Annotated in this window: 470 protein-coding genes, 24 tRNA genes, 6 rRNA genes and 14 pseudogenes (1 of these 514 only partly in view); 200 read left to right on the top strand and 314 right to left on the bottom strand. The window is 41.8% G+C overall.

What is annotated here, in order from left to right:
* Positions 1–19, bottom strand: partial view of a YjdF family protein gene (locus ACWPVL_RS05715; RefSeq protein ID WP_454387495.1) — the beginning only. 395 nt of this gene lie to the left of the window's left edge; only the first 19 of its 414 coding nucleotides appear in the window; it begins with the start codon at positions 17–19; its stop codon lies off the left edge, out of view.
* Between the two features lie 477 nt (positions 20–496).
* Entirely contained in the window at positions 497–766 is a 270-nt protein-coding gene (rpsO, locus tag ACWPVL_RS05710) for a 30S ribosomal protein S15 (RefSeq protein ID WP_001018251.1), read from the bottom strand.
* Positions 767–1,040: 274 nt separating this feature from the next.
* Here rpsO and ACWPVL_RS05705 point away from each other — a divergent pair, with 274 nt between their 5' ends.
* The 4 genes from ACWPVL_RS05705 (at position 1,041) to ACWPVL_RS05690 (ending at position 4,311) form a co-directional block, all read left to right on the top strand.
* Positions 1,041–1,967 carry an aldo/keto reductase gene (locus tag ACWPVL_RS05705; RefSeq protein ID WP_454387493.1) on the top strand — a complete coding sequence of 309 codons (927 nt, stop codon included), beginning with the start codon at positions 1,041–1,043 and terminating at the stop codon, positions 1,965–1,967.
* 162 nt (positions 1,968–2,129) lie between these two features.
* Positions 2,130–3,311 (top strand): NAD(P)/FAD-dependent oxidoreductase, encoded by a 1,182-nt coding sequence (locus ACWPVL_RS05700; RefSeq protein ID WP_454387491.1) that lies wholly within the window; start codon positions 2,130–2,132, stop codon positions 3,309–3,311.
* A 13-nt stretch (positions 3,312–3,324) separates the two neighbouring features.
* The gene (locus ACWPVL_RS05695) at positions 3,325–3,846 is read left to right on the top strand and encodes a DUF1697 domain-containing protein (protein ID WP_454387489.1); all 522 of its coding nucleotides are present in this window, start codon (positions 3,325–3,327) and stop codon (positions 3,844–3,846) included.
* Between the two features lie 9 nt (positions 3,847–3,855).
* Complete coding sequence (locus tag ACWPVL_RS05690; RefSeq protein ID WP_454387487.1) at positions 3,856–4,311, top strand: NUDIX domain-containing protein; 456 nt, start codon at positions 3,856–3,858, stop codon at positions 4,309–4,311.
* Between the two features lie 182 nt (positions 4,312–4,493).
* On the opposite strand, the pseudogene ACWPVL_RS05685 reads toward ACWPVL_RS05690, so the two are convergent.
* The 15 genes and pseudogenes from ACWPVL_RS05685 to tsaB form a co-directional block, all read right to left on the bottom strand.
* Positions 4,494–4,805 (bottom strand): annotated as a pseudogene (locus ACWPVL_RS05685) (TipAS antibiotic-recognition domain-containing protein); the annotation flags it as partial.
* A pseudogene (locus tag ACWPVL_RS05680) lies at positions 4,794–5,059 on the bottom strand (helix-turn-helix domain-containing protein); the annotation flags it as partial. The pseudogenes ACWPVL_RS05680 and ACWPVL_RS05685, both read right to left, overlap by 12 nt.
* A gap of 20 nt (positions 5,060–5,079) precedes the next feature.
* Positions 5,080–5,409: a hypothetical protein gene (locus ACWPVL_RS05675; RefSeq protein ID WP_454387485.1), complete on the bottom strand. Its 330-nt coding sequence runs from the start codon at positions 5,407–5,409 to the stop codon at positions 5,080–5,082.
* Positions 5,410–5,424: 15 nt separating this feature from the next.
* Entirely contained in the window at positions 5,425–5,706 is a 282-nt protein-coding gene (locus tag ACWPVL_RS05670) for a hypothetical protein (RefSeq protein WP_268690364.1), read from the bottom strand.
* Positions 5,707–5,744: 38 nt separating this feature from the next.
* Positions 5,745–7,472: a hypothetical protein gene (locus tag ACWPVL_RS05665; RefSeq protein ID WP_454387483.1), complete on the bottom strand. Its 1,728-nt coding sequence runs from the start codon at positions 7,470–7,472 to the stop codon at positions 5,745–5,747.
* Entirely contained in the window at positions 7,456–7,899 is a 444-nt protein-coding gene (locus ACWPVL_RS05660; RefSeq protein ID WP_454387481.1) for a hypothetical protein, read from the bottom strand. The genes ACWPVL_RS05665 and ACWPVL_RS05660 overlap by 17 nt, the downstream gene beginning before the upstream one ends.
* Before the next feature lie 36 nt (positions 7,900–7,935).
* Positions 7,936–8,325 (bottom strand): hypothetical protein, encoded by a 390-nt coding sequence (locus ACWPVL_RS05655; RefSeq protein ID WP_454387479.1) that lies wholly within the window; start codon positions 8,323–8,325, stop codon positions 7,936–7,938.
* Positions 8,318–8,761, bottom strand: a complete 444-nt coding sequence (locus ACWPVL_RS05650; protein WP_454387477.1) for a hypothetical protein — start codon at positions 8,759–8,761, stop codon at positions 8,318–8,320. Before ACWPVL_RS05650 ends, ACWPVL_RS05655 begins: the two co-directional genes overlap by 8 nt.
* A 194-nt stretch (positions 8,762–8,955) precedes the next feature.
* Positions 8,956–9,696, bottom strand: coding sequence for a MerR family transcriptional regulator (locus ACWPVL_RS05645; protein WP_454387475.1), 741 nt, complete (start codon positions 9,694–9,696; stop codon positions 8,956–8,958).
* Positions 9,697–9,801: 105 nt separating this feature from the next.
* Positions 9,802–10,518, bottom strand: coding sequence for a hypothetical protein (locus ACWPVL_RS05640; RefSeq protein ID WP_454387473.1), 717 nt, complete (start codon positions 10,516–10,518; stop codon positions 9,802–9,804).
* Between the two features lie 112 nt (positions 10,519–10,630).
* The gene (locus tag ACWPVL_RS05635) at positions 10,631–10,954 is read right to left on the bottom strand and encodes an AzlD domain-containing protein (protein ID WP_148887258.1); all 324 of its coding nucleotides are present in this window, start codon (positions 10,952–10,954) and stop codon (positions 10,631–10,633) included.
* Positions 10,944–11,639 (bottom strand): AzlC family ABC transporter permease, encoded by a 696-nt coding sequence (locus ACWPVL_RS05630; protein ID WP_454387471.1) that lies wholly within the window; start codon positions 11,637–11,639, stop codon positions 10,944–10,946. The genes ACWPVL_RS05635 and ACWPVL_RS05630 overlap by 11 nt, the downstream gene beginning before the upstream one ends.
* Before the next feature lie 9 nt (positions 11,640–11,648).
* Positions 11,649–12,659 (bottom strand): tRNA (adenosine(37)-N6)-threonylcarbamoyltransferase complex transferase subunit TsaD, encoded by a 1,011-nt coding sequence (tsaD, locus tag ACWPVL_RS05625; RefSeq protein ID WP_454387469.1) that lies wholly within the window; start codon positions 12,657–12,659, stop codon positions 11,649–11,651.
* A complete protein-coding gene (gene rimI / locus ACWPVL_RS05620; protein ID WP_454387467.1) occupies positions 12,649–13,101 on the bottom strand; it encodes a ribosomal protein S18-alanine N-acetyltransferase in 453 nt (150 codons plus the stop codon). The genes tsaD and rimI overlap by 11 nt, the downstream gene beginning before the upstream one ends.
* The gene (gene tsaB, locus ACWPVL_RS05615; protein ID WP_454387683.1) at positions 13,098–13,784 is read right to left on the bottom strand and encodes a tRNA (adenosine(37)-N6)-threonylcarbamoyltransferase complex dimerization subunit type 1 TsaB; all 687 of its coding nucleotides are present in this window, start codon (positions 13,782–13,784) and stop codon (positions 13,098–13,100) included. Before tsaB ends, rimI begins: the two co-directional genes overlap by 4 nt.
* Positions 13,785–14,071: 287 nt before the next feature.
* Between tsaB and ACWPVL_RS05610 the strand changes: the two genes are divergently transcribed.
* On the top strand, positions 14,072–14,302 hold the full coding sequence (locus tag ACWPVL_RS05610; RefSeq protein ID WP_045497905.1) for a DNA-dependent RNA polymerase subunit epsilon: 231 nt from the start codon (positions 14,072–14,074) through the stop codon (positions 14,300–14,302).
* Positions 14,303–14,305: 3 nt separating this feature from the next.
* Positions 14,306–15,988 carry a ribonuclease J1 gene (gene rnjA / locus ACWPVL_RS05605; protein WP_314043680.1) on the top strand — a complete coding sequence of 561 codons (1,683 nt, stop codon included), beginning with the start codon at positions 14,306–14,308 and terminating at the stop codon, positions 15,986–15,988.
* Between the two features lie 87 nt (positions 15,989–16,075).
* Here rnjA and ACWPVL_RS05600 read toward each other — a convergent pair whose 3' ends face one another.
* From ACWPVL_RS05600 to ACWPVL_RS05555, 10 genes are all read right to left on the bottom strand, one after another.
* On the bottom strand, positions 16,076–16,480 hold the full coding sequence (locus ACWPVL_RS05600; RefSeq protein WP_314043682.1) for a GNAT family N-acetyltransferase: 405 nt from the start codon (positions 16,478–16,480) through the stop codon (positions 16,076–16,078).
* Positions 16,481–16,529: 49 nt separating this feature from the next.
* Complete coding sequence (dnaJ, locus tag ACWPVL_RS05595; RefSeq protein ID WP_045497925.1) at positions 16,530–17,663, bottom strand: molecular chaperone DnaJ; 1,134 nt, start codon at positions 17,661–17,663, stop codon at positions 16,530–16,532.
* A 263-nt stretch (positions 17,664–17,926) separates the two neighbouring features.
* The gene (locus ACWPVL_RS05590; protein ID WP_454387463.1) at positions 17,927–18,559 is read right to left on the bottom strand and encodes a DJ-1/PfpI family protein; all 633 of its coding nucleotides are present in this window, start codon (positions 18,557–18,559) and stop codon (positions 17,927–17,929) included.
* 215 nt (positions 18,560–18,774) lie between these two features.
* Positions 18,775–20,598 (bottom strand): molecular chaperone DnaK, encoded by a 1,824-nt coding sequence (gene dnaK / locus ACWPVL_RS05585; RefSeq protein ID WP_414263678.1) that lies wholly within the window; start codon positions 20,596–20,598, stop codon positions 18,775–18,777.
* A 338-nt stretch (positions 20,599–20,936) separates the two neighbouring features.
* Positions 20,937–21,503: a nucleotide exchange factor GrpE gene (gene grpE / locus ACWPVL_RS05580; protein WP_454387461.1), complete on the bottom strand. Its 567-nt coding sequence runs from the start codon at positions 21,501–21,503 to the stop codon at positions 20,937–20,939.
* 38 nt (positions 21,504–21,541) lie between these two features.
* On the bottom strand, positions 21,542–22,576 hold the full coding sequence (gene hrcA / locus ACWPVL_RS05575; RefSeq protein ID WP_454387459.1) for a heat-inducible transcriptional repressor HrcA: 1,035 nt from the start codon (positions 22,574–22,576) through the stop codon (positions 21,542–21,544).
* Between the two features lie 194 nt (positions 22,577–22,770).
* Positions 22,771–23,322 carry a ClbS/DfsB family four-helix bundle protein gene (locus ACWPVL_RS05570; protein ID WP_454387457.1) on the bottom strand — a complete coding sequence of 184 codons (552 nt, stop codon included), beginning with the start codon at positions 23,320–23,322 and terminating at the stop codon, positions 22,771–22,773.
* Positions 23,323–23,334: 12 nt separating this feature from the next.
* Complete coding sequence (locus tag ACWPVL_RS05565) at positions 23,335–23,949, bottom strand: GyrI-like domain-containing protein (RefSeq protein WP_454387455.1); 615 nt, start codon at positions 23,947–23,949, stop codon at positions 23,335–23,337.
* 60 nt (positions 23,950–24,009) lie between these two features.
* Positions 24,010–24,909, bottom strand: a complete 900-nt coding sequence (locus ACWPVL_RS05560) for a helix-turn-helix transcriptional regulator (protein WP_454387453.1) — start codon at positions 24,907–24,909, stop codon at positions 24,010–24,012.
* A 318-nt stretch (positions 24,910–25,227) separates the two neighbouring features.
* Positions 25,228–26,100 carry a mechanosensitive ion channel family protein gene (locus ACWPVL_RS05555; RefSeq protein WP_454387451.1) on the bottom strand — a complete coding sequence of 291 codons (873 nt, stop codon included), beginning with the start codon at positions 26,098–26,100 and terminating at the stop codon, positions 25,228–25,230.
* Positions 26,101–26,263: 163 nt separating this feature from the next.
* On the opposite strand from ACWPVL_RS05555, the gene sstT reads away from it, so the two are divergent.
* Positions 26,264–27,481 carry a serine/threonine transporter SstT gene (gene sstT / locus ACWPVL_RS05550; protein WP_454387449.1) on the top strand — a complete coding sequence of 406 codons (1,218 nt, stop codon included), beginning with the start codon at positions 26,264–26,266 and terminating at the stop codon, positions 27,479–27,481.
* A gap of 36 nt (positions 27,482–27,517) precedes the next feature.
* On the opposite strand, the gene ACWPVL_RS05545 is transcribed toward sstT, so the two are convergent.
* Positions 27,518–28,150 carry a prepilin peptidase gene (locus ACWPVL_RS05545; RefSeq protein ID WP_454387447.1) on the bottom strand — a complete coding sequence of 211 codons (633 nt, stop codon included), beginning with the start codon at positions 28,148–28,150 and terminating at the stop codon, positions 27,518–27,520.
* Positions 28,151–28,316: 166 nt separating this feature from the next.
* On the opposite strand from ACWPVL_RS05545, the gene ACWPVL_RS05540 reads away from it, so the two are divergent.
* The 4 genes from ACWPVL_RS05540 (at position 28,317) to ACWPVL_RS05525 (ending at position 31,514) form a co-directional block, all read left to right on the top strand.
* On the top strand, positions 28,317–28,832 hold the full coding sequence (locus tag ACWPVL_RS05540) for a Dps family protein (protein WP_454387445.1): 516 nt from the start codon (positions 28,317–28,319) through the stop codon (positions 28,830–28,832).
* A gap of 327 nt (positions 28,833–29,159) precedes the next feature.
* Positions 29,160–30,209: a glycosyltransferase gene (locus ACWPVL_RS05535; RefSeq protein WP_454387443.1), complete on the top strand. Its 1,050-nt coding sequence runs from the start codon at positions 29,160–29,162 to the stop codon at positions 30,207–30,209.
* Positions 30,206–31,114: a phosphodiester glycosidase family protein gene (locus tag ACWPVL_RS05530; RefSeq protein WP_454387441.1), complete on the top strand. Its 909-nt coding sequence runs from the start codon at positions 30,206–30,208 to the stop codon at positions 31,112–31,114. The genes ACWPVL_RS05535 and ACWPVL_RS05530 overlap by 4 nt, the downstream gene beginning before the upstream one ends.
* Complete coding sequence (locus ACWPVL_RS05525; protein WP_454387439.1) at positions 31,095–31,514, top strand: hypothetical protein; 420 nt, start codon at positions 31,095–31,097, stop codon at positions 31,512–31,514. The genes ACWPVL_RS05530 and ACWPVL_RS05525 overlap by 20 nt, the downstream gene beginning before the upstream one ends.
* A gap of 136 nt (positions 31,515–31,650) precedes the next feature.
* On the opposite strand, the gene hutI is transcribed toward ACWPVL_RS05525, so the two are convergent.
* The gene (gene hutI / locus ACWPVL_RS05520; protein WP_125382022.1) at positions 31,651–32,916 is read right to left on the bottom strand and encodes an imidazolonepropionase; all 1,266 of its coding nucleotides are present in this window, start codon (positions 32,914–32,916) and stop codon (positions 31,651–31,653) included.
* A 195-nt stretch (positions 32,917–33,111) separates the two neighbouring features.
* On the opposite strand from hutI, the gene ACWPVL_RS05515 reads away from it, so the two are divergent.
* The 8 genes from ACWPVL_RS05515 (at position 33,112) to hutG (ending at position 43,247) form a co-directional block, all read left to right on the top strand.
* The gene (locus ACWPVL_RS05515) at positions 33,112–35,142 is read left to right on the top strand and encodes a urocanate hydratase (RefSeq protein ID WP_454387437.1); all 2,031 of its coding nucleotides are present in this window, start codon (positions 33,112–33,114) and stop codon (positions 35,140–35,142) included.
* A 119-nt stretch (positions 35,143–35,261) separates the two neighbouring features.
* Positions 35,262–36,161: a glutamate formimidoyltransferase gene (ftcD, locus tag ACWPVL_RS05510; protein WP_002907222.1), complete on the top strand. Its 900-nt coding sequence runs from the start codon at positions 35,262–35,264 to the stop codon at positions 36,159–36,161.
* A gap of 14 nt (positions 36,162–36,175) precedes the next feature.
* On the top strand, positions 36,176–36,802 hold the full coding sequence (locus tag ACWPVL_RS05505; RefSeq protein WP_454387434.1) for a cyclodeaminase/cyclohydrolase family protein: 627 nt from the start codon (positions 36,176–36,178) through the stop codon (positions 36,800–36,802).
* A gap of 66 nt (positions 36,803–36,868) precedes the next feature.
* On the top strand, positions 36,869–38,542 hold the full coding sequence (locus tag ACWPVL_RS05500) for a formate--tetrahydrofolate ligase (RefSeq protein WP_454387432.1): 1,674 nt from the start codon (positions 36,869–36,871) through the stop codon (positions 38,540–38,542).
* Between the two features lie 12 nt (positions 38,543–38,554).
* Positions 38,555–39,154 carry a HutD/Ves family protein gene (locus ACWPVL_RS05495; protein WP_005591202.1) on the top strand — a complete coding sequence of 200 codons (600 nt, stop codon included), beginning with the start codon at positions 38,555–38,557 and terminating at the stop codon, positions 39,152–39,154.
* 74 nt (positions 39,155–39,228) lie between these two features.
* Positions 39,229–40,581, top strand: a complete 1,353-nt coding sequence (locus ACWPVL_RS05490) for an APC family permease (RefSeq protein WP_187421769.1) — start codon at positions 39,229–39,231, stop codon at positions 40,579–40,581.
* Between the two features lie 5 nt (positions 40,582–40,586).
* Positions 40,587–42,128 carry a histidine ammonia-lyase gene (gene hutH / locus ACWPVL_RS05485; RefSeq protein ID WP_185774122.1) on the top strand — a complete coding sequence of 514 codons (1,542 nt, stop codon included), beginning with the start codon at positions 40,587–40,589 and terminating at the stop codon, positions 42,126–42,128.
* A 129-nt stretch (positions 42,129–42,257) separates the two neighbouring features.
* Complete coding sequence (hutG, locus tag ACWPVL_RS05480; protein ID WP_454387429.1) at positions 42,258–43,247, top strand: formimidoylglutamase; 990 nt, start codon at positions 42,258–42,260, stop codon at positions 43,245–43,247.
* 72 nt (positions 43,248–43,319) lie between these two features.
* Here the strand turns inward: hutG and ACWPVL_RS05475 are convergent, their stop codons facing one another.
* From ACWPVL_RS05475 to ACWPVL_RS05440, 8 genes are all read right to left on the bottom strand, one after another.
* Positions 43,320–46,352 (bottom strand): AAA family ATPase, encoded by a 3,033-nt coding sequence (locus ACWPVL_RS05475; protein ID WP_454387427.1) that lies wholly within the window; start codon positions 46,350–46,352, stop codon positions 43,320–43,322.
* Positions 46,353–46,518: 166 nt separating this feature from the next.
* On the bottom strand, positions 46,519–47,397 hold the full coding sequence (metF, locus tag ACWPVL_RS05470; RefSeq protein ID WP_454387425.1) for a methylenetetrahydrofolate reductase [NAD(P)H]: 879 nt from the start codon (positions 47,395–47,397) through the stop codon (positions 46,519–46,521).
* A 103-nt stretch (positions 47,398–47,500) separates the two neighbouring features.
* Positions 47,501–49,753, bottom strand: a complete 2,253-nt coding sequence (metE, locus tag ACWPVL_RS05465; RefSeq protein WP_454387423.1) for a 5-methyltetrahydropteroyltriglutamate--homocysteine S-methyltransferase — start codon at positions 49,751–49,753, stop codon at positions 47,501–47,503.
* Between the two features lie 243 nt (positions 49,754–49,996).
* Positions 49,997–50,980, bottom strand: a complete 984-nt coding sequence (locus ACWPVL_RS05460) for a hypothetical protein (RefSeq protein ID WP_454387421.1) — start codon at positions 50,978–50,980, stop codon at positions 49,997–49,999.
* A 10-nt stretch (positions 50,981–50,990) separates the two neighbouring features.
* Positions 50,991–51,161 carry a hypothetical protein gene (locus tag ACWPVL_RS05455; RefSeq protein WP_454387419.1) on the bottom strand — a complete coding sequence of 57 codons (171 nt, stop codon included), beginning with the start codon at positions 51,159–51,161 and terminating at the stop codon, positions 50,991–50,993.
* Positions 51,162–51,190: 29 nt separating this feature from the next.
* A complete protein-coding gene (locus ACWPVL_RS05450; RefSeq protein WP_454387417.1) occupies positions 51,191–52,171 on the bottom strand; it encodes a hypothetical protein in 981 nt (326 codons plus the stop codon).
* 39 nt (positions 52,172–52,210) lie between these two features.
* Positions 52,211–53,308: an AI-2E family transporter gene (locus tag ACWPVL_RS05445; protein ID WP_454387415.1), complete on the bottom strand. Its 1,098-nt coding sequence runs from the start codon at positions 53,306–53,308 to the stop codon at positions 52,211–52,213.
* 107 nt (positions 53,309–53,415) lie between these two features.
* A complete protein-coding gene (locus tag ACWPVL_RS05440; protein ID WP_454387413.1) occupies positions 53,416–53,757 on the bottom strand; it encodes an insulin activator factor in 342 nt (113 codons plus the stop codon).
* Between the two features lie 131 nt (positions 53,758–53,888).
* Here ACWPVL_RS05440 and pabB point away from each other — a divergent pair, with 131 nt between their 5' ends.
* The 3 genes from pabB (at position 53,889) to ACWPVL_RS05425 (ending at position 57,635) form a co-directional block, all read left to right on the top strand.
* Positions 53,889–55,610: an aminodeoxychorismate synthase component I gene (gene pabB / locus ACWPVL_RS05435; protein WP_454387411.1), complete on the top strand. Its 1,722-nt coding sequence runs from the start codon at positions 53,889–53,891 to the stop codon at positions 55,608–55,610.
* A 334-nt stretch (positions 55,611–55,944) separates the two neighbouring features.
* The gene (locus ACWPVL_RS05430; protein ID WP_414290390.1) at positions 55,945–56,874 is read left to right on the top strand and encodes an ATP-binding cassette domain-containing protein; all 930 of its coding nucleotides are present in this window, start codon (positions 55,945–55,947) and stop codon (positions 56,872–56,874) included.
* Positions 56,871–57,635 carry an ABC-2 family transporter permease gene (locus tag ACWPVL_RS05425; protein ID WP_285875411.1) on the top strand — a complete coding sequence of 255 codons (765 nt, stop codon included), beginning with the start codon at positions 56,871–56,873 and terminating at the stop codon, positions 57,633–57,635. The genes ACWPVL_RS05430 and ACWPVL_RS05425 overlap by 4 nt, the downstream gene beginning before the upstream one ends.
* Positions 57,636–57,677: 42 nt before the next feature.
* Here ACWPVL_RS05425 and ACWPVL_RS05420 read toward each other — a convergent pair whose 3' ends face one another.
* The 5 genes from ACWPVL_RS05420 to spxB all read right to left on the bottom strand — a co-directional run bounded on the left by ACWPVL_RS05420 (position 57,678) and on the right by spxB (position 63,421).
* Positions 57,678–58,553, bottom strand: coding sequence for a sensor histidine kinase (locus ACWPVL_RS05420; RefSeq protein WP_454387408.1), 876 nt, complete (start codon positions 58,551–58,553; stop codon positions 57,678–57,680).
* A gap of 2 nt (positions 58,554–58,555) precedes the next feature.
* Positions 58,556–59,236, bottom strand: a complete 681-nt coding sequence (locus ACWPVL_RS05415; RefSeq protein WP_454387406.1) for a response regulator transcription factor — start codon at positions 59,234–59,236, stop codon at positions 58,556–58,558.
* A gap of 264 nt (positions 59,237–59,500) precedes the next feature.
* Complete coding sequence (locus ACWPVL_RS05410) at positions 59,501–60,940, bottom strand: 6-phospho-beta-glucosidase (protein WP_454387404.1); 1,440 nt, start codon at positions 60,938–60,940, stop codon at positions 59,501–59,503.
* 224 nt (positions 60,941–61,164) lie between these two features.
* Positions 61,165–61,425, bottom strand: a complete 261-nt coding sequence (locus ACWPVL_RS05405; RefSeq protein WP_001291471.1) for a SemiSWEET family transporter — start codon at positions 61,423–61,425, stop codon at positions 61,165–61,167.
* 220 nt (positions 61,426–61,645) lie between these two features.
* Entirely contained in the window at positions 61,646–63,421 is a 1,776-nt protein-coding gene (gene spxB / locus ACWPVL_RS05400) for a pyruvate oxidase (protein ID WP_002923229.1), read from the bottom strand.
* 338 nt (positions 63,422–63,759) lie between these two features.
* On the opposite strand from spxB, the gene ACWPVL_RS05395 reads away from it, so the two are divergent.
* Positions 63,760–64,197: a GNAT family N-acetyltransferase gene (locus tag ACWPVL_RS05395; protein WP_454387401.1), complete on the top strand. Its 438-nt coding sequence runs from the start codon at positions 63,760–63,762 to the stop codon at positions 64,195–64,197.
* A 443-nt stretch (positions 64,198–64,640) separates the two neighbouring features.
* On the top strand, positions 64,641–65,975 hold the full coding sequence (locus ACWPVL_RS05390; protein WP_297663907.1) for an Nramp family divalent metal transporter: 1,335 nt from the start codon (positions 64,641–64,643) through the stop codon (positions 65,973–65,975).
* 258 nt (positions 65,976–66,233) lie between these two features.
* On the opposite strand, the gene ACWPVL_RS05385 is transcribed toward ACWPVL_RS05390, so the two are convergent.
* The 3 genes from ACWPVL_RS05385 to ACWPVL_RS05375 are packed head-to-tail and all read right to left on the bottom strand — an operon-like array spanning position 66,234 to position 68,792.
* Entirely contained in the window at positions 66,234–66,866 is a 633-nt protein-coding gene (locus ACWPVL_RS05385) for an SGNH/GDSL hydrolase family protein (RefSeq protein WP_454387398.1), read from the bottom strand.
* A complete protein-coding gene (locus tag ACWPVL_RS05380) occupies positions 66,867–67,694 on the bottom strand; it encodes a Cof-type HAD-IIB family hydrolase (protein ID WP_454387396.1) in 828 nt (275 codons plus the stop codon).
* A gap of 15 nt (positions 67,695–67,709) precedes the next feature.
* Entirely contained in the window at positions 67,710–68,792 is a 1,083-nt protein-coding gene (locus ACWPVL_RS05375) for a DUF3114 domain-containing protein (protein WP_454387394.1), read from the bottom strand.
* Positions 68,793–68,994: 202 nt separating this feature from the next.
* On the opposite strand from ACWPVL_RS05375, the gene ACWPVL_RS05370 reads away from it, so the two are divergent.
* From ACWPVL_RS05370 to ACWPVL_RS05355, 4 genes are all read left to right on the top strand, one after another.
* The gene (locus ACWPVL_RS05370) at positions 68,995–69,642 is read left to right on the top strand and encodes a metal-dependent transcriptional regulator (RefSeq protein WP_454387392.1); all 648 of its coding nucleotides are present in this window, start codon (positions 68,995–68,997) and stop codon (positions 69,640–69,642) included.
* A 105-nt stretch (positions 69,643–69,747) separates the two neighbouring features.
* Complete coding sequence (locus tag ACWPVL_RS05365) at positions 69,748–70,209, top strand: MarR family winged helix-turn-helix transcriptional regulator (RefSeq protein ID WP_454387390.1); 462 nt, start codon at positions 69,748–69,750, stop codon at positions 70,207–70,209.
* Positions 70,202–70,612, top strand: a complete 411-nt coding sequence (locus ACWPVL_RS05360) for an EVE domain-containing protein (RefSeq protein ID WP_454387388.1) — start codon at positions 70,202–70,204, stop codon at positions 70,610–70,612. Before ACWPVL_RS05365 ends, ACWPVL_RS05360 begins: the two co-directional genes overlap by 8 nt.
* A gap of 326 nt (positions 70,613–70,938) precedes the next feature.
* Entirely contained in the window at positions 70,939–71,730 is a 792-nt protein-coding gene (locus ACWPVL_RS05355; RefSeq protein ID WP_454387386.1) for a nucleotidyltransferase domain-containing protein, read from the top strand.
* Between the two features lie 84 nt (positions 71,731–71,814).
* Here ACWPVL_RS05355 and ACWPVL_RS05350 read toward each other — a convergent pair whose 3' ends face one another.
* The 30 genes from ACWPVL_RS05350 to ACWPVL_RS05205 form a co-directional block, all read right to left on the bottom strand.
* Positions 71,815–80,643 carry an SIALI-17 repeat-containing surface protein gene (locus tag ACWPVL_RS05350; protein WP_454387384.1) on the bottom strand — a complete coding sequence of 2,943 codons (8,829 nt, stop codon included), beginning with the start codon at positions 80,641–80,643 and terminating at the stop codon, positions 71,815–71,817.
* A 180-nt stretch (positions 80,644–80,823) separates the two neighbouring features.
* Positions 80,824–81,900 carry a hypothetical protein gene (locus ACWPVL_RS05345; RefSeq protein ID WP_454387382.1) on the bottom strand — a complete coding sequence of 359 codons (1,077 nt, stop codon included), beginning with the start codon at positions 81,898–81,900 and terminating at the stop codon, positions 80,824–80,826.
* Positions 81,887–84,370, bottom strand: coding sequence for a phosphoenolpyruvate synthase (locus tag ACWPVL_RS05340; protein WP_454387380.1), 2,484 nt, complete (start codon positions 84,368–84,370; stop codon positions 81,887–81,889). The genes ACWPVL_RS05345 and ACWPVL_RS05340 overlap by 14 nt, the downstream gene beginning before the upstream one ends.
* On the bottom strand, positions 84,370–85,269 hold the full coding sequence (locus ACWPVL_RS05335) for a UbiA family prenyltransferase (RefSeq protein ID WP_454387378.1): 900 nt from the start codon (positions 85,267–85,269) through the stop codon (positions 84,370–84,372). Before ACWPVL_RS05335 ends, ACWPVL_RS05340 begins: the two co-directional genes overlap by 1 nt.
* Entirely contained in the window at positions 85,254–86,126 is an 873-nt protein-coding gene (locus ACWPVL_RS05330) for a phosphatidylserine decarboxylase (protein ID WP_454387376.1), read from the bottom strand. Before ACWPVL_RS05330 ends, ACWPVL_RS05335 begins: the two co-directional genes overlap by 16 nt.
* On the bottom strand, positions 86,119–86,751 hold the full coding sequence (locus tag ACWPVL_RS05325; protein ID WP_454387374.1) for a CDP-alcohol phosphatidyltransferase family protein: 633 nt from the start codon (positions 86,749–86,751) through the stop codon (positions 86,119–86,121). The genes ACWPVL_RS05330 and ACWPVL_RS05325 overlap by 8 nt, the downstream gene beginning before the upstream one ends.
* Positions 86,738–89,233, bottom strand: coding sequence for a PEP/pyruvate-binding domain-containing protein (locus tag ACWPVL_RS05320; RefSeq protein WP_454387372.1), 2,496 nt, complete (start codon positions 89,231–89,233; stop codon positions 86,738–86,740). The genes ACWPVL_RS05325 and ACWPVL_RS05320 overlap by 14 nt, the downstream gene beginning before the upstream one ends.
* Positions 89,234–89,247: 14 nt before the next feature.
* The gene (locus ACWPVL_RS05315) at positions 89,248–89,838 is read right to left on the bottom strand and encodes a CDP-archaeol synthase (RefSeq protein ID WP_454387370.1); all 591 of its coding nucleotides are present in this window, start codon (positions 89,836–89,838) and stop codon (positions 89,248–89,250) included.
* Between the two features lie 357 nt (positions 89,839–90,195).
* Positions 90,196–90,639 (bottom strand): D-aminoacyl-tRNA deacylase, encoded by a 444-nt coding sequence (dtd, locus tag ACWPVL_RS05310; RefSeq protein ID WP_454387368.1) that lies wholly within the window; start codon positions 90,637–90,639, stop codon positions 90,196–90,198.
* Positions 90,640–90,686: 47 nt separating this feature from the next.
* Positions 90,687–92,906: a RelA/SpoT family protein gene (locus ACWPVL_RS05305; RefSeq protein WP_005592469.1), complete on the bottom strand. Its 2,220-nt coding sequence runs from the start codon at positions 92,904–92,906 to the stop codon at positions 90,687–90,689.
* A 274-nt stretch (positions 92,907–93,180) separates the two neighbouring features.
* Complete coding sequence (locus ACWPVL_RS05300) at positions 93,181–93,321, bottom strand: hypothetical protein (protein WP_167320505.1); 141 nt, start codon at positions 93,319–93,321, stop codon at positions 93,181–93,183.
* 203 nt (positions 93,322–93,524) lie between these two features.
* Complete coding sequence (esaA, locus tag ACWPVL_RS05295; protein WP_454387365.1) at positions 93,525–96,269, bottom strand: type VII secretion protein EsaA; 2,745 nt, start codon at positions 96,267–96,269, stop codon at positions 93,525–93,527.
* Between the two features lie 109 nt (positions 96,270–96,378).
* Complete coding sequence (gene essC, locus ACWPVL_RS05290) at positions 96,379–100,818, bottom strand: type VII secretion protein EssC (RefSeq protein ID WP_454387363.1); 4,440 nt, start codon at positions 100,816–100,818, stop codon at positions 96,379–96,381.
* Positions 100,811–101,947, bottom strand: a complete 1,137-nt coding sequence (gene essB, locus ACWPVL_RS05285) for a type VII secretion protein EssB (RefSeq protein WP_454387361.1) — start codon at positions 101,945–101,947, stop codon at positions 100,811–100,813. The genes essC and essB overlap by 8 nt, the downstream gene beginning before the upstream one ends.
* Positions 101,940–102,194 (bottom strand): hypothetical protein, encoded by a 255-nt coding sequence (locus ACWPVL_RS05280; RefSeq protein WP_041826857.1) that lies wholly within the window; start codon positions 102,192–102,194, stop codon positions 101,940–101,942. Before ACWPVL_RS05280 ends, essB begins: the two co-directional genes overlap by 8 nt.
* Positions 102,163–102,582, bottom strand: a complete 420-nt coding sequence (locus ACWPVL_RS05275; RefSeq protein WP_454387359.1) for a type VII secretion protein — start codon at positions 102,580–102,582, stop codon at positions 102,163–102,165. The genes ACWPVL_RS05280 and ACWPVL_RS05275 overlap by 32 nt, the downstream gene beginning before the upstream one ends.
* Positions 102,583–103,450: 868 nt before the next feature.
* Positions 103,451–103,765 carry a DUF4176 domain-containing protein gene (locus ACWPVL_RS05270; RefSeq protein ID WP_125371238.1) on the bottom strand — a complete coding sequence of 105 codons (315 nt, stop codon included), beginning with the start codon at positions 103,763–103,765 and terminating at the stop codon, positions 103,451–103,453.
* A complete protein-coding gene (locus tag ACWPVL_RS05265; protein ID WP_454387357.1) occupies positions 103,755–104,423 on the bottom strand; it encodes a hypothetical protein in 669 nt (222 codons plus the stop codon). Before ACWPVL_RS05265 ends, ACWPVL_RS05270 begins: the two co-directional genes overlap by 11 nt.
* A gap of 34 nt (positions 104,424–104,457) precedes the next feature.
* Positions 104,458–105,846 carry a T7SS effector LXG polymorphic toxin gene (locus ACWPVL_RS05260; protein ID WP_454387355.1) on the bottom strand — a complete coding sequence of 463 codons (1,389 nt, stop codon included), beginning with the start codon at positions 105,844–105,846 and terminating at the stop codon, positions 104,458–104,460.
* 95 nt (positions 105,847–105,941) lie between these two features.
* Complete coding sequence (locus tag ACWPVL_RS05255) at positions 105,942–106,256, bottom strand: DUF4176 domain-containing protein (RefSeq protein WP_125371238.1); 315 nt, start codon at positions 106,254–106,256, stop codon at positions 105,942–105,944.
* Positions 106,257–106,414: 158 nt separating this feature from the next.
* Positions 106,415–107,131: a hypothetical protein gene (locus ACWPVL_RS05250; RefSeq protein WP_454387681.1), complete on the bottom strand. Its 717-nt coding sequence runs from the start codon at positions 107,129–107,131 to the stop codon at positions 106,415–106,417.
* A 54-nt stretch (positions 107,132–107,185) separates the two neighbouring features.
* Positions 107,186–108,577 (bottom strand): T7SS effector LXG polymorphic toxin, encoded by a 1,392-nt coding sequence (locus ACWPVL_RS05245; protein ID WP_454387353.1) that lies wholly within the window; start codon positions 108,575–108,577, stop codon positions 107,186–107,188.
* Positions 108,574–109,233: a DUF4176 domain-containing protein gene (locus ACWPVL_RS05240; protein WP_454387351.1), complete on the bottom strand. Its 660-nt coding sequence runs from the start codon at positions 109,231–109,233 to the stop codon at positions 108,574–108,576. Before ACWPVL_RS05240 ends, ACWPVL_RS05245 begins: the two co-directional genes overlap by 4 nt.
* Before the next feature lie 23 nt (positions 109,234–109,256).
* Positions 109,257–109,520 carry a hypothetical protein gene (locus ACWPVL_RS05235; protein ID WP_125371243.1) on the bottom strand — a complete coding sequence of 88 codons (264 nt, stop codon included), beginning with the start codon at positions 109,518–109,520 and terminating at the stop codon, positions 109,257–109,259.
* 14 nt (positions 109,521–109,534) lie between these two features.
* The gene (locus tag ACWPVL_RS05230; protein ID WP_125371244.1) at positions 109,535–109,954 is read right to left on the bottom strand and encodes a DUF5082 family protein; all 420 of its coding nucleotides are present in this window, start codon (positions 109,952–109,954) and stop codon (positions 109,535–109,537) included.
* A gap of 79 nt (positions 109,955–110,033) precedes the next feature.
* Positions 110,034–110,330: a WXG100 family type VII secretion target gene (locus ACWPVL_RS05225; protein WP_015604292.1), complete on the bottom strand. Its 297-nt coding sequence runs from the start codon at positions 110,328–110,330 to the stop codon at positions 110,034–110,036.
* A 260-nt stretch (positions 110,331–110,590) separates the two neighbouring features.
* Entirely contained in the window at positions 110,591–110,986 is a 396-nt protein-coding gene (locus tag ACWPVL_RS05220) for a single-stranded DNA-binding protein (RefSeq protein ID WP_454387348.1), read from the bottom strand.
* An 80-nt stretch (positions 110,987–111,066) separates the two neighbouring features.
* Positions 111,067–111,693, bottom strand: coding sequence for a YtpR family tRNA-binding protein (gene ytpR / locus ACWPVL_RS05215; RefSeq protein WP_454387346.1), 627 nt, complete (start codon positions 111,691–111,693; stop codon positions 111,067–111,069).
* A 29-nt stretch (positions 111,694–111,722) separates the two neighbouring features.
* Positions 111,723–112,037 carry a thioredoxin family protein gene (locus ACWPVL_RS05210; RefSeq protein WP_454387344.1) on the bottom strand — a complete coding sequence of 105 codons (315 nt, stop codon included), beginning with the start codon at positions 112,035–112,037 and terminating at the stop codon, positions 111,723–111,725.
* Positions 112,037–112,321, bottom strand: a complete 285-nt coding sequence (locus ACWPVL_RS05205; RefSeq protein WP_149556276.1) for a DUF4651 domain-containing protein — start codon at positions 112,319–112,321, stop codon at positions 112,037–112,039. Before ACWPVL_RS05205 ends, ACWPVL_RS05210 begins: the two co-directional genes overlap by 1 nt.
* A 126-nt stretch (positions 112,322–112,447) precedes the next feature.
* Here ACWPVL_RS05205 and pepA point away from each other — a divergent pair, with 126 nt between their 5' ends.
* Positions 112,448–113,512 (top strand): glutamyl aminopeptidase, encoded by a 1,065-nt coding sequence (gene pepA / locus ACWPVL_RS05200; RefSeq protein WP_454387342.1) that lies wholly within the window; start codon positions 112,448–112,450, stop codon positions 113,510–113,512.
* 119 nt (positions 113,513–113,631) lie between these two features.
* Complete coding sequence (locus ACWPVL_RS05195; RefSeq protein ID WP_005591255.1) at positions 113,632–115,116, top strand: DUF1846 domain-containing protein; 1,485 nt, start codon at positions 113,632–113,634, stop codon at positions 115,114–115,116.
* Between the two features lie 54 nt (positions 115,117–115,170).
* Here the strand turns inward: ACWPVL_RS05195 and ACWPVL_RS05190 are convergent, their stop codons facing one another.
* The 44 genes and pseudogenes from ACWPVL_RS05190 to pbp1b form a co-directional block, all read right to left on the bottom strand.
* A complete protein-coding gene (locus ACWPVL_RS05190) occupies positions 115,171–115,605 on the bottom strand; it encodes a hypothetical protein (RefSeq protein WP_247951270.1) in 435 nt (144 codons plus the stop codon).
* Positions 115,606–115,614: 9 nt separating this feature from the next.
* A complete protein-coding gene (locus ACWPVL_RS05185) occupies positions 115,615–115,779 on the bottom strand; it encodes a hypothetical protein (protein ID WP_247951271.1) in 165 nt (54 codons plus the stop codon).
* Positions 115,776–115,979: a helix-turn-helix transcriptional regulator gene (locus tag ACWPVL_RS05180; protein ID WP_125383537.1), complete on the bottom strand. Its 204-nt coding sequence runs from the start codon at positions 115,977–115,979 to the stop codon at positions 115,776–115,778. The genes ACWPVL_RS05185 and ACWPVL_RS05180 overlap by 4 nt, the downstream gene beginning before the upstream one ends.
* Positions 115,980–116,147: 168 nt before the next feature.
* The gene (locus ACWPVL_RS05175; RefSeq protein WP_454387338.1) at positions 116,148–117,185 is read right to left on the bottom strand and encodes a sensor histidine kinase; all 1,038 of its coding nucleotides are present in this window, start codon (positions 117,183–117,185) and stop codon (positions 116,148–116,150) included.
* Positions 117,152–117,850: a response regulator transcription factor gene (locus ACWPVL_RS05170; RefSeq protein ID WP_223368292.1), complete on the bottom strand. Its 699-nt coding sequence runs from the start codon at positions 117,848–117,850 to the stop codon at positions 117,152–117,154. Before ACWPVL_RS05170 ends, ACWPVL_RS05175 begins: the two co-directional genes overlap by 34 nt.
* 12 nt (positions 117,851–117,862) lie before the next feature.
* Complete coding sequence (locus ACWPVL_RS05165; protein WP_247951273.1) at positions 117,863–118,585, bottom strand: lantibiotic ABC transporter permease; 723 nt, start codon at positions 118,583–118,585, stop codon at positions 117,863–117,865.
* Complete coding sequence (locus tag ACWPVL_RS05160) at positions 118,585–119,373, bottom strand: lantibiotic ABC transporter permease (protein ID WP_247951274.1); 789 nt, start codon at positions 119,371–119,373, stop codon at positions 118,585–118,587. Before ACWPVL_RS05160 ends, ACWPVL_RS05165 begins: the two co-directional genes overlap by 1 nt.
* A gap of 1 nt (position 119,374) precedes the next feature.
* Positions 119,375–120,082: an ABC transporter ATP-binding protein gene (locus tag ACWPVL_RS05155; RefSeq protein WP_454387335.1), complete on the bottom strand. Its 708-nt coding sequence runs from the start codon at positions 120,080–120,082 to the stop codon at positions 119,375–119,377.
* 92 nt (positions 120,083–120,174) lie between these two features.
* Entirely contained in the window at positions 120,175–120,987 is an 813-nt protein-coding gene (gene folK, locus ACWPVL_RS05150; RefSeq protein WP_454387333.1) for a 2-amino-4-hydroxy-6-hydroxymethyldihydropteridine diphosphokinase, read from the bottom strand.
* A gap of 87 nt (positions 120,988–121,074) precedes the next feature.
* The gene (folE, locus tag ACWPVL_RS05145; protein WP_002896758.1) at positions 121,075–121,629 is read right to left on the bottom strand and encodes a GTP cyclohydrolase I FolE; all 555 of its coding nucleotides are present in this window, start codon (positions 121,627–121,629) and stop codon (positions 121,075–121,077) included.
* Positions 121,610–122,953 carry a bifunctional folylpolyglutamate synthase/dihydrofolate synthase gene (locus ACWPVL_RS05140; protein WP_454387679.1) on the bottom strand — a complete coding sequence of 448 codons (1,344 nt, stop codon included), beginning with the start codon at positions 122,951–122,953 and terminating at the stop codon, positions 121,610–121,612. Before ACWPVL_RS05140 ends, folE begins: the two co-directional genes overlap by 20 nt.
* 2 nt (positions 122,954–122,955) lie before the next feature.
* The gene (gene folP / locus ACWPVL_RS05135) at positions 122,956–123,906 is read right to left on the bottom strand and encodes a dihydropteroate synthase (RefSeq protein ID WP_454387331.1); all 951 of its coding nucleotides are present in this window, start codon (positions 123,904–123,906) and stop codon (positions 122,956–122,958) included.
* 189 nt (positions 123,907–124,095) lie between these two features.
* Positions 124,096–124,725 (bottom strand): hypothetical protein, encoded by a 630-nt coding sequence (locus ACWPVL_RS05130; RefSeq protein ID WP_454387329.1) that lies wholly within the window; start codon positions 124,723–124,725, stop codon positions 124,096–124,098.
* 146 nt (positions 124,726–124,871) lie between these two features.
* The gene (locus ACWPVL_RS05125) at positions 124,872–125,543 is read right to left on the bottom strand and encodes a CPBP family intramembrane glutamic endopeptidase (protein WP_454387327.1); all 672 of its coding nucleotides are present in this window, start codon (positions 125,541–125,543) and stop codon (positions 124,872–124,874) included.
* 543 nt (positions 125,544–126,086) lie between these two features.
* Positions 126,087–129,731 (bottom strand): DNA-directed RNA polymerase subunit beta', encoded by a 3,645-nt coding sequence (rpoC, locus tag ACWPVL_RS05120; RefSeq protein ID WP_015604273.1) that lies wholly within the window; start codon positions 129,729–129,731, stop codon positions 126,087–126,089.
* A 38-nt stretch (positions 129,732–129,769) separates the two neighbouring features.
* The gene (gene rpoB, locus ACWPVL_RS05115) at positions 129,770–133,342 is read right to left on the bottom strand and encodes a DNA-directed RNA polymerase subunit beta (RefSeq protein ID WP_045498139.1); all 3,573 of its coding nucleotides are present in this window, start codon (positions 133,340–133,342) and stop codon (positions 129,770–129,772) included.
* Between the two features lie 576 nt (positions 133,343–133,918).
* Positions 133,919–134,434, bottom strand: a complete 516-nt coding sequence (locus tag ACWPVL_RS05110) for a hypothetical protein (protein WP_454387324.1) — start codon at positions 134,432–134,434, stop codon at positions 133,919–133,921.
* Between the two features lie 240 nt (positions 134,435–134,674).
* A complete protein-coding gene (locus tag ACWPVL_RS05105; protein WP_454387322.1) occupies positions 134,675–135,163 on the bottom strand; it encodes a hypothetical protein in 489 nt (162 codons plus the stop codon).
* Between the two features lie 39 nt (positions 135,164–135,202).
* Positions 135,203–135,781 carry a hypothetical protein gene (locus ACWPVL_RS05100; protein WP_454387677.1) on the bottom strand — a complete coding sequence of 193 codons (579 nt, stop codon included), beginning with the start codon at positions 135,779–135,781 and terminating at the stop codon, positions 135,203–135,205.
* Between the two features lie 429 nt (positions 135,782–136,210).
* Positions 136,211–136,744 (bottom strand): hypothetical protein, encoded by a 534-nt coding sequence (locus ACWPVL_RS05095; RefSeq protein WP_454387320.1) that lies wholly within the window; start codon positions 136,742–136,744, stop codon positions 136,211–136,213.
* Between the two features lie 39 nt (positions 136,745–136,783).
* A complete protein-coding gene (locus ACWPVL_RS05090; RefSeq protein ID WP_454387318.1) occupies positions 136,784–137,449 on the bottom strand; it encodes a hypothetical protein in 666 nt (221 codons plus the stop codon).
* A 356-nt stretch (positions 137,450–137,805) separates the two neighbouring features.
* A complete protein-coding gene (locus ACWPVL_RS05085) occupies positions 137,806–138,336 on the bottom strand; it encodes a hypothetical protein (protein WP_061423422.1) in 531 nt (176 codons plus the stop codon).
* Positions 138,326–138,760: a hypothetical protein gene (locus ACWPVL_RS05080; protein ID WP_454387316.1), complete on the bottom strand. Its 435-nt coding sequence runs from the start codon at positions 138,758–138,760 to the stop codon at positions 138,326–138,328. Before ACWPVL_RS05080 ends, ACWPVL_RS05085 begins: the two co-directional genes overlap by 11 nt.
* Positions 138,761–139,030: 270 nt before the next feature.
* Positions 139,031–139,529, bottom strand: a pseudogene (locus ACWPVL_RS05075) (hypothetical protein).
* Positions 139,526–139,738, bottom strand: a complete 213-nt coding sequence (locus tag ACWPVL_RS05070) for a polymorphic toxin type 44 domain-containing protein (protein ID WP_454387314.1) — start codon at positions 139,736–139,738, stop codon at positions 139,526–139,528. Before ACWPVL_RS05070 ends, ACWPVL_RS05075 begins: the two are co-directional and overlap by 4 nt.
* A gap of 118 nt (positions 139,739–139,856) precedes the next feature.
* Complete coding sequence (locus ACWPVL_RS05065; protein ID WP_454387312.1) at positions 139,857–140,390, bottom strand: thiol-disulfide isomerase; 534 nt, start codon at positions 140,388–140,390, stop codon at positions 139,857–139,859.
* Positions 140,391–140,441: 51 nt separating this feature from the next.
* The gene (locus ACWPVL_RS05060; RefSeq protein WP_454387310.1) at positions 140,442–141,071 is read right to left on the bottom strand and encodes a hypothetical protein; all 630 of its coding nucleotides are present in this window, start codon (positions 141,069–141,071) and stop codon (positions 140,442–140,444) included.
* Between the two features lie 9 nt (positions 141,072–141,080).
* Entirely contained in the window at positions 141,081–141,950 is an 870-nt protein-coding gene (locus ACWPVL_RS05055) for a hypothetical protein (protein WP_454387308.1), read from the bottom strand.
* Entirely contained in the window at positions 141,947–142,552 is a 606-nt protein-coding gene (locus ACWPVL_RS05050) for a hypothetical protein (protein WP_454387306.1), read from the bottom strand. The genes ACWPVL_RS05055 and ACWPVL_RS05050 overlap by 4 nt, the downstream gene beginning before the upstream one ends.
* 98 nt (positions 142,553–142,650) lie before the next feature.
* The gene (locus ACWPVL_RS05045) at positions 142,651–143,277 is read right to left on the bottom strand and encodes a TipC family immunity protein (RefSeq protein WP_223331033.1); all 627 of its coding nucleotides are present in this window, start codon (positions 143,275–143,277) and stop codon (positions 142,651–142,653) included.
* A gap of 4 nt (positions 143,278–143,281) precedes the next feature.
* Entirely contained in the window at positions 143,282–144,685 is a 1,404-nt protein-coding gene (locus ACWPVL_RS05040; RefSeq protein WP_454387304.1) for an ATP-binding protein, read from the bottom strand.
* A 73-nt stretch (positions 144,686–144,758) separates the two neighbouring features.
* The gene (locus tag ACWPVL_RS05035) at positions 144,759–145,280 is read right to left on the bottom strand and encodes a hypothetical protein (RefSeq protein WP_454387302.1); all 522 of its coding nucleotides are present in this window, start codon (positions 145,278–145,280) and stop codon (positions 144,759–144,761) included.
* A 1-nt stretch (position 145,281) separates the two neighbouring features.
* Complete coding sequence (locus ACWPVL_RS05030) at positions 145,282–145,764, bottom strand: polymorphic toxin type 44 domain-containing protein (RefSeq protein WP_454387675.1); 483 nt, start codon at positions 145,762–145,764, stop codon at positions 145,282–145,284.
* Positions 145,765–146,262: 498 nt separating this feature from the next.
* Positions 146,263–146,808, bottom strand: a pseudogene (locus ACWPVL_RS05025) (virulence protein); the annotation flags it as partial.
* 24 nt (positions 146,809–146,832) lie between these two features.
* Positions 146,833–147,360, bottom strand: coding sequence for a thiol-disulfide isomerase (locus tag ACWPVL_RS05020; protein ID WP_454387300.1), 528 nt, complete (start codon positions 147,358–147,360; stop codon positions 146,833–146,835).
* The gene (locus ACWPVL_RS05015; RefSeq protein ID WP_454387298.1) at positions 147,347–148,528 is read right to left on the bottom strand and encodes an ATP-binding protein; all 1,182 of its coding nucleotides are present in this window, start codon (positions 148,526–148,528) and stop codon (positions 147,347–147,349) included. Before ACWPVL_RS05015 ends, ACWPVL_RS05020 begins: the two co-directional genes overlap by 14 nt.
* 181 nt (positions 148,529–148,709) lie before the next feature.
* Entirely contained in the window at positions 148,710–149,240 is a 531-nt protein-coding gene (locus ACWPVL_RS05010) for a hypothetical protein (RefSeq protein WP_454387296.1), read from the bottom strand.
* Positions 149,241–149,279: 39 nt separating this feature from the next.
* Complete coding sequence (locus tag ACWPVL_RS05005) at positions 149,280–149,912, bottom strand: hypothetical protein (protein WP_454387294.1); 633 nt, start codon at positions 149,910–149,912, stop codon at positions 149,280–149,282.
* Positions 149,913–150,028: 116 nt separating this feature from the next.
* Positions 150,029–150,211, bottom strand: coding sequence for a hypothetical protein (locus ACWPVL_RS05000; protein WP_454387292.1), 183 nt, complete (start codon positions 150,209–150,211; stop codon positions 150,029–150,031).
* A 73-nt stretch (positions 150,212–150,284) separates the two neighbouring features.
* Positions 150,285–150,773, bottom strand: a complete 489-nt coding sequence (locus tag ACWPVL_RS04995; protein WP_454387290.1) for a hypothetical protein — start codon at positions 150,771–150,773, stop codon at positions 150,285–150,287.
* Positions 150,770–152,401: a polymorphic toxin type 44 domain-containing protein gene (locus ACWPVL_RS04990; protein WP_454387288.1), complete on the bottom strand. Its 1,632-nt coding sequence runs from the start codon at positions 152,399–152,401 to the stop codon at positions 150,770–150,772. Before ACWPVL_RS04990 ends, ACWPVL_RS04995 begins: the two co-directional genes overlap by 4 nt.
* Positions 152,392–152,751 carry a hypothetical protein gene (locus ACWPVL_RS04985; RefSeq protein WP_297664730.1) on the bottom strand — a complete coding sequence of 120 codons (360 nt, stop codon included), beginning with the start codon at positions 152,749–152,751 and terminating at the stop codon, positions 152,392–152,394. The genes ACWPVL_RS04990 and ACWPVL_RS04985 overlap by 10 nt, the downstream gene beginning before the upstream one ends.
* Complete coding sequence (locus ACWPVL_RS04980; RefSeq protein ID WP_125388026.1) at positions 152,751–153,026, bottom strand: TIGR04197 family type VII secretion effector; 276 nt, start codon at positions 153,024–153,026, stop codon at positions 152,751–152,753. The genes ACWPVL_RS04985 and ACWPVL_RS04980 overlap by 1 nt, the downstream gene beginning before the upstream one ends.
* Positions 153,027–153,067: 41 nt before the next feature.
* A complete protein-coding gene (pbp1b, locus tag ACWPVL_RS04975; RefSeq protein ID WP_454387286.1) occupies positions 153,068–155,434 on the bottom strand; it encodes a penicillin-binding protein PBP1B in 2,367 nt (788 codons plus the stop codon).
* Between the two features lie 196 nt (positions 155,435–155,630).
* Here pbp1b and tyrS point away from each other — a divergent pair, with 196 nt between their 5' ends.
* Complete coding sequence (gene tyrS, locus ACWPVL_RS04970) at positions 155,631–156,887, top strand: tyrosine--tRNA ligase (protein ID WP_454387284.1); 1,257 nt, start codon at positions 155,631–155,633, stop codon at positions 156,885–156,887.
* Between the two features lie 77 nt (positions 156,888–156,964).
* Here the strand turns inward: tyrS and ACWPVL_RS04965 are convergent, their stop codons facing one another.
* A complete protein-coding gene (locus tag ACWPVL_RS04965; RefSeq protein WP_371609879.1) occupies positions 156,965–159,028 on the bottom strand; it encodes a heavy metal translocating P-type ATPase in 2,064 nt (687 codons plus the stop codon).
* A 1-nt stretch (position 159,029) separates the two neighbouring features.
* Entirely contained in the window at positions 159,030–159,308 is a 279-nt protein-coding gene (locus ACWPVL_RS04960; protein ID WP_371609880.1) for a DUF6110 family protein, read from the bottom strand.
* A gap of 151 nt (positions 159,309–159,459) precedes the next feature.
* On the opposite strand from ACWPVL_RS04960, the gene ACWPVL_RS04955 reads away from it, so the two are divergent.
* Entirely contained in the window at positions 159,460–160,308 is an 849-nt protein-coding gene (locus tag ACWPVL_RS04955) for a methyltransferase domain-containing protein (RefSeq protein WP_371609881.1), read from the top strand.
* A gap of 69 nt (positions 160,309–160,377) precedes the next feature.
* Here ACWPVL_RS04955 and ACWPVL_RS04950 read toward each other — a convergent pair whose 3' ends face one another.
* From ACWPVL_RS04950 to tgt, 47 genes are all read right to left on the bottom strand, one after another.
* Entirely contained in the window at positions 160,378–161,508 is a 1,131-nt protein-coding gene (locus ACWPVL_RS04950) for an ABC transporter ATP-binding protein (protein ID WP_239192927.1), read from the bottom strand.
* A 198-nt stretch (positions 161,509–161,706) separates the two neighbouring features.
* Entirely contained in the window at positions 161,707–162,270 is a 564-nt protein-coding gene (locus tag ACWPVL_RS04945) for a DUF6287 domain-containing protein (protein WP_045498187.1), read from the bottom strand.
* 68 nt (positions 162,271–162,338) lie between these two features.
* The gene (locus ACWPVL_RS04940; RefSeq protein WP_454387280.1) at positions 162,339–162,554 is read right to left on the bottom strand and encodes a heavy-metal-associated domain-containing protein; all 216 of its coding nucleotides are present in this window, start codon (positions 162,552–162,554) and stop codon (positions 162,339–162,341) included.
* Between the two features lie 29 nt (positions 162,555–162,583).
* Positions 162,584–164,827, bottom strand: coding sequence for a heavy metal translocating P-type ATPase (locus ACWPVL_RS04935; protein WP_454387278.1), 2,244 nt, complete (start codon positions 164,825–164,827; stop codon positions 162,584–162,586).
* Positions 164,827–165,270, bottom strand: coding sequence for a CopY/TcrY family copper transport repressor (locus ACWPVL_RS04930; RefSeq protein WP_414295858.1), 444 nt, complete (start codon positions 165,268–165,270; stop codon positions 164,827–164,829). The genes ACWPVL_RS04935 and ACWPVL_RS04930 overlap by 1 nt, the downstream gene beginning before the upstream one ends.
* Positions 165,271–165,416: 146 nt before the next feature.
* A complete protein-coding gene (locus tag ACWPVL_RS04925; protein WP_454387275.1) occupies positions 165,417–166,919 on the bottom strand; it encodes a zinc ABC transporter substrate-binding protein AdcA in 1,503 nt (500 codons plus the stop codon).
* A gap of 9 nt (positions 166,920–166,928) precedes the next feature.
* Positions 166,929–167,735, bottom strand: coding sequence for a metal ABC transporter permease (locus ACWPVL_RS04920; RefSeq protein WP_454387273.1), 807 nt, complete (start codon positions 167,733–167,735; stop codon positions 166,929–166,931).
* Complete coding sequence (locus tag ACWPVL_RS04915) at positions 167,728–168,438, bottom strand: metal ABC transporter ATP-binding protein (RefSeq protein ID WP_454387271.1); 711 nt, start codon at positions 168,436–168,438, stop codon at positions 167,728–167,730. Before ACWPVL_RS04915 ends, ACWPVL_RS04920 begins: the two co-directional genes overlap by 8 nt.
* Positions 168,435–168,878 (bottom strand): zinc-dependent MarR family transcriptional regulator, encoded by a 444-nt coding sequence (locus ACWPVL_RS04910; protein ID WP_454387269.1) that lies wholly within the window; start codon positions 168,876–168,878, stop codon positions 168,435–168,437. The genes ACWPVL_RS04915 and ACWPVL_RS04910 overlap by 4 nt, the downstream gene beginning before the upstream one ends.
* Positions 168,879–169,046: 168 nt before the next feature.
* A tRNA-Asn gene (locus ACWPVL_RS04905) sits at positions 169,047–169,120 on the bottom strand.
* 5 nt (positions 169,121–169,125) lie between these two features.
* Positions 169,126–169,241: ribosomal RNA gene (rrf, locus tag ACWPVL_RS04900) — 5S ribosomal RNA — on the bottom strand.
* 100 nt (positions 169,242–169,341) lie between these two features.
* Positions 169,342–172,239 (bottom strand): 23S ribosomal RNA (locus tag ACWPVL_RS04895).
* 126 nt (positions 172,240–172,365) lie between these two features.
* A tRNA-Ala gene (locus ACWPVL_RS04890) sits at positions 172,366–172,438 on the bottom strand.
* 53 nt (positions 172,439–172,491) lie between these two features.
* A 16S ribosomal RNA gene (locus ACWPVL_RS04885) occupies positions 172,492–174,038 on the bottom strand.
* Together the 16S, 23S and 5S rRNA genes with 2 tRNA genes alongside form the textbook arrangement of a ribosomal RNA operon.
* A gap of 443 nt (positions 174,039–174,481) precedes the next feature.
* Positions 174,482–175,753, bottom strand: a complete 1,272-nt coding sequence (locus ACWPVL_RS04880) for a glutamate-cysteine ligase family protein (protein ID WP_454387267.1) — start codon at positions 175,751–175,753, stop codon at positions 174,482–174,484.
* Positions 175,754–175,966: 213 nt separating this feature from the next.
* Positions 175,967–176,353, bottom strand: a complete 387-nt coding sequence (gene rplQ / locus ACWPVL_RS04875) for a 50S ribosomal protein L17 (protein WP_005591286.1) — start codon at positions 176,351–176,353, stop codon at positions 175,967–175,969.
* Positions 176,354–176,364: 11 nt separating this feature from the next.
* Positions 176,365–177,303, bottom strand: coding sequence for a DNA-directed RNA polymerase subunit alpha (locus tag ACWPVL_RS04870; RefSeq protein WP_005591287.1), 939 nt, complete (start codon positions 177,301–177,303; stop codon positions 176,365–176,367).
* Positions 177,304–177,348: 45 nt separating this feature from the next.
* On the bottom strand, positions 177,349–177,732 hold the full coding sequence (gene rpsK / locus ACWPVL_RS04865; protein WP_001118385.1) for a 30S ribosomal protein S11: 384 nt from the start codon (positions 177,730–177,732) through the stop codon (positions 177,349–177,351).
* A 17-nt stretch (positions 177,733–177,749) separates the two neighbouring features.
* Positions 177,750–178,115 (bottom strand): 30S ribosomal protein S13, encoded by a 366-nt coding sequence (gene rpsM / locus ACWPVL_RS04860; protein ID WP_005591288.1) that lies wholly within the window; start codon positions 178,113–178,115, stop codon positions 177,750–177,752.
* Positions 178,116–178,132: 17 nt separating this feature from the next.
* Positions 178,133–178,249: a 50S ribosomal protein L36 gene (rpmJ, locus tag ACWPVL_RS04855; RefSeq protein WP_001808836.1), complete on the bottom strand. Its 117-nt coding sequence runs from the start codon at positions 178,247–178,249 to the stop codon at positions 178,133–178,135.
* 24 nt (positions 178,250–178,273) lie between these two features.
* Entirely contained in the window at positions 178,274–178,492 is a 219-nt protein-coding gene (gene infA / locus ACWPVL_RS04850) for a translation initiation factor IF-1 (protein ID WP_001029883.1), read from the bottom strand.
* 116 nt (positions 178,493–178,608) lie between these two features.
* The gene (locus tag ACWPVL_RS04845; protein ID WP_454387264.1) at positions 178,609–179,247 is read right to left on the bottom strand and encodes an adenylate kinase; all 639 of its coding nucleotides are present in this window, start codon (positions 179,245–179,247) and stop codon (positions 178,609–178,611) included.
* A 95-nt stretch (positions 179,248–179,342) separates the two neighbouring features.
* On the bottom strand, positions 179,343–180,653 hold the full coding sequence (gene secY / locus ACWPVL_RS04840) for a preprotein translocase subunit SecY (RefSeq protein WP_005591290.1): 1,311 nt from the start codon (positions 180,651–180,653) through the stop codon (positions 179,343–179,345).
* 12 nt (positions 180,654–180,665) lie between these two features.
* Positions 180,666–181,106, bottom strand: a complete 441-nt coding sequence (gene rplO, locus ACWPVL_RS04835) for a 50S ribosomal protein L15 (RefSeq protein WP_045498220.1) — start codon at positions 181,104–181,106, stop codon at positions 180,666–180,668.
* A 150-nt stretch (positions 181,107–181,256) separates the two neighbouring features.
* Positions 181,257–181,439: a 50S ribosomal protein L30 gene (gene rpmD, locus ACWPVL_RS04830; protein ID WP_002894509.1), complete on the bottom strand. Its 183-nt coding sequence runs from the start codon at positions 181,437–181,439 to the stop codon at positions 181,257–181,259.
* A gap of 13 nt (positions 181,440–181,452) precedes the next feature.
* Positions 181,453–181,947, bottom strand: a complete 495-nt coding sequence (rpsE, locus tag ACWPVL_RS04825) for a 30S ribosomal protein S5 (RefSeq protein WP_005591292.1) — start codon at positions 181,945–181,947, stop codon at positions 181,453–181,455.
* Between the two features lie 18 nt (positions 181,948–181,965).
* Entirely contained in the window at positions 181,966–182,322 is a 357-nt protein-coding gene (gene rplR, locus ACWPVL_RS04820) for a 50S ribosomal protein L18 (RefSeq protein WP_009659213.1), read from the bottom strand.
* A gap of 85 nt (positions 182,323–182,407) precedes the next feature.
* Positions 182,408–182,944, bottom strand: a complete 537-nt coding sequence (gene rplF / locus ACWPVL_RS04815) for a 50S ribosomal protein L6 (RefSeq protein ID WP_005591293.1) — start codon at positions 182,942–182,944, stop codon at positions 182,408–182,410.
* Positions 182,945–183,007: 63 nt separating this feature from the next.
* Positions 183,008–183,187: a hypothetical protein gene (locus tag ACWPVL_RS04810; protein WP_000648250.1), complete on the bottom strand. Its 180-nt coding sequence runs from the start codon at positions 183,185–183,187 to the stop codon at positions 183,008–183,010.
* A 166-nt stretch (positions 183,188–183,353) separates the two neighbouring features.
* Positions 183,354–183,752: a 30S ribosomal protein S8 gene (rpsH, locus tag ACWPVL_RS04805; RefSeq protein WP_002899666.1), complete on the bottom strand. Its 399-nt coding sequence runs from the start codon at positions 183,750–183,752 to the stop codon at positions 183,354–183,356.
* Between the two features lie 189 nt (positions 183,753–183,941).
* Positions 183,942–184,127 (bottom strand): type Z 30S ribosomal protein S14, encoded by a 186-nt coding sequence (locus ACWPVL_RS04800; RefSeq protein ID WP_001085697.1) that lies wholly within the window; start codon positions 184,125–184,127, stop codon positions 183,942–183,944.
* Between the two features lie 17 nt (positions 184,128–184,144).
* Positions 184,145–184,687, bottom strand: coding sequence for a 50S ribosomal protein L5 (gene rplE / locus ACWPVL_RS04795; RefSeq protein WP_005591294.1), 543 nt, complete (start codon positions 184,685–184,687; stop codon positions 184,145–184,147).
* Positions 184,688–184,710: 23 nt separating this feature from the next.
* Positions 184,711–185,016 (bottom strand): 50S ribosomal protein L24, encoded by a 306-nt coding sequence (gene rplX, locus ACWPVL_RS04790; RefSeq protein ID WP_005591295.1) that lies wholly within the window; start codon positions 185,014–185,016, stop codon positions 184,711–184,713.
* A gap of 77 nt (positions 185,017–185,093) precedes the next feature.
* Positions 185,094–185,462, bottom strand: coding sequence for a 50S ribosomal protein L14 (gene rplN / locus ACWPVL_RS04785; RefSeq protein WP_002894494.1), 369 nt, complete (start codon positions 185,460–185,462; stop codon positions 185,094–185,096).
* Positions 185,463–185,487: 25 nt separating this feature from the next.
* Positions 185,488–185,748 (bottom strand): 30S ribosomal protein S17, encoded by a 261-nt coding sequence (gene rpsQ, locus ACWPVL_RS04780; RefSeq protein ID WP_002885836.1) that lies wholly within the window; start codon positions 185,746–185,748, stop codon positions 185,488–185,490.
* Positions 185,749–185,775: 27 nt separating this feature from the next.
* Complete coding sequence (gene rpmC, locus ACWPVL_RS04775; protein ID WP_005591297.1) at positions 185,776–185,982, bottom strand: 50S ribosomal protein L29; 207 nt, start codon at positions 185,980–185,982, stop codon at positions 185,776–185,778.
* A 9-nt stretch (positions 185,983–185,991) separates the two neighbouring features.
* Positions 185,992–186,405: a 50S ribosomal protein L16 gene (gene rplP / locus ACWPVL_RS04770; protein ID WP_005591298.1), complete on the bottom strand. Its 414-nt coding sequence runs from the start codon at positions 186,403–186,405 to the stop codon at positions 185,992–185,994.
* 3 nt (positions 186,406–186,408) lie between these two features.
* Positions 186,409–187,062 (bottom strand): 30S ribosomal protein S3, encoded by a 654-nt coding sequence (gene rpsC / locus ACWPVL_RS04765; RefSeq protein WP_005591299.1) that lies wholly within the window; start codon positions 187,060–187,062, stop codon positions 186,409–186,411.
* 12 nt (positions 187,063–187,074) lie between these two features.
* Positions 187,075–187,419: a 50S ribosomal protein L22 gene (gene rplV / locus ACWPVL_RS04760; RefSeq protein ID WP_005591300.1), complete on the bottom strand. Its 345-nt coding sequence runs from the start codon at positions 187,417–187,419 to the stop codon at positions 187,075–187,077.
* A gap of 11 nt (positions 187,420–187,430) precedes the next feature.
* Positions 187,431–187,712: a 30S ribosomal protein S19 gene (rpsS, locus tag ACWPVL_RS04755; RefSeq protein ID WP_000533766.1), complete on the bottom strand. Its 282-nt coding sequence runs from the start codon at positions 187,710–187,712 to the stop codon at positions 187,431–187,433.
* Positions 187,713–187,798: 86 nt separating this feature from the next.
* On the bottom strand, positions 187,799–188,632 hold the full coding sequence (rplB, locus tag ACWPVL_RS04750; protein ID WP_002894482.1) for a 50S ribosomal protein L2: 834 nt from the start codon (positions 188,630–188,632) through the stop codon (positions 187,799–187,801).
* 17 nt (positions 188,633–188,649) lie between these two features.
* Positions 188,650–188,949 carry a 50S ribosomal protein L23 gene (locus tag ACWPVL_RS04745; protein ID WP_005591301.1) on the bottom strand — a complete coding sequence of 100 codons (300 nt, stop codon included), beginning with the start codon at positions 188,947–188,949 and terminating at the stop codon, positions 188,650–188,652.
* Positions 188,949–189,572 carry a 50S ribosomal protein L4 gene (rplD, locus tag ACWPVL_RS04740; protein ID WP_005591302.1) on the bottom strand — a complete coding sequence of 208 codons (624 nt, stop codon included), beginning with the start codon at positions 189,570–189,572 and terminating at the stop codon, positions 188,949–188,951. The genes ACWPVL_RS04745 and rplD overlap by 1 nt, the downstream gene beginning before the upstream one ends.
* Positions 189,573–189,596: 24 nt before the next feature.
* Positions 189,597–190,223: a 50S ribosomal protein L3 gene (rplC, locus tag ACWPVL_RS04735; protein ID WP_045498245.1), complete on the bottom strand. Its 627-nt coding sequence runs from the start codon at positions 190,221–190,223 to the stop codon at positions 189,597–189,599.
* 81 nt (positions 190,224–190,304) lie between these two features.
* Entirely contained in the window at positions 190,305–190,613 is a 309-nt protein-coding gene (gene rpsJ / locus ACWPVL_RS04730; protein WP_005591304.1) for a 30S ribosomal protein S10, read from the bottom strand.
* Between the two features lie 467 nt (positions 190,614–191,080).
* A complete protein-coding gene (locus ACWPVL_RS04725; RefSeq protein ID WP_454387255.1) occupies positions 191,081–192,898 on the bottom strand; it encodes an acyltransferase family protein in 1,818 nt (605 codons plus the stop codon).
* Positions 192,899–193,229: 331 nt separating this feature from the next.
* Entirely contained in the window at positions 193,230–194,372 is a 1,143-nt protein-coding gene (tgt, locus tag ACWPVL_RS04720; RefSeq protein ID WP_454387253.1) for a tRNA guanosine(34) transglycosylase Tgt, read from the bottom strand.
* A 161-nt stretch (positions 194,373–194,533) separates the two neighbouring features.
* On the opposite strand from tgt, the gene ACWPVL_RS04715 reads away from it, so the two are divergent.
* Positions 194,534–195,367 (top strand): DUF975 family protein, encoded by an 834-nt coding sequence (locus tag ACWPVL_RS04715; protein ID WP_454387251.1) that lies wholly within the window; start codon positions 194,534–194,536, stop codon positions 195,365–195,367.
* A 194-nt stretch (positions 195,368–195,561) separates the two neighbouring features.
* Here ACWPVL_RS04715 and ACWPVL_RS04710 read toward each other — a convergent pair whose 3' ends face one another.
* The 5 genes from ACWPVL_RS04710 to polA form a co-directional block, all read right to left on the bottom strand.
* On the bottom strand, positions 195,562–197,028 hold the full coding sequence (locus ACWPVL_RS04710) for an alpha-L-fucosidase (RefSeq protein WP_454387249.1): 1,467 nt from the start codon (positions 197,026–197,028) through the stop codon (positions 195,562–195,564).
* A 226-nt stretch (positions 197,029–197,254) separates the two neighbouring features.
* Positions 197,255–197,920, bottom strand: a complete 666-nt coding sequence (locus ACWPVL_RS04705) for a DUF6287 domain-containing protein (RefSeq protein WP_454387247.1) — start codon at positions 197,918–197,920, stop codon at positions 197,255–197,257.
* A 260-nt stretch (positions 197,921–198,180) separates the two neighbouring features.
* Complete coding sequence (locus ACWPVL_RS04700) at positions 198,181–198,678, bottom strand: kinase (RefSeq protein ID WP_454387245.1); 498 nt, start codon at positions 198,676–198,678, stop codon at positions 198,181–198,183.
* Entirely contained in the window at positions 198,679–199,116 is a 438-nt protein-coding gene (locus ACWPVL_RS04695) for a CoA-binding protein (protein ID WP_125383618.1), read from the bottom strand.
* Between the two features lie 148 nt (positions 199,117–199,264).
* A complete protein-coding gene (polA, locus tag ACWPVL_RS04690; RefSeq protein WP_454387243.1) occupies positions 199,265–201,907 on the bottom strand; it encodes a DNA polymerase I in 2,643 nt (880 codons plus the stop codon).
* 98 nt (positions 201,908–202,005) lie between these two features.
* Here polA and ACWPVL_RS04685 point away from each other — a divergent pair, with 98 nt between their 5' ends.
* Together ACWPVL_RS04685 and ACWPVL_RS04680 are read left to right on the top strand one after the other, a co-directional pair.
* Entirely contained in the window at positions 202,006–202,548 is a 543-nt protein-coding gene (locus ACWPVL_RS04685) for a histidine phosphatase family protein (protein ID WP_454387241.1), read from the top strand.
* Positions 202,549–202,640: 92 nt separating this feature from the next.
* Positions 202,641–203,126 carry a YcxB family protein gene (locus ACWPVL_RS04680; RefSeq protein WP_454387239.1) on the top strand — a complete coding sequence of 162 codons (486 nt, stop codon included), beginning with the start codon at positions 202,641–202,643 and terminating at the stop codon, positions 203,124–203,126.
* A gap of 47 nt (positions 203,127–203,173) precedes the next feature.
* Here the strand turns inward: ACWPVL_RS04680 and ACWPVL_RS04675 are convergent, their stop codons facing one another.
* The 11 genes from ACWPVL_RS04675 to ACWPVL_RS04625 form a co-directional block, all read right to left on the bottom strand.
* The gene (locus tag ACWPVL_RS04675) at positions 203,174–203,788 is read right to left on the bottom strand and encodes an HAD-IA family hydrolase (RefSeq protein WP_454387237.1); all 615 of its coding nucleotides are present in this window, start codon (positions 203,786–203,788) and stop codon (positions 203,174–203,176) included.
* On the bottom strand, positions 203,785–205,062 hold the full coding sequence (locus ACWPVL_RS04670; RefSeq protein ID WP_454387235.1) for an MATE family efflux transporter: 1,278 nt from the start codon (positions 205,060–205,062) through the stop codon (positions 203,785–203,787). The genes ACWPVL_RS04675 and ACWPVL_RS04670 overlap by 4 nt, the downstream gene beginning before the upstream one ends.
* A 26-nt stretch (positions 205,063–205,088) precedes the next feature.
* Positions 205,089–205,574: an immunity protein YezG family protein gene (locus ACWPVL_RS04665; protein WP_454387233.1), complete on the bottom strand. Its 486-nt coding sequence runs from the start codon at positions 205,572–205,574 to the stop codon at positions 205,089–205,091.
* Between the two features lie 63 nt (positions 205,575–205,637).
* Complete coding sequence (locus ACWPVL_RS04660; protein WP_454387231.1) at positions 205,638–206,288, bottom strand: hypothetical protein; 651 nt, start codon at positions 206,286–206,288, stop codon at positions 205,638–205,640.
* Between the two features lie 188 nt (positions 206,289–206,476).
* Entirely contained in the window at positions 206,477–206,929 is a 453-nt protein-coding gene (locus ACWPVL_RS04655) for an SMI1/KNR4 family protein (protein WP_454387229.1), read from the bottom strand.
* A 58-nt stretch (positions 206,930–206,987) separates the two neighbouring features.
* Entirely contained in the window at positions 206,988–207,473 is a 486-nt protein-coding gene (locus ACWPVL_RS04650) for an immunity protein YezG family protein (RefSeq protein ID WP_454387227.1), read from the bottom strand.
* A 221-nt stretch (positions 207,474–207,694) separates the two neighbouring features.
* The gene (locus tag ACWPVL_RS04645; protein WP_148878380.1) at positions 207,695–208,267 is read right to left on the bottom strand and encodes a suppressor of fused domain protein; all 573 of its coding nucleotides are present in this window, start codon (positions 208,265–208,267) and stop codon (positions 207,695–207,697) included.
* Between the two features lie 42 nt (positions 208,268–208,309).
* On the bottom strand, positions 208,310–208,789 hold the full coding sequence (locus ACWPVL_RS04640; protein ID WP_454387224.1) for an HNH/ENDO VII family nuclease: 480 nt from the start codon (positions 208,787–208,789) through the stop codon (positions 208,310–208,312).
* 292 nt (positions 208,790–209,081) lie between these two features.
* Positions 209,082–209,468 carry an Imm48 family immunity protein gene (gene imm48 / locus ACWPVL_RS04635; RefSeq protein ID WP_313962919.1) on the bottom strand — a complete coding sequence of 129 codons (387 nt, stop codon included), beginning with the start codon at positions 209,466–209,468 and terminating at the stop codon, positions 209,082–209,084.
* 297 nt (positions 209,469–209,765) lie between these two features.
* A complete protein-coding gene (thrC, locus tag ACWPVL_RS04630) occupies positions 209,766–211,250 on the bottom strand; it encodes a threonine synthase (protein ID WP_454387222.1) in 1,485 nt (494 codons plus the stop codon).
* A 272-nt stretch (positions 211,251–211,522) separates the two neighbouring features.
* The gene (locus tag ACWPVL_RS04625; RefSeq protein WP_454387220.1) at positions 211,523–212,218 is read right to left on the bottom strand and encodes a GNAT family N-acetyltransferase; all 696 of its coding nucleotides are present in this window, start codon (positions 212,216–212,218) and stop codon (positions 211,523–211,525) included.
* Between the two features lie 331 nt (positions 212,219–212,549).
* Between ACWPVL_RS04625 and ACWPVL_RS04620 the strand changes: the two genes are divergently transcribed.
* Positions 212,550–213,395: a MurR/RpiR family transcriptional regulator gene (locus tag ACWPVL_RS04620; protein WP_454387218.1), complete on the top strand. Its 846-nt coding sequence runs from the start codon at positions 212,550–212,552 to the stop codon at positions 213,393–213,395.
* Between the two features lie 272 nt (positions 213,396–213,667).
* On the opposite strand, the gene ACWPVL_RS04615 is transcribed toward ACWPVL_RS04620, so the two are convergent.
* The 20 genes and pseudogenes from ACWPVL_RS04615 to ruvB all read right to left on the bottom strand — a co-directional run bounded on the left by ACWPVL_RS04615 (position 213,668) and on the right by ruvB (position 234,062).
* Complete coding sequence (locus ACWPVL_RS04615) at positions 213,668–214,552, bottom strand: ROK family protein (RefSeq protein WP_454387216.1); 885 nt, start codon at positions 214,550–214,552, stop codon at positions 213,668–213,670.
* 17 nt (positions 214,553–214,569) lie between these two features.
* The gene (locus tag ACWPVL_RS04610; RefSeq protein WP_048791786.1) at positions 214,570–215,487 is read right to left on the bottom strand and encodes a dihydrodipicolinate synthase family protein; all 918 of its coding nucleotides are present in this window, start codon (positions 215,485–215,487) and stop codon (positions 214,570–214,572) included.
* A 33-nt stretch (positions 215,488–215,520) separates the two neighbouring features.
* Positions 215,521–216,171: a DUF624 domain-containing protein gene (locus ACWPVL_RS04605; RefSeq protein WP_454387214.1), complete on the bottom strand. Its 651-nt coding sequence runs from the start codon at positions 216,169–216,171 to the stop codon at positions 215,521–215,523.
* Between the two features lie 55 nt (positions 216,172–216,226).
* Positions 216,227–216,679: a YhcH/YjgK/YiaL family protein gene (locus tag ACWPVL_RS04600; RefSeq protein WP_148878371.1), complete on the bottom strand. Its 453-nt coding sequence runs from the start codon at positions 216,677–216,679 to the stop codon at positions 216,227–216,229.
* A gap of 25 nt (positions 216,680–216,704) precedes the next feature.
* Positions 216,705–217,535: a carbohydrate ABC transporter permease gene (locus ACWPVL_RS04595; protein ID WP_045498288.1), complete on the bottom strand. Its 831-nt coding sequence runs from the start codon at positions 217,533–217,535 to the stop codon at positions 216,705–216,707.
* Positions 217,536–217,551: 16 nt separating this feature from the next.
* Positions 217,552–218,439: a carbohydrate ABC transporter permease gene (locus ACWPVL_RS04590; RefSeq protein WP_045498290.1), complete on the bottom strand. Its 888-nt coding sequence runs from the start codon at positions 218,437–218,439 to the stop codon at positions 217,552–217,554.
* A gap of 95 nt (positions 218,440–218,534) precedes the next feature.
* Complete coding sequence (locus ACWPVL_RS04585; protein ID WP_125388371.1) at positions 218,535–219,854, bottom strand: ABC transporter substrate-binding protein; 1,320 nt, start codon at positions 219,852–219,854, stop codon at positions 218,535–218,537.
* A gap of 241 nt (positions 219,855–220,095) precedes the next feature.
* On the bottom strand, positions 220,096–221,232 hold the full coding sequence (locus tag ACWPVL_RS04580; RefSeq protein WP_454387210.1) for an ABC transporter ATP-binding protein: 1,137 nt from the start codon (positions 221,230–221,232) through the stop codon (positions 220,096–220,098).
* Positions 221,233–221,246: 14 nt separating this feature from the next.
* A complete protein-coding gene (locus ACWPVL_RS04575; RefSeq protein WP_045498297.1) occupies positions 221,247–221,945 on the bottom strand; it encodes an N-acetylmannosamine-6-phosphate 2-epimerase in 699 nt (232 codons plus the stop codon).
* A 258-nt stretch (positions 221,946–222,203) separates the two neighbouring features.
* Complete coding sequence (locus ACWPVL_RS04570; RefSeq protein WP_454387208.1) at positions 222,204–223,202, bottom strand: acetylxylan esterase; 999 nt, start codon at positions 223,200–223,202, stop codon at positions 222,204–222,206.
* Between the two features lie 227 nt (positions 223,203–223,429).
* Positions 223,430–224,809, bottom strand: a pseudogene (locus ACWPVL_RS04565) (ABC transporter ATP-binding protein); the annotation flags it as partial.
* A 23-nt stretch (positions 224,810–224,832) separates the two neighbouring features.
* Positions 224,833–225,042 (bottom strand): hypothetical protein, encoded by a 210-nt coding sequence (locus ACWPVL_RS04560; RefSeq protein WP_015604206.1) that lies wholly within the window; start codon positions 225,040–225,042, stop codon positions 224,833–224,835.
* A gap of 50 nt (positions 225,043–225,092) precedes the next feature.
* Positions 225,093–225,368, bottom strand: a pseudogene (locus tag ACWPVL_RS04555) (SDR family NAD(P)-dependent oxidoreductase); the annotation flags it as partial.
* A gap of 184 nt (positions 225,369–225,552) precedes the next feature.
* Entirely contained in the window at positions 225,553–226,467 is a 915-nt protein-coding gene (locus ACWPVL_RS04550; protein ID WP_454387205.1) for a helix-turn-helix domain-containing protein, read from the bottom strand.
* 287 nt (positions 226,468–226,754) lie between these two features.
* On the bottom strand, positions 226,755–229,409 hold the full coding sequence (adhE, locus tag ACWPVL_RS04545; protein WP_454387203.1) for a bifunctional acetaldehyde-CoA/alcohol dehydrogenase: 2,655 nt from the start codon (positions 229,407–229,409) through the stop codon (positions 226,755–226,757).
* A gap of 277 nt (positions 229,410–229,686) precedes the next feature.
* Positions 229,687–231,501 carry an acyltransferase family protein gene (locus tag ACWPVL_RS04540; protein ID WP_454387201.1) on the bottom strand — a complete coding sequence of 605 codons (1,815 nt, stop codon included), beginning with the start codon at positions 231,499–231,501 and terminating at the stop codon, positions 229,687–229,689.
* The gene (locus ACWPVL_RS04535; RefSeq protein WP_454387199.1) at positions 231,491–231,904 is read right to left on the bottom strand and encodes a hypothetical protein; all 414 of its coding nucleotides are present in this window, start codon (positions 231,902–231,904) and stop codon (positions 231,491–231,493) included. The genes ACWPVL_RS04540 and ACWPVL_RS04535 overlap by 11 nt, the downstream gene beginning before the upstream one ends.
* Positions 231,905–231,907: 3 nt before the next feature.
* On the bottom strand, positions 231,908–232,330 hold the full coding sequence (locus ACWPVL_RS04530; protein WP_454387198.1) for a low molecular weight protein-tyrosine-phosphatase: 423 nt from the start codon (positions 232,328–232,330) through the stop codon (positions 231,908–231,910).
* Positions 232,331–232,491: 161 nt separating this feature from the next.
* Positions 232,492–233,067, bottom strand: coding sequence for a nucleotidyltransferase family protein (locus ACWPVL_RS04525; RefSeq protein ID WP_454387196.1), 576 nt, complete (start codon positions 233,065–233,067; stop codon positions 232,492–232,494).
* The gene (gene ruvB, locus ACWPVL_RS04520; RefSeq protein WP_454387194.1) at positions 233,064–234,062 is read right to left on the bottom strand and encodes a Holliday junction branch migration DNA helicase RuvB; all 999 of its coding nucleotides are present in this window, start codon (positions 234,060–234,062) and stop codon (positions 233,064–233,066) included. The genes ACWPVL_RS04525 and ruvB overlap by 4 nt, the downstream gene beginning before the upstream one ends.
* 348 nt (positions 234,063–234,410) lie before the next feature.
* Here ruvB and ACWPVL_RS04515 point away from each other — a divergent pair, with 348 nt between their 5' ends.
* On the top strand, positions 234,411–234,674 hold the full coding sequence (locus ACWPVL_RS04515; protein WP_181951260.1) for a YiaA/YiaB family inner membrane protein: 264 nt from the start codon (positions 234,411–234,413) through the stop codon (positions 234,672–234,674).
* 99 nt (positions 234,675–234,773) lie between these two features.
* Here the strand turns inward: ACWPVL_RS04515 and ACWPVL_RS04510 are convergent, their stop codons facing one another.
* The 7 genes from ACWPVL_RS04510 to ACWPVL_RS04480 all read right to left on the bottom strand — a co-directional run bounded on the left by ACWPVL_RS04510 (position 234,774) and on the right by ACWPVL_RS04480 (position 241,810).
* Positions 234,774–235,811 (bottom strand): aldose epimerase family protein, encoded by a 1,038-nt coding sequence (locus tag ACWPVL_RS04510; RefSeq protein ID WP_454387191.1) that lies wholly within the window; start codon positions 235,809–235,811, stop codon positions 234,774–234,776.
* A 304-nt stretch (positions 235,812–236,115) separates the two neighbouring features.
* Positions 236,116–237,279 carry an SIS domain-containing protein gene (locus ACWPVL_RS04505; RefSeq protein ID WP_454387189.1) on the bottom strand — a complete coding sequence of 388 codons (1,164 nt, stop codon included), beginning with the start codon at positions 237,277–237,279 and terminating at the stop codon, positions 236,116–236,118.
* Between the two features lie 108 nt (positions 237,280–237,387).
* A complete protein-coding gene (locus ACWPVL_RS04500) occupies positions 237,388–237,792 on the bottom strand; it encodes a PTS sugar transporter subunit IIA (protein WP_015604195.1) in 405 nt (134 codons plus the stop codon).
* 11 nt (positions 237,793–237,803) lie between these two features.
* Positions 237,804–238,622 (bottom strand): PTS system mannose/fructose/sorbose family transporter subunit IID, encoded by an 819-nt coding sequence (locus tag ACWPVL_RS04495; protein WP_048791777.1) that lies wholly within the window; start codon positions 238,620–238,622, stop codon positions 237,804–237,806.
* A complete protein-coding gene (locus ACWPVL_RS04490) occupies positions 238,609–239,523 on the bottom strand; it encodes a PTS mannose/fructose/sorbose/N-acetylgalactosamine transporter subunit IIC (protein WP_045498332.1) in 915 nt (304 codons plus the stop codon). The genes ACWPVL_RS04495 and ACWPVL_RS04490 overlap by 14 nt, the downstream gene beginning before the upstream one ends.
* A gap of 26 nt (positions 239,524–239,549) precedes the next feature.
* Positions 239,550–240,026 carry a PTS system mannose/fructose/N-acetylgalactosamine-transporter subunit IIB gene (locus ACWPVL_RS04485; RefSeq protein WP_045498334.1) on the bottom strand — a complete coding sequence of 159 codons (477 nt, stop codon included), beginning with the start codon at positions 240,024–240,026 and terminating at the stop codon, positions 239,550–239,552.
* The gene (locus tag ACWPVL_RS04480) at positions 240,023–241,810 is read right to left on the bottom strand and encodes a glycoside hydrolase family 35 protein (RefSeq protein ID WP_454387186.1); all 1,788 of its coding nucleotides are present in this window, start codon (positions 241,808–241,810) and stop codon (positions 240,023–240,025) included. Before ACWPVL_RS04480 ends, ACWPVL_RS04485 begins: the two co-directional genes overlap by 4 nt.
* 140 nt (positions 241,811–241,950) lie before the next feature.
* Between ACWPVL_RS04480 and ACWPVL_RS04475 the strand changes: the two genes are divergently transcribed.
* Complete coding sequence (locus tag ACWPVL_RS04475; RefSeq protein ID WP_005591344.1) at positions 241,951–242,667, top strand: GntR family transcriptional regulator; 717 nt, start codon at positions 241,951–241,953, stop codon at positions 242,665–242,667.
* 329 nt (positions 242,668–242,996) lie between these two features.
* Here ACWPVL_RS04475 and dhaM read toward each other — a convergent pair whose 3' ends face one another.
* Genes dhaM through dhaK form a run of 3 tightly spaced genes read right to left on the bottom strand, consistent with a single transcriptional unit; the run spans position 242,997 to position 244,949 of the window.
* Entirely contained in the window at positions 242,997–243,371 is a 375-nt protein-coding gene (gene dhaM, locus ACWPVL_RS04470; protein ID WP_125371666.1) for a dihydroxyacetone kinase phosphoryl donor subunit DhaM, read from the bottom strand.
* Complete coding sequence (gene dhaL, locus ACWPVL_RS04465; RefSeq protein WP_454387183.1) at positions 243,371–243,949, bottom strand: dihydroxyacetone kinase subunit DhaL; 579 nt, start codon at positions 243,947–243,949, stop codon at positions 243,371–243,373. The genes dhaM and dhaL overlap by 1 nt, the downstream gene beginning before the upstream one ends.
* Before the next feature lie 10 nt (positions 243,950–243,959).
* Entirely contained in the window at positions 243,960–244,949 is a 990-nt protein-coding gene (dhaK, locus tag ACWPVL_RS04460) for a dihydroxyacetone kinase subunit DhaK (RefSeq protein WP_148878359.1), read from the bottom strand.
* Positions 244,950–245,164: 215 nt separating this feature from the next.
* On the opposite strand from dhaK, the gene ACWPVL_RS04455 reads away from it, so the two are divergent.
* Together ACWPVL_RS04455 and ACWPVL_RS04450 are read left to right on the top strand one after the other, a co-directional pair.
* Positions 245,165–245,761, top strand: a complete 597-nt coding sequence (locus ACWPVL_RS04455) for a TetR/AcrR family transcriptional regulator (RefSeq protein ID WP_454387181.1) — start codon at positions 245,165–245,167, stop codon at positions 245,759–245,761.
* A complete protein-coding gene (locus tag ACWPVL_RS04450) occupies positions 245,758–246,324 on the top strand; it encodes an NAD(P)H-dependent oxidoreductase (RefSeq protein WP_454387179.1) in 567 nt (188 codons plus the stop codon). Before ACWPVL_RS04455 ends, ACWPVL_RS04450 begins: the two co-directional genes overlap by 4 nt.
* Before the next feature lie 192 nt (positions 246,325–246,516).
* Here ACWPVL_RS04450 and purB read toward each other — a convergent pair whose 3' ends face one another.
* The 10 genes from purB to purD form a co-directional block, all read right to left on the bottom strand.
* Positions 246,517–247,812, bottom strand: coding sequence for an adenylosuccinate lyase (gene purB / locus ACWPVL_RS04445; RefSeq protein ID WP_009443505.1), 1,296 nt, complete (start codon positions 247,810–247,812; stop codon positions 246,517–246,519).
* Between the two features lie 23 nt (positions 247,813–247,835).
* Complete coding sequence (locus tag ACWPVL_RS04440) at positions 247,836–248,078, bottom strand: hypothetical protein (protein WP_454387177.1); 243 nt, start codon at positions 248,076–248,078, stop codon at positions 247,836–247,838.
* A gap of 55 nt (positions 248,079–248,133) precedes the next feature.
* Positions 248,134–248,382 (bottom strand): hypothetical protein, encoded by a 249-nt coding sequence (locus tag ACWPVL_RS04435; RefSeq protein ID WP_454387175.1) that lies wholly within the window; start codon positions 248,380–248,382, stop codon positions 248,134–248,136.
* Between the two features lie 61 nt (positions 248,383–248,443).
* Complete coding sequence (locus ACWPVL_RS04430) at positions 248,444–249,289, bottom strand: hypothetical protein (protein ID WP_454387173.1); 846 nt, start codon at positions 249,287–249,289, stop codon at positions 248,444–248,446.
* A gap of 196 nt (positions 249,290–249,485) precedes the next feature.
* Positions 249,486–250,178, bottom strand: a complete 693-nt coding sequence (locus tag ACWPVL_RS04425; protein ID WP_454387171.1) for an aspartate/glutamate racemase family protein — start codon at positions 250,176–250,178, stop codon at positions 249,486–249,488.
* 3 nt (positions 250,179–250,181) lie between these two features.
* Entirely contained in the window at positions 250,182–250,409 is a 228-nt protein-coding gene (locus ACWPVL_RS04420) for a phosphoribosylaminoimidazole carboxylase (RefSeq protein WP_148878354.1), read from the bottom strand.
* 20 nt (positions 250,410–250,429) lie between these two features.
* Entirely contained in the window at positions 250,430–250,693 is a 264-nt protein-coding gene (locus ACWPVL_RS04415; RefSeq protein WP_414263930.1) for a hypothetical protein, read from the bottom strand.
* Between the two features lies 1 nt (position 250,694).
* A complete protein-coding gene (purK, locus tag ACWPVL_RS04410) occupies positions 250,695–251,786 on the bottom strand; it encodes a 5-(carboxyamino)imidazole ribonucleotide synthase (RefSeq protein WP_454387168.1) in 1,092 nt (363 codons plus the stop codon).
* The gene (purE, locus tag ACWPVL_RS04405; RefSeq protein ID WP_454387166.1) at positions 251,773–252,264 is read right to left on the bottom strand and encodes a 5-(carboxyamino)imidazole ribonucleotide mutase; all 492 of its coding nucleotides are present in this window, start codon (positions 252,262–252,264) and stop codon (positions 251,773–251,775) included. The genes purK and purE overlap by 14 nt, the downstream gene beginning before the upstream one ends.
* A 191-nt stretch (positions 252,265–252,455) precedes the next feature.
* Positions 252,456–253,718 carry a phosphoribosylamine--glycine ligase gene (purD, locus tag ACWPVL_RS04400; protein WP_454387164.1) on the bottom strand — a complete coding sequence of 421 codons (1,263 nt, stop codon included), beginning with the start codon at positions 253,716–253,718 and terminating at the stop codon, positions 252,456–252,458.
* A gap of 375 nt (positions 253,719–254,093) precedes the next feature.
* Between purD and ACWPVL_RS04395 the strand changes: the two genes are divergently transcribed.
* The gene (locus ACWPVL_RS04395) at positions 254,094–256,040 is read left to right on the top strand and encodes a GBS Bsp-like repeat-containing protein (protein WP_454387162.1); all 1,947 of its coding nucleotides are present in this window, start codon (positions 254,094–254,096) and stop codon (positions 256,038–256,040) included.
* A 65-nt stretch (positions 256,041–256,105) separates the two neighbouring features.
* On the opposite strand, the gene ACWPVL_RS04390 is transcribed toward ACWPVL_RS04395, so the two are convergent.
* From ACWPVL_RS04390 to ychF, 41 genes are all read right to left on the bottom strand, one after another.
* Positions 256,106–256,348: an acyl carrier protein gene (locus ACWPVL_RS04390; protein ID WP_005591354.1), complete on the bottom strand. Its 243-nt coding sequence runs from the start codon at positions 256,346–256,348 to the stop codon at positions 256,106–256,108.
* Complete coding sequence (gene plsX, locus ACWPVL_RS04385; RefSeq protein WP_125380046.1) at positions 256,345–257,349, bottom strand: phosphate acyltransferase PlsX; 1,005 nt, start codon at positions 257,347–257,349, stop codon at positions 256,345–256,347. The genes ACWPVL_RS04390 and plsX overlap by 4 nt, the downstream gene beginning before the upstream one ends.
* Complete coding sequence (gene recO, locus ACWPVL_RS04380; RefSeq protein WP_454387159.1) at positions 257,330–258,127, bottom strand: DNA repair protein RecO; 798 nt, start codon at positions 258,125–258,127, stop codon at positions 257,330–257,332. Before recO ends, plsX begins: the two co-directional genes overlap by 20 nt.
* Positions 258,120–259,292: a pyridoxal phosphate-dependent aminotransferase gene (locus tag ACWPVL_RS04375; protein ID WP_454387157.1), complete on the bottom strand. Its 1,173-nt coding sequence runs from the start codon at positions 259,290–259,292 to the stop codon at positions 258,120–258,122. The genes recO and ACWPVL_RS04375 overlap by 8 nt, the downstream gene beginning before the upstream one ends.
* Before the next feature lie 124 nt (positions 259,293–259,416).
* Positions 259,417–260,382, bottom strand: a complete 966-nt coding sequence (locus tag ACWPVL_RS04370; RefSeq protein ID WP_061909808.1) for a ribose-phosphate diphosphokinase — start codon at positions 260,380–260,382, stop codon at positions 259,417–259,419.
* Between the two features lie 135 nt (positions 260,383–260,517).
* Entirely contained in the window at positions 260,518–261,717 is a 1,200-nt protein-coding gene (pcsB, locus tag ACWPVL_RS04365; protein WP_454387155.1) for a peptidoglycan hydrolase PcsB, read from the bottom strand.
* A gap of 98 nt (positions 261,718–261,815) precedes the next feature.
* Positions 261,816–262,316, bottom strand: a complete 501-nt coding sequence (mreD, locus tag ACWPVL_RS04360) for a rod shape-determining protein MreD (RefSeq protein WP_454387153.1) — start codon at positions 262,314–262,316, stop codon at positions 261,816–261,818.
* Position 262,317: 1 nt separating this feature from the next.
* Positions 262,318–263,133, bottom strand: coding sequence for a rod shape-determining protein MreC (gene mreC / locus ACWPVL_RS04355; protein ID WP_454387151.1), 816 nt, complete (start codon positions 263,131–263,133; stop codon positions 262,318–262,320).
* Positions 263,134–263,294: 161 nt separating this feature from the next.
* Positions 263,295–263,382 (bottom strand) — tRNA-Ser (locus tag ACWPVL_RS04350).
* Positions 263,383–263,393: 11 nt separating this feature from the next.
* Positions 263,394–263,467 (bottom strand) — tRNA-Ile (locus ACWPVL_RS04345).
* A 34-nt stretch (positions 263,468–263,501) separates the two neighbouring features.
* Positions 263,502–263,572: transfer RNA gene (locus ACWPVL_RS04340), tRNA-Gly, on the bottom strand.
* A gap of 16 nt (positions 263,573–263,588) precedes the next feature.
* Positions 263,589–263,661 (bottom strand) — tRNA-Phe (locus ACWPVL_RS04335).
* A gap of 3 nt (positions 263,662–263,664) precedes the next feature.
* Positions 263,665–263,738: transfer RNA gene (locus tag ACWPVL_RS04330), tRNA-Met, on the bottom strand.
* 13 nt (positions 263,739–263,751) lie between these two features.
* Positions 263,752–263,841, bottom strand: a tRNA-Ser gene (locus ACWPVL_RS04325).
* Between the two features lie 13 nt (positions 263,842–263,854).
* Positions 263,855–263,928, bottom strand: a tRNA-Ile gene (locus ACWPVL_RS04320).
* Between the two features lie 13 nt (positions 263,929–263,941).
* Positions 263,942–264,015 (bottom strand) — tRNA-Met (locus tag ACWPVL_RS04315).
* A gap of 5 nt (positions 264,016–264,020) precedes the next feature.
* Positions 264,021–264,094 (bottom strand) — tRNA-Pro (locus tag ACWPVL_RS04310).
* 42 nt (positions 264,095–264,136) lie between these two features.
* A tRNA-Arg gene (locus ACWPVL_RS04305) sits at positions 264,137–264,210 on the bottom strand.
* 57 nt (positions 264,211–264,267) lie between these two features.
* A tRNA-Arg gene (locus tag ACWPVL_RS04300) sits at positions 264,268–264,341 on the bottom strand.
* An 18-nt stretch (positions 264,342–264,359) separates the two neighbouring features.
* Positions 264,360–264,445: transfer RNA gene (locus ACWPVL_RS04295), tRNA-Leu, on the bottom strand.
* Positions 264,446–264,450: 5 nt separating this feature from the next.
* Positions 264,451–264,522: transfer RNA gene (locus ACWPVL_RS04290), tRNA-Gly, on the bottom strand.
* An 18-nt stretch (positions 264,523–264,540) separates the two neighbouring features.
* Positions 264,541–264,613: transfer RNA gene (locus tag ACWPVL_RS04285), tRNA-Thr, on the bottom strand.
* Positions 264,614–264,628: 15 nt separating this feature from the next.
* Positions 264,629–264,710 (bottom strand) — tRNA-Leu (locus ACWPVL_RS04280).
* 5 nt (positions 264,711–264,715) lie between these two features.
* Positions 264,716–264,788: transfer RNA gene (locus tag ACWPVL_RS04275), tRNA-Lys, on the bottom strand.
* A 30-nt stretch (positions 264,789–264,818) separates the two neighbouring features.
* Positions 264,819–264,891: transfer RNA gene (locus ACWPVL_RS04270), tRNA-Asp, on the bottom strand.
* A gap of 4 nt (positions 264,892–264,895) precedes the next feature.
* Positions 264,896–264,968 (bottom strand) — tRNA-Val (locus ACWPVL_RS04265).
* 29 nt (positions 264,969–264,997) lie between these two features.
* Positions 264,998–265,113, bottom strand: a 5S ribosomal RNA gene (gene rrf / locus ACWPVL_RS04260).
* Between the two features lie 100 nt (positions 265,114–265,213).
* Positions 265,214–268,111, bottom strand: a 23S ribosomal RNA gene (locus tag ACWPVL_RS04255).
* Between the two features lie 126 nt (positions 268,112–268,237).
* Positions 268,238–268,310 (bottom strand) — tRNA-Ala (locus ACWPVL_RS04250).
* A gap of 53 nt (positions 268,311–268,363) precedes the next feature.
* Positions 268,364–269,910, bottom strand: a 16S ribosomal RNA gene (locus tag ACWPVL_RS04245).
* Between the two features lie 295 nt (positions 269,911–270,205).
* On the bottom strand, positions 270,206–270,688 hold the full coding sequence (locus tag ACWPVL_RS04240; protein ID WP_454387149.1) for a sigma-70 family RNA polymerase sigma factor: 483 nt from the start codon (positions 270,686–270,688) through the stop codon (positions 270,206–270,208).
* Between the two features lie 215 nt (positions 270,689–270,903).
* Positions 270,904–272,871, bottom strand: a complete 1,968-nt coding sequence (ftsH, locus tag ACWPVL_RS04235) for an ATP-dependent zinc metalloprotease FtsH (protein WP_048765822.1) — start codon at positions 272,869–272,871, stop codon at positions 270,904–270,906.
* A gap of 17 nt (positions 272,872–272,888) precedes the next feature.
* Complete coding sequence (gene hpt, locus ACWPVL_RS04230) at positions 272,889–273,431, bottom strand: hypoxanthine phosphoribosyltransferase (RefSeq protein WP_454387147.1); 543 nt, start codon at positions 273,429–273,431, stop codon at positions 272,889–272,891.
* Between the two features lie 4 nt (positions 273,432–273,435).
* Positions 273,436–274,713, bottom strand: a complete 1,278-nt coding sequence (gene tilS, locus ACWPVL_RS04225; RefSeq protein WP_454387145.1) for a tRNA lysidine(34) synthetase TilS — start codon at positions 274,711–274,713, stop codon at positions 273,436–273,438.
* Positions 274,710–275,993: a serine hydrolase gene (locus tag ACWPVL_RS04220; protein ID WP_454387143.1), complete on the bottom strand. Its 1,284-nt coding sequence runs from the start codon at positions 275,991–275,993 to the stop codon at positions 274,710–274,712. The genes tilS and ACWPVL_RS04220 overlap by 4 nt, the downstream gene beginning before the upstream one ends.
* Positions 275,986–276,114 carry an SP_0009 family protein gene (locus tag ACWPVL_RS04215; protein WP_454387141.1) on the bottom strand — a complete coding sequence of 43 codons (129 nt, stop codon included), beginning with the start codon at positions 276,112–276,114 and terminating at the stop codon, positions 275,986–275,988. Before ACWPVL_RS04215 ends, ACWPVL_RS04220 begins: the two co-directional genes overlap by 8 nt.
* A gap of 2 nt (positions 276,115–276,116) precedes the next feature.
* Positions 276,117–276,485 carry an FtsB family cell division protein gene (locus ACWPVL_RS04210; protein WP_045499867.1) on the bottom strand — a complete coding sequence of 123 codons (369 nt, stop codon included), beginning with the start codon at positions 276,483–276,485 and terminating at the stop codon, positions 276,117–276,119.
* The gene (locus ACWPVL_RS04205) at positions 276,478–276,744 is read right to left on the bottom strand and encodes an RNA-binding S4 domain-containing protein (RefSeq protein WP_005591371.1); all 267 of its coding nucleotides are present in this window, start codon (positions 276,742–276,744) and stop codon (positions 276,478–276,480) included. The genes ACWPVL_RS04210 and ACWPVL_RS04205 overlap by 8 nt, the downstream gene beginning before the upstream one ends.
* An 88-nt stretch (positions 276,745–276,832) precedes the next feature.
* Complete coding sequence (gene mfd / locus ACWPVL_RS04200; RefSeq protein WP_454387138.1) at positions 276,833–280,336, bottom strand: transcription-repair coupling factor; 3,504 nt, start codon at positions 280,334–280,336, stop codon at positions 276,833–276,835.
* A complete protein-coding gene (gene pth / locus ACWPVL_RS04195; protein WP_048765809.1) occupies positions 280,329–280,898 on the bottom strand; it encodes an aminoacyl-tRNA hydrolase in 570 nt (189 codons plus the stop codon). The genes mfd and pth overlap by 8 nt, the downstream gene beginning before the upstream one ends.
* A gap of 72 nt (positions 280,899–280,970) precedes the next feature.
* Complete coding sequence (ychF, locus tag ACWPVL_RS04190; protein WP_062004601.1) at positions 280,971–282,086, bottom strand: redox-regulated ATPase YchF; 1,116 nt, start codon at positions 282,084–282,086, stop codon at positions 280,971–280,973.
* A 165-nt stretch (positions 282,087–282,251) separates the two neighbouring features.
* Here ychF and ACWPVL_RS04185 point away from each other — a divergent pair, with 165 nt between their 5' ends.
* Positions 282,252–282,746, top strand: coding sequence for a DUF1307 domain-containing protein (locus ACWPVL_RS04185; protein ID WP_454387135.1), 495 nt, complete (start codon positions 282,252–282,254; stop codon positions 282,744–282,746).
* 90 nt (positions 282,747–282,836) lie between these two features.
* Here ACWPVL_RS04185 and ACWPVL_RS04180 read toward each other — a convergent pair whose 3' ends face one another.
* From ACWPVL_RS04180 to ACWPVL_RS04160, 5 genes are all read right to left on the bottom strand, one after another.
* On the bottom strand, positions 282,837–283,031 hold the full coding sequence (locus tag ACWPVL_RS04180; RefSeq protein ID WP_005591376.1) for a DUF951 domain-containing protein: 195 nt from the start codon (positions 283,029–283,031) through the stop codon (positions 282,837–282,839).
* 160 nt (positions 283,032–283,191) lie between these two features.
* Positions 283,192–284,328, bottom strand: coding sequence for a DNA polymerase III subunit beta (gene dnaN / locus ACWPVL_RS04175; protein ID WP_045499880.1), 1,137 nt, complete (start codon positions 284,326–284,328; stop codon positions 283,192–283,194).
* Between the two features lie 158 nt (positions 284,329–284,486).
* On the bottom strand, positions 284,487–285,842 hold the full coding sequence (gene dnaA, locus ACWPVL_RS04170; protein ID WP_454387132.1) for a chromosomal replication initiator protein DnaA: 1,356 nt from the start codon (positions 285,840–285,842) through the stop codon (positions 284,487–284,489).
* Positions 285,843–286,054: 212 nt separating this feature from the next.
* A complete protein-coding gene (locus ACWPVL_RS04165) occupies positions 286,055–286,816 on the bottom strand; it encodes a ParB/RepB/Spo0J family partition protein (protein WP_454387130.1) in 762 nt (253 codons plus the stop codon).
* Between the two features lie 62 nt (positions 286,817–286,878).
* Positions 286,879–288,057 (bottom strand): S1C family serine protease, encoded by a 1,179-nt coding sequence (locus tag ACWPVL_RS04160; protein ID WP_454387128.1) that lies wholly within the window; start codon positions 288,055–288,057, stop codon positions 286,879–286,881.
* A gap of 202 nt (positions 288,058–288,259) precedes the next feature.
* Between ACWPVL_RS04160 and rlmH the strand changes: the two genes are divergently transcribed.
* From rlmH to sdaAA, 9 genes are all read left to right on the top strand, one after another.
* Positions 288,260–288,739 carry a 23S rRNA (pseudouridine(1915)-N(3))-methyltransferase RlmH gene (gene rlmH, locus ACWPVL_RS04155; protein ID WP_454387126.1) on the top strand — a complete coding sequence of 160 codons (480 nt, stop codon included), beginning with the start codon at positions 288,260–288,262 and terminating at the stop codon, positions 288,737–288,739.
* Positions 288,740–288,782: 43 nt separating this feature from the next.
* A tRNA-Arg gene (locus ACWPVL_RS04150) sits at positions 288,783–288,856 on the top strand.
* Positions 288,857–289,030: 174 nt separating this feature from the next.
* On the top strand, positions 289,031–289,156 hold the full coding sequence (locus tag ACWPVL_RS04145) for a ComC/BlpC family leader-containing pheromone/bacteriocin (protein WP_045499896.1): 126 nt from the start codon (positions 289,031–289,033) through the stop codon (positions 289,154–289,156).
* A 22-nt stretch (positions 289,157–289,178) separates the two neighbouring features.
* Positions 289,179–290,504, top strand: coding sequence for a sensor histidine kinase (locus ACWPVL_RS04140; protein ID WP_454387122.1), 1,326 nt, complete (start codon positions 289,179–289,181; stop codon positions 290,502–290,504).
* Positions 290,501–291,244 carry a competence system response regulator transcription factor ComE gene (gene comE / locus ACWPVL_RS04135; RefSeq protein ID WP_061909940.1) on the top strand — a complete coding sequence of 248 codons (744 nt, stop codon included), beginning with the start codon at positions 290,501–290,503 and terminating at the stop codon, positions 291,242–291,244. Before ACWPVL_RS04140 ends, comE begins: the two co-directional genes overlap by 4 nt.
* Positions 291,245–291,306: 62 nt before the next feature.
* Positions 291,307–291,378 (top strand) — tRNA-Glu (locus ACWPVL_RS04130).
* Between the two features lie 5 nt (positions 291,379–291,383).
* A tRNA-Asn gene (locus ACWPVL_RS04125) sits at positions 291,384–291,457 on the top strand.
* A 132-nt stretch (positions 291,458–291,589) separates the two neighbouring features.
* Positions 291,590–292,261: an L-serine ammonia-lyase, iron-sulfur-dependent subunit beta gene (gene sdaAB, locus ACWPVL_RS04120; RefSeq protein ID WP_045499905.1), complete on the top strand. Its 672-nt coding sequence runs from the start codon at positions 291,590–291,592 to the stop codon at positions 292,259–292,261.
* An 8-nt stretch (positions 292,262–292,269) separates the two neighbouring features.
* Positions 292,270–293,142, top strand: coding sequence for an L-serine ammonia-lyase, iron-sulfur-dependent, subunit alpha (gene sdaAA / locus ACWPVL_RS04115; RefSeq protein ID WP_045499908.1), 873 nt, complete (start codon positions 292,270–292,272; stop codon positions 293,140–293,142).
* 57 nt (positions 293,143–293,199) lie between these two features.
* Here sdaAA and ACWPVL_RS04110 read toward each other — a convergent pair whose 3' ends face one another.
* From ACWPVL_RS04110 to yfmF, 8 genes are all read right to left on the bottom strand, one after another.
* A complete protein-coding gene (locus tag ACWPVL_RS04110) occupies positions 293,200–293,859 on the bottom strand; it encodes a LysM peptidoglycan-binding domain-containing protein (protein ID WP_454387118.1) in 660 nt (219 codons plus the stop codon).
* A gap of 185 nt (positions 293,860–294,044) precedes the next feature.
* Positions 294,045–294,839, bottom strand: coding sequence for an energy-coupling factor transporter transmembrane component T family protein (locus ACWPVL_RS04105; protein ID WP_454387116.1), 795 nt, complete (start codon positions 294,837–294,839; stop codon positions 294,045–294,047).
* On the bottom strand, positions 294,832–295,671 hold the full coding sequence (locus tag ACWPVL_RS04100) for an energy-coupling factor transporter ATPase (protein ID WP_454387114.1): 840 nt from the start codon (positions 295,669–295,671) through the stop codon (positions 294,832–294,834). Before ACWPVL_RS04100 ends, ACWPVL_RS04105 begins: the two co-directional genes overlap by 8 nt.
* Positions 295,656–296,483, bottom strand: a complete 828-nt coding sequence (locus tag ACWPVL_RS04095; protein WP_454387112.1) for an energy-coupling factor ABC transporter ATP-binding protein — start codon at positions 296,481–296,483, stop codon at positions 295,656–295,658. Before ACWPVL_RS04095 ends, ACWPVL_RS04100 begins: the two co-directional genes overlap by 16 nt.
* A 1-nt stretch (position 296,484) precedes the next feature.
* Positions 296,485–297,024 (bottom strand): CDP-diacylglycerol--glycerol-3-phosphate 3-phosphatidyltransferase, encoded by a 540-nt coding sequence (pgsA, locus tag ACWPVL_RS04090; RefSeq protein WP_454387673.1) that lies wholly within the window; start codon positions 297,022–297,024, stop codon positions 296,485–296,487.
* Positions 297,025–297,034: 10 nt separating this feature from the next.
* A complete protein-coding gene (gene rodZ, locus ACWPVL_RS04085) occupies positions 297,035–297,850 on the bottom strand; it encodes a cytoskeleton protein RodZ (RefSeq protein ID WP_454387110.1) in 816 nt (271 codons plus the stop codon).
* Between the two features lie 58 nt (positions 297,851–297,908).
* Positions 297,909–299,204 (bottom strand): EF-P 5-aminopentanol modification-associated protein YfmH, encoded by a 1,296-nt coding sequence (yfmH, locus tag ACWPVL_RS04080; protein ID WP_454387108.1) that lies wholly within the window; start codon positions 299,202–299,204, stop codon positions 297,909–297,911.
* Positions 299,204–300,451 carry an EF-P 5-aminopentanol modification-associated protein YfmF gene (gene yfmF, locus ACWPVL_RS04075; protein ID WP_454387106.1) on the bottom strand — a complete coding sequence of 416 codons (1,248 nt, stop codon included), beginning with the start codon at positions 300,449–300,451 and terminating at the stop codon, positions 299,204–299,206. Before yfmF ends, yfmH begins: the two co-directional genes overlap by 1 nt.
* Before the next feature lie 189 nt (positions 300,452–300,640).
* Between yfmF and yaaA the strand changes: the two genes are divergently transcribed.
* Positions 300,641–301,030 carry a S4 domain-containing protein YaaA gene (gene yaaA / locus ACWPVL_RS04070; protein ID WP_454387104.1) on the top strand — a complete coding sequence of 130 codons (390 nt, stop codon included), beginning with the start codon at positions 300,641–300,643 and terminating at the stop codon, positions 301,028–301,030.
* Between the two features lie 3 nt (positions 301,031–301,033).
* Positions 301,034–302,125, top strand: coding sequence for a DNA replication/repair protein RecF (gene recF / locus ACWPVL_RS04065; RefSeq protein ID WP_454387102.1), 1,092 nt, complete (start codon positions 301,034–301,036; stop codon positions 302,123–302,125).
* Positions 302,126–302,234: 109 nt separating this feature from the next.
* Here recF and guaB read toward each other — a convergent pair whose 3' ends face one another.
* Together guaB and trpS are read right to left on the bottom strand one after the other, a co-directional pair.
* Positions 302,235–303,716, bottom strand: coding sequence for an IMP dehydrogenase (guaB, locus tag ACWPVL_RS04060; RefSeq protein ID WP_005591397.1), 1,482 nt, complete (start codon positions 303,714–303,716; stop codon positions 302,235–302,237).
* A gap of 165 nt (positions 303,717–303,881) precedes the next feature.
* Entirely contained in the window at positions 303,882–304,907 is a 1,026-nt protein-coding gene (trpS, locus tag ACWPVL_RS04055) for a tryptophan--tRNA ligase (RefSeq protein ID WP_454387099.1), read from the bottom strand.
* A gap of 239 nt (positions 304,908–305,146) precedes the next feature.
* On the opposite strand from trpS, the gene ACWPVL_RS04050 reads away from it, so the two are divergent.
* From ACWPVL_RS04050 to rpsD, 16 genes are all read left to right on the top strand, one after another.
* The gene (locus ACWPVL_RS04050; protein WP_045499935.1) at positions 305,147–306,769 is read left to right on the top strand and encodes an ATP-binding cassette domain-containing protein; all 1,623 of its coding nucleotides are present in this window, start codon (positions 305,147–305,149) and stop codon (positions 306,767–306,769) included.
* A 75-nt stretch (positions 306,770–306,844) separates the two neighbouring features.
* Positions 306,845–309,439 (top strand): YfhO family protein, encoded by a 2,595-nt coding sequence (locus tag ACWPVL_RS04045; protein ID WP_454387097.1) that lies wholly within the window; start codon positions 306,845–306,847, stop codon positions 309,437–309,439.
* A gap of 145 nt (positions 309,440–309,584) precedes the next feature.
* Positions 309,585–310,121, top strand: a complete 537-nt coding sequence (gene apf, locus ACWPVL_RS04040) for an aggregation-promoting factor (RefSeq protein WP_125390006.1) — start codon at positions 309,585–309,587, stop codon at positions 310,119–310,121.
* 282 nt (positions 310,122–310,403) lie between these two features.
* Positions 310,404–311,525, top strand: coding sequence for a tRNA 2-thiouridine(34) synthase MnmA (mnmA, locus tag ACWPVL_RS04035; RefSeq protein WP_454387094.1), 1,122 nt, complete (start codon positions 310,404–310,406; stop codon positions 311,523–311,525).
* Positions 311,526–311,546: 21 nt separating this feature from the next.
* Positions 311,547–311,978 carry an SseB family protein gene (locus ACWPVL_RS04030; RefSeq protein WP_454387092.1) on the top strand — a complete coding sequence of 144 codons (432 nt, stop codon included), beginning with the start codon at positions 311,547–311,549 and terminating at the stop codon, positions 311,976–311,978.
* A 146-nt stretch (positions 311,979–312,124) separates the two neighbouring features.
* The gene (mnmG, locus tag ACWPVL_RS04025; RefSeq protein ID WP_454387090.1) at positions 312,125–314,035 is read left to right on the top strand and encodes a tRNA uridine-5-carboxymethylaminomethyl(34) synthesis enzyme MnmG; all 1,911 of its coding nucleotides are present in this window, start codon (positions 312,125–312,127) and stop codon (positions 314,033–314,035) included.
* 287 nt (positions 314,036–314,322) lie between these two features.
* Positions 314,323–316,308, top strand: a complete 1,986-nt coding sequence (locus tag ACWPVL_RS04020; protein ID WP_414291938.1) for a GGDEF domain-containing protein — start codon at positions 314,323–314,325, stop codon at positions 316,306–316,308.
* A gap of 1 nt (position 316,309) precedes the next feature.
* Complete coding sequence (rplI, locus tag ACWPVL_RS04015) at positions 316,310–316,762, top strand: 50S ribosomal protein L9 (protein ID WP_045499948.1); 453 nt, start codon at positions 316,310–316,312, stop codon at positions 316,760–316,762.
* A gap of 25 nt (positions 316,763–316,787) precedes the next feature.
* Entirely contained in the window at positions 316,788–318,143 is a 1,356-nt protein-coding gene (dnaB, locus tag ACWPVL_RS04010) for a replicative DNA helicase (RefSeq protein ID WP_454387087.1), read from the top strand.
* Position 318,144: 1 nt separating this feature from the next.
* A complete protein-coding gene (locus tag ACWPVL_RS04005) occupies positions 318,145–318,417 on the top strand; it encodes a Veg family protein (protein ID WP_005592064.1) in 273 nt (90 codons plus the stop codon).
* A gap of 204 nt (positions 318,418–318,621) precedes the next feature.
* Complete coding sequence (locus tag ACWPVL_RS04000) at positions 318,622–319,245, top strand: HAD family hydrolase (protein WP_454387084.1); 624 nt, start codon at positions 318,622–318,624, stop codon at positions 319,243–319,245.
* Between the two features lie 407 nt (positions 319,246–319,652).
* Positions 319,653–319,943 carry a thiamine-binding protein gene (locus tag ACWPVL_RS03995; RefSeq protein WP_045499954.1) on the top strand — a complete coding sequence of 97 codons (291 nt, stop codon included), beginning with the start codon at positions 319,653–319,655 and terminating at the stop codon, positions 319,941–319,943.
* A complete protein-coding gene (locus ACWPVL_RS03990) occupies positions 319,906–320,658 on the top strand; it encodes an ABC transporter permease (RefSeq protein WP_037615008.1) in 753 nt (250 codons plus the stop codon). The genes ACWPVL_RS03995 and ACWPVL_RS03990 overlap by 38 nt, the downstream gene beginning before the upstream one ends.
* 42 nt (positions 320,659–320,700) lie before the next feature.
* Positions 320,701–321,699: an ABC transporter substrate-binding protein gene (locus ACWPVL_RS03985; protein WP_454387081.1), complete on the top strand. Its 999-nt coding sequence runs from the start codon at positions 320,701–320,703 to the stop codon at positions 321,697–321,699.
* Positions 321,699–322,421, top strand: coding sequence for an ABC transporter ATP-binding protein (locus ACWPVL_RS03980; protein WP_454387079.1), 723 nt, complete (start codon positions 321,699–321,701; stop codon positions 322,419–322,421). Before ACWPVL_RS03985 ends, ACWPVL_RS03980 begins: the two co-directional genes overlap by 1 nt.
* A gap of 253 nt (positions 322,422–322,674) precedes the next feature.
* Positions 322,675–323,286: a 30S ribosomal protein S4 gene (gene rpsD, locus ACWPVL_RS03975; protein ID WP_000092756.1), complete on the top strand. Its 612-nt coding sequence runs from the start codon at positions 322,675–322,677 to the stop codon at positions 323,284–323,286.
* A 104-nt stretch (positions 323,287–323,390) separates the two neighbouring features.
* Here the strand turns inward: rpsD and ACWPVL_RS03970 are convergent, their stop codons facing one another.
* Positions 323,391–323,921 (bottom strand): TetR/AcrR family transcriptional regulator, encoded by a 531-nt coding sequence (locus ACWPVL_RS03970; RefSeq protein WP_045499973.1) that lies wholly within the window; start codon positions 323,919–323,921, stop codon positions 323,391–323,393.
* Between the two features lie 141 nt (positions 323,922–324,062).
* On the opposite strand from ACWPVL_RS03970, the gene ACWPVL_RS03965 reads away from it, so the two are divergent.
* The 5 genes from ACWPVL_RS03965 (at position 324,063) to ACWPVL_RS03945 (ending at position 330,727) form a co-directional block, all read left to right on the top strand.
* Positions 324,063–326,462: a YhgE/Pip family protein gene (locus ACWPVL_RS03965; RefSeq protein ID WP_454387076.1), complete on the top strand. Its 2,400-nt coding sequence runs from the start codon at positions 324,063–324,065 to the stop codon at positions 326,460–326,462.
* Between the two features lie 241 nt (positions 326,463–326,703).
* Positions 326,704–327,429, top strand: a complete 726-nt coding sequence (locus tag ACWPVL_RS03960) for a polyphosphate polymerase domain-containing protein (RefSeq protein WP_454387074.1) — start codon at positions 326,704–326,706, stop codon at positions 327,427–327,429.
* Positions 327,422–328,102, top strand: coding sequence for a DUF4956 domain-containing protein (locus ACWPVL_RS03955; protein WP_045499982.1), 681 nt, complete (start codon positions 327,422–327,424; stop codon positions 328,100–328,102). The genes ACWPVL_RS03960 and ACWPVL_RS03955 overlap by 8 nt, the downstream gene beginning before the upstream one ends.
* Before the next feature lie 18 nt (positions 328,103–328,120).
* Positions 328,121–329,371 carry a carbohydrate-binding domain-containing protein gene (locus ACWPVL_RS03950; RefSeq protein WP_454387072.1) on the top strand — a complete coding sequence of 417 codons (1,251 nt, stop codon included), beginning with the start codon at positions 328,121–328,123 and terminating at the stop codon, positions 329,369–329,371.
* 105 nt (positions 329,372–329,476) lie between these two features.
* Positions 329,477–330,727 carry a S41 family peptidase gene (locus ACWPVL_RS03945; RefSeq protein ID WP_454387070.1) on the top strand — a complete coding sequence of 417 codons (1,251 nt, stop codon included), beginning with the start codon at positions 329,477–329,479 and terminating at the stop codon, positions 330,725–330,727.
* 39 nt (positions 330,728–330,766) lie between these two features.
* Here ACWPVL_RS03945 and ACWPVL_RS03940 read toward each other — a convergent pair whose 3' ends face one another.
* The 4 genes from ACWPVL_RS03940 to ACWPVL_RS03925 all read right to left on the bottom strand — a co-directional run bounded on the left by ACWPVL_RS03940 (position 330,767) and on the right by ACWPVL_RS03925 (position 333,643).
* A complete protein-coding gene (locus ACWPVL_RS03940; protein ID WP_454387068.1) occupies positions 330,767–331,720 on the bottom strand; it encodes a S66 family peptidase in 954 nt (317 codons plus the stop codon).
* A 118-nt stretch (positions 331,721–331,838) separates the two neighbouring features.
* Positions 331,839–332,738, bottom strand: coding sequence for a DUF4097 family beta strand repeat-containing protein (locus ACWPVL_RS03935; RefSeq protein ID WP_454387066.1), 900 nt, complete (start codon positions 332,736–332,738; stop codon positions 331,839–331,841).
* Positions 332,731–333,330 carry a DUF1700 domain-containing protein gene (locus ACWPVL_RS03930; protein WP_454387064.1) on the bottom strand — a complete coding sequence of 200 codons (600 nt, stop codon included), beginning with the start codon at positions 333,328–333,330 and terminating at the stop codon, positions 332,731–332,733. Before ACWPVL_RS03930 ends, ACWPVL_RS03935 begins: the two co-directional genes overlap by 8 nt.
* A complete protein-coding gene (locus tag ACWPVL_RS03925; protein ID WP_454387062.1) occupies positions 333,317–333,643 on the bottom strand; it encodes a PadR family transcriptional regulator in 327 nt (108 codons plus the stop codon). Before ACWPVL_RS03925 ends, ACWPVL_RS03930 begins: the two co-directional genes overlap by 14 nt.
* Before the next feature lie 266 nt (positions 333,644–333,909).
* Here ACWPVL_RS03925 and ACWPVL_RS03920 point away from each other — a divergent pair, with 266 nt between their 5' ends.
* From ACWPVL_RS03920 to ACWPVL_RS03895, 6 genes are read left to right on the top strand one after another with little or no spacing between them, the layout of a single operon-like run.
* Positions 333,910–334,041: a teichoic acid D-Ala incorporation-associated protein DltX gene (locus tag ACWPVL_RS03920; protein WP_005591428.1), complete on the top strand. Its 132-nt coding sequence runs from the start codon at positions 333,910–333,912 to the stop codon at positions 334,039–334,041.
* Between the two features lie 20 nt (positions 334,042–334,061).
* Positions 334,062–335,612, top strand: a complete 1,551-nt coding sequence (gene dltA, locus ACWPVL_RS03915) for a D-alanine--poly(phosphoribitol) ligase subunit DltA (protein WP_454387059.1) — start codon at positions 334,062–334,064, stop codon at positions 335,610–335,612.
* Positions 335,609–336,853, top strand: coding sequence for a D-alanyl-lipoteichoic acid biosynthesis protein DltB (gene dltB, locus ACWPVL_RS03910; RefSeq protein ID WP_454387057.1), 1,245 nt, complete (start codon positions 335,609–335,611; stop codon positions 336,851–336,853). Before dltA ends, dltB begins: the two co-directional genes overlap by 4 nt.
* 21 nt (positions 336,854–336,874) lie before the next feature.
* Positions 336,875–337,114, top strand: a complete 240-nt coding sequence (gene dltC, locus ACWPVL_RS03905) for a D-alanine--poly(phosphoribitol) ligase subunit DltC (RefSeq protein ID WP_005591431.1) — start codon at positions 336,875–336,877, stop codon at positions 337,112–337,114.
* The gene (gene dltD, locus ACWPVL_RS03900; protein WP_454387054.1) at positions 337,107–338,378 is read left to right on the top strand and encodes a D-alanyl-lipoteichoic acid biosynthesis protein DltD; all 1,272 of its coding nucleotides are present in this window, start codon (positions 337,107–337,109) and stop codon (positions 338,376–338,378) included. Before dltC ends, dltD begins: the two co-directional genes overlap by 8 nt.
* A gap of 24 nt (positions 338,379–338,402) precedes the next feature.
* Positions 338,403–338,882 (top strand): GNAT family N-acetyltransferase, encoded by a 480-nt coding sequence (locus ACWPVL_RS03895; RefSeq protein ID WP_454387052.1) that lies wholly within the window; start codon positions 338,403–338,405, stop codon positions 338,880–338,882.
* 30 nt (positions 338,883–338,912) lie between these two features.
* Here the strand turns inward: ACWPVL_RS03895 and ACWPVL_RS03890 are convergent, their stop codons facing one another.
* From ACWPVL_RS03890 to ACWPVL_RS03875, 4 genes are all read right to left on the bottom strand, one after another.
* Positions 338,913–339,740 (bottom strand): Cof-type HAD-IIB family hydrolase, encoded by an 828-nt coding sequence (locus tag ACWPVL_RS03890; RefSeq protein ID WP_314043715.1) that lies wholly within the window; start codon positions 339,738–339,740, stop codon positions 338,913–338,915.
* Positions 339,741–339,781: 41 nt separating this feature from the next.
* The gene (locus tag ACWPVL_RS03885) at positions 339,782–340,528 is read right to left on the bottom strand and encodes a DeoR/GlpR family DNA-binding transcription regulator (protein WP_223368134.1); all 747 of its coding nucleotides are present in this window, start codon (positions 340,526–340,528) and stop codon (positions 339,782–339,784) included.
* A gap of 232 nt (positions 340,529–340,760) precedes the next feature.
* On the bottom strand, positions 340,761–341,933 hold the full coding sequence (locus tag ACWPVL_RS03880; RefSeq protein ID WP_454387049.1) for a CynX/NimT family MFS transporter: 1,173 nt from the start codon (positions 341,931–341,933) through the stop codon (positions 340,761–340,763).
* 76 nt (positions 341,934–342,009) lie between these two features.
* Positions 342,010–342,531 carry a TetR/AcrR family transcriptional regulator gene (locus ACWPVL_RS03875; protein ID WP_371609648.1) on the bottom strand — a complete coding sequence of 174 codons (522 nt, stop codon included), beginning with the start codon at positions 342,529–342,531 and terminating at the stop codon, positions 342,010–342,012.
* A 169-nt stretch (positions 342,532–342,700) separates the two neighbouring features.
* On the opposite strand from ACWPVL_RS03875, the gene ACWPVL_RS03870 reads away from it, so the two are divergent.
* From ACWPVL_RS03870 to ACWPVL_RS03855, 4 genes are all read left to right on the top strand, one after another.
* Entirely contained in the window at positions 342,701–343,561 is an 861-nt protein-coding gene (locus tag ACWPVL_RS03870) for a cation diffusion facilitator family transporter (RefSeq protein ID WP_454387046.1), read from the top strand.
* A 150-nt stretch (positions 343,562–343,711) separates the two neighbouring features.
* A complete protein-coding gene (locus ACWPVL_RS03865) occupies positions 343,712–344,314 on the top strand; it encodes a DUF3796 domain-containing protein (RefSeq protein ID WP_454387044.1) in 603 nt (200 codons plus the stop codon).
* A gap of 2 nt (positions 344,315–344,316) precedes the next feature.
* On the top strand, positions 344,317–344,538 hold the full coding sequence (locus tag ACWPVL_RS03860; RefSeq protein WP_454387042.1) for a helix-turn-helix transcriptional regulator: 222 nt from the start codon (positions 344,317–344,319) through the stop codon (positions 344,536–344,538).
* 2 nt (positions 344,539–344,540) lie between these two features.
* A complete protein-coding gene (locus tag ACWPVL_RS03855) occupies positions 344,541–345,188 on the top strand; it encodes a Maf family protein (protein WP_454387040.1) in 648 nt (215 codons plus the stop codon).
* 99 nt (positions 345,189–345,287) lie between these two features.
* On the opposite strand, the gene ACWPVL_RS03850 is transcribed toward ACWPVL_RS03855, so the two are convergent.
* Together ACWPVL_RS03850 and ACWPVL_RS03845 are read right to left on the bottom strand one after the other, a co-directional pair.
* On the bottom strand, positions 345,288–346,460 hold the full coding sequence (locus ACWPVL_RS03850; protein WP_148888764.1) for a family 1 glycosylhydrolase: 1,173 nt from the start codon (positions 346,458–346,460) through the stop codon (positions 345,288–345,290).
* Positions 346,461–346,500: 40 nt separating this feature from the next.
* Positions 346,501–349,290, bottom strand: a complete 2,790-nt coding sequence (locus tag ACWPVL_RS03845) for a hypothetical protein (protein ID WP_454387038.1) — start codon at positions 349,288–349,290, stop codon at positions 346,501–346,503.
* Positions 349,291–349,522: 232 nt separating this feature from the next.
* Between ACWPVL_RS03845 and ACWPVL_RS03840 the strand changes: the two are divergent.
* Positions 349,523–349,730, top strand: a pseudogene (locus tag ACWPVL_RS03840) (phosphomethylpyrimidine kinase); the annotation flags it as partial.
* A gap of 81 nt (positions 349,731–349,811) precedes the next feature.
* Positions 349,812–350,429: an SAP domain-containing protein gene (locus tag ACWPVL_RS03835; protein ID WP_148878155.1), complete on the top strand. Its 618-nt coding sequence runs from the start codon at positions 349,812–349,814 to the stop codon at positions 350,427–350,429.
* Positions 350,430–350,894: 465 nt separating this feature from the next.
* On the opposite strand, the gene ACWPVL_RS03830 is transcribed toward ACWPVL_RS03835, so the two are convergent.
* The 5 genes from ACWPVL_RS03830 to ACWPVL_RS03810 all read right to left on the bottom strand — a co-directional run bounded on the left by ACWPVL_RS03830 (position 350,895) and on the right by ACWPVL_RS03810 (position 354,746).
* On the bottom strand, positions 350,895–351,386 hold the full coding sequence (locus ACWPVL_RS03830) for a hypothetical protein (RefSeq protein ID WP_223368128.1): 492 nt from the start codon (positions 351,384–351,386) through the stop codon (positions 350,895–350,897).
* Positions 351,383–352,006 carry an ATP-binding cassette domain-containing protein gene (locus tag ACWPVL_RS03825; protein ID WP_223368127.1) on the bottom strand — a complete coding sequence of 208 codons (624 nt, stop codon included), beginning with the start codon at positions 352,004–352,006 and terminating at the stop codon, positions 351,383–351,385. The genes ACWPVL_RS03830 and ACWPVL_RS03825 overlap by 4 nt, the downstream gene beginning before the upstream one ends.
* Complete coding sequence (locus ACWPVL_RS03820; protein WP_454387034.1) at positions 352,006–353,985, bottom strand: ABC transporter permease; 1,980 nt, start codon at positions 353,983–353,985, stop codon at positions 352,006–352,008. The genes ACWPVL_RS03825 and ACWPVL_RS03820 overlap by 1 nt, the downstream gene beginning before the upstream one ends.
* Before the next feature lie 65 nt (positions 353,986–354,050).
* On the bottom strand, positions 354,051–354,389 hold the full coding sequence (locus tag ACWPVL_RS03815) for a hypothetical protein (RefSeq protein ID WP_223368125.1): 339 nt from the start codon (positions 354,387–354,389) through the stop codon (positions 354,051–354,053).
* A 285-nt stretch (positions 354,390–354,674) separates the two neighbouring features.
* Positions 354,675–354,746, bottom strand: a complete 72-nt coding sequence (locus tag ACWPVL_RS03810) for an SHP2/SHP3 family peptide pheromone (protein ID WP_223368160.1) — start codon at positions 354,744–354,746, stop codon at positions 354,675–354,677.
* A gap of 81 nt (positions 354,747–354,827) precedes the next feature.
* On the opposite strand from ACWPVL_RS03810, the gene ACWPVL_RS03805 reads away from it, so the two are divergent.
* A complete protein-coding gene (locus ACWPVL_RS03805) occupies positions 354,828–355,670 on the top strand; it encodes a helix-turn-helix domain-containing protein (protein ID WP_223368159.1) in 843 nt (280 codons plus the stop codon).
* 406 nt (positions 355,671–356,076) lie between these two features.
* The gene (locus ACWPVL_RS03800) at positions 356,077–356,289 is read left to right on the top strand and encodes a hypothetical protein (RefSeq protein WP_317628111.1); all 213 of its coding nucleotides are present in this window, start codon (positions 356,077–356,079) and stop codon (positions 356,287–356,289) included.
* Positions 356,290–356,529: 240 nt separating this feature from the next.
* Here the strand turns inward: ACWPVL_RS03800 and rpmG are convergent, their stop codons facing one another.
* Together rpmG and rpmF are read right to left on the bottom strand one after the other, a co-directional pair.
* The gene (rpmG, locus tag ACWPVL_RS03795; protein ID WP_001265622.1) at positions 356,530–356,679 is read right to left on the bottom strand and encodes a 50S ribosomal protein L33; all 150 of its coding nucleotides are present in this window, start codon (positions 356,677–356,679) and stop codon (positions 356,530–356,532) included.
* A gap of 15 nt (positions 356,680–356,694) precedes the next feature.
* A complete protein-coding gene (gene rpmF, locus ACWPVL_RS03790; RefSeq protein ID WP_000290416.1) occupies positions 356,695–356,877 on the bottom strand; it encodes a 50S ribosomal protein L32 in 183 nt (60 codons plus the stop codon).
* A gap of 252 nt (positions 356,878–357,129) precedes the next feature.
* Between rpmF and ilvD the strand changes: the two genes are divergently transcribed.
* Entirely contained in the window at positions 357,130–358,851 is a 1,722-nt protein-coding gene (gene ilvD / locus ACWPVL_RS03785; RefSeq protein ID WP_454387671.1) for a dihydroxy-acid dehydratase, read from the top strand.
* A gap of 79 nt (positions 358,852–358,930) precedes the next feature.
* Here ilvD and ACWPVL_RS03780 read toward each other — a convergent pair whose 3' ends face one another.
* On the bottom strand, positions 358,931–359,272 hold the full coding sequence (locus tag ACWPVL_RS03780) for a metal-sulfur cluster assembly factor (RefSeq protein WP_005591447.1): 342 nt from the start codon (positions 359,270–359,272) through the stop codon (positions 358,931–358,933).
* 184 nt (positions 359,273–359,456) lie between these two features.
* Here ACWPVL_RS03780 and hisS point away from each other — a divergent pair, with 184 nt between their 5' ends.
* The 59 genes and pseudogenes from hisS to ACWPVL_RS03485 all read left to right on the top strand — a co-directional run bounded on the left by hisS (position 359,457) and on the right by ACWPVL_RS03485 (position 394,766).
* Positions 359,457–360,737, top strand: a complete 1,281-nt coding sequence (gene hisS / locus ACWPVL_RS03775) for a histidine--tRNA ligase (protein ID WP_454387030.1) — start codon at positions 359,457–359,459, stop codon at positions 360,735–360,737.
* 144 nt (positions 360,738–360,881) lie between these two features.
* The gene (locus ACWPVL_RS03770; RefSeq protein ID WP_005591449.1) at positions 360,882–361,751 is read left to right on the top strand and encodes a hypothetical protein; all 870 of its coding nucleotides are present in this window, start codon (positions 360,882–360,884) and stop codon (positions 361,749–361,751) included.
* A 105-nt stretch (positions 361,752–361,856) separates the two neighbouring features.
* Positions 361,857–362,516: a DUF6572 domain-containing protein gene (locus ACWPVL_RS03765; protein WP_454387028.1), complete on the top strand. Its 660-nt coding sequence runs from the start codon at positions 361,857–361,859 to the stop codon at positions 362,514–362,516.
* Positions 362,517–362,608: 92 nt separating this feature from the next.
* The gene (locus ACWPVL_RS03760; protein ID WP_454387026.1) at positions 362,609–363,016 is read left to right on the top strand and encodes a hypothetical protein; all 408 of its coding nucleotides are present in this window, start codon (positions 362,609–362,611) and stop codon (positions 363,014–363,016) included.
* 193 nt (positions 363,017–363,209) lie between these two features.
* Positions 363,210–363,488, top strand: coding sequence for a hypothetical protein (locus tag ACWPVL_RS03755; RefSeq protein WP_454387024.1), 279 nt, complete (start codon positions 363,210–363,212; stop codon positions 363,486–363,488).
* Positions 363,485–363,856 carry a hypothetical protein gene (locus ACWPVL_RS03750; protein WP_454387022.1) on the top strand — a complete coding sequence of 124 codons (372 nt, stop codon included), beginning with the start codon at positions 363,485–363,487 and terminating at the stop codon, positions 363,854–363,856. Before ACWPVL_RS03755 ends, ACWPVL_RS03750 begins: the two co-directional genes overlap by 4 nt.
* A gap of 235 nt (positions 363,857–364,091) precedes the next feature.
* On the top strand, positions 364,092–364,283 hold the full coding sequence (locus ACWPVL_RS03745) for a hypothetical protein (RefSeq protein ID WP_454387020.1): 192 nt from the start codon (positions 364,092–364,094) through the stop codon (positions 364,281–364,283).
* On the top strand, positions 364,270–364,620 hold the full coding sequence (locus ACWPVL_RS03740; protein WP_247921191.1) for a hypothetical protein: 351 nt from the start codon (positions 364,270–364,272) through the stop codon (positions 364,618–364,620). Before ACWPVL_RS03745 ends, ACWPVL_RS03740 begins: the two co-directional genes overlap by 14 nt.
* A gap of 19 nt (positions 364,621–364,639) precedes the next feature.
* Complete coding sequence (locus ACWPVL_RS03735; protein ID WP_454387017.1) at positions 364,640–364,990, top strand: hypothetical protein; 351 nt, start codon at positions 364,640–364,642, stop codon at positions 364,988–364,990.
* 19 nt (positions 364,991–365,009) lie between these two features.
* Positions 365,010–365,360, top strand: coding sequence for a hypothetical protein (locus tag ACWPVL_RS03730; protein ID WP_454387015.1), 351 nt, complete (start codon positions 365,010–365,012; stop codon positions 365,358–365,360).
* Between the two features lie 19 nt (positions 365,361–365,379).
* Positions 365,380–365,730 (top strand): hypothetical protein, encoded by a 351-nt coding sequence (locus ACWPVL_RS03725; RefSeq protein WP_454387013.1) that lies wholly within the window; start codon positions 365,380–365,382, stop codon positions 365,728–365,730.
* A 198-nt stretch (positions 365,731–365,928) separates the two neighbouring features.
* A complete protein-coding gene (locus tag ACWPVL_RS03720) occupies positions 365,929–366,126 on the top strand; it encodes a hypothetical protein (RefSeq protein ID WP_454387011.1) in 198 nt (65 codons plus the stop codon).
* 38 nt (positions 366,127–366,164) lie between these two features.
* Positions 366,165–366,812 (top strand): Imm59 family immunity protein, encoded by a 648-nt coding sequence (locus ACWPVL_RS03715; RefSeq protein WP_454387009.1) that lies wholly within the window; start codon positions 366,165–366,167, stop codon positions 366,810–366,812.
* Between the two features lie 76 nt (positions 366,813–366,888).
* Positions 366,889–367,035 (top strand): hypothetical protein, encoded by a 147-nt coding sequence (locus tag ACWPVL_RS03710; RefSeq protein WP_454387007.1) that lies wholly within the window; start codon positions 366,889–366,891, stop codon positions 367,033–367,035.
* A gap of 23 nt (positions 367,036–367,058) precedes the next feature.
* Complete coding sequence (locus tag ACWPVL_RS03705) at positions 367,059–367,433, top strand: hypothetical protein (RefSeq protein ID WP_454387005.1); 375 nt, start codon at positions 367,059–367,061, stop codon at positions 367,431–367,433.
* Positions 367,434–367,470: 37 nt separating this feature from the next.
* The gene (locus ACWPVL_RS03700) at positions 367,471–368,610 is read left to right on the top strand and encodes an immunity 70 family protein (protein WP_454387003.1); all 1,140 of its coding nucleotides are present in this window, start codon (positions 367,471–367,473) and stop codon (positions 368,608–368,610) included.
* Between the two features lie 368 nt (positions 368,611–368,978).
* The gene (locus ACWPVL_RS03695) at positions 368,979–369,197 is read left to right on the top strand and encodes a barstar family protein (protein ID WP_454387669.1); all 219 of its coding nucleotides are present in this window, start codon (positions 368,979–368,981) and stop codon (positions 369,195–369,197) included.
* A gap of 69 nt (positions 369,198–369,266) precedes the next feature.
* The gene (locus ACWPVL_RS03690; RefSeq protein WP_454387001.1) at positions 369,267–370,070 is read left to right on the top strand and encodes an EndoU domain-containing protein; all 804 of its coding nucleotides are present in this window, start codon (positions 369,267–369,269) and stop codon (positions 370,068–370,070) included.
* Complete coding sequence (locus tag ACWPVL_RS03685) at positions 370,036–370,473, top strand: hypothetical protein (RefSeq protein ID WP_454386999.1); 438 nt, start codon at positions 370,036–370,038, stop codon at positions 370,471–370,473. Before ACWPVL_RS03690 ends, ACWPVL_RS03685 begins: the two co-directional genes overlap by 35 nt.
* Positions 370,474–370,639: 166 nt before the next feature.
* A complete protein-coding gene (locus ACWPVL_RS03680; protein ID WP_454386997.1) occupies positions 370,640–371,017 on the top strand; it encodes a hypothetical protein in 378 nt (125 codons plus the stop codon).
* A gap of 37 nt (positions 371,018–371,054) precedes the next feature.
* The gene (locus tag ACWPVL_RS03675; RefSeq protein WP_454386995.1) at positions 371,055–371,873 is read left to right on the top strand and encodes a hypothetical protein; all 819 of its coding nucleotides are present in this window, start codon (positions 371,055–371,057) and stop codon (positions 371,871–371,873) included.
* 8 nt (positions 371,874–371,881) lie between these two features.
* Entirely contained in the window at positions 371,882–372,361 is a 480-nt protein-coding gene (locus ACWPVL_RS03670; RefSeq protein WP_454386993.1) for a hypothetical protein, read from the top strand.
* Between the two features lie 27 nt (positions 372,362–372,388).
* The gene (locus ACWPVL_RS03665; RefSeq protein ID WP_454386991.1) at positions 372,389–372,595 is read left to right on the top strand and encodes a hypothetical protein; all 207 of its coding nucleotides are present in this window, start codon (positions 372,389–372,391) and stop codon (positions 372,593–372,595) included.
* A gap of 83 nt (positions 372,596–372,678) precedes the next feature.
* A complete protein-coding gene (locus ACWPVL_RS03660) occupies positions 372,679–372,885 on the top strand; it encodes a hypothetical protein (RefSeq protein ID WP_454386989.1) in 207 nt (68 codons plus the stop codon).
* A 107-nt stretch (positions 372,886–372,992) separates the two neighbouring features.
* Positions 372,993–373,055, top strand: a pseudogene (locus tag ACWPVL_RS03655) (GH-E family nuclease); the annotation flags it as partial.
* 8 nt (positions 373,056–373,063) lie between these two features.
* On the top strand, positions 373,064–373,609 hold the full coding sequence (locus ACWPVL_RS03650) for an ankyrin repeat domain-containing protein (protein ID WP_454386987.1): 546 nt from the start codon (positions 373,064–373,066) through the stop codon (positions 373,607–373,609).
* Positions 373,596–374,135, top strand: a complete 540-nt coding sequence (locus tag ACWPVL_RS03645; RefSeq protein WP_454386985.1) for an ankyrin repeat domain-containing protein — start codon at positions 373,596–373,598, stop codon at positions 374,133–374,135. Before ACWPVL_RS03650 ends, ACWPVL_RS03645 begins: the two co-directional genes overlap by 14 nt.
* 96 nt (positions 374,136–374,231) lie before the next feature.
* The gene (locus ACWPVL_RS03640) at positions 374,232–374,708 is read left to right on the top strand and encodes a hypothetical protein (protein WP_454386983.1); all 477 of its coding nucleotides are present in this window, start codon (positions 374,232–374,234) and stop codon (positions 374,706–374,708) included.
* Positions 374,709–374,776: 68 nt separating this feature from the next.
* Positions 374,777–375,217 (top strand): DUF4304 domain-containing protein, encoded by a 441-nt coding sequence (locus ACWPVL_RS03635; protein WP_454386981.1) that lies wholly within the window; start codon positions 374,777–374,779, stop codon positions 375,215–375,217.
* Entirely contained in the window at positions 375,214–375,636 is a 423-nt protein-coding gene (locus ACWPVL_RS03630) for a DUF4304 domain-containing protein (protein ID WP_454386979.1), read from the top strand. Before ACWPVL_RS03635 ends, ACWPVL_RS03630 begins: the two co-directional genes overlap by 4 nt.
* Before the next feature lie 135 nt (positions 375,637–375,771).
* A complete protein-coding gene (locus ACWPVL_RS03625; protein ID WP_454386977.1) occupies positions 375,772–376,251 on the top strand; it encodes a toxin-antitoxin system YwqK family antitoxin in 480 nt (159 codons plus the stop codon).
* The gene (locus tag ACWPVL_RS03620; RefSeq protein ID WP_454387667.1) at positions 376,224–376,814 is read left to right on the top strand and encodes an endonuclease V; all 591 of its coding nucleotides are present in this window, start codon (positions 376,224–376,226) and stop codon (positions 376,812–376,814) included. Before ACWPVL_RS03625 ends, ACWPVL_RS03620 begins: the two co-directional genes overlap by 28 nt.
* Positions 376,815–376,829: 15 nt before the next feature.
* On the top strand, positions 376,830–377,576 hold the full coding sequence (locus tag ACWPVL_RS03615) for a PoNe immunity protein domain-containing protein (RefSeq protein ID WP_454386975.1): 747 nt from the start codon (positions 376,830–376,832) through the stop codon (positions 377,574–377,576).
* A gap of 203 nt (positions 377,577–377,779) precedes the next feature.
* On the top strand, positions 377,780–378,493 hold the full coding sequence (locus ACWPVL_RS03610; RefSeq protein ID WP_454387665.1) for a DUF6572 domain-containing protein: 714 nt from the start codon (positions 377,780–377,782) through the stop codon (positions 378,491–378,493).
* A gap of 104 nt (positions 378,494–378,597) precedes the next feature.
* Positions 378,598–378,924: a hypothetical protein gene (locus tag ACWPVL_RS03605; protein ID WP_125370928.1), complete on the top strand. Its 327-nt coding sequence runs from the start codon at positions 378,598–378,600 to the stop codon at positions 378,922–378,924.
* 180 nt (positions 378,925–379,104) lie between these two features.
* Positions 379,105–380,091, top strand: a complete 987-nt coding sequence (locus ACWPVL_RS03600; RefSeq protein WP_125370791.1) for an ADP-ribosylglycohydrolase family protein — start codon at positions 379,105–379,107, stop codon at positions 380,089–380,091.
* A gap of 187 nt (positions 380,092–380,278) precedes the next feature.
* Entirely contained in the window at positions 380,279–380,806 is a 528-nt protein-coding gene (locus ACWPVL_RS03595) for a hypothetical protein (RefSeq protein ID WP_454386972.1), read from the top strand.
* A gap of 263 nt (positions 380,807–381,069) precedes the next feature.
* Positions 381,070–381,537: a hypothetical protein gene (locus tag ACWPVL_RS03590; RefSeq protein ID WP_454386970.1), complete on the top strand. Its 468-nt coding sequence runs from the start codon at positions 381,070–381,072 to the stop codon at positions 381,535–381,537.
* Positions 381,534–382,412 carry a DUF4299 family protein gene (locus tag ACWPVL_RS03585; protein ID WP_454386968.1) on the top strand — a complete coding sequence of 293 codons (879 nt, stop codon included), beginning with the start codon at positions 381,534–381,536 and terminating at the stop codon, positions 382,410–382,412. The genes ACWPVL_RS03590 and ACWPVL_RS03585 overlap by 4 nt, the downstream gene beginning before the upstream one ends.
* Before the next feature lie 129 nt (positions 382,413–382,541).
* A complete protein-coding gene (locus tag ACWPVL_RS03580) occupies positions 382,542–383,096 on the top strand; it encodes an NAD glycohydrolase inhibitor (RefSeq protein WP_454386966.1) in 555 nt (184 codons plus the stop codon).
* Positions 383,097–383,125: 29 nt separating this feature from the next.
* The gene (locus ACWPVL_RS03575; RefSeq protein WP_454386964.1) at positions 383,126–383,701 is read left to right on the top strand and encodes a DUF6572 domain-containing protein; all 576 of its coding nucleotides are present in this window, start codon (positions 383,126–383,128) and stop codon (positions 383,699–383,701) included.
* A gap of 250 nt (positions 383,702–383,951) precedes the next feature.
* Positions 383,952–384,506, top strand: coding sequence for an NAD glycohydrolase toxin immunity factor (gene ifs, locus ACWPVL_RS03570; protein WP_454386962.1), 555 nt, complete (start codon positions 383,952–383,954; stop codon positions 384,504–384,506).
* 22 nt (positions 384,507–384,528) lie between these two features.
* Complete coding sequence (locus ACWPVL_RS03565) at positions 384,529–384,816, top strand: hypothetical protein (protein WP_125373111.1); 288 nt, start codon at positions 384,529–384,531, stop codon at positions 384,814–384,816.
* 105 nt (positions 384,817–384,921) lie between these two features.
* Entirely contained in the window at positions 384,922–385,134 is a 213-nt protein-coding gene (locus tag ACWPVL_RS03560; RefSeq protein WP_454386960.1) for a hypothetical protein, read from the top strand.
* Positions 385,135–385,147: 13 nt separating this feature from the next.
* Positions 385,148–385,390: a hypothetical protein gene (locus tag ACWPVL_RS03555; RefSeq protein ID WP_454386958.1), complete on the top strand. Its 243-nt coding sequence runs from the start codon at positions 385,148–385,150 to the stop codon at positions 385,388–385,390.
* Between the two features lie 95 nt (positions 385,391–385,485).
* Positions 385,486–385,701, top strand: coding sequence for a hypothetical protein (locus ACWPVL_RS03550; protein ID WP_454386956.1), 216 nt, complete (start codon positions 385,486–385,488; stop codon positions 385,699–385,701).
* Positions 385,702–386,304: 603 nt separating this feature from the next.
* Positions 386,305–386,598: a hypothetical protein gene (locus tag ACWPVL_RS03545; protein WP_454386954.1), complete on the top strand. Its 294-nt coding sequence runs from the start codon at positions 386,305–386,307 to the stop codon at positions 386,596–386,598.
* Complete coding sequence (locus ACWPVL_RS03540; RefSeq protein ID WP_454386952.1) at positions 386,580–387,002, top strand: hypothetical protein; 423 nt, start codon at positions 386,580–386,582, stop codon at positions 387,000–387,002. Before ACWPVL_RS03545 ends, ACWPVL_RS03540 begins: the two co-directional genes overlap by 19 nt.
* Positions 387,003–387,014: 12 nt before the next feature.
* On the top strand, positions 387,015–387,398 hold the full coding sequence (locus ACWPVL_RS03535) for a hypothetical protein (RefSeq protein ID WP_454386950.1): 384 nt from the start codon (positions 387,015–387,017) through the stop codon (positions 387,396–387,398).
* 267 nt (positions 387,399–387,665) lie between these two features.
* Positions 387,666–388,136: pseudogene (locus ACWPVL_RS03530) on the top strand (DUF6572 domain-containing protein); the annotation flags it as partial.
* Positions 388,137–388,406: 270 nt separating this feature from the next.
* Positions 388,407–389,129 carry a hypothetical protein gene (locus ACWPVL_RS03525; protein WP_454386948.1) on the top strand — a complete coding sequence of 241 codons (723 nt, stop codon included), beginning with the start codon at positions 388,407–388,409 and terminating at the stop codon, positions 389,127–389,129.
* 178 nt (positions 389,130–389,307) lie between these two features.
* Positions 389,308–389,466: a DUF4176 domain-containing protein gene (locus tag ACWPVL_RS03520; RefSeq protein WP_454386946.1), complete on the top strand. Its 159-nt coding sequence runs from the start codon at positions 389,308–389,310 to the stop codon at positions 389,464–389,466.
* A gap of 196 nt (positions 389,467–389,662) precedes the next feature.
* On the top strand, positions 389,663–389,914 hold the full coding sequence (locus ACWPVL_RS03515; RefSeq protein ID WP_454386944.1) for a hypothetical protein: 252 nt from the start codon (positions 389,663–389,665) through the stop codon (positions 389,912–389,914).
* Positions 389,895–390,560, top strand: coding sequence for a hypothetical protein (locus ACWPVL_RS03510; RefSeq protein WP_454386942.1), 666 nt, complete (start codon positions 389,895–389,897; stop codon positions 390,558–390,560). The genes ACWPVL_RS03515 and ACWPVL_RS03510 overlap by 20 nt, the downstream gene beginning before the upstream one ends.
* 51 nt (positions 390,561–390,611) lie before the next feature.
* Positions 390,612–391,274, top strand: a complete 663-nt coding sequence (locus ACWPVL_RS03505; protein ID WP_454386940.1) for a DUF443 family protein — start codon at positions 390,612–390,614, stop codon at positions 391,272–391,274.
* A gap of 236 nt (positions 391,275–391,510) precedes the next feature.
* A complete protein-coding gene (locus tag ACWPVL_RS03500) occupies positions 391,511–391,657 on the top strand; it encodes a DUF4176 domain-containing protein (protein WP_454386938.1) in 147 nt (48 codons plus the stop codon).
* 51 nt (positions 391,658–391,708) lie between these two features.
* Positions 391,709–391,921 carry a hypothetical protein gene (locus ACWPVL_RS03495; RefSeq protein ID WP_454386936.1) on the top strand — a complete coding sequence of 71 codons (213 nt, stop codon included), beginning with the start codon at positions 391,709–391,711 and terminating at the stop codon, positions 391,919–391,921.
* A gap of 168 nt (positions 391,922–392,089) precedes the next feature.
* Positions 392,090–393,844 carry an aspartate--tRNA ligase gene (aspS, locus tag ACWPVL_RS03490; RefSeq protein ID WP_454386934.1) on the top strand — a complete coding sequence of 585 codons (1,755 nt, stop codon included), beginning with the start codon at positions 392,090–392,092 and terminating at the stop codon, positions 393,842–393,844.
* Entirely contained in the window at positions 393,831–394,766 is a 936-nt protein-coding gene (locus ACWPVL_RS03485; protein WP_015605976.1) for a YitT family protein, read from the top strand. Before aspS ends, ACWPVL_RS03485 begins: the two co-directional genes overlap by 14 nt.
* A 130-nt stretch (positions 394,767–394,896) precedes the next feature.
* On the opposite strand, the gene pulA is transcribed toward ACWPVL_RS03485, so the two are convergent.
* From pulA to ACWPVL_RS03455, 6 genes are all read right to left on the bottom strand, one after another.
* On the bottom strand, positions 394,897–396,972 hold the full coding sequence (gene pulA / locus ACWPVL_RS03480) for a type I pullulanase (protein ID WP_454386932.1): 2,076 nt from the start codon (positions 396,970–396,972) through the stop codon (positions 394,897–394,899).
* 15 nt (positions 396,973–396,987) lie between these two features.
* On the bottom strand, positions 396,988–397,971 hold the full coding sequence (locus ACWPVL_RS03475; protein ID WP_045500145.1) for a LacI family DNA-binding transcriptional regulator: 984 nt from the start codon (positions 397,969–397,971) through the stop codon (positions 396,988–396,990).
* Between the two features lie 9 nt (positions 397,972–397,980).
* Positions 397,981–398,793 (bottom strand): DUF1189 family protein, encoded by an 813-nt coding sequence (locus ACWPVL_RS03470; protein WP_454386930.1) that lies wholly within the window; start codon positions 398,791–398,793, stop codon positions 397,981–397,983.
* Positions 398,794–398,897: 104 nt separating this feature from the next.
* Positions 398,898–399,740, bottom strand: coding sequence for a sugar ABC transporter permease (locus ACWPVL_RS03465; RefSeq protein ID WP_005592080.1), 843 nt, complete (start codon positions 399,738–399,740; stop codon positions 398,898–398,900).
* Between the two features lies 1 nt (position 399,741).
* A complete protein-coding gene (locus tag ACWPVL_RS03460) occupies positions 399,742–401,031 on the bottom strand; it encodes a carbohydrate ABC transporter permease (protein WP_187420984.1) in 1,290 nt (429 codons plus the stop codon).
* Positions 401,032–401,176: 145 nt separating this feature from the next.
* Complete coding sequence (locus ACWPVL_RS03455; protein WP_454386927.1) at positions 401,177–402,436, bottom strand: extracellular solute-binding protein; 1,260 nt, start codon at positions 402,434–402,436, stop codon at positions 401,177–401,179.
* 317 nt (positions 402,437–402,753) lie between these two features.
* On the opposite strand from ACWPVL_RS03455, the gene malQ reads away from it, so the two are divergent.
* The 4 genes from malQ to nrdI all read left to right on the top strand — a co-directional run bounded on the left by malQ (position 402,754) and on the right by nrdI (position 407,824).
* Positions 402,754–404,271 (top strand): 4-alpha-glucanotransferase, encoded by a 1,518-nt coding sequence (gene malQ / locus ACWPVL_RS03450; RefSeq protein ID WP_257000789.1) that lies wholly within the window; start codon positions 402,754–402,756, stop codon positions 404,269–404,271.
* Between the two features lie 39 nt (positions 404,272–404,310).
* The gene (glgP, locus tag ACWPVL_RS03445) at positions 404,311–406,572 is read left to right on the top strand and encodes a glycogen/starch/alpha-glucan family phosphorylase (RefSeq protein ID WP_454386925.1); all 2,262 of its coding nucleotides are present in this window, start codon (positions 404,311–404,313) and stop codon (positions 406,570–406,572) included.
* 194 nt (positions 406,573–406,766) lie between these two features.
* Positions 406,767–407,285, top strand: coding sequence for an ABC transporter permease (locus tag ACWPVL_RS03440; RefSeq protein ID WP_048765598.1), 519 nt, complete (start codon positions 406,767–406,769; stop codon positions 407,283–407,285).
* 77 nt (positions 407,286–407,362) lie between these two features.
* Complete coding sequence (gene nrdI / locus ACWPVL_RS03435) at positions 407,363–407,824, top strand: class Ib ribonucleoside-diphosphate reductase assembly flavoprotein NrdI (protein WP_454386922.1); 462 nt, start codon at positions 407,363–407,365, stop codon at positions 407,822–407,824.
* 50 nt (positions 407,825–407,874) lie between these two features.
* On the opposite strand, the gene ACWPVL_RS03430 is transcribed toward nrdI, so the two are convergent.
* Both ACWPVL_RS03430 and argS read right to left on the bottom strand, forming a co-directional pair.
* A complete protein-coding gene (locus tag ACWPVL_RS03430; protein WP_454386920.1) occupies positions 407,875–408,138 on the bottom strand; it encodes a MarR family transcriptional regulator in 264 nt (87 codons plus the stop codon).
* A 51-nt stretch (positions 408,139–408,189) separates the two neighbouring features.
* A complete protein-coding gene (gene argS, locus ACWPVL_RS03425; RefSeq protein ID WP_454386918.1) occupies positions 408,190–409,878 on the bottom strand; it encodes an arginine--tRNA ligase in 1,689 nt (562 codons plus the stop codon).
* 135 nt (positions 409,879–410,013) lie between these two features.
* Between argS and argR the strand changes: the two genes are divergently transcribed.
* On the top strand, positions 410,014–410,454 hold the full coding sequence (argR, locus tag ACWPVL_RS03420; RefSeq protein WP_454386916.1) for an arginine repressor: 441 nt from the start codon (positions 410,014–410,016) through the stop codon (positions 410,452–410,454).
* 73 nt (positions 410,455–410,527) lie between these two features.
* Positions 410,528–413,077 (top strand): DNA mismatch repair protein MutS, encoded by a 2,550-nt coding sequence (gene mutS / locus ACWPVL_RS03415; protein ID WP_454386914.1) that lies wholly within the window; start codon positions 410,528–410,530, stop codon positions 413,075–413,077.
* Between the two features lie 200 nt (positions 413,078–413,277).
* On the opposite strand, the gene ACWPVL_RS03410 is transcribed toward mutS, so the two are convergent.
* Both ACWPVL_RS03410 and ACWPVL_RS03405 read right to left on the bottom strand, forming a co-directional pair.
* Positions 413,278–413,748: a DUF3021 family protein gene (locus ACWPVL_RS03410; RefSeq protein WP_454386912.1), complete on the bottom strand. Its 471-nt coding sequence runs from the start codon at positions 413,746–413,748 to the stop codon at positions 413,278–413,280.
* The gene (locus ACWPVL_RS03405) at positions 413,745–414,185 is read right to left on the bottom strand and encodes a LytTR family DNA-binding domain-containing protein (RefSeq protein WP_454386910.1); all 441 of its coding nucleotides are present in this window, start codon (positions 414,183–414,185) and stop codon (positions 413,745–413,747) included. Before ACWPVL_RS03405 ends, ACWPVL_RS03410 begins: the two co-directional genes overlap by 4 nt.
* Positions 414,186–414,369: 184 nt before the next feature.
* Here ACWPVL_RS03405 and mutL point away from each other — a divergent pair, with 184 nt between their 5' ends.
* Positions 414,370–416,313 (top strand): DNA mismatch repair endonuclease MutL, encoded by a 1,944-nt coding sequence (gene mutL, locus ACWPVL_RS03400; protein ID WP_454386908.1) that lies wholly within the window; start codon positions 414,370–414,372, stop codon positions 416,311–416,313.
* Positions 416,314–416,458: 145 nt separating this feature from the next.
* Here the strand turns inward: mutL and ACWPVL_RS03395 are convergent.
* Positions 416,459–416,969, bottom strand: a pseudogene (locus tag ACWPVL_RS03395) (RDD family protein).
* Complete coding sequence (locus tag ACWPVL_RS03390) at positions 416,953–417,459, bottom strand: helix-turn-helix domain-containing protein (protein WP_454386906.1); 507 nt, start codon at positions 417,457–417,459, stop codon at positions 416,953–416,955. The pseudogene ACWPVL_RS03395 and the gene ACWPVL_RS03390 overlap by 17 nt, the downstream one beginning before the upstream one ends.
* 169 nt (positions 417,460–417,628) lie before the next feature.
* On the opposite strand from ACWPVL_RS03390, the gene ruvA reads away from it, so the two are divergent.
* From ruvA to ACWPVL_RS03370, 4 genes are all read left to right on the top strand, one after another.
* The gene (gene ruvA, locus ACWPVL_RS03385; RefSeq protein ID WP_414263031.1) at positions 417,629–418,219 is read left to right on the top strand and encodes a Holliday junction branch migration protein RuvA; all 591 of its coding nucleotides are present in this window, start codon (positions 417,629–417,631) and stop codon (positions 418,217–418,219) included.
* Between the two features lie 9 nt (positions 418,220–418,228).
* Positions 418,229–418,783, top strand: a complete 555-nt coding sequence (locus tag ACWPVL_RS03380; RefSeq protein ID WP_454386904.1) for a DNA-3-methyladenine glycosylase I — start codon at positions 418,229–418,231, stop codon at positions 418,781–418,783.
* Positions 418,784–418,787: 4 nt separating this feature from the next.
* Entirely contained in the window at positions 418,788–419,441 is a 654-nt protein-coding gene (locus ACWPVL_RS03375; protein WP_454386902.1) for a CPBP family glutamic-type intramembrane protease, read from the top strand.
* A gap of 83 nt (positions 419,442–419,524) precedes the next feature.
* A complete protein-coding gene (locus ACWPVL_RS03370) occupies positions 419,525–420,082 on the top strand; it encodes a GNAT family N-acetyltransferase (RefSeq protein WP_454386900.1) in 558 nt (185 codons plus the stop codon).
* Positions 420,083–420,125: 43 nt separating this feature from the next.
* Here the strand turns inward: ACWPVL_RS03370 and ACWPVL_RS03365 are convergent, their stop codons facing one another.
* Positions 420,126–420,536 carry a helix-turn-helix domain-containing protein gene (locus ACWPVL_RS03365; RefSeq protein ID WP_454386898.1) on the bottom strand — a complete coding sequence of 137 codons (411 nt, stop codon included), beginning with the start codon at positions 420,534–420,536 and terminating at the stop codon, positions 420,126–420,128.
* 276 nt (positions 420,537–420,812) lie between these two features.
* Between ACWPVL_RS03365 and ACWPVL_RS03360 the strand changes: the two genes are divergently transcribed.
* From ACWPVL_RS03360 to ACWPVL_RS03235, 26 genes and pseudogenes are all read left to right on the top strand, one after another.
* Positions 420,813–422,069 (top strand): competence/damage-inducible protein A, encoded by a 1,257-nt coding sequence (locus ACWPVL_RS03360; protein ID WP_454386896.1) that lies wholly within the window; start codon positions 420,813–420,815, stop codon positions 422,067–422,069.
* Positions 422,070–422,126: 57 nt separating this feature from the next.
* Positions 422,127–423,275, top strand: a complete 1,149-nt coding sequence (gene recA, locus ACWPVL_RS03355; RefSeq protein ID WP_454386894.1) for a recombinase RecA — start codon at positions 422,127–422,129, stop codon at positions 423,273–423,275.
* Between the two features lie 85 nt (positions 423,276–423,360).
* Entirely contained in the window at positions 423,361–423,759 is a 399-nt protein-coding gene (gene spx / locus ACWPVL_RS03350; protein ID WP_005591493.1) for a transcriptional regulator Spx, read from the top strand.
* 106 nt (positions 423,760–423,865) lie between these two features.
* Positions 423,866–424,432, top strand: coding sequence for an SP0191 family lipoprotein (locus ACWPVL_RS03345; RefSeq protein ID WP_454386892.1), 567 nt, complete (start codon positions 423,866–423,868; stop codon positions 424,430–424,432).
* 43 nt (positions 424,433–424,475) lie between these two features.
* Positions 424,476–425,033 carry an SP0191 family lipoprotein gene (locus ACWPVL_RS03340; RefSeq protein ID WP_454386890.1) on the top strand — a complete coding sequence of 186 codons (558 nt, stop codon included), beginning with the start codon at positions 424,476–424,478 and terminating at the stop codon, positions 425,031–425,033.
* A gap of 167 nt (positions 425,034–425,200) precedes the next feature.
* Positions 425,201–425,467, top strand: coding sequence for an IreB family regulatory phosphoprotein (locus ACWPVL_RS03335; protein ID WP_005592119.1), 267 nt, complete (start codon positions 425,201–425,203; stop codon positions 425,465–425,467).
* Complete coding sequence (ruvX, locus tag ACWPVL_RS03330; protein ID WP_005591497.1) at positions 425,467–425,886, top strand: Holliday junction resolvase RuvX; 420 nt, start codon at positions 425,467–425,469, stop codon at positions 425,884–425,886. The genes ACWPVL_RS03335 and ruvX overlap by 1 nt, the downstream gene beginning before the upstream one ends.
* A 20-nt stretch (positions 425,887–425,906) precedes the next feature.
* Positions 425,907–426,218, top strand: a complete 312-nt coding sequence (locus tag ACWPVL_RS03325) for a DUF1292 domain-containing protein (RefSeq protein WP_005591498.1) — start codon at positions 425,907–425,909, stop codon at positions 426,216–426,218.
* A 273-nt stretch (positions 426,219–426,491) separates the two neighbouring features.
* Positions 426,492–427,724, top strand: a complete 1,233-nt coding sequence (locus ACWPVL_RS03320) for a bifunctional folylpolyglutamate synthase/dihydrofolate synthase (RefSeq protein WP_454387663.1) — start codon at positions 426,492–426,494, stop codon at positions 427,722–427,724.
* A gap of 60 nt (positions 427,725–427,784) precedes the next feature.
* Positions 427,785–428,282, top strand: a complete 498-nt coding sequence (locus tag ACWPVL_RS03315) for an SP_0198 family lipoprotein (protein ID WP_454386887.1) — start codon at positions 427,785–427,787, stop codon at positions 428,280–428,282.
* 181 nt (positions 428,283–428,463) lie between these two features.
* A complete protein-coding gene (cls, locus tag ACWPVL_RS03310; RefSeq protein ID WP_454386885.1) occupies positions 428,464–429,999 on the top strand; it encodes a cardiolipin synthase in 1,536 nt (511 codons plus the stop codon).
* Between the two features lie 468 nt (positions 430,000–430,467).
* The gene (locus ACWPVL_RS03305; protein ID WP_454386883.1) at positions 430,468–432,024 is read left to right on the top strand and encodes a heme transporter CcmD; all 1,557 of its coding nucleotides are present in this window, start codon (positions 430,468–430,470) and stop codon (positions 432,022–432,024) included.
* A 121-nt stretch (positions 432,025–432,145) separates the two neighbouring features.
* Positions 432,146–434,341 (top strand): anaerobic ribonucleoside-triphosphate reductase, encoded by a 2,196-nt coding sequence (gene nrdD / locus ACWPVL_RS03300; protein WP_454386881.1) that lies wholly within the window; start codon positions 432,146–432,148, stop codon positions 434,339–434,341.
* A gap of 1 nt (position 434,342) precedes the next feature.
* On the top strand, positions 434,343–434,480 hold the full coding sequence (locus tag ACWPVL_RS03295; RefSeq protein WP_005592063.1) for a hypothetical protein: 138 nt from the start codon (positions 434,343–434,345) through the stop codon (positions 434,478–434,480).
* Positions 434,481–434,535: 55 nt separating this feature from the next.
* A complete protein-coding gene (locus ACWPVL_RS03290) occupies positions 434,536–435,033 on the top strand; it encodes a GNAT family N-acetyltransferase (RefSeq protein WP_454386879.1) in 498 nt (165 codons plus the stop codon).
* A gap of 9 nt (positions 435,034–435,042) precedes the next feature.
* The gene (locus tag ACWPVL_RS03285; protein WP_454386877.1) at positions 435,043–435,588 is read left to right on the top strand and encodes a GNAT family N-acetyltransferase; all 546 of its coding nucleotides are present in this window, start codon (positions 435,043–435,045) and stop codon (positions 435,586–435,588) included.
* Positions 435,554–436,153, top strand: a complete 600-nt coding sequence (nrdG, locus tag ACWPVL_RS03280) for an anaerobic ribonucleoside-triphosphate reductase activating protein (protein WP_297664802.1) — start codon at positions 435,554–435,556, stop codon at positions 436,151–436,153. Before ACWPVL_RS03285 ends, nrdG begins: the two co-directional genes overlap by 35 nt.
* A 327-nt stretch (positions 436,154–436,480) precedes the next feature.
* On the top strand, positions 436,481–437,938 hold the full coding sequence (cpsA, locus tag ACWPVL_RS03275; protein ID WP_454386875.1) for an LCP family glycopolymer transferase CpsA: 1,458 nt from the start codon (positions 436,481–436,483) through the stop codon (positions 437,936–437,938).
* Between the two features lie 3 nt (positions 437,939–437,941).
* Positions 437,942–438,673 carry a capsular polysaccharide biosynthesis protein Cps4B gene (gene cps4B, locus ACWPVL_RS03270; protein WP_454386873.1) on the top strand — a complete coding sequence of 244 codons (732 nt, stop codon included), beginning with the start codon at positions 437,942–437,944 and terminating at the stop codon, positions 438,671–438,673.
* A gap of 28 nt (positions 438,674–438,701) precedes the next feature.
* A complete protein-coding gene (locus tag ACWPVL_RS03265) occupies positions 438,702–439,397 on the top strand; it encodes a CspC family polysaccharide chain length determinant protein (RefSeq protein ID WP_454386871.1) in 696 nt (231 codons plus the stop codon).
* Between the two features lie 8 nt (positions 439,398–439,405).
* Positions 439,406–440,122: a tyrosine-protein kinase gene (locus ACWPVL_RS03260; protein WP_061910181.1), complete on the top strand. Its 717-nt coding sequence runs from the start codon at positions 439,406–439,408 to the stop codon at positions 440,120–440,122.
* A gap of 3 nt (positions 440,123–440,125) precedes the next feature.
* Positions 440,126–441,502: a sugar transferase gene (locus ACWPVL_RS03255; RefSeq protein WP_454386869.1), complete on the top strand. Its 1,377-nt coding sequence runs from the start codon at positions 440,126–440,128 to the stop codon at positions 441,500–441,502.
* A 30-nt stretch (positions 441,503–441,532) separates the two neighbouring features.
* Positions 441,533–442,705, top strand: coding sequence for a beta 1-4 rhamnosyltransferase Cps2T (gene cps2T / locus ACWPVL_RS03250; RefSeq protein ID WP_454386867.1), 1,173 nt, complete (start codon positions 441,533–441,535; stop codon positions 442,703–442,705).
* Positions 442,706–442,708: 3 nt separating this feature from the next.
* Positions 442,709–443,860: a glycosyltransferase family 4 protein gene (locus tag ACWPVL_RS03245; RefSeq protein ID WP_454386865.1), complete on the top strand. Its 1,152-nt coding sequence runs from the start codon at positions 442,709–442,711 to the stop codon at positions 443,858–443,860.
* 8 nt (positions 443,861–443,868) lie between these two features.
* Positions 443,869–444,870: a glycosyltransferase gene (locus ACWPVL_RS03240; protein WP_454386863.1), complete on the top strand. Its 1,002-nt coding sequence runs from the start codon at positions 443,869–443,871 to the stop codon at positions 444,868–444,870.
* A 14-nt stretch (positions 444,871–444,884) separates the two neighbouring features.
* Positions 444,885–445,145, top strand: a pseudogene (locus ACWPVL_RS03235) (Stealth CR1 domain-containing protein); the annotation flags it as partial.
* Positions 445,146–445,194: 49 nt separating this feature from the next.
* Here the strand turns inward: ACWPVL_RS03235 and ACWPVL_RS03230 are convergent.
* Positions 445,195–446,370: pseudogene (locus ACWPVL_RS03230) on the bottom strand (IS256 family transposase).
* A gap of 97 nt (positions 446,371–446,467) precedes the next feature.
* On the opposite strand from ACWPVL_RS03230, the gene ACWPVL_RS03225 reads away from it, so the two are divergent.
* The 15 genes and pseudogenes from ACWPVL_RS03225 (at position 446,468) to comGB (ending at position 461,205) form a co-directional block, all read left to right on the top strand.
* Positions 446,468–446,722: a DUF1919 domain-containing protein gene (locus ACWPVL_RS03225; RefSeq protein ID WP_454386861.1), complete on the top strand. Its 255-nt coding sequence runs from the start codon at positions 446,468–446,470 to the stop codon at positions 446,720–446,722.
* 24 nt (positions 446,723–446,746) lie between these two features.
* A pseudogene (locus ACWPVL_RS03220) lies at positions 446,747–447,720 on the top strand (glycosyltransferase).
* Between the two features lies 1 nt (position 447,721).
* Positions 447,722–448,726: a glycosyltransferase family 2 protein gene (locus ACWPVL_RS03215; RefSeq protein WP_454386859.1), complete on the top strand. Its 1,005-nt coding sequence runs from the start codon at positions 447,722–447,724 to the stop codon at positions 448,724–448,726.
* A gap of 86 nt (positions 448,727–448,812) precedes the next feature.
* Positions 448,813–449,979, top strand: coding sequence for a polymerase (locus ACWPVL_RS03210; RefSeq protein WP_454386857.1), 1,167 nt, complete (start codon positions 448,813–448,815; stop codon positions 449,977–449,979).
* A gap of 51 nt (positions 449,980–450,030) precedes the next feature.
* Positions 450,031–451,446: a flippase gene (locus ACWPVL_RS03205; RefSeq protein WP_454386855.1), complete on the top strand. Its 1,416-nt coding sequence runs from the start codon at positions 450,031–450,033 to the stop codon at positions 451,444–451,446.
* 2 nt (positions 451,447–451,448) lie between these two features.
* Entirely contained in the window at positions 451,449–452,444 is a 996-nt protein-coding gene (locus ACWPVL_RS03200) for an acyltransferase (RefSeq protein ID WP_454386853.1), read from the top strand.
* Positions 452,445–452,457: 13 nt separating this feature from the next.
* Positions 452,458–453,558, top strand: coding sequence for a UDP-galactopyranose mutase (gene glf / locus ACWPVL_RS03195; protein ID WP_454386851.1), 1,101 nt, complete (start codon positions 452,458–452,460; stop codon positions 453,556–453,558).
* Positions 453,555–454,547 (top strand): stealth family protein, encoded by a 993-nt coding sequence (locus ACWPVL_RS03190; protein WP_454386849.1) that lies wholly within the window; start codon positions 453,555–453,557, stop codon positions 454,545–454,547. The genes glf and ACWPVL_RS03190 overlap by 4 nt, the downstream gene beginning before the upstream one ends.
* A 10-nt stretch (positions 454,548–454,557) precedes the next feature.
* A complete protein-coding gene (locus tag ACWPVL_RS03185; RefSeq protein ID WP_454386847.1) occupies positions 454,558–455,610 on the top strand; it encodes a galactofuranosyltransferase in 1,053 nt (350 codons plus the stop codon).
* Positions 455,611–455,641: 31 nt separating this feature from the next.
* Positions 455,642–456,658 carry a UDP-glucose 4-epimerase GalE gene (gene galE / locus ACWPVL_RS03180; protein WP_454386845.1) on the top strand — a complete coding sequence of 339 codons (1,017 nt, stop codon included), beginning with the start codon at positions 455,642–455,644 and terminating at the stop codon, positions 456,656–456,658.
* Positions 456,659–456,970: 312 nt separating this feature from the next.
* Positions 456,971–457,198 carry a sigma(X)-activator ComW gene (comW, locus tag ACWPVL_RS03175; RefSeq protein WP_187420941.1) on the top strand — a complete coding sequence of 76 codons (228 nt, stop codon included), beginning with the start codon at positions 456,971–456,973 and terminating at the stop codon, positions 457,196–457,198.
* Between the two features lie 242 nt (positions 457,199–457,440).
* Positions 457,441–458,709, top strand: a complete 1,269-nt coding sequence (locus tag ACWPVL_RS03170; RefSeq protein WP_454386843.1) for a CapA family protein — start codon at positions 457,441–457,443, stop codon at positions 458,707–458,709.
* A 133-nt stretch (positions 458,710–458,842) separates the two neighbouring features.
* Complete coding sequence (locus ACWPVL_RS03165; RefSeq protein ID WP_061910210.1) at positions 458,843–459,214, top strand: DUF1033 family protein; 372 nt, start codon at positions 458,843–458,845, stop codon at positions 459,212–459,214.
* Between the two features lie 85 nt (positions 459,215–459,299).
* Complete coding sequence (comGA, locus tag ACWPVL_RS03160) at positions 459,300–460,241, top strand: competence type IV pilus ATPase ComGA (RefSeq protein ID WP_454386840.1); 942 nt, start codon at positions 459,300–459,302, stop codon at positions 460,239–460,241.
* The gene (gene comGB / locus ACWPVL_RS03155; protein WP_454387661.1) at positions 460,189–461,205 is read left to right on the top strand and encodes a competence type IV pilus assembly protein ComGB; all 1,017 of its coding nucleotides are present in this window, start codon (positions 460,189–460,191) and stop codon (positions 461,203–461,205) included. Before comGA ends, comGB begins: the two co-directional genes overlap by 53 nt.
* A 64-nt stretch (positions 461,206–461,269) precedes the next feature.
* On the opposite strand, the pseudogene ACWPVL_RS03150 reads toward comGB, so the two are convergent.
* Positions 461,270–461,373 (bottom strand): annotated as a pseudogene (locus ACWPVL_RS03150) (resolvase); the annotation flags it as partial.

Below are 461,373 nucleotides of genomic sequence, written 5' to 3'. Positions count from 1 at the left end.
TCATTGAAATCTTATCCATGACAGCACCTCCTTTAAAAATCCCTAAGAATGGACAACCAAGGAGGAAGGTTACTGACAAAAAATAGATTTTTTGCGTCTGGACTACCAACCAGAACTGTGTTTTTATCTTAGTAGCTACAGTCTAGCAAGATTTTCTTAAAAATTCAAGAAGAGCTAAAAATTGTACTGATAGAAGACAAAGTAAGGATAACGAAAAACCTATAAAGTCAGAGAGCTAATTTGAGCTCGGGCTAAAATCCTAGTGAAAACAAAAAAGCCCTCTGAGATCAGAGAGCTTTATTCTTGCTGGATAAAATGTTTCTAGACAAGGCGACGAGCCGAAGATTGTACGAAAATTTTAGTGAAACAAAAAATCTCCCCGAAGGGAGATGATCTGGTTTATTTTACCTTACAGTGCTAGGAAACGTAACCGAAGATTATACTTGAGTATATCGAGGTAAGGTGACAACGCAATGTAAGTGGAAAATAAAGCAGATTAACGACGAAGTCCAAGAGAGTTGATCAACTCACGGTAACGGTTAACGTCGTTTTTACGCAAGTATGCAAGCAAGTTACGACGGCGACCGATTTTCTTCATCAAACCACGGTAAGTAGCGTGGTCTTTTTTGTGTTGTTTGATGTGTTCGTTAAGGTGGTTGATTTCCCAAGTAAGGACAGCAACTTGAACCTCTACTGAACCTGTATCACCTTCGTGACGTGCATATTGTGCAATGATTTCATTTTTTTTCTCTTTTGAGATTGCCATGATAAGCTCCTTTTCTTTACGCTTCATCCGAGTGACAGGCTTGGCAATTCCTGCAACCAAGAAGAAGTTATTTGTCTTTAAGACATTCTTATTCTATCAGGAAGCCAAGTTTTTGTCAAATCTTCTAATTTTCCGACAAAGTCAGCCAAATTTCATTAGCCAAAATGAGGATTTTCTACACATTTGCTCCAAGGCTCGATCTAGCTAGTCGCTTTTTGACTTTGGAGCAGGTTTAGCTTATACTGGGATTAAGATGACACGAGGAGAAGAGCTTATGAAATATCTTGAATTCGGAGAAAGCAAGAGAGAAATTTCCCAGATTATCATAGGGCTGATGCGAATTGCCCAAATGACCCCCAAAGAGGTGGAAGAACTGGTCGAAACAGCCTTGTCAGTCGGAATTAATGCTTTTGACTTAGCCGATATCTACGGTGGAGGCAAGTGCGAAGAAATTCTGGGACAAGTGCTCAAAAATCGGCCTGACCTGCGGGCTAAGATGTGGATTCAGTCCAAGGTGGGGATCCGCATAGAAGAATTCACCTACTTTGACTTTTCCAAAGACTATATCCTAGAGGCAACAAACGGTATTTTACAGCGCTTGGGCGTGGACCACCTGGACTCTCTACTCTTGCATCGACCAGATGCCCTGATGGAGCCCAGTGAAATCGCTGAAGCTTTTGATCTGCTCAAATCTCAAGGAAAGGTCCTTGATTTTGGAGTGTCCAACCAGAATCCTATGATAATGGAACTTCTCAAAAAAGAGGTCAAGCAGCCCTTGGTGGCAAATCAGCTCCAACTGAGCGCAGCTTTCTCACCTGCTTTTGAAGCTGGCTTCCACGTCAACATGGAGGGCACAGCCGCAAATATGCGCGACGGTAGCATTTTCGAATACTGTCGCCTCAACGACGTCGTGATTCAGGCCTGGTCTGTCCTCCAGCACGGCTATTTTGAAGGCGTTTTTGTCGGTTCGGATAAATATCCCAAACTCAATGCCGTCCTGAACCGACTGGCCGACAAATACCAAATATCACCATCCGCAGTGGCTATTGCTTGGGTACTACGCTATCCAGCCCACATGCAGGCGGTCATCGGCACAACCAAGGCTAGCCGCATCATCGAATCAGCCAAGGCAGTAGATATTGAACTGACTAGAAAAGAATGGTACGAAATCTACTTGGCCTCTGGAAAAGATCTTCCTTAAAAAATGAGCCTGAAATCCGATCAATCTTCTACCAAGATGCTAGCTAAAGGACTGACAGAAAAGCTGACCAGAGCATGTCCACTGTATAGCCGAGAAGGCTAAATCACCTTGCATAAAATTAGCTAGCTTATAAAATTCCTATTTCACGAAAGGAAAAGATACATGAACCATTTTGACACAATCATCATCGGCGGAGGACCGGCTGGCATGATGGCTGCCATTTCCAGTTCTTTCTACGGGCAAAAGACCCTGCTTCTTGAGAAAAATAAACGACTGGGCAAAAAACTAGCCGGTACAGGTGGCGGGCGCTGCAACGTGACCAATAACGGCAACCTAGATGACCTCATGGCCGGCATTCCTGGCAACGGGCGCTTTCTTTACAGCGTCTTTTCCCAGTTTGACAATCATGATATCATCAACTTTTTTACGGAAAACGGCATCAAACTCAAGGTCGAAGACCACGGCCGTGTTTTCCCCGCGACAGACAAGTCCCGCACCATTATCGAAGCTTTGGAAAAGAAAATTACAGAGCTAGGTGGCACTGTTATCACCAATACTGAAATCGTCTCCGTCAAAAAATCTGATGAGCTTTTCACTGTCAGATCCAGCGACCAGACTTGGACCTGCCAGAAATTGATTGCGACAACTGGCGGCAAGTCCTACCCTTCAACTGGCTCGACTGGTTTTGGTCATGAGATTGCCCGTCATTTTAAACATACCATTACTGAGCTTGAAGCCGCTGAAAGTCCATTGTTGACAGATTTTCCTCACAAAGCGCTTCAGGGAATTTCGCTGGACGATGTGACTTTAAGTTATGGCAAGCATGTTATCACTCATGATCTGCTCTTTACCCACTTTGGTTTGTCAGGTCCTGCTGCCCTACGCATGTCCAGCTTTATCAAGGGCGGTGAGACCATCTATCTAGATGTCTTGCCTCAGATGAGTCAGCAGGATTTAGCGGACTTTTTAGAAGAACATCGGGAAAAATCTTTGAAAAATGCTTTAAAAACCTTGCTACCAGAACGCTTGACAGAATTTTTTGTGCAAGGATATCCTGAAAAAGTCAAACAGCTAACTGAAAAAGAACGCGAGCAACTTCTCCAGTCTATCAAGTCCCTCAAAATCTCTGTTACTGGTAAAATGTCCCTTGCCAAGTCCTTCGTCACCAAAGGAGGCGTCAGTCTTAAGGAAATCAATCCTAAAACTCTGGAAAGTAAGCTAGTACCTGGACTCCACTTTGCTGGCGAAGTTTTAGACATCAATGCCCACACGGGCGGTTTCAACATCACATCTGCCCTCTGCACCGGTTGGGTGGCAGGCTCAAATCCAATAAATACCAAATAAGAAAGGAAGTCCTTTGGAACATATTATTTTACTGAGAGGCGTTACTCCTAATGGAAAAAATGCTATCCCGAAAATGTCTTATTTGGTAGATATTTTGACAGAAGCTGGTTTTCAACACGTTCGAACCTATATTCAAAGTGGGAATATCATTCTTGAGAGTGACCTAGATTTAGAAGAAATACGAGAACACGTTCATACTCTGATAAAGGAAAAAATTGGGGCCGACTTAAAAATGGTTATCAAGAATAAGAACGATTTTGAAAAGATTGTTCATGAGAATCCATTTAAAGAAGAGTATCTTCATGATCGTGTGCATGTAATTCTTTATCAAGGGTTTATCCAAAGTCTGCCACTAGAAAAATTAAAAGCTGACTATGGCGAGGAAGAAATCTGTATAGGCGATCACTGTCTCTACCTCTATCTCCCTAGAACTGCAAAACAAAAAAAGCTCAATACTAACTATCTTGAAAAATTGTTTGGCGTGGATCTGACCATGAGAAAGTTAAACGTAGTGGAAAAGTTACTAACAAAATAGGAGAACAAGATGAACAGACGCGAAACAGTCGAATTTGTCAATATGTGCATGATTAAAAACGGAGACAAGGTTCTAGTCCAAGACCGAGTCAAGTCTGACTGGCCCGGCATCACTTTTCCTGGCGGGCATGTAGAGCGCGGAGAATCTTTCACCGAGGCCGTTATCAGAGAAGTCAAAGAAGAAACTGGACTGACCATATCCAAACCCCAACTTTGCGGCATCAAGGATTGGTATGATGATAAGGATTTTCGCTATGTCGTCCTTTTTTACAAGACAGAACACTTTACTGGTGAACTTCAATCTTCAGACGAAGGTACTGTTTGGTGGGAAGAATTTGAAAATCTGTCTCATCTGAAACTTGCAACCGATGATATGTCTGACATGCTTCGCGTTTTTCTAGAAGACGATTTAAGTGAATTCTTTTACTATAAAGACGGCGACGACTGGCTTTATGATTTGAAGTAAAAAATGAGGCTGGGACAAAAGTCCTAGCCTCTCAATTGTCTTTGGATTGTCGAGCAAGACGCAGTGGTTGAGTGGGCTCTACTACGCTGATTTCATCAGCTTTTACAGCCCTACTCAACTGTGCGGAGGTGGGACGACGAAATCGAATTCTAACGAATTACCGATTTCTGTCCCACTCTCATTTATTCTGCATTTGTCCGAACGTAAGCTGCAATCACATCTGATGTGTACTGGGCTGTACCTGGGCCAAATTTGTCAATATTTTCCTTAAACTCTGGGTTATAGACATAGCCTTTACCGATATGGCCGAATACTTCTATAGAGCAGTCAAAGCCATAAGTACGGATGGCTTGCAAGAGACGCGCTGCCTGCTCTTGATTTTCTGCTGCCTCAACTGGCAAGTCTTGCTGCATATTCTCTGCTAGACTTTGAAAAACTTGATTGAAGGCGGCGGCAGACTCTTCTTCCCGTCCATTTTGATGACTCAGTGCTTCCAAGTGATCTAAATCAAAGAGACCAGAAAAACGAAGGGTATCCTCTACCCATGTATGGTTTCAGTAACAGTTGCCAGACTTATACCAAAATTAAATGCCAACAAGCGTTAAGTGGGATAATAGGGTAAGTAGCACAAGTTCATTATAAGCTGGCCTTCCATACTTAAACGGCGCGGACGTCCACCTTTTCGATGTTGCTCTTGGTAAGCGGTGTGGAGGCGATCAAGCATCCGTTGAAAAGGTGATTTTTTAATTACCGAACAAGTCTACTTACTTAGTTATTTTCCTTTCTAGCATTTTTCTTGTAAAGAACGTCTAGTTGCTCCTCATAATCCCAACGAAGTTTTGAGCGCTCCTCACTGATATCATCGATTTGCTCAAGAACCTCTTTTCGAAACAACTCTGCATTAGTATCCATTTGAAAAATATCGGTATACACCTCTACAGGCAGATCTCCGTCCGCTATTCGGTATATTTCATCTTTTAATTGCTCTGTCGTATGAAGGACATAAGACAAATTGTATTCTAAATATTCCTCTTTTTTCTTTAATTCCCTCATCTTTTTATCAAACTGTTCATCTAGTCTATAAATTTCTGCATTCATCTTTATCACCTATAACTAACTTTTGATTGGACTTGTTAATTCTGGTTTTGGCATTTGCGATAGATAGTCTTTAGCTGCATTTGCTGCTTGACCTTCTAGCCCATCCGTGATATTTGTCTTATAAGTGTTTTTAGCATAATCTTGCAGTTCTTGTGCTTTGGTATTTAACGTTTGTTGAAGCGCCTCTCTCTTGGCCTTAGCAGCTGCTACAGATGCTGTAACAGACGCTTTTATAGCTGCTCTTTGTTGACTCTTCAATATTTCTATTATAATATTTTCACTTATTTTTTCTGCCATAATTACCCTTTACTTATATCATTTAAACTTGAGTACAATCAAGACAAGGCTGCCAAAATATCTCTAGCACTTTGAGCATCTACTTGCTCAAGATTTTGTGCACACTGAATCAAGCTTTGAGAGAAATTAGTTATCTTAGTTTCAAATTCTTTTAAATGACTGATATTTAATTCGTTAATCCCTGAATCCCACAAGTTTTCAAAGGACAGTTCTGACATTAGTCCCTCTATCTCCGAAGCAGACAACAAACTTCCTAGAGTCTCAATAGCACTTCTCTTAGATTCGATAAATTCCTTAAGATTCGATTCGGCATCAGCCAAGGCAGTTTTCACTTCAGATATCTTTTGTTCAATATCTGAGCTCGCCAATTCTACAGCTGTATACAGCAACTGAGTCCTTAGCAAAATGCGCTCGTTGTAACTGCCTGCACGCTTGATTCTCTCGTGTAAATTATTCGGATTATTAAGATCGAGATTCTTTCGATCCCAAGCCAAGGACTCCTTCTTTGCATCCTTAATGATTTTCGCATACTCTTTTTGATAATCCTGAAATACTTTTGAGAGTTCATCTTTATTGTTATAAAGATCAACAAGATCTTTATAACTTAGTCCTAATCTATCTTTTACAGTAAGGAACGCTTTGATAATTGTAGACTGATCCTTTCCATCAAGTAACAATTTGGCTAATTTACTAAACTCCTCAGGACTCATGGTTACTAGTTTTTCAATCGCTTTTTCTGGAACATATTTTTTTAAATTTTCAATGCTCTTTTTGTCTAATTCCGCAAGTTTATGACCTGCTTTCCATAACTCAGGATGGTAGTCCTCAGAAACAACCAAGAGATTTCCCTTACTATCTATCTGATAAGCGCCAAAGTCATGGGAGGAATGTTTATCCATCATATTTGTATATTCAATCGGAACTACCACTCTGACATCACCAAGTTGCTGTTCCCAAGGTTTCTCACGGTTAAGCATACTAACAGGATCAAAGGGATTAACATAATAAATCGTTTTATCGCTCAATTGCTTGATTTTATCATCACTATAGCCTGCTTTTTTAAAACTATTTGTAGGATCTGGACCATCAAAAAGAACAATCTGACCAACCTTATTCAACTCTTTCTCATTAAGACCTGCGGCCCCTTGTATCGAAGTCATCGTCCCCAATGAATGAGCTGTTATATCCATCTTGGCATCTGGTGCTGCATATTGATTTAGTTCCGCAATTTTGGCCTTCATGCCTCCAGTAGCGTGTTTGGCTTGAGGAATAATTGCGTCTGTCAGAGCAAAAGCTGCATCATTGTAAACCCAGTCTTGAAAATTGAAATCACTTGGGTTATAAGTCTTCAAGTACTTAAACCCATCCTTTTGCACCTTATTTATATCAATTCCAAAACCATCACTCCCACGAACAGCAAAATAGGTCTGTTTCGTATTTGGGTTGATTGTATCTGTATCCGTGACATAGTAGGCATTGTAGCCTGTCTTTTTGTCTTCAAGCAGTCCTTCATTGTCAGGTTGAAGATAAACCTTCCCTTGGTTGGGGAGATCAGTGCCACCACCTTGGGTAAGTTGACCTTTGCTATCTTTTCCATCTATAGAGAAGTCAAATAATACAGATTTATTTTTTTTTAACTTATTTTGCTGGTCTCTATTCAATTGGCCAAAAGCAAAGTTTGTAGGCCTATCTCTGTAGGCCGATTCTGCTAATGAAGCATATAGATTATCAAAACTTTTTAAATTCCAATTAGGCAATAGGATCACCTCCTATCGTAGGTCCATGGAGCATAAACATCCCCTCCATATCAATTGACTTATCATCATTAATTGGTATATCTACTCCCCAACCAGAGTCTTCAATATTATTTATACGCCCAAAAACATTAATATAATACTCGGGATTTGTAAGACCGCCATCACTCCATTGCGTCTCTTCCCAATCAATCTGAACTGATTCAACCTTTGGATTTTGAGCTTTCACATAATCTATAATTTCCTGCTCATGTTCTTTGAGATAGGCAAGCTGTTTTTGCTTAATGGCTTCATTTTCATCTTTGATATCCTTTTTTGAAGAAGCAACTTTCTTATCTTGTTTATTGTTTTCTTTTTGAGTCATGCTACACCCTCCTATGCCTGCTAGCGCTACGATTGATGCGACGGTTGCAAGTATGATTTTCGTTCGTTTAGTCATAGCTACTCCTTGTATTGTTTTATTAATATTATACTGCTAATTTTTTTGTCTAGCAACACCAAGAAAGTTATTAGCTCTATTTTGAATCTTTTTGCTAATGTCAAACTGAATAACTTCAAATACGTAGCTTATGACATAGTAGGCATTGTAGCCTGAATTTTTGTCTTCGAGCAGTCCTTGATTGTCAGGTTGAAGATAAACCTTCCCTTGGTTGGGGAGATCAGTGCCACCACCTTGGGTAACTTGACCTTTTTTATCTTTTGCATCTATAGAGAAGTCAAATACTAAAGACTTACCAGAATTAAGTATCTTTTGTTCTTTAGGAAGCAATTGTTCAAAACTAAATCCATTCGGTCTATCCCTATAGGCTGATTCCGCTAATGAAGCATATATATTATTAAAATTCTTCAAATTCCAGTTAGGCAAAAAGATCACCTCCTATTCTTAGTGGATTACTAAGAAACATTTCATCCATATTTAATGTCCCATCATCGTTTATTGGAATTAATGTTCCCCAACTTGAGCTCTCAATATTATTGATACGCCCAAAAACATTAATGTAATACTCGGGATTTGTAAGTCCGCCATCACTCCATTGCGTCTCTTCCCAATCAATCTGAACTGATTCGACTTTTGGACTTTGAGCTTTTACCAAATCTATAATTTCTTGCTCATGATTTTTTAGATAAGCGAGCTGTTTTTGCTTGATAGCTTCCTTGTCATCTGTGATATGCTTTTTTGAAGAAGTGACTTTCTTATCTTGATTATTGTTTTCTTTTTGAGTTACAGCGCATCCTCCTAGGCTTACTAGCGCCACTATTGATGCAATTGTTGCAATTATGCTTTTCGTTCGTTTTTTCATAGCTCCTCCTTGATTTTTTTGATCCCCTACTTGCTTTCTAATGCCACAAATCAACAATTTGAAATTTTCTGAGTTTAATTTTAAAGCTTTTTCGTATGCTGTTTCTATGAATTAAGTATAACATTTTTCACTTGCCGAACAAGCCTAATACTTAGAACTAGTAATAATCGGCAGAAAGAACTCTGCCGATTATTTTATTTGCTCTGACTTTTAACATACTGAACAATCACATCTGCTGTGTACTGAGCTGTGCCCGGAGCGAATTTATCGATATTTTCCTTAAACTCTGGGTTATAGACATAGCCTTTACCGATATGACCGAAGACTTCAATAGAGCAGTCAAAGCCGTAAGTGCGAATAGCTTGCAAGAGCTGGACTGCCTGCTCTTGATTTTCTGCTGCGTCAACTGACAAGCCTTGCTGCATATTATCTGCTAGACTTTGAAAAACTTGATTGAAGGCAGCGGCAGACTCTTCTTCACGTCCATTTTGACGAGTCAGTGCTTCCGACATGACTTCTTGACCGTATTCTTCGACTGCTTTTTGGTGGTATTTTTGATTGTCTTCGTAGGTAAAGCCTGCGAATTTTTCTTTCATTGTCATCTTTCTTTCTCCTTTTTCTTCTTGAATGGTTTTTTGTAAGGTGGAAATCAAGGTATCCAAGCGGTCTCTTTCCTGCTGCAAATACTCTAACTGCCTGACCAGATGCGGCAATAAGGCCTGATCGTCCTGACTCAGTAGCTCTGCTATTTTCTCCAAAGAAAAACCCAGATACTTATAGTAAAGGATAACCTGCAACCTCTCTAGATCAGCTTGACTGTATGTCCGATAGCCATTTTCTGATTTGACAGGAACTAAAAGTCCGATTTTGTCGTAATGATGCAGGGTTTTGACAGAGACTCCCGAAAGCTGCGCAGCTTCTTTGATATGGTACATGATAGACCTCCTTACCACTATAGTATAAGCCCTGACCTTAGGGCAGAGTCAAGCTTTTTTATAAAAAAATGAACTCCCTGATAAAGCATGAGGGAGTTATCCTGATTATTTTTTGGTCAAAGAAAAGCCAAAAGCATGATAGTTAGAGTAATCCATCGGCTGATCAACAGGCCCGGTAAATAAAACAGATGTGTATTGGCCATTTTCTAGGATAAAGCCTGCTTCTGCCCTTCCAACGCCGCCAAGCCCTGTTATCCCTGGTAGCAAGGCCCGATAATCACCGGAAATCAGCTCCCAGCGATAAAGATTTTGGCTAACTTTAACAGCTCTTGCTACAGCTTTGACATCATTCATATCTTCGAAGCTGCCAAAATTGGCTTGCGCACGCAGGCTACCGTCTGAACTTACGGTCAAGGTTACAGAGTCGGACTGAGGACTGCTTCCTTGCCAGACGCCGACTAAGGCTGCTGGAATAAGGGTGTCCTCTGTTTGAGAGTCAGCGCCACTCGGCTTTGGTGCGCTTACCTGACTTGAATCAGCTGTACTTGCTTGACTGGAGCTTGGCACTTCCTCCTTAGCAGAAGATGAATCTTGGCTTGCTACAACTTGACTGGAGGAAGCTTGACTTGAAGAAGCCTTGGTTGAGCTACTAGTGCTCGTCGTTTGGCTAACCTTGGCAGTCGAGGAAGTCTTTGGTGTTTCAGTTTTTGGTGAACCACAAGCAGCCAAAGACAGAGATAAAGACAGAAATAAAGAAGAATAAATCCACTTGGATAAGGACGATTTAGCCATCACAATGACCCCTTTTCTATTTTCTGCCATTATTATAGTCTTTTATATTACAAAAATCAAGAATTTTTGTAATATTTTGTAACCTTTTTGAAATATTTTAACAAAGCACTCTCTTAAAACTTTCCCTCTAATAAAGTAGTTTCTAAAAAACAAGCCGCAAGAGGGCAACCAAAACGACACCGAAAATAACAGTCGCAATCAGATTTCGATACTTAAAAGCCACATAAGTCGTCGGAAAAACAGCCAGCAAATCCAGCCATTTGAAGCTAGGGAGATGCCCAGACTGGGCAGTGGTGACGCTGGATAAAATCAGGGCAAAGATAATGGACACTGGCAAAAATTTCAGAAAACGCTCAACAATAGGCGGAAGTCCTTTATATTTTACCAAGATAAAAGGTAGGACCCGTGGAAGCCATGTGACTAGGGCTGAGCAAAGAATAGCCAGCAAAATATACTTACTTATCATCTAAGAACACCCCCACCGTACAGCCTAACAGAGTCGCAAAGAGTACCGCCAGCGAATTTTGAATCAAGATTGTCAAGGCCAAATAGGAAATCCCAACGACCAGCAAAACAGACAGCAGCTTCTTCATGTCAATCCGCCGGAGCATAATCAGAAACTGAGAAGAAAAAATTCCAATAAACATTGCAACCAAAGCAAAATCTAGACCAAAGCTTTCAGGATTGGGCAGAAGGGCACCAAGGGCAGTTCCTAAAACAGTACCTAAAATCCAAGAAGCATAACTCATGAAATTGTTACCCATCATCCAGCTAGCAGCAATCTCTTCTGTATACACCTGCTCTCCCATCAAGACCCCATAAGATTCATCTGTCAAAAAAGAGCCAATGACAATATTCTGCATCAAGCTAGACTTACGAAAAAGAGTTGATGCATGCAGACAGAGCAAAAGATGCCGGATATTTATCAGAAAAACAGTCAGTGCGATGGCCAAGACCGGCGCCTGCTGGGCAAATAAACCAATCATGGCAAACTGGGCACTGCCAGCATAAACTAGAATACTCATCAGCCCCATCTCCAAGGGATTCATATAAGGCGCCGCCATGATGCCGCAGGCTAGGCCAATCCCAATATAGCCCAGAGCCGTTGGCACTGCAGCTTGCGCCCCTTGTTTAAATGTCTGTCCGCGCATTCTTCTCCTTTACTCCATGGTTTCAAAAGCCAGACTTGGCTTCGCATTGAGGTCCAAACCGGCAAAATTTTCCTTATTCCACTCACTGACACTGGCATAGGCAATCATACCAGCATTGTCACCGCAGAGGCGCAGTGGCGGAATAATCACCTTGACATCCTGAATCTCAGCTGCCAAGCGTTCTCTCAGACCTTGATTGGCCGCAACGCCGCCCGCTACGACCAGAGTCTTGACTGGATATTTTTCCAGCGCTCTCTTAGTCTTGGCCATGAGAATATCCATGACCGCTGCCTGAAAGCTTGCTGACAGGTCTTGGTTAGACAAGACTTCTCCCTTTTGCTGGGCATTGTGGTGCAGATTGATAAAAGCCGACTTGAGACCGGAAAAAGAGAATTCCAGATTGTCTTCCTTAATCATCGCCCGCGGAAAATCATATATATCCTGTCCCTCATGAGCCAGCTGATCAATCTCCCGGCCTGCTGGATAGGTCAGCTCCATAACGCGACCGACCTTATCATAGGCTTCACCGACCGCATCATCGCGAGTTTCCCCCACAATCTTATAGTCACCAGCTTGACTGACATAGACCAGCTCAGTATGACCGCCGCTGACCAAGAGAGCCAGCAAAGGAAATTCCAAGGGCTCCACGCTCTGGGCTGCCATCAGGTGCCCAGCCATATGATTGACTGGAATCAAGGGAATCCCATGAGCCCAGGCAAAGGACTTGGCTGCCGCCAAACCGACCAAAAGAGCCCCAACCAGACCAGGGCCATAGGTAACGGCCACCGCTGTAACTTGCTCCTCGCTAATCCCTGCTTCTGCCAAAGCCTCCTCAATGCAAACCGTAATGACTTCCACATGGTGGCGGCTGGCCACTTCCGGTACCACTCCGCCAAAACGCTTGTGGCTCTCAATCTGGCTGGCAATGACATTACTCAAAAGCTCGGTTTCATTCTTCAGAACCGCCACACTGGTCTCGTCACAAGACGTCTCAAAAGCTAAAATATATCTATCTTTCATGGATCTCTCTTTTCATAACAATCGCGTCTTCCACCGGCGCATGGTAGTAGGCCTTCCGCCGCGCGATTTCTTCAAATTTTTCTTTTTTGTAAAATAGCAGAGCTGGCTTGTTGGACTCCCTCACTTCGAGGAAAATTTCTTTATCTGCTGGCAAAAAGTCAAACAAGGCTGTCGCGATTTTCTGCCCCTGATAGCTAGGCAATACAGCAATCTGCAGGACTTCTGCTTCAAAGTCTGTCTCCTGCCAGACTAAAAAGCCGACCAGCTGACTCTCATCTTCTGCTAGCGCATAACTATTCACATCTGAGCGCAGAAGCTCTGCCACTTGATCCGCTGTCCAAGGGCTGACCTCATAGACTGCAAGTAAGAGCTGTTCCAGCTCTTTTGCGAGAGGTACCGCGTCCGCATCCGAGCTGGCGCTCCATTTTCTCATCTCAATCATAGGCGCTGAATGTAAGAATCACTGGATTCCTGATGGGTCTTGAGCCAATTTTCCTCCGCCTCAACCCGCTTGAGATAGTTAGGAACAAAGTCATAAATGGACTGGGCTGGCAAGTCTAGACCGAGACGACCAACAGCCGCTGCGTCTGGCAAAGTTGGCTGAATGGCAGCCTGAGGAAGAGCCGCTTCAATCTGCTCCACAAAAGCTGCTGTCTCTCCGACAAAAGTAACTGGCTGATTAGCAGCGCCAGCCATTTCCAAAACCTCTGCCAAAGGCAGGTGAGCTTCCGGTCGTACAGCCTGACCAGACTGGTAAAAACCAGCATAGACATTATTGCGGCGGGCATCCATGATGGGAATGACCAAACCTTCCACCTGCTCTGGTACTAAAGCCAGCAGACTAGATACTCCAACCAGCTCAATCTTGAGGGTATGCGCCAGAGTCTTAGCTGTCGCCACCGCAATTCTCAGGCCTGTGTAGCTGCCCGGCCCCTGCGCCACCACGATCCGATCCAAATCTGCTGGCTTCATATCCAGACTATTCATCAGAAAATCGATAGCCGGCATAAGGGTAATGCTATGATTTTTCTTGATATTGAGCGTCACCTGCCCCAAGAGCTCCTCATTCTCTAAAATCGCTAGAGACAGAGCCTTATTTGACGTATCCATCGCTAAAATGTTCATCATTTTCTTCCTTACTCGAGTGTTTGCTTTTTATTATACTACAAAAGCAGCGACAAGGGTAGAGAGAGGCAGTCATTTGGTTACCCAGATTGTCCTTAAAAGCTTTTCTGAAAATCTCCACAAGATTTTCTCGGCTATGTCTTTTACTAAAAGCTGGTTTTATGATATAATTGGTTAGAATTATATCGAATCAAGGTCAATCTACTACTCATAAAACTGAATAAAAGAAAACAGCTGATTAGCTGTCGTTTTCTGTAGCTTGATCGTGAAAAATGGAAGGAAATAAAATGATTTACAAAGTTTTTTATCAAGAAACAAAAGAACGCAGCCCACGCCGTGAACAAACACGTGCTCTCTACTTGGATATAGAAGCAACCGATGAATTAGAAGGCCGCATCAAAGCCCGCAAATTGGTTGAAGAAAAGACTCCTTACAATATCGAATTTATCGAACTCTTGTCTGACAAACACTTGGAATACGAAAAAGAGTCAGGCGCCTTCGAATTGACGGAGTTGTAACCTATGGCATATAACTTAAAGAAAGAAGAAGTTGGTGTTTTCGCCATCGGCGGTCTGGGCGAAATCGGTAAAAACACCTACGGAATTGAGTATCAAGATGAGATTATCATTGTTGATGCTGGGATTAAATTCCCTGAAGACGACCTCTTGGGTATCGACTATGTTATCCCCGACTACTCTTATATCGTAGAAAATATCGACCGCGTGAAAGCTGTCCTCATCACCCACGGGCACGAGGACCACATCGGTGGCATTCCTTTCCTGCTCAAGCAAGCCAATGTTCCCATCTATGCTGGCCCTTTGGCTCTGGCTCTCATTCGGGGCAAGCTAGAAGAGCATGGACTTTTGCGTGATGCCAAGCTCTATGAAATCAATCAAAATACAGAGTTGACCTTTAAAAATCTGAAGGCGACCTTCTTCCGCACAACCCACTCGATTCCAGAACCTTTGGGGATTGTCATTCATACGCCACAAGGCAAGATTGTCTGTACCGGTGACTTCAAGTTTGACTTTACACCAGTCGGTGAGCCAGCAGACTTGCACCGCATGGCTGCTCTGGGCGAAGAAGGCGTACTCTGCCTCCTGTCTGACTCGACCAATGCTGAAGTTCCGACCTTTACCAATTCCGAAAAAGTGGTCGGACAGTCTATCATGAAGATTATCGAAGGCATACATGGACGGATTATTTTCGCTTCCTTTGCTTCAAACATCTTCCGCCTCCAGCAGGCAGCAGAAGCTGCTGTCAAGACAGGGCGCAAAATTGCGGTCTTTGGCCGCTCCATGGAAAAGGCTATTGTCAACGGGATTGAGCTGGGCTATATCAAGGTTCCCAAAGATACCTTCATCGAGCCAAATGAACTCAAGGACTATCCAGCTGGTGAAGTGCTGATTATGTGTACCGGAAGTCAGGGTGAGCCCATGGCAGCACTGTCTCGGATTGCTAATGGTACCCACCGTCAGGTGCAACTGCAACCTGGAGATACGGTCATCTTCTCATCTAGCCCAATCCCTGGAAACACCACTAGCGTCAACAAGCTGATCAACATCATTTCCGAAGCTGGCGTCGAAGTGATTCACGGTAAGATTAACAATATCCACACCTCTGGACACGGTGGCCAACAAGAGCAGAAACTCATGCTCCGCTTGATCAAGCCTAAATATTTCATGCCAGTCCATGGTGAATACCGCATGCAGAAAGTCCATGCAGGTCTAGCCGTTGATACTGGAGTACCAAAAGACAATATCTTCATCATGAGCAATGGTGATGTGCTGGCTCTGACAGCTGACTCAGCTCGTATTGCCGGCAGCTTCAACGCTCAGGATATTTATGTTGATGGGAACCGCATTGGTGAAATCGGAGCTGCAGTCCTGCGCGACCGTAAAGACCTGTCAGAGGACGGCGTTGTCCTGGCTGTCGCGACGGTTGATTTTGAGTCCAAGATGATTTTAGCCGGTCCAGATATTCTCAGCCGTGGCTTTATCTACATGCGCGAATCAGGTGATCTCATTCGCCAAAGCCAGCGCATCCTCTTCAATGCTATTCGCATTGCCCTTAAGAATAAAGATGCCAGCGTCCAATCTGTCAGCGGCGCTATCGTCAACGCCTTGCGGCCTTTCCTCTACGAAAGCACCGAGCGCGAACCGATTATCATTCCGATGGTGCTTACACCAGACGAAGAAAACTAAAAAAACAAGCTTTGCTAGACTAGCAAAGCTTATTTTTTGTAAACTTTAATGGTAATTGGCAATTGACTTCCATCTATTGAGAATGGCTCAGCTCAGTCGCTTGATGAAATGATATTTGGTCACACCTTTTTGTGGAACATCTTCCAGACTGGCATAGATTTCATAGCCTTGCTTGATATAAAAATCCTTGGCCTGATAGGATTTAGTGGACAAGGTGATACTGCTGACTCCCGCTTTCTCAGCCTTTTCTTCTAATTCTGCCAGCAGACTGGCTCCCAAACCTTTTTTCTGATGTTCTTTATCCACCACCAAAGCCTTGATATGGATGTTTTCCAACACCTGCTGAGCATGGAGCAAGGCGATTAAGTTTCCTTCCTCTTCCCGTGTCAGATAATAATCCTTGGGCTCCAGTTCTTCAAGCCTAGCTGACCCAAAAGAAGCCTCATATTGCTCCTTGAAAACTTGCTCAATAAAGTCTTGAAATTCTGTCATTTCTTTCTCCTAACGAAAAAGCAGAATAATAACTCTGCTTTTTCCTTCATTATTCCCCTTCAAAGACATCTTTCATCTTATCAAAGAAGCCTTTCTTTTTAGGGCTCACTGTGATGTCTCCAGCCGCCGCAAAATCCTTAAGAGCCGCCTTTTGACGGTCATTGAGGCCTGTCGGCGTTACGACATTGACAGTGACATATTGGTCACCTACACTTCCATCGCGCAGATTTGGTGCTCCCTTACCACGCAGACGGAAACGTTTGCCAGTCTGGGTTCCCTCTGGGATCGTCAATTCAACATTTCCATGCACAGTTGGGATTTCCACACTGTCACCCAGAGCTGCTTGCACAAAGTTGAGGTTGAGCTTGTAGTAAATGGTAGAACCGTCACGTTCAAATTTATCGCTTGGCTCAACGTTCACCACTACATACAAGTCTCCATAAGGACCGCCATTAAAGCCTGCCTCACCTTGACCCGCCAAGCGAACTCGTTGACCTGTTTCCACACCAGCTGGAATTTTTACATGAACGCTATGCGCTTGCTTTTCATGTCCCGTTCCATGGCAGGTCTCGCACGGACTTTTAATTTCTTGTCCGCGACCATGACAGACATCACAGGTTACTTGACGACGCATCATGCCTAGTGGTGTCTGAGTATCGACGTTAATAACACCAGAGCCGTGACAGCGACCACAAGTTACTGGGCTAGTTCCTGGCTTAGCACCTGAACCATGACAAGTCCGACAGCTAGCTTCACGATTGTATTTCACTTCTTTTTCTGTACCGAAAATAGCCTCTTCAAAGCGGAGATTTACCCGATACTGGAGATCGTCTCCTTGACGCGGAGCGTTTGGATTACGAGTCGCGCCACCGCCAAAGAAGCTAGAAAAGATATCTTCGAAGCCACCAAAACCAGAGCCATCAAAGCCACCGAAGCCGCCTGCACCGCCGCCAAAGCCGCCATTGGCACCCGCCGCACCATATTGGTCATAGGCAGCCCGCTTTTGCTCATCGCTCAGCGTTTCATAAGCCTCTTGGACTTCCTTATATTTATCTTCCGCCCCAGGCTCCTTATTGATATCTGGGTGATATTTTTTAGATAATTTCCGATAGGCTCTCTTGATCTCATCCTGAGAAGCATTCTTAGAGACACCTAAACGATCATAAAATTCAGTATTGTTCATACAAGATACCAAGAGCGAACAGAAAGCGACTGAAATTTAGGAAACCGACAAGAAATCCTGATTTCTTAGGAGGTTTATCTAATTTCCAAGCCTTCCGCTCGGGTTCAATTACGAACACCCTTGTTCCTTTCTGTTAATATTGCGGAACAAAACCTCGATTTAGGTCGGGTTCAGTTCCTTTCTTTTATATTGAATCAGAATTTCTGGAACTCGAGTTCAATTACGAACACCCTTATTCCTTTCTATAATTTATAAGTAAATCATTAGAGGGTATTTTCTATACTCTGCTTCACTTCATCAAACTCTTTGTCCGATAGAGTAAAAATCAAGTCCTCTTCTGAATATTCGTTCTGTTCTTTAAAATAGTTGTCAGTATTTTCTGCCAAACCTAGACCAAGAATCACTTTTCTTGCAAACTCTTGATGTGCAAAGCCAATAGCAGTAATGATATTTTTATCTTGCAGGACAGCTTTTGCTTCGAAATTTTCCCGAGGAAGAAATTCAAAATAGTCAAAGAAGTTTTGCCAAATCCCACCTGTAAATTTCGTATCGTTCAATAAACCTGCTTTTGCCAACAAAATAGGCGCTGAAGAAATGGCTGCAATTAAGATATCCTGCTTGCCGAGTCCCCTCAAAAACGAATTTAATTTTTCATCCTGTAGAGCAGGCCCTATATTTACCATTCCTGGCAAAATCACACAAGAATACTCTCCTATACGTACTTGATCCAATGTTTTTGTGGGTAAACAAGGCAAGCCATCTTCAGAGACCACCATCGAATAATCTGAAGCTACATAATCAATCGTGATGTCAAAAGACAGAGCTAAAGTACTTGTTAAAGAGGCTATCTCATAAAGAGAAAAATTGGGATAAAGGATACAAAGTACTTTTTTCATAAGCAACACCCTCTATTTTACCGAAATCCAGAGGCTGGGTTGCAACCTCTGGATTTCTTCCTATCATTACGACGTTCAAGTTTTAAAAATCAAACTAGTAATGTTGAATTGAGCACGCCCTAACCTCTTGGTGAAAAAGATAAATCTTTCTAGAAACTAAAGTTTCTGCGTCAGATTTCCTATTTTCACTGTGAGGTTTTAACGGGCTTTGCATCTTATTTTTCAGTAAACTCTCCATCTACGACGTCATCACCTGCGTTTCCTGTTGCTTGTGCGCCTTCTGCTCCTGCTTGGGCTTGTTGAGCCGCTGCGGCTTGTTCGTAGAGTTTCACTGCCAAAGCTTGCGCTTTTTCGTTCAACGCTTCAAGTTTTGCTTTCATGTCGTCCAAGTTGTTGTCTTCTTGCGCTTTCTTAAGGTCATCAAGGGCAGCTTGGGCAGCGTCACGCTCTGCGTCGAAGCCTTTGCCTTCAGTTTCCTTGATGGTCTTTTCAGTCGCAAAGATAGCTTGGTCAACTTCATTACGAAGGTCAACTTCTTCTTTACGTTTCTTGTCTGCTTCAGCGTTAGCTTCTGCATCTTTCATCATGCGGTCGATTTCTTCATCAGTCAAACCTGAGTTTGATTGGATAACAATTGTTTGTTCTTTTTGAGTTCCAAGGTCTTTGGCCTTAACAGATACGATACCGTTCTTGTCAATGTCAAATGTTACTTCGATTTGAGGAATTCCACGAGGTGCAGCTGGGATGTCTGTCAATTGGAAACGTCCAAGAGTCTTGTTATCTGCTGCCATTGGGCGTTCACCTTGAAGAACGTGGATATCAACGGCTGGTTGGTTGTCCGCTGCAGTTGAGAAGACTTGTGATTTAGAAGTTGGAATTGTTGTGTTGCGGTCAATCAGCTTAGTGAAGACGCCACCCATTGTTTCGATACCAAGTGACAATGGTGTTACGTCAAGAAGGACAACGTCTTTGACATCACCAGTGATGACACCACCTTGGATAGCAGCACCCATAGCAACTACTTCATCAGGGTTCACTGATTTGTTTGGCTCTTTACCAGTTTCAGCCTTAACAGCTTCCACAACTGCAGGAATACGAGTTGAACCACCGACAAGGATCACTTCGTCAATATCTGACAAGCTCAAACCTGCGTCTGAAAGGGCTTGACGAACTGGAACTTTTGTACGTTCTACAAGGTCACGAGTCAAATCGTCGAATTTCGCACGAGTCAAAGTCATTTCCAAGTGAAGGGGTCCAGCTTCACCAGCAGTGATAAATGGCAAGCTAATCTGAGTTGAAGTTACACCAGAAAGGTCTTTCTTAGCTTTTTCAGCTGCATCTTTCAAACGTTGCATTGCCATCTTGTCAGTAGACAAGTCAATACCGTTTTCTTTCTTGAATTCTGCTACCAAGTGGTCGATAATCTTTTGGTCAAAGTCGTCACCACCGAGTTTGTTATCCCCTGCAGTTGCCAATACATCGAAGACACCGTCACCCAATTCAAGGATAGATACGTCGAATGTACCACCACCAAGGTCGAATACCAAGATTTTTTCTTCTTTATCAGTCTTGTCCAAACCGTAAGCAAGGGCTGCTGCAGTTGGTTCGTTGACGATACGTTCTACTTCAAGACCAGCGATTTTACCAGCGTCTTTTGTTGCTTGACGTTGAGCGTCGTTAAAGTAGGCTGGAACTGTGATAACTGCTTTAGTTACTTTTTCACCAAGGTAATCTTCAGCATAGCCTTTCAAGTATTGAAGGATCATCGCTGAGATTTCTTGTGGAGTGTATTCTTTTCCGTTTGCAGAAACTTTTTCAGAAGTTCCCATCTTAGATTTGATAGAGATTACTGTATCTGGGTTTGTAACCGCTTGACGTTTTGCAGCATCACCAACGATGATTTCTCCGTTTTTGAATGACACTACAGATGGAGTTGTGCGGTTTCCTTCTGGGTTTGCGATGATTTTGCTTTCAGTTCCTTCAAGAACCGCAACTGCTGAGTTTGTTGTACCTAAGTCAATACCGATAATTTTAGACATGTGTTTTTCTCCTTAAGTTTTTTCTTCTATTTTTTGATATTTCCCTTAAGTGGTGGGGACGTGAGCAACTCCCTACGGGATTTCATCACTTATTTTTGAGCCCAAAGTCTCAAAAATCCCCTGTTTCAGTAGCACAAGCTACTGAAATTTTCACCACGGCGGAAAATATCGTTTTTGCAAGCCTCTGGCTTGCCTCTTATCTTCATTCATAGTTTAGTGTCGTTTCGGACAAGGTTTACGCAGTAGCTGATTGGCAGTTCACTTCGCAAACGCTCGTGACCAGCCTAATCACCTTTGCGGGGGTGCGTCAACGAAATCACAGATTTCTGACTTACCGCCTAGTTATACACCACTACCATAGCTGGTCTTAGGATGCGATCATGGAGTTTATAGCCTTTTTGGAAGACTTGGGCAATGGTATCTGCTGGGTGTTCATCGTCTGCTGGAAGAGTTTGGATGGCCATATGGTAGTTATGGTCAAATGCTCCGTCAGCTACGATTTCTTCAATTCCTTCTTCTTTAAGGGCATGAATTAAGCTTTCTTGTACCATCTCCAAGCCTTTTTTGACGTCGTCTGTCAATCCTTCAACGGCAAGTGCACGCTCAAGGTTATCCAAAGAAGGGAGAATCGCTTTTGCCAAATCTTGGCTACGATAGCGTTGCAAGAGTTGACGTTCTTCATTGGCACGACGTTGGATATTTTGCATTTCTGCATGAGCGCGAAGGTATTTATTTTCAAAGTCTTCTGCACGCTCATTTGCTAGTTCTAGTTCTGATTTTTCAGGAGTAGTTTCATCCGCTTCTTTAGCGGTTTCTACCTTTTCTTCTGCAGTCTCTACAGCTTCTTCAGTAGCTTCTACCACTTCCTCTTCTTTTACTTCTTCGTTTTTTGTTTCCTCAGACATTTTTCGCCTCCTTTTTAGGAATTTATGTAATTTCATGTTCAACTCACCTCATAATGATTGCTACTCAGATATCGGTAGAAATCTGTGAGTTTCATAGTCAAGACTCGATTGACAACATTGAGCTGACTGACCACCTTTTGGTAATCCAGATTGACTGGACCGACCACTGCCAGCATACCAAAGCCTCGATAGGGAATTAAAAATTTGCTGGAAATCAAGGTTAGATTGGCCAGACAGTCCTCTTGACTGTCCGCAACACGGACATTTTGCATCTGATCCTCAGCTAGACTATCACGGATTTCAAAAGCCACCTTCTGACGATCATCAAAGAACTGATAAGCCTCAAGATCCGCAAAACGTAGCAACTGAACCTTACCAGCTACAGCTACTTTTTCCGAAAACATCTGAGCAAAAATATGCTCAAAGAGATCGAGAACATTGTCCGTCGTCGTAAAGTAACGCTGGATAATCTGCGGAATCTCTGTCCGAATCTTGTAGTGGATATCTAAAACCGTCTGTCCCAGAAAGCGCTCCTGAATCATATCCCTCAAGCGCAGTAGGTCATCCTGGAGAAAATTCCTAGGAATCATGAACTGACTGGTCAGGGTATTGGACTCATCCAGAGTAAAGACAGCTAAGGCTGCGTGCTGGCTAATAACAACGATATCAAAAGCCGTCAGCCGTTGCCGACTAGGCTCGACGTCAAGAGCTACAACCGTGCAAGCACTCAACTCTGCCAAGACGTCCGCTGCCCGCTGCAGGATATCCTCCAGCTTGAAGAACTCTTGGTCGAAAGCTTTGACAACCTCGTAGAGCTCATTTTCCGCAAGCTGATCAAAGGTCAAGGAATGACGGACAAAATACTGGAAACCAGCGACACTGGGTTTGCGACCACTCGATGTATGGGCCTTTTCTAGTAACCCTTCCTTTTCCAAGGCTGCCATGTCATTACGGATGGTAGCACTCGAAGACTGGATAGACTCTTGCAAGGCTTTAGAACCGACAGGCTCATGCGTCTTGGTAAAGATATCAATAATTAGATTTAAAATCTCATTTTGGCGTTCTGTTACCAAGGACCTCACCTCTCTTTAGAAAATTTCCAGCCACTGGCGAGATTTTATTTTTTATATTTAGCACTCTGACACATCGAGTGCTAAGTTATGATTCTATTATACACTCTTAAAAATGAATGTCAAGACAAAAAAACCAAAAAATTAGCACTCTTTTTGCAAGAGTGCTAAAAATCGGTCTCAAGTCCTAGAAAACTTTATTGGACAAGATTCCTTTTACAATTCTTTTGATGAGCTTTAAGCTTTTTCATAGCCCAATCATAGTGGCTGGATGTAGAGCTGACAAAATAAGAACCCAAGGTCGTTCCGCCCGTCCATCTATAAACTCCCTTGGAAAACAATTCTTCATTGGTTAGGGTTGCAGCTAGGTCCAGGACAGCTTTATGTGAATTAACCAATAAAGAACTCGCCTCCTCAAGAGAGGTCTGCTGGTGCTTTTCCCAAAATGCGATATTCATCTCACCATAAGTTCTCCAATTGTAGGGAGCAGGCAGGAAGGACTTCTCTTCTCCCCTTTGATTGGCCTGCACCCAGTTGAGCAGCAGTTGGTGCCACTCATAAAGATGGATTAAGACATCCCTCAGGTTCCGATCGCGCTTCCAGTGGGCTTCTTTCTTTTTCTCATCCTTTGAAAAATCAAAGGGCCTCGCCAACTCTTCTGCTGTCATGTTCGAAATAAGTAGATTCAGTTTTTCGAAATTTTCTGTAGCTGCAGCCAGCAAATCGTTTTTTGTTGTAGGTCTTGGCATGACAAATTCCTCCTATCTGACGGAATACCTTAAGATGGTTTTCAACTTTTCTTCTGGTGTCCTATTTTTGTTGCTCAAGTAAATCTCTCTGTGAACTTGGTCGCATCTCTCCAGTCCCAAGCTGCTTGCCAGCCTATCCATTTCTTCAAAAGAAGCCGGCTCACTGTCATAACTTCCTACGTGTAAGACCTGAATGGCCCGCTCCTCTGATAATCTTTGAAAACAAATGTCGTCGTAGAAAGAATTAGGCTTTTTCTTACGGACATTCTCAAGCGCCGTCGCAAAAATGTCCTGAGTGATGACATTGGGCTGCTGAATCATGAGCTGATAGCGAAGTCGACTTTTATCGAAGCCTTCCCCAGCAGCTTTTTCCCAGATACCTTCCAAAGGATAGACCGTGAAATCCGTCACCTCGTCTTCCGCCTCATCTTTCATCATGGATTTAAAGAGCATTTTTATGGAATAGGCCAGCGAATAAAGGACAGATACCCGCTCAGAGAAATCTGCTTCATTGGGGTCGCCCGCCCCTTCGATCACAATGAACTGTTGACTCGGTACCTCTACCAGCTCTGGCTTTTGCTTGGCTCCATAAATGCCTTTCTCGCTCTTTCTCCATTCATATTTCATCTTGCTGCCTCCTTTTATCTTCTTACCATTAGTATACAAGAAGATACCTGACACCCTATGTCAAGTTTTATATTTTTCTACCAGCCTAGAAAGCATTTCCTTCATTTTCACTCGGATTTCGGGCGGATCTAAGACCTCCACAGAGTCTCCAAAGGACAGGATGTAACTGTACAAACGGTGATCGTTGGGAATCTCGATTTCTGTATATAAATTTCCTTCGGCATCTGTCCGAATGTCTCCGCTTAGTTCATCATAAACCCTGAAGGCCACTTTGCGATCAAACTTGACTGTCAGTTTAATGGTATTTTCATAGGTCAGTTCCTTTTCCAAGACGACATCTTCAAAGCTGTCCTCAAATCTCTCCTCCAGCCGCTCCAAATTTTTCATCCGAGATAGCTTAAAATACCTGAATTCCTGTCGCAAGAGGCAAAAAGCATAAAGATACCAACTCTGATTTTTAAACAACAAGCGTATAGGCTTAACACGACGGCTTGTCTCCTGCTCGTCACTAGCAAAGTAAGAAAAAGAAACAAGGTGCTTGCCTAGAATCGCAGTTTTTAATTGGCGAAAGCTTTCTTCATATGCTTTATCGTTTTGCCAGTGATTAAAATCGATTTCGATCCAGTTGGGATTTTTAATTTGAAAAAGCGCCGAAAGCTTTGTAAGCAGGTCACTTTGGTAAAGCTGACTGGTGCTCTCCAGACCTTGCAGGGACGCCATGATCTGCTCTTTCTCCTCCGCTGTCAGCAAGGACTTCCGCAAGACATAATCCTTCGCGATTTCTATACCGCCACCCTTTCCTTGCGTGGTATAAATCGGAACCCCAGCGCTGCTTAGAGAGTCCACGTCTCGATAAATAGTCCGAACCGAAACTTCAAATTTCTCTGCTAGCTCCGTTGCAGTCACTTTTCCTCTCTCCAAAATGTAGTACAGTATCTGAAATAGTCGATTATTCTGCATACCTGCTCCTTCTCCTCTTCCTATTATACAATACTTGCCATAGCATGTCATATTTAGGCAGGTTAGACCTAGGATAAGCTGTAATGAAAAAGAGAGTGGGACAGAAATCGGTAATTCGTTAGAATTCGATTTCGTCGTCCCACCTCCGCACAGTTGAGTAGGGCTGTAAAAGCTGATGAAATCAGCGTAGTAGAGCCCACTCAACCACTGCGTCTTGCTCGACAATCCAAAGACAATTGAGAGGCTAGGACTTTCGTCCCAGCCTCTTTTAGTAATTAGAAACCTTATTTTCGATAGATATTATTCTCATGACCACTACTAAGCTTTGCCACTATTTCCTGTGACAGGGGCAAACGTTGGCAAAGCCACTCCTTCTTTTAGCAGGGCTTCATGATAGAGCTTATAGAAAATATGATACAGGCTCGCTTGCATACCGCTTGCAACGATTAGACTAATTCGAAAATAAAACTGGCCGCTCGCAGTCATTTGCGGTCCCAGAATATCAGGTTCCTTCAAAACTTCTGGATGTTCTGGCACAGCTTCCTGATTGACAGCAGCGATAATCCGATAAATCTCATCCAAATCCGTCTCAGCATAGATAGGAATATCAATCAAAACCCGCATATCGCCACGGGAAAGATTGCTTACAACGGTGATATTTCGGTTGGGCACAAAGTGAAGAGTTCCGTCCGCATCGCGTACCTGCGTAGTCCGAATCCCAACACTGACAACCGTTCCTGCGATCTTGATAGCACCATTGGTCAAGCGAACATTGTCCCCTACATCCAATTGACGCTCTAAGAGAATAAAGAAACCGTTGACTAGGTCGGACAGAAAGCCCTGCGCTCCCATCCCAATGGCTACGCCGGCAATCCCTGCCCCAGCCAAAAGACTTGAGACCGGCAAGCCCAAAATGGATAAAACCCAGTAGAACAAAAGAAAATAAAGGGCATAATTGAGCAAATTCTCAATTAAGCGCATAATGGTCTTTTGCCGAGCGACATCCTGCCGTGATAATTTCAAAGATGGCGCAATCAGTCTAGTCACAAAAAGATGGAGAATTTTCTTAGCCACCCAAAATAGTAAACACAAAAAGACCAAAGAGACGAATTTTGAAAACACATCATCTAAAATAGCTGACCAGTCAAATTGCTGGAAATAGCGTGTGAAAACATTCCCATTAGCTGTCATTCTTTCCTCCTATGAGACACAAAAATCGTATTCATTATACCACAAAGGGCGGCGGATAATCATCAAAGCGGCCTTATTCTATATAGGGTATACCAAAAAATATTGATTTTATACGACCTCTAGCGTATAGTGGAAAGCAGTTTATTTTAGAAAGGGAGCTCCTATGTTTCATCGAATTCTTTCTTCTTGGAATCGCGCCAATCTTATCAAACGGATTTCTATTGGGATTGTCACAGGCGCCCTGCTGGCCCTCATCTTTCCACAAGCCAGCGCCATTAGCCTCCTCGGCCAAATCTTTGTCGGTGGCCTAAAAGCTATCGCACCACTGCTCGTTTTTACCCTCGTTGCCAATGCCCTCTCTCAGCACCAAAAAGGGCAGAAGAGCAATATGAAAACCGTCATTATCCTCTATCTAATTGGGACTTTTGCGGCTGCCCTTGTCGCTGTTCTTGCTAATTATGTCTTCCCTGTAACCATCGAACTGACCGCAGCCAGCTCGGAAGTCAGGCCACCAGAAGGCATCGGCCAAGTTCTGAGCAATCTCCTCCTCAATCTTGTTGATAATCCGATCAACGCCTTGAGCAAGGCCAATTATATCGGCATTCTGTCTTGGGCAGTCGTCTTTGGGGTGGCCATGCGAGAAGCAAGTCAGCAAAGTAAAGAACTCTTGAAAACACTGGCAGATATTACTTCGAAGATTGTCGAATGGATCATCAATCTAGCCCCCTTTGGTATTTTAGGACTGGTGTACACGACCATTTCTGGCAAAGGATTTGAGGCACTTAAGAGCTACGGCATGCTCCTTCTCCTATTACTAGGTTCCATGGCTCTTGTTGCGCTGGTCGTTAACCCCTTGATTGTCTTCATTATGCTTCGGAAAAATCCTTATCCACTGGTTTGGCGCTGCTTAAAAGTCAGTGGCGTCACTGCCTTTTTCACTCGTAGTTCGGCTGCCAATATCCCTGTTAATATGAAACTTTGTCGAGATTTGGGCCTCAATCCTGAAACCTACTCGGTCTCTATCCCACTCGGTTCCACTATCAACATGGCAGGAGCAGCGGTGACAATCAACACGCTGACCCTCGCAGCGGCCAATACACTGGGTATCCAAGTGGACTTTGGAACAGCACTGGTGCTTAGCGTCGTTGAGGCCATTTCTGCCTGCGGAGCTTCTGGGGTGGCTGGAGGCTCGCTTCTCTTGATCCCAGTGGCTTGTAGCCTCTTTGGCATCCCAAATGATCTGGCCATGCAAGTCGTCAGCGTTGGCTTTGTCATCGGTGTCATCCAAGACTCTTGCGAAACTGCCCTCAACTCATCCACAGATGTGCTTTTTACAGCTGTTGCTGAAATGAGCACCTGGCCCAAAGAAAAACGTTATTAAACAAAGCGCTGAGGCTGGGACAAAAGTCCTAGCCTCTCAATTGTCTTTACCAAACAAGAGACAGGGTACAAATGCTAGCCTGTCTTTTTTCTTTTTAAAGCAATAACAAGCGAGACCAGAGAAGCTAGCGATTTGGATGAGAATGAGAATTTCTGTCAGGCTGAAAATAGCAGAACAGGAAGCTAGAAAGAGAAAGTCGCCAGCACCGATGCGAAGATCATAAAAGAAGGCTAGAAGTCCTAGGGCTAAAAAGAAGAGCATGAGCGGATTGATACCCGCTGTCGCCATCAGCAAGAACTGAAAAATCAGCCAGATTAGAAGAGGGTATTCTTGCTCACGCTGATCGTAGATAGCTAGGGTCAAGCCCATCGTTAGCAGTAAGAGCTGGGCTAGTGAAAGATATCCTAAGCTCCAGCTTAGAAAAAGTAAACCCAGCACTAACTCAAAAGCAGCATACCAGACAGGGAGATGCATCTTGCAGAAACGGCAGCGGAAGCCATTAAGCAACTGAGACAGGATTGGGACCAAATCCCGTGCTTTGAGTATCTGCTTGCAGTTGTCACAGTGGCTGCTTGGAGAGATGATGGATTGGTCAGGGAAGCGGTCAATGACTAAGCCTAGAAATGAGGCTAAAATCGTTCCGACCAGAAAAAAGTATAGATGTATCATACTTATTTATTCGTGATTTTGAGTAGAAAAATTTTGAAATTTTACAACTTTTCTAATAAAGTAAAATTTTGAGTTTTAAGGCTTGACTTTCTTAATTAGAAGCATTATAATTAAAACATAATCAATAAAGATTAGAATCATTATAAATAAAAAGAGAGGTATCATTATGACTCAAGTAAAACATGGCGCTGCAGCAGACGTAGCAACTTTCACTAACCAAAATTCTTTACCAAAAACAAAAGCAGTTCTTAACCAAGTGGTTTCAGATCTTTATACAGCTCGTATCGCTCTTCACCAAGTTCATTGGTATATGCGTGGTGCAGGATTCATGGTATGGCATCCAAAAATGGACGAATACATGGATACAATTGATGAAACCTTGGATGAAGTCAGCGAACGCTTGATTACTCTGGGTGGCAAGCCTTATTCAACTCTGACAGAGTTTATCCAACACAGCAAGATTGAGGAAAAAGCTGGCGAATTCAGCAAGAATGTTGAAGAAAGCTTGGAGCGCGTGATTGAAATCTTCCGTTATCTGACAGATCTTTACCAAGAAGCTATGGATGTGACGGATGAAGAAGGTGACGATGTAACCAATGATATCTTCGTTGGTGCTAAGGCAGACCTTGAAAAGACGCTCTGGATGTTGACAGCTGAGCTTGGCCAAGCACCAGGTTTGTAAAATGATGTTTAAAGAGGCTGGGACAAAAGTCCTAGCCTCTCAATTGTCTTTGGATTGTCGATCAAGACGCAGTGGTTGAGTGGGCTCTACTACGCTGATTTCATCAGCTTTTACAGCCCTACTCAACTGTGCGGAGGTGGGACGACGAAATCGAATTCTAACGAATTACCGATTTCTGTCCCACTCTCTGTTTTTTTATTTTGTCCTACGAGATACTTTCCTCACTTTTTCCTTAAAGATGATTTAACTTTTTCTTAAAGATAACTGATATCAGCTAGCTTTAAGCCGCAATCTGTATACTTTCTACAAATCATCTAAGAAAGAGGTATGGATATGGACTATCTAGTGATTCCGGCTTACGAGCCCGATTATAATTTGATTAAACTGATTCAAAAAATTCAGAGCAAGAGTGATTTTCATATCATTGTTATCGATGACGGTAGCTCGGCCAAGCGCCAGACAGTCTTTGACAAGGCTGAACAATATGCGACTGTCCTCCATCACGAAAACAATCAAGGCAAAGGACAAGCATTGAAAACTGCCTTCACCTACATCCAGTCTCTGGGTCAATACGGAACCGTCATCACAGCGGATGCAGACGGCCAGCACAAGGTCTGGGATATTTTCCGTGTGGCGAACAAAGCTTCTGAAAATCCCAATCAGCTGATTCTGGGCGCACGCGCCTTTACTGGCAAGGTGCCTCTGCGCAGCCGCTTTGGCAACAGCCTGACTCGGACTCTCTTCAAGCTTCAGACTGGGGTGGGTGTCTCCGATACGCAGACTGGTTTACGGGCCTTTACGACCAACATGATTCCCTTTATGCTGAAGGTTGAAGGCCAGCGCTATGAGTACGAAATGAACATGCTCTTAGAAGCCAGCAAGGAATATCCCATTTTGGAAGTGCCTATTGAGACGGTCTATATCAATGACAATCAAGGATCCCACTTCCGACCTGTTAGAGACGGACTCATGATTTATAAAAATATCTTTAAATTTGCCCTGACCTCTCTCAGCAGCTTCGTCGTGGACTACATTGTCTACGCACTGGCTCTCTTATTTTTAGCTGCTGCCCCAACCAGTCTGAGAATCCTCCTAGCCAATGGGATTGCCCGCGTGACCAGCTCGGTCTTCAACTATTCGACCAATAAAAGGCTGGTCTTTAAGAACGACGACAGCATTCTCAAGACAGGGACTAGCTATTTCAGCCTAGCTCTGGTGCTCTTTATCCTAGATACACTGCTGATTCGCCTCTTCTATGCTGTCTTCGGTCTCAATCTTCTGATTGTCAAAATCATCGTCGGACTGCTGCTCTTTACCATCTCTTGGATGGTACAAAAGAGATTTATTTTTAAGGAAAGGACACACACTGCATCATGAAATTTTTAAAGAAAGGCTATGCCTACGCCTCGATTTTCGGGCTGCTACTGACAGCTTCCTTCAGCTATTCTATGCTGAAAACCTTCGTCATTGCAGAGACTATTTCCACAGTCTCAAGCACCGCTTCATCATCCAATGCCGAGGCTGCCAGCAAGGCCGCTGAAACAGCCACAGTGACAGATACCAGCTATTCAGACGACAACATCTCGGTCTCACTGACTGAAAAGACCGTCAATAATACCCAAGTCTACGTTGCCGATGTGACCGTCAGCTCCGCTGAATATTTGAAAACAGCTCTCGCCAATAATACCTACGGAACCAACGTCACCGCCAAGACTTCAGAAACGGCCGCTAATAACAAGGCTATCCTAGCGGTTAATGGCGATTACTACGGTGCCAATTCTACCGGATATGTCATCCGCAATGGTGTTGTCTACCGTGATACCATCCGAGAGGACGCCAGTAATGGGGACTTGGCTATTTACAAAGACGGCTCCTTCAAGATTATCTATGAAGACCAAGTCTCTGCCGATCAGCTAGTTGAAGACGGTGTGGTCAATCTCTTGGCTTTCGGCCCATCTCTTGTAGAAAATGGTGAGATTGTCGTTGATACCAAGTCCGAAGTCGGCCAGTCCATGTCTTCCAATCCTCGGACAGCTATCGGTATCATTGACGAAAACCACTATATCATCATCGTTTCAGACGGACGCACTTCAGAAAGTCAGGGACTTTCCCTCTATGAAATGGCGGAAGTCATGAAATCTTATGGCGTCAAGACGGCCTACAATCTTGACGGTGGCGGATCGTCCACTATGTACTTCAACGGTCAGGTCATCAACAAGCCTACCACCAACGGAAATATTTCAGAAAGGGCGGTGAGCGACATTGTCTATATCGGTTACTAATCCCAGTAAAAAACGTTTCAAAAAAACAGCTGTTTCCTACATCCTGCTAACGATTTTCTTATTTGCTTTCAGCAGAATCTATGAATCCTTCAGCTTCGGGGAAACATCTGTCCACATGCACTATCTCTTTGCTCTTCCTCTCGTTGGGGGCAGCCTCCTCCTGCTCTTCATGAAAATAATTCCCAATCTCTCTCGGCTCAGCCTCAACCTCTGGAACTCAGCTGTAGCCACCATGACAGCCGGCATGCTCTTTCGTGGAATTGTCAACCTATCTGGGCGCTCCACGACACTGGACATGCCCTACTGGTATGTAGGAGCAGGCTTTGTAGCTCTGGCACTATTCTCCATGGTCTTTACACGCAGTGTGTGGGTAGATAAAGAGACCAGCTCAATATCCTAATCTCATAAAAAACAGAAAGGTCGTGGTGTTTAAGCCACGACCTTTTCTTGAACACAAATCTGCTTTTTCTATAATCAACAATAGAACTTCTAAGAAAATCTTTGCTATCACATGGAAATGGGACTGACTTGTAAAATTAGACGATTCTACCCTGATCAACAACCAGTTTGCCTGCTTTATAAACCTGATGGGTCAGGTTAGTTGCAAAGAAATAAAGTGGATAATCAATATTCTTAGCGTCTAGGATGGTAATATCTGCCTGCTTACCAGTGTCAAAGCTGCCAATCTTATCTTGACGGTTAACTGAATAGGCCGCATTGATGGTTACAGCATTGAGAACTTCCACTGGCGTCAGGCGCATCATAAAGCAGCCCAGCTGCATGACGAACTGCAGGTTAGCTGTCGGACAAGAGCCAGGATTGCTGTCAGTAGTCAGGGTAATGGCCATACCAGCTTCCAGCATCTTGCGGGCTGGTGCATAGGTATCTTCCATCAGACTGAAGGTAGTCGCTGGTAAGAGATTGCCGATAACCTTGGCTTCTGCCATCTTGCGAATGCCCTCATCGGTTGCTACCATCAAGTGCTCTGCACTAGTTGCTCCCAGTTCAGCTGCTACATCTACCCCACCGATAGATTCGATTTCATCAGCATGGATACGAAGCTTGAAGCCCATTTCCTTAGCCTTAGAAAGTAAGTAGCGCGACTCGTCAGCTGTAAAGACGCCTTTTTCACAGAAGATATCACAGAACTCAGCTAGATTTTCTGCTTTTACCCTAGGCAGCATTTCCTCGACGATAAGCTCCAGATATTCCTGAGATCGTCCCTTATATTCTGGTGGAACGGCGTGGGCAGCCATAAAGGTAGAAACGAGGTCAATATCATGGTCACGGTCCAAAGCTCCAACGACATCCAGCTGGCGCTTCTCTGTTTCCCAGTCCAGACCGTAGCCACTCTTAGCCTCAACAGTCGTCACCCCATGCAGCAGCATATAGTCCAGCAGTCTCTTGGACTTATCATAGAGAGTGTCAAAAGAAGCTTCTCTTGTCGCCCGGACTGTACTGAGAATACCGCCGCCTTGAGCAAGAATTTCCAGATAAGGGACACCTGCTAATTTTTTGGCAAATTCATGTTCCCGGCTGCCACCGTAGACCAAGTGAGTGTGACAGTCGATCAAGCCAGGTGTGGCAATCTTGCCCTCATAAGACTGAATCTTAGTATCTGGTCCAACCAGACTGGCATCTGGCTCTCCACTGCCAACTGCTAGGATTTTGCCGTCTTTGACTGCAATGTAGCCGTCTTCCAAGACTTGAGCTTCCTTCATCTCCTCGCCAAAAAGTGGATGTCCGAGATCCTTGGGACAGAAGACTTGATTAAAGTGAGTTAATAGTAAATCAGCAGTCATGTTTGTTCCTCCATTCATTTTCCAACTTATTCGCTTTCCATCATAATACACTATCGTCAAATTATAGTCAAAAACCAATATATATTGGATATATTGATATTTTTTATCTTTAGAAATATTTTCTTGACTTTGTACTGACGGCGCTGTTATACAATAAGGTCAAATCTTAAGTTATTTTACAAGGAGGAAATAAACATGTCATTCTACAGCGAACAAGATATTGCAGCAGCAATGACCGTCAAATTAGACGATGTATTACCTGAAAAAACAGTTTTCCAAGAAGGCATCCGTCGAGCACCTGACCGGGGCTTCCGTTTGACTCAAGCTCAAACCGAAATTGCTCTTAAAAATGCCCTTCGCTATATTCCAAAGAGATTCCATGAGGAAGTGATTCCAGAATTTCTGGAAGAACTGAAAACTCGCGGACGGATTTATGGCTACCGTTGGCGTCCAAAAGAACGCATCTACGGTAAACCAATTGACGAGTACAAAGGGAACTGCACCGCAGCTAAGGCTATGCAGGTCATGATTGACAACAACCTAAGCTTTGAAATCGCTCTTTATCCTTATGAATTGGTTACCTACGGAGAAACTGGATCTGTCTGCGCTAACTGGATGCAGTACAACTTGATCAAGAAATACTTGGAAGTCATGACCGACCATCAAACCCTGGTCGTGGAATCTGGCCACCCGCTCGGACTTTTCAAATCCAAACCAGAAGCACCTCGCGTTATCATCACTAATGGCCTCTTGGTCGGTGAATATGACAATATGAAGGACTGGGAAATTGCAGAAGAAATGGGTGTCACCAACTACGGTCAAATGACAGCTGGCGGTTGGATGTACATCGGCCCTCAAGGTATCGTCCATGGTACGTTCAACACCCTCCTCAATGCTGGACGTTTGAAACTGGGTGTAGCTGACGACGGCGACCTGACTGGCAAACTCTTCATTTCTTCTGGTCTGGGCGGTATGAGTGGAGCTCAAGGGAAAGCAGCTGAAATCGCTAAAGCAGTAGCAATTATAGCTGAAGTAGACCAATCTCGGATTGAAACTCGTCACTCTCAAGGCTGGATTAGCCAATTGGCTGAAAGTCCAAAAGAAGCTATTGAGCTGGCACAAAAAGCTCTGGAAGCTGGCGAATCAACTTCCATTGCCTATCATGGTAACATTGTAGATCTCTTAGAATACGTCAACGAGAACAATATCCATGTAGATCTGCTGTCTGACCAAACTTCTTGCCACAATGTTTACGACGGCGGCTACTGTCCAGCTGGTATCAGCTTTGAAGAGCGGACTCGCCTCCTGGCTGAAGACAAGGAAACCTTTGCTAAGTTGGTTGACCAAACCTTGGAACGTCACTTCAAGGCAATCAAGACCCTGACTAGCAATGGCACCTACTTCTTTGACTACGGTAATGCCTTTATGAAGGCAGTCTATGACTCTGGCATCAAGGAAATTTCTAAGAATGGCTTTGACGACAAAGACGGCTTCATCTGGCCATCTTATGTAGAAGATATCATGGGGCCTATGCTCTTTGACTATGGTTACGGTCCTTTCCGTTGGGTATGTCTGAGCGGTAAGCACGAAGACCTAGTCGCTACCGACCATGCAGCTATGGAAGTGATTGACCCTAACCGCCGCTACCAAGACCGCGACAACTACAACTGGATCCGAGATGCAGAAAAGAACCAGCTAGTTGTTGGAACTCAGGCTCGGATTCTCTACCAAGACTGTATGGGCCGTGTCAATATCGCCCTCAAGTTCAATGAATTAGTCCGCGAAGGCAAGATTGGTCCTGTCATGATCGGCCGTGACCACCACGACGTATCTGGTACTGACTCTCCATTCCGTGAAACTTCTAATATCAAGGACGGTTCTAATGTTACCTGCGACATGGCTGTGCAATGTTACGCTGGTAATGCAGCTCGCGGTATGAGTCTGGTAGCTCTCCACAACGGTGGTGGAACTGGTATCGGTAAAGCAATCAACGGTGGCTTTGGCTTGGTACTGGACGGCAGCGAACGCATCGATGAAATCATCAAATCTGCTATCGCTTGGGATACGATTGGTGGAGTCGCTCGTCGTAACTGGGCTCGCAATGAGCATGCTATCGAGACAGCTATCGAGTACAACCGTCTCCATGAAGGAACAGACCACATCACCATTCCGTACTTAACTGACGAAGATTTGGTCAAAGAATCTGTTAAGAAATTGTTCGAATAGGAAAAACTTGTCCCCCAACTTCCGACCTGAGCTGGGTATCAACCTGGCTCAGGAGGAGGGTCTGCTTTATTAAGTTCATATTATAAATTAAAATTATTGATATCACGAGGTAATATCTTATGGCAAAAATTGTTGAATGTATTCCTAACTTTTCTGAAGGCCGCAACCAAGCGGTCATTGACGGTCTAGTGGAAACAGCTAAGAGCGTGCCAGGTGTAACACTTTTGGACCACTCTTCTGATGCCAGCCACAACCGCAGCGTCTTTACCTTGGTCGGCGATGATCAAAACATTCAGGAAGTTGCCTTCCGTTTGGTCAAATACGCTTCTGAAAATATTGACTTGACCAAGCACCAAGGTGAACACCCTCGTATGGGCGCAACTGATGTCCTGCCTTTTGTACCTATCAAGGACATAACAAGTGAGGAATGCGTAGAAATTGCGAAGACAGTATCTGAGCGGATCAATCGTGAGCTCGGTATTCCTATCTTCCTCTATGAAGATGCAGCGACTCGTCCAGAGCGTAAGAACTTGGCTAAGGTTCGTAAAGGACAGTTTGAAGGCATGCCTGAAAAACTCTTGGAACCAGACTGGGCGCCTGACTACGGTGAAAGAAAGATTCACCCAACTGCTGGTGTCACTGCTGTTGGTGCTAGAATGCCGCTCATCGCCTACAACATCAACTTGGATACAGACAATCTGGAAATTGCCAACAATATTGCCAAAATCATCCGTGGATCAAGCGGTGGCTACAAGTACTGTAAAGCGATTGGCGTTATGCTGGAAGACCGCAACATTGCTCAGGTTTCCATCAACATGGTCAATCTGGAAAAATTCCCACTCTATCGTGTCTTTGAAACTGTTCGCTTTGAAGCTAAGCGCTACGGAGTTGGAATCCTCGGCTCAGAAGTCATTGGTTTGGCGCCAGCTAAGGCTTTGATTGATGCAGCAGAATACTATCTGCAAATCGAAGACTTTGACTACGGCAAGCAAGTTCTGGAAAACCATTTGCTGGGCTAGGAGGACAGAAACCTATGAAATTAGTAGATTTAAGCTTGACAGAATTTGCCCAAGTCCTCGGATCAGACGCTCCTGCACCAGGAGGCGGCTCTGCCGCTGCTCTTTCCGCAGCGAACGGTATTTCCCTGACTAAGATGGTCTGTGAATTGACCCTTGGCAAGAAAAAATACGCAGAATTTGAAGCAGAAATTGCTCAAGTGCACGCAGAAAGTGCACGCCTGCAAGAAAGCTTGCTCGCAGCTATTGACAAGGACACTGAAGCCTTCAATCTAGTCTCAGCCGTCTTTGATATGCCTAAGGAGACAGACGAAGACAAGGCTGCCCGTCGGGAAGCTATGCAACAAGCCCTCAAGGAAGCGACCAAGTCACCTTATGGCATGATGGAAGACATCTTGGCTGCCCTGCAAACAACTCAAAAGGCTGTCGGTAAGTCCAATACCAATGCTGCCAGCGACCTGGGAGTAGCAGCTCTCAACCTTAAGGCTGGTCTGCAAGGAGCTTGGCTCAATGTCCTCATCAACCTGTCAGGTGTCAAGGATGAAGCATTCGTCGCAGACTATCGCAGCAAGGGTGAAGGGCTACTGCAAAAAGGCTGCTCTCTAGCAGATGATATTTATCAAGAAATTTTGAAAGTTGTCTAATTAGATAAAAGGAAGAGAAGTCCACTCTTTCTAGGAATGGACTTCCTTTTCTCAAGAGGTAACAATATGGTTTTATCAGATATTGAAATTGCGAATTCGGTTCAAATGAAGCCCATCAAAGAGGTAGCAGAAAAGCTAGGAATTGATGAAGACGCCTTGTCTCTTTATGGAAATTACAAGGCAAAAATCAGTGCCGGCCAACTAGAAGCCTTAAAAGACAAGCCCGACGGCAAACTGATTCTCGTGACAGCTATTTCTCCGACACCAGCCGGAGAAGGCAAGACCACGACATCTGTCGGATTGGTCGATGCTCTAGCTGCTATCGGTAAAAAAGCTGTTATCGCTCTGCGGGAGCCTTCACTCGGACCTGTCTTTGGTATCAAGGGCGGAGCTGCTGGCGGTGGGCACGCTCAAGTTGTGCCCATGGAAGACATCAACCTCCACTTCACTGGTGACTTTCATGCCATCGGTGTTGCCAACAACCTGCTGGCAGCCCTCATTGACAACCACATCCACCATGGCAATGCCTTAGGCATTGATTCTCGCCGCATCACTTGGAAGCGGGCAGTGGATATGAATGACCGGCAACTTCGCCACATTGTAGATGGCTTGCAGGGCAAGGTCAATGGTGTTCCGCGTGAAGACGGTTTTGACATTACAGTTGCTTCTGAGGTTATGGCTATTCTCTGTCTGTCAGAAAATATCACCGACCTCAAGAACCGCTTGGAAAAAATCATCATTGGCTACAGCTTTGAAGGTAAGCCAATAACTGCTAAGGATCTGAAAGCTGGTGGCGCTATGGCGGCTGTGCTCAAAGACGCTATCCATCCAAACTTGGTTCAAACCCTGGAACATACACCAGCCTTGATTCACGGCGGACCTTTCGCCAACATTGCTCATGGCTGTAACAGTGTCCTAGCTACCAAGCTAGCTCTCAAATATGGCGACTATGCAGTCACAGAAGCTGGTTTTGGTGCTGACCTCGGTGCTGAAAAATTCATTGATATCAAGTGTCGTACATCTGGTCTTCGTCCATCGGCTGTAGTTCTGGTTGCTACTATCCGCGCTCTCAAGATGCACGGTGGTGTGGCTAAGAGTGACCTGGCTGAAGAAAATGTCCAAGCCGTTGTAGACGGACTGCCAAACTTGGAAAAACATCTGGAAAACATTCAAGATGTTTATGGCCTGCCAGCAGTCGTTGCCATCAATAAATTCCCGCTGGATACCGAAGCAGAATTGCAAGCAGTTTATGACGCCTGCCAAAAACGCGGAGTTGACGTAGTAATTTCCGACGTTTGGGCAAATGGCGGAGCCGGCGGTAAAGAATTGGCTGAAAAAGTCGTTGAATTGGCCGAAGGAGACAATCACTTCCAATTTGTATATAATGAAGAGGACTCCATTGAAACCAAGTTAAACAAGATCGTTACCAAGGTCTATGGAGGCAAGGGCGTTCGCCTGACTCCTGCCGCTAAGCGCGAGCTCAAACAGCTGGAAGAGCTGGGCTTCTCCAACTATCCTATCTGTATGGCTAAGACTCAGTACTCTTTCTCAGACGATGCTAAGAAATTGGGCGCACCTAAAGACTTTGTCGTGACGATCAGCCAGCTCAAAGTTTCTGCTGGTGCAGGCTTCATCGTTGCTCTGACTGGTGCAATCATGACCATGCCAGGATTGCCTAAAGTGCCAGCCAGCGAAAAGATTGACGTCGACAAAGATGGCAATATCAGCGGTTTGTTCTAATAAATACCAAAAATGACACATATAACCCTTCTAAAATCAAACGATTTTCAAGTTTCCGATTGGTCAGGGGGAAAGACAAAACAACTTTATCTTTCCCCGCCAACTGGCCACTATGGCAAGCGGAACTTTGACTATCGACTCTCAACAGCAACTGTGGAGTTAGCTGAAAGTCAGTTTTCTGACCTCAGCGGCTTTCACCGCATTCTCATGAGCCTGGACCACACACTTCATCTCCACAATGCCAGCCGGCAGGAGGAAACGGTTCTAGCTCCCTTTACCCCCTATTTTTTCGAAGGGAGTGATTCTATCACAAGTCGTGGGACTTGTACCGACTTTAACTTAATCTACAGCGACCATTATCAGGGACAGATGCTTGCCATCTCAGATAGAGAAGAGCTTAGTCAAGATGAAGCAATTCAATTTATCTATGCCTTGAGTGATTTGATGGTGACAGGGACAGGCCTGCCATCGCTTAACCTAGAGACAGGGCAACTTCTGATAGTGGAAAAAGAGGCTCAGGAAACTGAGCTGCAAATAATGTTTTCGACTAACCAGCCAACGGGTGCTCCCCTTGCTATATGGGCTGGTTTGACCCATATCCCTACTAAGTAAAGATACAAGGAGTCCTATTATCGTTCTATCTTTACTTGGAAAGGATCCCACATCTCTAAAGGAGAAACATTATTATGGATGCAACTAAACTCACTGCACAAGAACAAGAACAGGAAAAAGCGAAATTCAGCTTTTCTGGCGCTACTCTCTACGGTATCAATGCCGTTATCGGTTCAGGGATTTTCCTCCTACCGCAAAAGATTTATAAAGGACTTGGTCCTGCCTCTCTAGCTGTCATGCTTGGAACCGCCCTCCTCGTTATTCTCCTAGCAGTCTGCTTGGCAGAGACTGCTGGTTATTTTAATAAAAACGGCGGAGCCTTCCAATATTCCAAAGCAGCCTTTGGAGACTTTGTCGGATTTAATGTTGGCTTCCTAGGCTGGGCGGTTACCATCATCGCTTGGTCAGCAATGGCAGCAGGATTTGCGAGACTTTTTGTCATTACTTTTAAATCCTTTGCCCCCTATGAACTTTTACTCAGTGTGAGCCTGATTATCCTACTCAGTCTGATGAATATCTCAGGTCTTAAGACCTCCAAAATGTTCACCTTGACCGCGACTGTAGCCAAGCTCATCCCAATTGTCGCTTTCAGTCTATGTGCGATTTTCTTCATCAAAGGAGGAATTGACAAAGGAAACTTCACTCCGTTTCTTCAGCTAGAACCTGGCGTGGATATCATGAAAGCCATCTCTAGTACAGCGATCTACATTTTCTACGGTTTCATCGGATTTGAAACCATGTCTATCGTTGCTGGTGAAATGCGCAACCCAGAAAAGAATGTGCCTCGGGCTATTTTGGGCTCTATCAGTATTGTATCTGTTCTCTATATGCTGATTATCGCAGGAACTATCGCCATGCTAGGTAGCCGAATCCTACAAACAGATGCCTCTGTGCAAGACGCCTTTGTCGAAATGATTGGCCCTGCTGGAGCATGGATTGTTTCTATCGGAGCGCTGATCTCTATTGCTGGACTTAACATCGGGGAATCTATCATGGTCCCACGTTATGGTGCAGCCATTGCAGATGAAGGCTTGTTACCTAAAAAAATCGCTGAAACCAACGCCAAAAACGCCCCTGTAATTGCCATTATTATCTCTGGACTTTTGGCCATTGCCCTGCTCTTTACAGGAACATTTGAAGTATTAGCGGCTCTCAGCGTAGTCTTCCGCTTCTTCCAATACATCCCAACTGCTCTAGCCGTATTGGTATTGAGAAAGAAATATCCAGATAAGAAAGTGGTCTTCCGCGTTCCATTTGGTCCTGTCATCCCAATTTTAGCGGTTCTAATCAGCCTCGTCATGATTTGGGGTGAAAATCCAATGAACTATGTCTATGGTCTCATCGGTGTCCTTGTCGCCAGCGCAGTCTACTATATCTATATAGTACTGATTTGTAAAAATAAAGTTCTTGAACAAAAAGGAGAATGAATCTTATGACACATGTAATCAATTTGGATGGCGAACACCTTACTTTAGAAGATGTCATTGCAGTAGCTCGTCATGGAGCTATCTGCGAAATAAACCAAGAAGCTAAGAAAGCTGTAGAAGCTTCCCGTAAAATCGTAGATGACATCGTCCGCGAAAAGCGGGTAGTCTACGGTGTTACGACTGGATTTGGCTCCCTCTGCAATGTCAGCATCTCGCCAGAAGATACGACTCAGCTGCAGGAAAACTTGATTCGCACCCATGCTTCAGGATTTGGCGATCCTCTTCCTGAAGATGCAGTTCGTGCTATCATGTTAATTCGGATTAATTCTCTAGTCAAGGGCTATTCTGGTATCCGTCTCTCTACTGTCGAAAAACTTCTAGAATTGCTCAATAAAGGCGTCGTGCCATTTATTCCAGAAAAAGGCTCTCTCGGTGCCTCTGGCGACTTGGCACCGCTGGCTCACATGGTTCTGCCTATGCTAGGACTGGGCCACGCTTACTATCAAGGTCAACTGTTCTCTGGCCAAGAAGCTTTGGACAAGGCTGGTATTGAGAAAATTGCTCTAGCAGCCAAGGAAGGGCTGGCGCTGATTAACGGAACGACTGTCCTGACAGGTATCGGAGCTCTGGCTACCTACGATGCCATCCAGCTGCTTAAATTGTCAGATGTCGCTGGCGCCCTTTCCATGGAGGTCCACAATGGTATTACCAGTCCATTTGAAGAAGACCTGCATACCATCCGTCCTCAAAGCGGACAGCTGGCTACAGCCCGCAATATCCGCAACCTTCTGGAAGGCAGTGGAAATACGACCGTAGCCACTCAACAGCGGGTCCAAGATCCATATACCCTGCGTTGTATTCCACAGATTCATGGTGCCAGCAAGGACTCTATCGCTTATGTCAAGACCAAGGTTGAGATTGAAATCAACTCCGTTACAGACAACCCTATCATTACTAAGGAAGGTCATGTTATCTCAGGCGGCAACTTCCACGGTGAACCAATGGCTCAGCCATTCGACTTCCTCGGCATCGCTATTTCTGAAATCGGAAATGTATCCGAGCGTCGTGTAGAGCGTCTAGTCAACAGCCAATTGAGCAAGCTACCATCCTTCTTGGTCAAACACCCAGGACTCAACTCTGGCTTTATGATTACTCAGTATGCTTGTGCTTCGCTTGCTTCTGAAAACAAGGTTCTGTCTCATCCAGCCAGCGTAGACTCTATCCCATCTTGTGAAAACCAAGAAGACTTTGTCAGCATGGGAACTACTGCAGCACGCAAGGCAGCTGAAATTCTCAAGAATTCTCGCCGCATCGTAGCAACAGAAATCATGGCAGCCTGCCAAGCTCTGGATCTGAAACCAGAAAACCATGAACTGGGCAAAGGGACCAAGCCAGCCTATGACCTCTTCCGTCAGCATGTCCGCTTTATCGAGTTTGACAAGGACATCGAAATCTACGAAGAGCTCAACAAGGCTTCTGAGCTGATTGAGAGCGATGAATTCCTAGCAGCCGTTGAAAAGGCTGTGGACTTGAGCATTCAATTCTAAAGCTGATGACTTTCTAAAGAAGCCCGCTCTCATGCAGCTGGGCTTCTTTTCCCGCCAAAAGTCATTGACAGGCTTAGCAGAAACTCTTATAATAAAGTCGCAACTATCGTTATGGAAAAGGACAAAATCATGTTAGAAGATTACTATCAGCTAGACAACCGTTACTATCAGCGAGGTCCAGAGGACAATCTATATACTGCTAAGTGGGGCATGGTCATTGAGTTTCTGGACTTAAATGATCCTAGCTTAACTCCTTTTGAAGGGGTGAACTTTGCCCTGATTGGCTTCAAGAGCGACAAGGGCGTCTATATCAATAACGGCCGAGTGGGCGCAGTTGAAGGTCCTCAAGCCATTCGAACTCAGCTGGCCAAGCTTCCTTGGCATCTAGGTAGAAACGTTCGCGTCTTTGACGTTGGCGATATTGACGGGCCTAACCGCTCTCTGGAACAACTGCAGCAAAGCTTGGCGCGAGCAGTCAAACGCCTGCGAGAGCTTAATCTCCGACCCATCGTTCTAGGCGGCGGTCACGAAACAGCCTACGGCAACTATCTAGGTCTTAAGTCGTCACTAAATCCTGGCCAAAACTTAGCTGTGATCAATATGGATGCCCATTTTGACCTACGCCCCTACGATCAGACGGGCCCCAACTCCGGTACCGGTTTTCGTCAAATGTTTGATGATACCTTAGCTCAGAAACAGATCTTTAACTACCTCATCCTAGGGATTCAGGAGCACAATAACAATCTCTTTCTCTTTGACTTTGTAGCCAAATCCAAGGCTATCCAGTTCCTGACTGGAATGGATATGTACCAAATGGGACATAAGGAAGTCTGCAAGGTAGTTGATGCTTTCCTAGCCGATAAAGAGCAGGTCTATTTAACCATTGATATTGACTGCTTTGCAGCTGGCGCTGCTCCTGGTGTCAGTGCCATCCAGTCACTGGGGGTAGACCCCAATCTGGCTGTGCTGGTCTTCCAGCACATCGCTGCTTCAGGCAAGCTAATCGGCTTTGACATCGTCGAAGTCTCTCCCCCTCACGATATAGATAACCACACGGCCAACCTAGCGGCAAGTTTTGTCTTTTACCTGACCCAAGTCTGGGCGCAAGTACATGACTAATGGGGATTTAAAAACTTCATTACAAACATCAAAAGAGGATGAACATTGCTTTCATCCTCTTTTGATGTTCAATTATTGAGACAAGGTCCGGCGTAAGCTTTCTAATTCCTTTAGCTGGTGGCGGTCACGATAAGGATTGAGTTGACTCTTGGCCGTTTCATAGTAGGTTTCAAAGTCCTGAGCTAATAAATTTTCAAAACCGGCTTCTTGCAAGCTGCCAGCCAGCTGGCGATACTTGATCACAGCCATCAGATAGTAGATCAAGCCCTTGTCCCGCGGATTGCCATAGCGACTAATGAGACTATCCTTTTTCCGCAGCAGATCAAGCACCGGCTGGTAATCTCCCTTCTCGCAGCCAATCAAGGCCAAATAAACTTCCAGCTGGGTCTCCTTCCAAGGAAAGCTGAGCGACTTCAGGGCTGCTTTCGCTTTCAACAAGATTCGCTCCGCCTGTTCATAATCCTTTAGCTGATAATAAGTCAGACCCAAGCCTATATAGAAAGCAAAAATCGAAGGCTCTGCTGTTTTATTTTCCGTCAACTCAATCGCCTCTTTCTGATGAGCCAGCGCTGTCGTGAAATTCCCACGAATCTGCTCAATCTCTGCCAGATAATCTAGAGCCGCCGCAATCTGAATCGAATACTTTGAGCGCAACGAAGCCGTCAAACTAAAGCAATCGATAGACTGGTAAAGATGGCGGAGTGACTGCTCCTCATCTCCAATCATGAGATGATACAGTCCCTTGAGTCGAAGATTCATTGCAATAGCTTCGTGATTATTGGCCTGAACTGAAGCATCCAGAGCCAACTCCGTATAGTAGCGCATCTCAGGAATATTCTCCGTCTGGATGCAATAGTAAATCATCTGCCGATAGCCTTCTAGGAGAAACTCCATCTGCTGCAGCTCTTTAGCAGAAGCAATCACCTGCTGGATGTTGTCCATTCCCTGCTGGTAATTCCCCGTCCGGATAGCATAGCGCCCTTCCAGATAGAGAAAGCGGAGAACCAATAGCTGAAAATCTTTGTGATTCTGGTGTTTTCTCTCTAAGCCCTCTATCTCCCGACGGATACGGTCAAACTGGTCCAAAACTGCGGACTGATTGCTATCATCCGTCTTTTCGATAAAGCCAAACTCCCGCGAATAAATCGGAAAGAGCTCATGATGGAACTGCAAGGTAGCCTCGAGATAATGCAACTCATACTCCAGAGACTTAATCGGCTGCTTGGACAGCTTGTAGTGATAGGCGATGTCATTGAGCAACCGAGCATGATAGAGAGAGGCTCCTAGCTGGTCTTCCATGCCTTGGGCAATCTGGTGATGTAGCATCCGCTTCTTGGCAAGCGGCAAGCGCTCATAAGCATAAATCCGCAAAAGCTCCTGGCTGAATCGTAAAACCAATTCCTCCTGCTCCTCTTCTATTAAAAGCTGTTTTTGCCCAAATCCTTCAGCAATTTCGACTACTTCTTCCACAGATAGGCCTAGCAACTGAGCTAAGAGCGCTACCGAAGCAGGGGAATTAAAGCAAGCCAGATAGTCAACCAATTCCTCCTCCTGGCTGCTCAAATAGCCTAATTTTAGAGATAGTTTTGCTTTAATAACTGAGGTTAATGGCTGGAATTTTTCACCTCGCAAAAGCTGCTCCGCATACTCCGACAGAAAGAAAGGGATGCCTTGACTGACCCGATAAATAGCCTCAAGCCGTTCTTCAGATATGACTAACTGTCCAGTCTGGGCCTGTAAATAAGCCACACTTGCCTTAAAATCCAGTGGCTGCAGTTCAATGCAGTCTAGCTGGCTACGAAGCAATAAGCGATTGAAAAAACGTCCAAGATAAGGTGGTGTACTCAGATGCTTGGTCAACACAAAGGCTACTGGATAATCCCTCAAATGGTTCATAACCTGCTCTAAAACAGCCACACTTGCCTCATCCATCCAGTGACAGTCCTCAACCAAGATCACCAAAGCCTTTTTCTTAGAAATCTTTTGCAAAATATCCAGCACAAACCGAGCCAGACGATCTGTATTCAACTCAAGATCCGAAGCTTCACCTGCCATCATCGGAAAATAACTATCCAAAATAACCTGCCACTGGCTGGTCGAAAGGATCTGATGCTGAATGACTAAGTCGCCCAAGCCATCTAGCAGACTGCGCCAAGGCTGCAATCCAACCGTCATTTCTTCCTTGAAGCACTCTGCCATAACAATCTGGAAATACTTGGCCTGATTAGCCAGTACTTGTCGAGTCACTGTCCGTTTGCCGATGCCAGTACCACCGACTAAGAGCAGCGCACGAGGTTCTTGCCTCTCTATAATCTTAGAAAAATAAGATTCCAAACGCTTGATTTCACCCACTCGGCCAAAAAAGTGGTCTGTATTACGTAAAAATTGCTTGATCTTACGCTCACTGCGATCCTTAGCCATCACTTCATGGTACAGCTGTTGAATTGCTTCATTCGGACTAATCCCCAATTCCTTGTCCAAGAGATTGACCAATTTATAATAAGTCTCAATCACCTTACCAGATCGATCATTCTCCTGATAGAGCTTCATCAGCAGATGATAATTCTTCTCATCAAACTCATCAATACTGATCATACGACGCAGATTTCGCTCTGATTCTTCCAAATTCGACGGATCTTTTTCCAACTTTTGGTAGCAAGCCTGAATATAGAGCTGCTCATATCGCGTCCGCATCTTGGACACCCAATAGTCAAAGGCTTCACTGTCCTTGAGATAGAAGCCCTGCAGAAAATCACCCTGATAGAGCGACAGACACTCCGCTGGATGGTCCGTGAAAAGTTCTACATCGCTTTCAATCACACACTCGGGATTAAGCGATAGCACAGTCCGGTTGGGAGCAATAATCCATTCTCCTCCCAATAGCTTGTTAGCCTGATAAATGGTGTTGCGCAGATTCTTTTTGGCAGTCTGATTGTCCTTATTTTCCCAGAGGATTCCTGCAATCTCCTCCCGATTGACTGTTCCATTGATATGGAGATAATAGAGCAAAGCATTGATTTTGGCAAAAGGAAAAAAGACTTCCTCTTGATTGAGAAAGACACTCGGACTTCCCAGCAATTTCAACCTCAACTGATTTTTCGTCATGCAAACGCCTCCAAGAAACCTTATAGAACTAATATAAACAAAAAGAGACAGTTTGGCAAGCAAGAAAAGAACGACTCTATCATTTATCAGCTTCTAAATGATCAAAACCTATAAACAAAAACCACTAAACAGCAAATGAATCTGATTAGTGGTTTCTTCATTCATCTTAAAAAGATTGAACGGATGGGGTATGGTTAAAGAGCGCATGGGTCGCCTTATAGATATGGTAAGCTGTTGCCGCGTTATTCATCGTATAGAGATGGATCCCTGCTACATCATGGGTCACCAAATCAACAATCTGATCCACCGCATAGGCTAAACCAGCTGTCCGCAGGGATTCTGGATCATGTTCATATTTATCCAGAATAGCCTTGAATTTCCTTGGTAAGTTGATATTTTCACAGGTCTTGAGCAGGCGCAAAGCCTGATTGCGGTTAAGAATAGGCATAATCCCTGCATGAATCGGAACATCGATCCCAGCCAAGGTACACTTATCTTGGAAATCATAGAAACGTTCATTGTCAAAGAAGAGCTGAGTGACAAGACTAGAGCAGCCCGCATCCACTTTCTTCTTGAGATTCTGAATATCTGAGATCTGGTTTGGTGAGTCTGGGTGCCCCTCTGGATAGCAAGCACCGATGATGTCAAAATGTGGTGCTTCTGTCTTGATATACTCAATCAAGTCAGTCGCATATTTAAAATCATCCTTAGGAGCCACATCTGGAAAAATATCGCCCCGCAAAGCCAAAATCTGATTGACCCCAACACGATCCAGAGCCTGCAAGATATTGGACACCATTTCCTTGGTTAGATAAACAGCTGGCAAATGGGCAATCGTCGGAATCTCAAGGTCATTGGAGATGAACTCAGCCAAACGAACCGTTGTCTCCTCAATATCAAATTTATTATTGCTGGCAGTCACACTGATAAAGTGGGGAGCCAGATCTTGCATCTCCCTCAACGCCTGAAAAATCTTATCATTGCCTACTGCCGGATTAGGAGGAAATACTTCAAATGAGAGACTAGGAGTTTGGCGATTCACCATAGAGATAACATTCCTTTCAATCTACTAATTAGCAGCTTATAACAAACCTGCAAACAGCTTTGTTGCAGGTTTATCAGAGCTGAGTTTAAATGTAGAAATAATATTAATTCAGTTTTTGTCTAGCTGCTTTAGCCGCTTCTACAAGGCGGATCAAGCTTTCTTTTGTTTCTGGGATACCACGTGTTTTCAAACCACAGTCAGGGTTGATCCAAACTTTCTTGCTTGGTACTTTAGCAAGGATAGCTTCGATAGTGTGGTCGATTTCGCCTTCATTTGGCACACGAGGTGAGTGGATATCGTAAACCCCAGGCCCCACTTCAGTTTGGAAGTTTTTCGCTTTGAGTTCGTCCAAGATTTCAAGGTTTGAACGGCTTGCTTCAAAGGAAATCACATCCGCATCCATGTTGTCGATAGCTGGGATGATATCTGTAAATTCTGAGTAACACATGTGGGTGTGGATTTGCGTGTCTGGCGCTACTGTTGAGTGTACCAAGCGGAAGGCAGGAATAGCCCAGTCAAGGTAGTCTTCGTACCAGTCGCTACGACGGAGTGGCAATTTTTCACGAAGAGCAGCCTCGTCGATTTGGATAATCTTCACGCCTGCAGCTTCAAGGTCAAGAACTTCATCCTTGATCGCAAGAGCGATTTGAAGAGTTGAGTCCTTGATAGAGATGTCTTCACGTGGGAATGACCAGTTGAGGATGGTAACCGGTCCAGTCAACATACCCTTAACAGGTTTGTCAGTACGGCTTTGAGCATAGCTAGACCATTTGACAGTGATTGGGTTAAGACGAGTGACATCACCCCAGATGATTGGTGGTTTCACCCCACGCATACCGTATGATTGTACCCAACCATTCTTAGAGAAGAGGTAACCTGATAAGTTTTGACCGAAGTACTCAACCATGTCGTTACGTTCGAACTCACCGTGTACAAGCACATCAAATCCAACTTCTTCTTGCCATTTAATCCATTCGTCGATGGTTTCAGCAAGAAAGGCATCGTATTCTTCTTGGGTCAATTCGCCCTTACGGAAGGCCAAACGTTTGGCACGAACTTCTTTTGTTTGAGGGAATGAACCAATCGTTGTTGTTGGAAGAGCTGGAAGTTTGAAGGCATCTTCTTGGATAGCTTCACGTTCTGCAAAGGCTGGCAAACGAGTATAGTCTGCGTCTGTCAATCCAGCGATACGCGCACGAAGTTCCGCATTTTCACCAACACGTTCAGTCGCAAAGAGTTCTTTGTTAGCTGCAAGTGCTTCTGCGCCTTGACCGTTGCGGATAGCATCCAAGTCACGCAATTCACCCAATTTTTCAACCGCAAAGGCGAAGTGGTTCAAAATAGCTGGTTCAAAATCTTCGTTAGCAGTTGTAAATGGTACATGAAGAAGAGAGCAAGAAGTCGTCAAGACAACTTTTTCAGCTGGAACTTGATCCAAGATTTCCAAGCTCTTTTCATAGTTGTTACGCCAGATATTCTTACCATTGACAATACCCGCATAAAGAGTCTTGTCAGCTGGGAAGCCACCTTTAACCAATTCAAGAGTTTTCTTACCTTCTACAAAGTCAAGACCGATCGCATCTACTGGCAAGTTGACAAGGTCAGTATAAACGTCACGAACGTCACCAAAATAAGTTTGAAGCAAAACTTCAAGACCTTTTTTGTCAGCCAAGAGTTTGTTGTAGAGATTCAAGAAGAGAGCTTTTTCTTCAGCAGTCAAGTCTTTGACAAGAGCCGCTTCGTCGAGTTGAATACGAGTCGCACCAAGTTCAGCTAATTTAGCAAAGACTTCTTGGTAAGCAGCTACTAAGCTGTCTACGAAGTCTTCTGCTTTCACGCCTTCTTCAAAGTCTGACAATTGAAGGAAGGTGAATGGACCCACAAGGACAGGACGAGTGTTGAGACCAAGTTCTTTCGCTTCTTGGAACTCATCAAAGATCTTGTGACCTGCAAGTTTGACTTGAGTGTCTTTTTCAAACTTAGGAACGATGTAGTGGTAGTTGGTGTTGAACCATTTCTTCATTGGAAGGGCACGAACGTCCCCTTTTTCTCCTTGGTAACCACGCGCCAAAGCAAAGTAGCGCTCAAGGTCAGTCAAGTCCAAGTTTTGAACTGAAGCAGGTACCACGTTGAAGAGGAAAGCTGCATCAAGGAAGTTGTCATAGTGAGAAAAGTCATTTGATGGAATTTCAGTGATGCCCTTTTCTTGGACAATGTTCCAGTGCTTGGCACGCAAGTCTTTCGCCGCTGCCAAGAGTTCGTCTGCTGAGATTTCATTTCTAAAGTATTTTTCAGTTGTAAATTTTAATTCGCGGAATTCACCCAAACGAGGGAAACCAATGATAGTCGTTGACATAAACGTCCTCCAAAAATTGTTGTTGAAACTATCTTAACAGAAAAGAAGCCGTCTGTATAATTGGAATTTCCCAGAGTTTGGTATAGTTTAAAACTATAACCAACTTCATCAACCAATCCAAAAGCCCTATTTTAACAACACTATTGACTGAGATTATTGTTTGCTATAGGTAGAAATTATGACCTTGGAAAAAGAAAAACCAGCGATTTTTATTTTCGCTGGCTTCATAATAACTTGTCTTGCTTATTCTGTTTCGTGGTAAGCCTTCTTAGCCTTTTCAATATCATAGTATCTGTCAAACTCTTCTTTGGAGTTGACGATATGTTCCTGACTGTCAACAGACACCTCTGGAGGAATGGTTACAGCTTCATATACATTCACAGTATCCGGCATAAGTAGACTGTAGACAGCTGCTTCTCGACTAAAATCTTCTGCACTGTTCTTCGAGTTTAATAAATATACTGTTGTTCCTTTTTTTTCTAAAAGCTTGTAAGCCTTCGAACTACTATCAAACTGAGTCTGTCCTAAAACGGATTTATCTATCAACACTTCTCTACCAGGAGTAGTGGTATAAATGCCACTTGCTTTTTGATCCCAATTAGTCGCTTGCTTTATAAAAGGTTTTCTCACGTAGTCTTGAGCTAAAATCTCATTTTCTTCCAATTTTCTACTCTTTAGATTAAGGAAAAGCGGCTTTGTCTTTCTAGGATTCTCTAAATCTCGTATTTCTATCCATAAATAGTCTTGGCCTTGCCAAGTGTAAATTCCTCCTAGTTCTGCTGGTAAATAATTAGAATTGTAATTCTCTACAACTTTATAGAGATCTATCTCCTTTTCTTCTTCAAGTTTTTTGTCATTAATATAATAGACACTAAGAGTCCAATAGGCACCTTCAGATGGTCTTTCCATCAAACGAAAGGGGAGCTCTTTCAGTTTAACATTCTGTCGCAGAATATAGTGAGAGCTGCTTTGGTCAATTTTGTAAGAAGCATAACTACCGAACTCAGCCATCTTTTTATCTTCTTCTGGGGTTGTTGAAACCCAATGGACAATAGCGCCCGCACCATCCGCAATAATTTCATAATCATCAATCTTTGCTTTACCTGTATACTTATGGAATTGTCCGTAATATTGTTTATTGCAGTAGATGTAGAGAGCCCAAGTCAGTAAAGATGAGAGCAATACTATTCCCAAGGTAATAACTATTTTTGTTTTAGTCCATTTCATAATCGGTCTCCTATTTACCAAATGTCTTATCCAGGTACTCACCAAACTTGCTAGCGGTTTTATCTCCAAGAGTTCCAATCAAATCTTCAAACTCTTTAAGCTGTTTTGGGGTCATTTTTTCCAAAGTAAGCCTTTTCTTATCTTTAGTAAATACTTCCTCACCCTTGGCATATTTTCTCACTTGGTCTGATATTTTATCTTCTTCCTTTCTTATTCTATTTCATGATACAGCTTCCTAGCCTTTTCAATATCATAGTATCTGTCAAACTCTTCTTTAGAGTTGACGATATGCTCCTGACTGTCAACAGACAGTTCTGAGGGAATAGTTGTATTGTTAAACGGATTAATGCTTGGTAAAAATAAACTATAAATTCTTGCTTCTTTACTGTACTTCTCTGCACTATTTTGAGCGGTTAAAATATATGTCAATGTCTCTTTTTTGTCTAATAGCCTGTAAGCAGAAGTGTTTTCCTCAAATTGAGAATTTTCAAGAACCTTTTTATTTATAGAAAATTGATTACTACCAGGTATTGTATTAATACCACTATCATTACTATACCAGTAATTAAAGAGACTAACCTTTGGTAAAGGAGATTCATCAGTCAAGCTTTTTATTTCCTCAATTTTTCTTGTCTTTAAATCAAGAAAAATAGTTTTTCTCCCTTGTCTATCATTTATATGGTGAATGTCTATTCCTAAGTATTCATTACTATTCCAACGATAAATCCCTCTTAACTCTCTAGGGAGATAATCAGAATCATAGTTCTCTACAGTATCATAAAGATCTAGTTCATCCTCTTTTTGAAGCTTATTACCATCAATATGATAAACACTGAGAGTCCAATAAGAACCGTCAGACGGTCGCGTACTTAAATACTTAGGATAGTCTTCTAATTTTACATTTTGGCGCAAAATATAATTTGAACTTTTAGGATCACTTCTCAGATAGGTAGTATAATTGCCAAACTCATCCATCTTTTTATCTTCGCCCGGAGTCGTTGAAGTCCAATGGACAATAGCACCTGCACCATCCGCAATGATTTCATAATCATCAATTTCAGCTTTACCAGTATACTGGCTGTACTGCCCATAGTATTGTTCATTATAGTAACGATAGAGAGTCCAAGATACCAAAGATAAACCTGCTAATACTAGCAATGTAATAAGACTCTTTGTTTTACTCCATTTCATAATTAAGCTCCTATTTTTGCAAATTTATCGGCTAAGTAATTAGGCAACTTCTCCACTTTCATTCCTCTCCTCCTTCTCCACAACAAACTCTCTAACCAAGCGGTAGATGACTGCAAAGATAGGTGTGAAGAAAATCATGCCAACCAAGCCAAAGAGGTTGCCTCCAATCAAGGCGGCGGCTAGGGTAAAGAGAGTTGGGAGACCGACGGACTGACCGACCACACGCGGATAGATGATATTCCCCTCAATCAGCTGCACTCCCTGAAAGACTGCGATAGAAAGGAGGGCTTTCCAAGGGCTGTCGGTAAAGATAAAGATAGCTCCCAGAGCACAAGCTGAGAAAGGCCCGATGTAGGGAATGAAAGAGAGCACTCCAGCCAAAACCCCTGTCAAAGCCGCGTAAGGCAGGCCTGTCAGAGAATAGGCGATAAAGACTAAGACACCGACAATGACGGCCTCAATCATCTGCCCCATCAGGAACTTATCATAGGTCTCAACAATGACAGACCCCACGTAGGATAGGCGCTTCACAGCCTTCTCAGGAAGTAAAACCTGCAAGAGACGACTAGTGATCGTCCGCAAATGCTCCTTGCTACTCAAGAAGGCAAACATAAGAAAGATGGACATGATGACAGAAAAGAAATTACCAAAAATAGCAGAAATATTGCCTGTCAGACTACCTAGAAGAGAGATGGCTCTGTTGACAATGCCGCTGTTTTGCAGTTGCTTGGTCAAATCTTGCAGCTGGCTAGAGGAAAGTAAGCCAGACTGCTGCAGCCACTTGGCTAGCTGAGGCGCCACCTTGCCGATGGTCGCGCTCAGCTGATTGACCGCTGTGGTCAAAGTCGGCACGACAATAGAGACAATCCCCGTCATGATGAGAGCTAAAATCAGCACCTCCAAAACCAAGGCCAGACTGCGCTGCAACTTTTGCGGGACTCGGCACTTGTCCAGGAGGTCTTCCAGCTTCTTCATCGGGACATTAAAGATAAAGGCCAATACTCCGCCCAGTATAATAGGTGAAAATACTGACGTCAGGCTTTGCAGGCCAGACCAGATGTTTCCGATATAGAGAACCAGAGCCAGAGCAAGCGCCGCAAAGACGATGAGTTTATAGGATTCATTGATTTTTTTCATAAGGCTTCCTTTACAGTTTTGTCATTTCCTTATTTTATCATAAATTTCAAGGCCTTTCGAGTAGGAGGAAACATGGATCAGTCAACTTTGCCATCACTCTTAAATTTTTAAAAATCTTGAAGATAGAGAACCCCAGCTCCTATGGATAGAAGGCCTGCAAATATAGCTAGAAAAGAAATAAATCCCATGACAGAGGCGCAGAATAGAAGCTCATGACTCGTCTTATTGACTCTTGGGTCGTTGCTATAGTGATACATTCCGACTATAGAAAGTCCCAAAAGCAGCCAGCTGGTCAATACAACCATATCGCCCCAGCCAGCGTTTTCAACCAGTGTGGGAACTAAATAAATAATTTCCCAGTGCCATCTATTTAAAGAAGCGTAAAGGATTATCAGACCTCCTAAAATGCCAACAATTCCATTTATCCATAGCAATTTGTTTGATTTCATAAGCACCTCACTCTTTCTTTTTTAAATTAGTATACCGACACACTTACTAATCTGTCAACTATTATAAAACAAATATTGTCTCATCTGATAAATCCGTTTTCATTCAAATTATCTTATGATACAATAAACTCATGCACAAGAAAACGATTATTGATTTTAAAGAACTGGGTCGGCGCTTGATTTTCAGCCAGCCCATCAAAGAGCTCAAAACGCGCGAGTTGCCCGAAGTCAGAGCGATTCTGCACGAGATAGAGGATTGGCAGAAAAAGGGATTTTATGCAGTCGGCTATGTCAGCTACGAAGCTGCTCCCGCTTTTGAGGAAAAACTACAGGTCCACAAAGCTCCTCTGCTGGGCGAATACCTGATTTACTTTACCATTCATGATAGGGCTGATGAAGCCCCATTCCCTTTGGCTTACGACGAGGTGGAGATGCCGGCGCAATGGCAAAGCCTGACGACTGAGCAAGATTATGAAAAGGCCATCGGAACCATTCATCACCATATCCGTCAGGGCGATACCTATCAGGTCAACTACACGGTGCAGCTAGGCGCAGAGCTTAGTCCACAGGACAGCTGGGCTATTTACAACCGTCTGGTCGTCGAGCAAAACGCCGCCTACAATGCTTACATAGAGCACGATAATCAGGCAATCTTATCCATCAGTCCTGAGCTCTTTTTTGAAGAACACCGAGGTGAGCTGACAACGCGGCCGATGAAAGGCACGACCAATCGCGGTCTGACGGTCATTGCAGACTTAGAGCAAGCCGACTGGCTGCGTCAGGATCCTAAAAATCGAGCGGAAAATATGATGATCGTTGACTTGCTTCGCAACGACATGAACCGCATTTCAGAGATTGGCAGTGAACGAGTCGAGCAGCTGTGTCAGGTCGAGCAGTATTCCACTGTCTGGCAAATGACCTCCACCATCAAGAGCCAGCTGCGACCTGAGATTGGCCTAGGAGAAATTTTTGATGCGCTCTTTCCGTGTGGCTCTATCACAGGCGCTCCAAAGATTTCGACCATGGCTATCATCAAGGCGACCGAAAAAGCCGCCCGCGGTGTCTACTGCGGCACTGTTGGTATCTGCCTGCCAGACCAGAGGCGGATTTTCAATGTGGCTATCCGCACCATCCAGCTACAGGCTGGTAAGGCGATCTACGGTGTCGGCGGCGGCATCACTTGGGATAGCACATGGGAATCCGAGTACATCGAAACCCAGCAAAAATCGGCTGTTCTTTATCGGAAAAATCCTCAATTTGACCTAATTACGACAGGGAAGATTGAGCAAGGCAGCCTGATCTTCCAAGACCAACATCTGAAGCGTTTACAGGAAGCCACCCGTTACTTTGCTTATCCATTTGATGAGGAAAAACTGAAGGCAGAGTTGAACCAAAGTCTAGCAGAACTGGATCCAAGTATGGACTACCGCCTGCGGATCTCCATCGCCAAATCTGGAAAAGTCACCTGCCAGCTAGAAAAGCTACAAGCACTCCCAGAAGCTTTCTGCAAGGCCATTCTCGTGCCACAAAATGCCAACTTACAGCAGCCTTTCACCTACTTTAAAACCAGCTATCGACCACACTTATCCCTAGGCCAGCAGGAGCAGATTTACTACAATGCCCAAGGGCAGCTACTAGAAAGCTCCATCGGCAACCTAGTCCTCCAGTTGGATGGTCACCTCTACACGCCACCAGTCGAGCTAGGCCTTTTAAATGGCATCTACCGCCAGCATCTCTTGGCAACAGGTCAGGCCACAGAAAAAATCCTCAGACTAGACGACTTACAATCAGCAGAAAAAATCTACGCCTGCAATGCACTACGCAGCCTTTATGAATTGGAAATAGATAATTGAGGCTGGGACAAAAGTCCTAGCCTCTCAATTGTCTTTGGATTGTCGAGCAAGACGCAGTGGTTGAGTGGGCTCTACTAGGCTGATTTCATCAACTTTTACAGCCCTACTCAACTGTGCGGAGGTGGGACGACGAAATCGAATTCTAATGAATTACCGATTTCTGTCCCAGCCTCTTTTTCTATAGGCCTCAGTCCGCTTAAACACGAGTTATCATTTCTATTTCAAGATTTTAGAAATATTTTAGAATTGCTTGATAAATACTTAATAAGTGTCCGATATACTGGATAGTGAGGAAAGGATTTCCAAAGATAATTCAAAAAGGAGAAGTAAAACCATGGAAAATATTTTAGTTTTACAAGGGGTCAGCAAAAAGTTCGGCCAACAACAGGCTCTGAGCGATGTCAATCTGACCATCAAAAAAGGAGATATTTACGGTCTCATCGGTAAAAACGGAGCTGGTAAAACCACTCTGATCAAAATTATGACCCAGCTGATGCATGCCAACAACGGAACCGTGTCTCTCTTTGGTTCCAGCAACCAGGCCGAATGGACACAAGCCCTCAAGCGCGTCGGCTCGGTCATTGAAACGCCCGTTGCCCACAACCACTTGACCGCCTACGAAAATCTCAGCTACTACTGCAAACTGCGTCAGATTCCTAATGCCGAGAAAGCCATCCAAGAAACGCTCAACTATGTAGACCTGACTGACACTGGCAAAAAGAAATTTCGTGACTTCTCTCTCGGTATGAAGCAGCGTTTGGGAATTGCCATTGCCTTATTGTCTAAGCCAGATTTGATGATTCTAGACGAACCTATCAACGGACTAGATCCTGTCGGTATCAAGGAATTCCGCCAGCTTGTCCAAAAGCTCAATGAAGAGCTGGGTATGACCTTTGTTATTTCCAGCCATATCCTATCTGAGCTCTATCTAGTCGCTACGCGCTTTGGCATCATCGACCAAGGTCATATGATCAAGGAAATTTCCAAAGCTGAATTTGAAGAGCAAAGCGAAGACTATATCGTCTTGAAAACGGATCATTTGGAGGAAGCCAGCCAGCTGCTCCAAGATCAATTGGGCTACCGCATCAAGGTTGTCAATGCTCTCAATGAGATCCATGTCTTTACTCACTCACATAACATCAACAATATCGTAAAAGAGTTGGTCACAGCTGACTTAGTCATTCAAGAAATCTACTATGCACGGCAAAATCTCGAAAACTTCTTTACAGATTTAGTTGATCAAAACCAGGGAGGTCTATCATGATTCAAACAATTCGCGCTGACTTTTACCGCCTCTTCCACTCCAAGGGATTTTGGATTACCGAGTTCGTTTTGCTAGCCAATATTCTGCTCGGAGTCATCTATAAGGTTACCAGCAGATTTGGAACATCCATCTCAACGGATAGCCAGGATGTCGCTCAGCAAGTACCAGAAAAAATGACGGGTATCAATGCTCTTGCCCATTTCTCTGGAAATTCTGACAGTATTATATTTTTCACTCTCATTGTCGTCTGCCTCTTATTAGGTGTGGACTTGTCTCGCAAGCTTTATAAAAACAGCCTCGCTCACGGCATTTCACGGACAGAGTTCTTCTTATCTAAAACCTTGGTCTCCTTTGTTGTTGCCATCTTCCAATTCATCCTCTTACTAGGACTATCCTTCATCATCGCTAGCTCTATCAACGGAATTGGAACAGCTCCGGCAGGTTTCTTTGGCCAATTTTTAGTAACCATTCTCGTCCAACTCATTGTGACCATTGCTTGGATTGGCATCGTGTCCTTCGTCCTCTATCTCAGCCATTCCATTGCTGCGGTCTTTGTTACCTATTTTATCGGAAGCGCCCTGCTTGCCTTTCCAGTCTTACTCTATCCCCATGTAGAATTGTTCCGCTATTTAACCTTACGATTTGGAATAGAAATGGCTGCGGATCCCGCTGTCGTTTTGCAAGCTAGTTTAGTAGCAATTGGCATAGCAGTCTTCTTCCTAGGCAACAGCCTCCTCATTTTCAAGAAAAAAGATCTCTAAAACCAAGCAATCAGCTAATCTTCTGACTAGCTGATTCTTTTTTTATAAAGCCACAATCAATTCAAACCAATCTCCCTCTGCTTGAATGGTCAAGTCACCACCTAAGATTTCGACCAGCTGCTGGGTGATATAAAGCCCCAGTCCAGAGGATTCCTCACTACTGGAGAGATTTTCAGAATAGAAGCGATTGGTCAGCTTATCCAGATGTAAAATAGGCTTCTGAACTTTATTTTTGACCTGAAAAATAACCTTTTGCCCTTCATTTTTCAGACTGATGCTGGCTGTTTCTCGACCATGTTTGAGGACATTGCTGAGCATGTTCTGGACGATTCGATCAAAGATGTCACTGTCTGTTTCCAGAAACAGATTTTCAGATAAATCCACATCTAAATCAATCCCTGCTCGCTGAAAGGCATCATAATAGGCAAAGAGTTGCTGGGTGACCAGCTGGGATAGGTCTACCCGCTGAAGGCTCGGTCGAATAGCTCCTTCCATCAAGCGACGGTATTCCATCAGAGCCTCCAAGCGTCTGGATACCATGCCTAGATTATCCGCAATCTTTTGCAACTGCTGGTCCATCTGCTCCTTATCAGCGTCTTTGAGTAGCTGTTGCGTATAGCCACTAGCAATGGTCAGTGGCGTTCGAATATCGTGGGCAATATTGCTGATAGCCATGTCCAAGGTTTTCTTTTCCTGCTGGGTCACAAAGGACATCTTATCAATTTCCTGAAAAAGCTGCTCCACCTCGTCAATCAGAGCCACTAGGCTGGGAGATTGATCTCTCAAGGTAAGCCGAACCTGACTTCCTGTGCGATGTTTGGCACGGATCTGGCTGGTCAGACTACGAATCGTCAGATGATAGCGAACCAGCATGATTGACAAGAAGAGTATGAGCACAAAGGCTAAAATCAACCACATAGCTAATCCTCCTTGAGCCGCACACCCAGACCCCAAATGGTCTCAATATAGTCTGTCGAACTATCTAGCTGGGCTAATTTCTTACGAAGATTGCTGAGATGGGCATTGAGCGTATTATCGCCTGGCAGATAGGTCTCCTCCCAGACCGACTCATACAACTCCTCCTTGGTAAAAATCTTTTTAGGATGAGCCAGCAAGGTCTGGAAAATCTGAAATTCCTTTTTCCCTAGCCGCATGGACTGGTCACCAGAAGCAATTTCAAAGGTATCTGGCAAAAGGCGGATATTTTTGATTGAGGTCTCCCCAGCAGGCTTAGACTGAGACTGCTGACTACCTCGCAATTGGACTGTGACACGCGCTGCCACTTCATCTAGATTAAAAGGCTTGACAATGTAGTCATTGGCACCGTCCAGCAGATACTGGCTCACGAGACTCTTTTCACCCAGGGCGGTCAGCATGACTACCGGCACCTGACTGGTCTTGCGAATTTCCCTCAGCACCTCATCGCCATTTTTTCCCGGCAGCATAATATCCAGCAGGACTAGATGAATCTCTTCTTCCGCAAAAATCCGGAGTCCCTCGGTTCCAGAATAAGCTGAAAACACGACGTGCTCCTTCGTAAAGAGATTTTTCAAAATCTCATGAATATCATTGTTGTCTTCGATTAATAAAAGATTGGCCATTCTCATTCTCCAATAGCTTGATAAAACTAGTGTAGCAAGGATGAGCCAGCAAGTCAATCAAATATAAATGATGCAAAAGAAAGAGAGTAGGACAGAAATCGGTAATTCGTTAGAATTCGATTTCGTCGTCCCACCTCCGCACAGTTGAGTAGGGCTGTAAAAGCTGATGAATTCAGCGTAGTAGAGCCCACTCAACCACTGCGTCTTGTTCGACAATCCAAAGACAATTGAGAGGCTAGGACTTTTGTCCCAGCCTCCTTGATGTTATTTCACAGATGCTCCGTTAGTCGAAATGACTTCCTTGTACCAGTCAAAGGATTTCTTCTTGGAGCGCTTGAGTGTTCCCCTTCCTTCATTGTCCCGATCGACATAAATAAAGCCATAGCGCTTCTTCATCTCGCCAGTGCCGGCTGATACCAGGTCAATACAGCCCCAGGTCGTGTAGCCCCACAGAACTACACCATCTTCATTGATGGCCTCCCGCATGGCCTTGACATGGGCCGCCAGATAGTCAATCCGGTAATCATCAGCCACATAGCCATTTCCATCAGGAGTATCCACTGCACCCAGACCATTTTCCACGATAAACATGGGCTTTTGATAGCGATCCCAGATGGTATTAAGAGTAATACGCAAGCCCAGTGGATCGATCTGCCAGCCCCACTCAGAAGCTTCCAAATAAGGGTTCTTGAGAGAAGCAAATATATTTCCCGCTGTCAACTCATTGACCTCGGGGTCACCTGAAGCCACCCGGCTAGAGTAGTATGAGAAGGAAATGAAGTCCACCGTATGCTCCTTGAGCAGCTGCAGGTCTTCTTCTGTCATTTCGACAGTGATGCCCTCGCGCTCCCAAGCTTTCTTAGCATAGTTAGGATATTCGCCACGCGCCTGCACATCAATGAAGAAATAGTTTTTCCTGTCTTCCTCCATACCAGCCCATACATCGCGTGGATGACAGGTGTTAGGATAATTTTGCCCCGCTGCCAGCATACAGCCGACCTTGTTTTCCGGATCAATCTCATGAGCCAGCTTGGTAGCAATGGCTGACGCGACCAGCTCATGATGGGCCGCTTGATACTTGACCTGCTCCTCATTTTCGTCTTCTTCAAAGCAGAGTCCCGCCCCCATAAAGGGTGCATGCAGAATCATATTAATTTCATTGAAGGTCAGCCAGTACTTGACCAAGCCCTTGTAACGGGTAAAAAGAGTGCGGCAGAGACGCTCGTAAAATTCCAGCATCTTACGGCTCCGCCACCCACCATATTGCTTAATCAAGTGCATAGGGCAGTCAAAGTGAGTAATGGTCACCAGAGGCTCAATACCGTACTTGTGGCATTCCTTAAAGAGGTCTTCGTAAAATTTCAGGCCAGCTTCATTGGGCTCCAGCTCATCCCCCTTAGGGAAAATCCGGCTCCAAGCAATGGACAGACGATAGGTCTTAAAACCCATCTCACCAAAGAGGGCAATGTCCTCCTTGAAACGATGGTACATGTCAATGGCTTCCTTGGCTGGGTAGAAATAGCCTTCCTCAAAGTCAAACATCTTTTTCTTACCCGTGATGATGGCCAGACGCTCCTCACCAATCGGCACCACATCTACATTAGCCAGCCCGCGACCATCCGCATCATAAGCGCCCTCGCACTGGTTGGCAGCTGTCGCTCCACCCCACAAGAAACCATCCGGAAAAGTCAGTTTTTCAGTCATATCTCTACTCGCTTTCTTATTTGCTGGTTTATTTACTCATATTATAGCTCATTTTGTAAACCTTTTCTTATAAAAAACTGCGAAATGCTGATACTATTATACTATTTTATTTAATCAGACAAACTTTCAGTATCCGGTTTTAAAGAAATCGGCTTCTCAAATGAAAGCAATGGTCTCTCTAAAAACAAAAAAGAAGACTGAAAACCAGTCTTCTCTTATTCCTCTTAAATCAAAGCCGTGATGGCCGTCACTAGGCCAAAAATAATTCCTGGTGCATTTGCTGCTGCAAGCGGAATATCTCTTTCTTTTTTGAACAAGCCATAGTAGACCCATAAGCTACAGTTGATTGCTGCGACGAGCGGTTGGATAAAATTCCCTTTTTGCCCCGCTAGGTTGTTCATGATTTGTGGAAAATAGGACACATACATCATTACGGACATAAAGGTTGCAACCCATCCCAAAATTTTCATTTGTTTTTCAGACATTTTCGATACCTCTTTCATTTTTCGGTTATATTTTATAATGATAGTCCAAAACAATCAAGCCCTTTTACCCCTTTGTTATGAAGATGTAAACTATCACAATCTTGTGATAAGTAAGAGGACAAAGAAAAAGACCGGATTGCTCCGATCTTTTCAAGTTCCGCTCTAAGAAAATCAAAGAATAAAGTCTACAAAATTTACATTTGATTTTCGGCGAGAGGAATTATTTGATTGCGCGTGATTGCAAACCTTCTTCTTCCAAGAAGAGGCGGAATGGTACGAGTTCTTCTGCTTCGTATTTTTCCTTGAAGGCTTTGATGGCTTCTTCTGAGTGAAGTTTTGGATCGAGTTCAAGCACTTCTACTGGAAGTGGACGGTGTTGCGTGATGCGAGCATCAATGACAACTGTCTTACCTTCTTTGTTGAGTTTAACAGCTTCTGCAACAACTGCATCGATATCTTCGATACGGTCAACTGTAAATCCAACAGCTCCTTGAGCTTCAGCGATTTTCGCATAGTCAGCATTAGGGAAGTCACAACCAAACAAGTGTTTGTTTGTGTCCTCGTATTTGTCCTTGATGAAGGCATATTTACCATTTGAGAAGACAACGTTGATAACTGGAAGGTCGTATTGAACGTTTGTGATCACGTCTGGGTAGCACATGTTGAATGCACCGTCACCCATGATGTTCCATACTTGGCGATCTGGATTGTCTTTCTTAGCAGCGATACCACCAGGAAGGGCAATACCCATTGTCGCAAAGAGTGGAGATGTACGCCACATGTTCTTAGGTGTCATGTGAAGGTGACGAGTAGATGTTTGAGTAGTGTCACCTACGTCGATTGAATAGATAGCGTCTTGATCAGCATGTTTGTTGATCGCATTGTAAACTTGGTACAATTGCAATTCACCCTCAGTTTTACCTTCGAGTTTGTTCATGTAATCACGCCAGTTTTGGTTGTTCTTAACGTTTGCACGCCACCATGGAGTAGACTCAACTGGGTTTACTTTGTCAAGGATTGCTTTCGCTGCTTGACCTGCATCACCAAGGATAGAAGCGTCAAGGGCATGGCGTTTACCAAGTTTGTAAGGGTCGATATCGACTTGGATGAATTTTTCAGTGTTCTTGAAGGCTTCGTAAACTTCAGCAAATGGGAAGTTTGATCCAAGGAAAAGAACAGTGTCTGCTTCAAAGACCACTTCGTTGGCTGGTTTCCAACCAACACGGTAAGCAGAACCTGTCAAACCTTCATAGTTCCATTCAAAGGCTTCAAAGTTTTTACCAGTTGTGATGATTGGTGCTTTGATTTTACGTGACAATTCAGTAATCACTTCACCAGCTTTGACACCACCGTAACCAGCGTAGATAACTGGACGCTCAGCATTGTTCAAGATTTCAACCGCTTTGTCAATTTCAACTTCGTTCAAAGCAGGAGCGATGAATGAGCGCTCGTATGAACCTGAACCGTAGTAAGAGTTTTCGTCGATTTCTTGGAAACCAAAGTTCACTGGAATTTCAACAACGGCTGGACCTTTTTTAGAAACTGCAGCACGGCAAGCTTCGTCAATAACTTTTGGCAATTGCTCAGCGTAAGCTACACGTTTGTTGTAAACAGCAATACCGTTGTACATTGGGTTTTGGTTCAATTCTTGGAAGGCATCCATGTTGAGTTCGTTAACTGGACGTGATCCAAGGATAGCAAGGAATGGAGTGTTGTCCATAGCTGCATCGTAAACACCGTTAATCAAGTGAGTCGCACCTGGACCACCTGAACCAACTGCAACCCCGATTGAGCCGCCGAATTTAGCTTGCATCACCGCTGCAAGAGCACCTGTTTCTTCGTGGCGAACTTGCAAGAAGCGGATATCTTTGTCTTCAGCCAAAGCGTCCATGAGTGAGCTGAGTGTTCCTGATGGGATACCGTAGATAGTATCTACGCCCCATGTCTTCAATACATTGAGCATTGCTGCAGATGCAGTAATTTTCCCTTGAGTCATAATGATAACTCTCCTTCAAAATTAAATTATTTATCGAAAACTTTCAGATAATATAATGAAAACGTTTCAATAAACTTACTCTATAAATTTATCACTTTTTCCACCGCTTGTATAAGAATATGCTCAGGAACGCTTTAGAACTATTACATAACAATTATGAGATTTTTCTGACTTTTGAAATGTATATTATAATAGATTTCAGAAAAAGGTGAACGTGACTCTCGCTGACCTTTGAAACTGGGGAAGATTTTAATTCGGAGCAAACTAGAAATTTAAGGGCTAAACATGCTATAATATTGATAGGTAAACGAAAATATTCCAATATAGTAGGTAAAAAGATGATCAGAGAAGCCAGTCCAAACGACCTAGATGAATTACTCCATTTATATCTCTCCTTGCACGAGACGGCCATTCCAGAAAAAAGCCCAACCTTACAAAAAGTCTGGCAGCGGATGGTAGAAGATCCAGACCACCATATCATTATCAAAGTGCTTGACGGAAAGATTGTTTCTTCTTGTATTTGTGTCATCATTCCCAATCTCACGAGAGGGCTACGGCCCTACGCCCTGATCGAAAATGTCGTTACTCATCATGACTTTAGAGGCAAGGGTTATGCCAGTGAATGCCTTGATTTTGCTAAGAAATTAGCGACCGAAGCCAATTGCTACAAAATGATGCTGCTGACGGGCTCCAAGAAGGAAAGCACCTGGAATTTTTATAAGCGGGCAGGTTACAATCATCATGATAAAACTGCCTTTATCCAGTGGTTAGACTAAAGCAAGCAAAAATCTTTAATGAATATAGAATAGATAAAGTCGAAATCAACCTCTGCTTCCAATTGTCGAAGAAAGTGATCTTTGGGAACCAATTCGTCTATCGTATAGAAGCCATATTGGCAGCGATTATAATCTGGTTTTTCTTTGTGAAACATAGCGAGCACCTCATAACTTTTCTTATCATTATTATACGACTTTACAAAAAAAGTCCTTAGAAACTTCTGTTCTGAGGACTTTGTCTTCAATCTGAAGCCAGCGTTTTACTACGCTGGCTTTTTGTAATACAGACCTTGCTTATTTCAATTATCAGTTCTTTCCTCAATTATCCCTCTAAAGTGTGATATAATAAGGAAGAATTGGAAAATAGGGAACTATTTTCATTGTTTTTTCAATACTTCCATTTAAAAAATAGGTAAAGACAGATTAGAAAGTGTGAAATTCCGATGTCTTCTTACAAGAAAGTCTCTCTCTCTGAGATCAATCAATCTATTGAAACTCCAAATAACAACCATTTTTGGCAAAATCTAAAAGCATTTTTGGGACCTGGCGCTCTTGTAGCAGTTGGCTATATGGATCCTGGAAACTGGATTACCAGCGTGGTTGGTGGTGCTTCCTACAAGTATAGCCTTTTATTTGTTATTTTGATTTCATCCATCATTGCTATGCAGTTACAACAAATGGCTGGAAAGCTTGGTATCGTGACGAGGATGGACTTAGCGCAGGCAACAGCTCATCATGCTCCCAAGTGGCTCCGTTATAGTCTGTGGGTGATTTTAGAATTAGCTTTAATGGCGACAGACTTAGCTGAGGTTTTAGGTTCAGCGATTGCCTTAAATCTTTTGTTTAAAATACCGATTATGGTTGCTATCCTCCTAACCGTTTTAGATGTATTTCTTTTGTTGTTATTGATGAAATTTGGCTTCAAAAAAATTGAAGCCATCGTTACGACTCTTATCTTAACCATATTAGGTATCTTTGCTTATCTAGTGGCTTTATCCAATCCAAGTATTCAGGGGATATTTGGTGGTTATTTACCGACTTCAACTTTATTTGAAAGTCCCCTGCCAGGACATGAGAGTCAGCTGACCTTGGCTCTAGGGATTGTAGGTGCGACAGTCATGCCCCATAATCTCTATCTTCATTCGTCCCTATCCCAAACAAGGAAAATCAACCACAAAGATAAGAAGGACGTTCGAAAAGCTGTGCGTTTTATGACCTGGGACTCAAATCTTCAGTTGTCCCTAGCATTTATTGTCAATTCCTTACTTCTCATTTTAGGAGCATCTCTCTTTTTTGGTCATGCGTCTGAAATTTCGGCATTCTCTCAAATGTACAATGCTTTACAAGATTCGACAATAGCAGGAGCGATAGCCAGCTCAACTCTGTCAACTTTGTTTGCTCTGGCCCTCTTAGCAAGTGGGCAAAATTCAACTATTACAGGTACATTGACTGGACAGATTGTCATGGAAGGTTTCTTGCATCTGAGATTACCTCAGTGGATTATCCGTATCGGTACACGGATTTTTGCCTTGCTCCCTGTGATTATAGTCGCCGTCTTGTTTGGGCATCAAGAAAAAACCTTGGATCAGTTATTGGTCTATTCACAGGTCTTTCTTTCAATCGCTCTTCCGTTTTCAATCTTCCCCTTGATTTATCTGACCTCTAAGAAGTCACTGATGGGAGAATTTACCAATGCCAAGTGGAATACAATCCTAGGCTACGCAGTTTCAATTATCTTAACAATTCTCAATATCAAGCTTCTTTTCGATATTTTTTAAGAGTGGTTTTGAAGTCAAGTCTCGGTATCGGCGTGAAGATTGGTAAAGAGAAAGTAGTCGTAGTTGATTCATAAAAAGAAACAAAAGAGAACAGTTGAAACTGTTCTTTCAGATTGAAGACAAAGCCCTTAGCAACTTCTGTTCTAAGAACTTTGTCTTCAGTCTGAAACAAGTGTGATAACAAAGTCACACTCGTTTTGAAATCTCAATTTTAACTGCTTGATTAAGCTGTCCAAGAAAAATATTTTCAGTAAACATTTATAGATACGGCTGCAGAGCTTTTGACAGCATCGCATAACCGGCAATAGTCAAGTGCAAGCCATCCGTAGTAAAATCCTCCCGCAGCTGACCGCCCTCGTCCAAGAAGTTATCATAAAGATCGATAAAATGGACATTGGTATAGATGCTTGCCAGGGCTTGGTAGGCACGATTAAGGGCTTGGATTTTCTCGTTCGTCCGAATATACACCGTTCCTTTGTACTGCTCCTGCTCATTCACAGGCAGGACGGACAGCAACTGGATCTGAGCCAGAGGATAGTCACGGGAAATCTCCTGAACAACTGCTTCCAGATTGGCCAGCGTTTCAGTCTGAGACATCTCCTTGCCAATGTCGTTGGTTCCAATCAGGAGAAAAACCTTGTCCAGAGCCTGCCCAAAGAGATGGGCATCCAAGTTTTCTAAAAGCAAATCAGTCTTGTAGCCACGAATGCCACGATTGATCAAGGTTTTAGGGCTTTGCAATAGTTCATGCAGTGGAAAATATTCCACAATCGAATCACCGATAAAAATAATCGCTGGCTCCTTTACCGCAAGCTGATTCAAATCCCGATAATTTTTCTGAATCTTTGCCTGCTCATTTAAAAGCCACTGTTCTAATAGTTGAACTGCCATTTAGACTCCTTTTTCTAAGTATTGCTCAATCACCTGCAAAACACCGGCCTCTGCATTGGCTGGTGCCAAGAGACTGGCAATGCGCTTAATCTTCTCGTCCCCATTTTCCATAGCATAGGAGAAATCCGCTAGTTCCAGCATTTCTAAGTCATTTTCGCTGTCGCCAAAAGCCATGATTTCCTTGCTTTTGATTTGCCACCGATCCATGAGCTGACGAAGCCCCCAAGCCTTGTGAAGGCCTTCTTGGATAATGTCAATCGCACCATAGCCGCTGGTCACAGCACTCAATCTTCCAGCAAATGCTGTATTGATCTGCCGCGTAATCTCTGCCGCTTGCGCTTCATCTACCATAACACTCATCTTTAGCACTTCTTCAAACGGATGATTTTGCAGATTGGGCACAAAATTCATTCGTTTGTAGAAATGGGCCGCCATTTCCTCTGTCATAATCTTGCTAATCATCGGAAAATCAGTGCCGTCCTGAACAAAGCCACCTTTAGTGGAAGTAACCACCAGATGCACCTCTCGTTCTTGACCCTGAAAATAAGCCAGCGTATCCGCAATCAAATCAGGCTGCCAGAAGGTACCCAGCAACATTTCATTCTTTTCAAAGATTCTAGCGCCGTTGGCGACAATCAGAGTCATACGCTCTGTCAAATCGCCCAACAATAAGCGCATTCGTTGGATTTCATTGCCCGTCGCAATGACAAACTTGATGTCCCGCTCTTCCAGCTGGTCTAAAACTGCTGTCAAACGTGGCAAATCCAGCTCTCCTCGCGGATCCAAAAGGGTGCCGTCCATATCCGTAGCAATCATTTTAATTGGCATCTTCCCACCTCATTTCTATAGCCTCAGATATTTATTTTTCACTTTATTCCATAAATATTTGAGATAATCTTTCCCCTTTAACTTTTTGACTAATAATTTTTCAAAATCTTTTACTCGGGCATCTACTTGATTTTTAGCACTTTTCCCCGCAATTGCATAGCAACTTCTAGCCGTATGGTAACCAGCCGAGCCTCGATTGTTTTGAGGTGCTTTGAAGGCTTGCCCGCCATTCCGAATCGCCAGCCTGCGAAACTGGGGATCCCACTGGGCTGGACTTTTGACATCGTAGTAATAATGGGAACCATGATTGAAAAGCGAGGGTTTCTCCCCATAATTAAAACTAGCTCCATTGACTAGCCCATTTTGACTGCTCTTTTCTGGATCTAGGATATTGAGAAACTGCCCTTTCCTATCTAGAATAAACTCGGTATGGAAACGATGTAGAATCTTGATATTGGCCTGATAGGGCTGCTGGTCTGGGTAGGTCACTTTGCCCTTATCGACAAAGGCTTTATTGTGCAGCCGCGAAGACTCCCAGAGCTGGCAGTCCAGATCAGGATGCGCCTGAAAATAGGCTAGGAGAGCCTGGCCATCTGTCATCCCCGGCTTACGAAAATGCTCTCTAACCCACTGGGCCTGCTGACTGGAAATAAGGTACCGAAACTGGTGCAACTGACCTTTTAACCTTTGATTGCCACTGTCTGCAATAAAGTCTGCTGGAGAAAAAGCCTGCCGAACCGTTTGAGAAAACTGGCGCCAAAGGGGAGCGTGCGGCGATAAGTTCGGATGCATGCGCGAGAGCAGTTTGGTGATTTCTGCTGCTTCTCCACTCAATTCGTCAGGCATGTCCATATAGATCATAGCTAGCTCTAACAATTTCTCAGCTTGCTGGGGCTGGGCTGCTCGGCATTCAAAAGCCCACAACTTCTGAAAGAGGGGACTGCCAAATATAAGGGCCTCCTCAAAAAGACCTTGGCGAGCTGATTCATGTGGCAATGACGCCATTTCTGCTAGAAAAACTTTATCAAGAGCAGCTTGAGACCAGCCGAGCGCTTGTAATTCTGTATAGCATTGCTCTATTTCTACTTTCATCACCATCCACATCCATCATATGAAATTTCTTTAGCTCCGTTTAGGGCTCCGCTAGCAGGCTCATGCAGCCTTGAGACCTCTCCTATTTATCTCTAAATATGCCAAAATTTCATGTAAAAGTCAACGTACAAAGGAACTTTCGGCCTCAAATTGTATTCTTTCAGCATTTTTTGCTATACTAGTCTTAGGAAAACAACGAGGACAAAAGATGACGCCAAATAAAGAAGACTATTTAAAATGTATTTACGAGATTGGCACGCGCCAGGGAAAAATCACCAATAAAGAAATCGCCCAGCACATGCAGGTTTCTCCGCCAGCCGTGACGGAGATGATGAAGAAAATGCTGGCTGAAGAACTCCTAATCAAGGACAAAAAAGCGGGCTATCTGCTGACTGACCTAGGCCTGCAGCTGGTCTCTGACCTCTACCGCAAGCATCGATTGATTGAAGTATTTCTGGTCCAAAAGCTGGGCTACACCACGGACGAAATCCATCAGGAAGCCGAAATTCTGGAACATACCGTTTCTGAACGCTTTGTCGCAGGCTTGGAAAAAATGCTAGATTTCCCTGAGACCTGCCCTCATGGTGGTACAATCCCAGCCAAACACCAGCTGCTGAAAGAAAAATACCATCAAACTTTAGCCTCCGCTCAAGAGCCCGGTAGCTACCTCATCCGCCGTGTCCACGACGACTTTGAGCTTTTGGCTTATCTGGAGAAGCACAATCTAAACATAAACCAAGAAATCAATTTCCTCCAGTATGACGACTACAGCCAGCTCTATCAACTAGAAGTAGACGGCCAAGAAATTCAAATCAGCCCTATGATCGCCCAGCAGATTTATGTAGAAAAACTATAGACAGAACCCAGTTCGGACTTTTTAGTCTAAACTGGGTTTTTATTGACAAAAATAAGATGTTGGAATATAATAAGTGTACTTACAAAATATCTAGAGGGAAAGCTAATGGAAACATCACAGTTTAACTCCATCTACAAGGATGAATATAAAAAATCAACCGGTCTGCTCTTTATCCGCGCCTACCACAAGTGGCATGGGCTGATAAAAAATGAGCTGAAAACCATTGATTTAACCCATCCTCAGTTTGTCGTTCTGACCTCTCTTGCAGCGCTTCTGCGTCAGCAAGAATGGGTGAGTCAGACCGATATTGCCCGATTTTCTGATATGGATGTCATGACCGTATCCCAAATCATCCGCCTCTTGGTCAAGAAAGATTTGATCATGCGGGAAGTCCATCCCAAAGACAGCCGCGCCAACATCATACTTCTAACAGATATGGGGCTGCAAAAGGTCAACCAAGCTCTTCCTCTGGTAGAAAGCATTGATCAGGCATTTTTTGGAAAATTAGGAAATAAAACAGAAATATTGAATCAACTCTTAATGAAACTGGAGGCAGAAAATGACTAGATTTTGGATTGGTGTCGTATCAAAAGAACATGTACTAAGAGGGGTAGAGGGAGGCTTTTGCCAAGTCTGCCATGGAAAGAAAGCACCGCTGAACCGAATGAAAAAAGGAGATTACCTTTTGTACTACAGCCCCAAGTATCAGCTGAATGGTCAGGAAAAATTGCAGGCCTTTACAGCAGTTGGCAAGATTCTAGATGACACAGCCTATCAAGTAGAAATGTTTGAAGGTTTCTTCCCTTTTCGACGTGATGTCAGCTACTACCAGCCTGTCAAAGACTGCCCCATTGAGCAAGTCCGGCAGCATCCTCAGTGGCACCAATACGCTTCTCAGATAAGATACGGACATTTCGAAGTTTCAAAAGAATTTTTTCTCTATATCTTTGAACAGATGAAGGGAGAATAGGAGGCTGGGACATCCCGACCTCCTATTCTTCGTATCCGATATCATATGCTCTATAATCGTTTTAGCAGGAATTATGGAGTTTTTTAGGAAAAATCCTATCTACCTGTACTAAGAAGCATAAATTAGATCAATAGAAAGATGTATAGAAAACAACCAAATCACATCACAAACCTCCTAGAAAGACCAAGGCTTTTCTGATCAAAATAATACTCTAGACACTTCCACTTCATCAAGTTTTTTAAAAGAAAGAAAAGATCCTATTTCCCCCCTTGCAAACCTTTTCACTTTTTGCTAGAATGATGTCAAAAAATTAAGAAGGACAAATTATGCCACAAAATCTCTTTAAAGAATTGGCTCAACTGGAGCAAGTGGAAGCTCTGGCTCTAGGAGGCTCACGGGCCGGCCAACATTTTGACCAAGACTCAGACTATGATGTCTATGTCTACCTGAGCGCTCCTCTCGAGCCAGCCATCCGTCAGAAAATCCTCAGCAAGTACTGTTCCTATATGGAAATCGGCAATCAATTTTGGGAACTGGAAGACGACTGCGTCCTCAATAATGGTATCGATATTGAGCTGATTTACCGCTCGCTGGACGACTTTGACCAAGACTTGCAGACCGTCGTTTTAGAGCATCAAGCCCAGAATTCTTACACTACCTGTATGTGGTACAATCTGGTTCACAGCAAGATTCTCTACGATCGAGACGGCCGCTACGCTGCCCTCCAACATAAGTACAGCCTGCCCTATCCAGCTGAGCTGAAAAAGAATATCATCAGCAAGCAGCTCCTGCTCCTCGACCAGGCTATGCCAGCTTTTTCAAGACAGATCAAAAAAGCTCTCAAGCGCCAGGACCTGCTCAGCATCAATCACCGCAGCAGCGAGTTTTTCGCCTCCTACTTTGATGCCCTCTTTGCCCTCAATGAGCAGCTCCATCCAGGCGAAAAGCGCATGCTCCAGTATGCCAAAGAAAATTGCTCCCGCCTGCCTCAAGATTTTGAAGCCAATATCCAAGACTACTTCCAACATCTCTACCAGCCAGACCAGCAACAGAAAGCGGTCCTAGCCTTGGATAGCCTCCTAGACAATCTTAAGCACTTGATTGAAGCATCCATCTAGAATTTCAACAGATAAAAAGCTCATGAAGCCAGTTTTTCAGCTGATTCATGAGCTTTTTTCTATTTTCGACAAGCCACCTAAGGCTTATTTATTAAAGATTGACTGCCTGAAGTCGTCTGTCTCACGAAGATAGGCATTGTAAATCTTCTTCTTGAGCAGGTTGACCCAGCTAGCTTCAACACGATTTGTCGCATTGGTAATGTTGCGCACATCCTCTGCGACTGCTTCATCCATCAGCTTCTGCATCTCTGCATACGAGCGAATGGTTACTTGCTTGGTACTGTTAGGATTTCTGAGTTCGTACTCGATGGTGATTGGTTTGAGCTTGGTTAGCTGGTCTATCCGCTCTTGGTACATAGCCTTCTTGAAGGCTGCCCATGAAGCATACTCACCCTTGAATACATTTTCCAAAACCTTCTGGTCTGTCACCAGACCAACATCTCTCCTGAGCCAGCCATCCCAGGTCGTCTTGCCTTCTGCAGCAGCCTCTTCAGAGAATTTCCCTGAGACATAAGGGACAAAACCTTCATGGTAGCCCTTGGCTGCTAGCAATTCATAGGCTGTGCGACGGAACATGACGTCTCCCGGCGCCCCATTTGGATTGCTCAAGGCTGAGTAGATTGGCGAGAAGAGGCTGAGACTGAGGTAGCCATTGCGTGGATACTGTCCGCTATCCTTATTCTCCCGACGGGTGATGACATCATTGTCAATCAGGGATTCAAAGCTGGTTAACTTCTTGATTTCTTCTGCGGTGAAGCTGCGTGTCTGGTTACCAGCATGGGTCTGCTTGCCATATTTATCAGTGATATAGTAATTCTCCATCTTTCTAAACCACTGGAGCTTGGCTGTATCGCTCTGCTTGACCATCGAAGTACCCTCTATGTAATCCAGCGTGTAAATCATGTCAAACATGCCATGGACATAGTGCTGCAAATCAGCCGCATTTTGGACACGTTCCTTAAAGTTGTAGGTATGCATCCGTGTCTTAGAATCCTTGTCCGTCTTGAAGAGGGTATTGAGGGTAATGGTAGGTTCATTTGGACTTGGAGTGGACTGCAAGAGACCACGCGCATAGAGCTCAGCCCCCAGTCCTTCGCGGCGACCATAACCTTCAAAGTAGATAGAACCATCGGAATTATGGGTCATCTCATGGGTGTAGACGGAGTTACCATAGTCTTCTAACAAACGAGCAGCATCAAAGTGGGTGACACTTCCCGTAGCATAAGCATTGTATCCCTTGCTTGGATACCACTTGCCGGCTGGTCCAAAGAATTCCTGCATAGCTAGTGATTTCTTGTCATTAGCTGGAGCCCAATATCTTTTACCATCCTTGTCAACCAATGAGAACCCATCGTAAACCAGAACAGAACGGAAGAGCTTGTCCTTGCTTTCAGGGCTTAGGATCTTATACCAGAAATCATAGTGGTCACGCTGCCATTCAGCTGACTTTCTAACTCGGTCTTCGACATACTCAACCAATTCTGCATCTGTTCGCACCCTGTTATTGGCATCAAGGCGGTAGCGATCATAAGCTCCCATGGAGACAGTGGACATATTGGAGATGACATAGACACCTTTCTCAGTCATGGTCAAGAGTGGCAGGAGCATGCCCTTATGTTCCCAATTATCCGCAGTAATCTTGTCGTAAACGCCGACAGAATACTTGCTCTTGGCCTTAGCTGTATCTTGAAGCTGTCTAGCTTCTGCCACATCCGACTTGGACTCAACGATATAGGCTTTTGTATTGGTCTTGAGCCACTCGTTATTGGTCTTGTCTGGCAGGAAGAGTTGGCGATAGCTTTCCAGATAGTTGAAAAGGCCGCGCTTGCCAGTCGCTTCAGAGAGCGAGTTATCGTAAGCCAGATGGTTATTCTTGGCCTTGAGATTTTCAAAACCAGACTGACCAAGTGCAATGATGGTGTCTAGCGTCGAAGCCTTATTATTTCCAAAGAAGTCAAATTTATAGGCCGACAAATCCTTGACATTGGTCTTGTCATAGTTGATATTATACCAACGGTTGAGATAGGTCAGACCCAGCAGGAAGGCTTCCTTATTGGTTCTAATCTTCTGAGCTACATAGTCAGCCACAACATCGCCTTCAGTATTGATGGACTTGTCCATAGCCAGAACTTTGCGTAACTCTTCTGCCAACTTGGTCTTGACTTGCTCAAAGGCTGTATCCAGATAGAGCTCATCCAGAGAAGTGTCCTCATTCACGCCTAAAATAGTTCGCATGGCTGGTGAGTCAAGGACAACCTTGTTCAACTCTGGCAGCACTTGATTGAGAATTCTGCTATAGTCTGATAGGAAGGCTTCTGGAGTATAAAGGAGGTCTAAGCCATTCACAGTGTATTCTGCGATAGCTTGATGTTTAAAGTCTCCCTTATAGGTCAGATTTAGATAATCAACCGTCTTATCCTCAAAGTGCAACATCAGGCGGTTAATCGTAGTCTTGTTACTATGGATATCGGTGATCATCTGGTCGCCCTTCATCGGAACCACATCCAGCAAGTACTCTGTAGTGAGCTTGTGATTTTCTGGAAGTTTATTGCCGTAGGCAACGATGGTTTCCTTATTATAGAATGGCAGGAGTTTTTCTATGTTAGCATAAGCTATCAGACGGTCTGCACGAGCATTCTTTTCCTTGCTGTAGTCAACCGTATGGAGATTGAGATTGCTGTCTTCTAGCGCGGTCGTAATGTCTAGGCTCGCCAGCTTCTCTTCAGCCTCGTCCAAAGTCAGAGTAGACGTGACAAACTGATCATTGCCTAGAGTTTCGTTTCCTTCAACGGCATAGGCTTCTCTGATGCGATCATTCTTGTAATCTTGGTCGCCAGAAATGCTGTAAACATTTGTACCGCTGACATTGCTGATAACATTGTCAATCAAGCCATTGAAATAATTAGAACCAACTACTCCGCCGATTTGACCGTTCTTCGTAGAATTTTGGATCTTTCCAGTCACATAAGAACGGCTGATACGGGCATTGTCTTCCAAGCGACCGACCAAACCTCCGAAGCGCTGTTCGTTTGTTCGAGCACCTGCTAGAATGGTCACATCCGCCCTGCTCTGACTCAGCAAGGAATTTCCTCCCTTGAGGTTGGCAACCAAACCGCCGACATTATAAGCCTTGTACTGCTTGTCATTGGCTTGGATAGCTCCCGTAAAGGAGCTGTTGGTGATTTGGCTATTGCTTGCAACAACGACCAAACCAGCTACCTGGGACGCATTGCCCACTACCGACACTCTACCTTGGGCAGAAACATCCGTGATTCGCGCATTATCTGCACTGCGAGCCAAGGCTGCTGAGTCATAGGTCCCGACAATATTGACCTCTTTCAGGTCCAGATTAGAAATAGAGGAACCACTCTTGAGGTTTTCAAACAAAGGCTTGGCTAGATTATAAATCGCGTACTGCTTGCCATTATGGCTACCAGTCAGACTCCCTGTGAAGTTTCCTCGGAGATAGACATAATCCGCAGGTGCCAGACTGACCTCGCTCGCATCCAAATCGGCTCCTAGAACAAAGTTGCCAGCCATATTTTTCTTCATGGCGTCTACCAAACCAGCAAAGCTTGTGTAGACATTTTGCTGACTAGGCACTGCCCTGCTGATATAGAAGTCATAGCCAGACTTGTAGCCTGTGTCACCCTCTTGCACCAGCTCAGGCAGAGAGACCCTAACCTTGTAGACAGCCTTGCCATCCTTCTGGCCTTCTGCCATGCTGTGAACCGGCAGGAGCATGTCCTTGGATTCACTCGATTTGACTTTAACAAAGTAGGTAGACAGATCCGTAGGTATAGCGGTCATGGAAACGACACGCTTGAACTGATCCTTTTCTTTTCTGTAAAACTCTGCCGAATCAATATCACGGAAGGAAATCTTCTTGTATTGCAACTCAAAGTTGCGGCTATCTTTTTCAAGGTCAGTCAGGCTGCCAGCATCAAGCTCATAAGTCAGCTTGGTTTTCAGGGTATAGCCTGTATAGTAGTCCAAGTCGTCAATCTTCAGACTTCCTGCCACATTGTCAATCGGAAGCGAGCGGACAAGCTGGTCTCCCTTGTACAATTCAGCTGTCGCTGAGCGCAAGGATTTTGTCTTGTCTTCCAAGCTGTATTGAACCGTGACCGACTTGTCCTCTGGATTTTCTGTCAGACTTAAGATCGAAACTGTCGGCTTGACCTTAGGCACACCATTTAGAGCCGTCTTGCTTGCTGTTAGATTAGCAAAGGCTTGATTGACCTGCACTTGTGTGGCGGTTTGATTATTCAGAACTCCTTCTGCCTTGGCCAATTCGTTTGTATAGGCTGCTTTCTTATCTTCATCAGCATTCTTATATTGGACGGTCGTCTGCACAGTGCTGCCCAAATCATGTTCATTCCGCAAGCGTGTTTTGTCTACTTCAAGACCCTGTAACTGAGCCTTGGCTTGATTGATTTGGTTCACCAACTGGTCGACTTCCGCTTGGCTGGCTTGTGACTGATTGAGAAGCGCTTGACCTGCCACCAAAGCAGTATCATAGGCTGCTTGGCGACTTTGACTATCGTTGAAATAACGAGCCTGAGCCTTGATTTGCTCCGCTTCTGTCAGTAGATCATGAAGCGGAATCAAATCGAACTCTTTCAAGGCTTCCACTTGCGGTGCATCACTTGGTACCATGTGCGGTTTTATTGTGCCGACTTTGACAAGCTGAGCAACTGCTGCCCGCGTTTCCTCATTGGACAACTCTTGACGGGCAAGTTCTTGGCCATTAGAAGTATAAACTCTAGTCTTGATGGTCCGTTCGCCCTGAACACCTGGAGTGACGATACGGCGAGCGCCTTGGACAAGTTCATCCGTCTCCTCTTCACGTGTGGTGAAGTCGATTTTCTCTACTTGCGTTTCATCCTTATAGGTCAGCGGATACTCTGGGAGGGCAGATGCTTGCGGCGCAGTGCCCGGTACCATATGTGGCTTGCCCGTGCCAATTTTGACAACTTGTGTGACTGGAGCTAGCGTTTCCTCGTTGGACAACTCTTGGCGGGCAATTTCCTGACCATTGGAAGTATAAACTCTAGTCTTGATGGTACGTTCGCCCTGCACACCTGGAATGACGATGTGGCGGGCACCTTGGACAAGCTCATCCGTCTCTTCTTCACGTGTAGTGAAATCGATTTTCTCTACTCGCGTTTCATCCCTATAGACCAGCGGATACTCTGGGAGGGCAGATGCTTGCGGTGCAGTGCTCGGTACCATATGTGGCTTGGCCGTGCCGACTTTGACAACTTGTGTGACTGGAGCTAAAGTTTCCTCGTTGGACACTTCTTGGCGGGCAAGTTCTTGACCATTGGAAGTATAAACTCTAGTCTTGATCGTACGTTCACCCTGAACACCTGGAGTGACGATTTGACGAGCGCTTTGGACAAGTTCATCTGTTTCTTCTTCTCGCGTAGTGAAATCGATTTTCTCTACTCGCGTTTCATCCTTATAGGTCAGCGGATATTCTGGTAAAGCAGACTCTTGCGGAGCGGTGCTCGGTACCATGTGTGGCTTGGCTGTGCCAATTTTGACAACCTGCGTGACGGGGGCTAGCGTCTCCTCGTTGGACAACTCTTGGCGGGCAAGTTCTTGACCATTGGAAGTATAAACTCGAGTCTTGATTGTACGCTCGCCTTGAACACCTGGAGTGACGATTTGACGAGCGCCACGAACTAGTTCATCCGTTTCTTCTTCACGTGTGGTGAAGGCGATTTTCTCTACTCGCGTTTCATCCTTATAAGTCAGCGGATATTCTGGTAAAGCGGACTCTTGCGGAGCGGTGCTTGGTACCATATAGGACTTGGCGGTACCAATTTTGATAACTTGTGTGACTGGAGCTAGAGTTTCTTCGTTGGACAACTCTTGGCGGGCAATCTCTTGGCCGTTAGAAGTATAAACTCGAGTCTTGATGGTTCGCTTGCCCTGCACTCCTGGAGTGACGATTTGACGAGCCCCTTGGACAAGTTCGTCCGTCTTCTCTTCTCGCGTGGTGAAATCGATTTTCTCTACGCGCGTTTCATCCGTATAGGTCAGCGGATACTCTGGTAAAGCGGACTCTTGCGGTGCGATGCTCGGCACCATATGTGGCTTAGCGGTGCCTATTTTGACAACTTGTGTGACTGGAGTTAAAGTTTCCTCGTTGGACAACTCTTGGCGGGCAATCTCTTGGCCGTTGGAGCTGTAAATACGAGTCTTGATGGTACGTTCGCCCTGTACACCTGGAGTGACGATTTGACGAGCGCCTTGGACAAATTCATCCGTCTTCTCTTCTCGCGTGATGAAATCGATTTTCTCTACGCGCGTTTCATCCTTATAAGTCAGCAGATATTCTGGTAAAGCAGGCTCTTGCGGGGCAGTGCTCGGTACCATATGTGGCTTGGCAGTGCCAATTTTGACAACTTGTGTGACTGGAGCTAAAGTTTCATCGTTGGACAACTCTTGACGAGCAAGTTCTTGGCCGTTGGAGCTGTAAACACGAGTCTTGATGGTACGTTCGCCCTGTACACCTGGAGTGACGATTTGGCGAGCGTCCTGAGGTAACTCATCAGTATATTGTTCCTCGATGTTAAAAGCAGTCTTCTCCACCCGAGTTTCATCCTTTGTAACCAACTCTAACTCAAGAACCTCATGAACTGGAGCAGTATCTGGGACTATGCCATAGGCAGACAACTCGGGTTTCTCGTGCACCGGAGCGGTATCGGGTGCCGTGCCATAACCAGTTAACTCGGGTTTCTCGTGTACGGGAGCGCTATCGGGTACCGTACCATAATCAGCTAACTCAGGTTTCTCGTGTACGGGAGCGCTAGCAGGTACCGTGCCATAACTAGACAACTCGGGTTTCGCTTGCACGGGAGCACTATCTGGAACGGTGCCATAGGCAGTTAACTCAGGAAGTTCATGTACTGGAGCGGTATCTGGGACCGTGCCATAATTAGTGAGCTCGGGAACCTCGTGCACGGGAGCACTATCTGGAACGGTGCCATAGGCAGTTAACTCAGACTTCTCGTGTACGGGAGCGGTATCTGGAACGATGCCATAGTCAGACAACTCGGGTTTCTCGTACACGGGAGTGGTATCCGGAACAACGCCATAGCGAGTTAACTCAGGTTTCTCGTGCACCGGAGCGGTATCGGGTACCGTGCCATATCCAGTTAACTCAGGGACTTCGTGCACAGGAGCGCTAGCGAGGACCGTACCATAACTAGTGAGCTCTGGAACCTCGTGTACGGGAGCGCTATCCGGAACCGTGCCATAACTAGTGAGCTCTGGAACTTTATGGATTGGAGCACTAGCAGGAACGGTGCCATAGCCTGTTAACTCAAGCTTCTCGTGCACGGGGGCACTATCTGGAACTGTACCATAGACAGACAGCTCTGGTTTCTCGTGCACGGGAGCGGTATCTGGAACGGTGCCATAGGTAGTTAACTCAGGATTTTCATGCACGGGAGCGCTATCTGGAACGGTGCCATAACCAGTTAACTCGGGAACCTCTTGTACCGGAGCGCTATCCGGAACTGTACCATAGTCAGACAACTCTGGAACCTCTTGTACCGGGGCATTAGCAGGGACCGTGCCATAACTAGTGAGCTCGGGGACTTCATGAACCGGAGCAGTATCTGGAACGGTGCCATAGGCAGACAACTCGGGTTTCTCGTGCACAGGAGCGATATCTGGGACTGTACCATAACTAGTTAACTCAGGTTTCTCGTGCACGGGAGCGCTATCGAGTACCGTACCATAGCCTGACAACTCTGATTTCTCATGCACGGGAGCGCTATCTGGAACGGTACCATAACTAGTGAGCTCTGAAACTTCATGGATTGGAGCTTCTTTAGGAACAGCCTTATTTGCTGCAGTCCCGACTAAAACAACTTCTGAAACAGGCTCAGTGGTTACTTGATCGGAAACCTGCTTGCTCTCTACGACTTTTCCCTCAACACTATAATGACGTGTAACAATCTTGCGAGTTCCTGGAATGCCCGCGCGAATCACTCGGGATTGTCCTTCGGCTAAGTCGTCTGAATACTGATACTCCGTTTTATAGGGAATTTCTTGGGTCTGGGTCGTTGTTTGACTTGTAAATTGCAGTTCTGGTCGCTCATGAACAGGCGTTTGACGAGCAAATTGCCCTTCTTTAGCAGCAATTTCCTCCCTCTCCTTCTCGGAGAGATGGTCTCCGACAACAGGCTGCGCCTCTTTCAGAACTTCAGTGTTCCGCTGAGCAGGCTGACTCTCTGGAGTCTCCTTTTGCGGAGCTGGAAGCTGAGCATTTCCCGTTTGATCCAGTTGATGCTGCGCTTCTTTTTTAAGGTAACCGATATACTGGTAGCCAGCAATCTTCAAAGGTTCTGGCAACTGATCGCCAACGGCCAAAGTCAGACTTTGATTATAGGCAGCCAAATCCATACTGCTGATTGCCAAAACAGAAGCTGGCAGAAGCACAGAACCCAAGCCTGTCACAAGCAAAATAGAAGACAGATATCTCTTGCCATTTTTCCCTCGCGCCAGCACTAAAACGACCAAGGCCAGTCCTGTAGCTGCAAAAACCGCTCCCAAAAGGCCTGACTCGCCTGTCTTAGGGAGCCTTCCTAACAAGCTTTCCTGCTTTGTCGGACGGTAAACCAAATAATAAGTGTCCGAATTTTCTTCCGCAAATTTGGGTAGTTCCTTCACCATAGCAGCTTTTTCAGCCTCAGTCAGATCGCTCTCCACCACATAGTGATACTGAACGAGGGTAGACTGATTGGCAGATACTTCCGCTGCATCAACAGAGCTGACAGCTCCTCCCATTGTAGTACACAAAAAGAAGCTTCCGATAGTAGCGGAAACTAGACCTACAGACAGCTTTCTAAAAGAATAGCGCTGGTATATATCACCAGTGACTCTTTTTTTCATAAAATTCCCTTTTCTTCATATAATAAACTAATAAAAATTTTACTGGATTTTACTCAAAATTGCAATCCCTTAGCCTCATAAAATACTTTTCTTTCAGCTGTCGACAGGGAGAGGAAGGCTTTTATTTTTAGCGAAAAGCAAAAAGCAGATTCCCTGTGAGAGAACCTACTGTGTTACAGATCATCTAAGCCCCAAATCCAACTCAAAGAGACCATACTCATGCTTGTCCCCTTGCAATTTTGCCGCATAGTGACGCGTGACGGTATTTTGATGAATCAGGGCACCAATAGCTGAGGCTTGACGTTTCTGCGCTTCTTTAAAAATCGGATAGGCCAAGGCAGAGCCCAAGCCCAAGAATTCTTCATCCACTCCCAGATACATAATCGTATAACGTTTGGCAAAATGCTTGGTCCAAAAAAGCTTGGCCAGATTAAGAGGAGTGAGTTTTTGATAAACCAGAGAGCCATAGTCCGGCATGGCAATTAGAAAACCTGCTAGCCTGCCCTCCTTATAAGCCAGCTTAACCATGGAAAAATCAAGAATATACTGGTATTTTTGAAAAATCTGACTGAACTGCTGACTGGAAATAGACCGATAAATTGGGAAATCTTGATAGAGGCGATTTAGGAGTTCAAAAACCTGCAGCGAGGCTTGTTCCCAGTCCTCCTTTTTGGGAGAACAAATGATGAAACCTGCTTTTTCAAAAGACTCAAAGCGATGAGCTAGCTTGTTCTGATGAGTTTGATTGCTGACCTTGGGATAAAAATTGGACAGATAGCGCTCCTTGAGCTCAAAACCAGCAGCCTGCCACAGCTCAGGATAATAGTCTGGATTATGAGGTTCTCCAGTAAAAGGGAGCTCCTCTGTTCCAGTCAGCTGCATTCGATAGCCCAGCCAAAAGCTTGCCTGTACCGGACCAATTATCTTAATCGCCCCGAGACTGCGGGCAAATCCTGCTAAATGCTCGATAAAAGCAGATGCAAGTTGTTGGTCATTGATCGACTCGAAAAATCCCAAGTAAGCAGCCTCATCATCTGAATAAAAGGTCAGGAGGCCTCGAATACAAGGCTGACCATCCGTATAGCCAACAAAGGCATAGGTATCTAAGTCAGAACTCAGCGGGTGACTGCCTTCAATCAAAGCCAGTTCTTCCTCTTCCGACTGCATAAGGTACTCAGGCTGGTAAATCTTCTTGGGCAGGGCTAGAAAATCATCCAGCTCTGTCGTATTGGGTTTGACTGGTTTAATTTCCAGCATGGTCTTCCTCCTTGATTAGTCGAATCTTGCCAGTCAGGCCATCCATCTCAATCCAATCACCGTTTTGCAGCTGGCTGCAGACACCTCTGACATTGACAATGGAAGGAATACCTAACTCGCGGGAAATAATGGCCGTGTGCGAGAGCAAGGACCCCTGCTCGGCAATGACACCCTTGGCTTGGGTCAGAAGATAAACCCATCCCGGATCGGTCATCTTGGTCACGATAATACGGTCCTGAGCAGACTCAATCTCCTGCACATCTTCCACGACCAGAACCTGGGCCTTGACGCAGCCAGGTGAGCAACCAATACCTTGTAAGGATTGATTACGCGTATTATGACTGCTGGTGTGGTTTTGTGGTTTCAGGTATTTCTCAAAGACCTGTCCTGCAAAAACATAGCGACTAAAGGTTGGCAGTTCCTTATCAGCCTCCAACTTCTCCCGACGCTCGGCTATCAAGCCACTAACATCTCTGGGCTTTCTGGTCAATTCAAACAGCTCTTCCTTTGTCAGGTAAAAAACATCGTCGGGCGTAGCCAGCAGCCCTTGATCGGCTAATTGCTGGCCAAGCGTTCGGAAAATCTGTCGCATCATGCCGTAGATTCGTGTGCGGTTTAAGCGGGAGCCCTCCCGATATTTAACACCAGTCATGGCTCGCTGGCGAAGAAAATTCGTCCACCAGTCTGATTTTTGCACCTCTTCTTCAAGTTTCTGAGGTGCCAACTTCTTCTCCTCTTGCTGGCACATTTGCAGCAGGAGCTTGAGCAGACGCTCTGGATGCGTTCGGAAGGTGGGAGTTTCTAACTTCAACTCTTCCGGAGCTCGATCGCCAAATTCATGGATAAAATGAACTATTTCTTGAACCAAAGGATGCTGGCGATTTAGAAAGACTGCTGGACTTTCACTTACCATGGCCTGTCTAATCTCTGCATTTTCTTCTGCTTTCAGCTGAGCTGTTAAAGCTTGCAGAGCCAAGGCTGGTCTCATGCTTTCAATCTGTTCAATTCCCGCAATCTCAGCCTGAACTGCTCCGCCGCGACGCGACTTCTTCAGGAGTCCAGTATAGACAAAAGCATAGAGGTCATTAACCAGCGTAATGTCCCAGTGAGCCAGAATATCCTCTTTTAGCTTGCTGACCAAGGCAATCAAGGTCTCCGCATCTGCGTCGGGAGAAAAGCTCGCTTCGTATTCGCGCTGAATCTGGGCGAACTGCTCTTCCAATTGTCTCATTTGCTTGGGAGCTGTCCAAAACTCTCGGACGATACGAAGCATGATTTGCAGCCGTTTAAAAGCAGATAGGTGCACCGGCATCTGAGGCACCTCTGTCTCTCGCACTCCCAGCATATCCTGCCAGATAGGAATGATTTTCTTCGAAAAAGGCAGAAGCTGCAGCAGTTGATACCAGCCCTGAATCTGGTAATAGACTCGGCTATTGACCGGCTGCAGCATATTTTGAAAAGTGGCTTCATAGGCAGCCAACTCAGGGGCATCCTTGCCAACCAAGCGCTGGGCCAGACTGCGAAAAATGCTGGCATAAGCCTCTTGGATAAAGCTAATAGTCAGAGGACTGGAAACGCCTGGATAACTCTCGACAATGTTGCTGTTATCCAGAATAATCTGCTGTCCCTCTGGCAAGGTGGTAATAGGTCGCGCCTGCAAGAGATAGAGTTGATCATTTGCGAAGGTGAACTCCATATCCATATAGGGTCCGAAAAGCTGACTCACCTGACCAGCCAAGGCTTGTAACTCCTCGAGTTGTTCCTGTGATAATTCTGGTGAATCCTCCGTCTGCTCTGTATAAAAGAGCTGATCCTTAGGATGGAGCGTCACCATGGTTGTAGGAATCTTATCCTCGACAACCTTATTGCCCAAGCCCCGACCGATAACAATGATATGCTCGTTCAGAATGCCCTTGGGATTAGCTGTGAAGTAAATCCCAGACAAGTCTCCCTCCTGCATGACCTGCACAAGGCAAATCATCTGAGCCTGCTTCAAAGACAGGCCTTGCTCAAATAGATAGCTAAGAGCCGACTCCTGATAAAGAGAGAGCAAGGTCGCTTGAATAGCTTCTTTAAGCCCCTCTGGCTTCACATTGAGCTGGCTCTCAAACTGACCGGCAAAGGATGAAGCCTTCCCATCCTCAATGGTTGCAGATGAGCGGACTGCAAAGCGACAGTCTGTCTGGAAAAATTCCTTACGAACCCAACTTTCTGCTGCCGTCAGATCTTCTTGACTAAACTGATCTCTGGCCCAGTCCTGCAGCTGCTGACTGAGCTGGGACAAGTCCAACTCTCCAGACCGATAGGCTACTTCCATCCGCTCTAAGTCAGCAGAGCTGGCAGATTCTTGAAAAAAGTCAAAAGCAAACACTGCAAAGTCAGGCACTGGCAAACCAGCAGCCTGCATTTTCAGCAAATGATAGGCCTTGCCTCCGACCTGGTCAAGCCCTGTCTGCTTGATTCTTTTCATCAAAGTACCCCCATCAAGAGATAAACAGCAACGGACAGAACCATGGTCGTCTCCGTGATATAGGTATAGCGCTCCACCCGCTCACGTATATTAAAGCGAGTCGGATCCTTGATAAACTGCTCAAACTGGACGGTCATCCAGATGACATTCAGCACCAAGACCACCACTCCGACATGGGAAATATTCCAGAGAAGGGCGAAATTGGTCAAGATATCCAGCAGAGTCACCACCTCGATAAAACGAGTGGCTTTTTTGTAGCCAAAAAGCTTAGAATAGGTCACATACTCTGTCTCGTCTTTTGGTGCTCGAATCTTGCGGCAGACTTCCCAGATCAGACTTGGGAAATACATGGTAAAGGCCAGCAGGATAGTCGGCAGGGACAAGAGAGGCAGATTGTACTTGTAACAGACAAAAGAGATGGTATAGAGATTCAAAATCATCATGACCGGATTATGGGTCACTAGAGCCAGTGGCAGGGAATTTTGAATCTTGTCACGCTTGAAGAACCAGAAGGACATGAGAGTTCCGTAGATATAGAGAAAGAGGAACCAACCAACATTGTTCATAAAGAGGATATTGAGAAGCACAGACACCGCTACGATAAAGCTGAGGGCAACGGCCAAGTCCTTCTTTTTCACCCGGCCAGATGGCAGAGCCCGATGAGGAAAGAGCCGTCTGTCGGTCTCGTAGTCCTTGAAATCATCTGCGATCCGCAGAATCATCAGAAAGACAAAAATCGTAAAAATCCCAATCAACTCCTGATGGTCAAAGTGAAAGGTGGTTACTCCATCATTGAGCAGAAGGACAAAATAAATCTCAAAAAACATGATGGCAGCCACAAAAAAGCGCGGCAGCAAAGGAAACATTTCCTTATAATAAACAGCTAATCGTTTAAACATAGCTTTTCTCCAATCTTTTCACCCATTTGAATCTGGGTTTCTATTCCGAGGTCTGAGTAAGTCAGGATATCCTGATCCAAGCGAATCGTGCCTGCTGGATAGAGGACAAGAATGGTTGAGCCACCCAGACCAAAGCAACCCTTCTCCTGCCCCCTGACCAAATGGTCCTGACTGTGATTGTATATTCTTCCGACCAAAAGAGCCCCTACTTCCATCTGCAGGACAGGTCCTAGGTCGGTATCTAAAAGACAGTATTCTCTTTTATTTTCCTTGTAAATCAGGCGCCGCTTCTGGGCTACCTGTCTGACCGTATGCAGGCGGCCTTTGATTTTTCGTCTTCGGATAATGCTGCCGGATTCAGCAGCCAGATAGCGGTGCAGGTCTTCCACTCCCAAGCGATAGACAAGCGCTGTTCCGCCTCTAAACAGCTGAGCTAAGTCATCATCCAACAGTAAGTCTGCTAGCTCGTATGTCTGCCCCTTAATTGTCAGCCGCAAGTCCTGAATGATGGTAAAAGCCTCTAGCTTGGCATCCGCCACAGCCAGTACTTGACTGTCAGGACAGACTGGACGCAGAGCGGACTTGATCTTTCTCTGGAAGAAAGCCGCGAAGCTAGAATAGGGACCATCTTCATAGTCAGCCAGATCCAGCTTATAATTTTCTACAAAAGCTGCTATTTTCTTACGAGAAAAAGAAGTGTAGTCTATCAAAGTCAGAAGATAAGACAGGCTAGGTCGGGTCAAGATAGGCAATAGGAATCGACCCCAGGCAGTACCATAAAGCTTGTCTAACAGACCCGCCTTGTATTCAATCGGTTCCACTACTTGGCCAGTCTTTCTCTGATAGACCTTAACCATGCGGGAGAACCCCCAGACCAATCAGACTTACAACAGCTAAAATCGCAAAGACCAGATAGGCCAGCTTATTTGGCTTGGGAATGCGGCAGTTGTAGACAAATAGGAAGGTCAGCAAAAGAGACAAACCTAGCCACACCCAAGCAAAGAGACCAGGCGCCAGCCATTGACAGACCAGATAGGTCAGAGGGAAAAAGAGGGCGCTGTAGGTCACGGGCAAGCCGATAAAATAAGAGCCAGATCCTTCATCATGCTTGGCCAAGCGGTTAAAATGCGCCAAACGCGTAACCGCAGCCAAGACATAGAGGACAGTCAAGATAATATTTGCCGCTCCCAAGGGCAGCTGAGTCATGAGGAGCACAGCCGGGAGAGCCGCAAAGCTAATCATGTCGCAGAGCGAATCAATCTCAATGCCGAAGCGCTTCTGACTTTCAGTCCGCTTCATCCGCCGCGCCACCACACCATCAAAGAGGTCACAGATACCACTAACGATAAAGGCCATCATGGCCAGCCGCAGCTGGGACTGAATGATGGCATAGACTGCCAACAGTGCAAAAGCAGCGCCCATATAAGTCAGGATAACAGATTTGTCGTATTCACCGATAAACAAAGGTTCATTCTTCTTCATGAATTCTTATTTCTCCTCTTCTTCCATCTAAAGTTACCAGCATGCCAGTTTCTAGCAGCTGAGTTGCATTCTTAGCGCAGACCAGAGCTGGAATTCCGCATTCCCGAGCGACGATGGAGGCATGGCAGAGAACCCCGCCGTACTCTGTCACAAGACCGCCCAGAATACCGAAAACATAGCTCCAGCCCGTATCTGTATAGCGGGTGACAAGAATTTCTCCTGGCTCAATCGTCTCAATATCCGCCAAATCCAAGAGGACTCGAACCCGACCGGTTACCTGACCGCTGCTGGCTGGCATTCCCGTCAGCAGAGCCTGACTCTCATGGGCCTCTTCTTCCAGACTCATCTCTTTATCAGTCAAATCACCAACTGGCTCAAAATTCCGATAGGCCTGGCAATAATGCTGATTATCAGCAGCCTCTTCTTGAAGCTGGTCTGCAGTCTTTTGACCTTCCATAAAGGCAGTCAGACTTTCTTTCTTAATGTAAAAAATATCTTGTTTATTTTTCAGAAAGCCTCGCTTTTCATAGGCTCGGCCAAGTTTAAGGCTAATCTGTCGAATGAGGTGGTAATAGCGCGTGGAAATATCCTTGAACTCCTCCCGCCACCAGAGCAAGTTCCGCAGGTCTTGACTGATTTTTTCTATCTTTTTCTGCTTGGTTCGAGATAGATGAGCAAGATCTAGCTCAGACTCTGAGACAGGACTGAGCGAAGCTTTGGCCGCTTGGTAATACGCTGAATCAGCAACCAATTGCTGAACTGCTGTCAGCACCTGATGAGCATCTTCTTCATAACTAGCTTCTCGTAAGTCCAGCTCCCGTGCCGAGTGATAGCCAAAATCCTTTTGGAAATCCTGAATCTTGATGAAATCTGCTCGCTCAGGATATTGTGCAGCCAGTTGCTGCAACTCTTCCACCGATAACTTCAGCCAGTCGTTTGTCAACTTCTCATCTGCCAAAACAAGATCTGCAGCTTCCAGCATTTTAGCTAAAGGCTTGGTATGCGAAACGTTTCCTAGTTTAGCTATTAGTTGGAAAAATTCATCAACCGTCAGCCATTTGAGTAGACTGGTCTTTTTCATAGACAGCTGGACCGTATTGATGTAGGCCTGCCAGAAATAAGTTCCCTCACTGTCTAAATAAGCCTGATTTAGCACCAACTGCCAAAGACTCTCGACTTGATGTAGTGGGCTTTGATCGTCTAGTTCTCGTATTTCTTGATTCAGGCGATTAAATTGCTGGCGCAACTCTTGCAGCTTGTCTGGCGCCTGATGCAGAAAGGTTTTAGTTACTTTTTGTGTTTTTAAAGCTACCCGCAGGAAATTCAAGAGCAAGGCTGGACTTAATTTGCTGGTAAAACCTTGACCTTGGTAGTCTTTATTAACTCCCAGCTCATCATCAAAGTCTCGTTCAATATACCCCGGAATCTGCTCCATACCTTGCTTGACCACGCCTAAGTTCCAGAAAGGCCGTGCATAGTGCAGGCGCATCAGCGGTGGCATCACACCTTCAGGCTCTAGGCCAATTGCCAGCAAAAAGCTGGAGAGTGCCTCTTGCCAAGAATGGCGGTAAAGGCTCCACATCAGGTTGGGACAGGGCTGAGCCGCAACGCCTCCATCCCGAAAATTCGCCGTTGTCCAGCGGCCACTGTCGATTTTAGTTGGTACTGTCGTGATGGGCCGAGCCTGCAGCAAATAGACTTGCTCTTGTACGGCACACCACTCAATATCCATCGGCCGACCAAAATACGCTACAATCTCCAAAACCTGCGAGTGCAGCTTCTGCAAGACTGCCAGAGGCATTTCAACTTTCTCAAACTGGCTCCAGTCCGGCTTGTACCAAGAAAGAGTCAGTTGCTTAGGATTGACTTGACCGCTAACCAAGCTCTCAGCCGATCCTTTTACATACTCAAGCAGCATAGACTGGTCCTGATTGGTTGCTACGTCCAGGGAAAAGCAGACGCCGCTGAAGTCGGGCTCTATCTGCTCCTGGATCAGCACTGCCATGGCAAAATCCTGCTCAAGCAGACCCAGACGCTGCCAATAGGCCAAGGCTTCTGGATTAAAGAGGGAAAGCAGACAAGAACGAATGCCCTGCTCGATTTCTGACAGTGTCCGGCAGTCGCCAATCGAGTCATATTGGCCGGCAAATGACATGGCCTGTCCGTCTTCTAAGAGGGCACTGCTGCGAACGATATAGGCTTGATTTTCTTGACAAAAGTCGGATAAGTTCTGCAACCAAGCTGGCTCCAAGGGATAGTGCTGCAAACGCTCCGCAATTTCCTCCTTGCCCAAATGAATTAATTCTTTAAGTCCCTCTTTTGAGTATTCTGGCAGAGCCGCTCTTAGCCAAGCCATTACTTGGTCCGCTGGCAAAATCAACCCCTTAGGAACCGAAAGCCCTTGCTGACAGAGGCTGATTAACTGATTGATTTTACCGCCATAGACGGCCGAAGACTCTTTTTCCAGCCATAGTTCTTTCATCAAAAACTCCCATCTCACATACGATTTTTTCTAAGCTTGGCCCAGTAGAGCAGGCGGTTGACTCCTAGATGCGTGCCCGCCCCTAGGATTAGAATGCCCAGCATCTGCTGCCAAGACAGAGGGATATAGAAAAGCAAGAAAATGATACAGCCAATCAAGGAATCAATCTGGTCTATCCAGATAAAGATCCATTTCCAGCCATTCTCCGCCGTCTTGCCCTCTCTGATTTCCAAACGACGCTTGATGAAGCTATTGGGCAGCTCAAACAAAACATAAGCCAGCCCCAAAAAAGCCCCAAGCACTAGATTAAAGAGCACGGTATTTTCGTAAAAGGCATAAACTAAATGCAGCTTCTCTAGACTAGGAAGACTCTTCAAGAGCAAGCCCCAAAGGATCTGAGCCAAAGCTCCCCAGACAATCATACCCAAGAAACCTTTCCAGGTCTTGTTAGCCCCAAAAAGCCTCTTCCCATCCTTTAAAACCAGCCCAACATCCATGGGCCGATAAGCTGCCTGCAGCAGTGAAGACTTGCAAAAGATCATATTCAGTACTCCAGCCAGAATGACCGGCATCAGGGTGATATATAAAGCAAGAATCGAGCGCATCTTATTTCCTATTCTTTTTATGAAGATCAGTCTGAAAAAATCAAGAGACTCCTCAAACTTATATATATCATTATACCATAAGTCACAAAAGCCCTTTTCCAATAAGCCCTAGACATCTGTCGCATCTGACAAGGAGCAACCCATGTCTGCCATTCCGCTTTATCAACTCCAAAGCTGCCTGCTAGAATAATATCGCCTTTAAACCACACAAAAAGCCTCATAAGAACTTCTAAGGAAACCAGCATGGGCCATTAAAAGTTACTTATGAAGCCTATAAATATCCGTTTTCTCTAGAAAAGAAACAAACTATTTTTGCTTGGTCTTAAACCACTAACCTTCAAAAGGCGCGCAATTCTTTCACCGATTTTTGGTGTCAAGTAAAATAGTCACCGGTCCATCATTTACCAATTCCACCTGCATATCTGCTCCGAACACGCCCGTCTTGACTGGCACTTGCTCAGCTAACAGCTGGTTAAACTTGTCATAAAAGGGACTAGCCATGTCCGGCTTGGCTGCACCTGTAAAGGCTGGCCGATTTCCCTTTTTGGTATCTGCATGGAGCGTAAATTGGGAAATGGAAAGAATCTCTCCGCCAATATCCTTGATAGACAGATTCATCTTATCCTCCGCATCGGAAAAAATCCGCATATTGACAATCTTCCTGACCGCGTAGTCCATATCTTCCTGACTGTCGTCAGGACCCACTCCGACTAAGAGCAGGAGACCTTGTTCAATGCTGCTATGCAGCTGCTGGTCAATACTGACCTGAGCACGTTTGACACGCTGAATGACAATTTTCATATCTTTTCCTTTATTTCTGACTACTATCTACTCTGACAGGATCGCACTTAGCCATTGGTTCGTTTGACCGAATACACCTCTGGCACACTCTTGATCTTATCCACCACCGTCGTCAGCATGGACAGATTAGCAATGCCAAAAGAAACATGGATATTAGCAAATTTCATATCCTTAGTTGGCTGGGCATTAACCGTTGAGATGTTTTTGGTGGTATTAGACAGCACCTGCAACACATCGTTAAGGAGGCCAGACCGATTGAGACCATAAATGTCAATGTGAGCCGTGTACTCTTTAGTCGAATTATTTTCTTCCCATTCCACATCAAGCAAGCGCTGCTCGTAATTTTCCTGAGCCTTGAGATTCATACAATCTTGCCGGTGAATAGCTACGCCGCGTCCTTTGGTAATGTAACCAACAATGTCATCACCAGGAACAGGATTACAGCACTTGGCAATCCGAATGAGGAGACCAGACGCCCCCTGAATAACCACACCGCCTTCGTGCTTGACCTTAAGGGTGTCTTTTTTATTTTCGACCTTAACTTCACCGCCCTTGACCAATTCCTCTGCCTCTGCTTTAGCCTTGGCCCGCTCTTCCTCACGGCGCTCTTTTTCTGTCAAACGATTGAAAATACTAATGGCACCGATCTCACCGAAACCAATTGCCGCAAAAAGCGCTTCTTCGGTCTTATAGCTGGTCTTTTGCAGCACATCTTCCATGTGCTTCTTGTCCATGTACTTATTGGCTACATAACCATTCTCCTGAAATTGAGCCTGCAAAAGCTCCCGCCCTTTAGAAATAGACAACTCCTTGTCTTGATTTTTAAAGAACTGACGGATTTTATTTCTAGCCTTGCTGGTCTTGACAAGATTAAGCCAGTCACGACTAGGTCCAAAGGAATTGGCATTGGTGATGATTTCCACCTGATCCCCAGTCTTCAGCTTGGTATTGAGCGGCACCATGCGGCCATTAACCTTGGCTCCTGTCGCCTTCTCCCCAACCTTAGTATGGATCTCATAGGCAAAATCAATGGGTCCTGAGTCCTTAGGCAAAGAACGTACTGCTCCATCCGGTGTGAAGACATAGATTTCCTCAGCCAGGTAGCTTTCCTTAACCGAATCAACAAATTCCTTTGCATCACCTGACTGGTTCTGCAATTCCATCAATTCCTTGATCCAATTCATCCCGATGGCAGATTCCTTGCCGTCAACCTGACCCTTAATTCCTTTTTTATAGGCCCAGTGAGCAGCGACCCCGTATTCTGCGACTTCGTGCATTTCCTTGGTTCGAATCTGGAACTCAATCGGACCTTTAGGTCCATAAACGGTCGTATGGATGGACTGGTAGCCGTTGGCCTTGCGGTTGGCGATATAATCTTTGAAACGCCCCGGCATGGGTTTCCAAAGCTCATGGATGTAGCCCAGCATGGCATAGACATCACTGTGGGTGCTCAAAATGCAACGAATGGCAATCAGATCGTAGATCTCATCAAACCGCTTCTTCTTGTCCTGCATTTTGCGGTAGATGGAGTAAATATGCTTGGGACGACCATAAATCTTACCGTGTAGATTGCGCTCGCCTGCGTAGGTTTCAATCTTGTGGACAACTTCCTCCACCAGAGCTTCCCGCTCTCGACGCTTCTCCTTCATCATGTGGGAAATTTTATAAAATTCCGTCGGATTGAGGTAACGGAAAGACAAGTCTTCCAATTCCCATTTGACACTGGAAATCCCCAAACGGTGGGCCAGAGGAGCATAGATTTCCATCGTTTCCTGCGAGATTCGCTCTTGCTTGTCTGGCCGTAAATGATTTAGAGTACGCATATTATGCAGACGGTCAGCCAGCTTGACCAAGATCACTCGAAGGTCTTCAGACATGGCCATGAGCATCTTGCGATGATTTTCCGCCAACTGTTCTTCGTGAGACTTGTATTTGACTTTCCCAAGCTTGGTCACACCATCCACAATCACGCGCACATCATGACCAAATTCTCGCTCCAGATCGTCCAAGGTCGCCGCCGTATCCTCTACGACATCATGCAAAAAACCACAGGCTACTGAAACAGCATCCAGCTTGAGCTTGGCTAAAATTCCCGCCACCTGAATCGGATGGACAATATAGGGCTCTCCCGACTTACGAGTTTGCCCGCTATGGCATTCCATCGCATAAATCAACGCCTTTTGAACAAAAGCTACATCCTCTGCAGCTAAATATTTTTTTGTTAGGGCTACAACCTGATTCCCCGTTAAATTTTCTTCTTTTGGCATGCATTCTCTCCGCTTTCTTGCCTACTATTTTAACATTTTTAAATCAATATGAAAACCAAGAGGACTAGAATAAAAGTAAGGTGGCAGAATAGCACTACCTTTTCAAAGATTTAGCTTGCCTCCCTTGTTTCTGAGCCAAAACTTAAAAAACTTTCCTAGAGCTATAAACAGTCCCAGCCCCGCGAAGCTGCACAACAACTGAGGGCTATTGAGCAAGCAGCTGCAACCTCAAGGATCTCTTTCTAATAAAAAGCGAGGTCGAGACACTTTTGTCTCAACCTCCGTGATGAAAATGATGTACTTTCTCCATATGAGCTATATCTTTTAGAAACTCATAATAGGCATAGATGAGGTAACCAGCAGAGGCCACACCCAAAATAGCTATTGATACTTCAAATAAGGTAGACAAAGACATGATAAACCTCCTCTCCTTATTTCAAACTGCAATGTGCAAAACGACCATCAGCGGCTGTTTCGTTTCCGATTTTTTCCTTTCTAGCCTGCCTCTGGATTCACCTTTATTATACCAAATTTAAGATAGGAAAACAATAAAAATTCCTTTATAAAAGCACTTTTTCCTGATAATTTTGTAAGACTTGATGAGAAAATAATTCTTATCTATTCGAAGTGCTCTTCTTCCTTTTCAACTATTTTCTCTTTCTTTCTATGAGCATACTCTCTAATTGTTAGCCCAGTCGCAATATTGGTTAAAAGTAAGATTACAAGTAGATAAACCCAGATCGGTGTATTTGATAAAACACCAGATTGATTGGTTTTTTCAGTTACAACTGGGTTGGATAAGAAGTTTAAAACAGCTTGGTTATCCGTTCCGTTCGAACGAGCATTTGATAGTACTCCTTGGAAGTTCTTATTAAATTCAGTACTATCTTCAACATTCTTAGCCTGATTCTTAATAAGTGATTCCGTTTGCTGATGAACTTCCTTCACTTCTCCTTGAACTCTTTTAGCTTGCTCTGCTAAAGTATTAAATTGTGTATCCATAGATCCAATTGTGTTCCCATTAGAGATGATTGTATCAGAAGTGCTTCGAGTATTAGAGGCAAGTTTTGTAACAATATCCAATAGACTATTACTACTATCATCTGTTGTATAAAGTCTACTATTTGACAAACCGTCACCTGAACTTGTTGGAGAAATCTCTAAAAGCTCTGGGCCATTTTTTTTCCACTTCTCATACTCCTCATTCAACTTATTAGATGCCTCTTGGTGCCAATCGTCTAAGTCTTTAACAATTGTTTCAAAATAATCGCTAGGTAATTCTTCTTTTGCCAGTTGAGGAAGAGAGGCTATATTTGCCTGAAGTCTATTTATCTCTACACTTAATTTAACATATAGGTCAATTCCTGACTGTCTATATTGATCCACATCTTTCTGTTGCAACTTATCCGCTACAGATGATGGTGAAATGTTCCCATACATCTTCGCAACTGAGTCACTCGCTGGATTAGCTATGTCAACATTGTTATACGATGATGTTGGGCTACCATATAAATTCTTAACCATAGTCGACGCTATATCAATTCGAGATAGTTGGTCAAAAATATGGGATAAATCTTTCTTTACTAACGCAACATTTCCTTTATTATCATCATAAAAGAAACTATACTCCAAAGGAATTCTTTCACTACCAATTTCAAGTTCAAACATAATAGTATTCAGTCCATAATTAGGAGAAAGTTGAATTTGAAGTTGGAGGGTAGTCGGTGCTGAAATCTTATCAACGCTTGGGACTACTGTGGCTCCCTTGGCACCCTTAACACGTACATTTGTCACACGAATAGGAGTTTCAATATATTTCTTAGCTCCAGTTCCTGCAGAAGAGAGCTCAGGATAAACATGAGTCATTGTAACCGTTTGAGTCTCTGTAGGTGGCAACACATCATTAGCTACTGTTATAAACGTATAGCCTGGCATCGAACCAGTAGTCCTACCTTTAATGCTCGCATATTTCGACAATAGGCTTAATTTTGCGTAATATGAATTGATTTGTCCATCTGTTAAAGCTCCAAACTCTTTTAGTTTATTAAATAAGATTCCATAATCACTAGGATTAACACTAATAGAAGCAATCGTGCTATCTACTTGATTAGTATAATCTATGGGCAATTCATCTGAATCTGATAAAGTATTAACAACCTGCTTAGCTAAAGCTTGTCTTACACTATTTTGATCTGCTTCATCACTGACTGCTTTTAAAATCGCTGCCTCATCACTTCCTAAGGTCGATGTATCAATTTCTTTACCGTCAAAATAGTTCTGAGATATTTGTCTACGAGACTCCTCAAGAGAGCTCCGAATGGAGCCTAGTTCTTTTCGAGACTGCTCTATCTGCGCTTGATATTGCTTCATCTTCTCATTATAACTATTTATACGCTGAGCTAAACGTTTAAAATAAGGTTCTGAATTATCTGGATCAGTAGAGGAGTCTGTATTTTTGAAAAGATGCAAATAATTCATTGAATTTCTATAAAGGGTTAGATACAATTCATTATCTTTATCATATTGATTCTTAATAGAATTTCCTGCGACTCGAGCATTGTGATTAGCAACCTGTGATTGAACTTGTTTGTACTTTAAAATTGGATCTGCTTGACCGAGTAAGGACTCCGAATTTTTTTTCAACAAATCAGAGGTTGAGGTTTTGAAACTTGACGTTGATTGTTCAAATGCTCTATTAGAAGACTGAACACTCTGTGCGATCGAAGGAATGGAATCTATTGATTTAATACTCCTATCAGCAGGTTGAAAGATTGAAGTAGATAAGGAACTATACACATCTGATTCATCATCAACAATTGTTTTCATCCGAAGCTTGGCATCATCAAGATTATTAATGACACTTGTAAAATATAGACGAATGGTTTTCTGATTCAAGCTATTAACATAATCCCCGACTTGTTGAGCCATTTCAAGAGACTGCTCTTTTTTTACAGAATCTTTTACCTTATACGTTATTTTAGCTTTTTCAGGATTAAAACTTGACAATTGCAATATATTGTGCGAGAAATCTTTAGGTATGTAAATGATAGCTTCAAGTGAATCATCCTTGTACTGGCTTTCTGCTTGATTCCTAGATAGGACTTTCCAACTCGCCTCTTTTTTCTCATCCTTCGCTAATAATTTTGTAAAATCATCTCCAAAATTATATTGGACACTATTTAATTGTTCACCCTCATCTTGATTGACAATTCCAATTCGAAGATGTGTTTTTTCCTTAGTTCCTAAAATAAAAGAAAAACTATCTGATTTACTTACATAGATAAGAACTCCCACAGTAAGCATCAAGCATAAAATAATTAACACTTTTCCAAACAAATGTTTTTTTTCTTTTTTTAGACTCATTATAATTCTTTCTCCTAAATTGATTTTAGCCGCATCATCGTTACTTGTTAACAGGAATCTCTCTGTCTATTATAGCACATTCAAGACTTATTATGAAAACTTTTTGTAACTACTTATCTTGCGCTATTCTCAGGCGATGAACACTTCTACCAACGAAGAACTGTGTTTCATTAAGTTCCACCAAAGGTTCATTGTATTGAGTACGACCTGGTACGACCTTTTGTTCATTAAAGGTAGTACCAAACGTTCCCATCGGAACATTTTGTCGAAGTCGCTTAAAGAATGGTGTAAATTTACTAACTATGCTACTTTGATAACCATGGAAAATTAAATGGATGTTAACTACCGAAGATTTGGTGAACAAAGTATTTACATCTTTATCCGTCAACACAATCTTATCTCCAGTTAAGTGTATATCTGGAAGATAAACAAACATTGGTTGCTCTCTACGCTTACCAGATTGGATGATTCCTAAGAGTTCACCAAGGAATTGGCTAATATTCGCCTCATCAATTCTAGTGTCAAAATATTCATTCATACCAGCAAAACGTCCATCCGTATCAACCACTACACGGTCCATTTTCCCAGAAAACTCTGAAAAAGCTGACAATATTGCTCGTTCAATACTATATGTTTGAGAAGGAGTGTCATCCATGAGAAGAATAAAGTCATAATTCATTGGTTCAATAGAGCGAATCATTGTTGTTTCTTTATCATAACCAATTGGAATATTGAATCTCTCCCGTTCTTCTTGAACAGCTACATCATTTTCAAATTCCTCAAATGTAATCTCATTAGCCAGCATCGGGATAGCTTCGGGTCTAGAGCCATTCCATGACTTGTCCATTGATTCAATAGCGTTTTCTAAACTCTGCAGTCTCTCAAGATTTGAACCTCCTTCCGTTGCAAGGTATACTTGAAAACGAATTGGTTCCTCAAATCTAATCTGACCGCGACCAGGAACAACTTGATCAGCCAGAGCATCAAAACCAATAAGATCTTTTTTGGAGTCCTTATCTACCAAATATAGAACAAACTGTGTAGCAAAATTACTTCGCATACTTAATTTCATACTAGTATTTCGGAGAACTGTTGCTATCAAATAAATACCTAGGCTCGCTCCCTCACGCAGTACCTGATGAAAAGCAGATTCAACAGAACTTTCAAGCGGATGATCACGCACAGTATCATAAGAGTCAACAATATTCAAAATAAATGGTAAAGATTGCCCTGTCTTCTGCTCATACTGTTCAATAGAAGTGACTCCATATTCAGCCAATAAATCCCGTCGTTTTTGTATTTCCTTTTGTAAACTTTTAAGGAACTTTATTAGTTTTTCTGCATCATCTAATGTAGCAATATCTGCCACATGTGGTAATCCTTTCAGAGGGAATAATCCATTCGTTCCAAAATCAAATAAATTAAAATGTATTTGATCTGGTTTATTAAGTCTAGCAAAATTCATGACTAATGTCTGAAGCGCTTGTGACTTTCCAAATCCTGGAGAAGCATAAATGATACTGTGACTAAATTCTTCTAAATCGAACTCTAGCATCCGCTGATCCTGTTCCGAAGGAATATCCATTAAAGCAAAAGGAGCTTTGTGAAGTTTTTTATCCCCCCAATTTGCAGTTAAAATCGGAGAAGGAATATCCTCATTAAGTGGAGGTAGCCATGGTTTAGTTGGCATACAGAGATTCACACTTTTTGCATACTGTGCAATATAATCTACAACAGCATCCAATTCAGTCTCATCATTATCAGTATCCCTACTAACCATCTCTTCGTCTAGATAAGACAAATCTGTAGTCGCAAGCTCATATTGTCCTAGCTCATTAATTACCCAAAGTCTATTATCAACTTCTTCAGTACTTGCTTTCGCTTTCGGTGCATAACGTGCCCCACTCCATGCCGATTGGAATAGTTCATATATCTCATTATTCCCAACTTGCAAATAAGCTCGACCTGGCTGTGTAATGCTTGCAGCATCTGGTGTCTTTATGATTTCATTCGAATCTGCTTTTTCCGCTACTTTTAGCGCCAGCTTAAATCGTGAATTAGACCAAATTTGATCATTAACAACACCTGAAGGCTTCTGAGTAGCTAGAATCAAATGAATCCCTAGGGAACGACCAATACGAGCCGCTGTCACAAGTTCTGTCATAAACTCTGGTTCATTTTGCTTTAACTCAGCAAATTCATCTGAAATTAAAAATAGATGTGGGAGTGGCTCTGTAGGAAAATCTCCTTCTATCCCTGTACGACCTTCCTTGTATAATTTTGTATATCCATTAATATGGTTGACTCCAAATCTACCAAATAGACGCTGACGCTTTTGTAATTCTGCTTTAATGGAAGCCAGAGCACGCTGGATCCCTGCCCCATCTAAGTTGGTGATAACACCCATCAAATGTGGCAAATCTTTGAATAAATTTGCCATACCACCACCTTTAAAGTCTATTGGGAGAAAACCGATATCTTCTGGGCTAAAGTTTAATGCTAACGATAAAATGTAAGATTGTAATATTTCTGACTTCCCAGATCCCGTTGTTCCAGCAACGAGACCGTGAGGGCCGTGAGCGCGTTCGTGTAAGTTCAGGTAGACAATATCATCTTTTCCTCGAACCCCAAGTGGAACTGCAAGACTCTTAGATGTATCTCCTCGTGCCCATCGGCTGGAAATATTTAAGTCCTCAACTTGCTCTGCATTATATAACTCTAAAAATGTAATCGCATCTGGAAGAGCATTTTTCTGAGTCTCCTCATGAATTAGGTTACTTAATCTACGTACAGCACCTTCATAATTATCTACCAACGGATACGGAGTAAAAGCTTGGTTTACATATATTCCTCTATTATTGATTAAAGTTGCTGTATCTCTACTCCTCAAATCGATAAGCGTCGTTACCGTCTCAGGTAATTGACGGCGACTTTCTTTCACCCAAATAACAGTTACGCCAAAAGAAGCCAAATCTGCTCGTGAAAGACTTTCATTGATAGCATGACCAGACAACAAGCGATCATCTGAAATAACAATGACAATCTGAGGTAAATAAGTTCTTTCCTTCTGATCCTTTTCTTGAAAACGAGACTGCAAAACCTGATAAAGACTGGTAAGTACTGCATCTTTCGTACGATCATCATGTACAAAACCACGAACATTAATCATTGGTAACAGAAAATGAGGTAGAAATCTCCATTTCTTCCAAATTTGATCATAATCTTCCTGCGAAGTCAAATTAACAAATATTACATCATGATAAGAATGAAAAGCCGCAATCTGCAATAAAAGTTGCTGGAGAAATAGCTGACCTATATCATGTTGAGCGACGAGTCCAATGATATTTTGGGTAAGCGTTGTTGTAACAGGAACACTCTTTTGTTTCTCATAAGTCTTTAGCAAATCTTGAGAAAAAATTGTTAGCTTGTCCTTAGTTAAAAAGTCTGTTTGGTAATCAATTTGAAGCTGACTATCAATATCTCCCAAACCAAGCGAGACAGTCATAAAATCTTCATTAAAAGGCAGACGCTCATAAAGACGTTCATCATAACGCATAATCATTTCAATCAGAGTTTCAATATTGGGTTGCTGATAGAAAAGAATGTTCCTTTCCTCTATGTAGTGCTTATGTAAGGTAGATACTTGCTGTAATAGATACGCCTCGTAATCTTCGAGCCTTGTTATCTTCTTTTGTTTATACTCTTTTTTATCAGTAAAATAGCTAGTGATTGAAAATGCAGCAGTGAGAACACTCATCCCCCCCATGCTCAACATCATAATCGCATTTCGTCCCATTAAAACTACTACTAGCCCAGAAAGAGCGAACATACCTAGAGGAGGAACAATTGCACGCCAAATAGCATTCTTTGGTTTCGTTGGAGGATTTTTTGGCTTTTCTATCCTCTGACGTTTATCATATATCGTAGGAAGTACTCGAGGACTACGCCGATAGACTGGGAAATTAGATTGATAAATTGATTTTCTTTCTTGTAACAGGACAGTTTGACTATTGAAAATTGCTTTTTCAAAGAAAGACGAAATCTGCCATTGATTGTCCAAAAACTCTATAAAGTAATTTTCTATAAAAATACTATCTCCCTGTTTAAACTCAGAAATAATATCAGAAGAAATCAAGCGCTCATTCAAATAACATACACTGTCATTTGGATAGAGATAAACCTTTCCGTTGGAAAACAGAATATAAGCTTTCGAGCAAATGAGGAGATTTGCTTCTTGATCTTTTGAAATAATAAAATCTTCGTTTGGAGGAGAAATGTAACTGACAAATATGTTTCTTTCTTCTTCAATAACAAAAACAGTCTTATTTTCAATGGTATTTTTTCCCATTATCAACTCTTTTTCGTCAGCGTATATATTGCCATCCTTCATGTAGAAAGAGAACCCCTGCTCCTCAGCATTCGTTCCTTCCATAAACGTGAGTATCGATAGGCGTTCAGAAAAAATGACTACTTTGAGTTGACCTAACATTTTACCAGAAACTAGATTCTTTTCTGTGTTGTGAAAAAAACTTTTATCATCTCTACTCATCTTTTTCTTCACCTACTTTTACCCCAAGTTTTTTCGAGAGTTTCTCAATCTCTTTACGATACTCGCTTAATTTCTTTTGTTTATCAGCACCCTTCATATTTTTATCTTCACGAACTTGCTCATATAGATTTGTATAAGCATGCAGAGTCAACTGATCATCTCCAATATTTTGAGCCAAATCTAAAGATTTTTTATAGTTTCCCCTTCCAAGATAAATCCAATACTCCAAGAGGTTATCCTCACTGGAGGGTGTAATTGTATTTAAAACACTTGCTTTCTGATTTTCAGATAGATCATCTAAATGAACATAGGAAGATGCTAAGACATACTTTGCTTCTTTACCTAAACGACCTACTTGAAACTTTTGTAAATCATCTGCCACATCGTCATAGTGTTTAGAAATAAAATGGCTTTGAGCATTTATTGTCGCTCGCTGAACAGGGACAGACCAAAAATAAAAGTAGGCTGCAAAAGTCCCCAAAGCAATGCTTGCTACGCAAAAAATTCCCATTCCAATAGAAAAAATATGCCAGCTACGTTTCGAAACAACTATCTTTGTTTTCTTTTCTTCTTGGTAAGCTTTGTCATAAGCTTCGTTAACGTATTTTACTACCTCATCATATGTCTCACATGCGGCTATATCCTGTATTAACGAATCTCCTATTGCGGCTACACCATTTATCAGTAAGTCAAAATCAAGTTTCGGTCGCAATATAGAAACAATCAAAGCCTTATAACTCATTAGAAAAGTTTCTAAGGTATACGGAATCGGACTCATAATTCCTTCTAAACCATAATGAAGGATCTTAACAACACTTCCTTGTAAAAATATATTTTTCGGATGTATATAAGGAATTTTAAAATGATGCTCAGAGAATGTTAAAGATTCCATCTTTTGAGCCAATTCCAAACGTTTCACTTCTGACATCTCTTCTGTGATACAATCTTTAAGACTATAAGAATATTTTGGTTTGTCATAAATCAGTGATAAAGAACCACTATCTTCTAATGTCACAGTGGCATCCATATAATTTTCTATAGTAGATAATTTTTGACGAGAAAAGTGACTTGCTGGTAAAATAACCTTGACCTTTTCTTTACTGTATTTAATTTCGATTTTATCACTCATTTATGATTACCTCCAATACATCGCCATCTCCTAGCGGATATTCTTTTAAAGCTCGATGTTGCTCTATTCTCAGAAGTTTTCCCTGAATCTCTAAATGCCAATTTGAGGGAATAATAGACAACGCTTTATCTAGATTATTTAGGCAAATTAACATCTTAACTTTCTGTAGAGATAATAATTTGGAAAAGCGAATATCTATTTCCTTATCTTTGTATCTAATGGTTGCGTTTAAATATTCTTCCTCCATGAAAATTCCTTCCTAAATAAATTCCAATTAAAAGCATGATTGTAACAAATGATATTGCCCCAAAGACTGTCCATATCATCATGTCGCCCGATTCCTCTTTATCTACGATGATACTGTCAGAGACTTGATAATTCTTAAAAAGAGCTTGGCGATACGCCTTAAAATCTAGTCCATCGCCACTCAAAATTTCTGCTTTGCTGAAATTAGCTCGATTTGCAGTTTGGAGCATTTCCTGAGCATCCGTTTTAGATTTTATTGCTTCTTGTTCTATCCTATCCATGAATAGATTTGGTGCATACATATGCTCGATCTCATTTCCTTGAGAACGCTGTTTCTTTTGCGTCATCGAATCTGTTTTTAAGTCTAGTTCGCCATCTTTAGCATACACAGTACCACCTGTAAATAAAAATAATAAAAATAATGCTATAATTTGGTATAATCGCTTCAAGATACAAGCCCTACTTTCTAACTTAAGAAACTAAGAGAGACAGCTGTCTTCTGCAAATAAATACGTTACAAATATTCATTAATAGCATTGACCTATCGCAAATATCTTTAATGTATTTCCTATTTAGTCTCACTCAAAGACTAGTTTTATTTTAGCATGAATCGGATCAATATTCAAACCCTCAAACAGATGTGTAAGGATCTCATTATTTCGTTCTAATAGATAATATATCGTACCCAAATTTATTTAGACGCCATTCAAACAGGTGATTTTTACTTTATCTTTTTTGGCACCTCCCTGCTATTTTTATCAAATATCTAAACAAGCTACCTTAGTTTCTTTAGATATACCATACCCAATGGTCAAAATTCTTTACTTTTCCTTGTGCCCAATCACTCCAGATCCACTTCTTATAATATTATTTACTATAGTACTCTTGACTTGAAATATTTATATAGGTCTTATACTCTTCTAACTATCCGAAAATTATAGTAAGTTTTAAAACTGAACACATTGTTCATATCTTATACTGTCAATACTAGAAAAAGAACCGCTACATTCCCTACTATAGCTAAAAATCTAATCTCGATATAATCACTATTAAAAGACTGTATTATTAACTTGACTGGTCTCCAGTATTATCAAGAGTTTCTTAATACTAAACAAAGCCTCGTGTGCATTCTATATATTATTGCCCCATTTTATTATCAAAAAACTGGCTACATCTAACATCTTTCTAGCCACTTAACAAAAGAGATAGAAAAAGAGAAGAAGCGCTTTAATATAGCGATTCTTCTCATATCATTATTTAAATAGATCCTTTTGGAACTTCTGCTGACTTCATCCAAGTATCGTAATGCTCTTCAAAAGCCTTCTCATCTTCGTTTCTATATCCCTCAAATAGAACTTCTTTGACATTTTCTCTGTTGAAAAAGAACAGATTATCTGGTGTTTGCATCCCGTTCGGAATAACTACTGATCCGTAGTCAAAATAGACACTCTTAGTTCCTCCTTGACCATCTTCCACTTCGATGACACTAGCTCGTGAAACAATCATCACTTCTGTATCATCACCATTTTTTAGAGTTACTACGGAACCCAAAGGTAAAATTTTATCTGTCATTTTCTTCTCCTTCTTCCTTAAAACGTACTTTCCCTTGACTGTATAGCTTCATAATCTTCACAAAACGAACCGGGTTGTTTTGGTTATAAAGCAATATCATTGTACACCAGATTATCCCAGTCCCCCAAAAGTCAGAGTTAGTCTCAATAGGCTGACCAAATAACCGGATGTAACTATAAATAACATATATAGAATATAAATTCATAAGCACAAGAATCCATCGAACAATTCGGTAGACTGTGGCAGATGCCTTAGCTGGGTCAAAATGTTCATCCCTTACCATCAAATTATGTGACACTGCATAGTAAAACACCTTCTCTGTTGTCGGAACAGCCTTGCGAACATTTTTATAAAATCCTCGCTCAAAAATAGCAACCAAAAGCAAAAATTCAGCCAACCAAAATAGTAGGATATAGGTCAAACTGGTCCAGTTATAGACACCAATGGACATAGCTGAAAAGAATCCAAAAACCCCTGGCCCACCTGCCATCAGAAAAATAACCATTTCAGGAATGTAAGCATTGGTCTTATAAGCACCTTCCGTATTGAGCAGAAAACTTTTGGGAGCTGCTAAAGCCTCTCCAGTCTGCTGGTCATAATAGACTGCCTGACCATCGCACTCGCCAATAAACACTCGACGACGTCTAAGAAAAAACATTCTAACCTCTTTCTAATTACTTATCCAAGTTCTATCACCCTAGCTTAGGCAACTTCCACTCTCCATGGGAGAACTTGTCCCATACATGGTTAATTCCTTCTGAGATCTTACCTCCAATCTTACTACCAACATACGCTCCAACAAGATTACCCACAACTGGAAATGGAATAAAGGAACCAACGATTGCTCCGATTTGTGCTCCGAGAACCTGACCAGTCACACTACTAGCTGTGTGAGCTGCTGCATCTCGAATAGCTGTAGCTTGTCCATATTTTTTCAGACTCTTGTCATACGTTTCCTTACCTTCCCATAGGGCTTCAACCGTCCCGATAATACCAATAGATTTTACGACACCCTTTGGTGTTTTTAAGTTTTTATAACTATCTTTAACATCCTGCAGTGCAGTCCTAATCCCTTTATCCGTTCTTAAATCAGATAAAGTACCCAAAGCTTGAGTAGCGCCTCTTTTGAGTTGAGAGCCTTTTTTGATATTTCCTAAAATAGTTCTCTTCGTACGAGAGCCAAAACGATCCAAACCTTCTTTAGTCAAACGTTTCCAAGAATCACCTTTCATTTTGATTCCGTATTTCTTAACTTGTTTTGCAAATTGTCTAGATAACCAAAAAGGATCTGTCAGCTTTTCTTTAACATTGGCCTTCGCCTTATTTACACCTTTCTGAACATAATTATTACTCCATACCTTATTGACTGCTTTGGCAACATTTATTAGAAGTTTTAAAGGTGTCGAACTTGACACAGCACTAGCAACTTCCTCTACCCCACCCAAAAATTCATTGTTATTATAAAACGCTTTTGCTTCTTTCGACGTAAAGGAACTCTTGCCTGCTGCCTCCAATCCTTTCAAAGCACTTGTTTGGACTTGCAAGAGCTTGCTATACTCATCTCCTCGCTTCCAACCATTGAAGCTAGCCATATTCGTCTTGGTATCTGTTAAAATCTTCTTACCTTCTGACAAAGGGGTCGTAATTGTACTAGCATCTGGATTTGTCAGACTGATAATGTCAGAGATAGAGCTATAAATCCTTTCTGTCTCGCGATTCACAACACTAATGTTCATAGACAAACCAGAAAAACCATCCAAAAGCCCCTGCAGATATTCCGTATCAATAATCGCATCTACCGCATTCTCTGATACCGTTGATTGAAATTGCTTAATAGTCTTCTCGTACTGAGCTAAGAGAACCGCTAAGGCATTCGTAAAATTTGTCAATAGCGGAACTTGGTGATTAGTAATTTTTGCATTGATTGCTCCCTTAACATCTCCTTTGAGACTTTCCGAATGTACCAAATTCACAAAAGAGGTCTTAGCCGTCTTGAGCTGAGCATCAATCGAGGTTTTTGAATTAGACAAGGCTGTCTTTTGTTCATAAACCTCTTTCAATCTACTTTTCCTATGTGGCATAGAAAAACAAAGCTATCCACTCTTAATTATACCATGAATCTAGAAACCGATAACTAAAAAATCGCTATATTATAGCGATTCTTCTCAAACTATATTTAAATAGATCCTTTTGGAACTTCTGCTGACTTCATCCAAGTATCGTAATGCTCTTCAAAAGCCTTCTCATCTTCGTTTCTATATCCCTCAAATAGAACTTCTTTGACATTTTCTCTATTGAAAAAGAATAAATTATCTGGTGTCTGCATCCCGTTCGGAATAACCACTGATCCGTAGTCAAAATAGACACTCTTAGTCCCTCCTTGACCATCTTCCACTTCGATGACACTAGCTCGTGAAACAATCATCACTTCTGTATCATCACCATTTTTGAGGGTTACAACTGAACCCAAAGGTAAAATTTTATCTGTCATTTTATTCTCCTTGTTTTTCCAATTTTTCTACATTGCTTAGCGCAATAAAGTTCAACAATATTCACTAGAAGTCAAAAAGTCACTATTGCATCTCTTGACTTTAAAACAAAAATTAATCTCTATATTTTATATCTTAAAGCATCTCAAAACTTTCTTCTTTACTTATCTAATTCTTTTGTCAAAATAGCTCCATCTGGTCCAACGCTCACTTCTAGATAGACATCTGGATCGTCGTCGGCTCTACATATCACACTAAGTTTTCCAGACTCAAATTTTTCCGTTATGTCCAAAATACCAGAAATATTATTCTGATTATATATAACAAAAGCAACTCCCAACAAAAGACCTGCAAAAACAATCTTAAAAATCTCTCCTCCAATCGGTTGTCCCAAAAAATCTTTGAAGTGAAAAATAAAATCATAGACATAGTAAAAACCTACTGCAGGAATAGTGAACAACAAAGCGTTAAATAAATAAGTATTATTGCGCTTCTCTTTTTCGCTCAAGTTCTTTTCTTTTAAGTCCTCTGAAGCACAAATAGTAAAAAGGCTGACCGTTTGAGTAGTCACTTGAGCCCTGTTAATATTTCGATACAAGGCTCGTTCTACAAGGATAGTAATAAAAGCAAACTCTCCTATCCAAATAAGAATAACACTCCAAAAAGTAGTCATACTATAAATTCCTTGTAAAAATAGACTAAAGAAGGAAATAAGTCCGCCACCGCTAAACATAAAGAAAACAACTAATAGAGGAATATGCCGATTCATTCTGCTTGATTTCTCTGTATCTAATAGTTTACTCTTTGGAGCTTCTAAAACTTCGTGGGTCTTACGATCATAATAAATGGCTTTGTCATAATATTGATTCAAATACATACGTCGTCTTCTAAAAAACATTCTAGCCTCTTTCTAATATTTATCGGATTCCCGTTACCACAGCTTGGGCAGTTTCCACTCTCCATGTGAAAACTTATCCCATACATGGTTGATCCCTTTTCCTACTGCATCTCCAATAATCGTTCCCGCTACTGTTCCTAGTACCGTTCCTACTACAGGGATTGGAATGGCCGAACCAATAACCGCCCCAACCTGAGCCCCGACTACCGCACCACTAAAAGTACCTGCCGCATGGGCGATTCCATCAGCTGCTGCATGAGCATCCCCATATTTCCCACGATTCTCCTGAAAAGTATCCCAACCATCTTTCAATGCTAATACTGTACCAATAGCGCCTACATTTTTTACTGCTCCGAATCCCTTTTGAGACACAGATGATTTCATATTTCTAATGACATCCTCTTTAACAAAGTCCCATTTAATTTTTCCAGCATTTTTTATAAAACGAACATCGTCTACATGGCCACCTATGAATTTACCAAATTTGGTAGCCATACTAGCAATCTTTTCTCCTCTTGCAAGAGATTTAGCTGCTCTTGCAAGAGCTCGAGTCCCAGTCCGAGTGCTAGAATTAATCATAACAAAACCAGCTCCTCTAACACCGTATTGAAGTAGTTTACGACCCGTCATTTTTCTAATTAATGCATTTGCTATCGCGCCACTCTTAGTTGAAGCTCCTTTAAGAGCTTCTATCTCTAAAGATTCCACAATAGACTTTACCTCTTCTGCAATAACGTTTAACAACATTAAAGGTGTCGAACTTGACACAGCACTAGTAACTTCCTCTACCCCACCCAAAAATTCATTGTTATTATAAAACGCTTTTGCTTCTTTCGACGTAAAGGAACTCTTGCCTGCTGTCTCCAAGCCTTTCAAAGCACTTGTTTGGACTTGCAAGAGCTTGCTATACTCATCTCCTCGCTTCCAACCATTGAAGCTCGCCATATTCGTCTTGGTATCTGTTAAGATCTTCTTACCTTCTGACAAAGGGGTCGTAATTGTACTAGCATCTGGATTCGTCAGACTGATAATGTCAGAGATAGAGCTATAAATAGTTGCAGTTGCTTTATCCACTGTACTAATATTGGTCTCCAAATTTGAAAAACCATCCAAAAGCCCCTGTAGATATTCTGTATCAATAATCGCATCCACTGCATTCTCTGATACCGTTGATTGAAATTGCTTAATAGTCTTCTCGTACTGAGCTAAGAGAACCGCTAAGGCATTCGTAAAATTTGTCAATAGTGGGACTTGGTGATTCGTGATTTTTGCATTGATTGCTCCCTTAACATCTCCTTTGAGGCTTTCTGAATGTACCAAATTCACAAAAGAGGTCTTAGCCGTCTTGAGCTGAGCATCAATCGAGGTTTTTGAATTAGACAAGGCTGTCTTTTGTTCATAAACCTCTTTCATATCGATTTTCATCTGTCTCCTCCTTCGATACTATGGGTCATAGAAAGGATATTATGCTGAAAGTAATCTCTACGATACTGCTGGTCCACATAGGTTTGATCTAGACTATCACTGTAACCTTCTTGAATAACCCGTGAAATCAAATAACTCGGTATAAACAAAGGGTCTACATCTAACCTTAGACCATAGGGATAGATGCTGGCTAAATAATCAATATATTCCCTATCATCTGGATCAGAAAGCAGTCTGCGTCCCATAATCATCGCCATAAAAGGAACTTTAGCTTTCTCCATCTCAGACACCAGCTCTTCTGGAAGCAACTCGCGATCTAACTCTACCAAGGTACCTAAAGGAAGAATGGGAGACAAGAGTAAATCGGTGTAGGCTAGCCAAATCCGAAAGTCTTCCATTGACAAAATGAGCTCTGAATCTAAGTAAGTTAGAGTCACTTCCTCTTTTTCCCAATCAAGCTTCATCGTCACAGATGTACCAAGCAGACTATTGTAACTATAAAAAGACTCGTTCTTGAGAAGCACCAACTGAAGTCTACGGAAAGCATCACCTTGACTGACCAAGGAATGACCAACTTGCTCTAAGATAGATCGTTTTTCCTCTTCTACTCCCACTCGAGCTAAAGAAGTTTGGTATAAAGCACTTATTTCATTCATTTACATAGCTCCTTTCTAACACTTTATTTGGCATTCGCCTGATTTCGGTCATCCGTCACCTTGTTCTCAGCTGCCTGATTCATACGCGTTACATCGGTTGTCGTGAAAGTCTTGAGACTGCTAATTGCTGTATTAAATGACTTAATATCATTATTGAAGGATGTAAAAGGTGTCATTGTCGTTGCTGAAAAAGTTAACTCTGCCATATCTGAAATGCCAGAGATGCTTGTACTAACTGTAGAAGTAAGTCCTGTCCAAACTCCATAATCCGTTCCTGTATTCGCCATTATCTTCCCACCCTCTATTCTGAACTAGCTGAATTTGCCATAGACTGATAATAATTCATATTTTCATAAGCCGTTTTTACATCTATTGCTAAACGATCCGATTCAGCTTGAAGATTAGCAATTTCAGTATTTATACTATCTAAATTTGCTTCATGGCTTGCTTTATTGGTTGTAGCAGCAGTATTAGCAGAATCATACTTTTCTACGTACTTAGTTTTTCGATCCCCTTTAAACTGGGATTCATCTTCTACTTTAACTTTCTCTAAAGCATCTATAATACCTGTTTGAAAATTATTTATCTGTGTTGACAAGGATGTTTTGGCTTCCTCTAGCCTATCAATCTTTTTATCTACGGCTGCTTTTTGAGAAATTGTATTGTTGTAATTTTGAGATTCCTGATTAGCTAGTTCTTGGTAATAAGATGCATCTGACATGTTCATTCTCCTCTATTTACTTTCGACTAAAATAAAAGAAGGATAGGAAGCAATCCTATCCCTCCATTTCAGAGCGCCCTTATCCTTTGAAACCAAAACTATTTGCATCCGCTGTATCACGTTCTGATACAGTGTTTGCATAACTAACCAATTGTTGATTAATAGAAGTCAACAACTCTTGGAACTTAACCACATCTCCGTGCAATTGTTGATATTGCTCAAGATAAGAATTAAAGGCACTACCTTGCCAGTGTGCTTGCATTTCGCCATTAGCGCTATTTACCGCTTGAATAGCTGCTTCAATTTGATCGCGAGCATTAGAATAAACCGAAGCTTGCGAGGTGAGTTCTTCTGGGGATAATGAAATTTCTGCCATAATTGGACTCCTTTTTACATTTTTTGTTCCTAATAGAACAGTGTACAAGGGTATTTTACTTCTTTTATTAATAATTGTCAAGTTTTTCCTAATCAAATTTACTTTCCGTATGTATAATGATAATGCTTCAATCTTCAAAATTAAAAACAACTAGCGTTCCTCTCAGAAGAATCGCTAGTTGCCGTATTAGCTTATTTACCTAATTCTTTATTTGTTACTTTCTCTTTTATCATGAACACTCGAGACCAGAAAAATCACTTTTAAAAAGGAAGTTCCTCTTCTTCCAGTACCAAATCTGCTAAGTCTGCTCCAGTATTATTTTCACGGAGTGCTCTCTGAGCTCGGCTTTCTAAAAGCTGAAAACCACTGCAAAGAACTTCTGTCACATAATGAGTAGTTCCATCCTTTTCATAGCGGCGGCTCCGCAATTCTCCGTCCATAGAAATCAGACTTCCCTTACTAGCGTAACTTGCCAAGGTTTCAGCCAAGCGCCCCCAGACAACAAGATTGATAAAATCCGCTTCACGCTCTCCATTTTGGCTCTTATACCGGCGATTCACCGCCACTGTCGCACGCGCGACCGACTTGTCATTTGCTGTCTTGTGTAACTCTGGTGTAGCCGTCAACCGGCCAATGATAATGACTTTATTATACATATTCTTTCCTCCTATCTATTTATTCGCGAGAAAAGACAAAAAAATCGTGAAAATCACGATTTCCTTTTCTATAGTAAGTCTTAAGACTGCCAGTGTTTAGCTGGGTCAAAGGCCGTGCCGACCTTTTCGCTATCCGCCAATTCAATGATACCACGTTTTTGCGGCGCATTTGGCAACTGGAGCTCCCGTGGGCTGCACATCATACCAAAACTCTTTTCGCCACGGAGTTCTCCTGGGAAGATGAGATTGCCCTTCGGCATCATAGCACCAGGCAAAGCCACGATCGTCTTGAGACCAACACGAGCATTCGGAGCGCCAGCCACGATTTGAACGGTCTGATCAGCTGCCACCTGCACTTGGCAGATATTGAGGTGGTCACTGTCAGGGTGAGCTACCATTTCAAGGATTTCCCCCACAACAAACTTAGGATCACGGTCGTTAACCAGCTCAGCTTGGAAGCCTTCTTTGATCAATTCTTGATTGAGAATCGCAACTTGCTCATCTGTCAGCTGAACCTGTCCGCGCCCTGCAATTTCAAAAAGGTTTGACAATTCAAAAATGTTCCAAGCTACTGTCTGTCCATTATCTTCACGGTAAACACGCGCTACATTTCCTTTGCGCTCAGCAGCCAACTTAGCTCCCTGATCATCAGCAGCGATGACCATCAGAACATCTCCAACATGCTCTTTGTTGTATGTAAAAATCATTTCTTCCTCCAAAAATACTTTAAATCTTCTTACAAATTTGCTAAAAAATCATTGATTTGACTCTTGGTCTTGCGGTCGCGATTGACATAGCGACCAATCTCTCGACCATTTTCCACGACAACCAGACTAGGAATTCCGTAAACGTCCCATTTTTGGGCCACAGCCATATACTGATCCCGATCCACCTCGACAAAGGTAAAGTCAGGATTCTCCGCTTCTATCTCTGGCAGAAAAGGCTTGATGAAGCGACAGTCTCCGCACCAATCTGCTGTGAAAAAGAAGACAGTCTTCCCCTTATGATCCACATAAGAAGCTAGCTCTTCCATACTTTGTGGCCGAATCATCACTCTTCCTCGTAGGTCAGCTGACCATTCTCATAGACGAAGGTGAAATGACGGTCGTCTTCTAGGACAACTCCTCCAACAGTGCGGCTGTCGCTTGATTCATAAAGTTCTACATAGACCGTTGCAATCGGTCCTCGGCTGGCAAAAAATTCCCGCACGACCTGAACAATTTCTTCTCTATTACGCAGTCTTTTCTGCTCCTGCACAAGCTTGGCAGCTCCAAAGGCCACGGCTCCCGCTCCCAAGAGAGCGGTTGTCGTTAAAATGATTTTTTTAGCTTTCATGTAGAATATTTTAACACAAAAGCGCAGAGGCGACAAACAATATTACAGATTTCTCAGCTTCTTTTAGTTCATCCTGTTCTTCCCTTTAAAAAAGTGATAAAATAGAATCAGAAAGAAGGTAAACTTATGTCTGATTTATTTTCAAAAATCAAGGAAGTGACTGAGCTCTCAGCAATCTCCGGTCACGAGGCACCCGTCCGCAGCTATCTGCGCGAAAAAATCACTCCTCACGTTGATGAGGTTGTTACCGACGGTTTAGGCGGCATCTTCGGGGTTCGGCATTCTCAAGCTGAAAATGCTCCCCGAATTCTGGTTGCGGCTCACATGGACGAGGTTGGCTTCATGGTCAGCGAGATCAAGCCCGACGGGACTTTCCGTGTAGTAGAAATCGGTGGCTGGAATCCGCTAGTCGTGAGCAGTCAACGCTTCAAACTCTTCACCCGCGAAGGACGAGAAATCCCTGTCATCTCAGGCTCTGTCCCTCCTCATCTGACACGCGGTTCTGGCGGACCAGTTATGCCACAGGTTGCGGACATTGTCTTTGACGGCGGCTTTGCGGACAAGGCAGAAGCTGAAAGCTACGGCATCCGTCCAGGAGACACGATCGTGCCAGACAGCTCTGCCATTCTCACAGCTAACGGTAAAAATGTCATCTCTAAAGCCTGGGACAACCGCTACGGCGTCCTTATGGTCAGCGAATTGGCTCAAGCCTTGTCTGGTCAACCACTAGGCAACCAACTCTATGTCGGCGCCAATGTTCAAGAAGAGGTTGGCCTGCGTGGTGCCCATGCTTCAACGACAAAATTTGCCCCTGAGGTCTTCCTGGCTGTGGACTGCTCCCCAGCGGGCGACATCTACGGCGGTCAAGGAGCCATTGGCGACGGAACGTTGATTCGCTTCTTTGATCCTGGTCATCTCATGCTGCCAGCTATGAAGGACTTCCTCTTGACAACCGCAGAAGAAGCTGGCATCAAGTATCAATACTACTGCGGCAAGGGCGGAACGGATGCTGGTGCTGCCCATCTCCAAAGCGGCGGCGTACCATCTACCACAATCGGTGTCTGCGCCCGCTACATTCATTCTCATCAAACCCTCTATGCCATGGACGATTTCCTGCAGGCCCAAGCCTTCCTGCAAGCGCTGGTCAAAAAGCTGGATCGCTCAACCGTGGACACGATTACCAACTACTAATTTCGAGAAGCAGCCCGTTCTTCATTCGGGCTGCTATCTATTTTATCTAATATAATCTCTTTTAATTTTCCAATTTGAAGAAAATTTTGTTATAATGCTTAGCAGAGGTGAAACTATACATGAAAAAAATTGCTTTTGATTCAGAAAAATACTTAAACCTGCAGCGCGACCATATCTTGGAGCGCATTAATCAATTTGAGGGCAAATTGTACATGGAATTCGGCGGAAAAATGCTGGAAGACTTCCATGCTGCCCGCGTCTTACCAGGATATGAGCCGGACAATAAAATCAGACTGCTCAAAGAGCTCAAGGACCAAGTAGAGATTGTCATTGCTATCAATGCCAATAATATTGAGCACTCTAAAGCACGTGGGGACTTGGGTATTTCCTATGACCAAGAAGTTCTGCGCCTGATCGATACCTTTAATGAACTGGATATTTATGTAGGCTCAGTGGTCATTACCCAGTATTCCGGCCAGCCAGCAGCTGATCTCTTCCGCGCTCAGCTAGAAAAGAATGGGATCGACTCCTACATCCACTATCCAATCAAGGGCTATCCTACTGATATGGACCATATCATCTCACCTGAGGGAATGGGGAAAAACGACTACATCAAGACCAGTCGAAATCTGGTCGTAGTGACTGCGCCTGGTCCTGGTTCTGGTAAGTTAGCTACTTGCTTGTCCAATATGTACCACGACCAAATCAATGGCATCAAGTCAGGCTATGCCAAGTTTGAGACCTTCCCAGTTTGGAATCTGCCCCTGCACCATCCGGTCAATTTAGCTTACGAGGCAGCAACGGCAGACCTGGACGATGTCAACATGATTGACCCTTTCCACCTGCAAACCTACGGCGAAACCACTGTCAACTACAACCGTGATATCGAAATTTTCCCAGTCCTCAAGCGTATGCTGGAGCGCATCCTAGGCAAATCACCTTATGCTTCTCCAACAGACATGGGCGTCAACATGGTCGGCTTTGCCATTGTAGATAATGATGCGGCTATCGAGGCCTCTCAGCAGGAAATCATCCGCCGCTACTACCAGACGATTCTAGACTTCAAGGCAGAGCGCGTTTCAGAATCAGCTATCAAGAAAATCGAACTCTTGATGAACGACTTGGGCATCACACCGCTGGATCGTAAAGTAACCGTTGCTGCGCGTGCCAAGGCTGAAAGCACTGGTGAGCCAGCTCTAGCTCTGGAATTGCCAAATGGCGAAATCGTAACCGGTAAAACCTCTGAACTCTTTGGCCCTACGGCTGCTGTATTGATTAATGCCATTAAGAAGTTAGCCAACATTGCCAAAGAGACCAAGCTGATCGAGCCTGAGTATGTCAAACCAATCCAAGGTCTGAAAATCAATCATTTGGGCAGCCGTAATCCGCGCCTTCATTCAAATGAAATCTTGATGGCTCTGGCAATCACAGCCATGGAAAATCAAGACGCTGCACAAGCCATGCAAGAGCTTGGAAATCTCAAGGGCAGCGAAGCTCATTCAACCGTAATGCTGACAGATGAAGACAAAAATGTCCTGCGCAAACTAGGCATCCATGTAACCATGGATCCTGTTCATCAGTATGATCGACTTTATAGAAAATAAAAACAAGCTCTGTTAAAAGCTTGTTGAGAAAGCTGGCTCTGCCAGCTTTTTTTGTTAATAGCGCTTGGACAGGAGAAAACGCAAGAGATAGTAAAGTCCCAAGACCAGGATAGTGGTCAAGGTCAGAAACTGATTGAGATTCAAAATGATAGGAAAAATCATAGACAGAAGGCTCAGTCCTGCTGCCAACAGCAAAAGGATATCAAACAGCAGAGTGCGAGTCTTTTCGTCAATCATCCGATTACGCTCATCCGTCACCTGAATGTAGAGCCTATTAAAAGCTTCCTCCCGTTTCAAGGCAAGGTTATAACGTAAAACCATCAAAGAAAGCCCTAGAAGCAGACCAACCATAACCCCTTCCTGTAAATCATCCAGAGAATGAATGTAGCTCCATCCAAGTCCCAGCCAGAGGGCTAGAATTAGGATGCGACCGATGATCACTTTCTTTTGTAGTTTTTTCCGAAATTCTTGTTTAGTTATTATTTCCATGTCAGCCTCCTATTTTTCATACGCTTGAAAAGTTTTCAAGATCACCACAATCAGGAACATTCCCACAAAAGGCAAGATTTCCTTAGAGATAAAATCGGCTTGCAAATGGAGGTAAGACAAGCCAACCACCACCAAAATCGCCAATAGCCATTTACACAAATAAGTCCATTTCATGGTTCATCCTCCTCAAAGAGAAACACTTCTTCAATCCTTAAATTGAAAAAGGATGCAATTTTATGAGCCAAAAGCAGCGAGGCATTGTAGCGGCCCTTTTCCAAAGAAATAATCGTTTGTCTCGTGACCTCTAGCTTCTCAGCCAGCTCCTCCTGGCTGAGCTTTTTTCTTTTTCGTAATTCTTGAATTCGATTTTCCAAGGCTGCCTCCTTTTGCTATGTAAAACAAACTTTACTTTTTAAATATAGTATAGCTCCCTTTACATCTTTTGTCAAGAAGAAAACGGCAAAAAAGAGGCTGGGACAAAAGTCCTAGCCTCTCAATTGTCTTTGGATTGTCGAGCAAGACGCAGTGGTTGATTTCCTTTGTTATTTGCCTTTTAAAGCCACAGTCAATTCAACACAGGCTCCTCCTTGGTCTGGATTGAGCAGGGTCAGACGACCACCGTGCAAGAGAGCTACCTGCTTAGAAAAGGCTAAGCCGATACCATGATGGGGATTTTCAGAATTGCGGCTTTGGTCACTCTGGTAAAAGAGCTGTTCCGCTCCCAGCAGCATCTCCTCAGAAAATGCTGGGCCATTGTTCCAGATAGCAAAAACCAACTGGTCCTGCTGCACTGATACCGTCAGCTTCACTTCCTTTTGGTCCTGATTAGCATGTTCAAGCGCATTCAGTAAAATATTGAGCAAAGCTCGCTTGAGATAGTCTAAATGAATTGACAAAATCAGACTAAGATCACAATCTTCTTGGAGATAGAAACGATAGCTTTCCTGTTTGCTGAACAGTGCCCAGTCGTCCTGTAGATCAGCCAAAAAGTCCCCTAAGGAAAGCTGACTGAACTGATTAGAATCAATCTGAAAAGTCTTAGCGTAATCAATCAAAGAGCCACAATACTCTTCCATCTTGTGACTGGCCTGCAAAATCTCAGCAGCATAGTCTGCCTGTGGCTGACTCAACTGCGCCAACTCCAAGAGCTCAGCATTCCCCTTAATCACAGTTAGGGGCGTCTTCAAATCATGCGATGTCGCTGATAGCTGTAAAATCAGCTCCTGATTATGCTGCTGCTCTTTTTCTAGAAGACGAGCATTTTCTTGGTGGCTACTCCGTAAATCGCTGTAGACTTCTAGCATTTCCTCAATCCGAAAAAGCTGGCTTTGATTTTCTTCTAAAAGCTTCTCGCTCGTTAGCATTTTTATTTCCCTGTCGATTTTTCGGAGCAATTTCAAAATATGATAAAAAGTAATCAGCAGCAAGCTTCCTGCCCAAAAAAACAAGGTAAAAAGAACGTGATTACTTCCTTGCGTAAATTCATAGCCTATAAGCACAAAAATCAAAACATGAAAAAAGACGATTTTTAAACTGGTTGTCCAGACTAGGCTTTTGAAATTTCGGGTTCTAATTGCCATCTATAGCCTACTCCTCTCACTGTTGCGATTGCTTGCAGCCCTTCTTGTTTGCATTTTTGGCGAATCTGATATACATATTCTGAGATGGAGCGAAGCTGTGTTTCTGAGCTTTCTGGGTAAAGCAAGGTATGCAGGCGTTCAGCTGAAAAGGTCTGCTTGGGATTGCTAGCTAGTAAATGTAGCAACTTAAACTCTCGCTCTGAAAATTTCAAGACTTTACCAAAACAGGCAACTTCATAGCGCTCTGGATAAAATTGACAAGAAGCAATCTCAGAATAGCGCTCCTCCCGTCTTTCCTCCCGCCGAAGATGAGCCCTGACACGCGCCAGCAATTCTTTGGTCCCAAAAGGCTTGACAATATAGTCATCTGCTCCGCGGAAGAGCCCTTCCACCTTGTCCGACTCCAACTCCTTAGCCGTCAGAAAGATGATCGGACACGAAAGATGAGGACGAATGTAGGAACACAGCTCAAAACCATTTACAGGCTCCATCATCACATCCAGTAGAATCAAGTTATATCCGACAAAATGCGTCAGCTCTAGCTCTTCTATCCGATCAAGCGTCGTCACATCATAAGCATCAAGCTCTAGGACGTTTTTCACCAGCTTCAAAATGCTCTGGTCGTCATCAACCACCAAAATACGATACTGTCTCATGATTTCCATTATAGCATACCTCTAGCGAACATCTCGTTTCAAGGTTAAGAATATAGCAGAGCTCCAAACCAAAGCTAACCATAATAGCTGTATTCCCAGCCCTGATAGATCTATTGAATGCTGAAGTCCTTCATACTCAAAAAGATTTAGCGTAGCCAGATCAGGCAAATATTTTGCTTCCTTGATGAAAGTTGCTAATAAACGGCTGAGACCAATCAAGAGAGGAAAGAGCACCGACACCGGCACAACCCAAGATTGAAAGAGCAAAGCGAGGCCAGCAGCTAAAAAAGCCAGAAAAAGATTGCTGAGAAGACCAAAAGAGCTGTAATAGAGGAATTTCCCCAGTAAGGACCAGCTAAAGTATAGGTCAAAACGAGCCAGCATAACAAGAAAACAGCTACCTATCATGATACTGTAGAGGATCAAGAGCAGCACGGCCAGAAAAAGGATTTTCCCAGCCAACCAAGCCTTTCTATTTGATACGGTTAGAAAATTCGTTCGCATCCCAGACTTGACAAACTCCTGGGCAAAATAGAGGGAAGTAAAGATGACGATGACAGGCTGCGCTAAATAGAGGGCATGCAAAGCCTCACTCAGAGCCTTTGTCTGGCCAGCTGCTGTCTGACTGTAGTCAAGATTCATCAGAAAAAATGGAACGACTACCAGAGCCGCCAAGGCGGCACCAAGAGCGAGATAATAAGAATGAAACTTAATCCATTCGCTTCTAAGCAGAGCTATTACCATCAGTAGCGTCCTCCTAAATCCGTCTTCAAAAAGCGCAGAGAAGTCATGCCGCCGATGACTAGTAACCATACTCCTAGTATCAACAGCCCTTGCAAGGGATTGTTGGCATATTGGGAAGTTGGCGTTGCAGCAAACAATTCTCCTGCTGGCTGTGGCAAATAAGCTCCCCAACTCGTGTGAGCTGCCAGGTAGTTTCCCAGATTATAGATTTGGGGCACGAGAAAAAGCAGAGGAACCAGCATGGTCCGAGCCAATAAACCTAACAAAAATGAAAGGATCCCCAAGAGGGTTAGAGATAAGGTTTTCCACAAAATCAAACTCCAAGCTGCCTGATTGAGCAAAATCGGATCAAGCCCTTCCTTTCCTAAAGCCAGATGCATGACCATATAACTAAAGTAAATCGATAAAAAGCTACTGGCAAGAGAAAAGCAAGCAAAGGTCATGAGTTTCCCCACAAGCAACTTCAGGCGGTTATTACAGGTCAAAAGACTGGTTCTCAAGCTATGAGACTGAAATTCCATAGCTCCCAAAATTCCAGCTAAGATGACCAAAACCATGCCTGCCATAGAAGCGCCATTGAGACCTAGATATTCCAGCGGGTCAATGGCTTCTGCCAGACCGGGAACCGTCTCAGGTGTGGCATCCAAGCCGACAGATAAATACTGTCGGCCCTCCAGCCAGGATACGGCAGGCACCAAGAGCAGCATGAAGGCCATACTCACTTTAAAAGCCTTGGTTGAGCAAATTTTCAACCATTCTGAATGCAATAAGGACATCGTTTCTTTCATCTTAAACCTCCTCTGTCAAATCAAAGAAGAGATCTTCTAGGCTGTCTGAATCTTGCAACACCTCTTCCAATCGTCCCTGCTCAATAATGCGACCATGATGAATCAAGACTACATCATCTGTCACCATTTGCACCTCTGACAGGATATGAGAAGATAGAAGTACCGTTTTCCCTAAATCAGCCTGCTGACGGATGAACTTTCTAAACCACTTAATCCCGCTTGGATCCAGTCCATTGGTCGGCTCATCTAATATAAGAAACTGAGGATCACCCAGCAAAGCTGCTGCCAAACCCAAGCGTTGACCTTCCCCCAGAGACAGGCTTGACAAGAGGTCCTTTCTCTTATGAGCGATTCCAGTCATCTCCAAAACCTCATCGATCCGAGACTTGGGAATAGCATTACTCGCCGCAATAATTCTCAGGTGGTCATAGACCTTTCGATTGGGCAGACCGCCAATGCCGTCAAAGGCTGCACCTACCGTTCTGAGCGGATAGGTCATTGACTGATAGGTTTGCCCATCAAAAGTCGCAGTTCCTGCTGTCGCCCGATCTAACCCCAAGAGAATCCTCAAGGTCGAACTTTTCCCTGCACCATTTGGGCCCAGAAAAGCTGTAATCCGACTGCTTCTAGCTGTAAAAGAAATATCTTCTAAAATCTGCTTGCTGCCATGCTTCTTGCAGACTCCTTCTATTTTCACTATATGTTCCATACTGAACTCCTTTTGTTTTTTCTTTAGTATACAGGGGCAAGTTCAGAGAAAGTTCAGACAAAAAAAGCTTGCCTCGCGACAAGTTTCTTTTCTCATTTTTCAACCGCATCCCAGAGTTGGCGGATGCTTTTTTTCTGCACGGGATCGACAAAGTGTGGCGCGATTTCCACCAGAGATTGCAAGACAAAAGCTCGCTCAGCCACATAAGGATGAGGAACAATCAAGTCTGGACTGTATATCTCCTCCTGCCCTATGTAAAGGATATCCAGATCAATCACACGCGGTCCCCATTTGATCTCCCGCACGCGCCCTAGATCCGCTTCGATAGCTAGCAGGGTCTGCATTAACTCCTCAGGATTGAGCCAAGTCTCAACTTCAACAACTTGATTGAGAAACGGATCCTGCTCAACGCCACCCCAAGGCTCTGTCTCGATACGGCTTGATGCCTGCAAAACTCTTATATTTTGTTCTGCCATTTTTTCCAGAGCTGCATCCAGATTGGCAGTTAGCCTGCCTTGATTGCTGCCCAGAGCGATAAAGGCTTTCCGCTTTTGGCGCACTAGCTTGACTGAGCAGGTCTCTAAAGGCAGCGGAACCGGTGCCCAAGGCTTCTTGACTTCCAAACTGACCTTCTGTACCAAAGGGTGAATTAGAAAAATCCGATCAATCAGCTTGTAAGCCAGCGTCTCAATCAAGTCTTCCTTGCTTTCCTGACACCAGTGAGTCAAATCCTGAGCTAATTCTCCATAGTGGATAGAAGCTGTCAGGTCGCCTGTTTTGGCAGCACGAGTCATATCATAGTCCAAAATCAGATCCAGCACAAAACGCTGGCCTAACTCCTTCTCTGCTCCAAACAGACCGTGATAGGCATACACTTCCAAATCCTTTATGCGCAGCTGATCCATTTTCTTATCCTTTCTGATTCAAGTTTCTGCATTTCATCCTTAATAAAACTATTTGGCCTTTCCTGACATGCTTCACCACTGATAAAATCAATGTCCCATCAGTTTGTAAGCTTCATTTTTTAGGTCCTTATCCGTCGCTAAAACGCCACGCGCTGCTGTAGTAACCGTTGCAGTGCCAGGCTTTCTGACTCCACGCATATTCATACACATATGCTCAGCTTCCACCCAGACCAAGGCCCCTTGAGCACCCAGATAGTCCATCAAGGCCTCAGCAATCTCTACGGTCAATCGCTCTTGAATCTGCGGTTTCTTGGCATAGACCTCTACTGTTCGGGCCAGCTTGGACAGGCCTGCTACCCGACCATTAGGCACATAGGCGATATGAACCTTCCCGTAAAATGGCAGAAAGTGGTGTTCACACATGGAATGAAAGAAAATATCCTTCTCCACTACCATATTATTGTCAATGATTTCAAAAGACTTGGCCAGATGCTCCTCAGCAGTCTCACCCAGACCAGCAAAAATTTCCTGGTACATTTTAGCAATACGCTGTGGCGTCTCCTGCAAACCTTCGCGGCTTCCGTCTTCTCCAACCGCCTCAATAATCTGGGCAACAGCTGCTTCAATTTTCTTTGTGTCCATATTCACTCCTAGATTCTTTTTCTTTGTCAATGATATAGGCCCTGACCTGAGCCAAAAAATAAAGGGAGCCCGTAATCAGCAAGAGCTCATCGGTCCCATGCTCAGCTTTCAAATAAGCCTCTAAAAATCCCTGCCAATCAGCATAGTTCAAGCCCTGCTCGCAAGCCAGCGCCTCCATTTTCTCTTTGGAAAAGCTCCGTGGATCTGCAAAATTGGTCAAAATTAGCTGACTCTTAGGCACCTGCTTGAGCTGACCCACCATTTCCTCCAGAGACTTGGTCTGGATACAGCTGAAAAGGATTTTCTTATCCAAGTCTGGATAATGCTGGCTCAAGGTCCTCGTCAACCTCTCCATGGCATGTGGATTGTGGGCGCCATCAAGCAAAATACGAGGCTGGTGCGAAATCTGCTCCATCCGCCCAGGCCAGCTTGTCGCCAATAAAGCTGCGCCAACTTGCTCTTTTGTTAACAGCGGTAGCTGTTTGCTCTGACAATAGAGGTCACAGAGCTCAATCGCTAAACCAGCATTATCTACCTGATGCTGCCCCAACAGAAGCGTCAGGTAAGGCTCCGCCTCCCGATAAGCATTGGAAAAGCTAAAATGTTCTCCTGAGTCAGTCCCGCCCAAGCTCTGAACTTGATAAGACTGCCCATAAACATAGTGAGGCGCTTGCTTTTGATGAGCCCTGTCCTCGATAACCGCCAGAGCTTCTGGCTCAATCCATCCAGTCACCAAGGGCACATTTGGCTTGACAATCCCAGCCTTCTGCTCGGCAATCGCTGCCAGAGAATGCCCCAGCAGAGCCACATGATCTAAGCCAATAGTCGTAATGGCTGTCAGATCAGGTCGGCAGACATTGGTACTGTCTAAGAGACCGCCCATGCCGACCTCCATAATGGCCACATCGACCTGCTCCTGAGCCAAATAATCATAGGCCAAAGCCGTCATGATTTCAAACTCAGTCACTCCCTGCAAAACCTCATCGTTCGCTTGCTCCTCAAAGAGAGCTCGATAAGTCTCTAGAAGACGCGACAAATCTTGATTGGGAATAGACCGACCATTGATGGCGATTTGTTCATTGTAGCTGATCAAATAGGGGGAGGTAAAGGTTCCTACACGCAGGCCTTGCATTTCCAATAGTTGACGCAGGTGGGCAATGGTTGAACCCTTCCCGTTGGTCCCCCCTATATGAATCACTGACAGCTGCAAATGGGGATTTCCCCGCAGCGCCAGCATCCGCTCCATCCGCTCCAAGCCAAAATTAGGACTATCCGTCCGATAGGCTTCCAGCCAGCTTAAATCTGGCAATTCTTCTTTTATCATACTCATTTATACTGCTGTAAATTTAGATCTTCCATTTTCTGAGCCAGTCGAATAGCATCGCCAATCTCGGCTGCCATCCGGTGGACTTCCACATCATGCACTCGGACAGCCTCGACACCCTGACTAGCTGCAATGCTGGTCAAATGAGCTGAAGCTAGGTCTCTGTTTTGAAAACCAGCGGCTGTCTCTGGGTCAGTCTCAAAACCATTTTCCTCCAAGATATTGACCAAAAAGCGCTTGCGAGAGACACCCAGAAAAATAGGAAAGCCAGCCTGATGAATGCTATCCAACTCCTGTAAGAGCAAGAGATTTTCCCGCTTTGTCAAACCAAAACCAATCCCTGGATCCAGCATGATTTGCTCCCGCTCCAGCCCAGCTTGCTTAGCTTTCCCCAGTGTTCTTTCAAAAAATGCCCACATGAGCGCCTGAATACCCAGCTGTTCAAAATCCGCTAATTCTGACTCCGTAAAAGCGGCCTCAAAGCCGAAAGTCGGAAAGATTTTCGAACTGGTGTGTTGGGGCCGAGCCATGACTGGATTGAACATGGCGATAACTGGCGCTCCATTCTGAGCAGCCACAGCTGCCATTCTCTCATCACCCAAGAGTCCTGTGATGTCATTGATGATATTAGCTCCAGCGGCCAAAGTTGCTTCTGCAACTGACGCCTTCCAAGTATCTACAGAAATGAGAATATCAGTCTCCCGACGAAGAGCCTCAATAACTGGTACCACACGCCCTATCTCCGCTTCGATGTCCACAAAATGGCTGCCCGGACGAGTCGACTCACCACCGATATCCAGCAGATGAGCTCCCTGAGCTATCATCTTGCGTGCTTGCTCCAGAGCCTTTTCCACCGTATTATATTTGCCCCCATCCGAAAAGGAATCTGGGGTAACATTAAGGATCCCACAAAGAGCTGTCTTGCCCTCTGGAGCAAGTTGTCTTAGATTCATCGTATTTCCTTTCCCCTTGCTACTACTGCCTTTCAACAAAAAAGGCACACCCATCTAGTGTACCGCAAAGCCAACAGCAGATGCAGCATCCAGTCCTATGAACTGCACTCGACTTCACAAGAAGACCTTATCTAGCCCCTTGTTTCATTTACCATTTTACCACAATTCCGCTATTTAAGAAAACACTTTTTACAAACAGAAAGGCAAAAGGAGGATCAGAAGTAAATTCCGAAGAAGATGAGCCAGTAAGGACAATTCCAGAGATCCAACCCAAGCTTTTAAGAGCCGGACAAAAGCCATGCCTAAGCTTAGATAAATTAGAAAACAAGATGATTCTCCGGGATTTCTCAGGAAAGCAAAGAGAGTGATTCCCAAGGCAATACACCAACTCTTTCTGTATTTCATCTGTCTGTTTTGCTTAGCCTGTGATGACATCCCAAATAAATCCATGCCAAGCAACAGCAAGGAGGAGGTGGAAAAACTGTTTGAGATAAGCTGCTGCAAAGATGTTAGCTCCGAACCCGACTGCCCACAAAGGAGAACAAGACTCGCTGCGTTGCTTGCAATCATCAAAAAATAAAGGTAACGTAAGTTCTGAAACCGCTTGGAAGCCCGTAGCTCTATCTTAAAATCCCGCCACTCACGAGAAAAGTAAGAGGCATACCCTAAAAGAATGAGCAAAAACAGAGAGATAAAAAGCAAGTTAGGCCTCGATAAAGCGAAACGATTGGGCATCGGATGAACCAAAAGCAACAAGACCGATTGCATTAGCATAGCTACTAATAAGATTTGGATAGATTTTTGAAATGTGAGCCTCATTTTTTACTCCTTAAAGCTAAGATACAATTCTCATTATAGAACAAAAGATTCGCTTTGCTAGCTCCATGTCCTCAAAAGTCACTTTTTATCCCTGAAATGTCAAAAAAGAGGTCAATCTGACCTCTTCATCCATGAATGATATCTAGTTAACTTTGTGAAATAATCATCACCAAAATAGCAATGGCATTCCGTAACATATGGGCTAAAATTCCCATTTCCAAACGCTTAGTCTGGTGAACCACCAAAGCTAGAACGCCCCCCATACCAGCATAAAGGACAAAACTACCGATGTTGGTCGGACCGTGGAAAAAACCAAAAAGGATAGAACCAACTATCAGACCAATCAACTCATGCTTTGGAAACAGCTTTTGGGGAATCAAACCACGGAAAATAATCTCTTCCAAAATTGGCGCTGAAAAAACAGCTCCCACAATAAGCAAAACAACGGGCGTACTCTGAAACAAGTTTTGCAAAGCAGTTTGATTGGCTGTCGTTCCTGAAAGTTGGCCCTCTAGAACCATAATAATCGCAGCAAAAATACTAACTCCGAAAGTTATCAGATAGGATAATACTAGCCAGATCACTGATTTTAAATTAAAAAAACTAAAATCAAGGGTCAGTAAGCCTTCTTTTTTAGCCATTCGCAGGGCATAAAAAATGATCACAAAATAAATCATCAGGACAAGCAAGGTGTATCCCATTGAAAAACTTTGATCTCGACCTTTGTAAAACTGGATCAGTACAAAAGGAACTTGAGTCTGTACGGCTAAAAACAAAGCCAGTAAACTATATTCCACTTTTTGCAAAAAAATTTTCATTTCTTCCTCCTTTTACTTAGTATATCGAATTTTTCCCTTCCTGTACAGCTAAGAGCCATATAAAATCAAAAAATGTGCCATCATGCTTACTAGGAAGCTCCTTCCCTAAGCTTTTGATTCAATCTGGCAGCAAAATAGAGCGTTAAAATTTCAATTTTTATTATACCTTCACCAATGCAGTGCACCTAGCAAAAAGAGGATTTTGGGACAAAAAGATTTCAATTTTTAAAAATCTTAATTATTAAGCCCTTCAAATATATAATTAAATGCGAAAAGCGAACAAAGCAGAATTCTGATTACCAGAAAACTAGTTTTGTTCGCTTTTTATATTTGAGGTCGGACTTTTGTCCCAGACTCCTATCAATTGTCTTTGTATTGTCGAGCAAGACGCAGTGGTTGAGTGGGCTCTACTACGCTGATTTCATCAGCTTTTACAGCCCTACTCAACTGTGCGGAGGTGAGACGACGAAATCGAATTCTAACGAATTACCGATTTCTGTCCCACTCTCGATAGACTTTTATATTGTAAACTCAAGCAAGTTTTTATGATTCTACGCTTGTTTCAACTTCTTCAGTCTCTGCTGTTTCCACAACTTCGTCAATAATTTCAACTTCATTGATTGCTTGTGGTTCCAAGTTACGGTAACGAGCCATACCAGTACCGGCTGGGATAATTTTACCGATGATAACATTTTCCTTAAGTCCGAGCAGGTGATCCTTCTTACCACGGATAGCCGCATCTGTCAGGACACGAGTTGTTTCTTGGAAGGAAGCTGCAGAAAGGAAGCTGTTAGTTTCAAGGGAAGCTTTGGTGATTCCCATGAGGACTGGACGAGCTGTCGCAGGCACTCCGCCTGAGATAACCACATCACGGTTAGCATCTGTAAAGTCAGTGATATCCATGAGAGTTCCCATGAGGAGATCTGTATCACCTGGATCCATGACGCGCACCTTGCGAATCATTTGACGAACCATTACCTCAATGTGTTTGTCGCCGATTTCTACCCCTTGGCTACGGTAAACTTTTTGTACCTCCGCAAGCAGATAGGTTTCAACAGACAAGACATCACGGACAGCCAGCAAGTGCTTAGGCTGAATAGAACCTTCAGTCAAGGCAGCACCACGGGAAACTTGGTCACCCACTTCTACCTTCATGCGGGCTGTAAATGGCACCACGTATTCACCTTCGCCAGTTGCACCTTTTACAAAGACTTTCTTAGTACGAGTAGATGCATCTTCTTCGATAGCAGTAACTTCACCCTTGACTTCAGTGATGACCGCTTCCCCTTTCGGATTGCGGGCTTCAAAGATTTCTTGGACACGAGGAAGACCCTGAGTGATATCGGTATTTGAGGCAACCCCACCCGTGTGGAAGGTACGCATTGTAAGCTGTGTACCAGGTTCCCCGATAGATTGGGCAGCGATGGTTCCGACTGCTTCACCGACTTCAACCGCATCACCAGTCGCCAAGTTGATACCGTAACAGTGACGGCAGACACCGTGGCGAGTGTTACATGTAAAGACGGAACGAATCGTCACTTCTTCAACACCAGCATTGACAATCTCTCGCGCCTTATCTTCGGTAATCAATTCATTTGGACCAATGATAACTGCGCCAGTTTCTGGGTGTTTAACCGTCTTCTTAGTATAACGACCATTGAGACGCTCTTCCAGAGACTCGATCATTTCCTTGCCTTCGGTGATAGAAGTGATGAGCAAGCCGCGGTCTGTACCACAGTCGTCCTCACGGATAATCACATCTTGGGCAACGTCAACTAGACGACGAGTCAAGTAACCTGAGTCGGCTGTCTTGAGGGCCGTATCGGTCATACCTTTACGGGCACCGTGAGTTGAGAAGAACATTTCCAATACAGACAAACCTTCGCGGAAGTTTGAAAGAATTGGCAATTCCATGATACGTCCGTTTGGCGCTGCCATCAGACCACGCATACCGGCAAGCTGTGAGAAGTTCGAGATATTACCACGGGCTCCAGAGTCCATCATCATAACGATTGGGTTCTTCGGATCTTGGTTGGCAACCAAGCGTTTCTCCAATTTTTCACGGGCAGCACGCCACTCAGCAGTAACTGCGTTGTAGCGCTCATCGTCAGTAATCATACCACGACGGAATTGCTTGGTGATTTGTTCTACACGCTTGTGAGATTCTTCAATAATCTCTGCCTTGTCTTCCACGACTGGAATGTCAGCAATACCCACTGTCAAACCAGCCAGCGTAGAATGGTGGTAACCTAGGTCTTTCAAGCGGTCGAGCAGGGCAGATGTTTCTGTAGTGCGGAAGCGTTTGAAGATTTCAGCGATGATATTTCCTAGATTTTTCTTCTTGAACGGAATATTCAACTCTAGGGCTTCAATGGCAGACTTGATGTCTTTACCTGGCTCCAAGAAGTATTTAGCTGGAACACCTTCTGTCAAGTTAGCATTCGTTGGCTCTTGCAGGTAAGGCAGCTCTTCTGGCATGATATCGTTGAAGAGAATCTTACCTACTGTAGTCATGAGGATCTTGTGTTTTTGATCTTCTGTCCATGGCTTATTGAGACTATCTGTCGCAATACCTACACGAGTGTGCAAGTGGACATAGCCATTACGCAAGGCCATCACGGCTTCATCACGGTCTTTAAAGACCATGCCTTCGCCTTCACGACCTGCTTCTTCCATGGTCAGGTAGTAGTTACCCAAGACCATATCCTGAGACGGTGTTACAACCGGTTTTCCGTCTTTCGGATTCAAGATGTGCTCAGCAGCCAGCATGAGGATACGAGCTTCAGCTTGCGCCTCTTCAGACAATGGGACGTGGATGGCCATTTGGTCACCGTCAAAGTCGGCATTGTAGGCTTCACAGACCAGTGGGTGCAAGCGAAGAGCTTTACCATCGATTAGAACTGGCTCAAAGGCTTGGATACCCAAACGGTGAAGGGTCGGTGCGCGGTTAAGGAGCACTGGGTGTTCTTTGATAACATCTTCCAAGACATCCCAGATGCGCTCATCGCCACGCTCTACCATGCGTTTAGCAGCTTTCACATTCTGTGCATAATCACGGGCAACAATTTCCCGCATAACAAACGGTTTGAAGAGTTCGATCGCCATTTCACGTGGCACACCACATTGATACATTTTCAATGTCGGACCAACAGCGATAACGGAACGACCTGAGAAGTCAACCCGTTTACCCAGCAAGTTTTGACGGAAACGTCCTTGTTTCCCTTTGAGCATGTGACTCAAAGACTTAAGTGGACGGCTACCTGGACCTGTGATCGGACGACCACGACGACCATTGTCAATCAAAGCATCAACTGCTTCTTGCAGCATTCGCTTCTCATTTTGAACGATGATACCTGGTGCATTCAACTCAAGCAAACGAGCCAAACGGTTGTTCCGGTTGATAACGCGGCGGTAAAGGTCATTCAAGTCAGATGAGGCAAAGCGGCCACCGTCCAACTGCAACATTGGACGTAGATCTGGCGGAATGACTGGCAGGATGTTAAGAATCATCCATTCTGGCTTATTGCCAGAGCGGTAGAAGGCATCCAAAACGTCCAATCGACGAATAGCCTTGATTCGTTTTTGACCAGAAGCTGTTTTCAATTCTTCTTTAAGAGCCGCAATTTCTGTTTCCAAATCCACTTGTTTCAGCAAGTCTTGGATCGCTTCTGCTCCCATCTTGGCAACGAATGAACCTGCACCATATTCACGGAGGCGCTCACGATACTCGCGCTCAGTCATGATAGACTTGTGCTCCAGTGGTGTTTCCTTAGGATCAATCACCACATAAGCCGCAAAATAAATGACTTCTTCTAGGGCGCGCGGACTCATATCCAGAGTCAAGCCCATACGGCTTGGGATTCCCTTGAAATACCAAATGTGAGAAACCGGTGCTTTGAGCTCAATGTGGCCCATACGCTCACGGCGAACCTTGGTCCGTGTTACTTCGACACCACAGCGGTCACAAATAATCCCTTTGTAACGAATCCGTTTGTACTTACCGCAGGCACACTCCCAATCCTTGGTTGGACCGAAGATCACCTCGTCAAAGAGGCCTTCACGTTCTGGCTTCAAGGTCCGGTAATTGATTGTCTCAGGCTTCTTCACTTCTCCGTAAGACCATGAACGGACCTTACTTGGAGAAGCTAGGGTGATTTGCATACTTTTAAATCGATTTACATCAACCACTATTTCTTACCTTTCTTATTTATCTAATCAGCGACGAATTATTTTTCTTCATTTCCTTCAGCATCAAAAGCTGCTTTAGCTTCTTGAGCCTGTTTTTGACGTGCTTTTTCCAGATCGTCCACATGGATCACATCTTCATCCATGTCTTCATCCAAGTCACGAAGTTCCACTTCTTGGTCATCTTCGTCAAGGACACGCATGTCAAGACCAAGAGATTGCAATTCTTTCACAAGAACTCGGAAGGATTCTGGCACACCTGGTTTTGGAATTGGTTTCCCTTTGGTAATCGCTTCATAAGCTTTCAAACGTCCGTTGATATCGTCAGACTTGTAAGTCAAGATTTCTTGAAGTACGTTTGACGCACCGTAAGCCTCTAGGGCCCAAACTTCCATTTCCCCGAAACGTTGTCCACCAAACTGAGCTTTACCTCCGAGTGGCTGTTGGGTAACGGTTGAGTATGGACCAACTGAACGGGCATGGAGCTTATCGTCAACCATGTGGTGGAGCTTGATCATGTACATGACACCGACAGAAACGCGGTTATCAAATGGCTCACCAGTACGTCCATCATAAAGAATTGTCTTAGCATCGCTATCCATACCAGCTTCACGAACTGTAGACCAGAGGTCTTCTGAGCTTGCTCCGTCAAAGACCGGTGTCGCAATGTGGATGCCCAAGTTACGAGCTGCCATACCAAGGTGGAGTTCCATAACCTGACCGATATTCATACGTGATGGCACCCCAAGTGGGTTCAACATGATATCAACTGGGGTTCCGTCTGGCAAGTATGGCATGTCTTCCACAGGAACGATACGGGATACAACCCCTTTGTTTCCGTGACGTCCGGCCATCTTGTCTCCGACTTTAATCTTCCGTTTTTGAGCGATGTAGACGCGAACCAGCATATTAACACCTGATTGCAATTCATCTCCATTTGCACGAGTAAAGATCTTCACATCGCGAACGACACCATCGGCACCGTGAGGTACACGAAGAGAAGTGTCACGTACTTCACGAGACTTATCACCAAAGATAGCGTGCAAGAGACGTTCTTCAGCTGAAAGGTCTTTTTCACCTTTAGGTGTGACTTTACCTACAAGGATGTCGCCTTCCTTAACTTCCGCACCGATACGGATAATACCCATTTCGTCAAGGTCTTTAAGGGCATCTTCACCGACGTTCGGAATTTCACGAGTGATTTCTTCAGGCCCAAGCTTTGTATCACGTGTTTCTGATTCGTATTCTTCGAGGTGGACAGATGTATAAACATCATCTTTCACCAAGCGTTCGCTCATGATAACGGCATCCTCGAAGTTGTAACCTTCCCATGTCATGTAGGCAACGATTGGGTTTTGTCCCAGAGCCATTTCTCCATTTTCCATAGAAGGTCCGTCAGCGATAAAGTCGCCTTTTTCAACGACATCGCCAACTTTAACGAGAGTGCGTTGGTTGTAGGCAGTACCTGAGTTAGAACGACGGAATTTTTGGATGTGGTAGACATCCAATGAACCATCTTCGCGACGAACTTCTACCTTATCCGCATCCGCATAGGTAACCTTACCATCATACTGAGCAATAACCGCTGCACCAGAATCGTGGGCTGCTTGGTATTCCATACCAGTACCGACATAAGGCGCTTTTGGATCGATCAAAGGCACAGCCTGACGCTGCATGTTGGCACCCATGAGGGCACGGTTGGAGTCATCGTTTTCCAAGAAAGGAATACATGCAGTCGCAACGGCAACTACCTGCTTAGGTGATACATCCATGTAGTCTACTTGGTCTGAAGGGAATTCTTGGTTATTACCTTGGTGGCGTCCCATAACGATAGGCTCTGCAAAGCCACCTTTTTCATTCAGCTTAGAGTTAGCCTGCGCTACGATAAATTCATCTTCCTCATCAGCTGTTAGCCAAACGATTTCGTTGGTTACAACACCAGCTTCACGATCTACCTTACGGTAAGGCGTTTGAATAAAGCCATATTTGTTAAGGTGCCCGTAAGAAGACAGGTTATTGATCAAACCGATGTTTGGTCCTTCAGGCGTTTCAATCGGACACATACGACCATAGTGAGTATAGTGCACGTCCCGCACTTCATAACCAGCGCGGTCACGTGTCAAACCACCAGGTCCTAAGGCAGACAGACGACGCTTGTGAGAAAGCTCAGACAGCGGATTGTGTTGGTCCATGAACTGAGACAACTGTGAAGAACCAAAGAATTCTTTAATAGCTGCAGTCACTGGACGAATGTTGATGATTTGTTGTGGAGTCAGCACTTCATTGTCCTGAACGCTCATCCGTTCGCGAACATTACGCTCCATCCGAGAAAGTCCGAGACGAACTTGGTTAGCCAAAAGCTCACCAACCGCACGAATACGACGGTTCCCCAAGTGGTCAATATCATCCACGCGACCGATACCTTCTGCCAAGTTAAGGAAATAGCTCATTTCAGCCAAAATATCAGCTGGTGTTACAGTCCGAACCTTGTCAGATGGATTGGCATTACCGATGATCGTCACAACACGATCTGGATCGCTTGGTGCGACAACCTTGAACTTCTGCAATTCTACAGGCTCTGTCAAGACAGCTGAGTCGTTTGGAATATAAGTGATCTTGTTCAAACCATTGTCCAATTGCTCTGCAATGCTGTCAATCACACTGCGAGTCATGACTGTACCAGCTTCGACTAGAATTTCACCTGTTTCAGCATCTACTAAGTGCTCTGCCAATGTTTGATTGAGCAGGCGGTTCTTGATGTTGAGCTTCTTGTTAATCTTGTAACGACCAACGGCAGCCAAGTCATAGCGATGTGGATCAAAGAAACGAGCCACAAGCAAGCTACGTGAGCTTTCAGCCGTTTTAGGCTCACCTGGACGAAGGCGCTCGTAGATTTCTTTCAGAGCTTCATCTGTACGAGAGTCCATTGGATTCTTGTGAATATCTTTTTCGATGGTGTTGCGCACCAAGTCGCTGTCACCAAAGATGTCTAAGATCTCATCATCACCTGAGAAACCAAGCGCACGAACCAAAGTAGTAAATGGAATTTTACGCGTCCGGTCAATACGAGTATAGGCAATGTCTTTTGAGTCTGTTTCTAGCTCCAACCAAGCTCCGCGGTTAGGAATAACGGTTGAGCCGTAGCCAACTTTACCGTTTTTGTCAACCTTATCGTTGAAGTAAACACCTGGTGAACGCACCAACTGGGATACGATAATCCGTTCACCACCGTTGATGATGAAGGTTCCCATTTCAGTCATGATTGGGAAGTCACCAAAGAAGACTTCCTGTGTCTTGATTTCACCAGTTTCCTTGTTAATCAAACGGAAAGTCACAAAGATTGGCGCTGAGTAGCTAGCATCGTGGATACGAGCTTCTTCCAGCGTGTATTTAGGCTCACGGATTTCATATCCGACAAATTCCAGTTCCATGGTGTCGGTAAAGTTTGAAATAGGAAGCACATCCTCGAAGACTTCTTTCAAACCATGGTCCAAGAAATCTTTAAACGAGTCTGTTTGAATTTCAATCAAGTTTGGTAAATCAAGAACTTCTTTAATTCTTGAAAAACTACGACGGGTCCGATGTTTCCCGTATTGAACGTCATGTCCTGCCAAGTTTCTAACTCCTTTTTTATAAAGTACAGAGGGAGGAATCGGAGAGAATTGAGATTTTCTGATTATTAAAATAATAACCATTTGCCTCTCATATCATACTCTTCTTCACTCTTACCAAGGGGAAACCCCTTCTACGCCATTGACTCTCGTCAAAATAGCTACAATCAGTCCTTTTTGCTAAGTTTTTAGAATCTTTAAGTTTGCGTTACAAATCTTAGAATTCTGAAAAATAGACACAAAAAGAGCAGCTAAATCTGACTTATAAAAAGTTTGATTTAACTGCTGCAAGCTTTAATCGGACAATATTTCAATTAAAGCACACGACAAATTATTGATACTATTATACCATATTTATGTAAAAATTCAAGTAGTTTTATCTAATTTCCAGGACACTTTCATCTTTAATCTTGAAATAGAAGCATGTTTATTTTAAGTCGCTCTCATCCACTTCCTCGTCGTCATGAACATGTTAACCCTGGATTTTGATGTATCCTTCATGTTTCCTATCCAATTCTTCCCAGAGTGGCTCATCATCAGCCTTCCGAATCTTTATTTATGATTCTTTTATTATATTTCCTATTTAGAAGCTAGCTGCTGTTCCATTTTTTCAAAGAACTGATTCAATTCTGTTTGAACCTGATGTAGTAGCTCTTTTTCTTGAGTCTTATCTATTTCAATTTTTTTCCTAATAGCATCCTTATCTATATAAGTATATCTTGAATAAGTCAATTTTAATTCTTTATCCACGAAAAAACCTGCATCTATTTCTTTACCATCAATTGTAGTAGAAAAATGAATCAGAAGCTCACTGTCTTCCAAACTAGTCGGTGGGCGTACATCCAAGTTTAATTTACCAGGTATTTTAAGTTCATTTATTCCCCATCGGCGAATCACCGGGTCATCCGGAATTCCATAGCCAGCATCTCGGATAATATCCTCGTTATTACCTGCGAGAATACTTGCCAGTAGTTCAATTTTATTGGCAGAAGAAAAATCTGGTTCAGGTTTATCATCAGGGCCAAAGAGCAACCAAATGACAAAAGCAGTTATTATCAAAAGTAGGATGCTTATTATTTTTTTACGTACCGACATTTTTATCTTCTCCTTGCTTCAAATAATCATAAAAATCTTCTTTTGATTTTTTATGCTCATCCGTATCTGGTTTCCATAAGAAATCCCATCTTTTCCCGTGCTTGATAAATTGTTCACCTGCTGTACAGGCTTCTTACATGAGTTCTCCAGAGGCTAGAGTAGCTATCAGGTAGTCACGTTCTTTTGGCAGGCGATCTGTTACTTGATTGCTAATTTATAAGTTGTCGCTAATATTTTATCTTACTTGTCTGCCACCTGAGCTTCAAACTGAACTGGTTTATCATCTACATTGGTGATGGTGATGGTGTAAAGTTTGTTATTCGTGACATCAAAAACTTTTTCTCCCTGATAATTAACAACAATCCCATCTTTTACTAAATGAATACCTTTTTGATTGTTGGGTAACTCTTCATTATCATTTTCTGAATAGTTTCGTTTAAAGAGTTTTTGCTCTTCAACCCCATAAAAAATGTCCCCATTTACCTCAAACCAAACTCCTGAACCTGATAATTTAAGCTTATTATTATCATTTTTCTTCAAAATTAACACTGAATAGTATTCAACATCTTGTGTCCGAGGTTTAACTTTCAGGCTAATAGACTGACCAGATTGAAGGGTATACTTCCCAAGATTTTGTGCCCATAAATAAAAGAGAAAAGCAGATACCAGAACTCCAACAAGTAATAAACTACAACCTAAATTCCAATCCCATTGTTTTTTCAAGGTCATTTGTGAATCTCCTTATAGACCCCATATCGTATTAGGAGTCTATCCATTCTGCAATATTTCATCTTCTTTCCGTTTTCTCCGCTGACCCGACCACCTGATACATAGCAACAATACTATCAGACGAAGAAGCAAATAGACCAAACGAAGGATTCTCATCTTACCAAGAGCAGATAAGAAGGCCTCCCTTGCATGCCCTATCTCATGAGTTAATTCCTCAACAGTCTTACCTGTCTTTTGTTCTACAATAGCTGCATTCTTTGATATTAGATAGTATCTAGTGTCTAATGTCGAAAAATTTGATTTGGACAATGCCCCGTCTAAAGGAAATGAAATCGCATAATTTTCCTTATTAGGAATCTGATTGTATTCAGCGGAGACCTGATCATCATATTTATTAGGGTAACAGGTCATTTTTATATTTTCATAGTCTAGATGCATAATGCCATCCAAAATGTTACTAGTCCATTCTTCCGCATAGTGGTATAGCTTCGCCTTTCTATCTACTATTGGCCAAACCATAACGTACCGACTATGCATGAATTCCTTGGTCAGAGCCGAGTTGCTAGCCAGACTAGTCGCACCAATCTCATATAAAGACCAAACAAGCACAATGAGCATCAAGAAAGCTTGAGTAGGTTTGTTTTTAAAATAGTTTTTCTTTTTTTTTTTAACATTTTACTCTCCGATAGAGGGATTGGGTTTGTCTAAATCCTTTTGGAAATGTTGGATAGCATTCATGAAATTTTCGAAGGTTGATGATTGTTCACTAGAATGAGAAGAAACGTATAATTTATAAGTTTCTTCTCATTTCTTCATTCTCTTTAATTTGTGATTCAATTTGCGACTCTACACTAGAAAGAATCACCAGAGACTCCATGTGAGAAACGATATTAAATGTAGCAATAGACTTCACCCGCTCTAAGAATGATTCCTTAGCTTCAATAGCCTTTTTGATAGAGGCTAGAGTAGCTATTAGGTAGTCACGCTCTTTTAGGCAGGCGGTCTGTAACTTGATTGCTAATTCTAAGTTGTTGCCAATGTTCTACCTTACTTATCCACCACTTGAGCTTCAAATTTAGCCGGTTTATTGTCTACATTGGTGATGGTGATAGTGTAGGGTTTGTTATTCGTGACATCAAAAACTTTTTCTCCTTGATACTGAATAATTAAATTTGATTTTTCTATATAAATATCAGCTAAATCACTATTTTCCACATAAGATTCAGTCAATTCTCCCGACTCATCTCTGACCCATTTGAACACATTTTGCTTACTTAAATCATAATGCAACTCACTACCACTTACAGACCAATACTCTCTGCCATTTAACTCTAGTTTATTTTTATCAGTTTTCTTTAGAATTAACTCTGAATAATATTCCACATCCTGTATCCGAGGTTTGACCGTTAGGCTGATCGACTGTCCAGGTTGTAGGGTATATTTACCGTAATTTAAAATTGCCTGAACGTACCAGACAACAAACAGACTATACAGCAGGCCAATAATAATCCTTGAACGCCTACTTTTAAAACGGCGCAAAAGGAATAATAGAGAAGCAATAAAAATTACTGAAGTTATCATTCTTTATTTTCCTTATAGATTCCGTATCGTTTCAAGACTCTATCCATTCTGTAGGATTTCATCTTCTTTCCGTTTTCTGTGCTGACCAGACCACCTGATACATAGTAACAGTACTATCATACGAAGAAGCAAATAGACCAAACGAAGGATTCTCATCTTACCAAGAGCAGATAAGAAGTTTTTCCTTGCATGTCTCACTTCTTGACCTAACTGTTCAATCGTTTTGCCTGTTTCCTCTTTAATAACAGCTGCATTCTTTGAAATCAAATAATAATTTTGCTCTAAACTAGTAGTATAGGCTCTGGATATTGGTTCATCTAAGAAAAAATATACTCTATCAGCATACTTATCTTCAGACAGAGCATAGTATATTTCAACTTCACTATCCCATTTTCTAGGAAAACTAGTTATTCTAATATTTTCATAGTCTAGATGCATAATGCCATCCAAAATGTTACTAGTCCATTCTTCCGCATAGTGGTATAGATTTGCCTTTCTATCTACCATTGGCCAAACCATAACGTACCGACTATGCATAAATTCCTTGGTCAAGACCGAGTTACTAGCCAGACTGGTCGCACCAATCTCATATACTGACCAAACAAGCACAATGAGCATTAAATACGATTGGGCAGGTTTTGTTTTGAAATATTTCTGAAGTAACCTAACCTTGGTATCAGTTTCCCTATTCTGTTTTCCAAACATCTTTAAATTTTACTTCTCCCCAATTCTGTACACTAAAGCGAAACGAATAATCGTTTTTTCTTCATCCAATCACCTCATTTCTTCCAATTCTTGATTGACTGCTTCAATATTTAGAATGAAATTATAGCTACTTGGCGAATCTTTTGTAGATATTCTACACTCCGATTTTCAGTAGGTTATTCAAAATGAGATTGCATTCCCACCTCCTCAACTTATTTTATCTAGTAGTAATTTTGTAAAAATTTTTGTTTAGTCTCTTCTATCGATTTATAGTCTACAATTTTTCTTGCGCGAGTGCACTCGCCTCGTTCCGTATCTGAATAATACTCATTAACGCATCAATATACGATAGATTTTTATTTTTCATTTGGGTACATGGATTGGTAAATATCTTTGAGCATAGCTTTTGCCTCTGCTCTCACCTCATCTGCTATCTTATTTGTAGTCTCATCATCAACTTCAATTCTTTCTTGTGACGTGCTATCTATTTTCATATAGCCCACGTATTCCAATTCTAGTTCATTATTAAATTGAAAAGTTGATGTCACATTAGGAGTGGTACCTATCTTTTTAACTGTAATCATAGTTACTCCATCGTCTGGAGATATAATGGTTACTGGTTGACCTCCTTTGGTCTCTATGCTGGAAATACGTTCCATCATTTTTACATTGTAGTCATCTATGGAATAACCGGCTTTTCTGACTGCATTCACATAGCGAGTGGAATTCATCAAGATATCTAGTTGTTCATAAATTGTTTTTTGTTCATAAGCACGCTTAAAAGCGTCATATTGATAACGCTCATAAGCAAAATAGGAAGGAATAAGGATCAGAAGTAAGGACAAAACAATAGTCAGGTATTTATAGCGTTTGAATTTAACGAACATTTGTAGCAGCCCCTCTTTCTAAATAGTCAAAAAAGGCCTCCTGATTCTTCTTTTGTTCCTCCTCTGACTGACCACGAGTTATAAACATATGGCCTCCTGTACTACCATCTGTTACAATGTAATGAACAATATCTTTACCGACTTTGATATCTCCACACCCCATATTTTTATAAAACTCTTCAACACGGTTAATCTTATTAGATCCAATTCCCTGATTATAGTCTGCTTGTATTTTAAAAATATCTTTTTGATTCGCGGTTTTCATTAGCTCATAGCTATTGATTGAATCCAAATCTGAGTTAAAGTCAGTATCACCATAACGGCCAGAGTCCACATCTCCCTTGAAGGAAATTTCATATTTTTCCATGGGATAAGGCAGTGAGGCTGTGCTACCTGGGATATTGATTCTGGCAGTATTTCCCACCTCACTTATAGCATGAGCAATTGAGTAAAGATTCAAGTCACAGCTTTGTTCAGTAAATGCTGCAAACTGAATTGCTTCATGGGCATAATCTTTAACTGCATGTGAGAAACGATATTAAATGTAGCAATAGACTTCATCCGCTCTAAGAATGATTCTTTAGCTTCAATAGCCTTTTTGATAGAGGCTAGAGTAGCTATTTAATAGTCACAGTCTTTGGGCGGTCGGTCTGTTACTTGATTGCTAATTCTAAGTTGTTGTCAATGTTCTACTTTACCTATCCACCACTTGAGCTTCAAAGCGCGCTGGTTTGTCGTCCACATTGGTAATGGTAATCGTGTAGGGGGTTTCTTCCGTCACCCCAAATACTTCCTTTATTTCCCCTTGAGCCACTATTCCATCACTCTCTAAATAGATACTTTTACTCTTATCATTCGGTAAGTCTTTGCGCTCTGTTCCATCTTTAGAAATAATAATCTCAGTTATTGACTGCTTCTCAACATTATAAACCGTATTACTTCCTTTCATCCCCCAGCCTTTTCGGCCCGATAATTTTAATTTAGCATCATCTTTTTTTTTCTAAAATCAATTCCGAATTATATTCAACCTGATCCGTATTTGGAGACACTCTTAATTCAACGCTTTGACCTGGTTGCAGAGTGTACTTACCAATATTTTTTGCCCATAAATATAGTCCAAAAATGCTAGTTGCTAGGATTAATATTAGCAAGCCACAACCTAATTTCCAGATTTTTTTCTTCCTATAGGTCATTTGTAATTCTCCCTATAATCATTAATACCATCTTGAATTGTCTTAGCATCTCCTGGATTATCTCCATAATTTCCATTAATAACGTTCTCTAAATATTTCAAAGGATTCTTATCTGACCATCCCTGAGCCATTCCTGCACCAACTTTCAAATATGTATCACTAGATTCTAAATAACCTTTACCAACATAGCCAAAAAGATAATTTCCCAAATAATCAGGCTTCTTCCCTTCTTTCCACTAGCGGCCCCAAATTGAGAAAGGATAGTCTTCTCTGTATGCTCGGTTTTTTAAGTATAGGGGGTTATTGGTATTTAACTCTTCTACAAAACTAACCATACAAGATTTGATACATCTTTTTAATGAAGCTATTAATCTCACTTTGAACAATTTTCAACAAGCGGGCTTCTTCAGATTGTGAGATAGAAACTATTTCTCTTTTCCCGTTACCATTTTCCTGAGAATAGCTAGAATAAAGTAAATTCAGATTTTCATCTAAAACGAAAGCTACATGTGTTTGTTTTTCATTAACCTGTGTGATGAAAAATAACTGAAAATCCTTAGCTTGCTTTTGAGGAGGACTAATTTTCAAATGTATATCTCCTTCTATTTCCAGTGGATAAATAACCCCTTCTAACCGAATGGCTCCATCTGGCGGAATGGTAAAGCCTGCTTTGCGAATATCAGGTGCGTACTTCTCTGATTCTAGCAAACGATGAAGAACTTCAATTCTTTCATTTTTTTCAAAAGCTTCTTTTAAAGCACTAGATTGTTGGAAATGATTGTAAGTAAAATATAAAGGAATCGCTAATAGGAACAAGGACAATACAATCAACCACTTAAACTGTTTTACTTTATCTGACATTCGCCTTTCCTCTATCAACACTCTCTTTCAAATAGGTGGGATTATAAATTCTCACTCATCTTCCTCATCATCATAAACTGGTTCACCATGGATTTTTATGTATTCTTCATTCCTGCGGTCGTCTTCTTCCCAAACCGGGTCTCTTACATCGTCCATAAACGGAATTTCTTCCAAACTCAGCTCATTAGCCTCTTCATAACTCATCGAAAGGATATCCTCATGCCGTTTTTTAAATTCCTCCACACTTAACCAGCTCTCTTTATCATCTTCGCTAATCTGACCATCAATAGCAGTCGCAATTTCAATGGCCATAATATACATAGCTCGTTTATCAACAGTGAGAAGGTCAAAGTGGGTAGAAGCTAAACGTAGACAGTCTCCTTTTTCTCGATAGTCTGTTGCTGGATTGTCTTCAAAATCTAATTCAAGATTTTCATATACATGACTCCCAAATTTATTGATAATCCCTTCTTTCAACTGAACATTATTCCATCTATTATCATGCATCCACTTATTCAATTTCAAGTGAATAGTTGGGTCTGTTTTAAATGGGCGAGTATTCCCAAAATAAGAAATATCTACTGTCTTCCCATCTTTAGTATCAAACCACATTCTCTTCGCTAGTTCTAAATAATCAAACGGAATTTCTTTGGTGTAATCACCTTTAATATATAATTTCATATTTTACTCCTACGTTCTCAAGAATTCAGCAGCTCTCAAGATAAATCTAACTAATTGATTTTTCTCATAATTTGACAATTTTTTCAATTTGGATATTGAATCAAGCCAATTTCTAGCGCTTTGAGCATCCGTTATTTGGGTATAAGGAATATCCTCATTCAATGTATATCCAGCTTTCCCACTTCCAGATTGAACCTGAATTTTACCACTGTTTGGTTCTGCATCCACACGAATATTCCCTTTTCTACTTCCAATCTTTCCTTCAACAGTCCCAAAAGTCTTACTCGTCGGTTTATTTGCCTGCCAGCTATCGTAGTTGCTAGAATAATCAACTTGAATTTCGCCATTTTGTAAGGCTGTCTTTGTGATAGCTGATAAGCTAGTTACTGCTCCACTAGCTATCAGTACATTCCCATATTGTACCCCTGATACAGATGCTGCGGTACCAGCTACGATGCTTGTCCCTGCTGTTGGCGGACCAGCTATGATACTCAAGGCTTCAAGGGCGCCACTTGCAAAGTAAACTCCCAATCCAGAGAATATTTGAGCTACTCCACTCCAAAATTCGGCTGAATTTGCTTCAAAGTTTTGTGCTTTTAGTTCATCAAACTTTTTGTTAACCAAATGAGTATAATCATCATCATATTTCCCATTTTTTGAAACGACATAGCCTTGTTCCAAGGGATGAATGTCAATGATATTCCCTGTCTCGTCAATCTTAAGAGTGTGATTGTAGTCGTCGATTATTTTATCCCATTCGGACTTGTCGTGACCTTTTAAGCGCTTCTTTAATTCGGCACGATAGTAGACATCTCCATCGTCCGATAGCATCATATCCCTAGAAGCTTTATTGAAGTTCAGAACCCCTGCGAATTTCAATACCTCCTTAAATGATAATATATTTTCCACCCTAAAAGAAAGAGAATGACAGCTAACGAACAGAACACTATTTGCTGGAACAAATGCTCTAGAACAGTTTTTTTCATTTGTTCTACAACCGCATATAATCGCTTTTTAGCTTTCTCCGAACGTTGTTCCCAAACGGTCACTGAAGAACCTGTGTTACTTTCAATCACAGCTTGATTTTCACTTGCTAATTTCAAATATCTCCCAGCATGATACAACCGCTTTTCCCCATTTAACCAACTAATTTCAACACTCTTGTCTCCTTGTAATCGATTATTGTAACTGATGGATACCGCTTGATTCTCAGAAGAAATCTTACTTTCAATTTGATTATAGTCATCCACCACATAGATAAGGCCGATGTTCTTTCCATTTTCTTTTGAGGACACTAGATGAATATGCTTATCAAGAGCATGCCAATCCTGATCATTTTTATCTTGAATCAATTGAACCATACTACTATTCACATCCATCTTAGAAAATGAATAATATTGATAGATTGGCTTAACGATGAACAATACAATATAAAAAAAGAAAAATAGGGAAAAAAGGATATACTTACTTTTATTTCTCATTTACTTCTCCAAAGTGACTTCTTTTTTTACAAAATGTTCTTAAGAACTCTGTCATAGCAAGCTGCCTTTATAAAACTATTACCTCGTCGTTCCGTTTGTTATTCGGTTCTCCATATATCCTTAACTGTCACTTCTCCCCAATTATCTGGGCTAAAACGACTAGAGTAGATAGTGGTCCAGTCTTTAAGGACTTTATTACGGAGTACATTATCTGCTTCCTTGCGAATCTCATCGACAGTCTTTCCATGCTCCACTAGAAAGGCTTCTATTTGAGATTGCTGAAAATATCCTGTACTCTCATCATCATAGTACCACATAAACCGTTCTAATTGCTGATTGTTTACATCGTACTGGTAATCTACATTTATGGTTGTCTCTGTATCTGGCAGTCTCAAACGCATTTCTATCCCAACTTTCGTCATCTCCTGAAATCCAAAATAAAAATAATAACCTAGAGAATGAATAGTGTTTGGTAAATTTACACTTTTATAATCAATAGAATGTTTATATAAATCTTGAGATCCATTATCGATAATTTTTAACCCTTTTAACTTATAAAAAGCTCGTCCTTTCCAGAGAAATGTATAATTGTGATAATCACTTTCTTCGTAGTATATTTCATCAAAAATATTATGAACTCTCTGATATTTATAATACTGAAAACCAGAGAAAGATAATAATAGAACCATTAACAATGAAAAAATTACAAATTTTTTCTTCCTCATCTAATCACCTCATCTCTGTCAATTCTTGATTACCTGTTTCAATATTTCGAATGAAATTATAAGTACTTGGGTAATTTTTTTGTAGGTAGGCCATACACTGTTCTTCATTAGGTAATTCAAAATGCGATTGCATTCCCGATTCTTCCACATATTTCATATTATCTGGTAGTAATTTTGTGAAAATTTTTTGTTTAATTTCTTCTACCGATTTATACTCTACAAATTTTTCTGCACGAGTGTATTCGCCTCGTTTCATTTCTGAGTAATACTCATTTGAAGCTTCAATATATGATATTTTTTTTCGTTTCATTTTTTGAGTGATATTTACCGCATCTAAGTCTGCTTTATAATCGTCATTTCCAAAACTAATATCATTACTATCAGTAAGTGTCGCATCACCTAACCAACCTGCAAAATCGTTAACATTCTCGTGTCCAAATTTTGTTAAATCACTTCCTCTAAGTCTATTATTTAAGTTCGATGCTGTAGTAATAGAGAAATGAGCAAAATCTCCTTTTCCATAAAAGGAAGAGTACTTTTCATTCCATTTTTCCTCGAACATCTCGTCGGTCAATTGAACACCATAGACTTTTTCATAAGTTGACTTATATTTTTTTCGTTCATCAACGTTCATACCAGCATAGTTTCTATATATTCCTGAGGAAATTTGACTTTGTAATCGAATATTATAACGTAACTTGGTTATTTGATTATCAGTTAATCCCAAATGTTTCAACAATGTTTTACCATCAAGTGGGAGGCCAGTTATATCCGAAGGTGTGCCAGCAACGTCCATCCAACTGACATCACTAATATATCCTTTAGCCTTATCTCCCATTGATTCACCATTCTCAAAGCCTTCTGAATATATAAAGCTCCCTAGTGTCACTAGCAAAAGTTGTTCCCGTTCCGTTTGAGATAAATACGGGAATTTTTCATCAATCAATGTGGATATTTCAGTAATCAATCCACTCATCTCTTTATCAAAGCCATACTGTTCAACTAGAAGATTTATAAATTTATCCGATTTATTCTCTTCTTTATAATCCAATGACTCAATCTTCACATCCTTCATCTTCTGTACCCAGCTCATGTCCACACCGTCCGCATAGTAGTTGCCATCGCTATCGACAATGATTTTACTTAGTTGCGTAGCTCCTTGAATAGCTAGACGAAGGACTTCTAGGCTATCACTGAAATATTGGGAGACTTGAGCGACAAAGAACTCCAGCTTTTCAATCTTCTCTTCCAATTCTTTGATTTGTGATTCAATTTGCGACTCTGCACTAGAAAGAATCACCAGAGATTCCATGTGAGAAACGATATTAAATGTAGCAATAGACTTCACCCGCTCTAAGAATGATTCTTTTGCTTCAATAGCCTTTTTGATAGAGGCTAGAGTAGCCATTTAATAGTCACGCTCTTTAGGCAGTCGGTCTGTAACTTGATTGCTAATTCTAAGTTGTTGCCAATGTTCCACCTTACCTATCCACCACTTGAGCCTCAAATTTGGCCGGTTTATTGTCTACATTAGTGATGGTGATGGAGTAAGGTTTGTTGTTTGTCACATCAAAAACTTTTTCTCCTTTATAACTAACAACAATCCCATCTTCTACTAAATGTATATCTTTTTGATTATTAGGAAGCTCATTCTTGTCTCCCTCGGTACTGCCTATCTTAATAATTTTCTTTTCACTTACCCCAAATAATACATCCCCAAATTTTTCAGACCAAACATTTGTACCTGATAATTTTATACTTCTATTATCTTTTTTATCTAAAATCAATTCCGAATTATATTCAACCTGATCCGTATTTGGAGACACTCTTAATTCAACGCTTTGACCTGGTTGCAGAGTATATTTGCCGTAGTTTAAAATTGCCTGAACGTACCAGACAACAAACAGACTATACAGCACGCCAATAATAATCCTTGAACGCCTACTTTTAAAACAGCGCAAAAGTAGGATTAAAGAAATGATAAATACTAATGAAGTGAACATGTTAGTTATTTCCTCCCTTATAAGCATCCGCGCCGTCTTGAATTGCAGCGGCATCACCAAAATTATCCCCATACTGACCTTGTAATAGACTCAGATCGTATTTTATATCTGCGCCTACTACAAAATATTTATCAAACTTCAAATAATCCGAGAATTGTTGTGCCTTTCCTGCACCATATTTTAAATAGTCATCGCTTGATTCTAGATATCCTTTTCCAACATAGCCAAAGAGGTAATTTCCCATGTAGTCTGATTTCATCCCTTCTTCCCATTGGCGACCCCAAACTGAAAATGGGTAATCATCTCGATAAACTCGGTTTTTAAGGTCAAGCGGCTGATTAGTATTGACTAAATCAATAAAGGTAGCATTATCCCCCAATTTTGTTCCAATTGGAGTAGAAAAATCTGTTACGCCATTGTCTCCTGGACTCTTCCAAAACTCTCTTCCTTTTTGGATTAATTCTGCTCTCTTCTCATCTTCCATTTTTTTAACATCTAAAACATCATCCCCAAGTTGCTGGGCTATTTCTTTTACATTAATTCTAGAGTTTGATAAAGAATCATTGAATTCCTTTTCAATTTTTTCTTTCTTCTTAATCATATTTGGATCCTTACTCGTCCAATCATCATCCATCGCCTTTCGTTTCTTCCAATACTCATCAAAAGCAGCTCTATTATTGTAAAACAGATAATCTTCATAAGCTTTGACAATTAGGTTTGCTTTTTCGGTCGAAGTTTTATCACTCTTTTTGATTTTCTCAACTTTTTCCTGTAGTTTCTCTAGATTAGCTCTGTTAGCTGCTTCTGTCGTCAGCTTGTTGGTGACAATTTCTGGTAACTGAACTTTTGGATAACGTCGAGCATAAGATTCTAGAGTTTCAAATTCCTTATCACTCAGCTCTTTGCCCTTTTCCAACTTGTCTAAAATACTTTGATACTCTTTATGCAAGTCTTTGGTTTTCTTAGAAGAATCATATTTTATGCTCTCAATCTTCTGCTCTTTCATCTTCTTGACCCAACTCATGTCCACACCGTCCGCATAGTAGTTGCCATCACTATCGACAATGATTTCACTTAGTTGTGTGGCTCCTTGAATAGCTAGACGAAGAACTTCTAGGCTATCGCTGAAATATTGGGAAACCTGTGAGACAAAAAATTCTAGTTTTTCAATCTTATCATCCAAATCCTGAATGCCCGACTCGATTTGAGACTTGGCATTGTAGAGGATGGTCTTCTCAGAGAAAGCTTTCCCCAAATTAAGTGTAAAGAGATCTTTGATTTGATTTAGTCAGTTCTCCCTCACTTGAATCTGAGCTTCTACGATAGCTAACTGCTCTTCCCTCAATTTTTTCAGTTCCTTAAGCTGGTCTAGGTCCAAATCACCATATCCAGAGACCTGAGCATCCGCATGTTTGTAGGAGGTCAACTCTAGTTGGATGTCGTCTATCGCTTCTTGGAGTTTTTTGATGCTGGGGATGATAATCTCTGTAAAGAGACCTTTGCCAGCTGTGTAGGCTACACCTGTCAGCTCACCTGAGTCTAATACAACAAACTATCCATACAAAGTCTGATACATCTTTTTCATGAAAGCCTCAAGCTCTTTTTGAACATTTTTTAATAGGCGCTCTTCTTCGGCTTGGGGGATAGTCACACTCTCATTTTTATTTTGATTATTAATATGCGAGTAATATCTACGTTTTATGGTTAATTGATTATCTAAAATATAGTAGGCATCTATTTTTTCCTCATTTACTGTTGTTTCAAAAAAAACAGCGACTTCATCCTTTCCTTGGTTTGAAATTTTCAAGTCTAAACTTCCTTTTATCTCTATATCTTCAATTCCTCCATCCAAGCGAATAGCACCATCGGGAGGAACGACATAGCCTGCTTTGCGGATGTCAGACGCATACTTTTCTGACGCCATTAAATGTTCTAAGACGGCTATGTTGTCCTTCTGTTCAAAGGAAGCTTTTAGTTGGCTACGTTCTTGGTAGCTTTGAACATGAAAATAAAAATTCATTCCAGCAACTAAGACCGTTACAGAACCAATCACGATTAGTATTTTTTTAAGTCCCGACATTTTTCTCATCCCCTCTGTCTAAGTAATTATAGAAGTCTTGTTTCCAACCTTCTTCTTTGTCATTAGGATTCCCAATAAAAATATTGAGGTCAAAACCATACTTAATAAAGTTGCCTCCTATTGTGTTATTTTCAACAAGAGTTTCAACCATTAGTTTACCGTTAGCTTTATCCCCATTTCCCATCACAGTATAGAATTCTTCAACACGATTTGTCTGGTTTGTTTGTATACTATGATTGTAATCTGCTTGAACTTTAAACACATCTTTTGTTTCTACATTTTTAGAAATCATTCTTTCGTAAGAAGTAATAGCATCTAAATCTGAATTAAAATCTGCATCATCATATCTCCCTGAATCAATGTCTCCTTTGAAGGAACTTTCATACTTTTCAGTATTTACAGAGAGATCTCCAATCCGAGTTGAATTTCCGATTGTGCTAATAATGTGGGCGATTAATCCCTTCCTGCCATCTAGCTTCGATAAGTCTCTATCACCCCAAGATAACTCAGTAAAACTAGCAATTTGAATAGCTTCATGCGCTAAGTCTTTATTATGTTTAGATTCGTACTGCTTAATAATCCCTTCTTTAAATATCTTTACCTCTCTTTCAGATAAAGAATACGTATTTATCAAAATATCATCTAAATCACTTGTATTTTTGGCATCAACAATGCCCGCAAGACCTCTCCAAGTTGCCCTTACCCCATAAACTGGAGATGCAACTAGTCTATTGTACTCATAAAGAACTTTTTCATTAGTCCATCCTTCTTGTTTTGTCTTTTTCAAAATTCCCTGCTGGAGCTTATAAAGTACGTTTGCCGTAGATTCATCTAGATTGTATGATGATACTAAATCATCCACAATTTTTTTCTTATCTTTTTCAGCCTGAGTAACTGAAATATCCTTATCAAGCTTATGCGACTCAATCTTCACATCCTTCATTTTCTGCACCCAGCTCATATCCAGACCGTCCGCATAGTAGTTGCCATCACTATCGACAATGATTTCACTTAGTTGTGTGGCTCCTTGGATAGCTAGACGAAGAACTTCTAGACTATCACTGAAATATTGAGAAACTCGAGCGACAAAGAACTCCAGCTTTTCAATCTTCTCTTCCAACTCTTTAATTTGTGTTTCAATTTGCGACTCTGCACTAGAAAGAATCACTAGAGACTCCATATGAGAAACGATATTAAATGTAGCAATAGACTTCACCCGCTCTAAGAATGATTCCTTAGCTTCAATAGCCTTTTTGACAGAGGCTAGAGTAGCCATTTAATAGTCACGCTCTTTAGGCAGTCGGTCTGTAACTTGATTGCTAATTCTAAGTTGTTGCCAGCGCTCTACCTTACCTATCCACCACTTGAGCCTCAAATTTGGCCGGTTTATTGTCTACATTGGTGATGGTGATGGTGTAGGAGGTTTCTTCCGTCACCCCAAATATTTCCTTTATTTCCCCTTGAACCACTATTCCATCACTCTCTAAATAGATACTTTTACTCTTATCATTCGGTAAGTCTTTGCGCTCTGTTCCATCTTTAGAAATAATAATATCAGTTATTGACTGCTTCTCAACATTATAAACCGTATTACTTCCTTTCATCCCCCAGCCTTTTCGGCCCGATAATTTTAATTTAGCGTCATCTTTTTTTTCTAAAATCAATTCCGAATGATACTCCAGCTGCTCTGTTTTAGAAAAAACTTTCAATTTAACACTTTGACCTGGTTGCAGAGTGTATTTACTGTAATTTAAAACCGCATAAACATACCATGCTGTAAACAAACCATAGAACAATCCAATGGCAATTCTTGAACGCCTGCTTTTAAAATAAAGCAAAAGTAACAATAGAGAAGCAATAAAAATTACTGAAGTTATCATTCTTTATTTTCCTTATAGATTCCGTATCGTTTCAAGACTCTATCCATTCTGTAAGATTTCGTTTTCTTTCTGTTTTCTCCGCTGACCAGACCACTTGATACATAGCAACAGTACTATCATACGAAGAAGCAAATAGAACAAACGAAGGATTTTCATCTTACCAAGAGCAGACAAGAAGTCCTCCCTTGCATACCCTATCTCATGGGTTAATTCCTCAATAGTCTTACCTGTCTTTTGCTCCACAATAGCTGCATTCTTTGATATTAGATAGTATCTAGTGTCTAATGTCGAAAAATTTGATTTGGACAACGACCCGTCTAAAGGAAATGAAATCGCATAATTTTCCTTATTAGGAATCTGATTGTATTCAGCGGAAACCTGATCATCATATTTACTAGGGTAACAGGTCATTTTTATATTTTCATAGTCTAGATGCATAATGCCATCCAAAATGTTACTAGTCCATTCTTCCGCATAGTGATATAGATTTGCCTTTCTATCTACTATTGACCAAACCATAACATACCGACTATGCATGAATTCCTTGGTCAAGGCCGAGTTGCTAGCTAAACTAGTCGCACCAATCTCATATAAAGACCAAACAAGCACAATGAGCATCAAGAAAGCTTGAGTAGGTTTGTTTTTAAAATAGTTTTTCATTTTTTTTAACATTTTACTCTCCGATAGAGGGATTGGATTTGTCTAAATCCTTTTGGAAATGTTGGATAGCATTCATGAAATTTTCGAAAGTTGATGATTGTTCACTAGAATGAGAAGAAACGTATAATTTATAAGTTTCTTCTAATTTCTTCATTCTCTTTAATTTGTGATTCAATTTGCGACTTTGCACTAGAAAGAATCACCAGAGACTCAATGTGAGAAACGATATTAAATGTAGCAATAGACTTCATGCGCTCTAAGAATGATTCTTTAGCCTCAATAGCCTTTTTGACAGAGGCTAGAGTAGCCATTTAATAGTCACGCTCTTTAGGCAGTCGGTCTGTTACTTGATTGCTAATTCTAAGTTGTTGCTAATATTTTATCTTACTTGTCTGCCACCTGAGCTTCAAACCGAACCGGTTTATCATCTACATTGGTGATGGTGATGGTGTAAGGTTTGTTATTCGTGACATCAAAAACTTTTTCTCCCTGATAATTTACAACAATCCCATCTTTTACTAAATGAATACCTTTTTGATTGTTGGGTAACTCTTCATCAACATCTTCTGAATGATGGCTTCGAACAAGTTTTTGCCCTTCAACATCATAAAAAATATCGCCATGCATCTCAAACCAAACTTTTTTACCTGATAATTTAAGCTTATTAGTATCATTTTTTTTCAAGATTAATTCTGAGTAGTATTCTACATCATGTGTCCGAGGATTTACTGTAAAGTTAGCCGACTCTCCTGGTTGCAGAGTATACTTACCAAGATTTTGTGCCCATAGATAAAATAGAAAACTAGCTGCTAGGACTACAACAAGTACTAAACTACAACCTAAATTCCAATTCGATTTTTTCGTCATGCTCATTTGTAACTCTCCTTATAGTCGTTAATTCCGTCTTGAATCATCTTAGCATCTCCTGGATTATCTCCATAATTTCCATTGATAACATTGTTTATATATTTTATAGCATCTTTATCAGACAGCCCTTGAGCTGCTCCGGCTCCTATTTTCAAGTACTCATCACTAGATTCTAAATAACCTTTACCAACATAGCCAAAAAGATAATTTCCAAGGTAATCAGACTCCATTCCTTCTTCCCATTGTCGACCCCAAATTGAAAAAGGGTAATCTTCTCTATAAACTCGATTTTTTAGGTCTAGGGGTTTATTAGAATTAACTAAATCTATAAATGTTCCATTATCTCCAATCTTATTTCCTATAGCAATCGAACTATCAATTCTTCCATTATCACCAGGGCTTTTCCATATACTTCTACCTCTCTGAATTAATTCACCCTTTTTTACATCCTCTAAATTTTTAACATCTAATACATCGTTTCCCATATTTTGCGTTACTACTTTTATATTAATTTTTGATGTTAACGATTTGTAAAATTCTTTTTCTATATCATTCATCTTATCCTGGATTATTGGATCTTCTTTTCCCCAATCATCACCCATCTTTTTTCTCTTCTTCCAATACTCCTCAAACGCTTCTCTATTATTATAAAACAGATAATCTTCATAAGCTTTAACGATTAGGTCTGCTTTTTCGGTAGAAATTTTATCACTCTTTTTGATTTTCTCAACCTTTTCCTGTAGTTTCTCTGGATTAGCTCTATTAGCAGCTTCTGTCTTCAGCTTGTTGGTGACAATTTCTGGTAACTGAACTTTCGGATAACGTCTAGCATAAGATTCTAGGATTTCAAATTCCTTATCACTCAGCTCTTTTCCCTTTTCCAACTTGTCTAAAATACTTTGATACTCTTTATGCAAGTCTTTGGTTTTCTTAGAAGAATCATATTTTATGCTCTCAATCTTCTGCTCTTTCATCTTCTTGACCCAGCTCATATCTACACCATCAACTGAGTAGTTTCCATCACTATCAACTAGGACTTGGCTTAGCTGGCTGGCTCCTTGGATAGCCAGACGGAGGACTTCTAGACTATCGCTGAAATATTGGGAGACTTGAGCGACAAAGAACTCCAGCTTTTCAATCTTCTCTTCCAATTCTTTAATTTGTGATTCAATTTGCGACTCTGCACTAGAAAGAATCACCAGAGATTCCATGTGAGAAACGATATTAAATGTAGCAATAGACTTCACCCGCTCTAAGAATGATTCCTTAGCTTCAATAGCCTTTTTGATAGAGGCTAGCTGTTTCTCTCTCAATTCTTTTGTCTTCTTCAGCTGATCCAGATCAAGGTTGCCATACTCTGATACCTGAGCATTGGCAACCCTATATGAATTTAACTCCGTTTGAATGTCGTCCACTGCAGCCTGTAGCTTCTTAATGGCAGGAATGATAATCTCTGAAAAAAGGCCCTTACCTGCTGTATAGGCTGCTCCCATGAGTTCTCCAGAGTCTAGGGCAGCTATTAGGTGGTCACACCCCTGAGACAATCGGTCTGTCACCTCATTGGCCACTTGAATATTATTAGCCATAGCCTCCATCAGCTGTGAGGACTCCGATGCACTGTATTTTACTCCCATGGTAAAGAGTTCCTTTCTTTCGTCAATCTTTCTCGATTTTCATCTAATTTTTGCCGAACTTTCCTTGTTTGTTTGGAAACATTGTCCAACTCTTGCTCTACGTAGCTGTCAATTGTTTGTTGCAAGGCTTGGTTTTCTTCCCATATTTTACGATTGGTATGACTTGTCTCTGATACGGGATCTATCAAGTTTTCTATTTGGGCATTTATCGTCCAGATATCTGCACGAAAATCCATTACCTTCTCTTCGTAACGTTTTTTGATAACTAAAAGATCTTCTTCTTGATTCTCAAGCTGGATGATTTGCTTATATAATTGTTCACGTTTTTCTTGATTTTTATCTTTTATCATCAGTTGCTCCAACGCTGTGCCTGCTCTATATCGCGTTTTTCAATTTTTGCAGCAATTTCTGGAAATTTATTAGCCTGAGTTAGGACGGCCGAACTGAAGTCACTGACAGCCTGCAACATTTGATTGCAAGCTTGACGACCAGCTTCCATTCCAGCAATATCACTTGTATAACCAAATTCAACTTGATTGTTCCTGAAGGCTGAAGTATCCACTCCTACTAATTCACTAATTGCGGAACTTGCTGCGATAGTATCTGAAGAAATCTTCCCTGACATCTAGTATTCCCTACCTTTCGTTCTAATTGTTAGGCAATTTCTCATTGGCTATTACGATTGGTGTTGCCAGTGGTACCACCCAAGATAGCTCCCCAAGCTCTCTGATAATCCGCATCTGATGCACCAATGCCGAAGCGGTAGCTCGTCGTTGGCGCGCCATTCTTAGCCCAGTAGCTAGGAACGGTCGGACCGTTTAGATTGATGGAACGGCCATTGATTGTGACGGTTCCTGGTCTTTCTCCAGTAGACTTGAGAACATCAGACTTGATAACGCTCGAATCAAGCTTGAACTTCTCTCCGATTCCCCAGGCCTCTGGATCCGCTTCATAAATGGCATTGACCAGATAAGCCATATAGGCCGCATTATTATTGTAGCCTGTCAAGGCAGCCATAGAGGTATTGTCATCATGACCAATCCAGCCTCCAAGGGTCATCCTAGGAGTGGAAAGCATGAGCCACATATCACCATTGCTGTTGGTTGTACCTGTCTTACCAATCCAGTCTGCACCTGCCAAGGTGCCATTGACTTGACTAATTCTTGATTTAAAGGTCGTAGTTGCGCCAGAGTTGAGCACGCCTCGCATCAGGTTCTGCATAATCGTCGCAGTAGCAGGTGAGTAAACCTGAACTGGTTTGGCCTTATGTTCATAAACTACCTTGCCGTCTGGAGCTGTGATCTTTTCAATCATATACTTTTCTTGATAAGAACCGTTATTAGCCAAGGTCTGGAAACCGTTGGTGTGCTGGGCAACCGAAACCTCGATTCCCCCACCCATTGGTAGACTTTCAATATCGTAGTTGTCAATATGATAGCCCATTTTTTCCATATAGCCTCGGACATTCACACCCTTCTCGCGAAGTGAACGATAGGTCCAATAAGCTGGAATATTCCAAGAAGTATTGAGGGCTTCCTGCAGATCCATCATGCCTGTCCCGCGACTATCCACGTGCATAATCGGCTCACCGCTAGAGAAGTTCGTCGGATAATTAGAAAGGACACTTGCGCTTCCCATCAGCCCTTGGTCAATGGCGATCCCATAAGCCAAAATCGGCTTGATAGTCGAACCAGGAGATCTTTCCGTATCAAAAGCATGGTTGTTTTGATTAGAGCTATAGTCTCTACCACCGACAAAACCAATAATGGCTCCTGTTTTATTATCCTGAAGGACATTTCCAACCTCGATCATTCCTGTCCCATCATCCAAGAGACCACCGTAGTTGGCAACTGCATTCTGCATCGCCTGATGAATAGAATGATTGATGGTTGTTGTGACCGTATAACCACCCTCGCTCAGCTCTTTTCGAGCCAACTCTTGATAAGCTTCAACCGTTGCATTATTTTTTAATTCTTGCTGAGATACATTGTCCCGCTGAGTCAAATACTGATACATGGCCGTCTGCGCTTCTGAAAAAGCTGTATGGTAGAGGTAACTATGCGAGCTCTTTTGAAGGCTCTCAGTCGGCTTAAAATCTTGCGTCAGATCATAGTCTTTGTACTGCTGATAGTCTGCCTCACTCAGTCGACCTGTACGGTACATATTATACAAAACATTCCGAGCCCGCTCTAGACCTAAAGCCATATCATCTGGACTCTTCATACTGCCATCAGAGGCATAGGGCGAATAGACAATCGGACTCTGAGGCAATCCAGCAATAAACGCAGCCTGTGGAATAGTCAAATCCTTGGCTGATACACCAAAAATCCCTTGAGCTGCTTCTTCCACTCCAGCAATATTTTGTCCTTTGTTATTCCGACCAAAAGGTGCCACATTCAAATAAGTAGTCAGAATGTCATCCTTAGACATATAGCGTTCCAAAGCCAAGGCATCAACAATCTCTACTGCCTTCCGCTTGAAAGTCGGAGCATCTCCCACGACCTGTTGCTTGATCAACTGCTGAGTTAAGGTCGAGCCCCCGCTGGATGAACCAACTCCAACTACTGAACCCAAGGTTGCCCGTAGAACCGCCTTGGGCACAACACCATTGTGAGTTTCAAAGTTCTCATCTTCCGTAGCAATGATAGCATTTTTGACATTATCCGAAATCGCATCGCTGGCAACTGGGATCCGCAACAAATCATTATCGATTTCAGAAATCAACTCTCCGTTAGCATAGGTCAGCTTCGAAATCCCAGAAATCTTATTGACCTGACTTACCAGCTCCTCCTGCTTCGGCACGGAGACATCACTAAAAAGGCTGGCGGCATAGCCCAATCCGAGTCCAGCCCCCAATACTATTCCAAAAAAGATAAATACAAAAGCGACATTTAAGAGTAGTTTTACTGTTCGAAAAATAACGGAAACAATATCAAGTACCGACCATGTCTCTCCTTTTGGCTTAGACGTCTTAGCAGGTGAGGGCTCCCCCTTACCAAACTGTTTTAACTTTTTTATAAATGGTTTCAACATAGATTCTCCTTCTCGACTATTATAGCAAACATCAGCAGATTATATCAAGAAAGAGCTAATTCTAGCGCTTTTACAGGAATTATTTTCTGGCTACTCATTGCTATTTGTCGCGTTTGTGATACAATAGAAAGATAAGACAAAAAAATATTTGAGCAAGGGCAACTGTCTTTGCTATCTTAGAAAAGGAGAGACAACTATGCACATTTTTGATGAGCTAAAAGAGCGTGGTTTGATTTTTCAAACAACTGATGAAGAAGCTTTGCGTAAAGCCTTAGAAGAAGGGCAAGTCTCTTATTATAGCGGATACGATCCAACAGCAGACAGTCTGCACTTAGGTCACTTGGTGGCTATTTTGACTAGCCGCCGCTTACAGTTAGCTGGTCACAAACCTTACGCCCTCGTCGGTGGTGCAACAGGTTTGATTGGTGACCCATCCTTTAAAGATGCGGAGCGTAGCCTGCAAACCAAAGAAACCGTTGATGGCTGGGTCCAGTCTATCCAAGGCCAACTGTCACGCTTTCTTGACTTTGAAAACGGCGAAAACAAAGCTGTCATGGTCAACAACTACGATTGGTTTGGCAGCATCAGCTTCATTGACTTCCTCCGTGATGTTGGTAAATACTTCACTGTCAACTACATGATGAGCAAGGAATCCGTAAAAAAACGGATTGAAACAGGGATTTCTTACACTGAGTTTGCCTACCAAATCATGCAAGGTTACGACTTCTTTGTCCTTAACCAAGACCACAATGTTACCCTGCAAATCGGTGGTTCTGACCAGTGGGGCAATATGACTGCTGGTACTGAATTGCTTCGTCGTAAGGCCGACAAGACTGGTCACGTTATGACCGTTCCCCTGATCACCGATGCGACTGGTAAGAAATTTGGTAAATCAGAAGGAAATGCTGTTTGGCTCAATGCTGACAAAACTTCTCCATACGAAATGTACCAATTCTGGATGAATGTCATGGATGCTGACGCCGTTCGCTTCTTGAAGATCTTTACTTTCTTGTCACTGGATGAGATTGAAGACATCCGTAAGCAATTTGAAGCAGCTCCACACGAACGCTTGGCTCAAAAAATCCTCGCTCGTGAAGTGGTAACTCTTGTCCACGGTGAAGAAGCCTACAAAGAAGCCCTTAACATTACCGAGCAACTCTTTGCAGGAAACATCAAAAACCTTTCTGTTAAAGAGCTCAAACAAGGACTTCGTGGCGTGCCAAACTACCAAGTTCAAGCCGACGAAAATCTTAACATCGTGGAAATCCTCGTGTCATCTGGCGTGGTCAACTCAAAACGCCAAGCCCGTGAAGATGTCCAGAATGGAGCCATCTACGTAAATGGCGACCGCATCCAAGACCTTGACTATATCTTGAGTGACGCAGATAAGTTAGAAAACGAACTGACTGTTATCCGCCGCGGTAAGAAAAAATACTTTGTATTGACTTACTAAACTGTTCAACATTTATCTATAAACAAAGGAGTTAACCTCGAGAAAGGTAACTCCTTTTTGCTGTTAATAACTCTCATCTATCTATTTTTAATAGACAGACTACGCAAGACAATGCGCAAGGTTGTTAGATTATGTAAGATAGAGAGATTTGAAGGACTGAGCCAATTAAACAAGCCAAAGCCAATCAAACTACTATTTACGACAATGGTATCTTGAATATTCTTCTTGATGAGTATTTGCAAAGATGATGATAGCGAATCCAACTCTTGGAAGAAATCCAAGCGATTATCTAACAATAAGATATCACTCATCTGCTTAGAAATATCTGCGCTCTCATTCATCACCACACCGATATCTGATAGGGTTAGAGCAGCTGAGTCATTCAACCCATCCCCAACCATCAAAATAGTATGACCTGCTTTCTGCAGTTCCTCTACTAACTCAAATTTCCCATCAGGTTTCAAGTCTGTATAGACCTGATCAAAGGGCAAATCTTTGACTAATTCCTCTGTTCTAACCAAGGTGTCCCCTGTTGCCAGAATCAATTTTTTCCCTTGTGCCTTAAGTTTCTCCAAGGCTGCTTTTGCTTCTTTTCTCAAAGGAGTATGAATGCAGAACATTCCAATCAATTCATTCTGGTAGGCTAAGAATAAGAGATTGTAGTGATTCTTGTACTCTTCAATCAAAGCATGTTGTTCCAAACTAATATGAATCTGCTCATCCTGCATCAAGACATAATTCCCAATAACAACTGGTTGGCCATCAATATGTGACTTAATTCCCTTGCTTGCAATATATTGGAGTTTCCCATGCATTTCCTCATGTTCAATTCCCTCTATCTCGGCTTGTTTGACAATGGCATTAGCAATAGGATGATAAATGTGTTCCTCAAGACAGGCACTGATTCTGAGAATATCTTCCTCACTATAGTCTCCAAAAGGTAACACCTTTTCAACTATAGGATAGCTAGTTGTGATTGTCCCCGTCTTATCAAATAAGAAGGTATCGACTTCCAGATATTTCTCCAGAACATCCCCATCCTTAATCACCATTTCACGATTCAAACCCTCCTTAATAGCCGTTAAATAAGCTACAGGAGTAGAGATTTTCAAAGCGCAGGAGAAATCGACCAATAAGAAAGAAATAGCCTTAGAAAAAGAACCTGTTAATAGGTAAGTCAGACCAGCACCCAAGAAATTATATTTGACGACCTTATCCGCCATCTTGATGAAATAGCGTTGTTTCGTTTTCTTGTTTTCTTCAGATTTCTTCATCAACTCAATCAGCTGTAAAATACGACTGTTCATCTGATTATCGGTTACACGAATGCGTAACTCTCCAGTTTCTAATACTGTATTTGCACAAACCAAATCAGACTCTCTTTTTTCAACTGGAAAACTCTCTCCTGTCAAGGAGCTTTCGTTGACCATACCTAAACCTGAAACTACTTGTCCATCAAACAAAATTTCATTTCCTTGAGATAGGACCAAGACATCTCCTATTTGAACATCGGAACTCTTGATACTAACGACCGTATCGCCCTGTACTAAGAATACATCGCTCTCTTTTGCAAGAAGACTCTGTTCTAAATCCGTTGCAGTTTTTTTCAAAGACCACTGATCCAGACAATTCCCTAAATCAAGCATAAACATGATATTACTAGCTGTCTTGGATTGGTTCATAAACAAGGACAATAAAATGGCTGAACAATCCAAGACCTCCATGGTCAGTTCCTTGCTCGCTAAGGTTTGATAGGCCTCTTTTACATAGCCTAGAGCCTGATAACAAGTCCAAATATAACGAACAGGATAAGGGACAAAACTTCTAAATAACCAACGCTTAATCGCTGCACCTGAAACGATAGAATAGGCACTCTCTTCTCTACGAACAGGAAGAGTCATCAACTCAGAAACTTTCCCTTTATCAATTCTTTTTAAAAAGGCTTCTGCATTGTCTAATACAGAGAAGCCTTCTTTTATACGTAGGGTAAAGCGCTGTTGATCCATGTAAAACTGGATAGACTCAATTCCCTTCTCATCTCTCGCCAAGGAATGAAGATAGTCTTGAATATCCAAGGTGAGTGAAAAAGAAGATGATAGTCGGATATGTTGATATCCTCTATATAGCACTTTAAAAGACATATTATTCTCCTATAAGGCTATCTAATTGCTCTTCTTTTTTCTCTTGCTCATACAAATATTTAGCATCTTGCAAAACATCGTCTCCATGTTGCTTCACAACAGAAACAGATGCATCTAGCTCATCTTTCAACTTGTAAGCCTTAGCCAAAGCTTTAGAATAACCTTTTTTAGCTTCCTTACTTGCTAAGATTTTCAAACCAAGGGTACCAAATACGACACCACCCAAAAATAGTGAAGATTTTTTCGCAACTTTTGCAACGGTTAATACTTCTTTTAACATACTTATTTCCTCCTTATCATTATTATATAGAAATTTAGATATAAAAGCAATTTCATTTTATAAATTGGAGAATTAGTTTTATTTCTACTGAATCTCCCATCTACTTACTCCTAAAGTTGCTTTCACTTGTCTCTTTTGATACACTTAAACTATGAATACAAACCTCAAACCCAAACTCCAGCGCTTTGCTACTGCGACTGCCTTTGCCTGTCCCATCTGCAAGGAAGAGCTGCAGCTGATGGAAAACAGCCTCAAATGCCGACATCGTCATTCTTATGACTTGGCCAAGTTTGGCTATGTCAATCTAGCACCTCAAATCAAGCAGCCCAAAGACTACGATAAGACTAGTTTTCAAAATCGGCAGTTGATCTTAGAAGCAGGATTTTACCAAGCTATCTTAGAAGCTGTCTCGAACTTACTTGCTAGCTCAGAAACTGCCAAAACAGTCTTAGATATTGGCTGCGGCGAGGGCTTCTACTCTCGCAAACTCCAAGAAACCCATCCCCAAAAAACCTTCTATGCCTTCGATATTTCAAAAGATTCCATCCAGTTGGCAGCCAAGAGCGACAGCTCTTTCGCAGTCAATTGGTTCGTTGGTGATTTGGCTAAGCTGCCGCTACAAGATGCCAGCATGGACATCATTTTAGACATCTTTTCTCCAGCCAATTATCAGGAATTTCGGAGAGTCATGTCTAGCAATGCCCTCCTCATCAAAGTCATTCCCACCGAGCACCATCTTCAAGAAATTCGCCAAAAAGCCGCTAGACAGCTCAGCAACAAGGATTACTCTAACCAAGAAGTCATCCAGCATTTCCAAGAGCACTTCGATATAATCTCCGATATTACTGTCGAGTCCAGCCAGTCCTTGACTGCCGAAAGTAGAGCCGCTCTTTTAGCGATGACACCACTCCTCTTTCACGTTGAGCAAGACCAGATCGACTGGACTGACCTCACCCAAGTAACCATTGCCGCTACCATTCTTGTCGGAAAAGCAAAATAAAGAAAAGATAGTCCGCAGACCAAATGCATTCCGTTTGGCTTGCTGACTATCTTTTTTATAACTCATATTTTAATAAACTGTTTTCTCTGTTTCGAAATCAAAGAAATGCGCCTTGTTCAGGTCAAAACCAAGGTCAATACCTGCACCTGTTTCTGAGTAGTCACGAGCATCTACCCGTGCGATAAACTCGCTATCACCAACTTGGCAGTAAAGGTGAGACTCAGAACCCAAAAGCTCAGAGACAGAGATAGTCGCATGAACCACAGAGTCTGGGAAGGTCTCTAAGAAGGCAGGTTCTGTATTGATGTCTTCTGGACGAATACCAAAGATCAATTTCTTACCGTCATAACCCTTCTCACGCAACACCTTCAGTGTTCCTTCTGGCACTGTCAAACGCAAGCCATCGGCAACAATTTGATTTCCCTCAAGTGTCACAGTGATAAAGTTCATGGCTGGGCTACCAATGAAGCCTGCCACAAACTTGTTGACTGGATTTCTGTAGACTTCTTGTGGGCTACCGATCTGCTCTACTCGACCAATCGTTCCAGTTCCAGCAGGGTTCTTGGTTGCTGACATGATAACAATGCGGTCAGCCAGTGTCATGGCTTCTGTTTGGTCGTGGGTAACGTAGATGGTGGTTGCTCCGATACGACGGTGGATTTTGGCAATCTCAGCACGCATGGACACACGCAACTTCGCATCCAAGTTTGACAAAGGCTCGTCCATTAGGAAAACCTTTGCATCACGCACGATGGCACGACCCATGGCAACCCGCTGACGTTGACCACCAGAAAGGTCTGCTGGTTTACGCTCCAAGAATTCCTTCAAACCAAGGATTTCAGCCGCTTCTTGCACCCGTTTATCAATATCCTCCTTGCTGTACTTACGCAATTTCAATCCGAAAGCCATATTGTCATAGACTGTCATGTGTGGATAGAGGGCATAGTTCTGGAAGACCATAGCGATATCACGGTCTTTCGGTGCCACGTCATTGACCACTTTACCGTCAATTGACGCTGTTCCTTCTGTGATATCCTCAAGACCTGCAATCATACGCAACGTTGTGGATTTCCCGCATCCTGATGGACCGACGAAAACGATAAATTCCTTGTCCTTAATGTCCAAATTAAAGTCTTCAACAGAATAGTGCTCACTATTTGGATACTTCTTATAAATATTTTTCAGATTTAACTCAACCATAAGTTCCCCTTTACTTTATGTGAAAATAGTTGCCTTTGAAACCCCTAAAAATTTCAAAGCGCTTTCATAAAAATATTATATCCTTTTTTAATTATTATTTCAAGCATTTATTCAAACGTTTGCACAATTTTTTATCATATTTTAACTAACTACTCTTTTAAAACAAAAAATAGGATAGAAAATTTCTATCCTACACGACTAGTTAGTAACACGATAATAAAATTGACCTTGTTCATCAAAGCTATTCATCCCAACTCCCGTCCACAGACGATCTTGGCTGGCATCTGAGCTATCTTGGAAATTTTCTTTATTCGCAAGCTTGACACCTTTTGGAATGAACTCTAGCAAGAAACCACCAGTTTCACCGCCGTATACACCGCCAGAAGCCGTTCCATAATCCGTTAACGATGCTCCGTACAGCTCATAGCTATCAGAAACTAACCCTTTATCATTGAACACCAGCTGGTGACCAGCAGCATTCTGCCAGGTTCCTTTTACACTGGAGTAGTCTCCATTGGCCAAGGCCGAAATATCCATTGCTTTTTTCTCCTCTTGCGTCTTTTCTGGACTAACTTCTGCTGAGCTTTGACTGCTTGTGGCAGAAGAAGACGATTCTGCAACACTCTGACTAGAAGCTACTTGAGAAGATTCCTGAGTAGTACTCGAACTTGTCTGAGTAGAATTAACTGACTTACTAGAGCAGGCTGCCAAAGTCAATAGAGCTAAGCAACATAACAAAGGATAGACTATTTTCTGCTTCATGGCTTTCTCCTTATCCAATAAATGATTACTAATATTATAGACTTTTTCAGCCTATTTTACAAGTTGGCTCAGCTATCCTGCACCCCTAAGACTTTATAGATTGTTTTTGCCAGAGCCGCCTGATAATCCTCTACACTCAAGGATCTATCCGCAATAACTGCTGCTGTCTGCTTGTCCAGATCTACTGTCACATCTGACACTCCCTCCATAGATAGGAAGTGCTGGGTAACGTGTTTAACACAGTTTTGACAAGATAAGTTTTCTAATTGAACTGTTTGTTTCATAGATTTATTCCTCCGTATATTCTTCCATTTTAAAGTTTAAAGCGTCCTAGGCGCAGAGCATTGGCCACAACTGACACTGAGCTTAAGCTCATGGCCAGACCAGCCAACATCGGATTGAGCAAGGGGCCGCCAAAAAGATGCAGCAGACCCATAGCAATCGGGATGCCCATTGTATTGTAAGCAAAAGCCCAGAAGAGGTTTTCCTTGATATTGCGGATGGTCGCCTGGCTGAGCTTGATAGCCTTGACTACGTCCTGCAAATCACTATGCATGAGCACCACATCTGCCGACTCAATAGCTACATCAGCGCCTGATCCGATGGCAATTCCAACATCTGCCTGAACCAAAGCTGGTGCATCATTGATACCGTCTCCGACCATGGCTAGTTTTTTGCCAGCTTCCTGCAAGTCCTTGATAGCAGCGGCCTTGCCATCTGGCAATACACCTGCGATAACTTTTTGGATGCCAGCTTTCTGAGCAATAGCTTTCGCAGTTTCTTCACGATCCCCTGTCAACATGATGACTTCTAGTCCCATAGACTGGAGCTCCTGCACAGCCGACAGGCTGCTGGATTTCATCTCATCTGCTACCGCTAGAATTCCAGCCAGCTGTCCATCTATTGCGACAAACATGGCTGTTTTTCCTTCCTGGGATAGCTGCAACAACTGTTCTTGAAAGGCACTGCTGTCAATGTGCTTTTCTTTCATCAGAGACTCATTACCGACCAGAAGATGCTTACCTTCAACCTGAGCAGCCAATCCTCGTCCAACTATGGCCTCAAAATGACTGACAGGCAGTAAGTCAAGCCCCTCCTCTTCAGCAGCTTCTAAGATAGCCTGAGCCAAAGGATGCTCAGAATGCTGCTCAGCGCTGGCTATTAGCTGCAACAAGTCAGAGCGATTCAAATCACCCAAGGGCAGCAGATCCGTCAGGCTGGGCTTGCCAACCGTAATCGTCCCAGTCTTATCAAGAACAATAGTATCCAGCTGATAAGCCGCTTCCAAAGCTTGACCAGACTTAATCAGAATGCCATTTTCAGCCCCTTTACCAGTCCCAACCATAATAGCTGTCGGAGTGGCTAATCCCAGCGCACAAGGGCAGGCAATGACCAGGACTGCGATAAAGATTGACAGAGAAAAGCTAAGGCTCTCACCAGCTAGAAAATACCAGCCAAGCGCGGATAAAGTAGCCAAGCTTAGCACGATTGGGACAAAATAAAGCGAAATCTTATCAGCCAAAGCCGCTATCGGTGCCTTAGACCCCTGTGCTTCCTCCACCAATCTAACAATCTGAGCTAAGGTCGTATCCGAACCCACCCTAGTTGCTTGATAGTCAATACTTCCATTTTGATTGATTGTTGCACTGGTAATGGTGTCGCCGGCTTTCTTTTCAATCGGGACACTTTCACCTGTCATCATGGACTCATCCACAAAGGTCTGCCCCTCCGTCACAAGGCCGTCTACAGGCATACGCTCTCCTGGCTTGATACGGATAATATCTCCAACTCGGATATCCTCTGTATCAATGGTCACAGCCTCTCCATAGCGAATCACTGTCGCCTGACTAGGCACTAGCTCAAGTAGAGACTGAATCGCCTGAGACGTTCTCCCCTTGGCTGAACTTTCCAGATATTTGCCTAGAAGAACCAAGGCAATAATCACTGCAACAGACTCAAAATAGAGCTGATGGACAAAGGGATGATGACCTAGAAGAACCTGACTGACCGAGTAGAGGCTATAAAGAAATGCTGCACTGGTTCCCACCGCAATCAAACTATCCATATTAGGATGTCGCTTGATAAGATTGCGAAATCCTCTCTGATAAAAGCCACGACCGATCCACACAGCAGGCAGAGTCAAAAGCAGTTGTGAAAGAACGAAGACCAAGGGATGCTTCATATGGTCCAAGAAGCTAGGCAGAGGAAGACCAATCATACTTCCCATAGAGATATAAAGCAAGGGCAGAGCCGTAACCAAAAGAATCAGTAATTGCTGTTTCTTTTTTTGCAATTCCTGAGCTTTCATTGCAGCCTCTTCGCTCACATCGGACGGTCGGTCTTTTCCTTTTTCTTCTGCCTGATAACCAGCCTCGGCTACAGCAGCCAGCACTTGCTGGCTGTCAAATCCCGCCTTAGGAAGCAAACTGAGACGTTCTGTCGCCAGATTGACACTGACATCCTCAACCGTTTCTAAGTCCTTGACCGCCATCTCCACTGTCATAGCACAAGATGCACAGGTCATTCCTGATAGCTTGTATTCTTTTTTCTCACTCATCAATGCGTCTCCTTTCCATGCCCGCACCGACACTGACCTTGCGGACAGTGGCATTTAATTTCCAGCGGAGCCGAAGCTCTTTTCTTATCAATGACTTGGCTGAGCCGCTCCAAGTCCCCTTGACTGAACTGACTTCTCTCAATCATCGAAATCAAAAGATCTCCGTGTTTAGTATTACAGATATTGTCAAAAAGCGCCTGCCAAGTACTTTCCAGATGATCCTCTTCTAAAATCCGAGCATCGTAGTAAAACTTGCCCTCTATCTTTTCCATAGCGATAAATTCTTTTGTCTTCAGACGATTCAAAAGAGTCTTGATGGTTGCCGGCTTCCAGGAAAAATCAGCTTCCAAACGAGCTATAATCTCTGTACTGCGACTGTGTGGATAAGCCCACAGCACACGCATCACTTGCCATTCTGCTTGGCTAATATTTTGCTGTTCCATTGTTTAACACCTCCTTATCATTTACATTTGTAATCCAGCTCTTTGTTAGTTTACATCTGTAATCGTAATTTGTCAAGTATTTTTATCGTCATTTTCTGATATACAAAAAAGAAGGCGGGATAATCCCGTCTTCTTGCTTTATTCTATTAGTGTGCCAACATCTCTTGGGCGATTTCTTGACCTGTCAACTTACTTGGATAGTAGGTTGGCCAGTTTTCCAGCTCATTAAAGAGCGCTTCCTGACTCTCACCACCATAGAAGATATGGAAGTGAGCCGCCTTGGTCGGTGCAATGTTATGGTCGCTAAACTGAACATATTTGTACTGGCCAGCATCCGCATCTGTCGCTTCAAACATAAAGCGAACTCCACGATTTCCCTTAGAGTAAGTCAGAGTGTGCTTACCAACGTATTTATACGTATATTTCTTGGTTTTCCCATCTACCACAAATTCCATGGTCTTGTCTGTGATATTGATATTGGAAATATCCGTCTTATAGCCCTTGTCATAGTAGTCCTTGTATTCAGCTGCCGTCATTTTCCCAGTCAACTTAGCCTTGTAGTCAAAGACTTGATCTAGGGTACCGTCCTTCAGATATGGGTAAACAGACTGCCACTCGCCAGCATAGTCAGACAAGGTCCGATCCTTGACAGCACTGTCTTCAAAGTAGCCGTTTTGGACTGTCTTATCGTCTTCTTCTTTCTCGGCTGCAATCTCCGCTCCCTCTTGGTCAGTCGTTTTCTTGAGGGCCTTTAGATTAGCCTGCATGATCGAAATATAGTCTGCCCCGTCCTTGCTCTGCTTTTCTGTCAAGCTTTCCAGCGGATTCAATACATCAAGCTCTACTCCTGTTTCCTTAGCCAAAGTGGAAGCCAGAGCCTGAGAAGCATTTTCTTCAAAGTAGATATACTTGATTTTATTTTTCTTGATGTACTCGGTCAATTCAGCCAAGCGTGAAGCGGATGGTTCACTGTCTGGTGAAAGTCCAGAAATTGGTACCTGTTTCAAGCCATAGTCCAATGCCAGATAGTTAAAGGCAGCGTGCTGAGTGACGAAGCTCTTTTGCTTAGCGTTGGCCAAACCAGCTTCAAATTCTTTATCCAAGGCTTCTAGCTTCTTGATATAAGCCGCCGCATTTTTCTCAAAAGAAGCTTTCTTGTCAGGATAGGCCTTGCTCAGACTATCTCGGATATGTTCCACCATTTTAATAGCTCGCTTCGGAGACAGCCAAACATGAGGGTCATATTCATGATGATGCCCCTCTTCACCATGGTCGTGGTCTTCTTCCTCTTCACCACCAGGCAGCAAAAGCATATTTCCAGTCGCCTTGATAACCTTTTCTTCCTTATTTTTCAAAGTTTTTAGCATATCTGGAACCCAAGTCTCCATATTTTCATTTTCATAGACAAAGGCATCTGCATCCTGAATCTTCGCAACCGCTTTGGCTGAAGGCTCATAATCATGCGGCTCTGTACCAGCCCCGATTAGAAGTTCAACATTGGCTTCATCTCCAGCCACCTGCTTGGTAAACTCATAAACAGGATAAAAAGTCGTGACAATATTGAGCTTGCCATCTGCATTTTTTTGATTAGAACAAGCTACTAAGAAAATACTCAGTAAACCTACTAATAGTAAGCTAATTTTTTTCATTTTCTGCTCCTATTTCATAAATTTTTTGATTAGATTGACCAGCAAGAACAAGCTGACGAAGATAATCGTAATGCTGGCACTAGCTGGTGTCTCTGCATAGTAAGAAATATAAAGTCCGGCAATCATACCAAAGAAGCCGATGACATTTGCCAACAAAATAACCGACTTGAAATTTTTCCCAATCCGCAGGGCAATACTGGCCGGCAGGACCATAATGGTCGAGACCAGCAAGGCTCCCGCAGCTGGAATCATGAGGGCAATCGCAACACCCGTCACAATATTAAAGAGAATAGACATAGTCCGCACAGGCAGCCCATCCACAAAGGCCGTATCCTCATCAAAGGTCAAGATATACATAGGCCGAATGAAGAGGAAAGTCAAGACAAGCACCACAGCAGCAATGACAAAGAGAGAAATCACCTGCTCCCTACTGATAGTCACAATGGAGCCAAATAGATACTGATCCAAACTCATCGAGCTTGAACTCTTACCCTTACTCATAACAATCAAGGAAACCGCTAATCCCGTTGACATGAGAATAGCTGTACCGATTTCCATGAAATTCTTATAGATAGTCCGCAGGTACTCCAAAAATACTGCTGCAATGATAACCACCACTACCGTTGTGAAGGTCGGTGACAAACCTAGAACCAAACCAAAGGCCACGCCTGCCAGAGAAACGTGACTGAGCGTGTCACTCATGAGGCTCTGCCGACGTAAAATAAGGAAAGTGCCTAAAATCGGTGAAAAGAGGCTCATGGCAATAACCGCCAAAAAGGCCCGCTGCATAAAATCATAGGAAAATAGATTAAACATGACTCACCTCCTGTCCGCTGTCACTTTCATGCACATTGAAACAGCGCCAAGGTGAGTCCTGATTCCGAACTAGATGAATGTTGCGGTCAGCATATTTGCGAACTTCCTCTGGATCGTGCGTAATCATCAAGACCGCTTTCCCGTGCTGATGAGCACTATGGTGCATGAGCTTGTAAAATTCATCCTTACTGCCTGAATCCATCCCTGTTGTCGGCTCATCTAGGACAAAAATATCCGGATCCGAAGCAAACATCCGAGCAATCACAGCCCGCTGCTTTTGACCACCAGAGAGAGAACCAATCCTCTTGTCCCGATGTTCCCACATTCCAACTGACTCCAAACTAGCCTTGATATGCTCCTCATCGTGTTCATTCAAACGACGAAACCAGCCCTTGCGTGGATAACGTCCCGACTTAACAAACTCGTAAACCGTACTAGGAAAACCTGCATTAAAACTAGCAATCTGCTGAGGAAGATAAGCAATTCTCAATTTCTTGCCTCTCTCATTGGTCTTAGAAATCTTGACCTCGCCATGCTTAGGCTGCAGAATCCCCAGACTAGCCTTGACAAGTGTCGTCTTAGCAGCCCCATTCTCCCCTGTCAAGGTTACGAACTCGCCACTATCCAAAAAGTAATGAATATGCTCCAACACAGGCTCCTTGTCATAGTAAAAGGACAGATTTTCCACTGTGATATATCTCATTTCCCAATTTCTCCAATCAAACCATCCAAAAATTTCACAATTACTTCCTGCTCATCAGAAGAAAATTGCTCTGCCAATCTCTGGTAAGTCTCCAAAGTATGAACATGATGATGTTGATGCTCTTCCGCAATCGGTCGTGCCAAATCAGTCAATCGATAAAAAGTCACACGAGCATCCTTCTTATCCTTAAATGTTTCTAACATCTTTTGCTCCACCAAAGCCTTAACAGCTTTAGTTACAGCAGCCTGGCTAACATTCAGCCTCTTTGCCAGATCAGAATTTGTCAAAGATTCCTGAGACAAGAGCATTAAAATATGTTCCTGCGTGTTCGTTAGCCGCACATCGCTCGTACAAGAGCCGACCAAGATTTCATGTTGATTCTCAGCTGTCAATATAACCTCATTCAAAAAATGATTAATTTTTTCTGCTAAATGCCCCATTCTTCGCTTCCTTTCTTAACTGGTTGAAACTTTACCGGTTAATTATACCACAAAAAAGAAAAGAGTCAAGCTCCAACTATAGTAACACTCTGATTCTAAAACAATCCAAAAGCATCGATAGAGAGAAAGAAAAAAGAGCTAACTGCTCTTTTCTCATATGTTCATTTACTCCGCCAGTAGGACTCGAACCTACGACATCATGATTAACAGTCATGCGCTACTACCAACTGAGCTATGGCGGATAATAGCTAAGCGACTACCATATCTCACAGGGGGCAACCCCCAACTACTTCCGGCGTTCTAGGGCTTAACTTCTGTGTTCGGCATGGGTACAGGTGTATCTCCTAGGCTATCGTCACTTAACTAACTGAATTAACTTACAACATCTTGTTGCCTTGTCAACTCAAAATTGAATAACTACTCAAACCTCACAATACTTGCCAAAAGCTGCGCTCAATGAAAATTGGATAAGTCCTCGAGCTATTAGTATTAGTCCGCTACATGTGTCGCCACACTTCCACTCCTAACCTATCTACCTGATCTTCTCTCAGGGCTCTTACTAACTTGCGTTATGGGAAATCTCATCTTGAGGTGGGTTTCACACTTAGATGCTTTCAGCGTTTATCCCTTCCCTACATAGCTACCCAGCGATGCCTCTGGCGAGACAACTGGTACACCAGCGGTAAGTCCACTCTGGTCCTCTCGTACTAGGAGCAGATCCTCTCAAATTTCCTACGCCCGCGACGGATAGGGACCGAACTGTCTCACGACGTTCTGAACCCAGCTCGCGTGCCGCTTTAATGGGCGAACAGCCCAACCCTTGGGACCGACTACAGCCCCAGGATGCGACGAGCCGACATCGAGGTGCCAAACCTCCCCGTCGATGTGAACTCTTGGGGGAGATAAGCCTGTTATCCCCAGGGTAGCTTTTATCCGTTGAGCGATGGCCCTTCCATGCGGAACCACCGGATCACTAAGCCCGACTTTCGTCCCTGCTCGAGTTGTAGCTCTCGCAGTCAAGCTCCCTTATACCTTTACACTCTGCGACTGATTTCCAACCAGTCTGAGGGAACCTTTGGGCGCCTCCGTTACCTTTTAGGAGGCGACCGCCCCAGTCAAACTGCCCGTCAGACACTGTCTCCGATAGGGATCACCTATCCGGGTTAGAGTGGCCATAACACAAGGGTAGTATCCCAACAACGCCTCCATCGAAACTGGCGTCCCGATCTCATAGGCTCCTACCTATCCTGTACATGTGGCACAGACACTCAATATCAAACTGCAGTAAAGCTCCATGGGGTCTTTCCGTCCTGTCGCGGGTAACCTGCATCTTCACAGGTACTAAAATTTCACCGAGTCTCTCGTTGAGACAGTGCCCAAATCATTACGCCTTTCGTGCGGGTCGGAACTTACCCGACAAGGAATTTCGCTACCTTAGGACCGTTATAGTTACGGCCGCCGTTTACTGGGGCTTCAATTCATACCTTCGCGTTACCGCTAAGCACTCCTCTTAACCTTCCAGCACCGGGCAGGCGTCACCCCCTATACATCATCTTACGATTTAGCAGAGAGCTGTGTTTTTGATAAACAGTTGCTTGGGCCTATTCACTGCGGCTGACCTATGTCAGCACCCCTTCTCCCGAAGTTACGGGGTCATTTTGCCGAGTTCCTTAACGAGAGTTCTCTCGCTCACCTGAGGCTACTCGCCTCGACTACCTGTGTCGGTTTGCGGTACGGGTAGAGTATGATACAACGCTAGAAGCTTTTCTTGGCAGTGTGACATCACTCACTCGCTACTAAACTTCGCTCCCCATCACAGCTCAACGTTACAGGTATAAGCATTTGACTCATACCACGCCTCACTGCTTAGACGTACATCCATTCGTACGCACGAGTTAGCCTACTGCGTCCCTCCATCACTTCATACTCTAGTACAGGAATATCAACCTGTTGTCCATCGGATACACCTTTCGGTCTCTCCTTAGGTCCCGACTAACCCAGGGCGGACGAGCCTTCCCCTGGAAACCTTAGTCTTACGGTGGATGGGATTCTCACCCATCTTTCGCTACTCATACCGGCATTCTCACTTCTATGCGTTCCAGCGCTCCTCACGGTACACCTTCGCCACACATAGAACGCTCTCCTACCATACCTATAAAGGTATCCACAGCTTCGGTAAATTGTTTTAGCCCCGGTACATTTTCGGCGCAGGGTCACTCGACTAGTGAGCTATTACGCACTCTTTGAATGAATAGCTGCTTCTAAGCTAACATCCTAGTTGTCTGTGCAACCCCACATCCTTTTCCACTTAACAATTATTTTGGGACCTTAGCTGGTGGTCTGGGCTGTTTCCCTTTCGACTACGGATCTTAGCACTCGCAGTCTGACTGCCGACCATAATTCATTGGCATTCGGAGTTTATCTGAGATTGGTAATCCGGGATGGACCCCTCACCCAAACAGTGCTCTACCTCCAAGAATCTCTATGTCGACGCTAGCCCTAAAGCTATTTCGGAGAGAACCAGCTATCTCCAAGTTCGTTTGGAATTTCTCCGCTACCCACAAGTCATCCAAGCACTTTTCAACGTGCCCTGGTTCGGTCCTCCAGTGCGTTTTACCGCACCTTCAACCTGCTCATGGGTAGGTCACATGGTTTCGGGTCTACATCATGATACTAAGACGCCCTATTCAGACTCGGTTTCCCTACGGCTCCGTCTCTTCAACTTAACCTCGCATCATAACGTAACTCGCCGGTTCATTCTACAAAAGGCACGCTCTCACCCATTAACGGGCTCGAACTTGTTGTAGGCACACGGTTTCAGGTTCTATTTCACTCCCCTTCCGGGGTACTTTTCACCTTTCCCTCACGGTACTGGTTCACTATCGGTCACTAGGGAGTATTTAGGGTTGGGAGATGGTCCTCCCAGATTCCGACGGGATTTCACGTGTCCCGCCGTACTCAGGATTCTGCTAGGTACAGATTCTATTTAAAATACGAGGCTCTTACTCTCTTTGGCTGACCTTCCCATGTCATTCTTCTATAAAATCTGAGTCCACATTGCAGTCCTACAACCCCGAAGAGTAAACTCTTCGGTTTGCCCTCCTGCCGTTTCGCTCGCCGCTACTAAGGCAATCGCTTTTGCTTTCTCTTCCTGCAGCTACTTAGATGTTTCAGTTCACTGCGTCTTCCTCCTCATCTCCTTAACAGAGATGGGTAACAGGTAGTACCTGTTGGGTTCCCCCATTCGGACATCCCCGGATCTGCGCTTACTTACAGCTCCCCGAGGCATTTCGTCGTTTGTCACGTCCTTCATCGGCTCCTAGTGCCAAGGCATCCACCGTGCGCCCTTACTAACTTAACCTTATTTTTGACCTTTCAGTCTTAAACTCATTAATATTCACAGCGTTTCGGTTTATTTTCTTGTTACTATTTGATATAGTTATTCAATTTTCAATGGACAAGTTTAGAATAGTTATCACTATCCTAATGGAGCCTAGCGGGATCGAACCGCTGACCTCCTGCGTGCAAAGCAGGCGCTCTCCCAGCTGAGCTAAGGCCCCACAAGACCTCTCAAAACTAAACATGACGACCAATGGCTTCCGTTTTTCCTTAGAAAGGAGGTGATCCAGCCGCACCTTCCGATACGGCTACCTTGTTACGACTTCACCCCAATCATCTATCCCACCTTAGGCGGCTGGCTCCTAAAAGGTTACCTCACCGACTTCGGGTGTTACAAACTCTCGTGGTGTGACGGGCGGTGTGTACAAGGCCCGGGAACGTATTCACCGCGGCGTGCTGATCCGCGATTACTAGCGATTCCGACTTCATGTAGGCGAGTTGCAGCCTACAATCCGAACTGAGACTGGCTTTAAGAGATTAGCTTGCCGTCACCGACTTGCAACTCGTTGTACCAGCCATTGTAGCACGTGTGTAGCCCAGGTCATAAGGGGCATGATGATTTGACGTCATCCCCACCTTCCTCCGGTTTATTACCGGCAGTCTCGCTAGAGTGCCCAACTAAATGATGGCAACTAACAATAAGGGTTGCGCTCGTTGCGGGACTTAACCCAACATCTCACGACACGAGCTGACGACAACCATGCACCACCTGTCACCGGTGTGCCGAAGCAAAATCCTATCTCTAGGACGGGCACCGGGATGTCAAGACCTGGTAAGGTTCTTCGCGTTGCTTCGAATTAAACCACATGCTCCACCGCTTGTGCGGGCCCCCGTCAATTCCTTTGAGTTTCAACCTTGCGGTCGTACTCCCCAGGCGGAGTGCTTAATGCGTTAGCTGCGGCACTGAGTCCCGGAAAGGACCCAACACCTAGCACTCATCGTTTACGGCGTGGACTACCAGGGTATCTAATCCTGTTTGCTCCCCACGCTTTCGAGCCTCAGCGTCAGTTACAGACCAGAGAGCCGCTTTCGCCACCGGTGTTCCTCCATATATCTACGCATTTCACCGCTACACATGGAATTCCACTCTCCCCTTCTGCACTCAAGTTAAACAGTTTCCAAAGCGTACTATGGTTAAGCCACAGCCTTTAACTTCAGACTTATCTAACCGCCTGCGCTCGCTTTACGCCCAATAAATCCGGACAACGCTCGGGACCTACGTATTACCGCGGCTGCTGGCACGTAGTTAGCCGTCCCTTTCTGGTAAGATACCGTCACAGTGTGAACTTTCCACTCTCACACTCGTTCTTCTCTTACAACAGAGCTTTACGATCCGAAAACCTTCTTCACTCACGCGGCGTTGCTCGGTCAGACTTCCGTCCATTGCCGAAGATTCCCTACTGCTGCCTCCCGTAGGAGTCTGGGCCGTGTCTCAGTCCCAGTGTGGCCGATCACCCTCTCAGGTCGGCTATGTATCGTCGCCTTGGTGAGCCGTTACCCCACCAACTAGCTAATACAACGCAGGTCCATCTGGTAGTGGTGCATTTGCACCTTTCAATTGACTATCATGCAATAGTCAATGTTATGCGGTATTAGCTATCGTTTCCAATAGTTATCCCCCGCTACCAGGCAGGTTACCTACGCGTTACTCACCCGTTCGCAACTCATCCAGAAGAGCAAGCTCCTCCTTCAGCGTTCTACTTGCATGTATTAGGCACGCCGCCAGCGTTCGTCCTGAGCCAGGATCAAACTCTCATTAAAAGTTTGAGTTCTCACTCATTTCTGTCACTGACAGATTTATTGTTTTTTCTTTGTTCAGTACTACAACATTTGTTGTAGCGCCCTGCACATTGGTTCGTCTTGTTCAGTTTTCAAAGGTCTTTATCGCTCTCTCAAGCGACAACTATATCAGTATATCACCTATCCATTACCTTGTCAACACTTTTTTGAAATTTTTTTATCTTTTTTTCAATTTTATTTCCTAACACAATCAATATCACTGATAAATCAATAACTAAATAGGGAAAGGTAACCTCTTCTTCCCTCTCCCTTATTCTCTATATCACCGTGCTGCTAAAGTCGCTTAATGCTCTAGCTACAATTAAATTCATTCAAATATACTCAAACTAGTATAATACACAGTCCAATCAATCACATAAAGAAATTTACTTCAGCTTTCTATTAGAAGTTAAAAAGAAATTACTTTATCTCTCATTCATAAGCGGTAACAAGTAGCACTCTTCCCCTTCTTTTCGTTTCTCCAGACCTTTAACAGCTAATTGAAGGAGATCAGCTGCAAATGATTGAATAGAGTCTTGATCCGCTTGTGTTAACTCGATTTGCGAATACTTTCTGCGCAGCCTTTTATAGTTACGCCCCTCTAATTTGAAGAAATCACAATCTTCAAGATAAGCGGTCACTTCCTCAAGATTAACCAACAATCCCAAATGAAAAGCTGCTGGTGCAAAGGTCCTATCGAGAGGCTGAGCACAAGTGCTCCTAAATTCTATCGTTCCCCGCGTTGTCAAATCTTGGTACTGGTAGCTTCTGTGATTACAAAAATCATCTGCTTGGGGGATTATTAGGCTTTCCTCGCCACTTAAATTGTATCCCTTGATTTGCTCCTGCTTTAGATACTCTCCAGCTACGATAGGAGGAAAATAATAGGTGTCACCCTCTCGCTCAACATTGAAAATGGCTGTATGATCTAAATAATTGAAAAAATCTTCCTCATCTTTGAAATCATGGGGATTAACACCGACATTTTCTACTAACAAGCCATGCATGGACTCTTCCCAGAAGCGGTCTCTCGAGATTCTAGTGTTAAAATCTTCTGTAAGTAATTCTGAATTGGCAAAAAGATAAGCTTTGGCAGCCTCGATTTGATTAAAGGTGTTAATTACCTGTATGAAATTTGCCCGTGAAACATCTAACTGTACCTGGCTCCCACAGATATAGCTACCATAATCAGGATGGCGATGGAAGAAATCTCCTCCAATTTTCTCACTCAAAGCTAGATATTGCATTAACATTTGATAGCGGGGATATTTAACAGGATCATTATCATTCTCCTTCCAGAATGGATGTAAACCATGTCCCTGAAGCTCATGATGATTTTTGCGCAAAATCTTTTGAATAGTGTCTAAGTAGTGATTAAAGCGTCTTTCGACTTCCTGAACCCTTTTCGCTTTTTCAAATGCAAATTCTAAAATATTGTAAGACACTTCAAAAAGTATCCGATCTTCGCTATCTGAAGCTTTTAACTGGATAGGATTGCCCTCTGAATCCCTTCTTTCTACGATAAAGCCATAGTCTGAATTTAGCCTTACTAACAGCTCCTTTGTTACACGAGTATCTGTCGCTCCTCCCTGAAGATTCACAATCGGAAATTCTAACTCAATCCCAATGTATAAGTCTGGATTTTCTTTTATATTGGCTAAATAACGTTCTTTCAAAATAGCAATCGAATCTTGCATTTCTTCTCCTTCCCTCAACAAAGTTTTTCTTTTCCCATTCAAAAACGCCTGCTTACGAAATTGTTTTTCACTAAAAGCAATTTCGTAAACAAGCGTCTACCCTTTCATCATGATGATGAGTGTTCCCGCTAGGAAAAATCCTAGCGGTAGACCAGAGCTAGACTAAGAGTATAAGAACTCCATCATCATAACACTCAACAAAATTGATAAAAATTATACTAATTCAATAATTGCCATTGGCGCAGCATCCCCACGGCGTGGTTCAGTCTTAAGAATACGAGTGTATCCACCATTGCGCTCAGCATAGCGAGGTGCCAATTCAGAGAATAATTTTTGAAGAGCTGTAGTTGTAGTGTACTTGTTAGTCTCTTCATTGTAGTTTTCTGATGCAATTTCGTTTCGTACAAAAGCTGCTGCTTGACGACGAGCATGCAAGTCACCACGTTTACCAAGAGTAATCATTTTTTCAACTGTTTTACGGATTTCTTTAGCACGAGCTTCAGTTGTTACGATTGATTCATTGATAATCAAGTCAGTAGTCAAATCACGAAGCATTGCTTTACGTTGTGAGCTAGTGCGTCCTAGTTTACGGTAAGCCATGTATTCCTCCTTTATTTATCATTTCTTAACCCAAGACCAAGGTCAGCAAGTTTAACTTTAACTTCTTCAAGACTCTTGCGGCCCAAGTTACGAACTTTCATCATTTCAGGCTCAGATTTTTCTGTCAAATCAAAGACAGTATTAATTCCTGCACGTTTCAGACAGTTGTATGAACGAACTGATAGATCCAATTCTTCAATAGTACGTTCCAAAATGCGATCATCTGAAGATTTCTCTGCTTCCTTCATCACATCAGTTGAAATAGCAACTTCTGTTAAATCTGTAAAGAGGTTCAGATGCTCTGTCAGGATACGAGCCGATAGTCCCAAAGCGTCTTCGGGAATAATTGTTCCATTCGTTAAAATTTCAAGGGTAAGTTTATCAAAACCATCGTTGCTACCAACACGAGCTGGCTCAACCTGGTAATTTACTTTTGTCACAGGCGTATAGATAGAATCTACCGCAAGTGTGCCTACTGGTGCATCATCTTTTTTATTTTCGTCAGCTGGCACATATCCACGACCGCTATTCACAGCCATTTTCGCTTTAAAGCGAGCACCTTCACTGATTGTAAAGAGATAATGATCAGGGTTTACAATTTCGATATCACTGTCTGTCAAAATGTCTCCAGCAGTTACTTCTGCAGGACCTTCAACATCCAATTCAATCATCTTTTCGTCTTGGACGTAAGATTTTACAGCAATCCCCTTGATGTTCAGAATAATCTGCATAACATCTTCGCGGACCCCAGAAATCGTATCAAATTCGTGCAATACTCCTTCAATGTTGATAGAAGTCACTGCTGCACCTGGAAGTGAGGCGAGAAGTACACGACGAAGCGAATTTCCAAGTGTTGTACCGTAACCGCGTTCTAGCGGCTCAACTACAAACTTGCCATAATTTTTATTTTCATCAATTTTTGTTATATTTGGTTTTTCAAACTCAATCATTTAGTTAACTCCCTCTTAAACGAAAAGCAGTGTAATTGTTTATGATTATACACGGCGACGTTTTGGAGGACGAGCACCATTGTGTGGCACAGGAGTCACATCACGAATAGCAGTTACTTCCAGACCAGCTGCAGCAAGTGCACGAATAGCTGACTCACGACCAGAACCTGGACCTTTAACTGTAACTTCAACTGATTTAAGACCGTGTTCTTGTGCAGACTTAGCAGCTGCTTCAGATGCCATTTGGGCAGCAAATGGTGTAGATTTACGAGAACCTTTGAAACCAAGAGCTCCAGCAGATGACCAAGCAATCGCATTACCATGCACATCAGTAATCATAACAATAGTGTTATTAAATGTAGCGTGAATATGTGCAATACCAGATTCGATATTTTTCTTCACACGACGTTTACGTGTTGGTTTAGCCAAGACTTTTACCTCCTATATTATTTTTTCTTACCTGCAATCGCAACGGCTTTACCTTTACGAGTACGAGCATTGTTTTTAGTGTTTTGTCCACGGACAGGAAGTCCACGACGGTGACGGATACCACGGTATGAACCGATTTCCATCAAACGTTTGATGTTAAGGTTTACTTCACGACGAAGGTCACCTTCAACCTTGATTGCATCCACTTCGCGACGGATAGCGTCTTCTTGATCTGATGTCAAATCTTTGACACGGATATCTTCTGAGATTCCAGCTGCAGCCAAAATTTTCTTAGAAGTTGGAAGTCCGATACCATACACGTAAGTAAGTGAAACGACTACACGTTTGTCATTTGGAATGTCAACTCCAGCAATACGAGCCATGTTTTCTCCTTTCTATCTTATCCTTGACGTTGTTTGTGTTTTGGATTTGCTGGGCAAATTACCATAACACGGCCATTACGACGAATAACTTTACAGTATTCGCAAATTGGTTTGACCGATGGTCTTACTTTCATTTCTTATCCCTCCAAGTTTTTCGATTATTTAAAGCGGTAAGTGATCCGTCCACGTGTCAAATCATAAGGACTCATCTCGACAGTAACACGATCTCCCGCTAAAATACGAATATAGTTTTTACGAATTTTACCAGAAACTGTTGCTAAAATCTGATGTCCATTTTCAAGTTCAACCGTAAACATTGCGTTCGGCATCGTATCAACTACTTTGCCTTCGACTTCAATCACATCGTCTTTTGCCACGCAAAAGCACCTCCCTAAATTTCGATAGATTCCTCTGAGCACAGAGGTAACAATTATAAGTCAGACTAACTCATTGTATCACTACTTGTCAAATATTGCAAGCGGGAAAAACGCTTTTATTTTAAATTTGACAAGACTTTTTCGATATCTGAGAAGACTGCCTCAATCTCTTGATTGCCCTGAATGTCGTGAACGAGTCCTTGAGCACGGTAATGATCAATAATTGGTTGGCCTTGAGCGATATTAACATCTAGACGACGCTTTACTGTTTCAGGTTTGTCGTCTTCACGTTGATAGTAATCTTCCTCTTTGTAATCCACTGGTGGGTTGAAAACTTTGTGGAAGGTTTCCCCTGTTTCGCGGTGGATAATCCGACCACTCAAACGTTCTAACAAACTATCTGGATTTACTTCGATATTGATAACTGCGTCGAGTTGGATACCCAGATCCGCAAGGATTTGATCCAAAGCATGAGCTTGATCAATTGTCCGTGGATAACCGTCCAACAAGAAACCAGTCTCTCTAATATCATCCTGTGCCAAGCGCTCTTTCACGATTCCGTTTGTCACTTCATCTGGCACCAACTCGCCTTTAGAAATGTAGGATTTCGCTAAAATACCCATTTCTGTTTCATTGGCCATAGCAGCACGGAACATATCCCCAGTTGAAATATGTGCCACGTGGAATTGTTCCACAATTTTGGCTGCTTGTGTTCCCTTGCCTGCACCTGGCAAGCCCATAATCAAAAGATTCATGTTTTGTCTCCTTTTTTGTTTTTAAAGCAATCTATTAAAACACTTAATAAACTTTTTTAAAAACAAAATAGAAGGTTGACTAAGTCAACCTATTTCTATTCTGTTGTAGTATCCATAAATCCGACATACTTACGCTTCAGAAGGTAACCTTCCAACTGCTTCATTCCTTCAATACCTGTCGAAATGATGATAAGAAGACTAGTTCCTCCAAGAGCGACTGCATCGGTCAGACCAAAAAGATCTTTGGCTAGGATCGGAATGATTGTGATAATCCCTAGGAATAGTGAGCCAACTGTCGCCAAACGGCGAAGCAATTTAGACATATATTCTTCCGTTCCCTTACCTGGACGAACACCTGGGATGTAGGCTCCACTCTTTTGTAAATTCTCTGCTGTCTTTTCAGGATTAATTTGTACAAATGTATAAAAGAAAGTAAAGAGAATAATCAACAGAGCATAGGTAAACATACCACTGATGGTTGTAGTCGCCAGAAGCGCCTGCGCCGTCCGAACCCATGATGCGTTATAGCCCATAGCACTTACAAATTGGAAGATAGCTGCTGGAGCAGCTGTAATCGAACTTGCAAAGATAACTGGGATAACACCAGCAGGATTCACTTTTAACGGTAGGTAGGAACTTGAAGGGGCACCTTGAGCAATCTTCGTATATTGAATTGGAATTTTGTACTCAGCTTGTTGCACAAAGGTTGTGAAATAGATAATCACCAAAACTGCAACAATTAAAATCCCAACGAAAATCAAAGACGAATTGAGTCGATCGCTCGGGATATTAACAAAGTAATCTTCATAGATTCCTTTGATCATCCCAGGAATACCGGATACAATCCCTGCAAAGATAATCATGGATACACCATTACCATAACCCTTATCTGTGATTTGCTCTCCTAACCAGGTCACAATAACTGAACCTGTCGTGAGGAGGGCACCAATCAAAAGATAGGTTTGCCAATTTGGATTCGCTACTAATTTGGTTCTCGACAAAGTCGCAAACCCAGCTGTAATCCCGATGGATTGGACAAAGGCCAATACCAGAGAAATATAGCGAGTTGCCTGATTCAGCTTTCTCCGTCCGACTTCCCCTTGCTTGCCCCACTCTACAAATTTTGGAAGCAAATCCATTTGCAAGAGCTGAACCACGATCGAAGCCGTGATGTAAGGGCTAACTCCGAGAGCAAAAACAGAGAAGTTACGCATGGCATTCCCTGAAACCAAACTAAGCATGTTTAAGAAAGGTAAATCGCTTAAACTGTTCAATGCTTTCGCATTAATTCCTGGAACGGTTATAGTTGTACCAATACGGAAAACTAAGATAATGAACAGTGTGAACAAAATCTTAGACCGTACTTGTTTTATTTTAAGTGCGTCTTTTAATAGCTTGAAAAACATAGGTCACCTCTCTTAGATGACTTCGACTGAACCACCTTTAGCAGTGATAGCTTCTTCAGCTGATTTAGAGAATTTAGCTGCTTTAACAGTCAACTTCTTAGTCAATTCTCCGTTACCAAGAATCTTAACACCAGATTTTTCAGCTTTTACAATACCTGCTTCGATGAGAACAACTGGAGTTACTTCTGCACCATCTTCAAAGACATTTAATTGGTCAAGGTTAACAATCGCGTATTCTTTACGGTTTACATTCAAGAAACCACGTTTTGGTACACGACGGAACAATGGAGTTTGTCCACCTTCAAAACCAAGACGAACACCGCCACCGCTACGTGCTTTTTGACCTTTTTGACCGCGACCAGAAGTTTTACCGTTACCTGATGAAGTACCGCGACCAACACGGTTGCGAACTTTACGTGAACCTGCAGCAGGTTGTAATTCATGAAGTTTCATTATTTTTCTCCTCTTTTGTAAAATGCTAGCGCTCGTACCAGAGAAAAGGTGTCTCTGATACAAACTCGCCTATACATATATTTAGTTTTAGGGGCTGAGAAAATTCTCAAATCCCCTAATGTATCTTAATAAAAGTTTTTCAGCTAAGGCTTACTTAACTTCTTCAACAGTTACCAAGTGAGATACAGCAGTGATCATACCGCGTACCGCTGGATTGTCTTCTTTGATAACTGAGCTGTTCAATTTGCCAAGTCCAAGTGCTACAACAGTTTTACGTTGTGACGGGATGCGTCCGATTGGAGACTTAGTCAAAGTAATTTTAATTTGAGCCATGAGTTCCCCTTTCTTAAGCCAAGTCAGAAACTGAAATACCACGAAGGGCAGCAACTTCTTCAGCGCGTTTCAATTGTTTCAAGCCTTCAACAGTTGCGCGAACGATGTTGATTGGAGTGTTTGAACCAAGTGATTTAGATGTAACATCTGCCACACCTGCCAATTCGATGACGGCACGAACAGCACCACCAGCAGCAACTCCAGAACCTTCAACAGCTGGCTTAAGCAATACTTTCGCTCCACCAAATTCTGAAAGAACTTCGTGAGGAATAGTTGTACCAACCATTGGAACTTCGATCAAGTTTTTCTTCGCATCTTCAACTGCTTTACGGATAGCTTCTGGTACTTCTTGAGCTTTACCAGTACCGAAACCAACACGACCGTTGCGGTCACCAACTACTACAAGAGCTGCAAAACGAAGACGACGTCCACCTTTAACAACTTTAGTAACACGGTTGACTGCAACTAAGCGTTCTTCAAGTTCAACTGCATTGTCTTTAAATGCCATTTTCTAGTGTCCTCCCTATTAGAATTTCAATCCGTTTTCACGAGCTGCATCAGCCAAAGCTTTTACACGTCCGTGATAGAGATATCCACCGCGGTCAAACACCACTTCAGAAATACCTTTAGCAACTGCACGTTCTGCAACGAGTTTACCTACAACAACGGCTTGTTCAGTTTTAGTTCCTTTTGAAACTTCTTTGTCAAGAGTTGAAGCGCTTGCGAGCGTTACACCCGCTACGTCATCAATCACTTGAGCGTAGATGCCTGTATTAGAACGGAATACGTTCAAACGTGGGCGATCAGCAGTTCCAGAGAGTTTTCCGCGAACGCGACGGTGGCGTTTTTGGCGGATTTTATTTTTATCTGGTTTCGTAATCACAATTTTCACCTCTTATTTTTATTGACGTGCCTTAGCACAAAATCGGAAAATAAATTGGCTGGCTGAAAAGATCAGCCAATCAATATTATTTACCAGTTTTACCTTCTTTGCGGCGAACGAATTCACCAACGTAACGGATACCTTTACCTTTATATGGTTCTGGTGCACGAAGGCTACGTACATAAGCAGCTGTTTGTCCAACTGCTTCTTTTGAAATTCCGCTAACAACGATTGTTGTTGGGTTTGGAAGTTCAAAAGTAATTCCTTCTGGAGCTTCAACTTCGTCTGGGTGAGATTTACCTACAGCCAAGACAAGTTTTGAGCCTTGAAGTTGTGCACGGTAACCAACCCCACGCATTTCAAGTTCTTTCTTGAATCCTTCTGATACGCCAACAACCATGTTGTTCAAAAGGGCACGAGTAGTTCCGTGGATTGTTTTCATTTCTTTTGAATCGTTTGGACGGTGAAGAGTTACTTCAGTTCCTTCCACACGGATTTCAATATCTTTTGAGAACTCACGAGTCAGTTCTCCTTTAGGTCCTTTTACAGTTACAACGTTGTCATTGTTAGTGATTTCAACACCAGCAGGCAACACGATAACTTTATTACCAATACGTGACATGTTTATTTTCTCCTGTTAAATTGTCAGGCCGCAAGCGACCAGTTTTCACGGGGGGCATTCGGATTAGAGCAAACCTAGTTTCTTTCGAAAAGCTTTGACAAACTCCTGATATTCTGTCAATACATCAATAGCCGCAGGACTATAACCAATTTCACATAAAAGAGATACAAGGTCATCTTTTGACAATTCAGCCAAAGCGTCTTCTGCAACAATAAGTTTTTCATTCAATTCAGTAGCTTTCATCTTTTTCTCCTAAACTAATTTACTCTCTATTTAGCTGATCAGTAAATCAGCTAAATTGAACACGAGCTATGGTCTGTGTGAAAAAGACAAATCTTCCTAGAGTGTTAACACTCTTTGTCAGATTTCCTATTTTCACATTGCCCATGACGCTCTTTGTATCTTGATTTTACCAAACGTAAGCGATGACTTCTCCACCAACGTTCTTTTGGCGTGCTTCTTTATCAGTCAGCAAACCTTCAGATGTTGAAAGGATAGCAATTCCAAGTCCGTTCAAGACTTTTGGAAGGTCTTCGCGTTTCTTGTAAACACGTAGACCTGGTTTTGAGACACGTTTCAAACCAGTGATAACTTTTTCACCATTTTGTCCGTACTTAAGGAATACACGGATGATGCCTTGTTTGTCATCTTCGATGATTTCAACGTTTTTTACAAAACCTTCACGCTTCAGGATTTCAGCAATCCCTTTTTTGATGTTTGATGCAGGCACTTCAAGCACTTCGTGGTTTGCTTGGTTAGCATTACGGATACGTGTCAGAAAGTCTGCAATTGGGTCAGTCATAACCATTTTATATTTCTCCTCTTACTAGTAGTTTGCAAGCTGCACTTGCTAGTTAATGATTGAGCTAGGCTCAGAATATGTTCCTAGGTTTCAATTCCTAAGTGAGTCTAGGCATCGGCTTGTAGGCATAGTAGGCATAACTAAAGTTAGGAAAAAGCCGATAACGAAGAATCATGACGGAATTGGAAGCTGGAATTACCAAGATGCTTTGGTAACGCCTGGGATTTGTCCTTTGTATGCTAATTCACGGAAGCAAACACGGCAAAGTTTAAACTTGCGGTAAACTGAATGTGGACGGCCACATTTTTCACAACGAGTATAAGCTTGCGTAGAGAACTTCGCTGGGCGTTTGTTCTTAGCAATCATTGATTTTTTAGCCATTTGTTTTACCTCCTATATTATTTTGCAAAAGGCATTCCAAGGCCTGTAAGCAATGCACGTGACTCTTCGTCAGTGTTAGCAGTTGTTACGATAACGATATCAAGACCGCGAGTCTTATCAACGTCATCAAAGTTGATTTCTGGGAAGATCAGTTGTTCTTTCACACCAAGTGTGTAGTTTCCGCGTCCATCAAATGATTTTGTTGGAACACCATGGAAGTCACGCACACGTGGAAGTGATACAGTAACCAATTTATCCAAGAACTCATACATACGTTCGCCACGAAGGGTTACTTTAGCACCGATCGCTACACCTTCACGAAGACGGAAGCCGGCGATTGATTTTTTAGCTTTAGTGATAAGTGGTTTTTGACCTGAGATAAGAGCCAATTCTTCAGCAGCTTTTTCAAGGTTTTTAGCGTTTGATACAGCATCACCGACACCCATGTTCAAAACGATTTTATCCACTTTTGGCACAGCCATAACAGATGAGTAGTTGAACTTTTCAGTCAAAGCAGGTACTACTTCATTAAGATATTTTTCTTTTAAACGATTTGCCATTATACTTCTCCTTTCCTTCGTGATTAGTCAAGCACTTCGCCTGATTTTTTGTTGTAACGAACTTTTTTGCCGTCTACAAACTTGTAACCAACGCGTCCTGCAACACCATTCTTGTCAAGAACTTGAACGTTTGACGCATGGATTGGTGCTTCTTTTTCTACGATAGCACCTTGAGGGTTTTCGCTATTTGGTTTTTGGTGCTTCTTAACAAGGTTAACACCTTCAACAACAACTTTGTTTACTTTTGGAAGAGCTGCAACAACAAGTGCTTCAACACCCTTGTCCTTACCAGCAATTACGCGAACTTTGTCGCCTTTTTTTACAAACATTATTAGGTTTCTCCTTTAATTTCTTACGCCCATGAGGGCACCCTGGAAAACTTCCAGGGGACTTGTTTGATTTTAGATTAAAGTACTTCTGGAGCCAATGATACGATCTTCATGAAGCCGCCGTCACGCAATTCGCGAGCAACTGGGCCGAAGATACGAGTTCCGCGAGGAGTTTTGTCTTCACGGATGATGACTGCAGCGTTTTCGTCGAATTTGATGTATGAACCATCTTTACGACGAGCACCTGATTTAGTACGAACGATAACCGCTTTTACAACGTCACCTTTTTTAACCGCACCACCAGGAGTAGCTTGTTTTACAGATGCAACGATGACATCACCGATGTTGGCGAACTTACGTCCTGAACCACCAAGAACTTTGATTGTCAGGATTTCGCGAGCACCGCTGTTGTCAGCAACTTTCAAACGAGTTTCTGTTTGAATCATTTAAGTTTTCTCCTTTCTGGTTTGATTAGATGATAACCGCTTCTTCAACAACTTCTACAAGACGGAAGCGTTTTGTAGCTGAAAGCGGACGAGTTTCCATGATACGAACGATATCGCCTTCTTTGGCAACATTGTTTTCATCATGTGCTTTGTACTTCTTAGAGTAGTTAATACGCTTACCATAGACTGGGTGGTTACGTTTTGTTTCAACTACAACTGTGATTGTCTTATCCATCTTGTCAGAAACGACGCGTCCGACGAGGGTTTTACGTTGATTACGTTCCATTTTAGAATTTCTCCTTTCCCAAGTCTATTATTTAACTTCTGATTGAACAGTTTTGATACGTGCGATTTGTTTTTTCACTTCTTTCAAACGCGCTGTCTGCTCCAATTGACCAGTAGCGGCTTGGAAACGAAGGTCAAACAATTCTTTCTTCAATTCATTTTCACGCTTCGCGAGTTCTTCTTGAGAAAGACCACGAAGTTCTTTAACAAAATCTTGAATTTCTTTAAGTTTCATGCTTTCTCCTTATTCTGCTTCACGCTTTACGAATTTACATTTAACTGGCAATTTGTGGCTTGCAAGACGAAGAGCTTCACGAGCGATTTCTTCTGATACGCCAGCGATTTCAAACATCACTTTACCACGTTTAACTGGTGCTACCCAACCTTCTGGAGCCCCTTTACCAGATCCCATCCGTACACCGATTGCTTTTGCAGTGTATGATTTGTGTGGGAAGATTTTGATCCAAACTTTACCACCACGTTTCATGTAACGAGTCATAGCGATACGGGCAGCTTCGATTTGACGGTTAGTGATCCAGTGGCTAGTAGTTGCTTGAAGACCATATTCTCCAAAAGTTACTTCTTTACCACCTTTAGCTTCACCACGCATTTTTCCGCGGAATTCGCGACGGTGTTTAACACGTTTAGGTACTAACATTGGTTATTTACCTCCTTTAGTGTTTTTACGAGCTGGAAGAACTTCACCACGGTAGATCCATACTTTAACACCAAGTTTACCGTAAGTAGTATCAGCTTCTTCCCAAGCGTAATCGATATCCGCACGAAGGGTGTGAAGTGGAACAGTTCCTTCAGAGTATCCTTCGCTACGAGCGATATCTGCACCGTTCAAACGACCTGATACTTGAGTTTTGATTCCTTTAGCTCCTGCACGCATTGCACGTTGGATTGCTTGTTTTTGAGCACGACGGAAAGCAACACGTTGCTCCAATTGACGAGCAATTCCTTCACCAACAAGGTGAGCATCCAAATCTGGAGATTTGATCTCGATGATGTTGATGTGTACTTGTTTTCCAGTTAATTTGTTAAGTTTTGCACGAAGTGCATCAACATTAGCTCCACCTTTACCGATAACCATACCTGGTTTAGCAGTGTGAAGTGAAACGTTAACTTTGTTTACTGCGCGTTCGATTTCAATAGTTGAAACAGCTGCGTCAGCCAATTCTTTTTGAACGAATTTACGGATTGCAAGATCTTCATGAAGGTAATCCGCGTATTCTTTTTCAGCATACCATTTGGCATCCCAATCACGGATGATGCCGACACGCATACCAATTGGATGTACTTTTTGACCCACGATGTTACCTCCTTATTTTTCTGCAACAACCACAGTGATGTGGCTTGTGCGTTTGTTGATTGGTGAAGCTGAACCTTTAGCGCGTGGACGGAAACGTTTCATAGTTGGTCCTTCGTTTGCGAAAGCTTCAGATACTACCAAGTTAGCTTTTTCCAAACCAAAGTTGTTTTCAGCATTAGCGATTGCAGAGATCAATACTTTTTCGATAATGCCAGCAGCTTTGTTTGGAGTGAATTTCAAGATTGCGATTGCGTCAGCGACGTTTTTACCACGGATATTGTCAAGAACTAGACGAGTTTTACGAGGTGAAACACGCACTGTACGAGCCATTGCTTTAGCTGAAGTAATTTCTGCCATTTATGTTCTCCTTATTTTCTACGTGTTTTCTTGTCGTCTGCAGCGTGACCTTTGTAAGTACGAGTTGGTGCAAATTCACCAAGTTTGTGACCTACCATGTCTTCTTGGATGTAAACAGGCACGTGTTTACGTCCGTCATAGACTGCGATTGTGTAACCGATGAAACTTGGGAAAATCGTTGAACGACGTGACCAAGTTTTGATAACTTTTTTCTTTTCGTCGTTAGCTTGAGCTTCAACTTTTTTCATCAAATGCTCATCGACGAAAGGTCCTTTTTTAAGACTGCGTCCCATTTTTATGTTTTCTCCTTTAAAATAAGTACCACAGCGGCCTGCGCTGCTAGGCAGCGCTACCGAGCTGGCGGATAGATTGTTTTAGATTATTTCTCGTTGCGACGACGAACGATAAGTTTGTCAGATTTCGCTTTCTTGTTACGAGTTTTAAGACCAAGAGCAGGTTTGCCCCATGGAGTAGATGGCGCTTTACGACCAACTGGTGCTTTACCTTCACCACCACCGTGTGGGTGATCGTTAGGGTTCATTACAGAACCGCGAACTGTTGGACGGATACCTTTCCAACGGCTACGACCTGCTTTACCAAGGTTAACCAAGCCATGTTGTTCATTTCCGACAACACCAACTGTAGCACGGCAAGTGCCAAGGATCATACGAACTTCGCCTGATTGAAGGCGAACAAGAGTGTATTTACCTTCTTGACCCAATACTTGAGCAGAAGCTCCAGCGGCACGAACCAATTCACCACCACGACCTGGTTTCAACTCAATGTTGTGAACCAAAGTACCAACTGGGATGTTAGCAAGTGGAAGTGCGTTACCGACTTTGATATCTGCTTCAGGACCTGAAACAATACGTTGACCTACTTCAAGACCTTTAGGAGCGATGATGTATGCCTTCACACCGTCAGTATAGTGAACCAAAGCGATGTTTGCTGAACGGTTTGGATCGTACTCGATAGTTTTAACTACTGCTTCAACAGCATCTTTGTTACGTTTGAAGTCAATCAAACGGTAGTGACGTTTGTGACCGCCACCTTGGTGACGAACAGTGATGCGTCCGTTGTTGTTACGACCAGCTTTGCTCTTAAGAGAAACGAGCAAAGATTTTTCTGGAGTGCTAGTAGTGATTTCAGCGAAATCCAAAGAAGTCATATTACGGCGACCGTTTGTTGTTGGTTTATAAACACGAATTCCCACGATATTTCCTCCTTAGATTATTCTGCTTCAGCAGCTCCGAACAACTCGATTGCTTTTGAATCTGCTGTCAGAGTGATGATAGCTTTTTTAGTTTTGTTAGTAAAACCAGTGTAACGTCCAACGCGTTTTGCTTTAGGTTTTACGTTGATAGTGTTGACATTAGCAACTTTAACTCCTTCAAAAGCAGCTTCAACAGCTTGCTTGATCAAAAGTTTGTGAGCGCGAGTGTCTACTTCAAATACGTATTTGCCTGCTTCAAGCTGAGCCATTGAGCTTTCAGTGATGACAGGCTTTTTGATAACGTCATACAAATTCATTATGCAAGAACCTCCTCAATTTTAGAGATAGCTGCTTGAGTAACAAGAAGTTTGTCGCTGTTTGCGATGTCAAGAACACTTGCTGTTGTTGCTGTTGCAACTTTAACATTTGGAAGGTTACGTGCTGAAAGTGCAGCAAATTCATTTCCTTCTTCAAGAATAACAAGTACTTTTGTGTCAATGCTTAATGCTGCAAGCACTTTTGCAAACTCAGCAGTTTTTGGAGCTGTAAATGAAAGGCTGTCTACAGCTACGAATTTGTTTTCAGCAACTTTTTCAGAGTAAACTGATTTCAATGCTAATCTGCGAACTTTTTGTGGAAGTTTGTAGGCATATGAACGAGGAGTTGGACCGAAGACGATACCACCACCACGCCATTGTGGAGAGCGGATAGAACCTTGACGAGCACGTCCAGTTCCTTTTTGACGCCATGGTTTGCGTCCGCCGCCTGATACTGCAGAACGGTTTTTAACAGCGTGAGTTCCTTGACGGAGGCTAGCGCGTTGGCTGATGATCACGTCGAAGACAACTGATTCGTTTGGTTCAATACCAAAGATTGCGTCGTTAAGAACTACTTCACCAGCTTCTTTACCAGTTTGGTCAAATAATTTTACGTTTGCCATTGTGACTGATTTCCCCTTTCTTTATTATTTACCAGCTTTAACTGCTGATTTGATAGTGATAAGAGATTTCTTAGCACCAGGTACGTTTCCTTTGATCAAGATAACGTTTTTCTCTGGAACAACTTGTACGATTTCAAGGTTTTGAATCGTTACACGGTTGCCACCCATACGTCCAGCCAAGTGTTTGTTTTTGAAAACACGGTTTGGCGCAACTGGTCCCATTGAACCAGGACGACGGTGGTAACGTGAACCGTGAGCCATTGGACCACGAGATTGGCCGTGGCGTTTGATTACACCTTGGAAACCTTTACCTTTTGAAGTTCCTGTTACATCAACAACATCACCAGCTTCGAATGTATCAACTGTGATTTCCGCACCAACTTCCAAGCCTTCAATGTTTTTGAATTCACGAATGAAGCGCTTAGGAGCCGTGTTAGCTTTCGCTACATGTCCTTTAGCAGGTTTGTTGCTCAATACATCACGAAGGTCATCAAAACCAACTTGAACTGCGTTGTAACCGTCTGTTTCAACTGTTTTCACTTGAAGAACAACGTTTGGAGTTGCTTCAACAACAGTTACAGGGATTAATTCGCCAGCTTCAGTGAAGATTTGAGTCATTCCCACTTTTTTCCCTAAGATTCCTTTTGTCATGAGAAAATGTTTCCTTTTCTATAATTTTTTTCAAAAAGTTTTTAACGAGCGTTTTTCATGCTCAAGATACCAAGCTTTAGATTAAAGTTTGATTTCTACGTTCACACCACTTGGAAGGTCCAACTTCATCAAAGCGTCAACTGTTTTTTGAGTTGGGTTGATGATGTCGATCAAGCGTTTGTGAGTACGCATTTCAAATTGTTCGCGAGAATCTTTGTATTTGTGAGTCGCACGAATGATTGTGTAGAGGCTACGTTCAGTTGGAAGTGGGATTGGTCCCGCAACTTCAGCACCTGTACGTGCAGCAGTTTCTACGATTTTTGCAGCCGCTGTGTCAAGTGTACGATGTTCGTAAGCTTTCAAACGGATGCGGATTTTTTTGTTTGCCATCTTTTTCTCCTTTTTTCGTCTATTTAAGATAATAGGCTAGCTCCACAAGAAAACCGACAGGCGATTGCGTGGCAATGCAACCGAGCGTGTCGCAACCTCTTGCATCAAAGCTACACGCTGTTTTTCACAGCACCATAGTATCTTAACACAAAGAACCAAGCATTGCAAGGGATTTGAGTAAGTTTTTTTATTTTTTTACTTGAAAGCGCTCCTTTTTCTTATTGATTTTTATCATCTTGTAAAAAAGCAATAGATTAAAAACAGCAATCCTAATTGGTCGTAGGTATCAACACAAAAAAACTAAGCCTCATTTCAAATGAGGCTTGACATTTACAAATCATTTTTTCTTGATATATATATAGATAGAATCGCTTAATAAAAAGACGAACTAACCCTTCCATGCTTAACCAAAGAAGTTTTGCGCAGTTGTTTTAACGAAAAAGATAACGTCCCCATGCATCAAGGATTTACTTGTGCTTTACAGGACCATCTGCTACTTTTGCAACAGCCTCTTTAATTTCCTGCGCATAGAGTCGACCACCTGCAGCAATCGTGTCTGCATCTTCTCCAAAATGGATATTATCACTACCCACCCAGATTTCTGGGTGTTGCTTGGCAGTGGCATTCCAGTCGGCAATAGTAACGTAAGCATATTTCTTGGCTAACTCTCTAGCATACTGCGCATGTTTCTCGGCGACAGGATTATCATATTTGTCTGAATTACCATCATAAGGAGTTACCAGAATAAGCCGGTGTCCCTTTGGTAAGGCCTCAACCAACTCATTCAGTTCTTCTTCGTAGTTAAAGACAATATTAACACCAGTTGCTATCACGACTGTCTTGAGCAATCCACCAGCTGCTGCATTATTGCTCATAATTTCGCGTGCCTGAGCTGTGTTACGACTACCTTGAGCATCAACTTGTGCATCTGGCAGGACTTCCTTTAGCGGGGTACTAGCCCTTAATGTGACAGAATCACCAATAATCGTCACACCGTCTGCAATATTATACTTACTCGCTTCTCCTTTTTCTGCAAGACTTTTAGTCTGATTTAGCTTGGTGTCTACCTGATAAAGCCCATTAACTAACATATCTGTCTCAAATGCTCCAATCTTTGGGGCGAGTCCAATAGATAGCAGGCTGATAAGAAGCAAAACTACAGAACTCATTGTCAAGGCCTTTTTCAATTTCGGAAAATTCAAGTCCCAGCTGAGAAAAACAGGAGATTTCCCAGCAATAATTGGCTCAATAACATAAAAGGATAGACCAGCAAAAGTAATAGAAAGGAGGCTTGTTAACATTACCGCAGGCAAATTGCCCATCAGCTGTGAAAAAATTGTGTAGAAAGGCCAGTGGAAAAGATAGAGCCCATAACTGGTATCAGCAATCACTGTTAAAATTAGCGGTTCTTTGAGGTCTGGGGTTTTCTCATGCAAGACCCGCGTAGCTAATATCATGACCGCTGCTGACAAACTAGCCAAAAGAAAACCAAACAAATAAGTAAAAAGCGAATCAAACTTGACCCAAAGCATCATCATGACTAAGAGACCCGCTCCCGCCGCAAAAACTAGACAAGCTTCTCGCAAAGACCAGGAGCGAATCACTTTCTTTAGCAGGCCTATCGGCTGCTTGATACCGGTCAGGGTCGCTAGAATACTACCGATAAAGAAGGGATAAATGTGAGTCCAGGTCAAGAAATAAAGTCCCGAAAAACCGAGTCCTAAAAAGGCACCAATAAACATACTGAGAAAGCTGATCAGCAAGCCCAAGGAAGATAGCAAAAAGATACTGCCCCTCAGCTGACCAGCTGTTTTACAATATTTAGCCAAATACCAGACAGCCAGCCCCCAAAGTAGATAATAATGAACCTCTACAGCCAGACTCCAGTTATGAACAAATAAATGTGGAATAAACTGAGCCTCGTAGCTTCCACCCGTCATCATTTCATAAAAATTGGTCACAAAGCCCATGACAGCCGCAATCTGCGTCCCGATACCAGCTACAAAATCCCGTCGAATCAAAAAGGTAAAGGGCATAACCACCAATACCATGACGATAACAGGCGGTACAATCCGATAAAAACGTCGTCGAAAGAAGTCTAGGAGCTCTATTTTTTTACTCTGAGAAAACTCATCAATCAAGAGCGCTGTAATCAGAAAACCTGAAAAAGTAAAAAAGACATCAACTCCGAGAAAGCCCCCGGGAAATAATTTTTGAAAAAAGTGATACAAGAGAACCAGCAATAAGCCTGTCACTCGAACCATTGAAAACCATTTGATACGCATATTTCTCCAAAATCCTTTTCACTATTGCCACAGACCGGCTAACTCTCGCAAGCCTGGAACACTGCTGAGGCAAGTAAGGCAAATCTTCTGTGAATTGCTACATTTAGCCACATTGCTATAAAATCTATTTTACCAAAAAATAAGCCAAAAACAAAAGACCTGGAATTTTATTTTCCAAGTCCATCGCTCATTTTATCTATCCTAAAGCCCCTTCCAGTTTAGCTAACGAGAAAATCCGCAAAACATACTTTTGACCATCCGACAGGTAGTCTACCAAGCTTTCCAACAATTTTCCTTCATCAGACATGGACTCTCCTTTCAAATGGAGCTTTTAGAAATTTCGATTGGATCGATTATAGCCGTAGCGTTCCATAAAATCTTCACGGAATTCTAACAAGTTATCATCCATAATAGCTTGGCGAACTTTCTTCATAAGGTTTACCAAGAAGTAAAGATTGTGGTAACTGGTCAAGCGGAGGCCAAAGGTTTCATCAGCCTTGAGCAGGTGGCGGATATAGGCCCGCGTGTAGTTTGTACAAGTGTAGCAATCACAGTCGTGATCCAGTGGCGTGAAATCTTCCTCAAACTGGGCATTTTTGACAACCAGACGTCCCTCGCTGGTCATGCAGGTGCCGTTTCGGGCAATCCGAGTCGGCAGGACGCAGTCAAACATATCAACGCCACGGATAACACCGTCAATCAAGCTATCTGGCGCCCCAACTCCCATGAGATAGCGAGGCTTGTTTTCAGGCAGCAAAGGCGTTGTGAAGTCCAGTACCGCATTCATTTCCTCATGAGACTCACCAACAGCCAGTCCTCCGATAGAGTAGCCTGGGAAATCCATGCTGACCAAATCTTGAGCAGACTGGCGGCGCAAATCTTCAAAGCCAGCTCCCTGAACAATCCCAAAGAGACCTTGATCGTGTGGACGAGTGTGGGCCTTGAGTCCGCGCTCTGCCCAACGGCTAGTCCGCTCAATGGACTTCTTGACATAGTTATAAGGCTGGTAGAACTGCGGGCACTCATCAAAGGACATCATGATGTCGCTACCTAAGTTGTTCTGGATGGAGATAGCCTTTTCTGGCGACAGGAACATCTTGGAACCATTAAGGTGGTTCTTAAAAGTCACTCCTTCTTCTGTGATGTTGCGGCTATCCGCTAGAGAATAAACCTGAAAGCCACCACTATCGGTCAGAATAGGTTGGTCCCAGTTCATGAACTTGTGCAGGCCACCTGCACGGGCAATCAGTTCATCGCCCGGCCGCAACCAGAGGTGGTAGGTATTGGCCAAGATGATACCCGAACCCATTTGCTTGAGCTCTTCTGGTGACTGGGTCTTGACCGTAGCCTGAGTGCCGACCGGCATAAACATAGGCGTTGGGAAGGTTCCGTGGGGCGTGATAATCTCCCCCAAACGAGCACCTGTGTGCTTTTCTTTTTTGATCAAACGATACTGAATCGGTGAATCTGACATGTTTCCTCCTGCTGGGAAAGACAGTCCCAGCTATTTTCTTCTATAAAATAAGCGACAGAAAATAAGCGACAGGCGCTCATAAGATACCGTATGATTTTACCAAAAAAAGTCTTGTCTGTCACGATATGTGGTATAATAAAAATCATGAAATGGAGGTCTGTATGAATTTAAGCGAAATCCGTGCCCAGGCACGCACTATCCGAAATCAAACCAACGGCATTTACTCGCTCTTTGCCATTCCAACTCTGGTAACCATTTTATCTACCTATCTGTCTCCCAACCGCCATCTGGAGGAGATTATTCCCCAGTTGGAGATCAATCAGGCCTTTGTTGTAATTTTTGGTCGCCAAATTTTCCCACAAATCGTAGAATTTATGATCGCCCTGCTCTTTTTATCGGCTAGCTTCAGCATGATGGAAGTCGTCCGGAAAAAACGCGATACAGTTGGCTTTGCAGATATTGGCCGAATCTTTTCTGCCGAGCTTTTCTCACCGATTTTTATCACACAGTTGACTAAGAGTATTCTTCTCTTATTGTGGAATTCTATCAGCCTTGTCGGTTCATTTTTCCTTATTTTTAGCAGTTACAAGGTGCTAGCTATTTATGGAAAGATATCCGATTGGTCCCAATTGACAGCTACTAGTCCTGAGGCGGAGCAAATCGTCAGCTATGCTCCCATGATGTTTCTCGGCACTCTCATTGTCTTAGCTGGTACGGCAGTCTTCCTTATGGCCAACTACGCCTACTCTCAGACCGACTTCATCCTTTATGATCAGCTAACTACAGGCACCTACCAAGGGCCCTGGCAAGTTCTTGTGCAAAGCAGACGCATGATGAAAGGCTATAAGTGGAAACGTTTCTTGCTGGATCTGAGCTTTATCGGCTGGTATATCTTGATTGGTATTACTCTGGGAATCGCTGGGGTCGTGGCCTATCCTTACATCACAACAGCTCGAGCACTCTTTTATGAAAATTTAAAATCACTAAGTAAGTAAAATGAGAGTGGGACAGAAATCGGTCATTCGTTAGAATTCGATTTCGTCGTCCCACCTCCGCACAGTTGAGTAGGGCTGTAAAAGCTGATGAAATCAGCTTAGTAGAGCCCACTCAACCACTGCGTCTTGCTCGATAATCCAAAGACAATTGAGAGGCTAGGACTTTTGTCCCAGCCTCATTTTTTCGTCTAGATTTAACGCAGTTGGACTTTCACTACCAAGGGTAAGTCGGCTGCCACACTCGGCATGAAGAGACGCAAACCTTGAGGTGTTTGCTCCCATTCAAGCGGTTCCTCATAGCCTAGTAAGGATACCTCTTCTATGATACCATGAAAGCGAGAAGCGGGATTTTCTCTTTCGTCAGCCAAGGCCTGAATCGTCAGCCACTGATTTGCTGCAGGCTCCATCAGAAAGGCATACACTGCTCCGCCCTTGGCCGTGAAACGGAAATCCTGGTTTGTATACGGGATGTTTTTTCCATCCGAAAATGGCCCACTATCTACTTGTGTCGGACCTTCTCCAAATTGCCTCCACGCGCGTGAATCATAGATCGCTTGACCGTTCACTTGGAGCCAAGCCCCGATTTCTCTCAAGATTTCTTGATCTTTTTCTGGAATCGTCCCGTCTCCTTTTGGCCCGATATTCAGCAACAAATTCCCATTTTTGGACACAACATCAATCAAGGTCTGGATGATTTCTTTAGCTGACTTATAGTCAAGGTTCTCTGTGTAGCCCCAAGAATTTCGCGCGATAGCCGTATCCGTCTGCCAAGTGAAAGGCTGGATCTCTGCAAAACCGCCGCGTTCCACTTCCACAATCCCCGCACCAAAAGCCAGCGCATCATGCTTGTAGCAGATGCTAGTCGGCTTCCCAGAAGCTGCTCCTAAATTATAATAATAGGCCGCAAAAAGCTTTATATACTCTTTAAAAGCTGCATGCTGAATCCACCAGTCAAAATACAAAATCTCAGGCTGGTAATCTCGAACCAGCTCACAGGTGCGCAGGAGCCAATCATCTAGAAATTCCTGACTTGGATAAGGCTGACCAAACAAATCATGGTGGTCTGGCTCTGGCATAGCCGGCCAATAGAGTTCCTCGCGACCGACTTCGCTAGCAATGTCACTAGCAAACTCCTTTCCATGTGAAAAGAAAAAGTGATGCTCCGCCCGATGGGAAGAGGTACAAAAATGTACTTGCTCCCTTTGAGCTGCCTGACTCAATTCCCCCAAGATATCACGCTTTGGACCCATTTCTACACTATTAAAAGGAGATAGCTGACTGGCATAAAGCTGGAAGCCGTCGTGATGCTCCGCCACTGGAAACATATATTGGGCTCCCGCTTCTTTAAAGAGGCGCAGCCATTCGTCTGCACGAAAATTTTCGGCAGTAAAGAGTGGGATAAAATCCTTGTAACCGAAATCTTTGTGAGGTCCGTAAGTTTTGATATGGTGGTCAAATTCTGCCGTACCCTGGATGTACATATTTCGAGAGTACCACTCGCTCCCAAAGGCAGGAAGGCTGTAAAGTCCCCAGTGGATAAAAATCCCAAACTTAGCCCTTTTGAACCAGTGGGGAACGTGATAGGTCGCAAGAGAGTCCCAGTCTGGATAGAAAGGACCTTGGTTGGCAACTCTTTGAATTTCTTCTAAAGATATTTTCATCGTTACTACCTCATCATTCGATTAAAACGCTTTCTTTTATTGTACCAATTTTTGGAGAAGAAAGAGCCATTTTACAAAAAAATAATCCAAAACAGCCCTACGAGCAAACTTTCCCAATAAAGCAAAGAAAAAGAACAGCAATCAACTCTGTTCCTTGTTTTTATATTGTCAGCATGGCGAGCACCTCGGAAAGCCACTCGCACCACGATTCTCATCATTCAACACATCAATTCGCTACGCGATAGTAGGGATGTTGAGATGCGTAAGTAAAATCTTGCCCCACTAAAATACGTTCTTTCGGATTTTCACTTCCAGTATCATAAAGACGAGCTCCTTTAGGAATGGCTGTGAAGGAGGCCACTTCATTCCCTGATTTATGAGTTAAAAACGCTCCGAACTTATCTTCATATACTTGACTATTTGTCAAAATGTAGTCGCTTGATTCATTTCCTCTGTAAGTATGAGACACCAAGCCATTTGCATCAAATACTAATTGGTTGCCCAAATCGTCTTGCCAAGTACCTGCAATGCTAGAGAAATCACCATTTGCTAGAGCATTGACATCCATACCAGAAGTTGTTGGAGTCACTGGGGTAGCTGGAGTTGGTGACGTGTTCGAATCTGCTGAAGTCTTGTTTTCCACGGACTTCTCAGCTTGACTGGAAATGCTCGGGTCGCTAGAAGTCTGAGGAGTTGAAGAGGATGTCACGGAGTTAGAAGCAGAACTTTGCTTAGCTGATGGTTTGGTAGAAGACTTGCTAGAACTGCTGATCTTAGAGCTCTGAGAGGTAAAACTGCTAGCCTCCGTGGAAGGCTTAGAGCTACAGGCTGCAAGCAGGAAAGCAGAGCACAAGGCAGTGGCTGTCAATAGAATAAGTTTGCTACGTTTCATAATGGAATCTCCTTGTCAGTTTATCATTAATTTGCTACTCGATAGTAGGGATGTTGGCTTGCATAGGGGACATCTTACCCCACTAAAATATATTCTTTAAAACTTTTTGTAACAAAAGAAATATTTTGTAATCTAATTGTAATCCTGTGAAATAATTTTGTCAACATTTTGTGTGATATTTTTCTCAAAATTTATTTAAAATTTCTGAAAATGCCTTTTTGATGCAAAAAGCACAGAAGTTCCTCCTCCTGTGCTTCGTTTCAAATTTTCTTTAAATCCTGAACGATCCGCTCAAAGGCTGCCTCCAAGGAATCTTCGTCCCTAAAGAACGATTCTTCTTGCCAGCCTAAGAAATTTCGATCTTTCCACCAGCGCTTCATGTCGGCCGGGGTAAATTCTTCTTGCTTCGCTCTAGTCTGATGGCGGCGGACGGTTTCTTCGAAAGTCAAATCATAGTAATATGCTAGGGTTTGAGAAGCAAACAAAGTCCGCAACCGCTCTAGCATGTGCTCATAAATATCTGTCTCATAGAAACCTTCTACCAAGACCAGCAAATCATGTTCGTAACCAAAATGAGCTAGGCTTTCCGTCAGGTCAATAGACAAATTTCCCGGCTCTACTTTTTCCTTGAGCATGTCCCGTCTAACTGTGTCCTGCGCAATCAAAAGAGTCCCACGACCATAGTATACCTGCAGTTTCTTAGCCAGACTCGACTTGCCAGAGCCGGAATTGCCACGAATGATGACTAACTTGGCCATTTATTCGCCTAGAATCAAGCGTGTATGCTCGCGTTTGATGCAGCGATCCATAACGATATCTTCTCGACCAGCTGCCCGCAAAATTTGCTCAGCTTCTTCATTTTCCAAGCCCAACTGAGCCCAGAAAATCTTGGCATCTGCTTCCAGAAAATCACGCGCCACATCTGGCAAAAACTCGCTACGACGGTAAACATCGACAATATCCACTGGGAACGGAATATCTTTGAGACTGGCATAAACTGTTTCACCAAAAATCTGACTGCCTGCTGCTCGCGGATTGACTGGGATAATGCGATAGCCTCGCGCTTGCATTTCCTTAGATACACGGTTACTGGTCGTTTCCTCACGGTCTGATAGACCGACAACAGCAATCACCTTGCTGGTTTCTAGATAGCGCTTAACAACGCCGTCACTGGGATTTTGAAAATGGTAAGTCATAATGCTCCTCCTGTTTTATAAATAATTTTTAACTTTTCTAACAATGATATCTTAGCTGAATACGGTACAAAAAAGATGCTTTTCCTCGCATTCCTTGAATGTTGTGTCAGCTTTCTATTTTCACTTTGTGTTTTACGCCCTTGATATCTTATTTCGCCTCGTACCAAGTTTGGCCGGCATTTTCATCTGCTACCAGTGGAACAGCCAATTCAATCGCAGCTTCCATGGTTTCTTTGACCAGCTGGCGGACGGCTGTTAGCTCGTCATTTGGCACTTCCAGCACGATTTCATCGTGAACCTGCAAGAGCATGCGAGACTTGAAATTCTTCTCTGCCAGAGCTCGGTCCAGATTAATCATAGCCACCTTGAGAATGTCTGCGGCGGAGCCTTGAATCGGGCTGTTAATAGCTGTGCGCTCCGCAAAATTTCGGATGTTAAAGTTGCGGGAATTGATATCTGGCAAAGAACGACGGCGATGGTAAATAGTCTCTACATAGCCCTTATCACGCGCCTCGCGGACGATGGTTTCCATATAATTCTTAATCCCTGGGAAGCGCTCAAAATAAGTCTCAATATAGTCCTTGGCAGCCTTGCGGGAAATGCCCAGATTATTGGCCAATCCGAAGTCAGAAATGCCATATACCACTCCAAAGTTGACAGCCTTGGCATTGCGGCGGTCATTGGGCGTCACATCCTCTGCCTTTTCAATACCAAAGACCCGCATAGCGGTAGCCGTATGAATATCTTCTCCATGCTGAAAGGCAGCAATCAAATGCTCGTCCTGCGAAATGTGAGCCAGCACCCGCAGCTCAATCTGGGAATAATCCGAGCTGAGAAGCACACTGTCTGCCCACTCCGGTACAAAGGCCTTGCGAATCAGGCGCCCCTGCTCCAAACGAACGGGGATATTCTGCAGGTTCGGGTCAACCGAGGACAGGCGGCCCGTCTGAGTCAAATCCTGAACATAGCGAGTGTGAATCTTGCCGTCAGCCGCAATCGCCTCCTGCAGTCCGATGATATAAGTGGACTGGAGCTTGCTGATTTGACGGTATTCCAGAATCTTAGACACAATCGGTGCAATGGGTGCTAAACGCTCCAGCACATCCACCGCTGTCGAGTAGCCCATCTTGGTCTTTTTGGTGTACTCCAGTGGCAGCCCCATATCCTCAAAGAGAATGGTTCCCAGCTGTTTCGGTGAGTTAATATTGAACTCCTGACCAGCCAGATCATAAATCTCCTGCGTTAGACTTTCCAGCGTCTTTTCATTTTCTGCCTGCATACCCTGCAGGGTTTCCCGCTCAACCTTGATCCCCGCAATCTCCATCTTGGCTAAGACAAAGGCCAGCGGCTGCTCCATTTCAAGCAACAAACCCAGCTGGTCGTGGGAACGGAGCTGCTCTTGCATTGGCTCTTCTGTTTCCAGCAGTACTTGAACCTTACGAGCTAGATGCTCAAAGAGCTGCTCTTGCTCTGGCAGAGCGCGCTTGGCTCCCTTGCCATAAACCTCATCATCCGTCAGCAGGATTGTTTGGCCGTAAAGCCGAGCAATAGTCGCCAGCTCATTGTCTTCGACCGTCGAAAGCAGATACTTGGCTAGGCGCGCATCAAAGGCTGCTGCTGGTAGCTCGATGCCATAATGACTGAGCAGTACCTTGGTCCGCTTGAGGTCGTAGGTTTTCAGAGCTGTTTTTGTCAAAAACTCCTGAAAGAGAGGTTGCTGCAGTAAATCGCTGGTGCCAACATAAATCTGACGGCTATCGCCCCAGGCAAGACCGACAATCTCTTCCTTGTGGTAGTTGTCACCCAAGATTTCAAAATAGAAGAATTGCTCCGGTGCCAACATATCCGCTGTCACCTCAGTCACTTTGATAAATTCAATTGGTTTGACTTCTACCGGCTCTTGACCAGTTCCTAGCTGCGCTTTGAGCTGCTTGAAGCCCATCTCGTCGTAGAACTTGCTCAGTGCCTCTATCTGAGGACCCTTATAAACCAAATCATCTAGCCCGATTTCAATCGGAGCCTGAGTATTGATAGTGGCTAGGGTTTTTGATAAGAAGGCCTTGTCCTTGTCATTGATCAGATTTTCCTTCATCTTGGAAGCCTTGAGCTGATCAATATTTTCATAGAGATTTTCCAAAGAGCCATACTCCAAGAGGAGCTTGAGACCAGTCTTCTCGCCGATCTTGGTCACGCCGGGGATATTGTCCGACTGATCGCCCATCAGCGCCTTAAGGTCAATGAACTGCTCTGGCGTGATGCCCATCTTTTCCATGAGGTAGGCTGGGGTAAATTCCTCAAACTCGGCCACGCCTTTCTTGGAAATCTCCACAACGGTATTATCATCGGTCAGCTGAATCAAGTCTTTATCGCCACTGACAATGGTCACATCGTAAGGCACAGCTGTCTTTTCAGCCATCTTGTCCAAGGTTCCGATAATGTCATCCGCCTCGTACTGAGCCAAATCGTAGTAGTGAATGCCTAGGTGCTGCAGCATTTCTCGGATAAAGGGCAACTGCTCACGAAATTCATCCGGCGTCTTGGCCCGACCAGCCTTATAGTCGGCGTACATCTCGGTCCGGAAGGTCGTCTTTCCAGCATCAAAAGCGACTAGGACATGAGTCGGCTGCACGCGCTCCAAGAGATGGTTGAGCATGAGGTGGAAGCCATAAATGGCATTGGTGTGCAGGCCCGATGGACTCTTGAAACGATCGATTTGATTATAAAGCGCAAAAAAAGCGCGAAAAGCAACAGATGAACCGTCGATTAATAATAATTTGTTCTTTTTTTCCATAGGTTTATTATAACACGAAAGGCGGACAAAGACAGAAAAGGCGGCGTGGAAAATAGGTAGAAAATGAATGGAGATTTAAATTTTGCTATAATTATCCTATGAAAAACACTTACTATTTTATCCGTCATGCACATTCTAACTATACACCTGATGAAATCAACCGACCATTATCAGACAAAGGGCGAGAATCCTTGGCACAGATTGAATTTTTAGCAAACAAATCCATTACCGCCATTTATTCTAGTCCCTACTGCAGGGCCATTCAAACGGTCGAGCCTTTAGCACAAAGTCTGAAACTCGCTATTCAAACCGACAAACGGCTAATAGAGCGAAAGCTAAGCAGTCAAGCGATTGCTGACCAAGATTTTGAAGAAGCCCTCATGAAACTTTGGTCACGGCCAACATTTTCACTTGTTGATGGTGAATCCAATCAGCAAGCTCAACAGCGTGCTTTAGCTCTTCTTCATGAGCTAGAAAGCAAACATCAAAACGAAGAAATTATCATCAGTTCCCACGGCAATCTGATTTGCATCTTGCTGAGCGCATTTGACTCCAGCATTGATTATGACTTCTGGCGCAGCCTAAGTATGCCAGATGTACTGGTTTTAGACAAAGATGAAAAAATCACTCGCCTCCTCTAAAAGAAACTTGCCTTGCCTCGTATCGCCTAGCAAGAGCCAGCTATATCTTATCTCTCTTCTATGGTATAATAATAAAAACTAGGAGGTGAAGCATGTTCCCAATAACCATTCCAACTCTTGTGACTGAGGAAGTGTATCAACGATTTGCTTGGTCTGTTTTCTTACGTGGAAAAGGATTCTTATTAAATATTCTCATCTTTATAGGAATCATGTCGCTCTATCTGACCTTTATACCTGAGCAACTGAAGCAATTTTCCTTCTTCATCGTGCTATTTACATCTTTGATTATATTCCCAGTAATGTACTTTGGCACGGACTTTCAGATAAGGAAGGCCTATCGAAAAACTCCTTTCTGGAAGGATATGGAGCAAACTCTTATATTTGAGAAAGATAAATTTTCTGTAAAAAGCAAACGAGGAGAGTTTCTTTATAGCTATGATGACATCGTCAAAGTTTTTCATACTAAAGAAGATTTTTATATCATGTTGGGACCAATTGTCGGTTTCCCTATTGAAAAAAAGAACTGTACTCCTGAGGCTCTTGAGTTCTTGCTAGAACTTCACATTGAGCATATGTAAAAGAAAAAGCAGGCTAGACTGACAGTAGATCAGTTCTGGTCTGCTTTTTATCTTGTAAATAATTGCTTGATATCCACCAACTTCTCTATTTTCTGGTTGATTTCTGATCGGTAGTCACAGAAGTTAATGCTCTGGATGCCACTATTGACTGCGACATCTACATCTAGGGTCCGGTCCCCGATATAGTAGGTTTCCTGCTTATCCAGGCCATATTTCGCGAGCAGATAGTCGACACCCTCTGGGTGGGGCTTGCGCTTAAAGCCATTGGCCGTTGTGATGATTTCTGTAAAATAGTCATGAATGCCCAAGTCTTGCAAGATTTGATGGGCATTGAGTCCCTTGTGGGTATAGACGAACTGGGCAATGCCCTGCTCTTTAGCCCAAGCCAGTATCTCCGCCGTTCCTTCCATCAGATGAATCTGAGCATTCTTCTCCTTTAGACTTGCTCCACGGAAGGCATTCATCTCGGCAGCGTCCAGCCCTTTCTCAGACGCTACTTTTTCCAAAAGCTTCTGGACAGAGTGCTTTAGGATATAGCTGTGAATACTCGCCCTGTCGAAGTCCAAACCATAGTGAGTATAGGTTTCCTCAATTCCTGCCAAAATAGCATCATAAGAGTCCAGCAAGGTTCCGTCCAAATCCCAAATAAACGCTGTTGTCATGTGATTTCCCTCATTTTTCTGTCGTATAAAACCTTTAAAAATAGCCAGCGGAAGCCATTGTCCAAGAGAGTCCCAGCCCAGACTCCTGGCAGACCCAAACCAAAGGTCACACCCAACAAATAGCCTGAGATGATGCGGATCAGCCACATACCAATAGTCGTGGCATAAAAGGGCAGTCTGGCATTGCCCAGCCCCTGCCAAACCGCTGTGTAAATCACGGTTCCCACTGCCATGGGAGTTCCCAGCAGGGAGAAGAGGATGACTGAAAGACTGGCTGTGATCGCTCCGCTATTGTCCGTATAGAGCAAGGTCAGGGGTCGACCAAGGGCGAAAATCCCTAAAGCCAAGGGCAGCATGCAAGCAAAAGACAGCCAGAAGACCCGCTGACGAATCAGACTTACCGCTTGCATATCTCCCTCGCCAACCGCATGGGCTACCAGCATGACGGTTGCTGTCGCGACCCCAAAGGCTGGCATGTAGTTAAACTGAGTCAGGACTTCACCGATGGCATTCCCCGCTACTGCATCCGTCCCAAAGACGACCACAATGGCGATAATCACCACATCGCCCGCCCGCATCATGAGCCGCTCTCCAGCAGCCGGCAGAGACAGGCGCAAAAGCTCTCCATCTAAACCCCAGCTCCAGCTGATCGTGGACAAGTCTAGCTTCCACCAAAGAATCAGTACACCAACTAGACGAGCCAGCACCGTCCCCAGCGCTACACCGACAATGCCAAGCCGAAAGACATAAATTCCCAGAGCTGAAAAAAGGGCATTGAGGACATTGGTCAGAAGACTGACATACATGGGAAATCTGGGATTGCGCGTGACCCGCACTAAAGCTCCAAAGGAAGTCATCAAGCCTAGCAGGACAATGGTCCCACCAACCAGAGCCAGATAGAGACCACCTGCTTCAGCCACCGCTTTTTCCGTCCCCAGCAGATCCAGCATCTGCCTGCCAAAGAGCAAGGAAATCAGCCCCAACAGAAGGCTCAGAAGCAGCGTCAGCTTGATAGCCTCAGCTATATGATAGGCCAAACGCTCCTTGTCTCCCTGAGCCAGAGTCTTGGAGATGAGACTGGAAACAGCAGCCCCCAGCGCGATAAAAATTGCCTGATAAATCGTAATGATATTGCCGGCCACCGAAACACCAGAGATCGCAATCAGCCCCAGACTGGCCACCAGATAGCTGTCGACCATGCCCATGAGCATCTGCAAAAAGTTCTCCGCCATAGCCGGCAGAGCAATGTTCATGATTTTTTTATAACTCGTCATCCACAAAAATTCCTAATACAATCAAACTACTGTCTATTATGTTCCTTCTGGAAGGCTTCCATGGCCTTGAACTGCTCTAGTTCTTTTTCGTTAGCTGGTTGCTTTCCGAGATATTTATGTTCAAAAAAGTCCAATTGCTGGCCTGAGCGAAAACTGCTTTCATTCCATGGTGCATAGTCAAATTCAGCAGATAATTTCGTACCAAGAACCTTTATCGTACAAGAAGTCCACAAAGGTTGTTCTTCTTTCTCAAAAATTTTTCTCAATTCCCAAGCCAATCTAAAGGTGCGTCTTTCTTGATTCCGAAATTCTAAATTAGGAATACCATACCGCTTTGGAATATAGAGATTGTAGATATACTCATTTTTCCCCTCTTCATTAAAGAAATAATATACCTCTCCCCCATCAAAAGCAAGATTTATACCAATATAAAGATTATCCCAGACTACTGGTATTGTCTCATTAACACTCTGTGCAATCTCACGAATTTTCTCATTCATTTGTTCTTCCATGTTATCCTCCAGTTAGGTTGTGTTAATTTCAAGTTAAAACTGGGATTAGATGCCACTGTCTAGCTAAAGCCTTTCTTTACAATAATCAACGATATATTCATTAATCCATTTACTCTTATTTTGGAAGTCTCCGAAATCTCGTTTTGCGATTAAGCCTTCTGCCATTTGAAGTGCTTCTTGGTATTGTTCCCGGTGGATCATTAAAAGCATCCCCATTAGATCATAGCCGGCAATCCTTGGTCCATTCTCAATTGTGTAAGCATAAAAATCTTCAAAACTTGCGAACCCACTGATCAGTTTTATGACTTCTTCATGCGCCTCTGAGAGCCCCTCGAAAACCTTAACTTCAACTTTTTCTAAGTCAAGATTCTCCATCGTCCAGTCTTCTCTAACTACCTTATATGGTAATGATAAGTCATGAACCGTAAAGGCTCCTACTGCCCGAAGACTCATGGGCTCCTGTGAATTACTCGCCATATCAAAGACTTCCCAAAAAATATCATCAATAATATAGGGTTTGATATAAGGACGAATGATTAGACGAAACTCATTATCTGGAAAATCAATATCAATCATATACTTAACCAGATAGTCTCCTACTTTATCAAAAAACCTTTCACTTCTTGATTTAAGTTTCAAGCGCTTAGCTGCCGAACGGATAGACTGCTTCAGTTCTTTATTTAGTTGTTTATCTATTTTTGAAAATTTTACCATTCCATCACCTCACCAATCTGGTCTGCTTACTTTTATATTGATATTCGCTGAGAGCCCGAGGCCACCTTTCAAGCTCACTTCTTCAAAACTTAAAATGACCTTTACTAATTATATGATTCTAGTATAACATAAATAAAATGAGAACTTCCTCTGCTAATAAGAAGGCCACCTCGAGGGTGGCGCTGAACTTATTTCTTTTCAACTTTTATCATTGCTAAAAAGTCTGAGAAGGTATTTGCCAAGAAAAATACATTCTCTTCATCAGATGTTTCTGGAAGACCAAAATTACTGTCCCAAAAATAAATACCTCTATCCGCTCCTTCCAAAATATGAATAAACATACCTCCACCATATTCAACTGCAAAAATATAAGTAGACGATGGAAGTTCACCATTAAAGTCATGATTCCAGGAAACTAAATCAACATTCTTATCCTCATTTTTTCCCAGAAAGAAATTAATGACTAGCTCATCTGTCAAGCTAGGTGCCTGAATAACCATATATTCATTCTCTACATGACCACCATTTGAAAAAGATAAAAATTCTTTATAATCTGATGGAAACTTCAAGTCTAACCTTTGTTCAAGTTCACTTACCTCTAAATTAGAAAGTCTACCAAAACATTTCAAATTATTTAACATCACAATCACTTACCTAACCCGCTACTAGACTAGAGCGTTTCCAACTTCTTAGAAATAACTATTTTCCATTATGTTCCTTCTGGAAGGCTTCCATAGCCTTAAACTGCTCAAGTTCTTTTTCGTTAGCTGGTTGCTTGCCCAAGTATTTATATTGGAAAAAAGAGGTTCTAGCACTTGGCCCAAAGTCACTTTCAAGCCATGGTGCATAATCAAAGTCTACCGATAACTTGTTATTTTCATCCAAATGAATCAACCCCGCTGACCAATCGCTCAATTCATGATCCATAAATACTCTTTTTAATTCCTGAGCTTTTTCAAATAATTTATCGTACTCCTCAAAGAATTCCAACTTAGAAACTCCAAAATCTCGAGGAATATAAAAGAAATAATGGTACTCTCCATTGTATTTAAAGAAAAAGTTAACTCCTCCACTCAAAGTTCTGTCCACTTCAAAATTGATATAAAGATCATCCCACTCAACTGGAATCATATCGTTGGCTTGATGCACAATTTCAATAATTTTTTCATTAATTTGTTTTTCCATTTTATCCTCCAGTTTAGATTCTAGCATGTTTCATTATAATCCTAGTATACCACAAACCATATGTACCAACGTTTGGAAAATCAAAAAGACCACCATTGAGGCAGTCTTTTATCCAATTTCCATGGTCGCATGTCAACCGAGAGCGAGGTCGAACTCACAACTGATGTTTATGAGTTTAAAAACAGGAAGGTCTCTGCTCCTGAACGAAGATAAAAAATTTATTACACTACAGAAGGCCTCATAAAATCATAAACATCTATCTGGTGCTCTTCAAATAATTCCTCTAACTTCTGTGGTCCTAATTCGGCGCCATGCTTTTCTAAAAACTGAAACTCAGCTTCTGTAATAGGGATCGCTTGTAACCACGTAACATACTCTTCATCAAAATCAAAAGATTCTAAATCCCACAAGAAAGGCTGAGTGAAAAATATATGATTTACTTTCGCATTAGGATAGTAATTTCTAATAATATTTGGATAGACTGCACCTGGAGAGATGCTGTACTCTCCCCTCACAATATTAAAGCCACAGTCTGCTATAATATTTGGAAAATATTCCAACTCCGCATCAGCTGCTCCAATGATTTCAACTCTTAAAGGCTTATCATTTATTCGACGATAAATTGTATATTCTGATAAGCCAATTGTTGCTGCAGTTGTTAAATAATCATCCGGACGATTCTCTCCAATGAATAAATCTAATTTGTTATCGTGATTTCTAAATGTATAGGCTTGAGGAACTCCCCCTACAGCCCTTGCAATTTCCTGTGCAATTTTAACTTTATCGTATTTCATTTGATTCTCCTCCTTAAATTTACTACAATAAAAACTATTTTATTACGGTCCATAATATAGATTAGAACCAATTTCGCCTTTATGAGAACGGTTAGAAATTAGTAACTCTGGCCTAAAATGATCTACATTATGATATTCATCTAAAAATTGTTTTCTTGAAATCCCTCTCTCAGCAGCACTTTGTTGATGCTTCCAAAACTCATATCCTGGTTTATATCCCATATCCCAAGCTTCACTTTTATCTATAACTTTGTTTGTAAGTGGATCCAAAACAACACCATCATCATTTTTAGCAATTTCCCAGACCTGATCTCGCATACCCTTTCGATAACCAGAGGGACGTTTATAAAGTTTCTTCTCTTTTCTTGTAAGTTTTCGTGGTTTTATTTCTCGTCCTGCGTCACCACTAACTGCTTCCAAACCTCTCGCCACATCATCGCTATGCTTGGCCAAATGTTCGCTTGTTTCTTTTCCGAACTCTGTCGTTACCTTACGAGCTCCTCTACCTGTATCAGCAGCCATGTTGTAGACACGGGCACCGCTTCGGCTGAAATCGTCACTAAAGTGAGCATTAGCATAGGCAAAGTTATCGCCCAGATTCGATAGACCATTTCGGAAACTCTCACGAAAGGCATGATAGCTTGGTGATATTTATGCCAAGTTTTCACCAAATTTGCTGGCTCTACAATCCCAGTATACCACAAAATCTATGGACAAGCGTTTGCCAAACCACAATAGACCACCATGTTATCCTCCGATTTGAAAACTGACGAAATAAGTCCGATTATAAAATCGAATGCCCTCCCCTATAACATTAACTTTTCACTACTTGAACAATGTCCTTAAAATCATCTGAAAGAGCGCCAAATTGACTGTCGGAATATAGGAAGTAGCCTTCTAGACCTCTGTGGATAATCGCATGAACCGTTGGATGAAATTCCTTATCCGTCGCATTGATGACAAACTGTGTCATTTCAAAGGCTAGCTCGGGAGTATACTGAAGCTTTTCAATACCAATTCGAATCATCAAGGCTTGGACATTTTCTGGACTAATGGAATCCTTTTGCGCCTTTCCGTTTAACATCCCGAAAATATAGGCTGCTGCCAACTGTCTGTCAAGATCGTCGGCCAAATCAATCGTGACCAAACTTAAAAATTTATCGACCATTTCAATGCTTTCATTGACGATAATTTCGTTCATAACAAATCCTTTCTAGAAATACCGATCGATTCCTTTGCAATATCCACAAGGAATGTAGCTTACTTGATAAAGCCTATATAATTAAATAACTATGCAGTAAGAACTACCAGCTTAATGCAAGCGACGTTTCCTAACTTTATGACACTAGTATAGCATAAATAAAATGAGAACTTCTTTTGTAAATAAGAGAACTATCTTAGAGATTTCCAAGTTCTTGGACTGTAAAAAGATTGAAAACTCTACAATACTAAAAAATCAGCCAGATATCCAGCTGATTTTAGGCTTTCTAAGCCATTTTTACAAGCCCAAGTAATCCTCGACTGCTGCCTGCATTTGGTCTGCAGCGACCGTCGTTTTGTGGCGAACTAGTGCTGTTTCTAAGCCGTCCACAGCTGGTGGCAGGGCTACGCCAGAAAGTTCGTGCAGTTGGCCCAAAGCCTCAAAATCACTGAGTCCTGTCTGACCAGTCACAGCCTCAACGGCCACGACTGGGAATTTATAAGGACTAGCAGTAGATGCGATAACAGTCTTGCGCTGATCACCTGTTTCTGCCAGATATTTTTGATAGACAGCGGACGCAACGGCTGTATGTGGGTCTTCAATGTAGTCGGACGCTTGATAGACCCGCTTGATTTCAGCTGCTGTTTCTTGCTCTGTCGCATAGTCAGCCGCAAAGAGCTCTAAAATCTCAGCGTCGAAGTCGGTCAGTTCATACTGGCCTTGCTCATTCAGAGCCGCCATCAGAGCAGCTGTTTTCTCAGCGCTGTTACCAGACAGATGGAAAATCAAACGCTCCAAGTTAGAGGAAACCAGAATATCCATGGATGGACTAGTGGTCACCTTGAAGCTCCGCTTCTTGTCATAAACCTGAGTCTTGAAGAAATCCGTCAGGACATTGTTTTCATTCGATGCGCAAATCAGCTTGCCAACTGGAAGACCGATTTGCTTGGCATAGTAGGCCGCCAGGATATTGCCAAAGTTCCCCGTCGGAACGGTAAAGTTGACCTTGTCGCCTGCTGTGATTTCTCCCGTCTTCACCAGCTGAGCATAAGCATAGACATAGTAAACAATCTGCGGCACCAAACGGCCGATATTCATAGAGTTAGCTGATGAAAACTGCAGTTTATGCTCCAAGAGACGAGCCCGCAAGTCTGTGTCGTTAAACATCTGCTTGACATTGGTCTGGGCATCGTCAAAGTTGCCATCAATGGCCACCACATGCGTATTGGCACCTGTCTGCGTCGTCATTTGCAGCTCTTGGACCTTGCTGACACCGTCTTTCGGATAGAAGACGATGATTTCAGTCCCAGGAACATCCGCAAAGCCTGCCATAGCCGCCTTGCCTGTATCGCCAGAAGTAGCTGTCAGAATAACAATTTTGTTTTCCAAGCCGTGCTTTTTGGCCGCGGTTGTCATCAGGTGAGGCAGGATAGACAAAGCCATATCCTTGAAGGCAATAGTCGCCCCGTGGAAAAGCTCTAGATTGTACTGACCATCCAGCTTGACCAAGGGAGCAATCACCGCATCATCAAACTTGCTGTCGTAGGCATGGTTGATACAGTAGTCCAGCTCTGCTTCAGAAAAATCATCCAAAAATGCAGACAAAACCAGCTTGGCTACTTCCTGATAAGAAGCGTCTTTGAGCTTGGCAAAGTCCAAATCGACCTGCGGATAGGTAATGGGCGTAAAGAGCCCGCCGTCTGTTGCCAAACCTTGCAGAATCGCCTGGCTGGCTGTTACTCTATTCTTTTCGTCACGCGTTGATTGATAAACTAAAGTCATTCTCTCTCATCCTTTATCTGTAGTTCGTTTTATTATACCAAAATTTATCAGAAAATTCTCCATTTTCATCAAAATTAAAAAACAAAAAGAGAGTGGGACAGAAATCGGTAATTCGTTAGAATTCGATTTCGTCGTCCCACCTCCGCACAGTTGAGTAGGGCTGTAAAAGCTGATGAAATCAGCGTAGTAGAGCCCACTCAACCACTGCGTCTTGCTCGACAATCCAAAGACAATTGAGAGGCTAGGACTTTTGTCCCAGACTCAATCAAATATCAAAACTCAGACAAGGCTTTTATTTGCTGGCCCTTTTCGTCGAAATTGTCTGGGCTCAGCCATTTCTCCAGACGAGTCTTGACGGCCGGCCAATCGCTGTCAATCATAGAGAGCCAGTCGGTATCTCGGTTGCGTTCCTTATAGACGACCGCCTGACGGAACCTACCTTCGTAGGTAAAGCCCAGCCGCTCTGCTGCCCGCCTTGAGGGCTGATTGAGTGCATCGCATTTCCATTCGTAACGGCGATACTCCAGCTCTTCAAAGACATAGCGTGCCAGTAAGTACTGGGCTTCTGTAGCCAGTCTGGTGCGCTTCAGCTGCGGTGAATAGGTCACAGCGCCTACTTCAATCACACGATTGCCTCGGTCAATTCTCATTAAAGCGAAGGTTCCCAGCGCCTTTCCACTCTCCTTGTCCACAATGGCATAGTGGAAACGATCCTGAGCTTCCAGCATCCGATCTAGCTTCTGGGACCATTCTGCCTGATTTTGGGCAGGATTTTGAAAGAGATAGGTCCACATATCCGCAGGTGAATCCGGACCATACACTTCATACAAATCCGCTCCATGCTTATCTTTGGACAACCGCTCAATGACAACATACTGACCTTCTATTCGCTCTAGCTTAGGTAAGTCCCCCGGCTTAAAATCTGGCAGAGCCTCTCCAATAGGCTGGCCTAGTTCATTGATTCGCATAAAAACCTCACAATATAACTTTACTGATTTCCACAATAAGAATTAGAAGCTGTAGTGGCAGTGACTCCTATCTTCTTTGCTTCAGATCCAAACTTGGAACATTACTTGTGTAAATTATATCACTTTTTCTTTCATTCGGCGCAAACTTTAGGAAACACCTCTTCAGAAAAAGGCGGTCATAATATCTAGAAATGTTGAGATTACAGTCTACTCATACTTTATTGGAAAGCCAGATCTGACAATTATTAGTTTTGTAAACGCTTTATTTTCTCTAAACTATGTTATAATGAAAATACGTTTTTATTATTTTGACCAAAGAAAGTGACCCATCATGAGACACCAGCAAAATATCTTGGCCATCATCGAAAGCTGTTACGACATTATGACCGATGTCGAAAAACAGATTGCCGACTATTTTTTGACTCCGACAGAGATAGAAGGGGACCTGTCCTCCCTCGAAGTAGCCCAAACCTTACACATCTCACAGGCAGCCCTGACCCGTTTTGCAAAAAAATGTGGCTTCAAGGGCTATCGGGAGTTCAATTTCCAATATCTCCAACAACTGAAAATCAGTAAAACGGAGCATACAAATCTGAAAAATGCTTCGTCCCGCCAAGTCCTACGCAACTATATTCAAATTCGGCAACAAACCGAGGACTTGATTGACGAAAAAAGATTGGAGCGCGTAGCCCAGCTGATTGAAAAAGCAGATCGTGTCTATTTTTTTGGCACGGGAAGCTCGGGGCTCGTCGCCCGCGATATGAAACTGCGCTTCATGCGCTTAGGGGTTATTTGTGAAGCCCTGACAGATGCGGATGGCTTTGCTTGGACAACGAGCATTTTAGACAAAAACTGCCTAGTTATCGGCTTTTCTCTTTCAGGTCAAACCCCATCTATTATTGACAGCCTGATTGATGCCAAGGGCATGGGGGCTAAGACCGTGTTAATCACTGGCCAGCCTGATTTGATTAAAGAAGATTTTTCAGAAATCATCCCAGTTGCAATGCAAAGTAAACCTCAGTTCATCCAACGAATCTCAGCTCAGTTCCCAATGCTGCTGATGATTGACATACTTTATGCCTTTTTCCTAGAAATCGACCGAGAGAGAAAGGAAAAAATCTTCAATAGTTACTGGGAAAATCACAAACTTAACGGCTATTACCGTAGGCATCAATAAAAGGCTAGGACAAAAATCCTGGCCTTATTTTTAACTCCTTGATGGGTTACTGACTGCTCAACCTCAAAGGGCTGGTACTTCTTAAAAGTCTTGGGCAACCTTTTAAATCTACTTCTAAAGACAAGGGAGCAAAGTTAAATTTTTGGAAATTTAGCTCTATCCACCGAATTTTTCCTGTCATGTCAACTTCTTCTAAAGTACTATCTGTCCATCTACAGAAGCAGTTTTTCTAGAAGCAAGAAACCTGAGGTCACTCCCCAGGTTTGCTTAGATTACTGATGTTTATTTTTAAAGTGGTAGTAGGCTCCGAACATGCCTGCCGTATTTTGGTGATAGGCAAAGGCTAGTTTGGTCTTCTCAGCTATGCTCGGCACCAGAGCATCCTTGAGAGCCGCTTGGATACGCGGTCGAAGAATGGCCTCTTGCCCCATAATACCACCGCCCAAGACGACGATTTCCGGATTGACGACATAGCAGATATTGGCAATTCCTTGACCCAGATAGCCAACCATGCGGTCAATTCCTTTGATACAGAAGGTATTGCCCTCGGTCGCTTCTTTGAAAATCCTGCGACCATTCCAGAGAGATGGATCTTCTCCGTGCAAGTCAGCGACATATTGAACCAAGGCTGTGGTCGAAGCCACATCCTGAAAAGCCCCGTCCGGCAGGTGCAGATAGCCTACTTCGCAGGCTGAGTTGCTAAAGCCGTGAAAAACTTGCCCATCCGCTACCAGACAGCCACCAATCCCTGTCCCAATCGTCAGACAGACAGCAATTTTTGCTCCCTTACCATGGCCAGACATGACCTCAGCCAGACCGGCACAATTGACGTCGTTCTCAATCTCGCAAGGAATAGAAAATTCCTCCTCCAAGACCTTCTTAAATTGCGTCCCAGCATAGTTAGGAATCTGAGGACCAGCGTAAAAGATTTCTCCCTTGTCTGGATCCACCATGCCAGCTGATGAAATACAAATCCCAGCCAGAGGTCCTTTTTCTAAATAGGCTGCAACAATGCTTTCAACCTTTTGCATAATCTCTGGACCACCCTTATGGGCTTCCGTAGGTATTTCATGGGCTTCTACTAGCGTTTCTTGGTCGTCTATCAGGCCGTATTTGATATTGGTACCGCCAATGTCAATCGTAACATAATTTCCCATAAGCATCCTTCTTTCTTTTAGAGGAAGCGCTCCTTAGTTTCTTGGATCAAGGCCGCTGCTGCTTCTACGACTGGACGGTCTGCTTCTACGACTGGTGTCAAAGGAGCACGGACAGAGCCGATAGCCAGTCCTTCGTTGAGCTTGAGAACTTCTTTGATAACAGCATACATATTGCCGTGAGCACTGGTTAGCTTGCCGATAATGTCGTTAATGGCAAACTGCAGCTCTTTAGCTCTTTCTAGTTCCTTGTCTGCAATCAGTTGATTCAGTTTAAGGAAGAGTTCTGGCATAGCTCCATAGGTACCACCAATTCCAGCTGCTGCTCCCATGAGACGACCACCCAAGAACTGCTCATCTGGACCGTTAAAGACCAAATGGTCACTGCCACCAAGTGCTGCGAAGGTCTGGATATCCTGAACTGGCATGGAGGAATTTTTCACCCCAATCACGCGCTCATTCTTCAGCATTTCCTTATAAAGACTCGGAGTCAGCGCTGCACCAGCCAACTGCGGAATATTATAAATCACAAAATCAGTATGTGGGGCAGCCGCACTGATATCATTCCAGTACTGAGCGACAGAATATTCTGGCAGACGGAAATAAATCGGCGGAATAGCCGCAATGGCATCAACTCCTAGAGCTTCCGCATGTTTTGCCAACTCGATACTGTCTTTAGTATTGTTGCAGGCTACGTGAGCAATGATGGTCAGTTTGCCCTTAGCAACTTTCATTACCTCTTCCAAAATTACTTTTCTGTCGGCCACGCTCTGGTAGATACATTCGCCTGATGAGCCGTTGACATAGAGACCTTGCACGCCCTTGTCGATGAAATACTCCACCAAAGCGCGAGTCCGCTCCGGGCTGATTTCACCCTCCTCGTCATAACAAGCATAAAAAGCTGGGATGACACCGTGATATTTCTTTAAATCTTTCATTTTCAAATTTTCTCCAAATGTACAAATTGTAGATTATAGACTGCTATATTTAGCGAAGATTTTTTCCAAAATAGGAAGCTGCAAAAAAGCCAGACCTGCAAAGCCGATAAAGGCAAAGAGGGAAAATCCTAACAGCAACACAAAGCCTGAACTATAGATAATGACAAGGATCGCGGCTATAACCGCCATCATAACAAAGAACCAAGGAAAATTCAGACTTACAATCACTAGGCTGGTCTGTAAAAGGTCTCTAAAAGACATGAGAAACTTACCAGCCAAGGGATAAACGCAAAGAGAAAGCAGGATTGTAAAAATAATAATTCCAAAACAAACCGCCTTTAAAACTTGGAAAGGCAGGGCTTCCTGCGTCCGAAAAAGCAGGAGGTCAAAGAGACTGATACCGACTAAAGCCAATTCCAGCAAGCCCAGTTTGAGTCCTTGCCTCCAATTTTCTCGAAAGATTCGAGTGTAAGTTCTGATTACTTTTACTCGACGGTTTCCCTTGATTTCAAAAAGTGTTTGATAGAGGCTGATCTTGGCAACCCCAATGGTCACCAAGGGCAGGCAAGACAAGAGAAAGAGAAGATTGACCGTCATTAAATCCAGGATTTTCTCACAGATTTGCATGAAGAAATTATCCGTATCAAATATAGCTCTGATAAGTCCTGTTCCCTTATCTGACATAAGTCTCTCCTTTCTCTGCTAGCCTGGCACACTCAAAAATCTCGCTCACCTAGGGCTAGTCTATTAAAACTTTAAAAAGATACTTTCTGACATTTTCTTCCAGACCCGCATAGCCATTCGGCTGATGAGCTTCTCCTGGAAAGAAAATTGCAAAATTATGGTAACCCAACAAGAGAGGATAACGATTTTGACAATGAACAAAGCCGATATCCGCCTCTTCATCAAAAGCCACTGCCTCATCGACTATCTGGCTACCATAGGCAGAATACTCATGCCCTGCTACTAGCAGATGAAAATCTGCATATTTTTTATGATATTCAAATTGATCATTGGCCTCTTGATTGAGCGCATTATCCTGAACCAAGAGAAAGACCTTATCTCCATCCACTTCATAGCGTCCCAAGTCAAAGCTGTCTTTGCGGTGCTCATAGAGATAATCAATCGCTTTATCCAGATTTGGATGAAGGCCCTTGTAACGAGTCACATTTTTTAAATCATCAAAAATCATAGTTTTATTTCCTCTATTGAGTGCCTTATCCTTTGACAGCTCCCATAGTAATTCCTTGGGTAAAGGATTTTTGGAAGATGAGGAAGACTGCTACGATTGGCACCGCCGCCAAAGCAGCACCGGCCATAATCAGACCGTAGTTGGTTGCCATCTCAGCCTGCATAGTCGCAACGCCTAACGAAATCGTCAGATTGTTCCGCGAGGTCAACATTACGAGCTGCATGAAGTAGTCATTCCAAGTATTGATAAAGGTGAAGATAGCCAGTGCAGCAAAGCCGGGTTTGACGATAGGAAAGGCTACACTCCAGAAAGTCCGGATTTCACCACAACCGTCGATCTTAGCTGATTCCAGAAGCTCTGTCGGGATATTTTCACTAAACTGCTTCATGAGGAAGACCCCGAACGGCCAGCCAACTAAAGGCAAAATAACCGCCCAAAGGGTATCGTGGATTCCCATGAAATTGACAATCCGCACTAGAGGAACTAGGACAACCTGCTTAGGCAAGGCCATAGCTGCGATAAAGATGGCAAAGAGAATCCGTTGCCCGTAAAAACGTTTCTTAGCCAAAACGTAACCAGCTAGGGATGACGTCGCACAAACCAAGAACATGGTCGCAAGAGAAATGAAGACACTGTTCCACATCCATTGTAAAGCCGGGTTTTGAACGGCTAATTGCTGGAAGTTCTCTGTTGTCGGGTTTTGTGGCCACCATTGAGGCGGAATCATAATGGTATCCGGCTGAGATTTAAAAGCTCCAGTCAGAATCCAGTAGAATGGAAAGACAAAGAGCACGGTCAAAAGTGCTAAAATAACAGATGAAAACACTTTAAATGAATTAAATTTTTTTGGTTTCATATTCCTGCTCCTTTCTTTAATATTCCACATCGTTACCGAGAATCTTGAACTGGGCGAAACTGATAATCGCAATCATAATCGCCAGAAAGACTCCCATGGTGTTTGCATAGCCATATTCAGATAGCTTGAAGGCTTTTTCATATAGATAGTACATAAGCGTACTGGTTGAATAGTTTGGTCCGCCTGATGTCAACAGCTGAATCAAGGCGAAACACTGGAATGAGTTAATAGTTGTGATGATAGCGATATAAAGTGTCGTTGGCAAAAGGCTCGGCCATTTGATTTTCCAAAAAACTTGCATCTCTGTCGCCCCATCCACACGCGCGGCCTCAACTAGAGAATTATCGATATTTCCCATAGCTGCAATGTAGAGAATAATCGGCTGACCGACAGATGTTGTCAGCAAAATAACAATAATAGCGGCTAATGCCCACTGTTTGTCTCCCAACCAAGAAATGTTTTGGTTGATGATATGGCCAGATTTCAAAACAAAGTTCAAAATACCAGATAGCGGATCGTAGATCCACTTCCACACGACTGTCACGGCAACACTACCTGTAACAACCGGTAGGAAGAAGACAAAACGGTAGAAAGAGCGAGAAACAGCATTCATCTCATAGGTTTGTGAAGCTACAAACAAAGAGAAGAGCACAACTACTGGCACAGAGCCGATTACAATAATAACTGTATTAATGAGTGACTTGACAAAAACTGGATCATTGAACATCCGAATGTAGTTATCAAACCCAACGAATGTAAATGAGGTCATTGTATAATTAAAGAAACTAGTGATAAATCCCATTATCATAGGCGCCAAAACAAATACTGTAAAGAATATAAGAATTGGAGCTAAAAACGCATATGATATTAGGGTTTCTTTCATTCTGATTTTATTGACTTTCACAATGAGGTACCCCTCTTTCAAGATTTTCTAACAAAATACCCCTTTTTCCATTTTTAGAGACTGACAACAGAAAAAGGGGCGGATTTTAAACTTGCTTATTTTTTAGTAATCGTTTCGTTTGCTTTTTCAGTAAATGTCTTCAAAGCAGGTTCAACTTTTTCATCTCCATTAGATACAGATTGCAACATTGGGAACCAGAGTGTTCTCATTTCTGCAAATCCATCAATGGTGTTGTAGTATGGTGAGTAGTATTTAGTCCAGCCACTGATTGTTTCCATACGCTTGTCATCATAGAGTTTACCAAATGATGTACGAACTGGGAAAGCACCTGTACGAACAACGTTCTTAGGTCCCCATTCTTTGTCATCAGCGATGAATTTCACAAATTTCTTGGCTGCTTCTACTTTCTTGTCGTCTTTGTTGTTAAAGACTGCAAAACCATTTACAAGGTATTCAAGGGCAGGTTTACCTGAGTCTGATGGGAATGGTACTTCAACCACTTCTACTTTACTTGCTTCCAACAATTTAGCTTGGATACCATTTTGTGCTGGTGCCCAAAGTACAGTGTAAGAAGTTTGACCGTTAGCGAAGTTTTGGATGTCTGCTCCACCATCGTATTGAGAACCGTTCATCATAAGGCCATTGTTGATCCAGCTCACTGCTTTTTCAAGACCTTTGACAAATTTCGGATCATCAGTTGTATATTTAGTTACTTTTTCGTCTGTAACAGATCCACCATAGAGGTTAGCGATGAAGGCACGAGTTCCTTGGTCACCACCTTGACCATTACTGAAGAGAGATCCAGGTGTATAACCTTTGTCTTTAAGCGCTTTCAAAACTTTTTCAAAGTCATCTGTTGTCCAGCCTTCTTTAACTAGGTTGAGGACACCAGCATCTTCCAACATTTTCTTATTCATTGCCATGTAGAATGGAGCAGAGCTGATTGGATACATATAAGCTTTGTCTCCAGCCTTGCTGGCTTGGATAATGTTATCGTTGTTAACATCTTTGACGAAATCATCTGTGAAGAGGTCGTTCAAGTCTGCCAACTTACCGTTTTTACCGTATTGAATAATCCGGCCTGGTGCATCGAAGAGCACGTCTGGCGCTGTTCCAGCTTCGATAGCTGTCGTAATTTTTTCTGGACCTGACTTGAAGTCGATTGTTTCCAAGTTGACATGAATGTCTGGATTTGCTTTTTCAAATGCTTCAATGATGGATTTTTCATAAGTTCCCACACCGTCATTGGCATTTTCTTGAGTGAAGACAGGGAATGCCCACCAAGTAATCTCTGTCTTACCAGATTTATCACCAGAGCTAGCTGCTTTATTTGAGCTACCACCACCGCTACAAGCTGCTAACGTAAGAACTGCGGCTCCCGCTACCAATGAACAAAGCAATTTCTTCATTTTCATTTGTTTTTCTCCTTTAAAATTAAGATTCCAAGCTGACCTAAACAGCTTTTACCTGCCTATTGGAGAGTGGGACGGACCTCTTTCATTAGGCGCCCCAGCCTCGTTTTTCCTGTGTTATTTCTCTGGACAAGAATCCACCTATATTTGATTAAAATCCTAAACTTTTAAAAGTACAATCACTCCTTCTCTGTGACCTTTCTTTTATCCTAAAATAAAGTCAGTCAGTTCATTTTAGGTTGTTTTACAAAGTAATTCGTTTTTGAGTCTCACTATCAAACAGATGACTCTTAGGTAGTTTGAAGGTGAAGCGAAGCTTCGAACCTGGCTCCAGATAATTGGAAGCATCTACCTTGGCTGAAAACTCTTGGCTGCCCACCTTACAGTAGAGCACTGAGTCACTACCCAGCAACTCTGACACGACAACTTCCGCATCGACCACATCGCCAGGGAAAGTATCCTCTACAATCAAGTCGGCTGAGATATCCTCTGGTCGGATACCCAAAATAACTTTCTTACCTTGGTAGCCTTTTTCTGTCAAAAGCTTCTCTTGACCACCTGTCAGGGTAAGATTGAGTTGATCACCATCAGTCAGTTGATGACCAGATACCATTACTTCAAAGAAGTTCATAGCTGGACTGCCGATAAAGCCTGCAACAAACTTATTCGCTGGTTCATTGTAAAGCTCTTGTGGAGTTCCGACTTGCTCGATACGACCGATAGTTCCCGTGCCCGCTTCATTTTTCGTCGCTGACATGATAACAATGCGGTCGGCCAAGGTCATTGCCTCGGTTTGGTCGTGGGTAACGTAGATGATTGTTGCTCCGATACGGCGGTGGATTTTGGCAATCTCAGCACGCATGGACACCCGCAGTTTCGCATCCAAGTTTGACAAAGGTTCATCCATCAGGAAAACCTTGGCATCTCGGACGATGGCCCGTCCCATAGCTACCCGTTGACGTTGACCACCAGACAAGTCCGCTGGTTTGCGGTCTAGAAACTCTTTCAAACCAAGGATTTCAGCTGCTTCTTGCACCCGTTTGTCGATATCTTCCTTACTGTACTTGCGCAGTTTCAATCCAAACGCCATGTTGTCATAGACTGTCATGTGTGGATAGAGGGCATAGTTCTGGAAAACCATGGCAATATCACGATCCTTGGGAGCAATATCATTGACTAGTGTCTCATCGATATAGAGCTCGCCCTCAGTGATGTCCTCCAGTCCCGCAATCATACGAAGCGTTGTGGATTTCCCACATCCAGAAGGGCCAACAAAGACGATAAATTCTTTGTCTTTGATTTGCAAGTCGAAATTTTCTACAGAGTAGAAATCACTATTAGGATATTTTTTGTAGAGCTTATTTAACTTTAAGGTCGTCATTGCTTTACCTCACTTCATTTTACTGCTGCAACGAAACGCTCGGTGATTTCCTTTGGTCGAGTAATGGCTCCGCCTACTACAATACCGCGGACACCCAAATCATGGATTTGCTTGGCTTGATCTGGATAGTGGATCTTGCCCTCAGCAATCACATCTACCCCCGCATCACAGAGCTTCTTGACCAGTTCAAAGTCTGGTCCGTCTACCTTAGGACTGTAGGATGTGTAGCCTGATAAGGTCGTACCGACAAAGTCAACACCAGCTGCTACAGCTGCCACGCCTTCCTCAAAGGTACTAATGTCGGCCATCAGCAGTTGCTGCGGATATTTCTCCTTGACTTGGCGGATAAAGTCCTCAACCTTCAAACCATCATAGCGTTCCCGCTGGGTGCAGTCCAGAGCGATGACCTCGATATCAAGGGCAGCCAGCTCATCCACTTCCCGCATGGTCGCAGTGATAAAAGGCTCCTGTGGTGGATAGTCCCGTTTGATAATCCCGATAATCGGGAGCTTGGTTACTTCCTTAATCTCCTTGATGTCTCGCACGCTGTTGGCTCGAATACCAACTGCCCCGCCCTCTTCAGCCGCCTTGACCAAGAGAGGAATGACACCGCCAGCCTCCGTATAGAGGGGCTCATGAGGCAGAGCTTGACAGGAAACGATAATGCCATCTTTGATTTTTGCAATTAATTGATCTTTGCTAATCTGTGACATAAATAATCTCTCCTTTTTCTATGTTTTCTCCGTTCTTTTTATAATGTCATTATATACAAAAAATAAAGCGCTTTCAATAAGTTTTGAGATTTAGATTTTAGTTTCTAAAAACCGACTTCCTTTCTTAAAAGCTGAAACTACTTTCAGGATTAGAAGTGTTTCTACAAAAAAGTTACTATAGATTTTTGAATATTTATCATAAAAAGCCTGAGATTATTCTAATCTCAGGCTTAGTTTCTTTCTTAGTACTGTCTATTTTTACCAGTCTTTAAAAGCTCCCAGCAAAGAAGGATGGTCAATCTTTGAGCCACAAAGCCAGTTGAAGACCCTATCATTGACATAGACATTCATAGCTTCATGCTCGTACTCTGGCATGAGATGGTGCTCCTTAGTGCATTCCAACCGATTGTAAATCGCAAACTGGGTAATCGGATAACAAACATCGTCAGCAAGCCCTGTTATCATCCGCACGCTCCCTTGAATGCGGTGAGCCATATTTTTCACATCGATATAGGACAAGGTCTGGATAATCTCATCCTCCGTTTCGTGGAAAGGATCGTGGAACTTAAAATAACGAAAGAGCTCATCATAGGCCTCGCTGGTATTGCCAATCTCCAATACCCTCCGAAAGTCTGACAAGAAAGGATAGATAGCCACTGTCTGCTTAATGCGCGGATTGAGAGCCGCTGCCACCAAAGCCAAGGCTCCGCCCTGAGAAGCACCATAACTGGATAGATGCTCCTCGTCCACAAGGTCCAAACTCGCCACAATCTCAACCAAGCTGTAAATATCTAGATAGACATCCTTATAAAAGAGACGCTCTGGTCCATCCACTGCCCCACGGATAATCTGACCCTTGACCGTATTGCCCCTTACAGGCGCCCCTCCATCCAAGGAATAGCCTGACTGGCCGCGTACATCCATAGATACAACACCATAGCCAGCAACCGTATAAGCTAGCATATCGGACCAATCCCAGCCACGCCCCATATAACCGTGGAAATGAAAGATAATCGGAACTTTTTTACTCGATTTGGGAAGGACTATACGAGCATAGGTTCGCCCTTGATTCGTCCCCTCAAAAACTAGCTCATGGCAGGTCACCCCAGCGATTTGAAAGTCTTTTTCAATCAGCTGATAGTCCGGCAAGCCACTCAAACTGCTAATCTGACGATCCCAAAAAGTATCAAAATCCGCTGGAACTTCATCTCTGCCTCTGTAATCCTTGGCTTCTGCTAATAAATCTGGATTGCGCATCTCATCCTCCAACACTATTATTTTTGTAAACTCTTACAAAGATAATAGCACAGCACCTTTCCTTTTTCAATCCTTTGCAATATTAAGAATTTAATTTCTGTTTTTGCTGTGATTCTTTTTCTTTTTGAAACTAGTTTCAAAAATAGGTCGGAGAAGTTCCCTGACCTCTTTTTTGAGATTACATTATTAAAAACAAAGAAAGCGAGGTGAACAAAGAATCACACCTTTCAACCTGCTCTTTGTACATTTGATAAAAATTCTTGATAGAGTTGATTTCTAAGTAGCAACTGATGATGAGTTCCTTGATCCACAATCTGTCCAGTTTTATCCAAAACAAGAATCGAATCTGCTTTCTTGACTGTATGCAAACGATGTGCAATCGTCATGCGTGTTTTACCTGCTGTCAACTTATCAATTGCTTTACTGATTCTTTGTTCTGTCACACTGTCTAAACTGGCTGTTACTTCATCTAATAGATATATTGGATGCTCCAGCAATAAAGCCCTCGCAATATTAAAACGTTGCTTTTGCCCCTCGGACAACCCAGTACCACTATCAGAAATTTCCGTATCTAAACCTTTGTCTAAATCCCTTATCAAAGATACCAAACCCAATTCTTCTAAGACTTCATTCATCCGTTCTTCTGAGACGATTTTATTTTTCCCATAGAGAAGATTTTCCCTGATCGTTCCATGAAACAAGGTATTATCTTGAGGAATATAGGCAATCATCTTTCTCAATTGTTCCTCAGATAAGCCTGCTAAACTCTGATTGCCAATGAAGATATCTCCCTTATAATCTTGATAGAATTTCATCAATAGAGCAAAAATAGTCGATTTCCCTGCACCGCTTGGTCCAACAATGGCCGTATGCTGTCCCGCTTGAATATTGACGGATAAATCGTTTAAGACATTTTCCTGATCATAGGAAAAATTAACATTCTTCATGATGATACTCGATCTAGAAAGCTATAACCCTGTCTCTCCTCCTGCTTCTTTATCTAACTCTACCATCTCCATTAAACGATTTGAAACACTATGAAACTCTGTCCAATCCGTCATAGATTCAGAAATATCTGTGATAGGGTCAATCAACTGTGTAAGATAAAGAACAAAAGTCATCAAGCTACTCATGGTCATATTGCCTTTTGAGACTTCCAAACCAGCCACCACCAAGAGTAAAATGATAAAGGTCATGGTCAATCCATTTGACAAAGTTTGTTGAATGGAGGATAGACCAATAATCTTTTTGAAGTTGTGGCTTAATTGATTAAAAGAGTGAGCCATGGATTCTTCCTCACTCTTTTCACCATTGAAGGATTTCATCAAACGGATATGAGTGAAACGATGACTAATACGACTAGAAATGTCTCCCAGTCCTTCTTGATAGCTTGTATAGTGACTTTCTAGCCGATGATTTATCGGAATAATGACAAATAATAAAAACGGAAATAGTAAGAAAGATAGTAATGTCAAGGGCAGACTGATATTTACTAGAAAATAGAGAGAACCCATAATCACAATCCCATTTAAAATAAGATTTGGCAATACCGATGTGATAAAGTTCAAAATGACAGACATCTCATTCATATGTTTGTCTGTCATTTCCATAAAATTACTCCTTTAAATTTCTATTTTGACCTATTTTCCCAATGTACATTTTGATCTAATTGTCTAAGCCATATCATATTTGTAAATGATAAAATCATAATAGCCACGATAAGAATTAACGAAATCAATAATCTTCTTTCCACCAAAGCAATTGCTAAACCGCCTAACAAAATGATAGTTAGAAAAACACCTTGTAGCTTGTTACTGATACTATTTTTAAAACCTCTCATTAATTCACTCCTTTATTTACTATTTTTTCCATGAATCAACTTAATATTCAAATAGCAGTTTGATTACTGAAATAATCATAAGCTGCCTTTAGAGAAAAAAGTGCTGCTTTGACATTTACATCAAAAGTTCTATCCCAATCACTCGTCGTTACTCCAAAAACATCATTCATATGGTTAATACCAGAAGCAAAAATAATCTGTGAAAATTTCATATCTAAATTAAATAGAAATCTTTCTATTTGTTCATAAGATGTATCGTTGCAAAAATCTACTGATAGATAATATTCTAAGTAACTAGATTCCTTCGGAAAGTCAATACCAATAATTCCCTTCCTGATGTCTTATTTACAAGAATAATTATATCAGCGCAACAAAAATCACCAATGACAGAAATGTCACTATTTTTTAATAAATAGATAGTAAAATCCGAACAAAATAAAAAAATGACAAGAATATCAAATCTTGCCAAAAATTTTAGTATATCAGGACATTTCTGCCACTATTCACAAATTATTGAATATATTTTTTTATATCTTCTTTCCATTCTCCATCAAGACTCGTTATCAATTCCTCATTTCCAAATATTTGAGCAACCATTTTCGCCTCTTGATACTTACGATTTGCCTCATTAAAATCACACTGAATATAATATTTCCACTCAACCATTAAAATTAATGGTTTCTTTTGGAAATCTCGGGTTCTATTCATAATATAATTTAACTTATCTACTGCCATCTTGAAATAGGAGAACTCTCCAACAAGCTCCAAACAGCACAGTGCTGCAAACAGAGCATCCCGCAATAAATATAAATCTTCTAATTCAGTTTCTTCTATTTGATGACATAGCTTTTTAAATAGAAGAACAATTTCTTCTTGCGTAGTTTCTTTTATAAATCCTGAATTCAATCCATCCATTAATGCACAGAGAAAATAAAGTCTTGATTTCAATAATGTACTAGTATGAAACGGTTCTACGTCGACTAGACTGTCAAAACTATTCTCCAACACACCTTGACCATATAATGAATTTTGGCCTGCCCGCACCTGGTCAATCGCCTGCAAGCAATCGATCATTATCTGCTCATCTCTTGGAAGATTGTCATAAAAGTCCTCAAAGATTTCATCAAAATACGCATCTTTTTGTTCTTGCAATTCCTTATCCCCATAGTCAGGGTGATGAAGCAGAAAATACTTGATTTCCTTATAACGCTCTGGCAACTCTTGATAGTCAGGCATGAGGATATAGGCTGGAATCTCCAATTTTTCTGCAATATGCTCCAGAGTTTTCAGAGTGGGATGAAACTCTCCTTTTTCGATACGTGCCAACTGGCGGACAGACAAACCAGACTCATCATCACAAAAGGCCGGACGGCTCAAACCTTTCTTTTTGCGTAACTCCTCTATTCTTTTACCAACATCATTCATCAACCAAAACCCTCATTATTATTTGAAAAAAATAATCTAATTATCAAAGTTTTCTGTTTTTATTATATCAGAATTCCTCCAATCACGCCAAAAAAGAGTCTGGGACAAAAGTCCTAGCCTCTCAATTGTCTTTGGATTGTCGAGCAAGACGCAGTGGTTGAATGGGCTCTACTACGCTGATTTCATCAGCTTTTACAGCCCTACTCAACTGTGCGGAGGTGGGACGACGAAATCGAATTCTAACGAATTACCGATTTCTGTCCCACTCCCTGTGGTTGATAACTATATTATTTACGACGTCCTGGACGTTCTCCGTAGCCATAGTAAGCATCTGCCATGATTTCTTCCATGTCAGCTACCATTGGCAAGCGTGGGTTTGCAGGTGAACATTGGTCTTCATAAGCAAGCAAAGCAATTTCATGCAAGCTATCTTTCCAAGCTTTTTCATCGATTCCTTGGTCTTTGAAGTTCATCTTGATACCTACTGCAACACCAAGTTCGTAAACAGCTTTAGCGTATGCTTCAACTGCTTCTTCTGGAGTTGAGTGAGGCAAACCAAGCATTTTCGCGATGTCTTGGAATTTCTCATCAGCTTTCCAGTAGTTGTACTTAGGCCATGTAGTGGTTTTAGATGGACGAGTACCATTGTAACGGATGACGTATGGAAGCAAGATTGCGTTTGTACGTCCGTGAACAGTGTGGTGAACACCACCGATCTTGTGGGCCATTGAGTGGCTCATACCAAGGAAGGCATTTGCAAAGGCCATACCTGCCATTGTAGACGCATTATGCATTTTTTCACGTGCTTCTGGGTCAGCTGTCTTAACAGATTTTTCCAACCATTCAAAGACAAGCTTGATGGTTTGAAGCGCAATACCGTCTGTGTAGTCGTTAGCAAAGTTTGAAGTATAGGCTTCAGTCGCGTGAGTCAAGACGTCCATACCTGTATCAGCAGCGATGAAGTCTGGAACGGATTCAACCAAAGCAGGGTCAACAATGGCAATAGTTGGTGTCAATGAGTAGTCAGCCAGTGGATATTTGCGGTTGTTTTTCTTATCAGAGATAACGGCAAATGGTGTTACTTCTGAGCCTGTACCTGAAGTCGTTGGGATACCGATGTACTTCGCTTTCTTACCAAGTGATGGGAAGCGGAAGGCACGTTTACGGATATCCATGAATTTTTGAACCAAGTCACGGAAGTCGATTTCTGGTTGCTCGTAGAAGAGCCACATTACTTTCGCCGCATCCATTGGAGAACCACCACCAAGAGCGATGATTGTATCTGGTTCAAATGCTTTCATCACTTCCGCACCACGTTCTACAGTTGTGATGTCTGGATCTGGTTCAACATCTGAGAAGACTTGGATCGTTACACGGTTGCTACGTGCGTTCAATTGATCGATAACACGTTGAACAAAGCCAAGTTTTTCGATAGATTTGTCAGTAACGATCATAACGCGTTCAATATCTTCACATGTTTGAAGGTATTGGATAGAGTTGCGCTCGAAGTAAATTTTTGAAGGAACTTTAAACCATTGCATATTATTTCTACGTTTCCCTACTTTCTTGATGTTTAGAAGGTTAATAGCGCTCACGTTATCACCAACTGAGTTGCGTCCGTATGAACCACATCCAAGTGTCAAGGATGGAATGAAGGCATTATATACGTCCCCGATACCACCGAAAGTAGATGGCGAGTTCCAGATGATCCGCATCGCTTTGATTTCAGTACCAAAGCGTTTAGCTAATTCTTCATCTTTTGTATGGATAGCTGCTGAGTGACCAAGTCCGTTAAATTCAACCATTTGACGAGCTTTTTTAAGACCGTCTTCTCTATCTTCAGCTTTCAAGACAGCAATAACTGGTGAAAGTTTTTCGCGAGTCAATGGCTCATTTGGACCTACTTCCGCACATTCTGCAGCCAAAATGTTTGTACCTTCTGGTACTTTAAAGCCTGCTTGTTTTGCAATCCATGTAGCTGGCTTACCTACAATATCTGCATTGAGCTTAGCACCCGCACAGTTTTTGCTGTTTGCTTTAGCGCCAAAGCAGAATTCTTCAAGAAGAGCTTTTTCTTTTTTGTTTACAAAATAAGTGTGGTATGACTTGAACTCTTCTACAAATTCGTCATAAACTTCCTTGTCAATGATTACCGCTTGCTCAGATGCGCAGACCATACCATTGTCAAATGATTTAGACATCACGATATCATGAGCTGCTTGGCGAAGGTCAGCAGATTTTTCAATGTAAGCTGGTACATTTCCGGCACCCACCCCAAGAGCTGGTTTTCCGCAAGAATAAGCAGCTTTAACCATGGCATTACCACCAGTTGCAAGGATGGTTGCAATACCATCGTGGTTCATCAAAGCTGCTGTTGCTTCCATAGATGGTTGAGTAATCCATTGCACACAGTTTTCAGGTGCGCCAGCTGCGATTGCTGCGTCACGAACGATTTGCGCTGCGTGAGCAGATGACTCTTGAGCAGATGGGTGGAAGGCAAAAACTATTGGGTTACGTGTCTTCAAGGCAATCAATGCTTTAAAAATTGCTGTTGATGTTGGGTTCGTCGTTGGAGTGATACCACAAATAACTCCGACAGGCTCAGCAATCTTTGTCAGTCCAGTAACAGGATCATCTTCGATAACACCAACAGTCTTCACACCACGCATGTTGTTGACAACGTGTTCACAAGCAAAGAGATTTTTCGTTGCCTTGTCTTCAAATACACCACGACCAGTTTCTTCAACCGCATGTTGAGCAAGGATCCCGTGTGCATCAAGAGCTGCAACTGAAGCTTTTGCTACGATGTAATCTACTTGCTCTTGATTCAGTTTTCTCATTTCTTCAAGAGCTAAGAGACCTTTTTGCACAAGCTCGTCAACATGTTTTTCAGCCGCTAGCACTTTATCTTCTTGTTCAACAGTTTTCTTCTTATCAGCCATTATAGTCCTCCAATGGTTTCTGCCAAAAGGTTAAATGAAGATTTTAACCTTTGTTAATTATTTCACAATATAATTATACTCTATTCCTACAAATTTGTAAACACTTTCAACAAAAGTTCACAAACTTTTTATGGATTATTTTTTAAACACTGATATTTCAGGCTTTTTTACTAAATTCTATATCTATTCTTAAAAATTTCACATACTTTTCCTTAAAAATATGTTAGCGCTTTCTTTTTTGTTATAAAATGAGCTCGGCTAAATAACCGAGCTAGTTTTATGGCTTAACACTGCCACTTGAAGCGGCAGCCAAGGCTTCTTTCAACATGTTAGAGTAGAGTTTACCTCCCTCTGCCATTGACTCTGAATCTGCCCCATAATGAACATAGTCTGTTCCAATCCAAATCTGCGGATTATTAATCGCTACCTGATACCAGTCTGCTACATATACAAAATCGTATTTCTTAGCAAGTTCAAGTTCGTATTGTCGCATCTTAACAGGAATACTACTTGGATCATTGGCTGTCCGGCCATCATATGGCGTGACTAAAATCAAGCGATGGCCTTTTGGCAAGAGCTCGATATACTGATCCAGCAATTCTTCATAATTGTCAACTGGATTGGTTCCCAATGCCAAGACGACGTTTTGAAGCAGTGTTTGGTTAGCAATATCGTTCTTGAAAAATTCCAGACCAGACACTAAATTACGGCTAACCACTGCATCGACTTGAGCGTCAGGTATAGCCTCTTGGATCCATTCAGCGGAGCGCAAAGTGACCGAATCACCAATAACAGTCGTTCCCTCTGCCACGTTATAATTTGTCGCAGTTTTTTGGTCAGCGTGCTTACGAGTTGTCTGCATTTTCGTATCGGCTTGATTCAAAGCATTGACAATCAGGCTTTCCTCAAAGGCACCCACAGACGGAGCTGTGATGGTGATAATAAGCAAGATAAATGTCAGCGGAATGAAACTGTAGAAAATCGGCTTGGTGATGGATGTTACATTCATCTCCTTGCCAAAAATCCGAGGCTTCCGTCCAGCTAAAGTCGGCTCTAAAATATAGAAGGAAAGAGCCGCGAAACCAAAACTCAAGATTGTAGTCAAAAGCACAGCCCAACCATTGCTAATCAACTGAGTAAAAATAATATAGAAAGGCCAATGGAAGAGGTAAACACCATAGCTAGTATCTGCAATAAAGTTGAGAGGACTAGGCTCCTTAATATTTGGCAATTTATCGTGCAAGATGCGGGTTGCTGCTATCATGACACAAGCCAGAAGTGTTGAAATCAAGAAACCAAATAAATAAGTCCACAGGCTGTCAAATTTCAAAATAAAGCTGAGCAAAAGAAGAAGAACAAAACTGCCAGCTAAAGCGATCAAGACTTGCTTGATTTCGACCTTTTCTTCCAGTTTCTTCATTTGAACGCCCACATTTCCGACTCCAGAAAAAGTCGCTAGCACTGTCCCGGCAAAGAAAGGAAAGACATGGGTCAAACTTGAGAAATAAATATTGGAGTAATTCTTGCTGAAAAAGGCTCCGATAAACATAGCCAAGAAACTGAACAGAAACAGAGCAATTGAAGTCAGAGAAATCAGCCCCCGATACTGAGCAACTGACTTGCTAATCTTGCTAATGCCCCAAGCAGCCAAGCCCCAGAGGATATAGTAATGCACTTCCAGTGCCAAACTCCAAGTGTGAATCAGCAAATGCGGTACAAACTGGCTTTCATAACTACCGCCCGACATCATTTCATAAAAATTGGTCACAAAACCAAGAGCAGCTGAAATCTGCGTCCCGATACCTGCTACAAAGTCCCGACGGATCAATAAAGTAAAGGGCATGATGACCAAAATCATAAAAACTAGCGGAGGAACGATACGATAAAAGCGCCGTTTCAGAAAGCCCATAATATCAATCGTCCGACTTCTTGTAAACTCATCAATCAATAATGAAGTAATCAAAAATCCTGAAAAAGTGAAAAAGATGTCCACTCCAATAAAACCTCCAGGAAAAACTCCCTGAAAGTAATGATAGAGTAACACCAAGACCAGTCCAGTAATCCGAACCAGTGAAAACCATCTAATGCGCATTTTGATAAATTCCTTGCTTGAACGTTCCTTCATAGACGACATTACTTTCTGTCGTCAGTTTTCCTTTACCATTGGCTTGACCATTGGCAAACTCACCTTCATATTTCCAACCAGCCTTGGAGGTAAAAGTCCCTTTGCCGTCAAAAGTACCATTTTTGAAATGCCCTTTATAGCTATCCCCATTTTTAAAAGTCAGGGTACCTTCGCCGTTCATCTTTCCGTGAACTAGACTGCCTTCATATTTTATCTTACCTTGATCCAGCGTTAGCACACCCTTACTAGGGATATTGGAGGTAAACACTAAAATTGCTGACAAAGCAATCACAGTCACAGCTAAAATTTCTAGATTCTGACGGGTCAGATAGATTTTATATTTATCGTAAAATTCTTTTATTTTATCCATTTTTCATCCATTTAAGCGTTCTAACCACTTATGGCAACCAGCCAAAATCAGGTCATAAGTCTCATCGAAATCACCTGTGTACCAAGGATCCGGCACACCGAGATCAGCAAACTGGTAGATTTTATCCTGAAAATCCGCTGGCGCCATTTTCTTCAAATCTCGAATATTGGCTTCATCCATGCCGATGATGCAATCAAATTCTGCAAAATCTTGCGCTGAAATCTGCTGAGAAGTCTTTCCTTTGTCATAAGAAATCGTATGCTTCTTAAAAATAGCCTGAGTCCCTTGATGTATAGGGTTGCCATGCTCCCAACTAGATGTTGCTCGACTCTCGATGTGTATATCATCGGTCAGACTTTTCATAACAAACTCTGCCATCGGACTACGGCAGATATTTCCTAAACAAACAAATACAATTTTCTTCATAGATCTATTATACCAGAATAAAAAGAAAACTGCGGAGCTTTCTCGATTATTCTGTGACAGCGGAAGCGGGCTCTGAAAAACCGCTAATTATGCCGACTTACATAAAAGTGCAAATCATTGAGGCAGTAACCTACTCAATCTAGCTTGCACCAGATTAAACTTTACTTTTCTTCAGAAAGATATTCAAAACTTAATTGTGGCCATTTAGCCTGCCAGTTTTTATTATGAATTCTTTCCATATAAAGCTTCTTTCGATCCGCATCCGCTAAAAAATGCGGTGTCGGTCGAACCTGAAATGCTCGAATATCTGCCAAGCCATAGGGCGCAAAAAGCTCTAACTTATCATTTTCTAGCAATCGAAGACCGATAGCTGTGCAGCACTCAGGATACTTGCTCATGGCATCTTTCGAGCTAGTATAGGGCTGGGTGTTGGGACTATGAATGTGCATATAAACTTGATTTTTCAGCTCCCAAGAATAAGCGGGAAAAGCTTTTCTCAGCTCCATCTCCAGCTGCAAAGTTTTCTCATAAGACACAGTTGGATCAAAGAATATAACATCCACATCCGTTTCGGCATCAAAGCCCGGCTTGCCAGACAAGATATTCCAAATAAAATTTCTGACACTACCCGCAGCCAGCCAAGAGTCCTCGAGCCGCAGACTGCGGATTATTCCCAAAATCGCTCGGATATCCTGATCCTGACTCAGCCTCTCTAAAATCTCTTGATCGGTCATCATTCCTCCATATACTCATATCCTAGATGCTCATAGGCTTTGCGAGTCGCCACGCGCCCAGTCCGAGTCCGCATGACAAAGCCTTTCTGAATCAGGTAAGGCTCATACATGTCCTCTACCGTTTCGCGCTCCTCAGCAATATTGACTGAGAGGGTTCCCAACCCCACTGGACCACCCCCATAAACTTCAATCATGGTTCGTAGGATTTTCTGATCCACATAGTCCAGCCCTTCTCGGTCCACGTCCAACATGGAGAGAGCTTGGTCGGTTATCTTATCATCAATCAAGCCATTGCCCATAATCTGCGCGTAGTCCCGCACCCGCTTGAGCAGACGATTGGCAATCCGCGGCGTTCCTCGGCTACGCAGAGCCAGCTCCCGAGCAGCCTCGTGGGTAATATCCATCTCAAAAATCTCTGCCGTCCGCTCGACGATTTCGGTCAGATCGCTGGCTTCATAATACTCCATATGACCGGTAATCCCAAAGCGAGCCCGCAGAGGATTGGACAGCATGCCCGCCCGAGTGGTCGCCCCAATTAATGTGAAAGGCGGCAATTCCAGATGGACGCTGCGACTGGTTTCGCCAGTCCCAATCATAATGTCGATGTAAAAGTCCTCCATGGCGCTATATAGTACTTCCTCTACCGCCATAGGCAAACGATGAATCTCATCGATAAAGAGTACATCACCTGGCTCCAAATCATTGAGAATGGCCACCAAATCACCAGCCTTTTCAATGACCGGACCAGAAGTTTGCTTGATATTCACACCGAGTTCGTTGGCGATGACAAAGGCCATAGTCGTCTTTCCCAGACCTGGAGGACCAAAAAGCAAAGTATGATCCAACGCCTCATCCCGCAATTTAGCCGCTTCAATAAAAATTTTCAGCTGATCTTTGACCTTGTCCTGACCAATATATTCTCTTAAATACTGAGGACGGAGGGTACGTTCTACCAGCTCCTCATCCCCCATCAATTCATTATCTAAAATTCTACTCATAGAACTATTATAGCAAAAAATAGGGCAGAAGAAGCATTCCGACCCGCTTCTGAATACAAAAAAAGCCACCGAATTTGGTGGCTCTTATGGGAGATTATTATGAAAAAGTTTTAGGATTTCTATCAAATAAAGTTAGGAGGTCTTCATTTGATGGTATTAGTATAACTTCCTTATCTTAAAATTTGCTTAAAGAAAAAATATTTTTTAAAAATAAAATACTTTTAGATATCTTAGTAAGATGATACAAACTAATATGAATTGTTCAGTCTGATTAAAATAGCCTCTATTTCATTGACTGTCTCAAAAACTCATGATACAATGAAAAAAATCGAAAAGGAGATTTTAGATATGAACAACCTTAAAAAGAAAACTTATCGGAATACACCAGCCTTTATGTTTATGGCTTGGGGCTCATTCGCCTTCTTTGTGACTCTTGTTCTCGTCGGCCTCTATACTTTGAAAGAGCCTTTGATGGTTAAAGGATACTATCTCATGGGTTCTGTCGGACTGATTTCTTCTTCATTCACTCTTGCCAAAGTTATCCGTGATAACCAAGAAGACGAAGAACGTTACAATCAAATTTTCCAACCACAAGACTTAGATAACCAATAAAATAATAGTAAAAACGGCAGAGGGGGATTCTGCCGTTTTCTTGTATCTGAGGCTACTATCGCCAGGTGAGATACACTTCAAATGAAGCAAGTTTGCCGTTTATCTCACTCCTGCAAAATAAACGGTGGTGCTGGTGAAGAGGCTTCCTGCCTTGAGAATGACCTGATCTTTCAAGTCACTGTGAATCGCATCAGGCAAGGCTTGTGCTTCCAGCGCTATACCATTATGCTGAATCATTGGCTGTCCATTGATGATAACTGAATCATCAACAAAATTTGCCGAATAAGTCACGACACAAGGAGCATCCGTACGGAAAGTCAGATAGCGACCTGATGCCGGATCATAAAGATATCCTGCCTCTTTCTGCTCTTTATCTAGAACAAATGGATGATCCAGCCCTGACACGACCTGAATTTGCTCGTCTTGGTCTGTAAAAATTTCTTTCAGCGCTAGACCTGTTTGTAGACCTTTGACAAAGCCACGATCTGCATCCACTTCTTTTGCTGGCAAACCGTCAGGAGCAATCGGATACACCCCTTTGGTATGTAGCTGGAGGACATGCTGATCAATCGGCTGACTAAAATTACCTGACAGATTGAAATAGCTGTGGTTGGTCGGATTGACCAAACTATCCTGATCTGTCTGAACCTGATAGGAAATCTCAATCTCCCCTTTTTCCGATAAGTAATAGGAAATCCAGATTTTCAAATTTCCAGGGAAGCCGCCCGTCCCGTCTAGGCGCTCTGTATAAAATGTGACGCCCTCGTTTGTGACTTCCTCTGTCTGGAAAATCACACTGTCCCAGCCAGTAGAGCCACTGTGGTTGCAATTCTGGCCATTATTGACTTCCAGCTGGTAGGACTGCCCATTCAACACAAAGCTAGCATTCGCAATCCGTCCCGCAACTGGTCCCACGCTGGCACCATGCTTGGGACTATTGCCAACATAATCCTCAAAACGATCAAAGCCTAAAATAATATTGGCAAAATCACCATTTTTATCCGGCGTCTGATATTCTAAAATCGTTGCGCCATAGTTCATGACCTTGAAGCGATAGCCTAACTTATTTTCAAAGGTGTAGGCTAAGACATCCTGTCCTTTAAAAGTACCAAAAATAGATTCTTGATAAGATTTCATACAATCTCCCTCTATCTCGAGTCTGGGACAAAAGTCCTAGCCTCTCAATTGTCTTTGGATTTTCGAGCAAGACGCAGTGGTTGAGTGGGCTCTACTACGCTGATTTCATCAGCTTTTACAGCCCTACTCAACTGTGCGGAGGTGGGACGATGAAATCGAATTCTAACGAATGACCGATTTCTGTCCCACTCTCTTTCTTGACTTAGTCAAGGGACAAGGAGGGAAGGCCATCCTTTTTATCTGAAAGTCTTTTTAATAACTAGCTTTCCCATGACTAATGTTTGACTTATCCATATTTAGCTTTCTACTGCTGGAAAGGGTGGATGATAACTCCCTGAACGACCCGATTGACCGTACCTGTCGGAGACGGTGTATCTGGTCGATTTCTCACTTTCAAAGAAGTCAAGAGAGAGAAGAGCTGAGCATAGACGATGTAAGGGAAGGCTCGATAGCTATCTTCCAAGATATCACTTTCAAGAACCACTTGCTCAACATTTTCCAAGTCTTCTCTGCGCTCTGTAAAGAAGACCACCTTGCGAGCAATCTGATCTCCTGCCACTTCACGCACCAAATCCAAATCGTAGCGTTTGGTGTATGCATCCCTTGAGCCAAATACCAGCACAAGCGTCTCTTCGTTAATCAGAGATTTTGGTCCATGGCGGAAGCCGACTGGACTTTCATACATGGTCGCAACCTTCCCAGCTGTCAACTCCAAAATTTTCAGCTGTGCTTCGTGCGCCAAACCAAAGAAAGGCCCTGCTCCAAGGTAAATGACCCGGTTAAAGTCTAATTCTGTCAAATCCTGAACGTCAGCTACATCTGCCAAAACCTTTTGACTCAAGGCAATCAACTCAGCTACTCTTGCTTCTTTTTGAGCCAAATCTGCTGGGTCAAAAACCAATAGAGCTGTCAACATCATAGAGGTGAAACTGGAAGTCATGGCAAAGCCAGCATCATTTGATGGAGCTGGTTGCAATAAGAGGAGATTCCGCTCATCACCATGTGCCTGCTGAGCTAGTTTCCCCTCTGCAGCACAGGTAATGGTCACTTGATAAAGCTCATCAACCAGCTGCTTGGCTAAGTCCACTGTCGCAACACTTTCTGGCGAATTGCCACTGCGGGCAAAAGAAACAAGAACCGTTGGAATTTCCTTATGCAGATGCACTTCAGGATTCGCCACAATATCAGTCGTCGCAACCGAATTAAAATTCCATTGGCGCTCATTATAAAGCTTTCTGAAATATGGCAATAGCGTATCGCCCACATAAGCCGAAGTTCCCGCACCTGTAAAGATAACTTTTATATAATCATGCTTTTCTTCAATACCTTTTAGAAAAGCAGCGATTTGGTCAGCCTGATCCTTGTAATGATTAAAAGCTGTCTGCCAAACATCTGGCTGTTGGTAGATTTCACGCGTGGTGATTTCAGCGCCTAATTCAACCAGTTTCTCTTTTGAATAATCTAGCATGGTAGTCCTTTCAAAAATAAACATCGATATATTAGTTATTTGCTTTTAAAAGAGGGAATGGGAAAATTCCCCACTCCCCTTCATTTCTTTTTTCCTTAGAAAACAGTCCTACTCATCCTCATCATCTGATAAGCCTGCTAAAATATCATTGACTTTAACGATATTTTCGACTGCATTTTTCGGATAGTCAACATCAGCTCCTGTCAGAGAAGCATTGAGAAACTCAATCACCATCGGCAGATTCATACCGGCGTACAAGTCAATATCCTTACCTTCTAAAATAAGGCGGCTGACTACATTACATGGTGTGCCTCCCAAAAGATCTGCAAAGACAATATAGTCATCAAAATCCTTGACTGTATCTAAAAATTTAGCTGTGAAATCATCTGGTCCCTCCTCTGGCAACAAGGCAACGGCATGAATATCCGCTTGAGGTCCCATAATCATCTCAGTGGTTGTTTTCAGCTCTTCACAAAAGCGACCATGACTAATCAAAATTAATTGTTTGCTCATAATTTACACCATTATGCCATTCCAAAGAAGAAGTGGCCAAACGCTGAGAACGCAATCGCTGCAAGAATGATGAGCAAGATAGCTTTTGTAGAGTTCATACCCTTACGTCCAAGCAACCAGAAGATTACACCTGTGATGATAGCTGGTACCAAGCGTGGGAAGACCAAGTTAAGCATATCTTGAATTTCAATCGCTTTGTCCCCGATGTGTGGAACCCAAGAAACTTCAACACCAATCATGCTAGCAATCAGGGCACCAACCATGAAAACACCAAGTACGGATGCAGCATCAATCAAAGCTGTCAAAGTACTTTGCATATTGTTGACGAGGTTAACCCCTTCTTTATAGGCAAATTCCAATTGTTTCCAACGGAAAATGTCATAAGCAACCGCAACAGCGATCCATAGGAAGATACCGGCTGGGTTTCCCGCAACAGCTAAAGTTGCTGCGATTGAACCCATAATAGCTGGTACCAATGATCCAAAGATTGAGTCTCCAAGAGGAGCGAATGGCCCCATGAGACCTGTCTTGATACCATTGACCGCATCTTTTGATTTCACACCATCTTTTTCTTCCAAAGCAAGGTCAAAACCAGTGATAATGGTGTGGAAGAATGGTGAAGTATTGAAGAATTGCGTATGCAATTTCATCATTTCTTTCAGTTCAGGTGTACCGTCTCCATACATTTTGCGTAATTGTGGCAAAATCATGTAAAGGTAACCAGAAGCCTGCATACGCTCATAGTTCCAACCTAATTGGAAGGTAAACAAGCTACGTTTGTTAATCTGTTTAAAATCTTCTTTTGTTAGTTTGTAATTAGAATTCGTCATCTTCAATTTCCCCGCTTTCTGATTCAGTTACTGGAGCAGCTACGACTGTACGTTGGCTGTTTTTGAAGTGTTGTACTGCAAGAAAGACACCGATGATGGCGATACCAATCATAGATACACTCTTGAAGTTGTTAACAAAAGTAATAGCTTGTTCTTTTGGAAGTTTAGAGAACACTTCAGAACCAACAATGCTAGACACTGCAGCACCCAGGCTTTGAACATTACTGTAAAGTACTGTCAACATAGCTGTCAAGCCAAATCCAAGTGCCAAGTAGTGAAGGTTGCGTTTAACTGGAAGATAACGAAGCAAGATTGCAAATCCAAGACCTGGAAGCATTTGACCTGCAAGTTTCAAACCGTTTGCCAACCATTGTACATTACCGAGACCTGTAACAACAGTTTCTACAAAAGCTCCACCAAAGGCAAGGGCAAAGAAGACTGGTAGGGCACGAGAAAGAGCCCAAGGAATCGCACCAAGGAGATAGTTGCGTTCGATGCCTTTGTAGTCAAAGCGTTCAATCGCAGCATCCACACGGTGAGCGAAGTAAGTTGTAGTCATACGACCAAGAATGTCGAAGTATGTCAACAAAGTTGCTACCGGCACAGCGATTGTAGCAATAGCAAGCTCTGGATCAAGACCTTGAGCTACTGAGAAAGCAGTCGCAAGAACCGCACCAGAAGTAGCATCAATACGAGATGCACCACCGAAGGTACCAACACCAAGTACCACCAATTGAAGGTTGGCACCAATCAATAAACCTGTAGGTAAATCTCCCATGATGAGACCCGTGATAAATCCAGCAAATACAGGTGAACCTGCTGAAGAAACGATCGTCAACTCATCGCAGATTTGATAAGCTGAGTACAGAGTGAGTAGTAAAATTTGCCACCATTGTATCATGACAATGACCTCCTAAAAATTTTTCCTTATTTTAACAAATTCATAAAATCCGCAACCGGATCATTTGGAACCATCTGAGCTGTCAGCTTCACTCCTTTTTCATGCAGTTTGTGGAAAGCTTCCACATCTGCATCTACCACATTGATGGAACGAGTGATGGGGCGAGTTTCGTCTGACTGAGACATATTGCCGACGTTCAATGTTTCCAGTGGAACTCCAGCTTCTACCAAACGAAGGAAACGGTCTGGTTTGCGAGCGACGATAAAGAGTCGTTGTGAGTCATACTTACCAGCCAAGATGTTCTCTGCTGCTTTAGCGATTGGCAAAATGCTGAGCTTCACTCCTGGCGGCGTTGCCAGCTTAAGTCCGCTCTTTTCGATAGCATTTTCAGCTACCTCATCGTCAATCACCATAATGCGTGAAATATTGAGCTTGGTAGTCCAGAGATTGGCTACCTGTCCATGGATCAAACGTCCATCGATACGTGCACCTACTATTGTCATAAATTTTCCCCCTTTATTGTTTTAAATGTAGGTTGGTTAACTAGGTTAATTGATTCTTCATATTCCCCTTCCGTTTCAAAAATGATGATACGGTTATGTCCTTCTTTCAGAAGGCTATGCGGAATATAAAGCGATAAGGTTGGTCCAACATTCCAGAAACGGCCGATGTTGACGCCATTTACAAAGGCAAGACCCTTTCCAAAACCGGACAAGTCTAAATAGGTATCCTTAAGCGCTTTCATTTCAAAGTCAAAAGCGTAGAAAGCTGGTTGCTCTGGCTGCCATCCTTTTGAAAAATCAATGTTTTCTGTGTTTTCAAAAGAAAGTGGATACTGCTGCCAATTCAGCAAGAAGTGCAAATCCTTGCAAACACCCGTCCGAATCCCTTTTCGCTGGGTATCTGCTAAGAACTTATGCCCGTAATTGACCCGCCCCATGTTTTCCATCAGGACGTCAATACGGTGGGTAGCTTTCTTTTCCCCAGCAACAAAGATATCTTGACCAATCTCTGCTTGATACTGGGTTTCCATAAGCTTGCTGTCCACAAAAAGCTGCATCCGGTCTCGCCCGTCAATCACCCGAATTTTTTCCTCATCCGCGTCCCAGCTGGCTTCGGTACGGTAAAGCAAGTAGCCATAGCTCTGCCCCAAATCCTCCATTTTGACAGGATAGAGACTCTCTACTGGCTGAGCCAAATCAGCTAATGTCTCAAACAAACTCACCTTCTCACTCAGAGCAATATCTCTCAGTTCAAAAGATTCTTTTGTGAGCGGTTTCATTTGTGGGTACTCAGGATAGTAGGTCTCCATCATTTTTTGCACTGCAAAATATTTCGGAGTTGGATTTCCCTGTTCATCGAGCAGGGCATCGTAATCATACGAAGTCACCTGTGGTAAATCCGTCACACCTCTGGCCGAGCAGCCATTCATGAAGCCAAAATTGGTGCCGCCATGAAACATATAGAGGTTGATAGAGCCTTGTTTTAGAACCTCATGAACAGCTTGAGCCAACTCCTCAGGATCCCTTTTGATAATTGGTTCTTTCCAACGATTGAACCAACCATCCCAAAACTCCATACACATGAGCGGCCATTTTTTGCCATGCTCATCAAAGAATTCCTGCATCTGGGCAAAATTATAATCTGCCTTGGAGCCGAAATTTCCTGTAACAAATAAATCTTCCTCAATCAGCGTACCGGCTCTCAACGTCGCCCGCCAAGGACCATCCGATGTAAAGAGCGGACAATCAAGGCCTCGGTCCAACATCATCTGCCGAATCGCTCTCAGGTAGTCTTTATCCTCCCCGTAAGAGCCATATTCATTTTCCACTTGCATCATGAGGATATTCCCGCCCTTGTCCAAGAGCCTTGGAACCAAGCGAGGAAGCAACTCATCATAGTAGTCTGCAACAGCTTGAAGATAGGAAGCATCAGAAGAACGGATTCTCATATCCTCAGTCAAAAGCCAGGCTGGCATGCCGCCAAATTCCCACTCCGCACAGATAAAGGGCGAAGGGCGAACGATGGCATACAATCCTAAATCTTGAGCAGTCTGAAGAAACTTCTCAATATCTAAAATCCCCTGAAAGTCAAACTGGCCTTTCTTTGGCTCGTGCACGTTCCAAGGAACATAGGTTTCAACTGTATTGAAGCCTAGGGCTTTAAGATTATAGAGCGAGTGATACCAGTCTTCCGGCTGAATCCGAAAATAGTGAATCGCTCCTGATAAAATCTTAAACTCCTGACCATCCAAGTAGAAAGAAGAGCCTATTTCAAATCTCTTCATCTCCCCATTCCTCCTAGATTTAAAACGCTTTCATTTCTTGTTAATATTAATATAATAAACTTTTACATAAATGTCAACATTTTTTTTAAAAATATGTTAAAATCAATATAGAGAGGGATAAAAAAAGAGAGGTGAGCACAATGGCTATTCCTAAATATCAACAAATCAAAGATGATTTAAAACAACAAATCATTTCTGGTAACTTTGAAAACGGTGATAGATTCTACACAGAAGCTGAATTAATCAAGATGTTCAATGTTAGTTCCATCACCGTTGTCCGCGCTTTGAACGAACTTGCGAATGATGGCTACATCATCCGTCAGCAAGGGAAGGGAACATTTGTTTCACGCGCAAGAAAACACAAGCGTGTGGAATTCTCTGATATCGAAACTTTCCCTATCCAAAAGGATAAGGTGACTGTTCTGTCCATCGAACGTGGAAATGAATTGAGAATCTTGGAAAAACTAGAACTAACACCGTCCCAGTTCTACTACAAGATTGACCGTATCAGAAGGACAGGCGATAAAGTCTATATTTATCACCAAACCTACATTCCTGAGCAGTACATCAATCCAAACTATCCAGATCTGGACTACTACAGCTCGATCTACAATCGCTTCAAAACGGATTATCACATCCACATGAATGATGAGTATTTCGAAGAAACCAACGAAATCGTCTTTCCAACGCCAAAAGACATTGCCAAAACCTTAGAAATTGATCCAAACTTCCCAACTGTGCATCAAGTCAAGATCACAAAACTGGAAAATACTGGACAAATCCTAGAGTATAGCGAAACCTACAAGCGTGGTGATTTCTTCAAAATCAAATTTATTTCTTCTAGTCGCGATCATTAATCTGAAAAACGATGGTTCTCATGAGCTGTCGTTTTTCATTTCCTGACCAACTAGCCTATCTTTATTATAAACCTATCTATACCAATTTGCAATCCATTCTAAGAACTTTTGTTCATTAAAAAGTGAATTGTGTCAAAAAGTAAACAGGTCCTATTAATTTGTCCTGTTTTTCAATTATCCTAAGGAAGAAAAAATAAGAAACACTAGCTATTCTCCTGAAAATTGGTACAGCGATAAAGCAAAAAAGCTGAGATTGAATCCCAGCTTTTTGATATAAAATGTTCTTTATTTTTCAAATGAAATCGTTTATCAAGTCTTTAGAAAACCTGCTATTTCTTTATTTCTAATTCACGAACCTGAAGCAAAACATTAGGCAAATCTGCCCCGGCCTGAAGAAGAGCAGCAGCCGTATAAGCGCCTTCTACCAAAGGAACATTATTGATAATGATTTCCTTGTCAGAGAAGTCTGCGACCATTTCCAGATTCATCCGAGCCGAACCCAGATCGAAAAAGGCCAAAATAGTGTCCTTGTCATTAACATCTAAAGCTGCCTGAATCCCTTCAAAGCTCGTCCCGATGCTGCCATCGTCCAACCCGCCCACATAGCTGATGGCCACATCTGCCGCCACCTGCGAAATGAGATCAAACAAGCCTTGGGCCAGGTTTTTGGAATGGGAAACGATAAGAATGCCAGTATCTGCCATCAGCCTGCCTCCGTTTCTAGAAGAGCCTCAAAGAGGAGACCAGATGAAGCCGAACCGGGATCGATATGACCAATAGAGCGCTCACCGACATAGGAAGCCCGCCCCTTGGTCGCTTTCAGATCTTTGGTCGCTTCCACTAGGGAGCCAATTTTTTCATGCGTCAAGTCTCCAGACTGCAGAGAAAGAGGAATCTCCGACCAGACATCCACCATAGTCTTCTCACTAGGCACAGCCTTGCCCCGCTTCTGAATCATGTCCAGCCCAGCTTGGATAACTTCTGACAAGTCCTTGCCGTCTTTTTCAGCCTTGGCCATGCCCATGAAGGCCGAGCCATAGAGAGGTCCGGTAGCACCGCCCACCTTGCTAATCAGCTGCATAGAAACAGCCTGAAAAACCTCAGCCGCACTAGCAAAGTTCTTAGCAGCTAGATTCTCTACTGCTGCTGCCATTCCCCTAGCCATATTGGCGCCATGATCACCATCGCCGATGGGGGTATCAAGGTCAGACAGATAGTCTTTCTGACTCTGGATCTTTTCGTTGAACAACTGCATCCATTTTTTTGCTCTTGCTGCGTCCATAAGCACCTCCTTACCAAGCGGCTGTCGTGACAAGACTGTTGAGAGCTGTCAGCCAGTCTGGCCGGTCTAGCTGGATAAAGGTCAGAGAAATCCCCGCCATATCAATAGAAGTCATGTAATTACCCAGCTTTTTATAGACAACTTCGACTCCAGCATCTGCCAGGAGATTTGCTACATCGGCCGCAAAGACATACTGCTCCATGAGCGGTGTTGCACCCATACCATTGATGAGAATACCGATCTTCTTACCAGATTTGAGCTCAACAGACTGACTGAGCTTCTCGACCAATTCCTTAGCTAAGTCCTTAGACGGCTGCATCTTTTCCTTGCGATAGCCAGGCTCACCATGGATGCCAATGCCGAACTCTATTTCATCATCAGCCAAAACAAAACCAGGCTTGCCGACTTCCGGTACGGTTGCCCCGCTCAGAGCCAAGCCGACTGTGTGGATATTTTTGACCAGCTCATCAGCTAGCACCTTGATTTCAGTCAGAGATTTGCCTGCACGCGCCGCATCCCCTAGAATCTTATGGACAAGAATCGTACCAGCCACTCCGCGGCGACCTTGCGTATAGAGGCTGTCTTCCACTGCGATATCGTCATCTACGACGACACTAGCCACCTCAATCCCTTCCATCTCAGCCATTTCCTGAGCCATTTCAAAGTTCATGATGTCACCGGAATAATTCTTAATCACCATGAAGACCCCAGCACCCTCATCTGCTTCCTTGATAGCCTGCAAGACCTGGTCAGGTGTTGGTGAAGTAAAGACCGCTCCGCAGATAGCGGCCGACAGCATGCCCTCACCGACAAAGCCAGCATGGGAAGGCTCATGACCACTGCCACCGCCAGAAATCAAGCCGACCTTGCCTGTCTTCTCACTCTTGCGGGCAATGATATCGAAGCCCTCCACCCGATAAACCAAATCGCTGTGAATATAGGCCAAGCCGTCCAGCATCTCGTCCACAACCGCTGTTGGATCGTTGATAATTTTCTTCATAGGTGTCCTCCGTTTCTCAGCGTTTCTTTACGATGAGCAATTCGCCCTAAAAGAAAGCGCTATCATTTCAATATTATTTTAACATTTTATCTTACCGAAAGCAAATTCTGCCACATCCTAGAATAGAAGAAAGCATCAAATTAGTTGGCAAGAAAAAGTAGACAGCGTATACTAAAGATAGATAAGTAGACAGTGTATACTTTTGGAGGAGATGAATGAAACGCAATAGTGCCCAGCTGAAAGAACAGCTCATTCAAACGGGGATTGACGAAATCGGAAAACATGGGATTGAGCAGCTCTCGCTCAGGACTGTTGCCAAGGCCTGCGGTGTAACTCACGGCACTCCATACCGCCATTTTGAGAGCAAGGAAGGCTACTTCAAGGTGGTTTTAGGTCAGCTTTCGCAGTTTCTAAATCAGGAAATCAATCAGAGCATTGATGCGACAACTTCTGCGCGTGAGCAACTGACCCAGCTTGGACTTAATTTCATTATTTTTGCCAAGACTTACCCTCATTTTTTCGAAGCTCTCTTTATCAAATTTCCTTTTAAATATATGAAAGTGACGCAGGACACCATTCTCTTGGAGTCTGACTTGCCTGGATTTGATAAATTTAAGGAGCTTGTTTTAAAGCTTCGCAAGGAGGAAAATTTTAGCAATAGCGAAGCAGAAAGCCTTTTTCACTTTTGGAGCTTTATCACAGGTCTGGCCGTTCTGACCAACAGTCCTATCGGACAAGACCTTGATCCTCAAGCCATCCAAAGCACGATTGAGCACATGCTCGACATTTATATCAAAGGAGAACGATCATGAAAACCTTGATTATTTACACCTACCCCAGCCCAACTGGCTTCAATGCAGCTATTCTTAAAGAGGTTCAAAGCAATCTTTCTAAGAAGCTCGAAGTGAAAACCTTGGACTTGTATGCTGAAAATTTTGATCCTATCTTACGCTTTGACCAAGAACATAGACGTCGTGACTTGCACAAAGACCCTGAAATGGCAAAATACCGCGATTTGATTACTTGGGCAGAGCATCTGATTTTCATTTTCCCTATCTGGTGGAGCGGTATGCCTGCTATTCTCAAAGGCTTTATTGATTGTGTCTTTGTGGCTGATTTCGCCTACTCTTATAAGAAAGTCGGACTCCAAGGCCACCTACAAGGCAAGACCGGCTGGATTATCGTCAGCCACAATACTCCAGGTTTTGCCTTGCCTTTCGTCCAAGACTATGGCAAGGTACTTAAAAATCAAATCCTGAAACCTTGCGGTATTTCTCCAGTCAAACTGACAGAGCTCAGCGGGGTAGAACGCAAAACAGACCAACAACGCCAAGAAATGCTCAAGAAAATTGGGCAGTTGGCTAGTCAAATTTAAGATAAAGAAAACGGGAGCGGGAAAGAACTTCAAACAAGTTAAAAAAGTTCGTCTTCCCACCCCCGCACAGTTGATTAGGTCATCTTTGGAGCTTAAAAAGCGAAGGAAGATACCAATCAATCACTGCGTCATCTATTTTTCTAAGTTAGATTCAAAAGCCTGGACTTTTGTCCCAGCCTCCATCTTTTTTGTTTAATCTAAGCCCACGCGCTTGAAGATTTCATCCACGCGCTTGGTGTAGTAAGTAGGATTGAAGATTTCATCGATCTCTTCCTGAGTCAGACGGGAAGTGACTTCTGGGTCCGCTTCGAGCAGAGGCTTGAAGTCCACTTGATTATCCCAAGACTGGGCGGTCTTTGGCTGCACCAAGTCATAAGCCTGCTCCCGTGTCATGCCTTTTTCGATCAAGGTCAACATAGCCCGCTGGCTGAAGATGAGACCAAAGGTCGAGTTCATGTTGCGCTTCATGTTTTCTGGGAAGACCGTCAAATTCTTAACGATATTTCCAAAACGGTTGAGCATGTAGTCGATGAGAATGGTCGTGTCCGGTGCGATAATCCGCTCAGCTGATGAGTGGGAAATGTCGCGCTCATGCCAGAGAGAGACATTCTCAAAGGCTGTCACCATGTGCCCACGAATGACACGCGCCAGACCAGTCATATTTTCAGAGCCGATAGGGTTGCGTTTATGAGGCATAGCCGATGAACCTTTTTGACCCTTAGCAAAGAACTCTTCTACCTCACGCTGTTCAGACTTTTGCAGACCGCGAATTTCAGTCGCCATGCGCTCAATAGACGTTGCAATCAAGGCCAAAGCAGAGAAATATTCAGCGTGGAGGTCACGTGGCAGAACTTGAGTCGAAATCTCCTGCGGACGGATGCCTAATTTCTCACAGACATAGCTTTCCACAAATGGCGGAATGTTGGCAAAGTTCCCAACTGCACCAGAGATTTTCCCGGCTTCCACACCCGCAGCCGCAATCTCAAAACGCTCAATGTTGCGCTTCATTTCGCTATACCAAGTCGCGAGCTTAAGACCAAAGGTCGTCGGCTCCGCATGCACCCCGTGGGTACGACCCATCATGATGGTGAACTTGTGCTCCCGCGCCCGCTCTGCAATGATGTCAGTGAAGCGACGCAGATCCTCACGGATGATATCATTGGCCTGCTTGTAGAGGTAACCGTAGGCCGTATCCACCACATCGGTCGAGGTCAGGCCATAGTGCACCCACTTGCGCTCTTCGCCCAGCGTCTCAGAAACTGCCCGCGTGAAAGCCACCACATCGTGGCGCGTCTCCTGCTCAATCTCCAAAATGCGGTCAATGTCAAAACCAGCCTTCTCACGAATCAAAGCCACATCTTCCTTGGGAATCTCACCCAGCTCAGCCCAGGCCTCATCAGCCAGAATCTCTACCTCCAGCCAAGCCTTATACTTATTTTCTTCAGTCCAAATGTTCGCCATTTCGGGGCGAGAGTAACGGTTGATCATGATTTTTCTCCTTAATTCTATCATTAATAATTTCGACGTATATATTCAGCTTGTTTTATATTTCCAACTTGTTCACATGCTTTAATATACATTAATCTCGATTCTTCGCTTATATACATTATATTTTCCTCAAAGTAAACTATAGCATCATCAAATTGCTCTAATTTAAATAATACTTTTGCGTATATTTCATATAACTCTGGCAAAATAATATTTTGTTCTTCTAATTTAAGTATATCGAAGAGGCTTTCTTTTAAAGATTCCAAAGATACCGCATCATCTAAAGTTGTTTCATCAAAAGTTAGTAAAAAATATTTCCTTCTACAAAGTGACGATAGTTTTTAAACTCTCTTTTATATAAATATCTGATAACTTTAGCACTTCTTGGTAGAGACCCAATTTAATTCTAATAGCTATTTGTTTTGCCAACTCCAATTCAGACACATCTACTTCATGCAGAATCTCAATATTTATTAGTTCTTTTATTAAAAGTAATTTTTCTATATTTTCATATTCATAGTAATACAATATACTTTTTTCAATAATTATTTCCTTCATTTCTTTTGACAATGCAATAATCCGATCTAATGCAAAGAATAAAGTAATAAATAATACTGGTACTTTTAAAACATCAGAACCAATTTCTAAATTCCCAATTAAAGTAAATCCAAAAATATACTATAAATAAATATTTTTTTAATAATTTTATTTCTTTGCTAGCACTTCCAGTATAGACCCATATAATAAATACTACTAATAAAGTTAGAAGTAAAGGAAAACCTACCCCTAAAACTGGAAATAATTTAAACAGACAATAGCTCATAGTTATGGAAAGAATAATTAAAAATATGATTTTCTTTCCACTCTTTTTATTTTTTGTGCGACCCCCCCACCAATTGTAAAGAATTTCTTCAAGATAATTAAAATATTGCACAACAGTATAATATTTACCATCTCCAATAGGATGAAAAATAATTAAAATACCAAATAAAATAATAATTAACGTTGCTTGAAAATAAACTTCAAAGATTAGGGTATAAATTAGAATTGTTAAGATTATAATAATTGCTCTCGACAAAAAATTTTGTTTCTTAAAAATTAACATTATAACCAACGATAATATCATAAAAATTAACATATTAAAAAGTAAAGATAACTTATCAAAAATTATATCAGACGATAATATGACAGAATGTACATTCTGAGTTGATGGTACATATTGTAGAAACTCTTTCTTCCCTGAAAATATTGCATCTGTTATAAAGTATAAATTAGCAAATGATACTGCCGTCTGTAAAATAAACGGTTTTAACTGCTGATAAACTACCACTACAAGTATGCATGTAAATATTAAAAAAAGAATTCCGTATAAAATGCTTAAAAAATCTTTTTTTTTCAAATCTTTTTTAGATACATAGTTAATCGATGGTAACAACAAATTATTTATCAATCTAAAATCTAAAGAATTATTTTCCATTCAAAATCTATTCCTTATAATAGTAATTACTCAACTTTTAGGTCAATCTCTTTACTAAAGAAAACAGGACTATTAAGATGAGATATAATAACATCCAAATAAGAACTGTTTCAATTCCCAAACTCCTCAACCTCATCCGGCACATCACTAAACAAAGTTACATGACCTACCTTACGGTTGTGCTTGTCTTCTGTAATCATTTATTCACCGCCCACTCCGCGGCTTTCTCTGCATGGATTACCGTTGTGTCGTAGAGAGGCAAGTCAGTGTCGGATTGCTTGACGAGGAGACCAATCTCGGTACAACCCAAGATAACAGCTTCAGCGCCAGCTTCTTTCAAATCATCTATAACAGCAAGATAAGCCTGCTTTGAGCTTTCTTTGATATCTCCTAGACAGAGTTCGTCATAAATGATCCGATTGACCTCTGTAATGCCAGCTTGGTCTGGAATCAGCACTTCTAACCCAGACTCTATTAATTTCTCCTTGTAAAAATCTTGAGTCATGGTGTACTTGGTCCCCAGGAGGCCGACTTTTTGAATGCCGTCAGTCAACAAGGCCTGCGCAGTTGCTTGTGCAATATGCAAGATTGGAATCGTAATCTGCTCTTGTATCTGCGGAGCAACCTTGTGCATGGTGTTGGTACAAATAACGATGAAAGCCGCACCAGCTTGCTCTAAGCGCTGAGCAACATCTGCCAACAGTTGACCGCTTTTCTCCCAGTCCCCGACTGCTTGATAATGCTCAATCTCTGCAAAATCAACACTGTAAAGCAGAATTTTAGCAGAATGCAGACCACCCATCTCTTTTTTGATGGTTTCGTTGATGATTTGGTAGTAAGATGTGGTACTCTCCCAACTCATACCACCAATCAGACCGATAGTTTTCATAGGCTAATCAAACTCCTCCTTGCTTATCGCCACCGACGGATAGTGCGGCAAGCTACTCAGATCTGTATCCAATGGCAAATCATAGATAGCCAGATAATTGTCTGGATATTGAATCTTTAATTCCTGATATTTGGCTTTCACTTTTTCGTGATTGCTACTAGCAAACAAGACTTCTACAACAGCTCCAGTCTTATCCTTTTCAACAAAAGCATTAACGATGATTTGAATCATAAACTGGTCTCCATTTAGCTTTAAAGATTATCATTTTCTAAGTCTTCATGTATAGAAAATTCAAATGAAATTCTCTCAGGATGTCTAGGCAGGCCGTAACTACTCAGATAATCCTTAACTTCCTTCACGGAACAAGAATATTCTAAGACTAGCTGATTGCCAGCTCTCTCTAAAATATGAATCCCCTCTCTATCCGCAATCTCTGGAACAATCAAATCGTCCGTATAAGTCAGTGTTACGGTCGTTATTTCATCATCTAGCAATTCATCAAATTCTTCTGTCATTTCAAAAATCAATCCCCTCCCCAAACTCAACCACACTATCCGGCGCATCACTAAACACAGTCACATGTCCCATTTTGCGGTTGTGCTTCGCTTCTATTTTACCATACAGGTGGAGGTGGGCGCTTGGATTTTCTGCAACATACTTTTCAGCGGTCTCGACATGCTGGCCGAGAACATTGAGCATAACGGCTGGCGCATGCAGGTGGATAGCTGGCAATGGTGCTCCCAGAACACCGAGAATATGGGTGTCAAACTGAGAAAAGTCGCAGGCTTCGATTGAGTAGTGCCCAGAGTTGTGTGGCCGTGGGGCAATCTCATTGACGATGATGTCATCAGCCGTCGCAAACATTTCCACACAAAGAGTTCCAGACAGCTTGAGCTGTTCTGCGATTCGCACCGCCATAGCTTGGGCCTTATCAGCCAGACTAGCTGAAATTCGGGCTGGCACAATCGTCTTAGACAGGATATTGTTGCGGTGGATATTTTCCTGAACAGGGAAAACCGTCACATCCTTACCATTCCCTGACACGATGACAGAAATTTCAAGGTCGAAGTTGACAAACTCTTCCAAGACACAGTCTGCTGAATCGGCTAGCGTACGGGCTTCTTCCAAGTCTGCTTCCGAGCGAATAATCTTTTGTCCATGCCCATCGTAGCCACCAGTCGCAGTCTTGAGGATATAGTTTTTCGACAAGTCGATATCTGCCAAGTCTTGGCTAGAAGTCACGACCTTGTAGGGTGCCACGGTGACTTGGGCCTTGTTTGCGAGAAAGTCCTTTTCAAAAATCCGATTTTGAGAAATGCGGAGCAGGTCCGTTCCTTGAGGGAGCTGACCATCCTTAATGACAGCATCCAAACCATCAGCATCAACATTTTCAAACTCATAGGTGAGGACATCGCAACGCTCAGCCAACTGACGGAGGGCATCCACATCGTTATAAGGCGCTACGATAATCTCTGCCACGCGAGAGGCTGGGCAATCCGCCGCAGGATCCAGCGCGATGACCTTGTGCCCCATGTAGATAGCAGAAATGGCCATCATTTGACCTAGCTGGCCGCCACCGATGATTCCGATTGTTTTAGATGAGCTCATTGCTAGACTCCTCAGCGATTTTTCCTTGTTCTTCAGCAAAATCCGCTAGCGCTGCTGCTAGGTCTTGGTCTTCAATGGCCAAGATTCGCAGGGCAGTCAGGGCAGCGTTGGTCGCTCCTGCTTCCCCAATGGCCATAGTTGCTACAGGCACACCACCCGGCATCTGAACAATCGAATAAAGCGAGTCCAGACCGCTGAGCGCGCGTGATTTGACCGGTACACCGATGACAGGCAAAGTCGTTTTAGCCGCTACCATTCCTGGCAAATGAGCGGCACCACCAGCACCAGCAATGATGACTTTAATCCCACGGCTACGTGCTTCTTCGGCGTGCTGAAACATGAGATCCGGCGTGCGGTGGGCAGAGACAACCTTTTTTTCGTAGGCTACACCAAAGCGGTCTAGCACTTCGGCGGTTTTTTGCATGGTAGCCCAGTCGGATTTGGAACCCATGATGATGGAAATTACTGGTTTAGTCATAATTTTTCCTTTTTCTTCTTTTTGATAATGGTCTTAGGTGGTGGGGACGGAAGCAAACCTTCGGTTTCATTCCTAAACTTTGAGCCTAAGGTCTCAAAGTTTCCCCCTGACCAGAACATTCACTGTTATGGTCTTTTCACCACGGCGACCATTATCGTATTTGGCGACTTCGTCGCGTTATTTTTATACTTTTACTTTATAGCCTTGCTTCCGATATCTGTTCGGTAGAAGAGGCCTTCTGTGTTTTGTTTGTCGAGTTCCTTGTAGATGGTATCTTGGGCTTCTTTGACGGTATCAGCAGTGGTGACGAGCATATAGACACGTCCACCGTTTGATAGCAGTGCTCTGCTATTTTCCGCAAACTTAGCCCCTGCATAGTAGGTGATGATGTCGCCATCGGTTTTGGCTGGCAGCTCAACGCCCTTTTTATAATCTAGCGGGTAGCCATTTGACGCGACAACCACACCCAGAGTCACGCCCTTGTCGGTCCAAGTGATGTTCGGCTCCTTACCATCGAGAATATCAGTGATATTTTGTGCAAAGTCAGAAGTCAGGCGGGGCAGGATAATCTGAGTTTCAGGATCTCCAAAGCGAGCGTTGAACTCAATGACCTTAGGCCCGTCTGCTGTCAAGATAAGCCCTGCATAAAGAACACCAAGATACGGGCGATCTTCCTGGATCATGCCCTCAAGGACTGGCTTGACAATAGTGTCAACCGCTGTGTCAACCACACTCTGTGACAAGTGAGGGACTGGCGCATAGGCACCCATCCCACCAGTATTAGGACCCTTGTCACCATCGTAGGCACGCTTGTGATCCTGAGCGGTCGGCATAATGTAGAACTTGTCACCATTGACAAAGGCAAAGAGGGAGAACTCCTCACCGTCTAGGAACTCTTCGATAACCACACGCGCACCGCTGTCACCGAATTTATTGTCTAAGAGCATCTCGTGGGCTGCTTCGACTGCCTGGTCCACAGTCTCGGCTACGACGACACCTTTCCCGAGCGCCAAGCCATCCGCTTTAACTACGATTGGAGCACCTTTTTCTTCGATATAGGCCTTAGCCTTCTCAAAGTCGGAAAATGTGCCATAGGCTGCTGTCGGAACGCCGTATTTGACCATAATTTCCTTGGCGAAATCCTTGGACCATTCCAGCTCAGCCGCAGCCTTGGTCGGACCAAAAGCCTTGAGCCCAGCTTGGTTAAAATCATCCACGATTCCAGCAGCAAGGGCATCATCTGGGCCAACGAAGGTCCAAGCAATATCGTTGGCCTTTGCAAATTCAATCAACTTAGAATGTTCGGAAATTCCAATGTTTACTAAATCCAACCCATCCAAGGTCATGCCATCATTTCCAGGTGCGACAAAGACCTGCTCCACATCCTGAGACTCCAACAACTTCTTGGCAATCGCATGTTCACGACCGCCCGAACCAACAACCAAAAGCTTCATAGCTAAGATACCTCAATGTCCAATATCACAGGTGCTTACGCACCAAGCCAACACATCACGTAAAAATCATCGATATTTTTACGAATTATTTATCTAAATTATATCACAATCGTTCGTTTTATTCTATTCTAAGTAGGAAAAGAAGAGAAATAATCTACTTTTGTTAGGGATATCCATCTCTGACAAATAAAATCTACCTATATTATTTTTGGTGTTTTGACTATTTCATCCCTTTATTTCAAGCAGCAAAAATTTCATAAAACTAAAATAAATTAGAAATTCAACTATCATCATCTTTTAAAATTTTTCTTTTTTTATATTTTTTCCCGAATAATCTAAATGGAATCATCCAAATTACTTATTCAAAGGAGATTTATGAAAAAATATCAGAAGCTGTTTTTATTATCCGGAGCAGTCCTTGGGCTATTTGCCAGTCATTCAACGGCTCAAGCTGTTGCATCAACTGAAGCTGGAAACAAAGTTCTAGGCCCCACTGATCGTGCCAGCAATGTAACCGTCAATGTTACTGGGGATACGGCGCAGATTCATTATGCCCGCTCCAAGGCTCAAGTTCCCTATACCATTTCCCACGCAGTCTGGTCCGACGAAAATGGGCAGGATGATTTGAAATGGTACACCACACCTCAGACATCCAGCACAGCCATTGACCTCCGGCAGCACGCTGGATACGGCACCTTCCATGTTCATACTTACATCAATATTAACGGTAAAATGATTGGCTTGAATGGCACTACCTTCACTGTTAATAAGCCTGCTAGCAAGACAAGCGTCACAACATCTGGACAAATCGGCCGAATCAATTTTACGCGAAATAAAGACCAAGGGAACTCAAAAATTGTCCATGCAGTTTGGTCTGATGAAAATGGTGGCGATGATCTTAATTGGTATGAAGCTGGGCAAGAGAGTACTGAATTTAACTTTTCTAAGCACAAAGGTTATGGAAAATATTTCGTAGATACTTATGAAAATAAAAATGGCAAAATGATTTACCAATCGGGCACCACTTTCCATCTAGAAAAGCCTAATCCGATCATTCAGACAAGCTTCCCTGAACCCGGCATTATGGAAATCCTTATCAAAAATATTCCTGAATCCATGTATAAGGTCACTGTCCCAACCTGGTCTGAAAATAAGGGGCAAGATGATTTACAATGGTATCAGGCAAGGAAAAATCCTGACGGCAGTTATAGCGTTAGAGTCGAGCTGAAGAAACACAATTACGATACGGGAACTTATCATATTCATCTCTATGGCGAAAGCTATGTCAATCCAGCCTTTACATGTTTGGCAGGAGCGACTACTACAATAGATGCTGGCAAGATTCCTTCTCAAAAAGACCAAAAACCGCTTTTCTCTGTTGAAAATATCAATCAGGAAGAGGGAACCTACACTGTAAAAGTAACCGAAACTGCAGCATCTAAGCCAATTCAATCCGTCCGCGTCCCTATTTGGAGTACCCAGAATCAAAGCAATATCAAGTGGTATGAGGCAAGTAACAATGGAGATGGGACTTTTACTGCACAATTCAATATCCGCAACCACCAAGCCTTATCTGGAAGCTACACCAATCATATCTACGTTAAGTACAAAGATGGTAGCGAGCATAGCTATGCGACAGACAGCGTCACCCTCTCTGCTGAAAATATCAAAGCCAAGGTCTCTGTCAATAAAATTTCTACCTACAATTACGAAGTAACCGTTTCCGATGCTTTCGGACCAGGAACCATTTCTCTACCAACTTGGTCAGAGGTCAACGGACAGGATGACATCAAATGGTACACTGCTAACAAAGTGGGCAATGGCTTGTATAAATTCACCATCAATACGCAACAGCATGCTGGAAACGGACTCTTCCATACCCATGTTTACCGCAATCTCAATGGACAGATGACTGGACTTACAGGTACTAGCTATCAGGTTGATAAACCAACCACACCTGAGCCAACTCTCTACACACCTGATTATGCAGGAGCATCCTCTTATCCTCATGGTCAATGTACTTGGGGAGCAAAAGTACTGGCTCCTTGGGCTGGTCCTTACTGGGGCAACGGTGGCCAATGGGCAGCTAGCGCACGCGCAGCTGGTTTCCGAACAGGAAGCACTCCACAAGTCGGAGCCATCATCTGCTGGACCGATGGCGGCTATGGGCATGTTGGTGTTGTCACTCATGTCGAATCCAATACCCGCATCCAAATCAAAGAATCCAACTATGCAGGTAAACAGTATATTGGCAACTTCCGTGGCTGGTTCAATCCTTACGCCGCCGGTCAAGGAGCTGTCAGCTATATTTATCCAAAATAAATTTACCAAAAAAACCTTGGTTTTATCAACCAAGGTTTTTCATCTGTTCAAATCGAAGCCATTTCTTACTTCGCTAGTTTCTTTTCCAAATAGGCAACAATATCTGCGACATTTTCAAAGCGATCAACATCCTCATCTGAAATTTCAATCGCAAACTCATCCTCTAAAGTCAGGATGAATTCCATTAAGTCAACAGAATCAGCGCCTAAATCATCTTTTAAGCCCAAAGTTGGCTGGACAACAAAGTCCTTTCCTTGACGTTCTTGGATAATTTCTGTTACTTTTTGAAAAATTTGTTCTTGATTCATTCTGTATCCACCTCTTTTGAAAATTCCACCACAGATTTTCCGACAACATCTGTCTCCAGCATGGTTCGGATCTGACGAATGGTGCTATATACGGCCTTAGCATCACTTGAACCGTGTGTCTTGACCACTGGCGCCTTGAGACCAAAGAGAACGGCCCCACCGGCACTGGAATAGTCCAGACTCTTGCGCATTTCCTGTAGGCTGTCTTTGAGCAACAAAGCTCCTAGCTTAGCCTTAAGACCTCCGCCTAGCACAGCCTTTTTGAGCTGGCCTAGGATGCTAATGGCGGTTCCTTCGATAGATTTGAGCACAGCATTGCCCGTAAAGCCATCTGCCACGACAACATCTGCCACTCCATCCATAAGGTCACGCGCCTCTACATTGCCGATGAAGTTCAGCTTGTCATCCGCCGACAACAGTGCATAGGTTTCCTTACGCAGAGGGTCTCCCTTGCTGGCTTCAGTGCCATTATTGAGCAAACCAACCCGTGGCCGCTTAATGCCACGAACATTTTCCGCATAAAAAGAACCTAGGATAGCATATTGATGCAGATGGTGAGGGGTATTTTCAGCATTTGCCCCCAGATCCAGCATATCAAAACCGCGACCATCCACAGTCGGTAAAGTGGATAAAAGACCCGGTCGGTCAATATTTTTGATCCGTCCGACGATAAAGAAGCCCGCCGCCAAAAGCGCTCCCGTATTACCAGCAGACAGGACTGCATCTGCTTCGCCATCCTTGACTGCCTTAGCTGCCAAAACCATGCTAGCCTGCTTCTTCTTGCGAATAGCCTTGGTCGGCTCATCATCCGAATCAATCTTTTCATCCGTATGGACGATGCTGACGCGCTCTGTCGCTGTCAATAGAGGTTTAATCTTGGCCTCATCCCCATAGAGCACAAGCTCAATATCCGAGAAGTCTCTCAGAGCCTGATTAGCACCTTCGACCAAAGCCTGAGGGGCATTGTCTCCGCCCATGGCATCAATAGCTATTTTTTTCATGCTGTTCTTCCTCATGTTTGTCTTGTAAAATACTGCCCCAGTCGCCCAGAGAGTCGATAAATTTCTTTGATTTGAGATGAATACCCACGTATTCATCATAAACTTGATCTATAAAGTCCCTGATCTGTCGCTTGATCTCAGGGCTGAGCGAAATCGTCTCCAGCTCACTAAACTGAACCGCCTGAAACTGATTGAGCAAAAAAGGAATATTGGGATTAAGATGACTGCGATGAGTATCCTTGTGATAATGCTCTGGGCAGAGCACCCCGCCATATTGAAAGGAAAAATCAAAAGGCAGACCTGTCCGATGGCAAAAAACACAGTCATGGAAATTCAGAGAAACGCCAAAGCGAGATAAAATCTGAATTTCAAAAATATTTGTCAAAACCTCATAATCCAGCCCTTGATTCATCAAATTCAGTGTCTTTTGCAAAAAAGCAAAGAGGGCTGGATCTGGCTGATTGTCCTGAATACTAGCATCTGCTAGGGCTGCCACATAGCTGGCATAGGCCATGACAAAGAGATCGCCCTTGATTTGACCGTAACTTTCCACAGCTTGGTAATCTTCGATATAACTGAGTCCATCGTCATTGATTTTCATCAAAAGTTCTGCCGCAGTCAGAGGCTGGATGACTGGTGCCAACTTAGATTTTCCAGCATGTTTCACGAAAAACATTCGCTTGCCAGCCTGTTCCGTAAAGATCTTGACCAGCTTATCATCTTCCCGGAAATTCCGATTATAGAGAATCAAACTCTTGCTCGTTAACGGTCTAAGCATGGTCTTCCATGTACTCCTTGAGCCGTTTCAGAGCTTCCTTGATGGTTTCCATACTAGCTGCATAAGACAGACGGATATAGCCCTCTCCGTACTGGCCGAAGGCCGCTCCTGGGATAAAGGCCACAGCCTTCTTCTCAGCAAAATCCTGCAAAAAGGCAAAAGAATCTTGATTGTAGCCTGCTGGAATCTTGGCAAAAATATAGAAAGCACCGTCTGGCTTGATAATCTGATAACCCAGCTCTGTCATCTGTTCAATAATGTAATCCCGCCGCTGAACGTATTCCGCCTTCATGGGTTGGGCATCATCCTTACCAGCCGTCAAAGCCTCAATAGCTGCGTATTGAGCCATGGTATTGGCTGCTGTCACCAGATACTGATGGCTCTTGATCAATTGAGCCGTAAAAGCAGCAGGAGCAAAGATAAAACCTAGTCGCCAGCCCGTCATAGCATGAGACTTGGATAAGCCATTGATGACGATGGTCTGCTCAGGCAAATATTCTGCTAGAGAAACGTGCCCCTGCTCCGTATAAGTCAATTCAGAATAAACCTCATCGCAGACGACAAAAACTTCATACTTGCTCAATACTGCTGCCAAAGCCTCAATCTGCGCCCTCGAATAGGTCACGCCAGTCGGATTGGCCGGATAGTTGAGAATAACTGCCTTGAGCTTGTCACCTTGCGCCAAGATAGCCTGCTCCAGCATTTCAGGAGTCAAAACAAAATTGTTTTCTGTCGTATCAATCTCGACAATCTCCGCCCCAACCAAATTGACAATCGGCTCATAGCCTGGATAAGCTGGCGCTGGTAGCAAGACCTTGTCGCCCTCTTCCAGAATAGCCGTCAGAGTCGCAGACAGGGCTTCAGTTGCCCCAATAGTGACTAAGACTTCATCTTCTGGACGATAGTTCAGATGGTACTTCTCCTTGACAAAGTCAGCCGCAGCCTGCCGCAGCTCCAAAAGCCCACTCATACCTGTATAGTGGCTTTGGTTGGCATCAATGGCTGCCTTGGCCGCCTCCTTGATATGATCCGGTGTCGGAAAGTCTGGCTCCCCCAAGGTCAGCCGCAAAACACCTGGAATCGTAGAAATGGACTGGTCAAACTGACGAATCAGAGACACTTCAATTTTATCTAAATTCTTATTAAACTTCTTAGTCAAATCCATAGCCGCCTCCGATAATCTAATAGAACTATTATACTATAAATGCAGTACTACAGCAAAATTTTATTACAAATAGGAATAAGAAAGAGATTTAGCAAGTTGCTAAATCTCTAATACTCCACAATCCTTATATATTATGTCTTTCAAAAAGGGGCGAAAGCGGACGTTTTTCATGGATTCGAACGATGGCTTCTGCCAAGAGATGAGCGATAGAAATCTGCTCAATCTTATCGATTAGTCTGTCCTCTGAAAGATAGATGGTATCTAAAACCACAAGTTTTTTGATAGCGGATTTTTGGATATTTTCCATAGCTGGTCCCGACAAGACTGGGTGAGTACAGCTCGCATAGACTTCCACAGCACCGGACGCTGCCAAAGCGTCTGCCGCATGACAAATAGTTCCCGCTGTATCAATCATATCATCTATCAGAATACAGGTCTTACCTTCCACCTTACCAATGATATTCATGACTTCACTGGTATTCATCTTATCAACGCTGCGACGTTTGTCGATAATTGCAATTGAAGTCTTGAGAAATTCTGCCAACTTACGAGCGCGGCTGACACCACCGTGGTCTGGACTGACTACCACATAATCGCTACCCACCATGCCTCGACGCTCAAAATAATCAGCAATCAAAGGCGCTCCCATCAAATGGTCGACAGGAATGTCAAAGAAACCTTGGATCTGAGCAGCATGCAAATCAATGGTCAATAGGCGATCTACCCCAGCAATCTCCATTAGATTAGCCACTAATTTAGATGTAATTGGCTCACGAGCACGAGCTTTTCGGTCCTGTCTAGCGTAGCCATAGTAAGGCATCACTACGTTGATAGACTCAGCACTAGCCCGCTTCAAGGCATCCACCATGATCAAAATTTCCATTAGATTGTCATTGACAGGTGAGCTAGTTGACTGCAAGATAAAAACGTGCTTTCCACGGATCGATTCTTCGATATTTACTTGAATTTCCCCGTCAGAAAATTGACGAACCGTTGATTTCCCAAGCGGCATCCCAATCTCCTTTGCAACACGCTGCGCTAATTCTTGATTAGAAGAAAGAGCAAAGAGCTTTAAATCAGAAAAAGACATGATTCCCTCCAGATTCTAAATCGTCTTTTATTGTAACCAATTACATTTTTCCTACCTACCATTGTAACGCTTTTCCAGCAATTTTTCAATAAAAAATAAAAGGGAGAACGAAAAGTCGTTCTCCTTCATATTTCATTAGTTTGGATAGATGTATGTTACGTATCCTTGTGCATTTGTTGGGTCAAACCATCCACGGTGATTACCGAGTGATTGGTTACCAGCATAGTTTGCTTCTGATACTTGAATGTTGTTAGCAGATTGAACTGCTGTTACAACGGCAACGTGTCCGTAGCCACCGTCGTTCCAACATGCAATCGCTCCAACTTGTGGTTGTGATCCTGTACGGAAGCCTGCTGCTGCTGCACTAGCTGCCCATTGGCCACCATTACCCCAGTAGTCGCCAGCCCATGGTGCCAAAGTCTTAGCACCCCAAGTACATTGACCTACAGGATAAGTTGATGCTGAAAGGCTATATGATGGAGTTGCAACAACTCCTGATGTAGCAACCGCTGCTTCTGCTGCAGGAGCTCCACCTGTATTATTTACAGCTTGAACTTGTGCTGCGAAGCTTGTATTTCCTGAAGCAAGGATTGCTTGTTGTTGCGCTTGTTGCTGGTTCTTATATGCTGCTTCTGCCGCCGCTGCCTCAGCTGCCGCTTTTTCAGCTGCCGCTTTTTGCTCTAAGAGACTATTTTTCTCATTTTCAGCAGTTGCTTTTTCAGCTGCAAGGTTCAGTTGAGCAACCTTGAGTTCAGACTGCTTAGTTGTCAACGTTTGAGCATCGTCTGCAAGTTTTTGTTGGTTTGCAATGACTGTATTGATAGCTTCATTGTTAGCAACTTGTTTTTCAGCAATCTTTTCTTTATCTTCTTTTTGTTGTTCCAGCATTTTGTTGTTAGCCGAAACGATTTCGCTCATCGCTGCTACACGAGAGATAGCTTCAGTGATTGAAGCAGAGTTGATGATTGTGTTGATATAGCTTGTTGCTGTGCCACTTGTTTGAGTACTACGCGCTTGGTTTGCAAGAGACTCATTACGAGCAACAATATTCTTTGATAACTCTTCAATTTCAGCAGTAAGTTTCGCAGATTCAGCATTCAATTTTTCATTTTCTGCTTGAAGCACTTCTTGTTGCTTTTGAATAGCTGAAACTTGTTTTTGAATTTCATCAACTTGTGCTTGTGCCGCTTTTTGTTGATTGGTTAAACTATCAATTTTACTATTTTGAGCTGCAATTTTATCATCTGTACTATCAGCCTTAACATTTACTAGCGCAGCACCTTGAGAAAGGATCACCGCACTTAATAAAACTGATGTAAGTAGCTTTTTCTTCATAAAAATATTAACACTCCTTCTTACTAAGACATTATATAGTATATCAAAAAAATTCTGGCTATATATTACGCATTCGTTACATTTCTATTTCTAATTCATCATAAATAGACTTTTTCAAACAAAGGCTGTAACAATAGGAAAAGAAAGGCATTAAATACTAAAGTTGGCACCAAAGCATAGATAATAAAATCAGGGAATGTAAAGCTCGCTAGGTGCAAGAATGATGCAGAAACAAAGCTGATCATTTCAAAAAAGAAAACAATCGTAATAATGGCCAAAACGCGTGTCCAGCGATTTAGCAAAAATACAGAAAGAAAATGATAAATGACAACTGTCAGTAGAGGCAAGATGAAGGTGAAAAGCCCAATCACATGTAGATAATAAACATCGTAAAAAAGACCTAGAGTAAAGAAAAGGAAAAAAATATATTCCTTTGAAAAGTTTAAAAACAAGAAAACCGTAAAAAACAATAAAATATGACTTGCTGGATGCCACTTCTCAGCAAATAGATCTACAAGACTTCTTGATAATTGACCATCAATGAAGAAGAACAGAAATAAAAACAAAGTTGTAAAAAAAGTTCCTCTTAGAATTTTCATACTAATTTCTCACCAACAGAACCGCTTGAATATCAGACAAATCCGCAGCAGGCTTCACCAAAACTTCTTTGTTTAATTGGTCCTTACCAGCTGACATTGATAAAACTTGACCAACCAAGACATTCTCAGCATTATAAGAGCCGAGACCACTTGTCGTTACAGTTGCTCCTTCTTCAATTCCGTCCAGCGTATTTAGCTGGCTGACGATAAAAGCTGACTTTTCAGTGTCAAAACCAACAATGATGCCATAGGCAAAGCCAGTCTTTGTCTGAATTTTAATGGCAATAGAACTATCATTCTTTTCATTTGTAAGCAGACTAACAATACTTGAAGAGTCGGACACACTACTAACTGCCCCAATTAAACCGCCGTTAGAAATCGCCAGCATAGAGGTTGTCACATCGCTTGACTGTCCCTTATCAAGAGTTAATTCATTCTTCCAAGTAGATGGAGAGCGAGAAATAACTTCTGCCGCAATCTTGACAGCACTTTGATCATTATTTCGTAGTTCTAATAGGGAACGCAACTGTTCATTCTCCAATTTTAAGGCATCAGAATTATTTGCCTTCTCTTCAAGATTGTAAATTGTTCCTTTTAGGGTCTCATTTTCTTGATAGGTCTCTATTAACTGAACAACCTTTTTCTTTTCCTTAGCAAAATAGTTAAAAGGAATAGCAACTACCCGATCAACACTGGACAAAAAATCACCAGTCACAGAAACAATCCATGGTGAAAGAGGGGAAAGCATCAAGCTTATCATAACAACTCCCAATAGCAAAATAGAAATCAAAAATTTAGACATCTTTAATTTATTCATTCCAATCTCCGCAACCAATAAATCCCTACACTTATATAAATCCAGAACAGACTATAACAAGTCAACAAAGCAAGTTCAAATAAACAATAAAAACAATTCTACAAAATAAAAACATTATAAAACAAGAAAAGGAGATAGCAAATGCTAAACTCCCTTATTTACGGAGAATGGGGGATTCGAACCCCCGCGCCAGTTACCCGACCTAACGATTTAGCAAACCGTCCTCTTCAGCCTCTTGAGTAATTCTCCAATATACTTAATGGGCACGAGTGGACTCGAACCACCGACCTCACGCTTATCAGGCGTGCGCTCTAACCACCTGAGCTACGCGCCCAAGTTATAAAAACTTGGTATGAACTTCTGTTCAAAGCGGGTGACGAGAATCGAACTCGCGACAACAGCTTGGAAGGCTGTAGTTTTACCACTAAACTACACCCGCATCTTAGATAATGGTATGGCGCGAGACGGAATCGAACCGCCGACACATGGAGCTTCAATCCATTGCTCTACCAACTGAGCTACCGAGCCAAATTGCGGGAGCAGGATTTGAACCTACGACCTTCGGGTTATGAGCCCGACGAGCTACCTAGCTGCTCCATCCCGCGATATTCTAATCTAAGGAGGATGTGGGATTCGAACCCACGCACGCTTTTACACGCCTGACGGTTTTCAAGACCGTTCCCTTCAGCCGGACTTGGGTAATCCTCCAAGATATTCATTATGGACCTTGTAGGACTTGAACCTACGACCACTCGGTTATGAGCCGAGAGCTCTAACCAGCTGAGCTAAAGGTCCAACAAGATCGTTATAGCGGCGAAGGGGATCGAACCCCCGACCTCCCGGGTATGAACCGGACGCTCTAGCCAGCTGAGCTACACCGCCAGATATCGGGAAGACAGGATTCGAACCTGCGACACCTTGGTCCCAAACCAAGTACTCTACCAAGCTGAGCTACTTCCCGATCATAAGTAAAAACGGAGTCATATGACCTCGTTTCCCTTCATGCACCCTAGAGGAGTCGAACCTCTAACCGCCTGATTCGTAGTCAGGTACTCTATCCAGTTGAGCTAAGGGTGCTCTATATCACGATAATCAATTATAACAAAAACACATAAAAAAGTCAAAACTTTCTTATGCACCCTAGAGGAGTCGAACCTCTAACCGCCTGATTCGTAGTCAGGTACTCTATCCAGTTGAGCTAAGGGTGCCCTGTCGCATATCCGCTATGCCGAGGACCGGAATCGAACCGGTACGATCGTTACCAATCGCAGGATTTTAAGTCCTGTGCGTCTGCCAGTTCCGCCACCCCGGCCTCAAAGCGAACGACGGGATTCGAACCCGCGACCCCCACCTTGGCAAGGTGGTGTTCTACCACTGAACTACGTTCGCATCTCTATCCAAAAAAAATGCCGGCTACATGACTTGAACACGCGACCCTCTGATTACAAATCAGATGCTCTACCAACTGAGCTAAGCCGGCTCATTTATATTTCTATGCGGGTTAAGGGACTTGAACCCCCACGCCCTAAAGCGCCAGATCCTAAATCTGGTGCGTCTGCCAATTCCGCCAAACCCGCGCTTATGACCCGTACTGGGCTCGAACCAGTGACCCTTTGATTAAAAGTCAAATGCTCTACCAACTGAGCTAACGAGTCTTTCTTCTTGAAACTGTCTAACAATTTCAACGGTCCCGACGGGAATCGAACCCGCGATCTTCGCCGTGACAGGGCGACGTGATAACCGCTACACTACGGGACCTATATGGGAGTTAACGGGATCGAACCGCTGACCCTCTGCTTGTAAGGCAGATGCTCTCCCAGCTGAGCTAAACTCCCAAAAAGGAAGTACTCCGACTTCCTATCCTGCTAAGCGACTACCATATCTCACAGGGGGCAACCCCCAACTACTTCCGGCGTTCTAGGGCTTAACTTCTGTGTTCGGCATGGGTACAGGTGTATCTCCTAGGCTATCGTCACTTAACTCGTTGAATTAACTTGCAATATCTTATTGCCTTGTCAACTCAAAATTGAATAACTACTCAAACCTCACAATACTTGCCAAAAGCTGCGCTCAATGAAAATTGGATAAGTCCTCGAGCTATTAGTATTAGTCCGCTACATGTGTCGCCACACTTCCACTCCTAACCTATCTACCTGATCTTCTCTCAGGGCTCTTACTAACTTGCGTTATGGGAAATCTCATCTTGAGGTGGGTTTCACACTTAGATGCTTTCAGCGTTTATCCCTTCCCTACATAGCTACCCAGCGATGCCTCTGGCGAGACAACTGGTACACCAGCGGTAAGTCCACTCTGGTCCTCTCGTACTAGGAGCAGATCCTCTCAAATTTCCTACGCCCGCGACGGATAGGGACCGAACTGTCTCACGACGTTCTGAACCCAGCTCGCGTGCCGCTTTAATGGGCGAACAGCCCAACCCTTGGGACCGACTACAGCCCCAGGATGCGACGAGCCGACATCGAGGTGCCAAACCTCCCCGTCGATGTGAACTCTTGGGGGAGATAAGCCTGTTATCCCCAGGGTAGCTTTTATCCGTTGAGCGATGGCCCTTCCATGCGGAACCACCGGATCACTAAGCCCGACTTTCGTCCCTGCTCGAGTTGTAGCTCTCGCAGTCAAGCTCCCTTATACCTTTACACTCTGCGACTGATTTCCAACCAGTCTGAGGGAACCTTTGGGCGCCTCCGTTACCTTTTAGGAGGCGACCGCCCCAGTCAAACTGCCCGTCAGACACTGTCTCCGATAGGGATCACCTATCCGGGTTAGAGTGGCCATAACACAAGGGTAGTATCCCAACAACGCCTCCATCGAAACTGGCGTCCCGATCTCATAGGCTCCTACCTATCCTGTACATGTGGCACAGACACTCAATATCAAACTGCAGTAAAGCTCCATGGGGTCTTTCCGTCCTGTCGCGGGTAACCTGCATCTTCACAGGTACTAAAATTTCACCGAGTCTCTCGTTGAGACAGTGCCCAAATCATTACGCCTTTCGTGCGGGTCGGAACTTACCCGACAAGGAATTTCGCTACCTTAGGACCGTTATAGTTACGGCCGCCGTTTACTGGGGCTTCAATTCATACCTTCGCGTTACCGCTAAGCACTCCTCTTAACCTTCCAGCACCGGGCAGGCGTCACCCCCTATACATCATCTTACGATTTAGCAGAGAGCTGTGTTTTTGATAAACAGTTGCTTGGGCCTATTCACTGCGGCTGACCTATGTCAGCACCCCTTCTCCCGAAGTTACGGGGTCATTTTGCCGAGTTCCTTAACGAGAGTTCTCTCGCTCACCTGAGGCTACTCGCCTCGACTACCTGTGTCGGTTTGCGGTACGGGTAGAGTATGATACAACGCTAGAAGCTTTTCTTGGCAGTGTGACATCACTCACTCGCTACTAAACTTCGCTCCCCATCACAGCTCAACGTTACAGGTATAAGCATTTGACTCATACCACGCCTCACTGCTTAGACGTACATCCATTCGTACGCACGAGTTAGCCTACTGCGTCCCTCCATCACTTCATACTCTAGTACAGGAATATCAACCTGTTGTCCATCGGATACACCTTTCGGTCTCTCCTTAGGTCCCGACTAACCCAGGGCGGACGAGCCTTCCCCTGGAAACCTTAGTCTTACGGTGGATGGGATTCTCACCCATCTTTCGCTACTCATACCGGCATTCTCACTTCTATGCGTTCCAGCGCTCCTCACGGTACACCTTCGCCACACATAGAACGCTCTCCTACCATACCTATAAAGGTATCCACAGCTTCGGTAAATTGTTTTAGCCCCGGTACATTTTCGGCGCAGGGTCACTCGACTAGTGAGCTATTACGCACTCTTTGAATGAATAGCTGCTTCTAAGCTAACATCCTAGTTGTCTGTGCAACCCCACATCCTTTTCCACTTAACAATTATTTTGGGACCTTAGCTGGTGGTCTGGGCTGTTTCCCTTTCGACTACGGATCTTAGCACTCGCAGTCTGACTGCCGACCATAATTCATTGGCATTCGGAGTTTATCTGAGATTGGTAATCCGGGATGGACCCCTCACCCAAACAGTGCTCTACCTCCAAGAATCTCTATGTCGACGCTAGCCCTAAAGCTATTTCGGAGAGAACCAGCTATCTCCAAGTTCGTTTGGAATTTCTCCGCTACCCACAAGTCATCCAAGCACTTTTCAACGTGCCCTGGTTCGGTCCTCCAGTGCGTTTTACCGCACCTTCAACCTGCTCATGGGTAGGTCACATGGTTTCGGGTCTACATCATGATACTAAGACGCCCTATTCAGACTCGGTTTCCCTACGGCTCCGTCTCTTCAACTTAACCTCGCATCATAACGTAACTCGCCGGTTCATTCTACAAAAGGCACGCTCTCACCCATTAACGGGCTCGAACTTGTTGTAGGCACACGGTTTCAGGTTCTATTTCACTCCCCTTCCGGGGTACTTTTCACCTTTCCCTCACGGTACTGGTTCACTATCGGTCACTAGGGAGTATTTAGGGTTGGGAGATGGTCCTCCCAGATTCCGACGGGATTTCACGTGTCCCGCCGTACTCAGGATTCTGCTAGGTACAGATTCTATTTAAAATACGAGGCTCTTACTCTCTTTGGCTGACCTTCCCATGTCATTCTTCTATAAAATCTGAGTCCACATTGCAGTCCTACAACCCCGAAGAGTAAACTCTTCGGTTTGCCCTCCTGCCGTTTCGCTCGCCGCTACTAAGGCAATCGCTTTTGCTTTCTCTTCCTGCAGCTACTTAGATGTTTCAGTTCACTGCGTCTTCCTCCTCATCTCCTTAACAGAGATGGGTAACAGGTAGTACCTGTTGGGTTCCCCCATTCGGACATCCCCGGATCTGCGCTTACTTACAGCTCCCCGAGGCATTTCGTCGTTTGTCACGTCCTTCATCGGCTCCTAGTGCCAAGGCATCCACCGTGCGCCCTTACTAACTTAACCTTATTTTTGACCTTTCAGTCTTAAACTCATTAATATTCACAGCGTTTCGGTTTATTTTCTTGTTACTATTTGATATAGTTATTCAATTTTCAATGGACAAGTTTAGAATAGTTATCACTATCCTAATGGAGCCTAGCGGGATCGAACCGCTGACCTCCTGCGTGCAAAGCAGGCGCTCTCCCAGCTGAGCTAAGGCCCCACAAGACCTCTCAAAACTAAACATGACGACCAATGGCTTCCGTTTTTCCTTAGAAAGGAGGTGATCCAGCCGCACCTTCCGATACGGCTACCTTGTTACGACTTCACCCCAATCATCTATCCCACCTTAGGCGGCTGGCTCCTAAAAGGTTACCTCACCGACTTCGGGTGTTACAAACTCTCGTGGTGTGACGGGCGGTGTGTACAAGGCCCGGGAACGTATTCACCGCGGCGTGCTGATCCGCGATTACTAGCGATTCCGACTTCATGTAGGCGAGTTGCAGCCTACAATCCGAACTGAGACTGGCTTTAAGAGATTAGCTTGCCGTCACCGACTTGCAACTCGTTGTACCAGCCATTGTAGCACGTGTGTAGCCCAGGTCATAAGGGGCATGATGATTTGACGTCATCCCCACCTTCCTCCGGTTTATTACCGGCAGTCTCGCTAGAGTGCCCAACTAAATGATGGCAACTAACAATAAGGGTTGCGCTCGTTGCGGGACTTAACCCAACATCTCACGACACGAGCTGACGACAACCATGCACCACCTGTCACCGGTGTGCCGAAGCAAAATCCTATCTCTAGGACGGGCACCGGGATGTCAAGACCTGGTAAGGTTCTTCGCGTTGCTTCGAATTAAACCACATGCTCCACCGCTTGTGCGGGCCCCCGTCAATTCCTTTGAGTTTCAACCTTGCGGTCGTACTCCCCAGGCGGAGTGCTTAATGCGTTAGCTGCGGCACTGAGTCCCGGAAAGGACCCAACACCTAGCACTCATCGTTTACGGCGTGGACTACCAGGGTATCTAATCCTGTTTGCTCCCCACGCTTTCGAGCCTCAGCGTCAGTTACAGACCAGAGAGCCGCTTTCGCCACCGGTGTTCCTCCATATATCTACGCATTTCACCGCTACACATGGAATTCCACTCTCCCCTTCTGCACTCAAGTTAAACAGTTTCCAAAGCGTACTATGGTTAAGCCACAGCCTTTAACTTCAGACTTATCTAACCGCCTGCGCTCGCTTTACGCCCAATAAATCCGGACAACGCTCGGGACCTACGTATTACCGCGGCTGCTGGCACGTAGTTAGCCGTCCCTTTCTGGTAAGATACCGTCACAGTGTGAACTTTCCACTCTCACACTCGTTCTTCTCTTACAACAGAGCTTTACGATCCGAAAACCTTCTTCACTCACGCGGCGTTGCTCGGTCAGACTTCCGTCCATTGCCGAAGATTCCCTACTGCTGCCTCCCGTAGGAGTCTGGGCCGTGTCTCAGTCCCAGTGTGGCCGATCACCCTCTCAGGTCGGCTATGTATCGTCGCCTTGGTGAGCCGTTACCCCACCAACTAGCTAATACAACGCAGGTCCATCTGGTAGTGGTGCATTTGCACCTTTCAATTGACTATCATGCAATAGTCAATGTTATGCGGTATTAGCTATCGTTTCCAATAGTTATCCCCCGCTACCAGGCAGGTTACCTACGCGTTACTCACCCGTTCGCAACTCATCCAGAAGAGCAAGCTCCTCCTTCAGCGTTCTACTTGCATGTATTAGGCACGCCGCCAGCGTTCGTCCTGAGCCAGGATCAAACTCTCATTAAAAGTTTGAGTTCTCACTCATTTCTGTCACTGACAGATTTATTGTTTTTTCTTTGTTCAGTACTACAACATTTGTTGTAGCGCCCTGCACATTGGTTCGTCTTGTTCAGTTTTCAAAGGTCTTTATCGCTCTCTCAAGCGACAACTATATCAGTATATCACCTATCCATTACCTTGTCAACACTTTTTTGAAATTTTTTTATCTTTTTTTCAATTTTATTTCCTAACACAATCAATATCACTGATAAATCAATAACTAAAAGGGAAAGGTAACCTCTTCTTCCCTCTCCCTTATTCTCTATATCACCGTGCTGCTAAAGTCTATTAAATATTCCTCTAACTCTCGCAACAGTCTTTTACGCCCCTTAAAACGTTCGCCGCCTAGTAAGCGGTGGTATAACTCTAGTTGTTCTTTGTCTAACTTGGAAGTGTAGGCTGCTAACGAACTTCGAAGAGCGACTAAATCATCTAAGGCTAGTTCGCGCTTGCTCAGTCTATGACTAATGGTACTGACTTCCTCATAGCATTGACGATCGAAGCGGCGTTTTTGGCTCTCTTGCTTTCGAAGAATGTCATGAATATGATTCCGAAATTTTGTCTTGAAGTAGCGATAGAGGCGGCTTTCATCTTGACTGATATCTGGATGACTTTCTTCCAGCTGGTGATAAACCAGCATACCCTCTTGTTCCCAGTCACTGTTTTCCCATAAATGTACATAATAATCCCGTGCACAGCGCCGGACGATCCACTGCACTTTCTCATAGCGTTCCTTGAAGTTCATGTTATCTCCTTTTTCTTTGATAATATGATTCTACAAGAAAAACTCTTCTCTCAGGCCTCCTGTCCCTATCCTGTCTATTTTATACCCTAACTGGTAATCAACGAAAATATTTATGACATCTCAGGGACTTTTTATGACATGTTAGGTTTTAAAGAATAAAAAAATAGCTTGATTACACAATTAGTAATCAAGCTATTTAATAAGAAAAGCATCTCTTAATTTTCTTCCATTTTGGATTTTATTTCATCATAGGAAAGGGCATGTGCTTCTCGTTCCAAGTCTTTTTCAGACTCTTCTGGCATATGACCTGTTTCATAGAGAGATTTAATTTGGGTGCTATCAAGCGTTTCATATTTAAGGAGCGCTTCAGCAATCAACTTGTGGGTTTCACGATTTGCTTGAATAATCTCAGCTGCTTTGTTTCGTGCTTCATTTAATAATGAACGTACTTCCTCATCAATCTCATAGGCTGTTTGTTCTGAAATTGATTTTTGAGGACTTTGTGCACCAAACATAGCATGGTTACCTTCGTATTGGACTGGGCCAAGTTTTTCACTCATACCGTATTCAGTGACCATTGCACGCGCCATCTGTGTAGCTTGTTCAAAGTCATTGGAAGCTCCTGTAGTTTGGACATTAAAGATAATCTCTTCAGCTACACGACCACCCATGAGACCAGCCAATTGCTCTTTCATATCTTCTTTAGAAAGAAGCATTTGGTCTTCTTTAGGCAGGGCAATCATATATCCACCAGCACGACCACGAGGCACAATGGTTACCTTGTGTACGACACGCGCATTGGACAAAACAAGTCCGACAATCGTATGCCCCGCTTCATGGTAAGCGACAATCTGACGATCGCGCTCTGAAACGGTTTTATCTTTCTTAGACGGTCCTGCGATTACTCTGTCTTCTGCTTCATCAATATCATCGGCATCGATGACTTTTTTGTTACGACGAGCTGCAACTAGAGCTGCTTCATTCAAGACGTTTTCCAAATCAGCACCAACAAAGCCAGGTGTTTGCTGAGCAACTAGTTTCAAATCAACATTTTTAGCTAGCGGTTTATTCTTAGCATGAACGCGAAGAATAGCTTCCCGACCTTTCACATCAGGGCGACCAACTAAAACTTTTCTGTCAAAACGACCTGGACGTAGAAGAGCTGGATCAAGAACATCCGAACGGTTAGTAGCCGCAATGATAATGATTCCTTCATTGCCTTCAAAACCATCCATTTCAATCAAGAGCTGATTGAGGGTTTGTTCACGTTCATCATTACCGCCACCGAGGCCAACACCACGCTGACGACCGACGGCATCAATTTCATCGATGAAGATAATAGCAGGAGCCGCTTTTTTCGCATCTTCAAATAGAGAACGAACACGGCTTGCTCCGACACCGACAAACATTTCAACAAAGTCAGAACCTGAGATGCTGAAGAAAGGAACACCTGCTTCACCAGCAACTGCCTTGGCAAGCAAGGTCTTACCAGTCCCCGGAGGGCCTTCCAAAAGAACACCTGCCGGAATACGAGCACCCAGCTTAGTATAACGTTTTGGATCTTTCAGGAATTCAACAACTTCAACAAGTTCTTGTTTTTCCTCTTCTGCACCAGCGACATCTGAAAAGCGTACTTTGATATCTTCTTTATTGGCCGCACGAGCTTTGTTACGTCCAAAATTCATAGCACCACGAGCACCGCCACCGCCTTGATTCATCATAGACATAAAGATGAAAGCGATGATGATAAATGGAACCAAGGAGATCAAAAGATTAATCCACATTCCACTGGAGCTTTCACGCTTAATAGTCACTTCTGTCTCATGCTCAGCAGCTAGCTTTTGCAAATCAGAAACTGTTGTATCTGATGGCAAAACAACACTAGTAAATCTGCTAACTTTTGAGATTTCCGGACTGAAAAACAGGATTCCTGTCGTATCTTTTGATTCTTTAGGTTTTTTGTAAGTACCCGATACCTCGATAATACTACCATTTGGCTGGTAGCTCATCTCTGTAACATTATTATTTTGGATTTCTTTCACTAATTGGCTGTAGTTGATTTGCTGACTACGGCCTGTCGCACTTCCTGTAAAGAAATACTGAAAACCTGTAACAAGGACTACAATAATTAGAATATAGAGAAAAGGATTTTTTATAAAACCATTATTTTGTTTATTTTTCATTTATATCTAGTAAACCTTTATTTTGTATAAACTTCTTCTTTCAAGACACCTACATAAGGAAGATTGCGATAATACTCATCATAATCTAGTCCATAACCCACTACAAATTCATTTGGAATTGTAAAGCAAGTGTAGTCTGCCTCAATGTCAACAATGCGTCCTTCTGGCTTATCCAACAACGTAGCAATTTTTACAGATGCTGCATTTCTTTCTTTGAACAAATTACACAAATTCTTCAAAGTTTGGCCAGTATCGATAATATCTTCGACAAAAAGAATATCACGACCAGCAATATCTTGATCAATATCTTTGATAATATTAATCACGCCACTACTAGTTGTACCGCCATGGTAACTAGACACCAGCATAAAATCTAATTCAATATCTGTATCCACGTGTTTGATTAATTCAGCCATAAAAGGAACTGAACCCTTCAAAATTCCTACAAAAATAGGCTTTTTACCTTGATAGTCTACTGTCAGCTGTTGGCCCAATTTTTTTGCCGCTGTTACGATTTCCTCATGAGAAACCAATACTTTTTTAATATCTTGTTCTAGCATAATTTTACCTATCTAATTTCTGAATATAAAGTACAGTACTCATTATATCACTTTTTAATTCCTTACTCAAATCACTGATAGCGATATTTACAATTGCCAAGATTTGCTGATTTTGCTCAACAATAATTGCTTTTTCGCGCTCTTCAAATGGAATTTTTTGATCAATGAATAGCCGACGAAGTTTTTTATGATGTCCCTTCAAACGAAGACAATCACCTGTTTTCCTGCGACGTAAAAGAAGTGGTGTTTCACGTGAAACTGCAATCGCTTGAACATTTTCACCCTCCAAAGGAGTGCCAAATGAGAATTGATAGTCCCCAAATTGAAGTTGATTACCACATTCTAACAGAATTGAGTCCACTTTCAAATCAGACCTACGACTGATTTTTCTGATTTCAAAATGCTTATAATCTTTCACCAACTCATATTCATCCTTTAAAGGGTGGATGTAATTAGCCTTGGTTCGTAAGATTCCTAAGATTTCTTCAAATTGCTTTTTATTTATATTTAATGAAGGAAATTTCTTTAAATATTCCTGCAGGAGAAAATTTTGCACTTCTGGAATTTGCCGCTCAAACACTTCAAGATTTGTAACGTCCAATCCCTGCGTCAGATGAGACAGGGCTGTCTGTAAATCCTCAACTTCTTTCCCAAAAGAAATCAGTGAATCCTTAAATTGCGGATTTTCTTTTTCTAGATCCGGCAGATAAAGATTGCGAATTCGATTTCTGAGATAGTCATTTTGAAAATTACTGCTATCTTCAAAATGCTGAATATCTGGAAAGTCTGACTTATGAAAAGTAAACAAAGGACGAATCAGCTCCCCGCAAGCAAAAGACTGGACAGCTTTCATTCCAGACAAGTGGCGCAGCCTTGCTCCTCTTATTAACCTCATAAACACCGTCTCGGCCTGATCATCAGCATGATGAGCCGTTACTAAGGCCGTGTAGCCTTCTGTCAGCATGATTTCTTCAAAAAAATGATAGCGAAATCGCCGAGCTTTTTCCTCAGAAAAATCACCAGAAAAATTTGAGCTGAAAAATTTTACACCAAGTTGCTGGGCAAAATTTGACAGCTCTTTTTCTTCCATATTCGATTCTGGACGTTGCTTGTGGTTGACATGCGCTATTCCCAACTCAATCTCTAGCTCTTCCCTGTTCTGGTACAAAAGATGGAACAAGGTCATCGAATCCAAGCCACCAGAAACTGCTACCAGCACTTTCCGATGATTTTGAAAATACCGCTTTTCCTGCATTTGTTTGCGAAATTTCTGATCGATCATTTCAGAACTCCGTACACATCATCTGCGATTTTAGAAATTGTATCATAATCCGAATTATTCGTAAGAATGGCAATGATAAATGGCGAATCCGCATACACAATAGCGACATCATGCTTAAAATCATAAGCATCACCGATTTTATGGGCAACTTTTACATTGATGTTTTTAGAAATTCGCTGATTGTCATAATTTGTCTGAGATAAGGCATCGATAATCATGCCATTTTGCTCATAAATGGCTTCCATGACATTGCCAGCCATTCGAGCAGAGGCTTGTCTGCTTTCCACATCCCACTTCTTGCCCGCAATTTTTTCAATAGTATTTTGAAATTTGCTATCAGATTGATTGCTTGTATAGTAGGCAAGGATATTGTTGGCCACATTATCCGACTCTTTTGCTACACCATTGATTAAGTCCTGCACAGAATATTCCTTATCATTTGCTGATTTGGAAATACTGCCGCTTCCCTCAGGGTCATAGGCACCTGCAAAATCATTAACAGCCGCTGTATATTTTAACTTTTTATCCAAGGAAATGGTATGATTGTTCAGTTGCTCCTGAGCATAATAAAGATAAGGAATTTTCGTCACACTGGCTGAGTACATTTGTTGATCTGAATTAATTCCTGCTTCTTTGCCCGTTTCTAGCTGTTTTACATAAATAGAAAAGTCAGCTTTTTTGTACTTAGAATTTAGAATCTCCTGAACCTTTTCCATTCGATTATCTTCTTGGGAAAGAGAATCAACAGAAACCCAACCTTGACCTTCAATTTTAGCGTATTCTCCCTTAGCTGTTTGAGCAATTTGTACTACCTTTACTTTGCTATAAGCAGGTAGTTTAGCTACAATCTTTTTAGAAGAATTGATCGGGATAGTATCGTAGAGCACATAGTTAGGGACCAGCCATCTTTCCTGTTTAACATCTGTGATAGACTGAACCGTATCCTCATAAATGCTATTCTTATCTGCAATTACAAACTGGCCATTCTTTAATTTAAAGATAGGAATCCCAGCCTCATTCACGTGCAACTCTGTCAGCTCTAGTGGCTGATCTGGCAAAAGTTTCCCAGCTACCTTAGTCAAAGTAGTATCTGTAAAAGTAGGCGTTTCTTCATAAACATTAGGATTTGTAGGGATACTCGTATGGTAACGGCCATAAGCTGTACCTGTAAGCTGATACTTTTCTTCTTCGTCTAAAACAAGTTCCTTTTCAGTACTGATTGCTGTTTGACTGCTCCATAAGGCTGGCAGTAAAAATATCAGCAAAAGTAACTTACGCATGACCTCCCCTTTCCTTTTTTGTTTCTTGAAGTTTTAAAGCTTGATTCTTTTCGGATAATTCTGCTAGTTTTTCATCCGAAAAAGATAAAAATTTCGCTATATTTTGAAGTAAATTTTCCATAATTATTGTGGTAATAAATCTGGTGTTGTGTAAATGTATTCTCCTTCTTTTGAAAAAGAATACTTGGCACGAGCATATTTAGCAGCGTAGCTGTCATCTTTCAACTTAGTAGCGATATCAGACTGATAGCTCTTTTCTTCACCTAATTTTTCATATTTTTTCTGTAGTTGTGCATATTGAGCACGACGATTAAGTAAAGTTTCGTAGCTCTGGTATAAATTATAGGCTGGAAGGATAAAAAGTAGCATGACTAAAATTAGAACCCATCCCATAAAACGATTTCGCTTCCGACGTTCCTCATCGAGGTATCTGCGACGCTGATTTTCATCTTGGATAAAGCGATTATTTATTTGAACAATATTTCTAGACATTTTCTTCAATCCTTGTCTCACTGATAATTTCATACATTTTAGCAGCATCTTCTTTTTTAGTGCTGTCTTTCATTTCTAGCACCCGCACTGTTAACAGCTTATTGCCAAAACGAACTTCAATTTGATCATTGATTTTCAAATCTGTCGAACTTTTTGCCAGGATTCCATTTACCTTGATACGACCTTTATCTGCTACCTCTTTAGCTACTGGACGCCGCTTGATAATGCGTGATACCTTTAAATATTTGTCTAATCTCATAGTCTTTTCCTCGATTTTCTCTTAATATTCTATCATTCTTTTGAAAGAAACAAAGCCAAAAAGCTGAAATTTTACCGAATTGTAATGTTTATTCAGCTTTTCGATTCTTGATTTCTACCAGTTTTTCACCAAAGTTCAGCAAGTTTTCCAAAATCTCGAAATCTTTTTTATTCCGAACATCAAAAACGACTTCAATCAAGCCTTGTTGCTCACCAATTCGAGCCTTTAGATTTGTCGCTGACAAGGCTTCAAAATAATCCTGGGTCAGATAGATTTGCTGAGAAATTTTTTCAAAACGAATGATGACAGATTCTTGCTTCCGCTCAACAAGTGCCACAAAAGCCTGATCAAGATAGGACTTGACTAAGCCAATCTCTAGTAGGTAAGCCACTACGTCCGGATATTCTCCAAAGCGGTCAATCAATTCATCTTGCAGATGTTCATAGTTTACACGATTGTCAATTTCACGAATTCTCTTGTAAACTTCGATTTTCTGACGTTCATCAGAAATATAATCGCTTGGAAGATAGGCATCAATCTGAAGATTGATTTCGGCATTGCTTTTTTGGCGCTTGGTTTCCTTACCTTGCTTCTTAGCAATTGCTTCTTCTAAAAGCTGAGAATACATTTCAAATCCTACAGAATCAATGAAACCTGACTGAGAACTTCCTAAAATATTTCCTGCTCCTCGGATAGACAAATCCCTCATCGCAATCTTGAATCCAGATCCTAACTCGGTAAATCCTTTAATGGCTTCTAGTCTTTTTTCTGAAACTTCAGTCAGAGATTTATCTGGTCGGTACATAAGATAAGCATAAGCGATTCGATTGCTGCGGCCAACCCGACCACGAAGTTGATACAAGGTTGACAGACCCATATGATCAGCATTTTCGATAAAGAGAGTATTTGCATTTGGAATATCGACACCAGTTTCGATGATCGTTGTTGTGACTAAAATATCGTATTCGCCATTAACAAAGTCTAAGAGGGTATTTTCTAAACGCACCTCTGTCATCTGTCCATGAACATAACCAATTGAAGCCTCTGGAATCAACTCTTTTAATTCTGAAACTTTTTGCTCAATGGTGTCAACTTTATTGTAAAGGTAGTAAACTTGTCCGCCTCGGTCTATTTCACGCAAAACCGCATCCCGAATAACCGTCCTATTATTCTCTAAAACATAGGTTTGGACTGGATATCGATTTGTCGGTGGTGTTTCAATGACCGATAAATCTCGAATTCCTAGCATTGACATATGAAGGGTTCGTGGAATAGGGGTGGCCGTCAAGGTCAGCACATCAACCTTCTTTTTTAGTTCCTTTAACTTTTCCTTATGCTTGACACCGAAGCGCTGCTCTTCATCTATCACCAATAGCCCCAAATCGGAGAATTTTACATCTGCTGATAGAAGGCGATGGGTACCGATAATAATATCAATCTGCCCTTTTTCCAATTTTTCCAGAGTCTCTTTTTGCTCCCCTTTGCTTCTAAAACGACTGAGGACATCGACATTCACGGCAAAATCATTGAAACGTTCTTTAAAGTTTGTGTAGTGTTGCTGAGCTAAAACAGTGGTCGGAACCAAGATAGCCACCTGCTTATGATCGTTGACAGCCTTAAAAGCAGCCCTCATAGCCACCTCTGTCTTACCAAAACCAACATCTCCAACCAAGAGTCGATCCATTGGACGGTCGCTCTCCATATCCTTCTTGATTTCCTGGATGCTTCTTAGTTGGTCATCTGTTTCCACATACGGAAAAGCATTGTCAAACTCTACTTGATGCTGGTCGTCACTAGAAAATTGAAAACCTTTTAATTGACTACGCTCTGCATATAATTTAATAAGGTCATCGGCAATGTCTTCAACCTGATGTTGTACTTTTTGCTTCGTTTTTTGGAAACGCCCATCATTTAACTTATTAATTTTAGGTGCTTTTCCATCACTAGCTACATATTTAGACAGAAGGTTGATTTGATCCACCGGAATGGAGATACGATCTGCATTTTGATACTGAATCGTCAAATAATCCCGATGAACTCCTGAAACCTCAATCGTTTCAATTCCTAAATAGCGACCGATACCGTGGATATTATGAACCACATAATCGCCTTTTTCCAGTTCATTATAGTCTTTCAATCTTTCAGCATTAGAAATATTTTGACGACGAATCCTACGTTTGATTTTTTTCTGAATCATCTCATGCTCAGTAATCAAAACGATTTTTTCATCGACAAAATTAAATCCTTGAACTAGATTTCCTTCTATGAGCTGGACAGCTTTTTCATGGATGTCTTTTTCCTTGATGTAATCTAAATGAATCTCATAATCCTGTAAAGTTTTATGTAAACTTTGTAAACTTGAGGCTGAATTTGCTTGTAAGACTACCGTATAGTCCGATTTCCTAAAGCGATTGATTTCTTCTTTTAAGAGAGGAAACTGACTAAAGAATTCCTGCATTGGATATTGATTAAATTGATAAAGTGCATCAAATTTTAGATTTCCTAAGCCTTTATGGAAATTAGAAAAAAATGTAGCAGGTTTATATTTACGATAGTCCTGATAATTATTTGCAAAGTATTGTTGATTTGACAGTGCTTTACTATTTTGTAAATCATCTGTCAAGATATCGGCAACTTCTAACTCAAACTGGGCGTGCTTGTCCATTATCTTTTGAAAATCATCAAAAAATATAGGAGTGTGCGTTGGCAAATAGTCTAAAATGGTCCATTCTTTCTGATAGAAAAAGGAAAGAAATTTACGAATATCTGCATGATGATATTGCTCTCTAACAGAGCTTAATACTTCTTCTAAATAGGATTTTAAAGAAGGATCAACAACCGTAGAAAGTGACGCTTCAAGATTTTTCTGTCCTCTTGCATAATCTTCTTCTTTTAATAGAAGATCTGTAACAGGCTCTATCAAAATCTGTTCCACATTTTCAAGAGAAAGCTGATTTTCAGGATTGAAAATCCTTATGCCATCAATCTCATCTCCAAAAAACTCTATCCGATAAGGATATTGAGCCGAGCGTTCAAAAATATCTAGAATATCCCCTCTCAGACTGTACTCTCCTTGACTGAGAACCTGAGAAACCTTTTTATAACCATTACTTGACAAAGACTTGACTAGGTTGTCAAGGTTGTATTCTTCAGTAACAGAAAGGATAAGCTCAGATTGTTTAAAAATATCAGGCTGGGGCAATAATAAACGACTGGCTGCAACATTGATGATCAGAATCCCATTCTTCTCTTTGTCTGATAAAAAATTCATGGCTTCTAATCTGGCAAAGATTTTTTCTTGCGATGAAAAAACAAACTCAGCTAAAGGCGTATCATCTGCCAAGAAAGTATAGACTTTTTCTTCCCCCAACAAAGAAATCAAGTCACTAGCTAGACGCTCTGCTTCGTTCTGACTCGAAGTAATGACTAGGATTTTCTCCTGCTCTTCTAAGCTGCTAGCAATCGCTAAAGCCTTTGTTGAAGCTGAAAGTCCCATCACTAACTGACGGGTCTTTTTTTGCAATTGTTTCTTCCAGTCTACAATTTGTCGGTTTCGACCAAATAGATCAAGTAGTGTCATTGTCTTATCCATTGTATTGTTGCATGGTCTGCTCAAAATTCTCAGTTTGTAAATAATGATTTACAGCACTGTCAACTTTTTCTAATGTGTTTAAAATACTGATATAATCTTCCTCATCAAATTTTCCTAAAACATGATGAATAACTGACATATTATTTTTCGGTCTTCCAATGCCAATTTTCACTCGCTTGAATTCCTGTGTTCCAATATGTTTAATGATGGACTTAATACCATTGTGCCCGCCAGCCGAACCTTTGGTACGAAGACGAATTTTCCCAACTTCCATATCAAGATCATCATAAATAACGAGTAAGTCATCTATATCTAAGCCGTAGTAAGTGAGCAGGGCATGGACTGCTTTCCCACTTTCATTCATAAAAGTAGTTGGTTTTACAAAATAGACTTTTTCTCCATTTAAGAAAGTTGAAGCAATGTCTGCTTGAAAAATCTTATCTGCTGTAAACTTTAGATTTAATTCTTTACACATTTTGTCAACTAACATAAAGCCAACATTATGTTTGGTCTCAAAATATTTATCTCCTGGATTTCCCAATCCAACAATTAATTTTGTCATTTTACTCCTTTATAAAAGCCAAAAGGGCTGGAAATTTCTTTCCAACCTATGTATTTTAAATTTACACTTGATTTACACGTTAAAGCGGAATTCCATAATATCGCCATCTTGAACGATATATTCTTTTCCTTCTTCACGCAAACGTCCAGCTTCTTTTACAGCCTTTTCAGATCCATATTTTACCAAATCATCATAAGACATCGTCACTGCACGGATGAAACCTTTCTCAAAGTCTGAATGAATGATACCAGCTGCTTGAGGGGCTTTCATACCACGCTTGAAGGTCCAAGCTCGGACTTCCTTTTCACCAGCGGTAAAGTAGGTTCCAAGTCCCAACAAATGATAGGCTGCTCGTGTCAATTTGTCTACACCTGACTCTGTCAAGCCAATAGCTTCCAGAAATTCTGCCTTGTCTTCATCGTCCAGTTCAGAAATTTCCTCCTCGGCACGCGCTGAGATGACAACAACCTCAGCATTTTCTGTAGCTGCAAATTCACGAATCTGCTTCACATAGTCAATATTGTCTGGATCTGCAACTTCATCTTCACCGACATTGGCCACATAAAGTACTGGCTTAGTCGTTAAAAGAAAGAGACCTTTGACGATTTTTTGCTCTTCTTCTGTAAACTCAACTGTCCGAGCAGACAGACCATCTTCCAGAACAGGTTTGATTTTCTGCAAAACATTAAATTCTGCAACTGAGTCTTTGTCTTTCTGGGTACGAGCCATCTTCTCAACACGCGCATAGCGTTTGTTAATGCTTTCCAGATCGGCCAAAATAAGCTCTAGATTGATGGTCTCAATATCAGCCATGGGGTCGACAAAGTCAGACTCACGGCCCTGTTCCCGCATGACATTTTCATCATCAAAGGCACGGACTACATGGACAATAGCATCCACTTCACGGATATTGGCCAAGAATTTATTTCCCAGACCTTCTCCTTTTGAAGCTCCCTTTACAATACCAGCAATATCTGTAAATTCAAATGTAGTGGGAACCTTCTTTTGAGGTTTAATCAATTCTGTTAATTTGTCCAAACGAGCATCTGGCACTTCTACCCGACCGACATTTGGATCAATTGTCGCAAAAGGGTAGTTAGCAGCTTCTGCCCCTGCTTTTGTAATTGCATTAAATAAAGTTGACTTGCCCACATTAGGCAGTCCAACAATCCCTGCTGTTAAAGCCATTCGTATCTTCTCCATTCATCTTTTCAATCCAAACCATTATACCATAATTCCTTATCCTAAACAGCGGATTTGAATGAAAAATTTCCTGCTTTCGGGATAGAAATAGAAAATATTTCTGCAAAAAATGATATAATATAGTTAATATTTTGATAAAAGGAGTTAGCCATGAAAAAACTGACAATGAAAACTTTTGTTCTTTCTTTCTTGACGATGTTTACTTTACTTTTTTTAGCTGCCTGCAGTAGCAGTCCTAAAAAAGCCTATTTTCAGTTGATTGATCAAAAGACCAAGCAAGACAGCCGGATCACTCTTGAGTATAAGGGAGATGATTTGCTGAACAATGAAACCAGCAATGTTTTCTATTATGAGCCTATCGGATTGACAAAAGATACCGCCAAAGAACAAATTGGAGGCTACATGCAAACTCTGGAAAACATTAAAGGACTTACTAATAAAATCGAGTATAAAGACGATCATTTGACGCAAAAGATGACAATAGATTTTAGCAAGGCAGATATTTCAGAACTGAAAAGCAAGCAACTTATCCAAACAGATGGAGACCAAAAAGCTAATTATATCAGTTATAAAGAAACGGTAAAATCTCTTGAAGCTTCTGGCTATAAAGAAGTCAAAGACGGTAAATTTGAAGAACTTAAATAAAAGTAGAGAACGGATAAGACTTTCTTAGTCTTATCCGTTCTTTGTTGATGAAGTAGGTCATTCAAAATTGGGCTGAGTCCAAAATATGGACTATTCAATGACCTTCTTCATTTTTCTTTCAAAATCATATCTGCTCATCATAACGACATGCTCACAATTACTACAGCGAATCTTGATATCTGCTCCCATGCGGACGACTTCCCAACGATTGGCCTTTTTGCCCGTTGACTTAATGGTACAGGCATGGGGCTTTTTCATTTCTACAAAAGTTCCAAGTTCGTACATCTTCTCTCCTTTTGACAATCTTTTTTTATTATCTTAAAAATACAGATTGGCGCTTCTCTCCATCCTAGCTGTATTATACCACAAGTTTAGAGTCAGCTGCTTGTAAATGATCAAAATAAGACAAGGCGGATCGAGTCAGCCTTGTCTTAAATCTTATCTTCTAATTAGTACGGACTGGTGTGATCAGCTGGATAAAGTTTTCAGCATCTTCGCTTGGTACTAAAGTGAAAGGACGAACAGCTGAAATAAAGCTAATGGTCACCTTCTCACTATCGACTGCCTTTAGCGCTTCGATCAGGTAGGTAGGATTGAAACTAATGGTCAAATCTTCTCCTGACACACTTTCTGTATCAATTTCTTCATTCACGCGCCCAACTTCTGGTGAATGGACATGAGCGCTGACAATGCCTTTCACAATTTCTAGTTTCACTGTTCCGTTTTGAGTCGCATTGGACAGAAGACGAGACCGTTCCATGGCATGACGTAAATTATTGGTATTAAAGGTCACAACGCTTGAAAATTCTGTAGGAATCAGGCGGTCTGTGTCTGGATAGTTTCCTTCCAGTAAGCGTGTATAGAAGCTGATATTTTCACTTCTAAAGAGAAGTTGATTATTGGCAAAGAAAACCTCTACTGTTTCAATTTCGTCTGTGAAAACAGCTGTAAATTCACGCAGAGAACGGCTAGGAATTACCACATCGAAATCATCCCCCTTCTTATCCAAAGTAATTTTCTTTTGGCTCATCCGGTGAGAGTCTGTCGCAACTGTTTTGAGGGATTGATTATCTGTCAAAACAAAATGAACACCCGTCAAAATAGGACGGCTTTCTTGCGTGCTAGCAGCAAAAGCTGTCTCATTGATGATATTTTTAAGGACTTTTGTTTCTAAAACCAAAGGATTGCTAGTAGAGACTTCTTGGATACGTGGGTATTGATCTGCATCTTTTCCTTTTAGCGTAATTTCTGACTTGCCGCTGGTAAGGACGATTTGTTTTTGCTCAATTTCTTTGAAATCAAGCACGATATCTGGCAAGCTAGAAATGACATTGATAAAGAAATTTGCTTCAAGGAGGATAGAACCTGATGAATTAATTAAGAGCCCAGCATTTTCATTTTGAACTGAAATGAAGTTTTCAATGGAAATTTGGCCATTTGAACCAATCAAGGTAATGCCTTCTTTCGTTACATCAATTTTAACAGTTGATAAAATTGGAATAGCGTTTTTTGTACTAATAGCTCTTTTAGTTGTATTCAAAGCTTGTAGGAATAAATTTTTATTAATAGAGAAGTGAATCATAGGGACTCCTTTTTATTATTTATGATTATTAAGTTAATAGTAATAGTAGTTCTTGTGGAAGCTGTGGAAAAAGGGAGCAAAGTATATAAAATCAAGTTTTAAGACTTGTTCACAACCTGTGGAAAAAACTTCAGATTAGCTCAATCTTTTCCACACCCTTATTTTATCTTGTTTTTGATATTTTCGATTTCAAGTCGCAAGCTATCGTCAGTTTCGAGTCGGTTTTTGATTTTTCCATGCGCGTGAATGACTGTTGTATGGTCTTTGCCACCAAATTCTCGCCCGATTTTGGGTAGGCTATTGTCTGTTAGTTCGCGGGCCAGATACATAGCTACCTGTCTAGCTAAAACGATATTTTGGACTCGACGACTTCCCTTCATTTCCTTGACACTGACGCCATAGAAATTGCCGACCTCAGACTGGATTTTTTCAATCGGAATGACTGTTACCTGACTAGAGTCCTGCTTGCGAGCTCGAATAGCTTCAGCAGCAATGTCAATCGTAATTTCCTTGAGATTGCGGACTCTTGCAATGAGCGTAATATCATTGAGCGCCCCTTCTAGGTCACGGACATTCGAGTCAAATTGTCCGGCGAGGTATTCCAAAGTATCATTAGGGAAAATATAGTCCAGATTTTCGATTTTGTTCCGGAGGATGGCAATCCGCGTTTCAAAATCAGGTGGCGTAATATTTTGAGTGAGCCCCCATTTGAAGCGCGTGACCAAGCGTTCTTCCAAATTATCAAGATGATCTGGACTGCGATCGCTGGTCAGCACAATCTGCTTGTTATCGCCGTGCAGGGCGTTAAACGTATTGAAGAATTCTTCCTGGGTAGAGACTTTTTTTCCGCCAAGAGACTGGATATCATCAATCAAGAGCAAATCCAAGCTCCGATAGATTTTTTTGAAATTATCCATGTCGCCGAGCCTCAGATGCTCCAGAAAGTCATTGATAAAGGTTTCCGCTGGAATATATTTTACACGCGCATCAGGAATATTTTCTAAAATTTGATTGCCAATAGCATTCAGTAAATGCGTTTTGCCTAGCCCTGGTCCGCCATAGATAAATAGGGGATTATAGGTAGTTGCTAGATTTTCAGACACAGCCAAGGCTGCTGCTTTAGCCCAGATATTTCCGTCCCCTTGTACAAAATTATCAAATGTATATTTAGCTTTTAATCCAGTATCAATGGGCGGCAAACTTGGCCGAAATGGAGCTTTTTCAGGTAATTCTTCCAGCTGATATTTAGAAATACTGTCATGTCCTGCTTCTTCAAAGACGTATTTGGCCGTGATTTGATCGTTGAAAATTTCAAAGCCAGCTGTGAGAATAACGCCCACTAAGTTTTGTTCCCAAAATAGCTGTTTGACGGGGCTATCAAGAAAGATAGTGGCATGATTATTTTCAATGGCTATCAATTTTGCTTCTGCAACAAAAAAATCATAGGTTGTTTGTTTGAGTTGAGTAGCTGAAAGTTCTAAAATTCTTCGCCAAAATTCTTGCTCTTTGGTCATTGCCTCCTCCTTTTCAAAAAATTATTCTCTATGTCGACTCTCATTTTAACATAAAATGACTAAGTTTTCCACAAGTTGTGGAGAAAAATTAACAATGTTCATAAGACTTATCCACAGATTGTGGATTACAGGTAAAATCCTTATTTTTCAACAATTTAGGCTGCTCTTAAAGGTGGAAAAGTCTGTTAGTTTGAAAAAAGAAAATAACAGCCCTATTTCAGGCTGTTTATAATTCTTTGATACTCTTCCTCGTTTTCAAAAGGAATAACGATCTTTCCTTTTGAAGAATTTTTTAATTGAATGGAGACATTGAGTCCAAGGATTTTTTTTAATTTTTCTTCTTCTGAATGGGCAAAAATTTCTTTGTTCTTCTTAGTCTTTGACTTCTTGGTATTTTGTAATGAAAGTTCAAGAGCACGAACGGATAAATTATCTTGAATGATTTTGTCCAGCCAAAAAACTTGCTCTTCTTTTCTGAGTGGGATGAGGAGACGAGCATGCCCTTGCGAAATCATTTCCTCTTTGACAGCGTCCATCATAAAAGCTGGTAGCTGTAACAAGCGGACAAGATTACTGATGTAAGGCCGAGATTTTCCCATGATTTTTGCAATTTCTTCATGGGTCAGACCTTTCTCAATCAGATGTTGATAGGATTCCGCTTCTTCGATTGGATTGAGGTCTTCTCTTTGCAAATTCTCGATGATGGCTTGCTTCATCATGTCATCGTCAGACAAGTCTTTAATAAGGGCAGGAATGTTTTCTAAGCCAGCAATTTTAGCAGCTCTGAATCGTCTTTCACCTGCTAAAATTTCGTAACCAAATAAGGAAGATTTTCTCAAAATAATGGGCTGAATAATTCCATTTTCTTTAATAGAAGCTGCCAATTCATTTATTTTCTCTTGAGAAAAGCTTTTTCTAGGTTGATAAGGATTGGTTCGAATGTCTTTTAGTGGTATGTATTGATAATTTTCCATTTGTATATAGCATAACACACCTTTACGATCGTGTAAAGGTGTGTTGACAATTATGTAAAGTATTAGTTGTCACTTAAGTCCTGGGTTGATTTGGTCAATTTGATTGTCGTAGTAGCTTCTTTACCATCTCTAAAGTAAGTCACTTTCAACTCATCTCCCAGAGAGTGTCTGTAGAGAGCAGATTGTAAATCACTGGTTGACTCGACATCCTTATCGTCAACTTTTGTGATGACGTCGTATTTCTGAAGTTTATTTTCAGCAGGCATTCCTTCTTGTACAGAGCGGACAAGGATACCTGATTTTACAGATGAAGGTAGACGTAATTTTGCTAAGTCAGAAGTGGCGATATTAGATAAATCGAGCATTTGGATACCCAGAGCAGGACGAGTGACTGTTCCATTTTTCTCTAATTGCTTGATGATATTGACAACATCGTTTGATGGAATTGCAAAGCCCATGCCTTCTACAGCAGTTTGACCATTGTGAGAGATTTTGCTGGACGTAATACCAATAACTTGCCCTTGGATATTGATGAGTGGGCCACCAGAGTTACCAGGATTGATAGCAGCATCTGTTTGCAAGGCAGTAGTCGAAATATTTTGGCCGTCTTCAGATTGCAAGGTTACATTTCTACCCAAACTAGAGATGATTCCCTGTGTAACAGAGTTAGCGTATTCTGTTCCGAGAGGGCTTCCGATAGCAATAGCAGTTTCTCCTACTGTCAGGGAGTTGGAATCTCCAAATTCAGCTACATCTTTCACCTTTTCAGAGCTAATTCTTACTACAGAAATATCAGAATAAACATCTGAACCAACGACCTCACCAGGAACCTTACTACCATCTGCTAGTAGAATATCGGGATTTTTTGCTCCATTTAGCACGTGAGTATTGGTAACAAGGTAGGCATATTTTCCTTCCTTCTTATAAATGACACCTGATCCCTCACTAGCTACTTGAGGATCACTGGTTGATTCATTATTGATCACTCCTTCCTGATTAGAACTGGTATAAGTAATCACCGATACAACTGCGTTTTGCACTTTTTTTACAGCCTTTGTGGTGTCGGTTGTGTTTTTATAAGACGTTGATACAGTAGTCTTTGAGCTAGAAGGACTGATATTAGCCATTTTATTATTAAGAAATGAAGTGGCTAAATTTCCTAGGCTTCCGCCAATAAATCCTACAACTAAAACAATAAAAAGCAACAAAGATTTTTTAAAGAAATTTGAAGCGTTTTTCATATTTTCCTCCTTGATTACAATTGATGAAATTATAGAAATCTATTCTTAATTATAACTTAAAATCCACAAGTTTTCCACAACTTGTGGAAAACTTATAAAAAATGTTGATAGAGGTTAGAAAATACATAGATTCAACCAGTTTTCCATAAAAAACTGATGTGAATAAAGTGTGAAATCCATGTGGATATGATAGAATGGAAATATGAAAATAAAGCTTGTAACCGTTGGAAAATTAAAAGAAAAGTATCTCAAGGATGGAATTGCTGAATATGCCAAACGCCTGAGTCGATTTTCTAAGTTAGAAATTGTAGAATTAGCAGACGAAAAAACACCAGATAAGGCCAGTGAGCTAGAAAATCAGCAAATCCTCGAAAAAGAGGGAAATCGGATCTTAACAAAAATCTCTGAACGAGAATTCATGGTTGCTCTAGCTATTGAAGGAAAGCAATTTCCTTCAGAAGAGTTTAGTTCGATCTTGAGCGACATCACAGTCCGTGGCTTTTCTGATATTACATTTGTGATTGGCGGCAGCTTGGGCCTGTCTCCTGCTGTCAAAAAAAGAGCTAATCTACTGATGAGTTTTGGAAAATTGACCCTGCCTCATCAACTGATGCGCCTTGTTTTGGTAGAGCAGATTTACCGGGCTTTCATGATTCAACAGGGGAGTCCCTACCATAAGTAAATCTTGACTATACTAGATTTTTCTGATAGAATGAAAAGGTATCGGTCTCATAGCTCAGCTGGATAGAGCATTCGCCTTCTAAGCGAACGGTCGCAGGTTCGAATCCTGCTGGGATCATAATATACACTATTCAGACACGAAAAATTTCGTGTTTTTATTATTTTTTTGAGAAAACGACATTTCAGGAATAAAAAATGACATTTCAGGGAAAGATGACAGATTATTTGAGATTTTATTTATAATAGATCTTGTAAGGTAACACTTACGAAAAAATGTTTAGGAGAATCTAATATGAAAAATACTCAGAAAAACTTTAAAACAATCGCTCAATTCCCAGCCTTGAATGAAAAAGAACTTAAAGAAGTTCTTGGAGGAGATTTTAGAAAGATAGGCCTTCCTCGAATTATTTTTAAGTAAAGGAAGTAATTAGGAGATAAAAATGATATTAAACTTCATTTTATGGTTTATATGTGAATTAATAGAAATTTTTGCAATTGTAAAAATATATAAAAAAGTAGAAAGTAAAGTAAAATCTAGATTTTACTTTATTTGTCTTTGTATTTTTACGGTTATTATTGCTCCTTTAGCATCTCTGATTAATTTATTACTCTATTACATCATCTTAATGGTGCAACCTTTCCTTTTTTATGCTTATTTTTATAAGAAAGAAAAGTTGCCTAATTATCTTTCTTTATTTTTATCTTTTTTCCTTTATTTAGCAACTCAGGCTTCGTCTACCTTTTTTTCAGTTATTATTTCATCTATTACAGGGGATCAATTTGTAAAAAGTAATTGGGCTATCTTTTATATCACGATAAACAGTATCTCTGTTTTGTTTATGCTAAAATCCATTGATTATTTTGAATTTCAACTGAGAGATTTTAAAGACTCTTCCTTTAAAAAAATAGTTCAAAAGATTAATATTTATTATTTTCTAACGATCCTCATATTGAATGTTTCGCATTGGTTAAGTGAAGACGATCATTTTAATAGTTTTAGTAGTATGCTAGCGACTATTTGTTTCTTGATCTTTATGACGACTCTTTTCTATTTGAAGGCGATTCGGGAAAAGTATGAAAAAGAAGAGGAGATTCGACAAAGAGAATTGGAACAGTTGCAGCTGCAGCAGTATACAGATGAAATTGTTTCTCTCTATAATGAAATTCGTGGTTTCCGTCATGATTATGCTGGCATGCTGACCAGCTTTCAGACGGCCATCAATACTCAAGATATCAAGGAAATTGAAAAAATATATCAAGAAGTTTTAGTTGATGCAAATTTAAAATTACGCTCGGACAAATATACCTATTTTGATTTGAACAATGTTGGTGACTCAGCTCTCCGAAGCGTTATGACGGAGACTTTATTCAAAGCGCGTGAGCACCAGATTGATTTGACATTCGAAGTCAAAGATCCTGTTGAGAAATTACCGATTAAGCTATTAGATGTGGTAAGAATGGCTAGTATATTGCTAAACAATGCTGTTGAAGGCGCAATCGAAAGCTATGAAAAAATGATTCATGTGACTTTAGTTCAACTCGATACGGAAATCATTTTTGTTGTAAAAAATTCCCGCAAGCAAAGGAAATTAGATTTAGAAGAAATTTATGAACCAGAGTTCTCAACGAAAGGTTATCGAAGAGGTCTAGGTTTAAATAATCTGAAAGAAATTTTAGAGAATTATGAATATATCATGCTAGATACAGAAATAAGTAAGTATGATTTCACCCAAGTATTAACAATTAAAAGAAGGAATAGTTTATGAGAATCTTAGCATTAGAAGATACCTTAGCCCATCAACTCCGCATGGAAAAAACTTTAGCAGAGATTGCTGAAGAAATGGGTCTCGATATCCAGGTCAAAATCACAGGAAAAATTCAGGAATTTAAGGACTACGTCGAAAATGAAGATGTCAATCAGATTTATTTTCTGGATATAGATATTAAAGGGGAAGAGACCAAAGGACTGGAGGTCGCTCGTTTTATTCGTCACCATAATCCATATGCTATTATTGTCTTTGTAACTTCAAAATCAGAGTTTGCGACCATGACTTTCAAATACAAGGTGTCAGCTCTTGATTTTATTGACAAGGATATTAACGATGATTCGTTTAAAAAACGTATCAAAGATTGTATCATTTATACGAAAAACACCTTAATTACAAACACCAACATGGTTGATTACTTTGAATACAGCTATCGAGGCAATGATGTGCGCGTGCCATTTAATGATATTTTGTATATCGAAACCTCAAGCTCCTCCCATAAGTTACGGATGGTCGGAAAAAACTTTATAAAAGAATTTTATGGAACGATTGCCAGTGTTCAAGAACAGGATGAGAAAACCCAACGATTCTTTGCTTCCCATAAATCTTTCTTAGTCAATATCGATAATATCTGCGATTATGATAAGAAAACAAAGGAAATTATATTTTATGAAGGCCGTCGTTGCCCTGTTTCTAGGCTAAGAACAAAACATTTAAAAGAAATTTTAAAAAATAAATAAAAAACTGTTGACAAAGATTCAAAACCTGATATAATAGAATATGTTCTGAAAAGAACATAGATGGTCCGTTGGTCAAGGGGTTAAGACACCGCCTTTTCACGGCGGTAACACGGGTTCGAATCCCGTACGGACTATACTATCCGCCATAGCTCAGTTGGTAGTAGCGCATGACTGTTAATCATGATGTCGTAGGTTCGAGTCCTACTGGCGGAGTAAAAGAGTTTCAGGTATGCGAATTACCAATAATGAAGAGAGGACAATTGTCCTCTTTTTTTGTATGATATCAGGCAGAAATTTGATAAGTTTGATATAATAATTTTAGAAAATATGTTCAAGAGGTTTCTTATGAAATCATTAAAATTTCAGTCTGTTTTTGACATTATCGGGCCTGTCATGATTGGCCCTTCCAGCAGTCATACTGCAGGGGCTGTGCGTATCGGTAAGATCGTATCCTCTATTTTTGATGATACACCGACCGAGGTTGAATTCCAGCTTTTTAATTCCTTTGCGAAGACTTATCGTGGGCATGGTACAGATTTGGCTCTGGTAGCAGGTATTTTAGGAATGGATACGGATGATCCTGAAATTCCTAACAGCCTTGAAATTGCCCATAAACGCGGTATCAAGATTGTCTGGACTATTCAGAAAGATAGCAATGCTCCTCATCCAAATACGACAAAAATCACGGTTAAAAACGCCCATAAAAGCATCAGTGTAACGGGTGTGTCTATCGGTGGTGGAAATATTCAGGTGACCGAGTTAAATGGCTTCTCAGTCTCTCTCAGCATGAATACGCCAACCATTATCATCGTCCACCAAGATGTTCCAGGTATGATTGCCCATGTAACGGAGGCTCTATCACGCTACAATATCAATATTGCTCAAATGACGGTGACTAGAGAAAAAGCGGGTGAGAAAGCGATTATGATCATTGAGGTGGATAGTCGTAGTTGCGAAGAGGCTATCGAAGAGATTCGGAAAATCCCCCATCTCCATAATGTCAATTTCTTTAAATAGGAGAAGAGATGTTTTATTCAATAAAAGAATTGGTTGAGCAGGCTGATTTAGATTTTAATGGCAATGTTGCTGAATTAATGATTGCGACCGAATATGAATTGACAGGTCGGGAAAGAGACGAAGTTTTACGTCTGATGAGTCGAAATCTTGAGGTGATGAAAGCTTCGGTTTTACTTGGGCTTGACGAGAGTAAGTCTCGCAGCGGATTGACCGGTGGAGACGCAGCCAAATTGCACCACTATATCCAGTCGGGGAAGGCTTTGTCAGATTATACTGTGCTGACTGCTGCAAAAAATGCCATTGCTGTCAATGAACACAACGCTAAAATGGGGCTGGTTTGTGCTACACCAACAGCCGGTAGCGCTGGTTGCTTACCAGCCGTACTTACATCAGCGATTGAAAAACTAGATTTGACAGAGGAACAGCAATTAGACTTTTTGCTGGCTGCTGGTGCTTTTGGCTTGGTTATTGCCAATAACGCTTCTATTTCCGGTGCAGAAGGAGGCTGTCAAGCTGAGGTGGGCTCCGCTTCTGCTATGAGCGCAGCTGCCCTGGTTTTGGCTGCTGGTGGCTCTGCTTTTCAGGCGAGTCAAGCTATCTGTTTTGTCATCAAAAATATGCTGGGCTTGATCTGTGACCCAGTAGCTGGTTTGGTAGAAGTTCCTTGTGTCAAGCGAAATGCCATGGGAGCTAGCTATGCTTTTATCGCAGCGGATATGGCTCTGGCTGGAATCGAGTCTAAAATCCCTGTTGACGAAGTCATTGATGCCATGTACCAAGTAGGCTCTAGCCTACCTACTGCCTTCAGGGAAACGGCTGAAGGAGGGCTAGCTACAACTCCTACCGGCCGCAGACTTTCAAAAGAAATTTTTGGAGAATAAATAGTATCTTTGAGTAAGAAAAAATGACTAAAGATTTTTAGTCATTTTTTTATTATTTTAGTAAGCCCAAGCAGATAGTCCTTGTGCACTGTAAGCACGGTAAGCTGCTTGAATTTGATCTTCAACAGTTGCAGTAGATCCCCAACCTGGCATTGTTTGGAAAAGACCACTTGCTCCTGATGGGTTGTAAGCATCGACTTGTCCGTTAGATTCGCGAGCAATAATATTTTCCCATGTAGATGCAGGCACTCCTGTCATTTCAGCCATACGAGCAGCTGCGTAAGAACCTACAGCACCTGGAGTATTACCATTTGCGAGTACGACGTCTGATGAATAGGCAGAGTAGTCTGAAGTTGCAGTAACTGCAGGAGTTTCTGTCGTTACTGGAGTTTCCGTAGCTACTGGGGCAGCTGGAGTTACTGGAGCTGGGACTGCTGGTGTCGCTGGTGAGACAGCAGGTGCTGATGTTGTTTGTTTTGCAACATCTTTCAAATCACCCAATTCCAAAACTTGTCCAGTCATGATAAAATCTGGATTTGAAATTTTGTTTAATTCTACCAAACGTTCAACAGTTGTTTTTTTACTTTCAGCGATTTCTGATAAGGTATCTCCAGCTTTTACTGTATAAGATTCAGCACTAGCAACAATAGTTGATGCAAATAGTGTTGCTGTAGCAATTGTTCCTGCTAGAGTCAATTTTTTCACTTTCATACTCATTTTAAAAGTTTTCTCCTTTAGTTATAATACTATCATACACATTAAATGTTACTAAAAGATTACATTTTAAGTGCGAATATTACAAAAATATTGAGATTTACACATAAAAATATTATTTTAAAAGGTTTTTAGTGTATTTCATTAGATCTCTAACAAAAATATTGCTATCAAACTTATACTATTCTTTATTTTTTTAAGATAAAAAGCAAGATACCAATCAGGAAAATAGAGAGAAGAGCCAGATTGTCAATCATTTTCCAAGAAAGTTGTCGATAGCGGCTTCTTCCTTCGCCTCCACTATAGCCACGCGCTTCCATTGCGATAGCTAAGGCATCTGCCCGTTTGAAACTAGAAGCAAATAAGGGAATTAAGATTGGAATGATTGATTTAACCTTTTGAACAATCGTTCCTTCGCCAAAATCAACTCCTCGAGCCCTCTGAGCGTTCATAATTCTCGTAGTGTCATCCATTAAAGTCGGTACGAAACGTAGGCTCATGGAGAGCATGAGGCCAATTTCATGCGTAGGAACTTTAAAGACTTTGAGTGGCTTCAGTAGAGCTTCCACTGCATCTGAAAGGCTGAGTGGTGTTGTGGTTAAGGTCAGAAGGGTTGAAAAGAAGATAATCAAAACAAAACGGCTAAAGATAATCCCCGCTTGAGAAAGACCAAATTCCGTAATTTTAATGAAACCAGACTGGAAAAGTACCTTGTCTCCCCCCGTCAGAAAGAGCTGGAAGAGGGTGGTAAAGGCAATAATGAATACCATTGATTGAATTCCCTTTAGGAAGAATGTCAAAGGAACTTTTGAGAGAAGAATCAGAGTAAAAACGAAAACAAATAGCAGCAAATTAGTGATGAGATTGTTGGCCCAGAAAATTAATAAGATAAAGAAGAACATGGCCACTAATTTACTGCGCGGATCCAATCGATGGATGACTGAATTTCCTGGGATATACCGTCCTAAAATCAACTTATCCATGCATCATCTCCTTAAATTCCTCAATTGTAATTGGATAATGAGAAAATTTCATTCCTTTTTCAGCTAATTCCTGGGCAAATTTTGTGATTTTAGGAACCCCTAGCTGAATCTTTTCCATAAAATCGACATCTTGAAAAACCTGAGCAGGCTGACCACTTTTGACGACGCGCCCCTTTTCCAACACATAGACTGTATCAGCAAAATTAGCAACATCATCCATTAAATGGGTTACAAGGACAATGGTCATTCCAGCTTGATGCAGTTTCTTAAAGAGTCCCATCAATTCCTTGCGTCCTGCTGGATCAAGTCCGGCCGTTGGCTCATCCAACACCAAGATATCAGGCTCCATTGCTAGGATTCCGGCAATGGCAACCCTTCTCATCTGCCCGCCAGAAAGTTCAAAAGGACTGCGGCTAAACAATTCTTCAGAAATGCCGACAAGGCTTAATTTTTCACGCGCTAAATCCTCGGCTTCTTCTTTAGAGACACCAAAATTTTGCGGACCAAAGGCCACGTCTTTCAAAACAGTCTCATCAAAAACTTGACTTTCAGCAAACTGAAAGACCAAACCAACCTGTTTACGAACTTGTTTGATGTCCTTGTTTACGGAATTTGAAGTAATGGTAACATTGTTGACTTGCACGCTGCCCTCACTTGGAGTCAGCAAGCCATTCAAGAGCTGTAAAATGGTTGATTTTCCGCTGCCAGTGTGTCCAATCAAAGCCGTATAGCTGCCATCTTTGATTTCCAAATCAACTTCAAAAAGCGCTGGACCCTCAAATGGAGTTCCAGCCTGATAGGTATAACAGACTTTATTTAGAGTAATTCCCATAATTGTTCCTGCAATTCTTTTTCAGTTAAATAGGTTTCTGGCAGAGTTAGCCCAGTTTGAATCATGGCAGCTTTGACCTGGTTGACAAAGGGTTGATCCAAGCCCAAGTCTTCCAAATCAGGTCTGGAAAAGAGTTCTCTTGGTGTAGCGGTTGACTCAACCTGACCATTTTTCATAACGAGGACACGGTCACTCAGCGAAATTTCGTCCAAATCGTGGGTAATGGAGATGACTGTTAGATGATTCTTATCTTTAATTTCCTTGACAGTCCGAATCAGTTCCAGTCGGCCTTCTGGGTCTAACATACTGGTTGCTTCATCCAAGATGATAATATCTGGCTGGAGTGCGACTACGCCAGCAATAGCAACTCTTTGCTTCTGTCCGCCAGAAAGTCGAGCAGGTTCTCTCTCTTTAAAATTCTGCATGCCGACTAGTCCCAGAGCTTCATGGACGCGTTTCACCATCATCGGATAATCCATGCCTTGATTTTCCAGACCAAATGCAACATCATCCTCAACAGTGGCCCCAACAAACTGATTATCAGGGTTCTGAAAGACCATGCCGATTTGGCGACGTTTTTCCCAAACATTATCAGCCGTCAATTTATCTCCAGAAATGATGATATCGCCACTCTCGGCTTCTAAAAGACCGTCAATCAAACGAACCGTAGTCGATTTTCCGCTGCCATTGTGGCCGACAATAGATAACCATTCTCCTTGTTTCACGTGAAACGAGACATCTTTTAAAATATAATCTTCAGACTTATGGTCATAGCGATAACTAAGATTTTTTACTTCAATGATATTTTCCATATTATTTAAATGTATCTTTAAAGAGATAGGCACTGCCCTTGAAATAATCATAGCCAGAATAAATAGTGAAAATCAGGGCTATGTAAAGGAGAATCTGACCGAGTAACGTCCAATGGAGCAGAAGAAAGAGGATGGCAAACATCTGCGTGAAAGTCTTGATCTTGCCTGGCATAGCGGCCGCTAGAACTGTTCCGCCAGTTTCTACTAGGAGAAGTCTCAAACCAGTGACGGCCAGCTCTCGGCAAATGATGATAGCTACTACCCAAGCAGGAGCTATTTTCATTTCAATCAGCATGATAAAAGCGGACATAACCAGCAGTTTATCGGCCATAGGATCGGCAAATTTCCCAAAATTGGTCACGACCTGCCACTTGCGCGCCAGATAGCCATCCAGGTAGTCTGTGATGCTGGCAAGGGCGAAAATGATTCCAGCTAGGATATGCATGGCTGGCGAATGCCCAAAAGTCAAAATCAAAATAAAGATTGGAATTAAGGCAATTCTGGCAAGGGTTAAAGCGTTGGGGATATTTTCTTTTTTCATCATTCTTCCTTTATGATTCAATTGTAAGGGTGATTATAGCACTGTCACTGGTCAAGGTAGATAGGTCTATTTTCTGACTGCCCACAGTGACAGTGACACCTTTCACAACTCCTAAGGTAATTGTATAAGTCGTATTGGGAGAGAGTGTCACTGTTTGGCTTGATTGGGTTGGAGTAAGGGTTATACCTGCTGCCAAGTCCGTATTTGTTACACTAATCCAGCTTGAGGTATTGCTTGCTGAGATTGTTAACTGAGTAGTTTGCGATTCACTACGATATTTTGCAGTTAAATAGTTTCCTTCTCCAGTGACTTCCAGCTTTTCTTTTGTTGAGCTAGAGTCTGTAGTGGAGGTCTCAGGTGGAGTTGAACGTTCTTCGAGACTTGAGCTAGAGATGAGGCTGTAACTATCGGAGCTGGTAAACTGCGGAGTAGTTGTACGTGCATATTGCCAAACGTAATAGGTGACAAAAATAATGATAGACAGGGCAACTACTAGGAAATAAAAGAGCGGAAGTGAAAAGGAACGATTTTTATATTTTCTGCTTCGAAATTCTTCGTTTTCAGCTAATTCAATTTCGTCATAAACGACAGTATTATCTGTGTCGTAGGCCTCCAATAGAATTTGCTCGTCTAAATCCAGAGCCCAAGCGTATTTTCGTAGCAGGCTACGGACGTAAAAGGCATTCGGAAATTTTTCGTATTGATTGTTTTCAAGAGCCTTTAGGTAGTCAGTTTTTATATCTGTTTTTTTGGCTACATCTGCTAAAGTAAGTTTCTGGTTTACTCGAGCAAGTCTGAGTACTTCTCCTATCGTTTTTTTTCTCATAAAGATAGTCCTTTTCTCTTAGACATTATTCTAACAAAATTTTGAAATAAACTTGGAACTATTTTGGGAAAATAGTAAAATCTGTCATATCACACTGGTCAATGAAGCGACGTCCGACTTTTAAGACGTCATTTAAAGTGATATCCTGTAAAATCTTAGGTAAATCAAAAAGATTCTCCCCTTTTAAATGCGGTTCATACTGGGTTGCCATGTATTCAAGAGAATTTAGCCCATGCAGCAGATCTCCAAACATTTCACTTTTAATCGTATCTAGGTGTGTTTCTGTGACATCTGGATCCTGAGCAAATTTCCGGATAGCTGAGCGAAATTGATGAGAAATTCCTACGGGTTCCTGCGTGTCCATAGTTAGGATGACAAAGTGGAAATCCTTTTCCACCTCTACTTCAAGAGTGAGCGAATTGTCAATTTTTCCGTTTTCATACAGAGTCTGGAAACGCTTGGAAGTCCAACCAAACATCATAGCAAAAAGCAATTTCAGGGCAATTTTATAGCGATAAAGCTCCGTATCCTGTATCGTATCTTTCCCACGAATACCGATTGCCAACTTAGGACTGGCAACTTCCATCCGACTAGTAGCAGTTGGAATTACTGGCTGTAAGATGAGAGGCTCTTTTTCAATCGTTTCAGTTAATAATTTAGGAGATAAGGTCTCTTGTGTTTGGACAATATCTTCAAAAGTGGACTCCAAATCAAAATTACCAATGACAAATAAAGTCATATTGGACGGACGGTAGAAAAGCTCAAAGTTCTCTGTCAGATCTTCCACAGTAATATCCATGATTGACTCTGTCGTTCCGGCAATATCTTCTGCTAGTGGGGTTTGAGGATAGAGATTGCTCAAAGCACCAAAGAAGAGCCGATAATCTGGATCGTCTTGGTACATTTCGATTTCTTGCTGGATAATTCCTTGCTCACGCTGAACAGATGCTTCTGAAAAATTGGCTTGGGAAACGAGTTCCTGCAACAGTTTTAGATTTTCTACTACACAGTTTGTCGTAGAAAACAGATAGCTGGTCCGTGTAAAGCTTGTAAAGGCATTACTTTCTGCGCCAAATTTAGTAAATTCCAGCAGCAAATCCTCACCGTTTTTACGTTCGAATAGTTTATGCTCTAAAAAATGTGCAATCCCTGCTGGATAATGAGAGACTTGCTTTGTTTCACGTGAAACAACCTTAGTATCAACAGAGCCAAAATGTGTTGAGATGATGCCGTAGGTTTCATTAAAATCATTTTTAGGGAGTAGGTAAACCTGCAATCCATTTGCCAGCAACGCCCGATAGATGCTTTCTCCCACGGCTATATAATTGATTTTTTCTAAACCTGGATTCTGCATTATTTCCCTTCCATAAAGTAAATCGCCTGTAATTTCAACTGCTGGGCTGCCTCTATAAGATCAGCTTTGCTGACATTTTCTAATGCTTTCAGCCAAGCCTCTAGTGACAGAAATTTTTTCCCTAGAACAGAGGACATGTAAGCACGCTCAATCAAGGTGTTTTGTCGATCCTGAGCCAGAAGTATTGAATTTTTCAGCATATTCTTGGTTTGTTCAAGTTCTTCATCTGTGAAATGCCCCCGTTTCAAATCTAGAATTTGGCGGTTGATTAAAGCGATGGTCTTTGTCCGATTTGCTCGGTCAATTCCAGCATAGATTCGCATCAAACCAGAAAAAATATCAAAACTACTAGAAATAGTGTAGGCTAGGCTCTCTTTTTCCCGAACATTGACAAAGAGTTTGGAGTGGGCGAATCCTCCTAATAACCCATTCAAAACAATCAGTGGCAGATGGCCACTATCCCCATATTGACTAGAAAAATGGTAGGCCAGTTCAACAATGGACTGATGTACATCTCGCTGCTCCAGCTTTTCTCTAGTTATATTTGAATAGTTTTGCTGGTAGCTAAGCTGTAAAGGCTGCTCTCGCTCAGAAAACTGGAATTCTTGGATTTTCTCACGGACAGCAATCTCATTGAAGTCACCGATGAAGAAAAAATCAATTTGATCCTGATTTAGCATTTGCTGAAAAGCAGCGAAACTAGTTTCAGCCGTTTCTTTTTCTACTAGCTCGATTGTTGCCACGCGTGGAATCCGCATTTCTGGTAAAACGTAAAATAAATTATTTAACTCTCTGTGAGCATGGTAGAAATGATTCTCAATTTCAGCTTCCAAGTCTGTTAAAACATTTCTCTTTTCAATCTCAAAAGTTTTGGTATCAAAAGCCTGTCCATTTGACAGGGGAAAAAAGAGACTAGCCTTCAAAAAATCTAGTATTTCATCTGCCAACATATTTTTTCGGCTCAAGAATTGATCCCGCACGAAAGAAAGATTGATATCTAGATAATGCACTAATCCCCGTCGTGAAAGGCTTGTCGAATAATTAGCCCCATATAAATTTGCTAATTTTTCTCGAAAGGCTTGTGATGTTGGGTAAAGAGCATTTGAAGTTTCCAGCATACTGGCCGTAAGAACCCGCCCAGCTATTGTTTTTTCAGACATAGGAGCTGAAAATCGCACTTTAATTTTATTGGTTTTAAATTTTTCTGACTGAATGAAGTGAAGATGTACTCCTTTTATGATTTCCATTGCTCTCCTCATACCGAATAATATAGACTTCTATTATAACACGAAATGCTGTTTAATGCTTTGTAAGGAACGGCATTTTTAGAGATTAAAGCGTTTTCTATTTTTCTAGTAAAACTTGTCCTTGAATGAGACTACCACGGAACAGTTTCCGCTTAAATTATGATATAATGACAAGGATTGAGGTGAAATATGGAATGCAAATTATTTGACGAATTTATTACTCTACAGGCTCTCTTAAAAGAAGTCGGTATTATTCAAAGTGGCGGAGCAATCAAATCCTTTTTAGCAGATAATCAGGTCTTTTTTAACGGTGAACTGGAAAATAGACGAGGAAAAAAACTTAGAATTGGGGATGTAGTCTCTCTCCCAGATCAGCAACTAGAGATCATCCTCCTTGCCCCAAGTCAGGAGGAGATCCTTGAACATCAAGAGGAGCAAGCAGAGAAAAAAAGAGTGGCAGACTTGGTTAAAGCCATGAATAAGGACTTGAAAAAATCTCAACCAGCAAAAAAAGAACAGAAGAAAAGAAAGCCCGAGCAGAGAAGCAAAAAAGCACCTGTTCGCTTTCCAGGAACTTAAGCCATGTGGTTAAAAACGCTGAAAATTAAACATTTTCGTAATTACCAAGCTGCAGAGGTTGATTTTGATCCTGGCCTTAATATCTTTCTGGGGCAAAATGCACAGGGGAAAACCAATATTCTAGAAGCCATCTATTTTTTAGCCCTTACTCGCAGTCACCGAACCCGAACCGATAAGGATTTGATTCATTTCCAAGAAAAAAATCTTCAAATTTCGGGAATTATTGAAAAAACAGCGGGTAAAATCCCACTTGACATCGAGTTGACACCAAAGGGGAGAATCACCAAAATAAATCATTTAAAACAAGGGAAACTATCAGATTATATAGGGGTTGTCAATGTTGTCTTATTTGCTCCAGAAGATTTACAGCTCATTAAAGGCGCCCCTGCTTTACGCAGAAAATTTATTGATATTGAGCTTGGGCAAATCAAGCCCATCTATCTTGCTGACTTATCTAGCTATAATCATGTGCTCAAGCAAAGAAATGCCTATCTTAAGGCTAATGATAAGGTAGATGAAACCTTTCTCTCTGTTTTAGATGAACAACTGATTGATTTTGGTTGTCGTGTCATGCAACATCGTCTAGACTTTATTGAAAAGCTAGAAGGTTTTGCTCAGGAAAGCCATAGCGATATTTCTCAAGGGAAAGAGAATTTGACAATCAATTATTTGTCGTCTGTTCCGTTTTCACGTCTCGAAGATTTGGAAGCTTCTTTTCGGTCAGCCTTATCAGAAAGTTGTAGACGAGACCTTTTCAAAAAAAATACTGGTGTTGGACCTCACCGAGACGATATCAACTTTTTTATCAATGATATGGATGCCGGATTTGGTAGCCAAGGCCAGCACCGCAGTGTGGTTCTATCTCTCAAGTTAGCTGAAATCAAACTAATCGAAAGCCTTACAAAAGATACTCCAATATTATTGCTTGACGATGTGATGAGCGAACTTGACAATATGCGTCAACTTAAATTGCTAGAAACTATCTCTCAAAATATCCAGACTTTCATCACGACAACCAGCTTAGATCACTTACATAATCTACCAGATGATATTAATATTTTTCAGATAAGTCAGGGTGTAATAAAGAAAGAATAGAATATTAACTTTACAGATTAGTCAATTGATTGTAAATATATTTTACAACGTTGTAAATTAGAAAAACAACCTTGTCAAGGAGTTGACAAGGTTGTTTTTCTTTATAATTCTATTGGACAGAGTAGTTTGGAGCTTCATTTGTGATTTGTACATCGTGAGGGTGACTTTCTTTCAAACCAGCACCACTCATCTCAATAAACTGAGCATTTTCATGAAGTTCTTGCAGATTAGCTGCACCGACATATCCCATACCAGAACGTATACCGCCCAACATTTGGAAGACGATATCTGCAGCGGCTCCTTTATAAGCTACACGCCCTTCGATTCCTTCTGGAACCAGCTTATTCGCTTCATTGACAGAACCTTGGAAATAGCGGTCGCTGGACCCCTTCTTCATAGCTGCGATAGAGCCCATTCCACGGTAAGTTTTAAATTTACGTCCTTGGAAGATTTCAGTCTCACCTGGCGCTTCGTCTGTTCCAGCAAACATGGAACCAAGCATGACTGCATTTCCACCTGCAGCAAGCGCTTTGACGATATCACCTGAGTACTTGATGCCTCCATCAGCAATGATGGTTTTTCCATACTCACGCGCAACTGCAGCTGCATCGTAGATAGCTGTTACTTGTGGGACACCAACACCAGCAATGACACGAGTTGTACAGATAGAACCTGGTCCGATTCCAACTTTTACTACGTCAACACCAGCATCAAAAAGGGCACGCGCACCTTCTGCAGTTGCAATATTTCCGGCAATCAAAGTGCGATCTGGGAAGTGAGCACGAATTTCAGCAATTTTACGTAGAACGCCAGCTGAATGACCATGGGCTGTATCAATAACAATGGCATCTGCTCCTGCTTCAAAGAGGGCCTCTGCACGTTCAAATGTATCTGAAGTGACACCTACCGCACCAGCAACTAGCAGACGACCAAATTCATCTTTGGCTGCATTTGGGAACTCAATCACTTTTTCAATATCTTTAATGGTGATAAGACCAGAAAGTCGACCGTTTTCATCTACTAAAGGTAGTTTTTCAATCCGGTGTTCTTGCAGAATTCTTTCAGCAGTTGCCAGATCAGTTCCGACTGGAGCTGTAACAAGATTTTCACTGGTCATGTGGTTGGAAATTGGCTGATTATAATCTGAAATAAAGCGTAAATCACGGTTAGTCAAGATACCGACTAATTTACGATTTTCCATCGTTTCAACCACTGGAACCCCACTAATGCGGTAGCGCCCCATCAATTCATCTGCTTCAGCAATCGTATGATTAGGAGTCAGGAAGAATGGATCGATAATGACACCATTTTCAGAACGTTTTACCTTACGAACTTCATCAGCCTGCTGTGCAATAGACATATTTTTGTGGATGACACCTAGACCGCCGGCACGGGCAATGGCGATCGCCATTTGACTTTCGGTAACTGTATCCATAGCTGCAGTAATAATTGGGATATTTAATTTCAAATTCTCAGCAAGTTTTGTACTTAAATCAGCATCGTTTGGCAACACATGACTTTCAGCTGGAATGAGCAATACATCATCAAAGGTAAAACCTTTTTTCAAAAATTTAGTGTCCCAGTTAGACATCCACAGTTTCCTCTTTTCTTATATATTGAGCAGGGCTCGTCTTTTTATTGTTAATATCATACCATTCTATAGGTATTTGTCAATGATTATTATGCAAAAATTAAAAACCATCTCTTTTGAAGGTAAAAGACGATGGTTTTTGATACAATCTACTATTATTGTTCGTTATTTAAAGTAATTAATTCCCATTGCATTTTTGACTTCTGACAGGGTTTGTCCAGCAACTTGTCGAGCACGTTCACTGCCTTCTTTCAGCATGTCATAGACTTGGCCCATGTCTTTTGCAAACTCGAGGCGACGCTCTCTGATTGGTCCTAATTCCCGCTCTAAAATCTCTAAGAGATAGCGTTTAGTTTTGACATCCCCCAGACCACCGCGTTGGTAGTGTTCTTTCATAGCCGCAATTTCAGCAGCATCTTCTGGCTGACCAAAAACATCCAGATAATGGAAAACCATATTACCTTCGATTTTTCCTGGATCTTCAACTTTGATGTGGTCGGGATCGGTGTACATACTCATAACCTTTTTCTTGAGTGTATCCATGTCATCCGCTAGATAAATCCCATTGTTCAATGATTTGGACATTTTAGCATTGCCATCAAGCCCTGGCAGACGACCAGCCGCTTCATTTTCTGGATAGATGCCTTCTGGCTCCACCAAAACCTCACAGTCATAGGCATGATTGAAGGAACGAACAATTTCACGTGTCTGCTCAATCATAGGCTTTTGGTCATTTCCGACAGGTACATAATTGGCCTTAAAGGCTGTAATGTCAGCTGCTTGAGAGATAGGATAAACCAAAAAGCCAGTTGGGATACTTTCTCCAAAACCTTTCTGAGCAATTTCTGTCTTGACAGTCGGATTGCGCTCTAAACGAGCTAAAGACACCAAATTCATATAGTACATTGACAGTTCTGCCAACTCTGGAATTTGACTCTGGATGAAAATAGTTGCTTTTTTGGGATCCAGTCCAGCTGCTAGATAATCTAAAGCCACATTACCAATGGATTCTACAATCGTTTGTGGATCTTTCGCATGGTCTGTCAGAGCTTGTTGGTCCGCCAGAAAAACAAACATCTCATACTTGTCTTGATTTTGTAAAAGGACACGGTTACGTAAGCTTCCTACATAATGACCAATATGTAATTTTCCAGTCGGACGGTCTCCGGTTAAAATAATGGGTTTTGTCATTGCTTGCTCCTCAATTAGTGTTGTTCTCATTATATCATTTTCAAAGAGAATGCGGAAGAATCTAGAAGAAAAAAGAAGAATCATAGTTTAAAAGAAATACCTTGACAATATATTTACAGCATGTTTACAAAGTTGACGGCATTTTCATCTCTTTAAATAGTTTTTTATTCCATAATAATTTGAAAAAAGAAGAATTTTCTAGTAAAATGGAGGAGACTACATATGATAGGAGAAAATCATTGCTTACAGTATCTGATGTGTCACTGCGTTTCAGTGATCGAAAATTATTTGATGAAGTAAATATTAAATTTACAGAAGGAAACACCTATGGTCTGATTGGGGCAAATGGTGCAGGTAAGTCTACCTTCTTGAAGATTCTAGCTGGGGATATTGAGCCAACGACAGGCCATATTTCTTTAGGACCAGATGAGCGGCTCTCTGTTTTGCGTCAAAATCATTTTGACTATGAGGATGAGCGGGTCATTGATGTCGTTATCATGGGGAACGAGCACCTTTACAGCATCATGAAAGAGAAAGATGCTATTTATATGAAGCCTGATTTCTCTGACGAGGATGGAGTTCGAGCAGCTGAGCTGGAAGGTGAATTTGCTGAACTTGGTGGCTGGGAAGCTGAAAGTGAAGCATCTCAATTGCTACAAAACCTCAATATTCCAGAAGACTTGCATTATCAAAATATGAGTGAATTGTCGAATGGCGACAAGGTTAAGGTCCTTCTTGCCAAGGCTCTTTTTGGCAAGCCAGATGTCTTACTTCTGGACGAGCCGACCAATGGTTTGGACATCCAGTCTATCACTTGGTTGGAAGATTTCTTGATTGATTTTGAGAATACAGTTATTGTCGTATCCCACGACCGTCACTTCTTAAATAAAGTTTGTACGCATATGGCTGATCTTGATTTTGGTAAGATCAAACTGTATGTCGGAAACTATGATTTCTGGAAAGAATCAAGTGAATTGGCAGCTAAGTTACTCGCTGACCGAAATGCTAAGGCGGAAGAAAAAATCAAGCAATTGCAAGAGTTTGTTGCCCGCTTCTCTGCCAATGCTTCTAAGTCTAAACAGGCAACCTCTCGTAAAAAGATGCTGGATAAGATTGAATTGGAAGAAATTGTTCCGTCAAGTCGAAAATATCCATTTATCAGCTTTAAAGCGGAACGGGAAATCGGGAATGATCTCTTGACAGTAGAAAATCTTTCTGTCAAGATTGATGGCGAAACCATTCTTGACAATATCAGCTTTATCCTGCGTCCTGGCGATAAGACAGCTTTGATTGGACAAAATGATATTCAGACAACTGCCTTGATTCGTGCCTTGATGGGAGATATTGACTATGAGGGGACCATCAAGTGGGGTGTTACAACCAGTCGTTCTTATTTGCCAAAAGATAATTCTCGTGACTTTGCAGGCGGTGAATCTATTCTGGACTGGCTCCGTCAATTTGCTAGCAAGGAAGAGGATGATAATACCTTCCTTCGCGGTTTCTTGGGTCGGATGCTTTTCTCTGGCGATGAGGTTAACAAGCCTGTCAATGTCTTGTCAGGTGGAGAAAAAGTTCGCGTTATGTTGTCTAAACTGATGCTTCTTAAGTCAAATGTTTTGGTTTTGGACGACCCAACCAATCACTTGGATTTGGAATCTATTTCTAGCCTTAATGATGGTTTGAAGAACTTTAAGGAGTCGATCATTTTTGCCAGCCATGACCATGAGTTTATTCAAACCTTGGCCAACCATATCATCGTTCTCTCAAAAAATGGTGTGATTGACCGCATTGACGAAACTTATGATGAATTTTTGGAAAATCAAGAAGTTCAGGCAAAAGTCAAAGAACTTTGGAAAGATTAATAAGTTGTCAACGTAGTTTGACAGAGGTTTACAGAGGCATGAAACAACGTTTCGGCCTCTTTCTCTATAAGGAACATGGAAAAAATCAGATATTTTTTTAAGAAAAATTGGCTTTATTTTGCGTCCTTCATCTTACCTTTTCTCATTATGTGTTTCGTTTATCTGAGTCAAGGTATTTACTGGGGTAGCAATACTTCGCCGTTACTTGGAGATGGCTTTCATCAGTATGTCGTATTTGATACGACATTGAGAAATATCCTTCATGGAACGGATAGTCTTTTTTACACGTTTTCAAGTGGATTAGGACAAAATTTTTATGCTCTATCTAGCTATTATCTAGGAAGTTTCCTTTCCCCCTTCGTCTACTTTTTCGATTTAAAATCAATGCCGGATGCGGTTTACTTGTTTACTCTTATTAAGTTTGGTTTAATTGGATTGACAACTTGTATTAGTATTAAAGGGATCTTTAAAAAAATTCCAGAAACACTAATCTTGACTCTGTCAACTTCCTTTGCCTTGATGAGTTTTTCAGTTAGTCAACTAGAAATAAAAACTTGGTTAGATGTATTTATAGTAGTTCCTCTTATCATCTTTGGTTTACACAAGTTGATGAATGGACAAGGGAGAGTTTTATACTTTACAAGCTTGTCAATTCTCTTTATCCAAAATTATTATTTTGGTTATATGATGGCCTTGTTTTTAGTCCTTTGGTATCTCGTTCAGCTTTCTTGGGACTTTAAGGCCAGGATTCGGTCTTTTCCTGATTTTACTATCGTGTCAATATTAGCAGGCCTTACTAGTTTAATTATGATTTTGCCGACTTATCTAGATCTGAGTTCACATGGTGAGACCTTGACAAAGGTTGAAGGCTTGTTTACTGAGAAAAGTTGGTATCTAGATATTTTTGCTAAAAATTTTGTAGGAAGTTTTGATACGACTAAGTATGGATCCATTCCTATGATTTATGTTGGTCTATTTCCTCTTATTTTAAGTATCTTATTTTTCACGATAAAAAGTATTAAGCTTCGCGTGAAACTGGGCTACATTTTGTTGATTGGCATTTTTATAGTGAGTTTTCGACTACAGTATTTGGATTTGCTTTGGCAAGGAATGCATGCGCCAAATATGTTTTTACATCGCTATTCTTGGCTCTTCTCACTTCTTATTATTTTGATGTCTGCAGAAACGCTCAATCGTTTGGAGGAGGTAAAATGGCGACAAGTATTCCTTAGCTTTCTACTCATTTCTTTTGGTTTTCTAGCCACTTTGCATTATAGAAAACACTATGATTTTCTTGGTCCCGAAAATTACATTTTTACTTTAGAGTTTTTCTTTGCCTATCTCTTAATCAGTTTTGCTTTTATTCGTTATCACGTTAGGCAAAGGATGTTTACACTATCTTTACTGTTTTTTGTGGTTTTTGAGCTTACTTTAAACGCTTATTATCAGGTTGATGGAATTGCAAAAGAATGGGTCTTTGCAAGTCGTTCATCCTATTCGAAAAAGATGAACGAGATTGACAGTCTTGTCAAGTATAGTAAGAAAGAAAACAAAGATTTCTTTCGAACAGAGAGGCTTGATCCTCAGACTGGGAATGATAGTATGAAATTTAATTATAATGGAATTTCTCAATTCTCATCAGTCAGAAATACGCAAGCAAGCTCGACTTTAGATAAATTAGGTTTTAAATCAGCAGGAACTAATCTTAATCTCCGCTATCAAAATAATAGCATTTTGATGGATAGTCTTTTTGCTGTAAAGTATAACTTGTCTGAGACAGATCCGCAGAAATTTGGTTTTTATGCTGAGAAGACTGAGCGGTCAATGACATTGTATGAAAATAATTATGCTTTGGGTTTGGCTTTCTTAACCAATGATGTTTACAAAGATGTCAAATTCACTAATTTAACGCTTGACAATCAGACAGCCTTTTTAAATCAACTATCGGGTTTGAAGCATAAATATTATGAGCGAATTTCTATAGCTGGCAATGAGGAAGAAACTGAAGGGAAAGTAACTGCAAGTATCGAAAATGACGCTCAATTAAGCTATGCTAGCGTCACTTACACAATTGAGGTGCCTGCAGGTAGTCAAGTCTATGTCAACCTTGCAGATCTTGATTTTTCAAACGATAATCAAACCGATGTCAATATCACTGTAAATGGAATCACGAATCGTTACCCAACCCATAATGTTTTTCCATTTTTGAATATTGGTTACTTTAAGGAAGCACAGACGGTTTCTATTCAATTTTCTTTTCCAGAGAATCGAACTGTCTCTTTTAACCAACCAGAGTTCTTCTCTGTGGATGTAAACAAATATCAGCAACTCATAAGTAAATTGAAAGAACAAGAAGTTTCTGTGACGACAAAATCCAATACGGTAACGGTTGATTATCACGCGGATAGAGATAGTTCTCTCTTTTTCACTATTCCTTATGATAAGGGTTGGACAGCTAGTGTAGATGGCAAGAAAGTACCGTTAAAACGTGCGCAGAATGGTTTTATGAAACTTGATGTGAACAGAGGAGCAGGTAGAGTTACTTTATCATTTGTTCCAAGGGGATTAAAGGAAGGAACTGCAGCTTTCATTTTAGGAATAGTTTTATTTTTCTTCTATGATAGGGTTCGATTTAAATGGAGAAAAAAACATAGAGATAGTTCAGCATAGCCTTTACATCATCAAAAAAGCTTTAGAATATATGTCTGTTTTTACAAGTTCTTCAATAGTCTGTAATATAATTCATCAAAGTAATAAAGTTCTGTAATACTTTTGCTTTAGGATAGATATATCACAGAAAAGGAGAATTCTAAACATGAATTTGTATTTTAAAAATAGAATGATGAAAGCAGGCTTGCTCAGTTTGATGGCAGGAGCTACTGCTTTGCTTCCGATTGTAGCCAATGCAGAAAGTTATACTGTCAAGTCAGGTGACACCTTGTCCGCGATTGCTGCTTCTCATCAGACGACTGTTGACAAGATTGCGCAAAAAAACAAGATTAGCAATATCAATCTGATTAGTGTTGGCCAGGTTTTAGAACTGGACGATGATGTATCTGAGCAAATGACTGTTGAAAAATCAGATAAGGCTGAGCAATCTACTGTAAACCCAAGTTCTGGCTTGAGTGCTGAGGATGCAGAGGCTAAGGAGTGGATTGCTCAAAAAGAATCCAGCGGCAGTTATACAGCGCAAAATGGGCAATACTATGGTCGCTATCAGTTGACCATCACCTATCTAAATGGAGATTTATCACCAGAAAATCAAGAGAAGACAGCGGATGCTTATGTAGCAGGTCGCTATGGCTCATGGTCGGCTGCTAAAAATTTCTGGTTAGCAAATGGCTGGTATTAAAACTTTAGGAAAAATTATATTTACAGGGATTGGAGTTTATATTCTATTCCCTTTTTTATAATTATTAGTACATTTTTGCTTGGAATATGATATTTTTTATCAAGATGTTTACAATACTGTAAATTTACTTGACAACTTATAAAGCTCTTCAGATTGGCCAAAGGTTATTCGTTGTTCTCCGTGCTAAATCATGCTATAATAGACCTTGCTCAAGCGACCTTCAATCGTTGAAAGCACAGCACGACCTTTAATCGTGAAATAACGAAAAGATGGGAGAACACAATGAGTGATAACTCTAAGATTCGTGTCGTCGTTGGTATGAGCGGAGGTGTCGATTCATCAGTAACTGCTTTACTCTTAAAAGAGCAGGGTTATGATGTGATTGGCATCTTCATGAAAAACTGGGACGACACAGATGAATTTGGTGTCTGCACAGCCACAGAAGACTACAAGGATGTAGCAGCTGTTGCAGACCAGATTGGCATTCCTTACTACTCTGTCAACTTTGAGAAAGAGTACTGGGAACGTGTTTTTGAATACTTCTTGGCGGAATACCGAGCTGGTAGGACTCCAAATCCAGATGTCATGTGTAACAAGGAAATCAAGTTTAAAGCCTTCCTTGACTATGCCTTGACACTGGGCGCTGATTACGTTGCAACGGGTCACTATGCTCAGGTGAAGAGAGACCAAGATGGCTTGGTTCACATGCTGCGTGGCAAGGACAACAATAAGGATCAGACTTACTTCCTAAGCCAACTATCACAGGAACAACTTCAGAAGACTATGTTTCCTCTGGGTCATTTAGAAAAGCCAGAAGTTAGAGCGATTGCTGAAAGAGCTGGCTTGGCCACTGCTAAGAAAAAAGACTCAACTGGCATTTGCTTCATTGGTGAGAAGAATTTTAAAGAATTTCTGAGTCAATATTTACCAGCCCAGCCTGGTCGCATGATGACAATGGATGGCCGAGATATGGGTCAGCACGCAGGACTCATGTATTATACCATTGGCCAGCGGGGTGGTCTTGGAATTGGTGGTCAGCATGGGGGAGATAATGAACCTTGGTTTGTGGTCGGAAAAGACCTTAGCCAAAATATTCTTTATGTTGGTCAAGGATTCTATCATGACCATTTAATGTCAACCAGCCTTGACGCTAGTCAGGTTCATTTCACGAAAGAAATGCCGGAAGAATTTACTATGGAATGTACAGCTAAGTTCCGTTACCGGCAGCCTGATTCTAAAGTGACAGTTACTGTAAAGGGTGACAAGGCTGTTGTCAACTTCGATCAACCACAAAGGGCGGTTACTCCAGGCCAAGCAGTCGTTTTCTATGATGGAGAAGAGTGTTTAGGTGGAGGATTGATTGACAGAGCTTATAAGAATGGTCAAGTCTTGCAGTACATTTAAGTAACTACAAGAGGAACGAGAATGTTTCAATTTTTTAAGAAAAAGACTGATGAGAAGGACAGACTTGAAACTCTTTCTGACTACAAGAAGCAGTATTTGCATGAGAAAACGACAGAATCTATAGAGGCATTATTTAAGGTATTAAAGCAATCTAAAGTTTGGGTTCCCTTCAATGCTTATCTAATGGATGAAAGTGAAGGTCAAGAAGGTGTTCGCCTAAAACCCGATATTCTGCAGAAGGGAGATGATTATTTCTATCCCTGTTTCTCAAACGAGCAAGAGATTCCAAAAGAATACTATGATCGCTTTTCTTGGTTGCAACTGCCTGTCACAGATTGTTTGTTTGCAGTTGAAGGCAGAGGGAGATTTCCATTAAGAGGGATTGTTCTAGACGCATTCTCTGAATCTGTCGAGATTGATAAAGAAGCTTTTGAAGCGATTCGCCAATCTTAGTTGCTTTAGATTGACAATTCAACATAATTTGCTAAAATAAGATAAGCAATACCTATGATGGTCAAAGCTCATGGATGTTGCAGGCTTTTTTGTCCTGCACTTCTAGAGACTTGGCCTTTTTTGGTGAAAAAATGAAGGAAAAAGAAATGACACACAATTTTACTGAAAGTTATGATGTTATCGTGATTGGAGCGGGGCATGCTGGGGTTGAGGCATCGCTTGCTGCTAGTCGAATGGGTTGTAAAGTTCTTTTGGCAACCATCAATATTGAGATGCTGGCTTTTATGCCTTGTAATCCCTCTATAGGAGGGTCTGCAAAAGGCATTGTCGTTCGTGAAGTAGATGCTTTGGGCGGAGAGATGGCCAAGAATATTGACAAGAGCTATATCCAGATGAAGATGCTCAATACTGGTAAAGGACCCGCTGTTCGGGCTCTTCGGGCGCAAGCGGATAAAGAGCTCTATTCTAAAGAAATGCGGAAGACTGTTGAAAATCAAGAAAATTTGACTTTGCGGCAAACCATGATTAATGAAATTCTGGTTGAAGATGGTAAGGTCATTGGGGTTAAGACAGCGACGCAACAGGAATATGCAGCTAAAGCCGTCATTGTGACGACGGGAACAGCCTTGCGAGGAGAAATTATTATTGGTGATCTCAAGTATTCATCTGGTCCAAACCATAGCTTGGCAGCCATTCCTTTAGCAGATAATCTGCGGGATCTAGGTTTTGAAATTGGTCGTTTTAAGACAGGAACACCTCCACGTGTTAAGGCATCATCGATCAATTATGATGTGACCGAGATTCAGCCAGGAGACGAAAAGGCCAATCATTTTTCATACACCTCTCGTGATGAGGACTATGTGAAAGATCAAGTGCCTTGCTGGTTGACTTATACCAATGCGGAAAGTCACGGAATCATCCAAAATAACCTGCACCGGGCTCCTATGTTTTCAGGTATCGTTAAAGGAGTAGGACCACGTTATTGTCCGTCTATTGAGGATAAGATCGTCCGTTTTGCGGATAAGGAACGCCACCAGCTTTTCTTAGAGCCTGAGGGTCGTGATACGGAAGAAGTTTATGTGCAGGGGCTGTCAACCAGTCTGCCAGAAGATGTACAGAAGGACTTGGTTCACTCTATCAAAGGTTTAGAAAATGCTGAGATGATGCGGACAGGCTATGCCATTGAGTACGATATGATTATGCCTCACCAGTTGCGGGCAACCTTGGAAACTAAGAAAATTTCAGGGCTCTTTACAGCAGGTCAGACCAATGGAACTTCTGGTTATGAAGAAGCCGCTGGTCAAGGGATTATCGCTGGGATTAATGCGGCCTTGAAGATCCAAGGGAAGCCGGAGTTAATCTTGAAGCGCAGTGATGGTTACATTGGAGTCATGATTGATGATTTGGTGACCAAGGGGACTGTAGAACCTTATCGCCTCTTGACTAGCCGAGCTGAGTACCGTTTGATTCTCCGCCATGACAATGCAGATATGCGTTTGACAGAGATGGGACGGGAAATTGGTCTTGTAGATGATGAGCGCTGGGCTCGTTTCGAGATTAAAAAGAATCAATTTGACAACGAGATGAAGCGTTTGGAATCCATCAAGTTGAAACCTATCAAGGAAACCAATGCTAAGATAGAAGCGCTTGGCTTTAAAGCTCTGACAGATGCAGTGACAGCTAAAGAATTTATGCGGCGACCGGAAGTGTCTTATCAAGATGTGGTTCAGTTCATTGGTCCAGCAGCAGAAGAGTTGGATGAAAAGATTATCGAGCTAATTGAGACAGAGATTAAGTACGAAGGATATATTTCTAAAGCTCTTGATCAGGTTGAGAAGATGAAGCGTATGGAAGAAAAGCGGATTCCAGCAAATATTGACTGGGATGATATTGACTCGATCGCGACAGAAGCACGGCAGAAGTTTAAGAAAATCAATCCAGAAACGATTGGTCAAGCAAGCCGTATTTCGGGTGTCAATCCAGCAGATATTTCTATTTTGATGGTTTACTTAGAAGGCAAGTCTAGAAGCATTTCTAAAAACAAAGCAAAATCATAGCCATATTAACGTACTATTTTATTGATAGTACGTTTTTGCATAATTTACACGTTTGTAAATAAATATTTACAAAAAATCTCTTTTATATAGAGAAATATTTACAACTACTGTCAACTTTTTGTTTAATAAAATTTACAAGATTTACACATCTTGTAAATTGATTGTGAATATTTGTTTGAGAATAGATCTAGGATTTGAGTCTTTCTTGCTTCACAAGTATCCAGAGGCAGTGAAAACTCGCTTTTTTTAAGAAAATATGGTAAAATGGCGCAATAAGAGGTTTTTTAATGAAAAGAATTCGTTTTTCCCCGAGCCACTTTGCGATAGTGGGGTTTACTTCCTTTATCATATTAGCTATTTGTCTACGCCTTTTTGGTGATAGTTTGCCTATGCTGGTGTCTCTTTTTACAGTGTTGGCGCTCTTGGTTTGGCTATTTATACAGCAGCAAAGAGTGACTGAATTGGACGAGCTTGAGCAGATTCGCTATGTCAATCATCAAGCAGAGGGAAGTTTAGCTTCTTTGTTGGATAAGATGCCAGTTGGTGTGATTAAAATCAATGAAAATAGTGGAGATGTGGACTGGTTCAATCCTTATGCTGAATTGATTTTTACAACGGATGATGGGGAGCTAAATAGTGATCTCCTTCAGGAAATTATCCAGCTTGCTGCTTCGAAATCGGGTAGCTACGCAACAGTAGGAGACAATCAATATTCTGTTTATTTTGATTCAGCTTCTAGTGTCCTGTACTTTTTTGATGCATCAAGCGAGTATGAAGCAACAGTTGGGCTCGTTACGACGCGACCAGTTATCGGTGTTGTCTCAGTTGATAATTATGATGATTTGGAAGATGCTGTATCAGATTCAGATATCAGTCATATCAATAGTTTTGTAGCTAACTTTGTAGCAGAGTTTTCTGAGCAATTTCATATGTTTTACCGTCGGGTGGGAATGGATCGTTATTATCTTTTCACGGATTATACGGTTTTGGAACAACTGATGGATAGTAAATTTTCGATCATTGATCAATTTCGGACAGAAGCCAAGAATCGAAAACTTCCTCTGACGCTTAGTATGGGCTTTTCTTACGGGGATGGTAAACATGATGAAATTGGTAAGATTGCCCTTCTTAATCTTAATTTAGCTGAGGTCCGGGGTGGTGACCAAGCGGTTGTCAAAGAGAATGACGAGACCAAGAATCCAGTTTATTTTGGTGGTGGAACAGCTGCATCTGTCAAACGTACACGTACGCGTACAAGGGCTATGATGGCGGCTATTTCAGATAAAATCAAGAGTGTAGATCAGGTTTTTGTGGTTGGTCATCGCAATCTTGATTTGGATGCCCTAGGCTCCGCGGTGGGTATGCAGCTTTTTGCTAGCAATATCATTGAGAAAGCCTATGTTGTGTATGATGACCAACAGATGGGCTCGGATATCTATCGCTCTATCCAAAAATTGACATCAGAAGGCGCTGATTATCTTTTGCCGATATCGGAAGCCGTAAACCGAGTGACCAGTCGCTCACTTTTGATAATGGTGGATCACTCGAAATTGGCCTTAACGCTTTCAAGAGAATTATTTGATCGATTTAGTCAGACGATTGTGGTGGATCATCACCGCCGCGATGAGGATTTCCCTGAAAATGCAGTCATTGCCTATATCGAAAGTGGAGCTAGCAGTGCCAGCGAATTGGTAACGGAGCTGATTCAGTTTCAAAATTCCAAGAAGAATCGCCTGAATAAAATTCAAGCTAGTTTACTCATGGCTGGGATTATGCTAGACACCAAGAATTTTACCTCCAGAGTAACGAGTCGAACCTTTGATGTAGCTAGTTATTTGCGGGCTCGGGGTAGTGATAGTGTAGTCATTCAGGATATTTCTTCGACGAATTTTGAAGAGTATCGAGCAGTCAATGAGCTGATTTTGACAGGTAAGAAGCTTTTGCCAAATGTGATTGTAGCAGCGGGTGCTGAAAATGCCAGCTATGATACAGTCGTCATTAGTAAGGCAGCTGACACCATGCTTGCCATGTCGGGCATTGAAGCAACATTTGTGGTCAGCAGGAATACTGAGGGTTACGTATCCATTTCAGCTCGTAGTCGCAGTAAGATCAATGTTCAGCGGATTATGGAGAAAATGGGTGGTGGCGGCCACTTTAATCTAGCAGCAGCGCAAGTTAGCGATCAAACGGTTGCTGAAGTCACTCAACGTCTAAATCAAGAGATTATGGATCAAGTGATGGATAATGAGGAATCAATAGAAAAGGAGAAATAAAATGAAAGTTATTTTTTTAGCAGATGTAAAAGGAAAAGGGAAAAAAGGGGAAATCAAGGAAGTGCCTACTGGCTACGCTCAAAATTTCCTGATTAAGAAAAATCTGGCTAAGGAAGCCACTGCACAAGCTATCGGTGAGCTGAGAGGTAAGCAAAAATCTCAGGAAAAGGCTCACGCAGAGATGGTGGCAGAGGCTCAAGCTATCAAAGCTAAGTTGGAAGAAGAAGCAACGGTCGTGGCTTTTACAGAGAAAGTCGGACCAGACGGACGGACTTTCGGTTCGATTACTAACAAAAAAATTGCTGATGAATTACAAAAGCAATTTGGTCTAAAAATTGACAAACGGAATATCAAGGTTGATTCTCCCATTCGTTCGATTGGTCTGATTGATGTTCCTGTAAAGATTTACCAAGATGTGACAAGTGTGATTCGCCTGCGGGTTACGGAAGGGTAAAAAGAATTAAAGGAAGGATTCACCTATGGCAGAGATTGATGAGTTGCGAGCTCAGCCTCAAGATATTTTAGCAGAGCAGTCTGTACTAGGGGCCATTTTCATTGATGAGAGCAAACTGGTCTTTGTCCGTGAATATATTGAGCCTGGAGATTTCTTTAAATATGCCCATCGTCTGATTTTTAAGGCTATGATTGAATTGGCGGATCGTGGGGATGCTATTGATGCGACCACCGTTCGCAATATTTTGGATAGCCAAGGAGACTTGCAAAATATTGGTGGCTTGAGCTATCTGGTGGAGGTCGTTAATTCTGTGCCGACTTCTGCCAATGCAGAGTACTATGCTAAGATCGTCTCTGAAAAAGCAATCTTACGCCGCTTGATTTCCCGCTTGACAGAATCCATCAACCAAGCCTATGATGGGGAAAGACCATCCGAGGAAATCATTGCGGGTGCGGAAAAGGCTCTGATTGATGTCAGCGAAACGGCCAGCCGCAGCGGATTTAAAAATATTCAAGATATTCTAAATCTTAACTTTGCTAATCTAGAAGCCCGTTCTCAGCAAACTACTGATATTACGGGGATTGCGACGGGTTACCGTGAGTTGGATAAGATGACGACGGGCTTGCACGAAGAAGAGTTAATCATCCTAGCTGCTCGTCCAGCGGTTGGTAAGACAGCCTTTGCCCTCAATATCGCCCAGAATATCGGGACCAAGCTGGATAAGACAGTGGCTATCTTCTCTCTAGAAATGGGGGCAGAGAGTCTGGTGGATCGGATGCTGGCTTCAGAAGGAGTGATTAATTCTCACTCTATCCGTACGGGGCAACTGACAGATGAAGAATGGCAAAAATATACCATTGCGACGGCTAATCTGGCCAATGCGAGTATCTATATTGATGACACGCCAGGGATTCGGATTACGGAGATTCGTTCGCGAGCTCGTAAGTTGTCTCAAGAGACAGGCAATCTTGGTCTGATTTTGATTGACTACCTGCAGCTGATTACAGGAACGGGTCGCGAAAACCGTCAACAGGAAGTTTCAGAAATTTCTCGCCAGCTTAAGATTTTAGCGAAGGAACTCAAGGTGCCAGTTATTGCTCTGAGTCAGCTCTCGCGTGGCGTGGAGCAACGGCAGGACAAGCGACCAGTGCTGTCTGATATTCGGGAGTCTGGGTCTATCGAGCAGGATGCGGATATCGTAGCCTTTCTTTATCGAGATGACTATTATGAACGGGCCGGTGAGGAAGAGGAAGGCATTCCTAACAACAAGGTTGAAGTCATTATTGAGAAAAACCGGAGCGGAGCGCGTGGTACGGTTGAGCTAATTTTCCAAAAAGAATATAATAAATTTTCAAGTATTTCTAAAAGAGAGGATGTATAGTATGAGTGATGCATTTACAGATGTGGCAAAAATGAAGAAAATCAAGGAGGACATCAAGGCTCACGAGGGGCAGATGGTAGAGATGACCTTGGAAAATGGTCGTAAGCGCCAAAAAAGTAAACAAGGTCGTTTGATTGAAGTTTATCCTTCTCTCTTTATCGTTGAGTATGAAAATGAAGGGGGGCAGCCGGGTGAAATTGCCAACACCTATGTGGAGTCCTATACTTACTCAGATATTTTGACAGAGAAAAATTTAATTCGCTATTTTGACTAAGAATAATAGGTGATTCCAGAACTTTGTATTGCTTCCTAGAGTTGGGTAAAACCCAACTTTGAGGAACAGTTCATTTCTGGGATTTTTCTTAACCTAAATATGCCATACCAAGGATGGTTAAGATCAGCTGAATGGTGTATCTGCGAAGGCATGAGCTAGAGCTTACGAAAGCTCCTACATATAGAGAAAGGGCTGGTGAAAGAAATGATAAGAAATTTAGTTTTTGACTTAGGAAATGTCTTGATTGAATGGAATTCTGAGAAAATTTTGACCACTTTCGAACCTGAGAAAGAGCGTCGACAGATTCTTAGACAGGCTATTTTTGATTCGGGTGTCTGGCATCAAACAGACAAGGGAGAGTTGAGCTTGAAAGAAGCCTGTGACGAAGTGCTAGCTCAGCTGGATGACTCCTACCATCCTGCTGTTCAGAATATCTTCTACAATTGGTATGAGGTTGTGGAGGTTTACAGTGGTTTACAGGAAAAGATTCGACTATGGGCTGATCAAGGCTATCGCATTTACATCCTGTCAACTACTTGCGAGATTTTTTACCGTATTGAAAAAGCTGGTTCACTGCCCATCTTTCCACTACTGTCGGGCTATATCCTTTCCTCAGAAGTCGGGGTTGTCAAGCCAGAGCCAGAGATTTATCAAAAACTACTAAAAAAGTATAGTCTTGATCCGACAGAGTCAGTCTTTATTGATGACATTCAAGCTAACTTGGATACGGCAGCTGAACTGGGTTTTGAAACCATCTTATCCACAAGTGAGCCAGAGAATATCAGGGCTATGGAGGCTTTGTTGGCTGCGAAAGGAGAGTTTGTCTGATTGATGATCGTTTGTTTCACTTATCGTTGAAAAGTAGTGAGTCCAAGCTCCAATCTTGACATTTGCTGATGATTGCGTTATCATAATCCTATATATGGGAGTCTGTGTACAGTCTGAGAGGAAGTGTAAGCTTCGACCGCACCTGATCTGGGTAATGCCAGCGTAGGGAATTGTATTTGTAAAGACCTTGTGGTTTTACTAAAATGGGGAGTTATTCGCCAAGTTAGTTTACTGATGCATGCAACACCTTTTCCATATTGGAGAAGGTGTTTTTGTATGGAAAGTAAGGTGTTTATAAAGGGAGCTCGCTGTCTTTTTGATTAAAAACCAAGTTATTTTCTTGTGAATTTTAATCCTATCTGCATAGATTATTCTCAGATGAAGCATGAAAGTAAGGAGGTGAAGAGATGAAAGCCAGTATCGCTTTACAAATTCTTCCTTTGTCACATGATGTGAATCGTTTGGCAGTCATAGAGGAAGTGATTGAGTTTTTGCAAAAACAGCCAGTGAAGATGGTCGTGACGCCTTTTGAGACCGTTCTAGAAGGGGAATGGGAGACCTTATTTCCTATTCTGCAGCAGGCGATTGAGCTTGCAGGTACTCAGGCAGACAATGTTTTTGCTAATGTGAAAATAAACTATGGAAAGATTTTAAGTATTGATGAAAAACTTGAAAAATATCCTGCGGCAGCAGATTAGCCTTTTGGGTATGCTGGGAATCCTTGTTATCTGGCAGGTTATGGGCTGGCTCAAGCTCTTGCCCAAATTTATCCTGCCGACACCTCTGGAAATCGGTCAGGCCTTTATCAGAGATGCCGGATTTCTAGCAAGTCATAGCTGGGCCACCTTAAAAGTAGCCCTGCTGGGGTTAGTCTTGGGTGTCATCTTGGCCTGTATACTAGCTGTGCTCATGGACAGCATGAGCTGGCTCAATGATTTGATTTACCCTATGATGGTCGTGGTGCAGACGATTCCGACCATTGCTTTGGCGCCAATCTTGGTTCTCTGGCTGGGTTATGGGATTTTGCCCAAGATTGTACTCATTATTCTGACGACGACTTTTCCGATTATCGTCAGTATTCTGGATGGTTTTCGGCATTGTGACCGGGATACTCTGACGCTCTTTGAGCTCATGCAGGCAAATCGCTGGCAGATTCTCTGGCATTTTAAGATTCCAGCTAGTCTGCCCTATTTCTATGCGGGCTTGCGCGTCAGTGTTTCCTACGCCTTTATCACGACCGTTGTTTCCGAATGGCTGGGCGGTTTCGAAGGTTTGGGTGTTTACATGATTCAGTCCAAGAAACTTTTCCAGTACGACACCATGTTTGCTATTATCATATTGGTTTCGGTTATCAGTCTTCTGGGGATGAAGCTGGTGGCTGTCAGTGAAAAATATGTTATTAAGTGGAAATAGGAGCTCAGCTCTGCTATTTCCAAAAAAGAAAAGAGGATTATAATGAAAAAAACTTATAAAATGTTGCTGGCAGGTTTGGCTGCCGTGTCTATCTTTGGCCTAGCGGCTTGTGGTAAGTCAGGCTCAGAGTCTGCTAGTAAGGATAAAAAGATTGATTTTATTCTAGACTGGTCACCAAACACCAACCATACTGGCCTTTATGTAGCTCAGGAAAAGAGCTACTTTAAGGAAGCAGGTGTGGATGTGGATATCAAGTTACCGCCTGAAGATAGCAGTTCGGATTTGATTATCAATGGCAAGGCACCTTTTGGTATCTATTTCCAGGACTCCATGGCTAAAAAACTGGATAAGGGCGCAGAAATCACAGCTGTCGCAGCCATTGTAGAGCATAATACTTCGGGCATTATTTCTAAGAAGTCTGCAAGGATTACAAGTCCTAAGGATCTGGCTGGCAAGAAATACGGCACTTGGAATGATCCGGTGGAGCTGGGCATGCTCAAAACTTTGGTCGAAAGCCAAGGCGGCCAGTTTGATGAAGTGGAAAAGGTTCCCAACAACGATTCCAACTCAATTACGCCGATTGAAAATGGTTTGTTTGATGCGGCATGGATTTATCATGGCTGGGACGGTATCATGGCAGAGACGCAGGGCATGGACACGAATTTCTTTTACATGAAGGACTATGTCAAGGAGTTTGACTATTATTCTCCTGTCATCATTGCTAATAATGACTATCTCAAGAAGAATCCGGACGAGGCGAAAAAGATCCTGCAGGCTATTAAGAAGGGTTATCAATATGCCATGGAGCACCCTGAAGAAGCAGCAGATATTTTAATCAAGCATGCGCCAGAGTTGAAAAACAAGCGTGACTTTGTCTTGGCTTCTCAAAAATATCTGTCTGAGCAATATGCATCGGATAAGGACAAGTGGGGTCAGTTTGAGGCTAGCCGTTGGAATGCCTTTTACAAATGGGCCAAGGATAAGGGTATCGTAGACAATGACTTGAGTGACAAGGGATTTAGCAACGATTATATAAAATAATGACAGAAATTAAACTTGAAAATGTAAGCTATGCTTATGATGAGCAGCAGATTTTGAAAGATATCAGTCTACAGGTGGAAGCTGGCCAGGTCGTAGCGATTTTGGGACCAAGTGGAGTCGGGAAAACGACCCTCTTTAATCTGATTGCTGGGATTTTGGAGGTCCAGTCGGGCAGGATTGTCCTAGACGGGCAGGAAAATCCCAAGGGTCGGGTGAGTTATATGCTGCAGAAGGACTTGCTGCTGGAGCACAAGACGGTGTTGGGCAATGTCATCTTACCCCTGCTAATCCAAAAAGTATCCAAAAAGGAAGCGACGGAGCAGGCAACTCAGATTTTGAAGGAGTTCGGGCTCTTTGATGTGGCAGATAAGTATCCACATGAGCTGAGCGGGGGGATGCGACAGCGCGTGGCACTGCTACGGACCTATATGTTCGGCCACAAGCTATTTCTTCTAGACGAGGCCTTTAGTGCTTTGGATGAGCTGACCAAGATGGAGCTGCATGCTTGGTATCTGGATATTCATCGTAGGCTGGGTCTGACGACTCTCCTCATTACCCATAGCATCGAGGAAGCTCTGGCTCTCAGTGACCGTATCTATATTTTGAAAAATCGCCCTGGGCAAATCGTTGCAGATCTCCAACTGACTTGGTCAGCCAGTGAGGATAAGGAACTGCAGAAGCTACGATACAAGCAGGAGATTTTGAAGCTTTTGGGGCTGTAAGTTGCCTTGTTTTATAAAAATGACTTTAATCAAGCCTCTGGGCTTGATTTTTTTATATGACTCCCTTTACTTTTGACTTTATTCATGGTACAATAGCCTTTGTGTGAAATAGCAGCAGGAAAGCATGAAGCTCGTCAACAGGTGTCTTATAACAAGTAACCTTGGCTGTTTAGGCGAAGGGCATCTGCACGAATCAGGGCTTTCTAAGTGACTATTTCCACCGAAATATTTTTATTTTTAGGAGGACATACATATGTCACGTTATACAGGACCATCTTGGAAACAAGCTCGTCGCCTTGGCCTTTCACTTACAGGTACAGGTAAAGAATTGGCACGTCGTAACTACGTACCAGGACAACACGGACCAAACAACCGTTCTAAATTGTCAGAATACGGTTTGCAATTGGCTGAAAAACAAAAACTTCGTTTCACTTACGGTGTAGGTGAAAAACAATTCCGTAACTTGTTCGTACAAGCTACAAAAATCAAAGGCGGAATTCTTGGTTTCAACTTCATGCTTCTTTTGGAACGTCGTTTGGATAACGTAGTTTACCGTCTTGGTCTTGCGACTACTCGTCGTCAAGCTCGTCAATTCGTAAACCACGGTCACATCCTTGTTGACGGAAAACGCGTTGATATCCCATCATACCGCGTAACTCCAGGTCAAGTGATCTCAGTTCGTGAAAAATCATTGAAAGTTCCAGCTATCCTTGAAGCAGTAGAAGCTACTCTTGGACGTCCAGCATTCGTATCATTCGACGCTGAAAAATTGGAAGGTTCATTGACTCGTTTGCCAGAACGCGACGAAATCAACCCAGAAATCAACGAAGCACTTGTCGTTGAATTCTACAACAAAATGCTTTAATTTCTATTGGAAATTTATTCAGAAGCCGATTTCGGCTTCTTTTTTATTCAATTAACAAAAAGAGGCTGGGATATCTTGTCCCAGCTTTTATTAGTTGTCGAGTTTTATAGCATCTTTAAAAGAAGACTAGCCATTTGTTCCGGGCTTTCCTTACTGCCTCGGGCGATCCACATCTGGTAGACGCCAAAGAAAGCATTAACGAGGTAGACGATGCCGTATTCCTTTTCGATTTGATTGAAAGCTTTATTGCGAAACCGTTCTTGTAGGATTTGGGAAAGTAAGGATTGGAGCTTATGGCGTAGGAAATTTTGGATTTCTCTAGTGCCGTTTTCCGTCAAGAGAGCAGCCAGAAGAGGCTCTTGGGTCAAGAACTGAAAGACCTCTGTGATAGCGACTGCTACATCTTCTCGATTGTGTTCAAAGATGTATTCTAGTTGATGGAAGAGGCCTTGCTGATAGCGCTCAATCATATCATATTTATCTTTGTAGTGGGTATAAAAGCTACTGCGACTGATGCCAGCAGCTCGGGCCAATTCGACTGTTGTAATATGGTCAAAAGACTCCTGATGCAATAAGTCAACCATAGCCTTCTCAATGATGGCCTTGGTCTTTTTACGTTTATTACTTTCCGTCATTTCAATTTTTCCTTTGTTATTGAATTATACAAAATTAGACAAGGTGTACAAAAATAGAATTTTCTGCTTGCCTTAATTTTTTTATTGTGTATAATCTATTATATCAAATTTTTAGACAATGTGTATAAAAAAGGAGAAAAGATGTTCAAAGAATGGAAAGCGATCTTCAAAAAACCGAAGATTATTGTAGTCATGCTGGGGCTTGCCTTAATTCCAGCCTTGTATAATGTGATTTTTTTGAGCTCCATGTGGGATCCGTATGGCAAACTTTCTGATTTGCCAGTAGCGGTGGTCAATCAGGACCAGAAGGCGAGCCTGTATGGACAAGACCTGTCCATTGGGTCAGATATGGTTCAAGATATGAAGAAAAATGCAGCGATGGATTTTCATTTTGTGGATAAGGATCAGGCAGAGAAGGGATTGGAAAAGGGCGACTATTACATGGTGGTGACTCTTCCTAAGGATCTGTCAGCAAATGCGGCTAGTATTTTGAGCAATCAGCCTAAGCAAGTTACGATCCACTACCAAACATCCAGTGGTCATAGTTTTATCGCCAGCAAAATGAGCGATTCTGCCATGACTTCGATGAAGCAATCGGTCAGTCAGAAGATTACAAACAGCTATGTGACAAGCCTTTTTGCGAGTATGGATAAGCTAAAAGGTGGACTTGGAACAGCCGCAGATGGCACAGCTAAATTGGCCGAAGGCAGTCAGGAATTAGCAAACGGCAGCCAAAAGCTGTCTACTAACTTGGAAAGTCTAGCTCAGTCTAGCCTCACTTTCTCAGATGGAGCCACAGCGCTGTCAACAGGTCTGGTAGCATACACAAATGGAGTGGCTCAGATCAATGCCGGCTTGCCAACTTTTACTAGCAAGATGACGGAATATACAGATGGAGTTGGGCAGCTTTCAGCTGGTGCCAGTCAATTAACCGCTCAGTCACAAACATTATTGAATGGAACCAACCAACTGACGGGTAATTCACAGGAATTAGTCGCTGGTGTGGAGCGCCTAAACAGCGGCTTGGCAGAACTGCAATCCTCCGTTAATAGCAGTGTTACGACTAACCAAGAAAAGGTTGCTCAGTTGACGGCAGGTCTAGATCAGCTCAATACAGCTATTCAGAATGCCACATCAGGAACGAGCTTGCCAACGGAAACAATTGCGGCTTCTCTCACAACGATTGCGACCAACGCGCAGTCTTTGGCAAGTAGTGCGCAAAGTGATCGGGCAGCAGCCATGGCAGCTTTGGAAGGAACAGCTGCTTACCAAAAACTTTCTGCCGATGAGCAAGAAGAACTAAAATCAGCTCTAGCAGGTGGTGCTGATTCTAGCAGTAGTGCAGCGGCAACTATTGTACAGGAAGTCCAAGCTATCCAAACGAATCTGCAAGGACTGCAAACAGCCAGCAGTCAGGCAAGTCAGCTGTCGGCGGCAGCCAACCAAGTCCTGCCGGGAGCTTCAGCTATGATTAGTGGTCTCTACGGTGGCCTAGGTCAAGTAAATGAAGCTTTATCCTCTGCCAGCACTGGTTCAGCGACCCTTTCTCAAGGCATTACGGCTTATACAGGTGGCCTTTCTCAAGTAGCTCAGGGAGTAGCCGCTTATACTACAGGTGTCGATCAGCTTTCTCAAGGAGCAGCTAACCTAGCGAGCCATAATGACCAAGTGACTTCAGGAATCGGTCAAATCAGCTCAGGCCTCTCTCAATTACATGATAAATCATCTACTTTGGTCGCAGGGATGCAAACATTATCTACAGGTGCTACTCAAATGGCGGATGGTTCTCAGCAGTTAGCGAATGGTGGTCTCACCTTGAACAGTGGGCTGGGAGACTTGTCAGTCGGTGCCCAGACTCTAAATACAGGCTTGACAGATGCCAAGGGTCAATTGTCTGAGCTTTCAGTGACAGAGGACAATGCGGCTGCCTTGGCTGGCCCTGTCGAGCTGAAAAAGACAGATAAAGATCAAGTTGGTAAAAATGGTGTTGGTATGGCTCCCTACATGATTTCTGTTGCTCTTTTTGTGGCGGCTATTTCGACCAATGTTATTTTCGGCACGCTCCCTTCTGGTCAGGTGCCAGCTTCTCGCAAAGCTTGGCTCAAGGCTCGTCTGGAAGTCAATGGCTTGATTTCTGTTTTGGCAGGTATCTTGGTTTATGGAGCGGTTCATTTGATTGGTCTTGAGGCCAACTACGAATGGATGACGCTGGCTTTGACTATTTTAGCCAGCATGGCTTTTATGGCGGTTGTGACGACTCTGGTCACTTGGGATAGTAAGGTCGGTGCCTTTATCTCCTTGATCCTCTTGCTCCTGCAACTGGCTTCTAGCGCTGGTACTTATCCGCTGCCCCTGACGGCGAAAATCTTCCAAATGATCAATCCAATCTTGCCAATGAGCTATGCGGTGTCAGGACTGCGGGAAACGATCTCGATGAATGGTCAAATCGGTGGCCAACTAGCTTTCTTGACTGCGACTTTACTACTTTTCATGGCTTTAGGTACAATAGCTTATCGCCCTGATAAGAAAGAAATTATTTAAGATAGAGAAGAGCGCAGACTATTTTCTCTTCGAAAGGAATAACTTGGTCTTGTGAACAGAACCAAGTTTTTTTGTTTCACGTGAAACAGTAGAGAATTTTGCTGTGTAGATTTTCTCCACAAATCTATTTTATTCGCTATGAAAATATGAATGTTTTGTTTTCTTTAAGTTTTCTTTAGCCTTGCTTTAAGTTTTCATCCGTAAAATGGCTCTAGTTACAAGAAAGACAGGGGGAGAATCCATGGCTAAAAAAACATTTAAAGATAAATTTCAACGATTTGAAACCAAATACATTATTTCCAAAGAAACTTTGGCCGATTTATTGACCGAGTTTGAAGGCCATCTGGTGGAGGATGAGCATGCTTACTCGACCATCCATAATCTTTACTACGACACCCCGACCTATCAAATGATTCGTGAGTCCTTAGAAAAGCCTTATTTTAAAGAAAAATTGCGCGTGCGGACCTACGATGAAAATCCGAAAGAAGACAGTCAAGTCTTTTTGGAAATCAAGAAAAAAGTGCGCAAGATTGTCTACAAGCGCCGCATTTCGACAGATATAGTCGCTGCAGAGGCTTACTTGGAGGGCGATCACAGTAAGATTGAAGATTGTCAGATTCGTGAGGAAATCGACTGGCTGGGTCAGCGCTACGGTGGCCTGCAGCCCATGATGTATATCTACTATAATCGTTATTCTATGAAGGGGATTAAGGATCCCAATGTTCGGATTACCATTGACCACGATTTGACCTACCGCAACGATGATTTGAGCCTCTTGCATGGCCATTATGGGGAAAATCTTCTACCAGATCATCATGTGATTATGGAAGTCAAGGTGCCAGGGGCCTATCCGCTCTGGCTGAGTGAGATTTTGGATCGCCATCAGGTCTTCCCAAGCTCCTTTTCCAAATACGGGGTTGCTTACAAGAAAACGACAGACTATAAAGGAGTTGTAAATCATGCTTAGTCACTTATTTTATGATATTTTTACCGATACGGCCGTAGATCCAGCCATGATGATGCTGGCTATCGGAGTGTCTTTGCTTTTGGGCTTAGTCATTGCCAAGGTTTACCAGTTTAAGACAGTTTACAGCAAATCCTTTGTGATGAGTTTGGCGCTCTTGCCGACCTTGATTGCAATTGTGATTTTCTTGGTCAATGGAAGTCTGGGAGCAGGGGTTGCCGTCATGGGGGCCTTCAGCTTGATTCGTTTCCGTTCTGCACCGGGAGGGGCCAAGGAGCTGGTGTCCATTTTCCTAGTCATGACAATCGGGATTGCTATCGGAATGGGCTATCTGGTCTTTGCGACCGTCTTTACCCTCATCATGTCGCTTGCCATGCTGCTGCTTGAGGTGGTCAATTTTGGGCAGATGAAGCATTCCATGCGCCAGCTGACTATCGTCATACCAGAAAGTCTGGACTATGAAAGCATTTTTGATGATATTTTCAACAAAGCTGCCAATCATGTTGAACTGGCTAATGTCAAAACATCTGATATGGGGAGTTTGTTCAAGATTAAATACATCATTCAGCTGAATGGTCGAATGACCGAAAAAGAACTCATTGACGCTCTACGCACGCGCAATGGAAATCTAGAGATTGCCATCAGCCGCTATATCACGAAAGAAAATGAATTATAACTAGGAAAGAGGTCAATCATGAAAACAGGCAAGAAAAAAATATTTCAGAAAATAAAAATAATGGTGCCCCTAGCGCTAATGACTGTCACCTTGGGAGCTTGCAGCTTGACCAGCCAGTCCAGCACTAGCACGAGTGCTAGTGCCACGACCACTCAAACAGCTACCAGTACGACAAAGACAGATACATCTAGCTATTTCACGGACCGTGATCAGGATGCTTCTTATGATGAGTCGACAGCGACCAAGATTAGCTTGAGCGGCTCTACAGCCAAGACATCTGGTGACGGAGCGAGCGTTTCTGGCTCCACAGTGACCATTACGGCAGCTGGAACCTATGTCCTCTCTGGCAGTAGTGAAAATGTGCAGATTGTTGTCAAGGCTGGCGATCAAGACAAGGTGCAAATCGTCTTGGATGGTGTGACCATGACAGGGACGGATGCAGCGATTGTGGTAGAAAATGCGGATAAAACCTTCATTACCCTAGCTGAAGGCAGCAAGAATAGCATTTCTGACTCAGCCAATCACGCCAATACTGACTACGATGCGGCCATTTACAGCAAGGACGACTTGACCTTTAACGGCTCAGGCAGTCTGACCATTGAAGGAAAATATGGTAACGCAGTCGAGTCTAATGATGACCTGCGCATCACAGGCGGGACTTATACGATTAAAGGCTACAAGAATGGCTTGTCAGCCAATGATGCCATCAACATCAAGGAGGCTAGTCTGGATATTACCGCAACGGAGGATGCGATCCACGCAGATAATGACGAGGACACTTCGCTCGGAAATCTCTATATCCAGTCTGGGACCATTACGATTAATGCTGGCGATGACGGCCTTCATGCTAGCAATGCAGCGGTGATCGACGGTGGTACTATCACAGTCAAGTCCAGTGTCGAAGCTTTAGAGGGAACAAATGTCACGATTAACGGCGGTACACTTGACCTTTATGCGACGGATGATGGAATCAATGCGGCTAGTACAGCGACTGGGGCTGAGATTTTCATCAAGATTACTGGAGGTGACATCAAGGTTGAGGTCGGCCAAGGCGATACAGACGCCCTTGACTCCAACGGCGATATCATCATGACAGGCGGAAACCTAGCTATCACGTCCACTGTGTCTGCCTTTGACTTTGATGGCAAGGCTACCTATACGGGCGGGACTATCACGGTCAATGGGCAAACCCGAACCGAAATCACAGCAGATGGCCCTGGTGGCGGTGGTGCCCCAGGCGGACAAGGTGGCGGTCCCAGTGGACATTGATTAGAAAAAATCTAAGCAGAGATTGTGCTTAGATTTTTTTGTTTAAATCGGCATAAAATGTACAAAAATGATATACTGGTCTCAATAATGAAGAGGAGCAATACGATGAGAAAAACGGCTATTTTTGAAGATGTTGTTTCGATTATGACCCAAGATTCGGCAACTAAAAAGGATATTGTCGGTGCGGATCCGACTGGTTTTCGCGAATGTATTTCAGACGATATGAGTGAAAAGGATTTTCTTTATCAGGTTCAGACTTATCTAGCTAGCTTCGGAGTTATTGGCCACGTAGCTTTTCGGGAGAAATATGCTAAGCCAAAAGGTTTTGTTCTACGTTCAACAATCCAAGGACTTTATGTTGAGCAGGCTAATGCGGACACGAATTTGCAGGCGGGAGATCAAATTGTGAAACTGGATGGACAGCATCTAGAAGAGTTTTATAGGATGCACCGAGCGTATTTTACCAGTTCAACGCCCGAGCGAAACTACCGTGAGTGGAGCGAGTTGATTTCAAAAGCTAGGCAAGTAACTGTTTTGCGAGCAGGAGCAGAGCAAATCCTTTCAGTTGAGCCTAGCCAGAATCCCATAGAGAGTCGATTTGAATGGAAAGAGTTAGAAAAGGGCGTTATTTATCTCCGTTTGGATGACTTTAGGAACGAGAAAGCCATCAACAAACTCTATCAGGAAGCACAAGATACTATCAAGAGAGCTGCTTGTCTGGTGATTGATGTCCGTCAAAATACTGGCGGGATGGACTCGCTGTATTTTCCCCTGCTCCACTATGCTCTTTCTGAGGGGCAAGTCTATTCTGACTTGGACTGGACTGATGAAGGGATGGAAATTCTCTACACAGAGCGAAATGTTGACCTGCGTTTGAAAGATTTTGAAGTCTACGTGCAGCAGGAAGGGATTAATCAGGAGACGAAGGATTTGTTGGAGATAATCATGCAAGATCTGCAGGCCAATCGGGGTAAAGGCTATGTCAAATTTGGAGGCGAGGACAGGGAAATGTTTCCTAATGTGAAAGGAGGAAGCCATCCTGAGAAGATTTTTGTCTTGGCAGATGTCTACTGTGCTTCGTCGGGAGACAATTTTGTCCAGATGATGAAAGGGTTTCCTAAGGTGACGGTTCTGGGGCGCCCGACTCTTGGAATACTAGATTATTCCAACTGCTGTCAGGTAGATTATGGTGACTATAGTTTGAACTTTCCAACTTCACGCGCTCTAGCACTTGATAAGGGACAGGGGATGACAGACAAGGGGATTGAACCAGACATCCTTATTCCTTGGACAGTTGAGCATCTGGAGCGGGATGTGGATTTGGAGCGCTGTTTAGAGATGATTCATGACTTTTAGATATCAAAAACGACCTTTTGTTTGGAGGTCGTTTCATGTTTATTCATCAATTTTGATAGACATCTTCTCTGTATCCACCGTCACTTGAGCACCGATGGTGATGGTAAAGAGTGGCTGAGTATGGGCAAAGTCCAAGTCATAGAGGACGGGAATCGTCTTGAGAATCGGATGTTTATCCAAGATATAAAGGAGCAGCTCCTCTGTCATCTGGCATTCTTTTGGAAAGCGGCCGATGAGAAGAGCCTGCGGGTTAGGATAGGCCTGAAGGAGGGCGGCTAGATTGCGGTCAAACTCCACATAATCATCTTCCTCGGCCTCTTCAACAAAGAGGACATAGTTTTCATCTGTTGGGGCATAGGGTGTTCCACGCAGGAGTGAGAAGGTGGAGAGATTGCCGCCGATAGCAGTGGCTTGGGCTTGCCCGTGGTGATAAACTTTCCACTCCGTCTCATGGAAGGTCAGTGGCGCATCTGGCAGATACCAAGCATTACTGCCCCATTTTTCACTAGGAGTCAGTTCATAAGAAGTCTGGCTGACGGCCTTGAGCCAGCTCTCGGTCTGATAGTCCTGCAGGGCATCCATCTTAAAGCTGGAGTAGGACGGTCCCATGTAGGTTTTCATGCCGGTCTTGCTATAGATAGCGTTAAGCAAGGCTGTTGTGTCTGAGTAGCCGCAGAAAATCTTAGGATTTCTAGCAATCAACTCAAAGTCCAGATAGGGCAGGAGCTCATTGCAGTTGAAACCGCCGATAGTGGCCAGAATGGCATCAACGGAGTCATCCGAAAAGGCAGCATGAATGTCTTCCACGCGGCTTTCAATGGAGGCAGAATCTAACATATCATTTTCCAGATAATGCTCCGAAAAAGACACGGTAAATCCTAGCTTTTCCAAGCGCTCCTTGGCGGCTAAATTGGCCTCAAAGCCACCAAGGCGTTCGATTGACGACGAGGGACTGACGACCCGAATGTGCATGCCAGATGTGAGTTTTTTCATAGAAACCTCCTTGTGATAATTTTTTATAGAGTATCATAACATAAAGGCTATAGTAAGTAAAGGTGGGGTTAGAGAAAATAACCATAAAAAACGGAACCAATCAGGCTCCGTTCTATTTTTAATGACTAATCTCAATGCTGCCGGTGCTGGTGCGGGCGGTCAGCTTGGCTTGAGCCTGTTCATTGGTATGGATGACTCGATCTCCGATAAAGTCCTCTTGGTCGTGGCTGGTCTGCATGTCCTTGGGCAGTTCAATGTCACCTAGATCTGTTTGCAGGTCCAGTGAGATGGTTTTGTAGGTCTCTTCGGCGAGATGGAGATCGATGGAACCATTGCTGCTGGACATGTTGATATTGCCCTTGAGGGTTAGTTTATCACTAGTGATACTACCGTTGGAGAGACTGATTTGTGTATCGGTCAGGCTGGTTTGGACTAGCTCGATGCTACCGTTAGCACTTTCAATGCTACCGCTCTTAATTTGGCTCTGACTGAGTTCGATAGAGCCATTGCTGAGATCGGCCTTTAATTTTTTGATTGTCAGTTCATTGATTGATAGGCTGCCGTTAGCTAAACTGGCCTTAACCTGCTCCAAGTTCCTTCCCTTAGGTAGGCTTAGAGTGATTTGTTGAGTCCTTTCCAAATCTCCATTTATCAAGCCTAGTAAAAAGCGTAGGCCGCTGTTAATGTTGATAAAAAAGCTGGATTCCTTAATGTATAGACTATCGTTTTCAGCCTTGGTACTGATTTTTTCAGTTGTCTTGCCGTCTCCTTGATAATAGGTCAAGTGAACCTTATCATCGGGCGATTCTTCAATCACAACCGAGCGGTTGCTCAGGTCTAGATTTAAGGAATGGATATTGCCATAGGTTTCTTCTTGCTTGGCCATCTTGGTGCTAGCGGCTGAGCTCCTCACCAGATCCTGCAGACCACCACTGGCTAGACCGACCAATATCAGGCCTACTCCTAGTAGACAGGCGGCGACAGTAATACTGAGTATGGTTTTTCTTACTTTAGACATGACGGCCTCCTTTCCGTGCCAAGGCTTGGGCGAGTTTGACAAAACTCAGTTTGATAAAGCGAAGGATAGGACCAATGCTGAGATAGAAGAGTCCAGCCAGCCCCAAGGTTAAAAGGCTCATACCCAAACTAAGGGCAAAAGCAGGAATCGAAGTGGTCATGCCGAGAGTCAGGCTGTCCCAAATCAGACTAGCCCCTATGGCAAACATAGCAAAAGCAAAGACGGCTATAACAAAAGCAAAGACACTGATGAGGAGGAAGAAAGTAAAAATCAAAGTCAAAGCCAAAATTAATAGAGGAATTGCTAGTGGAGCCGCCAAGATGGATAGAATAGCAATCTGGACGATCTGCTTGCTATTTTTGACAGAGTCAGCTTCTTGGCTGTCTTCTTCTATTTTCTTGTCCAGAAGATTGATGATAATCTCGTGAGCCGCTTCTTTGGGACTACCCAGCTCAGCTATAGCTGCTGCCTCTCCCTCTGGACCGACCTCGTCAAAGTACTCGGTGAAGTAGTCCATAGCTTCTTGATAGTCTTTTGCTGGTAATTTTTTTAAATATTTTTCTAGCTGGGCTAGATATTCAGTTCTTGTCATGGCGAACACTCCCTTCGATAATGCCCTTAATCATGCTGGTATAAAGCTCCCATTCATTTTTGAGGCTGATCAGTTGTTTCTGACCTGTTGGGGTCAGAGAGTAATATTTTCGTTTTCGACCTTGATATTCCTGAGAGTAAGTCTCTAAATACTGACTCTTTTCCAATTTTTTCAGGATAGGATAAAGCGTGGACTCCTTGATATCGGCAATGAGCTTGATGGTCTGGCTAATCTCGTAGCCATAGGAATCTTCTTTATCTAAAATCGCTAAAATCAGAAATTCTGTCAGGGTAGAAGATGTGGGGAAATACATGTACTACCTCCTATATATAAAAATATTATATATAAACTTTCTATATATAGGATAATCTCTTTTGAACTAAAAGTCAAGTAATATATAGAAATTTTACTTATAAAATTTGAAAAGGATTTCATCCTTGAAAGATAAGGGAAGTAACTCTTTTTCTCTTTATTTCCTTACAAGAACTTTACATAAATTAGAGCTTTTATATTGAAATCTTTCTCTATAAAATGGTAAAATAATCTATGTCTATCTAAAAAAAGATAAGAGTGAATGAAATGACGAAATATAAGACGATTTATAAGTTTGTAGGGCAGACATTGCTATACTTTGTGATTTTCGTAGCCCTGCTTTATTTCTTTAGTTATCTTGGTCAAGGTCAAGGTGGCTTTATCTACAATGAATTTTAATGTAAGAGAGTACTATACACATGTCAAATACAGCAATTACAGATATGATTGAAGCAATTGAGCACTTTGCTCAGACGCAGCCAGATTTCCCTGTCTACAATGTCCTCGGACAAGTTCATACCTACGGGGATCTAAAGGCAGACTCCGATGCATTGGCCGCTAAGATTGATAGCTTGGGGCTGGCTCCCAAGTCACCCGTCGTTGTTTACGGTGGTCAGGAGTATGAAATGCTGGCTACTTTTGTGGCTTTGACCAAAGCAGGTCATGCCTATATTCCTATTGATAGTCATTCAGCTTTGGAGCGCGTGACTGCTATCGTGGAAGTAGCTGAGCCAAGCTTGATTATTGCCATTGCGGATTTTCCGCTGGCTGATACAGATGCAGCCATTCTCAGTCTGGAAGAGGTCCGAGCGGCTTACGCAGAAAAGAGTACCTATGAGATGAACCATCCAGTCAAGGGTGATGACAATTACTACATCATCTTTACTTCTGGTACGACTGGTAAACCTAAAGGTGTGCAAATCTCTCATGATAACCTGCTCAGCTTTACCAACTGGATGATTACAGACAAGGAATTTGCGACACCGAGCCGTCCGCAAATGCTGGCGCAACCGCCTTATTCTTTCGACTTGTCAGTTATGTACTGGGCACCGACTTTGGCGCTGGGGGGAACTCTCTATGCCTTGCCTTCTAGTCTGACTCAGGACTTCAAGCAGCTATTTGAAGCGATTCTCAGCCTGCCTGTAGCAATCTGGACTTCTACACCGTCCTTTGCGGATATGGCCATGCTTTCGGAAGATTTTAACAGCAAAAAAATGCCAGGCATTACGCATTTTTACTTTGACGGAGAGGAGCTGACGGTCAAGACAGCTCAGAAATTGCGGGAGCGTTTCCCTGAGGCTCGTATTATCAATGCTTACGGCCCGACCGAAGCAACGGTGGCTCTGTCTGCAGTTGCCATCACGGATGAGATGCTAGCGACCCTCAAGCGTCTGCCAATCGGCTATACCAAGGCGGATTCACCAACCTTTGTCATTGATGAGAATGGGCAAAAATTGCCAAATGGTCAGCAGGGTGAAATTATTGTCTGCGGACCAGCTGTATCTAAGGGGTACCTCAACAATCCTGAAAAGACAGCTGAAGCCTTCTTTGAGTTTGAAGGGCTACCGGCCTATCATACAGGTGATGTGGGTACGATGACTGATGAAGGTCTCCTACTCTACGGCGGTCGTATGGACTTCCAGATTAAGTTTAACGGTTATCGCATCGAGCTAGAGGACGTATCTCAAAACCTCAATAAATCCAAGTATATCGAGGCGGCAGTAGCAGTACCACGTTATAATAAGGATCACAAGGTTCAAAACTTATTGGCCTACGTTATTTTGAAAGACGGTGTTGCAGAGCAATTTGACCGCGAAATCGATATTACCAAGGCTATCAAAGAGGATCTACAGGATATCATGATGTCTTATATGATGCCATCTAAGTTCCTCTATCGGGAATCTCTGCCCCTAACACCAAACGGTAAGATTGATATCAAGGGGCTGATTAGTGAGGTCAACAAGTCATGATGGATTTCTTGAAACAGCTTCCTCATCTGGAGCCTTACGGAGACCCACAGTATTTCCTTTATCTTATCTTGGCTGTTTTGCCAATCTTTATCGGACTTTTCTTTAAAAAACGCTTCCCGGTCTATGAAGCCTTGGTCAGCTTGGTCTTTATTGTCTTGATGTTGACGGGGCCTAGTCTAGCGCAGCTTTATGCCCTGCTCTTTTATGTCGTCTGGCAGACGGTCTGGATTTATTCTTATAAATTCTACCGCAAAAAGCGGGATAGCAAGTGGATATTTTATTTGCATACAGCATTGGCGGTTCTGCCCCTATTCTGGGTTAAGGTCGAGCCAGCTATCAGTGGCCATCAATCACTCTTTGGCTTTCTGGGAATTTCCTATCTGACCTTCCGCTCAGTTGGTATGATTATTGAGCTGAGGGATGGCGTGCTGACTGATTTCAGTCTCTGGGAATTCCTCCGCTTTATGCTCTTTATGCCTACTTTTTCTAGTGGCCCTATTGATCGTTTCAAGCGTTTCAATGAAAATTATCTCCAAATACCAGAGCGCGATGAGCTTCTGGATATGCTGGAGCAGTCGGTCAAGTATATCATGCTGGGCTTTCTCTATAAGTTTGTCCTGGCCCATATCTTTGGCCACATGATTTTAGGGCACGTCAAGACCTATGCCCTCTATATTGGCGGTTTCTTCAATCTGGGAACGCTAGGCGTCATGTATGTCTTTGGTCTGGATCTCTTCTTTGACTTTGCTGGTTATTCGATGTTTGCGGTGGCCATTTCTAATCTCATGGGAATCAAGAGCCCTATCAACTTTGACAAGCCTTTTGTTTCACGCGATTTGAAGGAATTCTGGAATCGCTGGCACATGAGCCTGTCCTTCTGGTTCCGAGACTTTGTCTTTATGCGCTTGGTTATGGTGCTCATGCGCAACAAGGTCTTTAAAAACCGCAATACGACTTCCAGTGTAGCCTATATAATCAATATGTTGGTCATGGGCTTCTGGCATGGTGTGACCTGGTACTATATCGCCTATGGTCTCTTCCACGGTCTGGGCTTGGTGGTCAATGACGCTTGGCTCCGTAAGAAAAAGACCATCAATAAAGAGCGTAAAAGTAAGGGACTGCCAGCCCTGCCTGACAACAAGTGGACCCAAGCGCTGGGGGTTGTTATCACCTTCCATGTTGTCATGTTCTCATTCTTGATCTTCTCAGGATTTTTGAATGACCTTTGGTTTAAAAAATAAAATGTAAACGAGGAAACTATAATGGATGTAAAAGCAGAAGTAATTGAAATTATTGACGAATTATTTATGGAAGATGTTTCGGACATGATGGACGAGGATTTGTTTGATGCTGGTGTTTTGGACAGTATGGGAACAGTAGAGCTGATTGTTGAGCTGGAAAACCGTTTTGACATCCGTGTGCCAGTATCAGAGTTTGGCCGCGATGACTGGAATACAGCCAATAAAATTGTTGAAGGCGTAACGGAGCTTCGTAATGCTTAAACGACTCTGGCTGATTCTGGGGCCGGTCTTCTGCGCCTTGGTCATGGTCGCTCTGCTCTTTTTCTTCTATCCGCTTGAGAAAAAGCATGATGTGGAAGCAGAGAAGCGGGCAGCTGTGACTCTTACAGCAGAAACGTTCAAAAGCCGTAGCAAAAAAATGACGGCCCTGACAGATCAAGATACCCGTTTTGTGCCCTACTTTGGCTCCAGCGAATGGCTGCGCTTTGACAGTATGCACCCAGCTGTTTTGGCCGAGAAGTATGACCGCAATTACCGACCTTATTTTCTAGGGCAGCGGGGGGCGGCTTCGCTCAACCAATATTTTGGGATGCAGCAGATGACCTCTGAGCTGGAAAATAAGACGGCTGTCTATGTCGTTTCTCCGCAATGGTTTACTAAAAAAGGCTATGATGCAGCAGCTTTTCAGCAGTATTTCAATAGCGACCAGCTAGCTGGTTTTCTTAGCTGGCAGGACGGTGGAGTAGGCGCTCAGTATGCAGCCCAGCGGCTTTTGCAGCTCTATCCCAACATTGCTATGGGGGATATTGTCAGGAAAGTGGCTGATGGAAGCCAACTGACTTCTTTTGAGCAGCAGTATATCAATACTATGAGTCGGATTTATCAGCGGGAGGATGCATTTTTCAGTACATTTGCTGCTGGTAATAATGGCAACTATGACACGAAGGTTTTGCCTCAGCTTTCCCGTCTTCCGGATGAATTCTCCTATGAAGAATTGGAAAAACTGGCTACGGCAGATGCTGTCAAGCAGACTAATAACAATGATTTAGGGATCGATAATGACTTTTATAAGAAACGTTTGGCCAGAAAAATCAAGAAGTTCAAAGGCTTCCAATCCAAGCAGTCTTACGAAAAGTCTCCCGAGTACAATGATTTGCAGCTGGTTTTGGAGCAATTTGCCAAATCAAAAACCAATGTCATTTTTGTCATTCCACCGGTCAATGCCAAATGGATGGCCTATACTGGGTTGAGTGAAGAGATGTATCAGCGGACAGTTGAGAAGATTAAGTTCCAGCTGGAGAGTCAAGGCTTTACAAATATTGCAGACTTTTCTAAGGACGGCGATAAGCCTTACTTTATGCAGGATACGATCCACATGGGCTGGAATGGATGGCTGGCTTTCGACAAGGCTGTCGATCCTTTTGTGTCTAATCCTCAGCCTGCTCCGAATTATCAGATCAATGAAAAATTCTTTAGTAAGGAGTGGGCTAATTACACGGGGAACTACGAGGAATTTGTCAAATAAGGTAATAGGCTGGAAGGAGAAGACATGATTCGCTTGGCGGAAATGCAGGATATCCCAGCGATTTTAGCAATTTTTGATCAGGCTAGGGAGTTTATGCGGACTATGGGAAATCCCAGTCAGTGGCCGGCTTCCTATCCGAATCATCAGCTGGTAGAGGAAGATATTCGGGCGGGCCACTGCTATGTCTTTGAAGAGGCTGGGCAAGTTGTTGGAACCTTTGCGTTCATCATCGGACCAGATCCGACCTACCAAGAGATTGAAGGTGCTTGGCATTTTTCAGAGCCTTACGGTACAATCCATCGTATCGCTTCAAATAGACAAGTCAAGGGTCTGGCTCATCAATGTTTTGACTTTTGTCTGCAGCAAATTTCCTATCTCCGCATCGATACGCATGCGGATAACCAGCCGATGCAGGCAGCCATTCGCCGCTACGGTTTTAGCCAGTGTGGCACGATTTATTTGCCAGATGGCAGCCCTCGCCTTGCCTATGATTACCATCAATAAAAAAATCTGCTCAAGGGCAGATTTTTTGCATTATAGTAAAACATACTTTTCAATAGCTTTTGCGACACCGTTCTGGTTGTTGCTTTTAGTGATGGCTGTTGCCTCGAGTTTAACTGCTTCAGGGGCATTGCCCATGGCAACTCCCAGACCAGCCAGTCGCAGCATCGGAAGGTCATTGAAGTTATCTCCAATTGTCATGACCTGTTCCAGCGGAATCTGGTAGTGTTTGGCCACTTCCAGAAGGGCTTGCTCTTTTGACACTTCTTTATGTGTGACTTCCAAATAGTTGTCCTTGGACAGGTAGAAGGCTGTATTTGGAAAATCCATCGTTTGCAAGTAGGCATGGAGCTGCTGGATAACAGCTGCATCATCAATCAACAGCAACTTATGGGCTGGAATGAGCACATCTAGAACAGGCAGCAGAACATTTTGAATAAAAGGCTGCTCACCTGTAATCTCAGCTTCAATTTGCACCCACCTATCCAAACGGTCAGCAATCCAATCTTTACCAGAGTAGAGATTGATGGAAACACTAGGAAACTTAGTTTTGACCAACTCCAGAAAAGTGCGGATTTCTTTTTTATCCAATGGATGCTCGATAATGGTCTCGTAATCTTGCGGGTCACCCTTGATGACCAGAGCACCGTTGTAGCAGGCCAGAGGGGTATCACCCAGTCCCAGCTCGCGCGCAATTGGCTCCATGCCCAGAGGAGAGCGGGCAGAGGCTAGGACAAAGGGGATATTTTCTTTTTTCAGCAAGGGAATCTGCTCCCTCAGTTGCGAATCTACTTGGTGCTGGTCATCGAGAATTGTGCCGTCAATGTCGCTGATAATCAAGCGAATATCTTGCTTGGTCATGGTCGCTTCCTCCGTAAACCATAAAATGAAATCTTGTCGAGCTAGTAAATAATGGTGACTTTCCCAGCCAGAAGAGCTTCTAGCTCAGGGCTAGGTTTTTGATCGGTGATCCAGTAGTCAAAATCGCTGATATTTCCTAAAATATAGGTTGATTCTTTCTTAACTTTGGCCTGCTCGGCCAGCAGAATCTTTATCTTGGCCTGTTTGAGAGCTAGCTTCTTCAGATAGGTATCTTCTTGATCTTCAAAGCTGATTTGGCCATTGTTTAGCCCTGCAGCTCCGATGAAGGCTAGATCAAAAGAGATATCTCTTAGCTGCTCGGCTTCATTGAGGGCGTAGTAAAAACGATTTCTCGGATAGAACTTTCCACCTAAAAGATGGAAAGCAATCTGCTCTTGACCACTCAGCATGATGGCATTATCCAAAGAATGAGAAAAAATTGTCATCGGTTGCTGAACTTGCTGAGCCAGCTTGAGAACCACCGTTGATACATCAAAGAAATTGACTTGATTGGGTTTGAGAAAGTCCAGAGCCTTGTGAGCGATGGCCTTTTTTTCTTGGTTTAGTTGGTCGATACGGTCGTTGAAAGAGGGAATTTGCCGACTATTTTCCAAAGGAATAATCCCGCCATGGGTGCGTTGGACCAGTTTTCGCTCGCTCAAAATTGAGAAATCACGGCGAATAGTGTCTTTAGAAACCTGAAAATAATCCACCATGTCCTTAGCTGCCAGCTGTCCTTTATCCTCCAAAAGTTCCAGCATCTTTGAAAGTCGCTGCTCTTGATACATCTTTCTCATCCTTTCTGCTACTTTATAAGTTCATTATAATTCATTTTATAAGCATATACAAGTTTTTATAATGAAATATAAGTTATTTTGTCGAAAATAAGAAAAGTCCTTTTGAAACTATGTTATAATCAAAAAAATCAAGCAGATAAGATGAGGAAAGATGATTTCAAGCAAATTTCGGAAATTACAAGAAACTTGGCAGCAAAAAACTCCTGATGGAGAATCAGAAGTTTTATAGAATTTTATCAAATTTTTCTATGTAAAAGAGGCTCATGGTCATGATAACGGTCAGTCCGAGGAGGATGAGGATGGCTGGTGTCCAAGAATGGAACAAATCAAAGCTGTAGCCAAAGAGGCTTGGGCCGAAGGCGGCTAGGATGTATCCTCCAGTTTGAGCCAGTCCAGATAGTTGAGCCGTTTGCGCAGGTGTAGAGGTCTTGAGGGAGAAGGTCACCATGAGATAGGGGAAGAGGGCGCTGACAGACATACCAATGAGCAGATTAAGAATCAGCCAATAAGCAAAGGAATCTGTCCGAATCAAGAGCATGGTAATACCGATCAGACCTGCCGCAGAAACCAAGCTAATCATAATCAGACGTTGACGAGCCTTCAAGCGCGCTGTCAAACTAGGAATTGTCATTGAAAAGGGCAGGCTAATCAGAGAAAAGACGGCTGCTAGTAAGCCTGTCGTATCAGTAGAAAGACCGGCTTGTTGTCCTAAAGTCGGCAACCAAGTCATGCTGGTATAAAAGAGTAGTGACTGTAAGCCGCCAAATAAAATCAAGGCCCAGACTCTTGGATTTTTTAGAAGAGCTCCTTGCCCTTGCTTTCCTTGCTGTTTAGCCGCCAAGCGATGGCTATATTTGACATTGGGCAGCCAAACCAGAAAAATCACAAAGCAAATCAAGGTTGATACCCAAATGAGACCTTGCCAAGAGCTCATTTGAACGATGGGAACAGCCAGAGCAGACAGAATCGTGATTGACAGTCCCATCGATGTGATATAAAGAGTTGTCAAAAGACCGACACGATGCGGCTGATTGGCCTGAATCAAGCTCGGAAGAAGGACGTTTAAGACAGCAATAGCCGCTCCTAAAATAATAGTTCCCGTATAGAGTAAGGGAAGATTAAATACGCGAATCAGAGAGCCTAGAGTTAGCACGAGTAAAACAAGTGCAAACAGCTTTTCCAAGCTCATTTTTTGTGCTAAGCGCGGAGCAAAGACCGAGCAGAGGGCAAACATGATCAAAGGCAGACTGGTCAAGAGGCCTAGGGAACTAACTGGAACCTGTAGCCCCTCCGCAATGTCTGTCAGAACGATAGGCAAAACAGTAAAAGGAGCCCGCAGTGCTATCCCGATCATCACTATACCTGGAATTAAAAATGGTGAGTGTTCTTTTTTCATAAATAGTCAATCTCCTTTCGTACGTCAAGGAACGATTATACCATATCTTTTTAGAAAATGATAGGTGAATTGCGGCTTAGTCCATCAAGTCCAGAAAATAGTGAGAAATCGTTTCTTCGTCAACCTGATTTCGTTGCTGCAACCACCAGCTGACCGTATCCACAAAAGTTGATGTCACATAATTTTTTAAAAAGTTGTCCGGCAGATGACTTTTTTTCTGCAATAATGTCTGCTCAATCATGGGAAAGAGATAGCGCTCTAGCTCGATTTTCAAGCGGTTGATGAAATAAGTATTTTTAGCCAAGAGGAGGGTGGCTATCCGATCCTGATTTTTCCGAAAGTGATGGAAAATATGGGCTGTCGCTTCAAACAAATCGCGTCCTTCAGAACGCTCAATAAAGGTATGCTGAAAGAGATCTTGGCAGAGTTCCTCCAGCAGGGTTTCCTTGGTCTCAAAGTGGCTATAGAAGGTGGAGCGGCCCACATCTGCCAGATCAATGATTTCCTGAACGGTGATGCTTTCGTAGCTTTTCTGATTGAGCAGGCTGATAAAGGCTTGGTAAATAGCTGCGCGTGATTTTTTTACTCGTCTATCCATGGAAATTCCGTACAAAAAGAGCTTTTTGTCTGCTAAGAGACAAAGGGCATGAACTGGCTCTTGTTTCCTTTCTGATAATAGTGGATAATATAATTGAACAGAGTGTTCGGTATTGATTAGATTATACCATAAATCGCATTCTTTTAGGAAAATAAATAAGGAGGCTCACATGAAATCCAGTAGAAATATGACCATTGCCTTTCTCTTGAATTTTTCTTTTGCCATTATTGAATTTATCTTTGGCCTTCTCTTTCATTCTAGTGCTGTCTTAGCGGATGCAATTCACGACACAGGAGATGCCTTGGCTATTGGCCTATCGACTCTTTTTGAGAAGATTTCCACAAAAAAAGAAGACCGTAACTATACCCTAGGATATAAACGCTACAGCCTGCTGGGTGCTCTCTTGACCTCAGTGATTTTGCTGGTCGGTTCGACCTTGGTCATCGTGGAAAATATCCCCCAATTATTCGCTCCTGAGAAGGTGAATTATGATGGCATGTTGATTTTGGGGATTGTCGCTATTGCCGTCAATACAGCAGCTAGCAGAGTAATCAGCCACGGGCACAGTCACAATGAATCCATTCTTAGCTTGCATTTTCTTGAGGATATCTTGGGCTGGCTAGCAGTTGTCGGAGTGTCTATTATCCTGCGCTTCACCGACTGGTATTTCCTGGATCCGCTGCTTTCTCTCGTCATCGCAGGCTTTATTCTCAGTAAGGCTCTGCCAAAATTTTGGGAGAATATCCAGATCTTCCTAGACCATGTGCCCAGCGATGTGGATCTCAGTCAGCTTTATCAGGAAATAGCAGTGCTGGAAAACGTGCGAGCTATCACTCAGCTCAATGTTTGGACGACAGATGGTTTGGAAAAATATGCCATGCTTCATATCTGTCTGGAAAATCCCAATTTGCTAGCTGAAACGCAGATTGTCCTACGCCAAAAGCTCTTGGCTTATGGCATTTCCAAAGTGACCATTCAGACCGATGAAAGCTTGCAGGAACACCAAGAATATTGTATTGGTAAAGAATAAGCCAGCTCCCCAGAGAAATTCTGGGCTTTTGTTTGCGGAAATAAAAAATTTTCCCAAACAGCACATAAATGCTTGTCTTTTATTCTTGTGTGTGATATATTTATAACATAAAAGTGTTAAGTATTTCTAACATGTTAAAAGGAGTCTATCATGAAAAAAAGTCAAAAAATGGGTGGCCTCATTTTGATGGTTGCCACCGCTCTCTTTATTGATTTTACTATTTTCCTTGCTCCCAGCAATCTCAACTGGCCAGCCAAATGGGTAATTGTCGGTTTGGTAAGTATAGGTCAGCTTATAAGTATCTGGTCTTGGTTTCACATGAAACCATGGCCTAAGAAGATGAAAGAAGTTCAAGAAAAGCAGGTCTATGATCTGACCATGAAATTTTATAATCTATTGACTCTTTCGGCAACCTCTATCTATACTGTCGGAATCTGGTTGTGGACTCCGAGCACCAATCCGCCCTTTATAAAGTACATTGCTTTGGGAGGCCTCCTGGCTATCCAGTTTCTCTTTCTTCTGTTTTTTGCTTTGAAAAAAGTCAAGGAAAGAGCAGACGAGCGCTTTTATGCCAATCTAGCAAAAGCAGCGACTTTGATGTTTGTCATCTGCATAGCAACTTTACTGGTGCTTGCAGGGATTAGTGCTAATGTAGGATCTATCACGGTCAATGCCGGAATATTCTTCATCATGATTGGTGTTTTGGTGTTGCTCTTTGGTTTTATCTTCTTTTTATTTGAAAAGAGAGGTTAAAAATGGCCAAGGAAAGCAATATTATCACCAAGCTCAAATCTGTCCGCGAATCCAGAGGCATGACCCAGCAGGAGTTAGCGGACCACATTGGAATGCGGCGTGAAACGATCTTGCATTTGGAAAATAATCGCTACAATCCCTCGCTAGAGATGGCTTTAAAAATCGCTCAGGTTTTTGATTTGCGGCTGGAAGAACTCTTTCAATTAAAGGACACAGGAGGATAATCATGAAGATGGTTTTTGACTACCAAAGGGAAGGTGAAAAAGGAGAGATTCACCGCTTTGTCCTGCTATCTACATCGCCCAGACGCAAGGAATTGCTGAGTTTTTTGAATCCAGAGATTCAGGCTGTAGAAGTGGACGAACGAGCTGTTGAAGAGCAGTGTATGGCAAGCATTGATGATCAGGATTTTCTGACCAAGGCAGCCAAGATTTGCTGTGAGATTTCCAAAGCTAAGTCTGATTTGGACTTGGAAGCCGAGACCCTTTATATTTCGGCTGATACTATCGTCGTGGTGGATGGTCAGATTTACAATAAACCACAGGATTTAGCTGAAGCCAATCGGATGTTTCGCTCTTACTTTGGTAAGAGTCACCATGTAGTGACCTCGGTCTGCCTACGTATGCAGGATTTTCTAGAAGTTTTTTACACCGTGGCGCAGGTGGACTTTGTGGATTATTACCCAGAATTAGAGGCTGTCATCGGGGCCTATCTGCATGACAAGCGTCCGCTAGACAAGGCGGGTGCTTACGGTTTTCAGGAGTTGGATCCTCGCTTTATCCGATCAATTACAGGCGATATGCATACCATCATCGGCCTGCCTGTCGCTGAGACCAGCTATCGGATTTTTAGAGATAGCAAAGGAAAAGAGTAAGGCTTTGATTTCTATTCTAAAATATCAAAAATCTCCCCATAAGTGGCCATCCACTTTCTTAGGGAGATTTTTTCTATGTTTTGAGCTTGGGACTGAATCCTAGATGTTTACATCGCTCCAGCTAAATGGCGTGTAGCCAAGCAGTTCAATTCCGTCAATCTCAACGGATTTAATAATTTCTTGAACGTTGTCTTGAATGTTCTTAGCTAATTGCGGATGGTCAGAGACCTCGGAACAAGTCTCAATGACCAAGAGAGGCTTGTGGTAGCGCTCATATAGCTCAGACATGGCAATCCGAAGAAGGACAGGTTGTGCAAGACAAGTTTCTACATTTTTGCGGACATATTTGTTGGTAAACAAATCTTGGATATTTTCCGCCGCATAATGTGAGAAGGCAACAAAGTCCACGATGCCTTCTCTTAAGGCGAAGACATCCTCTTCCGTAATACCCAGATCCAGCTGATTTCGCTCAATGTAGCGAAGGAAGTGATTTGGATAGTGTCCCTTGGTCTGCACATCTGTAAAAATGTAGTTTTTACGTCTGTTCAGCTCATGGCCCAAGGCATCGGTAGCTGAGTGATTTTCTTGGTGGGAATCACTATTGATGGTAATCAAACTACCGAATTGGAAGGTTGGATTGATGGTTTGACCGAGCTTAACCACGTTTGCGGATGCGATTAGCTGATGGTGAGCAGCCAGCCAAATTTGTTGCTCTTGGTTTTCTGTGCTGTCAAAGTGTAGCCCAGCGCCTAAGAATGGCAAATAAGACAGAGCGCTCATTTCTTTAAAGGTAATCCAGTAAGTGACTTTTTCTTTAAAGTGGGTCAAAACGGCTTCGCAATACTTTTCATACATGGCAATCATTTGACGACTTTTCCATGCGCCGTATTTTTCATACAAATGAAGAGGGAAATCGAAATGAGACAGGCTTACAATTGGTTCGATGTCATTCTCTAGCAGTGCATCAATAATTGACTCATAGAAAGCAAGGACCTTAGCATCGGGTCTCCGCTCTTCTCCAGTCGGGAAGAGACGAGTCCATGAAAAGGATAGTTGGTAGGTATTGAAGCCCATTGTTTTAATTTTTTCAATGTCTGCCAGATAATCCTGTTTGCTGGAGCCTTGTTTGAACAAATCGTAGGCTCCTAGGGGGATTGTTCGATAGTCAACTGTTCCGTCCATGACAGAGAGACGATAGTCTTCACCATACTGGGGCAGGATGTCGGTGATTCCTAGACTTTTACCATTACTTGATAGAATATTTCTAATCATATTAGTTCCTTTCAGTATTCATTCGCTGCTTGTTCTGAGCTTATTTTTTCTGTCTTTTAGTAATCATGGCTAAGGTTGATAGATTCTGTGTGACAGTAGTGAACTCAGAAGCCATGCTTTGCGATTGATATACGGCAGCAGACAGGCTGATCGAATGGGCTCTCTCTGCACTGATTGATTGTTCAATGATCATTCTTTGTGACTGTGATTCAGCGATAGATAGACTGATTGAACGCTCTCTTTCCACGCTCATTGATTGCTCAATAGCGATACTTTGTGATTGTGATTCAGCCACAGACAGGCTGCGTGACTGTTCTTGCTCTAAGCTGATAGACTGCTCAATGATCTTACTTTGGGCTTCAGATTGGGCAAGGTAAATGCTGAATGAATGATCCTGTTCGACGCTGATTGATTGTTCAACAGCTCTGCTGAGAACTTTAGATTCTGCAGTAGATAAACTAAATGATTGTTCTTGCTCCAAGCTGGTAGACTGCTCAATAGTATCTCTTTTGGCTCTAGATTCCGCAGCTGCCAAACTGTATGAATATTCCTGTTCCAGATTGCGAGATTGTTCTACCGCCGCATGTTGTGATTGCGATTCTGCGATAGACAGGCTGCGTGACTGTTCTTGTTCCAAGCTGATAGACTGCTCGATGGCTACGCTTTTCGCTTGTGATTCCGCCATAGACAGGTTAGTAGATACTTCATTTTCTAGGCTGATAGACTGTTCAATAGCGATGCTTTGAATTTCATTTTCAGTAACAGATAGGCTCAGTGATGCCTCGTTCTCCGCGCTAATAGATTGTTCAATTGCCCGACTTAAGGCTTCAGATTCCGCCACAGACAGGCTGATAGACGCTTCATTTTCTGCACTAATTGATAACTCGATCGCTTTACTTAGTGCTTCAGACTCTACGATAGATAAGCTTGTAGATACTTCGTTTTCCGTGATAATAGACTGTTCAATAGCTCTATCTAAGACTTGGGATTCCTCTACAGACAGGCTAGTAGACGCTTCGCTCTCTGCACTAATTGATTCTTCAATAGCGATGCTTTGAGACACAGACTCGGCTACGGACAAGCTAGTAGACGCTTCGTTTTCCGCGCTGATCGATTCTTGGATAGCAATGCTTTGCGAAATAGACTCTGCTACAGATAAGCTGGTAGATGCTTCGACTTCTGCACTGATTGATTCTTGGATCGCGATGCTTTGAGAAACGGACTCAGCCACGGACAAGCTGTTAGACGTTTCGATTTCCGCGCTGATCGATTCTTGGATAGCAATGCTTTGCGAAATAGACTCGGCTACGGACAAGCTGGTAGATGCTTCCAATTCTGCGCTAATGGATTCCTGAATCGCGATGCTTTGAGACACAGACTCAGCCACGGACAAGCTCAGCGACGTTTCCAATTCTGCGCTGATAGATTCTTGAATTGCGATACTTTGAGACACAGACTCAGCTATCGACAAGCTGTTCGATGCTTCCAATTCTGCACGGATTGATTCTTGGATAGCAACGCTTTGAGAAATAGATTCAGCCACGGACAAGCTCAGTGATGCCTCGTTTTCTGCGCTGATAGATTCTTGAATAGCGATGCTTTGCGCCACAGACTCAGCTACAGATAAGCTGTTAGACGCTTCGATTTCAGCTCTGATCGATTCTTGGATGGCAACGCTCTGAGAAATAGACTCTGCCACGGACAAGCTCTTAGACGCTTCGATTTCAGCGCTGATTGATTTTTGGATGGCAATGCTTTGCGAAACAGATTCGGCAACGGATAGGCTGGTAGAAGCTTCCAATTCTGCGCTGATAGATTCTTGAATCGCGATGCTTTGAGACACAGACTCAGCTACAGATAAGCTGGTAGATGCTTCGATTTCTGCGCTGATAGATTCTAGAATGGCAATGCTTTGCGCCACAGACTCAGCAACCGACAAGCTCTTAGATGCTTCGAATTCAGCACTGATCGATTCTTGGATAGCGATGGTTTGCGAAACAGATTCTGCCATAGACAAGCTGGTAGATGCTTCGATTTCCGCATTGATCGATTCTTGGATGGCAATGCTTTGCGAAACTGACTCTGCTGCCGACAGGCTAAGAGAAGCTTCCAATTCTGCGCTGATAGATTCTTGAATCGCGATACTTTGCGAAACCGACTCTGCTACAGATAGACTCAGTGATGCTTCGTTGTCCGCACTGAGAGACTCTTCAGCGGCCATGCTTTGAGATACAGACTCAAAAATTGATAAGCTAAGAGACGCTCTATTTTCTTCAAGGATTGATTGCTCGAAAGCATGACTTTGCGCAATTGACAAGCTAGCAGAAGTATCCGTTTCCTTGCTATCAGATTGCCCAACTTCCAAACTTTGTGTCTGTGATTCGGTTACTTCTAAACTACGAGAAGCCTTTTTACTTTCTATACTTAATGATAGAGATATTGAATCAGCAGTACTCTTCAAGCCCCTCTTTTTCATAGAATCTGAAGAAATGCTTGTCTCAGCAGATTCTGTCGTGCTGGCTGCCTGGTTTTTCGCTGCCATTTTTTCTTGCTCCAGACTAGATTCACTTTCTACAGCTTGAGATTCGTCTGGATCCTCTTCTCCACCGATATTCATAACATCCAAGCGGTCGTAGTATTGGATCGATTCCAAAGCTTTCTCAATGAGGAAATTTTCTCTATCTTCTGGGTTCACATTGACTTGTGGGGTACTTCCTTCATTGTTATGAACCGCAGAAGTGGATGATTCGTCCTCTTCTCCTTTTATAAGACGCTTAAAGCCACCTAAAAAATTACGAAACATACCTTTGTTCTCTTCATTATTTGGCATGGACATACTCTCCCTAATTTTAGTAATAATACTATTATAAAGGCTAGTAGAGCATCTGTCAAAGTTTATTGCATTAAAATGAAGATTTTCAAAAGTAAGGGTTTTCTTGGAATTTTATAAGAGTTTTTCGCCGAATTTTATTCATCTTTGCTCTCTTTTTTGAAGGATTTGAAGTCGATAGAAATAATATCTTAGAAAAAATGATATAATATGAGAAGTTATGATTGTATTCCGTTCATTCAATCCTAATACAAGGAGAGCAGTTATAGAGGGGTTAAGAATATAGACGAGTAGACTATATTTTAAGGAAATCCGAATGAAGCTATTGAAAGCTTGCAAACTTAAAAGAATATGTGAGAAAATCAGTTGGAAATGCCTTAAGGGATATTAGTAAGAAATTTCTAGAGTTGCTTAAAATTGAGCTTGATAGCTTGAAATGAAAAAGTAAAGAGATATGATAGGTTTACAAGTTAGCAAGTAAATTGATTGTCTGACAAATTTGAATTTATTAAGGTGGGCATATGAAAGAAAAAAGACCTGATTTTGGAGAGATAAAATCATTTGAAGAATTTAATAGATACTATTGGTATCGAGAAGAACTTTCACAAATTTGTAAGTCCCTTGGATTAGAGTATAGATGTACGAAGCAAGAATTGAACTATATTATCGAACAGTATTTTAAGGGAAATAAAATAGAAAAATTTTTGAGTAAAGGAAACAAAAGTCAAGCCGAAGTTATCACCTTGGAGACTCCGTTACTTAACTGTGGTTTTTCTTTTAACCAAAAATTTCGAGATTATTTTTCAGCTGTAACAGGCATTAGTCCCTTTAAATTTAGTGCTGATATGGCAACGGCTTGGCGAAAAGTAAAAAGGGATAAAGATATAACATTCACTATTCAAGATATGATTAAAATATATTATGGTGAGTCAGATTATGCAAAGTATGATAGTTCGGCTTGCCAATGGAATCAGTTTCTAAAAGACTTTTGTTTAGATGAATTGAGCGATTGTTATTCTAACAAGTTAAAAGTTGCAGCTATTCTCTGGAAAGAAGTTAGAAACTCGATACATGAAAAAGTTTACTCACGGGAACTTTTAAAAAAGTATGAATCTAAAGTAGAGGAATACCGTAAGTAAATAGATTCCAGCTTGTCGAGCTGAATAAAGCTGGACGGCATTAATTTATATGCTGCTTTATCATAACACATAATAAAATAGATGTTGGAGCGAGCATAGAAAAAGAGGAGCCTCATAATGAAGCTCCTCTTACTTTTGATTGTCCGAATCAATATTCTTATTTAAAATAAAGGTAGTGAAAAAGGTAGTGATTCGCTTGATTTATATTGCGATGTACTGAATTCAAGAAAAAGAAAAAACGCTTGAAATGAACCGCACCCCAAAAGTTAGACATAAAAAATCTAACATTGGGGTATTTATAATGAAATTGCGTTATAAAGCTAAAGTTCAAATCTATGAACTAAGGCAACAAGGAATCAGCTTAAAGCGTCTTTCAGAAAAATATGGAATTAATCTTTCAAATCTTTTGTATTTCAAAAATTTATTGGAGCTTTTCTCTTTACGCGTTTGTCGTGTCATCACAAATTATTTTTTAAACGCTTCGTATAGTTTTTTATAGAACTCTTTTTTAGCTTTTTTCTGATCATTAAACTCTTTTTTGCCGTAATCAAAATTCGCTACAGAAAAACCCTTGCCATCATCAGAAAAAGTGAAGAATTCTATCCCAATCAATTTATTATTTTTAGCATCTACTACAGTAGTTCCTAAATTATTGTTAAATTGTTTAACTTCTTCTTCACTAACTCCAAACCCCATAGCAGTGCCATCTGTAATAATATTTGAAAACACTTCTTCTGAAGATGCTACTTCTTTGACAGATATTAGATAGACAGCATCTTCTGTTTCTACTTGCCTTACCTTATCCCATCTTTCGGTATCATTCGAAGAGATTGTATAGACTGTTAAATCCACCGAAGGTTTATTGGAATTTTCTTTTTTAATCACTTGTTTGCCAATTAAGACGATTGCGAGTATTCCAATGACTAGTAGCAAACTAATATAAATTTTCTTTTTCATGCCTGACTTCCTATATCTTTTATGTCAATTATAACATCAACTTTACTATATACAGCTGGATCATGCGTTGCTATAATAACATAATAATTCTTGGTTGTTTCACTCAATAATAAGTTGATGATTTCATTCCCAATCTCACTATCCAAGGCTCCTGTAGGTTCATCCGCTAAAATAATTTTACGCGGTTTCATTAACATTCTTGCAATAGCTACACGCTGAGCCTGTCCCCCAGACAATTCATATATTTTATGTTTTAAATAGTCCCTAGAAAGACCTACTTTTTCAAGCATCTCAGATATAATCTTTTTGTCTTTATTGAGGAGTTTTAAATTATCATATACTGTTTTGTTTTCTATCAAAGAATAATTTTGGAATACATACCCAATAGTATTTTTAAAATAGGTTCTTTCTTTGATTTTCCAAATATCCTGTTTATCAACTAACACTTTTCCACTGTCAATTTTTTCTAGCCTTCCTATAATGTTTAGCAAGGTACTTTTACCTGAACCCGAACCGCCAATCAAGGCGTAGCTTTTCCCAGCTTCAAAGGTTAAATTTAAATCTGTAAATATTTCTTTTGAGCCATATTTTTTTGTAACATTCACAATTTCAATTGTCATTAGTCATCTCCTTTTAGAATTTGAGTGTATCTATCAGATAATTTTCTGAAACTCATTATTATTGACATCATTAAAACCGTTAAAGAAGCAAGACCAATATACAATAACTCTATTTGTCCTGTCATGGTAAATGTCAATAAGATAACCATTATAATCGTTATCATAAAATATTTTAGACTTGAAATGGCCATACCTGTTTTCGATAGGCCTAAAATGATTTTTTTGACATAGTCATTCTGTTTTAAGGCAACAAACATTTGAGCATATTGATAAATGAGTAGAAATACAATTCCGCAAATAACTATTTGCAGTATTTTTGAAAGGAGAATTTGGTGCTCTAAAGATTGAATCTTCAATTTTACAATTTGATAAACATCTACTGGATTCATTGAAAAATTCAACTGGACAGCCATCTCATTTATTTTATTCACCGCTTCAGGACTAAAAAGGGACTTATACATTATATTACTAGCTAAAGAAAACTTGTTCTTCTCAATCATTTTGTCAGTATCTAACACAACAACTATATTATCTGTGCTATCTGCTATACTTGCCAACGGTAAAATCTCTTTAATTTTACGACTATTATCGGCATCTTCATTGAAATAAAAGATTTTTTTCCCATTAGGAATTATTTGTACTGTAACATGTTCTTTTGTAAAATTTGTTCCAATAAATTGTTCTGCTACAACTGTATTCACAATAGATTTCTGATTTTCTTTCCATTTCTCAGGAATATAGATAGTTGCGATCTTATTATCTAAAATACGATAGTTTGTTCCATTCACTTTATTTTGTAGGTTAGCACCTGTTTGATTGATATAAATCAGCTCTTTATTTATCTCTGGATTTGTTATCCCATCATTTTCTAATTGTTTAGAAAAGTCTTCTGCAACATGAGAAGTTTTCATAAAATCTGGAACATATGCCGAGGATCGTTCTATATATAAAAAATCTAACTTTTTTAAGGCGACAGCTATTTGTAGATACTGATCATCTGAATCACTTACTTCTCCATTTTTAGCAAGGTTACTTTCAATCCCTAGAAACTCAATCCTTCTCCAGTCTTTTACTGCACTCCATGGTTCTAAATGCTTTATCTGTATATTTATCTTTGATTGACTAGCCTTTGTTTCCCGTAAAAAGATTCCTGAAACAACTATTATGCTAGAAATAACCGCAAGCCATACGATAAAAATGAGGCTGTTTTTGGCCTTATTTTTTATAATTTCAATAGGCTTTTCAACCTTGATAGTCAACCAAAATAGAACAAAGGTGATAGCATCAATGATTTGAAAAATTATAAAATTGGTTAGAAGCAGAGAGAAAAATAACTTAGAGCTATAGGTGAAGAGACCACTCCCCAGAAAAGAGCCATAGAAAACCATCAATAAAGCAACTAAAACCAGCTCAAAAGTAACAGAAATTAAATAATCCTTTTTTAGGTTATATACAGGCAATCCTAAAGAGCGTCGTATCACTCCTTCTTTAATCTGTCTCGTTCTAACAACAAATAAAACAACTAATAAAGTTAAGTAGATTGAACCCATTAACAATAATCTTAAAGTCCCATTGAATTGTAACATGCCTCCTATATACCAAGGATAAGCCATATAGACTGTTTGCAGCCCAGTCATCGTAAGTGGTTTCAAACTATCTACATCCATCTTCCCAAGGGTGTAATACATTCCTATTATCGGTACAGACTTTAATTGTTCATTATTTACATCATCGAAATTTACATACTTCAACTGACCCGAACTCTGAACAATTGGCTTGTAAATGGTAACTTTTTCCGTTTTGGATAGGTCACGAATCATTTGATACACTTCTTCATTAGAAAGATTGCTTTTCCCTTGAATGGAGAAGGCACCATCAATTGGTAAAGGTATTGGTTTTTGGGTATCACTAATAGTGACCAGACCAATTGCAGCAATCAAACAAAAGAAGAGTCCAATGATACATAATTTTAATTTCATAAGCACTTACCATATTACAAGAGACCCTATCCTATCACTGGGTCTCTTGTTTTCATAAACTATTTTTAAAATCTATAATAATTCCAATATGCACTTAATCGAACATCGTTCCAACTTTTTGTTGAACTTGACATTGCCCATCCATAATCTTTTTTATCGTGATCTTTAACTGCTCCCCAAAGATTCTTTATTGTAGATTCTGAACCAATATTATTTGGAGACTGAACATAGTAATTTGAATAAGCATAGCCATCATTTACACCATAATTCCATACATCAATAATGGGATATGGAGCTGGGTTTGCTGTTACTGCACTAACGATACTAGTCATAGTAGTTAGCCCAAAACCTAAAGAAACTGTAGCTAATAAAGCTAATGTTTTATTTTTAATTCTTATTTTCATAACTACACTCCTATATTGAATATTTTACCTTTCTAATTTATAGCTTAGCTAGTCACAATCAACGACCCCATTGGTCTTACCTCCTTTAATTTTATAGATTCTAATTTTTGAAAATATATATATATTACTCAAGCAATTTTTACAATAATATCAGCTTAGGTTTCCATATTTTTCTTTTATACCTTTTTCAATGTATCTTAAACTGTTTCTAAATTACATGATTAAACATAATTTGTTCACTATTTAATTACATTCTATACTAATTTCAATCTAATAATAAGTCATTTACCCACCAACAATGATAATGATGTCCATTACCAATAACAAAATTGGGGCAAGTTTTAAAATTTTCTTCATACCAGGACTTCCTTTCCATTTTTATTTATTATATAATAAACAAAACTAAACCAATATTTTGTTGTGAAAGTGGGAAAACTGATGAAGTCACATCTTGGAAAAACATTGAGAAAAGTAAGACAAGGAAAGCAAATCAGTTTATGTTCTGTAGCAGATGAACACCTTTCAAAATCACAAATATCTCGTTTTGAACGTGGCGAATCAGAGATATCTTGTATTCGACTAATCAATATTTTAGATAAATTACATATTACTTTGGACGAATTTCTTATTTTACACAATAAAGACTACACAAATACCGAATCGTTTGCTAACTTAGTACAGTACATTCGAAAGCAATATTCATCACAAAATATCAATAATATAAAATGCCTACTTTCTGACTCCTCAAATTACACCTTAAATTCCTTTGAAAAAACCATGGTAAAATCCATACTATACTCAATGGATTCCAAAATTGCTCCATCAGATGACGAATTGCTTCAATTAACAGACTATCTTTTCAAAGTTGAAAGATGGGGGTACTATGAAATTATTTTATTGGGTAACTGTGTACGAACAATTAATTACAACTCCTACTTCCTACTAACAAAGGACATGTTAAATAATTACATTTACTCTTCTCTAAATAAATCTAATAAACGAATTGTCACTCAGCTTGCTATAAATTGTTTCATTCTTAGCATCGATAAGGAAGAATTTTCAAATTGTTCCTATTTAATTGACGAGATAAATGAGTTGTTAGATAACGAATTAAACTTTTATGAACAGACGGTTTTCCTATATGCGACCGGTTACTATGAATTTAAGCGTCAATCAGGTAATGGAATTGAAAAGATGAAACAGGCCTTAAAAGTTCTAGATATTTTAGGAGAAGATAAGTTAAAATTACACTATACTAGTCATTTTGATAAACTAAAATGAGTTTAACTGGTATTCAGAGCAGGAAGCTCCGAACTTACCGAAGTCAGGGAGTCATACATTGTTTTTTAGGGGTACAGGCTCAGACTCTACCAAGAACCACTATCAATCAATGTAGTACAAATGTATTGTGGCTTAAAGGCTCTCATTTAGTTGATTTGCTAAGTAGTGTACCAGTTATCATTCAATCAGATGCTGAGAAAGTAACTAGAATTTTACAGGTTATAAGCATGTGGCAATAAAAATGAGACAGGATACAAAACCAACAAATAATTTTGATTTCCATAGTGCAAAATACTATATCACCTGCTAAGGATTCCAGTTTGTTTGATATTGAGATTTCATTAACTGCCTAAAAGGAAAAAAGGGAGGAGGAGAGTACCTACCTGATAGTATTGTTAGACAAATAATGTCCATCAACAGAGATGAAGTCAAAAAATTAAATGTTAGAGGGCGTAACCTTAATGAGCATATTGAAACAGTAGATTTAATATCAAATAAAATAATGGAAATAATTGATTTTCCATATGATGAAAAGAGAACATTGAATCCTTCTTCGGTATTTTCAGAGATGTCTTTAAAGTATTCGGATAATAAATACAAGGTGTTGAGAAACAGATGAAAAGTATTAAACGTAATAGGTTTTGAATAATATATTTAATCATAGCAGTTTTTATCGGTCTACTTAGTGTTCCTTTATCATAAAAACTTTACTAAAATATCCAAATGATACGTATTTATCTAAAAAGGTAGTGAAAAAGGTAGTGATTCGAATGATTTATACTGCAATGTACTGAATTCAAGAAAAAGAAAAAACGCTTGAAATCAGCGTTTTTCTTCTGTATTGATTCGTATTGAATGCTTACTTAACTTCTGTAAACACAACGTGCTTGCGAAGTTTTGGTGAGTATTTCTTCAATTGAAGACGGTCTGGAGTGTTACGTTTGTTTTTAGAAGTAAGGTACAAGCGTTCACCAGATTCTTTGTGTTCAAGTGTAATATTTACGCGCATGGTATCTCCCTTCTATTATTCAGCTGCTGCAGCTTTAGCGATTTTACGTCCTTTGTAGTATCCTTTAAGTGATACGCGGTGAGAACGTGAGTAATCTCCAGTAGTTTCGTCAAAGTTTACAGATGGAGCTGTTACTTTGTAGTGTGTACGACGTTTGTTTTTCTTCGCTTTTGAAGTGCGACGTGCAGGTACTGCCATTGTTTGTTTCTCCTTTTAGAATGTAATTCGATGCAATCTCATGATTTTCATCAACTTTAACAGTATAACAAAACTTTTTTGTAAAGTAAAGTTACTTGACAGAAATTTTTGATTTTCTTTTTGACAGTAGCAAAGCTTTTTAGCAGTTGTACCTATTTTTCGGATTATTATTCCAATATTCTGAAAATTTAAATATTTTCTTCTGTCCAACAGAGCATAAGTGTGGTATAATAAAGCACAAAGATGACTACAATGAAAGGGAAAGACATGACAGATAAATTAGATACACGCCACAGAAGTAAGATTTATGACAGTATGGTCAAATCTCCTAACCGTGCCATGCTTCGCGCGACAGGGATGACGGACAAGGACTTTGAGACTCCGATTGTCGGAGTGATTTCGACTTGGGCTGAAAATACGCCTTGTAATATTCACCTGCATGATTTTGGTAAACTAGCCAAGGAAGGAGTAAAAGAACAAGGTGCTTGGCCTGTTCAGTTTGGTACGATTACCGTCGCTGACGGGATTGCCATGGGAACACCGGGCATGCGCTTCTCTCTGACTTCACGTGACATCATCGCAGACTCTATCGAAGCTGCCATGGGCGGACATAATGTGGATGCCTTCGTCGCTATCGGCGGCTGTGATAAGAATATGCCTGGCTCTATGATTGCCATTGCGAACATGGATATTCCAGCCATTTTCGCTTACGGAGGAACCATTGTACCGGGAAATCTGGATGGCAAGGACATTGACCTAGTTTCTGTCTTTGAAGGCATCGGGAAGTGGAACCATGGCGATTTGACTGCTGAGGAAGTGCGCCGCATCGAGTGTAATGCCTGCCCTGGCCCTGGTGGCTGTGGCGGTATGTACACAGCCAATACTATGGCGACGGCTATTGAAGTTCTAGGTATGAGCTTGCCTGGCTCTTCTTCTCACCCAGCAGAATCTCAAGATAAGAGAGATGATATCGTGGAAGCTGGCCGAGCAGTTGTCCGTATGTTGGAAATGGGGCTTAAGCCGTCTGACATTCTGACGCGCGAAGCCTTCGAAGATGCGATCACAGTGACCATGGCTCTGGGCGGCTCTACCAATGCTACTCTGCACTTGTTGGCCATTGCTCATGCGGCCAATGTGGAGCTGACCTTGGATGATTTCAATGTCATTCAAGAGCGCGTGCCGCATTTGGCGGATTTGAAACCATCTGGTCAGTATGTCTTCCAAGACCTATACAATGTCGGTGGTGTCCCAGCGGTTATGAAATACTTGCTGGCAAATGGTTTCCTACATGGCGATCGCATCACTTGTACAGGTAAGACGGTGGCGGAAAACTTGGCTGACTTTGCTGATCTGACACCAGGTCAGAAGGTCATCATGCCGCTTGAAAATCCAAAACGTGCGGATGGTCCATTGATTATCTTGCATGGGAATCTGGCACCAGATGGCGCGGTTGCCAAGGTATCAGGTGTTAAAGTTCGTCGTCACGTCGGACCTGCTAAGGTCTTTGACTCAGAAGAAGCTGCTATTGATGCAGTGTTGGCCGATGAAGTAGTTGATGGCGATGTAGTCGTGGTTCGCTACGTTGGTCCAAAGGGTGGGCCTGGTATGCCAGAAATGCTGTCACTTTCTTCTATCATCGTAGGAAAGGGTCAAGGAGATAAGGTAGCTCTCTTAACAGACGGTCGCTTCTCAGGTGGTACCTACGGTCTCGTTGTCGGACATATCGCTCCGGAAGCTCAGGATGGTGGCCCGATTGCCTACCTTCGCACAGGCGATATGGTCACGGTTGACCAAGACACCAAGGAAATTTCCATGGCAGTTTCTGAAGAAGAACTTGAAAAACGCAAAGCAGAAACAACTATTCCACCGCTTTATAGCCGCGGGGTACTTGGTAAATACGCCCACATGGTATCCTCTGCTGCTAAAGGTGCTGTTACCGACTTCTGGAAACCAGAAGAAACAGGTAAAAAATAGCCTATATATGACAAAATAACCCGCTAGTTTTTCTAGCGGGTTTACTATTTTATTTAATGCAGATGGACAAGGCATCTTTTTATCTAGGACTAATCCCCAGCGCAATGCGTCCAAAGCGGCTGATGCGCGTGATTTTCCACGCGGGCGACCAAGTGACTTCAACGGAGACAGTTTCGATGCCCTCGATTTGCTTCAGGGACTCGACAATTTCAATAGGAACGGTCTCGGTACAGTCGCAGGCTGTGTCTGTGAAGGTCATGACAATCTTGCAGTGGCCAGTCTCGTCAAGATTGATTTCATAGATGAGCCCGAGATTGTAGACATCAAGCTCGACCTCTGGATCGTAAATCGTTTCGAGTTTTTTAATTAATTCTTCTTGGATAGCTGCTGCTCGGTCATTGATTTTGATATCGTCTCTCATCTTCGGTCCTTCTTTCTCTATAGAATGGTGGTCTTATTTTCTCATAATTCTGACAATTTTTCAAGAAATTCTGGCGAATGAAAACGGATTTAGTCTCTTGGAGGGAATTTTTCTGCTCTAACTCCTCAAAACATCTGATTTATGGTAAAATAATAGATATTATATAGTTGCAGAGGATTAGAAAATGAAATTACAAAAACCTAAAGGAACTCAGGATATCCTCCCTCAGGAATCTGCTAAATGGCAGTATCTGGAGGAGTTTGCTCGTAAGACGTTTAAAAAATACAACTATGCGGAAATTCGGACACCGATTTTTGAGCACTATGAGGTCATCAGTCGCTCAGTCGGGGATACGACAGACATCGTGACCAAGGAAATGTATGATTTCTATGATAAGGGAGACCGTCATATTACGCTACGGCCAGAAGGAACTGCACCGGTCGTTCGTTCTTATGTCGAAAACAAGCTCTTTGCACCAGAAGTTCAAAAGCCAGTCAAGCTTTATTATATGGGTTCTATGTTCCGCTATGAACGACCTCAGGCTGGTCGCTTGCGCGAATTTCACCAAATCGGGGTGGAGTGCTTCGGCTCTGAAAATCCAGCGACAGATGCAGAAACGATTGCTATGGCTGCTCAGTTCTTCAAGGAAATTGGAATTGGGCAGGTGACGCTGCAGCTGAATAGTTTGGGCAATGCAGCGAGTCGGGCTGCCTACCGTCAGGCCTTGATTGATTATTTGACTCCGCTGAAAGACAGTCTTTCTAAGGATAGTCAGCGTCGTTTGGAGGAAAATCCGCTGCGGGTGCTGGATTCGAAGGAAAAAGAAGATAAGGTAGCCGTTGAGCAGGCACCTTCGATTTTGGACTTTCTGGATGAGGAGAGCCAGGAGCATTTTGCGGCTGTCCGCTCAATGCTAGAGTCTTTGGACGTTCCTTATGTCATTAACACCAATATGGTGCGCGGACTGGACTACTACAATCACACGATTTTTGAGTTTACGACTGATGTGGCAGGCAGCGAACTAACTATCTGTGCGGGTGGCCGTTATGATGGCTTGGTTGACTACTTTGGTGGGCCAGAAACCCCTGCCTTTGGTTTTGGTATGGGAATGGAGCGTCTCCTCTTGATTTTAGAAAAACAGGGAGCAGCTTTGCCGCTTGAGACAGGCCTGGATGCCTATATTGCCGTTCTAGGTGAAGATGCCAATCGCAGCGCTTTGGAGTTGGTGCAAGCTCTCCGCAATCAAGGATTTGCGGCCGAGCGAGATTATTTGGACCGCAAGCTTAAGGCACAATTCAAGTCAGCAGATGCTTTCAGAGCCAAGACCATCATTACTTTAGGTGAAAGTGAAATCGAAAGCGGCCAAGTCACTGTGAAGAATAATGAAACTCGTCAAGAAGTAGTGGTTGGACTGGATCAAGTTCAAGAAAACTATCAGGCTGTTCTTGAAGAATTGGGTTGTTAGAGAAAAACTTATTCTTTCTTAAAGACCGAGCTTTTTAAACAATTTTAAAATATTACATTTTTGTTACGCGACGAGTAAATAATGTAACAAATTGATAATATTTTGGTATAATGGATATACTCTTACATAAATAAAGGAGAAAAAATGAAAAAATTGATGAAATTTGGCGTATTGCCGGCTTGTATTCTTTTGTTGGGAGCATGTTCGGCCCTGCCAAAACCACAGAAAAAGAACGCTGAAAACGTGAAGACAGAGCAGTCTTCATCTTCTACATCAGAAAAAGAAACCAATGAAAAGCGGATTGAAAAAGATGCAGATATTATCTTGCGTGCAGTCTTTACCGATCACTCTTCAGGCTTTACGACCTTGATGGGAACTTCTGTTGACAAATGGAAGAAAGGTATTACTCAGTCTTACGTTGATGAAAATCTGTCTAAATATACGCCAGAAGAAAACTATACGCTTGACTTGAAGACAGAAAAATTCCCTCCATCAAAAATCTTGGAGCTATTTGACCAAGCACGTTTTAAAGTCTTGGCTACGATTGGCGATGATTTTGAAATTACTAAGGTTGAAGACGATGGAGAAACAGCAACGGTAACATTTAAGAGCCGTGCGATTGCAACACGTGATTTGGCCAATCTAATCAATATGACCAAAGCTAGTCTGTTTGAAAATGGGATTGAAGATGTAAAAGCCTTGGAAGATTCAACGGATCCAGATCTTGAGAAACGTTTGGCTTTGGTAAATAACTTCCTCTTCTACTATGCTTTTGACCGTATGAATGAAGACTTTGGCTACATTGCGCCACGTGAGTTTACAATGGAGTTAACGAAGACAAAAGAGGGTCGCTATATTCTCAATGACGAAAACTTTATTGAATTGCGTAAATCAATGTTTGTAAATGAGTATTCAGCAAATGGTGCGGAAACCCGTAAAGGAAACAAATCAACCGATTCTGGCTCTAAATCTGACTCAAGCTCCTCTTCATCTTCCGATAAATCAAAGATCTAATAGTTTGAAATAAGATTTAGGATCTCATTTATATAGATAACGGGTCTGGGGCTTTTTGTCTCAGACTTTTATTTTTCAACTAGCTTGAATTGACGGAGGATAGGAATGAAAACAATTTATTTAAGCAAAGAAGACATGTTGGAAATCTGTCAAGATGGTGATAAGTATTTCTTGCGTTATCCAACTTTTAATATTACCATGCCAGAAGTAGTTCAAGAAATCCCCAAAGAAGCTGCAGATAGTTATATGTCTGGAGAACATACTGGTAAAGAGTTGATGAATTATGCAGATTATGGTTTTTGGAAATCTAAAAAACAGTATACACAAGATGAGTCTGGTAAGCTCTTCATCGAAAATCATCCTTCTTTTATTTTGAAGAATCCTGAAAATAGCCGTCGTCTTTTCACAGCAGAGGAATTTAGACAAATTGTCACCCAAGCCATTGTTTCAGAACTGGAACCTAGCGAACTTGACGCTATTGGTATAGTTGATAGTCATTTAGAGCTTCTTCTGGTGGATCCAGTTGGCTGGGAGGAAGAGATAGAAGCAGTCCATCTGGAAATTCTGCAAGAAAAACTCAACAATTATATCTACTTCCTCGAAAGCAAGCAGTATGTAGCACGATACGGTGATCAGTTTGACAAAAAAGTCATCTATATCACATTCCAATATTCTCCATCAGACAACGGTCTAGCCTTTCTTGCTGCGGTTCAGAAAGTGTTACAACCGACTGATATGAGTTTGAAGATAGAATTGCCAGAGTAAGAAAGGGAGCGGAAACGCTCTCTTTTTGTGGTATAATTGGACTAGGTTACGCAGACTTTTGTTAAACAGGTAAAAATAGGAGATAGTATGTAATGATTATAAATAATACAGTTATTAATAAACAATTAACAAAAGCAATATTCTATAATAATTTTAAAAAATACCTTCAACAAGATGAAAGTTCTAATTTATTTATGTTAAAATCGCCCGTCATAATTGAAGGATTAGAATTTTGGGCAGATTTTAATTTTCAAAATAACATTCTGGAATCTCTAAAGTTAAGTATATACCAATCAAATGGACCAATAAGTTATTCGAATATGTTTGAATATAAACTAAAAGATATAAAAGAGATACAGGATAAGTGGTTAGAAAAACAATATGGTAGTTTTTACGAGAAGAGTACATACTCTACTAAATTTAACACCTCTTTTGCGGAAATAATATCATATATTGATACAAAATCAGGTGAGAGCAGTATAATCTTTTTGTTTAAGTGATGCATATGTAATAACTCTCTATAAATAATTCCAATAAAAAATCTGCCTTACGGTGGGAATGGGATTATTTGCAGGAACAACATGGTTATAAGGATGTAGATTTTGTAGGAGGATATTGGTATGCAGACAAATAGTATGTTAGAATTAGCAAGAGAAACTCGAAAAAAAAATTAGGGGAGTATTTAGGGAGAGAGTGGATACGATTGCTGGTTACGATTTCGTTGATGAACCCAATCGTCATACATTTAAACTGGATTTTCTTGTCTATGACTTTGCTGGGGTAAGATTTATATACGAAAACGATTTATTTGAAATTCACCTACTTCTTAATCTTAACAAAGAAAAAGTGATTTCTAAGCCAAATAGCCATTACAGCGAAATAAGTGACTGGGACAGCTACCTAAAAGAAATCATATTAGAAATCGAGTCCTATATCCCAGAGAAATTTTTAAAAGCCAAGGGTTGGCGATGAAAGAATCAGGAGGTGTTAATATGGTGAAAAGCATGCAAGAGCTAGCAACAGAAGTGAGCGAACGTATTCAAAGAGCGTTTGGAGATAGAGCTTCAGACATGACCATTTACGATGTGGTAGATGTACCCAATCATCGCATGTTTAGTATTAAATTTAAAGCCTATGATTATTATGAAGCTCATTTTGGCTATGAATTAAGTTTTACAGATTTTTATATAGTGATTAGTAAAGGGATTGGAATCTCACTTCCTAAAGAAAAATATGATTTTGGAAGTATAACAAATTGGGACACATACTTAAAAGAAATCATGGCAGAGATTGAATTACGCATTCCTGATGAATTCTTAAAAGCTAAGGGATGGTTGTAAAATCTGTTTAAACTATAGTTTTACAACAGGCAAGTTCGCCTTTCTATGATAGAATAAATGAAACAAGAGTTTACTAATATTTTATTGGTAAACTCTTACTGTACAAGAATGGTTACTACCATATTGATGGTGTTCTTCATACATCAGCAAGGCTGGTGATACCACTTACTTCAGTTTAGGAGATGATTGGAATAAACTGACGGAAGCCTATCATTTAGACAGCCGTGGAGAACAAATGTTTGAAGCATTTAATAATCCAGCATTGGATGATGCGGTTGCGCAAGGCAAGACCATTCGATTTTCTCATAATCCGGAACTTCCTCAGTATGAAGAATCAGCTATAAGATGGGAATGGGATTATTTGCAAGAACAACATGGATACACAGGGCTAGTTAAGCAAGGAGAATTTTGGTATGGAACTAAATGAAATAGAAACTTTTGCGATAAAAACTAGTCGGATGATTAGGTCTTACTTTGGAAAGAGAATGGATGATTCGTCTATATATGATATTGTTGAAAAAAACAATTATCGTGCATTTAAAATTGATTTTATTGCATATGATTATGCTGGAGTAAGACTTATTTACGAAAATGACGTAATTGAGTTCCAACTTTTTCTCAATGATGAACAAGGTAAGGTGATTTCTAAACCAAATAGTCATTACAGTGAAATACAAGACTGGGAGAATTACTTAAAAGAAATCATGACAAAAATCGAGTCCTATATTCCAGAGAAATATTTAAAAGCCAAGGGTTGGCGATGAAAGAGTTGGGGGTACTGGTATGGAATTAAATAATATGGATATTTTATCAGATGAATTTTTTGATATAGTTAAAAGAGTATTTAAAGATAAGATTAATGGTATAGTGTTTGATGATATAGTTGATGAACCAAATCATCATACATTTAAACTTAAGTTTCGTATCTATAATTTTGCCGGGGTAAAATTTCAGTACGAGAATGATTTCTTCGAGATTTATGTTTTTTTCAATGGTGATGAGGGTTTACTGCTGTCTAAGAAGAACAGTCGTTACAGTGAAATAAGCGATTGGGATGCATATTTAAAAGAAATCATCGTAAAAATCGAGTCCTATATTCCAGAGAAATATTTAAAAGCTAAAGGTTGGAGATAAAAGAGTTGGGGGTATTGCGTTGGGATTAAATAAAACGAAGCAATTAGCGCTGGATTTTAGCGATATAGTTGAAATAGTATTTAAAGATAAGATTGATGGTATAGTGATTTATGATATAGTTGATGAATCAAATCAACATACTTTCAAACTGAAGTTCCGCGTTTATAATTTTGCTGGGGTAAAATTTCAGTACAAGAATGATTTCTTTGAGATTTATCTGTTTTTAAACGGAGAGGAAGGGTTATTACTTTCTAAGCCGAACAGTCGTTATAGCGAAATAAGCGATTGGGATGCATATTTAAAAGAAATCATCGCAAAAATCGAGTCCTATATCCCAGAAAAATATCTAAAAGCCAAGGGTTGGCTCTAAAAAAGAAGGAGGTATTGGTATGGTTCAAGAAAGTATGGAAGCTATAAAACAAGAGGTAATTGAACGGATTGAGCGTTCTTTTGGAGATAGAGCTGCTGAAGTAACTATTTGTGAGTTCGTCGATGTCCCAAATCATCATATATTACGCCTCGTATTCAGGGCATATGACTATTATTGGGTTCAATTTAATTACGATAATGATTTATGCGGGTTCTCTATTGATTTGGGTGATGAATTTGGAGCGTCGCTTGAAAGCAAAATGCGTAGCTATATGGGAACAAAGGATTGGGATAACTACTTAAAAGAGATCATGGCAGAGATTGAATTACGTATTCCTGATGAGTTCTTAAAAGCTAAGGGTTGGTTGTAAAACCTGTTTAAACTATGACTTTACAAGGAAATCAGTATTTTCTTTTATGAGAATAAATGAAGCAAGAGTTTACCGATAAACCATTGGTAAACTCTTACTGTACAAGGACGGTTACTACCCGATTGATAGTCATCTGGGGTCTGCGACTCCCTTGATTGTTGGAGTTGGCTTAACCTGAGGGATATCAAGTATGAAGTGGTGAAGGATATTACTAAAGAGAATATCAGGAGAGCATTTAAAGAGGCTTCACATAATACTCAAATTGATATTATGAATACTTTGACTGAGTATAATTTAAAACTTGATGATATTGTGGATATTCGCCAAGGTCAAATCGCTAAAATATTCGGTCAAGGTGGAGGTACACAAATACAATTTGGTACAAGTGTTGTTTGATATGAAAAAATGGGACTCTTAAAGGAGATTGTTAAGTAATGGTTAGCTTAGAAAAAGAGCGATTGGAACTTTTATCAGATATTCACAAATTGGGATATGAAAGTTTGAGATATTCCATTTTCAACGATCATGGACCAAGGGAATGGGAAACAAGAATAGAATATAATCCTGAATTAGAAGTATATGAAGTATATTCGACAATGGACAGAGCAAGTACGAATGGTAAAGATTCATACCAAACCTTTCAAGAAGCACGGATTCGTTTCATAGAAATTCTTAAAAACGTTGTTTTCATAAATAGATATTATGTTGACGAAGGTATAGGTGCAGAATATTCCTCTCCATTATGGGATAAAATCGAGGCTGACATTGAGAATATAAAATGTATAGTTGAACAAGAAATTAAAAAACGCCATTTTGAGAGCTTACATTATGTATTATTTGATGAAAATAAAAATCTTCCATGGGCATTTCACTTATTCTATAGAGATGGTAAATTTATGATTAATGGTCGAGATGATAGATCATATGTGATGGAGAATACGATAGAGTTTACTAGTTTTGAAGATGCCAAAATAGCTTTTTTGGAAAGATTAGAACATTTTGTAAAATCTAATCAATTCAAAGTGAAGATAGGGAAAAAAACATATTATCCCTCCCCCCTCTGGGATGATGCTACAGAATAACAAATAATTCCTTCCTAAAAAAGGAAATGGAGGGTATTCAACCTTCTTCCCTGACCATATGAGCCCTCAGGAGGTTGTGGATTCTATTAATGAGGCATATTCAAATATGGAATTGATAGAAGGTAGTCGTTATTCAGGAACAAGTCGAAATGGAATAGACATTGAAATAATTTTAAATTCTGAGGGGAAAATTATTACTGCTTATCCACAAAAAATAGAATAAATTTAAAGGTGCTTATAAATGAAATGAAACGAAACTATATTGTAAAAGTAACTAAAAATAGTCGGAAATTTTTGCTAGTAGAATTCGATAGCTCTAGTTGTCAATCTCTGTCAAACTTTTTAAATTCTGAGGTTCATAATTTTTATCTGGATGTTCGAGAAGCTTTGGAGAGTGTAATTTCTGGGAGTATGGAAGAATATGCTTTTGATGGTAATCTCTTAGGGATTGAAATTGGAAAAGAAATAACAGAAGTTTACTTCCAATTTGAGGAAGAAATATTAGGTGAACCATGTTTTATTTCAACTGATGAACTATATAAATTAGTTATTGAGTGGAAAGAAATGGAAGATAAAATGTACAGGGGGGAAGATATTTTTCCGCTGATGGTAGAGGATTAAGATGTATTAGAGGGCTTCTATCAGAGATACGCTTTTCATGGGCAATGACAAGCTGTATCATGATGTTGGAAATGTCTTTGTGACGGCGAGTGCCATCATGATTCCCATAGGGCAGACCCAGAGCGTTGTCAAGGGCTTGACCCAGTTTGCGATAGGGGAAGTAGGGGCTTATACAACGGGTCAGGTTGCCTATCATGGTACCAAGCTCCTAGGAGGTAGTGAAGAAGATGCTCAAATCGCAAACTTTATCGGAAGCATTATAGGAGGCTATGCGGCCTACTCAGCAGCCGGTAAGTTTAGTCTCAATAAGGTGAAGGTAGATGTCGAACCACCGAAGTATAACCGCGAACAAATTCTGAAGAATATAGAAGAAAGCGGGCCTACTTGGAGACAATCTGAATTGGATGTCGGAAAAGATTACGAGGGATATGATGCTCAAAAGTCATTTATTAATGGAGAAGAAGTTCCCTATGGTACTAAAGGAAGTGTTAGACCGGAATTTTATAAAAATGGCCGTAGTGTAGAAGTTAAAAATTATAATGTAGAAACTTCTTCAGGTAGAAACAGTTTAATAAATAACGTGAGTAGTCAGATTAAAAAAAGACTCACAAATTTACCAGAAGGTACCGAACAAACAGTTGTTATTGATGTAAGAGGTCAAGAGTATAATTTAGAAATACTCCGAGATATTAAAAATAAAATTATAGAAAAATCAGGTTATAATGCTGAAATTCTATTCAAGAGAGAGAGTGAGGAACTTATGACAGTCGGTTTAAAAGTAGATTTATATTGGTATTCTATTGGAACAGGAGATTTTCTCCACTCGTTTTTTTCAACAATTTGTGTTCGTTTAGAAAATAATGTTTGGGGGAGCAGATTTCCTGTTTTGATGAATGAGTTATATAGTGGAAAGCTAGAGCCACACCAGTTGGAGGAGGCTTTGAGTGAATTGGAGACCATCCAAAAGGAATTAGAAAGAATTAATCCTAGTCAAGTTGTTTGGGATAAGGAAGATAGAAGTAAAATGCCTCCTTGGGGTGACAATATCAGTCCAGATATCAAAGCGCTATCAGATTATTTTGTGACAAGCAGTGGAAAGAATCTAATTTCTGTGATAAAAAGAGCTTTGTTGGATGCTATAGACGAACAAGTTGAACTTGAAATAAAGAGTTTATGAAATGTCATGACTGATTAGAATTAAATATTTTATGAAGAATCCAATATCGATTCATAAAACTATTACACGGCTTGGGATTACTCAGATCGTGTAATTCTTCAAAATAGACCTCTACCTCAAAAACTAGCTAAGGTTGATCCTGCTTTCAAGAAAAGAATAGACCATTATAAAACAGTAAAAAAAATAGAATAGTGGTTTGAAATTGTGAAAAACAAAATTCATTACATTACAAAGCTTGAATTGCAAGACTTATTGACTTTCAGTGGCTTTGTAGCAATTTTTGATGGGAAGCAGATCCAAAACAAAGAAGAGCTATTCCGTTTTTTTGAAAAACTGTCGGTCTTCCTGATGCGAATAATTGGTCATCTATTACGGATTGGCTGACAGACTTATCGTGGTTAAAAGCTGAAGAATACACTTTTATTTTTGAAAATTATGATGGTTTCTTAAAAGATGATTTATCTTCTAAAGACTTATTTTTAGGAATTTTGGAAGAAGATGTTCTTCCTTGGTGGGAAAGTGATGTTGAAAAACATGTTGTTGGCGGTAAGGTCAAGAGTTTTCAAGTTTACATAGTGGAAAATTAAAAAATGGGAAACATTTTTATGGAGTTGCCTTAAGGTAACAAATTTGATGATTCATATAGCGGTTTATTCATGTCAGAGACTGAGAGGGCTAATCGCAACTATGCAATTGATCGTTACTTCCTAATGGACAGTCAGAAATTATTTAGCTGGCGTGATCCTAATTACATGGCGAAGTTCAATCATTACCTCCTTGAAGAAGGGATCAATCCGATTACACTTGAGCCAGCAACAGCCGAAGAAATCCAAACAGCTGAATGGTATAATCACATCCATCCTATCACTGAAACACTTAGCTGGGGAACTGCTTTGTATTTAGCTTATGTGGGCTATAACCAGTATTATAATAAACCATATACAACAATCCCCGAAGCCATCGGCAAAGGAAAAGATTGGATTAAAGGGAGAATTCCAAGTATGGGGAGTCAGCCGGTGGTTGAGATTAAAAGCTACAGTATGGATGATTTAGCGAATCTTAAACATACAGAGAACTTTACTGAGAAGTCTAAGATTCACATTTTTGAAGGTGATATAAATAGGAGAGGGCAAGCAGGTGGCTATCATTATGATATGGTAGAGGGAACTTCCGGAAATATTATCGAAGGTACAAAAGGTCCGGCCTTAAATGATGCTGGAGTTTATGTGGTAAAGGTAGAAGTTGATGGGATTCCTAAAAAAGGAAATGGAGGGTATTCAACCTTTTTCCCTGACCATATGAGAGCTCAGAAGGTTGTAGATGCCATTAATGAGGCATATAGTAATAAAGTTTTAGCTTATGGAAACAAATACATTGGAAAAAGTCATAATGGATTAAAGATTGGAATGTATATAAGAAAATCTGATGGAAAGATTATCTCAGCATTCCCAATGGAATAAAATGAATTTAGAGGTAAGATTAATGAAGAGAATATATTCAGTTGTGGTTTTTGGAAATGAAGAAAATGACATAATGTTAGTTTTGAAATTTACAGATCAAAAATTTCAATCGTTGTCAGACTTTTTAGATTTTGAGGTTCATAATTTTTACCCTCATATTTATAAAGAATTAGAGGCGGTTGTTACTGGTCAAAAAGAATCATCTGGTTTTGGCGGTAATATGCTGAATATTGATATAGGCAAGGAAGAAACAGAAGTATACTATCAAATGGATGATGAAAGTCTTGGGGAACCATGTTTTATTTCAACTGATGAACTGTATAAACTAGTCATTGAGTGGAAAGAAATGGAAGATAAAATGTACAGGGGGGAAGATATTTTTCCGCTGATGATAGAGGATTGAGATGGATTAGAGAGCTTCTATCAGAGATACGCTTATGGGAAATGACAAGCTGTATCATCAGGTTGGAAAAAATAATAATAGATTAAAGATTAGAATATATATAAGAAAATCTGATGGAAAAATTATTACAGCTTATCCAACTATTTCAGAGTAGAAAGATTTGTAGATGTTAAGAAGAGAATATAAGTTATTTAAAAGTGTTGAGAACAGAAATGCACTTACGGTTCTCTATAATAGAGAAGATTATGAAATTATAACAACCTTTATGATTACAGAAGTCACGGATTTTTATCCTCATATTTATAAAGAATTAGAGGCGGTTGTTACTGGTCAAAAAGAAGAGTCAGACTTTGGCGGTAATATTCTGAATATTGATATAGGTAAGGAAGAAACAGAAGTTTACTTTCAATTTGAGGAAGAAATATTAGGTGAACCATGTTTTATTTCAACTGATGAATTGTATAAACTAGTCATTGAGTGGAAAGAAATGAAAGATAAAATGTACAGGGGGGAAGATATTTTTCCGCTGATGGTAGAGGATTAAGATGTATTAGAGGGCTTCTCTCAGAGATACGCTTTTCATGGGCAATGATAAGCTGTATCATGATGTTGGGAATGCCTTTGTGACGGCGAGTTCCATCATGATTCCTATAGGGCAGACCCAGAGCGTTGTCAAGGGCTTGACCCAGTTTGCGATAGGGGAAGCAGGCGCCTATACAGCGGGTCAGGTTGCCTATCATGGGACTAAGCTCCTAGGTGGTAGTGAAGAAGATGCACAAACCGCAAACTTTATCGGGAATATTGTAGGAGGCTATGTGACCTCCTCAGCAGCCAGCAAGTTTAGTTTGAACAAGGTGAAGCATATATCAGGCGGCAGCGCAACCAAGACTATTGGTGAAGTTAAGCCAGGTGACGTGGATGCGCCAACGACGAAGGGTCCTGTTGAGACACCGACTCCGTCAGATGTAGGAGTGCCAAAAACAAAAGATACTACTTCTGAGGAAATGGTTAAGTACTACCGTGTTCAGGGTGGAGGAAGTAAGGAACTGACATATGTTAACGATGACGGAACACTATCATGGAATAATGAATGGAAGTCAGATCATAATCTTAATGTTTCAACTGGAAAAGATCATTCTGCTTATTTTAAGGGAAAAAGGGAAGGGGCTTATATTGTAGAAGTAGAAGTTCCGAAATATGTTGATGACATTATTAATGAGAATGTAATTTCACAACAGGGATACAAATCCAATCCTTTAAATCAGAATGGAATGGCTCCTAAACTAGTGGATGAAGGTGTATTTATGAGAAATGGTTTTGAAGGTCATGCTTTTGAACTTCCAGCACCAATAAACCAATGGTTTATTGAATATGGACAAAATGCTAGAATAATTAAATAGGTGAAAAAATGATTAGAGCAAAATATGGTGAAAATATTGTTGTCGCTTTTAAATACAAAAATCAGTATTCTTGGTATATTTCTGATTTGGAGTTATGGTATATTAATTACGAAGAAGCGGGATACAATTTAGATGAGATTTATAAGGATAGATTACGCTCTCCAATTTTACTTCCTGAGAATATTCTCTATTTTTTAGAAGATATGCAAAAATATAGTTGCGATCTGTCAGAGTTAAGGAAAGTCTTTGCTAATGAGTATAAAATGGATAAACTGAACGCTATTTATGATTTCGCACCATCTTTATTAGTTGATATGGATAGTTTGTTATTGTATTCTAATTACGCAGAATATATTTCTTTTGAGGAATATATCTCAGCTCCATGGATAGGGAAATATCAATATTTCCTTGATTTAATTCCAAGAGAATATAGGTTTTGGACAGACATAGGTGATAATGTGTTTGATAAAAATAAAAAAAGTGGATAAAATAAAGAAAATAGAAGGAGTAAACAAATGAATGACGACAAGATGACTGTAATTCAAGAGATGTTTAAAAATGGTGAAACAGATGAATTAGTTCCTGCAGTTACTGTGATACTGGACGGAAAAATTAAAGGTGTGGTTGATATCTTGATGGAAAAAAAAGGTTATGAGGGATATCCAGAAGCCATATCTGATATTATCTTTAAAGGCATTTCAACAATAATTGATCACGAATAAATTAGGCTAATCTTACCGCCAAAAGTATGAAAAGTTGATTCCTGAAAATGAACGTTATTGGTTTGTAAAGGAAGGTAAATATTATGTCAGATAATAAATTAATTATTTTAAACGAGTCATTTGGTAAGGAAGGCTCAGATGAGAAAATTGAAGGCCTGACTTTAATTGTAGATGGACAGATTAAGACGGCATTTGATGCGATTAAAACTAGAAAAAACTATAGCAATTACAACGAAGTCTTAAGAGATATTGTTTTTATCGGATTAGAAAGTATTTTGAGAGAAAAATAGTTAATAATGATGAGTATGAGAGAATCAAACTGGTTCCTCTTTTTCTGTTCTTTTGAACTCCATATCTAGTATGGTATAATTAGACTTGACAATAAAATGATTTTCATTTTAATCCAGATAATTTTAGAATTGAAACACCTTCTGCTAATAGAAGTCATAAGTTTGAATAGGAGATAAGATGGATATTTTTGATATTGTTCAAAATGGGACATATAATGATTTTATAGAAAATTACAATGATGATGTAACACAAATTGATGAATATACAAACCTTAATTTGTTATGCACGGCAATGCTTAACGATAATTTACCAGAAGAGAAATTGAAAATTATTAAATATTTGCTGTCTGAGAAGGTAGAGATAAATTTTTTGTCAAAAAAAGAAAACAGAAATGCTCTTCATTATTTCTTCCAAGCCAATTGGCGGCCTAAAATAGCATATGCATACGAGGTGGTGAAATTACTTGTTGGGGCAGGAATAGATGTAAATGCAGTTGACAAATTTGGTTCTATTCCGATGACTTACTCAGTAACGTTATTAAAATTACCAACGGATGAGTTAGAACCTCTATATAAGCTTTTACTAGAGGCCGGTTCGGATTATAAGTTAAAAAATAAATCTGGGAAATCGTGTCTAGACTATGCGGAAGAATATTCTTGGAGAAGTAGTCTGCTTGATATTATCAAAGGCTATGAAAAAGGTAGGAATAATGAGAGTTTATGATTTAGAGTCGTCTATTAGAAATGCAGATTTAAAATCGTTTCAGAAATACTATACTGGAGAGATTCATCAAGAATTTACAAATGATAATCTTTCCATGTTAGAGCTGCTATTTACGGAATCTAGTAATTGTAATGATAGAATGCAAATTGCGAGATATCTGATTCATCAAGGAATTGATGTGAATCATCAATCAGAAGGAATGAGCACAGCTCTTCACTTACTATTAGGTTCTGCAAAAGCAAATTGGTCTGATGATCCCCAATATCTCTTCGAGGAAGCAGAATTGCTTATAAAGAATGGGGCAGATGTGAATTTGAAGGATTCTCATGGTGGAACGCCTCTATCATATGCAATTGCGACATTAAAAGCCTCCACTGAAGATTTACTTCCTGTGTACAAAGCTCTTTTAAACGCTGGAGCATATATAGATGAACGCTCTGGTGTACCATCTTGTTTAGAGTTGACAAAAATTTTTCCTTGGAGAGCAGACTTACTTCCCTTGCTGGAAAATTTTCAGGGGAAGTAAGAATGATTGGAGCGATTTTGCTACTTCAAATAACATTCTTTTTGATAAAGTTATTCGCTATCTCACAATTAAACGAAAGTAAAAAAGGTAGGCCACATGGTATTAAATAAAGAAAAAATTCAGGAAAATTTTGAGGAATTTATGTTTTACATTGATGATACCTTGGATGCAATAAAGCAAAAAGCTAGTAAGCAAGGTTATCATCTAGATATGAGTTTAGAAAGCTTGAAGGATTTGGCGCAATTCGTTCGAGAGAATGATGTCAAAAATAATCCTGAAAACATTGATGATTTCTTTAATAGCTGGGTTTATCTTGGAGAGGTTTTTCGCTTACAAGCTAAAGGAGCCTACTGGACAGTTGGTACTGAAAATCCGAAAAACTTAAATTATGGGTTAGAGTATTTGACGGGTTATAATACAATTGGTTCAGAATTTATTCCCTTATTAATTATGAATAACTTTACTTTAAGTTCACCTGATAGGTTAAATAATAATTTTTTTTATGAATTAGTATTGAAACGTTTAAATCCTAAACCAATAAATCTAGATCATCTTCCAACTGAAGAGGGTTAAGCTATTTTGGGTATCGTTTAATTACTTATTAGGTAAATGTTTCAGGTGAATATGAGAGGATTATTAAAATGAATAATACGGAATTCAAAAAAAATGTAGGTGAAGTTTTAAAACAAGAAGGTTTTATATATAAAAATAAGCAATATTATTTTGAAAATGAAGATTTGATTGTCTTTGTTGCTTTTCAAAAATCTAACTTTGAGAACTCTTTCTATATCAATTACGGATTTTTTATAAAAAAGCTTCATGAAAAATTGGAGAAGTTGAGTCATGGTTTTGGAGATTTTGGAGGTCGCTTTGTTTACAATGATAACGACAAAATGATTGGAGATTATAAACTGTCTGGTCTGACGAAGGAAAGTCTTTCAGAGAGTATTTTAGAGAATACAGAGAAGTTTATTAAACCAGCCTTTGAGAAAGGGATTGATGACTATTTGGAAATGTATCCTCACTTAAAACGAAGACTTCCTTTGAAAGTAAAAGAATATTTAGATCCTGCCTACAAATGAACAAAACAGAATTTAAAAAGATTGTTGGCGAAATTTTGAAATCTCAAAGTTTTGCTTATGAAAATAAATATTATACATTTGAAAATACTGATTTAAAGGTATTTATTGGCTTTCAAAAATCTAACTTTGAGAACTCTTTCTATATCAATTACGGCTTTTTGATCAAAGGCATTTATGCTGGGAAATTACCTCTATATAAACAAGGTTTGGAAGACTTTGGTGGTAGATTTGTTTATCAGGACCTAGATAGCTATAATCTAGAGAAGATAACCTCAGAAAGTTTAGTGGCTTCTATTAATAGTAATATCAAAATGTTGATTCAGCCTGCCTTTGATGATGGACTAGCAAACTATTTTGAGTTGTACCCTCACTTCAAGTTTCTTTGTAAAAAACGTGTGAAAGAATATCTGGGCTTCTAATTTTTAATGAATAACACAGAATTCAAAAAATATCAGTGAAAAGTCTAAAAGTATAAAAACAGAGAAATTGCTGTATAAGATTAAAGGACTTCCAGATATGCTGGATGGTTTCAATATGATTTCAGAGGTTGGAAAATGACAGAAGATAAAATTTTAACAAAAGAAGAAGTTCTCCGTGATGGTGTTTGTTTTGAAGATGAACTAGACTGGGGCGGAGAATGCTATGAACAAATTGTCTATGAAAATGAATCAGGAGAAGAGGTTCCTTATACTGGTTTAGCCTATGATTTATATCTAGATGGTCAATTAGAGTTTTATGGATATATAGATAATGGATATAGGCATGGTCTAGCTGTCTACTTTTATTCTAATGGAAAAATTAAAAGTATTAATAATCAAGACAGAGGTGCAGCCGAAGGAATTCAAAAAGAATATTTTGAAAATGGTGATATTGAGTCGGTTTCTTATTGTATTGCAGGAGGAGAAATTCTCTATAAAAAATATGATGAGACTGGTAAAGTTATTGAAGAAAAAACAGAGCCTACCGAAGATGATTTAAAGAGAGCAAAAAAGTGGGGTATTGATTTATCGACTTTAGACATGAATTTGAAGTAGAACAGAATCAATTAAAGAATCAGATAGATTTATCTAATCATTTTGAGGACTCAGATATTCGTTATGTCGCAGGAGTGGATTTGGCCTATTGGACAGAGAATGACAAAGAATACGGTGTTGCTTGCCTTGTGGTTATTGACCGGGAAAATCTCCAAATTGTTGAGGAGGTTAGTTTTCATAATGAAATTAGAGTTCCCTATCTTCCAGGATTTTTTGCTTTCAGGGAATTGCCTCTGATTTTGGAGGCAGTTAAACTGCTGATATTATTAAGTATAACTCCACCACCTTCATATGTTATTAATGAAACCAAGTGGGGCAGTTCTCAGATTAACCAGCATACAAAATCTGGTCCGCAGATGTCACAAAATTGGGTAAGAGATAGATTGGGAAATTTAGATCCGATGGAACAGATTTCTATCGAGAGGGCATTAGAAACAGGCGATGTGGATTTTGTCATCAGTAAAGTAGATACAAGTGGGAATGTTTCAACTTATTATACCAAAGAAATAATGGATTCTACTGGTAGGATTATTAGAGTTAAACCTGGCGCTGTTTGGCCGTAATAAAGGAGATATAAAATGAATATACGCGATACTTTAAATACAGAAGAGAATTATAAAGCTGGTCTAATGTCAAATAAAGAGGCATTACAGTATTTTCAAGAGAAATTAATAAAACTTCAAATTGATTTAGATAATGGAATCGAAAACTATAAGAAGCCAACAATAGAAGTGTATCATTCAACTTTAGCGACTATATTGTCTTATCAGAGGGATATTTTATTTGCAACTTATTCTAGTGGGGCTTCTTTGTTAGTTTTTAAAGAGGAATACATCTCATTTGTGGCTTGTTTAGTTCCAGTATGGCATAAGGGATGGGGATATGAACAAATGGTATGGGCGCTTTCTATTGGTATTCTGTTAGAGATTGATGAGGAGATTTTTGAACAGCTGGTAGATTTGGTAAAAAAAGATGATCCAGAGGATTATTTGATTGACTACCTGATTCAATATCGTCATCCAGCTTGGAAGATTCGGATTAATTATAATTTTCCAAGACCCTATGGCTTTACTAGGAAAATTATTGAAGAAGAGAATTCTGAACAGGCACTTAAACGGTTGCAAGAATATTTGACTAATAAATGGTATCAAGGGAGCAGAGATGCAGGCTGGTATGATTTGCATAAGCAGAATGTAAAAAACCATGTAGGTTATTGGTCCTTTGAATCAGGCGCTCTCTGCAAACTCAAGGGTTTGGATTACAAGGAATTGGAAGGTGTACCGTATTTCCCTTATGATTTGATTGCTGAATGGGCTGAAGTATAGAGTATTTTAATTTAACTAATAAAGGTATTTGAATAGGTGCTTGCATGACAATAGGAATTCAGCAATACAAAAATTGTACGATATTAAAAAACAACAATGATTATCAGATCCTGTGGAGTAGAGGGAAAGAAGTGCTTAACTTTCCCATTAGCCAAAAATTAGCAGAACGTGTTTCAAAATCAGAAAAAGATGCTTTAGAAGTAATGTTTTATTGTGAAAATCATCGTTGGCCAAAGGCAGATGAGTTAGATGATTATAATCATTCCAATACGATTGTACATAGAGGCGATGGATTTGTTGTATATGAAACAGATGGTTATTACGAAATTAGCTTCTTTAAAGAAGTTGGAGGAGCTATGGGCCCAGAAGTATGTTACCCCATTACTAAGGAACTAATGGATAAAGCATTTCAATCTTCTAGGGGAGCATATGAGGTGATGATTTATGCCGAAACAGGGAACTGGCCCTTAAGTAAGCAAGATGACATTGATAGAAACTATATACGTAATCATCCTGAAACTATGCTATCAAATATAGAAAATCAACGTGAGTTGTTTGATGTTGAAGAGTTTAAAGCTCTTGTAAAAAAAGCCATATCTTCAGAACTAAAACCAACTGAACTTGACGCTATTGGTATAGTTGATAATCATTTAGAGCTTCTTCTAGTAGACTCTCTCGAGTGGCAAGAAGAAATTGAAGCAGTCCATCTGGAAATTCTGCAGGAAAAAATGAACAATTATATTCACTTCCTCGAAAGCAAGCAATATGTGGAACGATACGGTGATAAGTTTGACAAAAAAGTCATTCATATCACATTCCAGTATTCCCCATCTGACAACGGTCTAGCCTTTCTCGCAGCGGTTCAGAAGGTGTTACAACCTACAGATATGAGTTTGAAGATAGAATTGCCGGAGTGATATGAAGGGGGCGAATTTCCGCTCTCTTTTTTGTCTCTTACAGTATGGTATAATTGAATTGGACAACACTTGGACTGTTATTATCAAAGAAAGGGGTAGAGCTTGTGTTAGATATTCGTATTGAGACCATTGATACTAAGTCTATGACATACAAGATATTAAGAAAATATTCTGCTTTACCTTTTTCACAACTAAAGCTAAGAATAGAAAATCATGATCCAGTGATGGTAGTAGATGACTTAAAGCTGGACGAGCTTCGAAGGGTTAGAGAGTTAATTTATGAGTTAAGCGGCATAGGCACTGAGGTTACGATAAAGGACTCAACAGGCATCATCACCTTGGGAGTATTGCATAATATTATCTCTAGTTATGAAGGGATTATGGCTGATATAGAAGAGCTAGATGCCCTTATATTTGATGAAGAGGATTGATTGCTAAATTTCTATATTTTAACGAATTTATAACTTGGAAAATCAGTGCTTCTGAAGCTGTCAGGGTCAATTCTTTTAGTATGTTGGTTGATAAGGGATTCAACATTCCTGATAAAGGGTGTGGAAGAGGTTGCTGATAATATTATTCTAAAAATGGATATAATAGAATAGGAAAAGGCTGTGAGATTAAGAGATAAATGGGAAGATGATTCAAATCAGTATAGAAGGTATAATCTTAAACAAAAGATAAATTCGCTTATCTTTGGTCTAGCTATAGGTGATGCACTGGGAGTTCCTGTGGAGTTCAGAGCTAGAGATACCTATCATATTTCAGATATGGTGGGTTATGGAACCTATAATCAACCAGCTGGAACCTGGTCAGATGATACTTCTTTATCCTTAGCACTTATTGAACACCTCTGTGAGGATTCTGATTTGAATGGGTTGATGGATAAATTTGTAGCTTATCGTCAGGGCTACCTCACCCCTTTTGGATATTGTTTTGATATTGGTGTTGCGACTAATCAGGCGATTGAACGGTATCTGGCAGGAGTCTCTCCAGAGAAATGTGGAGGAACTAGTGAGAGAGATAATGGCAATGGAGCTCTGATGAGGATATCTCCCTTAGCTTTGCTCTTATATGAAAATGTTGATTTCAGTTATAGATCAAAAATAATTGAGCAATATACTAAGCTGACCCATGCTCATCCAAGGTCTATCGTGGCATCTATTCTTTATGTCCAGCTTTTAATTGGTTTTCTTCTTAACATTCGTTTAGAAAAATTACTTTGTCAATCAAAACCTTATCTTGAAGATTATTTCAAGAAAAAACCAGAATACTGGGAAGAGTATCAAGAACATTTTAGAGAAATATTTGACAAAGAATTTTATCAAAAAGCCAGGGAAGATATTGCTTCTACAGGCTATGTTGTTGATACCTTAAAGGCTTGTCTCTGGTGTTTGGGGACAACAGAGAGTTTTGAAGAAGCTGTTCTAAAAGCCGTTAATCTTGGAGGGGATACCGATACCATCGGTGCCATTACAGGTACCTTGGCTGGAGCCCACTATCAACTGGAAGGCATCCCAGAAAAATGGATTCAACAGCTGGCTAATAGAGAATTGATTGACGAAAAATGTCGACAAATGCTAGAATGGCTAGAACGTTGATTTTCTGTAGTTGTTGCATATTTGAGCAATCCTTGAAATTAGGATGAACTGATTTCTAAGATGGTGGAAGAGATGGAGTTGTTTTTGGAAATAGGAGAGAAGGAAATCTACCAGTTGACCAAGTCTATCTGCAATATCAAGGTTCCCAGATACAGCTTAAAATTACACGGTAAACGAAAGGATTATCATGAAAGAAAAAGACTTACTTATCAAAGAATATCTTAGAGTAAAAAAAGAAGCTATTTATAGCCGCATTATATTCTTGCTAACGGCCGTTACAGGAGCTATTCTGTCCTTTGTTTTGATTCATTCAGGATCTAGGAATCTAATCTTTGAAAATGTTTCAATTGGCTTAGTTGTATTTGCAGGTATTGTTATATCAAGGCCGTATTGGACAAAAAAGAAACAATACGAGGCTCAATATCCAGAATTGAAAGGAATGTCTACAAGAGGAGCTGAAGCTTCTGGGGATTTTTGGGGAAGGCATTTGATTATATATCCAGCCATTCTTGTTTATATGGTTTGGGCCTTTTTTGCTTATTATCATCCTGTTCAAGATCAGGAAATAATAGATGTTGATCTCCCAGCGATTAGTACAGAAACTGAGTATAGTTTGGATTTCCCAAAATCAGATAGTTCAGCAAGCACAAGCGACAGTCAAGAAGACAACCAATCAGATGCTTCGTCGGTCGGACAAAATGAAAGTGGGGAGTAGAAAATGGTTGTTATCCGTAAAGCAATAGCAAAGTCTACGGAACAAACAGATATGTAGAAGATTATTCCAATTGAGAATAACAATAATTATTTTGGCGATAGATGAATATTTGATTCCGTAGTATAAAATAGTTGATCCAGATACCAAATTTCCTTCAGCCAACCTAACTGACGGGTCAAAAATGTACCTGAACGTCGGAGGAGAGGAAGTATTGGTTGGTAGAGTCAATAAAGATGGTATAATGGAATACGTGGAGGGATAAAATGGATAAAGAATTTCTAGTTTACCAAAATAAAGTATACTCTAATTTTGTGAATTATATAAATGACTATATCCTTCTTTCAGAAGATCCGGCAATGTTGAAAGAAGGCTATTTCCCCTATAGTTCCTATGTAGATGGTGAAGAAGAAGGTCTATACGGGAAGCTTGTGCCTTATAGTGAGGTTAGTCAGAGGTATTCGGTTTATGATCGTGTTTTGTATAAAGAACATGAATTTACAATTGCTGGTCACAAGCATGGGGATGATGATTTTACAGCACCCGATTCTTATGTGCGACTCCTGGTTTTTGATAAAGAATTTCTAATTGAAAACAATTTAGCTGATGATGCGGAATTATTGGATGAGAAATATGGCCAGACCATGTATGCATCAGGGAAAATCCCTGTCAGCGAAGTAACGATTCTACGTCGTAGAAAGGATTTGCCAGTAGACCGAAGGAGAAAAACATGAAATCAGTTATTTTTACAATAAAAAGCAACCAATCACTAAGAATTGGTGAGGTGCTTCAAGCAGAACTCTTTGAATGTTACAGCGTTTCCGCTAAGGATGCAGGATTAAAGCCATCTGCAGACTCTCTTATTTCGGATTTCCATTCCGTTCAGTTTGGGGTCAAAGAGAAGTCTAGTTTAGGGTTCCGTCTATCTTTTGATGGTCAAGCCTATCAGGTAGCTGTTCCAGATTTGGCGACAGCTTCTGACTGGACTGGGGCCTTGATGTTCTTGAAAACCTTGCTCATTCTCTTAGATGTAACTGTGTGTGAACATGATGGTGTGGAGTATGATAAAGATTCTATTCTAGAATTTCATTTCACGGATATTTTCTTATCTGCTCTTTCAGAATTGACCAAGGAAGTAAAAGTCCATCCTATAGTAGAAGTTATGGGAGTGAAACGTCCCATTTACATCAATGAACTCTACCTAGGGCAGATTATCCATGTTCCGGACGAGCAACTTTTGAATAGCTATGACCAGCGTTTGCGCTTTACCCAACAGCTGAATGCTTATTACTCTGAGCAGCAAGTTTTTAAAGTAGAGCAGGATGGTGAGGATATCATTATCCCTATCAATTATCTAAATAGTGAAGGACGAACAATCTTACCGGCTCAACCAGAGTTAGAACCTCAATATTTGCAACAGTATAGAGGAAGTAAGGTTGCAGTTGCACGACTATTTATCATGACAGCCGATGGGGAAAAACTAGCCGAAGTTCCTTATCGTCAGTACTTAGAGTCATTGACCGAGGGCATCTATATGCTGGATGCCAAGTATGTTCTGGTGGACCCAATTTCACCTGAGACTTTACAACATATACTAGCCAGAATTTAAAAAGTCGGATAAAAATATCTTTTGAGAAGTCTTCTTTGATATGATTTTACATTCCGACAAATATGTTCTATCAGGCTGAAAAATCAGATAAGTTTGGGAATTTTCAGAATAAATCAATGGAGTAACTAAATGAAAATATATGAATTACCAGAGCCTAAAGATTATCAATCTTTTATTAATTTTTATCGTAATGTGATGAGAGAAGGGAGAGAGGAAGAAGCTTTTTTAGGTACAAATCCAAAATATCGTATATGGCAAAGGGACTCTTATGAACTTGATAGTACAGATATTGGAGTATTGATAGAATATTGCTTATTCCCTCTGTATGCAGAAGGTGATAGGGATATAGCGCGTAGAACCTTTGATATCTTGAAAGAGTTTAGTTTATCTAATGATTTAATGAAATTAAAGAAGGTCACTCAATATATTTCTAATCAAAAATGGTTTGTAACGAATTATTATGATATTCCCTTTGTTATTGAAACAGATGAATTGGTAAGAAATATTATAGAAAGCACTTCCCACCTATCAGATAATCAAAAACGAACGTATACCTATGAAGGGTTGTGTAATGTATTAGATCGTAACCCATTATACAGACAGTGTGATGAAGAAAAGGTGGAGAAGATTCTCAAGGAATTCAAGGAAAAATACTACAATCCACCAAAGGTAGTAGAATTGTAGGAAACTAAATTCAGGATGTAGGAATTTTGATGACAAAACAGGAATTATTAGACTTTTTAAAATTTAATAGCAATGAACTTGGATATTATACCGTACACTTGAATAAAAAAGTTTTAGAGCAGTTTGCGATAGGGTATTATCAGGATTTAAGTGCAAATAGATTTATAGTGTATGAGGTGACTGAACGTCAACAGTTACATGAAAAAGCTAGTTTTGAAAGAGAAAAGGATGCTATTAAAGAGATTTATGAGATTGTAAATTTTAGATGTAGGATTAAAAGTATCCCTATTCAGTTAGATGTTTCAGAAATTGATGCAATCGGAACGAGTGATACAGACTTGGAACTTTTATTAATAGATGGTAATCTTTGGCTTCCAGATACCGAAGAAGAACATCTGTTGAAGCTTCAAGAAAAACTCAACAACTACATCTACTTCCTCGAAAGCAAACAGTATGTGAAACGATACGGCGATAACTTTGATAAAAAAGTCATTCATATCACATTCCAGTATTCCCCATCTGACAACGGTCTAGCCTTTTTAGCAGCTGTACAGAAGACATTACAGAATACAGATATGAGTTTAAAGGTAGAATTGCCGGAGTAATAAAGAGAGCGAATTCGCTCTCTTTTTTGTGGTATAATTGGACTAGGTTATTAAGACTTTTTTAAACAGGTAAAAATAGCGAACTGCATATGCCGTCATTGACACAACAGGACATTCATACGACAAATTTTTATCTGCGATTGAACGTCAAGGATACTATGAAATCAAAAATCCACGTGTCTATAAACCTGGCACTAATATAATTGAGCAAGTTGAAGGAATTTTTAGAATTAACCAATGGAGTAAATAAATGAAAAAATTTGAAATACCAGAGCCTAAAGATTATCAAAATTTTGTAAAAGACTATCGTGAAATAATGAAGGAAGGGAAAGAAGCAGAAGCATTTCTTGGAGAGGATATTAGGTATCGTTTTCAACAACGCAATTCAATGATAACAGAATACACTGATATTCAGGTGTTGATGGAATATTGTTTATTCCCTCTATATGTAGAAGGTGATAAAGATATAGAGAAAAGGACATTTGAGATATTAAAAGAGTTCTCTTTAAGTATTGATGAAAAGAAAATATGGCAAGTTACAGAATATTTATTACTTCAAGATTTCATTCTGTCGGAATATAAGCCTCTTCCTTTTGAAATTGATACAAGAAAATTAGTTCCTCTTATACTTGATACAATAGAAAAACTTCCTAACAAGTTAAAAACTAGTGGATATTACAGTCGATTAATTGGAAATATTAAATCAATTCCTTCTTTCAAGTCTTATGAGGTGGAAAAGGTAGAGAAGATCCTTAAGGAATTCAAGGAAAAATACTACAATCCACTTAAGGTAGTGAAACTATAGGAAACACCATGGAAAATTTAAAATGACGCAACAAGAACTAGTAAATTTTATTAATAAACATAGAGATAAGATAGGGGCATTTCATATTGCGCTTGATGAACGATTTGAAGGTCAATTTACTTTGGGATATTATTATGATGATAAGTCTAGGAAGTATAAAGTTTATGAAGTTAATGAACGCCAAGATACCTGGATAAGAAACGAATTTAAAAATGAAAGTGATGCAATAAATCGACTTTATCGTTTGATAAAAACAACATTTTGGATAAAAGAAACTCCAATTCAGTTAGATGATTCGGAAATCGATTGATTAGAAACAGTGATATATTTTTCATTGAGCATACTTATATGAAGGGGAAAGTTGTATTACCAAATGAATCAAATAAAAGGAAATGGCAATTATACAATGTCATAGATGACAGGAGGTTTTCAAGATATTGATAGAGTTGTTCAATATAGAGTCAAAGAAGGGAGTGAAATACCTGCAAATGTAGGATCTATCGGACCTCAAATAGATTTGGAAATCAACATGTATTTGCCAGGTGGACCCAATCAGATTGAAATGTTGAAGGGAAGAGAAAAAATGAAACATTTAGAGATAATTGAAATTCGTAATATAGAATATTGAGAGGGTAGTTTATATGAGGGTTAAATATACTGACCAAAGTGTTAAGTGGGAGAATAATGGAGAAACTATAGAAATTCACATAGAAAATATAATATTTGCAGACATTGATAAAGATAAAAATGTTATTTTTATTGGAATTGGAAAAAATTTTATTGCATCAGATTTTTATTATTACTCTATAGATGGGTTGTTAATACTCCAATATCATGAGTCGACTGACATTATTTCCTGGGATATAATCAAAGGTATGAAATAGAGATTCCTTATAAAGAAACAGTCTCTTTCTATCCTAATCAAAAACTGATTTTAGTTATTTATAGAACTTCATCTAAACAAACTTCGGTAACTGAGATGAAAATATTTGATTTGTATGGTAATCTTACTTATCAAGCTAAATCTCCTGAGGGTTATGCTATGGTTTATGTCACAGATGTTCTCAGTAACCAAATAAAGGTTGTTTGCGATGCAGTTATTGAGGAGAATCTAGATTCCTACGGTCGCGATCGTTTTCATTTCCTATTAAATCTAGATACAGGCAAATGGACAAAACTTGGTTTAGCATATTAAAATCTAAACTAGAGTCATCGAGTTCAGCTTTATAAAATTTACAATATGTTAATACTAGAGATTTGCCATATCCTGAGGGATATCAAGCATACCGTTAGTATGAAGTGCTGGTAGATTTAACTGAGGAAAATATTCTTAAAGTATTTGAAAATGTACCTAAAGAAGTGAAGGATGCCCTTCTCGATGCGATAGGAAATAGAGAATTTTCTTTATCAGACTTAGCCAATATTCGTATCAGACTTAGCCAATATTCGTAAAGGAAAAATTGTCCGAATCTTTAGGCAAGAAGGGAAACTCAAATCCAGCTTGGACAATCATTAAAATATTATGAGGATTTAGGTATACTAATATTTTATTGGTAAGTTCTTGCTTTAAATAGAATTCTCTACAAAGACAAGTGAGCACTCACTCTTTCAGCATCTCCTCTGCCCAATCACGTATTACTGCCATTGATGAAAAATTGGAGCGCCTTCGCATGGCTCAGAATATATAAAAGCACACAGACAGCAATTTAAAAATGGTGCATCCAGATTCCAAAAATTTCAACCAAGCGAAAGTTGGAATGGAGGTATTGTTGGAGGTAATGATGGAACAAGTTTCTGGTTGAGTAAAGAACATGCAGATATCATTGAAAAGGTTGCCAATGGAGATAATCGTCTTTACGAAATCATATTAGGACTTGATGAAGGTTATTTGGGAGATGGTCCGCTTTATCGTTTGGATGTTACTCCAGAAGTAGTAGCAGAAAAAGGGCTTTCAATACCAAGTGGAAATGAAGCTGGGGCCAACGACTGGTGGAGGCCAACAGGACGAACTTTCTCAGGAGATATTCCAGAAGGTGTCATGAAAGATATTAGTACCCAGAGAGGAGAACATACATGGAACATAGTAAATTAGACTGGGAAGATGTTATCCAGTTTGAAGAGGTAAAAGGCTACGGTCAGCATATATGGAGAGATGGTAATACTCTTTATTACGTTACTGAGGAGGGAGGAATTGCCCCTCAGCGTGTAGTTTATGAATTACCAAATGAGCTGTTTGCCTTATTAGAAAGTGGAGAGAGAACGCAGTTAGAAATATTAAGTAAACTTCAGACCGATCGTTGGCCACCGACTGAAGAAGAAAAGAAAGCTAGTGAGAAACAATTTATATTAAAAGGCTTAACTCCTTTAATAGCTAATCCTAAGAGTTGGGAATTATTTACTCAGGAAGAGCTTGAAAGATTAATTCCAATTGCTGAGCAAATGTGGATTGACTGGAGAGGCAAACTTCCAGATGATTATGTATCGCCACTTAAGTAAAAGAGGTATAAAATGAAACCAACAAAACTAGACTGGGAAGATGTTATCCAGTTTGAAGAAGTTGAAGGATACGGGAAATCCATCTGGAAAAATGAGGACAAGTATTATTTAGTTTTAGAAGAAGGAACCGTGGCTTCTTGGCTAGCGGTTTATGAATTACCAAATGAATTATTTGCCTTACTAGAGAGTGGGGAGAGAACGCTACAAGAAGTAGCTTGGAAGATTCAGAACGATTGTTGGCCACCGAACGTGACACAAGAAGAAGCTAATAGAAATTTCTTGAGGCAATATCCAGAAGCTTTAAGAGGAAATCCTAAAGCGCAAGGCTTATTCACAAAGGCTGAACTGGAAGAAGTATTACCCGAAGGGGCTGAAATTCTAGCGAGCAAAGATTAAAATAAAATTACTTTAAGTTCACTCGAAAGGTTAAATAATAATTTTTCTATGAATTAGTATTGAATGCCTATTATGTGTTGAATACGTGGAGGGATGATGGATAAATTATATATAGTTGTTGATGGAATTTAACATCGAAACTTTGATCGTGGCAGTACAGGATATTATTTAATTTCTTATGATCCTTTATCCGAGAATAATGGCTATAAATTATTTGATTCAGAGTTGAAACAATATAGAAAATACTTGACAGAAAAACAGGTTGAAAAAAATACCTATGAGAGACTCTGTAATGTATCAGACCGTAGTCCATTATACAGACAGTGTGATGAAGAAAAGGTAGAGAAGATTCTCAAGGAATTCAAGGAAAAATACTAAAATCCACCAAAGGTAGTAAAAACCATTAAAACAGTTGAGAAAATTGAGCTAGATGTTACAAGTATCGATGCGATGGGTGTCTCTGATGACCATCTAGAGTTGTTGTTGATTGATGAAAACAAATGGATAGAGTCATTAGAAGAAGAACATTTGTTGAAGCTTCAAGAAAAACTCAACAACTATATTTATTTCCTCGAAAGCAAGCAGTATGTGGCACGATATGGCGATAGTTTTGACAAAAAAGTCATTCATATCACCTTTCAATATTCTCCATCTGATAAAGGCTTGGCCTTTCTAGCAGCTGCTCAGAAGACATTGCAGAATACGGATATGGGTTTGAAGATAGAATTACCAGAGTGATAAAGAGAGCAAATTTAGAGGAGACGACCATCTTCTCTTTTTTGCGACAGACCTTCTCCTCCCATCGGCGCTCAATGTTTAATATTCAATATGGTATAATGGGACAAGGTAGATAGACGGCTAGTCTGATGATAGGAGAACGGGTAATTGAAAGCTAAAAAAATGTGGCGCATAGTTTTGAGGCATGAGTGGCAAAATAGAAGAGCTCTAGTCTGATAGAGTCGTAGCTAAGGATGCCTTAATAAAAACAATAGGAGGGTGGTTCAGTTAATGGCAAAGAGAAATAGAAAAAATAAAGAGAAGATTACTGATATAGAAAAAGAAAGATACCATGGTCCTTTGATTACACATGGTGTTAGTTTAGGCTACATTAAGATTTATCCATGGATTGCTTTAGCATTAACTGGTTTTCTGTATGTGGGTGGAACTTATGAAGACAATCTAGGCATCTTTACAGGACTTTCTTTGTTTTGCGGTGTTGTGAATATATTAGGTATTATCATTTCTTTTATTCCCTATTTGGTAAACGCCTGGAAGGCTTTAACGTATTATTTAATAGCCCTCACAGTGTTAAGTTTAGTAATAAGTCTAAATTTTATTTGTTTACTAATGGTTATTTCAGACGGTAGTTCTATAGGAGCTAAGGAGATATATCAATCCCCTCTCACCCCATTTTATGTCATCTTTATGTTACTTCTTTTTATCTTTGCTTGTGGCCTCTATGCTTGGTACTATCTCCCAAAGAATCAAGGAAAAGTCTGGGCTTTTAATCAAGTCAAAGATGGAGATAAAAAGAAAACATGGTGGAATAATTTTGCTATAGCTTTTGCGGGGGCAATAATCATTCCCTCCCTCCTAACAGGTTATATTCAGATTGCTTTTGGTGTTTTATTGGGAATTTTGTTGACCTTGACTTTGCCAGCTGTCATGGTAGATGCAGTTTATGCAGTTATTTATGTGAAAAAGCATCCTGATAGCGATGAATTAGGTTAAAAATATTGTAAAAATCCAAATTGCTTGACAACAGATTTGTGAGCCTTGGAATACACTATCCGACCTACGCATGGAGAATAACATTTTAAAAGTGTACTCTCCTTGGAACATGAGAGAGAAGCAGCTTAGAACAAGATATAGCAAGTGTTTTGTTTGACTATACCGCTGCTTTTATCTAATGGGACTAAACTCAGAACAGTTGTTTTACTTCAATCGTGATGATGTTGATAAAATGGTATATAAAGGCTATGGTGATGAAGAAGAGGAACGGTTTGCCGAAATTTATCAACGTTGGTTTGATGAAAATGCGACAACAATTAAAAAAAGGTGTAACTAAATAAAGGTATATCTATAAATATTCTCAAAATATATCATAATACTTTTAAATGAAAATCAAAAACGAGGAGCTGCTTTGACATTAAAGAGGCTCCTCGTTTTTAGTCATTTTCCTATCGTAAGCTAAGTCTGTGTGGTTGTAAGCCCAATATAAAAGTGCAAAAAAGTAGTTTGTTTCCTATCAAAAGGTGGCTGTTTTGATATTATGGTATAATAGAGCAAGAACATTTTCCTTGGCATATAATTATAATTTTCTAGGAATCAAAGATATAGCAAATGATATGGGCGACAATCTTGAAAAAAGTGTTAAGGAAATAGGAAGCAATATTGATTCAGGTATCAAGGAAGTTGGAAGTGAAATTGATGCAGGTATCAAGGAAGTCGGAATAGTATTGATTCAGGTATTAAATCAATTCAGAAAGTGTTTGGGTGGTAATCTTGGAAATTAATTATAGAGAAACGAAGTATTTTTGTCATCAACTTGTAGAACTAAATGGGAAAAAATATATATTAGATGCAAGTTCAATGACTCCCAAGTTCTACTATTGGGGTGTTCCAACGGAGGAATTAACGGTTGAGATGACAGAACTTAACAGAGAGAATATCAATTTTAGTACCCCGATTAATAAGTTTAAAGCTTCATATGTGGCAATCATGGTTCAACCGCTTGTATGGATTGTTTATTCTTTATTGAAAACTTTTTTTAAAGAGTACAATATTAGCCAACAGATAATTTTAAAATTAGTAGTATTTTGCGCATCTATACTATTCTCTTACTTGATTTTTTATTTTACAAGAGAGCAAGAACGTAAAAATGTTAAAGCTTTACTGCCTTCTTCTAGTAGAAGATATGAGATGATTTTTAAACCAGTATCTGCAAGAAGGCAAGTTTTTGATGCCTATATTTTTAATGTTCCTATAATAGCTTGTTTGACACTTTATTTGTCTATTAATGATGGAGGAGAAGGTATTGTTCTCGTTATCAATAGCATTGTCTCATTTTTTCTTCTATCATTTTTATTTGGAAAGGTTCCCATTCTTTCCGCTTATAAGATTAGAAACGTCACATTTGAAGGGATTAGAGAAATTAAATAAGGCCTTTGATTCAGGTAGTAAATCAATTCAGAAAGTGTTTAGGTAGTGAACGTGGAATTAAAATTTAAAGAAACAAATAAAACTTTTCATAAAATTGTAGATTTTAAAGGTGAAAAATATCTTTTGGATATGACTAGCATTAGTCCTAAAACTTATTTCTGGGGTTCTCTTCCTAGTGAAATCACAGCTAAATGCTTAAAGTTAGATAAAAGAGATACGAGTTTTGAGAGCTTAGCTCCAACTATGAGCAAATCTCTTGGTATTGGAATAGGTGTAGCAATAGGTGGAGCTTGTTATGGGCTTGTTACGAAAGCTTTTAAGAGTTATGACATTAGCCATAATATTTCTTTTAAACTAGGATTATTTGTCCTCTTTATTGTCCTAGCTTATCTTACTTTCAGGTTCATTGCTTTTGTGGTTCGTCGTAGTCTTCACCAAAAGCTTTCAAGTAAAGGAACGAAGTATCAAATAGTATTCAAACTAGCAAGGTCACAACGTCAGTTAAAACTGTATAAACTTCTGCCTATTCTTTTTGTTCTGGTTATAGGATGTTTGGGGTTTTATATATTTACTGATAATGGGACAGAGGCCTCTATCCTTATCATTAACAGTATTTTATTTTTGGGTTTCTTTACGGTGATCTTAGGTATGTTACCACTCCGAGAAAGTTACGAAAAGCAAGAGATTATTTTTGAAAAAATAGAAAAGTTGTAAGTTGATTTGTTTAGCTTATAAGTATAATTTTTAGGGGATCAAAACCATAGCAAATGGGATGGGTGACAATCTTGAAAAGAGTATAAATGAAATCGGAAGTGGCATTGACTCAGGTATTAAATCAATTCAGAAAGCATTTAGGTAGTAAATGATTCATTTAAAGTTCAAGACTGCTAATATGATGGCGTATAGTTTGTAGAATTAAAGAAATTATAAATTGAAAGAAAACCAAATAAATGTCTATTTTGCCAATCGGAACAATTGCTTATTTAAAAGATGGGAGTCAAAAACTAATGATTCTCAATCGAGGGGTTACTATAGAACAGAATGCTGAAAGTGTTTTGTTTGACTATATTGCTGCTTTTTATCTAATGAGACATTAAAAGTTGTTGCACTGCATAATATGCTATAATAGTCTATAGAAAGTCGAGGAAATGATGAAAAAAGTATGGTTTGTAGCGCTAGTACAGGGAGCGGCCTTGTTTGTGATAACGGGTCTGCTCTGTTATTTTATGCGAGGAGATTTTTTCTTCCGTGCTTTGGCGCCGATTTTTGGTCTGGCAGCGGGAGCCTTTCGCTTCTTGACGGCCATGGTGACAAAAACAATGGCTCCCAGTCTTTATGAGGATGGGAAGAAAAAGGAATAAGCTATGTAGCATTAGCAGGTCTGGGGATATTGGCGCCAGACCTTTTTTACAAAAGTGGGCACTGGAAATAAAGCCTTTTAATTTTTTTCAGAAAAAGGACAGGTAGGGGGGCTTTCCTAGGCTCTTTGTGGTAAAATAGTAACAGAATTAAAATTTTGGAGAGTAAAGATGAAACGTTCAATGTATGCGGGACGTGTTCGTAGTGAGCATGTCGGCCAGGAAATTACTTTGAAAGGTTGGGTTGCCCGCCGTCGCGATTTGGGAGGCTTGATTTTTATTGATCTGCGTGACCGCGAAGGTATTATGCAGCTAGTTATTAACCCTGAGAGTGTTTCAGATGAGGTCATGAAGACAGCTGAGAGCCTGCGCAGCGAGTTTGTCATTGAAGTGACTGGTAAGGTAGCTGCGCGTGAGCAGGCCAACGATAAGTTGGCCACAGGAAGTGTAGAGCTTCATGTGGACAGCCTGACAGTACTGAATACTGCTAAAACTACTCCTTTTGAGATTAAGGACGGGATTGAAGCCAATGATGATACGCGCTTGCGCTACCGTTATCTGGATCTGCGTCGCCCAGAAATGCTGGAAAATCTCAAGTTACGTGCCAAAGTGACCCATTCCATCCGCAATTATTTGGATGAGCTGGAGTTTATCGATGTGGAGACACCGTTTTTGACCAAGTCAACGCCTGAAGGGGCGCGTGACTATTTGGTGCCGAGCCGTGTCAATCAAGGTCATTTCTATGCCCTACCTCAAAGTCCACAGATTACCAAGCAGCTGTTGATGAATGCTGGTTTTGACCGTTATTATCAGATTGTCAAGTGTTTCCGAGACGAGGACTTGCGTGGAGACCGTCAGCCAGAGTTTACACAGGTAGACTTGGAAACTTCTTTCTTATCTGAGCAAGAAATACAAGACATTACAGAGGGCTTGATTGCCCGTGTCATGAAGGAAACCAAGGGTATTGAAGTCACCTTGCCTTTCCCACGGATGAAATATAACGATGCCATGGCCCTCTATGGTAGCGACAAGCCAGATACTCGCTTTGACATGTTATTGCAAGACTTGACAGAGCTTGTCAAGGACGTTGACTTTAAAGTCTTTTCTGAGGCACCAGCTGTCAAGGCGATTGTGGTTAAGAATGCTGCTGACAAATACTCGCGTAAAGATATTGATAAGCTAACAGAGCAAGCCAAGCAGCACGGAGCAAAGGGACTTGCTTGGGTCAAATTTGCTGGTGGAGAACTAGCTGGACCTGTTGCTAAGTTCTTGATAGACTTGTCAAGTGAGTTGACAGCTGCTTTACAGCTTGAAGAAAACGATTTAGTTCTCTTTGTGGCAGACACCTTGGAGGTTGCCAACGCAACTCTAGGCGCTCTTCGTGTCCGCCTAGGCAAGGAATTAGGTTTGATTGACCCTGCTAAGTTTAACTACTTGTGGGTCGTAGATTGGCCAATGTTTGAGTGGTCGGAAGAAGAAGGTCGCTATATGAGTGCCCACCATCCATTCACTTTGCCTCAAAAAGATTCTGAGCAAGAGTTAGAAGGGGACCTGAGCAAGGTTCGCGCAATTGCCTATGATATCGTACTCAATGGCTATGAACTAGGTGGTGGTAGCCTACGTATCAACCAAAAAGATCTGCAGGAACGGATGTTTAAGGCTTTAGGTTTTTCAGCTGAAGAAGCGCAAGACCAGTTCGGCTTCCTTCTAGAAGCCATGGACTATGGTTTCCCACCACATGGAGGTCTGGCTTTGGGTCTGGATCGCTTCGTCATGCTCTTGGCCGGTGAAGAAAATATTCGTGAAGTCATTGCTTTTCCTAAGAATAACAAGGCTTCTGACCCAATGACGCAAGCACCAAGCTTGGTTGCTCCAGCACAATTAGAGGAATTAAGTTTACAAGTAGAATCACATGAAAAAGACTAGTTTGCGGAAACTTTTTCGCTATTATCTTCATCGCTTTGCCTACCATGTCAAGTTGCTAGAAGTCCTGAAAAGTATTTCGCGTGAAAAATATGATGAGAAATTTTCAGCCTCTCTAGTATATGGCTTTCTCTCAGCAGTAGCGGTCAATTTCTTCTTTCAACCGGGGCATGTCTACTCAAGTGGGGCAACAGGTTTGGCGCAGATTGTATCGGCTCTCAGCGGACGCTTTATCGGTTTTACGATTCCAGTTTCCATCACTTTTTATGCCATCAATATTCCGCTGATGATTTTGGCTTGGTACCAAATCGGACATAAGTTTACTGTCTTTACTTTCATCACTGTATCGATGAGTTCATTTTTCATCCACTTTGTTCCAGAGGTGACATTGACGACCAATCCCATCATCAACGCCCTGTTTGGAGGAGCTGTCATGGGAACGGGGATTGGCTTTGCCCTCAAGTCAAGCATTTCGAGTGGGGGGACGGATATTGTCAGTCTGACCATCCGCAAGAAAACTGGCCGCAACGTTGGCAGTATCTCCCTGATTGTCAATGGCATTATTATGCTGATTGCTGGTTTGACCTTCGGTTGGGAATACGCTCTCTACTCAATGATTACCATCTTTGTATCCAGCCGTGTGACGGATGCGGTCTTTACCAAGCAAAAGCGGATGCAGGCCATGATTATCACCAGTCATCCTGAAGAGGTGATTAACAAAATTCACCACAAGCTCCACCGCGGTGCGACCATTATCAATGGGGCGGAGGGAACTTACAATCACGAGCAAAAGGCGGTACTGATTACAGTCATTACCCGTGCCGAGTTTAGCGAATTTAAGTACATCATGAAGCAGACAGATCCGACAGCCTTTGTCTCTGTATCTGACAATGTACATATTTTAGGAAGATTTGTAGAAGAGTAGTCTCGATTATCGACATTGCTAGTGAATCTTACTCAAACTCAGTGAATACATTTATACATAAAAAAAGGAACAAGTTCAGCTGGATGTTTTCCCATCCAAAATGAACCTGTTCTTTTTTATAGTTATTACTTTATTTCAAAACCAAGACTTGCTTAGCAGGAACTGTATAAGAATCTGCTAGCGGGGCGATTGGTTTTTTAGCGTTAATGTGCGGATACTGAAGGTGGATGCTTTGTTTCATTTTGTTTTCATAAGTCGCTGCTTCAGTACCAAAGTTAATCAAAATGGTCAGCGCTTGTTTATCTTTTTGAATCTTATATTCAAGGAGGCTAGGGCTGAGCCATTTGACCTGACAAGCTTTTTGAATAGCAGAGCTAGTTGTCAGAGTCAAAAGCGGATGAGCCTTTCTAAAGGCAATGAGTTGTTTCAAAAATTCAATGTCTTCAGTGTAGTGAAGTGAGCGCAGCCAGTCTAGCTTGTTAATATCATCAGGCAGGTTGTAGGTGTTGTCAATCAGATTCTTGGTCCGATAAAATTCCTGCCCGCTGTGGAGGAAAGGCACCCCTTGTGCTAAGAGAACGATGTGCAGTGCTAGACGAGAGTTAGCTAGGCGCTGACGGAGGCTGATATTTGGATTTTGAATATCAAAATAATCAAACACCGTTGCATTGTCATGGCATTCTACATAGTTGATCGCCTGATGAGGCGCTAGGAAATGCGGCTCTCCTGTCAAGCCGACATTGGCTGTCAGGACATTTTCTAGCCAGCTGGTTGCGTGCTCTTTGTCCAGTCGGCTACCTTGGACGATGGTTTGCTTGATCGTATCACGGAAATGATCGCTGAAGAATCCATACTCAGGTAGTTGTTCAGCGTTGAACTGATGAGCTAGAAGGTCGCTATTAAGACCGGTAGGCATCTGCCACCCTTCTCCGTAAAGGTAGATGTTTGGATGAATGGCTTTTAGTTCCTGAGCGATTTGCTTCATGGTGGTTATATCGAGAATGCCCATCAGGTCAAAGCGGAAACCGTCAAAGCCGTAGAGGCTAACCCATTGCTGGACGGATTGTTGGATATAATGGCGCACCATAGCTTTTTCACTAGCCACATCATTTCCGCAGAAGGTACCATTTGTCCGTAGGCCTTGCTCATCGAGACGATAGAAGTAGCCTGGGACAATTTTTTCAAAAGCATAGGCATCTGCTTCATAAACGTGATTGTAGACGACATCCATGATAACGCTCATATCAGCCTGGTGATAAGCTGCAATCGCGTCTTGTAGTTCAAAGATACGGCTATAGGGATCGTGTGGGTCGCTTGAGAAGCTACCTTCAGGAACATTATACTGGACGGGATCATAGCCCCAATTATAAACGAGCTCGGGGTGTTTTTCGTCAACACTGCCAAAGTCATAGACTGGCATAAGCTGAACGTGTGTAATGCCTAAATCCTGCAAGTATTTGAGACCAAAAGTGTGGCCGTGTACGGTTGGAGATTCGGACAGAGAAGCAAATTTACCAGGTTGTGAAAAACCAGCTTCCTTTTGCATGGAGAAATCACGCACGCTCATTTCATAGATAACGGCTTCTGTTGGTTTTACTTGGCTGGCAGCGCGCTGAATAGGTTTTCTAATCTTTTTGCGATCAATGACATAACTATGACCAGAGTTGGCATCTGAAGAGAGGGCGTAGGGGTCATGTACTTCTACCCATTTTCCGTTCACCTTATGGATATAGTAGTAGGCCTTGCCTTCTAAGTCCCCAAGGACCTGCGTATGCCAGACACCTCTATCTTGCCTTTGGAGGGGAATGACCTGATCTTCCAGATGAAGCAAAACTTTTTCCGAAATAGGGGCCCACAGTTTGAAATCTGTTGCCTGAGGGCTATAGCTAGCTCCCAAATCTCTTTCTTGGTAGCTAAATAATTCATCAAAAACTGGCTTTTGGACAATGTGGCGATACTGGAGGATGCTGTGATTGCGGTCCTGATCATAGACTGTATAGGATTCAGTCAAATCAATCGGGTCATTGACTGAAAGGGTGTAGACAATCTGATGTTCTTGATTCTCAATTTTTTTGATGGTCAAAGGACTAGAGCTATGCTTGTCCTCTAGAGTGAAATGGATAGAATAAGCATCAAAGGACTTTTCCAATTCGATAGTGATGCTATTTTCATCATCTAAGTAGGCTTGGAAAATACGATAAACCATGAAATTTCTCCTTAACTAACGAGTAAGAATGCTGTGGGGGATAACCTGGCGATAGCAAGTATGCTTGTCATCCTTATTATCTTTAATGATTTGGAGCAAGGTACGGAAAGATTCCCTCCCCAACTCGAGGGTGTTGATATTAATATAGGCATCCACGTCGATGCGTGGCTTGATAGAGTCAAAAGTGATAATCGGGAAGCGGTAGTCAATGTCTTTGAGATAGTGGAGAGCCCCTTCGGCAACCATACTATCCGATGTCACAAAGGCTTCAATTTCCTGAATAGGCATCTTTTCCATAATCTTATAACTGCTATCTTCCAAGAGGAAACCGAAAGAAAACTTGACGATGTTTTCATCGAGAGGGATGCCTGCTTCTTCTAGGGCTTGTTTGTAGCCGGCAAAGCGGTCTTGGGATACGACAAGCTCTTTATTCCCAGCTAGAAAGGCAATTTTTTTATAACCTTGATCTAGGAAATATTTGGTTGCATCGTAGCCAGCCTTGATATTATCATTATCGACCAAAGAAACAAATGGTGACACTGCTTTCCCTAAAATCAAGAAAGGAAATTGGTTTTTAATCGCAAAGTCAACCAGCGGATCGTTTGGCTTAGAATAGAGAAAAATCAAACCATCGACGCGTTTTCCGAAAATCATTTGTTTAATATTTTCTAAACGACGCTCTTCGTCCTGTCCGGTGCTAATCTGAATGGCATAGTCATGTTCAGATGCGATGCGCGAAATCCCCCGCAAGACAGTTGGGAAGAATGGGTTTTGGTAAAAAAGATCCGAATCATCGGGCAGCACTAGGCCGATGACTTGGGTTGATTGGCTGACCAGACTTCTAGCGTTGAGATTTGGATGATAGTCCAGTTCTTTCATGGCAGCACGAACCCGTTTTTTAGTTTCATCGCTGATGGTTGACTTGTTTTGTACGACGCGTGTCACCGTTGAGGGAGACACACCCGCTAGTTTCGCTACTTCTTTAATCGTAACGCGCATAATAACCTCCTAATTTCTGAAATCCTCATCACGAAAATGTGTTTTGTAGAAAATAATCACCAAATAAAGAACAAACAAGATATTTTGAACGGTGATAATCGTGGGCAGGCTTTGCCCAAATAAGCCGCAGATAAGACCGATAATCGTTGGTAATCCTAGGCAGTTGAGGATAAAATGATAGCATTCTTTAAAGGTTTTAAAAGAAAATAACCGTGATTTCTTGGTCAGATAGAGCAAGAAGGAAGCACCGAGTGCTAGAAAGGTAAAGTTGATGCTAAAGAGGAAGCCTGCAGAGAGGATTAGAAAGAGGCTGATTACCAGGCGGTTTTGCTGGAACCAGTCTTTAGAAATGGCTTTGGTCAGGGCTTCTTTACTTTTTAGAGCTTTCTGGTCAATGGCTTGGTAGCGGATATTGGCCAGTTCTTTTCCTTCTTTAGTGATTTTGAGATTTTCTTTGTCGAAGTAAAGCGTCAGCTCCTCGCCTAATTTGAGCTCCTCGTGATGGCCGATAATGACAGTCCCAGCGGCATTGTGATGAATCCCTTCAGGATTTTCAGTGGTCAGCACATGGTCTTTCATCTGGGCATGATGGCCCAAGTCAATCATCACGTCTTCATCCAAAGTGTCAAAAGCCTTATCAACAAAGGTATCCAGAGCATAGCTCGTCAAAGATGCTGTTTGAATGGCCACGGGAATCAAAGACAGAGAAATCAAAAAGATGCTGGTAAAGATGAGCTGGAACCAGCTAAGCATCCGACGATTGGCGAAAGTTTTTCTAAAACCAATCAAGCTCGAAAAGTAATTAAAAGGATAAGGTAACATAGCTGCCTCTTTCTAAAATTATAATCAGGTGGTGGCCAATAAAGAACTTATTGGCTGCCATATAACTATAATTGTTTTTAAATCAAAAACAGGGTGGGACAAGATTATCCCTTGTCTCCACCACTTGTTAAACCAGATACAAAATTCTTTTGCAGGAAGAAGAAGAGAATACAGATTGGAAGGGCAGTGAGAATCGCACCGGCAGCAAAGAAGGCAATTTTTTGATTCTTGACATCGCTGACGAAGGTACGAAGACCAACTGCAACCGTATAAAATTCTTTTTCACGAAGAAGGAAGCTGGAGAGGATGTAGTCTCCGAAAGGTCCCATGAAGGCCCAGAGAGCTTGCACAGCAATCATTGGACGAACGAGGGGCAGGACAATCTGCCAGAAACGTCTGAAATGACCAGCACCGTCTAATTTAGCCGACTCATCCAGAGACATAGGAACGGTATCGAAGTATCCTTTCATCAACCAAGCATTCATTGGAATACCACCACCCACATAAAGGAAGATGAGGAACCAGCTTTGGTTAAGGGCATTGAGCATCAGCGCCATAACGAAGAAGGCGGTCAGAGCTGCAATGGTTGGCACCATTTGGATAATCAAGAAGAAAACCAAACTTTGCTTTCTTGCGATGAAATTGTAACGGCTGTATGCATAACCTGCAAGTACCACTATACTGGTTTGGACAATCATTGTCAAGACGGCAATGATAATGGTGTTAAAGTACCAAGTACCATATAGAGTCTCTGAGAAGAGACGAGAGAAGTTTTCCAGACTGAAGTTGATGTCTGTGTCTAGCTTGAAGGCCACGACATTCCCCGTCTTGAAAGCAGACATGATCGTGATCAAGAGCGGGTAGAGAATGATAATGGAAAGCACTACAAGGTAGAGATAGGTCAAACTATGGTTGATAAAACGTTTAAATTTAACAGAACTATTCATCTTATACATCCTCCATATCAAATGCGTGTAGTTTCTTGAAGGCAATCATAGAGATAGAGATGACGATGATGGAGATGATGAGGGTAACGGCCGCCGCCATTGAATATTGCGGTGCTGTACCTGTGGTCAAACGATAAATCCAAGAGATCAGGATATCGGTTGAACCGGCTCCTCCACCGACACTACCAGGACCACCTGCATTGAAGAGGTAGATGATTGAGAAGTTATTAAAGTTAAAGGTGTATTGACTGATCAAAGTTGGTGCCGCAACTGCCAAGATCATTGGGAAAGTGATGTTGCGGAATTTCTGCCAAGCATTGGCTCCGTCGATGTAGGCTGCCTCGTAAAGGTCGTTTGGAATAGACTGCAAGATACCTAAGGTCAGGACATAGATATAAGGGAATCCAAGCCAACCTTGCATCATAATCAGAGCAATCTTAGTCCAAGTCGGATCAGTCTTCCACGGAATTAGCTGTCCATCTAGGAAGGGAAGAACCTTGCTGAGAAGCGGGATGACTTGAGTGTTGATGGCACCGATACTATCGTTGAACATGTTTGAGAAAGTCAGGATAGTGATAAAGGCTGGAACTGCCCAAGGAAGTAGGAAGATAACACCAAAGATGCGTTTTCCTTTGATGAATGGTTGGTTGGCAATAATAGCAGTGAAAATACCGATTACGATTTGCAAAGTAGAGGCTGCCAGCGCCCAGATGATAGTCCAAGTCAAGACAGAACCAAAGGCTGCACGGAAGGTGCTCAATTGCCAAATGTTAGCAAAGTTGGTAAAGCCAACCCAATCCAAGAGTTTATTTGGTGGCAAGTGTTTGAAATCATAGTTTGTAAAGGCGATCAAGAGTGTTACCAATACAGGGAAAATGATGGCAAAAGTCATTGCCAGATAAGAAGGGATGATGAGTAAGTAAGGGAAGCCATTTTCATAGATTCCATCAAACATTTCCTTCAAGGTAGTATGGACAGGATAATCATTGTTCCACTGTTTAGCAACCGTCTGAGCATCCTTCAAGTTAAATCCATAGAAAATCAGGAAAAATACCACGAGGATGAGGTGGAAGGCACCGCGGATCAGCATGAAGAGTGAGTTGTCACCACGGACTTCACCAAGGGTGATGAGATTTTCAATTTCTGGAAGGGCAATAGCTACGAAATAAGCTAAAAATGCAACCGTAACCCCAAGAAAGATGTATCCTTTGGCTTTTTGATCATTATAGATTTGCCCCAACCCTGGAATGAGGGAGCGCAACATGGCTTGTTTGGGATCTTTTTTTGTCATTGTAGTCTCCTTAGATACGAGAAAGATTGAGGAATTGCAGTAAGTACAAGTCCTAATCCGAGTTTTTCTTATTAGAAGATAGAATAAATCCTCATTCTATCAAACAAGGGGTAGGGAAAATTCCCACCCCTTTATTTAAACTTGCTTATTTGTTGCCGAATTTTTGATCGATAGTTTCTTTGATCAATTTAACAGCATCTTCAGCTGAAGTTTTAGCATCTTTCTTGCCGCTTACAGCATCGAAGAGCATGTTCTTAGCTGGATCCCAAACAGTACTCATTTCAGAGATGTTTGGCATTGGTTCTGCAGATTTGAACTGTTTAACAACTGCGTCTGTCAATTCATCTTTCTTGCTTACAGCGTATTCACGTGCTTCTGTGTTCGCAGGAACTTCGTTTGTTGCATCGTAAAGAGCTTTTTGTTGTGCAGTTGATGCAAGGAAGTTAACGAATTTTTGTGCACCGTCAACGTTCTTAGAACCAGCAGGGATGACCCAAGCTTTACCACCACCAAAGGCTTTGTATTCTTTGCCGTTTGGAAGTGTTGGGATAGTTGCTACGCCGTAGTTTACTTTAGCTTCTTTAAGAGATGCAGCTTTCCAAGGGCCGTCGATGATTGCAGCAGTTTTTCCGCTTTGGAATTGAGTTTGGATCAAGTTAGAAGCGCCTTCTGTATCTTGCATACCTTTAGGCCATTTTTCATACCAAGTCTTAGCGTATTCAATTCCCTTGATAGAACCTTCGTTAGCCAAACCGATATCTTTAGGATCTGTACCGTCTTTACCGAAGACATAAGCACCATTTCCAGCAAGGAGACCGTAAGCATAGTAGAAGTTTGTCCAGTCAGCAAGGAAAGCAGAAGTTTTGCCATCTTCACCAGCAAACGCATATTTGCTATCTTTTGCAAGTTCTTCCAATTCAGCAAATGTTGTAGGAGCTTTTTGGATCAGGTCTTTGTTATAGTACATTACCAAAGTCTCGATAACAGCAGGAGCACCGTAAGTAGTTCCGTCGATTGTTACCAGAGATTTAGTAGTATCGTCAGCTTTTGCATCTTTGCCCAACTCAACTTCTGAAAGCTGTCCGTCAGCACCTAGGCTTCCTACGCGGTCGTATGGTGCCATCATGACATCTGGAGATTTACCAGATTGGTTGTCAAGTGAAAGGTTATCAAGACCTGTAAGAGCATCACCTGTTTTGATAGTAACCTTTGTTCCGGTTTCTTTTTCGTAAGCTTTGGCAGCTTCTTCCATGTAGCTCTTGTAGCCTTCGTCTACATATGCAGTAAGCTCATTGCTTGCAGCCGTTTCTTTTTTAGAAGATTTGCTACCGCAGGCTGTCAAAATAAATCCTGCTAAAGCAACAGTACCGAGAACAGCAACGCTCTTCAACATTTTGTTTTTCATGATTATTCCTCCTAAAGAATAAAAATATAATACCATCTAAGAACACGCTTGCATAGCGCAAACGTTTTCTTGAACTTAAAATAATTTTAGCACAAAAGGTAAACGCTTGCAAGCGTTTTTAAGAAAATTTTTAAAAATTTTTAAGGAAAGAGTGTTAATTTAGATGATATATAAGGAAAGAAAATGGAAATCTATGGTATAATAAATAAAAAAGTTTTTTAAAAAGCTTGCACTTGAAAAAAAAATAGGTTATAATTCAAGCAACGCAAACGTTTTCGCTAAATAAAGTAGGAAACAAGCATGAAAAAATTTTTGAGGTGTTACATATGAAAGCAAGACAAAGTGGTGTATTGATGCACATTTCCTCTTTGCCAGGCAAGTACGGGATTGGTTCTTTTGGTCAGTCTGCTTATGATTTTGTGGATTTTTTAGTTAGAACGAAGCAACGTTATTGGCAAATCTTGCCTTTGGGAACGACTAGCTATGGGGACTCTCCTTACCAGTCTTTCTCAGCCTTTGCAGGGAATACTCACTTTATTGATTTAGATTTCTTGATTGACGAAGGCCTGTTGGCAGAAGAAGATCTAAAAGGTGTTGATTTTGGCGATGATCCAAAAGCTGTAGATTATGCAAAAGTATTTGAAGCACGTCGTCCTCTTTTGGAAAAAGCGGTTGCTCGTTTCCTTAAAGTTGGCGATCTTGACAAATTCCGTCACTTTGTTGCGGAAAATGCAGCTTGGTTGGAGCTTTTTGCGGAATACATGGCTGTTAAAGAGCATTTTGATCTGAAAGCTTGGACAGAATGGCCAGATGAAGCGATTCGTCGTCGCCAACCAGAAAGCTTGGCTAGCTATCGTGAGAAATTGGCAGATAAGCTGGAATACCATCGTGTAACTCAATATCTCTTCTTTAAACAATGGCTGGAACTCAAGAAATATGCCAATGACCATCACATTGAAATCGTTGGAGACATGCCAATCTATGTAGCTGCTGACAGTGCAGATGTCTGGGCTCAGCCTCACTTCTTCAAGACAGATAAGCAAGGTCGCCCAGTTAAGGTTGCTGGCTGCCCACCAGATGAATTTTCAGAGACTGGCCAATTGTGGGGTAACCCAATTTATAATTGGGATGCCATGGATAAAGATGGCTATGCTTGGTGGATTGAGCGCCTGCGCGAAAGCTTTAAGATTTACGACATTGTTCGGATCGACCACTTCCGTGGCTTTGAGTCTTATTGGGAAGTGCCAGCTGAGTCTGACACAGCGGCTACTGGTCACTGGGTCAAAGGTCCAGGTTATAAGCTGTTTGCCGCAGTGAAAGAAGCTTTAGGTGATTTGAACATCATTGCAGAAGATCTTGGATTCATGACGGATGAAGTCATTGAATTGCGTGAGCGAACTGGCTTCCCAGGTATGAAGATTCTGCAATTCGCTTTCAATCCAGATGATGAAAGCATTGATAGTCCACACTTGGCACCGCATAATTCTGTGATGTACACTGGTACTCACGACAATAATACTGTGTTGGGCTGGTATAAGGATGAGATCGATGACCCAACCCGTGAATACATGGCTCAGTATACTAACCGCAAAGAATACGAAACGGTGCCACATGCAATGCTTCGTACAATCTTTGCTTCCGTTAGCTACATGGCTATCGCAACGATGCAAGATTTGCTAGAGCTAGATGGCTCTGCCCGCATGAACCTGCCTTCTACAATTGGTGGTAACTGGGCATGGCGGATGACAGCTGAAGAGCTAAACCCTATCGTAGAAGGTCAGCTTTATCATTTGACTAAGGTCTATCGTCGTCTGAATACGGACTTGCTTTCATAAGACAATAAATTTCAATACTTTCTAATACTAGGAGAAATCATGTCAAACTTACAAACATATATTCAAAGAACTTATCAAAAGCAAATTGCTGATTGTAGCAATGAAGAGCTTTACTTGGCTCTCTTGAACTACACAAAATTAGCGAGCGCCCAAAAGCCAGTTAATACTGGTAAAAAGAAACTCTACTACATCTCTGCTGAGTTTCTGATTGGTAAACTCTTGTCAAACAACTTGATTAACCTTGGTCTTTACGACGATGTGAAAAAAGAACTTGCCGCTGCTGGTAAAGACTTGATCGAAGTCGAAGAAGTAGAATTGGAACCATCTCTTGGTAATGGTGGTTTGGGCCGTTTGGCAGCCTGCTTCTTGGACTCTATCGCAACACTTGGATTGAACGGTGACGGTGTGGGCCTTAACTATCACTTCGGTCTTTTCCAACAAGTCCTTAAAAACAATGAACAAACAACTATTCCAAATTTCTGGTTGACTGAGCAAAACTGGTTGGTTCGCTCAAGTCGTAGCTACCAAGTGCCATTTGCGCACTTTACCTTGACATCAACTCTTTACGATATTGATGTTCCTGGTTACAAGACAGCTACTAAAAACCGTTTGCGCTTGTTTGACCTAGATTCAGTTGATTCTTCAATCATCAAAGAGGGAATTGAATTTGACAAGACAGATATCGCTCACAACTTAACTCTTTTCCTTTATCCAGATGATAGCGACAAGCAAGGTGAATTGCTCCGTATTTTCCAACAATACTTCATGGTTTCAAACGGTGCACAATTGATCATCGACGAAGCGATCGAAAAAGGAAGCAACTTGCATGACCTTGCAGACTATGCAGTTGTACAAATCAACGACACTCACCCATCACTGGTTATTCCTGAATTGATCCGTCTCTTGACTGCGCGTGGTATCGAGCTTGATGAAGCGATCTCAATCGTTCGTAGCATGACTGCCTACACAAACCACACTATCCTTGCTGAAGCCCTTGAAAAATGGCCTCTTGAATTCTTGCAAGAAGTGGTTCCTCACTTGGTACCAATCATCAAAGAATTGGATCGTCGTGTCAAAGCAGAATACAAAGATCCAGCTGTTCAAATCATTGACGAGAGCGGCCGTGTTCACATGGCACACATGGATATCCACTATGGATACAGCGTTAACGGGGTTGCAGCACTCCACACTGAAATCTTGAAGAACTCTGAGTTGAAAGCATTCTACGATATTTATCCAGAGAAATTCAACAACAAGACAAACGGTATCACATTCCGTCGTTGGCTCATGCACGCTAACCCACGTTTGTCTAGCTACTTAGATGAACTTCTTGGTCGCGATTGGCACCATGATGCCGCTAAGTTGGAAGGTCTACTTGACTTTGCTGGCAAGCAAGAAGTGAAAGAAAAGCTGGAAGGCATTAAGTCTCACAATAAGCGTAAATTGGCTCGTCACTTGAAGGAAGCTCAAGGTGTGGAAATCAATCCAGATTCTATCTTTGATATCCAAATCAAGCGTCTGCACGAGTACAAACGTCAACAAATGAACGCTTTGTATGTCATCCACAAGTACTTGGACATCAAGGCTGGTAACATTCCTGCTCGTCCAATCACTGTCTTCTTTGGTGGTAAGGCAGCTCCTGCTTACACAATTGCCCAAGACATCATTCACTTGATCCTTTGCTTGTCAGAAATAATCGCGAATGACCCAGCAGTGGCACCACACTTGCAAGTGGTTATGGTTGAGAACTATAACGTTACAGCATCAAGCTTCTTGATTGCAGCTGGTGATATTTCTGAGCAGATTTCACTTGCTTCTAAAGAAGCTTCAGGTACTGGTAACATGAAATTCATGCTTAACGGTGCTTTGACACTTGGTACTATGGACGGTGCTAATGTGGAAATCGCTGAATTGGTTGGCGACGAAAATATCTACATTTTCGGTGAAGATTCAGAAACTGTTATCGACCTTTACGCAAAAGCAGCTTACAAATCAAGCGAATTTTACGCTCGTCCAGCTATCAAACCGTTGGTTGACTTTATCATCAGCGATGCTGTTCTTGCAGTAGGTAAGAAAGAACGCTTGGAACGTCTTTACAATGAATTGATCAACAAAGACTGGTTCATGACGCTTCTTGACTTGGAAGACTACATCAAAGTTAAAGAGCAAATGCTTACTGACTACGAAGACCGCGATGCATGGTTGGATAAAGTGATCGTTAACATTGCCAAAGCTGGCTTCTTCTCAGCAGACCGTACAATCCAACAATACAATGACGAAGTATGGCATTTGGAGAACTAGTTATTTAAAATAAGTGAAAAAGCCTAGGCAGGACTGTCTTGGCTTTTTTCGTGTTAGAAGACTAGAGTGAATAGCCTTGAAGGATAAGCTTTTCTAGTAGATAGAGCTTTTAAAATCGTATCAGATCTTGTCTCTTGTCAGTCTTTTCTTTTGGGTGTATAATAAGAAAAAGTATTTCTTTACAGGAGGTTGTTATGAAAAAGAAACCAATTTATCTCTATGTCTTACTGGGATTAGAAACAGTAGGCACTTTGTGGGAGCTTATTTCGAAGTTCTCCTCTTCAAATGATGCCGTGGAAACCTTACTAAAGGGGATCAATGAGCCAGCAAAATCTCAGTATGCAGCTTACTTTAGCAAGAGCGCTGAACTGTCAGGTTCGCTAATAAATAATATTTTCTTTTATGTTGGCTTGCTTCTTTTGATTGCAGCTTGGTTCTTCGTTTTTAAGAAAGATATTTTCAAAGCCAATCTTATTTACATCGTGAACGTTCTTATTGGCCTGATTGGAACAGCGTATGGTTATGTGGTAGCAAAAGGGATTGCAACTTCTTCCTTCTCGGATCCAACATTACTTTCAACTCAGATACTGGGGTTGAATATGAGCGTCGGCTTCTCTGTCGTTCTTAGCCTCATCTTCCTTTCGATTGTTGTCTTTAAGCTGATCAAGCAGCAAAAGGAAGCTGAAACTGTAGAAGTAGCTGAAGAAGAATAAGATTTGACAAATAACATTTACTGCCGATAATCTAGATGAGTGGATAAATGTTATTTTTTGGAACGGAGCAAATAAACATGAAAGTTTCCTTAGTTTATATCAGCTTGAGTGGCAATACAGAGAGTTTTGTCCGTCGTTTAAGCGACTATTTGTTAGAGCAGCATCCGAGTTTAGAGATTGAGAAAATCCACATCAAAGACTTAGTGAAAGAGGGACGTCCGTTCTTTGAAATGACCAATCCTTTCATTACCTTTCTACCGACCTATCTGGAAGGTGGCAATGGTGTAGATAATGGCGATGTCGAGATTCTTACGACAGATGTGGCCGATTTTATAGATTATGGGCAGAATGTTAGCAAGTGTTTGGGAGTTATCGGAAGTGGCAACCGTAACTTTAACAACCAGTACTGCCTGACTGCTAAGCAATACAGCCAGCGTTTTGGTTTCCCTGTTTTAGCTGATTTTGAAATGCGTGGCATGCTGGGCGATATCAAAAAGGTCGCTGGCATTATTGAAGAATTGTACGGAATAAAAGCATAAGTAAAAAGCCGTTCAGTCAACAGTTGTTGACCGAGCGGCTTTTGTTTATATTATTGGTTTGCTTGCTCGCCGGCGATAGTTTCGACCAGCTCTTTTGAATATAAAATTCCTAAACGGTAGTTTTTGTTAACGTAAGCAATAAGGTCATTTTGATTTTCACTAGTGGCCATTTTTCCTTGGAGTTCTTGTCGAAAATGATCACTTTTTAGGAGTTCCTGCTGCAACAAAATCTGCAACTTTACCTTTTCTCTTTTGTTGTACAAAAAGAGAATGACCAAGCTAAGGACAACTAAAATATAAGCAGTTTCATTCATAAAATATCTCTTCCTAAGAAAACCTCCCAAAACTGGAAGGTTTGTGTAGGGTTACATTTTTTCTGGAGCTTCTACACCAAGCATGCGGAGAGCTTCCTTCAGTACAACAGCAGTGGTGTAGCTAAGAGCTAGACGGCTGTCGCGTTCAGGCGTTTCGTCCAAGATGCGAGTGTGAGCATAGTATTTATTGAAGGCTTGAGCTAGGCTGATCGCGTATTTGGCAATCAGAGATGGCTCAAAGTTATCAGCTGCACGTTTGACTACGCGAGCGAAGTCTTGGAGCAGTTTGATAATTTCCCAGCTTTCAGCATCGTTGAGGTTGTAGTTGGCATCAAGACTTGGCTTGAAGTCTGCTTTGCGCAGGATAGACTGGATACGCGCGTAGGCATATTGTACATATGGTCCAGTTTCACCTTCAAAGGAAACCATTGCTTCCAAATCAAAGTCATAACCATTGCGGCGGTCAGTCTTAAGGTCGTAGAATTTAACGGCACCGACACCAACTGCATGGGCAACAGCTTCTTTGTTTTCCAGATTTGGATTTTTCTCTTCAATTTGAGCTTTTGCACGGCTGATTGCTTCTTGCAGAGTTGGTTCCAGAAGGATGATGTTTCCTTTACGTGTTGAAAGTTTTTGGCGATTCTTCGTAACCAGTCCAAAGTCCACGTGGATCATGTCATCGCTCCAGTCAAATCCCATCTTCTTAAGGACAGCTTTGAGCTGACGGAAGTGGTTTGATTGTTCTTGACCAACGACATAAACGTTCTTGACGAAGTTGTAAGTGCGCGCACGGTACATAGCAGTGGCAATATCACGGGTGATGTAAAGTGTAGCACCGTCTGATTTTTTAATCATAGCTGGTGGGAGATTGACATCGTCCAAGTCCACAATGCTAGCGCCTTTTGATTCCTTCAGGAGACCCTTGTCTTCCAGAATTTTCACGGCCTCGTCCATTTTGTCATTGTAGAAGGCTTCGCCATTTAAGCTATCAAATTCAACGCCGAGCAATTCATAGATACGGTTAAATTCAACGAGACTTTCGTCACGGAACCATTGCCAGAGTTCAGTTGCTTCTGGATCGCCATCTTCCAGTTTCTTGAACCAGAGGCGGCCTTCGTCGTCCAAGGCTGGATCGTTTTCGATTTCAGCATTGATGCGGACGTAAAGTTGCAAGAGTTCATCAATTGGGTTGGCTTCAACGGCTTCCTTGTTGCCCCACTTCTTGTAAGCAACCATGAGAAGACCGAATTGCTTGCCCCAGTCACCCAAGTGGTTGATCTTGATGGTATTGTAGCCCATCTTGCGGAAGATATTAGACAAGGCATCTCCGATAACAGTTGAGCGCAAGTGACCGACAGAGAAAGGTTTTGCAATGTTAGGACTAGAAAGGTCAATTGTGATATTTCCGCCCTGACCCTCGTTCTGTTGACCATAGTCAGCGCCTTCCTTGATGACTTCTTTGATGACTTGATCAGAGATTTTAGCTTTGTTGAGGAAGAAGTTGACATAAGGTCCAGTTGCGACAACTTTTTCAAAATGACTTGGGTCGATCTTTTCAGCGATATCCGCAGCGATAGCTTGAGGAGCCTTGCGTTCTACTTTAGCAAGTGAGAAAGCTGGGAAGGCAATGTCTCCAAGATCAGAACTTTTCGGCTGTTCTAGTAGGTTAGAGATAGCGGTTTGGTCCAAGCTGTCAATAACTTTGGCCAACTCGCTAGCGATTAATTGTTTATTATCCATATTTGCTCCTTTGAGTCTTTTGTTACTATTTTATCACATTTTATCACATTTTATGAGGAATCTTCAATTTTTTTGGTATAAGATAGATTTTTTGATATAATTGAGAGTATAAATATTCAGTCAATGAGGTCGAGCATGAGAAAGAGCGAGCGTCATCAACTTGTCAGAATGATGATCAAGGAAGAAAAGTTAGGAACACAAAAGGATATTCAAAAAAGATTGGAAGACGTGGGGATTTTTGTGACCCAGACAACCCTCTCGCGTGATCTAAGGGAGATTGGTTTGGCCAAGTTGAAAAAGGACGGTCAAGTCTATTATGTGCTGGCCCATGAAGCAGGAGAGCTGGACTTAGCAGAATTTTTGGCCAGTCATGTTCAGGCTGTTTCTCGAGCGGAGTTTACGCTGGTTTTCCGTACAGGACTGGGCGAAGCGACGGTCTTGGCAAATGTGGTAGATGGTTCGTTGGATAGTCGGATTTTAGGAACCGTTGCAGGTGCCAATACCTTGCTCGTGATTTGCCGGGATCAGGATGCCGCTAGAGAAATCGAGACGAGTGTCAAAGAAGGCATGGACTAGCCAAAAAGCTTAGAATTGACGGAGAGGTTTGAGACGGAAGTCCTGACCTCGTTTGTTTTTAGAAAGGATAGAGATGGCAGTAGAAAAGTTATCGCCAGGCATGCAGCAGTATTTGGATATCAAGAAGGACTATCCAGATGCTTTCTTGCTCTTTCGGATGGGGGATTTTTATGAGTTGTTTTATGATGATGCGGTCAATGCCGCCCAGATTTTAGAGATTTCTCTCACCAGCCGCAATAAAAATGCAGAAAATCCCATTCCCATGGCCGGAGTTCCCTATCATTCGGCTCAGCAGTATATTGATGTTTTGGTCGAGTCAGGCTATAAGGTAGCGATTGCGGAGCAGATGGAAGATCCCAAGGAAGCCAAGGGAGTTGTTAAGCGGGAGGTCGTTCAGGTTATCACGCCGGGGACAGTGGTGGACTCCAGTAAGCCGGACTCTGCCAATAACTTTCTGGTGGCTCTGGATTGCTCAGACAGGCTCTATGGTCTGGCTTATATGGACCTGGTGACTGGTGAGTTTCAGGTGACTAGTTTAGAGGACTTTTCCTTGGTCTGCGGGGAAATCCGCAATTTGAAAGCTAGGGAAGTGGTGCTGGGCTATGCCTTGCCAGAAGCTGAGGAGCAGGTCTTGGCTGGACAGATGAACCTTTTACTGTCCTATGTACAGACGGCCTTGGACGATGTCCAGCTGCTGGGCGAGGAGCTGTCTCCTATGGAGCGTCAGGCAGCAGGGAAATTGCTGGAGTATGTGCACCGGACCCAGATGAGGGAGCTCAGCCATTTAAAGAAGGCCCAGCATTATGAAATTAAGGACTTTCTGCAAATGGACTATGCCACCAAGGCGAGTCTGGATTTGACAGAAAATGCTCGTTCAGGCAAGAAGCACGGCAGTCTTTATTGGCTGATGGACGAGACTAAGACGGCCATGGGCGGCCGCATGCTGCGCTCTTGGATTCAGCGTCCGCTGATTGATGAAGCGCGAATTAGCCAGCGGCAGAATGTCGTCGAGGTCTTTCTGGATCATTTCTTTGAGCGGAGTGACTTGACAGAAAGCCTCAAGGGAGTCTATGATATCGAGCGGTTGGCCAGTCGAGTGTCTTTTGGTAAGACCAACCCCAAGGATCTGCTGCAGCTGGCAGCTACATTGGGCAATGTGCCTCAGATTAAGGCTATTCTTCAAGGAATTGGCAGCCCGCATCTAGCTCGTTTGATTGAGGGATTGGATCCTATTCCAGAGTTGGCAGGCTTGATTAGCTCGGCTATTTCGCCGGATGCGCCCCATATCATCACCGAGGGTAATATCATTCGGACAGGCTTTGATGAGACCTTGGATCAGTATCGGCTTGTGCTGAGGGATGGGACCGGATGGATTGCGGAGCTGGAAGTCAAAGAACGTGCTAACAGCGGCATCAGCAATCTGAAGATTGATTATAATAAAAAAGATGGTTACTATTTCCACGTGACCAATTCCCAGCTGGCTCATGTGCCCAGTCATTTCTTCCGCAAGGCGACCCTGAAAAATTCGGAGCGTTTCGGAACGGAGGAGTTGGCCCGAATTGAGGGAGAGATGTTGGAGGCGCGTGAAAAATCTGCTAATCTGGAATACGAAATTTTCATGCGGATTCGCGAGGAAGCTGGCAAATACATCCAGCGCTTGCAGGCCTTGGCACAAACGCTTGCAGCTGTAGATGTCCTGCAGAGTTTTGCTGCGGTGGCAGAACAGCAGCATTTAGTGCGCCCTGTCTTTACTGGGGATCGCCGTCTGGAAATTGAAAAAGGCCGCCATCCTGTCGTGGAAAAGGTCATGGGAGTCCAGAGCTATATTCCAAATAGTATTCTGCTGGACCAGGAAACGGACATCCAGCTCATTACCGGACCTAATATGAGCGGGAAATCGACCTATATGCGCCAGCTGGCTATCATCGTCATTATGGCACAGATGGGATCTTATGTGCCCGCCCAGTCTGCCAGTTTGCCACTATTCGATGCGATTTTCACTCGCATCGGTGCAGCAGATGATTTGGTGTCCGGCCAGTCCACCTTTATGGTGGAGATGATGGAGGCCAATCGGGCTATTCGGCAGGCCAGCGAGCGATCGCTCATCCTCTTTGATGAGCTGGGTCGTGGGACGGCTACTTACGATGGGATGGCGCTGGCTCAGGCTATTATCGAGCATATTCATCATTATACTGGGGCCAAAACCCTCTTTGCCACCCACTATCATGAGCTGACAGCCTTAGAGGACATCTTGGAGCATTTGGAAAATGTCCATGTGGCAACCTTGGAAAAGGACGGGCAGGTGACTTTCCTGCATAAGATTGAGCCGGGGCCGGCTGACAAGTCCTACGGAATTCATGTGGCGAAGATTGCTGGACTTCCTGAGAAATTACTGGAGCGGGCAGACAGCATTTTGAGCCATTTGGAAAGTCAGGATACTGGACTAGGCTCAGAGCTTCCTGCTGAATCCAGACCGAAGCAGCCACAAGTGGCTGAGCAGATGTCTCTTTTTGCAGAAGGAACGGAAAATCCGGTTCTAACTGAACTCCGAGACTTGGACATCTACAATATGACTCCTCTGGAAGTCATGGCAGCAGTGGCCGAGCTCAAGAAGAAGTTGTAAAAACAAAGAACGAGGCTGGGACAAAAGTCCTAGCCTCTCAATTGTCTTTGGATTGTCGAGCAAGACGCAGTGGTTGAGTGGGCTCTACTACGCTGATTTCATCAGCTTTTACAGTCCTACTTAACTGTGCGGAGGTGGGAGGACGAAATCGAATTCTAACGAATTACCGATTTCTGTCCCACTCTCGCTCTTTTTGTTTCTCACGATTTGCTAGACAAGCCGCTATTGATTTTTTGAATGTTGCGGTAGGTGCGGTAGTAGATGACGCCTGAAATGATTAGATAGATGAGGGTGAATTCCCCGACGGCAGTCAGTGTCAGACTGAGTATTTTTTCTCTTGGGAAAAATCCAGCTAGATTAGCCAAAAGTGCAAAGGTTAGAATCATCACGCCATAGTGGCTAACGACGGAGCGCAGGATGCTCCAGTCTCTTTTGAAGAAGCTTCCACTCCATTTGAAAACAGATCCCATGATAAACCAGATAAGCAGGCAGTAGAGCATGATAAGGGAAACATGGACATGCTGGCTCAAAAAGAAGTGACCGATAGGCGAGTCAGGGTGCAGCGGTAGATAAGCTGGATTGTAAAAATAAGAAACAATCATGGAGAAGAAGAGACCGATGAAAATCCCTCCAATCCCTCCGAAAAAGAGTTTTTTAAGACGAGTTTTCATAATTGCAACCTTTCTTTGATGGATTTGAGATAACGGCGGGACGAGTAGGTCTGATCGCCGTTTTTCAGAAATATTTGAATTAGACCATTGGGCGTCAGCTTGAGGTGACTGATTTGTCGGCTGTTGATAATCTCCGACTGAGAAATCTGCAGGAAATACTCCGGCAGGACCTGCAGCAACTGATAAAGAGCTTGTTGAGCTCGATAGCCGTCTTTTGCTGTGCGGACTTGAACATGACGATTTTCTGTATAGATTCGGTGGATTTCCTTAGCATCCAGCAGATAGATTTCATCTTCTTTTTTGACATGAATCTTGTCCTCTTTGCCTAGATGTTGAGCAAAGTGGACCAATTCCTGAATGCTTTCTGTCATGAGGCGAGCCTCAATGCTGACGGAGTCTTCGGTGACTTGAGAATCGATTCTTAGCTTAACTTTCATAACTTCCTCCTTTCACCTTTATTAAACCGCAACTTAGCAGCGAAAACAAGCCCTTTTGTCTATGTGGCAGCTATTTGTGTCTATATGGTTTGGCTTGCGGGCAGAATGGTTAAGACAAGGCTGCCCTCTGCTAGAAAGGGCCCAATGTGTTATAATAGATAGCAGAACAAATACGGAGAAAAAGATGTCAAAAATTATCGAACTTCCAGAAATTCTAGCCAATCAGATTGCGGCCGGTGAGGTCATTGAGCGGCCTAGCAGCGTGGTCAAGGAGCTGGTGGAAAATTCAATTGATGCGGGTGCAAGCCAGGTTACCATCGAAATCGAGGAGGCCGGGCTCAAGAGCATTCAGGTGACGGATAATGGTGAAGGCATAGACCACGAAGATGTCCCTCTGGCTCTTCGACGCCATGCTACCAGTAAAATCAAGAAGCAGGCAGATCTCTTTCGGATCCGGACGCTGGGTTTCCGAGGCGAGGCCATTCCTTCCATTGCTTCTGTCTCGCGTTTTACCATTGAAACAGCGACCGAATCTGGTCAGCACGGGACTTTGCTGGTTGCCCAAGGCGGTGAGATAGAAGAGCATGAGCCTACCAGCAGTCCGGTAGGAACGAAAATCAAGATAGAAGATCTCTTCTTTAATACTCCAGCCCGGCTCAAGTATATGAAGAGCCAGCAGGCTGAGCTTTCCCATATCGTTGATGTGATTAATCGGCTTAGTCTGGCCCATCCAGAGGTGGCTTTCACCCTTGTCAGTGACGGCCGCGAAATGACACGGACTGCCGGCAGTGGTAATCTGCGTCAGGCTATTGCAGGAATCTATGGTTTGATAACAGCTAAGAAAATGGTGGAAATCTCTGCTTCAGATTTGGACTTTGAAGTGAGCGGCTATGTCAGTCTGCCTGAGTTGACTCGTGCGAATCGGAATTATATTACGATTCTCATTAACGGCCGCTATATCAAGAATTTCCTGCTCAATCGAGCTATTTTGGACGGCTACGGCAGCAAGCTGATGGTAGGCCGCTTTCCACTAGCAGTCATCAATATTCAGATTGACCCCTATCTGGCCGATGTCAATGTCCATCCGACCAAGCAAGAGGTGCGGATTTCTAAAGAGCGGGAACTCATGGCCTTGATTTCGCAATCTATTGCGACCAGTCTCAAGGAGCAAGACCTTATCCCGGATGCTTTGGAAAATCTAGCCAAATCAACTGTTAAGCGTGCCACTAAGCCCGAACAGACCAGCCTTCCGCTGAAAGAAAATCGCCTCTACTACGATAAGGAGCAGAATGACTTCTTCCTCAAGCCACAAGTCGCGGAGCAGCAACTATCCTTTGAAGAATCAGCGGAGCCTGTTCATGAAGCGACAGATGAAAAAGTAGAACCGCAACCGACTTCGGTCAAATTTGCAGAGAGAAAGCTGGCCAGCTATGACCAGCTAGACCATCCAGAGCTAGATCAGGCCAGTCTGGAGCGGGCTGTGGATAAGTTGGAGCAGGAAGAGAAATCAAGCTTCCCAGAGTTAGAATATTTCGGCCAGATGCATGGCACCTATCTCTTTGCTCAGGGCAAGGGCGGTCTTTACATTATTGACCAGCATGCTGCCCAGGAGCGGGTCAAGTATGAGTATTATAGGGAGAAGATTGGAGATGTGGACAATAGCCAACAGCAGCTCTTAGTGCCCTATATCTTTGAATTTCCAGCGGATGATATGCTGCGAATCAAGCAGCGGATGGAGCTGTTAGAAGATGCTGGCATCTTTTTAGAAGAGTACGGAGCCAACCAGTTTATCCTCCGTGAGCATCCTATTTGGTTCAAGGAAGAGGAGATTGAGGCCGGTATCTATGAGATGTGTGATATGCTGCTCCTGACCAAGGAAGTTTCTATCAAGAAATATCGAGCAGAGCTGGCTATTATGATGAGCTGTAAACGTTCTATTAAGGCCAATCATAGCTTAGATGACTACTCGGCACGTGATTTAATTTTCCAACTATCCCAATGCAACAATCCTTATAACTGTCCACACGGTCGACCAGTCTTGGTTAACTTTACCAAGTCGGATATGGAAAAAATGTTTCGCCGCATTCAGGAAAATCATACTAGCCTACGGGAGTTGGGTAAGTATTAATACTCTTCGAAAATCAAAACCATACATTCTTAATTTCGACTTGTCTGATTCAAGTTATACCTGCATTTTACTGTCTAGTCTGATTTTGATTTTTATTGACAATGATAAAATAGCATAGCCTCAGTTGCTTGACTGAGGCTATTTTTTAATCTTGAAGCTGAACTTGCGTTCCAGCAAGCAAATCAGCTGGATGGCGTCTGTCCTTGCGAAGCAATCCCATCAGCAGAAAGATCAAGAAGAGAATACCTGCTGAAGTTGACAAGAAAATTGACAGGGTATCTGCTTGATAAGCACTACGGATAGCTCCCATATGTCCCAGCTGCCAAGGGAAAAACTTGATAGCAGAGCGCAAAAGGCTGTGAGCAAGGCTCCTATGCTTGTAAACCAACTGTAAACCTGCCCAACGCTTGCCAAAACTTCCTTTTCTATAGTCTAACCAAGCAAAGATGATAGATAGAGGAAGGACTGAGGTAGAAAAAGCCAGAAGTTGGCTCTGAGCTTCAGTGAATGCAGGAATGCCTCCTAGAACTAGATTGTAAAAGCCTATAGCTAGTAAAAAAAAGAGCAATGAGGTAGCCTGAGATAAAGAGCCAGTCACCAAAGAGTTCTTTCAGACGAGTTTTGACAGGTATGGGATTGTCAGTTTTTAGCTTTATCTTGAGCACCTTCTTTCTGAGCGTCCCCATCAAAGCCGATAACCTTGTTCAGGTACTTTTCCTTAATCTTTAGCGCCTTGTTAATAGCCATTGCTGATGCGACTAGGAGGAAAAAAGCTAACCAGACCAGCGCAGTGAATTTTGCTGGAAAGCTAGAGCCTGCGGAAAAGAGATAAATAGCCAAGGCTAATACAAAAATATACAAAACATGCCAGAAGCCATAAGATTTCACTACTTTGTAGTAGCGGTCTTTTTCGTCTTCTGAGAGGACGGGTTTTATTTCCGGCTTGTCACTTTCTTCTAAAAGTAGATAATCTGTCGTCACCTGGAAAATCTTGCTCAGTTCTACAATTTTTTCCAGCTCGGGCAGTGCTTGGCCAGATTCCCACTTGGAAATGCTCTGGCGAGAGACATTGATCTGTTCAGCTAGCTTTTCTTGTGACCAGACTTTCTCTTTTCTTAGTTCAAATAATTTATCAGCGAGTTTCATCGTGATGGCCTCCTTTTCTTTGCTAACTCTATCCTAACAGCTTTTAGTTATCTTGAGAATACAGCTTCCTGTACATTTTGTCAACCGCTGGTTGCACTTCTGTTTGCAGTTTTCAGACAGAAAATATGATATACTAGATAGGCAAAATGATACAAAAAGAAGGAAGATTATGTACGAATATTTTAAAGGAATTATCAGTAAAATCACAGCTAAGTACATTGTGTTGGAAGTCAACTCTATCGGCTATATTCTTCATGTAGCCAACCCCTATGCTTACTCAGGGCAGCTTCATCAGGAAGCCAAGGTTTATGTGCACCAGGTGGTGAGAGAAGACGCGGAGCTTTTATACGGTTTTGCGACCGAGGAGGAGAAGCAACTCTTTCTCAGCTTGATCTCAGTCTCAGGTATTGGGCCAGTGTCTGCCTTGGCTATCATTGCCGCAGACGATAATGCTGGCTTGGTACAAGCCATTGAGCAGAAAAACATTACCTACCTGACCAAGTTTCCTAAAATTGGTAAGAAAACAGCCCAGCAGATGGTGCTGGACTTGGAAGGCAAGGTAGTGGCGGCAGATGGTCCGGCAGAAAGCAAGGCGCCCGTCCAGACTGTGGATAATCAAGAGCTGGAAGAAGCCATGGAAGCTATGCTGGCTCTGGGATACAAAGCTGCTGAGCTCAAGAAAATCAAGAAATTCTTTGAAGGCACGACGGACACAGCTGAAAACTATATCAAGTCTGCCCTTAAGATGTTGGTAAAATAGGAGGAAGATATGACCAAACGTTGTGGCTGGGTAAAGATGAACAACCCCTTGTATGTGGCCTATCATGATGAGGAGTGGGGAAAACCCCTCCATGATGATCAAAAGTTATTTGAATTGCTCTGCATGGAGACTTATCAGGCTGGACTTTCTTGGGAGACTATTCTCAATAAACGCCAAGCTTTTCGAGAAGCTTTTCATTTCTATGATGCCCAGAAAATTGCTCAGATGACGGATACAGACTTGGATGCTCTTTTGGATAATCCTGATATCGTCCGCAATAAGATGAAAATCTATGCGACTAGGGCCAATGCCCAAGCTTTTTTGGCTGTTCAAAAGCAGTTTGGCTCTTTTAACGACTATATCTGGTCCTTTGTCGAGTTCAAAACGATTGACAATCAAATTACGAACTACAAGGAAGCCCCAACTAAGACCGAGCTTTCAGAAACTATGTCCAAGGCGCTGAAAAAGCAAGGCTTCAAATTTGTCGGTCCAGTTTGCGTTTATTCATTCCTGGAAGCAGCTGGCCTTATCAATGACCATGAAAAGAATTGTGATTGGAAGTAGAACAATGAAAACAAGAAAATTTCTCCTCATTTTTATCACCCTCTATACTATTTTATTTCTAGGTAGAGGCTTGCAGCTGATTGGAATAAATTGGCTGATTTACCCAGTTTATTTCCTTTTATTTATCTTAGGAATCTTAGCTTATCGTGAAGAATTAAAGGAGCAGTTAGCCTTGATTCTGACTAAGAAGAAGGAATTTCTAAAAACGATTTCTTTGTACATGGTCTTCGTTTTCTTTCTGTCCATTGCCTGCAACCTGCTTTCAGCTTTGATGAAACAGAGTCTGGGCTTGCCGCTACAGGGGCAGAATGATGCCAGTATTCAAGGAGCCTTGTTGAAAAATCCATTTTTAATCTTGGTTATCGGTTGCTTTATCGGGCCAATCGTTGAAGAGTTTTTCTTCCGCCGCTTTTTCCTAGGTACTTTTTTGGCAAAATTCTCCAACTGGCTAGGTATTGTGTTGACAACCATTCTATTTGCTACCCTTCATATGCACAGCTGGGACTTATCAGAGTGGGTGACAGCTATTTCCTACATTGCCGGAGGTCTTCTTCTCTCGCTCCTGTATCTGAGAAAGGACAAAAATATCTGGTATCCAATAGCCCTCCATTGTTGCAACAATATCATTGCTTTCATGGTAACAATTTTTTTAATGTAGTAGTAGAGTGGTAAGTAAATAAAGCGAAAGTTTAGCGGTTACTTTTTAAGTATTTTGAAGATTTATAATAAAGGAAATGAAGGATGGACAATAGAGCCTTAGTATATTTGGCAGAGAATCGTATCTTGGAGACGGAGCGCCTCCTCCTACGTCCTATGACTATGGATGATTTGTTGGATTATCATGAGTATACTTCAGATGGAGAATTATTAAAATATGATTATCCAGAGCACCAAAGCATAGAAGAGAGCCGAGAGAGTCTTGTCTTATATAATTTAAGTGCTCCTTTGGGCCGCTACGGTATCGAGTTGAAATCTGAAGGTAAATTAATTGGCAATATCTCTCTTCGAATAGATACAGAACAAGAAACGGCGGAAATAGGCTATACAGTCAATGCTAACTATCACAGAAAAGGTTACGCAACTGAAGCAGCCTTAGCCTTGAAAGAATTGGCTCAGAACATGCCGGGGGTAAAAATATTTCTTGCCCACACGACTAAGCCCAATCTTGCTAGTCAAGGAGTTTTAGAAAAAATTGGGATGACTCTGATGTGGGAAAAGGAGGGAGTGAGCCTTCGAGGAGAGCCAACCATCCGTCTCCGCTATGAAAGTAAGTTAAAGAATAACGAAAAAAAGGCCTAGACAAGATAGTTGTCTTAGCCTTTTCTGTACAGTGTGAATATTATTACTCCTCCTTCTGCATCCAAATCTTTTCCTTGATAAAGATGCGCAGCTCGTAGAAAAGCATAAAGAGAGTAGAGACGAGGAAGCCTGCCATAAAGATATGGTGCAAGTAAGCAAAGACACCAATGTAAACCAAGATGGAAAAAAGGTAGAGGATAACTAAATAATGCCATTTTTTAGCCTTGCTGTCTTCGATGACCTTTTTCTCCAAATGCTCGTCCTCCTTGATGAGCTGATCTAGACTGAGATCAAACTCCCGACTGATAGCGATGAGATTGCCAATATCAGGGATTCCTTTTCCACTTTCCCAGCGGGCAATGGCAGAGCGGGAAACATTGAGCCTTTCTGCTAAGGCTTCCTGAGTGAGCTGATGATGTTGACGAATGTCTTTGAGAACTTGAGAAATTTTCATGATGATTCCCTCTCTTTTTTAGTAAAATAAATAAGTTTCTTCTTTACATCCTTTTCATATTTATTATAAAAAGAAAAAGTTCCTTTGCCAATAGCATCTGCCTAACAATCCAGTTATTCTCCATAACAAACAGATTTTTAAAAGTTATCCACAGGATGTTGACAACTTTGTCAATCAAGTTGACAGCTCTTTTTATTTCCTGAAAAGAAAATCAACTTTTTTACTCTTTTTTGTGATAAAATAAAGCCAATTCCGAATAGTAAGGTAGGAGGTTCTATGAAAGCAGAAATTATTGCTGTGGGCACAGAGATTCTGACAGGTCAGATTGTCAATACCAATGCCCAGTTTTTATCTGAAAAGCTAGCTAGTCTAGGAGTTGATGTCTATTTTCAGACGGCAGTGGGGGACAATGAAAACCGTCTTCTCTCTGTCCTAGAAATTGCCAAAGAGCGCAGTGATTTAATTATCCTGACAGGAGGCTTGGGGCCAACGGAGGATGATTTGACCAAGCAGACCTTGGCTAAGTTTATCGGTCGAGATTTGAGCTTCGACCCAGCGGCTGTGGAAAAGTTGGATCATTTTTTTGCCAGCCGACCAGACTATGCCCGAACGCCCAACAATGAACGTCAGGCCCAGCTGGTTACAGGCTCGACTCCGCTACCAAATGCGACAGGTCTGGCCGTTGGCGGTTTACTAGAGGTTGATGGAGTGACCTATGTGGTCCTGCCTGGCCCGCCTAGCGAGCTCAAACCTATGGTCAATAACGAGCTGGTTCCCCTCTTATCCACAGGCCAGAAATTGTATTCACGGGTGCTGCGCTTCTTCGGTATTGGCGAGAGTCAGCTGGTAACTATTTTGGCCGAGATGATTGATCAACAAAGTGATCCGACCATTGCTCCTTATGCAAAGATAGGCGAAGTGACCTTGCGATTGTCCACTAAGGCTCTGAGTCAGGCAGAAGCGGATGCTAAGTTTGAGGCTGTGGAAAAGTCTATTTTGGCGCATCAGAGTTTTGAGGGGCAGTCTTTGTCCGAGATTTTCTACGGTTATGGGGATGACAATTCTTTGGCTCAAGTGGCCTTTGACTTGCTCAAGAGTCAAGGGAAGACGATTTCGGCGGCGGAGAGTCTGACAGCTGGTCTCTTTCAAGCGACCTTGGCAGATTTTGCTGGGGCGTCCTCCGTTTTTTCAGGTGGCTTTGTCACCTACAGCATGGAGGAAAAGAGCCGGATGCTGGATATCCCGTTGGGAGATCTGGAGAAGCACGGTGTCGTTTCAGCTTTTACGGCTGGGAAAATGGCAGAGCAAGCTAGAAAGCTGACCGAAAGTGACCTAGCTGTCAGTCTGACAGGCGTGGCAGGCCCAGATTCGCTGGAAGGCCATCCAGCTGGGACCGTTTTTATCGGCTTAGCGAGTGAATCAGGAACGGAAATTATTGAGGCCAATATTGCTGGTCGCAGTCGAGGTGATGTGCGGAAGATTGCCGTCATGCACGCCTTCAACCTCGTACGAAAAACTTTATTAAAGAACTGATTTTTGGTATAATGAACAGATGGCCAAAAGACATTTTAGAAAAAACAGGAGAAATAAATGGCAAAAAAACAGAAAAATTTGGATGAAATCACAAAGAAATTTGGAGATGAACGCCAAAAAGCTTTGGATAACGCTCTGAAGAATATTGAAAAAGATTTCGGTAAGGGAGCCATTATGCGTCTGGGCGAGCGAGCGGAGCAAAAGGTTCAAGTCATGAGTTCAGGCTCTCTGGCTTTGGATATCGCCCTTGGTGCGGGTGGTTATCCTAAAGGGCGGATTATTGAGATTTACGGTCCAGAGTCTTCTGGTAAGACAACCGTTGCTCTTCATGCAGTGGCTCAAGCTCAAAAAGAAGGCGGCATCGCAGCCTTTATCGATGCAGAGCACGCTTTGGATCCGTCATACGCTGCAGCTCTGGGTGTAAACATTGATGAGTTGCTGCTGTCACAACCAGACTCAGGGGAGCAAGGTCTTGAAATTGCAGGAAAATTGATTGACTCTGGTGCAGTTGATTTGGTCGTTGTCGACTCAGTTGCGGCTCTTGTACCTCGTGCAGAAATCGATGGAGATATCGGGGACAGCCACGTTGGTTTGCAGGCTCGGATGATGAGTCAGGCCATGCGCAAACTGTCTGCTTCTATCAACAAAACTAAGACGATTGCCATCTTTATCAATCAGCTACGTGAAAAAGTTGGTGTTATGTTTGGAAATCCTGAAACAACACCAGGTGGACGTGCTTTGAAGTTCTACGCTTCTGTTCGTCTGGATGTTCGTGGCAATACCCAAATCAAGGGTACAGGCGATGCGAAGGATACCAATGTCGGTAAGGAAACTAAAATCAAGGTCGTTAAAAACAAGGTGGCTCCACCATTCAAGGAAGCCTTTGTGGAAATCATGTACGGAGAAGGTATTTCTAAGACAGGCGAGCTGATTAAGATTGCGACTGACTTGGATATCATCAAAAAAGCTGGTGCTTGGTACTCCTACAATGATGAAAAAATCGGCCAAGGTTCTGAAAATGCGAAGAAATATTTGGCTGATCATCCAGAAGTCTTTGATGAAATCGACCGTCAAGTCCGTGTACGTTACGGCTTGATTGAAGATGATGAGCCAGCAGAAGCAGTGAAGGGTAAGGCTGAGGCTCCTCTTGAAAAATTAGAAGAAGTGACTCTTGATCTAGACGATGCCTTTGATATTGAGGAATAATTTTTCAAAATAGGTCGCAAGACCGATGGTTTTTGTGGTATAATATACTACGATAGTAGTATCGTGTAGCGAAAGGAGTACTTGCATGATCACAATTTATACGGTTTCAAGTTGTACTAGCTGCAAAAAAGCAAAGACCTGGCTAAACGCCCATCAATTGACTTACAAGGAGCAAAACCTTGGTAAGGAAGGAATTACCAAAGAAGAAATTCTTGATATTTTAGCAAAAACTGAAAATGGCATTGCCAGCATTGTATCTTCAAAAAACCGTTATGCAAAAGGACTCGGTGTTGATATTGAAGATTTGAGTGTAAACGAAGTTATTGACATTATCATGGAAACACCGCGGATTCTGAAAAGTCCGATTTTGGTGGATGACAAGCGTCTCCAAGTTGGTTACAAGGAAGATGATATCCGTGCCTTCTTACCTCGTGCAGTGCGCAATGTTGAGAATACAGAAGCTCGCTTACGAGCAGCTCTATAATTAGATAAGGAAAGGCGCCTTTTAGGCTGCCTTTTTCTGTCTAATTACCCAAAAATGATTGACAAGCGGTTAAACTATGATACAATATCTCTGAGGAGGACAGAACGTGAAGAAATTTTTACTAATTTTTGGCTTAGTAGCTGTGATATTGACTGGCTGCGCTCATAAGAAAGCAGACAAGCCAAAGGGGAAAAAAGAGGAAATTACAACTAATCTTCCCATTATCAGTCAGGCTGAAAAGCAGGAAGTCATCACCAAGAAACTAGTTTTCCCAAAAGATGAGCAAGGAATTCAATCTAGTCAAATTATCACTTATCAAGGGAAACGTTTTATCAAGGTGATTATGGAGAGAATTACTCCAACGGATGATAGTATCAAAAATGCGATTAAAGAAGTGGGGCTGGAGGAGACTCAACGGCTCTTGGACGAATCAATGCAAAAGGATACGGACTATACTCAGGCAAAAACTGTTGCTGGTTTTACCGGAACCGTTCAGATTCTTAATGAAAATGAAATGAAAATCACGTCAACTTATGATTTTGACAATTTGGATATTGAAAAGGCACTCACTTTAAATTATTTTAAAAATAGCAATCTAAAAGAAATGACAAAGATGCCACCTGAAGAATATATCAATAATTTATTGATGAACGGGGCTGAGGAGCAACAGTAAGGAAGCTTCTTGTCAATCATAGAAAACCAAAAAGGAGAAAGAAATGAAAAAATCAGTAGTACTTTTAATGGCTAGCTTGGCGGTGTTGACAGCTTGTGGACAACAATCACATAGTGGAAAAGCTGGTAGCAATCAGTCTGTTCAAAGCAAGGCAAAAGATAAATCGGTTACCAAGTCTTATCAGTTAAATCAAAAGGTACAAGGTCTTGATCAAACGATGACCTTGACAGTTACCTACGCGGGCAAGAAGTATGAAAAGGTGAATATTGCTATTTCACAAAATTTGCCAGAAGAAGCTAAGTCTGCCTTAGCTGGTCAAGACTTGTCCTCTCTGCAAGAAGAGGTGAGCAAGAGCTTCAAGCAAAGTTCAGGAGTGGATAAACTTGAACAAGTAAAAGGTATAGAAGTGAATGTTAAAGTGACTGAAAAAGGCACTGTTGATATTGATTTTATTATCGATCCGACAAATCTTGATTATGATGCGGCTTCTAAAGTACCGACCTATGGGCCAATCTTTAGCCAAATGAAGTCTCAGACTCCAGAAGAATTTATCAAGTCCTTCCAAGATGAAGGGGGCAAGGAAATTAGCAATCCGTCCTAATATTTTTGATGAAAACTAGTCTTTGAAAAGGGCTAGTTTTTTGATGGGAAGGAGCGGTAAATAGTTGAAAAAATGTCGAAAAAGTAGAAAATTTACATGGATTAAGTTTGTGAAACTGCTGTAATTATGCTATAATGATGGTATTCTTAGAGAAAGAGGGTGTAATTGTGGGATTTACAGACGAAACTGTACGTTTTAATCTTGATGATTCAAACAAAAAAGAAATTAGCGAGACTTTGACCGATGTCTACAAGTCACTCAATGATAAGGGCTATAATCCAATCAATCAAATCGTAGGTTACGTGCTGAGTGGAGATCCTGCTTATGTGCCTCGTTATAATAATGCTCGAAATCAGATTCGTAAATACGAACGCGATGAAATCGTAGAAGAACTGGTGCGTTATTATTTGAAAGGGCAAGGCATTGACCTCTGATGAGAATTATGGGACTAGATGTCGGCTCGAAAACAGTAGGCGTTGCAATTAGCGATCCACTTGGCTTCACCGCTCAGGGGCTTGAAATCATTCAGATTGATGAAGAGAAAGAGCAGTTCGGTTTTGAGCGTTTGACGGAGCTTGTCGAGCAATATAAGGTGGACAAGTTTGTGCTTGGCCTCCCTAAAAATATGAACAATACCAGCGGTCCACGAGTGGAAGCGAGTAAGGCTTATGGCGAGAAGATTGCCCAGCTTTTCCAAATTCCGGTCGAGTATCAGGACGAGCGTCTGACGACAGTGGCTGCTGAGCGCATGCTGATTGAACAGGCGGATGTCAGCCGCAGCAAGCGCAAAAAAGTGATTGATAAATTGGCGGCTCAGCTAATTTTACAAAATTATTTAGATAGAAACTTTTAGAAAGAATTGAGGAAACAATTATGGCACACGATCATAATCATGACCACGAACAGGCACAGCCTGAATTGATTACCTTGGTAGATGAGCAAGGGAACGAGAATTTATTTGAAATTCTTCTGACCATTGATGGTAAGGAAGAGTTCGGAAAAAATTACGTACTTTTGGTACCAGTAAATGCTGAAGAAGATGAGAACGGCGAAGTTGAAATCCAAGCTTACTCATTTACAGAAAATGAAGACGGTACAGAAGGCGAGTTGGAGCCAATCCCAGAAGACTCTGATGCAGAGTGGGATATGATTGAAGAAGTCTTCAACAGCTTTATGGAGGAGTAAAAAGGTCCGGGGGACCTTTTTAGCCCGAGCTTGAAAACTAGAGAGCGAGGAAGGTCTGGGGGACCTTTTTAGCCTGAGCTTAAAAACTAGAAAGCGAGGAAGGTCTGGGAGACCTTTTTAGCCTGAACTTAGAAACTAGAAAATCAGCCAGTTGGAGAACTTATCACGGCTTGGCCATAGCTAGTTTCTTTACAAAGAATAGAAAAGAGAGAGAAGCGAGTGGCGATTCACATTTGAAGTCCGCTTCGCTTCTCTTTTTATGTAGGAAAAATGATGAATGAGATTGAAAAATGGTTGAATGGTCGTATTGGCCTAAACTTTCGTTCAGGTCTGGAACGGATGCAGAGAGCAGTAGACTTGCTGGGGAATCCTGAAGGGGCTTATCCAGTCATTCATGTGACGGGAACGAATGGCAAGGGCTCTACCATTGCTTTTATGCGGAATTTATTTGCCAATCAGGGGAAAAAGGTAGCTAGCTTTACATCTCCGCATATGGTCAGCGTCCATGACCGCATTTGTATCAATAGTTTGCCGATTTCGGATGCTGATTTTGTTCGCTTAGGGCGGCAGATTCAGGAGATGGAGAAAGAATTGATCAAGACTCACGACCAGCTATCCTATTTTGAAATCTTGACCTTGCTGGCCTTTCTTTATTTCAGAGAGGAGAGGGTTGATCTGGCTCTCATCGAGGTGGGAATTGGCGGACTTCTAGATACGACCAATATCTTGGATGGGCAAGTTTCAGTGGTCACATCGGTAGGCTTGGATCATCAGGAGACGTTGGGGCAGACGCTTACAGCGATTGCAGAGCAGAAGGCTGGCATTTTCAAAAAAGGTCGTTCAGCAGTCATTGGTCCCTTGCCGGAGGAGGCTCGTCAGGTCTGTGAGCAGCGGGCAGCAAGTTTGGACTTGGATTTGTATGAATATGGACGAGATTTTTCGTTTTCTGATGGCTCTTTTAAGAATCAAGATCTTCTTTTATCGCATGTAACCTTGGGACTGCAGGGTGCTTACCAAGAAGAAAATGCAGCGCTGGCTTTGCAGGCTTTTCTGCTTTTTATGAAGCAAATGGGCTGGGAAATTGATTTTTCTCTGCTTCCTTCTTCTTTGCGAAAGACCCATTGGGCGGGGCGGCTAGAGGAAATTCGTCCGAATATCTATCTGGACGGTGCCCATAATTTACCAGCTTTGGCGCGTTTGGTCGAGTTTATCAAGAGCCAGAAGGGCAAGACATGCAGCCTGCTGTTTGGAGCTTTAAAGCGCAAGGATTACAGCGGTATGCTGACCTATTTGCAGGAGAACTTGCCAGAGGTTCAGGTGACGGTGACCAGCTTTGACTATGGGGAATCTGTGGGGCAGGCAGAAGCTGCGGACTTTGACTATGTGGCGAATTATAGAGCCTTTATCGAGAATTTCAAACAAGAGCAGACGGCTGACCAAGTTCTTTTTGTAACGGGCTCACTTTATTTTATTGCAGAGGTTCGAGCCTACCTCCAGAGTGTATAAGTTGACCATAGAAAGCCCTGTTTGGTAAAATAGAAGTGGAACAAAGAAAGGAGAAACAAAATGAAAGTTTCAAAAAAATTAGTTCTTTCAGCCCTTACGGCTATGGCCGCTTTTGTATTGGTAGCTTGTGGCAACTCTGGTCAAAATCCATCCAATCAGGCTGCCCAATCTCAAGCGAGTTCCTCTGTTTCTCAGTCATCTGAGACAGTGTCATCAAATAGCAAGGCAAGTAGCAATACAAACAATAGCACAAATACTAGTAGTTCAGAGGCTTTTACTTCCAGTCAAACGGCTGCTAGTGACTTAGATGGGACCTATAAGGCCACTCATGAAGGTGATGCTTTAACTCTAGAAGTTTCTGGAAATAAAGGAACCCTGACCAAGGTCGAGCGCGATGGTGAGCAGGAAATTGAACAGGTGCAAGTTGATCCAACTAATCAAACCATGATCGTTGGAGATGATGTTAAGCGTTATCGAGTAGAGGGCAATCAATTGACTCTGGAAGATTTATCGCAGGAAAACGATGATGACGACATAATCGTCTTCACCAAACAATAATTTTCAAAAAGAAATATCCTACAAAAGGCTGGACAGATGCTCCAGCTTTTTGTGTGTTTGGATAATGGAGTGCAGGAACTTCCTTTAACCTTGGACTAGAGACTATTTTATTTTAAAAAGTTTTGAAATTGCTGCTAATTATTGTTATACTAGATGAAATATGAAACGAGGGAGGATTGAGATGGATCTAGGCAAGTTTCGTTTGCTGATGTCCAAGTATGGTTTCAGCATCATTATCATGTTACTAGAATTATTTCTTGTTTTTGCGGCCTTTTTCTATTTTAATCTGTTAGTGCCCAATTGGTTGTCAGCCCTTGTCATTGTTTCTTTATATATTGGGACTATCTTGGCGATTGTCAATCGGAATATGCCTCCCGAAAGCAAGGTGACTTGGATCTTATTTGCAGTTGTGCCCGTTTTTGGCTTCTTGCTCTATCTCATGATCGGGGAGCGACGCCTTTCCAAAAAAGAAATTCAGCAGCTGGAAAAAATGGACTCAATGAAGTTTCGAGAGGACAACAGCTATGACTTGCGAGTTGAACTCAAGCAGGAAAATAAATCAGCTTTCGGAATTGTCAAGTCCTTGCTGAGTATGGATCACAATGCAGATGTCTACGATGGCACGGCTTCGCAGTATTTCTCCCTTGGTGAAGAGATGTTTGAGGCTATGCTGGATGATTTGCGCTCAGCCAAGAAATTCATTTTTCTGGAATTTTATATCATTGATCCAGGTTTGATGTGGAATCGTGTCCTTGATATTTTGGTAGATAAAGTCCAGCAGGGAGTTGAAGTCAAGTTGCTCTACGATGACATTGGCTGTATGGCGACCCTCCCAGGAGATTATACGAAAAGGCTGCGCAAAATGGGAATTGATGCCCATAAGTTTAATAAGGTGATTCCGCGGATGACGGTGGCCTATAATAATCGTGACCACCGCAAGATTTTGGTGGTAGATGGACAAGTCGGCTATACAGGCGGAATCAATCTGGCAGACGAGTATATCAACCATATCGTGCGCTTCGGGCATTGGAAAGATGGCGGTGTCCGTTTGGAAGGTCGAGCAGTGAAGGCTTTGACACGTCTTTTCTTGATGAATTGGTACATCAATCGCGGGGAAATTACGGATTTTGACCGTTACCATTTTGATAGCCAGCGAGTGGAAGGCAAAGGGCTTTATATCCCGTATGGTAGCGGGCCCAAGCCGATTTATAAGGAACAGGTGGGCAAGGCTGTCTACCAGAATATCATCAATCAAGCCATCGATTATGTCTATATCACGACTCCTTATTTGATTATTGACTATGATTTGACAGAGGATATCAAAAATGCAGCCATGAGAGGGGTGGATGTTCGCATTGTGACGCCATTTATTCCTGATAAGAAGCTGATTCAGATAGTCACTCGTGGTGCCTATCCAGACTTGCTGGAGGCTGGTGTTAGGATTTATGAGTATACTCCTGGTTTTATCCACAGTAAAAACGTTATTTCGGACGATGAGTTAGCCGTGGTCGGAACCATTAATTTTGACTACCGTAGTCTGGTGCATCATTATGAAAATGCTGTTCTTATGTATCAGACAGAAGCGATTGCGGACATTAAGCAGGATTTTGAAGACTTGTTTGACATTTCCAAAGAAATCTCCCTTGAAACCCTTCAGAATAGCTGGTACCAGCGTTTATTGAAGGAAATCATGCAATTATTTGCTCCGCTACTTTAAAGAGGCTGGGACAAAAGTCCTAGCCTCTCAATTGTCTTTGGATTGTCGAGCAAGACGCAGTGGTTGAGTGGGCTCTATTACGCTGATTTCATCAGCTTTTACAGCCCTACTCAACTGTGCGGAGGTGGGACGACGAAATCGAATTCTAACGAATTACCGATTTCTGTCCCACTCTCTTTTTTCTGTCTTTTACTGAGACATTAGCTGCCAATCATGCTTTCTTGTGATTACTGCCTTTATTTTACGAATAGTAAATCGGGAGCAGAGAATCAAGGGAGGATTAAAGATGGAAATGGCAAAAATAATTTATCGGCTTCCTTGTCCAGAAAAGCGGCCAGTTTACCTGAGATTTCGCGATTTGGAGCGTTTGGCAAAGAAGGGACAAAAGGAGAAAGGAAGCCAAGATAAGGCTGACAGAAAGAGTGCTTTTTGATATACTATATAGTATGGAAATCAAGGAGAACTTTTATGAATGATAGAAACCGACAGGAAAATGTGGAAATTTCAGTATCTTTATCCGCAGAGACCTGGCAAAATACGAATGAGAGACGGCGGATAGAAAAAGTAATCGAGCCGCTTCCCTCCTTTCGATTATTTGTGTGGAGCATCTTGGTCAGTCTGACTAGCGTGTTCAACCCTCTACTGACTAACTTAGCTACCAACCTGCAGTCGCAGAATCTGTACGCTGGCTGGGCGCTGGCTCAGGGAGAGGTTGCCTATGCAAACATATATGGAACCAGCGGTCTCCTCTACTATTTGCTGAGCTGGTTGGGGAATTTGTTCCTTGGTCCGGTAGTGTTTCTACTCTTCCAAGTAGTGGCCCTGACCTTGGCAGGAATTTATCTCTTCCAAACAATTACGCATATAACGGTTAGGACTGGTCTGGCTCGCCAGATTACAATCTTGTTTTATTTGTTTGTACTGACGCTGGGATTTGGCGGAACTTATTCTATGATTTTTGCCTTTCCATTTATCTTTTGGAGTTTGTCCCATCTAGTGAAGTACTTACAAGGGCGTGTCCGCGATGAATCTTTCATTCGTTTTGGAATGGTTGGAGCCTTGGCTTTTCTAATCGAGCCAGCTTTTAGTCTGTTTTTTTACTCATTGACAACGCTGTTTTTGCTTCTGTATAATATCACTGACAAGCGAAAAGCGCGTGGTTTTTATCAATTGCTAGCAGTTCTATTAGGTTTTTCTTTAGTCTTTTATCCACTGGGCTACTATACGGTTTTGAATGGTTCCTTTGGTGTGGCGATTAGCCAAGTGACTTATGTTCTAGAGGCTTTTCGTCTCAATAGCAGCTATTTATTAGATCATTTGCTCTATTACGGTTTGCTCTTCCTAGGTTTAGGTTTTGCGACAGCGCTGATGACGGCTTTTGCTTTCAAAGAAGAGCCAACTGCTGCGCGTGGCATGCGCTTTATTGGGCTACTAGGCCTCCCTATTAGCTTTGTTGGAGTTTTAGGTCTGCCAGAGAAGGGCGCTTATCAATTGTTGACGACTCTGCCTTTTGCCTTACTATTACTAGCCTTGTGGCTGGATACAGGTGGGGACAGGGATGAACATGAAAGACGCCACCGTAAGCCTACCCAGGCTTCTAGCTGGAATCGTTACTTGGGCAAGCAACTCTTTCTGCCTTTGCTTGCGATGCTTTATCTCGTAGCTTATCCGTTTGTAAATGAGTATATTCTATCCAACGGAGTTTCAGCAGAGAGAAATCTGGCTGCCCAACATATTCGTGAAAACAGCACTAGCAAGGATAGCATTTATGCTTGGGACAATACAGCTAGCCTCTATAAAAAATCGCAGCGTTTATCCGCTGTTTCTATACTGAGTCCGTCGCTTTATACAGGAACGGAGGAAAATCGCATTTTCTTGCGTAATGCTTTAAACGAGTCAAGTCCAAAGTTTATCTTAGTCAATAAAGATGTGAAACTCTTTTCGGATGTGAAAAAGAAAATTTCTCAAGATTATGAAGAAGTGAACCTAAAACTCAATCACTTCAAGCTTTATCAAATCAAGTAATTAAATCAATATGTTGTGTGTAAAATAAAAAAATAACAATTTTACCACAACATATTGATTTTTTATTTTGGAGTGATATAATGTTTGGTAGATGATTAATTGAGAAGAGGGAGTGCTTGTGATGATTTTAAGAGAAGCCAAATTTGATACAGCGCCCGCCATCTACGTTGAGAAGCGGGACGGCCGGAGAGTGAATTTTGATGTGAGCAAGATTTATAAGGCTATGGTGCGGGCTGCTCAGGACCTTGGTCCCATGACGCCTATGCTGGAAGCTAAACTTGAAACCATCACGGACCGTGTTGTGGCAGAAATCAGCAGTCGCTTCGCCAAGTACGTCAAAATCTATGAGATTCAGAACATCGTTGAGCATGAGCTTTTAAATGCCAAGGAATATGCCATTGCAGAGAACTACATCACTTACCGCACCCAACGGGATTTTGAGCGCTCAAAAGCGACTGATATCAACTTTACTATTGACAAGCTCCTCAACAAAGATCGTACAGTAGTCAATGAGAATGCCAATAAGGACAGCGATGTTTTCAATACCCAACGGGATTTGACCGCAGGGATTGTTGGCAAGTCTATTGGGCTTAAGATGCTGCCGCCTCATGTGGCCAATGCCCACCAGAAGGGGGACATCCACTACCATGATTTGGACTACAGCCCTTATACGCCAATGACGAACTGCTGTCTGATTGACTTTGACGGCATGCTGAAAAATGGCTTCAAGATTGGCAATGCAGAAGTAGAGAGTCCCAAGTCTATTCAGACTGCGACAGCGCAAATCTCGCAAATCATTGCCAATGTAGCTTCCAGCCAGTACGGTGGCTGCTCAGCCGATCGGATTGATGAGGTCTTGGCGTCTTATGCTGAGCTTAATTATCAAAAGCACCTCAAGGATGCAGAGCAATGGGTTTTGCCGGATAAGCAGGAAGAGTACGCCTGGGCGAAGACCAAGAAGGACATCTACGATGCCATGCAGTCGCTAGAGTATGAGATCAATACCCTCTTTACCTCTAATGGTCAGACTCCTTTTACTTCGCTGGGCTTTGGTCTGGGGACCAATCGTTTTGAGCGGGAAATTCAGAAGGCTATTCTCAATATCCGTATCAAGGGACTGGGAAGCGAGCACCGCACAGCAATTTTTCCTAAGCTAATTTTCACCCTTAAGCGTGGGCTCAATCTCGAGCCGGGAACGCCTAACTATGACATCAAAGAACTGGCTCTGGAGTGTGCCACTAAGCGCATGTATCCAGATGTGCTTTCCTATGACAAGATTATCGACTTGACTGGATCGTTCAAGGTACCGATGGGCTGCCGTTCTTTCCTGCAAGGCTGGAAGGATGAAAATGGTCAGGAAGTCAACTCTGGCCGTATGAATCTTGGTGTCGTTACTGTCAATCTGCCGCGGATTGCGCTTGAGTCCGAGGGGAATTTGGATAAATTCTGGGAACTTTTTAACGAGCGGATGAATATCGCTGAGGATGCTTTGGTATACCGCGTGGAGCGGACCAAGGAAGCCAGTCCAGCCAATGCACCGATTCTTTATCAGTATGGGGCTTTTGGCAAACGCTTGGGCAAGTACGATCAGGTAGATCAGCTCTTTACTCACCGTCGGGCAACGGTTTCCCTAGGTTATATCGGGCTCTATGAAGTGGCAGCAGTCTTTTACGGCGGTAATTGGGAGACCAATCCAGAAGCCAAGGACTTTACAGTTGCTATTGTCAAAGATATGAAGCGTCGGGTGGAAGAATGGTCCGAGCAGTATGACTATCACTTCTCTGTTTACTCGACGCCATCTGAAAGCCTGACCGACCGCTTCTGCCGTTTGGATACAGAGAAGTTTGGCATCGTTCCAGATATTACTGACAAGGAGTACTATACTAACTCCTTCCACTACGATGTGCGCAAGAATCCAACTCCTTTTGAAAAGCTGGACTTTGAGAAGATTTATCCTGAAGTGGGAGCCTCAGGCGGCTTTATCCACTACTGTGAATACCCTGTTCTTCAGCAAAATCCCAAGGCTCTGGAAGCTGTCTGGGACTATGCCTATGACCGAGTCGGCTATCTGGGAACCAATACACCGATTGACCGCTGTTACAAGTGTAACTTTGAGGGAGATTTTACGCCGACCGAGCGGGGCTTCACCTGTCCAAACTGCGGCAACAGCGATCCTAAAACGGTCGATGTGGTCAAGCGGACCTGCGGTTACTTAGGAAATCCGCAAGCACGTCCGATGGTTAATGGCCGCCACAAGGAAATATCAGCTCGGGTCAAGCACATGAATGGCTCAACTATTAAGTACGAAGGAAATTAAGATGGGAAAGTATCAATTGGACGACAAAGGAAAGGCTCAGGTGCAGCGTTTCCATGAAAAACATTCGCGGGGAGGCAATGGCAAAAAAGAGCGATTAGCCAAACTGCGTCAGCAATTTTTAGAAAAAAACAAGAAATAATAGAAGTCAGAGTGGGGCGCAAGGTGGTCTCACTCTCTTCGTATCAGGAGGATCTATGGAGCTGAGACGACCGAAACTAGAAGACAAGGAAAAGATTTTAGAGATGCTGGCTGACTTTGAAGCAGCTGGTAGCCGACAGGATGGCTTCTTTGGCGGAGCGGATTTTGTTTATGAGGACTGGCTGGAGACGATTCAGCTAGCTGAAGCAGGTCTAGGCTTGCCACAAGGTTTTGTGCCTTACATCCAACTAGTTTCTTTTGCTGCGGATGGTCAGGCTGTAGGCTTTCTCAATCTGCGCTTGCGGCTCAATGACCATTTGCTCCAAGAAGGCGGGCATATCGGTTACAGTATTCGTCCGTCTGCGCGTAGGAAAGGATTGGCCAAAGAGCAGCTGCGGCAAGGTTTGCAAGTAGCCAAAAGTAAAAATATCAAGTGTGCTTTAGTGACTTGCGATTGTGATAATGCTGCCAGTCGGGCAGTGATTCTGGCTAATGGCGGAGCGTTAGAGGATATTCGAGCTGGTAAAGAGCGCTATTGGATTGATTTAGATTGAGGATAGTTTATGAAGTTACGACGACCAACTTTGGAAGATAAAGACGCGATTTTAGAGATGATTGCTGAGTTTGATGCTGCAAAATCCTACATGCACGGCGGCATGGGCTCTACTTGGAAACGAGCAAAGGATTATGAGGATTGGCTGAAAATTGTAGAACGGAAGGAAGATGTGGCAAACTTGCCAGCAGGTTGGGTTCCTGCCATCCAATTTTTATCCTTTGATGAGACCGGCTTGCCTCTGGGCTTTTTAGCCCTGCGCTTGTCCTTAAATGACAAATTATTTGTGGAGGGTGGGCATATTGGCTATTCTATCCGGCCTAGTCAACGCAGAAAGGGATTGGCCAAGATGCAGCTGGAGCTCGGGCTAGCAGAGGCTCGCAAGCAAGGACTGGAACGAGTGCTGATTACCTGCGATGAAGACAACGAAGCCAGCCGCCGTACCATTCTCTCTGCTGGCGGTGTTTACGAAAATACAATCGACAGAAGTCAGCGTTATTGGATTGATTTGGAGGATGAAGATGAACAATCCCAAACCTCAAGAATGGAAAAGTGAGGAGCTGAGTAAGGGGCGAATCATTGACTATAAGGCCTTTAACTTTGTGGATGGCGAAGGTGTCCGTAACTCCCTCTATGTCAGTGGCTGTATGTTCCACTGTGAGGGCTGCTATAATGCAGCAACTTGGTCTTTCAACGCCGGCATTCCTTATACCCAAGAGTTGGAGGAGCAGATTATGAAAGACTTGGCGGAACCCTATGTGCAGGGGCTGACCCTCCTAGGCGGCGAGCCATTTCTCAATACAGGCATTCTCCTGCCCTTGGTCAAGCGGATTCGGAGAGAGCTTCCAGACAAGGATATTTGGTCCTGGACGGGCTACACCTGGGAGGAGATGATGCTGGAAACGGAGGATAAGCTGGAACTGCTGAGTCTGATTGACATTTTGGTGGACGGCCGTTTTGATATTACCAAGAAAAATCTCATGCTACAATTTCGTGGTTCTTCCAATCAGCGCATTATTGATGTGCAGAAGTCTCTTCGATCAGGACAGGTAGTCATCTGGGACAAGCTCAATGATGGCCTCCAAACCTATGAGCAAGTTGATCGAGACGGCTTACTATAATCGTCAAGATCAGAGCAAAATTTTCAGTATGAAAATAGGACGTTTGGTTCAATTTTGTCCATAATTTTTTAAATGTCCTTACTATATGCCAGTAGCTCTCTGAATTTCGTGAGCGGAGATCTATCTTACAGAATAAGGTGATACCAATGCATTGGTATCGCTTTATTTTTCTGTGTTTTAGCTTGAATTCGATTTCAAAATTGAAGTCGTTGACAAAAGAATAGGATTTTTTTACAATTATGTAATATTCTTAAGAAATTCTTAAAAAAATCATATTTTTATGCTATAATAGACTAGAGTAATTTCGCACAGAAAGTAGTAAGGGAAATGTATCAGAGAGCAAAAAAGTCTAAAAAGAAAAACAATCAATTAAAAATAGTTAATAGCACCCTCTTGGGTGTTTATACTTTGTTAGCGGCCTTCTTGATTTTCACAATTTTCCGCTATCATTTTCTAGCTTTTCGCTATGTGAATATCTTAGTGACAGCCCTCATCCTAGCAGTGGCGGTTCTATCAGGATTCCTGATTTTCAAGGGTAAGGCAGGCAAGACCACTAGTGCTATCCTAATAGTAGCCCTGCTTGTGGGGTCTGTGTCTATGTATGCTGTAAAGGGCTTGGTTGACTTGTCGGCTGGCGTCAACTCCACTTCCAACTACTCTGAGTATGAAATGAGTATCGTGGTGTCGGCAGATAGTGATGTTAAGGACCTCAAGCAGTTGACAAATGTCTTAGCCCCATCAGGCAATGACCAAGACAATATCCAAGCGCTGATGAAAAATATCAGTCAGACACAGGGGCATGAGATAACAGTGGACACAGCATCTTCTTATCTCGCCGCCTATAAGTCGCTGACTTCTGGTGAAGCCAAGGCTATGGTCTTGAATAGTGTTTTTGAAGATACCATTCGTGGAGAAGACCCCGACTATGCTTCTAAGATTAAAAAAATCTACACTTACAAGAAGAGCAAGAAGATCGATACAGCCATTGGCAAGCAAGATCCAAATGCTGAAGTCTTTAATATCTACGTCAGTGGAATTGACACTTATGGACCAATTTCTTCTGTGTCACGTTCAGATGTCAACATTATCATGACAGTCAATCGTAAGACCAAGAAAGTCTTGCTGACAACGACACCGCGCGATGCCTATGTTCCGATTGCAGATGGTGGCCTTAATCAGCCGGATAAGCTGACACATGCGGGTATTTATGGCGTGGACGCTTCAGTTCACACCTTGGAAAATCTCTACGGTATTGATTTGAATTATTATGTGCGTCTGAATTTCACTTCCTTCCTCAAGTTGATTGACTTGCTGGGTGGGATTGATATTGAGAACGACCAAGAGTTTACTAGTCTGCACGGTAATTACCATTTCCCTGTAGGTAAGGTCCATCTTAACTCTGACCAAGCTCTAGGCTTCGTCCGTGAGCGTTATTCTCTAAATGGTGGAGATAATGACCGTGGTAAGAACCAAGAAAAGGTTATTGCAGCGGTCATTAAGAAACTGACTTCGACAGATGCACTGAAGAATTACAATGCCATTCTTTCAGGACTGCAGGATTCTGTTCAGACCGATATGAGTTTGGAAACAATGATGAATCTGATCAATACTCAGTTGGAGTCAGGCGGAAATTATAACGTGACTTCTCAGGCCTTGACCGGAACTGGAAATACAGGTCTGCCTTCTCATGCGATGCCAGAAGCCAATCTCTACATGATGGAAATTGATCAAAATAGCTTGGCAGCAGCCAAAGCAGCGATCCAAGAAGTAATGGAAGGGAAGTAAAGCATGATTGATATTCACTCGCATATCATTTTTGATGTGGATGACGGTCCTAAGACACTAGAGGATAGCCGACGTCTGCTCGAAGAAAGCTATCGTCAGGGCGTTCGTACCATTATTTCTACTTCTCATCGCCGAAAGGGCATGTTTGAAACGCCCGAAGAAAAGATTGCAGCAAACTTCAAGCAAGTGCAGGACTTGGCCAAGCAAGTTGCTGACGACTTGACCGTGCTATATGGAGCGGAGATTTACTATACTAGTGATGTTTTGAAAAAACTAGAGGAAGGGACATTTCCCAGTCTAGGTGGCACCAAGTATGTCTTGATCGAGTTTAGTATGAATACACCCTACAAAGATATTCATTCCGCCTTGGGTAATGTCATTCGCCTCGGTATGACTCCGGTAGTGGCCCATATCGAGCGCTATCACTGTCTGGAAAATGATGAAGACAGGGTCAGCGAATTGATCAATATGGGCTGCTATATGCAGGTCAATAGTTCAAATGTTTTGAAACCTAAGCTCTTTGGTGATCGTTACAAATTTATGAAAAAGCGTGTTCAGTTCTTTCTAGAACGGGACTTGGTTCATTTCGTTGCCAGCGATATGCACAATCTCGATGACAGACCGCCTTATATGCAAAAGGCCTATCAGATTGTCGCGAAAAAATATGGAGCTGAGCGTGCGGAAGAACTCTTTAAGACAAACCAAGAAATTTTATTAAGTAACGAGTTTATTTAATCAATCAAACTCTGGAGAAAGTAAATACATGAATCAAGAAAATCAAATGATCGAAATCGATGTATTGTCTTTGCTGAAGACAATTTGGAAACGGAAATTTTTAATTATCTTAACTGCCTTATTGACAGGTATTTTAGCCCTAGGTTATAGCGTTTTTATTGCTAAGCCTGCTTATAAGAGCACGACACGTATCTACGTTGTCAATCGTCAGCAGGGCGAAAATCCTACCTTGACTAACCAAGACTTACAGGCTGGTTCGTATCTGGTAAAGGACTACAAGGAAATTATCCTGTCTCAAGATGTTTTGGCATCCGTCATTTCAGAATTGAAACTATCAGGTTCACCATCTGACTTGGCATCTAAGGTAACTGTGACTGTACCAACAGATACTCGGATTGTGTCTATTACGGTTACGCATGCGGATCCAGCAGAAGCAAGCCGTATTGCCAATACTTTGCGCGAAGTCGCTGCTGAGAAAATTATCGCTGTTACCAAGGTCTCTGATGTTACAACGCTGGAAGAAGCGGAAACACCGAAAACACCGTCTTCTCCGAACATCCGTCGCAATACCATCATTGGAGTGCTTGCGGGTGGTGTCTTGATGGTCATTGTAGTAGTGATTGTTGAGATCCTTGATGACCGTGTCAAGAAGCCAGAAGATATTGAAGAAGTCTTAGGAATGACCTTGCTTGGTGTCGTTCCAGATATGAGTAAGGTAGGTTAGGAGATACAATGCCAATATTAGAGTTAGCAAAAAAGAAGAAACTTTCTATTTCGAGGGTAGAGGAGTATTACAATGCTCTTCGGACTAATATCCAACTTAGTGGCGAGAACATCAAGGTGATTGCCGTGAGTTCTACCTTCCCGGGAGAGGGAAAGACGACAACATCAACGAATCTGGCCCTGACCTTTGCTAAGGCAGGTTACAAGACTCTTTTGATTGATGCGGATATTCGAAATTCTAAGATGCTTGGTGGTGTTTTTAGGAGTAGTGAGAAAATCACAGGTCTAACAGAGTACTTGTCTGGGACTACAGACTTATCACAGGGGTTGTGTGAAACGGATGAGGAAAATCTCTTTGTTATCACTTCAGGGCAAGCCTCACCAAATCCAACGGCACTTGTGCAGAGCGAAAAGTTTGAGGTAATGATGGATGTTCTCCGTCGCCATTATGATTATATTATTGTGGATACTCCTCCTATCGGTATGGTCATAGATGCGACTCTTATTTCCAAGTTTTGTGATGCAAGCATGTTAGTAGTTGCTAGTAATGTAGTGAAACGGAAAATGGTTCAAAAGTCTAAGACCCAGCTGGAGCAGTCCTCTACTCCTTTCCTTGGTGTAATCTTAAATAAATATAATGTCGAAGCAGATAAATACGGTTTCTATGGTTCCTACGGAAACTATGGAGATCGTTTGAGAGAAGAAGAAAAGAAAAGCGAGAAGTAATGTATGTTTAGAAAGCAAAGGGAAATTCAAGAGTTAGGAGTAGCTGTATTGGAACTGCTGGTGTCTATGCTGGCAGCGGTTTTAGTGAGCTTTATTTCTAATTCTGACTTGACAAGGACAAGTGTCTTTATCCTCTCTTTGCTTCACATCCTTGCTTTTTACATCAGTAATTATTTTCATCACTTTTTCCGTAGAGGTTATTTTGTAGAGTTCATCCAAACTTTAAAGTACAGTGCCTTCTATGCCCTTTTTGTCACTTTCGCTTCCTTTATCATGGAGGAACACTTTTCTATCTCGCGCCGAGGGCTCATCTATTTTATCTTACTAAATGGTCTATTAGTTTACGCGGCTAATACTTTGTTCAAAAAATACTACTCTTCTGTCCACGCTAAATCAAAGAACAGTACGAAAGTTTTTGTCATTACTACAAGCTCTAGGATAGAAAAGCTTTTTGCTCAAATAGAAAAAGCACAAGACTTTGCTGGTCAGATAGTGGCGGTTACAGTAGTAGATGATCCTTCTTTTACAAGCTCTGCTTTTGATGTGGTGCTGGAAAAAGATATGATTGAGTACGCAACCCGGTCAGTAGTGGATGAGGTGTTTATCAACCTACCTAGCGATCTTTATCGCTTGGAAGATTTGATTTCTCAGTTTGAGCATATGGGAATCGATGTCAATGTTAATATCAATGCCCTAGATTTCCCAACCAATGGTGAAAAGCGCATTCGCAATGTGGCTGGTTTTAATATCGTGACGTTTTCGACCCGCTTCTATAGTTATTACCATGTCCTTTTGAAACGACTTCTAGATATCGTCGGTGCCCTATTTGGCTTGCTGTTCTGTGGGATAGCTGCTATTTTTCTAGTGCCTCAGATCAAAAAAGATGGCGGTCCAGCTATTTTTTCTCAGGATCGAGTTGGGAAGAATGGTCGTATCTTTAAATTTTATAAATTCCGTTCTATGGCGGTGGATGCTGAAGAGCGCAAAAAAGAGCTGATGGCACAAAACACGATGTCAGATGGTATGTTTAAGGTCGATAATGATCCTCGTATCACGCCGATTGGACATTTTATCCGCAAGACAAGTCTGGATGAGCTGCCTCAGTTTTGGAATGTCCTCAAAGGCGATATGAGCTTAGTCGGTACACGCCCACCAACTGTGGATGAGTATGAAAAATACACGCCTGAACAGAAAAAACGTTTGAGTTTCAAACCAGGTATCACAGGTCTCTGGCAAGTCAGCGGCCGCAGCGAAATCACGAATTTTGATGATGTTGTAAAATTAGATGTGTCTTATATTGATGATTGGACCATCTGGTCAGATATTAAAATTTTACTAAAGACTGTTAAAGTTGTATTAATGAAAGATGGAGCGAAGTAAGTGAGACTTCGCTTCCTTGATAGGAGAAAGATGAAGAAGTCCGTTTATATCATAGGCTCAAAAGGAATCCCTGCCAAGTATGGAGGCTTTGAAACCTTTGTTGAAAAATTAACAGAATACCAGCAAGATAGGAATATACAGTACTATGTAGCCTGCATGCGCGAAAATTCGGCTAAGTCTGGCATCACAGATGACCAGTTTGAGCATAATGGGGCAATTTGTTTTAATATTGATGTACCTAATATTGGTCCAGCCAGAGCCATTGCTTATGATATCGCTGCTGTAAATAGAGCGATTGAAATCGCTAAAGCAAATAAGGATGAAGCTCCTATTTTCTATATTTTAGCTTGTCGTATTGGTCCTTTTATCGCTGGACTCAAGAAAAAAATCAAAGCTATCGGAGGCAGTTTATTTGTCAATCCTGATGGGCATGAGTGGCTCCGAGCGAAATGGAGTTTACCTGTCCGTAAGTATTGGAAATACTCAGAGCAACTCATGGTCAAACATGCTGACTCATTAGTTTGCGATAGTAAAAATATCGAAAAATATATCCAAGAAGACTATAAACAGTATCAGCCCAAGACGACTTATATCGCCTATGGGACAGATACAAGCAAGTCTATTTTAAAACCTGATGACGAAAAAGTTCGTAATTGGTATCAAGAAAAAGGTGTTGCTGAAAACGAATATTATCTAGTTGTGGGACGATTCGTTCCCGAAAACAACTATGAAACCATGATTCGTGAATTTATGAAGTCTAATTCTAAAAAAGACTTTGTTCTCATTACAAATGTGGAACAAAATAAATTTTATGATCAGTTACTCAAGGATACAGGTTTCGACAAAGATCCAAGGGTCAAATTTGTTGGGACTGTCTATGACCAAGAATTGCTCAAGTACATACGAGAGAATGCTTTTGCTTACTTCCATGGCCATGAAGTTGGTGGGACAAACCCATCGCTTTTAGAAGCCCTTGCATCAACAAAACTAAATTTGTTACTAGATGTTGGCTTTAACCGTGAAGTTGGTGAGGATGGAGCCATTTACTGGAAAAAAGATGAGCTAGCGCATGTAATCGAAGAAGTGGAACGATTTGACGAAGGTGCTATTTCGGAATTAGACGAAAAGTCTAGTCAACGAATTGAGGATGCATTTACGTGGGAAAAGATTGTGTCGGATTATGAGGAAGTGTTTAAAGGATAAAGAATGAAACGGATTTTATATTTACATGCTGGGGCAGAAATGTATGGAGCAGATAAGGTTCTATTAGAGCTAATTAAGGGGCTGGATAAAGAGGAATTTGAAGCTCATGTCATTTTACCCAATGACGGTGTTCTTGTAGAAGCCTTGCGTCAGGTCGGAGCTAAGGTCAGCGTCTTGGATTATCCGATTTTACGAAGGAAGTATTTTAATCCCAAAGGCATTGTCGACTATATTCGTTCTTATCGTTTCTGTGCCAAGCAAATTGTTCTGTATGCGCAAGAACACAGTATTGATGTGGTTCACAATAATACAGCGGCTGTTTTGGAGGGAATCTATCTGAAACGCAAGCTCAAGTTGCCTTTGATTTGGCATGTTCATGAGATTATCGTAAAACCCAAAGCTATTTCTGACTTTATCAATATGCTCATGGGACGATACGCAGACAAGATTGTGACGGTGTCCCAAGCGGTTGCCAATCACATCAAGCAGTCTCGCTTTATCAAAGATAGCCAAGTAGAAGTGATTTATAACGGCGTGGATAATGCTGTCTATTACCCGATGGATGCATCTTCCATTCGTGAAAAATTTGATATTGAGCAAGATGCACTTGTGATTGGCATGATTGGTCGGGTCAATGCTATCAAAGGACAAAATGATTTCATAGAAGCAGTCGAGCCACTTTTGGAAAAGAATGGGCAAGCAGTAGCTTTCCTAGCTGGTGGTGTTTTTTCTGGTGAAGAATGGCGCTTAGAAGAACTAGATAACAGAATAGCTTCTTCATCTGTTGTGTCGCAAATTCATCGTATTGATTACTACGATAAGACTTCTGAACTTTATAATATGTTTGATATTTTTGTCCTACCAAGTATAAAACCCGATTCTTTACCTACAGTAGTCCTAGAAGCTATGGCTTGTTCAAAACCAGTTGTTGGTTATAACAATGGGGGAATAGCTGAAATGGTAGTAGATGACAAAAGTGGTTACTTAGTGAAACCAAATTGTCCTCAAGAACTGTCTAATGCCATTTCTCTCTTACTAGATAGTTCTGAAAAAAGAGAACAATTTGGGCGAGAAGGGTATCAGATACAAAAAGAGCTGTTTTCTTTAGATAGTTACATTAAGAACTTCTCGGAATTTTATGATAATTTACAATAAGAGGTATAATGGAAAATTTAATCATTTTAGACAGTGAACTGCAAAAAAAGAATGAAGAGTATTATCAATCTCTTCATGGCGGGAGCCGAGTAGTTTATACCAACTATGAAAGTCCACTTATAAGAAGAGTACGTAATTTCAAATACATCGGTAGTGCTTTGTATCATCTATTAATGTGGAAAATGTCCTATGATTATGCTCGGAAATTTATAAAATATGATGTCAAGAAGATTATTTGTGTAAATCCTCTTGTAGGAATTTTTTTAGGAATTTTAAATAAAAGTGGCAAAGAAATTACATTAGCAGGGTTTTTGTTTGAGAATAAGAAAAATAAAATCTATTATTATTTACGAAAGCAGCTTGTAAAAAAATCTTTCCAGAATATCGGAAATATCATAGTCTATGGTTCAAAAGAAATTCATTATTATTCGGAACTCTTTCCAGAATTTCAGGAGAAATTTAAATTTATTCATTACGGCTTAGATTATGATAATCAACTAACTTATCAAGGCTCTTTACCAACTAAGTATATCTTTTCGGGTGGAGGTAGTAATCGTGACTATGAAACATTAGTTAAAGCGGTTGAAGCTTCCAGAATTTCGATTCCTTGTGTAATTGCAACTCAGCCATGGAGAGTTCCTACGCATGCTTCAAACATTCATGTGTTATCTGATGTAGTAGTAGAAACCTTTGGAGATGTATTAGCTAAATCTAATTTGCTTGTCTTATCATTAAAAGATATTGATTTATCAGCTGGTCATATGGTTATGCTCCAAGCAATGTCTTTAGGAGTTCCTATCATTGTTAATGATATTCCATCGGTTAGAGATTATGTTGATGAGTCGCTAGTGACCTTTTACCCATCAGGAGATTTTGAGAAACTAGCAAGGTTAATAGAAGATTTCAATCCCATGGCTGATAATGTCTTACAAAGAGTAGCAAGTGCAAAAGCTCGATATTTCGAACAGTATACCTCTATAAAATTAATGGAAAGATTATTAAATTTTTAAATAGGAGAAGCTTAATGGGAGAGAAGATTGATTTTGTTGTCACATGGGTTGATGGGAATGATACGGTTTGGAGAGAAAAGAAAAATCGGTTTGATAAATCTGTAGATACGTCCCAAAAAAGTATGAATTCTGTCAAGGCCTACCGTGAGTGGGGAACTTTTAAATACTGGTTTAGAGGGGTAGAAAAATTTGCACCTTGGGTAAATAAAGTTTATCTTGATACGGATAATCAAAAACCGAGCTGGTTAAATATTTATAGTGATAAGTTAGTATTAAGATACTGTCAATAATTTTGTGTAAACACTCAAGTAGAGTTCAGGAGTGCTAATCAAATAAGGTTTCAAGGGTGTCAGAACATTGGGCAAATCCTCTGTGGATTCGTTGACTTTGCTTGAAATTATAATCTTCAAACAAAGTAACTAAATAACGTTCCAGAGCCTCCTCGTTAGGAAAAAGAACCTTCTTTTTCGTTTGACGTTTGATTTCTTTGTTAAGAGACTCAATGAGGTTCGTCGAATAAATACTACGCCAAATTTGATGAGGGAACTGATAAAAAGTTAAAAGATTGTCCGTATTCTCCAGACTTTCCATTATTTTCCTATACTTTGGTTTCCATTCAGCGACAAAGTCCACTAAAGCTTGTACTGCAATTTCTAAATTTTGAGCACGATAAATTGTTTTAAATTGCTCCAGAATAACTGCCCGATCAGATAGCTTCACCTTACTAGCCAAATTTCGACTAATATGAATTAAGCAACGTTATTGCTTAGCTAATGGGTAAGCCTGACTGATCATCTGCTCAAGCCCCTTGAAGCCATCGGTCACTACAAGAGAAACCTGTTGGATTCCTTGGTTTTGAAGCTTGTCTAACAGGGGGGACCAAGAAGCATTGTTTTCATTTGGGGCGATTTCATATCCAAGAACAGCCTTCTGTCCTTCTGGTGTAATGCCAAGTGCGATATGAATACATTCTTTACTAACGGTTCCACGTCTTAATGGAAGATAGGTTCCATCAAGAAATAAAACAGAGTAATTAGCTTCTAAGCTTCGCTCATGAAAAGCAGCGACATTCTCCTGAGTTGCTTTTGAGATATTAGAAATTGTAGCAGGACTATAGTGATGACCATACATTCGATCGATAATATCACTAATTTCTTGAGTCGTTACGCCGGTTTGATAGAGTTTGATAACCAACTCTTCTAAGTGGTCATCACGACGTCCATAAGAGGGAAGCAAAGCTGGATTGAAGTCTCCATTTCGGTCTCTAGGTATGCTTAAATGAACCGTACCATATTTGGTTTCAAATTTTCGTGAATAGGTTCCATTACGACTATTGCCGGTATGATAGCCAACTTTATCGTAAGGCTCATACCCTAAAAAGGCTGATAACTCTGCTTGAAGCAGGTCGTTCATAGCTGTTTCAAGAGAAGAACGGAAAAATTCATCAATATCTTGCTTTTGGGCTAGGAAGTTAAGCAATTCTGTGGTAAACTGAGTCATAGGAATAAATCTCTTTCTAGTAATATTTCGCAACTCTACTATAAAGGATTTATTCCTTTTTGTGTTTACACAACTTATTTTACACTACCAGTATTAATTGATCATTTGGGATAATTTGTATTTCAAGTTTAATGATAATGATGATTGTACTTATGAATTGATGAAAGATTTCGAAGAGTTCCCTTACAAGAGTAAGTTTATCCTTTCTTTGAAAAATTATAGCGATTTCCCTTCCTTAGTTCATTTTAAATCAGCTGAAAAGCAAGGACACGTTGGCATTGATTTGAAAACGTACCACCGCTATTTTAATGTTGTAACTTGGTTGAATAAGGGTGGGGAAGTTCTAACATAAAATAAAAATTTAGGTGAGGAATCCATGAAACCACTTTTAACTGTTGTCATTCCAGTTTATAATGTTGAAAAGTATTTAAAACGTTGTGTAGAAAGCGTACTTGTCCAAGGGTGGCATAATTATGATATTATACTTGTAGATGACGGAAGTACTGATAAATCTCCTCAAATCTGTGATGACTATGTTAAAGCTTATGACTTTATCTCAGTTATTCATAAAGAAAATAGAGGACTTTCTGAAGCTCGCAATACGGGTATTTCTCAGGCTAAAGGAGAATATGTTTATTTTCCTGATTCAGATGATTGGATTGAGCCGGATACCTTTATAGCCTTGGCAGAAGAGCTAGAATCTCAAAAATTTGATATTATTTCTTTTAATCGTGAGTTTGTCAAAGGTGAAGAAGATGCTATAGTTTCAGATCCATTAGTAACTAAAGTGTTTGAAGGTAAAGATGGTTTTGTCCAAATGCTCAAGCACAGTTATATCACAGAGTTTGCCAACGACAAAATATATAAAAAGTCTTTATTTGTTGATAATAATATTTCTTTTCCAAAAGGAAAATATTACGAAGACTTGGGAACGAATTACAAGCTTTTCTTTCAGCCAAGAATGTCTTTGCTACCAATCAAAAGTATTATCACTATTTAATTGATAATCCTGATTCCATTACACAGTCTTGGAATGAGCAGAAGTTTAGTGATAAGTTTGGATTTTATAAAGATATTTTCTATCCTGATTATGTTCGTTCACAATTAAATCAAGAAGAATTACAAATTTTACAGCTATTTTATGTGAATGGCTTGACTCATATCTTGGCAAGTTTATATAAATCTAAATTAGATAAAATATATATAGACATTACTAATGAAGTGAAACAAGAATTACTTAAGAATAGTGTTTCTCTTTTTCAAATGAAAGACCAACCAAATAAGTTAAAATATATACTGTTTAGACTTAAAGTATTAAAACTAGCCTTCAGTATTCAAAACATTTTCTGATATGATTTGGGAGTTTAATTTGAAATACTCTGTTATTATTCCAGTCTATAACGTTGAGAAATACATTGATCGTTGTTTAAAAAGTGTTATTTCTCAGAATTATGATGACTTGGAGATTATAGTGATAGATAATGGTTCTACAGATCGTAGTGGTAGTATTTGCGATATTTATGCTAATGAGTACGCAAATATCTCTGTCTATCATATTGAAAACCATGGTGTCGGTCCGGCACGTAACTTTGGCTTATCCAAAGCGAAAGGCGAGTTCATTTGTTTTGTGGATGCGGATGACTATCTTGTGGGGAATCTATTTTCAGATGTGGAAAGCCAATTAGATTCCCAATTGGACTTATTAGTATTTAGTTACTATAATTCGATTGAAAAGAACTTATCAGAAATAGCTCGATCAGCAAACATACTTCCCATTGATGGGAAGAAAGACAAAAGTGAATTTATCGCGCTTTTTCAAGAGTTATTTCTAACGAATATGATGTATACTGTTTGGAATAAAATTTACCGTAGAGAATTCCTGAAAAAACACCAAATTGTTTTTGAATCCTATGAATTGGGAGAAGATGTTCGTTTCAATTTGAATGTTTATCAGCATGTCAATGCTGTTCTCTTGGTAAAATTTTGTTATTATGTCTATATTTCAGGAAGAGTAGATTCTGCGATGGGACAGTATAATCCTAATCGGATGAACTATCAATTGGAAGAACTAGGAAAAGTTGATCAGTTGATGACAAGTTGGAATATCCATGATGATCAATTTATAGATCAAATAAAGACGCGCATCCTGATGAGTAATATTCAGAACATATCAAAGCAAAAGATGTCTCTTTCTAAAAAACGACACTGTGTTGAGGTGTTGTGTAGAAATCAAGAGATGATTGCCTTGCTAAAAAAAGCTACTTCTCCGCTTCATCCTCTAGTTAGGCGGTTATTACATTTCAGAATGTATCTGACAGTAATTTTTTTAAAAAAACTGCAAACCTTGATAAAATAGGGGTACTCGCTATTTAGTTGTGAGAGTTTTTTTAGATACTAGTAATAAGACTTTATGATTATGATTGAAAGGATTGGACGACTATTGTGATGAACAATCGTTTTATCTCAGAAAAAATTTATTTATTCACCTTGTTTATATGGGTTGTTGTCGCTTCCTTAGTCACAACCACTTATTTTGTTCGATTAGATGGATTTCTATTCCTGTATAAGATGCTTCTCTATTTTACTATTATCATAATTTTGATAAAAGAGTTTATTACTCTTCCGAAGACCTTGTATTACTTTAGATTTCACTGGAAATCGCTGTTAATAGCACTTGCATTCCTCTTTTCGATGTTGATAGTTTCAAAAAATCGTGATGGTTTACTTGACATAAACGTTTTATTATTAGTTTTTTCAGCTAGAGATATTGATTTTAGGAAATTGTTAGGAACGTTTTCTTTAGCGACATTCCTGGTACTTTGTTTGACAATTTATGCCAGTCAAAAAGGTATGATTGGCAATATGTTTATGAATGCAGATGGTGGCTACCGTTTTAGTCTAGGGTTTAACTATGTATCCTTTGCGTCACAGAGACTGTTTTTTGCCCTGTGTACTTATCTGATGTTTCGGGGCAAAAGAATTTCTTACCTTGAATTGTTGGGCCTACTCTTGGCTACGATTTATATGTACCAACAAACTTCGACATCTAGTCCATTTTACTTAAGCATTTTGATACTAACCTATGCTTTGTTGAGTATTAAAATCTTTAAAAAAGAGTTTATCATTGGAAACTTCTGGACAAAGACACTTGTGCAGTACTGTTTTATTTTAGCTTTAGTGATTATCTTGTATTTTTGTTTTTATTCATCTGGGAATTTATTTCACTTAGTCGATCAATTTACGCATAGTCGCTTGCGTCTCAGTGTCAATGGTTTTCAAAATTTTGGGGTATCTTGGTTAGGGCAACCAATTTCCTTTACAACTCTTGATATGTTTGGAAATTTCACTAGTAATTACAATTATATTGATAGCTCTTTTGTTCAATTATTGGTTATTGATGGCTTGATTGTCAGTGCATTTATGTTGTTTGCATTGACAAAAGTGATGCGTTATTTTGTGTCCATTCAAAAAGATATCGTACTGGCTTGCTTAGGAATTATGATTATCCATGGTATGTTTGATCCTCAGATGTTAGTTCTTCGTTATTCTCCATTAATCTTATTTATCAGTCGCCTATTTATTGTGAATGAGGATGCGAAAATTGAATAAAGAAGAGTATTCGTCAAATTCAAAGGAAGGCTAAAACAAGTTATTGTACTTATGAAAGTTTTAAAAAATTACGCCTATAATCTTTCCTACCAGCTGCTGGTGATTATTCTACCGATTATCACCACCCCGTATGTCACTCGGGTATTTAGCTCTGAAGATTTAGGAACTTACGGCTATTTCAACTCCATTGTCACTTATTTTATCCTTTTAGCGACTTTAGGAGTGGCCAATTATGGTACTAAGGAAATTTCAGGGCACCGGAAAGACATCCAAAAGAATTTCTGGGGGATTTATACCCTCCAGTTGGGTGCTACGGTTTTATCCCTTAGCCTCTATGTTCTTTTATGTGTGACCCTGTCTTCTATGCAAAATCCAGTTGCCTATATCTTAGGACTTAGCTTAGTATCAAAAGGGCTCGATATCTCCTGGCTTTTTCAGGGCTTAGAGGACTTCCGCAGGATTACGGTTCGAAATACTACGGTTAAGCTAGTCGGAGTCATCTCCATCTTCTTGTTCGTTAAATCTGCCAATGATCTTTATCTCTATGTATTCTTACTGACCATCTTTGAGCTGTTAGGTCAGCTGAGCATGTGGTTACCTGCCCGCGAATTTATTGGGAAAGCCTATTTCGATATGGCCTATGCACGGGTGCATTTAAAACCGGTCATTCTACTCTTTTTACCGCAGATTGCCATTTCCCTCTATGTTACTCTTGACCGGACCATGCTGGGAGCTCTCGCCTCTACAAAGGATGTCGGGATTTACGACCAGGCTTTAAAACTCGTCAATATTTTGTTGACCTTGGTGACGTCTCTGGGAAGTGTCATGTTGCCTCGTGTATCTAGTCTTTTGTCCTCTGGAGACTACAAGGCTGTCAACAAGATGCACCAAATGTCCTTTTTGATTTATAATTTGGTCATTTTCCCCATCATTGCTGGCATGCTGATTGTCAACGATGACTTTGTTCAATTCTTTCTAGGGAAGGATTTCCAGGATGCGCGTTATGCCATTGCCATCATGATCTTCCGCATGTTCTTCATCGGTTGGACCAATATTATGGGGATTCAAATTCTCATCCCGCATGATAAAAACAAAGAATTTATGCTATCCACCACCATTCCTGCTATAGTAAGTGTAGGGTTGAATTTGCTCTTCTTGCCTCATTTTGGTTTTATCGGTGCGGCTATTGTATCAGTTCTGACAGAGTCACTGGTATGGTTCATTCAATTGTACTATACCCTTCCTTACCTCAAAGAAGTATCGATTCTTGGTTCTATGGCAAAAATTGTATGCGCATCTGCTATGATGTATGGGTTGTTGCTAAGTGCAAAACCATTCTTGCATTTTTCACCTACTTTAAATGTTCTTGTGTATGCAGTACTTGGTGGTCTCATTTACCTGCTTGCTATTCTAGTTTTGAAAGTGGTAGATGTGAAAGAATTAAAACAAATAATAGGGAAAAATTAGCAATGAAGAAAATACGGAATATAAACTTAGACTTGATTAAAATAATTGCTTGTATCGGAGTTGTTTTGCTTCACACTACGATGCCAGGGTTTAAGGAAACAGGGCAATGGAATTACTCATCTTATTTATATTATTTAGGTACTTATTCAATTCCCTTGTTTTTTATGGTGAATGGTTATTTATTATTGGGTAAAAGCAAGATAACATATCCCTATATACTACATAAAATAAAATGGATTCTAATAACAGTGTCGTCATGGACTGTTATCATCTGGTTACTTAAAAGAGACTTCACAAATAATCCAATTAAAAAAATTTTGGCTTCTTTGATACAAAAGGGTTATTTCTTCCAATTTTGGTTTTTCGGCTCATTGATACTAATTTATTTATGTTTGCCGATATTGAAGAAGTATTTATATTCGAAAAGAAGTTATTTGTACTTTCTATCTGTATTAACAATTATTGGTTTGATTTTTGAATTGATAAATTTTTGCTTCAAATGCCAGTGCAAATTTATGTTATACAGACGTTTAGATTATGGACTTGGTTTTTACTACATTTTAGGTGGTTTTGTAGCACAATTCAATATAGATAATTTAAAATCAATCTTTAAGGGATGGATGAAAGTAGTCAGCACACTTTTGTTATTGATTTCACCGAAAATATTATTTTTCATAGCAAAAAATACTTATCATAATCTTTTTGCTGAATATTTTTATGACAATCTTTTGGTAAAAGTAATTAGTTTAGGACTATTTCTTATCTTATTGACACTAACCATTGATGCTTATAAATTTAGAATGATCTACTTGTTATCAGTCCAAACGATGGGGGTATTCATTATACATACCTATGTTATGAAGATATGGCAAAAGTTGATAGGGTTTAACATAGTGGGTGCATACTTATTTTTCCCTGTTTTCACATTAATGATTAGTTTTCTAATAAGTATGACATTAATGAAAATCCCTTATATCAATCGAATAGTTAAAATATAAAAAGGAGTTTATAATGTACGATTATCTTATCGTTGGTGCTGGTTTATCTGGAGCAATCTTCGCACACGAAGCCACAAAACGTGGCAAAAAAGTGAAAGTGATTGACAAGCGTGATCACATTGGCGGAAATATTTACTGTGAAAATGTTGAAGGAATCAATGTCCACAAGTACGGTGCCCACATTTTCCATACGTCCAACAAAAAAGTTTGGGACTATGTTAACCAATTCGCTGAATTCAATAATTATATCAACTCACCAGTGGCTAATTACAAGGGTAGCCTCTACAATCTTCCCTTCAACATGAATACCTTCTACGCCATGTGGGGAACCAAGACTCCGCAAGAAGTTAAAGACAAGATTGCTGAGCAAACGGCTGATATGAAAGATGTTGAACCAAAAAACTTGGAAGAACAAGCCATCAAGTTGATTGGTCCAGATATCTATGAAAAATTGATCAAAGGATACACGGAAAAACAATGGGGACGTTCTGCAACAGACCTTCCACCATTTATCATTAAACGTCTTCCAGTTCGCTTGACCTTCGATAATAACTACTTTAACGACCGTTACCAAGGAATTCCAATCGGTGGCTACAATGTCATTATTGAAAACATGCTCGGCGATGTTGAAGTTGAGCTAGGAGTTGATTTCTTTGCCAATCGAGAAGAACTGGAAGCGTCAGCTGAAAAAGTAGTCTTTACAGGAATGATTGACCAGTACTTTGACTACAAGCACGGGGAGTTGGAGTACCGTAGCTTGCGTTTTGAACACGAAATCTTGGATGAGGAAAATTATCAAGGTAATGCTGTAGTCAACTACACAGAACGTGAGATTCCTTATACTCGTATCATTGAGCATAAGCACTTCGAGTATGGAACCCAACCAAAGACGGTCATCACTCGCGAATATCCAGCTGATTGGAAACGTGGAGATGAGCCCTACTACCCAATCAATGATGACAAAAACAATGCTATGTTTGCCAAGTACCAAGAAGAAGCTGAGAAAAATGACAAGGTCATCTTCTGTGGTCGTCTAGCAGACTATAAATACTACGACATGCACGTAGTCATTGAGCGTGCCTTGGAAGTCGTTGAGAAAGAATTTACTAAATGACACAAGAAAAGATTGATATCGTTGTTCTCTGGGTTGATGGTAGTGATCCAGAGTTTATCCGTGAGAAACAAGCTGTGACTGGTAAAGCTGCAGATTTGGACCAAGAAATCGACGGAGAGCAGCGTTATCGTGATTACGGGATTTTTAATTACTGGTTTCGAATGATTGAAAATCATGCCCCTTGGGTAAATCATGTTTACTTAGTCACCAATGGACAAAAACCTGAATGGTTGAACTTGGAGCATCCAAAACTCAAGTTGGTCACTCATAAGGAATTTATCCCTAAAGAGTATCTACCTACCTATAATTCAGCGGCTATTGAGCTTAACCTCCATCGGATTGAAGGCTTGTCGGAAAACTGTCTCTATTTCAATGATGATATGTATTTGATCAGAGATAGTCAGCCTTCGGATTTTTATAAGAATGGACAACCTAAGCTTTTAGCTGTATATGATGCTTTAGTTCCTTGGTCACCATTTACGAATACTTATCACAATAATGTTGAATTGATTTATCACCATTTTCCTAATAAAAAAGCCTTAAAATCTTCACCTTGGAAATTCTTTAATTTCCGTTATGGATCTTTGATTTTGAAAAACTTGCTACTCTTACCTTGGGGGCCGACGGGCTATGTGAATCAGCATTTACCTGTTCCGATGAAAAAGAGTACCTTGGCATATTTATGGGAAATTGAGGGAGAAACATTAGATAAAACGTCACGAAATAAAATTAGAGACTATGGAGTAGATGTTAATCAATACATCTGTCAGCATTGGCAAATTGAAAGTAATCAATTTTTCCCTATGTCAAAGAATTTTGGAGAGTCGATAGACCTGAATCAAGTGGATCGATTAGAGAGTATCTTTAAAGATAAACATAAAAAACTGCTTTGTGTAAATGATGATGTTGACTTTAAAGAGGAGAATATCATTCGTTTTAAGGAAATCTTGAAAGAACGCTATCCTGAAAAATCAGCTTTTGAAAAATGAGAAATAAGAGATGAAATACTATTTAAAAGAAGAATTTTTACACGATAATAATATTAAAAATGCCGGTAATAAGGCACGTAATGATGTTGAAGAAATTGTAAAGAGAGAAGGTTATCAAGCCTTGGTTCTTTCTGTTGATAATTGGTACGAGATGAGTACACTTAAAGCACAGCTTCATAAATCCAAGGCTATTGGTCAGGCCTTGGGTCAACTAAAGCAAGGTGATGAGTTATTGATCCAGTTCCCAATGCTTCATCATAGTTTTTTCACTACACATCATGTAAAGAAAGCACAGAAAAAAGGCGTAAAAGTTCATTTTATTATCCACGATTTAGAAGCTCTTCGTTATGTTAATGTTGAGAATTTTCCTTTGAAGCATAAGATTCGAATTCAAATTCAAGAATCAGGTCTTCTTGGCGCAGCTGATGGGATCATCGCCCACAATCCAATAATGAAATCTGTTTTGGTGGATAAAGGGATTGAGGCAGATAAGATTGTTAGCCTTGGCATTTTCGACTATTTGATTCCAAATTTCCAAGAGAAGACGGGTCTTACTAAGAATCAGCCAATCATTGTAGCTGGCAATTTGGCTCAGGAAAAAGCTGGTTATCTTTACTCTCTTCCTGAAGAACCTGCTTATAACCTTTATGGTGTTGGCTTCGACGAGAGCAGAGCTCTTGCGAATGAGACTTACTTTGGGTCCTTCTTACCTGACGAGCTACCAGCAGCTCTTGAGGGTGGTTTTGGTCTTGTCTGGGATGGTGATAGCGCTGAGACATGTAGTGGTGTATTTGGTGAGTACCTTCGCTATAACAACTCGCACAAGGCTTCACTTTATTTAGCGGCAGGCTTCCCTGTAGTTGTTTGGGAAGAGTCAGCATTGGCTCATTTTGTGATAGATAAACAGTGTGGTCTAGTTGTTTCTTCTCTTTCTGATTTAAAAGAAAATTTAGCTACCTTGTCAGAAGAGCAATACAAAGAAATGTTAGAAAATGCTAAACAGATTGGTAGTAGACTTCGGCAAGGGCAATATTTGAAGGCTGCGTTATCAAAATTGAAGTAAGATTGGTATTATGAAGGGAAGGGATAAACTTATGACACAAATTTTAGTCACAGGTGGTACAGGTTATATCGGTAGCCACACAGTAGTAGAATTATTAAAAAGTGGTTATGATGTTGTAGTTGTAGATGATTTTTCAAATAGTTCGCTTCAGGTCTTAGATAGATTAAAAACTATTACAGGTGTGACGGTTCCTTTTTATCAAGGTTCTATTGCAGACAAAAAGTTTATGAGTCAGGTATTTGAGGAAAATCATATTGATGCAGTGATTCATTTTGCGGCTTATAAGGCAGTTGGTGAGTCTGTACAAGAACCGCTAAAATATTATGACAATAATGTCGGTGGGACTATAGCCCTTCTCAATGTGATGAAGAAATATGATGTAAAGCATATTATCTTTAGTTCTAGTGCTACAGTTTATGGGATGAATAATATTTCACCATTGACAGAGGATTTGCCGACTTCAGCGACAAACCCTTATGGATATACGAAGTTAATGATGGAGCAAATTTTAACAGATGTTGCTGCTGCAAATCCAGATTGGTCTGTGACGAATCTTCGTTATTTTAATCCTATTGGAGCTCATGAGTCAGGTTTAATTGGTGAGTCTCCAAATGGAATCCCTAATAATCTTATGCCCTATATCACTCAGGTTGCAGTTGGTAAATTGCAGGAGCTTAGTATTTTTGGTGATGACTATGATACACACGATGGTACAGGTGTGCGAGACTATATTCATGTGTTAGATTTAGCAAAAGGCCATGTTTTAGCTGTGAAGCACAATTTAGAACATAAGGGAACCGCTGTTTTCAACCTTGGAACTGGGACTGGCTATAGCGTTTTGGATATGGTTAAGGCTTTTGAATGTGAAAATGGAGTCAAGATTCCTTATGTAATTAAGGAACGTCGTCCTGGAGATGTGGCTACTTGTTATGCAGATCCTAATAAGGCATATCTTGTCTTAGGATGGAAAGCTGGAAAAAATCTACAGGATATGGTAAGGGACTCATGGAGATGGCAAAGACTAAATCCAAATGGTTATGAAGTATAAAAGTAGAGTGGGAGGTTAGGCTGTATAATAACTTATTCCTATTTCAAGCTATGAGTTAGATCGATTTTATTTCATTCTATCCTCTAAAATATTAGCTGCTTCTAGATTTCAATATAGTAGGGTATTTAATCTGAAATATTTATCAAAAAGCGTACTCCCCAACCCCCAAATGTCAAAAATGTTCCCTGAAATGTCATTTTCTAGTGACGTACCCTACCTTTTGGCTCTAAAATGAGACAAGATACGATTCTTGTCCCAAAACCTCTTCTTTTTGCGTTAAACTAGTGTTAAAGTAAAAAGATTGGAGCTATAATGGAAATTCAAGAAATTTATAATCAATTCAGAGATTACTATGGGGAGCTTGAGACTGAGTATGCTCATTGTCAAAAGGCCAGCATGGAGTGGGAAAGCCTGCATTTGCGCTATCTGATTTACTACCTGATGCGCTACGGTATCGGGGAGATGAAGTTTTTTAATGCCTATCATTATCGGGTGGCTTACCGCTGGTATTTGCAGTCCTTGATGCCGAGCTCGGCCTGATATTTAGAGAGTGGGACAGAAATCGGTAATTGCTTAGAATTCGATTTCGTCGTCCCACCCCCGCACAGTTGAATAGGGCTGTAAAAGCTGATGAAAGCAGCGTAGTAGAGCCAACTCAACCACTGCGTCTTGCTCAACAATCTAAAGACAATTGAGAGGCTAGGACTTTTGTCCCAGACTCTTTTTTATTCCCTTGGGAGGATAATTTATGATAAAATATAAGTAATATGGAGGTTGGCAAAATGGAGAAAAGATCTGAAATCAAGCGACAAGCAGCACCAAGTAACCGTGCTTTTATCCTTGCCCTGCTGGGAGCGGTATTTGTATCAGCGGTAGCGATTTTATTCTTCCAAAGCATCATGGGGATGCCTAAGGGAAACGGTAGGAATGCTGCTAAAGATGTTCCTAAGTCTTCCTCGGTTGCAGGAAAGAAGGCTGATTCGAAAACGGTACGGATTATGGCTAATGGCGACCTTTTGTATCATGATGGGCTTTATATGAGCGCTCAAAAGGCCGATGGTAGCTATGATTTTTCGGAAAATTTCACCTATGTCAAGGACTGGCTCCAGCAAGGAGATTTGGTCTTGGGAGATTTTGAAGGGACCATACGCTCGGACTATCCTTTGGCAGGCTATCCGCTTTTCAATGCTCCAGAGGCTGTTGTGCCCGCCATCAAAGATGCTGGCTACCAAGTGGTGGATCTAGCCCATAATCACATCCTAGACTCAGGGCTTGAGGGAGTTTTTACGACTGCTAAAGCCTTTGAAGATCACGGAATTAGCCCAGTCGGCGTCTATACTCACAAAAACAGGGATAAAGCGCCTATCCTGATCAAAGAGGTAAAAGGCATCAAGATTGCTATTCTGGCTTATTCCTATGGTTTTAATGGCTTGGAGTCCAGTCTCAGTCAGAAGGAGATTGATCATCACCTATCGACCTTTGATGAGGAGAAGATGAAGGCGGAGATTGAGCAGGCGGAGAAAGAAGCGGACATCACGGTAGTCATGCCACAGACAGGAATCGAGTACCAGCTGGAGCCAAATGAGGAGCAGGTCGAGCTCTATCATAAGATGGTGGACTGGGGAGCGGACATCATTTTTGGTGGGCATCCGCACGTAGTGCAGCCTTCAGAAATTCTTGAAAAAGATGGTCAGAAGAAGCTGATTATCTACTCCATGGGAAATTTTATCTCCAATCAGCGGATTGAAACCATGGCTGGTGTGGATACGGCTGAGTGGACCGAGCGTGGTGTTTTGATGGATGTGACCATTGAAAAGACGGATAAGGGGACCATTATCAAAACAGCTCAGGCGCATCCAAGCTGGGTTAGCCGTGTGGAAAAGGGAACCTATTCGCCAGAGGGTTACCCGCTTTATGCTTACCAAACCCTTATCTTAGAAGATTTCATCGAGGGTGGAAAATATCGCAATCAGCTGGATCAGGCGACCAAAGATCGGATTGATACGGCCTATAAGGAAATGAAAGAGCATGTGCATCTGAATTGGAAATAAGCACAAAAACGACACTCCCTTTTGTTTCTTTGCTTTTCTTTGATGAAAAACGAACTATTATAGAGCCGACGAGCAAAATAGTTTCATTATCAAAGAATTTTATATATAATATAGGATACAAAAGGGGACAGGTATGTACAGCGTAATAGAAATGTATGGCGATTATGAGCCCTGGTGGTTTTTAGATGGTTGGGAGGATGATATCATTGAAAAAAGGTATTTTGATGATTATTATACCGCCCTCAAATACTATAAACACCGCTGGTTAGAGATGTCTGAAGCATCGCCACTTTATAAAAGCCGCAGTGATCTTATGACGATTTTTTGGGATCCGGCCGATCAACGTTGGTGTGAGGAGTGCAATGAAGATATTCAGCAATACCACTCTCTGCTTTTGTTAGAAAATGAAAGCAAGATCCCCAAGAGCAAGTATCGTCCAGGCTACCGCAAGCAAAATGCTACTGAAAAACACCGTATTTGCAAAATTAAAGTGCGGGCTAGGTAGGATAAAAGTCAAAGAATGGAGAAAATTTCTTCATTCTTTTTTTATTTTTTCTCATTTTGTGCGAATAGTAAGGTGAGGAGGACTTATGGTTCAAAAAATTGCAAAGGAAATGATTCAATTGGCTAGGCAGGAAGCAGCTCAAGATGTCTATCTGATTCCCAAGAGCACCTGCTATGAGCTTTATATGCGGGTGGGTGATGAGCGGCGTTTCATTCAGACCTATGATTTTGATTTACTGTCGTCAGTCATCAGCCATTTTAAGTTTGTCTCGGGGATGAATGTCGGGGAGAAGAGGCGCAGTCAGCTAGGCTCCTGCGATTATGATTGTGGAGATGTGACGGTCTCGCTCCGTCTGTCAACCGTCGGCGATTACCGTGGCTATGAGAGCTTGGTCATCCGGCTCTTACATGATGAGGAGCGTGAGCTGCGTTTCTGGTTTGACAATCTGCCTGATCTTCGTAAAAAAGTAAATTCTCGTGGCCTTTATTTGTTTTCAGGGCCAGTTGGCAGTGGAAAGACGACTCTGATGCACCAGCTGGCTCAGATGAAATTTGGCCAACAACAGGTCATGTCTATCGAGGACCCTGTGGAAATCAAGCAGGAAAACATGCTTCAGCTTCAGCTGAATGAAACCATCGGCATGACCTACGACAGCCTTATCAAATTGTCTCTGCGCCACCGACCAGATCTCTTGATTATCGGGGAAATCCGAGACCAAGAAACGGCTCGTGCGGTGGTAAGGGCTAGTTTGACAGGAGCCACGGTCTTTTCAACCATCCATGCTAAGAGCATTCGGGGAGTCTATGAGCGCCTGCTAGAGCTGGGTGTCAGTGAAGACGAGCTGCGTATGGTACTACAGGGCGTTTGTTACCAGCGCTTAATCGGGGGAGGAGGTGTGATCGACTTTGTCAACCAAGACTATCAACAGCATGAAGCCAGTCTCTGGAACCAGCAGATTGACCAGCTTTTTGCAGATGGACATATCACAGATGATCAAAGGCAGGCGGAAAAAATTATCTACGCCTAAGCAAAAGAAGATTATCGAGCTGTTTCGTAATCTCTTCACCAGTGGTTTTCATTTGGCGGAGATTGTTGACTTCCTGCGGCGGAGCGCCCTTTTAGAGGAAGCTTATGTCGCGGAGATGCGTTCGGGTTTGGCTGCGGGTCAGTCATTTTCCCAGATTATGAAGCGTTTAGGTTTTTCAGATAATGTGGTCACCCAGCTATCTTTGTCAGAGTTGCACGGAAATCTAAATCTTAGTTTGGGTAAAATCGAGGATTATCTGGAAAATCTATCCAAGGTCCGTAAGAAATTGATTGAGGTGGGGACTTATCCCCTGATGCTGCTTGGGTTTCTAGTACTGATCATGCTGGGCTTGCGTAATTATCTCTTGCCCCAGTTGGACAGTCAAAATATGGCCACTCAGTTCATTCATTATCTACCGCAGATCTTTCTGGGAGGCGTTCTGGTGATTTGCTTGCAGATTGGCGGTGGTTGGCTCTATTATCGCAAGAGCTCTAAGATGAGGTTTTTCAGCCGTTTGGCCAAGTTTCCTTTTGTTGGAACGCTCGTTCGGGCCTATCTGACGGCCTACTATGCGCGTGAATGGGGCAATATGATTGGGCAAGGATTGGAATTGAGCCAGATCTTTCTTATCATGCAGGACCAGCCTTCTCAGCTCTTTCAGGAGCTGGGACGAGAGTTGGAGACGGCTCTAGGCGCAGGTCAGGGCTATGCCGAGAAGGTCGGCACCTACCCCTTCTTTAAGAAAGAGCTGGCCTTAATCATCGAATACGGGGAGGTCAAGTCCAAGTTGGGTGACGAATTGGAGCTGTATGCCGAAAAGACTTGGGAAGAGTTTTTCCTGAGAATCAATCGTGCCATGAATCTGATTCAGCCTCTCGTCTTTGTTTTTGTCGCCCTTGTTATTGTTTTACTTTATGCAGCCATGTTGCTGCCAATTTATCAGAATATGGAGATTCAATTATGAAAAAATTAAAGACTTTGAAGGTTAAAGCCTTTACTTTGGTGGAAATGATGGTTAGTAAAATTCTCTAAATTCTCCACTTAATGACAATGTCCTCGGCTGTTACCTGGACCTTGTTAATCAAAGTTCTAACAATAAATTTTTGATGATCATAGTCCATAGTTAATATGT

This window comes from Streptococcus sp. Marseille-Q8145, assembly GCF_965112035.1.
Note: the sequence above shows the minus strand (reverse complement) of the source record. Positions and strands in the feature narration are given on the sequence as shown.

Bases quoted from the DNA above. Each gene is read 5' to 3' on its own strand.
- rpsO (WP_001018251.1), bottom strand. From the start codon at position 766: ATGGCAATCTCAAAAGAGAAAAAAAATGAAATCATTGCACAATATGCA.
- ACWPVL_RS05705 (WP_454387493.1), top strand. From the start codon at position 1,041: ATGAAATATCTTGAATTCGGAGAAAGCAAGAGAGAAATTTCCCAGATT.
- ACWPVL_RS05700 (WP_454387491.1), top strand. From the start codon at position 2,130: ATGAACCATTTTGACACAATCATCATCGGCGGAGGACCGGCTGGCATG.
- ACWPVL_RS05690 (WP_454387487.1), top strand. From the start codon at position 3,856: ATGAACAGACGCGAAACAGTCGAATTTGTCAATATGTGCATGATTAAA.
- ACWPVL_RS05675 (WP_454387485.1), bottom strand. From the start codon at position 5,409: ATGAATGCAGAAATTTATAGACTAGATGAACAGTTTGATAAAAAGATG.
- ACWPVL_RS05670 (WP_268690364.1), bottom strand. From the start codon at position 5,706: ATGGCAGAAAAAATAAGTGAAAATATTATAATAGAAATATTGAAGAGT.
- ACWPVL_RS05660 (WP_454387481.1), bottom strand. From the start codon at position 7,899: ATGACTAAACGAACGAAAATCATACTTGCAACCGTCGCATCAATCGTA.
- ACWPVL_RS05650 (WP_454387477.1), bottom strand. From the start codon at position 8,761: ATGAAAAAACGAACGAAAAGCATAATTGCAACAATTGCATCAATAGTG.
- ACWPVL_RS05645 (WP_454387475.1), bottom strand. From the start codon at position 9,696: ATGTACCATATCAAAGAAGCTGCGCAGCTTTCGGGAGTCTCTGTCAAA.
- ACWPVL_RS05640 (WP_454387473.1), bottom strand. From the start codon at position 10,518: ATGGCAGAAAATAGAAAAGGGGTCATTGTGATGGCTAAATCGTCCTTA.
- ACWPVL_RS05635 (WP_148887258.1), bottom strand. From the start codon at position 10,954: ATGATAAGTAAGTATATTTTGCTGGCTATTCTTTGCTCAGCCCTAGTC.
- ACWPVL_RS05630 (WP_454387471.1), bottom strand. From the start codon at position 11,639: ATGCGCGGACAGACATTTAAACAAGGGGCGCAAGCTGCAGTGCCAACG.
- tsaD (WP_454387469.1), bottom strand. From the start codon at position 12,659: ATGAAAGATAGATATATTTTAGCTTTTGAGACGTCTTGTGACGAGACC.
- rimI (WP_454387467.1), bottom strand. From the start codon at position 13,101: ATGATTGAGATGAGAAAATGGAGCGCCAGCTCGGATGCGGACGCGGTA.
- tsaB (WP_454387683.1), bottom strand. From the start codon at position 13,784: ATGAACATTTTAGCGATGGATACGTCAAATAAGGCTCTGTCTCTAGCG.
- ACWPVL_RS05610 (WP_045497905.1), top strand. From the start codon at position 14,072: ATGATTTACAAAGTTTTTTATCAAGAAACAAAAGAACGCAGCCCACGC.
- rnjA (WP_314043680.1), top strand. From the start codon at position 14,306: ATGGCATATAACTTAAAGAAAGAAGAAGTTGGTGTTTTCGCCATCGGC.
- ACWPVL_RS05600 (WP_314043682.1), bottom strand. From the start codon at position 16,480: ATGACAGAATTTCAAGACTTTATTGAGCAAGTTTTCAAGGAGCAATAT.
- dnaJ (WP_045497925.1), bottom strand. From the start codon at position 17,663: ATGAACAATACTGAATTTTATGATCGTTTAGGTGTCTCTAAGAATGCT.
- ACWPVL_RS05590 (WP_454387463.1), bottom strand. From the start codon at position 18,559: ATGAAAAAAGTACTTTGTATCCTTTATCCCAATTTTTCTCTTTATGAG.
- dnaK (WP_414263678.1), bottom strand. From the start codon at position 20,598: ATGTCTAAAATTATCGGTATTGACTTAGGTACAACAAACTCAGCAGTT.
- grpE (WP_454387461.1), bottom strand. From the start codon at position 21,503: ATGTCTGAGGAAACAAAAAACGAAGAAGTAAAAGAAGAGGAAGTGGTA.
- ACWPVL_RS05570 (WP_454387457.1), bottom strand. From the start codon at position 23,322: ATGCCAAGACCTACAACAAAAAACGATTTGCTGGCTGCAGCTACAGAA.
- ACWPVL_RS05565 (WP_454387455.1), bottom strand. From the start codon at position 23,949: ATGAAATATGAATGGAGAAAGAGCGAGAAAGGCATTTATGGAGCCAAG.
- ACWPVL_RS05560 (WP_454387453.1), bottom strand. From the start codon at position 24,909: ATGCAGAATAATCGACTATTTCAGATACTGTACTACATTTTGGAGAGA.
- ACWPVL_RS05555 (WP_454387451.1), bottom strand. From the start codon at position 26,100: ATGACAGCTAATGGGAATGTTTTCACACGCTATTTCCAGCAATTTGAC.
- sstT (WP_454387449.1), top strand. From the start codon at position 26,264: ATGTTTCATCGAATTCTTTCTTCTTGGAATCGCGCCAATCTTATCAAA.
- ACWPVL_RS05545 (WP_454387447.1), bottom strand. From the start codon at position 28,150: ATGATACATCTATACTTTTTTCTGGTCGGAACGATTTTAGCCTCATTT.
- ACWPVL_RS05540 (WP_454387445.1), top strand. From the start codon at position 28,317: ATGACTCAAGTAAAACATGGCGCTGCAGCAGACGTAGCAACTTTCACT.
- ACWPVL_RS05535 (WP_454387443.1), top strand. From the start codon at position 29,160: ATGGATATGGACTATCTAGTGATTCCGGCTTACGAGCCCGATTATAAT.
- ACWPVL_RS05530 (WP_454387441.1), top strand. From the start codon at position 30,206: ATGAAATTTTTAAAGAAAGGCTATGCCTACGCCTCGATTTTCGGGCTG.
- hutI (WP_125382022.1), bottom strand. From the start codon at position 32,916: ATGACTGCTGATTTACTATTAACTCACTTTAATCAAGTCTTCTGTCCC.
- ACWPVL_RS05515 (WP_454387437.1), top strand. From the start codon at position 33,112: ATGTCATTCTACAGCGAACAAGATATTGCAGCAGCAATGACCGTCAAA.
- ftcD (WP_002907222.1), top strand. From the start codon at position 35,262: ATGGCAAAAATTGTTGAATGTATTCCTAACTTTTCTGAAGGCCGCAAC.
- ACWPVL_RS05505 (WP_454387434.1), top strand. From the start codon at position 36,176: ATGAAATTAGTAGATTTAAGCTTGACAGAATTTGCCCAAGTCCTCGGA.
- ACWPVL_RS05500 (WP_454387432.1), top strand. From the start codon at position 36,869: ATGGTTTTATCAGATATTGAAATTGCGAATTCGGTTCAAATGAAGCCC.
- ACWPVL_RS05495 (WP_005591202.1), top strand. From the start codon at position 38,555: ATGACACATATAACCCTTCTAAAATCAAACGATTTTCAAGTTTCCGAT.
- ACWPVL_RS05490 (WP_187421769.1), top strand. From the start codon at position 39,229: ATGGATGCAACTAAACTCACTGCACAAGAACAAGAACAGGAAAAAGCG.
- hutH (WP_185774122.1), top strand. From the start codon at position 40,587: ATGACACATGTAATCAATTTGGATGGCGAACACCTTACTTTAGAAGAT.
- hutG (WP_454387429.1), top strand. From the start codon at position 42,258: ATGTTAGAAGATTACTATCAGCTAGACAACCGTTACTATCAGCGAGGT.
- ACWPVL_RS05475 (WP_454387427.1), bottom strand. From the start codon at position 46,352: ATGACGAAAAATCAGTTGAGGTTGAAATTGCTGGGAAGTCCGAGTGTC.
- metF (WP_454387425.1), bottom strand. From the start codon at position 47,397: ATGGTGAATCGCCAAACTCCTAGTCTCTCATTTGAAGTATTTCCTCCT.
- metE (WP_454387423.1), bottom strand. From the start codon at position 49,753: ATGTCAACGACTATCATTGGTTTCCCTCGTTTGGGTGAATTCCGCGAA.
- ACWPVL_RS05460 (WP_454387421.1), bottom strand. From the start codon at position 50,980: ATGAAATGGACTAAAACAAAAATAGTTATTACCTTGGGAATAGTATTG.
- ACWPVL_RS05450 (WP_454387417.1), bottom strand. From the start codon at position 52,171: ATGAAATGGAGTAAAACAAAGAGTCTTATTACATTGCTAGTATTAGCA.
- ACWPVL_RS05445 (WP_454387415.1), bottom strand. From the start codon at position 53,308: ATGAAAAAAATCAATGAATCCTATAAACTCATCGTCTTTGCGGCGCTT.
- ACWPVL_RS05440 (WP_454387413.1), bottom strand. From the start codon at position 53,757: ATGAAATCAAACAAATTGCTATGGATAAATGGAATTGTTGGCATTTTA.
- pabB (WP_454387411.1), top strand. From the start codon at position 53,889: ATGCACAAGAAAACGATTATTGATTTTAAAGAACTGGGTCGGCGCTTG.
- ACWPVL_RS05430 (WP_414290390.1), top strand. From the start codon at position 55,945: ATGGAAAATATTTTAGTTTTACAAGGGGTCAGCAAAAAGTTCGGCCAA.
- ACWPVL_RS05425 (WP_285875411.1), top strand. From the start codon at position 56,871: ATGATTCAAACAATTCGCGCTGACTTTTACCGCCTCTTCCACTCCAAG.
- ACWPVL_RS05420 (WP_454387408.1), bottom strand. From the start codon at position 58,553: ATGTGGTTGATTTTAGCCTTTGTGCTCATACTCTTCTTGTCAATCATG.
- ACWPVL_RS05415 (WP_454387406.1), bottom strand. From the start codon at position 59,236: ATGGCCAATCTTTTATTAATCGAAGACAACAATGATATTCATGAGATT.
- ACWPVL_RS05410 (WP_454387404.1), bottom strand. From the start codon at position 60,940: ATGACTGAAAAACTGACTTTTCCGGATGGTTTCTTGTGGGGTGGAGCG.
- ACWPVL_RS05405 (WP_001291471.1), bottom strand. From the start codon at position 61,425: ATGTCTGAAAAACAAATGAAAATTTTGGGATGGGTTGCAACCTTTATG.
- spxB (WP_002923229.1), bottom strand. From the start codon at position 63,421: ATGACTCAAGGGAAAATTACTGCATCTGCAGCAATGCTCAATGTATTG.
- ACWPVL_RS05395 (WP_454387401.1), top strand. From the start codon at position 63,760: ATGATCAGAGAAGCCAGTCCAAACGACCTAGATGAATTACTCCATTTA.
- ACWPVL_RS05390 (WP_297663907.1), top strand. From the start codon at position 64,641: ATGTCTTCTTACAAGAAAGTCTCTCTCTCTGAGATCAATCAATCTATT.
- ACWPVL_RS05385 (WP_454387398.1), bottom strand. From the start codon at position 66,866: ATGGCAGTTCAACTATTAGAACAGTGGCTTTTAAATGAGCAGGCAAAG.
- ACWPVL_RS05380 (WP_454387396.1), bottom strand. From the start codon at position 67,694: ATGCCAATTAAAATGATTGCTACGGATATGGACGGCACCCTTTTGGAT.
- ACWPVL_RS05375 (WP_454387394.1), bottom strand. From the start codon at position 68,792: ATGGTGATGAAAGTAGAAATAGAGCAATGCTATACAGAATTACAAGCG.
- ACWPVL_RS05370 (WP_454387392.1), top strand. From the start codon at position 68,995: ATGACGCCAAATAAAGAAGACTATTTAAAATGTATTTACGAGATTGGC.
- ACWPVL_RS05365 (WP_454387390.1), top strand. From the start codon at position 69,748: ATGGAAACATCACAGTTTAACTCCATCTACAAGGATGAATATAAAAAA.
- ACWPVL_RS05360 (WP_454387388.1), top strand. From the start codon at position 70,202: ATGACTAGATTTTGGATTGGTGTCGTATCAAAAGAACATGTACTAAGA.
- ACWPVL_RS05355 (WP_454387386.1), top strand. From the start codon at position 70,939: ATGCCACAAAATCTCTTTAAAGAATTGGCTCAACTGGAGCAAGTGGAA.
- ACWPVL_RS05350 (WP_454387384.1), bottom strand. From the start codon at position 80,643: ATGAAAAAAAGAGTCACTGGTGATATATACCAGCGCTATTCTTTTAGA.
- ACWPVL_RS05345 (WP_454387382.1), bottom strand. From the start codon at position 81,900: ATGCTGGAAATTAAACCAGTCAAACCCAATACGACAGAGCTGGATGAT.
- ACWPVL_RS05340 (WP_454387380.1), bottom strand. From the start codon at position 84,370: ATGAAAAGAATCAAGCAGACAGGGCTTGACCAGGTCGGAGGCAAGGCC.
- ACWPVL_RS05335 (WP_454387378.1), bottom strand. From the start codon at position 85,269: ATGTTTAAACGATTAGCTGTTTATTATAAGGAAATGTTTCCTTTGCTG.
- ACWPVL_RS05330 (WP_454387376.1), bottom strand. From the start codon at position 86,126: ATGGTTAAGGTCTATCAGAGAAAGACTGGCCAAGTAGTGGAACCGATT.
- ACWPVL_RS05325 (WP_454387374.1), bottom strand. From the start codon at position 86,751: ATGAAGAAGAATGAACCTTTGTTTATCGGTGAATACGACAAATCTGTT.
- ACWPVL_RS05320 (WP_454387372.1), bottom strand. From the start codon at position 89,233: ATGAAAGAACTATGGCTGGAAAAAGAGTCTTCGGCCGTCTATGGCGGT.
- ACWPVL_RS05315 (WP_454387370.1), bottom strand. From the start codon at position 89,838: ATGCGCTCGATTCTTGCTTTATATATCACCCTGATGCCGGTCATTCTG.
- dtd (WP_454387368.1), bottom strand. From the start codon at position 90,639: ATGAAAATTGTCATTCAGCGTGTCAAACGTGCTCAGGTCAGTATTGAC.
- ACWPVL_RS05305 (WP_005592469.1), bottom strand. From the start codon at position 92,906: ATGCCAAAAGAAGAAAATTTAACGGGGAATCAGGTTGTAGCCCTAACA.
- ACWPVL_RS05300 (WP_167320505.1), bottom strand. From the start codon at position 93,321: ATGTCTTTGTCTACCTTATTTGAAGTATCAATAGCTATTTTGGGTGTG.
- esaA (WP_454387365.1), bottom strand. From the start codon at position 96,269: ATGAGTCTAAAAAAAGAAAAAAAACATTTGTTTGGAAAAGTGTTAATT.
- essC (WP_454387363.1), bottom strand. From the start codon at position 100,818: ATGAGTAGAGATGATAAAAGTTTTTTTCACAACACAGAAAAGAATCTA.
- essB (WP_454387361.1), bottom strand. From the start codon at position 101,947: ATGAGTGATAAAATCGAAATTAAATACAGTAAAGAAAAGGTCAAGGTT.
- ACWPVL_RS05280 (WP_041826857.1), bottom strand. From the start codon at position 102,194: ATGGAGGAAGAATATTTAAACGCAACCATTAGATACAAAGATAAGGAA.
- ACWPVL_RS05270 (WP_125371238.1), bottom strand. From the start codon at position 103,765: ATGACAGATAAAATTTTACCTTTGGGTTCCGTAGTAACTCTAAAAAAT.
- ACWPVL_RS05265 (WP_454387357.1), bottom strand. From the start codon at position 104,423: ATGTTTTTTCTTAGACGTCGTCGAGTGTTTATTGGCGAGTGCGATGGT.
- ACWPVL_RS05260 (WP_454387355.1), bottom strand. From the start codon at position 105,846: ATGCCACATAGGAAAAGTAGATTGAAAGAGGTTTATGAACAAAAGACA.
- ACWPVL_RS05255 (WP_125371238.1), bottom strand. From the start codon at position 106,256: ATGACAGATAAAATTTTACCTTTGGGTTCAGTTGTAACCCTCAAAAAT.
- ACWPVL_RS05250 (WP_454387681.1), bottom strand. From the start codon at position 107,131: ATGTATTTGAATCAATATTATGACAAAGCCATTTATTATGATCGTAAG.
- ACWPVL_RS05245 (WP_454387353.1), bottom strand. From the start codon at position 108,577: ATGAAAATCGATATGAAAGAGGTTTATGAACAAAAGACAGCCTTGTCT.
- ACWPVL_RS05240 (WP_454387351.1), bottom strand. From the start codon at position 109,233: ATGAATGAAATAAGTGCTTTATACCAAACTTCTTTAGCTCGAGTGGGA.
- ACWPVL_RS05235 (WP_125371243.1), bottom strand. From the start codon at position 109,520: ATGGCGAATACAGGAACGGATTATGGAGTTTGGACAGGACTTACTTCT.
- ACWPVL_RS05230 (WP_125371244.1), bottom strand. From the start codon at position 109,954: ATGTCAGATGCATCTTATTACCAAGAACTAGCTAATCAGGAATCTCAA.
- ACWPVL_RS05225 (WP_015604292.1), bottom strand. From the start codon at position 110,330: ATGGCAGAAATTTCATTATCCCCAGAAGAACTCACCTCGCAAGCTTCG.
- ACWPVL_RS05220 (WP_454387348.1), bottom strand. From the start codon at position 110,986: ATGTATAATAAAGTCATTATCATTGGCCGGTTGACGGCTACACCAGAG.
- ytpR (WP_454387346.1), bottom strand. From the start codon at position 111,693: ATGATTTTTACATACAACAAAGAGCATGTTGGAGATGTTCTGATGGTC.
- ACWPVL_RS05210 (WP_454387344.1), bottom strand. From the start codon at position 112,037: ATGATTCGGCCACAAAGTATGGAAGAGCTAGCTTCTTATGTGGATCAT.
- ACWPVL_RS05205 (WP_149556276.1), bottom strand. From the start codon at position 112,321: ATGAAAGCTAAAAAAATCATTTTAACGACAACCGCTCTCTTGGGAGCG.
- pepA (WP_454387342.1), top strand. From the start codon at position 112,448: ATGTCTGATTTATTTTCAAAAATCAAGGAAGTGACTGAGCTCTCAGCA.
- ACWPVL_RS05195 (WP_005591255.1), top strand. From the start codon at position 113,632: ATGAAAAAAATTGCTTTTGATTCAGAAAAATACTTAAACCTGCAGCGC.
- ACWPVL_RS05190 (WP_247951270.1), bottom strand. From the start codon at position 115,605: ATGGAAATAATAACTAAACAAGAATTTCGGAAAAAACTACAAAAGAAA.
- ACWPVL_RS05185 (WP_247951271.1), bottom strand. From the start codon at position 115,779: ATGAAATGGACTTATTTGTGTAAATGGCTATTGGCGATTTTGGTGGTG.
- ACWPVL_RS05175 (WP_454387338.1), bottom strand. From the start codon at position 117,185: ATGGCAATTAGAACCCGAAATTTCAAAAGCCTAGTCTGGACAACCAGT.
- ACWPVL_RS05170 (WP_223368292.1), bottom strand. From the start codon at position 117,850: ATGGAAATCATGAGACAGTATCGTATTTTGGTGGTTGATGACGACCAG.
- ACWPVL_RS05165 (WP_247951273.1), bottom strand. From the start codon at position 118,585: ATGGTAATAGCTCTGCTTAGAAGCGAATGGATTAAGTTTCATTCTTAT.
- ACWPVL_RS05160 (WP_247951274.1), bottom strand. From the start codon at position 119,373: ATGAAAGAAACGATGTCCTTATTGCATTCAGAATGGTTGAAAATTTGC.
- ACWPVL_RS05155 (WP_454387335.1), bottom strand. From the start codon at position 120,082: ATGGAACATATAGTGAAAATAGAAGGAGTCTGCAAGAAGCATGGCAGC.
- folK (WP_454387333.1), bottom strand. From the start codon at position 120,987: ATGGATCAGCTGCGCATAAAGGATTTGGAAGTGTATGCCTATCACGGT.
- folE (WP_002896758.1), bottom strand. From the start codon at position 121,629: ATGGACACAAAGAAAATTGAAGCAGCTGTTGCCCAGATTATTGAGGCG.
- ACWPVL_RS05140 (WP_454387679.1), bottom strand. From the start codon at position 122,953: ATGATAAAAGAAGAATTGCCAGATTTAAGCTGGCTGGAAGCCTATCGG.
- folP (WP_454387331.1), bottom strand. From the start codon at position 123,906: ATGAATCTAAGACAACTTGCTCCAGAGGGCAAGACAGCTCTTTGTGGG.
- ACWPVL_RS05130 (WP_454387329.1), bottom strand. From the start codon at position 124,725: ATGAGGCTCACATTTCAAAAATCTATCCAAATCTTATTAGTAGCTATG.
- ACWPVL_RS05125 (WP_454387327.1), bottom strand. From the start codon at position 125,543: ATGAAAATTTTTTTGCAAAAAGTGGAATATAGTTTACTGGCTTTGTTT.
- ACWPVL_RS05110 (WP_454387324.1), bottom strand. From the start codon at position 134,434: ATGTCGGTACGTAAAAAAATAATAAGCATCCTACTTTTGATAATAACT.
- ACWPVL_RS05105 (WP_454387322.1), bottom strand. From the start codon at position 135,163: ATGACCTTGAAAAAACAATGGGATTGGAATTTAGGTTGTAGTTTATTA.
- ACWPVL_RS05100 (WP_454387677.1), bottom strand. From the start codon at position 135,781: ATGCTCATTGTGCTTGTTTGGTCTTTATATGAGATTGGTGCGACTAGT.
- ACWPVL_RS05095 (WP_454387320.1), bottom strand. From the start codon at position 136,744: ATGATAACTTCAGTAATTTTTATTGCTTCTCTATTATTCCTTTTGCGC.
- ACWPVL_RS05090 (WP_454387318.1), bottom strand. From the start codon at position 137,449: ATGTTTGGAAAACAGAATAGGGAAACTGATACCAAGGTTAGGTTACTT.
- ACWPVL_RS05085 (WP_061423422.1), bottom strand. From the start codon at position 138,336: ATGTTCGTTAAATTCAAACGCTATAAATACCTGACTATTGTTTTGTCC.
- ACWPVL_RS05065 (WP_454387312.1), bottom strand. From the start codon at position 140,390: ATGTCAGATAAAGTAAAACAGTTTAAGTGGTTGATTGTATTGTCCTTG.
- ACWPVL_RS05060 (WP_454387310.1), bottom strand. From the start codon at position 141,071: ATGAAATTATATATTAAAGGTGATTACACCAAAGAAATTCCGTTTGAT.
- ACWPVL_RS05050 (WP_454387306.1), bottom strand. From the start codon at position 142,552: ATGAGAAATAAAAGTAAGTATATCCTTTTTTCCCTATTTTTCTTTTTT.
- ACWPVL_RS05045 (WP_223331033.1), bottom strand. From the start codon at position 143,277: ATGAGGAAGAAAAAATTTGTAATTTTTTCATTGTTAATGGTTCTATTA.
- ACWPVL_RS05040 (WP_454387304.1), bottom strand. From the start codon at position 144,685: ATGGCTACTCTAGCCTCTATCAAAAAGGCTATTGAAGCAAAAGAATCA.
- ACWPVL_RS05035 (WP_454387302.1), bottom strand. From the start codon at position 145,280: ATGTTCACTTCATTAGTATTTATCATTTCTTTAATCCTACTTTTGCGC.
- ACWPVL_RS05030 (WP_454387675.1), bottom strand. From the start codon at position 145,764: ATGGAAGATGAGAAGAGAGCAGAATTAATCCAAAAAGGAAGAGAGTTT.
- ACWPVL_RS05020 (WP_454387300.1), bottom strand. From the start codon at position 147,360: ATGTCGGGACTTAAAAAAATACTAATCGTGATTGGTTCTGTAACGGTC.
- ACWPVL_RS05010 (WP_454387296.1), bottom strand. From the start codon at position 149,240: ATGATAACTTCAGTAATTTTTATTGCTTCTCTATTGTTACTTTTGCTT.
- ACWPVL_RS05005 (WP_454387294.1), bottom strand. From the start codon at position 149,912: ATGTTAAAAAAAATGAAAAACTATTTTAAAAACAAACCTACTCAAGCT.
- ACWPVL_RS05000 (WP_454387292.1), bottom strand. From the start codon at position 150,211: ATGGCTACTCTAGCCTCTGTCAAAAAGGCTATTGAGGCTAAAGAATCA.
- ACWPVL_RS04995 (WP_454387290.1), bottom strand. From the start codon at position 150,773: ATGAGCATGACGAAAAAATCGAATTGGAATTTAGGTTGTAGTTTAGTA.
- ACWPVL_RS04990 (WP_454387288.1), bottom strand. From the start codon at position 152,401: ATGGGAGTAAAATACAGTGCATCGGAGTCCTCACAGCTGATGGAGGCT.
- ACWPVL_RS04985 (WP_297664730.1), bottom strand. From the start codon at position 152,751: ATGATAAAAGATAAAAATCAAGAAAAACGTGAACAATTATATAAGCAA.
- ACWPVL_RS04980 (WP_125388026.1), bottom strand. From the start codon at position 153,026: ATGTCAGGGAAGATTTCTTCAGATACTATCGCAGCAAGTTCCGCAATT.
- pbp1b (WP_454387286.1), bottom strand. From the start codon at position 155,434: ATGTTGAAACCATTTATAAAAAAGTTAAAACAGTTTGGTAAGGGGGAG.
- tyrS (WP_454387284.1), top strand. From the start codon at position 155,631: ATGCACATTTTTGATGAGCTAAAAGAGCGTGGTTTGATTTTTCAAACA.
- ACWPVL_RS04965 (WP_371609879.1), bottom strand. From the start codon at position 159,028: ATGTCTTTTAAAGTGCTATATAGAGGATATCAACATATCCGACTATCA.
- ACWPVL_RS04960 (WP_371609880.1), bottom strand. From the start codon at position 159,308: ATGTTAAAAGAAGTATTAACCGTTGCAAAAGTTGCGAAAAAATCTTCA.
- ACWPVL_RS04955 (WP_371609881.1), top strand. From the start codon at position 159,460: ATGAATACAAACCTCAAACCCAAACTCCAGCGCTTTGCTACTGCGACT.
- ACWPVL_RS04950 (WP_239192927.1), bottom strand. From the start codon at position 161,508: ATGGTTGAGTTAAATCTGAAAAATATTTATAAGAAGTATCCAAATAGT.
- ACWPVL_RS04945 (WP_045498187.1), bottom strand. From the start codon at position 162,270: ATGAAGCAGAAAATAGTCTATCCTTTGTTATGTTGCTTAGCTCTATTG.
- ACWPVL_RS04940 (WP_454387280.1), bottom strand. From the start codon at position 162,554: ATGAAACAAACAGTTCAATTAGAAAACTTATCTTGTCAAAACTGTGTT.
- ACWPVL_RS04935 (WP_454387278.1), bottom strand. From the start codon at position 164,827: ATGAGTGAGAAAAAAGAATACAAGCTATCAGGAATGACCTGTGCATCT.
- ACWPVL_RS04930 (WP_414295858.1), bottom strand. From the start codon at position 165,270: ATGGAACAGCAAAATATTAGCCAAGCAGAATGGCAAGTGATGCGTGTG.
- ACWPVL_RS04925 (WP_454387275.1), bottom strand. From the start codon at position 166,919: ATGAAAAAAATTAGCTTACTATTAGTAGGTTTACTGAGTATTTTCTTA.
- ACWPVL_RS04920 (WP_454387273.1), bottom strand. From the start codon at position 167,735: ATGTTTAATCTATTTTCCTATGATTTTATGCAGCGGGCCTTTTTGGCG.
- ACWPVL_RS04915 (WP_454387271.1), bottom strand. From the start codon at position 168,438: ATGAGATATATCACAGTGGAAAATCTGTCCTTTTACTATGACAAGGAG.
- ACWPVL_RS04910 (WP_454387269.1), bottom strand. From the start codon at position 168,878: ATGGGGCATTTAGCAGAAAAAATTAATCATTTTTTGAATGAGGTTATA.
- ACWPVL_RS04880 (WP_454387267.1), bottom strand. From the start codon at position 175,753: ATGCAAGATTCGATTGCTATTTTGAAAGAACGTTATTTAGCCAATATA.
- rplQ (WP_005591286.1), bottom strand. From the start codon at position 176,353: ATGGCTTACCGTAAACTAGGACGCACTAGCTCACAACGTAAAGCAATG.
- ACWPVL_RS04870 (WP_005591287.1), bottom strand. From the start codon at position 177,303: ATGATTGAGTTTGAAAAACCAAATATAACAAAAATTGATGAAAATAAA.
- rpsM (WP_005591288.1), bottom strand. From the start codon at position 178,115: ATGGCTCGTATTGCTGGAGTTGACATTCCAAATGACAAACGTGTAGTC.
- rpmJ (WP_001808836.1), bottom strand. From the start codon at position 178,249: ATGAAAGTAAGACCATCGGTCAAACCAATTTGCGAATACTGTAAAGTT.
- ACWPVL_RS04845 (WP_454387264.1), bottom strand. From the start codon at position 179,247: ATGAATCTTTTGATTATGGGCTTGCCAGGTGCAGGCAAGGGAACACAA.
- secY (WP_005591290.1), bottom strand. From the start codon at position 180,653: ATGTTTTTCAAGCTATTAAAAGACGCACTTAAAATAAAACAAGTACGG.
- rplO (WP_045498220.1), bottom strand. From the start codon at position 181,106: ATGAAACTTCATGAATTACAACCTGCTGCAGGTTCACGTAAAGTTCGC.
- rpmD (WP_002894509.1), bottom strand. From the start codon at position 181,439: ATGGCTCAAATTAAAATTACTTTGACTAAGTCTCCAATCGGACGCATC.
- rpsE (WP_005591292.1), bottom strand. From the start codon at position 181,947: ATGGCATTTAAAGACAATGCAGTTGAACTTGAAGAACGCTTAGTTGCA.
- rplF (WP_005591293.1), bottom strand. From the start codon at position 182,944: ATGTCACGTATTGGTAATAAAGTTATCGTGTTGCCTGCTGGTGTTGAA.
- ACWPVL_RS04810 (WP_000648250.1), bottom strand. From the start codon at position 183,187: ATGAAAGCTACTGAATTGAATGAAAAACTTATTGTTGCAGAAGACGCT.
- rpsH (WP_002899666.1), bottom strand. From the start codon at position 183,752: ATGGTTATGACTGACCCAATTGCAGACTTTCTGACACGTATCCGTAAT.
- ACWPVL_RS04800 (WP_001085697.1), bottom strand. From the start codon at position 184,127: ATGGCTAAAAAATCAATGATTGCTAAGAACAAACGCCCAGCGAAGTTC.
- rplE (WP_005591294.1), bottom strand. From the start codon at position 184,687: ATGGCAAATCGTTTAAAAGAAAAATATCTTAATGAAGTAGTACCTGCT.
- rplX (WP_005591295.1), bottom strand. From the start codon at position 185,016: ATGTTTGTAAAAAAAGGCGACAAAGTTCGCGTAATTGCTGGTAAGGAC.
- rplN (WP_002894494.1), bottom strand. From the start codon at position 185,462: ATGATTCAAACAGAAACTCGTTTGAAAGTTGCTGACAACAGCGGTGCT.
- rpsQ (WP_002885836.1), bottom strand. From the start codon at position 185,748: ATGGAACGTAATCAACGTAAAACCCTCGTCGGACGCGTCGTTTCTGAC.
- rpmC (WP_005591297.1), bottom strand. From the start codon at position 185,982: ATGAAACTTAAAGAAATTCAAGATTTTGTTAAAGAACTTCGTGGTCTT.
- rplP (WP_005591298.1), bottom strand. From the start codon at position 186,405: ATGTTAGTACCTAAACGTGTTAAACACCGTCGCGAATTCCGCGGAAAA.
- rplV (WP_005591300.1), bottom strand. From the start codon at position 187,419: ATGGCAGAAATTACTTCAGCTAAAGCAATGGCTCGTACAGTGCGTGTT.
- rpsS (WP_000533766.1), bottom strand. From the start codon at position 187,712: ATGGGACGCAGTCTTAAAAAAGGACCTTTCGTCGATGAGCATTTGATG.
- ACWPVL_RS04745 (WP_005591301.1), bottom strand. From the start codon at position 188,949: ATGAATTTGTATGACGTTATCAAAAAGCCTGTCATCACTGAAAGCTCA.
- rplD (WP_005591302.1), bottom strand. From the start codon at position 189,572: ATGGCAAACGTAAAATTATTTGACCAAACTGGTAAAGAAGCTGGTGAA.
- rplC (WP_045498245.1), bottom strand. From the start codon at position 190,223: ATGACAAAAGGAATCTTAGGGAAAAAAGTGGGAATGACTCAAATCTTC.
- rpsJ (WP_005591304.1), bottom strand. From the start codon at position 190,613: ATGGCAAACAAAAAAATCCGCATCCGTTTGAAAGCTTACGAACATCGT.
- ACWPVL_RS04725 (WP_454387255.1), bottom strand. From the start codon at position 192,898: ATGCGTATCAAATGGTTTTCAATGGTTCGAGTGACAGGCTTATTGCTG.
- tgt (WP_454387253.1), bottom strand. From the start codon at position 194,372: ATGTCAGATTCACCGATTCAGTATCGTTTGATCAAAAAAGAAAAGCAC.
- ACWPVL_RS04715 (WP_454387251.1), top strand. From the start codon at position 194,534: ATGAATTTAAGCGAAATCCGTGCCCAGGCACGCACTATCCGAAATCAA.
- ACWPVL_RS04710 (WP_454387249.1), bottom strand. From the start codon at position 197,028: ATGAAAATATCTTTAGAAGAAATTCAAAGAGTTGCCAACCAAGGTCCT.
- ACWPVL_RS04705 (WP_454387247.1), bottom strand. From the start codon at position 197,920: ATGAAACGTAGCAAACTTATTCTATTGACAGCCACTGCCTTGTGCTCT.
- ACWPVL_RS04700 (WP_454387245.1), bottom strand. From the start codon at position 198,678: ATGGCCAAGTTAGTCATCATTCGTGGCAATTCCGGCTCTGGCAAGTCG.
- ACWPVL_RS04695 (WP_125383618.1), bottom strand. From the start codon at position 199,116: ATGACTTACCATTTTCAAAATCCCAGTGACGGCGTTGTTAAGCGCTAT.
- polA (WP_454387243.1), bottom strand. From the start codon at position 201,907: ATGGAAAAAAAGAACAAATTATTATTAATCGACGGTTCATCTGTTGCT.
- ACWPVL_RS04685 (WP_454387241.1), top strand. From the start codon at position 202,006: ATGAAAAACACTTACTATTTTATCCGTCATGCACATTCTAACTATACA.
- ACWPVL_RS04680 (WP_454387239.1), top strand. From the start codon at position 202,641: ATGTTCCCAATAACCATTCCAACTCTTGTGACTGAGGAAGTGTATCAA.
- ACWPVL_RS04675 (WP_454387237.1), bottom strand. From the start codon at position 203,788: ATGACAACAGCGTTTATTTGGGATTTGGACGGAACCTTGCTGGACTCT.
- ACWPVL_RS04670 (WP_454387235.1), bottom strand. From the start codon at position 205,062: ATGACGAGTTATAAAAAAATCATGAACATTGCTCTGCCGGCTATGGCG.
- ACWPVL_RS04665 (WP_454387233.1), bottom strand. From the start codon at position 205,574: ATGGAAGAACAAATGAATGAGAAAATTCGTGAGATTGCACAGAGTGTT.
- ACWPVL_RS04660 (WP_454387231.1), bottom strand. From the start codon at position 206,288: ATGGTAAAATTTTCAAAAATAGATAAACAACTAAATAAAGAACTGAAG.
- ACWPVL_RS04655 (WP_454387229.1), bottom strand. From the start codon at position 206,929: ATGTTAAATAATTTGAAATGTTTTGGTAGACTTTCTAATTTAGAGGTA.
- ACWPVL_RS04650 (WP_454387227.1), bottom strand. From the start codon at position 207,473: ATGGAAAAACAAATTAATGAAAAAATTATTGAAATTGTGCATCAAGCC.
- ACWPVL_RS04645 (WP_148878380.1), bottom strand. From the start codon at position 208,267: ATGAAATACGATAAAGTTAAAATTGCACAGGAAATTGCAAGGGCTGTA.
- ACWPVL_RS04640 (WP_454387224.1), bottom strand. From the start codon at position 208,789: ATGGCTGCTGATACAGGTAGAGGAGCTCGTAAGGTAACGACAGAGTTC.
- imm48 (WP_313962919.1), bottom strand. From the start codon at position 209,468: ATGAACGAAATTATCGTCAATGAAAGCATTGAAATGGTCGATAAATTT.
- thrC (WP_454387222.1), bottom strand. From the start codon at position 211,250: ATGACTTTAGTTTATCAATCAACGCGTGACGAAAAGAATAGAGTAACA.
- ACWPVL_RS04625 (WP_454387220.1), bottom strand. From the start codon at position 212,218: ATGCGAATCAATGAACTAGGCCAGCCTATTGGAGAGGCTCTGCCAGAT.
- ACWPVL_RS04620 (WP_454387218.1), top strand. From the start codon at position 212,550: ATGAGACACCAGCAAAATATCTTGGCCATCATCGAAAGCTGTTACGAC.
- ACWPVL_RS04615 (WP_454387216.1), bottom strand. From the start codon at position 214,552: ATGGGAAATTATGTTACGATTGACATTGGCGGTACCAATATCAAATAC.
- ACWPVL_RS04610 (WP_048791786.1), bottom strand. From the start codon at position 215,487: ATGAAAGATTTAAAGAAATATCACGGTGTCATCCCAGCTTTTTATGCT.
- ACWPVL_RS04605 (WP_454387214.1), bottom strand. From the start codon at position 216,171: ATGTCAGATAAGGGAACAGGACTTATCAGAGCTATATTTGATACGGAT.
- ACWPVL_RS04600 (WP_148878371.1), bottom strand. From the start codon at position 216,679: ATGATTTTTGATGATTTAAAAAATGTGACTCGTTACAAGGGCCTTCAT.
- ACWPVL_RS04595 (WP_045498288.1), bottom strand. From the start codon at position 217,535: ATGAAACCAAAAAAATTTAATTCATTTAAAGTGTTTTCATCTGTTATT.
- ACWPVL_RS04585 (WP_125388371.1), bottom strand. From the start codon at position 219,854: ATGAAAATGAAGAAATTGCTTTGTTCATTGGTAGCGGGAGCCGCAGTT.
- ACWPVL_RS04580 (WP_454387210.1), bottom strand. From the start codon at position 221,232: ATGACGACCTTAAAGTTAAATAAGCTCTACAAAAAATATCCTAATAGT.
- ACWPVL_RS04575 (WP_045498297.1), bottom strand. From the start codon at position 221,945: ATGTCACAGATTAGCAAAGATCAATTAATTGCAAAAATCAAAGATGGC.
- ACWPVL_RS04570 (WP_454387208.1), bottom strand. From the start codon at position 223,202: ATGCGCAATCCAGATTTATTAGCAGAAGCCAAGGATTACAGAGGCAGA.
- ACWPVL_RS04560 (WP_015604206.1), bottom strand. From the start codon at position 225,042: ATGAGAGGTTTTAAAAATAGTATCAGTAACAAGCTACAAGGTGTTTTT.
- ACWPVL_RS04550 (WP_454387205.1), bottom strand. From the start codon at position 226,467: ATGAATGATGTTGGTAAAAGAATAGAGGAGTTACGCAAAAAGAAAGGT.
- adhE (WP_454387203.1), bottom strand. From the start codon at position 229,409: ATGGCTGATAAGAAGAAAACTGTTGAACAAGAAGATAAAGTGCTAGCG.
- ACWPVL_RS04540 (WP_454387201.1), bottom strand. From the start codon at position 231,501: ATGCGCATTAGATGGTTTTCACTGGTTCGGATTACTGGACTGGTCTTG.
- ACWPVL_RS04535 (WP_454387199.1), bottom strand. From the start codon at position 231,904: ATGGATAAAATAAAAGAATTTTACGATAAATATAAAATCTATCTGACC.
- ACWPVL_RS04530 (WP_454387198.1), bottom strand. From the start codon at position 232,330: ATGAAGAAAATTGTATTTGTTTGTTTAGGAAATATCTGCCGTAGTCCG.
- ACWPVL_RS04525 (WP_454387196.1), bottom strand. From the start codon at position 233,067: ATGATGACCGATCAAGAGATTTTAGAGAGGCTGAGTCAGGATCAGGAT.
- ruvB (WP_454387194.1), bottom strand. From the start codon at position 234,062: ATGAGTAGAATTTTAGATAATGAATTGATGGGGGATGAGGAGCTGGTA.
- ACWPVL_RS04515 (WP_181951260.1), top strand. From the start codon at position 234,411: ATGAACAACCTTAAAAAGAAAACTTATCGGAATACACCAGCCTTTATG.
- ACWPVL_RS04510 (WP_454387191.1), bottom strand. From the start codon at position 235,811: ATGAAATCTTATCAAGAATCTATTTTTGGTACTTTTAAAGGACAGGAT.
- ACWPVL_RS04505 (WP_454387189.1), bottom strand. From the start codon at position 237,279: ATGCTAGATTATTCAAAAGAGAAACTGGTTGAATTAGGCGCTGAAATC.
- ACWPVL_RS04500 (WP_015604195.1), bottom strand. From the start codon at position 237,792: ATGAGCAAACAATTAATTTTGATTAGTCATGGTCGCTTTTGTGAAGAG.
- ACWPVL_RS04495 (WP_048791777.1), bottom strand. From the start codon at position 238,622: ATGACGAATTCTAATTACAAACTAACAAAAGAAGATTTTAAACAGATT.
- ACWPVL_RS04490 (WP_045498332.1), bottom strand. From the start codon at position 239,523: ATGATACAATGGTGGCAAATTTTACTACTCACTCTGTACTCAGCTTAT.
- ACWPVL_RS04485 (WP_045498334.1), bottom strand. From the start codon at position 240,026: ATGACAATAGTAGGTGCACGTATCGATGGACGTTTGATCCATGGACAG.
- ACWPVL_RS04480 (WP_454387186.1), bottom strand. From the start codon at position 241,810: ATGAAGAGATTTGAAATAGGCTCTTCTTTCTACTTGGATGGTCAGGAG.
- ACWPVL_RS04475 (WP_005591344.1), top strand. From the start codon at position 241,951: ATGGCTATTCCTAAATATCAACAAATCAAAGATGATTTAAAACAACAA.
- dhaM (WP_125371666.1), bottom strand. From the start codon at position 243,371: ATGGCAGATACTGGCATTCTTATCGTTTCCCATTCCAAAAACCTGGCC.
- dhaL (WP_454387183.1), bottom strand. From the start codon at position 243,949: ATGGACGCAGCAAGAGCAAAAAAATGGATGCAGTTGTTCAACGAAAAG.
- dhaK (WP_148878359.1), bottom strand. From the start codon at position 244,949: ATGAAGAAAATTATCAACGATCCAACAGCGGTTGTGGACGAGATGCTG.
- ACWPVL_RS04455 (WP_454387181.1), top strand. From the start codon at position 245,165: ATGAAACGCAATAGTGCCCAGCTGAAAGAACAGCTCATTCAAACGGGG.
- ACWPVL_RS04450 (WP_454387179.1), top strand. From the start codon at position 245,758: ATGAAAACCTTGATTATTTACACCTACCCCAGCCCAACTGGCTTCAAT.
- purB (WP_009443505.1), bottom strand. From the start codon at position 247,812: ATGATCAACCGTTACTCTCGCCCCGAAATGGCGAACATTTGGACTGAA.
- ACWPVL_RS04430 (WP_454387173.1), bottom strand. From the start codon at position 249,289: ATGGAAAATAATTCTTTAGATTTTAGATTGATAAATAATTTGTTGTTA.
- ACWPVL_RS04425 (WP_454387171.1), bottom strand. From the start codon at position 250,178: ATGAAAACTATCGGTCTGATTGGTGGTATGAGTTGGGAGAGTACCACA.
- ACWPVL_RS04420 (WP_148878354.1), bottom strand. From the start codon at position 250,409: ATGATTCAAATCATCGTTAATGCTTTTGTTGAAAAGGATAAGACTGGA.
- ACWPVL_RS04415 (WP_414263930.1), bottom strand. From the start codon at position 250,693: ATGACAGAAGAATTTGATGAATTGCTAGATGATGAAATAACGACCGTA.
- purK (WP_454387168.1), bottom strand. From the start codon at position 251,786: ATGAGCTCATCTAAAACAATCGGAATCATCGGTGGCGGCCAGCTAGGT.
- purE (WP_454387166.1), bottom strand. From the start codon at position 252,264: ATGACTAAACCAGTAATTTCCATCATCATGGGTTCCAAATCCGACTGG.
- purD (WP_454387164.1), bottom strand. From the start codon at position 253,718: ATGAAGCTTTTGGTTGTTGGTTCGGGCGGTCGTGAACATGCGATTGCC.
- ACWPVL_RS04395 (WP_454387162.1), top strand. From the start codon at position 254,094: ATGAAAAAATATCAGAAGCTGTTTTTATTATCCGGAGCAGTCCTTGGG.
- ACWPVL_RS04390 (WP_005591354.1), bottom strand. From the start codon at position 256,348: ATGAATCAAGAACAAATTTTTCAAAAAGTAACAGAAATTATCCAAGAA.
- plsX (WP_125380046.1), bottom strand. From the start codon at position 257,349: ATGAAAAAAATAGCTATTGATGCCATGGGCGGAGACAATGCCCCTCAG.
- recO (WP_454387159.1), bottom strand. From the start codon at position 258,127: ATGCTTAGACCGTTAACGAGCAAGAGTTTGATTCTCTATAATCGGAAT.
- ACWPVL_RS04375 (WP_454387157.1), bottom strand. From the start codon at position 259,292: ATGGATTTGACTAAGAAGTTTAATAAGAATTTAGATAAAATTGAAGTG.
- ACWPVL_RS04370 (WP_061909808.1), bottom strand. From the start codon at position 260,382: ATGTCTTTTTCTGATTTAAAGCTCTTTGCTCTTTCTTCTAATCAAGAA.
- pcsB (WP_454387155.1), bottom strand. From the start codon at position 261,717: ATGAAGAAAAAGCTACTTACATCAGTTTTATTAAGTGCGGTGATCCTT.
- mreD (WP_454387153.1), bottom strand. From the start codon at position 262,316: ATGAAAATTCTAAGAGGAACTTTTTTTACAACTTTGTTTTTATTTCTG.
- mreC (WP_454387151.1), bottom strand. From the start codon at position 263,133: ATGAATAAATTAAAGATGTCTAAATTTTTGATTTCTATTTTGCTATTG.
- ACWPVL_RS04240 (WP_454387149.1), bottom strand. From the start codon at position 270,688: ATGAACTTCAAGGAACGCTATGAGAAAGTGCAGTGGATCGTCCGGCGC.
- ftsH (WP_048765822.1), bottom strand. From the start codon at position 272,871: ATGAAAAATAAACAAAATAATGGTTTTATAAAAAATCCTTTTCTCTAT.
- hpt (WP_454387147.1), bottom strand. From the start codon at position 273,431: ATGCTAGAACAAGATATTAAAAAAGTATTGGTTTCTCATGAGGAAATC.
- tilS (WP_454387145.1), bottom strand. From the start codon at position 274,713: ATGATCGATCAGAAATTTCGCAAACAAATGCAGGAAAAGCGGTATTTT.
- ACWPVL_RS04220 (WP_454387143.1), bottom strand. From the start codon at position 275,993: ATGCGTAAGTTACTTTTGCTGATATTTTTACTGCCAGCCTTATGGAGC.
- ACWPVL_RS04215 (WP_454387141.1), bottom strand. From the start codon at position 276,114: ATGGAAAATTTACTTCAAAATATAGCGAAATTTTTATCTTTTTCGGAT.
- ACWPVL_RS04210 (WP_045499867.1), bottom strand. From the start codon at position 276,485: ATGTCTAGAAATATTGTTCAAATAAATAATCGCTTTATCCAAGATGAA.
- ACWPVL_RS04205 (WP_005591371.1), bottom strand. From the start codon at position 276,744: ATGAGATTAGACAAATATTTAAAGGTATCACGCATTATCAAGCGGCGT.
- mfd (WP_454387138.1), bottom strand. From the start codon at position 280,336: ATGGATAAGACAATGACACTACTTGATCTATTTGGTCGAAACCGACAA.
- pth (WP_048765809.1), bottom strand. From the start codon at position 280,898: ATGACAAAATTAATTGTTGGATTGGGAAATCCAGGAGATAAATATTTT.
- ychF (WP_062004601.1), bottom strand. From the start codon at position 282,086: ATGGCTTTAACAGCAGGGATTGTTGGACTGCCTAATGTGGGCAAGTCA.
- ACWPVL_RS04185 (WP_454387135.1), top strand. From the start codon at position 282,252: ATGAAAAAACTGACAATGAAAACTTTTGTTCTTTCTTTCTTGACGATG.
- ACWPVL_RS04180 (WP_005591376.1), bottom strand. From the start codon at position 283,031: ATGTACGAACTTGGAACTTTTGTAGAAATGAAAAAGCCCCATGCCTGT.
- dnaN (WP_045499880.1), bottom strand. From the start codon at position 284,328: ATGATTCACTTCTCTATTAATAAAAATTTATTCCTACAAGCTTTGAAT.
- dnaA (WP_454387132.1), bottom strand. From the start codon at position 285,842: ATGACCAAAGAGCAAGAATTTTGGCGAAGAATTTTAGAACTTTCAGCT.
- ACWPVL_RS04165 (WP_454387130.1), bottom strand. From the start codon at position 286,816: ATGGAAAATTATCAATACATACCACTAAAAGACATTCGAACCAATCCT.
- ACWPVL_RS04160 (WP_454387128.1), bottom strand. From the start codon at position 288,057: ATGAAAAACGCTTCAAATTTCTTTAAAAAATCTTTGTTGCTTTTTATT.
- rlmH (WP_454387126.1), top strand. From the start codon at position 288,260: ATGAAAATAAAGCTTGTAACCGTTGGAAAATTAAAAGAAAAGTATCTC.
- ACWPVL_RS04145 (WP_045499896.1), top strand. From the start codon at position 289,031: ATGAAAAATACTCAGAAAAACTTTAAAACAATCGCTCAATTCCCAGCC.
- ACWPVL_RS04140 (WP_454387122.1), top strand. From the start codon at position 289,179: ATGATATTAAACTTCATTTTATGGTTTATATGTGAATTAATAGAAATT.
- comE (WP_061909940.1), top strand. From the start codon at position 290,501: ATGAGAATCTTAGCATTAGAAGATACCTTAGCCCATCAACTCCGCATG.
- sdaAB (WP_045499905.1), top strand. From the start codon at position 291,590: ATGAAATCATTAAAATTTCAGTCTGTTTTTGACATTATCGGGCCTGTC.
- sdaAA (WP_045499908.1), top strand. From the start codon at position 292,270: ATGTTTTATTCAATAAAAGAATTGGTTGAGCAGGCTGATTTAGATTTT.
- ACWPVL_RS04110 (WP_454387118.1), bottom strand. From the start codon at position 293,859: ATGAGTATGAAAGTGAAAAAATTGACTCTAGCAGGAACAATTGCTACA.
- ACWPVL_RS04105 (WP_454387116.1), bottom strand. From the start codon at position 294,839: ATGGATAAGTTGATTTTAGGACGGTATATCCCAGGAAATTCAGTCATC.
- ACWPVL_RS04100 (WP_454387114.1), bottom strand. From the start codon at position 295,671: ATGGGAATTACTCTAAATAAAGTCTGTTATACCTATCAGGCTGGAACT.
- ACWPVL_RS04095 (WP_454387112.1), bottom strand. From the start codon at position 296,483: ATGGAAAATATCATTGAAGTAAAAAATCTTAGTTATCGCTATGACCAT.
- pgsA (WP_454387673.1), bottom strand. From the start codon at position 297,024: ATGAAAAAAGAAAATATCCCCAACGCTTTAACCCTTGCCAGAATTGCC.
- rodZ (WP_454387110.1), bottom strand. From the start codon at position 297,850: ATGAGAAAAAAAACGATAGGAGAAGTACTCAGACTTGCTCGAGTAAAC.
- yfmH (WP_454387108.1), bottom strand. From the start codon at position 299,204: ATGCAGAATCCAGGTTTAGAAAAAATCAATTATATAGCCGTGGGAGAA.
- yfmF (WP_454387106.1), bottom strand. From the start codon at position 300,451: ATGGAAATCATAAAAGGAGTACATCTTCACTTCATTCAGTCAGAAAAA.
- yaaA (WP_454387104.1), top strand. From the start codon at position 300,641: ATGGAATGCAAATTATTTGACGAATTTATTACTCTACAGGCTCTCTTA.
- recF (WP_454387102.1), top strand. From the start codon at position 301,034: ATGTGGTTAAAAACGCTGAAAATTAAACATTTTCGTAATTACCAAGCT.
- guaB (WP_005591397.1), bottom strand. From the start codon at position 303,716: ATGTCTAACTGGGACACTAAATTTTTGAAAAAAGGTTTTACCTTTGAT.
- trpS (WP_454387099.1), bottom strand. From the start codon at position 304,907: ATGACAAAACCCATTATTTTAACCGGAGACCGTCCGACTGGAAAATTA.
- ACWPVL_RS04045 (WP_454387097.1), top strand. From the start codon at position 306,845: ATGGAAAAAATCAGATATTTTTTTAAGAAAAATTGGCTTTATTTTGCG.
- apf (WP_125390006.1), top strand. From the start codon at position 309,585: ATGAATTTGTATTTTAAAAATAGAATGATGAAAGCAGGCTTGCTCAGT.
- mnmA (WP_454387094.1), top strand. From the start codon at position 310,404: ATGAGTGATAACTCTAAGATTCGTGTCGTCGTTGGTATGAGCGGAGGT.
- ACWPVL_RS04030 (WP_454387092.1), top strand. From the start codon at position 311,547: ATGTTTCAATTTTTTAAGAAAAAGACTGATGAGAAGGACAGACTTGAA.
- mnmG (WP_454387090.1), top strand. From the start codon at position 312,125: ATGACACACAATTTTACTGAAAGTTATGATGTTATCGTGATTGGAGCG.
- ACWPVL_RS04020 (WP_414291938.1), top strand. From the start codon at position 314,323: ATGAAAAGAATTCGTTTTTCCCCGAGCCACTTTGCGATAGTGGGGTTT.
- rplI (WP_045499948.1), top strand. From the start codon at position 316,310: ATGAAAGTTATTTTTTTAGCAGATGTAAAAGGAAAAGGGAAAAAAGGG.
- dnaB (WP_454387087.1), top strand. From the start codon at position 316,788: ATGGCAGAGATTGATGAGTTGCGAGCTCAGCCTCAAGATATTTTAGCA.
- ACWPVL_RS04005 (WP_005592064.1), top strand. From the start codon at position 318,145: ATGAGTGATGCATTTACAGATGTGGCAAAAATGAAGAAAATCAAGGAG.
- ACWPVL_RS04000 (WP_454387084.1), top strand. From the start codon at position 318,622: ATGATAAGAAATTTAGTTTTTGACTTAGGAAATGTCTTGATTGAATGG.
- ACWPVL_RS03995 (WP_045499954.1), top strand. From the start codon at position 319,653: ATGAAAGCCAGTATCGCTTTACAAATTCTTCCTTTGTCACATGATGTG.
- ACWPVL_RS03990 (WP_037615008.1), top strand. From the start codon at position 319,906: ATGAAAAACTTGAAAAATATCCTGCGGCAGCAGATTAGCCTTTTGGGT.
- ACWPVL_RS03985 (WP_454387081.1), top strand. From the start codon at position 320,701: ATGAAAAAAACTTATAAAATGTTGCTGGCAGGTTTGGCTGCCGTGTCT.
- ACWPVL_RS03980 (WP_454387079.1), top strand. From the start codon at position 321,699: ATGACAGAAATTAAACTTGAAAATGTAAGCTATGCTTATGATGAGCAG.
- rpsD (WP_000092756.1), top strand. From the start codon at position 322,675: ATGTCACGTTATACAGGACCATCTTGGAAACAAGCTCGTCGCCTTGGC.
- ACWPVL_RS03970 (WP_045499973.1), bottom strand. From the start codon at position 323,921: ATGACGGAAAGTAATAAACGTAAAAAGACCAAGGCCATCATTGAGAAG.
- ACWPVL_RS03965 (WP_454387076.1), top strand. From the start codon at position 324,063: ATGTTCAAAGAATGGAAAGCGATCTTCAAAAAACCGAAGATTATTGTA.
- ACWPVL_RS03960 (WP_454387074.1), top strand. From the start codon at position 326,704: ATGGCTAAAAAAACATTTAAAGATAAATTTCAACGATTTGAAACCAAA.
- ACWPVL_RS03955 (WP_045499982.1), top strand. From the start codon at position 327,422: ATGCTTAGTCACTTATTTTATGATATTTTTACCGATACGGCCGTAGAT.
- ACWPVL_RS03950 (WP_454387072.1), top strand. From the start codon at position 328,121: ATGAAAACAGGCAAGAAAAAAATATTTCAGAAAATAAAAATAATGGTG.
- ACWPVL_RS03945 (WP_454387070.1), top strand. From the start codon at position 329,477: ATGAGAAAAACGGCTATTTTTGAAGATGTTGTTTCGATTATGACCCAA.
- ACWPVL_RS03940 (WP_454387068.1), bottom strand. From the start codon at position 331,720: ATGAAAAAACTCACATCTGGCATGCACATTCGGGTCGTCAGTCCCTCG.
- ACWPVL_RS03935 (WP_454387066.1), bottom strand. From the start codon at position 332,738: ATGTCTAAAGTAAGAAAAACCATACTCAGTATTACTGTCGCCGCCTGT.
- ACWPVL_RS03930 (WP_454387064.1), bottom strand. From the start codon at position 333,330: ATGACAAGAACTGAATATCTAGCCCAGCTAGAAAAATATTTAAAAAAA.
- ACWPVL_RS03925 (WP_454387062.1), bottom strand. From the start codon at position 333,643: ATGTATTTCCCCACATCTTCTACCCTGACAGAATTTCTGATTTTAGCG.
- ACWPVL_RS03920 (WP_005591428.1), top strand. From the start codon at position 333,910: ATGACGAAATATAAGACGATTTATAAGTTTGTAGGGCAGACATTGCTA.
- dltA (WP_454387059.1), top strand. From the start codon at position 334,062: ATGTCAAATACAGCAATTACAGATATGATTGAAGCAATTGAGCACTTT.
- dltB (WP_454387057.1), top strand. From the start codon at position 335,609: ATGATGGATTTCTTGAAACAGCTTCCTCATCTGGAGCCTTACGGAGAC.
- dltC (WP_005591431.1), top strand. From the start codon at position 336,875: ATGGATGTAAAAGCAGAAGTAATTGAAATTATTGACGAATTATTTATG.
- dltD (WP_454387054.1), top strand. From the start codon at position 337,107: ATGCTTAAACGACTCTGGCTGATTCTGGGGCCGGTCTTCTGCGCCTTG.
- ACWPVL_RS03895 (WP_454387052.1), top strand. From the start codon at position 338,403: ATGATTCGCTTGGCGGAAATGCAGGATATCCCAGCGATTTTAGCAATT.
- ACWPVL_RS03890 (WP_314043715.1), bottom strand. From the start codon at position 339,740: ATGACCAAGCAAGATATTCGCTTGATTATCAGCGACATTGACGGCACA.
- ACWPVL_RS03885 (WP_223368134.1), bottom strand. From the start codon at position 340,528: ATGTATCAAGAGCAGCGACTTTCAAAGATGCTGGAACTTTTGGAGGAT.
- ACWPVL_RS03880 (WP_454387049.1), bottom strand. From the start codon at position 341,933: ATGAAAAAAGAACACTCACCATTTTTAATTCCAGGTATAGTGATGATC.
- ACWPVL_RS03875 (WP_371609648.1), bottom strand. From the start codon at position 342,531: ATGGATAGACGAGTAAAAAAATCACGCGCAGCTATTTACCAAGCCTTT.
- ACWPVL_RS03870 (WP_454387046.1), top strand. From the start codon at position 342,701: ATGAAATCCAGTAGAAATATGACCATTGCCTTTCTCTTGAATTTTTCT.
- ACWPVL_RS03865 (WP_454387044.1), top strand. From the start codon at position 343,712: ATGAAAAAAAGTCAAAAAATGGGTGGCCTCATTTTGATGGTTGCCACC.
- ACWPVL_RS03860 (WP_454387042.1), top strand. From the start codon at position 344,317: ATGGCCAAGGAAAGCAATATTATCACCAAGCTCAAATCTGTCCGCGAA.
- ACWPVL_RS03855 (WP_454387040.1), top strand. From the start codon at position 344,541: ATGAAGATGGTTTTTGACTACCAAAGGGAAGGTGAAAAAGGAGAGATT.
- ACWPVL_RS03850 (WP_148888764.1), bottom strand. From the start codon at position 346,460: ATGATTAGAAATATTCTATCAAGTAATGGTAAAAGTCTAGGAATCACC.
- ACWPVL_RS03845 (WP_454387038.1), bottom strand. From the start codon at position 349,290: ATGCCAAATAATGAAGAGAACAAAGGTATGTTTCGTAATTTTTTAGGT.
- ACWPVL_RS03835 (WP_148878155.1), top strand. From the start codon at position 349,812: ATGAAAGAAAAAAGACCTGATTTTGGAGAGATAAAATCATTTGAAGAA.
- ACWPVL_RS03830 (WP_223368128.1), bottom strand. From the start codon at position 351,386: ATGAAAAAGAAAATTTATATTAGTTTGCTACTAGTCATTGGAATACTC.
- ACWPVL_RS03825 (WP_223368127.1), bottom strand. From the start codon at position 352,006: ATGACAATTGAAATTGTGAATGTTACAAAAAAATATGGCTCAAAAGAA.
- ACWPVL_RS03820 (WP_454387034.1), bottom strand. From the start codon at position 353,985: ATGAAATTAAAATTATGTATCATTGGACTCTTCTTTTGTTTGATTGCT.
- ACWPVL_RS03815 (WP_223368125.1), bottom strand. From the start codon at position 354,389: ATGAAAATAAGAATTAAAAATAAAACATTAGCTTTATTAGCTACAGTT.
- ACWPVL_RS03805 (WP_223368159.1), top strand. From the start codon at position 354,828: ATGAAGTCACATCTTGGAAAAACATTGAGAAAAGTAAGACAAGGAAAG.
- ACWPVL_RS03800 (WP_317628111.1), top strand. From the start codon at position 356,077: ATGTCCATCAACAGAGATGAAGTCAAAAAATTAAATGTTAGAGGGCGT.
- rpmG (WP_001265622.1), bottom strand. From the start codon at position 356,679: ATGCGCGTAAATATTACACTTGAACACAAAGAATCTGGTGAACGCTTG.
- rpmF (WP_000290416.1), bottom strand. From the start codon at position 356,877: ATGGCAGTACCTGCACGTCGCACTTCAAAAGCGAAGAAAAACAAACGT.
- ilvD (WP_454387671.1), top strand. From the start codon at position 357,130: ATGAAAGGGAAAGACATGACAGATAAATTAGATACACGCCACAGAAGT.
- ACWPVL_RS03780 (WP_005591447.1), bottom strand. From the start codon at position 359,272: ATGAGAGACGATATCAAAATCAATGACCGAGCAGCAGCTATCCAAGAA.
- hisS (WP_454387030.1), top strand. From the start codon at position 359,457: ATGAAATTACAAAAACCTAAAGGAACTCAGGATATCCTCCCTCAGGAA.
- ACWPVL_RS03770 (WP_005591449.1), top strand. From the start codon at position 360,882: ATGAAAAAATTGATGAAATTTGGCGTATTGCCGGCTTGTATTCTTTTG.
- ACWPVL_RS03765 (WP_454387028.1), top strand. From the start codon at position 361,857: ATGAAAACAATTTATTTAAGCAAAGAAGACATGTTGGAAATCTGTCAA.
- ACWPVL_RS03760 (WP_454387026.1), top strand. From the start codon at position 362,609: ATGATTATAAATAATACAGTTATTAATAAACAATTAACAAAAGCAATA.
- ACWPVL_RS03750 (WP_454387022.1), top strand. From the start codon at position 363,485: ATGAAAGAATCAGGAGGTGTTAATATGGTGAAAAGCATGCAAGAGCTA.
- ACWPVL_RS03745 (WP_454387020.1), top strand. From the start codon at position 364,092: ATGTTTGAAGCATTTAATAATCCAGCATTGGATGATGCGGTTGCGCAA.
- ACWPVL_RS03740 (WP_247921191.1), top strand. From the start codon at position 364,270: ATGGAACTAAATGAAATAGAAACTTTTGCGATAAAAACTAGTCGGATG.
- ACWPVL_RS03735 (WP_454387017.1), top strand. From the start codon at position 364,640: ATGGAATTAAATAATATGGATATTTTATCAGATGAATTTTTTGATATA.
- ACWPVL_RS03725 (WP_454387013.1), top strand. From the start codon at position 365,380: ATGGTTCAAGAAAGTATGGAAGCTATAAAACAAGAGGTAATTGAACGG.
- ACWPVL_RS03715 (WP_454387009.1), top strand. From the start codon at position 366,165: ATGGTTAGCTTAGAAAAAGAGCGATTGGAACTTTTATCAGATATTCAC.
- ACWPVL_RS03705 (WP_454387005.1), top strand. From the start codon at position 367,059: ATGAAACGAAACTATATTGTAAAAGTAACTAAAAATAGTCGGAAATTT.
- ACWPVL_RS03700 (WP_454387003.1), top strand. From the start codon at position 367,471: ATGGGCAATGACAAGCTGTATCATGATGTTGGAAATGTCTTTGTGACG.
- ACWPVL_RS03690 (WP_454387001.1), top strand. From the start codon at position 369,267: ATGTCAGAGACTGAGAGGGCTAATCGCAACTATGCAATTGATCGTTAC.
- ACWPVL_RS03685 (WP_454386999.1), top strand. From the start codon at position 370,036: ATGGAAAGATTATCTCAGCATTCCCAATGGAATAAAATGAATTTAGAG.
- ACWPVL_RS03680 (WP_454386997.1), top strand. From the start codon at position 370,640: ATGTTAAGAAGAGAATATAAGTTATTTAAAAGTGTTGAGAACAGAAAT.
- ACWPVL_RS03675 (WP_454386995.1), top strand. From the start codon at position 371,055: ATGGGCAATGATAAGCTGTATCATGATGTTGGGAATGCCTTTGTGACG.
- ACWPVL_RS03670 (WP_454386993.1), top strand. From the start codon at position 371,882: ATGATTAGAGCAAAATATGGTGAAAATATTGTTGTCGCTTTTAAATAC.
- ACWPVL_RS03665 (WP_454386991.1), top strand. From the start codon at position 372,389: ATGAATGACGACAAGATGACTGTAATTCAAGAGATGTTTAAAAATGGT.
- ACWPVL_RS03660 (WP_454386989.1), top strand. From the start codon at position 372,679: ATGTCAGATAATAAATTAATTATTTTAAACGAGTCATTTGGTAAGGAA.
- ACWPVL_RS03650 (WP_454386987.1), top strand. From the start codon at position 373,064: ATGGATATTTTTGATATTGTTCAAAATGGGACATATAATGATTTTATA.
- ACWPVL_RS03645 (WP_454386985.1), top strand. From the start codon at position 373,596: ATGAGAGTTTATGATTTAGAGTCGTCTATTAGAAATGCAGATTTAAAA.
- ACWPVL_RS03640 (WP_454386983.1), top strand. From the start codon at position 374,232: ATGGTATTAAATAAAGAAAAAATTCAGGAAAATTTTGAGGAATTTATG.
- ACWPVL_RS03635 (WP_454386981.1), top strand. From the start codon at position 374,777: ATGAATAATACGGAATTCAAAAAAAATGTAGGTGAAGTTTTAAAACAA.
- ACWPVL_RS03630 (WP_454386979.1), top strand. From the start codon at position 375,214: ATGAACAAAACAGAATTTAAAAAGATTGTTGGCGAAATTTTGAAATCT.
- ACWPVL_RS03625 (WP_454386977.1), top strand. From the start codon at position 375,772: ATGACAGAAGATAAAATTTTAACAAAAGAAGAAGTTCTCCGTGATGGT.
- ACWPVL_RS03615 (WP_454386975.1), top strand. From the start codon at position 376,830: ATGAATATACGCGATACTTTAAATACAGAAGAGAATTATAAAGCTGGT.
- ACWPVL_RS03610 (WP_454387665.1), top strand. From the start codon at position 377,780: ATGTTTTATTGTGAAAATCATCGTTGGCCAAAGGCAGATGAGTTAGAT.
- ACWPVL_RS03595 (WP_454386972.1), top strand. From the start codon at position 380,279: ATGAAAGAAAAAGACTTACTTATCAAAGAATATCTTAGAGTAAAAAAA.
- ACWPVL_RS03590 (WP_454386970.1), top strand. From the start codon at position 381,070: ATGGATAAAGAATTTCTAGTTTACCAAAATAAAGTATACTCTAATTTT.
- ACWPVL_RS03585 (WP_454386968.1), top strand. From the start codon at position 381,534: ATGAAATCAGTTATTTTTACAATAAAAAGCAACCAATCACTAAGAATT.
- ACWPVL_RS03580 (WP_454386966.1), top strand. From the start codon at position 382,542: ATGAAAATATATGAATTACCAGAGCCTAAAGATTATCAATCTTTTATT.
- ACWPVL_RS03575 (WP_454386964.1), top strand. From the start codon at position 383,126: ATGACAAAACAGGAATTATTAGACTTTTTAAAATTTAATAGCAATGAA.
- ifs (WP_454386962.1), top strand. From the start codon at position 383,952: ATGAAAAAATTTGAAATACCAGAGCCTAAAGATTATCAAAATTTTGTA.
- ACWPVL_RS03565 (WP_125373111.1), top strand. From the start codon at position 384,529: ATGACGCAACAAGAACTAGTAAATTTTATTAATAAACATAGAGATAAG.
- ACWPVL_RS03560 (WP_454386960.1), top strand. From the start codon at position 384,922: ATGACAGGAGGTTTTCAAGATATTGATAGAGTTGTTCAATATAGAGTC.
- ACWPVL_RS03555 (WP_454386958.1), top strand. From the start codon at position 385,148: ATGAGGGTTAAATATACTGACCAAAGTGTTAAGTGGGAGAATAATGGA.
- ACWPVL_RS03550 (WP_454386956.1), top strand. From the start codon at position 385,486: ATGAAAATATTTGATTTGTATGGTAATCTTACTTATCAAGCTAAATCT.
- ACWPVL_RS03540 (WP_454386952.1), top strand. From the start codon at position 386,580: ATGGAACATAGTAAATTAGACTGGGAAGATGTTATCCAGTTTGAAGAG.
- ACWPVL_RS03535 (WP_454386950.1), top strand. From the start codon at position 387,015: ATGAAACCAACAAAACTAGACTGGGAAGATGTTATCCAGTTTGAAGAA.
- ACWPVL_RS03525 (WP_454386948.1), top strand. From the start codon at position 388,407: ATGGCAAAGAGAAATAGAAAAAATAAAGAGAAGATTACTGATATAGAA.
- ACWPVL_RS03520 (WP_454386946.1), top strand. From the start codon at position 389,308: ATGGGACTAAACTCAGAACAGTTGTTTTACTTCAATCGTGATGATGTT.
- ACWPVL_RS03500 (WP_454386938.1), top strand. From the start codon at position 391,511: ATGTCTATTTTGCCAATCGGAACAATTGCTTATTTAAAAGATGGGAGT.
- ACWPVL_RS03495 (WP_454386936.1), top strand. From the start codon at position 391,709: ATGATGAAAAAAGTATGGTTTGTAGCGCTAGTACAGGGAGCGGCCTTG.
- aspS (WP_454386934.1), top strand. From the start codon at position 392,090: ATGAAACGTTCAATGTATGCGGGACGTGTTCGTAGTGAGCATGTCGGC.
- ACWPVL_RS03485 (WP_015605976.1), top strand. From the start codon at position 393,831: ATGAAAAAGACTAGTTTGCGGAAACTTTTTCGCTATTATCTTCATCGC.
- pulA (WP_454386932.1), bottom strand. From the start codon at position 396,972: ATGGTTTATCGTATTTTCCAAGCCTACTTAGATGATGAAAATAGCATC.
- ACWPVL_RS03475 (WP_045500145.1), bottom strand. From the start codon at position 397,971: ATGCGCGTTACGATTAAAGAAGTAGCGAAACTAGCGGGTGTGTCTCCC.
- ACWPVL_RS03470 (WP_454386930.1), bottom strand. From the start codon at position 398,793: ATGTTACCTTATCCTTTTAATTACTTTTCGAGCTTGATTGGTTTTAGA.
- ACWPVL_RS03465 (WP_005592080.1), bottom strand. From the start codon at position 399,740: ATGAATAGTTCTGTTAAATTTAAACGTTTTATCAACCATAGTTTGACC.
- ACWPVL_RS03460 (WP_187420984.1), bottom strand. From the start codon at position 401,031: ATGACAAAAAAAGATCCCAAACAAGCCATGTTGCGCTCCCTCATTCCA.
- ACWPVL_RS03455 (WP_454386927.1), bottom strand. From the start codon at position 402,436: ATGAAAAACAAAATGTTGAAGAGCGTTGCTGTTCTCGGTACTGTTGCT.
- glgP (WP_454386925.1), top strand. From the start codon at position 404,311: ATGTCAAACTTACAAACATATATTCAAAGAACTTATCAAAAGCAAATT.
- ACWPVL_RS03440 (WP_048765598.1), top strand. From the start codon at position 406,767: ATGAAAAAGAAACCAATTTATCTCTATGTCTTACTGGGATTAGAAACA.
- nrdI (WP_454386922.1), top strand. From the start codon at position 407,363: ATGAAAGTTTCCTTAGTTTATATCAGCTTGAGTGGCAATACAGAGAGT.
- ACWPVL_RS03430 (WP_454386920.1), bottom strand. From the start codon at position 408,138: ATGAATGAAACTGCTTATATTTTAGTTGTCCTTAGCTTGGTCATTCTC.
- argS (WP_454386918.1), bottom strand. From the start codon at position 409,878: ATGGATAATAAACAATTAATCGCTAGCGAGTTGGCCAAAGTTATTGAC.
- argR (WP_454386916.1), top strand. From the start codon at position 410,014: ATGAGAAAGAGCGAGCGTCATCAACTTGTCAGAATGATGATCAAGGAA.
- mutS (WP_454386914.1), top strand. From the start codon at position 410,528: ATGGCAGTAGAAAAGTTATCGCCAGGCATGCAGCAGTATTTGGATATC.
- ACWPVL_RS03410 (WP_454386912.1), bottom strand. From the start codon at position 413,748: ATGAAAACTCGTCTTAAAAAACTCTTTTTCGGAGGGATTGGAGGGATT.
- ACWPVL_RS03405 (WP_454386910.1), bottom strand. From the start codon at position 414,185: ATGAAAGTTAAGCTAAGAATCGATTCTCAAGTCACCGAAGACTCCGTC.
- mutL (WP_454386908.1), top strand. From the start codon at position 414,370: ATGTCAAAAATTATCGAACTTCCAGAAATTCTAGCCAATCAGATTGCG.
- ACWPVL_RS03390 (WP_454386906.1), bottom strand. From the start codon at position 417,459: ATGAAACTCGCTGATAAATTATTTGAACTAAGAAAAGAGAAAGTCTGG.
- ruvA (WP_414263031.1), top strand. From the start codon at position 417,629: ATGTACGAATATTTTAAAGGAATTATCAGTAAAATCACAGCTAAGTAC.
- ACWPVL_RS03380 (WP_454386904.1), top strand. From the start codon at position 418,229: ATGACCAAACGTTGTGGCTGGGTAAAGATGAACAACCCCTTGTATGTG.
- ACWPVL_RS03375 (WP_454386902.1), top strand. From the start codon at position 418,788: ATGAAAACAAGAAAATTTCTCCTCATTTTTATCACCCTCTATACTATT.
- ACWPVL_RS03370 (WP_454386900.1), top strand. From the start codon at position 419,525: ATGGACAATAGAGCCTTAGTATATTTGGCAGAGAATCGTATCTTGGAG.
- ACWPVL_RS03365 (WP_454386898.1), bottom strand. From the start codon at position 420,536: ATGAAAATTTCTCAAGTTCTCAAAGACATTCGTCAACATCATCAGCTC.
- ACWPVL_RS03360 (WP_454386896.1), top strand. From the start codon at position 420,813: ATGAAAGCAGAAATTATTGCTGTGGGCACAGAGATTCTGACAGGTCAG.
- recA (WP_454386894.1), top strand. From the start codon at position 422,127: ATGGCAAAAAAACAGAAAAATTTGGATGAAATCACAAAGAAATTTGGA.
- spx (WP_005591493.1), top strand. From the start codon at position 423,361: ATGATCACAATTTATACGGTTTCAAGTTGTACTAGCTGCAAAAAAGCA.
- ACWPVL_RS03340 (WP_454386890.1), top strand. From the start codon at position 424,476: ATGAAAAAATCAGTAGTACTTTTAATGGCTAGCTTGGCGGTGTTGACA.
- ruvX (WP_005591497.1), top strand. From the start codon at position 425,467: ATGAGAATTATGGGACTAGATGTCGGCTCGAAAACAGTAGGCGTTGCA.
- ACWPVL_RS03325 (WP_005591498.1), top strand. From the start codon at position 425,907: ATGGCACACGATCATAATCATGACCACGAACAGGCACAGCCTGAATTG.
- ACWPVL_RS03320 (WP_454387663.1), top strand. From the start codon at position 426,492: ATGAATGAGATTGAAAAATGGTTGAATGGTCGTATTGGCCTAAACTTT.
- ACWPVL_RS03315 (WP_454386887.1), top strand. From the start codon at position 427,785: ATGAAAGTTTCAAAAAAATTAGTTCTTTCAGCCCTTACGGCTATGGCC.
- cls (WP_454386885.1), top strand. From the start codon at position 428,464: ATGGATCTAGGCAAGTTTCGTTTGCTGATGTCCAAGTATGGTTTCAGC.
- ACWPVL_RS03305 (WP_454386883.1), top strand. From the start codon at position 430,468: ATGAATGATAGAAACCGACAGGAAAATGTGGAAATTTCAGTATCTTTA.
- nrdD (WP_454386881.1), top strand. From the start codon at position 432,146: ATGATTTTAAGAGAAGCCAAATTTGATACAGCGCCCGCCATCTACGTT.
- ACWPVL_RS03295 (WP_005592063.1), top strand. From the start codon at position 434,343: ATGGGAAAGTATCAATTGGACGACAAAGGAAAGGCTCAGGTGCAGCGT.
- ACWPVL_RS03290 (WP_454386879.1), top strand. From the start codon at position 434,536: ATGGAGCTGAGACGACCGAAACTAGAAGACAAGGAAAAGATTTTAGAG.
- ACWPVL_RS03285 (WP_454386877.1), top strand. From the start codon at position 435,043: ATGAAGTTACGACGACCAACTTTGGAAGATAAAGACGCGATTTTAGAG.
- nrdG (WP_297664802.1), top strand. From the start codon at position 435,554: ATGAACAATCCCAAACCTCAAGAATGGAAAAGTGAGGAGCTGAGTAAG.
- cpsA (WP_454386875.1), top strand. From the start codon at position 436,481: ATGTATCAGAGAGCAAAAAAGTCTAAAAAGAAAAACAATCAATTAAAA.
- cps4B (WP_454386873.1), top strand. From the start codon at position 437,942: ATGATTGATATTCACTCGCATATCATTTTTGATGTGGATGACGGTCCT.
- ACWPVL_RS03265 (WP_454386871.1), top strand. From the start codon at position 438,702: ATGAATCAAGAAAATCAAATGATCGAAATCGATGTATTGTCTTTGCTG.
- ACWPVL_RS03260 (WP_061910181.1), top strand. From the start codon at position 439,406: ATGCCAATATTAGAGTTAGCAAAAAAGAAGAAACTTTCTATTTCGAGG.
- ACWPVL_RS03255 (WP_454386869.1), top strand. From the start codon at position 440,126: ATGTTTAGAAAGCAAAGGGAAATTCAAGAGTTAGGAGTAGCTGTATTG.
- cps2T (WP_454386867.1), top strand. From the start codon at position 441,533: ATGAAGAAGTCCGTTTATATCATAGGCTCAAAAGGAATCCCTGCCAAG.
- ACWPVL_RS03245 (WP_454386865.1), top strand. From the start codon at position 442,709: ATGAAACGGATTTTATATTTACATGCTGGGGCAGAAATGTATGGAGCA.
- ACWPVL_RS03240 (WP_454386863.1), top strand. From the start codon at position 443,869: ATGGAAAATTTAATCATTTTAGACAGTGAACTGCAAAAAAAGAATGAA.
- ACWPVL_RS03215 (WP_454386859.1), top strand. From the start codon at position 447,722: ATGATTTGGGAGTTTAATTTGAAATACTCTGTTATTATTCCAGTCTAT.
- ACWPVL_RS03205 (WP_454386855.1), top strand. From the start codon at position 450,031: ATGAAAGTTTTAAAAAATTACGCCTATAATCTTTCCTACCAGCTGCTG.
- ACWPVL_RS03200 (WP_454386853.1), top strand. From the start codon at position 451,449: ATGAAGAAAATACGGAATATAAACTTAGACTTGATTAAAATAATTGCT.
- glf (WP_454386851.1), top strand. From the start codon at position 452,458: ATGTACGATTATCTTATCGTTGGTGCTGGTTTATCTGGAGCAATCTTC.
- ACWPVL_RS03190 (WP_454386849.1), top strand. From the start codon at position 453,555: ATGACACAAGAAAAGATTGATATCGTTGTTCTCTGGGTTGATGGTAGT.
- ACWPVL_RS03185 (WP_454386847.1), top strand. From the start codon at position 454,558: ATGAAATACTATTTAAAAGAAGAATTTTTACACGATAATAATATTAAA.
- galE (WP_454386845.1), top strand. From the start codon at position 455,642: ATGACACAAATTTTAGTCACAGGTGGTACAGGTTATATCGGTAGCCAC.
- comW (WP_187420941.1), top strand. From the start codon at position 456,971: ATGGAAATTCAAGAAATTTATAATCAATTCAGAGATTACTATGGGGAG.
- ACWPVL_RS03170 (WP_454386843.1), top strand. From the start codon at position 457,441: ATGGAGAAAAGATCTGAAATCAAGCGACAAGCAGCACCAAGTAACCGT.
- ACWPVL_RS03165 (WP_061910210.1), top strand. From the start codon at position 458,843: ATGTACAGCGTAATAGAAATGTATGGCGATTATGAGCCCTGGTGGTTT.
- comGA (WP_454386840.1), top strand. From the start codon at position 459,300: ATGGTTCAAAAAATTGCAAAGGAAATGATTCAATTGGCTAGGCAGGAA.
- comGB (WP_454387661.1), top strand. From the start codon at position 460,189: ATGGACATATCACAGATGATCAAAGGCAGGCGGAAAAAATTATCTACG.